Genomic DNA, 441039 nt, shown 5'->3' on the forward strand with positions numbered 1-441039 from the left:
CGCCACCGCCGCCACGATGTCGCGGGTGTTGGCCACCTGCAGTGCCACCTTGCATTGCGGCCAGTCGCGGCGCAGTGCGGCCAACCTTTGCGGCAGCAGGTAGTTGGCGATGGTGGTGCTGGCGCCCAGCCGCAGCGACAGCACCGCGCTGCCGAACATGTCCTGCAGCGCCATCGCCTCGTCCAGCAGGGCGCGGGCGCGCGGCAGCAGGCTGCGGCCGTTTTCGTTCAGTTGCAGCCGGCGGCCCACGCGGTCGAACAGCGTGGCGCCCAGCGCGGCCTCCAGCTGCGCCAGCGCCTGGCTGGCTGCCGATTGCGACAGCGCCAGCATGTCGGCGGCGCGGGTAACCGACTCGGCATCGGCAATGGCGGCGAACACTTCCAGCTCGCGCAGGCTGAGTTTCAGGGTCATTGATCGGTTTTGCTAATTATTGTGATCGATATTATCCGTTTTACCACTAAAAGCTGGCTGCGTAAGCTGGCGCCATTGTTAAATCTTTTGGCGCTATCGATATGCAAAAAAACGCCTATTTCCCCGGTTTGCTGGCGGCGCTGCTGCTGGCATTTGCCGCGCAGTGGCTGGCGGCGCTGCCATGGTTGGCCGCACACGCCATCTCGCCACTGCTGCTGGCCATTGTCGGCGGCATGCTGGTGGCCAATCTGCGGCCGCTGCCCGGCGGCTGGCAGCCCGGCCTGCGGCTGTGCAAGCAGCAGCTACTGCGCGCCGGCATCGTGCTGTTCGGCCTGCAGCTGACGCTGGGCCAGCTGCAGCAGCTGGGCGGGCGGGTATTGCTGATCGATGCGCTGGTGCTGGCCTCCACCTTCGGCCTGTCGCTGTGGCTGGGGCGGCGGCTGGGGTTGGATCGCGACAGCTGCGTGCTGATCGGCGCCGGCAGCGCCATCTGCGGCGCGGCGGCGGTGCTGGCCACCCAGCCGGTGATCCGCGCCAGCGGCGAGCGCGCCGGGGTGGCCGTGGCAGGCGTGGTGCTGTTCGGCAGCGTCGCCATGCTGCTGTACCCATGGTTGTACGGGCTGCTGGCGCCCTTGGGGCTGACGCAGTCGGCCTATGGCGTGCTCACCGGCTCCACCATGCACGAGGTGGCGCAGGTGGTGGTGGCCGGCAAGGCGGTGGGCGAGGCGGCGGCGGCCAGCGCGGTGATGACCAAGATGATGCGGGTGATGCTGCTGGCGCCGTTCCTGCTGCTGCTGGCCGCTGTGACGCAACGCCGGGCGGCGGCGCAGGGCCAGCGCGCGCCCATTACCGTGCCGTGGTTCGCCTTCGGCTTTATCGCCGCCATCGCGGTGAACAGCAGCGGCTGGCTGCCCGCCGGCCTGCACAGCGGCCTGCTGCAACTCGACCGTCTGCTGCTGGCCACCGCCATGGCGGCGCTGGGGCTGGATACCAGCTTTGCCGCGCTGCGCAGCGCCGGCTGGCGCCCGCTGCTGCTGGCGGCGCTGCTGTCGCTGTGGCTGCTGCTGGGCGGTGGCGGCATCAACTGGCTGCTGCAGGCTTGATGCAGCACATTGGCGGCGGCGGCAGGGCATGATAGAAAGCCGCCTGACCGATTTCTTGCCGATGCCCGCGATGTCCCTGCAATTCGATATTGATGCCGTACTCGACCGCCTGGCCAGCGATGGCTGGGTGGTGATTCCCCACGCGCTGCCGGCCACGCTCACCACCGGGCTGCGCGACGCCTGCCTGGCGGTGTGGCAGCAAGGCCGCTTCCACGAGGCGGCCACCGGCCGTGGCGATGGCCAGGCGCGCCGCGCCGAGATCCGCAGCGATTCGGTGCTGTGGCTGGACCAGGTGGCCGGGCTGCCGGCGGTGCAGGCCTACAACGCGGCAATGGACGAGGTGATGCAGGCGGTGAACCGCGGCCTGTACCTGGGGCTGGCCGAGCTGGAGTCGCACTTCGCCGTCTACCCGGAAGGGGCGTTCTACAAGAAGCACCTGGACCGTTTCCGCGACGACGACGCGCGCACGCTGACCACGGTGTTCTATCTGAACGAGGATTGGCCGCAGGATGGCGGCGGCCAGATCCGCCTGTACCTGGACACTGACTGCACGCAGCACATCGACGTGACGCCGGAGGCCGGCACCCTGGTGCTGTTCCTGTCCGACCGTTTCTGGCACGAGGTGCTGCCGGCGCGCCAGCAGCGGCTGTCGGTTACCGGCTGGTACCGCCGCCGCGTAGACGGTGTGAGCTGGTAGCCACCGGCGCTAACCTTCCTCCCGCAGCCACAGGCTGCAGAAATCCATCCAGCCGTTCAGCCCCAACTTGAGCCCGGCCACCGCCGGGCTGGCCAGGATGCCCTGCCGTTCGTGCGACAGCGGCAGCAGCCAGCCTTCCGCCACCAGCCAGTCGCCTATCTGCTGGTAGGCCGCCATGCGTGCCGCGGCATAGGGCTGGCGCTGTATCGCCAGCAGCGCCGCGTCCATGCGCATGCCGGCTTCCCCCGTCAGCGCCTGCTGCAGCACCGGGTTGCTGCCGAACCACTCGTGGCAGCTGTAGTCGCGGTCGTCGTGCAGCACCTCGCTGGACAGTACCAGGTCGGTGTGCGGCCACCAGCTGTGATGATCCTCGTAGCGCGGGTAGCTCAGGGTGTCGATGTCCAGCGTGATGCCGTGTGCGGCCAACCTTGCGGCCAGTGCCTGCGCCAGCGGCTGGAAGGCCGGCAACTCGTAGGTGACCAGCCGCAGCCTGCTGCCGGCGGGCAGCGCCGCGTCGCCGGGCGCCACCGGCGGCTGTTGCCAGTCCGGCAGCAGGCCCAGCGCCGGCTGGCGCAGCGGGTCGTCGGCGGTAACCAGTGCCGGTAGTGACAGCAAGCGCAGCAGCCAGCGCCGCCGCGCGGCATCGGCCAGCAGCGGGCGCCGCGGGTTGGGCAGCAGGTAGGTGCAGGCCGACTGCAGCGCGCTGAGCGTATCGCCGGCGTCCAGCCGCAGGTCGAAGCCCTGCGCTGCGCCGGTTGCGCCCTCGATGACCCACAGGTCGATTTCATCCAGCAGCGGCCGTTCGCGGTAGTAGTGCGGGTTGGCCTGCAGCGTTAGCCGCTGCGGGCTGTGGCGCAGCACGCGGAACGGCCCGCTGCCCACCGGCTGGCGCGCGAAGCCGGCCGCGCGGCGCAGCGGCACGATGGAGGCATTGGCGGTGATCAGCCGCTGCGGCCACAGCCAGTCGCTGTCGGCCAGCTCGAAACTCAGCGACAGCGCATCGTGCACCCGGATGGCGCGCAGGCCGCGGTACTGGCGCCGCCACGGGCAGGCCGGGTCGTCCAGGCGGCGGATGCTGGCGGCCACCGCGGCGGCATCCAGCGGCGTGCCGTCGTGAAAGCTGATACCGGGGCGCAGCCAGAAGCGCCAGCGGCGGGCATCGTCCTGCGCTTCCCAGTGGTGGGCCAGCGCCGGCTGCAGCGTCTGGCTGTGCACGTCGAAGCCGCACAGGCGGTCGAACACCTGGCGCACCAGGTGTGCCTCCAGCCGGCTGCTCACCGCGATCGGGTCCAGCGTGGTGAGCTGGCGATGCAGCGGGATGCGCAGCTGGCGACGGTTGTTGCCGGCGCCCAGGTAGCGCGGCAGTTGCGCCATCAGCTGGCCGCGCTGCGCCGGCGGCAGGCGGGCGAAGGCCTGCTCCAGCTCGCCCTGCGCCAGCAGCTGCCCCACGCCCTGCAAGGCCAGTGCATCGGGTGACAGCAGGCAGCGCAGGGTGGAGCGCCGGCCGCGGCCACGGCCGGGCAGCCAGCTCAGCCAGCCCTGCGCCTGCATGCGCGCCAGCTGCAGCCGCACATTGCGTTCGCTGCAGTTGAGCAGCGCCGCCAGCGCCGGCAGGCCGGGGTGGGCATCGCCCTCGCCGTAATGCTGGTACAGCAGGCGGTATTGTTGTTCCAGACGCATGCGGACTCCTGCGGCCAACCCTGGCCGGTAAAAAGCGGAAGTAATATGCTGCAAGTCTATCCATTTTTTACTTCTGCTTTATTGCCGATACTGCAGGCATTGCCATCATGAGCCTGTTTACGGTCTGGCAAGTTGCTGCGAGGCAAGGCGACAAGGGCTGCGCAAGCCTGCTTGCGCGGTATCGCCGCAACGCAGCGGATCGTGAACAGCTTGCCCGGAGTGTCGTCGTGTCGCGTTTTTCCCCCTTGGTCCGCCAGCTGCTGCTGTGCAGTTTCATGTTGTCGATCAGCCGCGCGCTGGTGTCGCCGCTGTTGGTGCTGACGCTGGGGCGGCAGCTGCAGCTGGGTGCGCAGCAGATCGGCCTGTTGCTGGGTGCGGTGCTGGTCAGCGCCACGCTGAGCGGCCTGTACGCCGGCTACCTGGTGGACCGCAGCGACCGCCGCCGCCTGCTGCAGGGCGCATTGCTGGGGGTGGCTGCCGGCTTTGCGCTGCTGCCGGGCAGCCACCAGCTGGCCATGGCCGGCGTGGCGCTGCTGCTGGTGGAGCTGGCCTTCGTGCTGTTCGGCATTGCCATCAAGGCGCTGCTGAGCGACCTGCTGCCGCCGGCGGAACGCAGCCGCGCCTTCTCGCTGCGCTACACCCTGGCCAATGTCGGCTATGCCATCGGCCCCTTGCTGGGCAGCTGGCTGGCCAGCGCCCGGCCGGCGTGGGCCTTCGTGCTGGCCGCCGTGCTGGCGGTGGCGGCCCTGCCGTTGCTGCGGCAGGTGCCGCGTGGCCACGGCGGCACGCATGGCGTGCGGCCGCCGCAGTTCTCCGCCACGCTGCAGCTGCTGCGCCGCGACCGCACCCTGGTGTTGTTCACCATCGGCAGCCTGCTGGCCTGCGCGGTGCACGGGCGGTTTTCCGATTCGCTGTCGCTGTACCTGCTGCAGCGCCATGGCGATGCCGAAGTGCTGCACTGGATGTCGGCGCTGATCACCAGCAACGCGCTGACCGTGGTGCTGTGCCAGTACTGGCTGGGCCGCCTGCTGCGGCCGCACAACCTGCTGCGCTGGATCATGCTGGCCTCGCTGCTGCTGGCCGGCGGCCTGGCCGGTTTTGCGCTGTCGCCGTCGCTGTGGCAGTGGTGCGGCTGGATGGTGCTGTTCACCCTGGGCGAGATCCTGCTGGTGCCGGCGGAGTATCTGTACATCGACGCCATTGCGCCGGAGCATCTCAAGGGCAGCTACTACGGCGCGCAGAACCTGGCGCAGCTGGGCGCCGCCGGCAGCCCGATGCTGGCCGGCCTGCTGATCACCGCCATGCCCGGCAACAGCGTGTTGTGGAGCATGCTGACGCTCACCCTGCTGGGGGCGCTGTTCGTGTGGCAGGCGGACCGGACATCGCGGGCGCCGGGGCGGGCGGGCCAGCGCCAGGCGCTATCGCCGTGAGGGGTCAGCGCGGCGCTAGCGGCAGCGTGCCGATACGCGCCACAATGCGCCATGCCATCGATAGACCAGATATTCGAGCACGCCCTGTCCCTGCAGCAGCAGGGGCAGCCGGCGCTTGCCATCGACATTGCCAGAAGCGGCCTGGCGATAGCGCCGGAGCATGCCGGGCTATGGCAGTGCGTGGCGGAATGCGCCAGCGACCGGCAGGACTACACGCTGGCCGAGCAGGGCTGGCGGCAGCTGCTGGCGCTGCAGCCGGATTCGGCTCTCGGCCACCACCATCTGGCCGGGCTGCTGGTGCAGCAACAGCGCCATGCCGAGGCCGAGGCATGCTACCGGCGCGTGATCGCCCTGGCGCCGGGCGATGCCGCGCCGCTTACCAATCTGGGCCTGCTGCTGGCCAGCCAGCGCCGTGACGAAGAGGCGGAGCAACTGCAGCAGGCGGCGCTGGCGCTGTACCCGCACTCGGCGCAGATTCACGGCAACCTTGCCGAACTGCTGGCCAGGCGTGGCAGCTACGCCGCGGCGGAAGCGCATTATCGCGAGGCGATCCGCCTGGCGCCGCAGACTGCGGCCAACCATGCCAATCTCGGCGTGCTGCTGCACGATCTGGGCCGGCAGCAGCAGGCCGAAGCCTGCTTTCGCGCGGCGCTGCGCTTGCGGGCAGATCATCCGCAGGCGCGCATGAACCTGGGGCAGCTGCTGCTGGCGCAGGGAAGATTCGACGAAGGTTGGCCGCATCACGAGGCGCGTTACGACACCCCGGCCATGCAGGCCTGGCTGCGACAGCGTGCCGCCGCGCCTTGCCAGCCATGGCGCGGTGAGCCGCTGGCCGGCAAGCGCCTGCTGGTGTTGCCGGAGCAGGGCTATGGCGACGATATCCAGTTCTGCCGCTACCTGCCCTGGCTCAAGGCGCAGGCCCCGGCGTGGCTGACACTGGTCTGCCGCACGCCGCTCAAGCCGCTGCTGGCCACCTTGCAGGGCCCGGACGCGCTGTTCACGCGCGACGAGGCGCTGAGCGTGATCGATGACTACGACTACTGGGTCTACCCGCTCAGCGTGCCGCTTTACCACCATACCCGGCTGGATAGCATTCCCGGCACGCAGCCCTATCTTGGCGCCACGGAAGAGCGGCGGGCGCAGTGGCAAACCCGGCTGCCGGCCGGCGGTTTGCGGGTGGGGCTGGCCTGGCAGGGCAACCCGGCGCATGCCAATGACCGCGAGCGCTCGCTGCCGGACCTCATGCCGCTGACGCCGTTGTGGACGGTGCCCGGCGTGCAGTTCGTGTCGCTGCAGATGCCGCGTGAGCCAGCGCCGCCGCTGGCGATGCCCGAGTTCGCACTGACCGACCTGGGCAGCAGCGTTGCCGACTTTGCCGATTTGGCTGCCATCATCAGCCAGCTCGACCTGGTGATCTGCGTCGATACCGCCATTGCCCATCTTGCCGGCGCGCTCGGCGTTCCCGGCTGGGTGCTGTTGCCGGCCTACAAGACCGACTGGCGCTGGCTGCACGGGCGCAGCGATTCCCCCTGGTACCCGTCCTTGCGCCTGTTCCGCCAGCCGCAGCGCGGCGACTGGGATACGCCGATAGCGGAAGTCGTGCAGGCGCTGGCGGCCCTGGCCGCCCGGCGGGCCGCAGCCGGCTAGCCAGGGCGGCCACATGCGGCCAACCCTGCGGGCTACTGCTTGCCTGGCTGCATCATGGCGTTCACTTCGGCGAAGGTCAGGATGTCGTTGGCAAAGGAGAAGGTGCCGCTGTCGACCAGCTCCTGCGCCGCGCGCATGAAGCCGCTCAGTGCCGCGCGGCTCAGCGAGGAGCCCAGGCTGATGCGGCGCACACCCAGTTCGGCCAGCTGGGTGACCGAGTAATGCTTGCCTTTCAGCCCCATCACCACGTTCACCGGTTTGCTCACGGCGCTGCAGACCGCGCGGATGGCATCGGCATCGGGCAGGCCGGGGGCGAACAGCACATCCGCGCCGGCGGCCTCGTAGGCCTGCAAGCGGCGGATGGTGTCGTCCAGATCCGGCTTGCCATGCAGGAAGTTCTCCGCACGTGCGGCCAACATGAAGGGGAACGGCAGCCGGCGCGCCATTTCCGCGGCGGCGGCGATGCGCTCCACCGAGTGGTTGAAGTCGTAGATCGGCCGTGCCGCATTGCCGCTGGCGTCTTCGATCGAACCGCCCACCAGGCCGATGTCTGCCGCCAGGCGGATGGTGTCGGCCACCACCTCGGGCGCGTCACCAAAGCCGTTTTCCAGGTCGGCGGCTACCGGCAGTTCGCTGGCTTCGACGATGGATTTTGCATTGGCGAGTGTTTCATCCCGGCTCAATGCGCCTTCCGCATCACGCCGCCCCAGGCTGAACGCCAGGCCGGCACTGGTGGTGGCCAGCGCGGCAAAACCCAGCGCCGCCAGCATGCGGGCGGTGCCGGCATCCCACGGGTTGGGAATGATGAAGGGCTTGTCCTGCTGGTGCAGCGCCTGGAAGGCGAGGGCTTTCCGGGTTTGATCCATGCGTTTCTCCTTGGTCGGCACGCGTGGGCGGCTTATCTGGGTTATTCACTGCGGTATTTACGAGTTCGCTACACTCGGCTCAATCAATCATGCTGATGTGCATTGATAAATGCGTACTATGAAACAGATACCCTACGGATTGCTCGGCAGCTAACCGATAGCTCCGAGTTTGACCAAGAAAATTGGTCGTACTGTGTTCGAATCGATTTTTCTTGCAGGCTCTCGAATTGGTCTGCAAATGTTTCCGAGAATGAGATCATTTCTAGAGTGTTTTTGTAATATTCTGAATATTTTTCATTTGTATTTAATTTTGAAATAGCTTCGCGAAGATCGGATTTTCTCGTGTTTCTCCAGTGGCGAGGCCAGTCAAGCATGGCGCCACCAAAAAGTGAGTGATAATTTTCTTTTATGTGATTGTCAAAGCTAATTTTGAAACGTTGCGGGATAAATTGTGCAACCATTGATGAGCAGAAGCTTGTCCCAATCAGTCGCTGTCCAGCTTCAAGACGAGCAGCTTCAATTATTGGCTTTCCAAGAAAGATGCTGCGGCTCGAATCTAACACTGCCTCTCCTATAGAAATTGCGCCACGGAGTGGTAAACCAACTTCCAGGCCTCTGCACATCAAATCGTTACAAACCTCCAAAAAATTGTCGCAAGGGATTGGATGGTATTTCCACCCATTAGTAGCGTTGGATGCAAGTGAGAGAAATGACTCCTCATTTTCTTGCGAGACCGCAGGCCAGGTACGGTTTGCCCAAAGTAGTATTGAGTCGCTAGCGTAGGCGCCATGTGTTTTGGTGAATATTAATATGTCACCCTCAGCTGTCCAGTACGGTTCTTCGGAGAAACCGAGTTTCTCAAATACGTGTTCTGTATGATGTTTGCGATAATTTACAGTATCGATTAATGCTTCATAACGAATAAGCATTTCTTGTAAACCTAAAGCCTCAAGCCGTTCTTCAAAGCCCAGTACATCAAACAATGCAATGTAATTTCCATGGCCCATAGTGGATCCTCAGAGAGTTTTTTGATTGATTAGTAGGGTCGGTTTGCTGGAGAGGTTGTTTTTCCAAGGTGTGGATCAAAGAATAATGTCTTGGGTAGCAGAAGGAAAGGTAAGTTGTAGAGACCCGTAGCGTGCTGGTAAGTCTTGCTCTTAATCCCAGCCGACTTCACACGGCGGACAATACACGTGATCTCCTCACAAGAGTCGCATGCAAAACGCCGCCCGCTGTTGCCAGCGGACGGCGTTGTTTCATGTTGCTACTGCCAGGCTCAGCCCTGTGCGTACCCCAGCAGCGTGCCGTAGTGCTCCACCCGGCGGTCGCGGAATACGCCCCAGGCGCGGCGTTTGGCGGCCACCGCGTCCAGGTCGAAGCTGGCGGTGAGGATGCTGCCGTCGCCGTCTGCCGCCTCGGCGCGCAGTTCGCCGTCTTCACCGGCAATGAAGGAATGGCCGTAGAAGGTGATGTGGGTGCCGGCTTCGCCATGTTCGGTGCCGACGCGGTTGCTGGCCAGGAGCGGCATCACGTTGGCCGCAGCGTGGCCGCGCTGGGTGTTCTGCCAGTGGCGCATGGAGTTGATGCCGGCATCGTGCGGCTCGCTGCCGATGGCAGTGGGGTAGAGCAGGATCTCGGCGCCCATCAGTGCCATGCAGCGCGCGGTTTCGGGGAACCACTGGTCCCAGCAGATGCCCACGCCCAGCTTGCCGTAGCGGGTGTCCCACACCTTGAAACCCATGTCGCCGGGCGAGAAGTAGAACTTTTCGCTGTAGCCGGGGCCGTCCGGGATGTGCATCTTGCGGTAGTGGCCGAGGATGCTGCCGTCGGCGTCTATCATCGCCAGGCTGTTGAACTGGGTGTTGCCGGCCTGTTCGAAAAAGCTCACCGGCAGCACTACCTGCAGCTCGCGCGCCAGTGCGGCGAAGCGGCCCAGCCACGGGTGGCCGTCGAACGGTGCGGCCAGCGCATTGTGGTGGTGGCGCTGGTCGATGCAGAAGTAGGGGGTTTCGAACAGCTCCTGCAGCAGGATGATGTTGGCGCCGCGGCCGGCGGCCTCGCGTACCAGCGCCTCGGCGCGGTCGAGGTTGGCCGCACGGTCCCAGCTGCAGCTCATCTGGGTGGTGGCGACGGTGACGTTACGCATGGTGGTTCTCCTCTGCCGCCGGCGGCGGCTGTGTTCACTTGATGGCCGCTGGCGGCGGTTTTGTCTTTGGCGGCAATAATCCGTGGCAACTGTGGCGTGGCGGGCGGCTTGCTCTGTGGCGACATCATGACGCCAGTGCCGCGGCGGGATAAAGTAGCGCGGCAGCAGTTCTTTTTTTCCTGAATGGAAAAACTCATGGACAATTTTCAAGCCATCAGCGCCTTTCTGGCGGTGGCGGAAACCGGCAGCCTGTCGCGCGCGGCGCTGAAGCTGGGCAAGACGCCATCGGCCATTACCAAGGCCATCAATGCGCTGGAGGCGGCGCTGGGCACCCGGCTCTTGACGCGCACCACGCGCCAGGTGGCGCTGACCGAAGCCGGGCGCATCTACCTGGAAACCGCCAGCGAGGCGATGGCGCAGCTGGGGCACGTGGCGCAGCGCATCCGCGAGCTGGACGGCATGCCGCGCGGGCGGCTGCGCATCACCGCGCCGCTGTCGTTCGGCCGCGCGGTGCTGTCGGCGTTCTGCCCGGATTTCATGCAGCGCTACCCGGAGGTGGAGCTGGAGGTGAGCCTGGCGGACCGCTACGTGGACCTGGTGGCGGAGAACTTCGACCTGGCGCTGCGCCTCGGCCACCACGACCTGCCGGGGCAGATCGCCCGCGTGGTAGGCGACAACCGCGTGCTGGTGTGCGCCTCGCCGGACTACCTGGCGGCGGCGCCGCCGCTGGCGGAGCCGGAGGACCTGGCGCAGCACCGCTGCCTGATCTACCGCCACCCGCTGCTCAACCCGGCGCTGTTTTTCAGCCGCGATGGCCAGACGCGGCGCATCGAGCCGGTGGGGCGTTTTCAGTCCGACAACTTCGACCTGCTGCTGGATGCCGCCTGCGCCGGGCAGGGCGTGCTGCCGTGCCCGCGCTGGAGTGCCTGGCAGCATGTGCAGGCCGGGCGGCTGCGCCAGGTGCTGCCGGATTATGTCTGCACCGGCGAGGGCTTCGGCCGCGAGCATGTGTACGCGGTATACCCGGCCACGCGGCGCAATTCGCTGAAGGTGCGCTTGTTCATGGAGCAGCTGCAGCAGTGGATGGACAGCCACTTTGCCGCGCCGGGGCAGGGGGCGGACGGAATTTTTCCCGATCCGGCTTAAGGGTTGGCCGCATGCGGTCGCCTGTTGTGAACTGGTGCCCGCGATGGAGACAGGGCGGCCGGTAGCAAAGTCAGCGCCTGTCTGGGGGCGGCGCCAGCCGTGCTAGAATCCATCGCGATCACCACAAGAATCTAGGGATGAAGCAATGTCTGGCAATAGCATGGGTTTGCTGTTTTCTGTCACCTCTTTCGGCGAAAGCCACGGGCCGGGCATCGGCTGTGTGGTGGACGGCTGCCCGCCGGGGCTGGAACTGTCCGAGGCCGACATCCAGGCCGAGCTGGATCGCCGCAAGCCGGGCACCAGCCGCCACGTGACCCAGCGCCGCGAGCCGGACACGGTGGAGATCCTCTCCGGCGTGTACGAGGGCAAGACCACCGGCACGCCGATTGCGCTGCTGATCCGCAACACCGACCAGCGCAGCAAGGACTACGGCAATATCGCCGACACCTTCCGCCCCGGCCATGCCGACTACACCTACTGGCACAAGTACGGCATCCGCGACCCGCGTGGTGGCGGCCGTTCCTCGGCGCGCGAAACCGCGGTGCGCGTGGCTGCCGGCGCCATCGCCAAGAAATGGCTGCGTGAAAAGCACGGCATCGTGATTCGCGGCCACATGACGCAGATCGGCGACGTGCAGATTCCGTTCCAGAGCTGGGACGTGGTGAACGACAACCCGTTCTTCGCTGCCGATGCCAGCAAGGTGGACGAGCTGGAAGCCTATATGGACAGCATCCGCAAGAGCCTGGACTCGGTGGGCGCGCGCCTGCGCGTGGTGGCCGAGAACGTGCCGGTGGGCTGGGGCGAGCCGGTGTACGACCGCCTGGACGCCGACATCGCCTACGCGATGATGAACATCAACGCGGTGAAGGGCGTGGAGATCGGCGCCGGCTTCGGCTGCGTTACCCAGCGCGGCAGCGAACACGGCGACGAGCTGACGCCGCAGGGCTTTGCCAGCAACCACGCCGGTGGCGTGCTCGGCGGCATCTCCACCGGCCAGGACATCGAAGTGTCCATCGCCATCAAGCCAACCTCGTCCATTGCCCAGCCGCGCCATTCCATCAACAAGGCCGGCGAGCCGGTGCTGATGGAAACCCACGGCCGCCACGACCCGTGCGTGGGCATCCGCGCCACGCCTATCGCCGAGGCGATGCTGGCGCTGGTGCTGATCGACCACGCGCTGCGCCACCGTGCGCAATGTGGCGATGTGCATGTCGATACCCCGCGCATTCCGGGCCGTATCGGCTAGATTGATAAACAGATAATTGGCACTGCGTTAAGCAAGGGTCATAGAACCTGCGCCGCAGTGCCGAGTTGACCAACTCGGCTCAGACGACGGAATAAGCGATCATGTTGAAGAATCTGTTTGGTGGTTTGAAAGGCAGCAAGAGCGAGCCTGCGGCCAACGAGCCGGATGCCCGCCCGGCCGCCCCGGCACCGGAACAGGCTGCACAGTCGGAACCGAGCCTGCCGCCCACCTTCGGCTTCGTGATGCACCAGGCGGTGCACGACAACCAGCAGCGCGTGGTGGCTTACGAGTTCATGGTGCGCGACGCATTGCGGCGCAAGGAATCCACCGCCAGCCAGTGGCTGCAGTTCGACCACCTGATGATCAGCACCCTGGTCAATATGGACGTGTTCCGCTTGCTGGCCTTCCGCCGCGCGCTGGTGCACATCTCCACCACCTCGTTGTCCGACCCGGAGATCGAAGGCTTCCCGGCCGACCGCGTGTTCTTCGTGCTCAACCCGCCGTCCGACGAGCCGGTGACCGAGGCCATCATCGCCGAGATCGACCGTCACAAGGCGCAGGGCCGCCGCTTCGCGCTGGAGCCGGCGCTGTTCGGCCACCACGTGGCGTCCGAGCTGCTGCAGGACGAGCTGCTGTCGCGCATGGACATCCTGGTGCTGGACTTTGCCGCCGCGGTGGATGCCGTGCTGGCGCCGTTCCTCGACCAGCTGCCGGGCAAGTACCCGGCGGCGCGCTGGTATGCGCGCAATATCGGCTCGGCGGAAGAATTCGACGTGTGCGTGAAGACGCCGGGCGCCGCCAAGCGCTTTGCGCTGTACCAGGGCAGCTTCCTCACCAACTTCCACCCGCTGCAGTCGGCGCAGGTGGACGCCAGCCAGATGCGCATCATGGAAATCATGCGCCTGCTGCGCGCCGGGGCGGACAGCAAGGACATCGACGCGCAGTTCAAGCTCGATTCGCTGCTGCTGTTCAAGCTGCTGCGCTTCATCAACTCGCCGATGAACGGCCTGTCGCGCAAGGTGATGACCATCGAGGAATCGCTGATGCTGATCGGCCGCGACTCGCTGTTCAAGTGGCTGACGCTGCTGCTGTTCACCACCCGCAAGGACGACGGCCGCTCCATCGCGCTGCTAGAGCGCTCGCTGTTCCGCGCGCACTTCATGCAGAAGCTGGGCGAGCTGGGCGGCAACCACAAGCTGGAGTGCGAGCACCTGTTCCTCACCGGCATGTTCTCGCTGCTGGACGCACTGATGCAGGTGAAGCTGTCCGATGCGCTGGAGCCGCTGGAGCTGCCGCCGACGGTGGCCGACGCGCTGCTGAACCAGCGCGGCCTGTTCGCGCCCTACCTGGCGCTGGCCATGGCCGAGGAGCAGGACAACGTCGAGCGTGTCACCACGCTGGCGCGCATGCTCAAGCTGGCGCCGGAGGCGGTGAACCGCTGCCATCTGGACGCCATGGTGTGGGCGCAGGAAATGCTGACGCCGGCCAGCGAGTAAGCGCCGGCGCCAGGCGCGACAATGCCGTTCACTGCATGCAGTGGGCGGCATTTTTTTCGCCGCCGCCTGGTGATGCAGGAGTAGGGCGGGTTGGCCGCAGGCCATACCCGCGTGAGGATGAGGCGCATGCAGGCGCGGGTATGAACGGTTGCTTCAACCCGCCCAAGCCGATGATCCCACGGGCGCCACGCTCGCCTTTTTTGAAGAGAGTTTGCAGATTTTTGCGCTTTTCTATCAACAGCGGCTTTCTTATAGTTGGCCGCATAGGTGCAGCCGGCCCCTGGCCGCCGCCGCCGATAACATGATGAGGAACGCCGCCATGACTACTGCTTTTCAATCCCGCCAGGTAGAACGACTAGTTGTCGGCATCGACACCGCCGATGGCGCCGGGGTGAATCTCAAGCGTGTGCTGACGCAGGATCTGCAGCGCCGGCTCGACCCTTTCCTGATGCTGGACGAGTTCCGCTCCGACGACCCGAACGACTACATCGCCGGCTTCCCGCCGCACCCGCACCGCGGCTTCGAAACCGTTACCTATATGCTGACCGGGCGCATGCGCCATCGCGACAGCGGCGGCAACGAGGGCCTGCTGGGGTCGGGCGGCGTGCAGTGGATGACCGCCGGCCGCGGCGTGATCCATTCCGAAATGCCGGAGCAGGAAGAAGGGCTGATGCACGGCTTCCAGCTGTGGATCAACCTGCCGGCCAAGCGCAAGATGATTCCGGCCGCCTACCAGGACATTCCGTCCAGCGACATTCCGGTGCTGCAACTGGACGACGGCACGCGGGTGAAGGTGATTGCCGGCCACTACGGCGACACCGCCGGCACCATCCAGCAGCCGGATACCGAGCCGCTGTACCTGGACGTAACGTTGGCCGCAGGGCAGGCGCAGCAGATCAGCATCCCGGCCGGGCACAATGCCTTCCTCTACGTGTACCAGGGGCAGATCGGTGTGGGCGAGCCGGCGCGGCAGGTAACCGAAGGCCGCATGGCGGTGCTGTCCGGCAGCGGCGATGGCGTGAGCTTCCACAGCGAAGAGGGCGCCAGCGTGCTGGTGCTGGCCGGCAAGCCGCTGGGCGAGCCTATCGCGCAGTACGGCCCGTTCGTGATGAACAGCCGCGCCGAGCTGGAGCAGGCATTTGCCGATTACCAAGCCGGCACCCTGGCCTGAGGAGCAACGATGAACGCCATCATCCAACGCATTGAACCGCGGCAGCAGGACATCGGTTTCATCGTGCGCCGGCTGCTGCCGGTGCGCGGCTGCCGCAATATCGGCCCCTTCGTGTTCCTGGATCACATGGGGCCGGCCTACTTCGTGGCCGCCGGCACCGCGGGCGATGTGCGCCCGCATCCGCACATCGGCCTCGCCACCGTGACCTACCTCACCCAGGGCGCGATGATGCACCGCGACAGCCTGGGCACGGTGCAGCGCATCGAGCCGGGCGCGGTGAACCTGATGGTGGCCGGGCGCGGCATCGTGCACTCCGAGCGGGTGCCGCCGGACATCCGCGACAGCCAGCTGGCAGTGGAGGGCCTGCAGATGTGGCTGGCGCTGCCGCTGGCGGACGAAGACTGCGACCCGGCCTTCCACCACTACCCGGCGGACGAGCTACCGCAGGCGCAGCTGCCGCGTGCGCTGGTGCGGCTGCTGATCGGCAGCGCCTTCGGCATGCGCTCGCCGGTGCGCACCTTCAGCGACACCCTGTACCTGGACTGGCAGCTCAAGGCCGGCGGTGAAATGTTGCTGCCGCAGGCGGCCGAGCGCGGCCTGTACCTGTTCGATGGCGAGGTGCGCGTGGGTGAGGAAACCGTGCGCGCCGGTGAGCTGGTGCAACTGGGCGAGGGCGATATCCGCCTGGAAGCCAGCGCCTGCGCGCACGGCGTGCTGTTCGGCGGCGCGCCGCTGGATGCGCCGCGCTTCCTGGACTGGAACTTCGTGGCCAGCGACCGCGAGCGCCTGCAGCAGGCGCGCGACGACTGGAGCGCCGGCCGCTTCACCATGGTGCCGGGCGAGACCGAGTTCATTCCGCTGCCGGGTTGAGACGGCCGCCCAGCCACCCGGCTTGTGATTGTCATGACAGGGTAAATCCCCTGTGGCAAAGTATGCCTTTCGATAAACAGTACCGCCCCTGCCCGGCAGCGGGCGGGCGCAGGGTGGAGTAAGGCATGACGCGCAAGCTGGGCTGCTGGTTGGCGCTGTGGCTGGCGTTGTTGTGGCTGGCGCCGCTGCAGGCGGCAACATTGCGCGTGGTGGTGGACGACAGTACCGAAATGCCGCTGGCCGAGCTGCGCGACGGCCTGCTGCTGCAAGGCTGGCACAAGGATGTGGGCGAGCTGCTGGCTGCCCGACTGGGCCGCGAGGCCGAGTTCGTGATCCGGCCGCGCAAGCGCCTGCCTGCCGAGCTGAACAACGGCGGCGCCGACATGGTGTGCGGCTACAAGCCGGAATGGCTGCCCGGCCCGTTCGCCTGGAGCGTGCCGGTGGCCGATCTCAGCGAAGTGCTGATCACGCCGCAGCGCGAGCCGCGCCCGCGCAGCCTGGCCGCCGTGGCCGGCCAGCCGGTGGGCACGGTGCTGGGCTTTCGCTACCCCGAGCTGGAGGCCGTGCTGGGTACGCGCTTCATCCGCGACGACGCACCCAGCGCCGAAACCAATCTCGACAAGTTGGCCGCAGGCCGCATTCCGCACGTGATCATCAGCAGCTTGTACCTGGACTACCAGCGCAAGCGCGGCCGCTTCAAACTGCCGCTGCACCCGCGCCTGCTGGTAAGCCGCAGCCAGGTGCGCTGCGCGCTGTCGCCCGGCAGCCGCATCGAACTGCGCCAGCTCAATGCCGCCATCCGCACGCTGCAGGCCGAGGGCAGCCTGCAGGCGGTGCTGCGTCACTACCGCTAAGAAGCCGATGCATCTCCCCCGGTTTTCGCCTTGTTCCGCTCCCCTCGCAAGATCGTCAACAGCTTCTAAGCTGACAGGAAACCTTGTCGGCAAAGCGGAGATGCCATGACCCTGTTCGGACTGGAGCTGTTCAGCCTGGCGTTCGTTACCGCCGTGCTGCAGATCGTTACCGTGGATGTGCTGCTGGGCGGCGACAACGCGGTGGTGATCGCGCTGGCCTGCCGCAAGCTGTCGCAGCAGCAACGGCGGCGCGGCATTCTGTGGGGCGTGCTGGGCGCCATCGCGCTGCGCATCCTGCTGATTTTCTTTGCGTTGCAGCTGCTGGCGCTGCCGGGGCTGAAAATCGCCGGCGCGCTGCTGCTGCTGTGGATAGGCACCCGGCTGCTGCTGCCGGAAGAAGGCGAGGCGCATGGCGACATTGCCGCCAGCAGCCACCTGCTGGGCGCCATCAAGACCATCATCGTGGCCGATGCCGTGATGAGCATGGACAACGTCATCGCGGTGGCCGGTGCCGCCCGCGGCGAGCTGGGGCTGGTGGCGCTGGGCATCATGATCAGCATTCCCATCATCGTCTGGGGCAGCCAGCTGGTGCTGCGGCTGATGGATCGCTTTCCGCTGGTCATCACCCTGGGCGCCGGCCTGCTGGGCTGGATCGCCGGCGACATGCTGCTGGGCGATGTGCTGCTGCGCAGCTGGCTGCCGCCGCTGCCGGACTGGCTGCGCTATCTGTCCGGTGCCGGCGGCGCGCTGCTGGTGATGTCGCTGGGGCACGTGCTGGGGCAGATACAGCTCAGGCAGCGCGAGGCGCGCAGCATCCACGAAGTACCGCTGGACGGTGACGAAGCGCCTCGCGATAGCACCGGAAAGGGCCCGACATGACTCTCTGCATCCTGCTGGCGGTGGATGGCTCCGAAGGCTCCTTGCACGCGGTGCGGCGCCTGCTGCGGCTGCGCGAACGCCTGGGCGGCCTGGAGCTGCATCTGCTGACCGTGCTGGCGCCGGCCGAATCCGGCCACGTGCGCTGGTTCGTCGACCATGCGCAGCTGGAAGACTACTACCGCGACAAAGGGCTGGCCGCATTGCAGCAGGCCCGCGCGCTGCTGGATGCCGCCGGGCAGGGCTATACGCCGCACATTGCCGTCGGCCTGGCGGCGGCAACCATCGCGCACTACGCCGGCCAGGTGGCGGCCGACCTGGTGCTGATGGGCTCGCATGGCCATGGCGGCATCGGACGCGCGCTGCTGGGCTCGGTAACCGCCGAGGTGATTGCGCTGTCGCCGGTGCCGGTAACGGTGGTGAGCCACGACTGATGCGAGCCGGGCTTGATCTGCTTGACCGATGTCATGTCTGTGCCGCTTGGCTGCGACGCACAATGATCCCGACTCGTAACCGTTGGGGGCCGACATGACCGTTACCGATAGCTTTACCCGGGTGCACCGCACCTGTGACGACCTTTTCGTTGCCGTGGAGCAGGCGCTGCATGCTGGCGACTGGCCACGGGCACTCGCCGACTGCGATGCCTTCTGCCAGCTGATGGAACAACACCTGCGCGAGGAGGAAGACGTGCTGTTTCCCGCCTTCGAGCAGGCCACCGGCATGCGCCAGGGGCCTACCGTGGTGATGCGCAGCGAGCACGCCGACATGCGCACGCTGATGGACGAGATGCAGCAGGCGGCCCGGGCGCGGGATGGCGACAGCCTGGCCGCCGCCGCCGACACCCTGCTATTGTTGATGCAACAGCACAACCTGAAGGAGGAGAACATCTTGTACCCGATGTGCGACCGCGCCGGCCTGACGGCGCTGCTGGCGGAGCTGGGCCATGAGTCCGCGTGACCTGCGCGGCCTGGTGCCGCCCGAACCGATGGAAATCATCCTGGACGCCGTGGACGAAGCGGCCAGCGGCGAGCGGCTGTCCTTCGTGCTGCCGCACTTTCCCGGCCCGCTGCTGCCGATGCTGCGCGACCGCGCGGTAGGCTTCGACAGTGAAATGCTGCCCGACATGAGTGGCGTGATCTTCCACGTGGACATTCCCTGATGCAGGCCGTACCCAGTTACGACAGCGCACCGCCACTTGGACTGCCGGTGCGCTTTTTCTTGGCCGCCTGGCTGTGGCTGCTGCTGCTGGCCGCCAGCTGGGCCGGCACCGCCGATGGCGCCTACCCGTCGCCGGGCCTGTGGCTGCCGCTGCACCTGATGGCGCTGGGCGTGCTCGGCAATGTGATGCTGGGCGCGCTGCTGCAGCTGCTGGCCGTGGTGTCGGCACTGGCGTTTCCGCGCCCCGGCATCTGGAGCAAGGGGTTGTGGGGCAGCTGGCAGCTGGGCTGCGGCGCGCTGTTCGCCGGCTTTGCCAGCGGCCTGACACCGGGCTGGCTGCAGCTGGCGTCAGCGGGCTTCAGCGTGGCCACACTGCTGCTGGCCGGCTTGTGGTGGCAGCTGTGGCGCAGCCCGGCGCAAGACAGCAGCAGCCGCGGCCTGCGCTGGGCGCTGGCGGCGCTGCTGCTCACCCTGGGCCTGGGCATCGCCCAGTTGGGCGTACTCGGCTGGGGCCGGCCGTGGTCCCTGCTTACCCTGCTGCCGCTGCACAGGTTGGCCGCACAAGGCTGGGTATGGCTGCTGCTGGTCGCCGTGGCGCAGGTGATCCTGCCGATGTTCCTGCTCACCCCGGCCTTGCCCGGCTGGTGGCAGCGCTGGGCATCGCCGGCCTGGGGCAGCCTGCTGCTGCTGGCTGGCGCGCTGTCGCTAGCCTGGCCGGACAGTGGCTGGTGGTGGCTGGCGGCATTGCCGTTGCCGGTATGCGCCTGGGTGTGGGGCGGGGCGCTGCGGCATAGCCGCCGCCCGCAGGAATGGCTGCCACGCTACTGGCAGCTGGCGCTGGGCCTGCTGCTGGCACTGTGCGCGGTATTCGTGGCCGGGCAGTGGCTGGATGTGCCGGCACTACGCCGGCTGCAAGGCTGGCTGCTGCTGGGTGGCGTGGCCTTCACGCTGACCGTGGGCATGCTGTACCGCATCGTGCCCTTCCTGCTGTGGCTGCAACTGCGGCGCGGGGTAAAACCGCAGCAGAAAGTACCGTCGCTGCAGGTGCTGTTGCCGGAAGCCAAGGCACGGCTGGGCTGGAAACTGCTGTGCCTCTGGCAACTCTGCGGCGCGGCCTGGTGCCTGTGGCCGGCGCTGTGGTGGCTGCCGGCAGCCAGCGGCGCTGTGCTGGCGGGTGTCTTGTTTACCCACTACCGCGCTGCCTGGCTGCGCTGGCGGCAGGGCACGCAGCCGGTGGGGAAGGTGGCGCAGGCGGGGTAGGGGCGTGGATGAGCCCGTGACTCCCGCGATCATCGGGTAGGGCGGAAGCCCCGCAGGGGCGTTCCGCCAGCTTGCGTACTGGCCCGACCAATGGCGGAACGCCCCGGCCTGCCGGGGCTTCCGCCCTACGCGTGCTCTTCAACGTTGGCCGCACGCTCCCCACTGCGCTGCGGCCAACCTTTCACAACCACTGGCAGCGCCGTAGTTGTGCTGCATCACGCTCTCCACTTGAGTGGGAAACCACGGTGGGTTGCCACTGAGGTCGAGTAATCCGGCATTGGTAGTAGTCTGCACGGTGGCTGCTTAATGCACCGGCAGTTGCAGGATCTGTGCGGTAGTCAGCACGTCGCCAAAGGTGTCTTCAATGGAGGCCAGCGCGGCGCGATGCAGTTGCTGATGTGGCAGTACGCCGTCGGCGTCATCCAGCGGGCGGCTGGCACAGGCATCTGCCGCCACGATCACGTTGTAACCCAGTGGTACCGCGTCACGGGCGGCGGCGGCGACGCAGGCATGCGTCATTAGCCCGCTGATGAGCAGGGTACTGATGCCCGCTGTCTTCAGGCGGGCATCCAGATCGGTACTGGGGAATACGCTTACCGAGCTTTTCTGCAGCGCACGGTGGTGGCCGGATGGCAGCAGTTGCTCGTGAAAGCGCACCGTGTTGCCCTGTGCGGCGAAAACCGGGCTGTCGACGGGGGCGACGTGCTGTATGTGGAACACCGGCATGCCATGCTGATCGGCAAAGTCGACCAGGCGTTGCGCATTGTTGAGTGCCGACAGGCCATCGGGAATCGGCAACCTGCCGCTGAAATACTCGTTCTGGAAATCAATGACCAGCAGGGCGGTATGACGGCTGTCCAGCTGCTGCGGTGCGCTGGCTCCTGCCAGCTGGCGGATGGTGGGGTGGTTCATATTGGCTCCTGATGCGGGTTGAGTGCAGCCGGCCACTGCTGGCAGGCATGCGGCAGTATCCCGCCGGCATGGCACGGCCAATAGCGGCCCGCAGGACAAAATGTGATGAAGCCGGGCCAGATGTTCACGGCTGCCGTTCATGCGGCCAACGTTGTTGCCTGGCCTGCATCCGCCTGACGGTTGTTGCGGTTTGCTACAGGGCATGGCTGGCTAACATGGCGCGCAGTGCGGCGCGGGCCGTTGTCTGCCGCTGTGTGATGCCAACCTCCAGCAGGGCCACTCCATGCATACCATCGCCGTGATTGCCTACGAGGGCATCAGCCCCTTTCATCTATCGGTACCCTGCATCGTGTTCGGGGACGATCTCGCGCGATTGGAGGCACCGCGTTACCGTTTGCTGATCTGCGCTGAGCGGGTAGGGCTGGTGGCCACGATGTCCGGTTTCAATATCGAAGTGCGGTATGGCCTTGAGACGCTGGTGCAGGCGGATACCGTGATCGTGCCGGCCTGGCGCGACCCGGACGAGCGTCCGCCGGATGTGCTGTTGGCCGCATTGCGTGATGCCAGCCGGCGCGGTGCCAGGATAGTCGGCTTCTGCCTGGGCGCTTTTGTGCTGGCCGAGGCCGGGTTGCTGGATGGTCGCCTGGCGGCGACACACTGGGCGTGGAGTGGGGAGTTTGCGCGCAAGTATCCACGTGTCGCACTGGACCGTAATGCGCTGTACGTGGAGGACGGCGGGGTGCTGACATCGGCCGGCACGGCGGCGGCCATCGATTGCTGCCTGCAGCTGATCTGCCGCGATCACGGTATGGAGGTGGCCAAGCGGGTGGCACGCCGCCTGGTGGTGGCGCCGCAGCGCCAGGGTGGGCAGGCCCAGTACATTGAACAACCGCTGGCGATAGGCGGTGGCACGGATGCCTTGTGCCTGGCGATGGATTGGGCGCTGCAGCACCTGGCTCAACCGCTGGATATCGCGAGCCTGGCCGCCCGGGCTGGTATGAGCCGGCGTAACTTCACCCGCCGTTTCAAGGCGAAGACCGGCACCACGCTGGCGCAATGGCTGCTGACGCACCGGCTGGCTGCTGACGCACCGGCTGGCTGCTGCGCAGCGCTTGCTGGAAACCGGCTGCAAGAGCATGGATCGTATCGCCGAGCAGACCGGTTTTGGCTCCACGGTGTCATTCCGCCAGCAGTTCAGTCGTGCCTTCTCCATTCCACCTGCGACTTACCGCAAGCAGTTTGGTCAGCCGCTGCCGCGCGGCAACAGCAACGACCATCAGGGGCGCTAAGCTGCCTGTTTATCGAAAATACCGGCCTTATCAGGCCGCAGAGCTGTGGGTTGGGCTTCGCTGCGCTCAACCCAAGCTACGCGCGGGTGAGCCGGTGACTGTGACTCCCGCGATCATCGGGTAGGGCGGAAGCCCCGCAGGGGCGTTCCGCCAGCTTGCGTATTGGCCCGACCAATGGCGGAACGCCCCGGCTTGCCGGGGCTTGCGCCCTACGTGCGCTCTTCAACGTTGGCCGCATGGGCCCCTCCACTGCGCTGCGGCCAACCTTCTCCTGCTGCCAAGGGCCGTGCCCAGAACAAGGCGCTAATCAGCCAGGCAAACCTCCGCCTGCCGCTGCCAGCCGCGCGCCAGCGCTACCACTTCGCCGATGACCAGCAGTGCCGGTGGCTGCGGGCACTCCCGGGCCACGCAGTCGGCCAGGGTAGTCAGCGTGCAATGCAGTACCCGCTGCCGTGGCGTGGTGGCCTGTTCGATGATGGCCACCGGCGTGTCGCCGCTGCGGCCGTGCGCCTGCAGGTCGGCGGCGATGGCGGCCGCTTCGCCCAGGCCCATGTACACCACCACGGTCTGTTCGCTGCCGCTGTGCGCCGCCCAGTCCAGGCCGCTGGCGCCGTCGCGGCGGTGGCCGGTGACCAGGCTTACGCCCTGTGCGCAGTCGCGGTGGGTCAGCGGGATGCCGGCGGCGGCTGCCGCGCCCACCGCGGCGGTGATGCCGGGTACCACTTCCACTTCGATGCCGGCCGCCAGCAGGGTGGCCAGCTCTTCGCCGCCGCGGCCGAACAGCAGCGGGTCGCCGCCCTTGAGCCGTACCACGCGCTGGCCGGCCTGCGCCTCGCGCAGCAGCAGCTGGTTGATTTCCGCTTGCGGCAGGGTGTGGCGGCTGGCGCGCTTGCCCACGCAGACCAGCCGTGCGCGCTTGTTGATCAGCGCCAGTATTTCTTCTGCCACCAGGAAGTCGTACAGCACCACGTCGGCTTCGGCCAGCCGGCGCAGTGCCTTGAGGGTGAGCAGGTCGGGGTCGCCGGGGCCGGCGCCGACCAGGCTTACCTGGCCGGGGTGCAGGGGGGCGGGGTGCGGGAAGGGCTGTGCGGCGTTCATCTTGCGCCTCCACGGTGATGAGGATGCGCCAGTGTAGGAAGGATGGCGGCCGGAAATCGTTGATTCCCATCAATGCTACCCGGATGCCCGAAAACGTACAGTCCGCGCTGACATGCCGGGTTGCCGGAGCAGATGACAAGGAGGTTGCGATGAGCGCCAGTTTCACCAAATCCACCGCACGCAATATTTTTTATGGCGGCGCGGTGTTTTTCTTCCTGCTGTTTCTTGCGTTGACCTTTGACACGGTAAGCGCGCTGCCGAAACACAACAGCCAGGCCCACCTCACCACGCAGGCAATACGTGGCAAGAAGCTGTGGGAGAACAACAACTGTGGCGGCTGCCACACGCTGCTGGGCGAGGGGGCGTACTACGCGCCGGAGCTGGGTAATGTTTACCAGCGCCGCGGCCCCGAGTTCATCAAGGCCTGGATCAAGGCGCAGCCTACCAACGCGCCGGGTCGTCGGCAGATGCCCAACTTCCACCTGACCGATGCGCAGCTGGACGATGTGGTGGCATTCCTGAAGTACAGCTCCGAAATCAATACCAACCACTGGCCGCCGAACATCGAAGGCTGATTTTCCTTCGATTGCCGATCTTATCCATCAGGAGACAAGTATGACTTCCTCCACTACGGCCACACTGCCCCCGACAGCGGGGCAGGCCGCGGCCAACGTGCAACTCAAGTACCGCTCGCAGGCGGTGGCCAAGCCGTATTTCACTGCCGCCATTGCCCTGTTTGTCGGGCAGATCATTTTTGGCCTGATCATCGGCCTGCAGTATGTGGTGGGCGATTTTCTGTTCCCGGCCCTGCCGTTCGGCACCGCGCGCATGGTGCACACCAACCTGCTGATCGTGTGGCTGCTGTTCGGCTTCATGGGCGCGGGTTACTACCTGATTCCGGAAGAGGCCGAGCGCGAGCTGCACAGCCCGAAACTGGCCATCATTACCTTCTGGGTGTTCCTGGTGGCCGGCGTGCTGACCATCCTGGGCTACCTGGGGCTGCCTTACAGCGTGCTGGCGCATTTGACCGGCAATGACCTGCTACCCACCATGGGGCGCGGTTACCTGGAACAGCCGCTGATCACCAAGGTGGGCATCGTGGTTGTGGCGCTGTCCTTCCTCTACAACCTGTCGATGACCCTGCTGGCCGGCCGCAAGACCAGCATCAGCATGGTGATGCTGCTGGGGCTGTGGGGGCTGGCGATCTTCTTCCTGTTCTCCTTCGTCAACCCGAACAACCTGGTGCTGGACAAGTACTTCTGGTGGTGGGTGGTGCACCTGTGGGTGGAAGGCGTGTGGGAACTGATCATGGGCGCCATGCTGGCCTTCGTGCTGGTGAAGGTTACCGGCGTTGACCGCGAGATCATCGAAAAATGGCTGTACGTGATCATTGCCATGACGCTGATCACCGGCATCATCGGTACCGGCCACCACTACTTCTGGATCGGCACGCCATCCTACTGGCAGGTGTGGGGCTCGGTGTTCTCCGCGCTGGAGCCGATACCGTTCTTCATGATGACCATGTTCGCCTTCAATATGGTGAAACGCCGCCGCCGCGAGCACCCCAACCAGGCTGCCACGCTGTGGGCGCTGGGTACCGGTGTGATGTCCTTCCTCGGTGCCGGTGTGTGGGGCTTCATCGGCACGCTGTCGGTGGTGAACTACTACACCCACGGTACGCAGCTCACCGCCAGCCACGGCCACATGGCGTTCTACGGCGCCTACGCCATGGTGGTGCTGACCATGATCTCCTACGCCATGCCGCTGCTGCGCGGCCGTGAAGCCAACAGCGCCGCGGCGCAGAAGGTGGAGAAGGTGGCATTCTGGCTGATGACCTGCGCCATCGTGTCCATCACGCTGATGCTGACCGCCGCCGGCATCCTGCAGGTATGGCTGCAGCGCATGAGTAGCCAGCCGCTGTCGTTCATGGCCACCCAGGACCAGATCTCCGTGTTCTACTGGCTGCGCGAGTGCAGCGGCGTGGTGTTCTTCATCGGCCTGATGCTGTACATCAGCAGCTTCTTCATGCGCGGCGAAGAAAACAACTGAGCTGTCGTGCAAACAGTGGCGCCCTGATGGGCGCCACCGCGGTAACAGGCCCCTGCCGCTCTGCTGCAGGGGCTTGTCGTGAAAATGGCCTGGCTGCCGGTGCAGCTTGCCGGCTGGAACGGCCCGGCTTTGCAGCGGGCGTTGCCGGCGGACAAGGCACCAGCCTGGCAGCCTGCAGGCCATTTTTGTAAACAGGCAGGCAAAGCGTAATGCGGTGGGCGCGGCCCACCCGGAGCAAGACAATGCAGACGACAAGACTGGCCCCCAGCGTGCAGCGCACGGTGCCGGGCGATCTGGCGATGTGGTTCTTCATCCTGGCGGAGCTGGCGGTATTCGGCGTGTTCTTCGCCATCTACGGGGTGGTGCGCGCACGGCAGCCGGCGCTGTTCGCCGCCGGCCAGCATGCGCTGGCGCTCACCCCGGCCATCCTCAACACCCTGCTGCTGATCGCCGGCAGCGGCGCGGTGGCGGCGGCGGTGCAGAACTTCGCCCATGGCCGCGTGCGGCGCGGCGAACGCTGGCTGCTGGGCACGCTGCTGTGCGGCAGCTGCTTCCTGTTGCTCAAGGGCAGCGAATTCGTCGGCAAGTTCTCCGCCGGCATCACCCTGTCCAGCAACGATTTCTGGATGTTCTACCTGTCGCTGGCCGGCTTTCACTACCTGCACGTGGTGCTGGGCATGGTGATCATCGCCGCGGTGTACCGCCGTGCGCGGCAGGGCAACTACGATGCGGCCAACCATGTCGGCGTGGAAACCGCCGCCGCCTACTGGCACATGGTGGATCTGGTGTGGCTGGTGCTGTTCGCGCTGCTGTACGTGGCGCACTAGCCGGGTGTTCTGCCGCAATGCGGCCAACTAGCTGGCGGATCGCCCTTTGGGCATCCGCCATGTGTTTATATGCTTTTTGTATGGCATTGCTGCCGCCAGCCAGCACACCGGGGTAAAGTGGGGGCTTCCCTTGCCAGACTGAAAGCCCGCCATGAGCCAGCCCTACCTGCTGTACGTAGACAACCAGTACCTGAGCCCGTACGCGATGTCCGCCTTCGTGACGCTCACCGAGAAACAGCTGCCGTTCGAGCTGCGCACGGTGGACCTGGACGGCGGCGCCAACCGCCAGCCGGCCTATGCCGCGCTCACCGGCATGCAGCGCGTACCGCTGCTGGTGGCTGGCGAATTCCGTCTTGCCGAATCCTCCGCCATCTGCGAATACCTGGAAGAGCTGCTCCCGACGCCGGCGGTGTACCCGGCGCAGCCGCAGCAGCGTGCCCAGGCGCGCCAGCTGCAAGCCTGGCTGCGCAGCGACCTTCTGCCGTTGCGCGAGCAGCGCACGACCGAAGTGGTGTTCCGCCAGCCGGCCGTCGCCCCGCTGGATGCCGCCGGGCAGCAGGCCGCTGCCAAGCTGCAGGCAGTGGCCGCGGGCCTGCTGGCGCACGGCGGCGAGCACCTGTTCGGCGACTGGTGCATTGCCGATGCCGACCTGGCGCTGATGCTGCAGCGCCTGCTGCGCAGCGGCGAGCCCTTGCCGCCGCAGCTGGCCGACTACGCCACGCGTCAGTGGCAGCGCCCGTCGCTGCAGGCGTGGCGCCGGCTGCAAGCTGCCTGAGCTGTTACTGTCCAATCTTCGGCCCGCCCTGCGCGGGCTTTTTTCTTGCCTGCCATCAAGGTTGGCCGCAGGGTGTGTGCGGCATGCTTCGGGCATGACTTATTTCGTATCCCGCCACCGGCTGTGGCTGACCTGGCTGTGGCTCTCCGTACTCACCCTGTTGCTGGCCTGGCTGGCCGACTGGCAGCAAGGCGGCCATCTGGTTGCCGTGCTGGCACTGGCCGGCGCCTGGCTCAAGGGCGTGGCGGTGGCCGAGCAGTTCATGTCCCTGCGCAGCGCGCCCTTGTGGCTGCGCGGCACGGTACATGGCTGGCTGCTGCTGGTGTGTGGCGGCCTGCTGGCGGGGTTTCTGTAGGAGCGCCCGATGAATGCCCCCGTCCATGCCGCCCTTGCGGCCAACCCGCCTTACTACCAGCCGGTAGCCGACGAATGCCAGGTGTTCGAAAACGCCTGGCGTCACCAGCTGCCGGTGCTGATCAAGGGCCCCACCGGCTGCGGCAAGACCCGCTTTGTCGCCCACATGGCGGCGCGGCTGGGTTTGCCGCTGTTCACCGTGTCCTGCCATGACGACCTGTCCGCCGCCGACCTGGTGGGCCGCCACCTGATTGCCGGCGGCGACACCCGCTGGTGCGACGGCCCGCTCACCCGCGCGGTGCGCGAAGGTGGCATCTGCTACCTGGACGAGGTGGTGGAAGCGCGCAAGGACACCACCGTGGTGCTGCACCCGCTTACCGACGACCGCCGCATCCTGCCGATAGAACGCACCGGCGAAGAACTGGCGGCGCCGCCCGGCTTCATGCTGGTGGTGTCCTACAACCCCGGCTACCAGCACGTGCTCAAGACGCTGAAACCGTCCACCCGCCAGCGCTTCGTGGCGCTGAGTTTCGATTTCCCGTCGCCGGCGGTGGAGCTGGCGGTGCTGCAGCGCGAGGGCGGGGCGGACGAGAAGTTGGCCGCACGGCTGGTGGCGCTGGCCGGCCAGCTGCGCCGCCTCACCGGCTACGACCTGGACGAGTCGGTAAGCACCCGCCTGCTGGTGTACGCCGCCAAACTCATCGCCAGCGGCATGCCGCCGCTGGCCGCCTGCCGCGTGGCGCTGGTGGAACCGCTGTCCGACGAGCCGGAAACCCTTGCCGCGCTGCTGGCGGTGGTCGCCACCCAATTCGGAAACTGACATGGAAGACCTGGTTGGCGGCTGGTGGGACAAACTCATCCGCCGCGCCGCTTACCGCGGCTACCCGCAGGCACAGGTCTGCCTGGCCGATATCGAAAAGCAGGCGCCGCTGTTCTTCCGCGCCATGGGCGGCGATGCCGCGCTCACCGTCCGCAGCGCGGTGGGCACCGCCCACGGCGCACGCCGCCGCCTGCTGGAACGCATCGCCGGCAGCAACACCCAGGTGGAGCTGGCCTGGCGCGACGGCCAGTCGCTGTACCTGCCGGACAAGATCGACCTGTACCCGGATACCGCCCTCAACCGCGATCTGTACTTCTGGCTGATGGCACTGGCGGCGCAGCCGGTGCCGGCGGGCGACTGGCTCAGCCGCAACCGCCTGGCGGCGGCAGCCTGCCTGGCGCAGATGCCCGGCCTGGCCGCGCTGTACCGCCGGCTGGTGGCCGCCTTGCTGCCGCTGCGTGACAACCCGCGCGAGCCGGCTGCCGCTGCGCGCGAAGCCGCCATCCGCCAGGCGCTGCAGGCGCCGGAACAGGCGGTGCAACTGCCGGCCGCCGGCGGCGCGCCGCAGCCGGTGCTGCTGTGGCTGCATCCGGAACCGCCGGGCAGCGCTGCGGCCAACCCCGACGATGGCCAGACACCGGAATCCAGCCAGGGCGACAGCCGCGATGGCCGCCAGCGCCGCCGCTACCGCGCGCGCCGCGAAACGCCGGACGAACGCAAGAACGGCATGCTGCTGCAGTTCCGCGCCGAAAGCATCTTCACCTGGGACGACTACGTGAAGGTGAACCGTCACCAGGATGACGACGACGTGGACGACGGCGCCGCCGCCGAAGACATGGACCGCCTCACCGTGGCGCGCGACGGCAAGACTCGCTCCAGCCGCCTCAAATTCGACCTCGACCTGCCGGCGGCAGCCTACGACGACACCCCGCTGGGCGGTGGCATCCTGCTGCCGGAGTGGGACTGGCGGCGGCAGCGGCTGGTGGCAGACCACTGCCGGCTGCAGCCCATGCAGCCGCGCGACGCGCAGCCGGCCGGCTTGCCGGACAGCCTGCGGCCGCTGGCGCGCCGCCTGCGCCGCCAGTTCCAGGCGCTGTCGCCGGAGCGCACCCGCAAGAGCGGCGAAGCCAGCGGGCCGGATATCGATCTGGACCGGGTGATCCGCTTCCTGGCTGAGCGCAACAGCGGCGTGGCGGTGGCCGAGCCGGCGCTGTACCAGGCCTGGCCGCCGGGCGGGCGCAGCATGGCCTGCCTGCTGCTGGCCGATCTGTCGCTGTCCACCGAAAGCTGGCTGGGCGAAGCCGGGCAGGTAATTCACGTGATCCGCGACAGCCTGCTGCTGTTCGCCGAGGCGCTGGCCGCCTGCGGCGACAGTTTCGGCCTGTACGGTTTTTCCTCCATCCGCCGCAGCGAGGTGCGCTACCTGCTGCTGAAGGATTTTGCCGAGCGCTATGACGACGCCGCGCGCGGCCGCATCCTGGCGATACGCCCCGGCTACTACACGCGCATGGGCGCCGCCATCCGCCAGTCCACCCGCATCCTGCTGGAGCAGCCGGCGCAGCGCCGGCTGTTGCTGATCGTCTCCGACGGCAAGCCCAACGACCTGGACCACTACGAAGGCCGCTACGGCGTGGAAGACACCCGCCACGCGGTGCTGGAGGCCAGGCAGGCCGGGCTGATCCCGTTCTGCGTCACGGTGGACAAGGAGGCCGGCGAATACCTGCCGCACCTGTTCGGCCGCCGTGGTTACAGCGTGGTGCACGACGCGCGGCGGCTGCCGCAGGTGCTTACCAGCCTGTATGCGCGGTTGACGGCGTAGGGCGGGTTGGCCGCATCAGCTCGGCACAGCCGCGTAGCTTGGGTTGAGCGTAGCGAAGCCCAACGTTTACCGGGTTGGTTTGGTGGTGTTGTCTGGTGTGGAGTCCGCTGCGCGGATGATGGTTTGAAGTCGCCGGTTCCGCCCGGCACACGGGGTACTTTCTTTTGCTTCACCAAAAGAAAGTACCCAAAGAAAAGGCGACCCCTGATATCTATTGGCGCTGCTCGAAACCCCGTGCAAAAAGGCACGCCCCAGGCGCCGCCGAACTCGCCCCTCGCTAACGGCTCGGGGCTCAGACAGATCGGCGTCTTAAAACCTGGGACGCACAATTTTGCCCGGCTCGCGCCAACGGGACTGGGGCACGTCGGTTCGGCTCTGCCTGCACCTATCCGGGCTACGGGTCTACGCGGCAACGCGTTCACAGGTAGGGCGGAAGCCCGGTTTTACCGGGCGTTCCGCCGTTCGAATACAAGGTTGGCCGCATGCTGGCGGAACACCCCTGGCGGGGCTTCCGCCCTACGTGCTACGGCTTGAGCTTGGCCGCATCCGGGATGCAAGACATGCGGCCAACGTTGGCCGCAAGAAAAGGAGGCCGTCATGGCCAAGAAGTTTCCCATTCACCCGGCGCATCCGGAGCGTGTGTGCTGGGGCTGCGACAAGTACTGCCCGGCCGGGTCGTTGCAATGCGGCAACGGTTCCGGGCGCACTCAGCACCCGGCGGAGATTCTCGGCGACGACTGGTACCTGCATGGCGACTGGGGTCTGGAGCTTGAGGAAAATACCCCTGCTGACGTGTCCGGAAAGCGTTGATGCGAATCAATGCTGGCGTCCTGATGGCGGGCGGATGATGCACGCATCGATTCCTTCATAAGCGTGGTGGAGAACATCATGAAAGTCCCGAGGATGAGCGCGCTCGCACAAGGCGTATTGCTGGTAACCCTGCCGCTGGCGGCAAGCCTGGCCTGGGCCGATGCGGCTGCCAAGCCCCAGCCGGAGGCGGCCTATCAGTCAGCCCCTTCGCCGCTGGCCGGCGAGGAGATGTACCAGAACATCAACCCCAAGGCGCCGCCGATGACCAAGGCGGAGTTTGCCCGTGCCAAGCAGATTTACTTCGAGCGCTGCGCCGGCTGTCACGGCGTGCTGCGCAAGGGTGCTACCGGCAAGCCGCTGACCCCGGACATCACCCTGGCCAAGGGCACCGATTACCTGAAAGTGTTCATCGCCTACGGCAGCCCGGCGGGCATGCCCAACTGGCAGACCTCCGGTGAAATGACGCCGCAGGACGTGGACCTGATGGCGCGCTACGTGCAGCAGGAGCCGCCGACACCGCCGGAATACTCGATGGCCGACATCGAGAAGTCGCGCAAGGAGCTGGTGCCGGTGGCCCAGCGCCCGACGCACAAGATGAACAACTACAACCTGGACAACCTGTTCTCGGTAACGCTGCGTGACTCCGGCGAAGTGGCGCTGATCGACGGCGACTCCAAGCAGATCATCAATATCGTCAAGACCGGCTACGCGGTGCACATCTCGCGCCTGTCCAGCTCCGGCCGCTACCTGTACGTGATCGGCCGCGATGCCAAGATCAACCTCATTGACCTGTGGATGCCGAAGCCGGACAACGTGGCCGAGGTGAAGGTGGGCCTGGAAGCGCGCTCGGTGGAAACTTCCAAGTTCAAGGGCTGGGAAGACAAGATCGCCGTGGCCGGCACCTACTGGCCGCCGCAGTTCGTGATCATGGATGGCGATACGCTGAAACCGCGCAAGATCGTCTCCACCCGCGGCATGACCGTGGACAACGAGTACCACCCCGAGCCGCGCGTGGCGTCCATCGTGTCCAGCCACTACAAGCCGGAATTCGTGATCAATGCCAAGGAGACCGGCAAGATCATGATGGTGGACTACTCCGACCTGAACAACCTCAAGACCACCACTATCGATTCCGCCAAGTTCCTGCATGATGGCGGCTTCGACAGCAGCGGCCGCTACTTCCTGGTAGCCGCCAACGCCTCCAACAAGATCGCGGTGGTGGATACCAAGCTCGACAAGCTGGCCGCGCTGGTGGACGTGGGTAAGACCCCGCACCCGGGCCGTGGCGCCAACTTCGTGCATCCCAAGTTCGGCCCGGTGTGGAGCACCTCGCACCTGGGTAGCGACGACGTGACGCTGATCGGCACCGACCCGGTGAAACACCCGCAGTACGCCTGGAAGGCCGTCGCCACCTTCAAGGGCCAGGGCGGTGGTTCGCTGTTCATCAAGACCCACCCGAAATCGCACAATCTGTGGGTGGATACCCCGCTGAACCCGGAAGCCAAGGTCAGCCAGAGCGTGGCGGTATACGACATCAACAACCTGGACAAGGGCCCGCAGATCGTGGACGTGGCCGCCTGCGCCAAGCTGGGTGATGACGGTGCCAAGCGCGTGGTGCAGCCGGAGTACAACAAGGCCGGCGACGAGGTGTGGTTCTCGGTGTGGAGCGCCAAGAACAAGGAATCCGCCATCGTGGTGGTGGACGACAAGACCCGCAGCTGCAAGGCGGTCATCAAGGACAAGCGCCTGATCACCCCGACCGGCAAGTTCAACGTGTTCAACACCCAGCACGATATTTATTGATAGCCCGGGCATGACGCCGCCGCGCCGTGAGGTGGCGGCGGCCGATGCCCGCCAAGGAGATAACGCCATGTACAAGACATTGCTGACTGTCGGCCTGCTGTCCGCCGGCCTGCTGCTGGCCGCCCCGGCCAACGCCTCGCTGGAGCTGGCCAAGAAGAACAACTGCCTGGCCTGCCACAGCGTGGATCACAAGGTGGTAGGGCCGGCGTTCAAGGACGTTGCCGCCAAGTACAAGGGCCAGAACGTGCAGGCCAAGCTGGAAGAGAAAGTCCGCAAGGGCGGTTCCGGCAGCTTTGGCCCGGTGCCGATGTCGCCCAACCCGCAGGTGCCGGATGCCGAGCTGAAGCAGCTGGTGAAGTGGGTGTTGTCGCAATAAGTCGTATCTGTAAAGCGGCCGGCCGCAAGGTTGGCCGCACGCTGCGACGGCTTGTGCCAGCAGGTGCCGCCTGCTGGCGCAAGCCTTTGCCGGAAGATCAAGCATGAAACCTCCTCCTGCCAGCCCCTTGCGGCTGAGTCTGAAATGCCTGCTGCTGCTGGTTTGCAGCGCCGTGTTGTTCTACGAGTCCGCCCATGCCGAAACCCCGGGCGCGCCAGCCCCCGCCCGCACCGCCGAGCTGCAGCACCTGCTGCGCCAGGATTGCGGCGCCTGCCATGGCATGACGCTGCAGGGCGGGCTGGGCAGCCCGCTCACCGCCGCGGCGCTGGCCGGCAAGCCGGCGGACAGCCTGGTCGCCACCTTGCTGGATGGCCGCCCCGGCACCGCCATGCCGCCGTGGCGACCGTTCATCAGCGAGGACGAGGCGCGCTGGCTGATCCGGCAACTGCAACAGGGAAGCGCACCATGAAACGATTGAGCAAACTGGCGCTGGCCATGGCCGCCGCCGCACTGCTGGCAGGCTGCGCCAGCCCGGCGCTGCGTGGCAGCGGCGACCTGGGAGTAGTGATAGAACGCGCCAGCGGCAGCGTGCAGGTGGTGGACAACAGCCACCTGGCGCAGCTGTCGCGGGTAACGGGGCTGGGCGATCTGTCGCACGCCTCGCTGGTGTACAGCCGCGATGCGCGCTACGTGTACGTGTTCGGCCGCGACGGCGGGCTGTCCAAGGTGGACATCCTCAGCGGCAAGCTGGTGGCGCGGGTAATGCAGGCCGGCAACAGCATAGGCGGCGCCATTTCCAGCGACGGCCGCATCGTGGCGGCGCAGAACTACAGCCCGGGGGGAGTGAAGCTGTTCGATGCCGACAGCCTGGCGCTGCTGGCCGATGTACCGGCGGTGGATGAACACGGCCAGCCATCCAAGGTGGTGGGCCTGGCCGACCTGCCGGGCAACCGTTTTGCCTACAGCCTGTTCGAGGCCGGCGAGATCTGGCTGCTGGATGCGGCCAACCCTCGCGCGCCGAAAGTGAGCAAATACCGCGACATCGGCCGCCAGCCCTATGACGGCCTGGCCAGCGGCGATGGCCGCTACTACATTGCCGGCCTGTACGGCGAGGACGGCCTGGCGCTGCTGGACACCTGGCACCCAGAGGCCGGCGTGCGTCGCATCCTGCCGGGCTACGGCCAGGGCCAGCAGCGGCAGCCGGTGTACAAGATGCCGCACCTGCGCGGCTGGAGCATGGCCGGCGATTACGCCTTCCTGCCGGCCATCGGCCACAACAGCGTGTTGGTGGCGGACAGCCGCAGCTGGCAGCAGGTGACACAGGTGCCGGTGTACGGTCAGCCGGTGTTCGTGATGGCCGAGCCGTCCGGGCGCCGGGTGTGGGTGAACTTTGCCTACCCGCACAACGACACCGTGCAGGTGATCGATGTGCCCAGCATGCAGGTCATCAAGACGCTGAAGCCGGGCAAGGCCATCCTGCACATGGAGTTCACCGGCCGTGGCGATGCGGTGTGGTTGTCCAGCCGCGATGACGACAAGCTGGTGGTGATCGACACCCAGAACTTTGCCACCGTGGCCGAGCTGCCTGCGGCCAACCCTTCCGGCATCTTCTTCAGCTGGCGCGCCGCGCGCATGGGGATGTGACATGCAGCAGCGTTTGCAGGACCCGTTCTTGCGGCTGCTGGACCGCTACCAGCGCGACTTCCCGCTGCAGTCGGCGCCGTTCGCGCTGCTGGCCGCCGAGTGCGGCCTGCCGGAGTCGGTGCTGCTGCTGCGCCTGCAGCAGGCGCGCGACGACGGCTTGATCAGCCGCATCGGCGCCGTGTTCGCCCCCAACACCGTGGGCGCCAGCACCCTGGCGGCGCTGGCGGTGCCGCCGGCGCGGCTGGACGAGGTAGCGGCACTGGTGAGCAGCCTGCCGCAGGTCAACCACAACTACGCGCGCGATCACCATTACAACCTGTGGTTCGTGCTGGCGGCGCCCGACCGCGCCGGCATTGTCGCCGCGCTGGCGCGCATCGCGGAGCTTACCGGCCTGGTGCCGCTGGATCTGCCGCTGGAGCGCGAATACCACATCGACCTGGGTTTTGCCCTGGGCGAGCAGGGGCCGTCGCGGCGAGTTACCGTCAGCCCGCCGCCGCCGGCGCTGGATGAGGCCGACCGCCGGCTGATCAGCGCGCTGGGCGACGGCCTGCCGCTGCTGCCATGCCCGTTTCTGCCACTGGCCGCCGCCAGCGGCCTGGCCGAACAGGCGGTGCGCGAACGCTTGCAGGATTGGGAAACCAGCGGCGTGGTGCGCCGTTTCGGCTTTGTGCTGCGCCATCACGAGCTGGGCTTTCGCGGCAACGCCATGTGCGTGTGGCAGGTGCCGGCCGCGGCGCGCGACGATATCGGCGCCCGCTTGGCCGGCGATGCCGCGGTGTCGCTGTGCTATGCCCGCCCGCCGCTCGGCCCGCACTGGCCGTACAACCTGTTCTGCATGATCCATACCCGCGATGCCGACAGCGCACGGCGCGAGGTGCGGCGGCTGGCCGAGGAACACCTGCTGCTGCACGTGCCGCAGGCCATGCTGCTGTCCACCCGCCGCTACACCCAGCGCGGCGCCCGTTACCACCAGGAAACCACATGAATGCTGCCTTGCCGCTGGATGTCATCGACAGCCTGATTATCGACCGCCTGCAGGGCGGCTTTCCGCTGCTGCCAGGGCCGTTCGCACTCGCGGGCGAGCCGCTGGGCCTGTCGGCCGCCAAGCTGTGCGAGCGGCTGCAGTCGCTGCTGGATCGCAAGGTGCTGACCCGCTTCGGCCCCATGTACCAGGTGGAGCGCATGGGCGGCGCCTTCGTGCTGGCGGCGATGGTGGTGCCGGAGGCGCGCTACGACGCGGTGGCGGCGCAGCTGGACGCGCTGCCGGCAGTGGCGCACAACTACCGCCGCGAGCACGAGCTGAACATGTGGTTCGTGCTGGCCACCAGCACGCCGGGGCGCATCTACGACGCCATGCTGGAGATCGAGGAGGCCACCGGCCTGCGGGTGTACGACTTTCCCAAGCTGCGCGAGTACTACGTGGGCATGCAGTTCGCGGTGGGCGGCAGCGCCCCGGTGGGGCGGCGCGAGCTGGTGGCCGGCGATGCCGGCGCGGTGGCGCTGGACGACACCGACTGGCAGCTGATCCGCCGCACCCAGGGCGGGCTGCCGCTGCTGGCCGAGCCGTGGCAGCAGCTGGGCGCCGAGTTGGGCCTGGCGGCCGACGAGGTGTGCACGCGGCTGGCCGCCATGGTGCAGAACGGGGTGATCCGCCGTATCGGCGCGGTGCCCAACCACTACGCCATCGGCTATGCGGCCAACGGTATGGCGGTGTTCGATGTGGACGACGAGCAGGTGGATGCGCTGGGGCAGCAGGTGGGCGCGCAGCCCTTTGTCAGCCACTGCTACCGCCGGCTGCGGCGCCAGCCGGTGTGGCCGTACAACCTGTTCGCCATGTGCCACGGCCGCAGCCGCGACGAGGTGCAGGACCAGGTGGCGGCGATACGGCAGCAGCTGGGCGACGCCTGCCGCCGCCACGAGGTGCTGTTCTCCAGCCGCATCCTGAAGAAAAGCGGCTTGCGGGTGTGAGCCTGCCGCCATCTGCTTTGCATATACAGCTTGCCGCCGGCCGGCGATCCCGATACAACTATCGATAAGAACAAATGCTGTACGGGGGAGGAGTATGACGGGGCAGTGCATGCGGCGGCTGTGGGCCGTGCTGTTGTGCTGGGGCCTGCTGGCGCCGGCGCTGGCGGCCGACATCAGCTACATGGTGATCGAGCAGGTGGAGCCGTTCCAGATCGTGACGCGCGACGACCCGATGCATGGCGGCCTGGTAACCGAAATCGTGCGCCAGGTGTTCCACGGCAGCCCGCACCGGATTCACCCGATAGTGGCGCCGGGGCCACGGATGGCATCGCTGCGCAGCAGCGGGCAGACGCCCAACTGGCTGAGCTACGGCGCCAGGCCCTGGCTGCAGCCGGGCTGGCAGATGTCGCAGCAGCCCATCTTCAGCTGGCACCACGTACTGGCGGTGCCCAGGAGCAGCCGCTTCCGCTATCACCGGCTCCGCGACCTGTTCGAGCAGCAGCTGATCCTGATGCACGGTTACGACTACCCGGGGCTGGACAACTACCTGCGCAGCAAATCGGCGCAGGGCCGCATCATCGACCAGCGCGCGCTGTCGCAGGACAGCGCCATCCGCATGCTGCGCGCCGGGCGCGGCGTGGGCTATGTCGATACCGAGATGCGGCTGCTATACAACCTGCGCGAGCAGGGGCTGTCGCCGGACGACTTCCGTTTCTACGACCTGTCGGCGGTGATACCGGTGATCGACATCCACCTGATGTACGACCGCAGCATGCCGGAGGAGGTCAAGACCCTGATTGACAGCCGGCTGGCGCAGATGCGCCAGAGCGGCCAGCTGGCCGCCATGGTGCGGCACTATCGCTTGCACTAGCGGCTGCGCTAGCGCGGCGTGCGGCCAACCCCTGGGAGGCCGGCGTTCAGACGCTTTGCGCGCGCCCCAGCCGGTTCAGCCACAGCGAGGCCAGGATCACCGCGCCACCCAGCGCCAGTCGCTGCAGGTTGGCGTGGTGGTTCCAGATCAGCACATTCACCAGCAGCCCGGCCGGCACGTGCAGCTCGTTCATGATCGCCAGCGTGCCGGCGCTGACCTGCGCGCTGCCCTTCACCCACCAGTACATGCCCAGCGCGGTGGCGAACAGCCCCATATAGACCAGCACGCTCCACTGTATGGTGCTGTGCGGCAGCTTCGCCGGGTTGCCGAACAGCAGGAAGGACGGCAACGCCACCAGCAGCGCACCCAGGAAGAAATGGCCGAAGTAGCGGTGCAGCGGCAGTTGCTGCGGGTAGTTTTGCAGCAGGCGGCGGCACAGCACCTGGCCGGCGGCAAAGGTGAAGTTGGCCAGCTGCAGCAGCAGAAAGCCCAGCAGGTATTCGCCCTGCAGCGGCTGGAAGCGGATGACGATGCCGCCGCCCACCGCCACCGCGGCGGCCAGCAGCGCCCAGCGGTTGAGGCGGCGCGACAGTGCATCGTCCAGCAGGGTGACGTAGATCGGCGTCAGCACGGTGAACAGCAGCACCTCCGGCACGGTCAGCACGGCAAAACTGCGGTACAGGCACAGGTAGGTGATGCCGAACTGCAGCGCGCCGGCCAGCCAGAAGCCGCCGGCCAGCCGCTGCGGCAGCCCGCGCCACACGGTAAACGGCAGGAACACGGCGGTGGCGATCAGCACGCGCAGCAGCACGGCAAAGTCGCTGTCCACCTGCGCCGCCAGGTACTGGCCGATCAGGCTGAAGGAAAACGCCCACAGAATGGTGACGATGATCAGGTAAGGCATGGCAATCGGTTTGTAAACGGTATCGGGCCGAGATGATAGGCGCAGACGGCCCGGCGGGAAAGCCGTGGCGGCGCCCAGTGTGTTCTGTGCCGGGGCGTCCCCGGGGCTACACTGAAAGGGTGCGCACAGGCGCACGATGCACTGCCCGCTGCATGCCGGCGGGCAAGGAGTATGGTCATGTCTTCCCTACGCAGACAGCGCGGCTGGTACAACGGCGCCCTCATGATGGCGCTGGTACTGGTCTTGGTGCTGTTCATGGCGCAGCCGTGGATTCCGCTGCTGCTGCTGGCTGCCCTGGGCAGCGCGGCAGTGGTCACCTTCACCATGCGCGGTGGCAGCTTCCTGAAAGAGTGGTACCGGCAACACCATCCGCACCTGCATTGAGCGCCGTTTGACTGGCGCTTGACTGCAGTCAATGAGATTGCCGCTGGCAACACCGACGATGACGCCATTGTTATCGCCGGAGGCTGTCATGTTGCGTCTGAGCCATTACCTGCACACCCTGCTGCACCCGGCGCCGCTGGCGTCAGCGCGACCGCCGGCCGGCCCGGTGGTGATCTGGAACCTGATCCGCCGCTGCAACCTTACCTGCCAGCACTGCTATTCCACCTCCGCCGACAAGGATTTCGACGGCGAACTGTCCACCGATGAAGTGTTCACGGTGCTGGACGACCTGTACGCCTTCGGCGTGCGGGTGCTGATCCTGTCCGGCGGCGAGCCACTGCTACGGCCGGACATCTTCACCATCGGCCGCCGCGCGCGCGACATGGGCTTCTACGTGGGGCTGTCCAGCAACGGCACGCTGATCGATGCGGCCAACGTTGGCCGCATCGCCGATACCGGCTTCGACTACGTGGGCGTGAGCCTGGACGGCATCGGCGCCACCCACGACCGCTTCCGCCGCATGGATGGCGGCTTTGCGCGCGCGCTGGACGGCATCTGCCTGGCGCGCGACGTGGGCATCAAGGTGGGCGTGCGCTACACCATGACCGAGGACAACGCCCACGACCTGCCGGCGCTGCTGCAACTGGTGGCGGACGAGGGCATCGACAAGTTCTACTTCTCGCACCTGAACTACGCCGGGCGCGGCAACAAGCACCGCGACAGCGACGCGCGCCACGCGCGCACCCGCTGGGCGATGGACCTGCTGCTGGACGCCTGCCATGCGCACCTGCGGGCCGGCGACCCGCGCGACTTCGTTACCGGCAACAACGACGCCGACGGCATCTACCTGCTGCAGTGGGCGGCGCGGCACTACCCGGCCGAGGCGCCGGCGCTGCAGCAGCGGCTGCTGCAGTGGGGCGGCAACGCCAGCGGTGTCAATGTGGCCAATATCGATAACGTCGGCAATGTGCATCCGGACACCATGTGGTGGCAGGTGACGCTGGGCAATGTGCGCGAGCGGCCGTTTTCCGCCATCTGGCCGGATACCAGCCACCCGCTGATGGCCGGGCTCAAGCAGCGGCCGCGGCCGGTGACCGGGCGCTGCGCCGCCTGCGCCCACCTGGCGATCTGCAACGGCAACACCCGCGTGCGCGCCTGGCAGCTTACCGGCGACTACTGGGCGGCCGACCCGGCCTGTTACCTCACCGACGCCGAAATCGGCGTGACGCCGGGCAGCTACACCCTGCCGGCGCTGACGCCGTGGCGACGCGGCAGCATCCGGGAGGTGCAGGCATGAAGCGCCAGCTGCTGTTGCTGTTGACTGCCCTGCTGCCGCTGGCGGCGCAGGCCGACCCGGCGGCGCTGTACCAGCAGCACTGCCAGAGCTGCCACGGCGCCGAGCGCATGGGGGCAATGGCGCCGGCGCTGCTGCCGCAGAGCCTGGAGCGGCTGAAGCCGGCCGAGGTGCTGGCCACCATCCGCGACGGCCGCACCGCCACGCAGATGGCCGGCTTTGCCGGCCGGCTGTCCGATGCCGACATCCGCGCACTGGCCGGCTGGCTGGCCACCCCGCCGGCCACGCCGCCGGCCTGGCGCGAGGCGGATACCGCGGCCTCGCGCATCCAGTATGTCAATCCGGCCAGCCTGCCGGCCAGGCCGCAGTTTGCGGCGGGCATCGACCCGCGCAACCTGTTCGTGGTGGTGGAAGCGGGCGATCACCACGTCACCGTGCTGGATGGCGACCGCTTCCAGCCGCTTACCCGTTTCCAGAGCCGCTTCGCGCTGCATGGCGGGCCCAAGTTCTCGCCGGACGGGCGCTTTGTCTACTTTGCCAGCCGTGATGGCTGGATCAGCCAGTACGACCTGTACACGCTGCAGACCGTGGCGGAGATCCGCGTCGGGCTGAACACCCGCAACCTGGCGGTATCGGCCGATGGCCGCTGGGTGCTGGCCGGCAACACCCTGCCGCAGTCCCTGGTGCTGCTGGACGCCAACGGCCTCAAACCGGTGAAGACCTACCCGGTGCAGGATCGCGGCGGCAAGCCGTCGCGGGTATCGGCGGTGTACGACGCCGCACCGCGCAACAGCTTCGTCGTAGCGCTGAAGGATGCCGCCGAGCTGTGGGAAATCTCCTACGACCCCAAGGCGGCGCCGATCTACCCCGGCTACGTGCACGACTACCAGATGGGCGAGGGCCTGGCGCTGCCCGGCTACCTCAACCCGCGCGTGACGCCGCTGGACATGGTGCTGGACGACTTCTTCTTTGACGACAGCTACCGCCACGTGATGGCGGCCTCGCGCGACGGCCACGCCCAGGTGATCAACCTGGACAGCCGCAGCAAGGTGGCCGAGCTGCCGCTGGACGGCATGCCGCACCTGGGCTCCGGCATCACCTTCGAACAGGACGGCCACCACTACATGGCCACGCCGAACCTCAACAGCGGCCGGGTGACGGTGATAGACATGGACCGCTGGCAGGTGGCGGCCAATATCGCCACGCCGGGGCCGGGCTTCTTCCTGCGCAGCCACGACAACACGCCGTACGCCTGGGTGGACGCCATGATGTCGCCGCAGCGCGACACGCTTTCCATCATCGACAAGCGCAGTTTCAAGGTGGTGCGCCAGCTCACGCTGCGGCCGGGCAAGACCAATGCCCACGTGGAGTTCACCCGCGACGGCCGCTACGCGCTGGTGAGCATCATGGAAACGCCGGGCGAGCTGGTGGTGGTGGATGCCGCCACCTTCCGCGAAGTGGCGGCGCTGCCGATGATGAAGCCCATCGGCAAGTACAACGTTTACAACAAGGTGACGCGCTCCAGTGGGACTAGTCATTAGGAGCTAGCCGTCACCCTCTTCCGGCGCATGGCAGTGCGCCGGCGGCCGGCGTAGCCTTGCGCCAGATATTTTCATCGTCGAGGGCAGTATGTCACCGATAGACGTTTCGGCGTTTCTGAGTCACCAGCCGTTGTTCCAGCAACTGTCACCGGCGCAGCTGCAGGCGCTGGTGCCGGCCACGCGCGAGCTGCGCGGGCTGAAAGGGCAGGTGATCTTTCAGCGGGGCGATACCTGCGACGGCATGTATTTGCTGGTGTACGGCAAGGTCAAGCTGGCCCTCAGCTCCAACGGCGGGGTGGAAAAGGTGGTGGAGATCCTGCACCCGGGGCAGAGCTTCGGCGAGGCGGTGATGTTCCTCAACCAGCCGTTCCCGGTGATGGCACAGTTCATCGAGGACGGCCTGCTGCTGCATGTCAGCTCGCATGCGATCCGCGCCGCCATCGTCAGCGACCCCGGCTTTGCGCAGCGCATGCTGGCCGGCCTGGCGCTGCGCCTGCACAACCTGATGCGCGATGTGGCGCGCTACTCGGTGGAAAACGCCTCGCAGCGGGTGGCCGGCTACCTGCTGCAGCTGCAGCGCCAGCGCGGCGACAGTGTGGTGCGGCTGGCGGTGAACAAGAACGTGATCGCCTCGCGCCTCAACATCACCCCGGAAACCTTCTCGCGCGTGCTGCACAGCCTGGTGGAGCAGGGCGCGATAGCGGTGCGCGGCCGCGACATCGACATCATCGACCCGCCCTTGCTGCAACAGCTGGAAACGCAGTAAGGGCACGGCTTGCCTGTGCTGGCGATGCGGCCAACCTTTACAGGGTTGGCCGCATTTTTCATGGCGGCCGTGCAGCTTGGGCCGAGCGTAGCGAAGCCCAACGTTTACCGTATGGTTTGCTTAGTGGTAGGGCGGAAGCCGCAAAGCGGCGTTCCGCCATGCGGCCAAATTTATTTCCGCATGACGAAACGCCCTGTAGGGCGGGTTGGCCGCAAGCCATACCCGCGCGCAGTTGTCGGTGCTCGCGGGTATGAACCTCTGGTTCAACCCGCCCTACGTGATGTGTAGGTTGGGCCGAGCGTAGCGAAGCCCAACGCTTACCGCGTGGTTTGCTCAGTGGTAGGGCGGAAGCCGCAAAGCGGCGTTCCGCAGCCATGCGACCAGGCTTGCTCCCGCATGACGAAACGCCCTGTAGGGCGGGTTGGCCGCGGCCATACCCGCGCGCAGTTGTCGGTGTACGCGGGTATGAACCGCTGGTTTAACCCGCCCTACGTGCCGCGTAGTGCGGATGCGCTGCGCTTATCCTGGCTACGGATGGCGTAGAGAGGAAACCACCATGCGGCCAACCCTGGGCGGCTGCAATAAAAATGCCGCTCATTGCTGAGCGGCATTTTCGCGTTTACGTGCTGGCTACAGGCTCAGGTCACCGAGGCGCGCTGGTGGAATTCGGGGCGATCCCAGCTGCCGCTGTCCAGGATGTCGCGCAGCACTTCCACCGCGTCCCAGATGTCGGCATGGCCCAGGTACAGCGGGGTGACGCCGAAGCGCAGCACTTCCGGCTCGCGGTAGTCGCCGATCACGCCGCGGGCGATCAGCGCCTGCATCACCGCGAAGCCCTGCGGGTGGCGGTAGCTGACGTGGCTGCCGCGCTTGCCATGTTCGCGCGGGGTGATCAGCGTCAGCGGGTGTTGGCCGCAGCGCTGCTCCACCAGCTGGATGAACAGGTCGGTGAGCGCCAGCGACTTGGCGCGGATGTCGGCCATGTCGGCTTGCAGCGCCACGTCCAGCCCGCATTCCACCATCGCCATCGAGGTGATCGGCTGCGTGCCGCACAGGAAGCGGCGGATGCCGTGCGCCGGCTGGTAGTTGTCGGTCATGGCGAACGGGCGGTTGTGGCCCCACCAGCCGGACAGCGGCTGCCAGAAGCGGTCCTGGTGGCGCGGCGCCACCCAGATGAAGGCCGGGGAGCCCGGGCCGCCGTTCAGGTATTTGTAGGTGCAGCCCACGGCGAAGTCGGCGTCGGCGGCGTTCAGGTCCACTTCCACTGCGCCGGCGGCATGCGCCAGGTCCCAGATCACCAGCGCGCCGCGCTGGTGTGCCAGCGCGGAGACGGCGGCCATGTCGTACATGGCGCCGGTACGGTAGTTCACGTGCGACAGCGCCAGCACCGCCACGTCGGCATCCAGCGCCTGCTCCAGCGGCAGCGCGTCGTCGATCAGGCGCAGCTCGTAGCCCTGCTGCAGCAGGTCGATCATGCCTTCGATCATGTAGATGTCGGTGGGGAAGTTGTCGCGCTCGGACACGATGACGCGGCGCTGCGGCTGGGCCTGCTGCTGGATGCGGATGGCGGCGGCCAGGGCCTTGAACAGGTTCAGCGAGGTGGTGTCGGTAACCACCACTTCGTTTTCGCCGGCGCCGATCAGCTGGCCCAGCTTGTTGCCCAGGCGGCCGGGCAGCTCGAACCAGCCGGCAGTGTTCCAGCTGCGGATCAGGCCCACGCCCCATTCCTGCGCCACCACTTCGGCACAGCGCGACATCGACGCCTTGGGCTGCGCGCCCAGCGAGTTGCCATCCAGGTAGATGACGCCCTGCGGAATGTTGAATTGCTCCTTGAACGAAGCCAGCGGGTCGCGGGCATCGGCGGCCAGGCAGTCGGCACGGGTCAGCATGTCTGTGTTCCTCTTTACGTAGATGCCGGCGGCGCCGGCTGCTGCAATTGTTCGGTGCGTTGGCCGCACCGCTCTCCACACCAAAATCGTAGCACCGCGGCAAGTTTGGCTGGTTGCAAACTTGACTTGTGAAACGGCGGTTTTTCGCAAATCATGCAGTGGTGAGGTGAATGTAAGAAAGGATCTTGCGTATGCAACTGGATGCCATCGATTTTCGCATTATGACCGCGCTGCAGGCCAATGGCCGGCTCAGCAACCAGGACCTGGCCGACAAGGTGGCGCTGTCGCCATCGGCCTGCCTGCGGCGGGTACGCACGCTGGAGGAAAACGGCCTGATTCGCGGCTACCACGCGCGGCTGGACGCGGTGCAGCTGGGTTACGAGCTGGAGGCCATCGTGCACGTGACGGTGGATCACAGCCACCCGGACTGGCACGAAGGGTTCTTGAAGCAGGTAACCGAGTTCGACGAAGTGGTGGCCGCCTACGTGGTGAGCGGCGCCAGCAACTATGTGCTGCACATCCGCGCCAAGGGGCTGACGGCGTTTTCCGGCTTCGTGGTGGAAAAGCTGAACAAGCTGCCGGGCATGCGCGACATCTGTTCCTACATCGTGATGAAGACCATCAAGGACAAGTTGGCCGAATTGCCGCTGTAATATTCGATATAAATTTCCGTATATCGTATGTTTCTATAAAAGCAGAGTGGCGGGGCAATGATGGTGAGCATATCCGGCTGGGCAGGGCGGATGGTGGCTGTACTAGGCTGCAGCCTGTGGTTGGCGGGGGCGGCGCAGAGCTGCTGACACACAGCACCGATGGCCAGGTGGCGTATCGCAATGGCCAGCTGCATGGCTTGCCGCATGGCGGCAAGCGCGCCTTCTTTGTGGAGTTGCTGTTACAGCTGCAGCAGGAGCTGCAACTGCATGTGGCGGTACGCGACGTGCCGCTGGCTCGCGGCTGGCAGATGCTGCAGGTGCAGCCGCAGGTGGCGCTGTTCAATCTCAGCCGCACCCTGGCCCGCGAACCGCTGGCCCGCTGGGTGGGGCCGATCTGGCAGGAGGCGGACTACTTTTACGAGCGCTCGGCCTACCCCACCGGCGTTACCCGCCTGGAAGAGGCGCGCTTGCTGCCGGTATGCGTGCTGAACGGCAATGTGCATGATCATCTATTGGCCCAGCTGGGTTTCAGCCAGCTGTCGCGCAGCAACAGCTACGAAGGCTGTTTGCAGATGCTGGTGGCGGGCAGGGTGGAGCTGGTTGTTTCCTCCAGCCTCGATATCGACCGCAAGCTGCGCAACGCCGACATCAACCCGCGCGAAGTCAGCCAGCTGCCGGTGGTGGTGAATAGCGACGACGGCTACATCGCGCTGTCCGCCGCCACACCGGAGCAGGAGGTACGCCGCTGGCAGGCGGCGCTGGACAAGCTGCGCCGCAATGGCGTGTACCAGCAGCTGTACCAGCAGTTTGCCGAGTAGCGCCGCACTCCCCGGTTACGGTTCCCTCCGCAGGCAGGTGGCACTGCGACTGATTGTCGGTTTCCCTGCGCAGAGCCCGGCCCAAATGCACAAGGCCCTGCCGGCTGGGCAGGGCCTTGCTGTTGCGGCATGGGCTATCAGTAAATATCGCGCCCGAAGTACTGCACGCTGAGTTTCTTGAAGGTGCCGTTGGCGCGTACCGCGGCAATGGCCTTGTTCAGGCGCGCCACCAGCTCCTTGTCTTCCTTGCGCACCGCCATGCCGGCGCCCGCGCCCAGCACTTCGCGCTCGGCGGCATTGTCGCCGTTGATAGACGGGCCGACGAAGGCAAAGCGCTTGCCCTGTTCGCTCTTGAGGAAGCCGGCCTCAACCTGCAGCTCGTCCTGGAAGCTGGCATCCAGCCGGCCGTTCATCAGGTCGGCATAGGCCTTGTCCTGGTCTTCGTAGCGCACCACGTCCATGCCGCGCGGCGCCCAGAACTTGCTCAGGTACATGTCGGCGGTGGTGCCGCGCTGCACGCCCACGTGCTTGCCGTTCATGCCTTCCGGGGTGAACTTGAGCGGGCTGCCCTTGGCCGCGATCATGCGCTGCGGGGTGCGGAAATAGCGCTCGGTGAAGGTGACCGTTTTGGCGCGCTCGCTGGTGATGGTCATCGACGAGATGATCAGGTCGTATTTCTTGGCGATCAGCCCGGGGATGATGCCGTCCCAGTCCTGGTTGATCAGGCTGCAGCGCGCCTTCATCTCCTTGCACACGGCGACGGCAAGGTCGGCCTCGAAGCCGATGATCTGGCCGCTGGGGTTCAGCGATTCGAACGGCGGGTAGCTGGCATCGGTGCCGATGCGCAGGTTGCCAAGATCGGTGGCGCCCGCCTGCAGGGCAATGCCGGACAGCAATACGGCACACAGGGTTTTCAGCTTCATCACGACTCCTCCGGTTTGTAGTAACAGCTTTTTATTCAGGTGATGGTGTTGCAGGTATTGCCGGCGGCGACGGGGCCGCCGCCAGCGAAAGCAGGCTCAGCCCAGGTCGCGCTCCAGCCGTAGCATGTCGTCGAACTGCTCGCGGCGGCGCACCAGCCGGCAGTGGCCGCCGTCGTCGATCAGCACCGCGGCGGCGCGCGGCTGGGCGTTGTAGACGGTCTGGGTTTCCAGCTGGTAGGCGCCCACGTCGAGGAAGGCCAGCACGTCGCCGCTGGCGCTGCTGTCCGGCAGCAGGAACTGCTCGCCCAGCGGGCCCTGGCGGAAGTAGTCGCCGCCGTCGCACAGCGGGCCGCCCAGCTTTACCGCCTGGCAGTGGCTGGCGGTTACCCGGCTGGCGTTGTAGACGTAGAAATACCAGTCCTTGTAATCGGGAATCACATTGAAGCCGGCATCCAGCATGCGCCATTGCACTTGGCCTTCCACGCTGCCGTCCTCGCGCAGCAGGGTCTTGTGCTTGCCGCTGACAATGCCGGTGAGCAGCAGCGCGGCGCTGCCCACTACCTTGCGGCCGGGCTCGATGCAGATTTCGATGTCCTGGCGCCAGGCATGCACTTCGCGGATCACCGCCTGCGCAAACTCGCTGGCGCCGATCTGCGGCTGCATATTGTCCGGCCCGCCGGCACCGCGGTCGCTGGCATAGCGATACGGCGTGGGAATGCCGCCGCCGACGTTGATCATGTCGAAGCGGATGCCCAGTGTGGCTTCCAGCTGGCGGGCGGTATTCACCAGCACGCGGCTGGCGGCGGCGAAGGGCTCCGCATCCGGCACCTGGTCGCCCACGTGCATGTGCAGGCCGCACAGCCGCACATAAGGCATCTCCAGCGCCTGGCGGCACAGCCGCTCGGCATCCGCCAGGTCCACGCCGGACTTGGCGCGGAAGGCGGTGATCAGCCCCTCATGGGTGGCGGCCTTCACGTTCGGCTCCACCCGCAGGCAGATGCGCACCGGCAGTTGCAGCTGCCGGCTGATGCGGTCGATGGCGGCCAGCTCCTGTTCGCTGTCCACATTGATGGCGTGCAGCTGCTGGCGGATGGCGAAATCCAGCTCCTCGTCACGCTTGGCCACGCCGTTGTAGACGATGTCGCTGCCTTGAAAGCCCGCCGCCAGGCAGCGGCGGATCTCGTTGACCGAATTGGCCTCCACGCTGATGCCTGCCTCGCGTACTACCTGCAGCACCGCCAGCAGCGAGCAGGCCTTGGAGGCGTAGCAGATGCGGGTGTTGCCGTGCGTCGCGAACGCCTGCCGGATTTCCGCGATATTGCGGCGCACTTCCGGTGCCGAGTAGACAAACAGCGGCGTATCGAATGTGGCCGCCAGCGCCGGCAGCTCAACGCCCTCGAACGCCAGCTGCCCACCACTGGCGCTCAGGCGGCGGTCATGCTGTAGGGTATATTGCCGTTGGGAATCGTATTCGTGGTACATGCGGGCTCCGTAGGCTGGCGCTGTGTATTGAGCAACATACGGAAATAGCCTAATTTGTACGAACGAATTATTGGCATGAAGCTATTCCATACCGTCATGAACGAGACCCACCATCTTCCCGCCCTTACCGCGCTGCGCGCCTTCGTTACCGTGGTGCAGGCTGGCAGCTTTACCGAGGCCGCGCGCCGGCTGTGCCTCACCCAGGGGGCCATCAGCAAACAGATTCGCCTGCTGGAGGAGCATTACGGCACGCCGCTGCTGCAGCGGCAGAGCCGCCAGGTGCAGCCCACGCCATCCGGCCGCGTGCTGCTGCCGGTGGCGCAGGACGTGGTGGAGCGGCTCAGGGAGGTGGAGCGCAAGCTGAAGACGCAGACCGACATCCTGTCGCTGCAGGTGTATGTCAGCTTTGCCGTGCGCTGGCTGATGCCGCGCCTGGGCAGCTTCTACCAGCAACACCCGCTCACCCAGCTGCGCATGGAAAGCATGGTGTACGAACCGGCCGAACTCGACCCTGGCGCCTCCCAGGCCTACATCCTGTTCGGGCGCGGCAGCTGGCCGGAGATGCGGGCGGAACTGCTGCTGCCGGAGCTGCTGAGCCCGGTGTGCGCACCGTCCATGCTGCAGGGCGAGCATGCGCTGCGCAGCCTGGACGCGCTGCGCGGCCATACCCTGTTTCACACCACCAAGGATTACGAGGAATGGGAAGCCTGGCTGGCCACCCAGGGCGTGCATTCGCTGGCACAGTACAAGCACCAGGTGGTGGACCTGCACCACCTGGCCTGGACTGCCGCCGCCAGCGGGCTGGGGGTGGCCATCGGCGATATGGCGCTACTGCAGGAGGAACTGCAGCAAGGCCGGCTGGTGCGCCCGTTCGAACACGTGCTGCACACCGGCGCCGGCTACTACCTGGTGTACCCGGACAGCTATGCGGAACATCCCGGCCTGCAGGCGCTGCTGTCCTGGTTGCGGGAACAGGCGGCGGCTAGCGCGGCGGTATTGGCATAGCCGGGCGGCAGGCTAGAACATGCCGTGCTGGTTGGGCATCGCCGCCGGTTGCGGCTGGCCGATATCCCACAGCTCGGCAATGCGGCCATGCTCGAAACGGAAGATGTGCACCACGGCCAGGGTCAGCGCCATGGCCGGCAGGTGGACACGCGAATGCACCGCCACCAGCTCCCCCTCGGCAATGACTCTTTGCACCTCGAAAGTCTTGTCCGGGTGCTGCCGGGCGTTGTCGCGCATCGCGGCCTGCAGCGTGGCGCCATCGCCGGCAAAGCCGGGGTTGTGATGCCGGAAGTTGGCCGCAGCAAAGCGCGCAAAGGCTTCATCGACCTGGCCGGCGGCGGCCAACTGCAAAAAGGCAACCGCGGCTTGCTTGGGGCTGGCAGGGGTGGTCATGGCGTTTCCTTGGGGAGTGCGGATACGATATGTTTCTTTATACAGTGGCGCTGCAGGACGAAGGTGTCGGCATACGCGACGGGCAGGGTTGGGCGGGGAGCGGGGCAGGGGCAGATCTGTGGCAGAACAGCAAAAGCCCCTGATTTCTCAGGGGCTTAGGTATTTGGTCTGGCGGAGAGAGAGGGATTCGAACCCTCGGTAGGCTCGCACCTACGCCTGATTTCGATTTTGGTTGCAAATGCAACATATTCATAAGGTTAGGTGTTTTCTTCCTCTAAAAAAACATACTGTTATCACGCCTAAAGCCCAATGAATATGTAGTTTGTATTTGTTGCTTTAGATCATTTTTCCTGCCTTGTTGGTCAGACGGCTGCCGACCCAAAGCAGCTGTTACCGACATGAAGACGTGGACGTTCACGAATGAGAGAGTAACTGGTCTTGTTCTGGGCTGAGTACCAAAGCCCACCGGTTGCAAGTGGCCTTGCTGACCGAATAGTAGGGCCTTAAACAGATTGAGAATATCCTGCCAATAGGGCCTCATACTGAATCTTTGCCAACGTACGCTTTAGGTATGTTGGATGGTTTGGAATGAACGGCGATGGGGCAAGGCAGATGTTGTATTTCTTTGCTAAAAGTCGATTCCCAAGTCCATAACGTTGGAATCGTTTGATGAATGCTCCGGTGTCTTCCTCAAAATCGTGATGGACAATTGCGCTGTGGACAAAAGCTAGTCTTCCTGACCCAAACAGGCGAAATCCAAGGTCGATATCTTCACCTGCAGCAAGAGGAAAAGACTCATCAAACCCTCCCACAGCAAAAAAAGATGCACGATGAATACATGCTGAAGCAGTAATCAGATAAAGCGGCTCCTCGTCTTCAGCAAATTGTGGAAACAAGATTTCTTGAGAGTCGTAATACCTTCCTAGCAGACGATTTGTACTCGACTTCACTCGACCGGCCATTCCGATGACATCACCAGAAGCACGCTCAAATTCAAGTAGGGCATCCCTTTGAACAATGCAGTCACTATCAAGGAACCAAATCCACTCACCGCGCGATGCTTGAGCACCAGCGTTACGCGCAGCCGCAGGCCCAGGTGTATGGCAACTAACGATTGAGACAGGGTATGGCATTCCCGGTAATGAGAGAGGGGATTGAGAAAGGTTATCAACAACTACAACCTCTTTGGGCAATTCGGTTAAGTTTGCAATCGACCTCAGTAGCCGAATCACCCCCGGCTGATTATCACGAACCGGGATAACAACAGAAACTTCTCCAGCTCTCAATCGTGGGGCGTGAAGGTGCAGTGTTCGCTCTGGACGGAACGTTATCCATGAAGAAGGGGCAGTCATAATTAGTCGAAGTAAGGAATTTTTAATGCTATTTGACTATTATGCAGCAAGACTTCACACCTCGCACATAAACTACCAAATCGTGCGAGAGCCACTCTTCTGAAATGTTAAGTCAGCTGAACGAATTTTTATGATTTTGGCATGGTTTGGGTGCTAAACATAGTCTCGAAGATCCGCTGAGTGACGAATTGCTCAATGACTGCTCCTGGCTGTAAGCAGACCTATCCGCTGCGGGGGATCGGCATTTTTGTGGATTTGTTGACTGGCTAGAAGTCAGGAAACAAATTCATGAAAATCAGTGCCTTGCGCGACTCCCACGAAGTGTTTTTTTAGATTAATAAGACTGACTTTAGAACGAAGGCAGGGACGGAAACCGGTGTTTCCGGGAAAGGGAAAAACAAAAAAAGCCCTTGATTTCTCAAGGGCTTAGATGTGTGGTCTGGCGGAGAGAGAGGGATTTGAACCCTCGGTAGGCTTGCACCTACGCCTGATTTCGAGTTAGGTGGCAAATTCAATATTTTCAGTAACTTATCCGATTTTTTTTTTCTACAAAAATGCTTTGTAATGAGCTGTTACAGCCTTATTTTGCTAGGGTGTGGCTGTTTTTTGTAGAAGGGTGGGCATGCCTTCTGTAGTGGAGGCCGTATCGGCCGAGAATCTTCTGTCGGCAGCTTGCGACCCATAGGCGACGGTCGGCGTTTTAGGAAAGCGGACGATTAATGTAGAGGTAACCGGCCTGCGCGGTTTAGGGCTCGATGACAAGCTGCACCTCTCGGACGCCAGCCCCGGACGGGCCATAGCGCTTCTTCACTGTGGCACCCCGCGTGAACGAGGTGGACTCAAGAATGGGGGTGATGACTTCGACTAGCCGATCGGCGCTTGGCCCGTACATGTACAGATAGCCGTCGCTTCCATCGACGGCAACTTCATTTCCATCGTATTCGCCAATACCAGCCTTGGAGATCGCCTTCTCCAATTGATCCTCAAGCTCAAACAAACGCTGGAGGTTCTTTGAGTCGTACTTGAAGTGAACGATGACAGCCTGCTCACTTGCAGCATGAGAAGGAGAGGCGGCGCTGGCTGCCGACATGGCGGCGATTGAACAGAGTATGCCCGCGATTGTGGTTCGAATACGCACTCTCAAGCCCTAACGTAAAATAGACGACGTTACAGCCGCATAACACTGGCAGAGTACTGTATATCCTGACAGCAGAGCAGCCAGGAAGCCTTGCAGATACAGGTGATCAGAGATTCCGGCAATATCTACGAGAATATGTGGCAGTCATACGTGGTGCAGCCTAATGACGTAGGAATTGTGCCAGCCACACTCTCGGCTGTCATCCAGTGAGCATCCCTTGCTTACTGCCGTGTTGAAGCAACTTCCCCGGCGTCCACTCCTGGCCGATAGCTGCCATGATAGCGCATTGGCATGACTGATAAGAACTTAAGAGCGAGTGATTGGGTGCATGCAAAGCATTGATTTTTCTCGTTGTCTGTGCCGGCTGCATGCTCCTGACTGATTTTCAGCGAACAATTTCTTGAAAATCAAAGCGTTGCAAGGTAGTCGCGATCGGTTTTTGTAGAACTTTTGTAGATTTTGTAGAACGGAATCAGGGACGGAAACCGGCGTTTCCTGGGGCGAGAAAAACAAAAAAGCCCTTGATTTCTCAAGGGCTTAGATGTGTGTACTGGCGGAGAGAGAGGGATTCGAACCCTCGGTAGGCTCGCACCTACGCCTGATTTCGAGTCAGGTACATTCAACCACTCTGCCACCTCTCCGCGACAGGCTGCGCAGTATAGATTCGACCCTTGTGGCTGTCAACCGCCACTTTGCTGCGGCATACTGCTTGGCCAGCGGCCATGACGGGCTGCTGCTAAAGGGATGGAAAGGGAAGCAGTGAAACTATCGAACAGGTTGGCTGCCATCGCACCGTTCCAGGTGATGGCGATTCTGGAGAAGGCGCGGGCGTTGCAGGCGGCCGGGCATGACGTGATTCACCTGGAAGTGGGCGAGCCGGACTTTGCCACGCCGGATGCCATCGTGGAGGCCGGGCGCGCGGCGCTGGCGGCCGGGCATACTTTCTACACCGCGGCGCAGGGTTTGCCGCAGCTGCGCGCGGCGATTGCCGATTTCTACCAGCAGCGCTTCGGGGTGGCGGTATCGCCGGAGCGCATCATCGTCACGCCGGGGGCCTCCGGCGCACTGCAGATTGCGCTGGGGCTGCTGGTGGAGCAGGGCGATGGCGTGCTGATGCCTGATCCTACATACCCCTGTAATCGCCACTTTGTCAGCCTGCTGGGCGGGGTGCCGCAGACGGTGGCGGTGGATGCTTCCACCCGCTACCAGCTGCTGGCCGATGCCGCTGCTGCCAACTGGCAGGCCAACACCGTGGCCGCCATGGTGGCCACGCCGGCCAACCCCACCGGCACGGTGCTCAGCCGCGACGAGGTGAGCGATCTGGCGGCGCTGTGCCGCGATAAGGGCGCGGCGCTGATTGTGGACGAGATCTACCAGGGGCTGACCTACGGCGCGGATTCGTTCAGCGCGCTGTCGCTGGCGGACGATGTGTTCGTGATCAACAGCTTTTCCAAATATTTCCAGATGACCGGCTGGCGCCTGGGCTGGCTGGTGGTGCCGCAGGATTGCGTGGAGCCGGCGCTGCGCCTGGCGCAGAACTTGTTCCTGTGCCCGCCGGCGGCGGCGCAGCATGCGGCACTGGCGGCGTTCCAGCCCGATGTGCAGGCGCTGCTGGAGGCGCGCCGTGCCGAGTTTGGCCGCCGCCGCGACTACCTGCTGCAAGAATTGCCCAAGCTGGGCTGGAACATCGATTCGGTGCCGGATGGCGCGTTCTACATTTACGCCGATGTGTCGGCAGTGACCGATGACAGCTTTGCCTACTGCCAGCGCATGCTGGACGAGGTAAAGGTGGCGATTACGCCCGGTGCGGATTTCGGCAGCCACCGCGCCGGCCAGCATGTGCGGGTGGCTTACACCACCGGTATCGAGCGGCTGGCGGAGGCGATTGCGCGCATGCAGCGCGTGCGCTAGGCCGCAGGGGGAGTCGGCGCAAGCAAGGGCGTGGCCGCAGGCCACGCCCTTGTTCGTATTGCAGGGTCTTGCGGGAGGCGCGTCGGCTTGCGGCCAACGTTGGCCGCAAGCTGGTGGCTGCAAACTAGTGGGCCAGGTGGCGCACCACCGTCAGCGCGGCAAAGGTGGCTATGGCGGCGTGGCTCCACGCCAGCCGCTGCATGCGGCGGGCGATGCTGCGCGGTTCGCGCCAGCTGATGATGAAGGGGCGGCTGTCGGGCGGGCGCTGCAGCTGGCTGCTGGCCGGGGCGGCGGCCAGCTCGCGGTGCATGCGCTCCACCTCCTGGTGCGCCGTCTGGCGGGCGACTTCCCATTCTTCTGCCGACAGCTGGCCGTCGCGGTTGCTGTCGAAGCGGTGCCTGAGGTAGGCCGGGTCTGCCTTCCACTGGTTCAGGGTCAGTTGCAGGTCCTGGCGGTAGTCATCGCGCTGCAGGCTGTTGCCGCTGCTGCGCATGTCGCCCAGCACGTACAGCGGGTCGCCGGCGGCGATCCAGTGTTCGATATACAGGTACTCGTCCTCGCGCCATTGCGCGCGGTGGCGGCACTCTACCAGGGCGCCGACCGGGTAGACGCTGATCTCACCATGCTGGTCCAGCAGGCGGAACACATCGTCGCTGCGCTGCGTTTCACTGCGTTGCCGGCGGCGCTCGCGGCCCTGGTAACGGCACTCGGCGCGATACCACAGGCAGGGCAGGTGGCCGTACGGTGTCAGCAGCGGCTGGCCGGCGGGGGCGCCGGCGTGGCCGTAGCACTCGGTATAACCTTGCGCGGCGGCGCGGGTGCTGGCGGTGGGGGTGTCCGCCACGTGGCGGTAGTAGCGGTAGAAGCCGGCCCACAGCAGCAGGCCGCCCAGGCTGGCCACGGCGAGAAAGGGCAGCGGCTGCGCCCAGCCGGACATCCACCACCAGGCCAGTATCAGCAGCGGGTAGGGCAGCAGGGTGCCCCAGCCATATTCCAGCAGCGCGCGCATATCAGCGGCTGAACAGCTTGTGCACGTCCACGTCGCGTTTTTCCGCCTCGGCAAAGCGCAGCGGCCTGGCGCTGCGGAAGCCGCAGCTGTTGGCGATCAGCACATCCGGAAACTGCTCGACGCGCACATTGTTGTTGTTCACCGCTTCGTTGTAGAGTTCGCGGCGGTCGGCGATGGCCTCCTCCAGCTGGCTGATGCGCTGCATCAGGTGCTGGAATTGCTGGTCGGCCTTCAGCTCCGGGTAGGCTTCGGCCACCGCGAAGATGCGGCCGGTAAGGCTGCGCAGTTCGCTTTCCAGCTCGCCGATGCGGCCAACATTGGCCGCACGCGCCGCCTCGGACAGCATGGCACGCGCTTCCATTACCTGGCTCAGGGTGTTCTGCTCGAACTGGCTGTAGTGGCGGCATACGTCCACCAGCTTGGGCAGTTCCTCGTTGCGCTGCTTCAGCAGCACGTCGATATTGGCCCAGCTCTTGGTGACCTCGTGCTTCAGCCGTACCAGGCCGTTGTACAGCGCTACACCATAGAAGAACAGCACGGCGAAGGCGGCCAGAAACAGGATCAAGGGCATGGTGGTCTCCGTTGGATAGACAGCCATCGTCAGTGGCACGGGTGCCACTGTCAAGCCGGCGGCATGCACAAGGAATGAAACATGCTAACCCTCAATATCATCGGTGCCGGTCGCCTGGGCAAGACCCTGGCGCGGCTGGCGCAAGGCAGCGGGCAGTACCGCGTCGGTGCGGTGCTGTGCCGCAGCCTGGCGGCGGCGCAGCAGGCTTGCGCCTTCATCGGCGGCGGCGAGCCGCGTGACAGCCTGCAGGCGCTGCCTGCGGCCAACCTTACCCTGCTGGCGGTGCCGGATGGCGCCATCGCCAGTGTGGCTGCCGAGCTGGCGGCCCGCGGCGCGCTAGCGGCCGGCAGCGTGGCGTTTCATGCCAGCGGTGTGGGCGAGGCCAGCTTGCTGGCGCCGTTGGCCGCGGCCGGCGTGCACTGCGCCAGCCTGCACCCGGCGTTTTCCTTTGCCGATCCGGCGCGGGCGGTGCAGGGTTTTGCCGGCACCCGTTGTGCGCTGGAGGGCGATCCCGCGGCCTTTCCCGCCTTGCGCGATTTTGCCTCTGCCATCGGCGGTGTGCCGTTTGCGCTGGCGCCGGGCGGCAAGGCCGCCTACCACGCTGCGCTGTCTATCGCCTCCAACTACCTGGTAACGCTGCATGATCTGGCGGCGCGGGTGGCTGCACAGGCCGGCATGAATGAAGACATCGCCGCCGCGGTGCTGGGCGGGCTGATGCGGCAGACGCTGGAAAACACCCTGGCGCTGGGGCCGCAGGCGGCGCTGACCGGCCCCATCGCCCGTGGCGATGCCGGCACGGTGGCCAGGCATCGCGCGGTGTTGTCGGCGGCGGATGATGTGCTGTACTGCGCACTGGGGCAGGCGACGGCAAGCTTGGCCGCAGGCCGGCTGGATGCGGCGGCGCAGGCGGCGCTGGGCCGGGTGTTGCAGTCGGGGTTCAGGGCGGAGTAAGCGGGGTGGTGAGCGGGTCGGGCGGCGCCTGGCGGTAGCCCTGGCGCAGCAGGCTGGCGATCAGCCATTGCGGCCCCTGGCGCGCCAGCCAGATATTGCGTGCCAGGTAGGCCAGGCCGACCAGCAGGATTTCCATATCGCGGCTGGCCAGCAGCAGCCCGGCAAACACAAATTCGGACAGCAGCAGCCAGCGCGCGTGCCAGGCCAGGCCTTCACTCAGCGCCCACAGCGTGGGCGTGATGCAGGCCAGCCAGTTGAAGCCGCTGTTTACCTGCCGCTCGGGCAGGGTGGGGTGGTAGAAACGCAGCTGATTGCTGTCTGTCGGCATGTCCGCCTCAGCCGGCGTGAATCACGAAGATCGCCGGCCGCTTGTGGAAGTCCGGCGCCTGCCTGGGCCAGTCCTTCACCAGCCGGCTGACAATGGTCTGCGTCGGCGCAGTCAGGTCGGCGGCTACGCACAGGCGGCTGGCTGGCGCCAGCGTCTCGCGCAGCTGTTGCAGCAGCGCGTTGTTGCGGTACGGCGTTTCGATGAATACCTGGGTTTCGTTGTTCTGCCGCGAACGCGCTTCCAGCGCCTTGATCGCCCTGGCGCGCTCGGCGACGTCCACCGGCAGGTAGCCGTGGAAGGCAAAGCACTGGCCGTTGGCGCCGCTGGCCATCAGTGCCAGCAGAATCGACGACGGGCCGATCAGCGGCTCCACGCGGTAGCCTTTCTCGTGCGCCAGCGCCACCAGCTGCGCGCCGGGGTCGGCCACTGCCGGGCAGCCGGCTTCCGATACCAGCCCCACGTCCTGGCCTGCGGCCAACGGTGCCAGCAGCGCGGCCACGTCGGCGGGCTTGGTGTGCTCGTTCAGCGTGTTCATCACCAGTTCGCGAATCGGCGTGCTAACGCCCAGCTGCTTCAGGTGCTTGCGCGCGGTCTTTTCCGCTTCCACCACAAAGTGGCTGATATGGGTGACGCGGGCGCGCTCGCCTTCCGGCAGCCACGGGGTATCGCCTTCGCCCAGCGGGGTGGGAATCAGGAACAGGGTGCCGGCCATCACAGGATCTCCACGCCTTCGTTCTGCAACATGGTCACCAGCGCGAACAGCGGCACGCCGATCAGCGCGTTGGGGTCGTCCGATTCCACCTTCTGCAGCAGCGCGCCGCCCAGGGTCTCGCTCTTGGCGCTGCCGGCGCAGTGCAGCGCATCCGGCTCGCGCGTCAGGTAGTTGCGGATCTGCTGCTCGGTGAGCTGGCGCAGGGTGACGCGGGTAATGCCCACGTCTTCCTGGATATGGCCGCTGCGACTGTTATAAACAGCCAGTGCGGAGTGGAACACCACGGTACGGCCGCTCATCCACTTGAGCATCTCCACGCCGTTGTCGAAGCTGCCCGGCTTGCCGATCTGCTGGCCGTCCAGCAGCGCCACCTGGTCGCCACCGATGATCAGCGCATCGGGAAAGCGCTCCGCCAGCGACATGGCCTTGGTGCGTGCCAGGCGCACCGCGGTGTCCAGCGCGGATTCGCCCGGCAGCGGGGTTTCGTCGCATACCGGCGCTACCGCCTGTACCGGCAGGCCCAGGCGTTCGATGATTTCGCGGCGATAAGGGGAGGTGGAGGCAAGGACGATCTGCATGAATGTTCCGTTTGCGGTAAGCTGCGCATCCGTTTCATGGCTTTTGCCACTGCTTGCCGGACGAAATGCAGCCTAAGCCCTGATTGTTTTGACAAATTACCTGCCGCGATTATATCATCCAAGGTTTATGTCTAACCCGATTTTGATTGATCCGCTCGCTTTCGCCCGCGACGGTGTCGAGTTTCGCAAGGAACTGCGCATCGCCGAGCTGGATGAGCGCGTGCACGAGCAGCTGGCGTCGACCGCCGGCGCGGTGAAGTTTACGCTGGACGGTTTTACCGACCGCCTGCGCCGGCCTTCGCTGCGCTATACGTTGACTGCCAACGTCGAGCTGACCTGCCAGCGCTGCCTGGACGTCATGCCCTTCGATATCGCGAGTGACGGTGTGATTACGCTGTTCACCAACGAAGCGAAGCTGGAAGACGCGGTGGCGCAGGACGAAGAACTCGATGCCATCATGGCCGAGGACGAGTTCGATGTGCTGGCACTGATCGAAGACGAAATCATTATGGGCTTGCCGCTGTCGGCGAAACACGACGACTGCGGCTCGGAGCATCTGGAGCGCGCCAAGACTGACAAACCTAACCCGTTTGCGGTACTGGCAAAGCTGAAGAAATCCGGGTCCTGAACTTTTACTTGTATTACTTAGGAGTCGACCATGGCTGTTCAACAGAACAAAAAGTCCCCGTCCAAGCGCGGCATGCATCGTGCACACGATTTTCTGACCGTTCCGGCCCTGGCTAAAGAGCCGACCACCGGTGAAACCCACCTGCGTCACCACATCAGCCCGAACGGCTTCTACCGTGGTCGCCAGGTTGTGAAGGCCAAGGGCGAGTAATTCTCGTCCACCTCATCGCTACTATCCTCATAACTACAGGTAGGCTCACTACCGTTCCACGTTAATGACTATCACCGTAGCGATCGATGCCATGGGCGGTGACGTTGGCCTCAAGGTCACCGTCCCGGCATCCGTAAAATTTCTGCAAGACACCCCCGACGTCAATCTGATCCTGGTAGGCGACAGTGCCGGCATTGAAGCCGAACTGGCCGCGCAGCCGGCGTCCGTGCGCGCGCGCATTACCGTGCAGCATGCCACCCAGGTGGTGGGCATGGACGAAGCGCCGCAGCTGGCGCTGAAGAACAAGAAAGACTCGTCGATGCGGGTGGCGATCAACCTGGTCAAGGATGGCCAGGCGCAAGCGGCTGTCTCCGCCGGCAACACCGGTGCGCTGATGGCTACCGCCAAATTCGTGCTCAAGACCATTCCGGGTATCGACCGCCCCGCCATCGCCAAGATGCTGCCGGGTACCGGCGGCGAGACCTGCGTGCTGGACCTGGGTGCCAACGTGGACTGCTCGCCCGAGCAACTGCTGCAATTCGGCATCATGGGTGCTGAGCTGGCGGCCAGTCTGCAACATCGGCAGAACCCCAGCGTGGGGTTGCTGAACATCGGTTCCGAAGACATCAAGGGTACCGAAACCATCAAGCGCGCAGCCGAACTGCTGCGTGACTCCGGCCTGAATTTCTACGGTAACGTCGAAGGCAACGACATCTTCAAGTCCACGGTAGATGTGGTAGTCTGCGACGGCTTTACCGGCAACGTGGCGCTGAAAGCCTCCGAGGGGCTGGCGCACATGATTGCAACCTTCCTGCGCGAAGAGTTTGCCCGCACGTGGTGGACCAAGCTGTGCGCACTGGCAGCCATGCCGGTGCTGAAACACTTCAAGGCCCGCGTCGATCCCCGTCGCTACAATGGCGCCAGTTTCCTGGGCCTGCGCGGGATCGTGGTGAAAAGCCACGGCGGCACCGACGCGCTGGGATTCCGTATCGCACTGGAGCAGGCTTGCGAGGAAGTCCGCGCCAATGTGATTGGTCACATCACGGACCGGGTCGCTTCCCAACTACAAAATCTCAAGCGCCCCGAGTCTGAAGCTTAAAGATAGCTCATGACCTATTCCCGCATTCTCGGCACCGGCAGCTACCTGCCGGAAACCGTGTTGACCAATGCCGCGCTGGCGGAGCGCGTGGAAACCAGCGATGACTGGATCGTTTCCCGCACCGGCATCCGCGAACGCCGCATTGCTGCAGAAGATCAGCAAACCAGCGACCTGGCCTACCAGGCATCGCTCAAGGCGCTGGAAAGCGCCGGGCTGGCAGCAAGCGATCTCGACCTGATCATCGTCGCCACGACTACCCCCGACATGGTATTCCCCAGCACTGCCAGCATCCTGCAGGAGAAGCTGGGCATTCCGGGCGTGCCGGCCTTCGACGTGCAGGCGGTGTGTGCCGGCTTCGTCTACGCACTGGCTACTGCCAACGGTTACATCAAGAGCGGCATGGCCAAGCATGTGCTGGTGGTGGGTGCCGAAGTGATGAGCCGCCTGCTGGACTGGGATGACCGTCGCACCTGCGTGCTGTTCGGCGATGGCGCCGGCGCCGTGGTGGTGGGCCCGTCCGACGAGCCGGGCATCCTGCATGCCAAGTTGGCCGCAGACGGCCGCTACCGCGACATCCTCAAGACCGAGGCGCAGATCGCCGGTGGCGAACTGGGCGGTACTCCCTACCTGTACATGGATGGCCCGGCGGTATTCAAGTTCGCCGTCAAGGCGCTGTCTGACATCGCCGAGAAAACCCTGGCCGAAGCCGGCGTGGCACAGGCCGATGTGGACTGGCTGGTGCCGCACCAGGCCAACCTGCGCATCATCGAATCCACCGCCAAGCATCTGGGCCTGCCGATGGACAAGGTGATCGTTACCCTGCCGGAGCAGGGCAACACCTCGGCGGCCTCCATTCCGCTGGCGTTCGACCACGCCGTGCGCAACGGCCAGATCCAGCGCGGCCAGACCGTGATGCTGGAAGGCATCGGCGGCGGTTTCGCCTGGGGCGCGCTGCTGCTGCGCTACTGATTGCGGCCAACGGGCATGGCATGACCATGCCCGTTTCTTTGGCTAATTGATAGTGATTGTCGGCCAACTGCGTTGAACGTGCAGTTCATACGGTTGTTTGAGCGTTTTTTTGCATAAATGCCGGCAAGCAGTCATCATTCACCCCGTTTCAAAAGGAGACCCGCAATGGCGTTTGCCTTTCTTTTCCCCGGCCAGGGCTCGCAGAGCCTGAAAATGATGGACGGCTTTGCCGACCTGCCGGTAGTAAAACAGACTTTCGACGAAGCCTCCGCCGCACTGGGTGAAGACCTGTGGGCGATGCTGCAGGCCGAGTCCGCCGACGCGATCAACGCCACCGTCAACACCCAGCCGCTGATGCTGGCTGCCGGTGTGGCCACCTACCGCGCCTGGCTGGCCCAGGGCGGCGCCGTGCCGGCCGTGCTGGCTGGTCACAGCCTGGGTGAATACTCCGCGCTGGTGGCTGCCGGTGCGCTGGGCTTTGCCGACGCGGTACAACTGGTGCGCCTGCGTGCCCAGGCAATGCAGGAAGCGGTGCCGGCAGGCGAGGGCGCCATGGCCGCCATCCTCAACCTGTCCGACGACGATATCCGCGCAGCCTGCGCCGAAGCGGCACAGGGCGAAGTGGTGGAGCCGGTGAACTTCAACTCGCCGGGCCAGGTGGTGATTGCCGGTAGCAAGGCCGCCGTGGAGCGCGCCATGGAACTGTGCAAGGCCAAGGGCGCCAAGCGCGCGCTGCCGCTGCCGGTATCGGTGCCGTCGCACTGCTCGCTGATGAAGCCGGCTGCCGAGCGCCTGGCTGTGGCACTGGCCGCGGTAGACATCAAGGCACCGCAGATTCCGGTGCTGCACAACGCCGACGTGGCCGCCTACAGCGACCCGGCACAGATCCGCGACGCGCTGACCCGTCAGCTGTACTGCCCGGTGCGCTGGACCGAAACCATTCAGAAACTGGCCGCAGACGGCATCGTGCTGATGGCCGAGTGCGGCCCGGGCAAGGTGCTGGCCGGCCTCGCCAAGCGCATCGATGGCAACGTCAACTGCCATGCGCTGACCGACGCGGCCAAGCTGGAAGCCGCCCGCGCCGAGCTGGCGTAAAAAATACGGGGCGCCTCGAAAACCCGGATTTCCAAGCGAAACAAGGCGCGAGCGAAAAATTCTGACGCAGCAGATATGTCAGACGGAATTTTTTGTGCGTAACGCAGTATCGCAATGAAAGCTGGCGTTTTTCGGGGTGTCCTACGGTTTGGCCGCTTGCGGCCAACATCAGGAGAGAGACATGAGTTTGCAAGGTAAAGTCGCACTGGTGACCGGCGCTTCGCGCGGCATCGGTGCCGCCATTGCCGACACGCTGGCCGCAGCTGGCGCCAAGGTCATTGGTACCGCCACTTCCGACAGCGGCGCCGCCGCCATCGGCGAGCGCCTGGCGCAGTGGGGCGGTGTCGGCATGGTGCTGAACGTGGGTGAAGAAGGCGCCATCGACGCGCTGATCGACACCATCGCCAAGGAGCACGGCGATGTGGTGATTCTGGTGAACAACGCGGGCATCACCCGCGACGGCCTGCTGATGCGCATGAAGGACGAGGACTGGGACGCCATCATGGATACCAACCTGAAGTCGGTATTCAAGGCATCCAAGGCTGTGCTGCGCGCGATGATGAAGGCCCGTACCGGCCGTATCATCAACATCGCCTCGGTAGTGGGCGCGATGGGCAACGCCGGCCAGACCAACTACGCGGCCGCCAAGGCCGGCATCATGGGCTTTACCAAGTCCATGGCGCGCGAAGTGGGCAGCCGCGGCATCACCGTGAACTGCGTGGCTCCGGGCTTCATCGACACCGACATGACCCGCGCACTGCCGGAAGCGCAGCGCGAGATGCTGGTGAGCCAGATCGCCCTGGGTCGCCTGGGCGATGCACAGGATATCGCCGATGCGGTGCTGTTCCTGGCGTCCGACAAGGCCGCCTACATCACCGGTCAGACACTGCACGTCAACGGCGGCATGCTGATGCCGTAAGGCAAATGGTCCGCCGCAAGGCACCGGTTTGCGGCAGACAACCAACAGTCGGGTGGCCGCCCGGACAGCATTTTGCAGTTGCAGATTGCTCCAGGTAGGCTACCGAGGTTTTTTTTTGTAGAATGTCGGGGTTTTGTTGTCCCGAACACAGAAAGGTAAAGGGTTTAAACAAATGGAAAACATCGAAGCGCGCGTAAAGAAGATCGTTGCCGAGCAACTGGGCGTGAATGAAGCCGAAGTGAAGATCGAATCTTCCTTCGTTGACGATCTGGGCGCTGACTCCCTGGACACCGTTGAGCTGGTTATGGCGCTGGAAGAAGAGTTCGAGTGCGAGATTCCGGATGAAGAAGCCGAGAAGATCACCACCGTTCAGCAAGCCGTTGACTACGTAACTGCTCACCTGAACAAGTAATTCCATCCGGATTTACCAGGACCTCTGCCGGTGTGGCTAAACGCGCCTGCAGAGGTTTTTTGCTGTAGCAGTTCTGAAACGCGTGTTTGATTCAATGCCGTCAGGCGCGAGTCACCGCTTTTGGAGCTAACGGGAGCCAGGCTCCCCACATTTCACGGAGATACCCTGTGTCTACACGCAGAGTAGTAGTGACCGGCCTCGGACACGTGTCCCCGGTCGGTAACGATGTCGCCAGCGGCTGGGCCAATCTCCTTGCCGGCAAGAGTGGCATTACTGCCATCACCCGTTTTGACGCCAGCGATGTGGCCTGCCAGATCGCCGGTGAAGTCAAAGACTTCGACATTACCCAGTACATTCCGGCAAAAGATGCCCGTCGCATGGATGCCTTCATCCATTACGGTATCGCTGCCGCGCTGCAAGCCGTGGCCGATTCCGGCCTGGATGACGTTCCGGGCCTGGACAAGACCCGCGTCGGCGTGAACATCGGTTCCGGCATCGGCGGCCTGCCGCTGATCGAGGAAACCGGCGTGGCGTTGCAACAGGGCGGCATCCGCAAGATCGGGCCGTTCTTCATCCCGGGTTCGCTGATCAACCTGATCGCCGGCCACGTGTCCATCCTCAAGGGCTACCAGGGTCCGAGCTACGGCATCGTGTCCGCCTGCACCACCGGTGCGCACTGCATCGGCGATGCTGCGCGCCTGATCAAGTACGGCGACGCCGACGTGATGGTGGCCGGTGGCGCCGAAGGTGCCGTGACCAAGCTGGCCGTGGGTGGTTTTGCCGCCATGAAGGCGCTGTCCACCCGCAACGACGACCCGGCCACTGCCTCCCGTCCGTGGGACAAGGGCCGTGACGGCTTCGTGATGGGCGAAGGCGCCGGTGTGGTGATCCTGGAAGAGTACGAGCACGCCAAGAAGCGTGGCGCCAAGATCTACGCCGAGCTGATCGGCTTCGGCATGAGCTCCGACGCCTACCACATCACTGCGCCGAACGCCGAAGGCCCGGCCCGTGGTGTGAGCAACGCGCTGCGCGATGCCGGCATCAACGCGGACCAGGTGCAGTACGTGAACGCGCACGGCACCTCCACCCCGCTGGGCGATGCCAACGAAACCAATGCGCTGAAACTGGCATTTGGCGATCACGCCAAGAAGCTGGCGGTAAACTCCACCAAGTCGATGACCGGCCACCTGCTGGGCGCCGCTGGTGGTGTGGAAGCCATCTACTCCATCTTGGCCGTGCACAACCAGGTCGCTCCGCCGACCATCAACCTGCACGATCAGGACATCGAGGCCGGTTGCGACCTGGACTACGTGCCGAACACCGCGCGCCAAATGGCGATCGATATTGCGATCTCCAACTCGTTCGGCTTCGGTGGTACCAACGGTACCCTGGTGTTCAAGCGCATCTAAGAATCTGTTTACGATCTGCTGCGCTTCGGTGATACGGCGTTGAAAACGTCTTCGGAATGCTCATTTACGACTTGTAAATTCCGCTTCCTCAGTCGTTTTCGCCTTGTCTCACTCTAGCTCGCTGGAACGTAAACAGACTCTGGCCATGTCCGGTCGCGCAGGCGACATTGACAGCCAAGACCGCTGCGATAAACTCGCGCGGTCTTTTTCTTTTTGCGGCCAACGTGGTGCGCGTTGGAGCCGAATCCATGCATTTCGAACTGCTGAACCACACACCCGACCTGCTGGCGCTGCATGCCGCCGACCGGGCGCGCTTTCCCTGCCTGCTGCAGTCCTCCGGCGACATCGGCTGGGACATCCTGATGGCGCTGCCGCAGAGCCACCGCGTATACCGCGAAGGCGAGGGCGCGGCCTTCCTTGCCGACGTGCGCGCGCTGCCGGCACCGCAGACGGTGGCCAACCCGCACGGCTTGCCGTTCACCGGCGGCTGGTTCGTCTACCTGGCTTATGACCTGCTGTCCGAGTTCGAACCCAGCGTGCCGCAGGCGATCAGCGACAGCTTTCCGCTGGCAGCGCTGACGCGCATTCCGGCGGCCGTCATCCATGACCGCGCCGGTAGGCAGAGCTGGCTCATGGCGGAAAGCGCCGCGCAGCTGGATGAGCTGAAGGCGGCACTGGCCGCTGCCGCGCCATTCGCGCCGCGCGCGGTGAGCCTGGCCGGGCTGGAGGAAGATCCGCCGCACTGGTACACCGACGCGGTGGTGAAGCTGAAGGACTACATCTACGAAGGCGACGTGTTCCAGGTGAACATCTCGCGCGGCTGGCGCGCCATGCTGGGCGAGGAAGTGCGCCCGGTAGACCTGTTCGCCGCCCTGCGCCGCGCCAACCCGGCGCCGTTCTCCGCGCTGGCGGATTTCGGCGATGCGCATATCGTCAGCTCCTCGCCGGAGCGGCTGGTGCGCGTGCACGACGGCTGGGTGGATACCCGCCCGATTGCCGGCACCCACCCGCGCTCGCCGGATGCCGCCGAGGACGCCGCGCTGAAGCAGCGGCTGATCAGCAGCATCAAGGAGCGGGCCGAGCACGTGATGCTGATCGACCTGGAGCGCAACGATCTGGGCCGCATCTGCCAGCCGGGCACGGTGGAGGTGAACGAGCTGATGGCAGTGGCCAGCTACGCCTACGTGCATCACATCGAATCCAATGTCCGCGGCCGCATCCGCGCCGGCGTGGATACCGTGGACGTGTTCCGCGCGCTGTTCCCCGGCGGCACCATCACCGGCTGCCCCAAGGTGCGCACCATGCAGATCATCCGCGAACTGGAAAACAGCGCCCGCCGCGCCTACACCGGCAGCCTGGGTTACCTCAACCGCGACGGCAGCATGGACCTGAATATCCTGATCCGCACCTTCATGCAGCAGGGTCAGCAGCTGCGCTTCCGCGCCGGCGGCGGCATCGTCGCCGACTCCGACCCGCAGCGCGAGCTGCAGGAAACCCGCCACAAGGCACGCGGCCTGCTGCGCGCACTGGGCGTGGAGCAAGCCTGATGCTGATCAACGGCCAGCCGGGCGACAGCATCGTCGCCAGCGATCGCGGCCTCGCCTACGGCGATGGCCTGTATCGCACGCTGGAGGTGCGTCATGGCCAGCCGCTGCTGTGGCACTGGCAATGGCAAAGGTTGGCCGCAGACTGCGCCAGCCTGCGTCTGCCTTGTCCGGACGAAGCCTTGTTGCTGGACGAGATCGCGCGCGTGGCCGGCGAGTTGCCGCGCGCGGTGGTGAAGATCGTGCTGACCCGCGGCAGCGGCCAGCGCGGCTACGCCATGCCGACAGACACTACGCCGACGCGCATCGTCAGCGCCGCCGCCTGGGCTGGCTATCCGGCCGAGCGCGCGGAGCAGGGCGTGGTGGTGCGCTGGTGCGCCACGCGGCTGGCGATCCAGCCGCTGCTGGCCGGCATCAAGCACCTGAACCGGCTGGAAAACGTGTTCGCACGCAGCGAGTGGCAGGATGCCGCCATTGCCGAAGGGCTGATGCTGGACATGGATGGCACGGTGGTGGAAGGCACCATGAGCAATCTGTTCATCGTGCGCGGCGGCGAACTGCTGACCCCGCCGCTTGACCGCTGCGGCGTCAGCGGTGCCATGCGCGCCTGTGTGCTGCAGCTTGCGGCCAACCTTGGCATCGCCGTGCGCGAAGCACGGCTGCTGCCGGACGACGTGCTGACGGCGGACGAAGCCTTTATCTGCAACAGCCTGGCCGGCATCTGGCCGCTGCGCCAGCTGGAGCAGCGGCAGTGGCAGGCGTGGCCGCTGACGCGGCGGCTGCAACAAGCGTTAGCGGACTAGGTATCCAGCGGCTGGAACCACTCCTCATGCCGCTGCAGCGCCGCCAGTAGCGGCTGGTGGCTGACGGCGGCCTGCAGCGCAGCGCCGAAGGCAGCGGCGTCGCCGATCGGCTCGTAGATTTCCATCCAGGTTTGCGCGTCATCGCGACGTCGCAACAATCGTCCCGCTATTCCGGTTTTTTGCTGAATTTCTGCCAGTAGTGCATTTGCCTGCTGCTGCATTGGCAGGAAATTGCCGTCAACCCGGTAATAGATGTACAGCGACAGTGCCATGGGTGCCCCGCTGGTATTGGCAAAATGCGGTTATGATAGCCGCTTCTGATTCATTGGCACGGGATGCGGTATGCAGGTGGGTGAGGGCGGCTTGACCCTGGTAGTGATCGGCGTCGGCCTGATCGGCGGTTCGTTTGCCCTGGCGCTGAAGCGCGCCGGCAAGGTGGCGCGGGTGATCGGCGTCGGGCGTTCTGCGGCCAACCTGCAGCGGGCGGTGGAGCTGGGGGTAATCGACGAAGCCAGCCACGACGCGGCAACGGCGGTGGCCCGCGCCGACCTGGTGCTGGTGGCCACCCCGGTAGGGCAGATGGGGCGCGTGTTCGCCGAGATCGCGCCGCACCTGCCTGCCGATTGCGTGCTCACCGATGGCGGCAGTACCAAGAGCGACGTGGTGGCGCTGATGCGCCAGCACCTGCCTGGCCAGCTGGCGCATTGCGTGCCGGCGCACCCGATTGCCGGCTCCGACCTGTCCGGCGCCGCTGCTGCGCAGTACGGCCTGTACGACAACCGCCGCATCGTGGTGACGCCGCTGCCGGAAACCGACCCCACCGCCGCCGAACTGGTGCGCGAGCTGTGGCAGGCCTGCGGCGCCCGCGTCTACCAGATGAGCGCCGGCGAGCACGATGCGGTGTTCGCCACCGTCAGCCACCTACCGCACCTGCTGGCCTTCGCCTATGTGGACGCCATTGTCGGCAAGGCCGATGCCGAGCGCTGTTTCGACTTCGCCGCCACCGGTTTTCGCGACTTCACCCGCATTGCCGGCAGCCATCCGGAAATGTGGCGCGACATCGCCCTGGCCAACCGCGATGCGCTACTGGTGGAGCTGGATACCTTCCAGCAGACGCTGGACGCGCTGCGCGCCGAGCTGGAAGCCGGCGATGCCGAGGCGATGATGCAGCGCTTTGAGCGCGCCCGCGCCGCCCGCCAGAGCTGGCAGCAGAAATTCAACCGGGGTAACGCATGACCATCTGGGTGGATGCCGATGCCTGTCCCGGCGTGATCAAGGACATCCTGTTCCGTGCCGCCGAGCGCACCGGCGTGGCCACCGTGCTGGTGGCCAACCAGCTGCTGCGGGTGCCGCCATCGCCGCACATCCGCGCGCTGCAGGTGCCGGCCGGTTTCGATGTGGCCGACAACCACATCGCGCAGCAGGCGCAGCCGGGTGACATCGTGGTGACGGCGGACATTCCGCTGGCGGCGCAGGTGGTGGCCAAGGGCGCGCTGGCGCTGAACCCGCGCGGCGAGCTGTACAGCGATGCCACCATCCGCGAAGCGCTGGCGCTGCGCAACTTCATGACCGAGCTGCGCGACAGCGGGGTGCAGACCGGCGGCCCGGCGGCATTCAGCCAGCGCGACCGCGCCAACTTCGCCGCACAGCTGGACAAGCTGCTGCACAAGTTGGCCGCAAAACGCTAAGGCATCTGCTTGCTGGTATTGCGCGAGGCTGGTGCCGGCAACAAGGCCTCGCCGAGCAGCTGAGCCAGGGCGCGCCGACACAGACAATTCCGCTGCTACGGCAAGGCGATGCAATCCTGGATCAAGGGCGTTGCTTGGCGGCAGTTAGCCGCCGCTGGCGCGAATCACGCCCTCTTTATCCGCCGGCTGCCAGCCGGCCGGTTTCAATATCTTGCCGTCTTCACGGCGCACCACCTTGCCGTCCACGCACTTGGCCAGATTGGCCGCATGAATGGCGGCGAACATGTCTTCCAGCGGCAGCCCCTGCGACAGCAGCAGGCCGATCAGTACATTCAGTACGTCCACGCCCTCGGCTGCCAGTTCGGCGCGCAGCCGGGTCTGCCCGGCAGCATCGGCCTGCTGGATGCGCTGGTAGTCCTGCAGTGCGGTCATGAATTCCTGCCACTCCTCCTGCAGCATGTTCTGCCACATGGTCAGCGCCTCGGCGTGATATTGCGGCTGGGCGGGGAGATTCATGTCAAAGCGCTGCATGAAGTCGCGGCGCAGGCTGAATGGGTCGCTCATCTTGTGTTTCTCGTGAGTTGTCGGCGCAATATTTTGTGTTTTGTGGGCCGCTTTGGCAAGCCGAGGGCGTGCAAAAGGCCGCTGCATGGCAGCGGCCTTGAGAGGGTTGGCAAAGTCCTTTCGCCTCGCGAAAGGACTTTGTCTTGTAAACAGAAAGGCTGCCGATTCAATCACTCCGCCGGCCCGGCTTGGCCGGGTCCGGTCAAGTGTGAACGAAGTACTTTGTCTGCAGCCTGGCCGTTGCATGGCAGCGGCCTTGTTGGTGGGGGCGGGGCGGGTCAGTTCGCCGCCAGCTTGCCCAGCACCTCGAAGTAGTCCGGGAAGGTCTTGGCCACGCATTTCGGGTCGTTGATGATCACCGGCGTACCCAGCAGCGCCACCAGCGAGAAGCACATCGCCATGCGGTGGTCGTCGTAGGTGTCGATCTCGGCATTGGCGGTCAGCGTGGCCGGCGGGGTGATGCTGATGCTGTCCTGCGTTTCCACCACGCTGGCGCCGACCTTGCGCAGCTCGGTGGCCATGGCCGCCAGGCGGTCGGTTTCCTTCACCCGCCAGCTTTCCACATTGCGGATGGTGGTGGTGCCGTTGGCGGCCAGCGCGGCCACCGCGATGGTCATTGCTGCATCCGGGATGTGGTTCAGGTCCACGTCGATGGCCTTCAGCCCGCCTTGCGGCGCGCGTGCCTCGATCCAGTTGTCGCCCATGCTGATCTCGGCGCCCATCAGTGCCAGCGCGTCGGCGAATTTCACATCGCCCTGGATGCTGCTGCGGCCAACCCCTTCCACCCGTACCGGGCCGCCGGCCAGCGCGCCGGCCGCCAGGAAGTAGGAAGCGCTGGAGGCATCGCCCTCGACGTGGATTTCACCCTGCGCGCGGTAGCGCTGGCCGGCGGCGATGGTGAAGCGCTGCCAGCCGTCGCGCTGCACGCTTACGCCGAAGCGCGCCATCAGGTTGAGGGTGATCTCGATGTACGGTTTGGAAATCAGCTCGCCCACCACTTCGATGGTGACGCTCTCGCCGGTCAGCGGCAGCGCCATCAGCAGCGCGGTGAGGAACTGGCTGGAGACATTGCCCTTCACCGGAATCACCTTGCCGGCACTGATGCCGGCCGGGTGGATCTGCAGCGGCGGGTAGCCGTCATTGCCCAGGTAGCGGATGTCGGCGCCGGCCACGCGCAGCGCGTCCACCAGGTCGCCGATCGGGCGCTCGTGCATGCGCGGTACGCCATGCAGGTGGTAGTTGCCCTGCATCAGCGCCAGCGCGGCGGTAAGCGGACGGAAGGCGGTGCCGGCATTGCCCAGGAACAGGTCGGCATCCTTCACCGCAAAGGCACCGCCGGTGCCGTGCACCAGGAAGTCGCGGCTGTCGCCCTGCTGTTCCACTTTCACGCCCAGCGTAGCCAGCGCTTCCAGCATGCGGCGGATGTCATCGGAGTCCAGCAGCTCGCGCACCAGGGTAGGGCCGTCGGCCAGCGCGGCCAGTAGCAGGGTGCGGTTGGAGATGCTCTTCGAGCCGGGCAGTTTTACCGTGCCGGCCAGGCGGGGAATCGGGTGCAGCGTGAGTTGTTCCATGGTCTTGTCTTTTTGGCGTGCGGCAGGGCGCCGCGCGGGGTGATCTCGTGCAGCGACTGTACCGGTTTTGTGCACTGCGACGCAAACCTGCTGCCGGGTGGCGAGCTGCGTTACAATATCCGGTTTTGATTCAAGGCGATGTGACATGCCTACGTTGAAACCTGTAATCACCATCGATGGTCCGTCGGCATCCGGCAAGGGTACGGTGGCCGCGCTGGTGGCCGACAAGCTGGGCTTTCATTATCTGGATTCCGGCGCGCTGTACCGCCTCACCGCGCTGTATGCGCTGCGCGAGGGCGTGAGCTGGGAAGACGCCCAGGGCGTAGCCAGGTTGGCCGCACAGCTGCCGGCGGCATTCCGCGATGGCAAGGTGTGGCTGGATGGCAACGATGTCAGCGCGGCGATTCGCGCCGAGGATATCGGCATGGGCGCGTCCAAGGTGGCAGCGCTGCCGGAAGTGCGCGCCGCGCTCCTGGAGCGCCAGCGCGCCTTTCTGACCCCGCCGGGCCTGGTGGCCGACGGCCGCGACATGGGTTCGGTGGTGTTTCCGCGTGCCGAACTGAAGGTTTTCCTGACCGCCAGCGCTGCGGTGCGTGCCGAGCGGCGCTATAAGCAGTTGATCGCAAAAGGGGAATCTGCTAATCTCGTTCAGATTCAGCTGGATATCTCCGAACGGGACGCGCGCGATGCCGCCCGCACGGTTGCTCCGCTGAGGCAAGAGCCGGATGCCCGCTTGCTGGACACCTCGGCCCTGACTATCGACCAGGCGGTCGATCAGGTGCTGGCGTGGTTCGCCGCTGTCTGACAACAGATTGCGGCGGATTCCCGCAACGACGTGGCCCGGCCATTAATTTTTTGTAAACGCAGCTTGTATTTCCCTTGCGCTGGCTGCGTCTATCAACCTGACCCCGCGTGACGCAAGGCACGCACATGTGAGTATATCGAATGACTACCTTCGAAATGGAAAGCTTTGCCGCGCTGTTTGAAGAAAGCCTCTCCCTGCAGGAGATGCGCGCTGGTGAAGTGATCACCGCTGAAGTTGTTGGCGTTGATTCCAACTTCGTGACCGTTAACGCCGGTCTGAAGTCCGAATCCCTGATCCCGGTTGAAGAATTCAAGAACGACAACGGCCAACTGGAAGTTAACGTAGGCGACTTCGTTACCGTTGCGATCGATTCCCTGGAAAACGGTTTCGGCGAAACCAAGCTGTCCCGTGAAAAAGCCAAGCGTCTGGCTGCATGGGTTGACCTGGAAGAAGCGCTGGAAGCCGGCAAGATCCTGTCCGGTGTTATCAGCGGCAAGGTGAAGGGTGGTCTGACCGTTATGGTCAACGGCATCCGTGCCTTCCTGCCGGGTTCCCTGGTTGACGTGCGTCCGGTGAAAGACACCACCCCGTACGAAGGCAAGGAAGTCGAGTTCAAGGTTATCAAGCTGGACCGCAAGCGTAACAACGTTGTGGTATCCCGCCGCGCCGTTCTGGAAGAGACCCTGGGCGAAGAGCGCAAGGCACTGCTGGAAACCCTGCGCGAAGGTGCTGTTATCAAGGGTATCGTCAAGAACATCACCGACTACGGTGCGTTCGTTGACCTGGGCGGTATCGACGGCCTGCTGCACATCACCGACCTGGCATGGCGTCGTGTGAAGCACCCGTCCGAAGTTCTGGCTGTTGGCGACGAAGTAGAAGCCAAGGTACTGAAGTTCGATCAAGAGAAGAACCGCGTATCCCTGGGTCTGAAGCAACTGGGCGAAGATCCGTGGGTGGGCCTGTCCCGTCGTTACCCGTCCGGCACCCGCCTGTTCGGCAAGGTGACCAACCTGACCGACTACGGTGCGTTCGTGGAAATCGAGCAGGGCATCGAAGGTCTGGTACACGTGTCCGAAATGGACTGGACCAACAAGAACGTACACCCGTCCAAGGTAGTTCAGGTTGGCGACGAAGTGGAAGTGATGATCCTCGAGATCGACGAAGAACGTCGTCGTATCAGCCTGGGCATGAAGCAGTGCCAGGCCAACCCGTGGAACGAATTCGCCGACAACTTCAAGAAGGGCGACAAGCTGAAGGGCGCGATCAAGTCCATCACCGACTTCGGCGTGTTCGTTGGTCTGCCGGGCGGCATCGACGGTCTGGTTCACCTGTCCGACCTGTCCTGGGCTGAAACCGGCGAAGAAGCCGTGCGCAAGTTCAAGAAGGGCGACGAGGTTGAAGCCGTTGTTCTGTCCATCGACGTGGAAAAAGAACGCATCTCCCTGGGTATCAAGCAACTGGAAGGTGATCCGTTCAACAACTACGTTGCCATGAACGACAAGGGCTCCCTGGTGAAGGGTACCGTGAAGTCCGCTGATGCCAAGGGCGCCGTGATCCAGCTGGATGCCGACGTTGAAGGCTACCTGCGTGCTTCCGAAGTCTCCCGCGACCGCGTTGAAGACATCCGCACCCACGTTAAAGAGGGTGACGAAGTCGAAACCGTGATCATCGCTGTTGATCGCAAGTCCCGCTCCATCAGCCTGTCCATCAAGGCCAAGGACATGCAGGAAGAGAAAGCTGCCATGGCAGCCGTATCCTCCGATGCAAACGTGTCCGCTGGTACCACCAGCCTGGGCGCGCTGCTGAAGGCAAAACTGTCCGGCGGCAACGAGTAAGCCATGGACATGACCAAATCTGAGCTTATTGCGAGGCTTGCCGAGCGTTATCCTCAGTTGGTCGCCAAAGATGCTGAGCTGGCCGTCAAAACCATTCTGGATGCGATGGCCGGCAGCCTGGCAAAAGGGCAGCGAATCGAGATTCGCGGCTTCGGTAGCTTCGATCTGAACTACCGTCCGCCGCGGGTTGGTCGCAACCCCAAATCAGGCAGCAGCGTTGTCGTGCCTGAGAAATACGTACCGCATTTCAAGGCAGGCAAGGAATTGCGTGAGCGGGTAGATCTCGCTGACGAAGCCGACCAGTAAGCCTCTGGCAGCCTGCCAATCAACGCTGTGACCTCCGGGTCACAGCGTTTTTTTATGCCCGGCGCGCTTGGGAGGTGCCGCGCTTTCGTTTAAACTTGCCCCGCAGACCGTTTTGCCGCCGTTGTCATGGCGCGGGCGGCCTATCCCAGAGTCAACCCAGTGAGATTCCCATGCGTTACCTGTTCCGCTTGTTTGAGCTGCTGCTGCTCGTCCTGCTGGTTGCGGTCACCGTGCAGAACAGCACCGTGGTCGAATTCAAACTGTTCTTCGGCCACAGCTGGCAAGTGCCGCTGATCCTGCTGCTGCTGATTTTCTTCGTTGCCGGCGCCGTTATCGGCCTGGTGGCGACGTTTGCCTATTCCCTGCGCGTCCGTCGCGAGCTGTCGCAGCTCAAGAAGGAACTGCGCTCCCGTCAGACCGCCAGCAAGGTGGTGTCCGATCCGAGCGATGCCCTGGCCGATTGAGCCGGCGGCTTTCCTGTTTTCCGAGGTTGAATGTTGGATCTAGATCTGTGGTGGCTGTTGCTGTTCCCGGCGTTTTTCGGCCTGGGCTGGCTGGCCGCGCGCGTTGACCTGCGCGCCGTACTGAAGCAGGCCAAGGAAGTACCGGCCGCCTTTTACAAGGGGCTGGATGCGCTGGTGGATGATCGCACCGACGTGGCGTCGCGCTCGCTGGCCGAAGTGGCGCGCGCGCATCCGGATGCACTGGACGTGCAGCTGAGCCTGGGCAAACTGTACCGCCGCCGCGGCGAGAACGACCGCGCCATCCGCCTGCACCAGCAGACGCTGGAGCAACCGGACCTCACTGCCGAACAGAAGGCACAGGTGCGCTTCGAGCTGTCGCAGGACTTCCACAAGGCCGGGCTGGTGGATCGCGCCGAGGAAATCCTGCTGACGCTGCAAAAGAGCCACAGCATGGGCAAGCCGGCGCGCGAGCAGCTGCTGAGCATCTACCAGCAGGATCGCGACTGGGAGAAAGCGATCAGCACCGCGCGCGAGCTGCGCAGCGATGCGCACTCCTTCCAGCACGAGGTGGCGCAGTTCTTCTGCGAACTGGCGCAGGCCTCGCTGTACCAGTCCGATTACGACAAGGCCCGCCACTACGTGGCCGAGGCGTTTGCGGCCAACCGCAAGTGCGTGCGCGCCAGCATCCTGCTGGGCGACATCGAAGTGGCCGAAGGCCGCCAGGAAGCGGCGATTGCCGCCTGGCAGGCCATCGAGAAACAGAACTACGAATACCTGGCCATGGTGGCCGAACGCCTGTTCGACGCCTACGAAGCGCTGGGCAAACCGCATGAGGGCATCGCCCTGTTGCGCGGCTACCAGCGCACCTTTTCGCAGCTGGAGCTCACCGATCTTCTATACCAAAAGGTGGCTACCTACGAAGGCGAGGCCAAGGCACTGGAAGCCGCGCGCGAAGCGGTGCATGCCCGCCCCAACCTGCTGGGTGTCTATCGCCTCATCGAGGCGCAGATGGATGAGTTGAGCCCGGAAGGGCGTATGGATGCCGAGGTGGCGCGCGCGCTGGTGATGAAGCACGCGCAGAAGCTGAACGTGCACCGCTGCAAGCGCTGCAACTTCCGTTCGCGGGCGTTCTTCTGGCACTGCCCGGCCTGTGGCGAGTGGGAAAGCTTTACGCCCAACCGCTCGGAAACCCATTGAAAGAATACGGATAACAGCATGAATCCCCTGATTCTCGACAATGCCGCGGGTGTTACCGCGTCGCCGGTGCTGGTGGCACTGGACTTTGCCACCGCCGATGCCGCGCTGGCCTTTGCCGCGCGACTGGACCCGGCCGAGTGCCGGCTGAAAGTCGGCAAGGAGCTGTTCACCGCCGCCGGCCCGCAGCTGGTGGAACAGTTGGCCGCACGCGGCTTCCAGGTGTTCCTGGACCTGAAATTCCACGACATTCCCAATACCGTGGCGCAGGCCTGCAAGATGGCCTCCGATCTGGGCGTGTGGATGGTCAACGTGCACGCTTCCGGCGGCCGCCGCATGATGAGCGCTGCTGCTGACGCGCTGGCGCATTGCAGCCATCCGCCGCTGCTGATCGCGGTTACCGTGCTCACCAGCATGGAAGCCGCCGACCTGGCCGAAGTCGGCATCACCGTGTCGCCGCACGAGCAGGTACTGCGCCTGGCGCAGCTCACCCGCGACAGCGGGCTGGACGGCGTGGTGTGTTCGGCGCAGGAGGCTACCGAGCTGAAGTCGCTGCTGGGCCAGGACTTCAAGCTGATTACCCCGGGCATCCGCCTGGCCGACAGCGCCGCCGACGACCAGCGCCGGGTGATGACCCCGGTGGCTGCACTGGAAGCCGGCGCCGACTATCTGGTGATCGGCCGTCCGATCACCCGCGCCGAAGACCCGCTGGGCGTGCTGTCCGACATCAACGCCGATATCCGCGCCTGGCAACAGGCGCGCGGCTGAGGGTAGGGCATCGATGAGTCTGCTGCAGCAACTGGGCCTGACCCCCGACACCCTGAGTAACAAACTGGCTGCCAGCCGCGTGCTGGTAGTGGGCGACGTGATGCTGGACCGCTACTGGTTCGGCGATGTCAGCCGTATCTCGCCGGAAGCGCCGGTACCGGTGGCACGCATCAACCGCATGGAAGAGCGTGCCGGTGGTGCGGCCAACGTGGCGCGCAATATCGCCAGCCTGGGCGGCAAGGCCACCATCCTGTCGGTGGTGGGCGATGACGAAGCCGCCAGCGCGTTGTCGCGTCTGCTGGAAGCCGATGGCATTACCGCCTCGCTCAAGCGTGATGCGGAGATTTCCACCACCGTGAAACTGCGCGTGGTGGCGCGTCAGCAGCAGCTGATCCGCCTGGACTTCGAAGATGCGCCCAGCCACGAGATTCTGGCCGACAAGCTGGACGAGTACGCCACCATCGTTGCCGAGCACGATGTGGTGATCTTGTCCGACTACGGCAAGGGCGGCCTGACTCACGTATCGCGCATGATCGAACTGGCGCGAGCCGCCGGCAAACCGGTGCTGATCGACCCCAAGGGTGACGACTACAGCAAGTACGCCGGCGCAACCCTGCTGACGCCGAACCGCAGCGAGTTCCGCCAGGTGGCCGGCAGCTGGCAGAGCGAAGAGCAGCTCAATGCCAAGGCCGAGAGCCTGCGCAGCGAGCTGAATCTGGATGCACTGCTGGTAACGCGCAGCGAGGAAGGCATGACGCTGTTTCGTGCCGACGGCGCGCTGCATGAGCCGACGCTGGCCAAGGAGGTGTACGACGTCTCCGGCGCCGGCGATACCGTTATCGGTACCCTGGGCCTGATGCTGGCCGCCGGCCTGCCGCTGCCGCAGGCGATGAGCCTGGCCAATGCCGCCGCCGGCATCGTGGTGGCCAAGCTGGGCACCGCGGTGTGCCAGCAACGCGAGCTGTTTGCCCTGTAACCGTCGCAGAAAGCGAGGCTGGCATGTTGTGGCACGAGGAAGTCCTGCAGTTCTGGTTCGGCGGCAGCAGCGACGAGCTGCTGGCCGTGCCGCGTGATGCCTGGTTCCGGAAGGACGAGGTGTTCGACACCATCATCCGCGAACGTTTCCTGCCACTGGTGGACGGGTTGCAGGCAGACAGGCTGGAGCCGGCGCTGCACGATGCGCGCCAGACGCTGGCCTGGCTGATCGTGGCCGACCAGTTTCCGCGCAACCTGTTTCGTGGCGATGCGCGTGCCTTTGCCAGCGATGCGCGGGCGCGCGACGTGGCGCATGCCATGCTGGCGGCCGGGCTGGACGCCCAGCTGCCGCCGGTGGCGCGCTGGTTCTGCTACCTGCCGCTGGAGCACAGCGAACGGCTGAGCGACCAGGACGACTGCGTGCGCTGCTTCGGTGCGCTGCCGGCGGACAGCCCCGGCTACGCCGGCGTGCTGGACTACGCACGGCGCCACCGCGACATCATCGCCCGCTTCGGTCGCTTTCCGCACCGCAACGCGGCGCTGGGGCGCGACAACACCGCAGAAGAAACCGCCTTTCTGCAGCAGCCGGGCAGCAGCTTTTAACCGAATCTGATAGCGGGTTGGCCGCAAGCCGGCCCGCGCAACGAGGAATACACATGACCATCGTCGTTACCGGCGCCGCCGGCTTCATCGGCTCCAACATCGTCAAGGCGCTGAATGCGCGCGGCGAAACCGACATCCTGGCGGTAGACAACCTCACCAAGGGTGACAAATTCGTCAACCTGGTGGATTGCGAGATCAGCGACTACCTGGACAAGGAAGACTTCATCAACCTGATCGGCAGCGGCGATTTCGACGGTGAGCTGCGCGCCATCCTGCATCAGGGTGCCTGCTCGGACACCATGAACCACGACGGCAAGTACATGATGGAGAACAACTACCAGTACACGCTGGAGCTGTTCGAATTCTGCCAGGCCGAGGAAGTGCCGCTGCTGTACGCCTCCAGCGCTGCTACCTACGGCAAGGGCACGGTGTTCAAGGAAGACCGCCAGTACGAAGGCCCGCTCAACGTCTACGGCTACTCCAAGTTCCTGTTCGACCAGGTATTGCGCCGCCGCATGCGCGAGGGCCTCACCTCGCAGGTGGCCGGTTTCCGCTACTTCAACGTCTACGGCCCGCAGGAGCAGCACAAGGGCCGCATGGCCTCGGTTGCGTTCCACAACTTCAACCAGTACCGCGAAACCGGCAAGGTGAAGCTGTTCGGCGGCTACGATGGCTACGCCGACGGCACCCAGAGCCGCGACTTCGTGTCGGTGGAAGACGTGGTGAAGGTGAACCTGTACTTCCTGGACAACCCGGACCAGAGCGGTATCTTCAACCTGGGCTCCGGCCGCGCACAGCCGTTCAACGACGTGGCGGTGGCCACCGTCAACGCCTGCCGCCGCCACGAGGGCAAGCCGGCACTGAGCCTGGCCGAACTGGTGCAGCAGGGCATCCTGGAATACATCGACTTTCCGGACGCGCTGAAGGGCAAGTACCAGAGCTTTACCCAGGCCGATATCGGCAAGCTGCGCGAAGCCGGCTACCAGGAGCCGATGCTTACCGTGGAACAGGGGGTGGATCGCTACGTGGACTGGCTGATGACCCGCTGAGGACTTGCTGACGATCTGCTGCGCGTCGGCGATACGGCGTTGAAACCGTCTCCGGAATGCTCGTTGACTGCATGTCAACTCCGCCTCCTCAGCCGTTTTCGCCTTGTCTCGCTCTAGCTCGCTGGATCGTAAAGCGGTTCTGAAAGTTGGCCGCATGACAACGGGTCGCCCTGGGCGGCCCGTTTTGCATGGATCGCCGGGCTGGGCGGCTATTTGCGCTGTTTCCGGCCGGCAAGGCTTAAATTGACAGCGGGTTTGCTGATAACATCCGGCTATGGCAAGCAAGCGAGACGTAAAACAATGAAATGTCCTTTCTGCGGTGGTATGGATACCCAGGTGGTGGATTCCCGCGTCAGCGATGACGGCAGCACCATTCGCCGCCGCCGCCGCTGCCTCGCCTGCGAAAAGCGCTTTACCACCTTTGAAACCGCCGACGTGCGCATGCCGCAGGTGGTGAAGGCCGGTGGCCATCGCATCGATTTCGACGTGGAGCGGGTGCGTACCAGCTTCATGCGCGCGCTGCACAAGCGCCCGGTGTCCACCCCGCTGGTGGACGACGCCATCGACCGCATCTGCCAGCGCCTGCTGCAGCTGGGCGAGCGCGAGGTATCCAGCCGCCAGATCGGCGAAATGGTGATGAACGAGCTGGCCAAGCTGGACAAGGTGGCCTACGTGCGCTTCGCTTCGGTGTACAAGAGCTTCCAGGACATCGCCGAATTCAGCGATGCCATCAAGGAAATCCAGAAGAAACCCTGATGCCGGCCAGCGCCGCCGCCGCGGTGCCCATGACCCCGCGCTTTTTGCGGCAATGACAGCCGCTTCCGCTTTGGAGGCCCGATATGACTACATCCCGCATTACGCTGTGCGAGGCCGAAGAAACACACGCGGCCCAGCTGTTCGGGCTGATCAACTCCAGCCGCGATGCGCTGGGCCAGTGGCTGCCGTGGGTGGATAGCGCGCAGAGCGAGGAACAGGTGCGCGAATTCCTGCAGCTGCGCACCTGCGAGCGCAGTGTCGGTGCCTCGCGCACCTGCCTGATCATGGTGGACGATCAGCCGGCCGGCGTGTGCGATCTGCACAGCATCAGCAGCCAGGACTGCCGCGCCAGCCTGGGCTACTGGCTGGGCGATGCCTACGTCGGCCACGGCATTCTGCCGCAGGCGCTGCAACTGCTGATGGATATCGCCTTCCAGCAGATGGGGCTGCACCGCCTGGAGATCATTTCCGCTGCGGCCAACCTGCGCAGCTGCGCGGTGGCCGAACGCATGGGCTTCCAGTTGGAAGGCGTGCTGCGCGGCTACCTGCATATCCGCGACCGCTACTGGGATGCGCGCATCTACAGCCTGCTGGACAGTGAATGGGCCGCGCTGCCGTGAGCTTCTCCGCCGACGACCACCGCTATATGCAGCAGGCGCTGCGCCTGGCCGCTGCCGCCACCCGCCGTGCCGCGCCCAACCCGGGCGTGGGCTGCGTGCTGGTGCGCGATGGTGCCGTGATAGGCGAGGGCGCCACCCTGCAGGTGGGCGGCGATCACGCCGAGATCCAGGCAATCAAGGATTGTTACGCGCGTGGTCTGAGCCCGGTCGGCGCCACCGCCTACGTCACGCTGGAGCCGTGCAGCCACCACGGCCGCACCCCGCCATGCGCCGGGCGGCTGATTGCGGAAAAAATCGGCCGTGTCGTCGCGGCCATGGTGGACCCGTACCACGAAGTGGCCGGCCGCGGCATTGCCATGCTGCAGGCGGCCGGCATTCCGGCCGAGGCCGGCCTGCTGGAGGCCGAGGCGCGGCGCGTGCATCGCGGCTTCCTGTCGCGTGTCAGCCGGCAGCGGCCGTTTGTTACGCTGAAGGCGGCGGCCACGCTGGATGGCAAGACCGCGTTGCTCAACGGCGTCAGCCAGTGGATCACCTCGGCCGATGCCCGTCGCGACGTGCACGCGCTGCGTGCGGCCAACTGTGCCGTGCTCACCGGCAGCGGCACCGTGCTGGCGGACGACCCGCAGCTGACGGTGCGCGACGCCCCCTGCCTGCGCCAGCCGGCGCGGGTAGTGGTGGATGGCCAGCTCGCCACCGCACCGAAGGCTCGTATCTACGACACCACGCAGGCGCCGACCTGGCTGGCTACCACGGTAACGGACGAAACACGGCTGGCACCGTACCGCGCGCGCGGCGTGCTGCTGCTGACGCTGCCGGGTGCCGACGGGCGCGTGGATCTGGCGGCGCTGCTCACCGCGCTGGCCACTGCCGGCATCAACGAACTGATGGTGGAAGCCGGCGCCGGTCTTAACGGGGCACTGCTGCAGGCCGCACTGGTGGACGAGGTGGTGCTGTACCTGGCGCCCTACCTGGCCGGCGATGCCGCGCGCGGCCTGTTCGACTGGCCGGCGCTGCACTCGCTGGACGACAAGCTGCCGCTGGATATCGACGACGTGCGCAAAGTGGGCTGCGATCTGCGCCTGACGTTGCGGCCGCGTGGCCGCTGATTTCGCGCTTGGTGCGTTTTCGGAATTGTCTGATAAAGAATGAGGCGCTATGCTGGGGCCCGCGCGGGAAGCACGCGCGTAATTCTGGAGACAGCCACGCATGAGCAGCGCGGATAAAGGCAGCAAACAAGAAACGGGTGATGCGCAGGACGCACTGGATGCCTACCTGCGGCTACTGGAAAGCAAGGGGGCGGATAGCGAGGTACTGGTACTGCGCCGCCGTGTGCTGTCGCGGCTGAACCTGCTGATGCGCGGCCAGCCGCGCAACACCACCATCTACCGCTCCGCGGTGGATGCGTTGTTATCGCTGTGTCTGCCGGAAGACCGCCCCGGCGCCATGACCGCCGCGCGCGAGTACTACTATTTCTGGATCGGCGACGTGAAGAAAGTCACCGAGATGAACGCCCGCTCCGGCTTCACCACCCGCCACGTACGCCTGCCGGTACTGTCCTCCTTCGATGACCTGCAGCAGCGCATGCAGCAGGACGGCTACAGCCAGTTCCCGCCGTCGCTGGAGCTGTACCTGGGCCAGCTGTACGAGCTGGGTTCCGAGGAAGAAGTGCTGGGCGAGCGCGGCGCGCTGCTCAAGCCGCTCTTGTACCTGCTGCACGATCAGAGCCACCACCCGGACAGCTACCGCATGGCGGTGGATGCCATGCTGCTGCACCTGAGCGACAGCGAGGCCAAGGAGAGCTTCCTCTCCATCGCCCGCGAATTCTTCTACTACTGGCTGTCGTTCCCGGATGCCGACGTGCGCGGCCAGTTCGGGGAGGCGCAATCTGCCTGAGTACGATCTCGCCCGCCTGGGCGAGACAAGGCAGAAACGGCCGGGGGGCGCGGAGTTTGCCAATGCTCAGCGTGCCGCCGCCGCCGTTTATAACACCGCAGCGCCGCAGATCGTGGCCAGCTGTTCCGCCGGCCAATTGAGCGCCGGCGTTGCCAATGGCATCATGCGGCCAACCCTGATTTCACCCGGAGTACCGCATGAGCGCACCTGCCTACCAGCAACTGGAAACCATCTTTACCCGCCTGTACCGCTACCAGCACCTGGCGGCCATTGCCGGCTGGGACCAGGCGGCAATGATGCCGCCCCAGGGCAACGATGCCCGCGGTGCCGCCATGGCCGAGCTGTCGGTGCTGATGCACGGCACGCTGACCGACCCGCAGCTCAAGAGCTGGCTGGCTGCCGCCGAACAGGAAGACCTCGACGCCACCCAACGCGCCTCGCTGCGCGAAATGCGCCGCAGCTGGCAGCATGCCAACCTGCTGCCGGCTTCGCTGGTGGAGGCCAAGGCGCTGGCCGGCAGCCGTTGCGAGCACGCCTGGCGCGAGCAGCGCAAGGCCAACGACTGGCAGGGCTTCCTGCAGAACTTCCGCGAAGTACTGCGCCTGTCGCGTGAAGAGGCGCAGCTGCTGGCCGACGCCACCGGCAAGGGCCGCTACGACGCGCTGATGGACAAATACGAGCCGGGGATGAACAGCGCCGAAGTCGAGCGCATCTTCGGCGACGTGAAAAGCTGGCTGCCGGGGCTGATCCGCCAGGCCATGGACAAGCAGGCCGGTGAAACGCTGCAGGCGGCCAAGGGGCCGTTTGCGGTGGAGAGCCAGCGCGCGCTGGGCATGGAGATCATGGGCCTGCTGGGTTTCGATTTCGATGCCGGCCGGCTGGATGTCTCTGTACACCCGTTCTGCGGTGGCGTGGCCGAGGACGTGCGCATCACCACCCGTTACCGCACCGATGACTTCATGCAGAGCATGATGGGCATCGTGCACGAGACCGGCCATGCCCGCTACGAGCAACGCCTGCCGCGCGAACTGGTACACCTGCCGGTGGGCCAGGCGCGGTCGATGGGCATTCACGAAAGCCAGAGCCTGTCGTTCGAGATGCAGCTGGGCCGTGGCCCGGCCTTCCTCAAGCTGATCGCGCCGCTGGTGCGCAAGCACCTGGGCGAGCAGCCTGCGTTCGATGCGGCCAACCTGTCGCGCATGTATACCCGCGTTCGCCCCGGCTTCATCCGCGTGGATGCCGACGAGCTGACCTACCCGGCGCACGTGATCCTGCGCTTCGAAATCGAGCGCGCGCTGATCGAGGGCGACATCGAGGCCGAGGACATTCCGGCGCTGTGGGACGAGAAAATGCAGGCCTACCTGGGCATCGACACCCGCGGCAACTATCGCGACGGCTGCATGCAGGACATCCACTGGACCGACGGCAGCTTCGGCTACTTCCCCAGCTACACCCTGGGTGCCATGTACGCGGCGCAATACTTCGCCACCATTCGTCGCCAGGTGCCGGATCTGGACGCGCGCATCGCCGCCGGCGATCTGGCGCCGGTGTTCGACTGGCTGGAAGCCAATATCTGGTCGCAGGCCAGCCGCTGGGAAACCGGCGAACTGGTGCAGCGCGCCACCGGCGAGGCGCTGAACCCGACGCACTTCCGCGCGCACCTGGAAGCGCGTTACCTGTAAGTCCTGGTGTTGTGGAAACGGCGGCAGCCTGCGGGCGAGCCGCCGTTTTTGTTGCTTGCCTGCTTGCGGCCAACCTTATGTCACAACGGCGGATAGCCCAGCGGGCATCCGCCCTACCTTTGCGCTCGGAAGAGAACAACGGCGGCTCATGGCGAACCGCCGTTGTTGTTTGCCGCGAAGTAGGGCGGAAGCCCCGCAGGGGCGTTCCGCCATCATGCGGCCAACGTTGAGGGTTGGCCGCATGTGCCATGTCGTGGCTGTCTCGACCTGTCGCCCGAACCGGTAGGGCGGGTTGAACCAGCGGTTCATACCCGCGTGAGCCACCAGCGCTGCGCGGGTATGGCTTGCAGCCAACCTGCCCTACGCTTGTGCTCGGAACGGAACAACGGCGGCTCATGGTGAGCCGCCGTGTTGTTTGCCGCGAAGTAGGGCGGAAGCCCCGCCGGGGTGTTCCGCCATCATGCGGCCAACGGTGAGGGTTGGCCGCATGGCCATGTCGTGACTGTTTCGACCTGTCGCCCGAACCGGTAGGGCGGGTTGAACCAGCGGTTCATACCCGCGTGCACCAGCGCGCTGCGCGGGTATGACCTGCAGCCAACCCGCCCTACGTGCTCATGCCGTTACGTCTGTGCGCGCCGTACCCGTGCACTGCGCGCCAGTTCGCCCAGCCGCTGCAGTGCGCCAACATAGCGCTCGTCCAGCGGCTGGCAGCAGGACAGCCGCAGCGCATTGCGGTAGCGGCCGCTTGGCGAGTACAGCGGGCCGGGCGAGATGCTGATGCGCTCGGCGATGGCGGCGTGGAACAGCGCCACCGTGTCGTAGTCCTCCGGCAGCTCCACCCAGATCAGGAAGCCGCCGCTGGGGGTGGTGGCGTGGGTGCCGGGCGGGAAGTGCTCGGCGATCAGCGCGCGCACCTTGTCCACGTGCAGCGCGTAGCGGCGCTTGAGCGCGCGCAGGTGGTGGTCGTAGCCGCCGGATTCCAGGAAGGTGCCCAGCGTTTCGCACAGCACCAGCGGCTCGGCGATGGAGCTGGCGAACTTCAGCTTCTTGATCTCCTCGCCAAAGCGGCCGCCTTCCAGCCAGCCGACGCGGAAGTCCGGCGCCAGCGTCTTGGTGTAGCTGGCGCAGACCAGTACCCAGCCGTCCTGGTCGAAAGCCTTCACCGCCGGCTGCAGTGCGTCGCCGAACTGCAGCTCGGCATACAGCGCGTCCTCGATCAGCGGCACGCGGTGGCGGTTCACCAGTGCGGCCAACCTTTTCTTGTTGTCGGTGGGCATGCTGCAACCCAGCGGGTTGTGCACATTGGGCATGGCGATGATGGCGTTGAGGCGCTTTTCCTGCAGCAGCAGTTCCAGCGCGTCCAGCGCCAGGCCGTGCTGCGGGTCGGTGGGAATCTCCACCGCCTTCAGCCCCAGGCTGTTGAACAGCGGCAGCAGGTTGAAGTAGGTGGGCGATTCGATGCCCACGGTGTCGCCGGGGCGGGTGATGGCGCGCAACGCCAGCTGCAGTGCCTCCATGGCGCCGTGGGTGAGGATGATGTTGTCGGCCTGCAGCGCCATGCCCAGCTCCAGCCCGCGGCGGGCGATCTGGGTGCGCAGCCGTTCCGAGCCCGGCGGCAGCGCGTAGTTGCCCACCAGCCCCGGCTGTTTGCGTAGCACCTGGCCCATCAGCCGCGCCAGCCGGGCGGAGGGGTAGAAGTCGCCGCCGCGCGGGCAGGCCAGTGCCATGTCGATGTAGCCCGGTGTCTGCTGCGCCTTCAATGCCGCGCCGATCAGATCCAGCACTGCGCCGTCGGTGCCGCGTGCCGGGCCGGGGCGGTGGCTGGCGCCGCGCGCCGGCGACGGCAGCCGCGAGCGCACGTAGTAGCCGCTTTGCGGCCGCGCCTCGATCAGGCCGCGGTCTTCCAGCACGCGGTAGGCGGCCACCACGGTGTTGAGCGACAGCTGGCGGCTGCTGGCGGTCTTGCGCACCGAGGGCAGGCGCGAGCCGGGTGGCAGGGTGCCCAGGTTGATGGCGGAGGACAGGTCATCGGCTAGCTGCTGGTACAGGGTGGCGGTGCTCATCGGCATCTCGTGACAGCGGGGTGGAAAAGTGATGGTGACAGTTGCCTGCTGCCGGTAACTGTCACCGTGACAATAACAAATCCGTGCGGCTGTAACCAGAGTTGGCGCGCCATTAGCATGTACTCATCGCTATCCGTTCATGAGGAGCAAGCCATGCTGAGCTGGCCATTACTGAGTTATGTCGCGCTGATGTCCGTTACCCCCGGCCCCAATAACCTGATGTTGGCCGCATCCGGAGTCAATTTCGGCTGGCGCCGCACCGTGCCGCACATGCTGGGCATTTCCGGCGGCCACGGTTTGCAGATCCTGCTGGTGTCGCTGCTGCTGGGCTGGGTGCTGGCGCTGCTGGAACAGGGGCGGCTGTGGCTGGCGCTGGCCGGCTGTAGCTACCTGTTCTGGCTGTCGTGGCAGGTATGGCGCGCCGGTGCGCCGCAGGGGCGGCAGGCGGGCAAGCCGCTGGGCTTCATCGGTGCGGCGGCGTTCCAGTGGGTGAATCCCAAGGCCTGGGTGATGGTGGTGAATACCAGTGTGCTGTTCCTGCCGCACGATGCCACCGCCGGACATTCGCTGCTGCTGGCACTGATCTGCGCCATGGTGAACCTGCCGTGCATCGCGGTGTGGGCCGGCATGGGTGACGCGCTGCGCCACCACCTGGCGCGCGAGCGGGTGCGGCTGTGGTTCAATGGCGTGATGGCCACGGCGATGGCGGCGACTGCCGGCTACCTGCTGTGGGATGAACTGTTGCTGGCGGGGGTATGGTGATGCGTTATCTGGGGCTGCTGGGCGGCATGAGCTGGGAATCGACACTGCATTACTACCAGCTGATCAACGAAGGCGTGCGCGCACGCCTTGGCGGGTTGCACTCGGCGCCGCTGCTGCTGCACAGCGTGGATTTCGCCCCGGTGGCCGCGCGGCAGCGCGCCGGGGAATGGCAGGCGCTGGGCACGCAGCTGGCGGCCGCCGCGCAGGGGCTGCAGCAGGCCGGGGCCGGGGCGCTGCTGCTGTGTACCAATACCATGCACAAGGTGGCGCCGGCCATCGAGGCGGCGGTGGATGTGCCGCTGCTGCACATTGCCGACCCGACCATTGCCGCGCTGCAGGCCGCCGGCGTGCAGCGCGTGGGCCTGCTCGGCACCCGCTTCACCATGGACGAGGCGTTCTACCGCGACAGGTTGGCCGCAGCCGGTTTGCAGGTGCTGTTGCCGGACGAAGCCGGCCGCAGCGAGGTACATCGGGTGATCTTCGACGAGCTGTGCCTGGGCCGGGTGCTGCCGGCCTCGCGCACGGCTTACCAGCGGGAGATCGCCGCCATGCAGGCGGCTGGTGCGCAGGCGGTGATCCTGGGCTGCACCGAGATCGGCATGCTGCTGGGCGCGGACGACAGCCCGCTGCCGCTGTTCGACACCACCGCGCTGCACGCGGCGGCAGCGGTGGCGTGGCTCACCGCCGGCGCCACTTATTGAAAGCTGCCCCCTGCACCGCCGATAATGCAAACAGTGCGTCATCGCGACGCAGGGGGAAGGCAGTGAGCAAGATCTGTTGGGGCACCGTGCTGGCCATGGTGCTGGCCGGTGCGGCACAGGCACAGACCGTGACGGTTTGTGCCGAGCGCTGGGTGCCGTTTGTCTACCGCGACGACAATGGCGAAGTGAAGGGCCTGGGCGCCGAGGTGCTGCAGCAGGTAGCCCGGCAGCACGATGCCACCGTGCACTTCCAGTTCCTGTCCATGAGTGGCTGCTACAAGCAGGCCGCCGCCGGGCGCGCCGATGTGGTGGCTTTTGCCACGGCGCGGGAAACCCCGGCGGGCTGGCTGCAGAACCAGCGGCCGCTGGTGTACTGGCCGCTGCATGCCTGGGTGTCGTCCACGCTGCCGGAACAGCGCTATCACGAGTTGCAGCAGTTCGCCGGCCTGCGCGTGGCCTGGGTGCCGTCCTACGATTATCCGCAGCCGCTGGTGAAGCAGACGCATTGGCGCCGGGTGGAGGCGCCGGATACCCAGGCCTCATTCACCATGCTGGCCGGCGGCCGGGTGGACGTGGTGTTCGATGACTACCAGGCCACGCAGGACATCGCCCGCCAGCTCGGCGGCCGGGTCAAGCGGCTGGAAGGGCTGGTGGCCAGCCACCATGAAACGTTCAGCATTCGCCCCGGGCTGGAGTGGCTGCGCGACGGCATCGAGCAGGAGGCCGCCAGGCTGGCCGAGAACGGCACGCTGGAGCAGTTCTACCTGCAGTATTTCCGCGTCAGCTGGGGGCAGGTGCTGGCGGTGCCGCACTGAGCAGGCTTAGGCGCGTGCCAGCCAGGCCAGCAGCCCCTGCGCCGCGGCGCGGCCGCTGGCAAAACAGGCGGTGAGCAGGTAGCCGCCGGTGGGCGCTTCCCAGTCCAGCATCTCGCCGGCACAGAACACGCCGGGCAGTGCCGTCAGCATCAGGTTTTCGTCCAGCGCCTCGAAGCGCACGCCGCCGGCGGTGCTGATGGCTTCGTCGATGGGGCGCGCAGCGCGCAACGTCAGCGGCAGCGCCTTGATGGCGGCGGCCAGGCGCGCCATATCGTTGAAGCTTTCCTTGTCCAGCAGCTCGCGCAGCAGGCCGGCGCGGGCGCCGTCGATGCCGCATTGCTTGCGCAGGTGGTTGGAGAGCGATGCCGCGCCGCGGCCGCGCTGCAGTTCGCTGCGCAGCCGTTCCAGATCGCGGTCCGGCGCCAGGTCCAGCTGCACGCTGGCGCTGCCGTCGCGGTTGATGCGCTCGCGGATGGCGGCGGCAAAGCCGTATACCAGGTTGCCCTCGATGCCGTCCTGCGTCAGCACCATCTCGCCGCGGCGGCTCAAGGGCTGGCCGTGCACATCTTCGAAACCCAGCGCCACGTTCTTCAGCGGGCTGCCGGCAAACTTGGCGGCAAAGTGCTCGCTCCAGCCGCAGACAAAGCCGCAGTTGGCCGCCTGCAGCGGTGCGGCATCCACGCCTTTGGCCGTCAGCAGCGGCAGCCAGCGGCCATCCGAGCCCAGTTTTGCCCAGCTGCCGCCACCCAGCGCCAGCACGGTGGGGGCGTGCTCGCGCAGCACTTCACCCGCCGGGGTGGCAAAGCGCAGCCGGCCGGCATCGTCCCAGCCCAGCCAGCGGTGGCGCACGTGCAGCTGCAGACCGGCCTCGCGCAGCCGCGCCAGCCAGGCGCGCAGCAGCGGCGCCGCCTTCATGGCGGTGGGAAACACCTTGCCGGAGCTGCCGACGAAAGTCTCGATGCCGAGGCCATGTACCCAGCTGCGCAGCGCATCGGCATCGAAGGCATCGACGATGGGCGTCAGTTCGCGTTCGCGCAGGCCGTAGCGCGCCAGGAACGGCGCCCGCGGCTCGCTGTGGGTAATGTTCATGCCGCCCACGCCGGCCAGCAGGAACTTGCGGCCAACCGAGGGCATGGCGTCGAACAGTTCGACCTGCAGTCCGTGCTGCAACAGCAGCTCGGCGGCCATCAGGCCGGCCGGGCCGCCACCGATGACGATGGCGCGTGGAGAAGGAGTAGGGGACATACGCAAACTTGCTCGCAAGGGCGCCTCGAAAAACGCCGCTTTCCTTGCGCTACGGCGCTGCTCACGAAAAATCCCGCCTTGCCTATATGCTGCGTCGGGATTTTCGCTTGCGCCATGTCGCGCCCGGAAAGCGGGGTTTTCGTGGCACCCGTAAGGTTGGCCGCAGGGGCGAGGCCGCGATTGTACCGAATCGGCGTGGCGGCGGCCCGTGTTTGGGGAATTGTCGGAAAGGGGCGGGCTGCACTTTGCCGAGTGCGATTTCATGGCTGATTTCATGACTACGGCGTTTGCCGCATTCCAAGCGGCTGTTTAAAATGGCGGGCTGCCTGTAGTGCAGCAAAGAACATGATTTTTAAATGAAATATTGAACAGAACTGGGAATTTTCGGAACAAATATGTCAGTGGTATCGGAAAGAAATAGTTATGAATACCAGTTGTCGCCCACGCTGCCGCGCCGGGCGACCGCCATTATCGAGCTGCCGGACGGCGTACTGGTGACAGCCAGCCAGACCGGGCGCTTCTGTCTGCCTGGCGGCGCCTCGCAGCGCGGTGAGCTGCGCTCGCAGGCACTGCTGCGCCATATCCGCGAGCAGACCGGGCTGCGCATCAATTCCATGCTCTACCTGTTCGACCACGTTACCCAGCACAATGCGCACAAGGTCTACCTGGCGATTGCCCAAGGCGTGCCCAGGCTGCAGGAGGCCGGCAGCCGCATGACGCTGATCACTTCGCCGGATACCGAGATGGACGTGCACGTGGAATCGCGCGCCATCCTGCGCCGCTATGCCAAGGTGCGTGGCGAGCAGGGCGCCAAGAGCGAGGCGGTGCGCGCCATGCTGCAGCTGGCGCGCTATATCGCCAAGGTGGAATGAGTACCGCGCTGGCCGCGGATGCACGCTGGCGCCCGCTGGACGAATTCGGCTTCGATGCCGCGCTGGTAGCGCAGCCGGGCATCAGCCTGGTGATGTTCGGCCAGCCGCACTGCGGTGCCTGCCATGGCTGGCGTAGGCAGCTGCCGCACTGGCTGGAAGACGGCATTGCGCTGTTCTACGTGGACGTGGCGGTGGCCAGCGCACTGGCGCGGCGCTTCGAACTGTTCCATCTGCCGGATTTTGCGCTGTACCGCGATGGCGCGTTCCACTGCATGTGGCGCAGCGCCTTCAGCCGCGCCGAGGTTGGCCGCAAGCTGCAGGCCGCACTGCAGGCGCCGGCGCAGGAAGAACCCTGAGCCATGCCAGCTCGCCAACAAGAAAAAGCCCGCTGCTGCGGGCTTTTTTGTTTTGTTCCGGCGGTGCTTATTTCAGCAGGTCTGGGATGCTGATGATGCCCATATTGCTGCCGGCACCCAGCAGGCCCAGCAGCAGCGCCAGCGACAGCGGCGAGAACAGCAGGATGCCCAGCAGCACCCGGCCACGGCTGCGGCCGCTGCAGCGGGTAAGCGCATTAACCAGCACCAGCACATTGCCGATGCCCAGCACCATGGACAGCCCCTGCGATACATCGTCCGGCAGCCAGTAGGTGAGCGGGTCCAGTATCTGCAGCCCGCTGCAGGCCAGGATCAGCCCGAACAGCGAATACGGCAGCCGCTCGCCGCCGCGGCTGAGCCACCAGCGCATGAACAGGCTGAGGCCCAGCGTCTCCAGCGTCACGTACAGGGTGAACAGCGCCACCACATTGGCCGGCTCGCCCCGGGCGCCGGAGCTGATGGCGCCGGCAGCGGCCAGGGTGCCCAGCAACAGCAGCACCAGCAGCAGCTGCAGCGGGGAGTAGCGGTAGTGTTCCAGCGGGGCGACGCGCAGGCGAACCAAGTCGATGGCGTCGTGCAACAGCGGCAGGCTCATCAGTCGAAGATCACGGTTTTGTTGTTGTAGGCGAGGATGCGGTTTTCCAGGTGCCAGCGCACGGCGCGCGACAGTACCACGCGTTCCAGGTCGCGGCCTTTCTGGATCAGGTCTTCCACGTCGTCGCGGTGCGAGATGCGGGTGACTTCCTGCTCGATGATCGGGCCGTCATCCAGGATCTCGGTAACGTAATGGCTGGTGGCGCCGATCAGCTTCACGCCGCGGGCGAAGGCGCGGTGGTAGGGCTTGGCGCCGTCGAAGGCCGGCAGGAAGCTGTGGTGGATGTTGATGACGCGGTGCGGGTAGCGCTCCACGAACTTGTGCGACAGCACCTGCATGTAGCGCGCCAGTACGATCAGGTCCACCTCGGCGGCTTCCAGCAGCGCCCACTGCTCGGCCTCGGCCTGTTCCTTGTTGTCCTTGTTCACGCTGATGACGTGATAGGGAATGCCGTGGTATTCGGCCAGGCGGCGGCAGTCGTCGTGGTTGGAGATGATCAGCGGAATGTCGCAATCCAGCTCGCCGATGCTCCAGCGGTGCAGCAGGTCCACCAGGCAGTGCTCGTATTTGGAGACGAAGATCGCCATGCGCGGCTTGCGCACCGACAGCGATACCTCCCACTGCATATGGTATTTCTCCGCGATCGGCGCAAAGGCAGCGGCGAAGTTCTCCATCGGCAGGCTGAAACCGGCCAGATCCCACTGCACGCGCATCAGGAACAGGCCTTCCACCGGGTCCTGGTGCTGGTCGGCGTGCTGGATGTTGGCGTTGTAGGTGAGCAGGAAGTTGGCAATGGCAGCGACCAGGCCCTGGCTGTCCGGGCAGCTCACCAGCAGGGTGGCGGAATGTCTGTTACTCATCGGGTGGCTCTTTGTCCGTTCTTGTCGGGTGAAACGCAAACGCCACCGCCGGCACGGGGCAGACGGTGGCGTCGGTGCGGCATGCTGTCTGCGATCAGGCGTTGAGGTTGGCCGAATCCAGCGTGTTCTGCAACAGGGTAGCCACGGTCATCGGGCCGACACCGCCCGGTACCGGGGTGATGAAGCTGGCGATGTCGCGCGCCGGGGCAAAATCCACGTCGCCGCAGATGCTGCCGTCGGCCAGGCGGTTGATGCCCACGTCGATCACCACCGCGCCCGGTTTCAGCCATTCGGCCTTCACGAACTTGGGAATGCCCACTGCGGCTACCACGATGTCGGCGCGGCCAACTTCGGCGGCGAGGTCAGCGGTGGCGCTGTGGCACACGGTGACGGTGGCGCGTGCCAGCAGCATTTCCAGTGCCTGCGGGCGGCCAACGATGTTGGATGCGCCCACGATCACCACGTTCTTGCCTTTCGGGTTGATGCCGTACTCTTCCAGCAGCGTCATCACGCCGCGCGGGGTACATGGGCGCAGCAGCGGCATTTTCACCGCCAGGCGGCCCATATTGTACGGGTGGAAGCCGTCGACATCCTTCTTCGGGTTGATGCGCTCGATCACCAGCTGCGGGTCGATCTGCTTGGGCAGCGGCAGCTGCACCAGGATGCCGTCCACGCCGTCGTCGGCGTTAAGCTCGTCGATGATGGCCAGCAGTTCCGCCTGGCTGGTGCTGCCCGGCAGGTCGTAGGCGACGGAGCGAATGCCGGCCTTTTCGCAGGAACGCTTCTTGTTCTTGACGTAGATGCCGGAGGCCGGGTCATCGCCTACCAGGATCACGGCCAGGGCCGGGGCGCGCTTGCCGGCTGCCACACGGGCATCCACGCCTTCGCGCACTCGGTTGATCAGGGTTTCGGCGACGGCCTTGCCGTCGATTAGTTGTGCCGCCATGCTGCTATCCACCTAAAAAATCGGTTGGTTGGAAGGAAAGGCCGGATTTTCGCATTTTTTGGGCGTTCTGCTCAATCGCTTCAAAGGCTTGCCGTGCTCTGATAGCAAGATTTTTTTATTGCAAGCTGTCGCGTGCTGGCCTCGGCTTCGATAAGCAAATGGCATCTGATTGCAAATATTCTGCACGGGCAGTTGACACAGGATAGGCCGGTCAGTATAGTTCGCAGCCTGTTGTCGGGGCGTAGCGCAGCCTGGTAGCGCATCTGCTTTGGGAGCAGAGGGTCGTGAGTTCGAATCCCACCGCCCCGACCAACAGCCTAATTAGTAAGCACGCCCGACGTGAGCGCCCGTAGCTCAACCGGATAGAGCACCGACCTTCTAAGTCGGGGGTTACAGGTTCGATTCCTGTCGGGCGCGCCAAGATTTGCAGTGGTGGATGTAGCTCAGTTGGTAGAGTCCCGGATTGTGATTCCGGTTGTCGTGGGTTCGAGCCCCATCATTCACCCCATAAACAAGGTTTGTCAGCCTCTGGCTGGTGAACGCACCGCTCAGCGGTGGATGTAGCTCAGTTGGTAGAGTCCCGGATTGTGATTCCGGCTGTCGTGGGTTCGAGTCCCATCATCCACCCCAGAATAAACCCGGCTTCGGCCGGGTTTTTTCGTTATTCCATCTGTTTGGTCAGGTTGTCGGCAGTGAATTTCACCGTATAATCGGATACATTTGCATGTATCCGATAATCAGAGCCGCGCCATGACCACCCTGCAGCCCATCAAACGTCAGACCCTGACCAGTGCCGTTACCGAATCCTTGCGTCAGCGCATTCTGTCGGGCGAGTTTGCCGATGGGCAGCAGCTGCGTCAGGAAGCGCTGTCCAACGAGTATGGCGTCAGCCGGGTGCCGGTGCGCGAGGCACTGCGCCAGCTGGAGGCGGAAGGGCTGATCCAGATCATCGACCACAAGGGCGCGCTGGTGTCCAAGCTGTCGCTGGACGACGTGCTGGAACTGGTGGAAATCCGCGCCATGCTGGAAAGCGAGCTGCTGCGGGTGGCGATTCCGCGCCAGGAGGCGGCGGACCTGGAGGTGGCGGAGGCGACGCTGAAGGAATTCGAACTGGCGCTGTCCAGCAACGATATCCGCCACTGGGGCGAGCTGAACTCGCGCTTTCACCTGGCGCTGTACCGCGCCGCCAAGCGCCCGAATACCCTGGCGCTGCTGGAACAGCTGCACAACAAGACCGACCGTTACACCCGCATGCAGATCCTGCTGACCCGCACCATGGAACGTGCCCACGAGGAGCACACCAAGCTGCTGGACATGTGCCGCAAGGGCGCGGCGGACGAGGCGGCGGAATTCCTGCGTTTCCATATCCTGTCCGCCGGCCATGCGCTGGAAGCGCACCTGAAGGACAAGGAAGCGCGTCGCTGATCCGCAGCACGTCCACCAGAACAATGCCGTTCACCTGTTGGTGAACGGCATTGTCGTTTCTGCGGCGGCCTGCTTTCAACTACCTGGCTTGCGGCCAACTAGTGCAGTGTCTGGATATAGGCCGCCAGCGCGTTGATCTCTTCATCCTTCAGTGTCTTGACGATGGCCTGCATCTCCGCCGCTGCCGGGCGCTGGCTGCCGGCAAACGCGTGCAGCTGCCTGGCGACGTAGGCCGCGTGCTGGGCGGCCAGGCGCGGCCCGCTTTCACTGCCTTCGCCGCGCTGGCCGTGACAGGTGGCGCAGGCGGAGGTGCCCTTGCCGTCGATGCCGTTGTGGAAGATACGGTCGCCAGCCGCGGCCTGCGCCGCATCGACGGCAGCGGTGTTGGCCGCCGCTTTCTGGCCGAAGAAGTAGTCGCTCAGGCCGGCAATAGCGGCATCGTCCAGCGTGCTGCCGCTACGCCACATGAAGTCGTGCGCCGACTGGTCGCTGCGGCTGTGCTCCTTCATTGCCTGCAGCTGCTGTGCCAGGTAGCCGGCCTGCTGTCCCGCCAAGCGCGGAATCAGTGGCGACGAACTATTGCCGTCGGCATTGTGACAGCTGGCGCACCACTGGCGGGCCATGTCCTCGGGCGTGGCGGCCTGGCTGGGCGCCAGCAGTGCCAGCAGCAGCCCGCAAAGCGCGCCATGGATGATCTTCATTGCCTGTCCTCCTTGCTTGTTCTGAACGCCATTGCGTTGAAGAGCGGATATTTACTCTGTGTAGCCGGGCCTGGCGGCATGGCAAGAAAAAACCACCGCCATACGCCGCCCGCGGCCGTTATGGTTGGCCGCAGGGCAGCGGCGGCCGGCTTGCCGTGCTCAGGGATGGCGCTGGCGATCCTGCGGGTAGGCGTATACCACCTTGCGCTGGCGCACTTCGCCTATTACCGGAATGTCCAGCTTGATGGCCTCGTGATCGCTGGTGGAGAACGGGTGGCGATAGGTGGTGATCAGGCCGGCTACCGGCTGGCGCAGGTCTTCCAGCGCGGCACGCACCCGGGGGCCGTCGGTGCTGCCGGCCTGCTGCATGGCGGCAGCCAGCAGCAGCAGGCTGTCGTAGCCCTGGGCGGCGGAGGGCGGCGAGGGGATGCGTTCGCCCGGATTGCGCTGCAGGTAGCGGCGGATGAAGTCGGCGCGCAGCGGGGTGTTGCCGTCCTCGATGAAGGTCTGCACCATGCGCGCGCCTTCGGCATTGGGGCCGGCGTTGTCGATGAAGTTGGACATCGACAGCGTCCAGCTGCCGATCAGCGGGATGCGCCATTCCATCTGCGCCAGGGTGTTGGCGATCTGCGCCAGCTCCGGGCCGATGGTGTAGGTGAGGATGCACTGCGCGCCGGCAGTGCGCGCCTCGCGCAGTGCGCCGCTCATGTCCAGTTCGCCGTTGTGGAACTGCTGCACGCTTACCGGCTGGATGCCGCTGGCGGCCAGCGCCTTGAGCAGGTCCTGCTGCCCCAGCTGGCCGTAGTTGCTGCTGTCGTTCAGCACCGCCACGCGGCGAAAGCCGCGCCGCAGCGCCTCGCGCACGATCAGCGGTGCCTGCAGCGCATCCGAGGCGGCAACGCGGAACACATAGTTGGCCGCATAGCGCGGCGGCAGGAACTGCTGTGTCACTACGTGCGCGGTGGCCACCGCGGTAATGGCCGGGATGCTGGCCTGCTGGTAGCGGTATTGCGAGGCCAGCGCCACGCCGCTGTTGGCAAAGCCCACCGTGGCCACCACCTGCTGCTTGTCGATCAGCTCGCCGGCCACGCGGATGGCGTAGTCCGGGCGGCCGCGGTCGTCGCGCTCCACCAGCTGGATCTGCCGCCCCAGCACGCCGCCGCTGCGGTTGATGTCTTCCGCCGCCAGGCGGATGCCGCCGCGCATGCTCAGCCCCATCGGTGAAGAGCCGCCGCTGAACGGGCCGGACACGCCGATACGTATCGGCGGCGCGGCCGCGGCAAGGGCGGAGCAGAGCAACAGGGCAAGACAGGCAAGGCGGGGCACGGGCTGTTCCTGATGGCGGTGTTGGCGTGAAGTGCCTATTATCGCATTCCGACTTCCCTTGCGGCCAACCTCCTGGCGTCCAGTGCATGCGCACCCCCCGCTTTTACACCACATTCAAGCGCAGCCGTTTTTACCGGCTGATGCCCAACAGCACCATCGTGCTGTTCTTCCTGACCATGGCGGTGATGCTGTGGACGCTGGATGCGCGTGAAAACGAACAGCTGCGTACCGACCTGGCCAAGGACACGCTGTGGGCGGAGCAGACCATGCGCCTGCGGCTGGATGGCCAGCAGGAAGAGCTGCAGCAGATGGCGCGCGACATCGGCCGCGAGGAGCTGGACGAAGAGGGCTTCCTGGTGCAGGCCTCGCAGTTCCTGGCCAATACCCCGGAAATGGTGGCGACGGTGTGGGCCGACGCCGGCTTTACCCTGCGCTGGGTGGCGCCGTACGAGGATTCCGGCCTGGCCGTCGGCTCCCGCCTGTCCGGCCCCAGCGTCAGCGCCTTCGTGCAGGCGCGCAACAACGGGCATGCGCTGTTCGGCCAACCCTACCAGCTGGAAAACGGCGAGTGGCGCTTCGACCTGATGGTGCCGGTGTTCCGCGACAGCCAGTTCCGCGGCATGGTGATCGGCATCTACCAGGCCAATGCCTTCGTGCGACGCGTGCCGCCATCGTGGTTTGCCGAAAAATACTACCTGGAGCTGGGCAGCGGCGCGCGCATCCTGGCCAGCAACGCCCACAACACCACCGCCAGCCGGGTGGTGCAAAGCATCCACCTGGGCGGCACGCCGCTGCAGCTGCTGGCGCGGCCGGTGCGCAGCAGCGTGGACAAGAACCGCATGATCCAGCTGGGGCTGATCGCCGGGCTGTCGGTGCTCACCCTGCTGAGCCTGATCAGCCTGTCGCGTCACATCCGCAGCCGGGTGGCGGCGGAGCGCGAGCGCGACCGCGTGTACACCCTGTCGCGCGAATGGCTGGGAGTGATGCGTGCCGACGGCACCCTGCTGCAGGTCAACCCGGCCTTCGTGGCTGGCCTGGGCTACCCGGCGGATCAACTGCTGGGCACCTCCTTGCTGAGCTACCTGCACCCCGGCCAGCGCGAGGAAACGCAGCAGCTGCTGCGCCGGCTGCTGGAAGCCGGCAGCGTGGACCGCTACCTGGAAACCCGCGTCGGCAACCGCCAGGGCGACTCGCTGCTGCTGGCCTGGGCGCTGAGCCCGCTGCCGGATGCCGGCGTGATCTACCTGTCCGGCCGCGACATCACCGCGCAGAAGCAGGCCGAGCTGGCGCTGCGCCACGAATACATGTTCCGCAAGGCGATGGAGGATTCGCTGGTGGTGGGCATCCGCGCCATCGACCTGCAGGGCACCATCAGCTATGTGAACCCGGCGTTCTGCCGCATCACCGGCTTCAGCGAGGCCGAGCTGATCGGCCTGCGTCCGCCCTACCCGTACTGGGCGCCGGACATCGCCCCCTACAACGACGAAGTGCTGCGCCAGACACTGTCCGGCGAGCACACCCAGCAGCTGTTCGAATCGGTGATGCAGCGCAAGGGCGGCGAGCGCTTCTACGGCCAGTTGCTGGTGTCGCCGCTGATCGATGCCGAAGGGCAGCAGACCGGCTGGATGGCGGCACTGAGCGACATGACGGAAAAGCGCGAGGCGCAGCGGCAGCTGGAGGCTGCCAACGAGCGCTTCATCGCGGTGATCGAGGGCCTGGACGCCGCGGTGGCGGTAGTGCGCCCCAGTAGCCAGCAACTGCTGTTCAGCAACCACCGCTACCGCGAATGGTTGGCCGCAGCCGGCGATGACAACGGCAACGAATATTGCGACCTGCGGCTGTACCGGCTGCTGCGCCATGCCAGCAGCGAGCAGGAAATCCGCCTGGACGACCCGGCGCGCTGGTGCCTGCTGCGCACCCGGCCGCTGCGCTGGGTGGATGGCGAAGCGGCGCAGATGCTGATTCTCACCGACATCACCGAGCAGCGCGCTGCCGAGCGGCGCTACGAGGAGCAGATGCTCAAGCTGCAGGCCACCTCGCGGCTGATCACCATGGGCGAGATGGCGTCCACCCTGGCACACGAACTCAACCAGCCGCTGTCGGCCATCGCCAACTACCAGGCCGGCTGCGTGGAGCGGCTGCGCCAGGGCAAGGCCAGCGCCGAGACGCTGATCCCGGTGATGGAGAAGATCACCGCCCAGGCCGAGCGCGCCGGCAAGATCGTGCGCCGGGTGCGCGAGTTCGTGAAGCAGAGCGAGCCGGTGCGCAAGCCGGTGGACATCGCCGACGTCATCGAGGCGGCGCTGGCCATTGCCGACATCGAGGCGCGGCGGCTGGCCTGCCGCATCAACATCCACCTGGCGCCGGGGCTGCCGCTGGTGCACGTGGACCCTATCCTTATCGAGCAGGTGCTGCTCAACCTGATCAAGAACGGCATGGAGGCGATGCAGCAGCTGCCGCCAGCCGAACGCCAGCTGGAGGTCTCGGTGCAGCGCCACAGCGGCAAGCGCATCGAACTGGCCATCGTCGACCGCGGCCACGGCGTGCCGGACGACATCAAGGCGCAGCTGTTCGATGCCTTCTTCACCACCAAGAGCGATGGCATGGGCATGGGGCTCAACATCTGCCGTTCCATCGTCGAGTTCCATCAGGGTCAACTCTCGGTGGAAGATCACCCGCTGGGTGGTACCATTTTCCGCTTCACCCTGCCGGTGTATGAACCATGACACGTACCGACATCCGCATTCATATCGTCGACGACGACGAAGCCTTCCGCGATTCGCTGCTGTGGCTGCTGGAAAGCCACGACTACCGGGTGCACTGCCATGACAGCGCCGAAGGCTTCCTCGCCGGCTTCCAGCCGGGGCAGGGCGTGGGCTGCCTGATCCTGGACATCCGCATGCCGGGCATGAGCGGGCTGGAGTTGTACGAAGAGCTGCAGGCGCGCGGCAATTCGTGGCCGGTGATCTTCATCACCGGGCATGGCGATGTGCCGATGGCGGTGCAGGCGGTGAAGCGCGGCGCGCATGACTTCCTGGAAAAGCCGTTCAACCAGGAGGCGCTGCTCACCGCGGTGCAGAGCGCGCTGGCCGCCGCGGCGAGCGCGCGCCAGAGCGAGAGCTGGGCGCAGCAGTGCGAAGCGCGGCTGGCCACGCTCACCAGCCGCGAGCGCGAGGTGCTGGAGCGGGTGATCGAAGGCAAGATGAACAAGATCATTGCCGACGACCTGGGCATCAGCATCAAGACCGTGGAAGCGCACCGCGGCAAGATGATGGACAAGATGGGCGCCCGCTCCATCGCCGACCTGGTGCAGACCGTGGTGGCCTACCGCCAGCAGAAGGGTCGCCAGCACTGAACTGGCCCGCCGCGGCGCGCCCGTGGCTGGTTTGTCGCCGCCGTTAGACTCCCTCCCCATGCCCGGCGCAGGGCACGATGACCTGCGCTGGCGCAAGCTTTTGCCATGTGCCAGGCAATAAACTGGCTGCGGCTGCCGCCATTTCCTTTTAATATGTATTTTGATTTTCAACTCTCACTTATTGCATCGGGGTGCGGGCAACGGCCATGACCTGATGCCGGCCCTGTGCCGGCAACGTTGGCCGCAACGCGAGCAATAGCCAACCCCTCTTCTGGATGACTGCATGAAGGTAGTCGGACTGCGCTGGATTTTTCTGGCGGTACTCATGCCGGGCCTCATTGGCCTGCTACTGTCCTTTGCCGTCATTTACCAGTCCGAAAACCGGCAGTTGGAGCACAACACCCAGCAGTTGGTGCGTACCGTCTCGGCCCAGGTGGATACCGCCTTGCTGGGTGCGCAGCATGCGCTGCAGGGCCTGGCCGCCACCTCTTCCGCGCTCGACCAGGCTGACATGGCGGGCTTCCAGCAGCAGGCACTGCAATTCATGGCCGCCAGCGGCTACGGCAACGCCATCGTGCTGGTGGATGCCTCCGGCCAGCAGCTGATAAACACCCTGCGCCCCTACGGCAGCGCCTTGCCGAAAACCGCCAACCGCGCCGCTACCGACTACGTATTCGCCTACGGCAAGCCTTATGTCTCCAGCCTGTTCACCGGTGCGGTGGCGCAGCGGCCGCTGCTGGCGATCTCGGTGCCGGTGATCCGCGACGGCAAGGTGCGCTACACCCTGACCATGGGCATCAACGCCGCCAGCCTGTCGCGCTTTGTCGATGCGAAGTCGCTGCCGCAGGGCTGGGGGCTGGTGATCTACGACAACAAGGGCATCATCGCCGCGCGCACCCATTCGCCGCAGAAGTATGTTGGCCAGGCGGTGATTCCGGTACTGCAGGCCGGGCTGCATGGCCCGGTCGATGGCCTGATGCAGGGCAGCAGCCTCGATGCCGTGTCGATGGTGGGGGCTTACCACCGCTCCGAGCAGACCGGTTATTCGGTGGCGGTAGGGGTGCGAGAGTCGCTGCTGCTGGCGGAGCTGGGGCAGAAACTGCTGTTTCCGGCATTGCTGCTGCTGTCGGTGGCCCTGGCCAGCGGCCTGCTGATGCGCCGTTTCAGCACCCAGCTGCAGGGCTCGCTGCGCACGCTGGCATCGGCCATCGACGCCGCGTCGCAACACCAGGGCGATTGCCATGTGCCGGAGAACGGCCCGGCCGAATTCGTGCAGCTGGCTGCCCAGTTCAACCGCATGCAGGAGATGCAGCGCGCCGCCGAGCGGACCTTGTATGAAGTGGAGCACTTCGCCGGCATCGGCCGCTGGGAGTGGGACATCGCCAGCGAACGCCATAGCTGGTCGGAGGAGTTGTACCGCATCTACGGGCGCGACCCGGCGCTGCCGCCGGCGGTATTCCCGGAAGTGCAGCGCTATTTCACCGCGGAAAGCTGGGCGCGGATCATGACCAGGGTCGAGCAGTGCCTGAGCAGCGGCGAGCCGTACCAGTGCGATGTGGAAGTGGTACACAGCGATGGCTCGCAGCGCTGGGTGTTCATTACCGGCAGCGCTCAACGCGATGCGCAGGGCCATATCGTCAAGCTGCAGGGGCTGACGCAGGACATCAGCGCGCGCAAGCGGACCGAGCTGGCGCTGGCGCGGCTGAACCGCGCCATGCGCCTGGTCAGCGAGTGCAACAGCATGCTGGTGCGTGCCGCCGACGAGGCGGCGCTGCTGTCGTCGATCTGCCAGCTGATCGTGGATACCGGCGGCTACCTGATGGCGTGGATAGGCTTTGCGCAATTCGACGACGCCCGCTTGATCCTGCCGGTGGCGCAGTCCGGTGCCGAGCAGGGCTACCTGGAAAGCATCCATGTTTCCTGGGGCGACACCCCGCAGGGGCAGGGGCCCACCGGCACCGCCTACCGCCTGGGCCGCACCCAGGTGAACCAGAACTGCCTGACCAACCCGCAGATGGCGCCCTGGCGCGAGGCCGCACTCAAGCGCGGCTACCAGGCCAGCATTGCCCTGCCTTTGCTGGCCGGCGACAACATGCACGGCGTGCTGACCATCTACGCCCGCGAGCCGGACGCCTTCCAGCCTGACGAAGTGGAGCTGCTGGAACAGCTGGCCGGCGACCTGGCCTACGGCATTGCCGCCCTGCGCAACGAGGAAGCGCGCAAGCAGGCGGTGGCGCTGCAGCTGGTAAGCGAGGAACGCTACCGCACCGTGCTGGACAATGCCGCCGACCCGGTGGTGATTGCCACCGGCAAGGGGCAGCTGATCTATGCCAACCATGAAGCCGCCAGCCTGCTGGGCTACGGCGCTGACGTGCTGCAGGGCATGACGCTGCTCGACATCTCGCCGGTGGAGGAGGCCAGCAAGATGCTGGGTATCCTCGACGAGCTGACTGTCAGCCACCAGCTGCGGGTGGAGATGGACCTGCAAAGCCACAGCGGCAAGGTGATCCCGGTGGAAATCAACGCGGTGGCGCTGCCGGACGGTAATGTCTACGCCGCCTGCCGCGACATTACCGAGCGCAAGCAGTTCGAGGCCGAGCTGGAGTATTCCGCCACCCACGACAAGCTGACCGGGCTGGCCAACCGCCACCTGCTACACGACCGTATCGAACAGGCCATTGCCCGCGCGCGGCGCGAGCACAAATCGGTGGCGCTGATGCTGCTGGACCTGGACCGCTTCAAGACCATTAACGACACCCTTACCCACGATGCCGGCGATTCACTGCTGCAGGAAGTGGCCGGGCGTCTGCGGCAGCTGGTGCGCGAAGGCGATACCGTGGCGCGGCTGGGCGGCGACGAATTCATGGTGGTGATGGGCGAGGTGGCCGATGTAGCCGATGCGGCCGGCCTGGCGGCCAAGCTGCTGGCCAGCATCCGCCAGCCACTGTTGGCCGCAGGCCACCATATAGTGGTGACCGGCAGCCTGGGTATCTCGCTGTACCCGCGCGACGGCGACTCGCTGCATGAGCTGATCAAGAACGCCGACGTGGCGATGTACCGCGCCAAGGAGCTGGGGCGCGACGAGTTCCAGTTCTACGCCCCGGAAATGAATGCGCGCATGCTGGAGCGGCTGGAACTGGAAGGCAGCCTGCGCCACGCCTTGCAGAACAGCGAGCTGGAGCTGCACTACCAGCCCAAGGTCAGCATTGCCGATGGCCGCATCACCGGTGCCGAAGCGCTACTGCGCTGGCGCCGTCCCGGCCATGGCATGGTGTCGCCGGCGCAGTTCATTCCGCTGGCCGAGGAAACCGGCCTGATCCTGCCCATTGGCGCCTGGGCAATCCGTGCGGTGTGCGAGCAGCTGCAGCAGTGGCAGCGGCTGGGCCTGCCGGTGGTATCGGTGGCCATCAACCTGTCGGCGCGGCAGTTCCAGCAAAGCGGCCTGGCACAGCGGGTGCAGCAGGAAATCAGCCGCCATGGCCTGCACCCCGGCGCGATCGAGCTGGAAATCACCGAAAGCGCGCTGATGGTGGACCCGGAAAAGGCCAAGCACATCCTGCAGGCGCTGCGGCAGCTGGGCATACGCATCGCCCTGGACGACTTTGGCACCGGCTATTCCAGTCTCAATTACCTGAAGCGCTTCCCCATCGATACCCTGAAGATCGACCAGTCCTTCGTGCGCGGCCTCAGTACGGAGCTGCAGGATGCCGCCATCGCCAGGATGGTGATCGAGCTGGGGCATGCGCTGGGCATGAACGTGGTGGCCGAAGGCGTGGAAACCGAGGAGCAGCGGGCGCAGCTGCAGCAGCTGGGCTGCGACCAGCTGCAGGGCTATCTGTTCAGCAGGCCGCTGCCGGCGGAGCAGTTCGCCGCCATGTTGGCCGCAAGCAGGTAAACACTGGGACCAGCGCGTAGCGAGGGTGGAACCAGCGGTTCATAGCCGAGTGAACCGACAGCTACGCGCGGGCATGGCATGCGGCCAACCCGCCCTACGGCGAGCCATGTCCGACAACTCGCCTGATGACACAAAAGACAGCACCGAACCCTTGTGCTCCAAACCCGGTGGCGCGAGCCGGGCAAAGGAAGCTGCACGTAGGGCGGGTTGAACCAGCGGTTCATACCCGCGTGAACCGACAGCTACGCGCGGGTATGGCCTGCGGCCAACCCGCCCTACGGCGAGCCATGTCCGACAACCCGCCTGATGACACAAAAGACAGCACCGACCCCCTCGTGTCCCAAACCCGTTGGCGCGAGCCGGGCAAAGGAAGCCGCACGTAGGGCGGGTTGAACCAGCGGTTCATACCCGCGTGAACCGACCACGACGCGCGGGTATGGCCTGCGGGCAACCCGCTCTATGGCGAGCCAGTAGGTAGGTTGGGCCCCTCGTAGCGAAGCCCAACGTTTACCGCGTTGTTCTGGTGGTGCTGACAGGCTCTCCCGCACACGCCTTGCGGCCAACGTTGGCCGCAAGCAGGCAAAAAAATGGGACTGCACCAGGGCAGTCCCGAACCTGCAATAACGCGAGGAGGAAAGGAAATCGTTGCCGGGGTGGGTGCCCCGGTGGCGTTTACGCGGGCAGCATCGAGCCGCTGTCGCGCAGGCGGATGTGCATCTCGAAGGCGCGCTCCAGCGCATGCGGCGTCTGGCCGCCGTAGCGCAGCGCGTCGCGGTAGTAGTCCTTGAGCGCGTCGCGGTAGCTCGGGTGCGCGCAGTGTTCGATCACCAGCTTCACCCGCTCGCGCGGCGCCAGCGTGCGCAGGTCGGCAATGCCCTGTTCGGTTACCAGGATGTCCACGTCGTGCTCGTTGTGATCAACGTGGGCCACCATCGGCACGATGCTGGAGATGCGGCCGCCCTTGGCCACCGACTTGGTGGCGAAGATCGACATGAAGGCGTTGCGGGTGAAGTCGCCGGAGCCGCCGATGCCGTTCATCATGTGCGTGCCGCCGACATGGGTGGAGTTGATGTTGCCGTAGATGTCGGCCTCCAGTGCGGTGTTCAGCGCAATCAGGCCCAGGCGGCGGATCACCTCCGGGTGGTTGCTGACTTCCTGCGGCCGCAGCAGCACCTTGTCGCGGTAGCGGTCCAGGTTGCCGAACACCTTGTCCTGCATGCGCTTGGACACGGTGATGGACGAGCCGGAGGCAAAGGCCATCTTGCCGGCGTCCATCAGCTCGAAAGTGGAGTCCTGCAGCACTTCCGAATACATGGTCAGCTCGCTGAACGGCGAATCGATGAAGCCGGACAGCACCGCGTTGGCAATGGTGCCGATGCCGGACTGGATGGCCGGCAGCACCGCCGGCAGGCGGCCGCGCTTCACTTCGTGCTGGAAGAATTCGATCAGGTGGCCGGCGATCTGGCGGGTTTCCTCGTCCGGCGGCAGGTTGTTGGAGGCGCTGTCCGGGGTATCGGTAATGATGATGGCGGCGATCTTTTCCGGCGGAATGCGGATGGCGCACTCGCCTACGCGGTCGGCCACGCCGACGATGGGCAGCGGCTCGCGGTGCGGGCGGCGGCCGGGAATCCAGATATCGTGCATGCCCTCGAAGCCCAGCGGCTGCGCCAGGTTGATCTCCACGATCACCTTGTCGGCCAGGATGGCGAAGCTGGCAGAGTTGCCCACCGAGGAGCTGGGCACGATGCCGCCGTCTTCGGTAATGGCTACCGCTTCGATTACCGCGATGTCGAGCTTGCCGAGCTGGCCGGCGCGCAGGAATTCCACGGTTTCGGACAGGTGCTGGTCGACGAACATCACCTCGCCGCGGTTGATGGCGGCGCGCAGGGTGGCATCCACCTGGAACGGCAGGCGGCGGGCCAGCAGGCCGGCTTCGGTGAGGGTCTTGTCGGCGTCGTGGCCCAGCGAGGCGCCGGTGATCAGCGTGAGCTTCATCGGCTGCTGGCAGGCGCGCTTGGCCAGCGCAATCGGCATGTCCTTGGCGTCGCCGGCGCGGGTAAAGCCACTCATGCCCACCACCATGCCATCCTTGAACAGCAGCGCGGCCTCGTCGGCGCTCATCACACGATCATTCAGCCCGCGCATGCGGATACGGTCGGCGTACATATGCGTTCTCCTCTGATGTCGGGCGTGGCAGGCGGCAACTCTGTGGCTGCTGGGTACTGAGCACTGCGCTTGGGGCCCGGACCGGTCGGACTATTGCCGACCCTCTGTGTTGTCGGCAGTAGGGCTGCCGATTCATTGGGTCCAAGTGTAAGGATCTGGCTGCAACATATCCAATATATAAAAATCGTTATTTTGGTATATTTTGTATATGGAAACTTGCCCCAGCATTCGATAGGTCATCATGGATTTCCGCCACCTGCGCTATTTCATCGCCGTTGCCGAGGAACGGCATTTCACCCGCGCCGCCGAGCGCGTCGGCATCCAGCAGCCGCCATTGAGCATGCAGATCCGCCAGCTGGAGGAGGAGATGGGCACGCCGCTGTTCCAGCGGCTGACGCGCGGGGTGGCGTTGACCGAGGCAGGGGAGGCGTTCCTGATCGAGGCGCGCGCCATCCTGGCCCGGGTGGAGCAGGCCCGGCAGCAGGTGCAGCGCCTGTCGCGCGGCGAGGCCGGCCAGCTGCGCATCGGCTTTGCCGGCGCCACTTACTTCCAGCCGCTGGTGCCGGCGCTGCTGCGCGACTTTCGTGCCCGCTACCCGGGGGTGGAGCTGCGCCCGGTGGAGAGCAATACCGCGCAGCTGATCGACGGCCTGATGGGGGGTGAGGTCGATCTTGCCTTCGTGCGCGCGCCGTTCGATGCGCCGGCCGGGCTGCGCAGCCTGGAGCTGGTGGACGACGAACTGCTGGTGGCACTGCCCGCCAGCCACCCGGCAGCGGCGGGGGCGGACATCGCGCTGGCCGAACTGGCGCAGGAGACCTTCATCCTGTTCCCGCGCGACATCAGCCCCGGCCTGTACGACCGCATGATCGCCACCATCCAGCAGGCCGGCTTCAGCCCGAAGCTGGGGCAGGAGGCGCCGCAGATCGTGTCGACGGTGCCGATGGTGGCGGCAGGTTTCGGCATTGCACTGGTGCCGGCCTCGGTGCGGCAGATCCAGACCGACAGCGTGCGCTACCTGCCGCTGTGCGGCCAACAGGCACGGGCACCTATCTGCCTGGCCTATCGTCAGGATCATGCCTCGGCGGCGCTGGCCAATTTCGTGGCGCTGGCCAGCGGGGAGCATTCCTCCGGCTGAGCGGCGGTTAGCAAGAACTCAGTGTGTTCCTAAATCGTGTACTGCAGATGGCCGCCGCAGCGGGCCGCCATGCTAGGCTGCTGGTCCGTGATGACTGGAGTGCGGCATGGGGTTGGGCAATATGTGGCGGGATTTTGCCGCCGTTCTTTTCAGCGTGGCGCTGCTGGGGGTGGGGCTTGGCAGCACCATGCCGCTGATCGCCATGACGCTGCAGGCGCGCGGCTTCAGCGCGGAGATCATCGGCCTGAGCGTGACGGCCTGTGCGCTGGGCGGTGTGCTGGCCACGGTGGCTGCCCCCGGCCTGGCGCGGCGCTACGGTCGGCGCACGGTGATGCTGGGCTGCCTGCTGCTGGCGGCCGCCTCGGTGCTGCCGATGCAGTACCTGTACGCGCTGCCCGGCTGGATGCTGGCGTATTTCCTGTTCGGCGCCGCCATGGCGCCGTTCTTCGTGCTCGGCGAAAGCTGGATCAACAACCTGGCCAGCGACAGTTCGCGCGGGCGACTGGTGGCGCTGTATGCCACCTGTTTCACTGCCTGCCAGGTGCTGGGGCCGCTGCTCACCAACTGGCTGTCACGTTGGCCGCAACAGGCTTTCCTGCTGTGTGGCGGGCTGTTTCTCATGGGGCTGCCCGGCATCCTGCTGGCCAGCGACCACGAACATGCTGTGGCTGGCGGGCAGCCCGCATCGCAGCCCAACGGCAAGCGGGCGGATGCCTCCTGGCTTGCCATCGTGCGGCTGGCGCCGACCATCGTGCTGGGCACCGCCTTTTTCGCCTCGTTCGATACCGTGATGCTGAGCTTCCTGCCGCTGATTGCCATGCAGCACGGCATGAGCCAGCCGCGGGCGCTGGCATCGGCCTCCATCCTGCTGGCGGGTGACGCCTTGCTGCAGTTCGGCATTGGCTGGCTGGCCGATCGCTGCGGCCGCCTGCTGGTGCAGCGGGTGTGCGCGGGGCTGGTGTGTCTGTTGCTGCCGGCGCTGCCGTTGTTGATGACGTCCTGGCCGCAGCTGTGGGTGGGCTATCTGTTCCTGCTGGGTGGTTGCGCCGGCGCCATCTACACACTGTCCATGGTAGCGGGGGGCGAGCTGTTCAGTGGTGCGGCGCTGATTCGCGTGTCCGGGCTGATTTCGCTGAGCTGGAACCTGTCCAGCAGCGCCGGCCCGGCGGCCACCGGCTGGGTGATCCAGCATTTCGGCTCGGCGTGGATGGTGAGCGTGCTGTGGCTGCTGGCGCTGCTGTTCGCCGGCTTCAGCTTTGTACGCCGGCGGCAGGTGGTGGCGCTGCCGGAACAGGTGGCCTGAACGGGCAGGGGCGCACCAGGCAGCAGGCGTGGCGCGCTGCTGCTTCGGCCGGCCTGCTTTCAACGAGCGTTTCCGGGCGGGATGGAATAGGTGCCAACCACGTGTGCTACCAACTCGCTGCTGCCTGCCGAGTACAGCGACACTTCGCCCACCGCTAGCGTGCGGCCAACCTTCAGCAAGCGGCATTCGGCAATGATGCGGGCATCGGCAGCGGGCTTGCGCATGAAGTTGATGGTGAGGCTGGTGGTTACCGCCAGCGGCACGATGCCGATCTTGCCGAGGATGGCAACGTAGAGCGCCACATCCGCCACTCCCATCAGCACCGGGCCGGCAACCGTGCCGCCAGGCCTCAGTTCATCCGGGCCGACATGGTGCGAGACGGTGGCGCCATCGTTTCCCACCGCCTCGACCACGCATTTGCTTTGTGGAAACTCCGCCGCCATGAAGGCGGCAACCTCTGCTGTTGTTGCTGACATGCGTCCCTCGACTCGTGATATGGCGCGGAAAGCCTGCATGGCTGTGCTGGGGCGGTTTTGCAGAGTCGCTTTTCGGCTGAAGCTACCTTTTCCATTCTTGAAGAAGTGTCGGGTAACCACCCCAAAGAAGAGCAAAGATGTGGGGCAGAGTTCTTCCCAGCAAACACGCAGGCGAACCGAAAGCTCCACAGAATTCATCTATTAATCAAAATAATGGATGAATATCTCTTAATTGTTTCATACTTTAGATGACCAATAGAGTCTCTAGCAAAATGGCAAATACATTACATCAGCAAAGCCTTTGCAAATTGATGCACCAACAACGCCCTCTATGGCACCTATTCGCCCACCAGGATAACGAATCAAAAAATAAGCTGCAATAAAAATAGCAAAAACAACCAGCAACAACTCAACAATATCCAGAGAGGTTGGCTTGGGCAGGCGGTCGTCTTCATAGACGCAGCTGAAGGCCAGCCTGGCCTGCACTGCCTTGAGGTCGGGTTGTTGTGCCATTGGAGTTGCCTTGTAGCCGCAGCCAGCCAGGGCAGCAAGGAGCAGCAGGCAGTAACGTGACTTAATCATGCCCGATATGCAATGGCCGGCTGGTTTTCGGGTCCAGCTCTTTGGCTGCGGCCAACTGGGTCATCAGCACTTCGGGCGGCTGCTCCGGAGGCTCATTGGCCTTGAAGTCTTCCCGCCACTTCAGCTGACTATCCTATTGCGGCAGCGGTCAGTGCTGCTGGTGAGCTAAGGGGAGGGTGGGTTATCAGCCAAAGCTACCTGTCAGCAGGATCGTGCGAAATAGCTGGTTTAAACAGCATTTCGGGCAAGCCCCCTCGGGCTTGCCGCAAATGGTTCGTATAGGATCAGTGCACAGGGGGGTGAGGGAACTCGGCCTTCAACTAACTTGTGAAAAAAGCCCCTCCCAACACCGAAAATTTCAACTGCCAAACATCATTTTACTGATGCTATTTAACATCGAATAATTTTCCTGCCAGAATGCCGTTTCTTCAAATGCCAAATTGGATGACAGGAAAATTATTGGAAAGCTCATCAATACATAAATAATGGCTATAATGGAGCTATAAAATTTTTTGTTTTCTTTTGATTTCCATTCAATCAATGCCAGTATTGATGCCATTAAAAGACTAAATGGTAAAAATGTAAAAGTTAGCATAAAAATACCTATCAGGCTTCCGCTGATCGGCGCAGCACCTGGTGCTACACTGCCATTTGAGCCAATTGTTAGAGCCAAAAAAACAAATGCGGCATAAAAAATAATTGATCCAAGTCCAATTTTTTTCCAAAACTTCATATTTTACTGGCTTTCGTTGTTTTAAAATAAATACAAGATGATGATATGGTAGAAATTTGGCCAACTAAACCGTGCTGGTCAATCAGACATAATGGATTTCCTCCCACATCGGTATGCTCTTGCTGTCGCCTAATTGGATCAGACTGCACCTGCTTCCCCTCACAGTCCATTCCCATTCACTTGCAGGAAATAACTACAACCGGGCCGGCTCAGTCCGACTTAAGTGTTAGGTGTACAAAGGCGCAGGTTGCCACCAGGCAAGCGGCATGGCTTGGCGCTGCGTAGCCCAGTTTGATACTGGGCGGGGTCTTCGGCTTGGGCAGCTCGACCTTGGGCAGGCCGGTGGCCGGATCCAGGTTCTTGGCCCTGGCCAGTTTCAGCACCAGCTTGTCGTCCGGTTTGGGCGGCGCGGCATTGGCCTTCCATTCCTTTTCCCACTCGAAAGTGCCATCCCATGGCGGCAGTTTGGCCGGCGGCAGCGGTACGATCTTGTCGATGTCCGGCAGCTTGGGGTTGCGGCCATCGTAGCGGTCCAGGAAGCGGCCGATCGCTTCGTAACGCTTCACGCGCTCGGGGTCGGGTTGAACGTTAAGATAATTCAAATCAAGTTTGCCTTTTTCAGCATCAAAGGCTCCTTGCACACGTAAGGCGGTAGCAGAGCGCCCCGCCTTGACCGCCTGCTGGTAGGCATGCAGCGCATCGGGGTAATGCTTGTCACCCTGCAAATCCACCCCTAGGCTGTCAGCCGCTTCGGCATGGCCCTGCTCCGCGGCGCAACGCCACATCTGCCGCGCAATCTCGGGAGCCAGTTCAGGCTCGATCAGCAGGTCGCCCACATAGGCTTGGGCATCCGCGCTGCCCAGGTCCGCCGCCTTGCGGAAATACATCAGCGCCTTCTCGTTGTCCTGGTCATAGCCGTAACCAGCTTGTAGATAATGGCCGGTCAGGTAATAGCCGTTGGGGATGTTATCCGCCACCAGCTGTTCGGCCAGATCCAGCACTTCGTTGACGGCATCGGGAGAAGCCACCTCGCCCTTGCGCACCATGCGTTGCAGGTTGTTGTTGGCCTTGTAGTGGCCATGCGCGGCGGCGATGCGGTACAGCCGCCCGGCCTCGGGCAGCAGTTCCGGCTGGTATTGCAATTGCAACCAACGAGCGTAGTGGAATAGCTGGTCCGCGTCCGGGTTCAGCTTGGGCAGGTGGTCGGCTTCATGCACGCAGCTAAAGGCCAGCTTCGCTTGCACCGCCTTGAGGTCGGGTTGTTGTGCCATCGGGGGGTCCTTGTGGCCGCATGCGGCCAACCCCAGCAGTGCCAGAGCTGCCACGATGACCCGGATGCGTGCCCCCGCCTCAGCCCTGTGCTGGTTCTGCATAGCTTTGCAGCGTCCACGTTACCGCCACCTGCTGCTGATCCGGCTTGCCGCGCACGCGGTCCAGCCAGCCTAGCTGTTGCGGCACCGGGAGGGTCGGGAAGTGTTCTCCCGTAAGGAAATGCCGGCTCACACTGGCCATGCCGTGAGCCGATAGATCCGCGCACCATACTCCGCTCTGCGGGCAGGCGGCATGGCTTGGCGCCGCGTAACCCAGTTTGATCCTGGGCGGGGTCTGCGGCTTGGACTGCTCGGTCTTGGGCAGGCCGGTGGCCGGGTCCAGGTTCTTGGCCTTGGCCAGTTTCAGCACCAGCTTGTCGTCGGGCTTGGCTGGCGCGGCATTGGCCTTCCACTCCTTTTCCCACTCGAAAGTGCCATCCCACGGTGGCAGCCTGGCCGGCGGCAGCGGCACGATCTTGTCGATGTCCGGCACCTTGGGGTTGCGGCCATCGTAGCGCTTCAACAGGGTCCAGATCGCTTCATAGCGTTTCACGCGTTCTGGATCGGGTTGGACATTCAGATAGTTAAGGTCACTCTCGCTCTTGCTATTTTTGGCGTCAAACGCTTGCTGTAAACCAAGGGCAGAAGTTGAATCTCCAGCCTTGGCTGCTTGCTGGTAGGCATGCAGCGCATCGGGGTAATGCTTGTCAACATCCAAAGACACTCCCAAGTAATATGCTGCTTTAGCATGGCCTTGCTCCATAGCACAACGCAACATCTGCCGGGCTATGTCGGGAGCCAATTCGGGTTCGTTCAGCAGGTCACCCACATAGGCTTGGGCATCCGCACTACCCAGGTCCGCAGCCTTGCGGAAATACATCAGCGCCTTCTCATTGTCCTGGTCATAGCCGTAACCCGCCTGTAAATAATGGCCGGTCAGGTAATAGCCGTTGGGAATGTTGTCCGCCACCAGCTGTTCGGCCAGATCCAGCACTTCGTTGACGGCATCGGGTGAGGCCACCTCGCCCTTGCGCACCATGCGTTGCAGGTTGTTGTTGGCCTTGTAGTGGCCATGGGCGGCGGCGATGCGGTACAGCCGCCCGGCCTCGGGCAGCAGCTCCGGCTGGTATTGCAATTGCAGCCAACGGGCGTAGTGGAACAGCTGGTCCGTGTCCGGGTTCAGCTTGGGCAGGCGGTCGGCTTCATGCACGCAGCTGAAGGCCAGCTTCGCTTGCACCGCCTTGAGGTCGGGTTGTTGTGCCATCGGGGTATCCTTGTGGCCGCAGGCGGCCAACAGCAAAGGTAAGACGAGCCAGGCAAGACGCATCGGTTTAGTCCAGGTCGGTGGTGCTACTGGTGTCACTGCTGAATTTGCTCAGTGGGGCGATTGGTGCTTGTTTAACTTTTCGACGGTCAGCATTTTTATCCATGATTTTCCCCCACAAGTCATAGACAAGTGCAATCTGCATTTGCTTGCTGGCATCTGCCGTATTGCCCTGATCCGCCGTATGTTTACCCCATAAATAATGCCGCGCCGCGCGGGTGATCTCCGGCTGGCAGTGGCAGACATTGATTTCGCTATCGCACACCATGCTGCGCAGGTTGATATTGGCCGAGCCCAGGGTCATGAAGATGTCGTCTATCATCATCAGCTTGGCGTGGATGTAGACGTACTGCCAGGGCTGGCCCTGCTGGTAGCCTTCCATGGAAACCAATGAACAGATATGGGTTTTCAGGCCGGGAATGTCGGTATCCGGAATATTGTCCTGTTTGGCAGTGGCCTGCTTGCTTTGCAGTTCTTCCAGTTTCTTGCGTTTTTCCGGCAAGCCAAGGCTGGCTTCGGATGGCAAGGCACCGGAAGGGCTGCGCATGGCATTGCGTTTCTGTTCGGCCATGAACACGTCCTGTCTTGCCCGGCTTACTTCTTTGCTGATGTCGCTTCGCGCCAACTCTGGCATTTGCCCGCGTTTGCCCAGCGCATCCAGCATCTTGTAGGTGTTCTTGACACCCTTGCCCATGCCTTCCTCGTTGTCGTTGGTCACCACCATCAGGTACAAGGGGCCGTGCTGGCCAGGGTCACGGCCATGGGCCAACTGGTTCCTGAGGGCCTGTTTGGTGGCTTCGGCAAAGTTCACCCAGCGGAAATACTGGTTTTCGATGTAGATGTACTGGCTGGCATGATTGACGGCGTTCAGGTACAGGTGCTTGATGTCCTGCACGGTGAACTCCCCGTCCACCTTGCCTTGGGGCCGGGTCTGGCTTTGCGTGCGGGCAATCTGCGCCATGGCGGGCGTGCCCAGTGCTGGCCGGGGCTTGAAATGCGGCAGCTGCAGATGTGCGCGCCGCCCTGTCAGGTTCTCGCCTGTTGCCTTGTCCCAACCGGCCACGAAATTATGGTTGATATGCACCAGCACCGGGCCGGTGAGCCGGCTGGAAATGTCATGCCGGGCGGTCGCGCCGTTACGGCCCTGATGTGGTTCCCGCTTTACGTAATGGTGGTCGTCCTTGTCCCAGTAGGCATCCAGCATGTTGTGCCCCATGACAAAGCCCAACGCACTCTCCGGGTACTCGTAATCGATCAGTACGGTCTTTTGATGGTGGCTGGGCGTTTTGGAGGTGGCGGCCGCATGCAGTGTCGATGCACCATTGCGCAACATATTCGGCAAGATATAAGCGTTCTTGTCGATATCGTCGAAATCCCGTGTACGGAACTGGATGTTTTTATTCGTGCGGATATCCTGATGCCAGCCGATATCGAAGCACTCCTGCAGGAAGTTCTCGTTATCGCCCCGCTTCACGTTATAACCTGGGTTCATTACCTCGGGAATTTGTCCGACAGCATTATTCCAGGTCAGGATTCTGACCTGGACGCCTTCCAATGACTTCATTTCCAACAGCTCGCCAATTGGCATGAGCTTGTCTTTGGGATGCAGCTTGCGCCGGGTGAACGGCAACTTTCCCGCCATGTCGTCGACGACCTGATCGATATTGTCCCTGGTCAGCGGCGGAAGCTGGGGTTGTTGCAGGAAATCCTTTATCGGCGGGGCACCAGCGCCACGTTTGAAATACATCGAGGGCTGAAAGCCCCAGCAGACGATATCCACGCTGTGTTTGGCGGCCAGAATGGCGTCGTAAATAGCACCGAACGCTTGCTCCCCGTTGATCAGCGGCTGGAATGTGGCATTGACCTCGTGAAATTCGGGTTTGTATCCGGGGGGATTGTTATCGGCCAGAAACCAGGGCGCCGACGTTCTGGTGGTCTGATGCTGAGATAGATCCACATCCTGCTTGCGCGGTTTGTGCTTGGCTAAAGGTTGGCTCACGCCTGTTCTCCATTACCGCTGTCCGACCCCAAAAAGGATTTGTACTGATCCAGCTTGGCGGAATGATCACCGTGGTTGATGCCGCTATTGGCCATTTCGTCGTGTGTCTGCTTGTTGTAGGACGTCACCATATTGAAATCGCGTTTCAGGCCATTGGCCATTTCCAAGGTGTATTTCTGCGTCAACACGCTATGGTCCACCGGGATGTGCCCCGTCTCGTCCAGCACGCCTTGCTTGATCATTGCGCCGTCGGCATAGAGTTTGAATGGCATCCCGGCCACGGCATGATCACCCTCGACAAAGCTGTGATTTACCTTCAAGCCAAAGCGCTGCTTGGGAATGCTGTCAGGAAATGCCGGATGCGCAACAGTCATCCGGTCAGGCCCGCTCATCACATGCTCCGCCCCCTTCACGCTCACCGTGCCGGGGCAGTGCACTTCGATATTGCCGCCCGCCATGCGGATGTAGGCACCGCCACCGACGTTGAGCAGGATTTCTTCCTTCGCCGCGATGGTGATGCGGTCCTTGCACGAGGTTACCGTCACATCCTTATCCGCCGTCAGTTCCATCGCGTCGCTCTGCGCCTGCAGCTGCACCTTGCCCTTGGCGGCGATCAGCTTCAGGCTCACTGCGTCTTTCACCCCGGCCACGAACAGGCTGATGTGCTGGCCGACGTTGTGCAGCCAGCGCCGGCCCGAGGTCTGGTTAAGGTCGCGCTGCGCCACCTGGTCGATATTGCTGCCTGCGGCCAACGTCAGGGCGTTGTCAGTCGTCGCGGCCAGGCCGGCCGGGGCGGACAGGATCATGAGCGGCTGCTGACCGGCCTGTGCTGATCCATTTCCCTGGGCCGCCGTTTTGCCCTCTTTGTCGGTGTTGCTGCCGGCCTCCCACGCGCTCAGCGCCTGCACGTGGTGCTGCAGGTGGCCGTCGGTTTTCTTCGCCCCTTTACTGTTGTCGGGCTTGATTTCCTCCGGCCCGGTTTCTAGGGTGTCGGCCAGTTGCGCCGTGGCGGTGTCGGCGAGGGATTGCGCGAGGCTGAGCGCGGCGTCGAGCTGGTTCTGCGCACCATCGCGCGCCAGCTGTTTGCCGCCGGCACCGGCTTGCGCTTCGGTGGTCAGCAGCAGGCCGTGCGCGGCGCGGATCGCCCCGTGGCGGTCGGTCCGCAGTTCGAAGCCGTCGCCACGCGGCGTGGCTTTGCCGTCAGCTCGGGGATGGGCGAGGTAGCCCTGGTTCAGCTGGGTGTGGCCGTGTTCGCTGCTGAGTTTCGCCCGGACTTCGCCCGGAGTGTCGTCGAACAGCAACTCGTTGTACTGGCCGCCGTGGTGTTCCTTCGACTTGATGCCGGACAGCGTTTTGTTGCCCGGCAGGCTGCCGGCACCGCTGAACGTCGGCGGCGGGTGGCTGCCGTTGTACAGCACGCCGGTGATCACCGGCCGGTCGATATCGCCTTCGATAAAGTCGACCAGCACTTCCTGGCCGATGCGCGGGATGAACTGGTGGCCCCAGGCGGCGCCGGCACTGGGCATGGCGACCCGCAGCCAGCAGCTGGAGCGGTCGTCGAGGTTGGCGCCGATTTCCGGATGCTCGTCTGGCCGCTGCCAGTGGAACTGCACCTTGATGCGGCCCTGCTGGTCGGTGTGCACTTCTTCATTGGCGGGGCCGACTACGGTGGCGGTCTGCGCACCGCGGGCAGTGGGCTTGGCGTGGGCGCTGTCGGCGTAGGCCGGGGTGAGCGGCAGGCCGCGGCGCTGGGCGTCGAACTCGCTGCAGAACGGCACGTCGTCATCTGCGGCCAACGTTGGCCGCAAGGCCGCCGGCAGGCTGCGCGCCAGCTCGGCCGGCAGGTTGTTGCGTACATTCAAGGTCTGGCGGGTAAGCACGAATTCGCGCTGCTCGGCGCCATCACCGTCGTGTGCCGGGTGGCCGTCGAGGCGGAACCATTGCCCGGCCACCAAGCCGCGCACCGCGCCGCCGCCGCTGAAAGTCTTGGCCTGTGCATCGTGCGCCTGCTGCCGCAGCCGCGCGTAGTGGCTGAGCTGCTCGGCGTCGCTGGCATAGTAGGCGCCGGGGGCGTCGTAGTGGCTGAGGCTGGATTGCAAGCGGCTGCCGTCCAGGCCCTGATCCAGCGCCGATTCGTCACCGCTGTGGCCGGTGGCCACCGGCTGGTAGTCGAAGCTGGCCAGCGCCACGCTGCCGGGCACGATCTGCCGCGCGCCGTCCCAGCGGGTGAGGCCGTCCTCTTCTTCCGTCGCGTCGCTGCGATGAAAGCGTACTCGTTCGAGATTGGCCGCAGGCAGGCTGTACGGGTCGTCGAAGGCCACCAGCTTGACCTGCGGCGTGTCGCCGTCCAGATGCTCGTAGCGCCAGCTCAAGCCTTCCTCACGCAGCAGGCGGCAGATGAAGTCGTGGTCGGATTCGCGGTACTGCATGCAGTAGCTGCGCGCCGGCAGCGCGGCGGCCAGCACGAAATCCAGCGCCTGGCCGGCGGCGAACACCGGGTTGGCCGCAGCGTGCTCGGCAAAGATCTGCCGCACGATGGCCTCCACCGACAAATCCTGGAACACCCGCGAGGTTTGGCGCAGCCGCAGCAGCGCGAACGGCGGCTCGACGGTCAGCGCGTACCTGGCGAAGCCACCGTCGCTGCCCAGCGCCTCGGCCGCGCTGACCACACCACAGCGGAGGCTCTCGCTGCCGTCTGCGCCGGCGATACCGAGCCGCACCGGCAAACCCAGCAGCGTCTTCAGTTCGATACCGTCATCCGGCGACAGGCACCCGACGCGGAAGCGGTAATCGCCGGCCAGCGCTTCTTCGCCACTGAGTGTCAGCGGCAGCAGCGCCTGGCCCCAGCGCTGACCGTCGCCCAGCTGCAGGGTGAGTAGGCGCTGGTCCTGGTTGAAAGCGGACGCGAAGCTGGCGAGCAGGTCGGGGAGGTTCATGGCAACGGCGCAGTGGGGCAAAGCGCGGAATTATGCCAAAGAGTTATCCATTTGTCCTTCGTGGTTGGAACAAAAACCTGAAGCATTCGTAATGCTTTGCAAACAGGGCATTTTTTATTTTCCCACTGAATAAGCAGCTTCGGCCGACCTGCTGCCGAACATGACCGCCGCCGCCTTGTCCTTCGCCGAAGCAGCCCCTGCCAAGCAAGTGATAAGTTGTCTACCTGCAGCCCTCTCCGAACAGCCTAACCCACCATTTCACCAGCCAGTAGTTGCATGGAATCACTACGAGCCCGCGAAATGCAGCGTGATCCGCAAAGCAAATGAAAAAAGCCCGCATCCTCAGGGGTGCGGGCTTTTATTTCAGCAACAAGCTGCGTGGATTTAGAACGGAATATCGTCGTCCATGTCGTCCATGCGCGGGGCCGGTTTCGGCTCCATGCGGCGCGGGGCTGCCGGCGGGGCGGACGGGGCTTCCGAACGCGGGGCCGGGGCGCTGTAGCCGTCGTCCATCGGCGGCATGTCGTCGCGGCGGCCGCCTTGCAGGCTCAGTTCGTTCACGCGTACGTCCGGCGAGGTGCGCTTGATGCCTTCCTTGTCGGTCCACTCGCGCAGGGTGAGCTGGCCGTACACGGTTACCTGCTGGCCCTTGGCCAGGTAGTTCTTCAGCGATTCGCCACGCTTGCCCCATACCTGGCAGCTGAACCAGTTGGTGGTCTTGCGCTCGCCAAAGCCGATGTCGCTGGCCACGCGGAAGCTCAGTACCGGTTCGCCGCTGGGGGTGTAACGCAGCTCGGCGTCGGCGGCCAGGCGGCCATCAAAAGTAATGCTGTTCATGCAGTTCTCCGGAAAATTCAATCGCGCGCGGGGTTGCGTTGTACGCAGCCTGCGCAGTGTAGCGTGCCGGCCTGTTCATGACTACGGCTTGGCGGACAGCAGGCGGCGCACGCCTGCTTCGTCCCAGCCCTGCTGCGATACCTTCAGATAGGCCACGCCTTCGTCCGGGATGATCACTACTTCGCTGACACCTTCCAGCGCCAGCAGCTGGCGCGACAGAACGGCGCTGTCGCCCTGCCAGTCGTCGTCGAGGTGGATCATCTGGGACTTGACCGCCTTGGGCGGGGTCATGGTGGCGGCCAGGATCAGCCAGCTGGCCATCAGCACGCTGGTGAAGCCGAACACGCCGGCCGGGCCGAAGCGGCCGTACAGCCAGCCGCCCAGTGCGGCGCCCAGGAACAGGCCGATGGATTGCGACGTATTATACACGCCGATGGCGGTGCCCTTGGCGTCGGCCGGTGCGATCTTGGAAATCAGCGAGGGCAGGGTGGCTTCCAGGATGTTGAAGGCGATGAAGTACAGCGTCAGCCAGATCACGATCATCCAGAAGCTGGACAGCGCCAGCGCCATGCCCAGCTGCGCGGCGGTCATCAGCGCCACCGCAGCCACGAATACCTGCTTGAGGCGGGCTTTTTTCTCGCCGTAGATGATGGCCGGCACCATCAGGAAGAAGCCGGCCACTACCACCGGCAGGTACACCCGCCAGTGTTCGGCCTTGTCCAGATGGCCGGTGCTGGTCAGCGCGAACGGGATGGTGACGAACATCGCCATCTGCGCGGCGTGCAGCACGAAGATGCCGTAGTTGAGGCGCAGCAGCTCCGGGTGGCGCAGCACCGCCGGCAGGCGCTTGGTGTTGGCCTCGGCGTCGGAGTGGAAGCGCGATACCTGCGGGTCCGGAATCACTTTCCATACCCCCACCAGCGCCATCAGCGACAGGATGCCGGTAAGGTCGAAGATGCCGTTCACGCCGATGTGTTTGGCCAGCAGCGGGCCCAGCACCAGGCTGACGGCGAAGGTGGTGCCGATGCTCATGCCTATCATGGCCATGGCGCGGGTGCGGTTCTCTTCGCGGGTGAGGTCGGCCAGCAGCGCGGTAATGGCGGCGGAGATGGCGCCGGCGCCCTGGATCACCCGCCCGGCGATCAGCCAGCCGATGTCGTGGGCGCTGCCAGCGACGAAGCTGCCGACTGCGAACAGCAGCAGGCCGAAGTAGATCACCTTCTTGCGGCCAACCTTGTCGGACAGCATGCCCAGCGGCAGTTGCAGGATGGCCTGCACCAGGCCGTAGCTGCCCAGCGCCAGGCCGATCAGGGCGTGGTTGTCGGCGCCGCGCAGCGTGGTGGCGTACAGGGCGAATACCGGCAGGATCAGGAACATGCCCAGCATGCGCAGGGCGTAGATACCGGCCAGCCCCAGGCTGGCGCGCAGTTCAAGTGCATTCATTCGGAATGGGTTCGGGCGTAAAAATACCGTTGGCGCGTTCGCAACAGGCGAATGGCGCGGCAAGTGTAGCGCGTGCGGGCTGGGCGGTGCGTTTCAACAGGTAACAATATGGTGGCTCGGAAACCCCGGTTTCCGGGCGAGACAAGTCGCGGCAAGACAAGGTGAGAATGAAAAATCCCGGCGCAGCATAGGGTTGCCATGCAAGGAGGGATTTTTCGTGAGCAAGGCCGTAGCGCGACGACAGCGGGCGTTGTTAAGCGGCAATGGCCACATTGCCGGGCGGGTGGAGTGGCGGGTGGCAAGTCCGGTATAGTAGCGGGTTCCCCGAATCACGGTGAGACAGGCATGGATTCCATCCGCATCCGCGGTGCGCGCACCCACAACCTCAAGAACGTCAACCTCGACCTGCCACGGCACCAACTGGTGGTGATCACCGGCCTGTCCGGCTCCGGCAAGTCGTCGCTGGCCTTCGATACGCTGTATGCCGAAGGGCAGCGCCGCTACGTGGAAAGCCTGTCCGCCTACGCCCGCCAGTTCCTGCAGCTGATGGAAAAACCGGACGTGGACCTGATCGAGGGCCTGTCGCCGGCGATCTCCATCGAGCAGAAGGCCACCAGCCACAACCCGCGCTCCACCGTGGGCACCGTTACCGAGATCCACGACTACCTGCGCCTGCTGTACGCCCGCGTTGGCGACCCGCATTGCCCGGATCACGATGTACCGCTGGCCTCGCAGACGGTAAGTCAGATGGTGGACCATGTGCTGGCGCTGCCGGCGGAAACGCGGGTGATGATCCTGGCGCCGGTCATCGTTGGCCGCAAGGGCGAGAACCTCGACCTGTTCGAAGACCTGCGCGCGCAGGGTTTCGTGCGCGTGCGCGTGGATGGCGAGGTGTACGAGCTGGAGGCGGTGCCCAAGCTCGACAAGAACAAGAAGCACACCGTGGAGGTGGTGATCGACCGCCTCAAGGTGCGCGCCGACATGCAGCAGCGGCTGGCGGAAAGCTTCGAGACCGCGCTGCGCCATGCCGACGGCCGTGCCATTGCGGTGGAGATGGATAGCAACCAGGAGCACTGGTTCTCCGCCAAGTTCGCCTGCCCGGTGTGCAGCTACAGCCTGCCGGAGCTGGAGCCGCGGCTGTTCTCCTTCAACAACCCGATGGGCGCCTGCCCCAAGTGCGACGGCCTGGGCGAGATCACCTTCTTCGACCCCAAGCGTGTGGTGGCACACCCGGAGCTGACACTGGCTGCCGGTGCCATCAAGGGCTGGGATCGCCGCAACCAGTTCTACTACCAGATGCTGCAGGCGCTGGCCGAGCATTACGACTTCTCGCTGGACCTGTCGTTCGAGGACCTGCCGCAGCGTGTGCAGCACGTGGTGCTGCACGGCTCCGGGCGCGAGGAAATCAACTTTACCTACCAGTCCGAGCGCGGCACCAAGTTCCAGCGCGCGCACAGCTTCGAGGGCATCATCCCCAACCTGGAGCGCCGCTACCGCGAAACCGATTCCAGCACCGTGCGCGAGGAACTGGCCAAGTACCAGAACAACCAGTGCTGCCCGTCCTGCAGCGGCTCGCGGCTGCGCAAGGAAGCGCGACATATCTTCGTTGGCCGCAAGACCCTGCACCAGATCAACCAGATGTCGCTGAAGGATGCGGCCAACTTCTTTGGCGCGCTGGAGTTCGCCGGCCACAAGCAGGCGGTGGCGGAGAAGATCGTCAAGGAAATCAGCGAGCGGGTGTCGTTCCTGAATAACGTCGGCCTGGACTACCTGTGCCTGGCGCGTTCCGCCGATACCCTGTCCGGCGGCGAGGCACAGCGCATTCGTCTGGCCAGCCAGATCGGCTCCGGCCTCACCGGCGTGATGTATGTGCTGGACGAGCCGTCCATCGGCCTGCACCAGCGCGACAACGACCGCCTGCTGGCCACGCTGATGCGGCTGCGCGACCTGGGCAACAGCGTCATCGTGGTGGAGCACGACGAAGACGCCATCCGCGCCGCCGACTACCTGGTGGACATGGGGCCGGGCGCCGGCGAGCACGGCGGCAATGTGCTGGTGGCCGGCACGCCGGACGAAGTGGCGAGCTGCACCGATTCCGTTACCGGCGATTTCCTGTCCGGCCGCCGCAGCATTGCGCTGCCGGGCGAGCGCCGCGAGGTGAACGCGGAGCGCACGCTGACGCTGGAAGGCGCCAGCGGCAACAACCTCAAGGACGTAACGCTGCAGCTGCCGCTGGGCATGCTGGTGTGCATTACCGGCGTGTCCGGCTCCGGCAAGTCCACGCTGATCAACGACACGCTGTACAAGATCGCCGCCCGCGACCTGAACGGCGCCAGTGAGGAGCCGTCGCCCTACCGCGTGGTGAAGGGGCTGGAGCAGCTGGACAAGGTGATCAACGTCGACCAGAGCCCGATCGGCCGCACGCCGCGCTCCAACCCGGCCACCTACACCGGCCTGTTCACGCCTATCCGCGAGCTGTTCTCCGGTGTGCCGCTGTCGCGCGAGCGCGGCTACGGGCCGGGGCGCTTCTCCTTCAACGTCAAGGGCGGCCGCTGCGAGGCCTGCCAGGGCGATGGCGTCATCAAGGTGGAGATGCACTTCCTGCCGGACGTGTACGTGCCTTGCGATGTGTGCCACGGCAAGCGCTACAACCGCGAAACGCTGGAAGTGCAGTACAAGGGCAAGAACATCACCGAGGTGCTGGAGATGACGGTGGAGCAGGCGCAGGAGTTCTTCAGCGCGGTGCCCACCGTGGCGCGCAAGCTGAAGACGCTGATGGACGTGGGCCTCGGTTACATCCGCCTGGGTCAGAGCGCCACCACGCTGTCCGGCGGCGAGGCGCAGCGGGTGAAGCTGGGGCTGGAACTGTCCAAGCGCGATACCGGCCGCACGCTGTACATTCTGGACGAGCCGACCACCGGCCTGCATTTCCACGATATCGACCTGCTGCTGCAGGTGCTGCACCGCCTGCGCGAGAACGGCAATACCGTGGTGGTGATCGAGCACAATCTGGACGTGATCAAGACTGCCGACTGGCTGATCGACCTGGGGCCGGAAGGCGGCGCCGGCGGTGGCCAGATCATCGCCAGCGGCACGCCGGAGCAGGTTGCGGCCAACCCGGCCAGCCACACCGGGCGTTATCTGGCGCCATTGTTGGCCGCAAAGCCATAGTGTTTGCGGTGTTATGGATAAAACCGGTTAGAATCAAATATTGGTTGCCACAAACCGGTGGCAGCCTGGTTAGGGGATAGCATGCGTAGCCTGGGCAAGATCGATCACATCCACATCCGCGTCAGCGACAGTGCGCGCGCCACCGACTGGTACAGCCGCGTGCTGGGCCTGACGCCGGATGCGCGTTACCGCCACATGCAGGATGGGCCGCACGGCGTCATCATGATGGCCAATCCCAGCGGCTCCGTACGCCTGGCCATCAGCCAGGAAGACGGTGCGACGGCGATTTCCGGCGCCATCGCCTTCGTGGTGAGTGGGCAGGATTTCCTGGAGTGGATCGACCAGCTGGCCGGCGAGCGCGTGCTCAACAGTGAAGGCCAGACCATTGCCCGCGACAGCGTGCGCGACCAGAGCTTCTTCTGCTCGCTGTCGTTCGTGGACCCGTTCGGCAACCCGTTCGAGATCGTCAGCTACGACCACACCTGGCTGTCCGGCAAGCTCAAGCTGGCCAAGCGCGCGCCGGTGTAGGCGCAAGGTTGGCCGCAAGCCCGTCACAAACCCGCCGCCGGCGGGTTTTGTTTTATTGTGATCCGGCGACCTGTGCGTCTGGGCAGTACGGCGGCATGGTGCTTGAAGCACGCGGCCGTCTGCCGCTAAGCTGGTGCTTCCTGCCGTTGCCGCGGCTGTTCTTTACCGGGGGAGTTCACGATGTCCTTTACCGCGCTGCTGCTGTTCCTGCCCGCCTGTTTCGCCATCAATATGGCGCCGGGGCCGAATAATCTGCTGTCGATCAGCAATGCCACCCGCTACGGCTTCAGCCGTGCCTGCCTTGCCGGCGCCGGCCGCCTGCTGGCCTTTGCCGGCATGATTGCGCTGGCCGCCGCCGGGCTGGCGGTGCTGCTGCTGGAGTCGGCCGTGCTGTTCACGGTGATCAAGCTGGTGGGCGCCGGCTACCTGTTCTGGCTGGCCATCCAGCTGTGGCGCGCGCCGCTGCGTGCCAATGCGGTGCGCGATGCCCGCCCGCCGCTGAGCCTGCTGGCACTGGCGCGCCAGGAGTTCCTGGTGGCGGCCGGCAACCCCAAGGCCATCCTGGTATTCACTGCCTTCCTGCCGCAGTTCGTCGACGCCACCCGGCCGGTGGCAGCGCAGTTCCTGCAGCTGGGGTGCGCTTTCCTGCTGCTGGAAGTGGTGGCCATCGCCATCTATTCGGCGCTGGGCACGCAGCTGAACCGCTGGCTGGCCACTGCGCGCGGCCAGCGGCTGTTCAACCGTGGCTGCGGCGTGCTGCTGGGCGGGGCAGGGATGGGGCTGCTGCTGGCGCGGCGCTAGCTTGCGGCCAACCTTCAAGAAAAAAACCGGCGCGGAGCCGGTTTTTTGAGCGCGTTGACAACGTCCTTTCGCCTCACGAAAGGACGTTGTTTTGTAAACGGGAAGGCTGCCGGTTCAAAGAGCTGGCCGGAGCGGCCCGGCGTTGCCGAGTCTGGTGAGTCCAAGCAAGGCACTTTGTCCGCAGCCTGAAAAAAACCGGCGATAACGCCGGTTTTTTTTTGCCCAGCAGGCTAGAGCATCTGCGCCTTGGCCTGGAAGTAGCCCTGCATCTGCTGCTGCGGCAGCGGGTAGCCGTAGAACACCACATTGGCCGGCAGGCTGGCCCACTGCTGCACCATATCGTTGTCCATGTCGCTGGTCAGCACGATGTCGATGCCCTCCAGCGGGTGCTCCGGCTGCTGCAGCAACTGCAGCAGGTCGAAGGCGCTGACGCCCGGCATCAGCAGGTCGATGATCAGCACGTCCGGCCGTTCCTGGCCGATGGCCACCAGCGCGCTGATGCCGTCGTTGAAGGCGCGCACCTGCAAGGGCAGTTTCCAGGCTTCCAGCATCTGTGCCAGCTGCTGGCGTTTCTCTTCCTGTTTTTCCACGTGGTAGACCAGTAGCTGCGAGCGCAGCTTGCGCGAGGCCTTGCCGGTGATATAGGCGTTCAGCGAGGCACGGCTGATGCGGCGGTGGCCGCCGGTGGTTTTCCAGGCTTTCAACAGCCCCTGTTCCACCATGCGCTGGATGGTGGTGTAGCTGACGCCGATGACTTCGGCCGCCTGCCGGGTGGTGACGAACTCTTGTTCGGACATGGGTTTGCTTGGGGGAGGGTGGTGTCTGCAGGGTACTGGTAATTATTCGCCTTGGCAAGAAATGTGCATTTCATGCATTGAAATGTTCAATTCATTCAAAATCATAAAATCATTCAAAATGACATTGACCGCACACTTTATGCGGTCGAAGATGCAGCATCAATCAGTTGCCGCCCGGCTTCCCATGTCGGTGCGGTGCAGAGCAGCTTGCAGGTCTATCCAATGTCGAAACGCATCCAGTTATCCACCCAGCGCGAGGTCATCAACCCGGTATCCGGCGCGCGCGTCAAAGTCAGCAGTAATGAATACACGCTGCTGCGCGGCATTACGCGCGAGGGCTTGCAGAAGGAGGCGCTGATTCGCCTGGTATGGGGTGGGCGCTGGACGTTGGTGTCCGATTCCAGCTACTACAACCTGCTGTACCGGCTGCGCCGCAACCTGGCGGCCATCGGCATCGACAATGCGGTGGTGACCATGCCCACTTACGGGGTGGTGCTGGATTGCGAGGTGGAACTGGTGCTGTCACAGCCGCTGCCGTTCAGCAGCCAGGGTTGAAGCGGGCCGCACATGAAAACAGCCGGGTTACCTGACCCGGCTGTTTTTTTTGCAGGCAGGCGGCCAGGGTTGGCCGCATGGCAGGTATTACTGGATGATGCCGCCGCCCAGGCAGATGTCACCGTCGTACAGCACGGCGGACTGGCCAGGGGTAACCGCCCACTGCTTGTCGCGGAAGGTCAGCGTGGCCTTGCCCTCGACAATGGGCGACAGGCTGCAGCCGGCGTCGGCCATGCGGTAGCGGTTCTTGGCGGCGTAGTCGCCGGCCGTCGGCGGCTGCGGCAGCGTCCACGACAGGTCGTCCATCTGCAGCGCTGGCTTGAGCAGCAGCGGGTGGTCATGGCCCTGCACCACGATCAGCTTGTTGCCCGGAATATCCTTGCCGCCAACAAACCAAGGCTCGCCGTTGCCATCCTTGCTGCCACCGATGTTCAGGCCCTTGCGCTGGCCCAGGGTGTAGTACATCAGGCCGATGTGTTCGCCCACGGTTTTGCCGTCCGGGGTGATCATCTCGCCCGGCTTGGTGGGCAGGTAGCGCTGCAGGAACTCGCGGAACGGGCGCTCGCCGATGAAGCAGATGCCGGTGGAGTCCTTCTTGGCGGCGGTGGGCAGGCCGGCTTCCTCGGCCAGGCGGCGCACCTCGCTCTTGTGGATATCGCCCAGCGGGAACAAGGATTTGGCCAGCTGGTGCTGCTGCAGGCGGTACAGGAAGTAGCTCTGGTCCTTGCCCGGGTCCACGCCCTTCATCAGGTAGTGCACGCCGTCGCGCTCCAGTTTGCGCGCGTAGTGGCCGGTGGCGATGCAGTCGGCCCCCAGTTCCATGGCGTAGTCGAGGAAGGCCTTGAACTTGATCTCGGCATTGCACAGCACGTCCGGGTTGGGGGTGCGGCCGGCCGAGTATTCCTTGAGGAAGTACGAGAACACGCGGTCCTTGTATTCCTTGGCGAAGTTGACGATCTCCATGTCGATGCCGACGATGTCGGCCACGCTCATGGCGTCCAGTGCGTCCTGCTTGATGGAGCAGTATTCGTCGTCGTTGTCGTCTTCCCAGTTCTGCATGAACACGCCGATCACCTCGTGCCCCTGCTGCTTGAGCAGCCAGGCGGTTACCGACGAATCCACACCGCCGGACATGCCGACGACAATACGTTTCTTACCCGTCACGGGGAAAATCCTTCCTTCCAAAGTGCAAGAGGCACCACCAGTGGTGGTGCCCCGAAGTCTCGTGGCCAGCTATCGATGACCCAGTGCTCCGCGCTGTCGATGTTGTCCAGGCCGACGGCAAAATGCTGGTCCAGCAGCAGGGGGGCGCGGTATACGATGCCGGCAACATGGTGGTAATGCAGCCAGTGATGTGCATCCAGCAGTTCCAGCAGCTGGTCGATATTGCGGCTGTGGTCAACGCAGTCCATGCGGCCGAGGATGCGGGCATCCTCGTGATTGCCGGCACGGTCGGCGGCAATCGGCGTGGTCTGTGCGGCCAACTGGTAATAGGCCAGCACCACATCCTGCAGCGCGGCGCGTTCTTCGTCTGCGCTGGCGGCGTCCAACAGGCGCCGGTTCATCCAGCCCAGCGTTTCTTCGCCCACCTCGATGGTGCTGATCTGATCGCAACCGTAATGGTAACAGACGCTTAGCTCCTCCGCACACGCGGGCAGGGCGCACAGCGCCAGCCACAGCAGGCACAGCCAGCCGCGGCGCATGTTCAGCGTGCCTGGTGGTGGATCACGGTCAGCGGCAGGCGCTGGCCAGCCAGGTAGTCGTCGATGCAGCGTCCCACCAGCGGGCTGCGCCAGATCGCCTGCTGCGCGCGGATCTCGTCCGCGCTCAGCCACAGCGCCTCGATAATGCCCTCGTCCAGTGTGGCGCTGCTGGGCTGCGCCTCGGCATCGCAGGCAAAGGCAAAGCGCAGGTAGGTCACGTCGCTGCCGTCTTCCTTGTCGGCCAGGTAGATGCCCACCAGCGCGGTGGCGGTGGCACGGTAGCCGGTTTCCTCCAGCGCCTCGCGCGCCACGGCGGCGGGCAGGGTTTCCGCGTATTCCAGGTGGCCGGCAGGCTGGTTGAGGCGCACCCCTTGCGGCGTCTGCTCGCGCACCATCAGGAAGCGTCCGTCACGCTCGATCAGCGCGGCAACCGTGGTATTGGGTTTCCATTGCATGCTGTGCTCCGTTCATGTATTGACAATCGTTCTCAGTTATCTTTATGATCGAATAACTGAGATTAATTCTTGATACGGGTGCTGCATCATGTACGTCTGCCTTTGCCACGGCATTACCGACCGCGAGATTCGCAGTGCGGTTGCCAATGGTGCCACCCGCATGAGCGATCTGGCAAAGGAACTGGGCGTGGCAAGCGAATGCGGCCGTTGCGCCTGCAGTGCCAACCAGTTGCGCAAGGAAGTGCTGCTGCAGATCAGCGAGCCGGAACTGGCTGCTGCCTGACCCTTTTCCCTCCCCATCGCCGTTGCCGGCGCCTCGCTTGATATTACATTGTCGTCTGCCATACTCCAGACATTGTTCCGGGCGGGAGGGCGGCAATGCAAGGCGACAAGAAAGTCATCAAGTATCTGAACCAGATACTGCGTAACGAGCTGACAGCCATCAACCAGTATTTCCTGCATGCGCGCATGTTCAAGAACTGGGGGCTGCAGGCGCTCAACGAGCACGAGTACCACGAATCCATCGACGAAATGAAGCATGCCGACCGGCTGATCGAGCGCATCCTGTTTCTGGAAGGGCTGCCCAATCTGCAGGATCTGGGCAAGCTGTACATTGGCGAACACGCCCAGGAAATGCTGGCGTGCGACCTGAAGCTGGAGATGGAGGGCGTGCCGCTGTTCCGCGAGGCGATTGCCTACTGCGAGGGCGCCAAGGACTACGTGACGCGCGACCTGTTGACCGAAATACTGGAAAGCGAAGAAGAACACATCGACTGGCTGGAAACGCAGCTGGGCCTGATCGACAGGCTGGGGCTGCAGAACTACCTGCAAAGCATGATGGAAAGTTGAGCCGTTTCCGGCAGCTGGCAAACAAAAACCCCCGCATTGCGGGGGTTTTGTTTTATCGGGCGGGGTTATTTGGCGGCGGAGGCGGCGGCATCCGGTGCCGGCTCGTCGCTTTCCTGCCACGGCAGGTTCACCTTCTGCTGATTCACCCGCAGCTCGCCGGAGGCGAAGTGCAGCGAGGTGGCCAGCTGGCCGCCGTTGCGCTTGATCAGATGCTGCTGCTCCCATTCGCCCAGCTGTGCGGCCAACAGGCTCTTGGCCAGGCTTTCCACCTCGGCCATGTTCGGCTGCTCCTCGGCGCTGGCATCCACGGTGAACAGGTTGCGCGCCTGTGCCACCACCAGGTTCTGCAGCGTCTGCTCCGGCAGCTCGATGCTGGCCTGGGCGTTGAAACGCTTCAGGAAGGAGATCGGGTCCTTCATGTCCGCATCCTGCAGGCCGGCCAGCGCCAGGCTGCCGTTGGCCTTCACTTCGCCGTTGGGCATGCGCAGGTAGAAGGTGTTCAGCAGCAGCTTGGGATCGTTCTTCAGCAGCGGCAGACCTTGCTGCATGATGGTGTCGATATAGCGCTTGCGCAGCAGGGAAGGGTCCTTGCCTTCAAACGGCAGCTTGGACAGCGCCGCGTCCAGCTTCACCAGCGTCGGGCCGTGCAGATGGTTGGCCGATACGTCCAGCTTCAGCGGGCCGTACACGCTGTCGTTGTAGGCGAAGCGGTCGAAGTCCAGCTTGCCGCGGGTGTTCACGTACTCGTCCTGCTCGCTGGTCACGATCTGGTAGGCCAGCTTGGACAGCTCCACCCGCGACGGGCGGAATTCGCCGGACGGGTTGATGAACTCACCCACGCGCACGCGGCTTACCAGGTAGATCAGCTCGTTCAGCTTGATGCTGTACGGAATCGCCTCGTTCCAGTTGAGCTTGATGTCGTCAACCGACAGCGCACTGGTGCCCAGCTTCACGCCGGTGGCGCCGGGGCGGATCTCCGACTGGTACTTGATGCCATCGAAGGCGAAGCGGCCCTTGGGGCCGGCCTGCAGCACGAAGCCCGGGGTGGTGGATTCCACGTTGTATTCGCGGTAGCCGCTGCGGTAGTCCACTTTCAGGTTGAAGCCCTGCCAGTTCATCTTCACCCCGGCCAGGGTTTCCTCGTAGTCGAACTTGGGCACGGTGACGGTAAGCTCGCCGCCGCCGGTCAGGCCCAGGCGGTTGATCACGGTGATCGGCTCGGCATCGCCGAAGAAGCGCTGCAGCGTCTTGCGGGTGCCCTCGCTCATGTCGAACTCGGTACGCACGATGGCGCGTGCCGGGCGCAGGTCGAAGTCGAACAGGCCGGGCAGCAGGCCGTGCTTCACCTTGTGGTGGTAGCGCAGGGTGCCGGAGAACAGCGGGCGCAGGTTTTCCGGCAGCAGGGCCAGATAGGGGCCGACCAGCTGCTTGTTCAGTTCCAGCTCGGTGGTTTCCTCGGAGCTGAACCAGCCGCGCTGGTAGCTGTGGGACTTGATGGTGAACACCGGGGACTGCGCGATCATGCGGTGCTGCTCGGCCAGGGTTTCCTCGGCCTTGATGCCGGCCCAGTAGGCAAAGCCGCTGTACAGTGCAAATGTGGCAACAAGGGCGCCACCACCCAGAATGAGACGATGCTTGGAGACGTTCACGGTCCGGCCTGGAGAAACGTAATGAAGCCGCATCTTACCCTACCTCGGCCGGCTTATGAACTTATGCCGGGCCGCAATGGTCGCAAGTGACTGAAATCGGGTTGGTTTTTGCCTGATTAATAAGTGTAAAATGTCCAGTCGTCTGTAAACCTCGAGGTTTGACTATCAACATGGAATGGCTTAATGGTCTGATCGACCTGCCGTGGTGGGGCTACATCGTGGTTGCACTGGTGCTGACCCACATCACCATTGCTTCCGTCACCATCTTCCTGCATCGCCACCAGGCGCACCGCGCGCTGGATCTGCACCCGATTCCCAGCCACTTCTTCCGTTTCTGGCTGTGGCTGACTACCGGCATGGTTACCAAGCAGTGGGCATCCATCCACCGCAAGCACCATGCGCGCTGCGAAACCGAAGACGATCCGCACAGCCCGCAAGTGCTGGGCATCAAGAAGGTATTGTGGGAAGGCGCCGAGCTGTACCGTGCCGCCTGCAAGGATCAGTCCATCATGGACAAGTTCGGCCACGGTACCCCGGATGACTGGCTGGAGCGCAATATCTACACCCCGCGCAGCAGCAAGGGCATCCTGCTGATGCTGGCCATCGACGTGCTGCTGTTCGGCGCCGCCGGCCTCTCCGTATGGGCCGTGCAGATGATGTGGATTCCGTTCTTCGCCGCCGGCGTGATCAACGGTATCGGCCACTTCTGGGGCTACCGCAACTTCGAGAACGAAGATGCTGCCACCAACGTGTTCCCGTGGGGCATCCTGGTGGGCGGCGAAGAGCTGCACAACAACCATCACACCTTCGGTACCTCGGCCAAGCTGTCCTACAAGTGGTACGAGTTTGACATCGGCTGGATGTATATCCGCATGCTGGAAATCCTGGGCCTGGCCAAGGTGCGCAAGGTAGCGCCCAAGCTGGTGCAGGGCGTATCGCGCGGTCAGCTGGACCTGGAGCATCTGCAGGCCATCATCGCCAACCGTTACGCGGTGGCATCGCGCTATGCCCGCGAGCTGAAGGCGGTGTGCCGCGAGGAAGCCGCCAAGCTGCAGCTGCCGGAGCTGGGTAACGCCAACCTGGCCGGCAAGATGAAGATATGGCTGAAGCAGGACGCCAAGGACACCCCGGCCGGCGAGCGCGAACAACTGGCCGCCGTGCTGGCCAGCAGCCAGGTGCTGAACACTATCTACACCATGCGCCAGGAACTGACCCGGCTGTGGGAGCGCTCCTCGCGCACCCGCGACGAGTTGCTGGCCGATCTGCAGGACTGGTGCAACCGCGCCGAGGCCAGCGGCATCGAGGCGCTGCAGCGTTTTGCGCAGCACCTGCGCACGGTGGCCACTGCCTGAGCGTTAAGCCACGGCCAGCGCCTGCTGCCGGCGTTATCAACAAAGCCCTCCCGTACCCCGGCAGGGCTTTGTTGTATCCGCACCTGAGCTTTGTGCCGGCTTGATGCCGGCGTCGTGGTTTGACGTACAATGCGGCCAACCAACAAGGAGGAAACACCATGAGCATCCACCGTCATCTTCCGGGCAAACGCATGTCCGAAGCCGTTATCGTCAATGGCCTGATCTACACCGTGCAGGTGCCGGAAAGCGGCCAGGGCGACGCACGCGCGCAAACCGCCGAGGCGCTGTCGCTGGTGGACAAGGTGCTGGCCGAACTGGGCAGCGACAAGAGCCGCATCGTCGAAGCCACCATCTTCATGCCGGACCTGAACGAGTTCGACCAGATGAACGAGGCGTGGGATGCCTGGGTGGCGGAAGGCCACGCGCCGGTGCGCTGCACCGTGGGTGCCAAGCTGGCGCACCCGGACTGGAAAGTGGAAATCCGCATCGTCGCCGCAGTCTGAACTGCGCAGGCAATAAAAAACCGGGCATCTGCCCGGTTTTGTTTTTGCGGCCAACGTTGGCCGCAAGCTGCCCAGAATATATCCACGACCTCGCGAGCTAGGGCGAGACAAGGCAAAAACGGCTGAGGAAGCGGAGTTTACAAGTAGTAAATGAGCATTCCGAAGACGTTTTTAACGCCGTATCGCCGACGCGCAGCAGATCGTGTGCAGACCCTTAGTGGCCTGCGTCGATAATGGGCGCCGCCCCCGGCACCGCCTTGGGCGGCCGCGAGAACCAGATCAGCCCGGTAATGCCCAGGAACAGGATGGCGCACAGCCAGAAGATCTCGTTGGCGCCCATGAACATGCCCTGGCGGGTGACGTCGCGCGCCAGCATGGCTGCCGCCTGCTCCTGGCCCATGCCCAGCTGCTGCATATTGCCCAGCGCCTGGCGGGTGCCCTCGTCGAACTGGCTGAGCCGGTCGGTGAGCTGCACGTGGTGCACTGCCTCGCGGTGCTCCCACTGCCAGGTGAACAGCGAGGCGCCGATGGAGCCGGCCAGCGTACGCAGGAAGTTGGACAGGCTGGAGGCACTGGCCAGCTGCTGCGGCTTCATGTTCGACAGCGTGATGGTGGTCAGCGGCATGAAGAAGCCGGCCAGCGCGATACCCTGCACGAACTGCGGCAAGGCCAGGTTGACGAAGGCCATGTCCGGGTTGAAGGTCACGTAGCGCCACCAGAAGCAGAAGGCGAACATCAGCATGCTGATGGTAACGATCACCCGCATGTCCAGCCGGTGCGCGTTCTTGCCGATCACCGGCGACAGCAGCACCGGCAGGATGCCGATGGGCGCGGTGGCGAGACCGGCCTCGGTGGCGGTGTAGCCCAGCTGGGTCTGCATCAGCAGCGGCATCAGCACGATGGCGCCGAAGTACAGCATGAAGCCGATGCTGACCGAGACCACGCCCACGCTGAAGTTGCGGTCGCGGAACAGCGACAGGTCGATGATGGGGTGACGGTCGGTCAGCTCCCACACCACCAGGTAGGACAGGCTCAGCAGCGAGGTCACGCCGTAGATCACGATCTCGGTGGAGTGGAACCAGTCCAGCTCCTTGCCGCGGTCCAGCATCATCTGCAGGCAGCCCACGCCCAGCACCAGCAGTACCAGGCCCAGCTTGTCGATGGGTAGCTGCACGGTGGGGGTTTCGCGGTGGCGCAGCTCGCGCCAGGTCAGCAGGATGGCGACGATGCCCACCGGCACGTTGATGAAGAAGATCCAGCTCCAGTGCCAGTTGTCCGACAGCCAGCCGCCAAGAATGGGGCCGAAGATCGGCGCCACGATGATGGTCATGGTCCATAGTGCCATGGCGATGGCGCGCTTGGCCGGCGGGTAGCTCTGCAACAGCAGGCTCTGCGACAGAGGAATCATCGGCCCGGCCAGCGCGCCTTGCAGCACGCGGAACAGGATCAGCGTTTCCAGGCTGGGCGCGATGCCGCACAGCAGCGAGGTGAGCACGAAGCCCAGGGTGGCGATCAGGAACAGTCGCACCTCGCCCAGGCGCTTGGCCAGCCAGCCGGTGATGGGCACCGCGATGGCATTGGCCACGCCGAAGGAGGTGATTACCCAGGTGCCCTGGCTGGTGGAGGCGCCCAGGTCACCGGAGATGGTGGGAATCGCCACGTTGGCGATGGTGGTGTCCAGCACCTGCATGAAGGTGGCCAGCGACAGCGCCAGCGTCACCAGCGTGCGAGAGCGGCCTTCCAGCGGAGGATGCGCCATGCTGCAGCTCCCTTACTGGCCCAGGTTGGCCGCAATGATGTCGGCTACCACGCGGTCGGCTTCCTGCATGCGCTGGTCGAACACCTGGGTGGCCAGCACCGGCTTGCCCTTGGGTGCGTCCTGCAGCAGCGGGCCGCTCTGATCCTTGGTATCCACATCGACATTCATCGACAGGCCGAAGCGCAGCGGGTGGGTTTTCAGCTCCTGCGGGTCCAGGCCGATGCGCACCGGTACGCGCTGCACCACCTTGATCCAGTTGCCGGTGGCGTTCTGCGCCGGCAGCAGCGAGAACACGCTGCCGGTGCCGGCGCCCATGCCGGCCACCTTGCCGTGGTAGGTGATGTCGCTGCCGTACAGGTCGGCATGCAGCGTTACCGGCTGGCCGATGCGCAGCTCCTTCAGTTGTACTTCCTTGAAGTTGGCATCCACCCAGGCGCTGTCCAGCGCGGCCACCGCCAGCAGCGGGGTACCCGGCTGCACGCGGCTGCCCGGCTGGGCGCTACGACGGGCGATGGTACCGGCCACCGGGGCGCGGATCTCGGTACGCGACAGCGCCAGCCAGCTTTCGCGCACGGCGGCGGCAGCACGCGCCACGGCCGGCTGCTGCTCGACCTTGCTGCCCAGCACCAGCGCGTGGCTGGCGTTCTTCTCTTCGCGGCCGGCCTGCAGTGCGGCTTCGGCGGCGGCCAGGTTGGCGCGCGCGGTATTCACCGCATCACGGGCGTGCTGCACTTCCTCGGCGGCCACGGCCTGTTCGCGTGCGGCCTGTTCGCGGCGTGCCAGGTCGCCCTCGGCACGGCTCAGGTCGCTGCGGGCGCGCATCAGGTCGGCTTCGCGTTGCGCCAGCAGCGCATCGGCCTTGCTGCTGGTGGAGATCAGCTGCCGGCTCTGGCGCACGGCCTGGGCCAGCTCGGCCTTGGCGCGGTCGAAGGCCAGGCGGGCGTCGCTCTGTTCCAGCTTGATCAGCACGTCACCGGCGGCAACCTGCTGGGTATCGTCGGCATTCACGGCCACCACGTTGCCGGCGATCTGGCTGGAAACCGGGATCAGGTTGCCGGCCACGTAGGCGTCGTCGGTGCTCTGGGTGTTGCGCAGTTCGAAGAACCAGTAGCCGGCGCCGACGATGCCGGCAACCACCAGCACGGCGGTCAGGCGGGTGAGGGCGGTGCGGCGGGTGTTGTTGGGGGTGGCTTGTTGTTGTTCCATGGACTTATTCCTTGTCGGCCGGGAGGCTGCCCAGCGCGCGCAGCAGCGCGGCCTGGGCCTGTAGACGTTGCGTGTGGGTATCCAGCGTGGCGCTGCGTGCCTGCAGCAGGCGGCGTTGCTCGGCCAGCCCCAGCGACGGCGCTGCCAGGCCGGCCTTGACGCGGCCCTGCACGCTGCGAGCGGCATCGCTGCGCGCCTGCAGGTTGGCCGCAGCGGCTTTTTCCGCCTGTTGCAGCACTTGCAGGCTGCTGCTGCGGTCGGCGGTGTCGCGGATGGCGGCCAGCAGGGTCTGGTTGTAGCTGGCTACCGCGTAGTCGTATTCGGCGGTGCGGGCATCCAGGCGGGCATCCAGCGCGCCGTTGCTGAAGATGGGCAGCGTGATGGCCGGGGCCAGGTGGATGTAGCGGGCGCCGTAGTTGAACAGGGTGCTGAGTTCGTTCGACGAGAAGGCGCCCAGCGCATCGATGTGCACGTCCGGGTAGAAGTCGGCCTTGGCCGCCTTGACGTTTTCCGCGCTGGCTTCCACCCGCTCGCGGGCGGCCAGGATGTCGGCGCGCAGGCCGAGCTGGCCGGTGCTCAGCTGCGGCAGGTCGATGTTCCAGTCGGGCAGGCGGGCGGGCGGCAGCTGGTCGATTGCGCTTTGCGGCTGGGCGGTGAGTGCCGCCAGGGCATGGCTGGCCTGCGCCTCGCGCATGCTGCTGCGTTGCAGGCGTTCCTCGGCTTCCGCCAGCTGGGCGCGGTACTGTGCCAGTTCGTCGGCGGCGCTCAGGCCGCTGTTCAGTTTCTGCTGCGCCTGTGCCAGCTGCTGGCGGGCCAGTTGCAGGTCATCCTGCAGCAGCTGGCGGCTTTCCTGCGCGCTGCGCCATTCCAGGTACTGGCTGCTTACCGTCCAGGCCAGCCAGTGGCGGGCGTCGTCGGCCTCCAGCGTGGCGGCGTGCGCCTGGCCGCGGCTGGCGGCCAGCTGGGCGCGGGTCTTGCCCCAGAAATCGAAGCGGTAGGACAGGTCAACGCCCACCGTGGTCAGGTTGGTCCACACGCCGGTCATGAAGCTCGGCAGGTTGGCGTAGTTGGAGATGCGTTCGCGGGTGAAATCGGCGCTGCCGTTGATGTGCAGGCCGTCGCTGCTGGCGACCTGCTCGCTGCTGGCGCGGGCGCTGCGCAGGCGGGCATCGGCCTGGGCCAGGCCGGGGTTGCCGGCCAGCGCCTTGTCGATCAACTGTTGCAAGGTGGTATCCGGTACCTTGCGCCACCAGTTGCTGCTGACGGCTTGCGGCTGGATGCTGCTGCCCAGGGCGGCGGCATCCAGTGGCTGGGTTGCCGGGCCGGCGACGTGCTGGGTGGCGCAGGCGGCCAGCAGCAGGCTGGCAGCCAGGGCCAGCAGGGTGCGTTGTGGGCTATGTTTACGCATGTAATGATCACCTGCGTTACTATTGGTGGGTGAAAAAGGCAAGCACGTGGCTTGCCTGCATAACAGCGGCCATGATGACATAAAGCAAACGTTTGACCTGTTTCAGTCTGTACGTGCTGTCATCGGCAGACAGGCAGCTCAGTCTTCCATCTTCGCCAGCAGCTTGCGCAGCAGTTTGTCCAGCAAGGCTTTCTCCTCGCCGCTGAAGTCCTGCCACAGCTTGCGCAGGTTCTGACGCTGTGTCGGCATGGCATCGGCGATGAAGGTCTGGCCGGCTTCGGTCAGCACCAGGATGGTCTTGCGGCGATCATCGGCGCAGGACAGGCGCTGGATCAGGCCACGCTCGCACAGGTCGTCCACCACGCGGGTGGCATTGGTGCGCGAAAACGCCAGCGCATCCGACAGCTCGGACGGGTTGATGCGCTGTTCCGGGCGTGCGTACAGCACCAGCAGCGCCATCCAGGTGGTTTCGTTCATGTCGAACGGTTTGAGCGACTCGTTGAGGTAGCCGATCAGGAATGGCTGGATGTGCAGCAGCAGGCGCGTCAGCAGCACTTCTTCGCGCGGCGCGCCCGGCATCTTGCGGGCTATGGTGTCAGTGGCCTGTTCACAGGCGGTGAAGCTCTGGCAGGCTGGGCGATTTTCTTGCATAAGTTGATAGTAACGTACGTTACTATTTTTGGCAAGCCGCGATCCACTGTTCCATTTGCCGGGCCACCGGGCTCAGCAGATCGGCCTGCTGGCAGTCCAGTTCGCTGTTTTCCGGCATCGAGCGCAGCCAGGTGAGCTGGCGCTTGGCAAGCTGGCGCGTGGCGGCAATACCGCGAAAGCGCAGCTCCTCATAGTCGTACTGGCCGTCCTGGTATTCCCAGGCCTGGCGGTAGCCGACGCAGCGCATCGACGGCAGCTCCAGCGACAGGCCGGGGTAGCGCTGACGAACGCGGGTGACTTCGTCCAGGAAGCCCTGCTCCAGCATCTGCTCGAAGCGCAGCGCGATGCGATCGTGCAGCCATTGCCGCTCGCGCGGCACCAGCGCCAGCCGCAGGGCGGCAAAGTTGGCCGCAGCATCGCGGCCGCGCGCCAGCAGCGCCGACATCGGTTCGCCACTGAGACGGCACACTTCCAGCGCCCGGGCGAGGCGCTGCGAGTCGTTGGGCGCCAGCCGGGCGGCGGTAACCGGGTCAATGGCGGCCAGTTGCGCGTGCATGGCCGGCCAGCCATGCGCGGCGGCCTCGGCCTCCAGCGCGGCGCGCACGGTGGCGTCGCCCTGCGGCAGGTCGGACAGCCCTTCCATCAGCGCCTTGTAGTACAGCATGGTGCCACCCACCAGCAGCGGGATATTGCCGCGCGCACAGATGTCGGCGATCAGCCGGTTGGCATCGGCGTGAAACTGCGCGGCGGAGTAGGTCTCGGTGGGATCGATGATGTCGATCAGGTGGTGCGGGCAGCTGGCCATCTCGGCCGCGGTGGGCTTGGCGGTGCCGATGTCCATATCGCGGTAGACCAGCGCCGAATCGACGCTGACGATCTCGACCGGAAAGCGCTCGGCCAGCGCCAGCGCCAGGCCGGTCTTGCCACAGGCGGTAGGGCCCATCAGCAGCACGGCACGCAGGGAAGAACTCATGGCAACAGAGGTGTGATGATCAGTCCGCCATTGTCGCACAGCTGCCGCCGGCGCCACAGTTGGCCGCAAGGCTATTGCCCGGCCAGCAGGCGGGCCAGCGCGGCGGTCACCAGCTGGTGGTCTTCCAGCTGCGGCAGGCCGGATACGGTGGCGGCGCCGATCAGCCCGCCGCCCTGCAGGCGCAGCGGGAAGCTGCCGCCGTGGCCGCAGTACTGGCTGGCATCGATATGCGGCTGCTGCTCGAACTCGCGGCCCTTGCTGCGCTGGTAGGCGCCCAGGTACAGCGAGCTGTGGCCGAAGCGCAGCACGCTGTTGCGCTTGCGGGTGATCCAGTGCTGGTTGTCCTGGCTGGTGCCGGCCATGGCGCAGCTGAACAGCACCTGGCCATAGGCGTGAATCTCTATTGCCACCGCCGCAGCCTGTGCCTGCGCCATGTCGCGCAGCAGGCAGCCCAGCTGCCAGGCGTGCTCATGGCTGAACTGCGGCAGGGCAAGCTGGTGTTCCTGTTGCAGCAGCTGCTGCAGGCTGGGCTGGTCGTTCATGGCGGCTCCGTGGCAGGGTGGAAAGCACAAGGCCCGGCGATGCCGGGCCTTGTGAACATACTGCCATGCTGCCTTGTAAGCCAGCGGCTACATCACCAGCTTGGCGCCGATGAAGGCCATCATGATGGCTAGCATGGGGCGCAGCCATTGCTCGGCCACGCGGCGGCTCATGTGGCTGCCCAGCCAGATGCCCGGCAGCGAACCGATCAGCAGCTGCCCCAGCAGGCTGTAGTCCATATTGCCCATGCTGGCATGGCCGAGACCGGCCACCAGGGTCAGCGGTACCGCATGGGCGATTTCGGTTCCCACCAGGCGCGCGGTGGGCAGCAACGGGTACAGCGCGAAGATGGCCAGGGTGCCCAGCGCACCGGCGCCGATGGAGCTGAGGGTAACGATCACGCCCAGCACCACGCCGGTAAAAACGGTTGCACTTACCGGAATATGGTCTGCCGGGCGTTGCGGCACCAGGCGCGCCAGCTGGCGCAGGATGAAGGGCTTGAACAGGATGGCCAGCGCGGTGAGCATCAGCGCAAAGCCCAGCATTACCTTGATCAGGCCATTGGCCACCTTGGGGTCCAGCTTCAGGTAGTGCAGCGCCAGCACGGTAATGAGCGAAGCCGGGACACTGCCCATGGCCAGGTAGCCGGTAATGCGCCAGTCGATATGCTTGTGCTTGTGATGCACCGCCACGCCGCCCATCTTGGTGATGCAGGCATACAGCAGGTCGGTACCCACCGCGGTGGCCGGATTGATGCCGAACCACAGCAGGATGGGGGTCATCAGCGACCCGCCGCCCACACCGGTAAGGCCCACGATGAAGCCCACCGACAGACCTGCCACTACGTATCCCAGGGTCATGCTGACCATCCCGTCTGAATCTATTTCACTGGCGGCCATGCTAACCGATGCCGTTATTCCTCTTTAGATGAATTTAGAGATTGCTTATCCGCAAAACGAATAAGCGATACACGGGTCATGAATCGGCTATCAGCCGGCGTAGCCCGGCAACTGTGCTGCCCATGCGGCCAGGGCCTGCAGGATGTCCTGCTGCGCTGGCGTGGCGGTGGCGGCAAGCGTTGCCAGTTCCTGCTGGTAGCTGGCATGGCTGCGCCCGCCCGGCTGGCCGCTTGTCAGTTTCTGCGTACACCAGGCCTGCCAGTGGCGTGCTTCCTCGGCATTGAGGCTGTGCGGGAAGTTGCGGGCGCGGTAGCGCCACAGCAGGCGGCCGAGCTGGCTGTCGTCGAATACCGGGCGTTCTGCGGCCAACTGTGGCGCCGTCAGCTGGCGCAGCCGGCTCAGCAAGCGGCGGTCGTGATTGCTGACAAAGCCGCCGTACAGATTCTCGTCCACGTCCGGCGCCCCGCCGGCCTCGCGCTGATATACCTGCCGCCACAGCGCATCCAGCCTGGGCAGGCCGGCGGCGATGGCGGCGTGGCGCTCGATCAGCGCCATGTCGATGCCCAGCGCCTCGGCACGGGAGGGGGAGAGCACGCGCAGGTCGCTCACCACGAAGGGCGACTTATTGACGTGCAGCCCCTTCACCGGCAGCCGGCTCACGCCCTCCGGCAGCGCGTCGCTGCGGCTGAACAAGCGCAGCCGGATCTCGTCGGCATCCAGTTGCAGCAGTTCGGAGGGGTCATGCGCGAGGTCCCATACCAGTACCTCGTTCTTGTTGCTGGGGTGCTCGGCCAGCGGCCAGACGATGGCCAGGTTGCCGCGCGCGCTGCCGAACATGCCGGACACGTGGATCAGCGGCTTGGGGGCGTGCAGCGACAGCTGGTGACGCACTGTGTCCTTCTGCCGCAACGACAGGCAGAACTCGAACAGCTTGGGCTGGCGGTTGCGGATCAGCCGCGCCAGCGCGATGGTGGCGCGCACGTCGGACAGCGCATCATGCGCCGCCTCATGCAGCAGACCGTTGGCCGCAGACAGGTGCTCCAGCTTGAAGCTGGGCAGGCCATCCTCGTGGCGCGGCCACTCGATGCCCTCCGGGCGCAGCGCATAGGTGGCGCGCACCACGTCCAGCAGATCCCAGCGGCCGCAGCCGTGCTGCCATTCGCGTGCATACGGGTCGATCAGGTTGCGCCAGAACAGGAAGCGGGTCACCTCGTCGTCGAAGCGGATCGAGTTGTAGCCCACGCCTATGGTGCCGGGCGCAGCCAGCTCTGCCTCGATGGCGGCGGCAAACTGGTGCTCCGGCACGCCGCGTTGCTGGCACAGCTGCGGGGTGATGCCGGTGAGCAGGCAGGCTTCCGGTGCCGGCAGGTAATCCGGTGTCGGCTGGCAGTACAGCATCACCGGCTCGCCGATCTCGTTCAGCGCGGCATCGGTGCGGATGCCGGCGAACTGCGACGGGCGGTCGCTGCGCGGCACGGCGCCAAAGGTTTCGTAGTCGAGCCAGAAGAAGGTGGGCTGGGTCATGTGCGGGCTATGGCTGGCAGGGCAAAGCCGGGATTGTCGCACTGCCGCGGCGTGCGGCCAACGTCATGAATTGTGGCCTGGTGACGGAACTTTCGACGGCAGGCGCAGACCAATCCGGCGAACGTCGTTCAGACGTTTCCTCCCCTGATCGTTCATGTACTTTGCCGAGTCCGCAATGCGGGTTCGGCTTTCTTTTTTGTTCGTTTTGGAAAATATCTTTGCGAAAGCGAATAATGCCATGTCATGGTGCATGGCATATGCGGCTGCGCAATATCGGTGCATGCGTGCCATGGCAGCAGCAGCGGCTGGCGACATCGGCTGAATGTATCGTGCAGGGGGAGGTGTGATGCAGGCAGCTAAGTGCTTGATATGGCAGCTTTGCCGGAAAGCGGGCAAAAAAAATGCGCGGGGTTTTATGCCCGCGCCAAGTCTACAAAGGAGAAATAGAGGAGAAACTATCAAGAAGCAATTGCTGCATCTCAACAAGGCCGGATTATCCCGATCTTGGTGCAGTGTGTCAATGTATACAATTTGCAAAAGCGCAAAAAACATAACATTTCGTCGCGCAATGAACACAAATTTGTTTGAAAGCGAAAATCGAGCGCTTGCTTGTGGGGCAAAACGGGCGGTTTGCCTCCCGTCCGCGGGCAAGCTGTGCGACAATGGCACCTTTGCCGCAGCTAATAGCCGTTTGATCCTGCCATGAGCGATTTCACCCCGGTTTTGCCCGATCCGCGTCAGTATCCCGAGTCTTCCCCTTCCAATATGCTGATTCATCACGCCGAAGCGATTGCCAAGGCGGTGACTGAAGAAGACCGCGAGCTGTGGCGCGCCAATCTGCGTGCGCGGCTTATCGAATTGCTGGAGCGCGAAGAGCTGCTGTCGCTGTCGGTGGCGCTGGCCATGGTGACTTCGCAGCAGATCTATCAGATCCTGTGGGATGCGCTGCGCGATGCCGCCGAGCGCCCGGATACCGGCCGCCATGCGGTAGTCTTCGCCGTGCCGGTGGTACTGGTGATCGGCAGCAAGAGCAAGGTAACGCTGCCGGAGCGCATTGCCGATGTGGATGGCCTGAACGCCATCTTCCGCGAGCACGGCCTGTTTGCGCCGGGGGCCGAGGTGTTCCTGTCCGGCAAGCTGCTGCACCCGGATTCGGTGGTCGAGATTTCCTCCGCCCAGATTCACCGTTATACCCGCCAGCTGGCCGACGCCGCGCGCGGCCTGCCACTGGAGCTGCCGGCAGCAGCCATTACCGCCAAGGACGAAGGCGTGTTCCTGCGCTACCTGCTGGGCGTGGCGCTGCGCGAAGACGGCGCCGAGCCGCCAGTGAAGCTGGGTGGCAGCGTGGGCGCCTGGGGTGTGCCGCTGATGAAGTTCCTCGGCGAAGAGCTGAAAACCGACGGCGTGACGCTGTTCCCGATTCCGCGCCCACCGATGCCGCTGATGCAGGCTATCGTTGCGGCCAACCAGGCACGGCTGGAAGTGGCGCTGCAGGTGTTCGCCAGCACGCAGATCCGCAAGCTGCGCGATCAGGGCGAAGAGCCGGTGGCCATCGTCTCCGCGCACGACAACGGCGAGCTGCACTTCACCATCTCTGCTGCCGGTAATGAAAAAGACTGGGGCGGCTTCGTATGGCCGCTGGCGGCGCAGGATGTGGTAGCGCAGATCGAAACCAGTTTCCGCATGCTGATGGCGGAGTGCCAGTTGAGCGATGTACGCGTGGTGCCGCAGCTGCAGCCGGAGCAACAGAACGGCATTCCGCTGTTCTTTACCGCCGACGACTGGCCGGTACAGCGCACGCTGCAGTAAGTATTTGAAATGGCAAACCATAAGATGAAACGTATTCATGCTTGGTTTGCCATTTGTTCATTTCGGGCCAGTGCCGGAATGCAGTAAAATTTCCCGATCCAAAACCCTTTGATGGAAAGTCAACGATGTTTGCTGATATCAAAATCGCCCAGTACGACCCGGAACTTGCCGCCGCCATCGCCGGCGAGGTGCAGCGCCAGGAAGATCACATCGAGCTGATCGCTTCCGAAAACTACACCAGCCGTGCCGTGATGGAAGCCCAGGGCTCCCAGCTGACCAACAAGTACGCCGAAGGCTACCCGGGCAAGCGTTTCTACGGTGGTTGCGAATACGTTGACGTGGTGGAGCAGCTGGCCATCGACCGCGTGAAGCAACTGTTCGGCGCCGAATACGCCAACGTGCAGCCGCACTCCGGCTCGCAGGCCAACCAGGCGGTGTACTTCTCCATCCTGAAGCCGGGCGACACCATCATGGGCATGAACCTGGGCCACGGTGGTCACCTGACCCACGGCTCCCCGGCCAACCTGTCCGGCAAGATGTTCAACATCGTGGCCTACGGTCTGAACGACAAGGAAGAAATCGACTACGACGACATGGAGCGCGTAGCAATGGAAACCAAGCCGAAGCTGATTATCGGCGGCGCTTCCGCCTTCGCTCTGCGCTTCGACTTCGAGCGCATGGGCCAGATCGCCAAGAAATGTGGCGCCTACTTCATGGTGGACATGGCGCACTACGCCGGTCTGGTTGCTGCCGGCCTGTACCCGAACCCGGTGCCGCACGCCGACTTTGTGACCTCCACCACCCACAAGACCCTGCGTGGTCCGCGTGGCGGCATCATCCTGGCCAAGGCTGAATTCGAAAAGTCGCTGAACAGCAACGTGTTCCCGACCCTGCAGGGCGGCCCGCTGATGCACGTGATCGCCGCCAAGGCGGTAGCGTTCAAGGAAGCGCTGACTCCGGAATTCAAGGAATACCAGGCTCAGGTCATCAAGAACGCCGACGTAATGGCGCGCACCCTGGCCGAGCGCGGTCTGCGCATCGTGTCCGGCCGCACCGAAAGCCACGTGTTCCTGGTTGACCTGCGTGCCAAGGGCCTCACCGGCAAGGCCGCTGACGCCGCACTGGGCAAGGCGCACATCACCGTGAACAAGAACGCCATCCCGAACGACCCGGAAAGCCCGTTCGTGACTTCCGGCATCCGTATCGGCTCCCCGGCCATCACCACCCGCGGCTTCAAGGAAGCAGAAGCCTGCATCGTGGCCAACCTGGTAGCCGACGTGCTGGACAACCCGAACGACGAAGCCGTGCTGGCGCGCGTGGCCAAAGAGGCTACCGAGCTGTGCCACCGCTTCCCGGTGTACCAGAAGTAAGTCGTTTCAAACGACAGAAAAAGCGGCCCGCGTGGCCGCTTTTTTATTGCCATGGGGCGCGGGCAGGGGTGTGGCGACTGTTGGAACAATCATCCGGTTATATTGAAGTGCTGCAAAATTCCAAAGCCTGCTTTTTGTCTAATATTCTGATTTGAAAGATGAAAATTGGTTTTAGCCGAAATCAAGGTTGGCCGCAGTGCGGAACAGCTAGGCGCAAGCCGGTATAATGCGCGGCATCAAGGAGATGCGTGATGAGCCTGCCCCAATTCAAGTACCTGGAAGATTTTGTCGGCAACACCCCGCTGGTGCGCCTCAAGCGCATGGCCGGCAACAGCAGCAATGTGCTGCTGGTGAAGCTGGAAGGCAACAACCCGGCCGGTTCGGTGAAGGACAGGCCGGCGCTGTCGATGATCCTGCGCGCCGAGGAGCGCGGCGAGATCAAGCCGGGCGATACCCTGATCGAGCCCACCAGTGGCAATACCGGCATCGCGCTGGCCATGGCCGCCACCATGATGGGTTACAAGATGATCCTGCTGATGCCGGAAGGCTCCAGCCAGGAGCGGGTGGACACCATGCGCGCCTATGGCGCCGAGGTGATCCTGACGCCCAAGGAGTTGTCCATGCCGGGTGCCATCGACGAAGCGCGCCGCATGGAGGCTGCCGGGGTTGGCCGCATCCTCGACCAGTTCGGCAACCCGGACAATCCGCGCTCGCACATCGAGGGCACCGGCCCGGAAATCTGGCGCGATACCGCTGGCACGGTGACGCACTTTGTCTCCAGCATGGGCACTACCGGCACCATCATGGGCACCAGTACCTTCCTCAAGCAGCAGAATCCGGCGATCCGCATCATTGGCGTGCAGCCGCAGTCGGGCAGCCAGATCCCCGGCATCCGCAAGTGGGAAGACGAATACCTGCCCAAGATCTGCGACTTCTCGCGCATCGACCAGCTGGAGCTGGTGGATCAGCATACCGCCGAGGAAACCGCTCGCCGCCTGGCGCGCGAGGAGGGTATTCTGGCCGGCCCGTCGTCCGGCGGTGCGCTGGCGGTGGCACTGCGTCTTAACGAACAGTTGCAGAACGCGGTGATTGTCTCCATTGTGTGCGACCGCGGTGACCGCTACCTCTCCACCGGTCTGTTTTCCTGAAGCCATCTGGCCGCATCATGCGGCCAGCCCTGATGTACAGAAGCCATGTCCCAACACGTTTTTTCGCCGCCCGATGACGGCTCGCTCAGCCCCCGTTCCTGGTACCAGGCTGCCAGCGAGCAGCCGGGCTTCATTCATGACGCTGCGCAGGCGGCCGCCATCGAGCGGCTGGATGAGCTGTGGGAAGCGCTGGTGGACTTCAAGGACCGCCGCAACCGTTTCCTGGGGCGCAGTCTGCGCAAACCGGTAGTGCCGCGTGGTTTGTACCTGTGGGGCGGGGTGGGGCGCGGCAAGAGCTTCCTGATGGATGCCTTCTATAGCTGCGTCGGTTATCGCCGCAAGCGGCGGGTGCATTTTCACCACTTCATGGCCGAGATTCACAAGCAGCTGCGCACGCTGTCCAGCGAGGCCGACCCGCTGAAGACGGTGGCCGAGCGCATCGCCCGCGATGTGCGCCTGCTGTGCTTCGACGAATTCCACGTCAGCGACATTGCCGATGCCATGATCCTGGGGCGGCTGTTCACCGCGCTGTTCGAGCATGGCGTGATCTGCGTGATGACTTCCAACTACCCGCCGGAAGGCCTGTACCCGAACGGGCTGATGCGCAGCAACTTCCTGCCGACCATCGCCTTGCTGCAGGCCAATCTGGAGGTGATTAATGTCGATGGCGGCAACGACTACCGGCTGCGCGAGCTGACGCGCGAGCCACTGTTCCTGGTGCCGGCGGGCGGCGACGCCACGGCGCGCATGGAGGTGATGTTCGGTCGCCTGGCCGGTGCCGCCGCCGAGTTGCCGCACGTGCTGGAGGTGCTGGGGCGCGAGATCCCGCTCAAGCGCCATGTGCCGGGTGTGGCCTGGTTCGATTTTCGCGCCATCTGCGACGGCCCGCGCGCGCAGACTGACTACCTGGAAATCGCCAGCGTGTATCACACCGTGTTCGTGTCGGATATTCCGCGGCTGGAAGCGCGTGACGCGTCCATTGCCCGCCGGCTGACCTGGCTGGTGGACGTGTTCTACGATCATCGCGTCAAGCTGGTGGCGTCCAGTGCGGTGGCGGCGGAGGATATCTATACCGATGGCCTGCAGGCCAGCGAGTTTTTCCGCACTGCCAGCCGGCTCACCGAAATGCAGTCGCAAAGCTATCTGCAACTGCCGCACCTGGTGGATAACTTCAAGATCGGCGAAGGCGTGGTGGAAACCTGATTGCCGTGTTGTCCGGGGCAAAAGCACAAGGCCGCAGCAAGCTGCGGCCTTGTTGTTGCTGCGAGTGGCGCGTGTCGGTCAGTGCGTGCCGATGGGCACCAGCAGTGGCTGGTAGCCCAGCTCGCGCAAGCGCTGCATCGCTTCCTCGGCTTCTGCCTTGGTGCGGAAGGGGCCGAGCTGCACCCGGGTTTCGGTGCGTGCGGCCAGGCCGTGTTTCTTGAGGGCGGCAACCAGTTTTTCGGCATTGACCGGGCTGGCGAACAGCCCCAGCTGCACCTGGTAGCCCAGCGACATGCTGCCGCTCTTGGCGGTCGGCAGGGTGGGCATGACGCGCGGCGCCGCCTCGGCGGGTTCCGCCTTGCTGTTGGCGGCAGGCGGCGGGGCCGGGGTTTCTGCGGCGGCCTGTGCTTCCGGTGCCGGGCTGGCAGCCTTGCGCATGGCTAGCGGCGTAGGTGCCGGGGCGGGTTTGCTGCTTGCCGGCGCTGCGGTAGTGGCTGCCGCCGCTGGCGCGGGATGCGGTACCGGCGGTTTGCCGGCAGGCGGCGGGTTGAGTGCCGCCGCCGGTGTGCCCGGGGCCGGGGTTGCCGGCAGCGGGCTGCCGGGTGCCGGTGTTGCCGGGCCCTGGTTTTCGGTGACGGGCTTGCTTTCCGGTGGGGTAGCTGCCGGTGCGCTGGATGCGGCGCCGCTGCTTTCCGGCACCTGGGCAATGACCAGTGCCGGCGCCGAGCTTTCTTCCTTGTTGACGATGCGGCCGGAGCTGCCGGCGGGGCTGCTGCTGGTGGCGGCGGGCTTGCTGCCGCCGCTGAAGGATTCCAGGACCGGGATGGCGGCCAGGGCCACGGCGACCAGGCCGCCGGCGATGGCGAGGCGCTTGCGCATTTCCGGTGTCAGGCCGGTGGCCGGCAGATCGTTCTGGCGATGTGGTTGTTGTTGTGTTGGTTTCATCGTCTCGAATTCAGTGCAGCAAGGGCTGGCGATCACTGGTAAGATACCGGGTTCCTCAAAATTGGGTGACCCGCAGGCTCATTATGAGCTTGTCAAGTGTAACCATTTCGCTTGTAAACAGGGAGATTTATATGGCTATCGAACGTACTCTGTCCATCATCAAACCGGACGCTGTTGCCAAGAACGTAATCGGCAAAATCTACGACCGCTTCGAGTCTGCTGGCCTGAAGGTTGTGGCTGCCAAGCTGAAGCAACTGTCCCGCGCCGAAGCCGAAGGCTTCTACGCAGTACACAAAGAGCGTCCTTTCTTCAACGACCTGGTGAGCTTCATGATCTCCGGCCCGGTAATGATCCAGGCACTGGAAGGTGAGAACGCCGTACTGAAGAACCGCGAACTGATGGGTGCCACCGATCCGAAGAAAGCCGAGGCTGGTACCATTCGCGCCGACTTCGCCGATTCCATCGACGCCAACGCCGTACACGGTTCCGACAGCCTGGAAAACGCTGCTATCGAAGTAGCCTACTTCTTCGCTGCTACCGAAATCGCTGCACGCTAAGCTGTATCCGGCGGCCGCCACTGGCGGCCGCCATTATTTGAGTATTGCCATGAAGACCAACCTGCTCGACTTCAACCTGCCCCAGCTCACCGAACACTTTGCCGCCATGGGCGAGAAGCCGTTCCGTGCCAAGCAGATCATGCGCTGGATGCACCAGATGGGCGAAGCCGATTTCGATGCCATGACCGATATCGCCAAGGGGCTGCGTGCCAAGCTGCACGATACCGCCATCGTGGGCGTGCCGGACCTGATGGTATCGCAGGAGTCGGAAGATGGTACCCGCAAGTGGCTGCTGGACGTGGGCACCGGCAACGGTGTCGAGACCGTGTTCATCCCCGAGGATGATCGCGGCACCTTGTGCATATCATCTCAGGTCGGCTGTGCGCTGGAGTGCACCTTCTGCTCCACCGGCCGCCAGGGTTTCAACCGCAACCTCAGCACCGCCGAGATCATCGGCCAGCTGTGGTGGGCCAACAAGGCCATGGGCGTTACGCCGCGCAACGAGCGCGTCATCTCCAACGTGGTGATGATGGGCATGGGCGAGCCGCTGGCCAACTTCGACAACGTGGTATCGGCCCTGCAGATCATGCTGGACGACCACGGCTACGGCCTGAGCCGTCGCCGTGTGACGGTATCCACCTCCGGCATGGTGCCGCAGATGGACCGCCTCAGGGAGGCGTGCCCGGTGGCGCTGGCGGTGAGCCTGCATGCCTCCAACGACCGCATCCGCGACGAAATCGTGCCGCTGAACAAGAAGTACCCGCTCAAGGAGCTGATGGCTGCCTGCCAGCGCTACCTGGTGAAGGCGCCGCGCGATTTCATTACCTTCGAATACGTGATGCTTGACGGGGTCAACGACAGACCGGAACATGCGCGTGAACTTATCGCACTGGTACGTGACGTACCGTGCAAGTTCAACCTGATTCCGTTCAACCCGTTCCCGAATTCCGGATACGATCGCTCCAGCAACAATGCCATCCGCGCTTTCCGCGAGATTCTGCAGGAAGCCGGATTCGTGGTGACCGTGCGCAAGACCCGTGGCGACGATATCGACGCGGCTTGCGGCCAACTTGCCGGCCAGGTGCAGGACAAGACCCGGCGCCAGGAAAAGTGGATACGTATCAACGAGGAAAGGACCTGATGCTCAAGACACGCGTTGTTGCCCTGTTGCTGGTCAGCCTGCTTGCGGCTGTACCGGGCGTTGCCTCCGCTGCCACGCCGCGCGAACTGGCGCAGACGCGTGCCTTGCTTGCCATCGAGTACATGAAGTTCGGCAATATGCGTGTTGCCATGCAGAACGCCGACCAGGCCATCGCCACCGACCCCGGGTTTCAGCCGGGCTACCTTGCCCGTGCACTGATCCTGATGCAGCTGGGTGTGGACAAGGATGCCGACCAGGCCTTCCAGCAAGCTCTGCGTATCGACAACCGCAACCCCGAGGTCAACAACAACTACGGCTACTTCCTGTGTGCCCGTGGTCGTTACGACGAAGCGCTGCAGCGCTTCGACCAGGCGCTGGCCGACCCTTTCTTTGATACCCCGCAAAGCGCCATGGTGAACAAGGCGCTGTGCCTGGAGCGCATGAAGCGCGTGGAGGACGCCAACCAGCTGCTGCTGGCGGCGCTGCGCCGCGCGCCGAACGACCCGACAGCCCTGCGCGAGCTCACCCGCATGGCGCTGGATCGCAACAATGTCGACATGGCAGACTTCTACTTCCAGCGCATTGGCAGCGAGCAGCGACAGAATGGTGCGCCGGAGCTATGGCTGGGGGTGCGCATTGCCAGGCTAAGGCATGATGCGGCCACGGCCGAGCATCTTGCCGACCTGCTCAAGAAGCGTTTTCCGGATAGCCCTGAAACCCTACAGCTTTTAAGTGGAAACTGAAGACAGCATGCAGCCTCAGGATTCGACTCTCTCTCCAGCCCAACAGATTGGCCAGCAACTGCGAGCGGCGCGCGAGGCCCGCGGCCTCAGCCTGCTGGACGTGATTGACCGCCTCAAACTGTCGCCGCGGCAACTGGATGCCATCGAAGCCGGCGATTTCGATCGCCTGCCAGGTGCCACATTCGTGCGCGGCTTCGTGCGCAACTATGCCCGTTTCCTGGAGCTGGACAGCGGCGCGCTGATGTCGCTGCTGGATGCCCAGTACCCGCAGGTAAAGGTGGAGCCGGCTCCGGTAGCCGGGCAGGAGGCCGCCGAGGCGCCCCGCCGTGAAGCCCGTGGCGGCAAGGTGTGGCTGTGGTTGCTGCCGCTGATTGCCGCCGGTGGCGTGGTTGCCTGGCTGCAAGGCTCGCAGAGTCGCAGCAGTGGCGAACCGCAGCCGGTAGCGCTTGAGGTTGCCGCCAGCAGCGCGCCTGCAGCGTCGGCAGCGCAAGCCGCTCCTGCTCCCGCTCCAGCCGTGCCGGCTCCGGCCAGCGCGCCGGCTGTCAGCGTGGCCAGCCAGCCTGTTGCCGCACCGGCTCCGGCTGCCAAGCCCGCGCCAGCCGCTACTCCGGCCGCTTCCGCACCTGCCGTAGCCGGTGGCAAGACGGTGCACCTGACTTCCAGCGGCGAATCCTGGGTCAGCGTGACCGATGCCAAGGGCAAGCGCCTGATCTACGGCCTGCTGCCGGCCGGCAGCGACAAGCAGGTTTCCGGCGAACCGCCGTTCAAGGTCACCATCGGCAATGCCACCCAGGTCGAACTGGCCTATGAAGGCTCGGCCGTGGACCTGAAGAGCAAGACACGCGGCACGACGGCCAAACTCGAACTGAACTGAAGCAAGTGATGGAAGCAACGATCAAACGTCGCGCAACGCACCAGGTTGCCATCGGCCATGTGATGGTCGGTTCCGAGCACCCGGTGATGGTGCAGTCGATGACCAATACCGACACCGCCGATGCCGCTGCCACCGCGCAGCAGGTATACGAGCTGGCGCAGGCCGGCTCCGAGGTGGTGCGCATTACCGTGAATAGCCCGGAAGCGGCGGCCAGGGTGGCGGAGATCCGCCAGCGCCTGGACGACATGGGCAGCAATGTGCCGCTGGTGGGCGATTTCCACTTCAACGGCGAGCGTCTGCTGAAGGAGTTTCCGGACTGCGCACGCGCACTGGCGAAATACCGCATCAACCCGGGTAACGTCGGCAAGGGCGCCAAGGGCGACGAAAAATTCGCCTACATGATCCGCACCGCCATCGAGTACGACAAGGCCGTGCGTATCGGCGTGAACTGGGGCAGCCTGGATCAGGCGCTGCTGGCGCGCATGCTGGACGCCAACAACCGTGCGGCCAACCCCAAGCCGCTGGAAGTGGTGATGCGCGAGGCGCTGATCGTCTCTGCGCTGGAATCCGCCGACAAGGCCATGGAATTGGGCCTGGCGGCCGGCCGCATCCTGCTGTCCTGCAAGGTCAGCAATGTGCAGGACCTGATCACCGTCTACCGCGACCTGGGCAGCCGCTGCCAGTTTCCGTTGCACCTGGGCCTGACCGAGGCCGGCATGGGCAGCAAGGGCATCGTTGCCTCCAGCGCCGCGCTGGCGGTGCTGCTGCAGGAAGGCATCGGCGACACCATCCGCATCTCGCTGACCCCGCAGCCGGGCGAGGCGCGCACCAAGGAAGTGGTGGTGGCGCAGGAACTGCTGCAGACCATGGGTCTGCGCTCGTTCACCCCGCTGGTTACCGCCTGCCCCGGCTGTGGCCGCACCACCAGCACTTTCTTCCAGGAACTGGCCGACAGCATCCAGCTGTACCTGCGCGAGCAGATGCCGGTATGGCGCCTGCAGTACCCGGGTGTGGAAGACATGAAAGTGGCGGTGATGGGCTGCGTGGTGAACGGCCCTGGCGAGTCCAAGCTGGCCGACATCGGCATCAGCCTGCCGGGTACCGGCGAAGTGCCGGTGGCGCCGGTATACGTGGACGGGCAGAAGGACGTGACCCTGAAGGGCGACAATATCGCTGCCGAGTTCAAGGCCATCGTCGACCACTACGTGCACAGCCGCTACGGCGAGGGCGGCGCCAAGCGCCGTGAGCAGGCGAGCCGCACCATCCCGATCAAGTCGCTGTAACGGCGGCCAAAGTAAAGAATCTGACTGTTTCCGGAACACACAATGGCACAAAAAATACAAGCGATTCGCGGCATGAACGACGTGCTGCCCGCCGAGTCGCACCAGTGGGAATTTTTCGAAAACGTGCTGCGCGGCTGGCTGCATGACTATGGCTACCAGAACATCCGCACTCCCATCGTGGAAAGCACGCCGCTGTTCGTGCGTTCCATCGGTGAAGTGACCGACATCGTCGAAAAGGAAATGTACTCCTTTAACGACAGCCTGAACGGCGACCCGCTGACCCTGCGCCCGGAATGCACCGCCGGTACCCTGCGCGCGGTGGTGGAGCACAACCTGCTGTACAACACTACGCAGAAGCTGTGGTACATGGGCCCGATGTTCCGTCACGAGCGCCCGCAGAAAGGCCGCTACCGCCAGTTCCACCAGGTGGGCGTGGAAGCGCTGGGCATGCCGGGGCCGGACATCGATGCCGAGATCATCGCCATGACCGCCGAACTGTGGCGTCGTCTGGGCCTGGCCGGCAATGTGCGCCTGGAAATCAACACCCTGGGCAACAAGCAGGAGCGCGCCGCGCACCGCGAAGCGCTGATCAAGCACCTGGAAGCCCACGTCGACATCCTGGACGAAGACGGCAAGCGCCGCCTGTACACCAACCCGCTGCGCGTGCTGGATACCAAGAACCCGGCGCTGCAGGAAATGGCCAATGCCGCACCGCGGCTGATCGACTACCTGGGCGAGGAATCGCGCCAGCACTACGAGAACTGGAAGGCGCTGATTACCGCGCTGGACATCGAGTACGTGGAAAACCCGCGCCTGGTGCGCGGCCTCGACTACTACAACCAGTCGGTATTCGAGTGGGTAACCACCGACCTGGGCTCGCAGGGCACCGTGTGTGCCGGTGGCCGCTACGACGGTCTGATCGAGCAGCTGGGCGGCAAGCCGGCACCGGGCATCGGCTTTGGCATGGGCATGGAGCGCGTGCTGCTGCTGCTGGCCGAAAAGGGCCGCCTGCCGGAGCGTCGCAGCGTGGACGTATTCATCGTCAATCAGGGCGCGGGTGCTACCGCCTACGCCATGCAGCTGGCACAGCAACTGCGCCAGGGCGGTATGAGCGTGGTGCAGCACATGGGCGATGCCAGCTTCAAGTCGCAAATGAAAAAGGCCGATGGCAGCGGTGCCCTGGTGGCGCTGATCATCGGTGAGAACGAAGTGAGCACCGGCCAGGTAGTGGTGAAACCGCTGCGCGCCGAGCTGGAGCAGCAAACCGTGAGCGCCGCCGAACTGGTCGCCACGATTGCCCGCTTCAAGGCTGAATAAGGGGGAAGGCCATGGCCTACGATTTGCAGGAACAGGAACAGATAGATTCGCTGAAGCTCTTCTGGACCCAGTGGGGCAAGCTGATCGGCGGCGCCGTGCTGGCGGTGTCGGTGGGCTTTCTCGGCTTCAAGGGCTGGCAGTACTACCAGCGCACGCAGGCGGAGGCCGCCGCGGTGGTCTACAGCCAGCTGCAGGATCAGCTGCAGGCAGGCAAGCTGGACGACGTCAAGGCCACGGTGGAACTGCTGGAGCGTGATTATCGTTCGTCGCAGCTTGCGGCCAACGCTGCCATGCTGGCCGCCAAGCTGGCGTTCGAACGCAACGACGCCGGCTTTGCCCGCGCCCAGCTGAAGTGGGTGCTGGCGCAGTCGAACGACGAGACATTGCAGGCCGTGGCACATCTGCGCCTGGCTTCCGTGCTGCTGGACGACAAACAATTCGATGCCGCGCTGGCTGAACTCGGCTCGCCGCATCCTGCCGCCTTCGACAGCCTGTTCCTTGATCTGAAGGGGGACGTGCTGGTGGCGCGCGGCGACAACAACGGGGCGCGTGAAAGCTACAAGGCAGCCCTGGCCAAAGCGGCGCTGGATGCTCCGGCCCGCGACTTCATCCAGACCAAGCTGGACTCCGTGGGGAACTGACATGAAACGTTACTTGCTTGCAACTGCGATTGCCCTGCCGCTGCTGTCCGGCTGCGCCTCCTGGTTCAACGGCGAAGATGCCAACCAGCCCACGCCGCTGGCCGCGATCAAGCAGCAACAGGCCATCCGCGTGAAATGGCAGGTGTCGGTGCCGGCGGTGAAGGACGGCATCTTCACGCCGTTCTACGACGCGGGCACGCTGTGGCTGGCCAATGAAGACGGTCGTGTGCAGGCGGTGGATGCCCTCAGCGGCAACACCGTGGCACGGCTGGAGCTCAAGCATGAACTGAGCGCCGGCCCGGCCGCCGCCGATGGCGTGCTGTACGTTGGCACCAAGACCGGCGAACTGCTGGCGCTGGATGCCAAGAGCGGCAAGGAACTGTGGAAACAAAACCTGACCAGCACCCTGGCCGAGCCGCCGCAACTGGCAGGCAAGATGCTGCTGGTACGTGCCGGCGACGGCCGCCTGAGCGCCTTCGAGCGTGCCAGCGGCCGCCAGCTGTGGACGCAGTGGCAGCCGATGCCGGCGCTGACGGTACGTGCTACCTCGCCGCAGATCAAGGCCGAAGGCGATGACGTGCTGATCGCCGGCGAAACCGGCGGCAAAGTGTCGGTATACGCGGTGGACCAGGGTCGCCAGCTGTGGCAGGCCGCGGTAGCCAACCCGCGTGGCGCCAGCGAGCTGGAGCGCGTTACCGACGTGGTGAGCCAGCCGGTATTCGATGGCCGTCGTGTTTGCGCGGTGGCCTTCCAGGGCCGTACCGCCTGCTTTGAGGCGCGTGGCGGCCAGCTGGCCTGGGCGCGTGAAGTGGGCAGCAGCCGCGGCCTGTCGCTGGACGACAGCGCGGTCTACGTCACCGCTGACGATGGCGCGATCTGGGCATTCGACATTGAGTCCGGTCGCAACCTGTGGAAGCAGAATGGCTTCCGCTATCGCAATGTCACTGCACCGGTGAAGCTGGGCAACCAGCTGCTGGTGCTGGATGGCGAAGGCTATGCACACCTGCTTTCGCCTGTTGATGGACGCATGGTTGGCCGCAGCCGCGTTGATGTCAGCGGTACCATGAGCCGTCCGCTGGTACTGGGCGACATCGCCTACGTGTACGGTAAAAACGGCACGCTGGCTGCACTGACCCTCTAAGCTGTAAAAGATGAAACCAACTATTGCCCTGGTGGGCCGCCCCAATGTGGGCAAATCAACCCTGTTCAACCGGCTGACCCGCTCGCGCGACGCGCTGGTGGCGGACCAGCCGGGCCTGACCCGCGACCGTCACTACGGTCACGGCCGTGTCGGCAGCAAACCGTACCTGGTAGTGGATACCGGCGGCTTCGAGCCGGTGGTGGACGAGGGCATCCTGTTCGAAATGGCCAAGCAGACGCTGCAGGCCGTGGACGAGGCCGATGCCATCGTGTTCCTGGTGGATGGCCGTACCGGCATCACCCCGCAGGACAAGATCATTGCCAACCGCCTGCGTCAGGCCAAACAGCCGGTAATCCTGGCGGTGAACAAGGCCGAAGGCGTCAGCCACGCCATGGCTGCCGCCGAATTCCATGAGCTGGCGCTGGGCGATCCGTACGCCATTTCCGCCTCGCATGGCGACGGTGTGCGCGAACTGGTGGAAATGGTGCTGGAAAACTTCCCGGATGCCGAGGAAGAGGACAAGAGCCATCACCCGAAATTCGCCATCATCGGCCGCCCCAATGTAGGCAAGTCCACGCTGGTGAACGCCATCCTGGGCGAAGAGCGGGTCATCGCCTTCGACCAGGCCGGTACCACGCGCGACAGCATCTATATTGATTTCGAGCGCGAAGGCCGCAAATACACCATTATCGATACCGCTGGCGTGCGCCGTCGCGGCAAGGTCAACGAAGCCATCGAGAAATTCTCGGTGATCAAGACCATGCAGGCGATCGAGGATGCCAACGTGGCGGTGCTGGTGCTGGATTCACAGCTGGATATTTCCGAGCAGGATGCCACCATCGCCGGTTTCGCACTGGAAGCCGGCCGTGCACTGGTGGTAGCGGTAAATAAATGGGAAGACCTGGAACTTCAGCAGAAAGACACCATCAAGCGAGATATCCTGCGCAAACTGGGTTTTCTGGATTTTGCCAAGTTCCACTACATTTCGGCGCTGCAGGGGCGTGGCGTGGGCGATCTGTTCAAGTCCATCGACGCGGCCTACAAGGCGGCAATGAGCAAACTGCCGACGCCCAAGCTCACCCGCATCCTGCAGGTGGCGACCGAGCGTCAGCAACCGCCGCGTGCCGGTACGGTACGGCCGAAATTGCGTTACGCGCATCAGGGCGGCATGAATCCGCCGATTATCGTGATTCACGGTAACGCGCTGGATCGGGTACCGGAAAGCTATACCCGTTATCTGGAAGGCATGTTCCGCAAGGCCTTCCATTTGCAGGGAACCCCGCTTCGCGTGCAGTATAAGTCTAGTGATAACCCGTTTGAGGTCGAAACCACAGGTGGCAAGCCAGGTTTGATGCGCCACAAGGGCCTCAAATAGTCGGCTGGAATTTTTTATGCTACAAAGACTGCTAGTACCAGCCCACTAGAACTGAATTACAAAAACTCTTTAGAAATCGGAGCATTAAAATGAGCGCCAAAGGGCAAATGTTACAAGACCCGTTTCTGAACATCCTGCGCAAGGAACACGTGCCGGTATCCATCTACCTGGTAAACGGTATCAAGCTGCAAGGGCAGATCGAGTCCTTTGACCAGTATGTCGTCCTGCTGAAAAACACCGTGACCCAGATGGTTTACAAGCATGCCATCTCCACAGTGGTACCGGCCCGCCCGGTAAGCATCCCGCACGAGCACCACGCTGCCAAGCCGGAAACCCAGGACGCCTGATCCCGCACCATCTCGGGGGCTGGTCGATCACTCTGATCGACCAGCCCCCATTTCTTGAAAGTCTCCCCGAGTGTTTGACCGCCCCGACCTAGGTGACCAGGCTGTCCTGGTCTGTCTGGATTTCGGCGAAGCCGACTACGAAGACGGCGTTGCCGAGTGTGTGGAATTGGTGAAGGGTGCCGGCGTGGGCATCAGCGGCATCGTGCGCGGCAAGCGCCAGCGCCCGGATGCCGCCTTGTACGCCGGCAAGGGTAAGGTGGAAGAGATTGCCGCCATGGTGCGCGCCACCGGCGCCAACGTGGTGATCTTCAACCACGATCTCAAGGCCATCCAGGAACGCAACCTGGAGCGCGAAATGCAGTGCCGGGTGGTGGATCGCGTCAGCCTGATCCTCGATATCTTCGCCCAGCGCGCGCGCAGCCACGAAGGCAAGCTGCAGGTGGAGTTGGCGCAGCTGTCGCACATGGCCACCCGCCTGGTACGCGGCTGGACTCACCTGGAGCGGCAGAAGGGCGGTATCGGCCTGCGTGGCCCGGGTGAAACGCAGCTGGAAACCGACCGCCGCCTGCTGGGCATCCGCGTCAAGGCGCTGAAAGAGCGCCTCGCCACGGTGCAGAAGCAGCGCAAGACCCAGCGCAAGGGGCGCGAGCGCTCCGGCGTGGCGTCGGTATCGATCGTCGGCTACACCAACGCCGGCAAGTCCACGCTGTTCAATGCGCTGACCAAGGCCAATATCTATGCGGCCAACCAGCTGTTCGCCACGCTGGATACCACCAGCCGCCGCTTGTATATCAACCAGGATGTCTCCATCGTACTGTCGGATACCGTGGGTTTTATCCGCGATTTGCCGCACTCGCTGGTAGCGGCGTTCCGCGCCACACTGGAAGAGACCATCTCCGCCGACCTGCTGCTGCATGTGGTGGACTCCGCCAGCGATACCCGCGATCGCCAGATCGAAGAAGTGAACAAGGTGCTGCAGGAAATCGGCGCCGACGACATTCCGCAACTGCTGGTGTGGAACAAGACCGACTTGCGCGAGCTGCCGCCGGAAATCATCCGCGACGAATATGGCGTGATCGCCGGCGTGCGGGTATCGGCGCTGACCGGCGCCGGGCTGGAACTCCTGCGGGAGGCGATTGCCGAACGCGTCTCCTCACCAATCGCTTCGCACTCTCAAGAAGATAGCTATGGCACAGAATGGCAACAACCGGGGGCCGAATGATGGCCCGCCGGATCTGGACGAAGTCTTCCGCCAGCTGAACGACAAGCTGTCACGTCTGCTGGGCGGCAAGCCGCGTCAGCCGCAGCCGCCTTCCGGCGGTGGCGGCGGCCCGCGCCTGGGCGGCGGCATGCGCTTTGGCGCCGCCGGCCTGCTGATGGTGCTGGGTGGCCTGTGGCTGGCCAGCGGTTTCTACGTGGTGGATGCCCGCGAAGAGGGCGTGGTGCTGCGGCTGGGAAGCTACCACCGTACCAGTGACTCCGGCTTGCAGTGGCATGCGCCGTGGCCATTCGAAGAGGTGGAGATCGTCAACCTGACGCAACTGCGCAGCGTGGAGATCGGCTACCGCAGCAATGCCAAGAACCGGGTGCCGGAAGAGTCGCTGATGCTGACGCAGGATCAGAACATCATCGACGTGCAGCTATCGGTGCAGTACGACGTGAAGGACGCCCGCGACTTCCTGTTCAACAACCTGGCGCTGGAAGACGATGCGCAGGACGTGGTGAAGCAGGCGGCGGAAACCGCCATCCGCGAAGTGGTTGGCCGCAGCAAGGTGGATTTCGTGCTCAACGAGGGCCGTGGCCAGGTGGCGGCGGAAACGCAGGCCAGCATGCAGCAGATACTGGACCACTACCATCTGGGCGTGCGCGTGGCCAAGGTCAACATCAACGATGTGCAGCCGCCGGAAGCGGTGATCGCCGCCTTCGACGATGCGGTGAAAGCCGGGCAGGACAAGGAAAAGCTGCGCAATGACGGCCTGGCCTACGCCAACGACGTGGTGCCCAAGGCACAGGGCCTGGCGGCGCGCCTGTTGCAGGAGGCCGAAGGCTACAAGCAGAAGGTGGTGTCCACCGCCGAAGGCGATGCCTCCCGTTTCCAGAGCGTGCTGACCGAATACAGCAAGGCGCCCAAGGTGATGCGCGACCGTCTGTACCTGGACATGATGCAGCAGGTGCTGAGCAACAGCAGCAAGGTATATGTGGACCAGAAGTCCGGCAGCAACCTGCTGTACCTGCCGCTGGACAAGCTGATGCAGCAGGCCGGCGCCGACAAACCGGCCACCGCCGTTACCGTGCCGCAGGCCGATACCCCCGCCACCCAGGCACCCAAGACGCACGCCGACCGCGATGTGACGCGCGGCCGCTGAGAGGACAAGCAGATGGAACGCATGTTTCCCGTGATTATCGCCATCGCCGCCGGGCTGCTGTTGGCCGCAGGCTCGCTGTTCACCGTTGACCAGCGCCAGTACGCCATGGTGTTCCAGTTTGGCGAGGTGGTGAGCGTCATCAAGGCGCCGGGCATTCACTTCAAGCTGCCGCTGATGCAGAACGTGCGCTTTTTCGATCGCCGTATCCAGACCATCGACCCGGAGGCGCCGGAGCTGTTCAACACCCGCGAGAAGAAGAACGTGCTGGTGGACAGCTTCGTCAAATGGCGCGTAGTGGACGTGGAGCGCTTCTACAAGAGCGTGGGTGGCAATGACACCGTGGCGGTGCAACGGCTGCGCCAGACCATCAACGACGGTCTGCGCGCCGAATTCGGCAAGAAAACCGTGGCCGACGTGATTTCCGGCAAGCGCGACGAAGTGATGGAAGTGGTGCGCAAGCGTGCCGACAATGAAGCGCAGAAGATAGGCGTGGCCATTCTGGACGTGCGTCTGAAGCGGGTGGACTTTCCGGAAAAGATCAGTGATTCGGTGTACGAGCGCATGAACTCCGAACGCCGTACCGTGGCCAACCAGCTGCGCAGCGAAGGCTCTGCCGAGGCCGAGCGCATCCGTGCCGATGCCGACCGGCAGAAGGAAGTGATCCTGGCCGAAGCCTACGCCAAGGCGCAGCAGCTCAAGGGCGAGGGCGATGCCAAAGCGGCCGCCATCTACGCGCAGGCTTACGGCAAGAATCCGGAGTTCTACGCCTTCTGGCGCAGCATGGAAGCCTACAAGCAGAGCTTCCGCAACAAGAGCGACGTGCTGGTGCTGGACCCGAGTTCGGATTTCTTCAAGTATTTCAAGCGTGCGCAACCCGGTTCACACTGATACAATTTGCAGCTGAAAAATCAGGCACGCAGATCGCCCATGACTGTGGTGCCGCATAACAAGGCGGGATCCTGAATCCCGCCTTTTCTTGTGTGTAAGGCAAAATGCGCAACTGGCTGTTACCCGAACATATCGCCGACATCCTGCCGGCAACCGCCCGCCAGGTGGAAACCGCCAAGGCGGCGATGCTGGAGCTGTTCCGCGTGTCCGGCTACGAACTCGTACTGCCGCCGCTGGTGGAGTACATCGATGCCCTGGTGTCCGACGACGACGCCACGCTGGATCTGAAAACCTACAAGCTGGACGACCATCTGTCCGGCCGCCAGCTCGGCCTGCGAGCCGACATCACGCCGCAGGTGGCGCGTATCGATGCCCATCTGCTGTCTTCGCGTACCGGTGTTACCCGCCTGTGCTACGCCGGTAGCGTGGTGCATGCGCGCCCCAGCGGGCTGATGAGCTCGCGCGAGCCGCTGCAGGTTGGTGCCGAACTCTACGGCTACGCCGGCATCGAGGCCGACGTGGAAATCATCGGCCTGATGCTGGATGCGCTGGGCCAGGTGGGCGTGTCCCAGCTGCGCCTGGACGTGGGACATATCGGCATCTTCCGCGGCCTGGCAGCTGCCGCCGCCCTGGCTGTCGAGGTACGCCAGGAGCTGTTCAGCGCGCTGCAGGCCAAGGACGTGGCCACCGCTGCCGAACTGGTGGCCGGCGTGGCCGAACCGTATCGCAGTGCCTTCCTGGCACTGCCGGAGCTGTACGGCCCGGCCAGCGTGCTGGAAAAAGCACGCAACCGCCTGCCGTCGCTACCCGAGATTGAACTGGCGCTGATGCAGCTGTCCGCCATTGCCGCCGCCGTGGGCGACCGCGTGCAGGTGAGCTTCGACCTGGCCGAGCTGCGCGGCGACGCCTACCACACCGGCCTGATGTTCGCCGCCTACGCGCCGGGCTGGTCCGAAGCGCTGGCGCGCGGTGGCCGCTACGACAACGTTGGCCGCCGCTTCGGCCGTGCCCGCCCGGCTACCGGCTTCAGCCTGGATCTGCGCGACCTGGTGCGCATCCTGCCGCAGCGCGACAGTGCGCAAGGCATCAAGTTGGCCGCACGCCTGCTGCCGCAGGCTACCGCCAAGGTGGCCGAACTGCGCGCCGCCGGCGAACGCGTGATCATCGATTACCTGGGCGAATCTGCCGCAGCACTCAATTGCGACCGCGAACTGCAATGCGTCGCCGGCGAGTGGCAGCTGGTCCCTTTCAAATAATTTGAACTTGAAACAGAAGAGGTTTTTTCCCATGTCCAAGAATGTCGTGGTGATCGGTACCCAATGGGGTGACGAAGGCAAGGGCAAGATTGTTGACTGGCTGACCGACCACGCGCGCGCTGTTGTGCGCTTCCAGGGTGGCCACAACGCTGGCCACACCCTGTGGGTGAACGGCAAGAAAACCGTGCTGCGCCTGGTACCGTCCGGCATCCTGCGCGAAGGCGTGGAGTGTTTCATCGGTAACGGCGTGGTGCTGTCGCCGGAAGCGCTGCTGAAGGAGATCGACGAGCTGGAAGCCGCCGGCGTCAACGCCTCGGCACGCCTGAAGATTGCCGAAGGCTGCCCGCTGATCCTGCCGTACCACGTGGCCCTGGACCAGGCGCGCGAAGCCGCACTGGGCGCCGGCAAGATCGGCACCACCGGCCGCGGCATCGGCCCCTGCTACGAAGACAAGGTGGCTCGTCGCGCACTGAAAGTGATCGACCTGTTCAACCCGGAACGCTTCGCCGCCAAGCTGAAGGAAAACGTAGACTACTACAACTTCCTGCTGACCAATCTGCTCAAGGCCGAGCCGGTAAGCTACGACACCATCCTGGCCGACACCATGAAGCAGGCCGAGCGCATCAAGCCGATGGTGGCCGACGTATCCCGCACCCTGTACGACATGGACAAGGCTGGCACCCCGATCCTGTTCGAAGGCGCACAGGGCACCCTGCTGGACATCGACCACGGCACCTACCCGTTCGTGACCTCGTCCAACTGCGTGGCCGGTGCTGCCGCACCGGGCGCTGGCGTTCCGCCGCAGATGCTCAACTACGTGCTGGGCATCGTTAAGGGCTACTGCACCCGCGTGGGTTCCGGCCCGTTCCCGACCGAGCAGGACAACGACGTTGGCGCCTTCCTGGCCAAGCACGGCAACGAGTTCGGTTCCGTTACCGGCCGCCCGCGCCGCTGTGGCTGGTTCGATGCCGCCGCACTGAAGCGCTCGATCCAGATCAACGGCGTATCCGGCCTGTGCGTGATGAAGCTGGACGTGATGGACGGCCTGGAAGAGATCAACCTGTGTACCGGCTACATGCTGGATGGCAAGCTGGTCGACATCCTGCCGTTCGGTTCCGATGCCGTGACCAAGTGCGAGCCGGTGTACGAAACCCTGCCGGGCTGGACCGACTCCACCGTGGGCGCCAAGCGCTGGGAAGACCTGCCGGCCAACGCCCAGGCCTACCTGAAGCGCATCGAGGAAGTGTGCGGCGCACCGGTAGACATCGTGTCCACCGGCCCGGATCGCGAAGAAACCATCGTGCTGCGTCACCCGTTCGGCCTGTAAGCCAACGGTTGCGTTGCCAGCCTTCAGGCACCGTCTGTGACGGTGCCTGAGAATGACAAAGCCCTTTCGCATTGCGAAGGGGCTTTGTCTTGTAAGCGGGAAGGCAGCCGATTCAGTGGGTGGCAGGCGTGGCCCGGCTTTGCCGGGCCTGGTAAAGCGTAAACGTAGTACATGGCTTGCAGCCTGGGCTCCGTCTGTGACGGTGCCTGAGAATGACAAAGCCCCTTCGCATTGCGAAGGGGCTTTGTCTTGTAAACGGGAAGGCAGCCGATTCAGTGGCTGGCAGGAGCGGCCCGGCCTTGCCGGGTCCGGTAAAGCGTATATGAAGTACATGGCTTGCAGCCTGGCACCGTCATTGACGGTGCCTTTTTGTTGTCGCCAAGGTTGGCCGCAAGCTTGCGGCCAACCTTGGCTCTTGTCGGGCGGCACCCCTGGTAGGGCCGGCTGTGGCTTTAGTTGGGTGCTGTCATTGCGGCGTCACATGCTGGGGCTAAGCTGCATTGATAGCTGGCCATATGTGTAGACATTACGCCGCCTGGTGCGGAACTCAGTGAAACTACGTATGGTCAATCCAATCGGAATCGCGTAATTTGTAAATACAAACTATCATTCCTAGCACAATCTGCATAACAAGAATGACAATGAAAGGAAAATATCATGCAAATCAATCAACTGCTGCCCGGCCATAAAATCCTGGAAACCACCGAAAAAGGTGAAGTGCTGCGTTTCGAAGTGGTCAATGTGCGTGCCATCGGCCGCCGCTACGAAGTGACCATGCGTACCCCTGCCGGTGTGGAAAGCGTGCTCTATCCGGCCAACGCCTATGTACAGACCGCCGCCTGAAACGGCTGCGAATATTTTTAATAGAAAACGCTTGACCAAAAAACTGTGGCTGGGTATTATTGTTCCTCTCTGACGCGGGGTGGAGCAGTCTGGTAGCTCGTCGGGCTCATAACCCGAAGGTCGTAGGTTCGAATCCTGCCCCCGCAACCAAATTCATCAAGCACTTAGGCCAATCTTTCGAGATTGGCCTTTTGCTTTTCCGGCATTGTGTAAGCGCTATGCAAGCGGATTTACACCACTTCCTTCCTCCCTGATCAACGCGCCGTTGCTTGATCGTCCTCTCTTTGTCTTCCTTTGCCCGCATTGCGTCGCTGTTATAACGGCTTGGGCTACTTGTCTCTGTCCGGCCCATCCGCTTTGTCGGTTATCTTGCTGCTTCCGTGTTGCTTGCTCATGTGCCCACCTGCATAGGTCTTGCAACGCTGTCGGGACGCTCCTTGTCTGATGTCGCTCCACGGAACGGGGCATGTGAGGTGGGGGTAACGCTCTTTGGCGAGCAGCGGCTCCAGTTGACGGCTGAATCCAGTAAGGTGCGCTGGCCGTTTGCGTGCCTGCTGTACGCGAGGTGGGGCCAGAGCTGAATGGTGGCTGGACAAATGTTTAATTTTGAATGATTTAAATATAAATTGTTTGCGGGTAGATTTTGTGCCGCCGTCATGGCGGTGGCACGGCTGCCTGCCTCCTGCCAGCGCTGACGGAGTACACCGACATCTGGAGGAGAAACATGAGTCATCGCACAAGTGGTGTCGTTGCCGGCGGGGCAATGGCCGATGCCGGCCAGGTCGCCGGCAGTATTCCGGGGGCCGTTACCCGGCGGGTGATCGCCATCTGCCTGTTTACCATCCTGGCCGAGGGCTACGATGTAGGGATTTACGGCGTTGTGCTGCCGGCGCTGATCGAGGAGCACGCCTGGGGGCTGTCGCCGCTGCAGATGGGGGTGCTTGGCAGTTATGCCCTGTTCGGCATGCTGCTGGGCGCCATGCTGGTGGGGACGATCAGCGACATCATTGGCCGCAAGAAGATATTGCTGGCCTGTCTGGGGCTGTTTTCCATCACCATGGCGCTGGCCGCGGTGGCGTCCACCGCGGAGCAATTCGCGCTGTACCGCTTTATCGGCGGCCTGGGCTTGGGCGGTCTGATCCCCACCGCGTCGGCGCTCACCATCGAATATTCTCCGGTGCGCCGGCGCTCGTTCAACTACGCGGTGATGTTCTCCGGCTATGCGCTGGGCGGGGTGGTGGTGGCACTGCTGTCGCTGTCGCTGCTGGGCAGCCATGGCTGGCGCATTCTGTTCATGCTGGGGGCGCTGCCGTTGTTCGCAGTGCCGTTCATCGCGCTGTGGCTGCCGGAGTCGGTGGATTTCCTGCGCAGCAAACAGCGTCACCAGGAGGCCGATGCACTGGCAAGCCGGTTGGGCATCGTGCAGGGCGCAAGCAATGCCACGCCGCCGGTGGCGCAGGCGCGCAGTGGCGTGCTGGCGGCGGTTGGCCTGCTGTTCAGCCGCCAGAACCTGCGTGCCACGCTGTTGTTCTGGGTGGCCTATTTCATGGGTTTGCTGCTGGTGTACGGGCTGAATACCTGGCTGCCGCAGCTGATGCGCAAGGCCGGCTACCCGCTGGGTTCTAGCCTGGCGCTGATGCTGGCGCTCAACCTCACCGCCGTGGTGGGGGCGTTGATCGCCGGTGCGGCGGCGGACCGCTGGGGCTCGCAGCGGGTAATCGTGGTGTCCTACCTGTTGGCCGCACTCAGCGTGGGCTTGCTCAGCCTGCAGCCGGACGTGGTGCTGCTGTACGCGTTGGTGGGTGTGGCCGGCTTCGGCTCCATTTCCACCACCCTGATCATGAGCGCCTATATTTCCAAGTATTTCCCCGCCAATGCCCGTGCCACGGCGCTGGGCTGGGCGCTGGGTTTCGGCCGGCTGGGAGCGATTGCCGGGCCGGTACTCGGGGGCTTTCTGCTGGGCAGCGGTACCAGCCTGAGTATCTGCTTCTATGTGTTTGCGCTGGCCGGCGTGCTGGCAGCGCTGGCGGTATTCCTGATTCCCGCGCGGGCGGAAGACCAGACCTGAGCCTGTATTGCCTAAACGACAAGGCCGCAATCAGCGATTGCGGTCTTGTCGTTTATTGCCGGCAGGCATCGCGGGCGGCGACGTGGGCATGGAGCGAGGAGTTCGCGCGCACGTTTCCGCTGGTCGCACTGGATCGCGCGGTATGTGGAGGACGGTGGCGTGATGACCTCGGCCGGCAACACATGTATGGATTGTATTGCCGAGCTGACCGGTTTCGGTTCCACGCTGTCGTTTCGTCAGTAGTTCCAGTGTGCCTTTTCCATTCCGCCTGGTAGTTGCCGCAAGCCGTTCGGTCAACCACTGCCGCGTGATGGCTGAAGCGGCACTGCCTGGCGGAGATGGCGAACCAGCGCCGTTACCGGCGCTGTGCGGTAGCGTCAGCCTGCTGGTTTGCCTGGGGAATGCCATGCGCTTCCACTTCCACCAGCAGATCGCTGCGGCAGACATCCGCCTGTACGTACACGGCACGGATGCCGGGGCCGATCAGTTGCTCCAGCGTGCTGCGTACCCTGGCGTAGTCGACGGCATGGCGGATGTAGACGCGGTAGTCCAGCCCGGCCAGGCTGTAGCCGGCGTCCGGTGCCAGCTGCCGGGCCTGCTCCACCAGTACGGTGATATTGGCCATGGTTTCCCGCGTCTGCGCCACCACGTCGCCAATGTGCACGGTGCCGTGCCCGACGATGCTGGCGGTGCCGGAAATGAACAGGATGTCGTTGCCGGCGATGGCGGCGCGGGTAAAGGTGGGGCTGCGCGGCCCGTATTGTCGCGGGTAGGCGAAGGCACTGGTCTGGCGCGGGTTTTCGATGCAGCGAGGTGCCTGGCGTGCGGCCAGGAAGGCGATGCTCAGTGGCCCATCCTCCACGCCTAGCGCACAGGCGGCGGGGCTGCTGTTCACCGGCCGCTCGAAATCGGCAAACGCTTCGTGGCGGCCGATGTTGAACTGGCGATAGCGCTCCAGACCATGCTCCATCTCGTTGATGCGCGGCACGTAGTTCCAGATGCGCCACAGGTGTGGAAAGCCTTCGGCCTCCAGCAGTGAGAACAGCTGGCGGTAGGCGCGCTCTGCGGCCAACTGCAGCGCGGTGCCGGTGTCGCTGCCGTGGCCTTCTTCCAGCTCGATCGCCCCGTAGAGCAGCTCTGCGTTGCAGCTGTAGTGGATATCCTGAAAATGGCCGCGGCGGCAGGGGCTGGCGCTGTACCAGTATTCGTGCAGCTGTTTTGCACCGTCGCCGAGCAGCGGCATGCGTACCCGCTGCACGGGCCAGGGCAGACCTGGTGCCGGGTGGTGCAGGCTGCTCATGCCCAGGATGCCGGCAGCGGCCGGTAGCGGCGGCTCGCCATTGGCGGCTGGGTTACATTGGAAAAACTGCAAGCTGGTGTCTGGACTCATGATGCGGGCGTTTCGGTTGCAACTGTACAAAGGGTGATGCGGAGGCGGCTACAGGCTGTTGCCGCGGGCGTGGCTTTTCAGGCCGCTCAGCCAGGCTGTACCCAGCCCCAGCAAGGTGCCGGCCACCACGTCCAGCGCCACGTGCTGTTTGACTGCCATGGTGGAGTAGGCGATGGCCACGCACCAGGCGATATTGCACCATTCCATGGTGCGGCCCAATCGCAGCAGGCGAATGCGCCAGTGCAGCCACAGCCCGGAAAACACCGCGGTGGCCACGTGCAGCGACGGGAAGGCATTGCCGGCGGTATCCACGTTTTTCAGGAAGGCCACGCCAGGATACTGCGCCCAGTCGATATCGGCCGGGGCGATGGCATTGGGCCAGAAATAGAATATCGCCAGCCCGCTCAGGCAGGGTAGTGCCACCTTGACGCCGTAGCTGACAATTTCGCGGCGGCTCAGCATCAATACTGCCGGCAGCGAGACATAAACCCACAGCGACAGGTAAATCGGCAGTGCCCAGGGCTGAAAACCGACCAGGCGGTCAGGCAGCGTGGCAGGGATGATGCTGACCGCGCTGGCCGGGTGCCGCAGCAGGTAGACATAGGCGACAAAAAACACCATGGTGAAGCCCATGGTGCCGAACATCTTGAACCAGAAGTGGGTCAGAATGGTGGCCACAACGCCGGTCTGGCCGGGCGGTTTGCTGATCACTCCCTTGTTCAAATCTGCTCCTTGCTGGTGGTGACCGGGCGGGTGCGGTGGTATGCCGGCGGGGATATTTGTTATACTCCTCGTTTATTTTTCCGCGTCATGTATCGGCTTTGCCGCCGTCAAAACAGCGTGTCATCACGCATTCTGCCGGCGTTTCAAATGGCATGGCGATGATACAGAAACTGCATGATGTTGGCGATTGCCAGCATTTTCATTAAACAATACTCGATTATTATTTCAAATCATGGAACAACCTATTGCGCCGGACCTGGCACTGGAACGTGAAATTGCCGGGCATATCGTTACCGCGCTGAACCTTGACATCGCGCCCGAAGACATTGTTCCCGAGGCGCCGCTGTACGGTGACGAGCTGGGCATCGACTCCATCGACATCCTGGAAATCGCGCTGGTGATGTCCAAGCAGTACGGTGTGCAGATGAAGGCCGACAGCGAAGACAACACCACCATTTTTGCCTCCCTGCGCGCGCTGGCAGCCTATATCCGCGAGCATCGCAGCAAATGACCGGGCTATGGCGCTCCGTGCGCCTGGTGTTGCTGGCCCTGGTGGCCGGGGCCTATCTGGTATTCGACTACCTGGCCTCGTCCTCCAGCCAGCCGCCGCTGTACGCGGTGCTGATCGGCGCCGCGCCGCTCACCATCGGGGTGATCGCCGCCTGCTGGAACTCCGTCTTTCGCCTGCCGGCCATGCTGCTGTGCACGGGCGTGTTGCTGGCGGTGGCGCTGAATATCGACCGCCTGCTGGCGCACGCCGCCTGGCTGTATTTCTTCCAGCACGCCGGCATCATGACCGGCCTTGGCATCATGTTCGGTAGCACCCTGGGCAGCCACGAAGGCGCGCTGTGCTCGCGCATTGCCCGCATCGCCATTGCCGAGCCGCTGGATGCGCGCTACCTGCATTACACCTGGAAGGTCACCCTGGCCTGGACGCTGTATTTCGCCGCCTGCGCTACGGCATCGCTGCTGCTGTTCGCGTTTGCCCCGCTGGCCAGCTGGGCGCTGTTCGCCTCCTTGTTCACCCCGCTGTCGCTGGGGCTGATGTTCGGCGGTGAATACCTGATCCGCCTGCGCGCGCTGCCGGGGCAGCCGCATTTCAGCATCGCCCAGACCATCCAGTCCTATCGCAAATACACGCAGTGCCGGGATACCGCCGAGTAGGCCCGTGCTGCCGAGATTGATTCCGTTCCGTTCATGAGCCTGATACCGCTGCTTCCCGATGCCGAGCGCCATGCGCCTTTTGCCTATCGCCATGGCGAGCTGATCGACCGCGACACCTTCCACGCCCAGGTACTGACCCTGGCTGCCGCATTGCCGGAAGGGCAGCGGGTGATGAACCTGTGTGCCGACCGCTACTGGTTCGCGGTGGCGCTGTTTGCCGCCATCGCCCGCAATATGCTCACCGTGCTGCCCAATTCCGCCGCGCCGGAGCATATCGCCATGGTGGCTGCAGAGCAGCCCGGCGTGCTGGTGCTGGGCGACCAGGCCGACAGCCCGGTGAGCGGGCTGCCGTATTTCCGCGTGGACGTGCCGGCGCCGGCCTTGCGGCCAACCTTGAACGGGATGCCGCTGATCGCCTTCGACCAGCGCATCGCCTGCATGTATACCTCCGGCTCCACCGGCACGCCGATGCCGCATTTCAAGACCTTCGGCCGCCTGCGGCTGGCGATCCTGGCTGGCGCGGAACGGGTGTGGGCGGTGGCCGGTGCGCCGTGCTCGGTGGTGGGCACGGTGCCGATCCGCCACATGTACGGGCTGGAGTCCAGCGTGCTGCTGCCGATTCTGGCTGGCGGGCGCATGTCGTCGCAGATTCCGTTCTTCCCGGCCGACATCGCCGCCAGCCTGGCGGAAATGCCGGCGCCGCGGCTGCTGGTGATCACGCCCTTCCACCTGCGCAAGCTGCTGGAGGCGAACATCGCGCTGCCGGACATCGCGGTGATCCTGTCGGCTACCGCACCGCTGTCCGCCGAGTTGGCCGCACAGGCGCGCCAGCAGCTGGGCTGCCCGGTGCTGGAAATCTACGGCTCCACCGAAACCGGCCAGGTCGCCACCCGCGAAACCGACCGTGACAGCACCTGGCATACCCTGCAGGGCATCACGCTGGAGCTGCGCGACGACGAATTCTGGGCGGTGGGCGAGGTGTATGAGACACCGCAGATGCTCAACGATATGGTGGAGCTGTTCAGCCCGAGCCTGTTCCGGCTGGTGGATCGCAAGGCCAATATGATCAATGTGGCCGGCAAGCGCAGCTCGCTGTCCTTCCTCAACGCCACGCTCACCAGCCTGCCCGGCGTGGTGGACGGCGTGTTCTGCGTGCCGGAGCGCAACACTAGCGGCGAGGTGGAGCGCCTGGCCGCCTTCGTGGTGGCGCCGGGGCTGGACCGCGCCGCCATCCTGGCCGGCCTGCGCCAGTATGTCGATTCGGTGTTCCTGCCGCGCCACGTGGTGTTCATCGACAGCCTGCCGCGCGACGGCAACGGCAAGGTTCTGGCGCGCAGCCTGCAGGAACTGATCGCCCAACATCTACCAAAGCGGGGCTGAACATGATGCGCCTTCCTTTGCCTATCGCCAGCGATCACCCGGCCTATGCCGGCCACTTTCCCGGCCGCCCGGTGCTGCCGGGCGTGGTGTTGCTGGATCACGCCATGCTCACTATCGAAGCGGCCAGCGGGCAGCAACTGGCCGGCCTCTTGGTAGCCAAGTTTCACAGCCCGGTCAGCCCGGGGCAGCTGCTGTGGCTGGAGTTCCGTCTGGACCCGGCGGCAGTGGCGTTCACCATTTTTCATGAACAGCGCAAAGTGGCGGACGGCAAGTTTGCCGTGGCCGAAGGGCGGGCCGGGTGAGTCAGCCCGACGCTTCCAGCGCCCCGGAGTGGATGCAGCAGCGTGAACGCGGCAGCCGCTTCTGGCTGCGCGTCATGTCCACGCTGTCCTGCCTGCTGGGGCGGCGCTGCTCGCGGCTGGTGCTGTACGGCATTGCCGCCTATTTCCTGTTGTTTGGCGGCCGGGCGAGCGCTGCATCGCGCGCCTACCTGACGCGCTGCCTGGGCCGCGCACCAGGCTGGGGCGAGCGCTACCGCCATGTGCTTGGCTTCGCCAGCACCATTCACGACCGCGTCTACCTGCTGCGCGACCGTTTCGACGATTTCAGCATCGAGTTGTCCGGCACAGAGCAGCTGCACGCCTACTGCGACCGCGGCCAGGGCGCCTTGCTGTTCGGCGCTCACCTTGGCAGCTTCGAAGTGCTGCGCAGCATGGCGCGTCATCGCCCAGGGCTGCAGATCAGCATGGCGATGTACCCGGAGAACGCGCGCCAGATCAACCAGGCGCTGCAGGCCATCAACCCGCGCGCGCAGCAGGACATCATCGCGCTGGGCACGCTGGACGCCATGCTGAACGTGCACAACCGGCTGGAAGCGGGCGCGCTGGTGGGCATTCTGGCCGACCGTGCCTCCGGGCCGGACCAATACCTGAGCCGCCCGCTGCTGGGGGCGCCGGCGCGCTTTCCCAGCGGCCCGTTCCGCATGGCGGCGATGCTCAGGCAGCCGGTGTTCTTCATGGCCGGCATCTACCTGGGCGGCAACCGCTACCGGGTGCATTTCGAGCTTTTGGACGATTTTTCCGCTGCCGGGCACCTGCCACGGGAACAACGGTTGGCCGCATTACTCGACAGCTATGTGGCGGCGCTGGAGCGGCACTGCCGCGCCTACCCGTTCAACTGGTTCAACTTTTACGACTTTTGGGATGAAAGCTAGACAGAGCATGCGAGCACCTATCATGAGCAAGACCGTGGCCGCGCTGGCCGTATTGCTGGCAGCCGGCCTGTGCCAGGCCGCCGAACTGAGCGTGGCCGACCTGATGCAGATGCTGGGCCAGAAAAAATCCGGCACCGCCACCTTTGTCGAGAAAAAATACATCGCCATGCTCAAGCAGCCGCTGGAGTCTTCCGGCGAGCTGGCCTTTACCGCGCCGGACCGGCTGGAAAAGCGCACCCTCAAGCCCAAGGTGGAATCCGTGCTGCTGGAGGGCAACAAGCTGACGCTGGAGCGCAGCGACGGCCGCAAGATGACGGTGGCGCTGTCCGACCGCCCGGAAGTGGCGGCCTTTGTCGAAAGCATTCGCGCCACCCTGTCCGGTGACCGTAGCGGGCTGGAGCGCTTCTATACCCTGGCGCTGAGCGGCGGCAGCGAACAGTGGCAGCTGAACCTCACCCCGATCCAGTCGCGCATGCAGAAGGTGATCAGCCAGATCCGCATCGCCGGCAACCAGGCGCAGGTGCGCAGCATCGAGTTCCTGCAGGCCGACGGCGACCGCTCGGAAATGACCATTACCAGCACCAGCAGCAAATGAAGCCAGGCCGTTACAAACTGGCGCTGGTCGCCTGGCTGGCGCTGATGCTGGCCTCGGTGCTGGTGATCACCCAGACCCGCTTTGTGGCCGACCTGTCCGCCTTCATGCCCAAGGTGCCCAGCGCGCGGCAGCAGATGCTGATCGACCAGCTGCGTGACGGCGCCATCGCCCGCATCGTGCTGGTGGGCATCGAAGGCAGCGACGAGGCCGAGCGTGGCCGGCTGTCGCGGTTGCTGGTGAGCCAGTTGGCGCGCAACCCGCGTTTCACCTCGGTGCAGAACGGCGACAGCCAGACCCAGCAGCGCGACCAGCAGTATTTCTTTGCCAACCGTTACCTGCTGAGCCCGGCGGTGACGGCGCAGCGCTTCAGTGCCGACGGCCTGCACGGCGCCATCCAGGACACGCTGGACGCCATGTCCGGCGATGCCGGCCTGGTGGTGAAGAAGATCCTGCCGCGCGACCCTACGGGGGAAACGCTGCAGATTCTCGACCAGTTCATCGGCGAGAGCCAGCCGCAGAGCAGCAACGACATCTGGGTATCGCGCGACGGCAAGCGCGCGGTGCTGCTGCTGCAGTTGGCCGAATCCGGCCTGAATACCGATGCCCAGGCGGCGGCGCTGGCCGATGTGCAGCACACCTTCGACCAGCTGCCGGCGCGCCATGCCGACACCCGGCTGGTGATGAGCGGCACCAGCGTGCTGTCGGTGGCCTCGCGCAACACCATCCAGCATGAGGTGGAGCGGCTGGCCACGCTGGGCACCGTGCTGGTGGTGGCGCTGCTGCTGCTGGTGTACCGCTCGCTGCCGCTGCTGCTGCTGGGGCTGATCCCGGTGCTGTCCGGCGCGCTGGTGGGCATTGCCAGCGTCAGCCTGGGTTTCGGCCACGTGCACGGCCTCACGCTGGGCTTCGGCACCACGCTGATCGGCGAGGCGGTCGATTACTCCATCTACCTGTTCATCCAGCGTGCCGGCGGCAACGAGCCGCGCCACTTCTGGCGCACCATCCGCCTGGGCGTGCTCACCTCCATCACCGGCTTTGCCGCGCTGATGTGTTCCAGCTTCCCCGGCCTGTCGCAGCTGGGGCTGTATTCCATCAGCGGGCTGGTGACGGCAGCGCTGGTGACCCGCTATATCCTGCCGGGGCTGATGCCGGCGCGGCTGAATCTGCGTGACCTGAGCGGGCCGGGGCAGTGGCTGCAAAAGGCGCTGGATGGCCTGACGCGCCTGCGCTGGGTGCTGGCGGCAGCACTGTTGGCCGCAGTGGCGGTGCTGGTGCTGCACAAGCAGGACATCTGGAGCCGCCAGCTCAATGCGCTCAGCTCCATCTCCAAGCAGCAGAACCAGCTGGATGCCGAGCTGCGCGGTGATCTGGGCGGCAACGACATGCGCTACGTCGCCAGCTTCAGCGCGCCGGATCAGGAAAGCGCGCTGCAACTGGCCGAGCGCAGCCGGCAGGTGTTGCAGCAGCTGCAGCGCCAGGGCGTGATCGGCGGCTTCCATTCACCGGATGAGCTATTGCCCAGCCAGGCCAGCCAGCGTGCGCGCCAGGCGGCGCTGCCGGCGGCGGGCGAGGCGCAGCAGCGGCTGCAGCAGGCGCTGCAGGGCATGCCGCTGGCGGCCGAGCAGCTGCAGGGCTTCCTGGCCGACCTGGAACGCAGCCGCACCCAGCCGCTGCTGAGCCGGCAGAGCCTGCACGGCAGCGCCAGCAGCGTGCTGCTGGATTCCATGCTGATCAAGCGTGAGCACGGCTACCTGGTGCTGATGCCCTTGCGGCCAACGGGTGTGGGCGTGCAGGGCGACCAGATCGCGCTGGACAAGGTGCGCGCGGCGCTGGCTGCCCGGCAGCTGGGGCAGGTGACGGTGATCGACCTGCTGGAGGAAACCACCGCCATCTTCGACAGCTACACCCACGAGGCGCTGGTGTTCTCCTCGCTGGGCAGCCTGGCCATCCTGCTGCTGCTGGCGTTTACCTGCGGCTGGCGCCAGGCGGTGCGGGTTACCATTCCGCTGGGCTGCGCGGTGCTGTGCGTGGTGGCCATCTTCGACGCCAGCGGCATCCAGCTGACCATCCTGCACCTGGTGGGGCTGCTGCTGGTGGTGGCCATCGGCTCCAACTACGCGCTGTTCTTTGCCAACAAGCAGCAGCTGGGCAGCGCGGCGGAGCAGCGCCAGGTGGAGGTATCGCTGGTGGTGGCCAACCTGGCCACAGTGACCAGCTTCGGCCTGCTGGGTACTTCCAGCGTGCCGGTGCTGTCCTTCATCGGCAGCACAGTGGCGATAGGCGCTTTGCTGGCGTTGGTGTTTTCCGCAATGATGGCGAGGATGCAGCCCAGTGCGCACCATTGACGATCGCTGGCAGCCGGCGCAGCGGGCGGACAGCCTGCTGGTGCTGCTGCCGCCGGCCAAGGCCACACTGGAAGACCTGATCGCACAGGGCATGGTGGCTGCGGTGCGGGAGCGCGGCCTGCCGCTGGATATCGTGCTGGCCGAGGTGGGGTACCAGCAGGTGATGGCCGGCACCGTGGCCAGCAGCCTGCAGCAGGCGGTGGTGCAGCCGGCGCTGGACGCCGGCTACCGCCACATCTGGCTGGCCGGCATCTCGCTGGGTGCCTTCAACGCGCTGCATTATGCTGCCTGTTACGCCGCGCTGTGCGGCCAACGTCTGGCGGGCATCAAGCTGCTGGCGCCGTACCCCGGCACCGCCGACATCCTGCAGGAAATCGGCGCCGCCGGCGGGCCGCAGGCCTGGGCGGCGGACCCGGCCACTTCCAGGCAGGACGAGCGCATCTGGTGGCACTGGCTGGCCGCTGGTGCCGGCGATTGCCCGGTGTGGCTGGGGCTGTCGGAACAGGATCGTTTTCTTGCCGGGCAGCAGTTGCTGGCCGGCCTGCTGCCGCCGCAACGGGTGCAGCGCACCGACGGTGAGCACAGCTGGCCGGCCTGGCTGCGGCTGTGGCAGCACTGGCTGGATCACGGCCCGCTGGCCGCGCCGGCATTTGCGGCAAAGGAGCAAGCATGAAGCTGTCGCCGTTTCTCAAGCTGTGCATCGCCCTGCATATAGTGGCGCTGCTGGCATGGTTGGCCGCACCGCAGTACTGGCCGTGGCTGCTGCTGGCGCTGTTCCTGTTGCACGGCGGCATCGCGCTGGCCGGCCTGCTGCCGCGCTGCGCGCTGCTGGGCAGCAATCTGACCCGGCTGCCGGATGCCGCCATCCGTCGCGGCGAAGTGGCCATCACCATCGACGACGGCCCGGACCCGGCAGTCACCCCAGCGGTGCTGGACATGCTGCGCCAGTACCAGGTACCGGCCACCTTCTTCTGCATCGGCGAGCGCGCCCAGCGCCACCCGGAGCTGTGCCGCCAGGCGGTGGCGGAGGGGCACGATATAGAAAACCACGGCCAGCGCCACCGCAAGCACACCTCGCTGTTCGGCCCGGCCGGCTGGCGCGGCGAAGTGGGCGAGGGCCAGGCCACGCTGCAGGCGATTACTGGCCGGCTGCCGCGCTTCTACCGGCCCATCGCCGGGCTGCGCAACCCCTTCCTCGACCCGCTGTTGCAGCGCTCCGGGGTGTTTCTTGCGAGCTGGACCCGCCGCGGCTATGATACGCGCGCCTGCGACCCGGACACGGTGTACGCCCGGCTGGTGCGCAATCTGGCAGCGGGCGACATCCTGCTGCTGCACGATGGCAATGCCGCCCGCACCGCCGACGGCAAGCCGCTGATCCTGGCGGTGTTGCCGCGCCTGCTGGAAGAGTTGGCCGCACGCCGGCTCACACCGGTTACTCTGCGCCAGGCCTGCGAGCCTGACTGAATCGGCCATGCCGATCGCCTTTCGCCAACCCATGCTGATTTACTCCCCCGCTTATGCAAGCTCTTCGACTTAGTGCCTATACCCTGACCAGCGCCCTGGGCGCCGGGCGGGACTCCCATCTCGACGCCCTGCGCCAGCAGCGCGGCGGCATCGTCAGAAAACACTGGGAAACCGTCGAATTCGAGGTCTGTGTGGGCGAGGTTGCCGGCCTGGACGAGGTCGCGCTGCGGCCGGATCTGGCGGCCTACGACTGCCGCAACAACCGTCTGGCGCAGCTGGGGCTGCAGCAGGACGGTTTCATCGCCAGCGTGGAGCAGGCGGTGGCGCGCTACGGCGCCGGCCGGGTGGGCGTGTTCCTCGGCTCCAGTACCTCCGGCATTCTCAGTTCGGAAGTGGCCTACCGCCAGCGCGACCCGGACAGCGGCGCGCTGCCGGCAGCGCACAGCTACCGCGAAACCCACAATGCCTACTCGGTGGCGGATTTCGTGCGCAGTTTCTTCGGCCTGGCCGGCCCGGCGGTGGTGGTATCCACCGCCTGTTCCTCCAGCGCCAAGGTGTTCGGCACCGCCGAGCGCATGATGGCTGCCGGGCTGATCGACGCCGCCATCGTCGGCGGCGTGGATACCCTGTGCCTCACCACCATCTACGGCTTCTCCTCGCTGCAGCTGGTGTCGAGCAATCCGTGCCGCCCGTTCGACGGCGAGCGCGACGGTATCTCGGTGGGCGAGGGGGCGGCGTTCGCGCTGCTGGAGCGCGCCGGCCAGCCGCAGGCGGGCGACATCCTGCTCACCGGCGTGGGCGAGAGCAGCGACGCCTACCATATGTCCTCGCCGCACCCGGAAGGTCTGGGTGCCCGGGCTGCCATGGCGCAAGCCTTGCAGCAGGCCGGCCTCGCGCCGGCAGACATCGATTACATCAATCTGCACGGCACTGCCACGCCCAGCAACGATGCGGCGGAAGGCGCCGCGGTGCTGGCGCTGTTCGGCGATGCCACGCCGTGCAGCTCCACCAAGGGCCATACCGGCCATACGCTGGGCGCCGCCGGCGGCATCGAGGCGCTGATCTGCGCGCTGGCACTGCAGCACGGCGTGATGCCGGGCGGGGTGGGCACGCAGCAGCTGGATGCCAGCCTGCAGTGCAATTACCTGCTGAGCACGGTGGAGCGCCCCTTGCGCCACGTGTTGAGCAATTCTTTCGGTTTCGGTGGCAGCAACTGCAGTCTGGTTTTCTCGCGGGTGGGTGCATGACTACGGCAACGATTTATCTTGAGGGCCTGAGCCTGCTCGGCCCGGGCATGAACGACTGGACCGAGGCCGCGCCGCGGCTGTTGGGGCAGGCGCCCTACCAGGCCGAGGACGTGCGCCTGGCGCCGCCGGCCATCCTGCCTTCCACCGAGCGCCGCCGTGCCGGTACCGCGGTAAAGCTGTCGATGGCACTGGGGTTGGCCGCAGTGGAAGCTGCCGGCGCCGATGCCGCCAGCCTGCCCAATGTGTTCAGCTCCACCGGCGGCGACTGCGACAACTGCCACAACCTGCTGGAAGTGCTGGCCTCGGACGAGCGCATGATCTCGCCCACCCGCTTCCACAACTCGGTGCACAACGCGCCGGCCGGCTACTGGGGTATCGCCACCGGCTGCACCGAGGCCTCCACCAGCCTGTGCGCCTACGATGCGACCTTCGGCGCCGGCCTGCTGGAAACCATTACCCAGGCGCACAGCGCCGGCAAGCCCTGCCTGCTGATCGCCTTCGATACCGCCTACCCGGAACCGCTGTACGCGCAGCGGCCGATTCCCTACCCGATGGGCGTAGCTATGGTACTGAGCCCGCTGCGCAGCGCCGCGAGCCAGGCCGAGCTGCGCGTGAGCTTCAGCAGCGAGCCGGCCAGCCGCATGGACGACGCGCAGCTGGAAGAGCTGCGCCAGCGCATTCCCGCTGCGCGCAGCCTGCCGCTGCTGCAGCTGCTGGCCAGCGGCCAGCCGGGGCGGGTGGTGATCGACTACCTGGACGACTGCCGCCTGGCCATCGAGGTGGCGGCATGATGGACCCGGTGATGGATCAGGCCTGGATTGCCGCGCGCATTCCGCACCAGGGCAGCATGTGTTTGCTGTCGGCAGTGGAAAGCTGGAACGAAGACGACATCGTCTGCCTGGCCGACAGCCACCTGCGGGCGGACAACCCGCTGCGCGCCGCCGGCCGCCTGGGCGTGGCCAACGCCATCGAGTACGCCGCGCAGGCCATGGCGGTGCATGGTGCGCTGCTGGCCGGCGATGCCGCACCGGCGCGCGCCGGCTACCTCACCAGCGTGCGTGAGCTGAGCTGGCATTGCCGCCGGCTGGACCAGTTGGCCGCACCGCTGCGCATCCAGGCGCAGCGCCTGTCCGGCAGCCCGGTAAACGCCATGTATCGCTTTTCCCTGCATGCCGGCGACAGCCTGCTGGTCAGCGGCCGCCTGGGCGTGGTGCTGGATGCCGACGCGCTTGCCGGCAAATCAACCTCTTGAGTATGAGCATGAAACGAGCCTTGATTACCGGTGGCAGTGGCGCCATCGGCGCAGCCATCAGCCAGCGGCTGGCGGCCGACGGTTTCCACGTCATCATCCACGCCAACAGCAATCTGGCGGCGGCCGCGCAACTGGGCCAGGCATTGCGCGAGCAGGGCTACTCGGCCGAGGCGGTGCAGTTCGACGTGGCCGATGCCGCCGCCACGGCAGCGGCGCTGGAGGCGCTGCTGGAGCAGGGCCCGGTGCAGGTGCTGGTGAACAATGCCGGCATCCACGACGACGCGGTATTCCCCGGCATGCAGGCGGCGCAGTGGCACCGGGTGATCGATGTCTCGCTGCACGGTTTCTTCAACGTGACCCAGCCGCTGACCATGCCGATGATCCGCACCCGCTGGGGCCGCATCATCAATATCACCTCGGTGGCGGCACTGGCCGGCAACCGCGGCCAGACCAATTACGCCGCCGCCAAGAGCGCGTTGCACGGCGCCACCAAGTCGCTGTCGCTGGAGCTGGCCAGCCGCGGCATCACCGTCAACGCGGTGGCACCGGGCATCATTGCCTCGGACATGACCAAGGACGTGTTCGACAAGGACATGGTGGCACAGCTGGTGCCGATGAAGCGGGTAGGGCGGCCGGAGGAAGTGGCCAGCCTGGTGGGCTTCCTGGCGTCGGAGCAGGCGGGCTATATCAGTGGCCAGGTGATCTCCATCAACGGCGGCATGATCTAGTCACCACTAACAAAACCTTCCTGCCGTTGTTGCGCGGCCTTGCCGTACTACTTGTACTGTCTGCGGCCGCGCGCATAGGCAGGATCGCTGCGCTAGGTTTTGTTAGCGGCGCTACGAGCTGGCGCTGCTAGCCGTTTGTAGCTGGCTGCGCGGCGCGTAGGCCAGTGCCACTTCCAGCTTGGCTACGTCCTGTTCCGCTACCTTCACCTGGGCGCTGATCTGTACCAGCAGCGGCGCCATCTGCCGGCAGTGGATGAAGAATTCCACCTGTTGCCCCGGCAACACCGGCTGCTTGAACCAGCAGTTGCGCACCGCCGCCAGCACGCCCACCGAATCCTCCGGCAGGGTTTTGACGTAGGGGTCGCCAGCCAGCAGGCCGGCGCCGGCGAGCTGCGCCATAGTTTCGATCAGCAGCACGCCCGGCACGATGGGCATGCCGGGGAAGTGTCCCTCGATGACCGCATGGTCATGCGGCCAACTTGCCACGCCATGAAACTGGTGCGGCCCCTCGATGGTAAGCCGCTGGCAGACGAAGATGGCGCCGCGGTGCGGCAATATCTGCTCGATATCGCTGCGCTGCAGCTGCATCGGGTAGGCGTAGCCCTGGCCGCTCATGACTACACGCGCTTTGCCACCAGCGACACATTGCTGCCGCCGAAAGCGAAGGAGTTGGACATGATGGCGCGGATGTCGCAGCCGTGGCGCGCCTGCAGCGGGATGTAATCCAGGTCGCAGCGCGGGTCCGGCTGTTCCAGCGTGGCGGTGGGCGGCAGCGAGCCGCTGCGCATCGCCATCACGCTGAGCGCGAATTCCAGGATGCCGCCGGCGCCGATCAGGTGGCCGTGCATCGCCTTGGTGGAGCTGACAGCCAGTTGCTCGGCCGCCGTGCCGAACACGCCGCGGATGGACTCGGTCTCGGTGACGTCGCCGGCATCGGTGGCGGTGCCGTGCGCGTTCAGATACTGGATGTCCTGCGGGCGCAGGCCGGCATCGTCCAGCGCCTGCTGCATGGCATGGATCTGCTCGGCGCTGGAAGGCGCGGTGAGGTGGGCGGCATCGCTGCTGCTGCCGTAGCCGCACAGCTCGGCCAGCGCCTGCTGGCCGCGTGCGTCGGCGCGGGCTTCGCTTTCCAGCACGATGGCGGCACCGCCTTCACCCAGCACGAAACCGCTGCGATCCTGCGAGAACGGGCGGCAGCTGCGCGCAGGGTTGGCCGCATGCGGCTTGGCCATCACCCGCAGTGCGTTCCAGGCCAGCATCGCACCCGGGGTGAGCATGGCCTCGCAGCCCACCACCACGGCGGCGTCCAGGTAGCCATCGCGGATGGCGCGGAACGCTTCGCCGATGGCGACGCTGGAGGAGGCGCAGGCCACGGTATAGGTATGGCTGGGGCCGCGCAGGCCGTAGCCCATGGAAATGGCGGCTGCCGGTGCGTTGGCCATCATGCGCGGTACCGACAGCGGGTGCACCATTACCGGGTTGCGCTTGCCGTCGCTGTGTACCGCGGCCTGGAAGCGGTCGTACAGGCCGTCCACGGTATGCGCGCCGCCAAAGCCGATACCGACGTAGACGCCGACGCGACGCGCATCATCCGGTGCCGGGCCGAAGTTGGCCGCAGCCAGTGCTTCGTTGGCGGCCACCAGCGCAAACTGGCTGGCGCGGTCCAGACCGGCATGCTTGCCATCCAGCAGGCTGGCCGGCTCGGCGGCGGCCGAAGCCTGCAGCACATTGGGCAGCCACCTGGCGATGTCCGGCGTGGCGGCGCCTATGGCGCAGTGCCCGGCCAGCGCCTGGGCGAAGCTGGTGGGCAGGTCGGCGCCCAGCGGGCTGATGGCGCCCATGCCGGTGATCAGGACCCTGGCCACTATTTGCCGGCTTCCAGGCTGAGTTCCGGCATTTCGCCGTTATTGTGCTCGCGGATGGCGGCTTCGATGTCGGCCAGCATGTCGCGGAAGCTCATTTGCGGGTAACGGGTGGGGTCCGGCAGCTGGAAGCCGCAGCGGTCCTCGATTTCGAACAGCATTTCCACCATGTCCAGCGAGTCGAGCCCCAGGGCGGAAACCTGCAGTGCCGGATCGTCGAACAGCGCCGGGTCCTTGCCCTTGGTTTCAACCAGGTAGTTCTTGATGATTTGTGCAAGCATGAGTATTCGATCCAAAGCGTGACGCGCACCAAAAGTCGGCGATTATATAGTAAAATTATGGCAAATGCGTGGTGCATAGCCTGATCCGGCCGGCATCTCCGCCATCAGCCGTCGTTACCATGACGGCCGTCAATCGCGCTGAAACTATCCCGGATTCCGAGTTGGCCGCAAGGCTGCTCCTGCGTGCTGGCCTGGTGCAAAAGATGGTTGCTTGGCAACCGGGGAAATACTCAAAATAATGTTCAATCGCTGTTTTCGCCTGGGCCAGATTGTCCTGTTCTACCTGATGTTGTGCTGGTTGGGCAGCATGCTGCTGCTGGGCAATATCGCCGCCTTGCCGCTGCTGCTGGCGCCGCGCCGCCTGCGTCAACCGGTGGTGCAATGGACGATCAGTGCCATCTGCCGCTGCTTTCTGGCCGGCGCCCAGGCCTGCGGGCTGATGCAGCTGGATCTGCGCGAGCTGGACCGGCTGCGCAGCCGCAAGCATTTGCTGCTGGTGCCCAATCACCCCAGCATGATCGATGCCTTCCTGGTGCTGTCGCGCATTCCGCGCGCGGTGTGCCTGATGAAGGCCAGCATCAGCTCCAATATGTTTCTTGGCGCCGGCGCCTATCTGGCCGGCTATGTATCCAACCGCTACCCGGAGCAGATGTTCCGCGCCGCCATCCGTACCCTGCGCCAGGGCACGGTGCTGATGATCTTTCCGGAAGGTACCCGCACCACGCAGCAGCCGGTGAACGAGATCGGCGGTTCGGTGGCCTTGATCGCCCGCAAGGCCGCAGTGCCGTTGCAGACCATCATCATCACCACCAATTCGCCCTATCTGAGCAAGGGCTGGAAAATCTGGAGGCCGCCGGCGTTTCCGCTGATCTACCGCGCGGTGCCGGGCAAGGAGTTTGCAGCGCAGGGCTCGCGCGATGACACCACCCGCAGCCTGCAGCAATATTTTGAAAGCACGATCCGTTTGTCTATCGACCCGGATCTGCAGCTGGACTGAGAGCTTGTGTACGATCTGCTGCGCGTCGGCGATACGGCGTTAAAAACGCCTTCATAATGCTCATTTACCATTTGTAAATTCCGCTTCCGCAGTCGTTTTTGCCTTGTCTCGCTCTAGCTCGCGAGATCATGAATACATTTTGAAGCCAGGCCGTCCGCGCGTTCTTGACCGGGGGGCCGGCTATCGGCTAAGTTCGCCCAATTCAAACAGCATCCGTCATGGGTGCATTTTTTCGTTCAGTCAGCCTGTCATGTCTATTCCCTCCACCACGCACGTGGTTCTCATCCCCAGCTACAACCCCGGCGCCAAGGTGTTCGATACCGTGCGGGCCGCCCGCGCGCAGTGGAACCCGGTATGGGTGATCGTGGATGGCAGCACCGACGGCACGGCGCAGGCGCTGCAGCAGATGGCTGCCGCCGACGACGGCCTGCAGGTGTTCGTGCTGCCGGAAAACCGCGGCAAGGGCGCGGCGGTGCTGCACGGGCTGGATCAGGCGACACGACTGGGCTTCAGCCACGTGCTGTGCATGGATTCCGATGGCCAGCACCCGGCGCAGCTGATTCCCGAGTTCATGGCGCGCTCGCAGCAGCAGCCGGAGGCCATGGTGCTGGGGCTGCCGGTGTTCGATGCCAGCGCACCCAGCCTGCGCGTCAAGGGACGCAAGATTTCCAACTGGTGGGCCAACCTGGAAACGCTGTGGGCAGGCATCGGCGACTCGCTGTTCGGCTTTCGCGTCTACCCGGTGGCGCCGCTGCGGCACATCATGCAGCGCCAGCGCTGGATGCGCCGTTTCGACTTCGACCCGGAGGCAGTGGTGCGGCTGTGCTGGTACGGCGTGCCGCCGGTGAACCTGCCGTCGCCGGTGAAATACTTCCAGGCCGGGGAGGGCGGGGTGTCGCATTTCAATTACTGGCGCGACAACCGCCTGCTGACCTGGATGCACACCCGGCTGATGTTCGGCTTCGCCCTGCGCCTGCCGCTGCTGCTGTGGCGCCGTTTGACCGGCAAGGGCGTCGCCCGCTGATGCCGGCATGGCACGCTGCGCTGGCGCTCGCCAGGGTTGGCCGCATGCCGGCAAGGGTGGACTGAGCCATGTCTACTCCCGCCATGCTGACGCATCTGCTGCTGGAGCGGCTGTCGCGGGCCGTGCTGCCGCGCGAGCCGGAGCCGCAGGCGCTGATGGAAGATGCCGCGCAGATCCAGGCTTTCATGCAAAGCGGGCAGGATCACGGCATCCTCAATTACTTCTATCTGTTTCACGCCGTGATGTCGCTGCCGGTGATCCGGCCGGGCGACGTGGTGCTGGATCTGGCCTGCGGCCCGGGCAACCAGTTGCTGCAGTTCGCCCGTCTGCATCCGGATGCGCGCTTCATCGGCCTGGATGCCTCGGCCGGCATGCTGGCGCTGGCGCGCGACAACCTGGCGCGGGCAGGGCTGCCCAATGTCGCGGTACAGCAGGGCGACATCAGCCGTCTGGATGGCCTGGCTGATGCCAGCATCGACTGCGTGCTGTGCACCATGTCGCTGCACCATCTACCGGATGGCGAGCAGTTGCAACAGACCATGCACCAGATCCGCCGCGTGCTGCGTGCCGATGGCGGCGTCTACCTGGCCGATTTCGGCCGCCTGAAGCGCCGGGCCACCCAGCATTTCTTTGCCCACGACCGCATCGAGCTGCAGTCCGCGCAGTTCACCGCCGATTTCCTCAATTCGCTGCGCGCGGCGTTCAGCCTGGACGAGTTGCGCCAGGCCATCGACTTGCTGCCGCAGCGGCTGCCGCACTACCAGACCGCGCTGGCGCCGTTCATGCTGCTGTTCCGCAGCGCGCCGCGCCGCACGGTGGATGCGGCGCTGGCAGAGCGCGTCCGCGCAGGCTATGCCCGGCTGAGCGGAGGCGAGCAGCGCGATTTCGACAACCTGGCGCGCTGGTTCCGCCTTGGTGGCCTGACGCTGCCCTGCGCCATGCGTTGAGCGCGCAGCGCTGAGCCTGCGTGGGGCACCGTCTGCCATGCTGCTGCCAACTTGAGCGCCCCGGGCGGGCCGCTCAGCACACCTCGAAATGTTCCGCCAGCTGCGCCAGGCTGCCGGCCTGCTGCGCGATCTGGCTGATGCTCTGGCTGGCAGTGTCGATGTCGCGGTGCGAGGCCTCGATCTGGGCGGCGATGTGCGTCATGCGCTCGGCCAGGTAGCTGGCGCTGGCCGACTGCTGCGCGTTGGCGGTGGCGATCTCCTGCATCATGCCGTTGACGTTGCCCACATCGCCATGCACCGACTGCAGCTGCGAGCTGGTGCGCTGCTGGGCGGCCACGCCGTCGCGGGTCTGGCTGGTGATGTTGGCAATCGCCCCCACGGTACTGTCTGCCGCGCCGCGCACATTGTTGATCAGCTCGTTGATTTCGTCGGTGCTGAGGCTGGTGCGTTCGGCCAGCTTGCGCACTTCATCGGCCACCACGGCAAAGCCGCGGCCGGCCTCGCCGGCGCGCGCGGCTTCAATGGCTGCGTTCAGCGCCAGCAGATTGGTCTGGTCGGCGATGTCGTGAATGGTCTGGGTGACGCGGATGATGTTGTTGATGGCGCCGGACAGCTCCTCGATGATGGCCTGGGTGTTTTCCACCGTGCCGGCGGCCTGGTTGCCGCGCTGGCAGGCGGCGGCCATCTCCTGGCTGCTGTGCTGCAGCTGCTGTTGCGAGCGCAGGCTCAGCTCGGCGGTCAGCGCGGCATTCTGCGATACCTGCTCGATGGTGGTGGACAACTCCTCCACCGAGCTGCTCATCTGCAGCATGCTGTCGTTGGCCGCTTCCATGCGCTGGTAGATGCCTTCGATGGCATGCTGCATGCGGCCGGTGTCGGCGGCGACTTCGCGGGCGGTGAGCTGCACGTCGTCCAGGGTGACTTTCAGGTGCACCTGCATGTGGGCGAGGGCGGCTTCCAGCTGGCCAAGCTCGCCGGCGGTGTCGATGCCCAGCGGGTTGGTGAGCCGGCCCTCGGCAATATTGGCGCAGGCGGTCAGCAGCTGTTGCTGTTCGCGGCGGCGGCTGCGCTCCAGCAGCCACCAGCAGCCGCTAGCCAGCAGGGCGCTGCTGCCCAGCGTCCAGCCCAGCGCGCCGCCCAGCAGCAGCGAGGGTACGGCGGCCAGCAGTGTCATCGCCATGGCGTACACGCTCTGGAAACGCGCCAGCAGGCGGCCGCGTGGCGCGGGTTTGCGCAGCGGCGCGCCATTCATCAGCGCCGGGTACAGTTGTTCGGCGGCGCGAATTGCCTCACGCCTGGCCGGGCTGCGCACCGACATATAACCGCTGACCTGGCCCTGCTGCTTGATGGGCACCACGAAGGCATCCACCCAGTAGTGGTTGCCGTTCTTGCAGCGGTTCTTCACCAGGCCGCGCCAGCAGTGGCCGCCCTTGACCGTGCGCCACAGGTCCTCGAACAGTACCGGCGGCATGTCCGGGTGACGCACGATATTGTGGTTCTGGCCCAGCAGCTCCTCGCGGCTGAAGCCGGAAATGGCGACGAAGGCGTCGTTGGCATAGCTGACGGCGCCTTTCAGGTCGGTACGGGTGACGATGAGGCCCGACTCGAACGGGGTTTCCACCCCGGTAACCGGCAAATTCTGTTTCATGACCCAGCCTGGCTGACAGTGATAGCAGCGCATCATAGCCATCGGGCCAGCGGCTGGCCTCACATCCATTTGATCAAAATCAAGCCGCTGTCATTCATCAACAAATGCTTGTGAATGGTGCGGTTTTTGCCGGCAATTGTTCAGCTGTTGGCACTGGCCGAGCGGTGCCAGTTGTTGCGTTCCTGTGACTGCGCGCCGGATGTGGCGCTATTTTCGATAGCAGCAACCATGACAATGGGGTGATTTGTGCGGCCAACCCTGGCGCTTGATACGACAAAGCCCCGGTGCCTGACGCCGGGGCTTTGTCGCTAAAGGTTGGCCGCAAGCCTGCGGCCAGGCGGTGTTACTGCGCTGCCGGGTCGCGGCGGAACACCCAGGTGTTCTCGTCCGAGGCTTCCGGCGCAAAGGCGTAGCCTGCGTAGTTGAAGTCCAGCAATGCCTGTGCGTCGTGGATGCGGTGCTTCACCGCCCAGCGCGCCATCAGCCCGCGTGCGCGCTTGGCGTAGAAACTGATGATCTTGTACTGGCCGTTTTTCAGGTCCTGGAACACCGGGGTGATCAGCCGCGCCTGCAGCTGTTTCGGTTTTACCGACTTGAAGTATTCGTCCGAGGCCAGGTTCACCAGTTGCGGGAACTCGTGCTGCGCCAGCAGGCGGTTCAACTCGTCGGTGATCAGGCTGCCCCAGAACTGGTACAGGTTGCTGCCGCGCGGGTTGGCGAGGCGGGTGCCCATTTCCAGCCGGTAGGGCTGCATCAGGTCCAGCGGGCGCAGCAGGCCATAGAGGCCGGACAGGATGCGCAGGTGCTGCTGCAGCCAGTCCAGCTCGCCATCGGCCAGGCTGGCGGCGTCCAGCCCTTCGTAGACGTCGCCCATGAACGCCAGCGCCGCCTGCTTGGCATTGGCGGGGGTGAACTGCGGCTGCCAGTCGTGGTAGCGGCCAACATTGAGCTCGGACAGCGCCGGGCTGATGTCCATCAGCTTGCCCAGCTCGGCGGGGCTCAGCCGGCGCAGCACGTCGATCAACTCGGCGCTGTGGGCCAGAAAGTCTGGCTGGCTGAAGCTGGGGGTGTGGGCGGGGGTCTCGTAGTCCAGGGTCTTGGCTGGCGAAACGACCATCAGCATGGCAAATCCTTGTCCGGGTGGCAGGCCGCCATTTTAGAATGCCACGTCCAATGATGGGAGTATGAAATGCGAGTTCTGGTACAGCGTGTGCGGCAGGCGTCGGTGACGGTGGCGGGGCAGATCACCGGCAGTATCGATGCCGGCCTGTTGTTGCTGGTGGGGGTGGAGGAAAGCGATGGCGCCGAGGACATCGGCTGGCTGGTGCGCAAGGTCAGCCAGCTGCGCATCTTCAATGACGATGCCGGGGTAATGAACCGCTCGGTGCTGGATGCCGGCGGCGAGGTGCTGGCGGTGAGCCAGTTCACGCTGTTTGCCAGCACCAAAAAGGGCAACCGCCCCGGTTACAGCCGCGCTGCGCGGCCGGAGCTATCACAGCCGCTGTTCGAGCGTTTCGTGGCCGAGATGCAGACGGCCCTGGGCAAGCCGGTGCCCACCGGCATCTTTGGCGCCGACATGCAGGTAGCGCTGATCAACGATGGCCCGGTGACCATCTGGCTGGACAGCAAGGCGCCGGAGTAGCAGAAGGTTGGCCGCAAGACCGGAAAGCACAAGGCCGCACATGTGCGGCCTTGTTGGCATATGGCAGGCAGACAAGGCTTACAGCCCGTCGTCCTCCTGCTGTACGCGAATCTTCTGGCCCGGCTGCAGGCGCGATATCTGCTCCGGGTCGTTCCAGCGCAGGATGTCGGTGTGCGACACGCTGAACTTGCGGGCGATGCTGAACACGGTATCGCCACGCTGTACCACGTAGTCGGCCGGCACCGCACCGGTGGCTGGCTGGCGTACGGTGTAGCTGACCTGGCGCAGCGGCGAGCTGTTGCTGGCCAGGGCGGTAGCTGCCGCGGCCGGTTGCGCCGGCTGGGTGGACAGGATCTTCAGCGTCTGGCCCAGGCGGATATTGCTGTCGTTCAGGCTGTTGAGCTGCTTGAGGTCATCCACGCTCATGCCGTAGCGGCGGGAGATGTTGAACAGGGTATCGCCTGCGGCCACGGTATGCAGGCCGGCGCTGGCGGTTACCACGCGATCCGGGGTGGCCAGCGCGGTCATGGTGGCGGCCGGCTTGCTTTCGCTGCGGATGGTAATGCGCGGCGCATCGTTACCGCTTGCTGCGGCGGCAGGCTTGGCATCAACTGCGGGGGTAGCGGCCGGCTTGCTGCTCTCGGCCTGGGCAAGCACCACCGGCACTGCCGGCTTGCTGACTACCAGTGCGGCCGGTTGCAGCGCCGGCTGCGCATCAGCCTTGGCGATGCTGCTGACGGCTTGCGGCTTGATGGTGTTCTGGCTGGCAACGGCGGTCAGTACCGGCTGGCTGCTGGCAGCCGCTTGCTGGCTTGCTGCCTGCACTGTTGCCTGGCTTGCCGGCTGCGGCTTGCTGTCAAGCTGCGCGCTGCGCACTGCTACCGGCGTGGTGCTGGTGGCGGCTGCGGCGATCAGCGGCTGGCTGCTGGCCACTGGGGCCTGCGGTGCGGGGTTGCCGTTGGCCGCAAAGGCCACCAGGGTGGCGGTCTCGGCTGCCGGGGCGGCGATATCGGTGGCATCCAGCTGTGGTGCGGCATTGGCATTGCCACGCAGTGCCACCAGTACCGGGCGGCCGGCCGGCAGTACCGGGTTGCCGCGCAGATTGTTGGCGCTGGTCAGCTCGGTCGTGTTCATGTCGAAGCGGCCGGCCAGCTGGGCCGGGTTGGTGTCGCTGTCCGGTACGTATACCTGCCAGGTCAGCAGCGGCTTGTCCCATTTGGCGAGGTTGGTCTCGAATTTGTGCAGCTTGCTTTCCGGCAGCAGCATCTGGCGGCCGTTCTTGTAGGCGAACACCGGCAGGTTGAAGGCCGGGTTCAGCTCCTTGAATTCCGCTACCGACATGTCGGCCATGCGGGCCGCCAGGTCGATGTTCATGTGGCGGCCGACAGAGACGGCCACGAAGGACGGTTTGTTCGGAAACGGCGACATGCGCAGGCCGAATTTTTCCGGGTTCTGCAGCAGGTTGCGCACGGCCAGCAGCTTGGGCACGTAGTTGCGCGTTTCCTTCGGCATCTGGATGTTTTCGTAGTTTTCCACTTCGCCGCGGGCGCGCACCTTGGCAATGGCCTTGGCCAGGTTGCCTTCGCCCCAGTTGTAGGCGGCCAGCGCCAGGCTCCAGTCGCCGAACATGCCGTACAGGTTCTGCAGGTAGTCCAGTGCGGCGCGGGTGGATTCCAGCACGTCGCGGCGGCCGTCGTACCACCAGGTCTGCTCCAGGCCGTACTGGCGGCCGGTGGTGGGCATGAACTGCCACAAACCGGAGGCGCCAACCGGCGAATCGGCGGTGGCGACGAAGGCGCTTTCCACCATCGGCAGCAGCGCGATCTCGGTGGGCATGCCGCGGCGTTCCACCTCGTTCATGATGTAGAACAGGTATTTGCGGCTGCGGTCGAGGGAGCGGCGGAAGTAGTCGGCCTTGCTGCTGTACAGGCGCTCGTGCAGGCGCACCAGCTCCGGGTTCACCTCGCTCATCTGGAAGCCTTCGCGTACGCGCTGCCAGACATTGTCGCCGTTGCGCAGCAGGCTGGTGTTCAGCAGCATCATGTCGAGACCTGCTGCCAACCCGTCGTCAACGCTGCGTTGCGGCTGGCTCAGGCTGACAGGGGCACTGGCGGCATGGGCCGGCGCCAGGGCGAAAGCGAGCGAAACCGACAAGGCGAGCGGGGTGAGCTTTTTCATCAATCTAGAGCCTGTATTTCGTATCGGGCGATGCTAACACGCACTGCCGGGCATTCAAACCGGAAAGTGCTGTTTAAACAGGATTTTTCTGTATTTTTAGTTGATATTTTCCGTCTGGCCCAGCTTGCCGTGCCGACAGAGAACTCATGCCGCCCGAAAGTGGTTTTTCCACTCGCGAAGTGTGGCAAAAATGGCCTCACTGCCAGCAAGGGCATGACCGGCCTGGCGCGTGGCGGCACTGGCCACTTCCGGGCTGGCGGTGCGCAAAAACGGGTTGGTAGCCTTTTCCTGGCCAATGCTGCTGGGCAGGGTTGGCCGCATGACGGCGCGGCTGGCCTGATCCTGTTGCCAGCGCGCCTGCAGCGCCGCGTTGCCGGGCTCTACGGCGAGTGCGAACTGCAGGTTGGACAGCGTGTATTCGTGCGCCGGGTAGCACAGCGTGTCGTCCGGCAGTGCCGCCAGTTGCTGCAGCGAGGCATGCAGCTGCGCCATGGTGCCGTCGAACACCCGGCCGCAGCCGGCGCCGAACAGCGTATCGCCGCAGAACAGGTGCTGCTGCCACAGGAAAGCCAGATGGTTGGCGGTGTGGCCGGGCACTTCCAGTACGCGGGCCTGCTGGCCGAAGGCACTGATTTCGCTGCCGGCCATGACCGGCTGAGTGACATGCTCGACGCCGGCCGGGCCGTAGATGTCCAGTTGCGGCCAACGTGCCGCCAGTGCCGGCAAGCCGCCGATATGGTCGGCGTGATGATGGGTGATCCAGATGGCATCAAGCTGCAGGCCCTGCGTGGCGAGAAACGTCAGCAACGGTGTCGCATCGCCCGGATCGACGGCGATGGCGTGCGTGGTGTCGTGCAAAACCCAGATATAATTATCTGCAAAGGCACTAACCGGTGTGAGGCGAATGATGTCGGCCATGGGATACCCCGAAACAATGGAAGCATTTGCTGACTGGCTGGCCAGCGCGGAACTGGGTCAATACCTGCTGTGCCGCGAGCAGGCGTACTTCGACCGCGTGGTGGCGGATGCGTTCGGCTTTCGCGCCGTGCAGGTCGGTCTTACCGAGTATGACTTCCTGGCCTGCAACCGCATTCCCTGGCATGGCTATGCCGGGGCAGAGGCCAGCGCCGACGTGGTCTGCGATGCGGCCTTCCTGCCGTTCGACAGCCGCAGCCTGGACCTGCTGGTGATGCCGCATGCGCTGGATTTTACCAGCCAGCCGCACCAGGTGCTGCGCGAGGCGGAGCGGGTGCTGATGCCGGAAGGGCGCCTGGTGCTCACCGGCTTCAACCCTATATCGCTGTGGGGGAGCTGCCGTGTGCTGCATGGCCGGCGCAATACCCCGTGGAGCGGCAATTTCTTCAGCCCGGCGCGCATCCGCGACTGGATGGCGCTGCTGCAATTGGAAGCCACCGCCACCGCCTTCATGGCATACTCGCCGCCTTTCAACCGCGGGGACTGGCTGTCGCGCTGGCAGTTCATGGACAGCCTGGGCGAGCGCGGCTGGTCGCTGGCGGCCGGCGTGTACGGCATCGAGGCGGTCAAGCGCCAGCGCGGCATGCGCCTGCTGATGCCGGCCTGGAAGCCGGCCAAGGCCGGCAGCGGCCTGATCGTGGCCGGCGGCAACGAGCGCCACCCCGTCAAACAATCTGTGCAGGACGAAATACCACATGGCTGACGACAGCATCGTCGAGATTTACCCGGACGGCGCCTGCAAGGGCAACCCCGGCCCCGGTGGCTGGGGCGTGTTGCTGCGCTACAAGGGCCAGGAGAAGGAAATGTTTGGTGGCGAGCCCAATACCACCAACAACCGTATGGAACTCACCGCGGTGATCCGCGGCCTGGAAACGCTGAAGCGGCCATGCCGCATCGTGGTGCATACCGACTCGCAGTACGTGCAGAAGGGCATCAGCGAGTGGATTCACGGCTGGAAGAAGCGCGGCTGGATAACCAGCAACAAGGAGCCGGTGAAGAACGCCGACCTGTGGCAGCAGCTGGATGAGCTGCGCAACCGCCACCAGGTGGACTGGCGCTGGGTGAAGGGCCATGCCGGCCACGAATTCAACGAACGCGCCGACCAGCTTGCCAATGCCGGCGTCGCCAGCCTGCGCTGACGCGGCCAACCTGTAGACTCCTTATGCGCCAGATCATTCTCGATACCGAAACCACCGGCCTGGACCCGAACCAGGGCCACCGCATCATCGAATTCGCCGGCCTGGAAATGGTGAACCGCAAGCTCACCGGCCGCTACCTGCACCTGTACATGCACCCGGAGCGCGAGATCGACCCGGATGCCGAGCGCGTGCACGGCATTTCGTTGGCCTTCCTGGCCGACAAGCCCAAGTTCCGCGACGTCGCCGCCGAGTTGAGCGAATTCATCGCCGATGCCGAGCTGATCATCCACAACGCGCCATTCGACGTCGGCTTCATGAATGCCGAATTCAACCGCCTGGGCCTGCCGCTGGTGGACAAGCAGTGCGCGCAGATCACCGACACGCTGGCGATGGCGCGCGATGCCTTTCCCGGCAAGCGCAACAGCCTGGATGCGCTGTGTGACCGCTTCGAGATCGACCGCAGCAACCGTACTTTCCACGGCGCGCTGATCGACTGCGAGCTGCTGTCCGAGGTCTACCTGTGGATGACCCGCGGCCAGGACAGCCTGATGATGGACATCGGCTACGGCGAAGACGGCGATGGCAGCAATGCACTGGGCTTCAAGTTCGAGCGCAAGCCGCTGACGGTGCTGGCACCGAGCGCGGACGAGTTGGCCGCACACCAGGAATACCTGGATACGCTGGACAAGAGCGTCAAGGGCAGCTGTCTGTGGCGCAGCATCGAAAACCCGCCCACCGAGGCACCCGCCTGAGAGCAGCCGACATGACCCGACGCATCGCGCTGGTGCCGGCGGCCGGCCACGGCAGCCGCTTCGGCTCGGCCACTCCCAAGCAGTACCTGGACATAGGCGGCCAGCCCTTGCTGGCACACACCCTGGCCGTGCTTGCGGCCAACCCCGACATCGACCTGGTGGCGGTGGTGATTTCGCCGGGTGACGAATGGTTTGCCGGCTTCGACTGGCCGCTGCCCAAGCTGCGGGTGCTGCGTGTGGGCGGCGCCAGCCGCGCCGAAAGCGTGGCCAATGGCCTGGCGGCGCTGGCGCCGGCAGCCGACGACTGGGTGCTGGTGCACGATGCTGCACGCTGCTGCCTGTCGCCGCAGGCGCTGGCGCGGCTGATCGCCGAGATTGGCGACGACGCCGTGGGCGGCATCCTGGCGCAGCCGGTGGCCGATACCGTGAAGCAGGGCGATGCCAGTGCACGCATTGCCGCCACGGTGCCGCGCGACGGGCTGTGGCTGGCGCAGACGCCGCAGATGTTCCGCGCCGGCCTGCTGGCCAGCGCGCTGGCCGATGCGGCCAACCCGGGGATAACCGACGAAGCCTCCGCCATCGAACTGCTGGGCCATGCGCCACGGCTGGTGGTGGGCGAGGCGCAGAATTTCAAGGTGACCTGGCCGGGCGATCTCGCGCTGGCCGGCGCCATTCTGGCTGCTAGAAAGGATCAAGCATGACCCCGTTCCGTATCGGTCAGGGCTACGACGTACACCGCCTGGTGGAAGGCCGGCCGCTGATCCTGGGCGGCGTGACCATCCCGCACGACAAGGGCCTGCTGGGGCATTCCGATGCCGACGCGCTGCTGCACGCCATCACCGACGCGGTGCTGGGCGCCGCCGCGCTGGGCGACATCGGCCGCCATTTTCCGGACACCGATCCCACCTTCAAGGGCGCCGACAGCGGCGTGCTGCTGCAGGAAGCGATGCGCCGCGTGCGCGCCGCCGGCTGGCAGCTGGTGAACGTGGACAGCACCATCATTGCGCAGCAACCCAAGCTGGCGCCGCATATCGACGCCATCCGCGCGCGCATCGCCGCGCTGCTGGACATCGACGTGGGCTGCGTCAACGTCAAGGGCAAGACCAACGAGAAGCTGGGCTACCTCGGCCGTGCCGAAGCCATTGAGACCCAGGCAGTGTGCCTGCTGGTGCCAGTGGCCGGCTAGGCATGGCCGCAACGTTGGCCGCATCAAATTCATAACACCAAACACCTGAAAACCGCGGAGCAAATCATGGACCAGAACCAGCTGAAACAGCAGGTGGCACAGGCCGCCATCAAGTTTGTGCCGGACGACTGCATCGTCGGCGTGGGCACCGGCAGCACCGTCAATTTCTTCATCGACGAGCTGGCCAAGATCAAGGGCCGCATCAAGGGCGCGGTGTCCAGCTCCGAAGCCAGCAGCAAGCGGCTGAAGGATATCGGCATCCCGGTGCTGGACCTGAACAGCGTCGGCCCCGATGAAGTACCGGTGTACGTGGACGGCGCCGACGAGGTGAACCATCACCTGCACATGATCAAGGGCGGCGGCGCCGCACTGACGCGCGAGAAGATCGTGGCCGCGGTAGCGCAGCAGTTCATCTGCATCGCCGACGCCAGCAAGTACGTGGAGATCATGGGCAAGTTCCCGCTGCCGGTGGAGGTGATCCCGATGGCGCGCAGCCACGTGGCGCGCGAGCTGGTGAAGCTGGGCGGCCAGCCGGAATGGCGCATGGGCGTGACTACCGACAACGGCAACATCATCCTCGACGTGCACGGCCTGCAGATTGCCGAGCCGGTGAAGCTGGAGCAGCAGATCAACCAGATCGTGGGCGTGGTGACCAACGGCCTGTTCGCCGCGCGCCGTGCCGACGTGCTGCTGCTGGGAACCCCGGACGGGGTGAAGGAATACCGCTAAGTATCGGCTTACGATCTGCTGCGCTTCGGCAATACGGCGTTGAAACCGCCTGCGGAATGCTCATTGACGCCATGTCAACTCCGCTTCCGCAGTCGTTTTCGCCTTGTCTTGCTTTAGCTCGCGAGATCGTAAACAGATTCTGAGTATCGGCTTACGATCTGCTGCGCTTCGGCAATACGGCGTTGAAACCGCCTGCGGAATGCTCATTGACGCCATGTCAACTCCGCTTCCGCAGTCGTTTTCGCCTTGTCTTGCCCTAGCTCGCGAGATCGTAAACAGATTCTGATCTGGCGCGCCTGTCGCTAACACGGTGGCGGCCTGGCCTGCCGGGCAGTCGGCATGGCTTGCAATGTTTCTGTCACAAAGCTGGGTTACGCTACGCCGTTCCGTCGAAATTCTGACCGAGGTCTGACATGCCCGAACATCTTTCCAAACAGTATGACCTGGAGCTCGAAACCATCCGCACCCGCGTGCTGCAGATGGGTGGGCTGGTTGAGCAGCAGATCCGCGCCGCGCTGGACGCGCTGCAGGATGGCGATGTGGCGCGCCTGGAGCGTGTGATCGCCGACGACGCCAAGGTCAACGCACTGGAAGTGCAGATCGATGACGACTGCCAGCACATTATCGTGCGCCGCCAGCCGGCCGCCAGCGACCTGCGCATGGTGGTCGCGGTGATCAAGACCATCACTGATCTGGAGCGCATCGGCGACGAAGCGCAGAAGATCGCCCGCGTTGGCCGCGACCTGTGCCAGAGCGCACGCATGCCGTCGCCGCGTTTCCGCGAAGTGGCCAAGCTGGCGGAAACCGCGCTGGCCATGCTGCACCGCGCGCTGGACGCCTTTGCCCGCCTGGACCCTACCGCCGCGGTGGAGCTGGCGGAAGAAGACATCCTGCTGGATCAGGACTACGCCTCGGAAATGCGCGCGCAGATCACCTTCATGATGGAAGACCCGCGCACCATCAGCACGTCCATCGATACCCTGTTCCTGTGCAAGGCCATCGAGCGCATCGGCGACCATGCCAAGAACATTTCGGAGTACGTGGTGTACCTGGTGAAGGGCAAGGATATCCGTCACACTTCGCTGGAAGAAAAGAAGCGCGAGTCGCTGGGCGACACCGCCCAGTAAGCCGTTGCCGGCGGCTTGCTGACAGGCTTGTCGTGGGTCAGCAGTTTGGCCAAATCATTTTGTCGGCAGCCGGAACGGCGGTAACATCTGTTACCGCCGTTTTCTATTAAACTTAACTCTCCGAAGGGGTGAGCTTTTGAGTACCGTTACGCCCCCGTTTGATGTGCTGGCTACCGTGGACATGGGGTCGAACAGCTTCCGGCTGCAGATTTCCCGCGTGGTGGACGACCAGCTGTATACCCTGGATTCCCTGAAAGAAACCGTACGTCTGGGTGGCGGCCTGCAAGCCGACAAGACCCTGGACGATGAAACCCTGGCGCGTGCGCTGGGTTGCATGGCGCGCTTTGGCGAACGCCTGCGCGGGCTGGACCCGAAGCAGGTGCGCGTGGTGGGCACCAACACCCTGCGCGTGGCCCGCAATGCCGCGGCCTTCATCACCGAGGCCGAGCGCCTGCTGGGCTTCCCCATCGAGATCATCGCCGGCCGCGAAGAAGCGCGCCTCATCTACCTGGGCGCTGCGCACAGCCTGCCGGCCACCAAGGAACGCCGCCTGGTGGTGGACATCGGCGGCGGCTCCACCGAATTCATCATCGGCAGCCAGTACAAGGCACAGGTGACGGAAAGCCTGCCGCTGGGCTGCGTGACCTTCAGCAAGCGCTTCTTCGAGGATGGCAAGATCAGCAAGAATGCCTTCCGCGATGCCGAGTTGGCCGCACGCAACGAGATTCAGCGCATCGTGCACCAGTATCCGGCCAGCGAGTGGCAGCTGGCGGTGGGCACTTCCGGCACCGCGCGCTCGCTGCGCGACATCATGGAAATCAACGACTGGTCGGGTGGCGAGATCACCCTGGCCGGCATGCGCCGCCTGCGCGAGGCGCTGATCCGCTTCGGGCATATCAAGGATGTGGACATCAACGGCCTGAAGGCGGACCGCGTGCCGGTACTGCCGGGCGGGCTGGCGATCATGATTGCCATTTTTGAATCGTTGCACATCGAGCGCATGATCGTGACCGATGGCGCGCTGCGCGATGGCGTACTGTATGACCTGCTTGGCCGCCAGCGGGAGAAGGACATGCGCGATTCCACCATCACCCAGTTCAAGCGCCGCTACCACGTGGATACCGCGCAGGCGCAGCGGGTGACACAGCTGGCCGAAGCGCTGTACCGCATGGTGGCCGGCAGCCCGCTGGATGAGGACATGCTCAAGCGCGTGGTCTGGGCGGCGCGGGTGCATGAAATCGGCCTGTCCATTGCCCACACTGCCTACCACAAGCATTCGGCCTACATCCTGAGCAATGCCGACATGCCGGGCTTCTCGCGCCGCGAGCAGAGCCAGCTGGCCACCATCGTGCTGGGGCACCGTGGCGACATGGGCAAGATGCTGCGTGAAGTGAGCGACGAAGCGCTGTGGCCGGCAGTGCTGGCGCTGCGCCTGGCCGCGCTGTTCTACCGCAGCCGCAATGCGGTGGAGGTGGAGGCCATTCACGGCCTGCGCCGCACGCTCAACGGCTACGCGCTGACCGTGGGCAAGGACTGGCTTGCGGCCAACCCGCTGACCATGGCGGCGTTCAAGCTGGAAATCACCCAGTGGCGCGACATCGGCGTGGCCCTGGAGCTGCGCGGCGACTGAGCCGACAGCGCCTTGCCGATACGGCCGTGCAGCCAGACTGCACGGCCGTTTTTATTGCCTGTTGTACGCTGGTTGCCGGGCCGGTATAGGCAAATCGTAAATATAAAATTATCGAACTATATGAACACCAGGCAGCTGCTGTCGCACGCGCATTGCCCGCTGCAGCAACGGTTGGCCAAGGCGGGCGGAATCCCCGGCAGAGCAGCGGTGGCCTGCCTAATCTGTAAGCATTGACCATTCCCGACGCGTGCCACGGCACGGAGCCCTCTATGTCGCAAGCCGCCTTGCCACCTTTCGAACGCGAACGGCTGTCCCTGCTGCTGGCGCTGCAATTGCTTGACACGCCAGCGGAGGTGGCATTCGACCGCATCACCCGGCTGGCCAGCCAGCTGCTGCAGGTGCCTATCGCGCTGGTGTCGCTGGTGGACGAAAAGCGGCAATGGTTTAAATCCCGGGTAGGGCTGGAGGCGCAGGAAACGCCGCGCGAGTTTGCCTTCTGCGCCCATGCCCTCCTGCAGGCGGCGCCGCTGGTCGTGGAGGACGCCACCCGCGACAGCCGCTTTGCCGACAACCCGCTGGTTACCACCGCGCCGGGCATTCGCTTCTACGCCGGCGTACAGCTGCTGTCGCGGCAGGGCTACCCGCTGGGCACGCTGTGCGTCATCGACACCGTGCCCAGGACGTTGGCCGCATCGCAGCTGGCGGTATTGCAGGATCTGGCCGGCATCGTGACCGAGCAGCTGCAGCAGCGCGAGCGCTCGCAGCAGGCGCAAAAGCAGATCGAGGAAGCGCAGCAGCTGCTGCGCGAGCGCGAACAGCGGCTGCGGCTGATATTCGAGCATGCCGGCGTGGGCATTGCGCTGCTGGGGCCGGATGGCGGCTGGTTCAGTGTCAACGACACCCTGAGCCAGATCACCGGCTACCCGCGTGAGGAGCTGCTGGCGCTGCGCTTTGCCGACCTGGCCTACCCGGCAGACGCCGCCATTGGCGCGGCGGAGCATGCCGCCATGTTGCGCGGCAAGATCGACCGCTACCAGGTGGAAAAGCGCTACCTGTGCCGCGACGGCAGCCTGCGCTGGGTCAGCCTGGTCGTCACCCGGCAGTACCAGCAGCAGGACCAGCAGCATTACCTGATCGTCATCGTCAAGGATATCCAGGCGCGCAAGGCCGCCGAGGCCGAGCTGCTTGGCCTGCGGCAGGAGCTGGAACAGCGGGTGCAGGAGCGCACTGCGCAGCTGCAGCAGTCCAACAACCGGCTGTCGGCGGCGGTGGGGCGGCAGAGGCAGATCGAACAGCAGCTGCGCAAGCGCGAGGCCGAGCTGACCGCGGTGCTGGAGCATGCCAGCGAGGCCTATATCTGCATCGACGAACACGGCCTGGTGATTGCCTGGAACCGGCAGGCCAGCGAGACCTTCGGCTGGGCGGCGGACGAGGTGCTGGGCAAGCCGCTGGCCGAGCTGATCATTCCGCCGCCGATGCGCAGCGCCCACCACGGCGGTTTGCTGCGTTACCTGCAAACCGGCGAGGCGGTGGTGCTCGACCACCGGCTGGAGCTGCCGGCGCTGACCAGGGACGGGCGCACCATTCCGGTGGAAATGAGCATCCGCGCACTGCAGCTGGAGGACCAGCTGATTTTCAGTGCCTTCCTGCATGACATCTCCGAGCGCAAGGCCGCCGAGCAGCAGCGCGAGTTCGAGGCGCGCCACGATGCGCTGACCGGGCTGCCGAACCGGCGGGCCTTCTTCGAGCGCCTGCGCGCAGCCCAGACCCGGGTGCAGGAGGGCGACGAGTCACTGGCGCTGCTGTTCATCGACCTGGACGGCTTCAAGGAAGTGAACGACCGCTTCGGCCACGATGCCGGCGACAGCGTGCTGCGTGAAGTGGCATCGCGCCTGCGCAGCATGGCGACCGATGGTGCCAGCATCGCCCGCCTGGGCGGCGACGAGATGATCATCCTGCTGCAGCGCCCGGTGCTGGGCGAGAGTGCCGTGCAGGCGCTGGCCGAGCAGGTACGCAGCGTGGTGGGCCAGCCGGTGCCGCTGGGAGAGGCTGGCGCGCAGGCGCAGGTCAGCGCCAGCATCGGCATTGCCATGCAGCAGCCGGGCGAGACGATCAGCCCGGACCAGCTGGTGGCCCGGGCTGACAAGGCGATGTACGGTGCCAAGCGCAGCGGCAAGGCCAGGGTGCGCTGGGGATAAGCGCGCCGGAAGCTGGTTGCTGCAGCGACTTTGCTTTATACCCCTGTGGGGTATATCATGAGGCCATGATCCGAGTGCCGAGGGCCACCATGAGCCAGCAAACCGTCACCCTGCCTGTACAGGGCATGACCTGCGCCGCCTGCGCGCAGCGTATCGAGAAAGTACTGAACCGCCTGCCCGGCGTCAGCGCCAATGTCAGCTTCGCCAGCGAATCCGCCCGCATCGATTTCGACCCGGCGCAGCAGGATGTCACCGCACTGCGCGGCGCCATCGGCAAGGCCGGTTTTGCCGTGCCGGAAGCCAGCCTGCAGCTGGCGGTGTCCGGCATGACCTGCGTGGCCTGCGCGCAGCGCATCGAGAAAGTGCTGAACCGCCTGCCCGGCGTTGCGGCCAACGTCAACTTCGCCACCGAAACCGCCAGCGTGCATTTTCCCGCCGGCAGCCTGCAGGCCGACGCGGTAATCGCCGCCATCCGCCGCGCAGGCTACGACGCCACGCTGCAGAGCGACGACAGCGCCGAGCGCAGCGCGCGCGAGCGGCAGCACTACCAGCGCGAGCTGGCCTGGTTCGGGTTGTCGCTGCTGCTGACACTGCCGTTTGCCGGCGAGATGTGGATGATGGCCGGCGGAAGCGGCCAGCACGGCTGGCTGCCGCGCATGTGGCAGCTGGCGCTGGCCACTCCGGTGCAGCTGCTGGTGGGCTGGCGTTTTTACCGTGGTGCCTGGCTGGCGCTGCGCGGCGGTGCGGCCAACATGGATGTGCTGGTGGCGCTGGGCACCAGCATGGCCTGGCTGTGGTCGGCTTGGGTCACCCTGGGCGGGCGCCACGATCTGTATGTGTACTTTGAAGCCAGCACGGTGATCATCACCCTGGTGCTGATGGGCAAGCTGCTGGAGGCGCGCGCCAAGCGCCGTACCGCCGGCGCCATCGAAAGCCTGCTGGCGCTGTCGCCCAAGACCGCGCGGGTGGAGCGCGACGGGCAACTGCTGGAGCTGGCCATCGCCCAACTGCAGGCCGGCGACCTGGTGATCGTGCGCCATGGCGAACGGCTGGCGGTGGATGGCGAGGTGGAGGCCGGCCAGGCGGTGCTGGACGAAAGCCTGCTCACCGGCGAGAGCCTGCCGGTGGAGCGCACCGTGGGCGACCGCGTCTACGCCGGCACCCAGAACAGCGGCGGCATGCTCAAGGTGCGCGCCCGCAGCGTGGGCAGCCACACCCAGCTGGCCGCCATCGTGCGCGCGGTGGCGGAGGCGCAGGGCAGCAAGGCGCCGATCCAGGCGCTGGCCGACCGCATCGCTGCCGTATTCGTGCCGGCGGTGCTGAGCATTGCGCTGCTTACTTTCCTGCTCAGCGGCTGGCTGCTGGCCGACTGGCCACGCGCCATCATCCACGCGGTGGCGGTGCTGGTGATTGCCTGCCCGTGTGCGCTGGGCCTGGCCACGCCGACGGCGGTAATGGTGGGCATGGGCAACGGCGCACGGCGCGGGGTGCTGTTCCGCAATGCCACCGCGCTGCAGCACGCCGCCGAACTGGATCTGCTGGTGGTGGACAAGACCGGCACGCTGACGGTGGGCAAGCCGCAGCTGACCGACATCGTGCCGCTGACTGCGGGGGATGAGGCGCAGTGGCTGGCGTGGGCGGCGGCGCTGGAGCAGGGCGCCGAGCACCCGCTGGCACAGGCGGTACTGGCCGCCGCCAGCGCACGCCAGCTGCCGCTGGCGGCGGTGGAAGGTTTTGCCGCCACCATCGGCAAGGGAGTGGACGCCACGCTGCCGGGCGTGGGCCGGCTGCGGCTGGGCACGCCGGACTGGGTGCTGGGCGAGGTGCCGGCCGCGGCGCAGCCGCTGTACGCCGCCGGCAAGACGGTGCTGGCACTGTCGCGCGACGGTGAAGCGCAGGCACTGCTGGCGCTTGCCGACCAGTTGCGGCCAACGTCGCCGCAGGCGGTGCAGCGCCTGGCCGAGCTGGGGGTGAAGGTGGCGATGCTCACCGGCGACAAGCCGGAAACCGCCGCCACCATTGCCCACCAGGCCGGCATCGGCGAAGTGCATGCCGGGCAGAGCCCGCAGGACAAGGCGGCGCAGATCCGCCAGTGGCAGGCGCAGGGCCTGCGCGTGGCCATGGTGGGCGACGGCATCAACGATGCGCCGGCGCTGGCGGCGGCCAACGTCAGCTTTGCCATGGGTGCCGGTGCCGACGTGGCCATCGAGGCGGCGGACGTGACGCTGATGCACGGCGACCTGCTGCATCTGGCCGACGCCATCCGCCTGTCGCGCGCCACCATGGGCAAGATTCGCCAGAACCTGTTCTTTGCCTTCGTCTACAACGTGCTGGGTATTCCGCTGGCGGCGCTGGGCATGCTCAACCCGGTGATTGCCGGCGCGGCGATGGCGGCCAGCTCGGTATCGGTGGTGAGCAACTCGCTGCTGCTGCGCCGCTGGCGCTGAGGCGGAAGGTTGGCCGCAAGGCTGCTGCTTGGCGCTGGGACACCAGGAATGCAAAAACCCGCCGGAAGGCGGGTTTTCTGTGAGTGCTACGGCTTACGCCGCGGTGACGAAGGCATCACCCTGGTAGCAGGCGCTTTCGATGCCGAACGCCGAGCGGAAGGTCACCATGAAGCGGCGGCCGATTTGCTGGATGGACAGTACTTCAAACGCGATAGTCGAATTGTCGATTTGCTGGGTGATGTGATCACCCTGTTTCAGTTCTTTGATTTTCATTGGGTATTTCCTTGCGGCTACCCATGCGGGTGGCCGTTAATAGCGGCGCCTTGCGGGAGCCGCGTTTTCTATTTTTGCGGTTGGGTGGCGGAAATTGATGCGCCCCTTGGTGAGATCATAGGGCGACATTTCCACCGTGACTCGGTCGCCGACCAGCACGCGAATGCGGTGCAGCTTCATCTTGCCCGAGCCGTAAGCGAGAATCTCCACGTTGTTATCGAGCCGGACGCGGAAACGCGACTCCGGCAGCATCTCGATGACTACGCCTTGCAATTCGATCATGTCTTCTTTGGACACGGTAGCTCCGATTCTGAAAATGGCAGCGCGCCACACGTGTAGAAACACGGTGGAATGGCGAATGGCTTCGTAAACCTGAGCGGAAATTGCTGTACGAGGTGACAGCAGTTAAGGCAAGGCAGGCGGCTGTTGGGTAACCGCCTAGAGAAGAGTCAGCCGGCAGTTTGACGATAAATGCTTGATTTGTCAAATTTTATTGTTCTGGCGTTGCGTGGAGGGGCTGTCGTGCAGGGCTGCCGGGCCTGCAGCAAGGCGATGCTGCAGGCTCGTCATGGCCGGTTTGAGAGGCTGACGGCCTGCTGTTTGGCGTCATCGCTGCGCCAGCATCGGCGCCAATACCTGCCACGCCATGCCGGCGGCAAAAACCAGCAACAGCATCCCGCATAGCCGATCCACCCAGTTGCGACCGCGCGCGCCCAGCCTGGCCAGCAGCCGCCCGCCACCATAGGCCAGCAGCAGCCACCACAGGGCAGAGCCGCAGAACACGCCCAGTACCATCAGCACCGCCTCGCGGCCGGCGGGGGCGTGGCCGCCGGCCAGGCCGGCGAATACCGCGATGAAAGACAGAATGGTCATCGGGTTGGTCAGCGTCAGTGCCAGGGCGCTGCTGTAGGCGCCGAGCAGCCGGCCGCCCTCGCGGGCGTTGGCCGCAAGCTCGGCAGGCGGGCGGCGCAGCGTGGCCAGCCCCAGGTAGCACAGCACCACGCTGCCGGCCAGCGCCAGCGGCGTGGCCAGCGCGGTGAGCCAGCCTATCAGCACCCCCATGCCGGCAGCGCCCACGCTGGCATACAGCGCATCGGCAGTGGCAGCGCCCAGGCCAGTGGCCAGCCCGCGCGCCGGGCCGTGGCGCAGCGTGCGCTCGATGCACAGCAGGCCGATGGGGCCGACCGGCGCGGCAATCGCCAGGCCGATGGCAAGGGCTTGCATGAAGACAGCCATGGTTCACTCCCGTACAGATCGAATATAGCTAGTGTGCCGGTGACGGCAGCGCGCAGCCATGCCATGCTGCAGGCAGGGCACATGGTGTGCCTGCAAATTTCAGGTCAAACCGCAAACGGACCTTACAAATGGAAATTGACGCGAAATCCTGGGCCATCCTGGAGGCACTGCAGGCCAATGCACGCCAGTCTCTGACCGAGCTGGCGCAAGGTGTGGGCATGTCGCTGCCGGCGGTGTCGGAGCGGGTGAAACGGCTGGAGGAGGGCGGGGTGATCCGCGGCTACCACGCGGTGGTGGCGCCACTGAAAACCGGCTATGCGCTGTCGGCGCTGGTGGGCATTACCGTGCCGCAGCCGGCCAAGAAAACCCTGCTGGACCGGCTGGCGGCCATGCCGGAAGTGCAGGAATGCCACCATGTCACCGGTAACGATTCCTACGTATTCCGCCTGCTGGCGCGTGATGTGTCACATCTGGAACTGCTGGTGTCGCGGCTGAATGACCTGGGCGAGACGCGCACCAGCATCATCCTGTCCACGCCCATCAGCCTGCGGCCGGTGCTGCCGCCGAGGTAGCGGGCTGTGGCTGCAAAGCAGCGATAAGCGCAACGCCAATGCCGCTAATCAGTGCATGGCGTCAACTGTGCCGGCTTAAGCGGCGCTGTCTCCGCGGCGTTTCACTTCTTCCCGCAGCTTCAGGCTCAGGATGATGCCTGCCAGCAATAACGTGATGGCATTGGCCGCGATCACCGGGCTGGCCCCCAGCTGAATGCCGTAGAACAGCCACAACGCCACGCCGCCGACAAACATCAGGTACATGGAAAGGGAAATGCTGCGCAAATCCCGGGTGCGGATGGCTTGCCACACTTGCGGGAGAAAGCTTGCGGTGGTGAGGAAGGCTGCCAGGTAGCCGTAATATTCTATATTCATGATGTTGAGTGCCACTTTACTGTCGCACAAGCGTGCATGCTTCTATTGTATATCATTTTGTTGCAATGCAGCATATTTGCACTGGCTGGCAATCCCGGCGTTGGCAAGCTCATGTTGCTATGAGCCTCTTGCATGCGCCGGGCACGAAACGGCAGCGTGTGCGCCGGCTGGCATGTGGCTGGCAGCCGGCTCTGTATCGATACCTGTGCGGTAGCTGCAAGGTTTCAAGCAGTCAGGCAGGCATGGCTAGCCCATGAGGCGTACGGCAGCGGCAACTGGGGCCAATTTGGGGTAGTGCACTGCCAGAAGCCCTTGCCCAGGCTGGCAAGAGCACCGCCTGTGATGTGCTGCATCAAGCCAACAAAAAAAGACAGCACGGCGTGAGCCGGTGCTGTCCTTTTTGTTGGGTGCCGGGGTGAGCAGGCCGCGCTTATTCGCCCTGTACCTCGCCCTGCGCCTCACTGCCGGCTTCCGCCTGCCGTGCCTCGTAAGTAGCGCGCTTGTCGGCATTGGCTTGCGTGCGGGCGTGGAACTCGGCGGTGCGGGCAGCCTTTGCGGCCAACCTTTCGGCTTTTTCCGCGGCCTGCTGCTCGGCCAGCGTGGCTTCGCGCTCCAGGCGGGCGGCAATAGCGATCTCGCGAGCGGCAGCGCGCTGCGCTTCTTCCTCTGCTTCCATCGCTTCCAGCTCGGCGCGGGTCTTGCACGGGCCGGTCTTTTCGAACCAGGCAATGGACTCCACGTGCGCGGTGTGCGGGAACATGTTAACGATTGAAACGAGCAGCTTCAGATGCTTTGTATGCTTGTACTCCAGTAGGCAGACTCAGGCTGTCTGGGGTTGAAAAGGGTTGTAGCCCATCATGCCAGCAGATGCAGCCAAACAGCTACAGTTTTCTTGCTGCTTACATGGCATAAGATCACTTCGGCTGCCATGTATCTAATCCGCAACACCTACAGAACAATGTCTTCATGAAAACCCAATGTTTTACCATGTTGCATTTTTTTATTTTCAAATAAAATCAATGCATTGCAATGAAATTATGGTGTGTTTCACTCTTTTCGGTGCCGTCAAGTAAAGTGGTTTTACTCAACAAGCATTAGCAACTGAGTAAACAGATATGTATTAATGTTGATAACATAAACATATCTATTGATCACACCTGCGAGGCACGGTAGTAATGAAAATTTTTAAGCAAAACAAACTGACGCTTGTTGTCACCACTACTCTCTTACTACTGGCAACGCCCGCGGCATTCGCCTCACAACTTGTAACAACTGGCGGAATTCTCATTCCAACAGCTTTTGTTGGAAACCCTGGTACATATAACGGCACAACGGTGACCGCTCCGTCCAGCTCTGGCAGCTATTTCCTGCTGAGTTCTCCGTTTGCCGCTAGTTCGGCATGGACCGTAACCGCGACCATTTCCGGCACTCCTTTTTTGGCTCTTTGCACCACTGCAAACTGCTCTTCATTTAGTCCGTATGGCATTAACGCGGCAAGTGGAAGCCTCAGCTTTACAAACTCCAATACAGCCAACGTTGGTACCGCCTATGGCCTGTTCTTTGGTAGCTTCTTTGGCACGACAACCTTCACCAACTTCAACCTTGTGTTCAACAGTACCCAGGTACAGAAGTCCACAACCGCTGTTCATAACAACACGGCCTACAATGCGGCAGGAGTTATCGATGAGACGCCTGCACTGCTGAGTCTCTTTACCAACGCCAATTTGTCCACTGATCAGCAAGTTTCCGCTGCCGTCAGCCAGATTTTGCCGTTACTCACCGGTGGCAGTTTCCAGGCCGTTAACGGGGCACTGTTCAACATCAACCAAGTGATCGGGGGACGCCTACAGGGGGGCTCCTCGGGTGATGGCTACTTCACCGATAAGTACGTCTGGGTAAAGCCGTTCGGCTCCTGGGCTAAACAGGATGATCAGAATGGTGTTAGCGGCTTCAAGGCCAATACCACCGGCCTCGCGGTGGGGGCCGATGCCAAGATCAGCCCGCAGCTTCGTCTGGGTGCCGCCTTTGCTTACGCCAAGAGCGATGTAGACAGTAATTCCAGTGCCGCAGCTCAGAGCAACAAGGTGGATGTGTTCCAGTTGGTGGGTTATGGCAGTTACGCGCTGCCGCAGAACCTGAACCTGGATTTCCAGGCAGACGTAGGCCAGAACCGTAATCACGGCGAGCGCACCATTGCCTTTACCAGCACTGTGGCTTCGTCCGTATACGACAGCTACACCGCCCATGCCGGCTTGGGGCTGGGTCGTAATTACCAGCTGAGTGAAAAAACCAGCGTTACCCCGGAGTTGCGTGCCGATTACACTTGGATCAAGGACAAGGCCTACCAGGAAAGTGGAGCCGGCCTGTTGAACCTCAACGTGGATAGCCGCAGCACCGAACAGTTTGTACTGGGTCTGGATGGCAAGCTGGATCACAAGCTCAACGACAGTACTACGCTGAATGCCAAACTGGGTGTGGGCTACGATACCTTGGCCAAGCGGAACAGTATTACTGCAACTTTTGCAGGTGCACCAGGTGCCGCATTCACTACTTACGGTCTGAATCCTGACCCGTGGATTGAACACGTTGGTCTGGGGTTGACTCATACCACCCAGTCTGGGGCCGAGCTCAGTATCAATTACGATGCCGAACACCGTGATGGCTACAACAACCAGACCGCTTCGCTGAAAGCGCGTTGGGCGTTTTAATCCATAGCGTAGGCCCATAGCCGGAATACTATGGGCTGTTTTGTCAAAAACCCGATGCTAATAAACTGGTGTCGGGTTTTTCTTCGTCCTGCCAGTTGCTGCGGTAACCGATGGAGTTTGCTATATTGACTACGTATTAAATGAACGTTATGAATTGTTGTCGGTTAGGGGAAGAACATGGCATCTGGTAAGTTCGTGGCGTACTACCGAGTCAGCACGGCAAAGCAGGGGCAGAGTGGTTTGGGCATGGAAGCTCAACAAGCCGCCGTAGCTGCATACCTCAACGGTGGCAACTGGGAACTGATCGACAACTTTCAGGAGGTCGAAACCGGCAAGGGCAGCAATGCGCTAGATAAACGCCCTCAGTTGAAAGCCGCGCTCGCGGCCTGCAGGAAGCATGGGGCAACACTCATCATCGCTAAGCTGGATCGGCTAGCTCGTAATGTGCACTTCGTCTCAGGTTTACTGGAGGCTGGTGTTGATTTCGTTGCTGCAGATATGCCTCAGGCCAACAAGGTCATGATTCAGATGCACGCGGTGATGTCGGAATGGGAGCGTGACCAGATCAGTGCACGTACTAAGGCTGCCCTGGCAGCAGCTAAGGCAAGGGGCGTTGTTCTCGGTAAGGCTGGTGCTGATAACCTGCGCCCTAATATTGAACAGCGGCAAGCGGCGGCGAAAGACTTCGTCAACAAGCTGCGAGGCATATTTACTGGTATGCGTTCACGGGGGTTATCGCAGCGACAGATGGTCGAAGAACTGAATGTTCTAGGTATCAAAGCCAGCAGGGGCGGTGAATGGTCGCTACTGCAGGTACAGCGTGTGCTCAAGGCAATCGATAGCTAACGATTGGGGCGTATCGATCCAAAGCTGACGTCACCACATAGAAAAGCAGACGTGCAAAGTCTGACGTAAGGGAGGGCTGAAGCAGCGAAGCGATAGACGGGGGAGCTGGCAGACGCTCAGTTACTACTGTGACCGTTTAATTGCACTGGCTAATTCCCACGCTTTACTACTAAGCACGGTGAACCGTTCATTCAGTCCTGTGTGCTCAGGCTTCCATTCAATAACACCGTCTTTATTGTTTTGGCCAAGTACAACATCGTTCAATGAACCCATGCCACCATATGCTGAAAGAAGAAGCTCGATACCCGAGTAATCTGAGTTGAGCAGACGCGCTCTTACTTTCAGTACCCAGCCGCTCCAGTAGGTGTTTCCATCGCTTTCGAGAACGGAAGCGAGTTCATCCAGCACGCTGACTAGCTCTTGAGTTTTGGGGCCCAATTTATATGCACCTAACAGTTATACGGATAGAGTTCAGTTGTGCCCCTCCCCCAGGTGAACGACTGCTTACAGCAGAATTTTGACTGGCTGCAACTGGCTGCTAGCTAATAGCAGACAAAATGCTTCACTGAGTAGCTCTCGTGGGGCTTGCGCTAGGTATCGACCCTTGGTGGACAATTACCACCTGTCATTCCGGCCGTTCAATGTGAGAGTAAGTGGCCTCGCAGTGCATCATTCGTCAGTTGCATGCGATACAGCAACTTGCTCTGTACCGATGATGACCTTTTGGGTAAACACGTTCCTATGCTGTTCGTTATTCATGTCGAAATGACCAACTACAACATGATACTCGGGCATATCGAATGCAGGAAATAGCCTGATCCCTGCGATGATTACTGGTCGCATAGGTTCCTTTATATGGACGGTGATGCCTAGCAGGTGTGCCCCTTTGGGGTCTGGTGTTGGTAGTTCTTCGTTTCCACCTACAACGTGACAGACATTCGTGGTTCGACACATGATCGTATCCAGTGTCATTTGCATCGGCGTGAAATTGCCTAGTCCAATTTCAGCCACAACATACGAGTAAGCGATTTTCGCTATCTGCCGCGCAAACTCCACCGGAACCGCTAGTAACTTGATCATTCTGTCCCAGTGGTACTGCTCTATGAACGCATCTAGCTCTTTCTTGTTGAACAGGGAGATGGGAATCCACGTGTTTATCTCGACTTCTGGTGGGTAACCCTGAAAATAGGTGGCCAGCTGGTACTTGTACACAAACAGCATTACCGGGTGATCGAGAACGGGCACATACGCAGTGCCCTTCTTCCCATTTGGCATCAGCGTGCCAATCTTCATGGTTTCCGGCCGTTGCTTCTTGTTCCGGGTCTGGACGTTGTGTTTGATTCTGAAGTGCCCAAAGATTCGCCGGGCTACGGTCATCTCATAGGGTTGGATGATCTTCTCGCACTGATGGCAGCTTGCCTTAGGCAGTACCATTCCGCCATTTAGAGCAAATGGGATGATGTGCTCATCCCCTAAATCTGTTGTCGGACTATCACAGTAGATGCATTGGCCGACTGGTGGATAGTAGAACGTTGGCACAACAAGCCCCCCTTATAAGTATATGGTGCTCGAATGTCTGCAATGCTGATCCTAGAACTAAGTCCGCTCCTGGCCGATAGCTGCCATGGTAGCACATTGACATGTCATCTGCTTCTGGGCGACACAGCTGGTTGCAAGCCGGATTCGTGGTGGCGACACCTGTGACTAGATACCGCGGAATATGAACCTAACCTCAGCAGCAATACCCTAGCCCGCAAACGCGGGCTTTTCCATATGCATCCCTTGTCCATTCGTAGAGCTAGTCACACGGCTGCATGCGCTGTAGACACGGCTCCTACATGGGCCTGGGTTGTGCACGTTCAGGCTTGGTCACTGCCGCGTGGAACACCAGCCTAGCCCTTCTATGATATTTCAATTTCTCATCGCTTAAGCTACCCCCGGCTTACGCAAATGCTCAGCGGCCCTCGCAATCTGGAGTTTTTCGTATTTATTCATTCAAAGAATTGCATCGTGCACATGGTTTCATATGCATTTAAAGTGTTGTTTAAATGTATTTTGCTATTATTTGATGTATTTTGCTAAGCCGCACAGTGGCAAGCGCAATCCAATCTATGGCTGCGCATACACTATGGCTAGTATTTGATGTTTTATCCTATTTCTTTGTGGTGGCCATGTTGTTTTTTTAAGTGGGAGGTAATGGTATTGACACAAATGCGGGCCGCGCTGGATAATTTCCTAGAGTGGCTTTCAGATGCCCAAGTTATTTCTCGTATGGTTTGAGTTTCTATTTGTTCTGCGTTGGAAATTATAATGAAAATGTCTTCTTTTACTAGGCCTCTTGTTCCACCGTAATCTAGGCTACAAGCCCCTGTAATAATGTCATCAAGAAAAGGGTGTTTTTCAGTTGCTTCCTCAAATGATGCAAAATCATGAAGTAGTGCACGGCATATATCATTTTTAAGAACCTTCGGTTTTCTTCCGCGATTTGAATTCTTTGGCGTGCTTTCAATTTTTACTATTTTTGAAGGGAGGTCTGGTAGTGGGCTATTGAGCTCATCGAAGCTATTGATGATGATTTTTTTCGGTAAACTTTCTAATTTAATGCTAAGGGGGAAAGTTTCGCCAGTGTCTTTTGCTACTACCCAGTGAATATGACGGTTATTTTCTATCATTATTGTTGTTATCGTTTTGGTGTGCCTGTCTGAATTTGCCTTTTGATTGAGGGTGCCGATTATCTAGGAAAAGGTCAGGGCGAAGGCATGCCTTCAGACATAGGTGGAAATGCAGGGGGCTGAATTTCGATCACCTAAAGAAGGCGGTTGTGAAGAGGTAAACGTAGGGCACTGCCTGAATTTCGATCACCTAAAGAAGAGGGATGGCGAATGGCAGTGGGCAGATAGAAATACAGGGGGCCTGAATTTCGATCACCTAAAGAGAGGGGATGATTGAGCGCTTGTTACTGTAGCCTGGGTGGAGCAATGGTTAGGCCGAAGATTGTGGCCTAGGTGGTACTGGACATGGACTCGAATGAATGTCGAACAGCGTTTTTATGCTTAACTTGGCAATAGTTCTTTGCCTCTACTGTTACGGTAACATGAAAAGGATATGAGTCAAGTGCAGCTCTGCCCGCAAGCATTGCTGATGATGGGGGCTGGGTAGATTGCGGGTATCAATAATCAATTTGCATTGTTGTATGCTGTAGGGGGGATTCATTTCATTCATCCCGCCCCTACGGTGTGTGCTTCAGAAACACCAATCAATAAGGGTAGGCTAAGCATTACCCCGTGATGGAGGTGAGGGCGAGTAGCCCTTGCCGACTGAACGATCAAGCAATTGAAATTTGTTTTACAGGATTGATTAGATGAAATAAAACATGCCTATGTTAATATGGTTTCCTATTTAATGATAGTCAATAATATCTATTGACTGATTTTTAAAAACTTCCTATTGAGATTTTAGATTGATTTTGTTGGTTAATTTCCTTCGTGTATAGCAATTCCGTAATATGGGTGTTTATTCGTTGTATTGGTGTGGCCAAGTCGTCAGCAGTAAAGCGAATGTAATGAAGTTGGGTTACATCTGCACCTGCATGGTGATTTAGTAATGCTTTGATTTGATAGGCGTTTAGCCCAAGCTTTGCAGCTTGAGAGGCAAATGTTCGCCGCAGGGTATGGGCGGTAAATGTGATGCCAGTCTTCTGGGCAATGACAGAACACCAGTTTCTAATCTGGGCGGGGAATAGGGCAGTAGTTGGCCCTTTACCTGCACATAGTCGCTGCAGGATAGATTCAAGTTCCTGACTGATAGGTAGGGTATGTGGCTTGCCGTTCTTAGTGTCCTGCAGGCTGAGGAGCCTGTTCTTGAAGTCGATGCAGGATGGGGTGAGCTTTAGTAGCTCTGAGAGGCGTAGCCCCGTGTAGAGCCCTGTGAGCGCAAATAACCGCTTGTGCTCGCTTACCTTCGCCAGCCCATCACCAAGTTGCCGAATCTGGCTATCAAGCAATACGTCATCTTTAGCCTTAGTGCGTTTCTTCTCGCCCGATGCTGTCAGTGCAGTGAACACATCCGGCAGTTCGACTTCCTGTGTTGCACCCCACCAGCGCCAGATAGCTTTGAGCAGCGTGACGGCTGCGTTTGCTTTGGCTACAGAAATGTTGCTTTTGAGCCCTGCATACAGCTTCCGTACTTGTTGTGATGTCAGAGCCAGTAGTGGCTTTCCAGCGTACTCAGATAGGTACAACCGCAGGGTTTTGCTATAGGTGGCCAGCGTGGTGGGCTTAAGCTGCTTGGCCTTGGTGTACTGCTGATACACCTCCTGCAGGGTAGGGGAGGTAGTTGCTTCAGGTTGGTGTGGCAGGGAAGGGCCAGAGGCGGCTATGGCATAGGTGTCGCGGTTTTGCTGTAGCCAATGAATGCAGCGGGCTCTTGCCATCTCGGCAGGGACTACAGGCCAAGTCCCGAGCTTGATGGTGACGCGTTTGCTTCTGACAGTCGAACGGAAGTACCAGACCTTGGCCCTGCGGCCAACACGCAAAGTAAACCCCGGAATCCGAGTGTCCTTGTATTCGACACGATCATCCGGGGTCTTGAGCCTGGCAATGGCGCTGTCAGTCAGGTGAATTTTCATGTTCCGCTCTGGGGTGAAACTGGGGTCGAGCGATACAAAAACTCATCTAAAGCAGCAGTGCTTCGCGCTTACTCCGCCTCACTACCACCTTCCGCCTGCCGTGCCTCGTAAGCAGCGCGCTTGTCGGCATTGGCCTGGGTGCGGGCGTGGAACTCGGCGGTGCGGGCAGCCTTTGCGGCCAACCTTTCGGCTTTTTCCGCGGCCTGCTGCTCGGCCAGCGTGGCTTCGCGCTCCAGGCGGGCGGCAATAGCGATCTCGCGAGCGGCAGCGCGCTGCGCTTCTTCCTCTGCTTCCATCGCTTCCAGCTCGGCGCGGGTCTTGCACGGGCCGGTCTTTTCGAACCAGGCAATGGACTCCACGTGCGCGGTGTGCGGGAACATGTTAACGATGCCGGCGGATTTCAGCGTGTAGCCCTTGGTGTGCACCAGCACGCCGGCGTCGCGCGCCAGGGTGGACGGGTTGCAGGACACGTACACGATGCGCTGCGGCGCGGTCTCCTCGGTAATGGCCTTCACCAGCTGGATGGCGCCGTCGCGCGGCGGGTCGATCAGCATCTTGTCGAACTTACCCAGCGCGGCGAACGATTCCTCGGTCACCTCGAACAGGTTGGCCATCTCGTAGCTCACCTTGTGCTGCAGCTGGTTGTGGGTGGCGTTTTCCACCGCGCGCTTCACCAGCGCTTCGCTGCCTTCCATGCCGTGCACGTCGGCGCCGCTGCGCGCGATCGGCAGGGTGAAGTTGCCGATGCCGCAGAACATGTCGGCGATGCGCTCGCCGGCCTTGGGGTCCAGCAGGCGTAGCGCACGGCTCACCATCACGTTGTTGATTTCCGGGTTCACCTGGGTGAATTCGGTGGGGTAGTACGGCATTTCCACGTTGAAGTCGCGCAGGCGGTAGGTGAGCTTGGGGGCATCCAGCGGGTAGATCGGGTAACAGGTATCCGGGCCTTTGGGCTGCAGCCAGATCTGCAGCGGGCGCTTGGGCTGCGAATACTGGTCGGAGAACTTCTTCAGGATGTCGAAGTCTGCATCGGTAATGGCTTCCATATTGCGGAACACCAGGATGTCCACTTCGGCGCCCACGGCAACTTCCACCTGCGGCATGCGGTTGTTGATCGACAGCTTGATGATCATTTCGCGCAGCGGCACGATGAGGTCGGAGATGTGCTTGGGCAGCACATGGCATTCGCGCATGTCGGCAATGAAGCTGGAGCGCTTCTCGTGGAAGCCCACCAGCACGCCGCCTTTTTTCTCCACCAGGCGCGCCGACAGGCGGGCGCGGTGGCGATAGCCCCAGGTCGGGCCGGCAATCGGGGTCATCACGACTTGCGGCTGTACTTTGCCAAGGCGGGTGAGGTTGTCTTCCAGTACGCGTTGCTTGATGGCTACCTGGGCGCTGAATTCCACGTGCTGCATCGAGCAGCCGCCGCAAACGCCAAAGTGCGGGCACGCCGGCGTGGTACGCATATAGCTGTCTTTGACGATATCGACAGCAACGGCGTTCTCGTAACTGGGCTTTTTGCGGAAGCTGCTGTAGCTCACGGTTTCGTAGGGCAGGGCGCCTTCGATGAAGATGGTCTTGCCGTCGATGTGGGCAACACCCCGACCTTCGTGGTCCAGTGATTCGATATGTGCAAGCTGCTGTTGAGTCATTGTTTTGTAAGTCAAAATGCGATAACAAAGACGACAATTGTCGCAGAAACCAGGGTAAAACGCACGGTGATGGCAGTTCACGATTACAGGGCAACACGGGCAGGTTCATCTGCTACCATCTCGGCTATGCGAGACGTACTCACTTTTTCCCTTTTACCGCGGCTGGGGCTGTGTATCGGCCTGCTGGCGGGGTTGGCGTTGCCCGCCCGCGCGGTGGAGCCGGAGCCGGATGTGGTTATTGCTCCCCAGGGGCAGCATCTGGTGGTCAACCTGCCGCAGACGCGCGTGCATCTGTACCAGGATGGCGTGCTGCTGCGCAGCTACCCTATTGCAGTTGGCCGCGACATTACCCGTACGCCTACCGGCAACTACAGCATTACCGGCATTACGCGTGACCCGACCTGGCACGTGCCCAAGTCCATTCAGGATGAAATGGCCAAGCAGGGCAAGGAGGTGAAGGTCGAGGTGCCGCCGGGGCCGGATAATCCGCTGGGCAAGGTGTTCATCCGCTTTGGCGAGCCGCGCCTGGGGCTGGGCTTTCACGGCACCAATCAGCCAACCAGTGTGCCGGGGGTGCGCAGCCATGGTTGCGTGCGGCTGCGTAATGAAAACGCGCTGGCCCTGGCCGACTGGGTGAATATGGGGGCGCAGGTCACCATTGCCTACCAGCCGCTGGTGCTGAACGTGGATGAAGCCGGCGAGCTGTGGATTACCGCCTATCACGATATCTATGGCTTCAAGGATCCGTCCTACCGCTACCTGGCCAATACCCTGCTGGCCTGGCAGCGTGAAACCGGGCGGGTGCTGTATGGCGCGCGGGTCGATCAGGCGATTCGCGAACGCAAGGGCAAGCCGGTGTGCCTGTCCTGCCGCAATGCGGAAAAAGCGGTGGTGAGTGGCAGCCTGATTGCCAAGCGCTGGTTGAGTACCGATGAGCCGGCGCAGCAATCGGTGGAGCCGGTGGGCGGTTATTTGAAGCAGAATCGCATGCCGGCAATTTATGGCGCCAGTTGAATAAATAAAAAACCCCGTATTTACGGGGTTTTTTATTTGACCATGAATCATGGCGATTAAAGCAAAAAAGCTGCAAATCATTTGATTTGCAGCTTTTTATTTGGTGCCCAGGAGAAGACTCGAACTTCCACAGTGTTGCCACCGCTAGGACCTGAACCTAGTGCGTCTACCAATTCCGCCACCTGGGCTTAAACCTGATTGTATGTTGCTGATGTGTAGGCACCAACAACAAGAAACTTGTTGGTGCCCAGGAGAAGACTCGAACTTCCACAGTGTTGCCACCGCTAGGACCTGAACCTAGTGCGTCTACCAATTCCGCCACCTGGGCACATCGCAAATTTTTATCCGGAGGGCATCAGCGTAGTGCTGGTGCCCAGGAGAAGACTCGAACTTCCACAGTGTTGCCACCGCTAGGACCTGAACCTAGTGCGTCTACCAATTCCGCCACCTGGGCCTTCCGGATTGTTACAGCGTTGCAGAGATTGTGGTGCCCAGGAGAAGACTCGAACTTCCACAGTGTTGCCACCGCTAGGACCTGAACCTAGTGCGTCTACCAATTCCGCCACCTGGGCTCTGCTATGCTGTATCATCGATGCGTTGCGTTGCTTTTTCGCTGCAGCACATCGAAGAAGCACGCATTATAAAGACCTTTTTGAGTGTGTCAATGGCTACCAAACGAAAAAATAGTAAGAATGTGCCGTTGCGCCAGCAAGACCCATTCCTTGCTCGCGAAAAATCCAAATACGACAATCCCTTACCGAGCCGAGAGTTCATTCTCGAAATTCTCGAAAAAAACGGTGTGCCGATGCATGCCGAAGAGTTGGCCGCAGTTTTTCCCATTTACGATAACGAGCTCGACCTGTTCGAGCGCCGCCTGCGCGCCATGGAGCGTGCCGGTCAGATTCTGATCAACCGCAAGGGCGATATCTGCGTGGCGCAGAAAATCGACCTGATTCCCTGCCGCATCAGCGGCCACCGTGATGGTTTCGGTTTCGCCGTGCGCGAGGCAGCCGATGGCGACGATATCTTCCTGCCCGAACGTGAAATGCGCAAAGTGCTGCATGGTGATCGTGCCATGGTGCGCATTGCCGGCACCGACCGCCGGGGCCGCCAGGAAGGGCGCATCGCCGAAATCATCGAACGCCGTACCACCCAGCTGATCGGCCGCATCTACAAGGAACGCGGCGTGTGGTTCGTGGTGCCGGAAGACCGCCGCATCAATCACGAAATGCTGGTGGAAGCCGGCGGCGAAGACGGCGCCAAGGACGGCCAGGTGGTGATGGTGGACATCATCGACTACCCGGACGAGCACCGTCAGGCCATCGTCAAGGTCAGCGAAGTGCTGGGCGACTATGCCGACCCGGGCATGGAAATCGAGATCGCGCTGCGCAAGCACGATCTGCCGCACGTGTTCTCCGACGATGCGCTGGCGCAGGCCAAGGCCACCAGCCAGAAGGTGGGCAAGCGCGATATCAAGGATCGCGTCGACCTGCGCGATCTGCCGCTGGTGACCATCGATGGCGAAACCGCGCGCGACTTCGACGACGCTGTCTATGCCGAGAAGAGCGGCAAGGGCTTCCGCCTGATCGTGGCCATTGCCGACGTGAGCCACTACGTGCGCTCCGGCGATGCGCTGGATGTGGATGCGCGCGAGCGCAGCACCTCGGTGTATTTCCCGCGCCGGGTGATTCCGATGCTGCCGGAGGAGCTGTCCAACGGCATCTGCTCGCTGAACCCGGATGTGGACCGCCTGTGCATGGTGTGCGATATGCAGATCTCCGCGCGCGGCAAGGTGAAAAAGTACCAGTTCTACCCGGCGGTAATGCGCTCGCAGTGCCGCTTCACCTACACCCAGGTGTGGCAGCTGCTGTCCGAAAACGGCGAACACAAGCTGAAACCGCAGCTAGAGACGCTGTACGCACTGTTCCAGCAGCTGCTGGCGCAGCGCCAGAAGCGTGGCGCGGTGGATTTCGACACCACCGAAACCCAGATGCTGTTCGACGACAACGGCAAGATCAGCCAGATCGTGCCGGTGGTGCGCAACAATGCCCACCGCCTGATCGAGGAATGCATGCTTGCGGCCAACGTCTGCGCTGCAGAGTTCATCCTCAAGCACGAGCACAAGGGCCTGTTCCGCGTGCACGAAGGCCCTACGCCGGAAAAACTGGAGCAGCTGCAGGCATTCCTGCGCCTGAAGGGGCTGCAGCTGGGCGGCGGCACCAAGCCGACCACCAAGGACTACGCCGCGCTGGCCGACGCCGTGCGCGAGCGCCCGGATGCGTCGATGATCCAGACCATGCTGCTGCGCTCCATGCAGCAGGCGGTGTACCAGCCGGACAACCTCGGCCACTTCGGCCTGTCCTACGATGCCTACACCCACTTCACCTCGCCGATTCGCCGCTACCCGGACTTGCTGGTGCATCGCACCATCAAGGCCATCCTGGCGGACAAGAAGTACAAGCCGGGCAAGTGGGAGCAGCTGGGCATGCACTGCTCGATGGCCGAACGCCGCGCCGACGACGCCAGCCGCGACGTGCAGGCCTGGCTCAAGACCTACTACATGCGGGACAAGGTGGGCGAAGTGTTTACCGGCAAGATCAGCGCGGTGGCGGGCTTCGGCATCTTCGTGCTGCTGGACACGCTGTACGTGGAAGGCATGGTGCATATCTCCGAGCTGGGGCGTGACTACTTCCACTTCCACAAGGAACAGCAGGCCATCATTGGCGAGAAGAGCGGGCTGAAATACCAGCTGGGCGACGCGGTAACCATCAAGGTGATGCGCGCCGAGCTGGATACCGCACAGGTGGACTTTGCGCTGGTGAACCCGGAGCGCGAGGCGGCTGCTACGGAAGTTGCGGGCAATCGCGGCAAGCGTACTGCCAAGGCTGGCAAGCCTGTGGCCGGTCATGCCGGCAAGGGCGCCAAGCCGCAGCAGGACGCTCCGGCAGGCGCACGCCAGGCGCCCGCCGCGGGGGCAAGGCGGCGCGGCAAGGCACCGGCTGCCGATGAGCCGGCGCCGGCACGCAGCCGGCGTAGTCGTCGCAGTTGATGTTCAACCGCAGCCAGGTGCTGCGGTTTTTGTTTGTGCAGGCGGGCTGGAAAAGCCCGGCAACTATCGATATGGTATTGGTATATCGTTTGCCGTCGCCGGCGGCTGTTACCGGCTCATTCCTGAAGAAAGCAAGGCGCATGAAATATCTGTTTGCCGCCGTGGTGCTCGGCAGTGCCAGCCTGGCCAGCCAGGCCGCGCTGCGTTCGCCGGCGGAGGCACCCGCCGCCATCGAGCACAGCGAAAGCTGCCGCTGGGATCTGCGCAGCGGCAGCGACTGCCGGGTGGAGCAAAGCATCACCATTCTGCGCGAGGCCGGGCGCGACAAGAACGGCACGCAAACCCTGTGGTACGAACCGGACGACAAGCTGGAGGTGCGCGAGGCCTACACCCTGCAGCCGGATGGCCGGCGCATCAACGTGGCCACGCGCGATCAGCAGCGCGGCAATGCCGCCGATGACAACGGTTTCAACAACTACCAGTTCCTGAAGCTGGCATTCCCGGAGGTGAAGGTAGGCAGCAAGCTGGTGCTGCACCTGCGCCGCTTCTCGCCGGTGATCAAGCCGTTCGGCCTGCTGGCCAAGCGCTTCGTGTTCGATGACGACGATCTGCGCTACGACCGCATGAGTTACGAAGTCAGCGCCGGCCAGCAGCTGTTCTGGCGCGTGAACGACCCGCAGCAGAAACTGGATGCGCAGGCGGACCAGAATGGCCGCCACCTGCGCATCCAGCTGCGTGCGCCGCTGTACCTGGGCATTACCGAAGCGGGCGACCGCCTCAAGCTGCGCAACCCGCTGCAGTTCGATGTCAGCACCGTGGCCGATGCCCGCGAGGCGGAACGCCCGGCGGCGCAGGCCATAGCCCGACTGTTGGCCGCACCGCTGCCGCCGCTGGCGCAGCAGGCGGTACGGGCGGCCAGCGGCCAGCCGTGGCAACAACAGGTGGCGCAGCTGCTGGAGGACGTCAACGACCGCATCCGCTACATGGGTGACTGGCGGGTATCGGAAAACGGGGTGATCCCGTTCCCGCTGGCCGATATCGAGCGGCGCGGCTTTGGCGACTGCAAGGACATGGCGCTGACCCTGACCGCCATGCTGCGGGCGGTGGGGCTGGATGCCAGCGTGGCCTTCGTGCGCAGCGACTGGGACAACCGCCCGCCGCTGCTGGTGACCTGGGGCTATTTCAACCATGCCATCGTGCGGCTGAAGGTGGAGGGCGTCAGCTACTGGCTGGACCCGACCAGCAAGGTCAATGCGCTGGGCAGCACGTCCATCCTGCTGCAGGATCGCGTGGCCTTCGTGCTGGGGGCGGAGGGAGCCGTGCAGCCGGAGACGATTCCAGCCAACCCGCCGCCGGCGCGTTTCGAGGAGCAGGTGCAGGATTTCACCTCGCTGGATGGCAAGCGCTGGCGCATGAGCGGCAGCAATGTGCTGCATGGCCAGACGGTGCGCGAGCTGTTCGAGGACGAGCTGGCCAGCAATCGCAGCGATGCCGATTCCTCGCTGGTGCGTGATTATTTCCTGTTCGAGAACATGAACCTGCGCTCGCTGAAAGTGGAGCGCGGCACGGCGCAGCGGCTGGTGAGCAGCCCCTACACCGTCACCGCGCTGGCCACGGTGGGCAATGTCACCCGCCCGCTGGGGCCGTACCGCCTGGCCGACCTGCGCCTGCTGCGGCCGCGCATCGAGAACCTGCGCGACTACTACGCGCAGGATGGCGTCAGCGATTACTTTCTGGAAGTGGGCGGCTACAGTGGTGTTACCCGCCTGCACGGGGTGAAGCCGCTGCTGCAGGCCGCCAGCTGCAAGGTGCAGTCGCGCTGGCTGGATTACGCCATCGCACCGGTGGCGGTGGTGGACGGCATCGGCCTGCGCTATGAGTTGCAGCGCAAGGTCAACTGGGTCAGCGGCGACGAGTTGCACAGCGAAGACTTCCGGCAGATGCTGGATCAGCTGGAGGAGTGCGATGCCCAGGCACAGCTGCTGCTGTACCGCTGACAAGCGGTTCGCGATCTGCTGCGCGTCGGCGATACGGCGTTAAAATCGGCGTCGGCATGCGCGTTTACCATTGCTTTTGCCTTGTCTCGCTCCAGCTCGCCGGATCGTGAATACCCGCCAACCGTTTTGCCAGGGGGATGGCATGAAGACAGTCTCGACCCGCCGTTTGCTGCGGCATCGCCTGCAGCAGCTGCTGCTGGACATCCGTGACACCATGCCGCGACTGAGCGAGGCAGAGGATGCGGAGGCGCTGCATCAGCTGCGCATCGCCCTGCGCCAACTGCGCAGCCTGCTGCAGGCCCTGGCAGCCTTGCCCAATGGCAAGCCGTTGCGGATTGTGCAGGGCCAGCTGGGCGAGTTTACCCAGCGCAGCAACTCGTGGCGGGACCGGGAAGTACGGCTGCAGCAGCTGGAAACGTTGGCCGCACAGTACGATACCCGGACCTTTGCCGCCTGGCGGCGGCGGGAGGCGCAGCAGCTGCAGGCAGGCAGGTGCCAGCTGCAGCAGCAGGCGAGCGAGCTGGAACAATTGCTGGAGGCCAGCTGGCAGCATTGCCAGCCGGTGCTGAGCAATGGCAGCGAACGCCTGCGCCGGGGCTTGCGGTCGGCGCTGCAGCGCACCCGTCGGCGCTACCGCACGGCGCGGGTAGCCTGGCGGCAGCAGGCTGGCGACGAGCAGGCCGAGCATCGCGTGCGACTGTTGGCCAAGCGCCTGCGCTACCAGGTGGAAGTGTGTGCCGATGTGGTGGGCAAGCGCTGGTTGCGCCGGGCCGAACGTGCCAAGCAGTGTCAGCAGCAGCTGGGCGATGCTCGCGACCGGGTGCTGCTGCTGCGCAGCCTGCGCGAGGATGCGGTGCCGCTGCCGGCGGCGTTGCGCCGCTTGCTGGGGCTGTAGCGTTAGCCCGGATTACGGCGGTTTTTCTTTTCCAGGCCGGCCTCCACCTTGGCCTTGCTCCTGTCCTTGGCCGGCCGCGTGCTGGGCTCGCCTTTCTGGATGCGGTGCAGGCGGCGGCGAATCTCGTCGCTGTCCATCCAGATATCCTCTCCCTTGAAGATGCGCTCCAGCTCCACGTCGGCCAGGAAAGGGCGGCACACGTGGCGCATCACCTTCTCGAACCATTTGCTGCTGGCCAGTACCTGTGCCTGCTGCTCGTTGCCCTTGCCGATCAGCGCCGATGAATAGTTGTGGAACATCAGCTGGCAGGTGTCGTGCAGGATCAGCTCGTCGCCGGCCAGGAACAGCAGCGCGCCCATGGAGTAGGCACGCGCTTCCAGGATGGTGATTACGTGCGCCGGGCTGGCGGCGATATTGTTGATGATCTGCAGCCCGGTATCGAAATTGCCGCCCGGCGTGTTCAGGTGCAGGAAGATCACGTCGGTATTGCTGGCGCTGCGCAGGGTGTACAGCAGGTCGGTGTAGTAGATGGGCGCACCGATTTCCCCGCTCAGGTAGAAGGAAATCTGCCGTACCGTGCCCTGTGCCTCGTAGCGGCGGAACAGCGGCACGCTGTCTTCATCATCGTCATCATCGTCGTTCTGGCGCGGCTGGTTGCGTAGTGGCAGGCGGGACATGACGGCTCCTCGAATGGTTGTGGGCGGCCGCTGCGAGGTGGCCATGTCTTGATGGTAGTGTCTGCTCCGCCGTTGTGCTGCGCCAGCAAACAGCACGGGCCGCATTGCGGCCCGTGCTGTTTGCTGGCAGAGGGTTTACATGTCCAGCTTGCTGACCTTGGTGCCTTCCAGCGTCAGGTTGGCCATCAGGCCGGCATTGGTCATCACGAAACCGATTACCGGTTGCTGTGCGGTATTCAGGTCGATATCGCCGTTGGCGCCGACTTTGGCCAGTGCCACCGAGGCATCCACGCCGGCGGTCCAGCCATTGCCGCTACGGAATTTGTTCAGCGCATCCTGCGTCATGAACAGGAAGATCACCGCCTTGGACTGGGCGCCCAGCTGCCAGCCGAGCGAGCCGCTGACGGTCTGGTAGTAGCCAGCAGGCTGGCCGCCCACGCGCAGCGCACCCTTGCCGTACTCGGCGCCCACCACGAAGCCGGCGGCCAGCACCGTCGGGAAGATCAGTACACCCTTGGCCTTGCCGACCAGCTCCTGCGAGCCGTGGGCATTGCGGTACAGGCGTTCCAGCGTGGCATTGTAGCCGGCATCGATTTCCTGGCGCTGGCTGGCGAGGCCGCCGGCGCTGGCCTCGGTGCTTGGTTTGGTTGTGGTCATGTAGCCGCCATGGGTTGTGGTACAGGCACTGGTGAACAGTGTCAGTACGGCAGCCGCTGCAACCAGCGGTTTGTGCGGATTCATCATGTCCTCCTGACTGCGGCCGCATTTGGCCGCATGAGTAATGCAGCACGGCGCGAGTGCGCCATCCTGCCCTTGTTATAGGCAATGACGCTGGTGTCAGGTGTTTGATTGGTATGGGTTTATTGACGATTTGTGCCAGTTGCGGCGCTGGCGCTAGTGGTGCGGGCGGCTGTTGTGGCGGGCCTGGCGCCGTTGCCACAGTGCCGCCAGCATCAGCGCCACCACCGCCAGGTTGAGCAGCAGCGAGCCCACGCTCAGCCAGCTGACACGGTGAATGATCTCGGCGATTTCGAACGGCACGTAGATGGTACCGCTGGCCGCAGCCAGCAGCTCGGCCCAGGTGGCTTCGCGGTACAGGCCGTAGGCTTCGACAAAGCGCAGCGTGGAGTAGGCGGCGGCGCCCAGTGCGATCAGCATCAGCTTGCCGTTCTGCAGGTGCTCCGCCGCGGTGATGAAAATGCTGGGATAGTGCGCCGCCGGGTTCAGGTGTGCGTGCTCCACCATGCGCACGGCGATATCGTGCAGGTCCTTGTGCAGCAGCAGCAGCAGGCCGGAGGCGCCAGCCAGCGCCAGAAAACCCTTGAATGCCTCGAAGGCGGCAACGGCGCGGATGGCCTGGCGTGTCTGCATGGTAAGTCTCGGTGATACGGGAACGGGGAAGGGTGGTTGACTGGCAGGCGGGGCAAAAGTGCTACTGCCTGGGGCGCCATTCTAGCGCAGCTGTGTGTGTTTTTTGCGTCCTGCCGCTAGCGGGTCTTTTCCTGCAGGAACAGCGAAAACAGCTCGCCCTGCGAATTGATGCCCAGCTTGCTGTACAAGTGCTTGCGGTGCGCCTTCACGGTATCGGTGGCGATGCCCAGCCGCTGCGCAATGCCCTTGGAGGAATAACCGCTGAGCAGCAGCTGGCCGATTTCCTGCTCGCGGGCGGTGAGGTTGGCACCGGCAAAGGCGGGTTCGCCGGCGGCCGGCAGCGGCGCCGGACGGGCGGGCAGTTGCAGCTGGCAACTCAGGCGCCAGTGCTGTTTCAGCAGCGGCACCAGCCACTGGCTGATCACGGTGAGCGTGGCGATGGCGGCCGGGGTGAAGCGGCTGGTAGCGCCCAGCGACAGGCACAGCATGCGGCCATCGTCCAGCCGGCAGTTGATCTGCACCTCGTCTTCCACGATGTTGCGGCAGAAGTAGCGGTTGTAGTACTCGGTGCCGCGAAAGCGGTCCGGCGCCACCTCGTCCAGCCGCAGCAGCCCTTCGCGCGGCTGCTCCATGGCGGCGATGTAGAACGGATCCAGCAGGAACAGGCCGGCCAGGTATTCGGCGAACAGCGTGTCCGGCTGGCCATCCTCCTGCGGAATCTCGGCCAGCACCTGCGGCGGGCCGTCCGGGCTGAAGCACAGCGCCACCCAGCTGTTGAAATGCACATAGTCGGCCAGCAGCCGGGTAAGGCGCAGCCAGAAATCGTCGCGATCCAGCGCATCCAGCAGGCTGCCCATGGCACGGTGCCAGGCCAGATCATCCAGATTCAGCATGCAGCTCCCCCTGCGAGGCTACCCCTCGCGTGTGATTTTGCCGCTGCGGGCGGCTTCTTATACTGCTGTTCATTGCCTGCCGGCGGAAGTCAGGCAGGGTAAGGCAAGCCCACCCCCGATACAAGCCGGCCCGACCGGCGGCAAGACAAGGAGACAGACATGCAGGTATTGCTGGCCCAGATAGCGCTGAGCGACAACCAGACCGAGTCCAACCTGGCGCGCGTGCTGGCGCAGATCGCCAGCGCCCCGGCGGGCACCGATCTGATCGTATTCCCCGAAACCACGCTGATGGGCTTTCCCACCGCCGACGAGATCGCCGCGGTGGCCGAGCCGCTTAACGGCCCCACGCTGCAGGCGGTACAGCAGGCGGTGCGTGCGGCCAACGTGGCAGTGGCCGTGGGCTTTGCCGAGGAGCTGGACGGCCGCTTCTACAACACCACGGTGCTGCTGGCACCGGAAGGTGTGCTGCTGGCCTACCGCAAGACCCACCTGTGGGCGTCGGATGTCGGCGTGTTCGAGCCGGGCAGCGAGTTGCCGGTGACCACCTGGCGCGGGCGCAAGGTGGGCATGCTGATCTGCTTCGACATCGAGTTCCCGGAAACCGCCAGAGCGCTGGCCAGCCAGGGGGCGGAGCTGCTGCTGGTGACCAACGGCAATATGGACCCGTACGGCCCGGTGCACCGCACGCTGATGCAGGCGCGGGCAATGGAGAACCAGCTGTTCGCGGTAATGGTGAACCGCAGCGGCAGCGGCGGCGGCCTGGATTTCGCCGGCGGCAGCATGGTGGTGAAACCCGGTGGCGAAGTACAGCTGGAACTGGGGCGCGACGAGGCTCTGGCGACAACCCGGCTGGATTTCGCACTGCTGGACGCCAGCCGCCGCGATTACGACTACGTGGCGCAGCGTCGGCTGCGCCTGGCTGCCGAACCGGCGCAAGCCGGCGAGGGCGGCAGCAGCCTGCATATAGGCTGATGGAACCACCCCCGGCCCGACCGAGCCGCAAGTAGCAGGCGGGCATTTTCAGGGCTTGTTTACGATCTGCTGCGCGTCGGCGATATGGCGTTGAATTCGATTCAGTAATGCGCATTGACGCCATGTCAATTCCGCGCCCCCTAGTTTTCGCCTTGTCTCGCCCTGGCTCGCAAGATCGTAAGCAAGTTTTTACAAAGAGAAATAGAACAAGCAGGAGAAACTCATGAGCACGCTGAAACGATCGCTCACGCTGGGCCCGGTGGTATTGCTGGGCCTGGCTTACATGACCCCCATCATCGTGTTGGGGACTTTCGGCATCATGGCCGACAGCACCCACGGCACGGTGGCCGGCGCCTATCTGCTGGCGCTGGTGGCCATGCTGCTGACCGCGCGCAGCTACGCCGACATGGCAAGGGAGTTCCCGGTGGCCGGCTCCGCCTACACCTACACCCGCAAGGCGATCAATGCCAAGGCGGGCTTCCTGGTGGGCTGGGCGGTGTTGCTGGACTACCTGTTCCTGCCGATGGTGATCTGGCTGTTCGGCGCGGTGTACCTCAACGGCGCCTTCCCGCAGGTGCCGATGGCAGTGTGGATCATCGGCTTCATCGTCATTACCACCGCCATCAATATCTTCGGCATCAAGCTGGCCACCTCGGTGAACTTCATCATGATGCTGATCCAGTTGCTGGTGCTGATCGCCTTCGTGGCGCTGGCGCTGCACTACGTGATGGGCGACGCCAGCAAGCCGCTGTTCAGCCTGGCGCCGCTGTACCAGCCGCAGGTGCCGCAGGGCATGCTGCTGGCCGGTGCCGCCATCGCCTGCTATTCCTTCCTTGGCTTTGACGCGGTAACCACCATGACCGAGGAGACCATCAACCCGAAACAGGTGATTCCGCGCGCCATCATGCTGATCACCCTGCTGGGTGGCGGCATCTTCGTGCTGGCCGCCTACGTGGTGCAGCTGGCGCACCCGGGCTACCAGTTCGCCTCCACCGATGCCGCGGCGTCGGAAATCGCCAAAAACATCGGTGGCGACCTGTTCGTCACCATCTTCCTGATCGGCCTGATCATCGGCCAGTTCGCCTCCGGCCTGTCCGCCCAGGCCAGTGCCTCGCGTCTGCTGTATGCCATGGGCCGCGACGGCGTGCTGCCGCGGCAGTGGTTCGGCCGGCTGCATGCGCGCTTCCAGACGCCAGTGGTCGCCATCCTGCTGTGCGGCGTGGTGGCCCTGCTGGCGCTGTTCATGGACGTAACCACCTCGGTGTCCTTCATCAACTTCGGCGCCTTCCTGGCCTTTACCTGCGTGAACCTGGCCGTGGTGGCGCAGTTCTACCTGCGCTGCCGCCAGCCCACCCTGGGCAACAAGCTGCGATATCTGTTGCTGCCGGTGCTGGGTGCGCTGGCCGACCTGTGGCTGCTGGTGAGCCTGGATCACCGCGCGCTGACCCTGGGGCTGGTGTGGCTGGGCGTGGGGACGCTGTATCTGGCCTATCTCACCGCTGGCTTCCGCCGCAACCCGCCGGAAATGGATTTCTCCGAGGCGTAAACGGGGGCCGAAAAGCTTGCGGCCAACCTTCAGGGTTGGCCGCAAGCGAGAATGCCGACAAAGCCCTTGAGCAGTGCTCAAGGGCTTTGTTGTGTAAACAGCAGGTGCTCACTCGCCCTGTGTCCGAAAACCGTACTGCAGCTTCAGCGCATCGATTTCCTTGCGGTGGCTGACCAGGAACTGCTTGAACGCCTCGATGACGTCGGTGTGCCGGGTGGTGGACAGATACCAGAAGCCGGTGGCATGCGGCAGGGCCGGGTCGTACACCACCGGCTCCTTGGCGGTCTTGCGGATGCGCGACCAGTAGTAGCGGGCAATCCGCGTGTTCATATAAGTGCCGTCCACGTGGCGGGTCAGCAGCTTCTGGTACAGCGCGTCGTACTGGGTAACCTCTTCCACCTGCAGTGCGCCGTTGTTGATCAGCTGCTGGTAGGGGTAGGGGGTAAAGCCGAGCGGCACGCCCAGCACCTTCAGGTGCGCCAGGCCCTTGCCGACGTGCTCCGGGCGCACCAGCACGCCATCGGTAAACGGCAGCATGGGAACATAGCTGATGGCGGCGTTCTTCTTGAGGTCCGTCACCCAGTTCGGGTTGTCCGGAAAGCTGAAATCCAGCTTGCCTTCCACAAACAGCATGTCGCGGCGTTTCAGCGGAAACACCCGGTAATGGAAGGTATAGCCATGCTCCCTGGCAAAGGCGTCCAGGATGTCCTTGCCCAGCCCCCGGTACTGGCCGTTCTGGTAGGAGGAATAGGGCAGAAAGTTCGGATAATCCTCGACACCTACCGTGAAGGTGGTTGTGCCGGCGGCCAGGCAACAGCCGGTGGCGGCCAGCAGGCAGCTGGCCAGTATCCGGGCGGGGAGTGACGGCTTTAACACAGTGGAATCCTGGCGGAAGGCGGAAGCTTGCAGTCTAGGTTTACTTGCAGATGGCAACAAGCGGCGGGTGTGGGGGGCTGGCTGCATGGTGCTTCCTCCCTGCTGTTGCATGGTCGTTAAGCGAATGTGCCGCTGTGCTCGGGTTTGCTGCGGGCCTGTGTGTTTTATCAGGACGCTAACCGCGGAATGGAACGATTTTCCAGTCTTTCTGCACGTAACAGAAGTTGATCGGCGGCACTGTCATGCTTTTATTGCCGTAATTTATCGTGCCCGGCATGAAGCTCACCTTGTCGCCACGGTGTAGGGCAACATTGAATTTCAACAGCATGTCGCTGCACGCATTGAAGTCGATTGGTGTGACAAATGGCGGGGTACATTGCCTTCTGGCTGGAGGTAGGTCTGTCTGCCGCAACAAACAAAACGGCCAACCCTTTGCCAGGGTTGGCCGCATGTTTTTGTGCTGCTGAAACCGGCCGGCTTACGCCGTAAGTTCCTTCAGCAGCTCCTTCACCTTGCCGATGCGCTGCGCCACTTCCGGAATCGGCTGCTCCACCCGCAGCTTGTCCTGGCCGGCCAGTTTGTAGTGCCGCTTGCTCTGGATCAGCATGATGATCTTCACCGGGTCGATCGGCGGGTTCTTCACGAAGCTCAGCTGGATGGCCACTTCGCTGGCGTCCAGTTTCTGGATGCCCATTTCCTTTGCGGCCAACCTCAGGCGGTGGCTTTCGATCAGCGTTTTCACGCTCTGCGGCGGCAGGCCGAAGCGGTCGATCAGCTCCTCGTGGATGGCGTCGATCTCGTCTTCGCCTTCGCAGGTGGCCAGCCGCTTGTAGATCACCAGCCGCTCATGCACGCCGGGGCAGTATTCGTCCGGCAGCAGGGCCGGGCTGTGCAGGTTGATCTCGGTGGTAACGCCCAGCGGCGCGTCCAGATCCGGCTCGCGACCCTTTTTCAGGTCGCGCACCGCCTGCTTGAGCATCTCGGTGAACAGCGAAAAGCCCACTTCCTGCATCTCGCCGGACTGGCCTTCGCCCAGCACCTCGCCGGCACCGCGGATTTCCAGGTCGTGCATCGCCAGGTAGAAGCCGGCGCCCAGTTCCTCGGACGCCTGGATCGCCTCCAGCCGCTTCTGCGCATCCTTGGTCATGCCGTCCGGGGTGAGCAGGTAGGCGTAGGCCTGGTGGTGGCTGCGGCCAACCCGGCCGCGCAGCTGGTGCAGTTGCGCCAGGCCGAACTTGTCGGCGCGGTTGATCAGGATGGTGTTGGCGTTGGGAATGTCGATGCCGGTCTCGATGATGGTGGAGCACAGCAGCACGTTGTAGCGCACCTGCAGGAAGTCGCGCATCACCTGTTCCAGCTCGCGCTCGCGCAGCTGGCCGTGCGCCACGCCGATGCGCGCCTCCGGCACCAGTTCGCTGAGCTTCTCGCGCATGTTCTCGATGGTGTCCACCTCGTTGTGCAGGAAGAACACCTGCCCGCCGCGCTTGAATTCGCGCAGCATTGCCTCGCGGATGATGCCGTTGCGGCTGGGGCTGACGAAGGTTTTCACCGCCAGGCGCCGGCTGGGCGCGGTGGTGATGGCGGAAAATTCGCGCAGCCCTTCCAGCGCCATCGACAGCGTGCGCGGAATCGGCGTGGCGGTGAGGGTGAGCACGTCCACGTTGGCGCGCAGGCGCTTGAGCTGCTCCTTCTGCCGCACGCCGAAGCGGTGTTCCTCGTCGATGATCACCAGCCCCAGGTTGTGGAAGCTGACATCCGGCTGCACCAGCTTGTGGGTGCCGATCACGATATCGACATGGCCTGCGGCCAACCCTTCCAGTGCCTGTTTCACTTCCTTGGCGTTCTTGAAGCGCGACAGTTCGGCAATCTTCACCGGCCAGTCGGCAAAGCGGTCGGCAAAGTTCTGGTAGTGCTGCTCGGCCAGCAGGGTGGTGGGCACCAGTACCGCCACCTGCTTGCCACCCATCACTGCCACAAAGGCGGCGCGCAGCGCTACCTCGGTCTTGCCGAAGCCGACGTCGCCGCACACCAGGCGGTCCATCGGCTTGCCGCTGGTCATGTCGCCGATCACCGCCTCGATGGCGCTGGCCTGGTCCGGGGTTTCCTCGAAGCCGAAGCCGGCGGCAAAGGCGTCGTAGTCGTGGTGGCTGAGGCTGAAGGCATGGCCCTCGCGCGCTGCGCGCTGCGCGTACAGGTTGAGCAGCTCGGCGGCGGTGTCACGCGCCTTTTCCGCGGCGCGTTTCTTGGCCTTGTCCCAGGCCGGGCTGCCCAGGCGGTGCAGTTGCACATTGTCGCTGCCGTTGCCGGCGTAGCGGCTGATCAGCTGCAGCTGCGATACCGGCACGTACAGCGTGGCGCCTTCGGCGTACTCCAGCTGCATCATCTCGGTTTCGCCTTCGCCCAGGTCGATGGACACCAGGCCGAGGTAGCGGCCGATGCCGTGTGCTTCGTGCACCACCGGGTCGCCCACTTTCACCTCGGCGAGGTCGCGCAGCATGGCGTCGGAGCTGGCAGCCTTGCGGCGCTTGGTGTGGCTGCGTGCCACGTGCTGGTACAGCTCGGCCTCGGTGACGATGGCAAGGTTGGCCGCAGCCAGTTCGAAGCCGCTATACAGCGGCGTGGCCGCCAGAGCGAGCTTGTCGTCGCTGGCCAGGAACTCGGCCCAGCTGTCCATGGCCTTGGGCTGGATGCCGTTGTCGCGCAGGAACTGCTGCAGGGTTTCGCGCCGGCCCAGGCTTTCGGCGCCGATCAGCACCCGGCCGGGGTAGCGGCGCAGGTAGTCGTCCAGCTTGGTGAGCGGGTTGTCGGCGCGGCGGTCCACGCCCAGCTCCGGCAGGCGCCGGTAGTGTTCGTTGTCGCCATCCGCCGCCAGTTCGAAGCGGGCGTAGGGCTTGATGGCGGCCATGAGCTCGTCCGGGCGCAGGAAGATGTCGGCCGGCGGCAGCACCGGGCGCTCCGGTGCGCCCTGCGCCATCTGGTAGCGCGATAGCGCGTCGCGCCAGAAGTTCTCCGCCTCGGCCAGCACGTCGCCGTGCAGTACCAGGCCTGCTGCACTGCCCAGGTAGTCGAACACGCTGGTGGTGTCGTTGAAGAACAGCGGCAGGTAGTACTCGATGCCGGCCGGCCACAGCCCGGCGGACACGTCCTTGTAGATGCGGCTTTTGGACGGATCGCCCTCGATGCGTTCGCGGTAGTGCTGGCGGAAGGTGGTGATGCCGTCTTCGTCGCTGGGGTATTCGCGCGCCGGCAGCAGGCGGATCTCCGGCACCGGGTACAGCGTGCGCTGGCTATCCGGGTCGAAGGTGCGCAGCGAGTCGATCTCGTCGTCGAACAGGTCGATGCGGTAGGGCAGGGTGCTGCCCATCGGGAACAGGTCTACCAGCCCGCCGCGGATCGAGAACTCGCCCGGCGCCACCACCTGCGACACGTGCTGGTAGCCGGCTACCACCATGTCGGCGCGCAGCTTGTCCACGTCCAGCCGCTGTTTCTGCTTCAGCCAGAAGGTGCGGCCAGCCAGGTAGCTTACCGGCGCCAGCCGCGACAGCACGGTGGATACCGCGGCGATCACCACATCGCACTCGCCATTGCGGATTTGCCACAGCGTGGAAAGCCGCTCCGACACCAGGTCGCCGTGCGGCGAAAAGTGGTCGTAGGGCAGCGTTTCCCAGTCCGGTAATAGTGCAATGCGCAAATCGGGGCGGAAGAACGGCAACTCCGCCTGCAGGCGCTGTGCGTCCTGTGCGCTGGCGGTAAGCACCAGCATGGGCAGTCCGGATTGCGGCAATGCAGCAAGCAGGGCGCTGTCGGCACTGCCTGCCGGCAGGGCGAGACGGGTCTTCTGGGCGGCCGGCGGCCATGAAGGCATCGGGGTGGTCATATCGCTATACATTCGCAAAGAGGCGGGTATTATAGTGCGGCGCCGGAAAGCAGGCTGCGCAAGACAGCCGCCATACAACATATACATTCTTCCGGCGGCTTACCCGTGCTTTGCAATCAGATATTCATAAAAGCCCGCTGTCTACGGACAGCCAGGGTGCGGGCAGCATTTTTCGTATGCGGGGAGACGTGGACAAATCCACTGCTAGTGCGTTGAGCGCACTGATACTGTTCATTGGCGGCATGCTGCTGTGGCCGGGAGACTGGCAGCATGCGCTATTACCGGCGGTGTTCATCGCCCATGCCGCCATGGCATGGCGCTTTGCCGCCGGCCGTTTCAAGGTGGTGTGGTGGTGGGGCGCGCCGGCGGCGGTGGTGGCCCTGCTCGGCATGCCGCCGCTGCCTGCCGTGCTGTGGCTGCTGTCGTGCGGCGCCATGCTGCTGGGGCTGCACGTCATGCTGCCGGACAGCGGCTTCCGGCTGGATTCCCTTTCTTCCCTCGCCCGTTTGTTGCTGCGCCTGGTGCTGCCGGCGCTGCTGGTCAATGTGCTGCTGTGGCCGTTGCAGGATGCCGCTGGCGGCGCGCGCGCCTTCCTGTTGCTGTGGCTGTCGCTCGCCCTGCTGGTGCCGCTGCTGTATGCCGGCTTCCCCGGCCCGCAGGTGCGGCGCGAGCTGCTGGTGCTGCTGGGGCTGGGCACTTTGCTGGCCGGCATGCTGTGGTGGCTGGGCCGGGCCAACAGCGCCGCCGCCTGCCAGTTGTTGTTGCTGCCGCTGCTGTTTCTGGCGGCGATCCGTGCCGGGCTGGTGGGCGTGGCCGGCATCGGCTCGCTGTACCTGTTGCTGTTTTCGCTGCCGGCGCTGTGGCATGGCCGCATGTGGGGCGTGGCGGCGGATCTGCCGTCCACCCTGGGCCTGCTGCTGTTTGGCGTGCTGGCGCAGGCGGTGGCGGTGTTCGGCGAAGGCTATCGCCGGCGCGAGCGCCTGCTGCAGGACGTGCAGGCGCGCTTCGAATCGCTGCTCAACCAGAGCACCAGCCTGATGACGCTGAAGGATCTGGACGGCCGCTACCTGCTGGTGAACCTGAACTTTGCCCGCTTGTTCGGCATGCCGCAGCAGGCGTTGAAGGGCTGCAGCGCGCGCGAACTGTTCAGTGCCGAAGAGGCATCGCAGATCAGCAGCCACGACCAGCAGGTGCTGCGCAGCCTGGAGTCGCGCCAGTTCGAGCAGGCCATCACCGTGGAGGGCCGCCACTACCTGATGCTGTCCAGCGTGTTTCCGCTGTTCGACAGCGATGGCCTGCCGGCCGGGGTGGGCAGCATCTCGGTGGACATCAGCCAGCGCGCCGAGGAAGAGCGCCAGCTGCAGGAGGCAATGGACAAGTACCGCGCGGTGGTGGAGCAGTCGCTGGTGGGCATCTACATCCTGCAGCACGAGGAACTGGTGTACATCAACCCCAAGCTGGCCACGCTGGTTGGCTATGTGCCGGATGAGATTCTGGGCGTGGCCATGGGCGAGCTGCTGATGCCGGGCGAGGATGAGCATATCCGCGCGCAGATTCGCCGCCGGCTCAGCGAAAACATTCCGGTGATGCACTACGGCACCCGCCTGCGCCACCGCAGCGGCATGCCGGTCGATGTGGAGATCCACAGCCGCTTGATCGACTACCACGGCGACAAGGCCATCATCGGCGTGGTGATGGACGTGTCCGACCGCGTTGCGGCCAACGCCGAGCTGCGGCTGGCGGCCACGGTGTTCGACAACGCCACCGAAGGCATCCTGGTTACCGATGGTGAAGGCCGCATCGTGATGGTGAACCAGGCGTTCACCCGCATCACCGGCTTCGGGCTGGAGCTGGCCATCGGCCGCGTGTCGCGCATGCTGCGCACCGCCAACCGCGAGCGCAACCGCGCGCTGCAGGATGCGCTGGCGCGCGACGGCCACTGGAAGGGCGAAATGTTCGACCGCCGCAAGAACGGCGAGGCGTACACCGCCGAGCTGTCCATCAGCGCGGTGCGCGACCCGCTTGGCCAGCTGTCGCACTACGTGGGGGTGTTTTCCGACATCACCGGCCGCAAGCAGGCCGAGGACCGGCTGCAGTTCCTGGCCAGCCACGACCCGCTCACCCGCCTGCCCAATCGCAGCGCGCTGATCGAGGCCATCGACAATGCCATCATCGAAACCGAAGAGGCGGAGCCCAGGCTGGCGCTGATGTTCATCGACCTCGACCGCTTCAAGCTGATCAACGACTCTTTCGGTCACCAGGCCGGCGACGAGGTGCTGCACGAAATCGCCGCGCGCCTGACGCAGTCCACCGAGCGCTTCGGCCTGGTGGCACGCCTGGGCGGCGACGAATTCACCCTGGTGGTGCGCGACTTCGACAGCCACGAGAGCCTGGGGCGCATGGCGGAGGAGGTGCTGGCCGCACTGGCGCGGCCGATCCGCATCGAGGGGCACGAGGTATTCGTCAGCGGCAGTATCGGCATCAGCGTGTTCCCCAACGACGGCGTGGACGCGGTGGCGCTGCTGAAGAACGCCGACGCGGCGATGTACCGCGCCAAGGAATCCGGCAAGAACACCTACCAGTTCTTCGATGCGCAGATGAACGCGCAGACCTTCGAGCGCCTGCTGATGGAAAGCGGCCTGCGCCAGGGCCTGGAGCGGCGGGAGTTCGAGCTGCATTTCCAGCCGCAGCTGTCCTGCGACGGCCAGCGCCTGGAAGGGGTGGAGGCGCTGCTGCGCTGGCGCCACCCGCAGCTGGGGCTGGTGCCGCCGGGGCGCTTCATTCCGCTGGCGGAGGAAACCGGCCTGATCAAGCCCATCGGCGCCTGGGTGCTGCGCGAAGCCTGCCACCAGATGGTGGCCTGGGACCGCATGGGGCTGCATGTGCCACGACTGGCGGTCAACCTGTCGGCGCGGCAGTTCGAGCAGCAGACGCTGCTGAACGAGGTGAACGACGTGCTGGCGGTAACCGGCCTGGCCGCCTCGCGACTGGAGCTGGAAATCACCGAAAGCATGCTGATGCAGAACCCGCAGGAGGCGGTATCACTGCTGCGCGAACTGAAGGGGCTGGGCGTGAAGCTGTCCATCGACGACTTCGGTACCGGCTATTCCTCGCTGTCCACCCTCAAGCGCTACCCGCTGGACTACCTCAAGGTGGATCGTTCCTTCGTGGAGGGCCTGCCGGACGACGAGGACAGCGCCGCCATTACCGAGGCCATCATCGCCATGGCGCGCAAGCTCAAGTTCACGGTGATTGCCGAGGGGGTGGAAACCGCGGCGCAGAGTGTGTTCCTGGCCAATGCCGGCTGCGCCATCCTGCAGGGCTTCTACTACAGCCGGCCGCTGCCGGTGGCCGAACTGCAGCACTGGTTGGCCGCAAGGCAGCCGGCCTTGGCCGAAATCGCGCGTTAACAGGTAGAATGCGCGGCTATTCGATTGATGGCGGTGCCCCATGAGCAACAAGAAACTGATTCACGGCTTTCATGCCGTCAATGCCCGCCTGTGGCAGAACCCGAAAAGCGTGCTGGAAGTGTTTCTGGCCGGCGGCCGCCAGGATGCGCGCGCGCAGGCGGTGCTGGACAAGGCCGCCGGCGAGGGCGTGAAGTCGCACATCGTGGACAAGGAACGCCTGGACAGCATGACCGGCAAGGCGCGTCACCAGGGCGTGGTGGCGATGATCGACGCCAACCAGAACTTCGTTACCCTGGAAGACGTGCTGGACAACCTGTCCGAGCCGCCGTTGCTGCTGATCCTGGACGGCGTGACCGACCCGCATAACCTGGGCGCCTGCCTGCGCGTGGCCGACGCCATGGGCGCACATGCGGTAATCGCGCCCAAGGACCGCTCCGCCACCCTCAACGCCACCGTGTCCAAAGTGGCCTGCGGCGCCGCCGAAGTGGTGCCCTACATCACCGTGACCAACCTGGCGCGCACCCTGCGCGACCTGAAGGACGCCGGGGTATGGATTGCCGGCACCACCATGGAAGCGGATACCGACCTGTACCACTTCGATGCCGCCGGCCCGCTGGCCTGGGTGATGGGCGCCGAAGGCGAGGGCATGCGCCGCCTGACGCGCGAACACTGCGACGTGCTGGTGTCGATTCCGATGTTCGGCACCGTGGAAAGCCTCAACGTGTCGGTGTCCTCCGGCATGGTGCTGTCCGAGAGCCGCCGCCAGCGGGTGCTCAAGGGCGCCTGAGCCTTTTCACCGCTGCATAAGGTTGGCCGCACACTGTTGCGGCCAATTTTTTTGTGCCGCTGCGGGTGTTGTGAATATACCCTTGTGGGGTATATGATGACGCTAGTCAGAGTACTGGAGCGCAGTATGCAACGTCGCAATTTCCTGCAGCTGGCCGCCGCCGGCGGGGCCGCCTGGCTGGCCCCCAAGGCCATGGCCGAAGAGTTTCCGATGGTGGTGGCGGGCACCGACCACGTGGATATGGGTCACAGCATGCCGATGCCGGCTGCCGCGATGCAGGCCAATGGCGCACTGCCGCCGCTGCCGCCCGGCGAGCACCTGCCGGCTTTGCCGCGGCTGGCCAACGAGGCTGCCGAGGCAGGACATTTCCGCGCCAGCCTGGAAGCCGCGCCGCTGCAGGCCGCGCTGTGGGGCGATAGCCGCCAGACCGCATTCTGGGCCTACAACGGCAGCCTACCCGGCCCCTTGATCGAACTGTGGGAAGGCGACCAGCTGGAGATCAACTTCAGCAATCGCTTGCCGCAGCCCACCACCATTCACTGGCACGGCATGCCGGTGCCGGCCGAGCAGGACGGCAACCCGCACGATCCGGTACAGCCCGGTGCGCAACGACAGTACCGCTTCACGCTGCCGGCCGGCAGCGCCGGCACCTACTGGTACCACCCGCACCCGCACGGCCATACCGCCGAGCAGGCGTTCCGCGGCCTGGCCGGGGCGGTGATCGTGCGCAGCAAGGACGACCCGCTGCGGCATCTGCCGGAGCAGCACCTGCTGTTCTCCGACCTGAAACTGGATGCCGACGGCCAGGTGGCGGCCAATGAAATGGCCGACCTGCACGATGGTCGTGAAGGCCAGTACCTGCTGATCAACGGCACCTGGCAGCCGATGATTCCGCTGTTCCAGGGCGAGCGCCAGCGCTGGCGGCTGTGGAACGCCAGCAGCAGCCGCATCCTCAAACTGGCGCTGCCGGCACACGATGTGCAGCTGGTGGGCACCGACGGCGGTCTGCTGGCCGCACCACAGACTATCGACAGCCTGCTGTTGCCGCCGGGCGCCCGCGCCGAACTGGTGGTGACCGGCCGCTTCCGCGATGGCGTGCCGGCCGGGCTGATCAGCCAGCCCTACCGCCGCGGCAAGATGATGCATGCCGAACAGCAGCAGGACGAAGTGGTGGCCGGCATCATGCAGCACGGCCTGAAACCCACGCAGCTGCTGCCGGCTTCGCTGCGCGCCATCGCGCCGCTGGGTGCGCCGGGCTTTCGCCGCCGTATCGAATTCAGCGAGAACATGGCCGACATGTCGTCCATGTTCCTGATCAATGGCCACAGCTACGACATGAACCGCATCGACGGCACCGGCAAGGTTGGCCGCATCGAGGAGTGGGAGCTGGTGGGCAATGCTCACATGGATCACCCCTTCCACCTGCATGGCACCCAGTTCCAGGTACTGGCGCGCACCGTGGATGGCTTGTGGGAAGACGAGACCTTCCTGGCCTGGCGCGACGTGGTGAACGTGGCGGCCGGCCAGTCGGTGCGCATCCGCTTCGTGCAGCACCTGCCGGGGCTGCGCATGTACCACTGCCACATCCTGGAGCACGAAGACCAGGGCATGATGGCGCAGATCGACTTTCTGGCGGAGTAAACGACATGAGCGAGCAACACGACGACTGCTGCAGCCCCAAGCGCGTGGTGCAGCCGGACAAGGACGCGCTGCTCAAGCGGCTGGCGCGGCTGGAAGGGCAGGTGCGCGGCGTGGCCGGCATGATAGAAGGCGACCGCTACTGTGTGGACGTGCTCACCCAGATCGCCGCCGCGCGTTCGGCGCTGGACGCGGTGGCGCAGCAGCTGCTGGAAAACCACCTCAAGGGCTGCGTGGCGCGGGCGGTGCACGAGGGCGACAGCGAGCAGGCGATTGCCGAAGTCATGCAGCTATTGAAGAAAATGCGCTGAGCGGCGCAGCGAAAGGAGCAAGACAATGACCCGGCAAGTACTGAAAGTGGATGGCATGACCTGCGGCGGCTGCGCCAACGGCGTGAAGAACGCGCTGTTGACGGTGGCCGGCGTGCAGGCGGTGGACGTGGATCTGGCCAGCAAGGCGGTAACCCTGGACTACCAGGGCGAGGCGCAGCCGGCGGCCTGGAAACAGACGGTGGAAGACGCCGGTTTCGATGTAATCGGCTGATTCGCCACAGCAGTTTTGCCCGGGTTGGCCGCAACAGGTGGAGATGTTTGCCTGTATGCGGCCAACTGCGTATAATCTGCCGTTTCAACCCTTGCCCTCCGGCTATCGCGCATGACGGGGGGCTTTATTAGCCACAAGGAGTTCACATGCGGCACTACGAAATCGTGTTCATCGTCCATCCGGATCAGAGCGAACAGGTTGGCGCCATGGTCGAGCGTTACAAGGGCATGGTCCTGAACGCTGGCGGCGTTATCCATCGCCTGGAAGACTGGGGCCGTCGTCAGCTGGCCTACCCGATCCAGAAGGTTCACAAAGCTCACTACGTTCTGATGAACGTTGAGTGCGCTCCGGAAGCCCTGGCCGAGATCGAGCACGCCTTCAAATTCAACGACGCCGTACTGCGTCACCTGACCATCAAGATGAATCGTGCTATCACCGAAGCATCTCCGATGATGAAGGACGAGAAGGCCAAGAACCTGCTGGAAGGCCAAGCCGAAGCAGAAGTTTCCGCCTAATCGGGCGTTACTGCATCCTTGCAGAACCGACTTGAACTGACCGCCACGGTCGAACGCGAAGACAGTCTGAGATACACCCCCGCCGGCTTGCCGGTGCTGGAATTGTGGCTCAGACACCAGTCCCGGCAAAGCGCCGCCAACCTGGAACGCGATGTGGTCTGTGAAATACAGGCTGTGTTGCTGGGGGAAATGGCCAAGCAGTTTGCCGGCAGGCTGGCAGGTAACACGGTGCAATGCGCCGGTTTTCTGAGCCAGCGCAGTCTGCGCAACCCGCGGTTGGTTCTACACATCGAATACGTTGAATTTGTAAGAGGTTAATCAAATGGCTCGTCAACTCTTCAAGCGCAAGAAGTTCTGCCGCTTCACGGCAGAAGGTATCAAGGAAATCGACTACAAATCCGTTGATCTCCTGAAGGACTTCATCGCCGAAAACGGCAAAATCATCCCGGCTCGTATCACCGGCACCAAGACTGGCTACCAGCGTCAGCTGTCCGAAGCCATCAAGCGCGCGCGCTTCCTGGCCTTCCTGCCGTACACCGACCAGCACTAATCACGGGATAAGGATACGACAAGATGCAAATCATTCTGCTCGAACAAGTGGCCAACCTGGGTGTTCTGGGTGACGTTGTTAAAGTGAAGAACGGCTACGCCCGTAACTTCCTGATCCCGACCGGTAAAGCCAAGCGCGCTACCGAAGCCAACCTGAAAGAATTCGAAGCACGCCGCGCCGAACTGGAAGCCAAACAGGCTGCCATCCTGGCCGACGCCAAAGTACGTGCCGAGAAGCTGGTTGACGCTTCCTTCACCATCGCTCAGAAAGCCGGCGTTGACGGCCGTCTGTTCGGTTCCGTGACCAACGTCGACGTTGCTGAAGCCATCACCGCCAACGGCGTTGAAGTGAAGCGCGCCGAAGTGCGTCTGCCGAACGGCCCGCTGAAGGCCATCGGCGAATACGATCTGGAAATCGCGCTGCACCACGAAGTGGTTGCTGCCGTGAAAATCGTTGTGGTACCGGCTGTTTAATTACAGCTTGCACTGCTTCGCCAAAAAGCCGCCCTCGGGCGGCTTTTTGTTTGTTTCAGGCAGACCCGAGTGAAGTGCCTGATCAGCCGCCTGCAGCCGCCCTCGGGCGGTTTTTGTTTTTGCCGCAGGCGGGGGGCGGCTTACACTGTATTCCCGCCTGCATGGGCGATGGCTTGTTGCTGCCAGCTGGCAGGAGGAGATGGCATGAGGTGTGTACTGGCACCGGATTCATTCAAGGGTAGCCTGGCGGCGCCGGAAGTGGCGGCGGCGGTGGCGCGTGGCCTGCGTCGCGCGCTGCCGGCTATCGAACTCGACCACTGCCCGATGGCCGATGGCGGTGAGGGCACGCTGCAGGCGCTGGCGATTGCCGGCTGCGGCCAACTGCGCGAAACCGCGGTGCACGATGCCGAGGGTGGCTTGCGCACGGTGCAGTGGCTGCAGGGCGACGCGCTGGCGGTGCTGGAAGTGGCGCAGGTAGTGGGGCTGCCGGACGTGGGCGACAGCCGGCTGGCCGAGCGCCACAGCGGCGGCGTGGGCGAACTGCTGGGCCGGATGCTGGATGCCGGCTGCCAGCGCATTGCGGTGGCGCTGGGCGGCTCCAGCACCAATGATGGCGGCGCCGGCCTGCTGGCGGCGCTGGGCGGGCGCTGGCTGGCGGAAGATGGCAGCCTGCTGCCGCCTTTGCCGGCAAGTTGGCCGCAAGCAGTCTACTTTGATGAGAGCGGGCTGGACCCGCGGCTGGCCACGCTGCAACTGGAAGTGTGGTCGGACGTGAGTAATCCGCTGTGCGGCACCCTTGGCGCCAGCGCGGTATTCGGGCCGCAGAAGGGGCTATTGCCGCAGGACCTGTCGCACTTCGACGCCGCCTTGCAGCGCCTGGCGGCGGCGCTATTGCGGCAACGGCCCGGCCTGGCGCCGGACACGCCCGGTGGCGGCGCCGCTGGTGGCATGGGCTTCGCGCTGCAGTGGCTGGGCGCGCGGCAGGTTTCCGGCGCCGAAGCGGTGGCTGCGGCCAACGGTCTGGCCGCGCGCATCGGCGCCGCCGACTGGGTGATTACCGGCGAAGGCCGCAGCGACAGCCAGACCCTGCACGGCAAGGCGCCGGCGCTGGTGGCGCAGCTGGCGCGCGAGCAGGGCGTGCCGGTGAGCCTGCTGTCCGGCGCGGTGGAGGATGATGCACGGCTGAGCGCCGCTTTCGACGGCTGCTTTTCACTGTGCCCGCGGCCGGCCACGCTGGCCGAAGCCATGCAGCAGGCGGCGCCATGGCTGGAGCAGGCCGCGGAACAGATGTTGCGTTTGAGGTTGGCCGCAAGGAGGCAGGCATGCTGACACGTAAACATGGCGTCACCATCGAGCTGTGGCGCGGCGATATTACCCGGCTGGAGGTGGATGCCATCGTCAATGCGGCCAACAATGGCTTGCGCGGCGGCGGTGGCGTGGATGGTGCCATTCATCGCGCCGCCGGGCCGGAGCTGCTGCAGGCCTGCATGCAGATCGGCCACTGCCCCACCGGCGACGTGCGCGTCACCCCCGGCTTCCGCCTGCCGTGCCGCTACGTATTCCATACCGTGGGGCCGGTCTGGCACGGTGGCGACGATGGCGAGGACGCGCTGCTGGCCAACTGCTACCGCAGCTGCCTGGACATGGCGGCGGAGAAAGCGGTGACCAGCCTGGCCTTTTCCGCCATCAGCTGCGGCGTGTACGGCTACCCGGCGCTGTCGGCGATGAATATCGCCTGGCAGCAGATTACCGACTGGCTCGAGGAGGAGGTGCCACACCGCTTGCAGCGCATCGTGCTGGTGGCCTACGACGACGCGGTATGGCAGGCCGGCTGCCGGGTAATGCCGGGCATCAGCTGATGAGCACCTCGAGAAACTCCCGCTTTCGTTGCGATACTGCGTTGCTCACGAAAAATGCCTTCTTGCATATCAAGCATATGCTGTGTCGATAGTTTCATCCGCGTCTTGTCTCGCCTGGGAATCAGGAGTTTTTCGAGGTGCCCTGATGATGGCGGGCTGGAAAAAACATAGCAGAAATTGGTATTAGCTAAGCGCGGGCGCGCTGTTTAGAATTGCCGGGCATAACGGATTGGCCGTTAACTGTTCTGGAGTAACAAGCCCATGCGCATCGCCGCAACCGTAACCGATCTGATCGGCAACACCCCGCTGGTTCGTCTCAACCGTGTCACCGCCGGCGTTGGCGCCACCGTGGTGGCCAAGCTGGAGTTCTACAACCCGGGGCACAGCGTCAAGGACCGTATCGCGGTAGCGATGATCGATGCCGCCGAAGCTGCCGGCAAGATCGGCCCGGATACCGTGATCGTGGAGCCGACCTCCGGCAACACCGGCATCGGCCTGGCCATGGTGTGCGCGGCGCGCGGTTACAAGCTGGTGATCACCATGCCGGAAACCATGAGCCGCGAGCGCCGCCAGCTGCTGCGTGCCTACGGCGCCGAGCTGGTGCTGACGCCGGGCCCGGACGGCATGGGCGGCGCCATCGCCAAGGCGCGCGAGATCGTGGAAGCTAATCCGGACACCCACTTCATGCCGCAGCAGTTCGAAAACCCGGCCAACCCGGCGATCCACCGCAACACCACCGCGGAAGAAGTGTGGAACGATACCGACGGCCAGGTGGACATCTTCGTGGCCGGCGTGGGTACCGGCGGCACCATCACCGGCGTGGGCGAAGTGCTGAAGGCGCGCAAACCGGGTGTGCAGATCGTGGCGGTGGAGCCGGATGCTTCGCCGGTACTGTCCGGCGGTCCGAAAGGCCCGCACCCCATCCAGGGTATCGGCGCCGGCTTCGTACCGGCCATCCTCAACACCGGGGTGTACGACGAAGTCATCCGCGTGAAGAACGACGACGCTTTCGAGACTGCCCGCGCCATGGCGTCGCAGGAAGGCATCCTCACCGGCATCTCTTCCGGTGCCGCCGTGTGGGCCGCGCTGCAGCTGGCCAAGCGCCCGGAAAATGCCGGCAAGCTGATCGTGGTGGTGATTCCGTCCTTCGGTGAGCGCTACCTGTCCACGCCGCTGTTCGAGCATCTGGCCTGACAAAACCCGGAATCAAGCTAAAATGACGGTCATGAACAAGCTATTCATGACCGTTTTTTTACTTGGTGCGCTGAGCGGCTGCGCCGAGATGCCGCAGTGGTTCCCGAATTCCCATAACCAGCAGCCGCGCAGCAGCAATGCGGCGGACACGCTGCTGGCCGAGGCAGACCGCCTGGCCGACAGGGTGGGCAAAGGCGAGCTGACCCGTGTACAGGCAGCAGAGAAGCTGGGCGAGACACGTATCAGGCTGGTTGGCCGCAACTTTATGGATGACGATGTCTACCGGCTGTACTACCAGATTGCCCAGTTGCGCGATGCCGGCAAGATAGACGGCGATGCTGCGCGCAAGCAGATGGAAGACCGCCTGCGCTACTGGCAGCGCCGCTGGCCGGGGCTGCAGAACAAGCCGGCCAACCCCGCCTTCACCCAGTTCATGTTCAAGGTTTACAACCTGCCGCCACTTAAATGAGCAAATCCCGTCAGTCCACCCAGGCCGCAGGCTGCCCCTGCGGCCAAGCTTTTTCCTATGAACACTGCTGTGGCCGTTACCACCAGGGGGAATTGCCGCAGACTGCCGAGCAGCTGATGCGCTCGCGCTACAGTGCCTATGTGCTGCGCAACGAACCCTATTTGCTGGCCACCTGGGCCAGCGCCACCCGCCCGCCGGCGCTGGAGCTGTCCGCCGATGACGGCGTGAAGTGGCTGGGCCTGACCGTGCTGGGCCACGAGGCCGGGCAGGCCGGCGACGACAACGGCACCGTGCGCTTTGTCGCCCGCTACAAAGTGGGTGGCCGCGCGTTCCGGTTGCAGGAGAACAGCCGCTTCGTACGCGAGGATGGTGCCTGGCGCTACCTGGACGGCGAGGTGAGCGAGAGCTGATTGCCGCCGGTCAAGCCGGGGCGAATTGCGCCTTGGCTTCCTGGGGTGATGTGCCATGCTGGTATCTCCCCCCAGGAGGTATGGTCATGACCGATGTTCTCTACGAGTTTGTAAAGCAGTTGGAAGCCCACCGTGCCGATGGCAAGGAACTGGCGCCGCTGCTGCATGCCCCCGCCGTGCGTCACCTGTCCGTGCCGCTGTGCCACGAGTGCTGCGGCGAACTGCGGGCGATGGCGGAAGTGTTCCAGTGCGATGAGGCCCTGTTGGCTGGCGCGATACTGCGCGGCGCCCTGCGCCATATGCAGGCGCATCTGGATGACGATCTGGACCAGTTGGCCATCATGGCCAACAAGTTGCTGGATAGCCCGTGCGAACGGGCCAGCGAGAAAATCTGACTACTGACGGATAGCCGGATAGCTGACGATGGCGCCCCGTATGGGCGCCATTTGCATTTCAGCTGCCGGGAGGGCGTTGCAGCCGGCGGGTCAGCAGCTGCAGGGTGTCCCGCAACTGGGCGCGCTGGTCGCCGTCGTCACTGCCGCCATGGCGGCAGAGCAGGGTGGCCGGGATGCTTGCGGCCAACTCTTCCAGTGCTGCGCCGGCGGCGGTGAGGTGCAGCAGCACACTGCGTTCGTCCTCGCTACTGCGGCGGCGCTGCAGCAGGCCGGCGGCTTCCAGCCGTTTCAGCAGCGGGGTGAGGGTGCCGGAATCCAGTTGCAGGCGCTCTCCCATGGCCTTGACGCTGATGCCGTCGCACTCCCACAGCACCAGCATTGCCAGGTACTGCGGGTAGGTCAGCCCCAGTGGCGCCAGCAGCGGCTGGTAGGCCTGGGTCATGGCGCGGCTGGCGGCATACAGTGCAAAGCACAGTTGGGCATCCAGCCGCAGCTGCGGTTTCATAGCAGGGCCTTGATGTGCTCGGCCATGGCCGCAGGCTTGGTCAGCGAGCCGTAGCGCGCCACCACGCGGCCCTGGCGATCCACCAGGAACTTGGTGAAATTCCACTTGATGCGGCGGCTGCCCAGTACGCCGGCCTTCTGGTGTTTGAGGAACTGCCACAGCGGGTCGGCATTCGCACCGTTGACATCGATCTTGTCACTCATCAGAAAGCTCACGCCGTAATTCTTCTGGCAGAAGGCGCCGATCTCGCTGGCGCTGCCCGGCTCCTGCTGGCCGAACTGGTTGCAGGGAAAGCCGATCACCACCAGGCCGTCGGCGGCAAAATCGCGGTGCAGCTGCTCCAGCCCGGCGTACTGCGGCGTGAAGCCGCAGGCGCTGGCGGTATTCACCAGCAGCAGCACCTGGCCCTGGTAGCTGGCCAGCGGGACATCGCGGCCATCCAGGCCGTGAACGCGGTATTGGTAGATGTTCATGGGTGTTGATTGCGTTGTGGCGGGCAGGGGGAAAATTGCACGCAATTGAATTGTGTTCTTGCCGATTCGGCAAAAAAAGAGCGATGCGGCAAGGGGGAACCACAACGCTCAGGAAGAAACGGCTTGCTGTGCCCAAACCGGCCAATACTGGCCGACTCTGAATTTCATCCTAGAACAGGCTACCCAAATTGCGAGTACGAAATCGTAAGTAATAAAAAACGCGGCCATCGGGCCGCGTGGCTGTTGAAAGCGTGCGCTTACGGGCGTGGCAGGGTAACGCCAACCTGACCCATGTACTTGCCGGCGCGGTCCTTGTAGGACACGTCGCAGACTTCGTCCGATTCGAAGAACAGCACCTGTGCCACGCCTTCGTTGGCGTAGATCTTGGCCGGCAGCGGGGTGGTGTTGGAGAACTCCAGCGTCACGTAGCCTTCCCATTCCGGCTCGAACGGGGTGACGTTGACGATGATGCCGCAGCGCGCGTAGGTGGATTTGCCCAGGCACACGGTAAGCACCGAGCGCGGAATGCGGAAGTATTCCACGGTGCGTGCCAGCGCGAAGCTGTTGGGCGGAATGATGCAGTAGCCCTTGCCGGAGACTTCCACGAAGGAATCCGGATCGAAATTCTTGGGGTCGACGATGGTGCTGTTGATGTTGGTGAACACCTTGAATTCATCGGCACAGCGGATATCGTAACCGTAGCTGGAAGTGCCGAAGGAAATCACTTTCTGGCCTTCGACATTCTTGACCTGATCGTAGACGAACGGCTCGATCATCTTGTGCTCTTCCGCCATGCGGCGAATCCATTTGTCCGATTTGATTGTCATCGTCTGCTCTTAAAGAATGCCTTGATCGCCCGATTGTACTGGCTGTGCCGGGGGCACGCCACCGCGGGGCCCGCTGCCTGGCCGTAAACGGCGGGCAAGCTGCTGCGCTTGTTCTAGAATCCGGAAGTGATGCCACTGCGCTGCAACCCGGGAGGATATATGCAAGGCGATCCAAAGATCCTTGATCTGCTCAACGATTTACTGGCCGAGGAGCTGTCGGCGGCGGATCAGTATTTCATTCATGCCGAGATGTACCGCGACTGGGGTTTGCAGCGGCTGTTCGCGCGCATCGACCACGAGCGGCAGGACGAGCTGGAACACGCCCGGCGGCTGATCGCCCGCATCCTGTTCCTGGGCGGCAAGCCCAATGTGGCGCGCCGGGTGCCGATCGCCGTGGGTGAAGACGTGCCGGCCATGCTGCGCAACGATCTGGACGTGGAATATCGCGTGGCCAAACAGCTGAAAAGCGTGATTGCCGCCTGCGAGAAGGCGCACGACTACGTGACGCGCGACGGGCTGATGGTGCTGCTGGAGGAAACCGAAAACGACCACGCGCACTGGCTGGAGCAGCAGCTGCATCTGATCGAGCTGACCGGTCTTGCCAACTACCAGCAGTCACAGCTGGGCGAGGGTGCCAGCTGAGCCGGGGGGCAATGTGCAGCCACCAACAAACAAGGCCGCCCGTGGGCGGCCTTGTGCATGCAGCGGCGGGCAGCTCAGTCCAGCTGCGAGGTGCAGCACGGGCAGCGGCTGGCCTGCAGCGGAATGCTGGACAGGCAGTAGCGGCATTCCTTGGTGGTGACCGCGGCTGGAGCTTCTTCCTTCTCTTCGCGCTTCAGGCGGTTGATCACCTTCACCAGCATGAAGATGGCGAAGGCCACGATGATGAAGCTCACCAGCGCGTTGATGAACAGGCCGATGTTCAGCGTCACCGCGCCGGCGGCCTTGGCGGCCGCCACCGAGGCGTACGGCCCGGCGGTCTTGGTGCCTTCCTTCAGCACGAAGAACAGGTTGGCGAAATCGACATTGCCGATCAGCAGGCCGATCGGCGGCATGATCACGTCGTCCACCAGCGACTTGACGATGGCGCCGAAGGCGCCACCGATCACCACACCGACGGCCAGGTCGATGACGTTGCCGCGCATGGCGAACTCACGGAATTCCTTGATGATGGACATGGTATAGCCCCCCTTGTTATGGATTGTGGATGAATAATGTCGCTAGTATCGGCAAATTTGCCGCAGATTTGAAGCTGTTCGAACGACGGGCCGCCACCTTGGCTGCAACCGGCGCATGCGGCCAACCCTGGCCGCGGACGCAAAAACGCCCCGGTGCATGCCGGGGCGTCGAAGCGGAAAGCGGGTAGCTTACGGGTGGATTACCAGCGCGGTGAACGGCGGCAGATAGGCCATGGCGGTTACCACCAGGCCCACCAGGCAGGCCAGCGCCAGCGAGTGCAGGAACACAAAGCGCAGGATCACGCCTTCCTTGCCGTAGTACTGGGTGGCGGTGGACGCCACCACGATGGACTGCGCATCGATCATCTTGCCCATCACGCCGCCGGCGGAGTTGGCCGCGGTCATCAGCACCGGCGACAGGCCCAGCTGCTGCGCCGAGGCTTTCTGCAGGCCGCCGAACAGCACGTTGGCCGCAGTGTCGGAGCCGGTGAGCGCCACGCCCAGCCAGCCCAGCAGGGTGCCGAAGAACGGGTACAGCGCGCCGGTGTGCGAGAACGCAAGGCCCAGGGTGATGTCCACGCCGGAGAAGCGGGTAACGTAACCCAGTGCCAGCATGGCCACGATGGTGATCAGCGAGTAGCGCAGCGACCAGAAGGTTTCCTTGTACACCTTCAGCATCTGCAGCGGACGGTAGCCCATGATCAGCGCCGAGATCAGCGCGGCCAGCAGGATGCCGGTGCCGGTGGCGGACAGCAGGTTCAGCTTGTACAGCGCGGCTTCCAGGTGCGGGGCGGTCACTACCGGCGGCATTTTGTAGATCAGGTTATGCAGGCCGGGCCACTTGATTTCCGGTGCGAAGATGCCGTCCAGCACTTTCTTCACCGACGGCGAACCGAAGGCGAATACCGATACCGACAGGATCAGCCACGGCAGCCAGGCGCGGATCACCTCGCCGGTGCTGTAGCCGTGGTGCTTGTCGGCCACGATGGCCTTGGCGCCGTTGGCCGCTTCACCACCCATGGTGCCGGCGGTGGAGGTGTAGATCTCCTTGGGGTGCCACACTTTCAGGAAGGCCACCAGCGCGGCAATGGAGCATACCGAGGCGATCACGGCCACCAGCTCCGGCCCCATGGTGTTGGACACGATCAGCTGCGGAATGGCGAACGAGAGACCTGCCACCAGTACCGCCGGCCAGATGCGCATGGTGTTGCGCCAGCCGCAGAAGGCGATCAGCAGCCAGAACGGCACCAGGATGGCGAACAGCGTCATCTGGCGGCCCACCATGGACGACACCTGCAGCACATCCAGGCCGGTTACCTTGGCCAGGGTGGTGATCGGGGTGCCCAGCGCGCCGTAGGCTACCGGGGCGGTATTGGCGATCAGCGACAGGCCGGAGGCGGCCAGCGGCGAGAAGCCCAGGCCGATCAGCATGGCGCCGGTTACCGCTACCGGGGTGCCGAAGCCGCCGGCACCTTCAAAGAAGGCGCCGAAGCAGAAGGCGATCAGCAGCAGCTGCAGGCGACGGTCGGTGGTGATGCCGGAAATCGATTCGCGCAGGATGGCGAACTGGCCTTTGCGCTCGGTGAGCTGGTACAGAAAGATGACGTTGAGGATGATCCAGCCGATGGGCATCAGGCCGTTGGCCGCACCCAGCAGCGTGGCGCTGGCCGCCATGCTGACCGGCATGCCGAAGATGCCCACCGCCACCAGCAGCGAGGTGGCCAGGCCGAGCAGCGCGGCCTTGTGTGCCTTGACGTGGAAAATACCCAGCGCGCCCAGCAGCACGATGACGGGAATGCCTGCCGCCAGCGTGGACAGCCACGGGTTGCCCAACGGGTCATAAACGTGTGACCACATGCGTTTCTCTCCTTGTTGTGTCGGATGCCGCGGCTGCTTGTCCTTGCTGGCAAGCGGGTTTTACCGCGCATGGGGCGGACTGTAGCGACAGAACAAGGCACTGTCTGTTGGGGCTGCCCCTTGCGGGAAAACCCTTGCCTGCGGGGTGCATGCGGCCAACGTTGGCCGCATGGCCGGCAAAGTGCGGGGCGGGAAAAGCACAAGGCCCGGCATGGCCGGGCCTTGTTGCGCTGGTGTCGCGATAGCCTAGTGGTGATGCAGCGTCAGCGGGTGGGCGCTGAGGCCCACGCTGTCCAGCCGCAGGTAGCCGCCGTGGCCGCCGTGCCAGTCGGCGATGACCCAGCGTTCGCGCACCTCGCCGTTCACCAGGTGTTCGTGGCGCGCCGGGCGGTGGGTGTGGCCGTGGATCAGCGTGGCGCCGGGGTAGGCGGCCAGCAGTGTCTCGATGGCGGCCGGGGTGACGTCGCTGATCTCGGTCATGCCCTGGGTCTGCTTCTTGTGCTCGCTCATGCCGCGCACCTGGCGGGCAATGATGTGGCGTTCGGCCAGCGGCTTCTGCAGGAAGGCCTGCTGCCAGGCCGGCTGGCGCACCATGGCGCGGAATTGCTGGTAGGCGGCATCGTCGGCGCATTCGCCATCGCCATGCACCAGCAGGTAGCTGCGGCCGTGCACCTGCAGCAGGTGCGGCTCGTCCAGCAGCGTGGCGCCGCTGGCGGCGGCAAAGCCCGGTCCCAGCAGGAAGTCGCGGTTGCCGCGCATCACGTACAGCGGCGTCACGGCGGCGAAGTCGCGCATCGCCGCCAGCATGGCTGCGCTGAACGGGGTGCTGTCGTCGTCGCCCACCCAGTATTCGAACAGATCGCCCAGGATGTAGAGCGCATCGATCCTGCCGCGCCAGTCGGCCAGGGTGCGGGTGAACAATTCGCCCAGCCAGCTGGCCTCGTCGTGCAGATGCAGGTCGGAAATGAAATGGATGGCCATGATCGCTTCGGATTCAAAAAGGGCCGCACAAGGCGGCCCGGGTTCGGCAGGCAGGGATCAGCCCTGGATGATCTCGGCCTTCTCGATCACCACCGCATCCAGCGGCACGTCCTGGTGGCCGCCGGCACGGCCGGTGGCCACGGTCTTGATGCGGTCAACCACGTCCTGGCCTTGTACTACCTGGCCGAATACGCAGTAGCCCCAGCCCTGCATGCTCTCGGTGCGGAAGTCCAGGAAGTCGTTGTCGGCAACGTTGATGAAGAACTGCGCGCTGGCGGAGTGCGGGTCCGGGGTGCGGGCCATGGCGATGGTGTAAGTCTTGTTGGACACACCGTTGTTGGCTTCGTTCTTGATGGTGTCGCGGGTGTCCTTCTGTTCCATGTCGGCGGTAAAGCCGCCGCCCTGGATCATGAAACCGTTGATGACGCGGTGGAAGATGGTGCCGTTGTAGTGGCCGTCCAGCACGTACTGCTCGAAGTTGGCCACGGTTTTCGGGGCCTTGTCGGCAAACATTTCCAGAACGATGTCACCGAAATTGGTCGTCAGCTTGATCATGGGGTAATCCTTGGTTTTGCTCAGGGTTTATAGGTGGCCTTGGTGATGATCACCGGCTCCAGCGGTACATCCGGCATGCCGGAGACAAAGCCGGTGCGTACCTTGGCGATGCGGTTCACCACATCCATGCCGGCGCTAACCTTGCCGAACACGGCGTAGCCCCAGCCTTCCGGTGTCTTGCTGCGGAAGTTGAGGAAGTCGTTGTTGGCCACGTTGATGTAGAACTGCGCGGTGGCCGAATTGGGGTTGAAGGTACGTGCCATGGCAATGGTGCCAATCACGTTCTTCAGGCCGTTGTCGGCCTCGTTGGCGATCGGCGCGCGGGTGGCTTTTTCCACCAGGCTGCTGTTCTGCGCGGTGAAGCCGCCGCCCTGGATCATGAAGCCGTCGATCACGCGATGGAACAGCGTTCCGTTATAGTGGCCGGCTTTCACGTAGGCAATGAAGTTCTCCACCGTCTTGGGAGCATGCGCCGGGTCCAGTTCGATGGTGATCGGGCCCTTGTTGGTGCTCAGTTCGACGCTCGGGGCGGCCAGTGCCGCCAGCGGCAGCATCAGCAGCAGGGAAGACAGCAGTTTTTTCATGCTCGCGTTCCGTGTGGGAAATGACGGCCGGCAGTGTAGCATGGCCGCCGTTTGCCGGCAGCGCGGCCTGTGCGGCGGCCGGGCCGGTCTTGAAGTGCCAGCTTGTAAATATCCTCAAGCTTTAAGCCGGATAGCCGATAAAGCTGACACGCTGTACAAGGATATGAATAGAAGCGGAGCAATACCATGAACCTTACCCGACTGATTCCCGGCCTGCTGGCCGTTGCGGCGCTGAGCGCCTGCGCTGCCACGTCAGACACCCCGGCCGGCCAGCAATGGATGGTTGTGGCTTCGGCGCCTGCGGCCAACCCGCCGGCCAGTGTGGACGAAACGCCGGTTGCCGCCGGCAGCAGCGAGCAGGCGGGTATTGCCCGCCAGCCGACCATGACCCAGAACGGCATCATGCTGGGCGGCGGCTATGCCGGCCCGCTGGCCGAGTCCGGCAGCCCCAAGCCGGAGCAATACAATGCGCTGCGCGTGCGCGTGGTGGGCCATGGCGCGCCACCGGTAGGCAAGGATCTGTCGCTGGTGCAGCGCCGCCTGCTGGCCATGCGTGCTGCCCAGCTGGACGCCTACCGTGCGATGGCGGAACAGGTGCAGGGCTTCAAACTGTCCGGCAATAGCGCGGTGGGCAACCTGGTGGCCACCAATGACAGCTTCCGCGTGTACGTGGATGCCTACCTGCGCGGGGTGCGCCTGCTGTCCACCGACTTCAAGCCGGACGGCAGCAGCGAGAGCATTGCCGAAGTGGTGCTGGACGAAGGCTTCTTCAAGGCTTACCGTACGGCTCTGGCGACCACCGGCAACGTAGCCACCGCCGCCCGCGTGCTGCCGGCCAACGATGGCAGCAAGCTCGGCTGTACCGAGAGCGGCTGCGTCTACGGTGGAGACTTCTACGTTTCGCACTGAGAAATGATGCAAACATCCAGTCTGTTACGCGCCGCCTTCGGGGCGGCGTTTGTTTTGCTGGCACTGCCTGCGATGGCGGAAATCTACCGTGCCGAGGGCATGGCTTCGCTGGAGGTTGGCCGCGTGGCCGCGCGCCAGGCAGCCATCGAGGACGCGCTGCGCCAGATCGCCATCACCCACCAGGGGGCGCTGCAGGGCAGCAGCGAGGTGAACAACGGCGCGGTAACGGCGGAAAGCCTGATGGTGGGCCCGGTAAGCCTGCCGGGCAAGACGCGGGTGATCAGCGAAACCCAGCGTGCCGGCATGCTGATCGTCACCGTGGAACACGATACCGACCCGCCGGGCAATACGGCGGCGCCGGCGCCGAACGAGGGCGGTGTGGCGGCGGCATCGTGCCAGCGCGCGGCGCTGCCGCCGGGGCGCTTCCTGGCGCGGCGCCTGCTGGCCAGCTACTTCCCGCTGCAGCAGCCGATGCAGGCCGGTGACCTGGGCAGCATGGCCAGCTGGTTCCCTGCCGAGCTGGTGCGCCGGCTGAACCAGCAGCGCGACGTGCAGGCGCTGGATGCCGGCAATATGTCGCTGTTCCCGGACGGCAAGGTTCAGGAGCCGATGCAGGCGGCCGATACCGTGCGCGACATCGGCAACCGTGAAGGCGTGCAGTTCGTGCTGGCCGGGCGCATTCTGGATACCAGCGTCACCCGCCGCGAGCCGCGGCCCATCCTGTTCGATCACACCAACGAGGCCGAGCAGGGCATGTACTACACCGGGCCGATGTCCGGCCTGCTGGGCTTCTCCATCAAGCAGGTACCGGTGGAGCGGCGGCTGGTAGTGGAATACTGGCTGTACGATGCGCTAAGCGGCGGCGTGCTGCTGCGCGAGCAGGTGACGCGCGAGGCGCGCGGCAATGTCGCTGTGGATTCCATGCACCTGTTCGATACCGGCACGCTGGCCAAATCGGACTACGGCCGGCTGCTGGACCAGACGCTGACGGCGATTGCCGGCAAGCTGCACGACACCATGCAGTGCCTGCCGTTCAGCAGCCGCGTGGTGCGGGTGGAAGGCGACCGCATCTACCTGTCGGCCGGCGCACTGGATGGCCTGGCGGTGCGCGATCGCCTGCTGCTGTACAAGCCGCGCCCCAACAGCGAGGTGAAGCGGCTGGATGGCAGTGTGCTGGGGGTGCCGGAGCAGGTAGTGGGCGATCTGGAAGTGGAGCAGGTGCAGCCACGGCTGGCCATGGCCCGGCTGCGCAGCAGCAGCCAGAAGGTGCAGGTGGGCGATTGGGTGCGTTTCCCCTTGCGCCCCAATTGACGCTCGTCAGCCAAACAAAATGGCCGCCCGAGGGCGGCCATTTGCATGCGGCCAACTATGCTTAGCCGGACAGCCAGGTATTGGGGTGCGCTTCCAGCCAGGTCTTGATCGACTTGGCGTCGTTCACGCGGGCGGCGGAGCCGTTGGCGTCCAGCAGTACCATGATCATGCGCTGGCTGCCCACCATGGTCTGCATTACCAGGCAGCGGCCGGCTTCTTCGATGTAGCCGGTCTTGGACAGGGCGATGTCCCATACGCCCTCGCGCACCAGCGGGTTGCTGTTCTTGTAGTGCAGCACGCGGTTGCCGCGCGGGTGGGCATCGTATTCCGCGGTGGTGGTGAACTGGCGGATCAGCGGGTAGTTGTAGGCCGCTTTCACCATGCGTACCAGGTCCATGGCGGTGGAAGTGTTGCGCACGTCCAGGCCGGTGGCGTCATGGAATTCGGTATTGTGCATGCCCAGAGACTTGGCCTTGCGGTTCATCTGGGCGATGAAGGCTGCCTTGCCACCCGGGTAGGTGCGAGCCAGCGAGGCGGCGGCACGGTTTTCCGACGACATCAGTGCCAGCAGCAGCATTTCATGGCGGCTCAGCGTGGAGCCGACGGCCAGGCGAGAAGTGGTACGCTTGATGCGGTCAACCTCGTCGTCGCTGATGGTGATGCTGTCATCCAGCGGCAGGTTGGCATCCAGCGTCACCATGGCGGTCATCAGCTTGGTGATGGAGGCAAACGGCTGTATCTGGTTGGCGTTTTTTTCGTAAACCAGTTGGCCGGATTCGGCGTCAACCACGGCTACCGAGTGCGAGCTCAGGCGAGGGCCGGAGGTCGTGGCCGCAAGGCTGACTTTTTGCGAGGCGTCAGCCACCAGCGGTGCGCCGGCCAGGCAAATCAGCATGGCCAAAGTTCTTAGCATCATGATAGGGCTCCAGATGCGTGCTTGTTTGTGATTCGATATTCCAATTTTAAATTGAAATAAAGCAGTTGTGCGGGAGAAATTGTTCCGCCGGCCATGACTGGCGCGGTTTTCAGCTACAATCCGCGTGACATACGAGTGAGAAACCATGGTAGTGACTTATCCCGGCAGCCCGTTCCGGCTGCACCAGCCTTTTCCGCCCGCCGGCGATCAGCCCACCGCCATCGCCGGTCTGGTCGAAGGCTTGTCCGATGGACTGAGCTACCAGACCTTGCTGGGCGTTACCGGTTCCGGCAAGACGTATACCATGGCCAATGTCATCGCGCAGACTGGTCGGCCGGCCATCATCATGGCGCACAACAAAACGTTGGCCGCACAGCTGTACAGCGAGATGCGCGAGTTCTTTCCCGAGAATGCCGTCGAGTATTTCGTCTCCTACTACGATTATTACCAGCCGGAAGCCTATGTGCCGAGCCGGGATCTTTTCATCGAAAAGGATTCCAGCATCAACGAGCACATCGAGCAGATGCGGCTGTCGGCCACCAAGAGCATTCTGGAGCGGCCCGACTGCGTGATCGTGGCCACCGTGTCCGCCATCTACGGTATCGGCGACCCGTCCGAATACCATCAGATGATCCTGCACCTGAAGGAAGGCGAGACCACGCCGCAGCGCGAGATCATCAGCCGGCTGACGGCGATGCAGTACGACCGCAACGACATGGACTTCGCCCGCGGCACCTTCCGCGTGCGCGGCGACGTGATCGACATCTTCCCGGCGGAAAGCAACGACACCGCGCTGCGCGTCAGCCTGTTCGACGACGAGGTGGAAACGCTCACCCTGTTCGACCCGCTCACCGGCGTCACCAAGCAGCGGGTGGGCCGCTTCACCGTGTACCCGGGCAGCCACTACGTGACGCCGCGCGACACCGTGCTGCGCGCCTGCGACAAGATCAAGGACGAGCTGCGCGAGCGCATCGAGTGGTACCACAAGGAAGGCAAGCTGGTGGAGGCGCAGCGCATTGAACAGCGCACCCGTTTCGACCTGGAAATGCTGTACGAGATGGGCTTCTGCAAGGGCATCGAGAACTACTCGCGGCACTTTTCCGGCCGCGCGCCGGGCGAGGCGCCGCCGACGCTGATCGACTACCTGCCCAAGAACGCGCTGATGTTCATCGACGAGAGCCACGTCACCGTGCCGCAGGTGGGCGCCATGTACAAGGGCGACGCGGCGCGCAAGCAGAACCTGGTGGATTACGGCTTCCGCCTGCCGTCGGCGGTGGACAACCGGCCACTGAAATTCCATGAATTCGAAAGACTGATGCCGCAGGCGGTGTTCGTGTCCGCCACGCCATCCGACTACGAGCACCAGCACGCTGGCCAGGTGGTGGAGCAGGTGGTGCGGCCAACCGGCCTGGTGGACCCGGTGATCGAGATCCGCCCGGTATCCACCCAGGTGGACGACCTGCTGTCCGAGATCCAGCTGCGCATCGGCCAGGGCGAGCGGATATTGGTGACCACGCTGACCAAGCGCATGGCGGAGCAGCTGGCCGACTACTACACCGAACACGGCGTGAAGGTGCGCTACCTGCACTCCGATATCGATACCGTGGAGCGGGTGGAAATCATCCGCGACCTGCGCCTGGGCATGTTCGACGTGCTGATCGGCATCAACCTGTTGCGCGAGGGCCTGGACATTCCGGAGGTGAGCCTGGTGGCGATCCTGGATGCCGACAAGGAAGGCTTCCTGCGCAGCGAGCGCAGCCTGATCCAGACCATAGGCCGCGCGGCGCGCAACCTCAATGGCAAGGCGCTGCTGTATGCCGACCGGGTGACCAACTCCATGCAGCGCGCCATCGACGAAACCGAGCGCCGTCGCGCCAAGCAGCTGGCGTTCAACGCCGAGCACGGCATCGTGCCGCAGGGCGTGAGCAAGAAGATCAAGGACATCATCGACGGCGTCTACCACGACAAGGCGCAGGAGCGGCAGAAGCTGACCGAAACCGCGCGCGTGGCGATGATGGACGAAAAGGCGCTGGCCAAGGAAATCAAGCGGCTGGAAAAAGCCATGCTGGAAGCAGCGCGCAACCTGGAGTTCGAGCAGGCCGCCAAACTGCGCGACGAGCTGAAGGTACTCAAGGAACAAGCCTGGCTGAGCGACCTGTAAGGCCGGCCAAGGGGGAAACATGCAAGGCAAGCTGCGAATATTGATGGTGTGCATGGGCAATATCTGCCGTTCGCCAACCATGGAAGGCGTGTTGCGCGCCAGGTTGGCCGCATACGGTCTGCAGGATCGCATCGAGGTGGATTCCGCCGGCACCCACGACTACCACATCGGCCGCGCGCCAGACCCGCGCAGCGTGGCCGCCGCCGCCCAGCGCGGCTATGATCTGTCCGCGTTGCGGGCGCGGCAGGTGCAGGCGGCGGATTTCAGCGCCTTCGATTTCGTGCTGGCGGCCGACCGCGACAACCTGGCCAATCTGCAACGGCTGCGCCGCGGGCAGGGAGTGGAACCGCAGCTGCTGTTGTCGATACTGGAAGCTGACGCCGAGGTGCCGGACCCGTACTATGGCGGCCCGCAGGGTTTTGAAGACGTGCTGGACCTGGTGGAGGCCGCCTGCGATGCCTGGTGCCGACGCTGGCAGCAGCACCTGCGCGGCTGAGCGGTCGGGTGCCGATACGGAAACAGTATGAACAACGCCCCAAAAAAACATGATGCGCAACCACTGACGGTAGCGCCCAGCCATACGGCGGATGTCATCCTGCATCGTCAGCCGGTGCGTGCCTCGGTAGGCAAGCTGCCGCTGATCGCCATCGGTTCCTCCACCGGCGGCACCGAAGCGCTGCGCGTGCTGCTGAGCGGCTTGCCGCTGGACATGCCGCCCATCGTGGTAACCCAGCACATGCCGGAGATGTTCACCAAGTCGTTCGCCACCCGGCTGGATTCGCTGTGCCGGCTGAGGGTCAAGGAGGCGGAGGACGGCGAGCGGCTGCACCCCGGCACGGTATACATCGCGCCCGGCCATTCGCATCTGCTGGTCAAATCCACCAATGGCATCGGCTATGCCGCCTGCCTGCACCCGGGGCCGCCGGTGAACCGCCACAAGCCGTCGGTGGACGTGCTGTTCCGCTCTGCGGCCAACGTGGCCGGCAAGCACTGCATCGGCGTGATCCTCACCGGCATGGGCCGCGACGGTGCCGCCGGCATGCTGGAATTGCGCGAGGCCGGTGCCATCAACATCGCCCAGGACGAAGCCAGCTGCGTGGTGTTCGGCATGCCCAAGGAGGCCATTGCCAGCGGCGGGGTGCACGAGGTGCTGCCGCTGCAGAACATCGCCAGCCGGCTGATTGCCCTGTGCGGCGGCCGCTGACGGCTGCCGTAACGAAAATGGAATACAACAATAAATGAAACGCTTGCCTGTTTTGGTGGTGGAAGACGATCTGGATCTGCGCGAGGCGCTGGTCGATACCCTGATGCTGGCCGGCTTCCAGGTAGTGGAAGCGGCCGATGGCGGGGCGGCGCTGGAGGTACTGCAGCACGAGCCGGTGGGGCTGGTGATCTCCGATGCACAGATGCAGCCGATGGACGGCTACAGCCTGTTCTTCCAGATCAAGGATCGCTACCCGGGGCTGCCTTTCATTCTGATGACCGCCTACGGTGTGATCGAGCGCGCCATCGAACTGCTGCGCGCCGGCGCCAGCCACTACCTGCTCAAGCCGTTCGAGCCGCAGCAGCTGATCGCCGAGGTGGGGCGCTTCGTGCTGGATGCGCCGGAAGTCAGTGCCGACACACTGGTGGCGGAATCGCCGGCCATGCGCAAGCTGCTGTCCATTGCCAGCCGGGTGGCACCCAGTGATGCCAGCGTGCTGATCAGCGGCCCCAGCGGCGCCGGCAAGGAGGTGCTGGCGCGCTTCATGCATCAGCACTCGCGGCGTCAGGACGGCCCCTTCATCGCGGTGAACTGCGCAGCGATACCGGACAACCTGCTGGAATCCACGCTGTTCGGCCATGAGAAGGGCGCCTTTACCGGCGCCACTGCCAGCCTGCCCGGCAAGTTCGAGCAGGCGCAGGGCGGCACCATCCTCTTGGACGAGATTACCGAGATGCCGCTACCGCTGCAGGCCAAGCTGCTGCGTGTGCTGCAGGAGCGTGAAGTGGAGCGGGTGGGCGCAACTCGCACCATCAAGCTGGATATCCGCGTGCTGGCGACCAGCAACCGCGACATCCAGGCCGAGGTGGCCGCCGGGCGCTTCCGCGAAGACCTGTACTTCCGGCTGAATGTGTTCCCCTTGCAACTGCCGGGCCTGGCCGGAAGGCCAGAGGATATTCTGCCTCTGGCACGGAAATTGCTCAAAAAACATGCCGACGCGGTAGGCAAGTCCAATTTGACACTTGGCAAGGATGCCGAACGAGAATTGACTGCCTATAGTTGGGAAGGTAACATCCGCGAGCTAGATAATGTGATGCAGCGGGCGGCAATTCTTGCCGCCGGGACGGCGGTTTTTGCCGCTGACCTCATGCTGCAGTCTGTCTTGCCGGAGCAGTTGTCTGCCTTGCCCGAACCCCTGGAGCAGCCAGGCGCGGTGGATCAGGCGATGGACATGCGGTCCATCGAAAAAAGACATATTCTGGAAGCGCTGGAAGCCGTGGGCGGGGTCAAGAAGTTGGCCGCAGAACGCCTGGGCATCAGCGAGCGCACATTGCGCTACAAGCTGCAGCGCTACCGGGAAGAAGATGGTGACGTCATCTGATATTCAGGTGGCAACAGACAGGTAGAGACCAACATGTCTACGCAAGGCATTAACCAGTTGCTGGGTGATCTGAAGGCGATGTCGGCGCTGGCCGCCGGCAAGCAGGCGGATGCGCCGGCGGCGGCACCGGAAGTGGACTTTTCTTCGGTGCTGCAGTCAACGCTGGAGCAGGTCAACCAGGTGCAGCAAACCTCCCAGGAACTGCAAAAGCGCTTCGAGCTGGGGGAACAAGGGGTCAACATCCAGGACGTGATGGTGACCATGCAGAAAGCCAGCCTGAGCTTCCAGACCATGGTGCAGGCTAGAAACAAACTGGTTTCGGCCTACCAGGAAATCATGAATACGCAAGTGTAGCCCCGCTGGATGGCTTGCCAGCAGCGGTAAACCTATAACGAAACCACCACTGTATGGCTGATCTGGTAGACAACGCTACGCCTGCCTGGAGAGTGCGCCTCAATGAAATGACGGCGCGCTTCAATGCACTTCCCAATAATCGCAAAATCCTGCTCTTCGCCGCGGTTGCCGCGGTGTTGTCCATTGCCATTGCCCTGGCGGCATTCAACCGCGACCCCGCATACAAGATACTGTTCACCGGCCTGGCCGATGCCGACGGCGGCCAGATCACGGCTGCGCTGCAGCAGATGAACGTGCCCTACCAGCTTGGCGAGGGCGGCCTGATCTCGGTGCCTAGCGACAAGGTGTACGACGTGCGCCTGCGCCTGGCGTCGCAAGGTCTGCCCAAGGCCGGCGGTGTCGGTTTCGAGCTGATGGACAAGCAGAAATTCGGCATCAGCCAGTTTGCCGAGCAGGTGAACTACCAGCGCTCCATCGAGGGCGAGCTGGCGCGCACCATCGAATCCATCGCCGCGGTGGATAGCGCCCGCGTGCACCTGGCCATTCCCAAGCAAAGCGTGTTCGTACGTGACCAGCAGCTGCCCACCGCCTCGGTGATGCTGACGCTGCGCGGTGGCCGCATTCTGGATGCCGGGCAGATCGCCGGCATCGTGCACCTTGTCTCCAGTGCGGTGCCCAACCTGCCGGTAAGCAATGTGTCGGTGGTCGACCAGGACGGCAACCTGCTGTCTACGGTGCAGGATGGCGGCAATGCCGGCATGGACCGCCGCCAGCTGACTTTCGTGCGCCAGATCGAAGGCGACTACGCCAAGCGAATCGAGGCCATCCTGGAGCCGATCTTCGGCCACGGCAATGCCCGGGCGCAGGTTACCGCCACGGTGGATTTCTCCGAGGTGGAGCAGACCTCGGAAACCTATCGGCCCAACTCCACGCCGAACCCGTCCGCTACCCGCAGCCAGCAGATTCTGGAAACCCTGGGCAAGGATGCCGGCCTGCCGTCCGGCGTGCCGGGCGCCATGAGCAACCAGCCGCCCGGCGCCGCCTCGGCGCCGCTGACCCTGCCGCCGGGCGCGGCACCGGGTACCGCCACCCTGTCCGGCCTGCCGATGAACAATGCTTCCGGCGGGGTGCATCGCGAGATCACCACCAACTACGAAGTCGACAAGACCATTCAGCACACCAAGCTGCCGCAGGGCAATATCAAGCGCCTGACCGCGGCAGTGGTGGTGAACTACAAGATGGTGCCGGACAACAACGGCGAAGCCAAGCCGACGCCGATGTCTGCCAAGGAATACCAGCAGATAACCAATCTGGTTAAGGAAGCGGTTGGCTATAATCAGGATCGCGGCGACTCGGTCAACGTGGTCAACGCCAGCTTTGCCGAAACCGTGCCCACGGTCACCACCAAGGACAAGCTGATTGAGTATGCGTCGGACAATGCGGCCAACCTGATCAAGTACGGTCTGCTGGGCATTGCCGTGCTGTACCTGCTGTTTGGCGTGGTGCGACCGATCATGCGCGATGTGATGAAGCCTGCGCCGGTGGTGCCGGAAGGGGTCGAGGGCGAGATGGCGGCTACCGGTGGCCGCCTGCTGGCGGTGGCCGGCGAGGAGGGCGAGGGTGAGCGTGGCGCCAACGGCGAAGAGAAAGACCAGTCGCGCCGACAGTACGATATCAAGCTGCAGTCTGCGCGCGAGCTGGTAAGAACCGATCCGCGCATGGCCGCCCAGATCATCAAGGAATGGATTGCTTCCGATGAGTGATGCCGGTATTCGCCGCAGCTCCGTGCTGCTGTTCAGCCTGGGGCAGGCCGAGGCCATCGAGGTCTTCAAGTACCTGGGGCCGAAAGAGGTGCAGAAGCTGAGCCTGGCCATGTCGGGGCTCAGCAACCTCAGCCACGAGGAAGTGGAAAAGGTCGTTGGCCAGTTCGAGGAAGAATACGCGGCGCGCGCCAACTTCGGCGCCACCGACGAATACCTGCGCAACGTGCTGATCGAAGCGCTGGGGCCGGACAAGGCGGCCAACCTGCTGGACAAGATCCTGCAGGGCAACGATCACAGCGGTATCGAAAGCCTGAAGTGGATGGACCCGTCCTCCGCCGCCGACCTGATCCGCAACGAGCACCCGCAGATCATCGCCACCATCATGGTGCACCTGGACCCGGACCTGTCCAGCGCCATCCTGGCCTACTTCCCGGAGCGGCTGCGCAACGAGGTGCTGATTCGTACCGCCACGCTGGAAGGCGTGCAGCCGCAGGCATTGCGCGAATTGAACGACGTGCTGACCCAGCTGCTGTCCGGTTCCGACCGCATCAAGAAGAGCGCGGCCGGCGGCGTGGGCATGACGGCGGAAATCCTCAACTTCCTGGGCTCCAACGTGGAAGCCTCGGCGCTGTCCTATATCCGCGAGTACGACCCGGAGCTGGCGCAGCGCATCCAGGACAAGATGTTCGTGTTCGACAACCTGCTGGAGATCGACGACCGTTCCATCCAGACCATTCTGCGCGAAGTGCAGTCCGATTCGCTGGTGGTGGCGCTCAAGGGCACCAGCCAGGAACTCAAGGACAAGATCTTCCGCAATATGTCGAGCCGGGCGGCGGAGATGCTGCGCGACGACCTGGAATCCAAGGGGCCGGTCAAGCTGTCGGAAGTGGAAGCCGAGCAGAAGGAAATTCTCAAGATCGTGCGCAGGCTGGCCGACGAAGGCCAGATCGTGCTAGCAAGCAAGGGTGGAGACGAGGGCCTTGTCGAATAACAATGTGATTCCGGCCGAGTCGCTGGGGCAGTGGAAGTCCTGGCAGTTTGGCGAGTTGGGCGAACAGCCCGCCGCAGCGCAGCCGCAGCCGGAAAGCGACCCGGAAACCAGCGAACCCCCTGCACAGGGGGTTTCTGCATTGGAGCCTGCAGAGGGTGAAGCGGCGCCGGCGGAGGAGGCCGAGCTGGAAGAAGCGCCGCTGGCTTACCCGACGGCGGCCGAGCTGGAGGCTATCCACCAGGAGGCGTGGCAGGCCGGCTTCGATGCCGGGCAGCAGGAAGGCTTGCAGCAGGGGCGTGCGGTTGGTGAAACCAGCGCGCAGAACGAGGCCAATGCCCGTTTTGCCGAGCATTGGCAGCCGCTCGCAGCGATGCAGCAATCGTTCGAGCAACAGCTGCAGCTGCTGGGCGAGGAGCTGTCGGCGGATGTGCTGGTGCTGGCGGTGGAGCTGGCCGAGCGCATTGTGGCCACGCGCATTGAGGTGGACCCGGAGCAGATGCTGCCATTGCTGCAGCAGGCGCTGGAGGAGATCGGGCAGGGGCTGCAACAGGCACGCATCCGGGCCAATCCGGCCGATATCGAGGTTATCGAAGCCTTTGCGGCCAACGCCTACCCCGGGGTGAGCTGGCAGTGGCTGCCGGACGAGGCTGTGGAGCGTGGCGGCTGCGTGATCGACACCCCACAGCGCAAGATCGACCTTGGCCTGCCGCAACGCCTGCAGCTGCTGCGGCGGGCGCTGGGAGTGCAGGATGAGTGAGCTGCTGCTCGATCAGCGCCGCTTTTTGCAGTCCTGCCGCGAGGCGGCGGCCCAGGTGCCGCTGTGGCAGGTGCAGGGCCAGCTGGTGCGTGTCACCGGCCTGGTGATGGAGGCGATCGGCCTGCGCCTGCCGGTGGGCAGTGCCTGCACGGTGGAGGTGGCGCCGGGGCACCAGGTGGAAGCCGAAGTGGTCGGCTTTGCCGAAGACCGCTTGTTCCTGATGCCGCTGACCAATATCCAGGGCCTGCTGCCCGGCACACCGGTGAAGCCGGTGGTATCGTTCCAGCCGCCCGACTACCAGCAAAGCGGCGTCAAGCCCGAGGTCAATGGCCCGCTGGGGCGGCAGGTGCCGGTAGGCACCAGCCTGCTGGGGCGGGTGCTGGATTCGCTGGGGCGGCCGCTGGACGGCAAGGGCCCGGTGTACCCGGATGCCTATTTTCCGCTGTACAGCCAGCCGCTGAACCCCTTGCACCGTACCCCGGTGCACGACGTGCTGGACGTGGGCGTCAAGGCCATCAACGGCCTGCTCACCGTTGGCCGCGGCCAACGTCTGGGCCTGTTTGCCGGCTCCGGCGTCGGCAAGTCGGTACTGCTGGGCATGATGGCGCGCTTCACCCGCGCCGACGTGGTGGTGGTGGGGCTGATCGGCGAACGCGGCCGCGAGGTGAAGGACTTCATCGAAAACATCCTGGGTGAGGAAGGGCTGGCGCGCTCGGTGGTGGTGGCGGCGCCGGCCGACATGCCGCCGCTGATGCGCCTGCATGGCTCTGCCTACGCCACCGCGCTGGCGGAATACTTCCGCGCCCAGGGGCTGGACGTGCTGCTGCTGATGGATTCGGTAACCCGTTATGCCATGGCGCAGCGCGAGATCGCACTGGCCATCGGCGAGCCGCCGGTGAGCAAGGGGTACCCGCCTTCGGTGTTCGCCAAGCTGCCGCAGCTGATCGAACGCGCCGGCAACGGCGAGGATGGTGGCGGTTCGATTACCGCCTTCTATACCGTGCTGTCGGAGGGGGATGACCAGCAGGATCCGATCGCCGACTCGGCGCGGGCGATTCTGGATGGTCACTTCGTGCTGTCGCGTGAGCTGGCAGAGTCAGGCCACTACCCGGCCATCGATATCGAGCAGTCCATCTCGCGGGTGATGGTGGACGTGGTCAGCCGCTCGCATATGGATTCGGCGCGGCGCTTCAAGCAACTGTTCTCGCGCTATCAGCGCAGCCGCGACCTGATCAGCGTGGGGGCTTATGTGCCGGGCTCGGACCCGATGCTGGACGAGGCGATTCGCCGCCACAGCCAGATGGTGTCGTTCCTGACCCAGTCCATGCACGAGAATGTCGATTTTTCCGCCTGCAGCAACCTGCTGGGCGAGACCCTGGCCGGCTGAGCTGACGAGCATCGGCCATGAGCAAGTTCGCCCTGCTGCTACGCCTTGCCAACGACCGCCTGGACGCGGCGGCCGAGCGCATGCGCAAGGCGCAGCAGGCACAGCTGCAGGCGCAGCAGATGCTGCAGCAGCTGGAAGGCTTCATTGCCGATTACCAGCAACGCATGTTGCAGAGCGGGCAGGCCGGCATGTCGATAGCGCAGTGGCAGGATTACCGCCTGTTCATGCAGAAGCTGGACGACGCCCGCGAGCAGCAGCTGGGCCAGGTGGAATTGAGCGCGCAACGTTTCATGGTGGAAAAGCAGGCCTGGCTGCAGGAGCGGCGCAAGCTCAAATCCTTCGAGGTGCTGCAAAAGCGCGAGGAGCAGCGGGCCGCCCTGGGGCAGAAGCGTCGCGAGCAAAAGACGCTGGACGAGTTTGCCGCGCGCATCAAGAAGTCCTGAACGCCCTGGCACGCAATCTGCTTTATCCGCGCATCCAGTCAATGAGGGCGAGCTGCCATGGCCCATGCAATCACTTCCGCTAAAGGTCTTGCCGTAACCCTGCAGGCCGCCAGTGCCGCCACGGGTAATGCCGCCGGTGCTGGCGCACAGCCGAACGACAACAGCGTGTTCTCCCAGCTGCTGACCCAGCTGCAGCCGCTGATGACAGCCAACGGCAGCAGCCTGCCACAGCTGGACAGCCTGCTGGCGGATGGCAAGTCTGGCGCTGCGGCCGACAAGCTGCTGCTGAGCAGCACACTGTCGGGTGACGGCCAGGGCACGGTGGATGCCGCTTCGCTTGCCCAGATGCTGCAGAGCATGATGGCGGCGGCGCAGCCGGCAACGGCGGCCGAGGATGCCGGACGGCAGCAATTGCCAGCAGCGGCAGGAATTGCCGCTCAACTGGAGTCATTGCCGTTGACCATGCAGCAGAGCGGCCAGGCGGGCAATCTGCTGCACGCGGATGTGAAACCGGCGGCTACCGAACAGACCACTGTGTCGGGAGCATCGGGGCTGCAGCAGGCGCTGAAGCAACTGGCCGACAGTTTGCAGGCTGCGCAGTCCGGTGCGCCGGCCGCCACACCGGCAGCGTCTTCCGGCCTGGCGGCAGCCAAGGGCAAGGAAGTGCTGCCGGACGATGTGCGGCTGATGTTCCGCGCCGAAGGCCGCCTGGAGCGCGACGACACCCAGCCTCTGGATGGCAAGCTGCTGGCCGGCCAGGCCGGGGCACTGGCCGCCGGCAGCGCGTCGCAGCCGGTGCAGACCAACCCGGCCACGCAGGAAATCAGCCAGCCGATGACCCGCGACAGCAGCGCCTGGCGGCAGGCATTTGCCGACAAGGTCAGCAATATGGTGCAGCTGAAGCTGGATTCCGCCAGCATTAAAGTCACGCCTGAACATCTCGGCCCACTGGATATCTCGATCAGCTTCGATTCGCAAAACAAGGCGCAGATCAGCGTGGTTGCGGCCAACCATGCCGCGCGCGAGATCGTGGCCAGCGGCTTGCCGCAGCTGGGCAAGATGCTGGAGCAGTCCGGCATCCAGCTGGGCAACGTGGAGGTCAGCTCGCAGCAGCAGTTTGCCCGCCAGCAGGATCAGCAGTGGCAAGGCCAGCAACAGGGGCGCCAGCGCCAGCAGCAGCGCGATGGCTACACCCCGCAGGCGGACGATATGCTGGCCGGCGCCGGGGCAGTGGATGCCGCGGCGGCGGTGGGCACATCGGATCAGCTGAGTATTCGCGCCTGATATAAAGTGCTTTTCGCAGGCAGCTCTGTTCAACCGGCGTGGAAATGGAGAAAATAGTACGTAACGATTTCCCGCTAGCGAGTTGACCAGAAAATGGCTGAAAAGAAGGAAGAAACCAAGGCCCCCGTGGCCGCTGCGCCGGCAGGTGGCAACAAGAAGCTGATGATCATTGTCATCGTGCTGCTGGTGGTGCTGCTGGCAGCCATTGGCGGGCTGGCGACCTATCTGATCCTGGGGCAGTCGCATGCTCCTGCATCTGCCAGCGCTGCGCATGCCGAAGAGGCCAAGCCGAAGAAAGAGAAAAAGGAAGGTCCGCCGATTTTCGAAAAGCTGGATTCCTTTGTCGTCAACCTGACGGGTGGGCCCACCGCGCCTATGCTGCAGGTAGAGATGCAGGCGGAACTGTCCAACGAAGAGGCCAAGAACAATTTCAAGGCCTACACGCCCAAGATTCGCAGCGCAGTCATCCTGTTGCTGTCTTCCAAGAGTGAGCAGGAGCTGTCCACACCGGATGGCAAGGTCAAGCTGCGTGCCCAGATCAAGCGCATCATGAACGAGGCGATGGACGCCGCCGATACCGAGCCGGTGGAAGGGGTGATGTTCACTTCCTTCATCATTCAGCAGCAGTAACACGGCAAGCGAGCTATGGCCGACGAGATCCTGTCCCAGGAAGAGGTAGACGCGCTACTGCGCGGTGTTACCGGGGAAGAGGAAGATGATGGCGATTCCGGCGACGGAAGCACGATACGCTCCTACGACATCGGTCGGCAGGAGCGTATCGTCCGTGGCCGCATGCCGACGCTGGAAATCATCAACGAGCGTTTTGCCCGTAACCTGCGCATCGGTTTCTTCAACTTCATCCGCCGCAATGCCGAAATTTCGGTAGGGCCGGTGCGGGTGCAGAAGTACAGCGAGTTCATCCGCAACCTGGTGGTGCCCACCAACCTCAACCTGGTACATATCAAGCCGCTGCGTGGCACCGGCCTGCTGATTTTCGACCCGGACCTGGTGTTCCTGGTGGTGGACAACCTGTTTGGCAGCGATGGCCGCTTCCACGTGCGGGTGGAAGGCCGCGACTTCACGCCTACCGAGCAGCGCATCATCCAGAAACTGCTGGAAGTGGTGTTCACCGAGTACCAGAAAGCGTGGGAGCCGGTGTACCCGATCGAGTTCGGCTATATCCGCTCCGAGATGAACACCCAGTTCGCCAACATCGCCACGCCCACCGAAGTGGTGGTAGCGGTGACTTTCCACATCGAACTGGGCGCCGGCGGTGGCGACTTCCACGTCTGCCTGCCGTACTCGATGGTGGAGCCGCTGCGCGACCTGCTGGCCAGTACCATGCAGGCCGACCGTACCGAGGTGGACAACCGCTGGGTCAACCTGATGCAGCGCCAGGTACAGGCGGCGGAGGTGGAACTGGTGGCAACGCTGGCCCAGGCCAAGATTACCCTGGGGCAGATACTGAACCTGAAGGAAGGGGACGTCGTGATGGTGGACGTTCCGGAAAAGATCGTGGCGGATGTATCGGGAATCCCGGTATTGTCCTGCACCTATGGCACGGTTTCGGGCAACTACGCGTTGAAGGTGGAAGAAATTCTGGCCGGCGCGCACGACCTGGCCGACATGCCCAATGGAGAAAACGAAAATGGCTGAAGAACAAGGCTTTGACCCGGATTCCGTCGCCGGCATGGAAGGCGGCGGCGACGATGTCATGGATGACTGGGCCGCCGCCATGGCGGAGCAGGAACAGGCTGACAGCACTGCCGCAGAAGTGAAGCCGGCCACCTCGCTGTTCCAGGATTTTTCCGCTGCCGCCGGTGCGCAGTCGGTGCCGCAGAACCTGGACATGATCCTGGATATCCCGGTACAGCTGACCGTGGAGCTGGGGCGCACCAAGATCGCCATCCGCAACCTGCTGCAACTGGCGCAGGGCTCGGTGGTGGAGCTGGATGGCCTGGCCGGCGAGCCGATGGACGTGCTGGTGAACGGCTGTCTGATCGCCCAGGGCGAAGTGGTGGTGGTGAACGACAAGTTCGGTATCCGCCTGACCGATATCATTACCCCGGCGGAGCGCCTGCGCCGGCTGCAAAAATAATCATGTTACGCATTCTGTTCTGTTTGCTGCTTGCTGCGCCCGCGTTCGCGGCCCCTCCCGCAGAGGGGCCGTCGCCGTTATGGGGCATGTTGCAGGTCATCTTCGGCCTGCTGCTGGTACTGGCTGCCATTGTCGGCATTGCCTGGTTCTTCCGCCGCTTTTCCATGGGCGCCATGCTGGGCCGCATCCAGCCGGCGCGGGTGGTCAGCGGGGTGATGGTCGGCCCGCACGAGCGGGTGGTGATCGTGGAGCTGGCCGAGGAGTGGCTGGTGCTGGGGGTGACCTCGCGCAACGTCAACCTGCTGAAAACCATGCCCAAACCGGAAGGCAGCGATGCCGGCCAGCCTGCGGCCAACCCGCCGTTCGCGCAGTGGCTGGCCACGGCCATGGACAAGGCCCGCAAGCGCCAGGGGGACGGCGACAAATGAAATGGAAGTTGAGTTTCGGCCTGCTGCTGTCGCTATTGCCGGCCGCGGTGTGGGCTGCTGGCCTGCCGATGATGACCAGTACCCCGGCAGCGGGGGGCGGGCAGAACTATTCGCTCAGCCTGCAGATGCTGCTGCTGATGACCGGCCTGAGCTTCATCCCGGCCATGGTGCTGATGATGACGGCGTTCACCCGCATCATCATCGTGCTGTCGCTGCTGCGCCAGGCGCTGGGTACCGTGCAGTCGCCACCCAACCAGGTGATGATAGGACTGGCGCTGTTCCTGACCGTGTTCGTGATGGCGCCGACGCTGGACGAGGTGTACACCAAGGCCTGGGTGCCGCTGTCCGAGGACAAGATATCCTTCCAGCAGGCGGCGGATGAAGCCGCCAAGCCGATGAAGGCCTTCATGCTGACGCAGACGCGCGAGAAGGATCTGGCGTTCTTCATCGAGATTTCCAAGTCGCCGCCGCCGGCCACCAAGGCCGATGTGTCGTTGAAGACCCTGGTGCCGGCGTTTGCGATCAGCGAGCTGAAAACCGCGTTCCAGATCGGCTTCATGATCTTCATCCCCTTCCTGATCATCGACCTGGTGGTGGCCAGCATTCTGATGGCGATGGGCATGATGATGGTGTCTCCGGTGATGATCTCGCTGCCGTTCAAGATGATGCTGTTCGTGCTGGTGGATGGCTGGACCTTGCTGATGGGCTCGCTGGTGCAGAGCTTCGGCACGCATTGAAGGAAACGACATGACGCCGGAAACCGTCATCAACCTGGTGCAGAACGCACTGTACGTGCTGATCCTGGTGGCTGCGCCACCGTTGGCCGCATCGTTGCTGGTGGGCCTGCTGGTGAGCATCCTGCAGGCGGCCACCCAGATCAACGAAATGACGCTGACCTTCATCCCCAAGCTGCTGGCCATGTTCCTGGTACTGGTGCTGGCCGGGCCGTGGATGCTGACTACCCTGCTGGACTACATGACGCGGCTGTTCCAGAGCATCCCCAGCGTCATCGGCTGACCGCTGCCAACGCATGCTGACGTTCAGCGATACCCAGATCAGCGCATTTCTGGCCTACTTCCTGTGGCCGTTCGCACGTATTGTCGGCCTGATGCTGGCCGACCCGCTGCTGTCCTCGCGCAGCATTCCGCGCCGCTTCAAGGCCGGCTTCGCGTTGCTGCTCACCCTGCTGCTGGCGCCCATCCTGCCGCCGTTGCCGGCCATTCCGGTGTTGTCGGCGCCGGGCACGCTGCTGGTGGTGCAGCAGCTGCTGATCGGCATCATCATCGGTAGCGCGATGCGCATCGTGCTTACCGGGGTGGAAATGGCTGGCTTCCTGATGGGCACCCAGATGGGCCTGGGCTTTGCCATGTTCTTCGACCCGCAGCATTCGGCACAGGTGCCGGCGGTGTCGCGGGTGCTGTCCATCTTTGCCACCCTGGTGTTCTTGAGTTTTGACGGTCACCAGGTACTGCTGTCCGCCCTGGCCGACAGCTTCCAGAGCTTTCCCATTGGCACCACGCTGCCGCCGTCCAGCCTGCGCGAGGTGGCAATCTGGGGCGGCAAACTGTTTGCCTGGGGAGTGTGGCTGTCGCTGCCGGTGGTGGGCTGCCTGCTGGTGGTCAACCTGGCCATCGGCGTGATGACGCGGGCGGCGCCGCAGTTCAATATTTTCTCCTTTGGTTTTCCGCTGACGCTGATCATCGGCTTCATCGCGATGTACCTGAGTCTGCCGCTGCTGGAGCCGGCAATCAGCCAGCTTTACCGCGAAGCGTTCGACTTTGTTGCCACGCTGCTGAAGGCGCCCTAGCTTTTTGCTAGAATGTCGCGTCATTTATTTCTGGCTTGCCGCCCGGCAGGCTGCAAACCACAGATATACCGAGGCTTTTATGGCTGGCCACAGCAAATGGGCGAACATTAAGCACAAGAAAGAACGCGCCGACGCCAAGCGCGGCAAGATCTTTACCCGCCTGATCAAGGAAATCACCGTTGCCGCCAAGATGGGCGGCGCGGACATCGACACCAACCCGCGCCTGCGTCTGGCAGTGGACAAGGCCTGGGATGCCAACATGCCCAAGGACAACGTCCAGCGCGCCATCGACCGCGGCGCCGGCACCCTGGAAGGCGTGGACTACCTGGAATGCCGCTACGAGGGCTACGGCATCGGCGGCGCGGCGGTGATGGTGGATTGTCTGACCGACAACAAGACCCGTACCGTGGCCGACGTGCGCCATGCCTTCTCCAAGTACGGCGGCAATATGGGCACCGACGGCTGCGTGGCGTTCCAGTTCACCCACTGCGGCTCGCTGCTGTTCGCACCGGGTGTGGACGAGGACGCGCTGATGGAAGCGGCGCTGGAAGCCGGTGCCGACGACGTGGTTACCAACGATGACGGCTCGCTGGAAGTACTTACCCCGCCGTACGAGTTCCCGCTGATCAAGGCGGCGCTGGAAAAGGCCGGCTTCAAGGCCGAAGGCGGCGAAGTAACCATGCGCCCGCAGAATGAAACCGAACTGACCGGCGACGACGCCGTGCGCATGCAGAAGCTGCTGGACGCACTGGAAGATCTGGACGACGTGCAGGAGGTGTACACCTCCGCGGTACTGGACGACTGATCGTCATTTCCTGCCCGGTCAAACAAAAAGCCTGCATCGCGTGATGCAGGCTTTTTTGTATTTGGCTCCAGGGTTGGCCGCATGCGGCCAACCTTGAGGCCTGGCGCAGTGCCTAGAACACCGACTCGCCGCTGCGGGTGGTGAAGCGATCCAGCGCCTCCAGCCCGGCCAGCGAGTTGCCGCGCGCGTCCAGCCCCGGGCTCCACACGGCGATACTCATCTTGCCGGGCAGGATGGCGAGGATGCCGCCGCCCACGCCGCTCTTGCACGGCAGGCCGACGCGGTAGGCGAACTCGCCGGCGGCGTCGTAAGTGCCACAGGTGAGCATGATGGCGTTGATCTGCTTGGCCTGGCTGCGGCTCAGGCGCTGCCGGCCGCTTACCGGCGAGGCGCCGTGGTTGGCCAGGAACAGGCCGGCGCGCGCCAGTTCGCGCACGTTCATGCGAATGCTGCAGGCGCGGAAGTAGTGCGCCAGCAGCTGATCGACGCCGCCGCTGATGTTGTTACAGCTTTTCATGAAGTGGCCCAGCGCGGCATTGCGGTGGCCGTGCTCGGCTTCGGAGGCGGCAATCACGTAGTCGAAGTCGATGGCCGGCTCGCCGGCCTCCTCGCGCAGCAGGCTGCGCAGCGCACTGCTGCTGTCGCCAAATTCGCCGATGGCAATGTCGGTAACCACCAGCGCGCCGGCATTGATGAACGGGTTGCGCGGAATGCCGTGCTCGTATTCCAGCTGTACCAGCGAGTTGAACGGGTTGCCGGACGGCTCCTTGCCCACGCGCTGCCACAGCGCCTCGCCGTGGCTTTGCAGCGTGTGCGCCAGCATGAAGGCCTTGGAGATGCTCTGGATGGAAAAGCGCTTGTCGGCGAGGCCGGTGGCGTACAGGCCGCCATCCAGCGTGGCCACCGCCATGGCGAACTGTTGCGGGCTTTCCATCGCCAGTGCCGGGATGTAGTCCGCCGGCTGCGCCTGGGCGAGGTAGGGGGCGACATCATGCGCGATGCTGTCGATCAGGGTCTGGATGTCCATATTGCTCTGTCAGGTGTTGTGTGTCTGAACACCGCCGCGGCTGCCCTCTGTGTGGCTTGTGCGCCGTGGCGGCCAGGGTTGGCCGCAAGCGGCCGCTAATCTCCCCATTCCGCGATGAAGTCGTCGCGGAAGCGGTACAGCCAGGCCAGACGCGCCTCGCCCAGCGCTCTGCCGGCGTTGGTCTGCATGCTGGCGGGCAGGGTAGCGAGTTTGACGGCGATGTGGTCGAGCGCGTATTCGCGGTCGTCCAGTGCGCGGTTGGCGCCCAGGGCGTCGTGCGGGTGGGCGAGCTGGCTGTTCATGCGCCCGGCGGTGTAGAACAGCCGTGCCAACCCCACTGCGCCCAGCGCGTCCAGGCGGTCGGCATCCTGCACGATCTGCGCTTCCAGCGTCTGCGGTGCGATGTTGGCGGAAAAGCTGTGCGCCTCGATGGCGTGCGCGGTGGCGGCCAGCTTGTCGGCGGGGAAGCCCTGCGCGGCCAGCTCGCGGCTGGCCAGTACCGCCGCCCGGCGCGAGGCCAGCTGGCGCTCGGGGTGGTTCTTCGGCAGGTTGACCAGGTCGTGCAGGTAGCAGGCGGCCATCACCACCAGCGCGTCGGCTTGCGGGTAGTGCGCGAGCAGCTGCTGCGCGGTACGCCACACGCGCTGCAGGTGGTTGAGGTCGTGGGCGCCGTCGTCGCCGGCGTGCCGGTGGGCAAGGGCAGCCAGGCGCGGCTGCCAGCTGGCAAGCAGGGGAGTCATATATGCTCCGGGCGAAAAGGGGAACCCATTAAATGGGGCGTGGCGCAGGCTGTCAATGTAGCGGCCGACAAAAGCAAAGGCGCCCTCATGGGGCGCCTTGTGGCGGCAATATTGTGGCGGCTTACTTCTTGCCCTTGATGCTTTCTTCCAGTTCGGCAAAGCCCGGGCGCTCGGTGGAGTACAGCACCTTGCGGCCGAATTCCACCGCGGTCTGCGGAGCGTAACCCTGCATGCTGGCCAGCAGCACGGTCTTGATGCACTGGAATTCCTTGGTGCTTTCGTCCAGTTTCTGTTCCAGCAGCGGGCCCAGCGGGCCGACGAAGGCGTAGGCCAGCAGAATACCCAGGAAGGTACCCACCAGCGCCGAGCCGATCATGCCGCCCAGCACCGCCGGCGGCTGGCCCACCGAACCCATGGTGTTCACCACGCCCAGTACCGCGGCCACGATACCGAAGGCCGGCAGCGCATCGCCCAGGCGGGACAGCGCCGCCGCCGGGGCATGGCCCTCGTGGTGGTGGGTCTCGATCTCGATGTCCATCAGGTTCTCGATTTCCATCGCGTTGAGGTTGCCGGATACCATGATGCGCAGGTAGTCGGTGATGAAGTCCATGATGTGGTGGTCGCTGGAAATCTTCTCGTACTTGGAGAACACCGGGCTGCTGTGCGGGTCGTCCACGTCCTTTTCCACCGACATCAGGCCTTCCTTGCGGATCTTGACCAGGATCTCGAACAGCATGCCCAGCAGGTCCATATAGCGCTCTTTGCTATAGCGCGAACCCTTGAACAGCGTGGGTAGGGCGGATTTCACCGCCTTGAGGGTCTTGCCCTGGTTGGTCACCACGAAAGCCCCCAGCGAACCGCCGAAAATGGCCAGCAGTTCGGTAGGCAATGCGTGGAGGATCACCATCATATTGCCTTCGTGAAGGATGTAGGCACCGAAGATGCACACCAGCGAAAGGGCGTAACCGATAGCTACGTTCATGAGCCTGCTGTCTCCCGGCTTTGCAAGGCAAGTGGTTCACTATAGGGGCAGCCAATTGGCGATTGCCAGTTGCCTTGGCAATGCGCGGGGTATAACTGGCTGGCATTCATTCTGTTTCAACTGAATGCGAACACCGGATGCTACCGGATTGCCAATGTGCTGCCAACCGCCAGGCATGCCTGACCAGGCGGGCTTACGCCATGCGGCAGTAGGCGCCGGCGATGGCTGCGGCCAGCCTGGCGTTGTTCAGCACCAGCTGGATGTTGGCCGCAAGGCTGTCGCCACCGGTCAGCTCGCACACGCGCGCCAGCAGGAAGGGGGTGGATTCCTTGCCGCCGATTTGCTGCGCGGCGGCCTCCTGCAGCGCCTGTGCGATGGCGGCGTCGATCTGGTCGCGCGGCATCGCGTACTGCTCGGGAATCGGGTTGGCGATCACCAGGCCGCCCTTGAGGCCCAGCTGCCACTTGGCCTGCATGACCGCAGCGATATCGGTGGCTTCGTCCAGCCGGTAATCGACGTTGAACTCGCTGTCGCGGGTAAAGAACGCCGGCAGGCGCGCGGTGCGGTAGCCGATGACCGGCACGCCGTGGGTTTCCAGGTATTCCAGCGTCAGCCCCAGGTCGAGGATGGACTTGGCGCCGGCGCATACCACCGCCACCGGCGTCTGTGCCAGCTCCTGCAGGTCGGCAGAGATGTCGAAGCTGCTTTCCGCGCCACGGTGCACGCCGCCGATGCCGCCGGTGGCGAACACGCGGATGCCGGCCATGGCGGCGATGATCATGGTGGAGGCCACGGTGGTGGCGCCGGTGCGTTTGCCCGCCACGATGAAGGGTAGGTCGCGGCGGCTGACTTTTGCCACTGTGCGGCCAACCTTGCCCAGGTGCTCGATCTCGGCGTGGCTGAGGCCGGCCTTCAGCCGGCCATCGATGATGGCGATGGTGGCCGGCACCGCGCCGTGGGCGCGCACCTCGGCTTCCACGCGCAGTGCGGTGTCCACGTTCTGCGGGTAGGGCATGCCGTGCGAGATGATGGTGGATTCCAGCGCCACCACCGGCTGGCCGGCGGCCAGCGCGGCGGCTACTTCCAGGTGGATATCGAGATGGGCGTTGCGGTGCATGGTGTCTGCTTCCGTATCAGGCAGGTCGGATCAGGCAGGCAAGGCGGCCGCTCCCAAGAGAGAACGGCCGCGGCAGCTGGCGATCAGCTGGCCTGCAATTGCCAGTTGCCGGCGCCGTGCAGCTGCAGCTGCAGATCGTGGTGCACCAGCAGCGAGCTGCGGTGGCCAACGCTGACCAGGGTAGTGTGTGGCAGCCGCTGGCGCAGCAGCCGGTACAGCGCATCCTCCAGCCCTTCGTCCATCGCCGAGGTGGCTTCGTCCAGGAAGGCGACGTGCGGTGCGGCCAACAGCAGGCGGCCAAACGCCAGCCGCTGCTGTTCGCCCAGCGACAGGGTGTGGCTCCAGTCGGCCTCCACATCCAGCTTGCTGGCCAGTTGGCCCAGGTGTACCGCCTTCAGCGCGGCCACAGCGGCGGCATCGTCCTGTGCGGCCGGCTTGGGGTAGTACAGCGCATCGCGCAGCGTGCCCAGCGGCAGGTAGGGGCGCTGCGACAGGAACAGCAGGTGCTCCGGCGCCGGGTGCTGCATCTTGCCGTCGCAGTACGGCCACAAGCCGGCGATGGCACGCAGCAGCGTGGTCTTGCCGCTGCCGGACGGGCCGCGGATCAGCAGCGCGTGGCCCGGCTCCAGCGTCAGATCCAGCTTGCTCAGCAGCGGCTCCTGGTCCGGGCGGCGCACGTTCAGGTCGTGCAGGATCAGCCCGCCCTCGCGCAGGGTGTGGGTGGGCTGCGGCAGCTGTGCGGCGGCTTCCACCGAGTCCAGGAAGCCGGTAAGACGATCCAGCACCGCCTTGTACTCGGCAAAGCTGTCGAAGGCGTTACGGAAGAAGGACAGGTTGTCCTGCAGCTGGCCGAAAGCCTGCGCGGTCTGCACCATGTCACCCAGCGAAATCTGCTTGGCAAAGAAGCGCTTGGCCTGGATCAGGAACGGGAACACCACCGCGGTCTGGCTGACCACCAGGTTGAAACCGCTGAATTTCAGCGTTCGGTACACGATGGCCCACATATTGTCGATCACGTTGACGAAGCGGTGGCGCAGGGTGTGGCCTTCCACTTCTTCGCCGCGGTAGAACGCCACGCTCTCGCCGTATTCGCGCATGCGGATCAGCGCGTAACGGTAGTCGGCGTTCAGTTTTTCGTTAAGGAAGTTCAAGCGGATCAGCGGGCGGCTGATATGGAACGCCAGCACGGTGGCCACGATCACGTAGATGTAGGCGATGAACACCATGGCGCGCGGGATTTCCACGCCGAACAGGTTGAGCACCCCGGACAGCCCCCACAGGATCATAGTGAACTCGAAGGTGGACACCAGCGCGTCGATCACGCCCATGGATAGCGCCAGCGAATTGGACACGAAGCTGGCAACGTCCTGCTGGATACGCTGATCCGGGTTATCGCTGGGGTTGGCCAGGTGCGAGCTGCGATAGTAGGCCTGCTGGTTCAGCCAGCGCTGCAGCAGGCTTTCGTTCAGCCATTCCCGCCAGCGGATCAGGAAAGTCTGCTGGATGAAGTAGGAAAACAGCGCGCGGGCCACGTGCGCGGTGGCCAGTATGGTGAACACCAGCATCGACAGCCAGAACGCCTTTTCGTCCCACTTCTGCAAGGCGGTGTACATGCCGTTGTACCAGTTGGAGAACAGTACGTTGATGCGCACGCCGGTAAGGGTGATCAGCAGGATCAGCAGAATGACCAGAATGGGCCGCCAGCCGCTCTTGGCCGGCAGGAAGAATTCGCCGGCCAGGCGCCAGAACTGCCGCCCCCAGGTGGTGAAGCGCACCACCAGCCACAGCGCCAGCACAGAGGACGGCAGCGTGATCGCCATCGCCTTGCCCAGCCAGAAGACACTGCCCAGCAGCTCGTGATTCCAATCCATCATTTCTCCTTATTGTTCGCCGGCGGCAAGCTGCATTGAGTGCCGCCGGCGCAAACTGTTCCGTTGCCGGCTGTGGCGGGCTTGACGGGTTTGCTACAATGGCGCTTTGTCGACCACGAACGGCCAGAACCCTGCCATGCTCAATCTCTACAACACACTGACCCGCCAAAAAGAAGTATTCAAACCCATAGCACCCGGCAAGGTAAAGATGTACGTGTGTGGCATGACCGTTTACGACCTCTGTCACATCGGCCATGCACGCATGCTGACAGCCTTCGACGTGATCTACCGCTGGTTCACTGCCTCCGGCTACGACGTGACCTACGTGCGCAATATCACCGATATCGATGACAAGATCATCAAGCGCTCCGCCGAGCGCGGCATCAGCCCGGAAGCGCTGGTGGAAGAAACCATCGCCGACATGCACGCCGACACCGGCGCGCTGGGCCTGCTGCTGCCCACTTTCGAGCCGCGCGCCACCCAGCACATCGGCGGCATGCAGGACATCATCAGCAAGCTGATCGCCCGTGGCAAGGCTTACCCTGCGGCCAACGGTGACGTGTACTACGCGGTGCGCGAGTTCCCCGGCTACGGCAAGCTGTCCGGCAAGACGCTGGATGCGTTGCGCGCCGGCGAGCGCATCGAGGTGGACCCGAACAAGCGCGACGCGCACGACTTCGTGCTGTGGAAGGCCGCCAAGCCGGGCGAACCGCAGTGGCAAAGCCCGTGGGGTGCCGGCCGTCCGGGCTGGCATATCGAGTGCTCGGCGATGAGCTGTCATCACCTGGGCGAGCATTTCGACATTCACGGCGGCGGCGAAGATCTGCAGTTCCCGCACCACGAGAACGAGATTGCCCAGAGCGAAGGCGCCAACGAGCAGCAGTACGTGAACTACTGGATGCACAACGGCTTCATCAATGTCGATGGCGAGAAAATGTCCAAGAGCCTGGGCAACTTCTTCACCATCCGCGACGTGCTGGGCCATTTCGATGGCGAAGTGATCCGCTTCTTCATCGTGCGCAGCCACTACCGCAGCCCGGTGAACTTTACCGACGGCATTCTCAATGACGCCAAGCAGGGCCTGACCCGGCTGTACACCGCACTGCGCGGCCTGGCGCTGCCGGCGGCCACCGGCATCGACTGGAGCAACCCGTACGCGGCGCGCTTCAAGGCGGCGATGGACGACGACTTCGGCACCTCGGAAGCGGTGGCGGTGCTGTTCGACCTGGCCGGCGAAGTGAACAAGAGCCGTGACCTGGCGCAGGCGCGCCTGCTGAAGGACCTGGGCGGCGTGCTCGGCCTGCTGCAGCGCGACCCGGAAGCCTTCCTGCAGGGCGAGGCCGGCGGCGACGGCCTGAGTGCCGAACAGGTGGAAGCGCTGATCCAGGCACGCAAGGATGCGCGTACTGCCAAGAACTGGGCCGAGTCCGACCGCATCCGCGACGAGCTGACCGCGGCCGGCATCGTGCTGGAGGACAGCGCCGCCGGCACCACCTGGCGCCGCGCCTGAGCCCCTTGAGTTGACTGCAAACAGGGCAAGCTGCCGATTTGACAGCTTGCCCTTGTCAAACCCGGCTAATGCCGGGATAATGTTTGGTCCCAAGAAGTGCAGGCAAAACCCCTGCACCCGTGTTTACAAGGAAAAATCATGCAAGCCGCTATCCAGCCGAACTACAAAGAAGTTCAGGTTACCTGCTCCTGCGGTAACCAGTTCGTAACCAAGTCCACCATGAGCAAAGACAGCTTCCATATCGAAGTTTGCTCCCAGTGCCACCCGTTCTACACCGGTAAGCAGAAGATCGTTGACACTGCTGGTCGCGTTGATCGCTTCAACCAGAAGTTCGGCAACTTCTTCAAGCGCTAAGCAGAGCTTGCAGGATGCTGAGCAAAGGCAGCCCGGGCTGCCTTTGCTGTTAATGACAAAGCCCTTGCGCAACACGCAAGGGCTTTGTTGTGTAAACCGGTCTATCCTGCTGCAGAAGCGGCCCGGCATTGCCGGGTCCGGTAGAATCTGAACAGAGCGCTTGGCCCGCAGCCTGAAGGCAGCTTTGGCTGCCTTTTTTATTGCCTGCGGCACCGAGTCGCGGCACCATGCGCGTGGCTTGCCATCACTACCCGCTAACCCTTATCCGCCTGTCACATGCTGACTTATAGCCCCAATCATTCCAGCCGCCTGCCGGTGGCCACCGAAAAACCGTGGCTGCTGCTATTGCTGGCTTTTGTATGGCTGTGGCCGGGCATCATCGGCCACACGCCGTGGAAGCCGAACGAGCCTTACGTTACCGACGTGGTACAGCAGTTCGTGGCCGGCGGCCACTGGATGCTGCCTACCGTGGCCGGCCAGCCCTATGTCGAATACGCGCCGCTGTACTACTGGCTGGCGGCGATGCTGGCCAAGCTGCTGTCGCCGTGGCTGCTGCCGCTGCACGATGCCGCCCGGCTGGCCACACCGCTGTTCATGGGGCTGGCGCTGACCTTTGCCGGCGGTATCGGCCGCGAGCTGATCGGCCGCCGCCATGGCCGCAGCGTGGTGCTGATCCTGATCGGCAGCCTGGGGCTGATCGTCACCGGCCACGAGATGACGCCGGTGGTGGCCGGCTTCGCCGGTTTCGCCGGCGCGCTGTACGCCATGGTGCTGACGCGCCGGGCGCCGGCCATGGCCGGTGCGCTGCTGGGCGCGGCGCTGGTGATGGTGTTTCTCAGTACCAACCTGTTGCAGCTGCTGCTGATCATCAGCGTGGCGCTGACACTGCCGGCGTTCACCTCCTGGCGCAACAAGAACTACGCCATCACCCTGAGCATGGCGCTGCTGTTCGCGCTGCCGCTGCTGCTGGTGTGGCCGCTGGCGCTGCACAAGAACTACCCGCAGGTTTTCGACTTGTGGTGGCAGCACTATGCGCTGGGGCCGCTGCAGGGCTTCGGGCGGCTGGGCCTGTTCCACGAGTTCGGCTACTACCCCAAACTGGTGCTGTGGTACGCCTGGCCAGCGTGGCCGTTGGCCGCATGGGCGCTGTGGAAGAACCGCCGCTACGAACTTCCCATGCTGCAGCTGCCGCTGCTGTGCTTCGCCGTGGTGCTGCTGCTGCTGACCTTCTCCAGCCGCAGCCAGAGCGAGGACGCGATAGTGCTGCTGCTGCCGCTGTCGCTGCTGGGCGCGGTGGAGCTGGACAGCCTGCGCCGTGGCGCGGCGTCCTTCCTCAACTGGTTCGGCCTGATGGCGTTCGGCTTCTTTGCGCTGCTGGTGTGGGCGGGCTGGGCGGCAATGAATTTCGGCTGGCCGGAGCGGCTGGCGCGGCGGGCGGAATACTTCAGCCCCTACTACACGCCGCAGGTGTCCGGCCTGGCGGTGGCGCTGGCGCTGGTGGCCACCGTACTGTGGTTGTGGGCGGTGACGCGGCGCCACCTGCGTGGCCGCCAGGCGGTAACCAACTGGGCCGCCGGGCTTACCCTGTTCTGGGGGCTGCTGCTTACGCTGTGGCTGCCGTTCCTGGATGCCGCCAAGAGCTACCAGCCGGTGGTGGCCAACATGATGCGCTCCATGCCGACGGGCGACCAGTGCGTGGCGGTGGAAGCGCCGGAAAGACTGGCGCGCGTCAGCTGGCGCTACTTTGCCGGCCTGCAGCTGCGTGCCTTCGTGCCGGGGCAGAGCATGCCCTGCCGTCTGTGGCTGCTGGTGCGCGACCCGCGCGAGCGCAAGCTGCCGGCCGGCTGGGATGTGCGCTGGCAGGGCAGCCGCGGCCGCGACAAGAACGAGCAGTTCGTGCTGCTGCAGAAGCAGGGCTGAACGCCTGCCACGCCAGGTCTTGATGTCATGCCCAAGGTTGGCCGCAGCGCTCGCTGCTGTAATGCCTGAGTGATAGATTGCGGCAGCGCCCCCGCCCGCGGGGCGTGCCGCCAAACCGGAAGCTGCCATGTCGCTGAACGCCTTTTTCGCCCGCCTGGGCAACCGCCTGACGGCTCTGTTCGGCCGCGGGCTGGTGTTGACCATGTCGATCGTGCTGCTGCTGGGCATTGCCATCGCCGTGCTGTCGCTGCTGTTGAGCAATGTGGCCGCGCCCACCACGCTGACCATCGCCAGCGGGCCGCCGGGCAGCAGCTTCCAGCGCAACGCCGAACGCTATCGCCAGCTGTTGGCGCGTGAAGGCGTCACGGTGAAGGTGCTGCCCTCGGCCGGTGCGCAGGACAATCTGCGCCTGCTGCTCGATGCGCGGCAGAAGGTGGATGTCGGCTTCGTGCTCACCGGCGAGAGCGGCAATGCCGACACCAGCCGGCTGATGTCGCTGGGCAGCATTTCCTACCAGCCGCTGCTGGTGTTCTACCGCGGCGCGCCAAGGGCGTTGCTGTCCGACTTCAAGGGCCAGCGGCTGGACATCGGCGAGGAGGGCAGCGGCACCCGCACCCTGGCACTGGCGCTGCTCAAGCTCAACGGCATCGCGCCGGGTGGCGACACCACGCTGCTGTCGTCGCTGCACGGCGACGCGGTGAAGGCGCTGCTGGCCGGGCGTATCGATGCGCTGTTCGTGATGGGTGACTCCACCTCCACCGACCATCTGCGCGAGCTGCTGCACAATCCGGACATCCACCTGTTCAGCTTTGCCCAGGCCGACGGCTACGCGCGCCGCCTCAGCTACCTCAACAAGCTGGAGATGCCGCGCGGCGTGCTCGACTTCGGCAAGGATATTCCGGCGGAAACCATCAACCTGGTGGCGCCCGCGGTGGAGCTGGTGGCGCGCGACGGGCTGCACCCGGCGCTGTCCGACCTGCTGCTGGACGCCGCGCGCGAGGTGCACGGCAAGGCGGGCATCTTCAAGAAGGCCGGCGAATTCCCTGCGCTGGCCAGCCATGAAATCCACACCAGCCCTGATGCCCAGCGCTACTACGCCTCCGGCAAAAGCTTCCTGTACCGTACCTTCCCGTTCTGGCTGGCCGGGCTGGTGGCGCGGGGTCTGGCGGTGATCCTGCCGCTGGCGTTGTTGCTGATTCCGGCGCTGCGGGTGGTGCCGGTGCTGTACCGCTGGCGCATCCAGTCCGGCATCAACCGCTGGTACCGCGTGCTGTTCGACATCGAGCGCGAGGCGGTGAGCCACCGCGGCGAGCCGGCCAAGTGCCAGGAACTGCTGCACCGGCTGGCGCATATCGATGCCGCCGTCAGCCGCATCGTGGTGCCGGCGGCATTTGGCGACCTGCTGTACGACCTGCGCGGGCATATCGATTTCGTGCGTACCCGGCTGCTGGCAGAGCAGCCGGGTACGGAGTGATTTACTGCATCAACCCTTCCATGCATGCGGCCAACCTCTGCGCCAGCGCACGCCGCCAGCCGGCGGCGGCCGTGTGCTGGTTCAGCACCCGGTCTTCCCAGTCGAAACTGCGGATGATGCCGTTGTAACCCAGCCAGCGTAGCGGCTCCGGTTCCCAGTGGCGCACCTGCGCCGGGGTGGTGAACCAGGGAATCTGCCGCAGCTGCGGTTGCGTGCCGGTAATCAGCGCGGCGAGGCTGCGCCCTGCCAGGTTGCTGGCACCCACGCCTTCGCCACCGTAGCCGCCGGCAAACACCATCTTGTTGTCGCCATCGACGACGATCCGCGGCTGGAAGCCGCGCGCCACGCCCAGGTTGCCGCCCCAGCCATGGGTGATCGCCACCTTGTCCAGCATCGGGAACAGCTCCAGCATCATATTGCGGCGCATGGCGACTTCCGCCGGCGTCAGCGCGAACTGGCGGCGGATCTTGCCGCCGAAGCGGTAACCGCCGCGCGCGCCGAATACCAGCCGGTTGTCCCGCGTGCGCTGGCCGTAGCTCACCAGGCGGCTGAATTCGCTGAACGCCTGGCCGTGCTCCAGGCCGATTTCGTCCCACAGCGTCTGCGGCAGCGGTTCGGTGGCGATGATCATGCTCTGCACCGGAATCTGGTGGCCGCGGATGCCGGGTAGCGTCCGCGAGTAGGCCTCCACCGCCGGCACCACCCAGTCAGCGCGCAGGGTGCCGTGGCGGGTGCTCACCTCATGCGGGCGGATGGCGGTGGCCGGTGTCTGTTCGTACAGGCGCACGCCAAGCTGCGTTACGCAGCGGGCCAGTTCGCGCACCAGCCGCGCCGGCTGCACGGTGGCAACATGCGGCGAGAACACCGCGCCGAACGGGCGGGCAATGCGCAGCTGGCGGTTCAGCTCGGCCACCTCCAGCCAGCGGAAGTCCGCCTCGCCGTGGCCGTGCTGGTGCCAGTGCGCCAGCTGTCGCCGCAGCCGCGCCTCCTGTTCCGGGTAGCGCGCGGCGCAGTACAGCACGCCGCCCTTGCGGAAGTCGCAGTCCAGCGACTCGCGGGCCACGATGCGGCCAACCTCGTCGGGGATGTCGCGCAGGATGGCCAGGCAGGCATCGCGGGCGGCGTCGTCCAGCCCGGCAAGCAGGCGCTCCTCGCCGGACAGCTCGCCGATCACCCAGCCGCCGTTGCGGCCGGAGGCGCCATAGCCGGCCAGCTCGGCCTCGACGATGGCAATGTCCAGCTCCGGCGCCAGTTGCTTCAGATAGTAGGCGGTCCACAGCCCGGTATAGCCGGCGCCGACAATGACCACGTCGGCACGGCTGTCGCCGGACAGCGGCGGCCCCGGCTGCCGTTGTTGCGGCGGCAGTTGGTCCATCCACAGGCTGATGTCACTCGATTGCGGCATGCGGTTCTCCCCTTAGGTTGCTGGCTGGACCTTAACCGTCGGCCGGGGGCGTTGTCGTCCCGGCGGGCACGCAGGGAATCTGGCGCAGATAGGCGCTGGGGGTCATGCCGGTTTCGTCACGGAAGGCGCGGTAGAACGACGACAGCGAGTTGAAGCCGGCGGCAAAGGCCAGCTCGTCCACCCGCAGCGGCAGCGGCTGGCGGGGCAGCTCTGCCAGCAGGTGGCGCACCCGTGCCGCGTTGACGTACTGGTAGAAGCTGCTGCCCAGCACCTGGTTGAGCAGGTAGGAAAGCTGGTTGCGGCTGTAGCCGGTGGCGGCGGCCACGGTCTGCAGCGTGCACGCCGGGTCCAGGTAGGGGCGCTGCTGCTGGAAGTAGTTGTGCAGCTCTGCGGCCAACCTGCCCAGCTGCCGCGCCGACAGCCCCAGCCGCTGCAGTGGGCTGCGGCCGGCCGTCCCGCCTGCGGCGGTGGCGGCGCGCTGCAGGGTGGCGTACTCGTCGATGCGCCATACCAGGCCGTCCTTCACCCGGATGGCTTCGCTGCTGTGGAACAGTACGCGGCCGTCGTCCAGCGACAGCTGGTACTGGATGAAGGCGGTATCGCCATCCACGCGGATGCGGTCGCAGTGCTCCAGGCGGTCGCCTGGGCTGGCCGGCAGCGATGCCTGCACGTAATCGCGCAGCCCGTCGTGGCGGAAAACCCGGTTCTGCAGGTGGTCGTGGTAGGCGATGTCCGGGTGGTACAGCGCGAGAATGGCGTCCAGCTTGCGGCTCTTCCACGCCTGGTGATAGCGCAGTACCGCCTGGTAGGTGTCTTCGTTGAAGCCGGGACGCTCCATGGTGCCGCTACTCCCTTTCCGTTGCCGATCACATTGCCGGCCGCCGTGATACGGCGACCAGGCCAAGCGTAGCAAGTTCTGCGCGCGGCGGCAGCTGCCGCAACAGACGGGGAGTGGGGGAGCGCTGCCGGCAGTGGCGGCCGGCAGGCAGGGTGACCTGGCGCTGGCGCTTCGCTGTCAGCGCCAGCGTTGGCTCATTTCAGGGTTTTCAGCTGCTGCCACAGCCGGGTTTCCAGGTGCATGATCTCCACCGGCAGCGACTTCACCGAGAAGGTGCGGTTGAGGATGGCGGCATCCGGGTACACCGCGGTGTCGGCAAGCACCTCCGGCTGCAGCAGCTTCCGGGCGGCGGGCACCGCGCTGGGGTAGAAGGTTTCGTTACTCAGCGCGGCCGCTTCCTTCTCGGAGATGGCATGGTTGATCCACTTCATCGCCGCATCCGGGTTGGGAGCGTTTTTGGGTACCGCCATCACATCGAACCAGATGGCCGTGCCTTCCTTCGGGATGAGGTACTTGATGCTGTAGGGCTTTTTGGCGGCCAGTGCAGAGAGGCGCGCGGTGTTGACATCTCCCGACCAGCCGAAGGCCATACAGACATCGCCACCGGCCAGGTCGTTGATATAGGTGCTGGAGTTGAACTGGGTGATGTAGGGGCGGATTTTCTTGAGCAGTTCGAACGCCTGCTGGTAGTCGGCCGGATTGCTGCTCATCGGGTTCTTCTTCAGGTAGAACAGTGCGGTGCCGAAGGCGTCCAGCGGCGAATCCAGCACGCTGACGCCGCACTTGCTCAGTTTGGATACGTACTCCGGCTTGAACAGCAGATCCCAGGAATCCAGCGGCGCGTTCTTGCCCAGTGCCGCCTGCACTTTCTGCTCGTTGATGCCGATGCCGTCGGTGCCCCAGTTCAGCGGAATGCCGTACAGGTTGCCGGGGTCGGCGCCGGCCAGAATGCTCATCAGGTGCGGGTCGAGTTTGGCGATGTTGGGAATCTTGCTCTTGTCGAGCTTGCGGAACAGCCCGGACTGGATCTGGCGGCTGAAGTAGGCATCGGACGGCACCACCACGTCGTAGCCGGAGTTGCCGGCCAGCAGCTTGGCCTGCAGGGTGTCGTTGCTGTCGAACTCCGAGTAGCGGACCTTGATGCCGGTAGCCTTGCTGAAGTTGGCATTGGTGTCCTTGGCGATGCTGTTGCCCCAGTTGTAGACGTTCACATAGCCCGGCTCGGCGTGGGCGGCGAGGGAAGACAGCGCGCATGCCGTGGCAAGGGCCAGGGTTTTGCTGGTGGCTTTCATGGTGTTCTCCTTGAGCTTGGCTTCAGTTGGCGCTGGCGGCAGCGAAGGTGCGCTCGCCGCGGAAGAAGGTTTCCGTGACGCGGGCCCGGTGGATGTCCTGGATGGCGCCGGCAAAAATGTTGCGATCGAGAATGGCGAAGCTGGCGTCCTTGCCGGCTTCCAGCGAGCCGGTGCAGTCGTCCAGGCGCAGCGCGTAGGCGGCGTTGATGGTGTGGGCTTCCACCATGGTCAGCAGGTCCAGGCGCTCGTCCGGGTTCCACGGTGCATTGTCCGGATGTTCGACCGGTACATGGCTTACCCCGGTCTGGATGATGGGCAGCGGGTTCATGGTGGATACGCACCAGTCCGAGCCGCCGGCCAGCATGGCGCCGGCATTGCGCAGGCTGCGAAACGGGTAGTTGCGCGCGTTGCGCTCGTCGCCCAGCAGTTCGCGGTACAGCTGCTGCAGCGCCGGGGTGGCGGCGCACCACAGCGCCTGCATGCTGGCAATGGCGCCCAGCGGCGCAAAGCGCGGCATGTCGGCCGGGTCTACCAGCTGCAGGTGGGCCAGCTGGGCGCGGCGGTCGCGCTTGCCGTTCTGCTGCTGCACGTATTCCAGCGCATCCAGCGCCATGCGCACCGCACGGTCGGCCAGGGTGTGGAAGTGCAGATCGAAACCGGCGGCATCCGCCAGGCAGGCAATCTCGTTCAGCGCATCCTGTTCCCACAGCGCCAGGCCGCAATCGTTGCTGCCTTCATACGGCTGCAGCAGGGCGGCGGTTTTCGATTCGGTCACGCCGTCGATGAAGATCTTCACCGTGTTGACGCGCAGATTGTCGTGCTGATGCTGGCCGCGCCAGTCGACGAAGCGCGCCACCTGTGCCGCCGCATCGTGCCGGGGCGTGGCCAGCAAGCCCAGGCTGACATAGGTCTTCAGCGTGCCGGCCTTGCGGGCGGCGGAGTAGGCCTTCAGCACCGGCTCGTCCACGCGGGCATCGAACCAGCCGGTAATGCCCAGCCGGTGCGCCATCTCGTGTGCACGCTGCAGCGATTGCGGGTAGCCGACCGGGCTGAGTTGCGGAATCAGCGCGCACACGCGGTAGAAGGCGGCTTCGTGGATGACGCCGCTCGGCTCGCCGGTAGCGTCGCGCTCGATCACGCCGCCGCTCGGGTCCGGCGTGGCGGCGCTGATGCCGGCCAGCGCCAGCCCCTTGCTGTTCAGGCAGCCGCTGTGCACGTCGTGGCCCACCAGCAGTAGCGGGCGCTGCGATTCGATGCGGTCCAGCATGTCGCGCGTGGGGTAGGCGCCGAACAGCGACAGGTTGGCGCCGCCCAGGTACACCCACTGCTCGTCCGGCTGCGCGCGGGCGCATTCGGCCACCCGCGCCAGGATGGCATCCGCCGTGTGCAGGCCGGAGGCATCGAACTCGCCCACGATCTGGTGGCCTTCCAGCGGGTGCACGTGGCCGTCGATGAAGCCCGGCAGCAGCAGCTTGCCGGCCAGGTCGACGACCTCGGTGTGCTTTGCCCGGTGCGGCATGACCTGCGACGGGCTGCCGATGGCCAGCACCTTGCCGCCGCCAATGGCCATGGCATCGGCAAAGCTGCGGTGGCGGTCGCCAACGAAGATGGCACCGTTCAGGTAAATGGTGTCTGCGCTTGCAGTCATGATCTCTCCATCCTTCTTGCTGTTATGTATTGCCGGCAGGCGCCGTGGTGCGCGCGCTGGCCGGGGTGGAGAAATACTAAGAGCCGCCATCAGGCGGTGTCTGTCCTCATTCTGATGACAAGACGCGTGGCGGGCAGGGTGGGGATGGCGGGGGATTTCGCGTGCCAGACGGCACGGCGGCAAAGGTTGGCCGCATGCGCGGCGCTAGTTGTCGGCCACGCTCCAGGCAAACAGCGCGCTCTTGCCGCAGACGCCGATTTTTTCCAGCGCGCGGTTCAGGTAGGTGCGGATGCTGCACTGGCCCAGCGCCATGTGGCTGGCGATGTCGGCAATGGACTGGTTCTGCAGGATGGCGATGCACACGTCGCGCTCGCGCTTGGATAGCGCAATGGCGTGGCTGATCAGCTTGCGCTCGAACTTCTGCTGGATCGGCGCGGCGGCCTGGGCGGAAGCCGGCGCGGCCAGGCGGCTGTGCTGGATCAGCATCGGCATCAGGAAGTCGCACATGCGGCGCAGGCGGCTCAATTCCGCCAGCGAATAGCGGCAGGCATGGCGGTGGCGGAAGATGCTGAACTCGTAGACATGGAAAGGATCGCAGCCCAGCAGCGTGCACGATTCGCCCAGCATGGCCTTGTCGATCAGCTGGGTGTATTCGCTGGATGCCAGCGGCAGGCTGGTGATGTTGACCAGCTGCGGCTCGATGACGCGTTCGATATGCGGCCGCAGCGAGTCGGACTTCCATTCCCCCTTGTCGGCATACAGCTCCAGCGCCAGTCGGGTGGTGGCCGGGTCGAGGTTGCCGGCATGGAAAATCACGTCGACGTTTTCGATATGCCGGCTGCCGGCAGCGCGGCGGTAGCGCAGTGCCACCGAGTGGTAACAGTCCGGGTCGATACTGCGCCGTAGCCAGGACCACATGCTGCCGGGAAAGCCGCTGGTGCCCAGGCTGGTGACCAGCTCTCCGGCCTCGGTGTACGTCAAGCGATCGTCGAGCATCTGTGTTTACCTGCCGATTGCCGGTGGGAACGAGCTGGGAAACACAAAATAAGTGACGACAAGCTTAATTGCAATATGCGGCCAACGTGCTGCGGCGAGCCTGGCCGGGCGGGCGAATTACGGCGGCATTTATTGAATAGCGCGTGGGCGGCAATTAGTATGTCAAATGTAAACCTTTCCCAGCGGGGGCCGCCCGGCCCGACTTCCATGACGTCGTTCGAAATACTGCATGCGCTTGGCACACCAGTATGGATAGTCCAGCCGGACGTCGAGGAGACGCTGTTTGCCAACCGCGCGGCGCAGGCCCTGTCCGGCGAGTCGAGCATTGCCGAGATGCGCCATGGCCGGCTTTCTGCCCGCACCCACGACCAGTTGGCGGCCTACACGCCCCAGGTACTGGCCCGCGAGCAGGTGGTGGAAATCTGGACAGTGCAGCAGCAGGGCGCACCGGCGCCGCTGTCGTGCCGACTGTCGGCGCTGAGCCGGGAAGGGCAGCCGGATGCCGTGCTGGTGGAAGGCGTGATGTCCGCGCCGGCGACCGTGGCGGATGCCGCCGCGCCACAAATGGAGCGCAACTTCCACGACATCCTGTTCGGCACCAATACCGCCCCCATGCTGCTGATCGACCCGGCCAACGACGGGCGCATCGTCGATGCCAACGAATCGGCACGCCGCTTCTACGGCTACAGTCGCGAGGAATTCAGCTGCAAGCACACCTGGGAGATCAACTCGCTGGGGCGTGATGTGCTGCCGGTGATGCACGAGGTGGCCAAGCTGCCCGGCGGCCACAAGCCGCTGAATTTCGTGCACCGGCTGGCGGATGGCAGCCTGCGCGATGTGCAGACCTATGCCGGCCCCATCGTGCTGAACGGCAGGCGGCTGATGCTGTGCGTGATCCACGACATCACCGAGCAGCAGCGCCTGAAAACCGAGCTGGAGCAGGCCGCGCTGCGCGACCCGCTGACCGGGCTGTGGAACCGCCGCCACCTGTTGCGGCAGCTGGAGCACGCGCGGCTGCAAAAGCGCCTGCTCGATCAGGATTACAGCCTGCTGCTGCTGGATGCCGACCACTTCAAGGACATCAATGACCGTCACGGGCATTTCTGCGGCGACGAAGTGCTGGTGCAACTGGCCAGAACCTTCGAGGCACGGGTGCGCGGAACCGATTCCGTCTACCGCTGGGGCGGCGAGGAGTTCGTGATCCTGCTGCCGCACACGCGGCTGGAAAGCGCGGAGCTGGTGGCGGAAAACCTGCGTACCACGGTAGAGCAGCTGCAGCAGCCCGGGCTGCCCCAGGTCACAGTCAGCATCGGCGTGGCGCAGCACCACGGCGACGAAACGGTGGAAAGCCTGATCAAGCGGGTGGACAACGCGCTGTACCAGGCCAAGTCGCAGGGGCGCAACCGGGTGATCACCGTCTAGCAGGCGGGCTCAGGGCAGCAGGCCGTATTGCTGCATCAGCTGGCGCTGCCGGCCACTCTTGTGCAAACGGGCGATGCCGCTATTGATGACATTCAGCAGCGTATCGGCGTCGGGGATGCTCTTGCCGATGCCGATCACCAGCGGCAGGGCGTTGTCCAGGCAGCCGGCATTGCGTACCCGCTTGCCGGAGTCCGGGCCGATGGCCTTGAGCAGGTAGCTCATCACCGCTTCGTGTTCCAGCACCACCGGCAGGCGTCTTGCCAGCAGCATCCGCACGCTGGATTCGCCGGCCTTGTCCCCGGTGCGGAACTGGATGCCCGCACGCGGGTGCATCCTGGCCTCGGCCAGAAACTGGTCAAAACTGCCGCCATCGTAGCCGTAGCTATCGATCACGCTCAGGGAGATGTCTTTCAGCGAATCCCTGGAGCGGTACTGCCAGTTGTTGTCCGCCAGGGTGTAGAAGCAGGCGCGGGAGGTGGCCAGGGGCTGGCTGGTTTTCAGCCGCTTATCCAGCGAGGGGGCAAACACGCCGTGGATGGCGCCCTGTTCCGTCATCAACATGGCGCGGTTCAGCGGCAGGAACACCGGCACCTGCCGGTAGCCGGCGTTCTCCAGAATTTCGCGGCTGGCATCGACCAGGTAGCCGCCGACCAGCTGCTGGCTGCTGGCGCAGATGAAAGGGCACCAGTCGTCGGACGCCAGCCGGACTTCCGGCTGGGCGAGGGTGGGCAGGCTGCAGGCAAGCACCAGGGCCGCAAGGGGACGTAATCGCATGAGTGATGTTCGCAGGGCGGCGACGCCTGTCCGGCGCCTCATAAGCTCCGGTATAGCGGAACGGCCACCCCGGCTCAAGCACGCTGCGGTGCCGGGCGGGGCGGCGTCATTGCCGTGGCTGGAGATGGCTCAGCGCCTGTTCACGATCTGGCGGGCCAGGGTGAGACAAGGCAAAACCGGCTGGGGAAGCGGCGTTTACACAGGGTAAATGCGCATTCCACAGCCGGTGTTAACGCGGTATCAGATCGTGAGCGACGCTTAGAACTGCAGCTCCGGCAGGTTGGCGTATAGCTGCAGCGCGTCCGGGTTGGCCAGCGCGGTGAGGTTGTTCACCGGCTCGTTGTGGATCACGTTCTTTACTGCCAGTTCCACGATCTTGCCGCTGATGGTCTTGGGAATATCGGCCACGGCGATGATCTTGGCCGGCACGTGGCGCGGGCTGGCGCCGTTCTTGATCTTGTCCTTGATGCGCGCCACCAGCTCTGCGTCCAGTTCGCTGCCGTCGCGCAGCTTCACGAACAGCACCACGCGCTCGTCGTCCAGCCAGCGCTGGCCTACCACGATGCTTTCCAGCACCGCGTCGAAGGTTTCCACCTGGCGGTAGATCTCGGCGGTGCCGATGCGCACGCCGCCCGGGTTCAGCACCGCGTCGGAACGGCCGTAGATGACCATGCCGTCGTGTTCGGTAAGCTCGGCGTAGTCGCCGTGGCACCAGGTGGCGGGGTAGCGCTCGAAATAGGCCTTGCGGTACTTCTCGCCGCTGGTGTCGCCCCAGAAGCCCACCGGCATCGACGGGAAGGGCTGGGTGCATACCAGCTCGCCCTTCTCGCCGCGCACCGGCTTGCCGGCGTCGTTCCAGATTTCCACCGCCATGCCCAGGCCGCGGCATTGCAGCTCGCCGCGGTATACCGGCAGCGTGGCGCAGCCCAGCGCGAAGCAGGACACGATATCGGTGCCGCCGGAGATGGAGGCCAGGTTGAGGTCGGCCTTGATCGCCTGGTACACCCAGTCGAAGCTTTCCGCCACCAGCGGCGAGCCGGTGGAGAACACCGCGCGCAGGCAGCTCAGGTCGTAGTCGCGGCCCGGCTGCAGGTCGATCTTCTTCAGGCCGTCGATGTATTTGGCCGAGGTGCCGAAGTGGCTGCAGCGGTAGGCCTGGGCGTATTCCCACAGGATGCGGCCGCCCTTGGCAAACGGCGAGCCGTCGAACAGCATCAGCGTGGCGCCGCTGGCCAGGCCGGATACCAGCCAGTTCCACATCATCCAGCCGCAGGTGGTGAAGTAGAACAGCCGGTCGCCGTTGTGGATGTCGGCGTGCAGCTGGTGTTCCTTCAGGTGCTGCAGCAGGGTGCCGCCGTGGCCGTGCACGATGCACTTGGGCTTGCCGGTGGTGCCGCTGGAATACAGGATGAACAGCGGGTGGTTGAACGCCACACGGGTGAAGCGCACGCTGCTGCCCACCAGGCCGGCCACGAAGCCGTCCAGCGTCACGGCGCGCGGCAGGCTGGCGGCCAGGGCGTCGCTGTCGCCGGTGTAGGGCACCACGATGAGTTTTTCCACCGTCGGCAGGCCGGCCATGATCACCTGCAGCTTGTCGGTGATGTCGATGCGCTTGCCGTTGTAGAAGTAGCCGTCCGGGCAGAACAGCAGCCGCGGCTCGGTCTGGCCGAAGCGGTCGATGGCGCCGTCGGTGCCGAAGTCCGGCGAGCAGCTGGTCCACACCGCGCCCAGGCTGGCGGCGGCCAGCATGGCGGCCAGGGTTTCCGGCATATTGGGCATGTAGCCGGCCACGCGGTCGCCCGGCTGGATGCCGTGCGCGCGCATCGCCTGCTGCAGCCGCGATACCAGGTCGTTCAGCTCCCACCAGCTCAGCTCGCGCTTGACCTGGTCCTCGCCCCAGAACACCACCGCCAGCGTGTCGTCGCGGCGCACCAGCATGTTCTCGGCGTAGTTCAGCGTGGCCTCGGGGAAGAAGCGCGACTCGCGCATGGTGCTGCCCGGTTGCAGCGCCACGCCGCCCTTGTCGCCCACCACGCCGCAGTAGTCCCACACGTGGTTCCAGAAGCGGCCGGGCTGGGTGACGCTGGCCTGCCACAGGCTGGCGTAGTCCGGGTAGTCGCTATTGTCGGCCAGGGCGGCCAGCTTGCCGAAGGCGGCCAGGTGGCTGGCGGCGATGCGCGACGCGCGGGGTTGCCACAGCGGGGTATCCGGTGCCTGCATGTGCGTTCTCCTCTGGATAGGGCAGGTGTGTTGTGATGGGGCAGTGTACTGCAGCCTGCGGCCAACGTTGGCCGCAGGCGGGTTATCCGGAACCGTTACACGATCTGGCGAGCTAGAGCGAGACAAGGCGTACTTACCGTATGACGTTTCACGACGCGCAGCAGATCGTGTGCAGGCTCAGCCGGGAATGGCGCGCACGGTGTTGTCGATGGCGCCAAAGATGCTGTGGCCGGCGGCATCGAACATCTCGATGTGCACGCGGTCGCCGTGTTTCATGAACGAGGTACGCGGCTGGCCCTGCTCGATGGTCTCGTACATGCGCACTTCGGCCAGGCAGCAGTAGCCCACGCCGCCGTTTTCCACGCTGGAGCCCCACAGGTCGCCCTGCTTGTTGGACACCGTGCCGCTGCCGATGATGGAGCCGGCGCCCAGTTCGCGGGTCTTGGCCACGTGTGCCACCAGCTGCGCGAAGTTGAAGGTCATGTCCACGCCGGCATTGGGCTGGCCGAACACGGTGCCGTTCAGCGCCACCACCAGCGGCAGGTGCAGCTTGTTGTCGTGCCAGGCACTGCCCAGCTCGTCCGGCGTTACCGCCACCGGCGAGAACGCCGACGCCGGCTTGCTCTGGAAGAAGCCGAAGCCCTTGGCCAGCTCGTTCGGAATCAGGTTGCGCAGGCTCACGTCGTTCACCAGCATCACCAGGCGAATGGCCTGGGCGCAGTCTTCCACGCTGGCGCCCAGCGCCACGTCACCGGTGACTACCGCCACCTCGGCCTCGAAATCGATGCCCCAGCTTTCGGCGGCGACGACTTCGTCACGCGGGCCGATGAAGCGGTCGGAGCCGCCCTGGTACATCAGCGGGTCGGTGTGGAAGCTGGCCGGCAGTTCGGCGCCGCGCGCCTTGCGCACCAGCTCCACGTGGTTGATGTAGGCCGAGCCGTCCGCCCACTGGTAGGCACGCGGCAGCGGGCTGGCGCACAGGTGCTGGTCAAAGGGCTGCATATTGGCCGCCGTGCCGGCGTTGAGCTGTTCGTATACCGCGGCCAGTTGCGGCGCACAGTCATGCCAGTTGTCCAGCGCTGCCTGCAGGGTGGCGGCGATATGGCCCGCATTGCAGTAGCGGGTCAGGGCGCGGTTGACAACAACCAGCGTGCCGTCGCGGCCGCCGTGGTTCAGGGTGGCGAGTTTCATCTCAGTTTTGCTCCTTGTAGCTGCCGTCGTGCATCCAGCGCGCGTGCTGCGGCGCTTTCTTGGTGACTGCCCATTCGTTAAGCATGTCCCATTTCACGTCATCGAGCATCTGCATCATTTTCGGGGAGGCGGTGTTGCAGGCCAGCTCCAGGCGGTGACCGTTGGGGTCGAAGAAATAGATCGACTGGAAAATGGTGTGGTCGGTGGGGCCGATCACGTCGATGCCGGCCGCCTGCAGCCGCGCCTTGGTGGCCAGCAGCGTGTCCATGCTGTCCACCTCCAGCGCCAGGTGCTGCACCCAGGTCGGGGTGTTCGGGTCGCGGCCCATATCGGGGCGGGTGGGCAGCTCGAAGAAGGCCAGGATATTACCCTGGCCTGCGTCCAGGAACACGTGCATGTACGGGTCCGGCGCCTTGGTGGACGGCACTTCGTTCTCGGCGATGGCCAGCACGAATTTCATGTCCAGGTGTTTTACGTACCACTCCACGGTTTCCTTCGCATCCTTGCAGCGATAGGCCACGTGGTGAATTTTGCTGATCAGCATGGTGTTGTCTCCGGGGGCATGCAGCCTGGCCTGCTGGGCTGGCTGCGGGTGGAACCATACGTGAAGATTAGATAATGATCAATTGATTTGCTATTAACGAATAACGTAACCGTCACAGGGCTGCTACACTTGCTCGCGAATCCGCCATACGACTGCAGATCATGGAACTCGAAAAAGACACTCGCCGCGGCATCCAGTCCATCGAAGTGGGCGGCACGCTGTTGCAAGCCCTGGTGCGCTTCGGCACGCCGATGATGCTGAAAGACCTGGCGCGCGAGGCCGGCATGCCGCCGGCCAAGGCGCATCCCTACCTGGTGAGCTTCGGCAAGCTGGGGCTGATCGAGCAGGACAGCGTTACCGGCCTGTACAAGCTGGGCAGCTTCGCGCTGCAGATGGGGCTGACCGCGCTGCACGAGCTGGACGCCATCAAGGTAGCCAGCGACCAGGCGGCGGTACTGGCGCTGGCGAGCCAGCAGAACGTGGCGCTGGCGGTGTGGGGCAACCACGGGCCCACCGTGGTGCGCATCCAGGAATGCAACCGCATCGTGCACATCAATATGCGCACCGGCAGCGTGATGTCGCTGCTGGATTCCGCCACCGGCCGCGTGTTTGCCGCCTACCTGCCGGCGCACCTCAGTGCCGAACTGCTGCAACAGGAGCTGGCGCACAAGCCGGCGGCGCAGCGCCCGGACGTGGCGGCCATGCTGGCCGAAGTGCGCGAGCACGGCATGGCGCGCGCGGTGGGCTACCCGCTGGCCGGCATCAATGCGCTGTCGGCTCCGGTATTCGACAACGGCGGGCAACTGGCGCTGGTGATCACCACCCTGGGCCCGGCGGCGGAGTTCGACCCCGACTGGCACGGCGAGCTGGCGTGCCAGCTGCGCGACTGCGCGGCCAGGGTCTCCACCCTGCTGGGTTACCGTGGCTAGAGCAGGCCAAGGTTGGCCGCAGCGGGTATAACGAAACAACGGAGCGCGCAAAGCGGGAGGTAGTGGATGTTTATCGACAGGGAGCACGCGGCCCGCGAACTGGCCGAGGCGCTGGCAGCCTACAGCGGCAAGCGGCCGCTGGTGCTGGGCATACCGCGCGGCGGCGTGCCGATGGCGCGGCTGATTGCCGACAGCCTGGGCGGCGAGCTGGACGTGGTGCTGGTGCGCAAGCTGGGGGCGCCGTGGTCGCCTGAGCTGGCCATCGGCGCGGTGGGCGAAAGCGGCGTACTGCTGCTGGACGCCCTGGCCGACAGCATCGCCGCGGACTACGTGGCGCAGGAAACCGCGCGCCAGATGGCGGTGATACGCCGCCGCCGCGCCAGCTACACCCCGGTACGGCCGGCGATTCCCGTGGCCGGCCGGCTGGTGATCGTGGTCGATGATGGCCTGGCCACCGGCGCCACCATGTTGGCCGCATTGCATGCGCTGCGCCGGCTGCGGCCGGCCCGGCTGGTGTGCGCGGTGCCGGTGGCACCGCCCGACACCCTGCAACGGGTGCAGGCCGTTGCTGACGAAGTGGTATGTCTGCGGGTATCGGCGGACTTTTCCGCCGTCGGCCAGTTCTACCGCCATTTCGACGAGGTCAACGACGAGATGGTGCTGGCGGCGCTGGCAAGCGCGCCGCCGGATCATCCCCGCTGAAGCTGCGTTCATGCCTGGTTCATGCCGGCTTGTAACCGCGCGCCTTGGCATAGCGTGAACCAGGGTCGCGCACCAGTGCCTCGGCGATGTACCACGAGGTAGCGGCCAGTTTGTCCAGGTCCACCCCGGTGTGGTAACCCAGGCCGTGCAGCAGGTACACCACGTCCTCGGTGGCCACGTTGCCGGAGGCGCCCTTGGCATACGGGCAGCCGCCCAGGCCGGATACCGAGCTGTCGAAAGTGCGCAGCCCGGCCTGCAGCGCAGTGTGGATGTTGGCGATGGCCATGCCGTAGGTGTCGTGGAAGTGGCCGGCCAGTTTTGCCACCGGCACCACCTCGCTCACCGCATCCAGCATCGCCGTCACCTTGTTCGGCGTACCCACGCCTATGGTGTCGCCCAGCGAAATCTCGTAGCAGCCCATGCCGTACAGCGCGCGCGCCACTTCGGCCACCTTGTACGGCGCCACTTCGCCCTCGTACGGGCAGCCCACCACGCAGGACACATAGCCGCGCACCTTGATGCCTTCGGCCAGCGCGCGCTTCATCACCGATTCGAAGCGCTGCAGGCTCTCGGCGATGCTGGCGTTGATGTTCTTCTGGCTGAACGCCTCGCTGGCGGCGCCGAACACCGCGATCTCGCGCACGCCGGCTTCCAGCGCCGCATCCAGGCCCTTGTCGTTGGGCACCAGCACCGGGTAGTCGATGCCGGCATTCATGTCCAGCGCCTGCAGCACGGCCAGGCTGTCGGCCATCTGCGGCACCCATTTGGGCGACACGAAGGCGCCGGCCTCGATGCAGGTCAGGCCGCTGTCGGCCAGGCGGCGGATCAGCTCCAGCTTGGTAGCCAGGCTGACGCTGTGCTTTTCGTTCTGCAGCCCGTCACGCGGGCCGACTTCGACGATCTTGACGTGAGTCATGTTGTATCTCGCAAATTGTTCACCCGGCGACTGGCCATCAATAGTGGCGCAGCCAAAGGCCAAGGCGAGTGATTGCCAAGCCGATGCCTATCTGGAACACAGTCAGTAGCGTGGACGTGATGCCGATCGGAAGCAGGGGCTCCAAGGCATGTAGTACGCCGCTGTATCTGACCGGCATTTTCAAGTTCTGCGGTGACTGGGCCAACCATTCATAGAAATTTTCCCACCCAGCAAGGGGTAGGCGGGCCGCGATGCTGTAATACAGGTCATAGCAATGGACGGCTGCAAACAGTAGCCCGGCCACCACGATCAGCCACGCGGTCCGTTTGGTGCTCCTGTTATTGCCTTCCAGTGGCTGATAACGCCGCATCGTGATGCTGCTCCACGCTTAATCCGCTTCGAAATCCACCAGCTCGTCGCCGTCGTTCACCTGCTCGCCGGCGGCAAAGTAGAAGGCCAGCACCTTGCCGTCCGCCGGGGCGGCGATGGTGTGTTCCATCTTCATCGCTTCCAGGATCAGCAGCGGCTCGCCCTTGGCCACGGTCTGGCCGCTTTCGGCCAGCAAGGCCACCACGCGGCCCGGCATCGGCGCCTTGAGGTGGGTCTCGCCGTGCACGCCTGCTTCTTCATAGGCGTAAGGGTCGATGTAGTCCACGGCAATGCGCTCGCCGTCGGCAAACAGCACGCGCTGCAGGCCGTGGCGCACCAGGGTGGCCTGCAGCTGCTTGCCGCCAAGGTTGGCCGCAAGCCGGCTGCCGAGCAGGCTGGCGCTAGCATGGAAAGTCTCGCCGCCGATATCGAGCACGAAGCCCTTGCCGTCATGCTGCAGCAGCACTTCGCAGCGCTGCTCGCCGTGGGCAAAGCCGATGCGGCGCTGCTGCGCGCCGTTCAGGCGCCAGCCCTGCAGCGCGCCGAAGGCGTGATTGTCGTGACCAGCGCCGGCCAGCACCTCGCCCAGTGCCAGCAGCGCCAGCTGTTCGCTGCCCGGTGCCGCGGGGGCGGGCAGCAGGCTGTCGTGGTAGCGGGCGATCAGGCCGGTGTCCACATCGCCACTGGCAAAGGCCGGGTTGGCGGCAATGCGGCGCAGGAAGCGGATATTGGTGGTAACGCCCACCACCTGGTAGGCAGCCAGCGCGGCGTCCAGCTGCTGCAGCGCCGCTTCGCGCGTTTCGCCCCACACGATCAGCTTGGCGATCATCGGGTCGTAGAACGGCGAAATGGTATCGCCCTGCAGTACGCCGGTATCCACCCGCACGTGGGCGTTTTCCACTGGCGGCACCAGGTGCAGCAGGGTGCCGGTGGCCGGCAGGAAGCCCTTGTCCGGGTCTTCGGCGTAGATGCGCGCCTCGATGCTGTGGCCGTGGATAGCAAGCTCATGCTGCTGCAGCGGCAGCGGCTGGCCGCTGGCCACTTTCAGCTGCCAGGCTACCAGGTCCTGGCCGGTGATCATCTCGGTTACCGGGTGTTCCACCTGCAGGCGGGTGTTCATTTCCATGAAGTAGAACTTGCCGCTGTCCACGTCCATGATGAATTCCACCGTGCCGGCACCGACATAGCCCACGGCGCGGGCGGCAGCCACTGCTGCTTCGCCCATGGCCTGGCGGGTTTCCGCCGGCAGGTGCGGGGCAGGGGCTTCTTCCAGCACTTTCTGGTGGCGGCGCTGCACCGAGCAGTCGCGCTCGAACAGGTAGACGCAGCCGCCCAGGCTGTCGGCGAACACCTGGATTTCCACGTGGCGCGGGCGGGTCAGGTATTTCTCCACCAGCACCTTGTCGTCGCCGAAGCTGGCGCGCGCCTCGCGCTGGCAGCTGGCCAGCGCGGCCAGGAAGTCGTCGCCGCGCTCCACGATGCGCATGCCCTTGCCGCCACCGCCGGCGCTGGCCTTGATCAGCACCGGGTAGCCGATGGCGTCGGCCTGGGTTTTCAGCAGTTGCTCATCCTGGTTGTCGCCGTGGTAGCCCGGCACCAGCGGCACGTTGGCGCGTTCCATCAGCGCCTTGGCGGCGGACTTGCTGCCCATGGCGGCAATGGCGCTGGCCGGCGGGCCGATGAAGGCGATGCCGGCAGCCTCGCAGGCGGCGGCGAAGTCTTCGTTCTCCGACAGGAAGCCGTAGCCCGGATGCACTGCCTGCGCGCCGCTGCTGCGGGCGATGTCGAGGATGAGGTCGGCCTTGAGGTAGGACTCGGCCGCCGGCGCCGGCCCCAGCCGGTAGGCTTCATCCGCCAGCTTGACGAAGCGGGCGCCGGCATCGGCATCGGAATACACCGCCACGGTGCGGATGCCCATGGCGCGGGCGGTCTTGATCACGCGGCAAGCTATCTCTCCGCGGTTGGCAATCAGAATCTTGGTGAACATATCGGGGTGATCCCTTTTCTTGTCGGTACCACTGATGGCGGGCACGCTGCGCTTTGCCCACCCTGCTGTGTGGCGGCGCTTTACCGCAGGGTGGGCTGGGGCCATCAGGCCGTGCCTACCAATCTGGTATTGCTGGCAGGCAAGCTATGTTTGCCCACCCTGTACTCGTGTTCATGCCTTGCGGCCAACGTTGGCCGCAAGGGCAGCACTTAGTCCTTTACCCAGCGCGGCGGGCGCTTGTCGAAGAAGGCGGTCAGGCCTTCGCGCGCTTCCTCGGTGATGCGAATGGCGGCGATGCGGTGCGCGGTGTCGGACAGCAGCTCGTCGGCAAACGGCGAGCTGTGGCGCAGCGCGCCCAGCAGCTCTTTGGCGGCGGACAGCGCGTGCGGGCCGCCACGGCACAGTTCGGCGGCCACTTCGGCCACGCGCTCGTCCAGCGCGGCTTCGTCCACCACCTCGTGCACCAGGCCGATGCGTTCGGCGGTGGCAGCATCGATGCGCTCGGCGGTGAGGAAATAGCGGCGCGCCTGGCGCCAGCCGATGGCATCCGCCACATAGGGGCCGATGGTGGCCGGGATCAGCCCCAGGCGCACTTCGGTGAGCGCAAACTTGGCGGCTTCGGTGGCAATGGCGATGTCGCACACCGCGGTAAGCCCGGTGCCGCCGGCCATGGCGGCGCCGTGGATGCGGGCGATCACCGGCTTCTTGCTGCGGTAGATGCCCTTGAGCATGGCCGCCAGCTTGCCGGCATCTTCCAGGTTCTGTGCTTCGCTGTAGCCGGCGGCGCGGCGCATCCAGTCCAGGTCGGCGCCGGCGGAAAAGCTCTTGCCGCGCCCGGCCAGCACGATCACGCGCACGCTGTCGTCGTGGTTCAGGTCGCGGAACACTGCGGTGAGGTCACCGATCAGGTGCTCGTTCATCGCATTGTGCAGCTCCGGGCGGTTCATCCACACCGTGGCCACCTGGCCGGCACGTTCGATCTGTAGTGTTGTGTAGCTCATGTCTGCACCTCCAGTAAGTAGAGCGCATCACCCGCCTCGATGGCGTAATGGGGATGGCTGCTTGCCTCGCGGAAACCCAATTTGTGCAATAGCGCGGCGGATGCCTGGTTGCGGCGATCCACCGTGGCATAGCAGCGCTTGACGCCATGCTCGGCGCGCAAGCGGTTCAACATCTGACGGCAGGCCTCGCTGGCGATGCCGCGACGCTGGAATCGGCTACCCACGACATAGGCAATGTCGGCGCTGGCATCGGCATAAACCGTGGCCTGCACGTAGCCGGCCAGCCCCTGTTCCGGCAAGCGTATCGCCCAGTTGAGCCACTGCTCGCAGCCATCTGGCGAGCAGCGGTTTTCCAGCCTGCGCAGCCGCGCCGTGAAGGCGTCCAGGCTGGCGGGCGGTGCCTGGTCGATATAGGCGTAGAGCGCCGGGTCTGCCAGTAGTGGGAACAGCTCGGCGGCATGGCCGGCGGTCTGTGACTCCAGCATGACAGTCAGCGGATCGGCGCCCATCACGGCCTCACATCCGGAACACGCCGAAACGTGTCTGTTCCACCGGCGCCGACAGGCTGGCTTCCAGCGCCAGGCTCAGCACCTCGCGGGTCTGCGCCGGGTCGATCACGCCGTCGTCCCACAGCCGGGCGCTGGCGTAGTAGGGGTGGCCCTGGCGTTCGTACTGCTCGCGCACCGGCGCCTTCAGTGCTTCTTCCTGCTCCGGCGTGAAGGTGTCGCCCAGCTGTTCCTTCTTCACCTGGGCCAGCACGCCGGCAGCCTGTTCGCCGCCCATTACCGAGATGCGGCTGTTCGGCCACATCCACAGGAAGCGTGGCGAGTAGGCGCGGCCGCACATGCCGTAGTTGCCGGCGCCGAAGCTGCCGCCGATCAGCACGGTGAACTTGGGTACGCTGGCGCAGGCCACGGCGGTCACCAGCTTGGCGCCGTCCTTGGCGATGCCGCCGTTTTCGTACTTCTTGCCCACCATGAAGCCGGTGATGTTCTGCAGGAAGATCAGCGGAATGCCGCGCTGGCAGCACAGCTCCACGAAGTGCGCGCCCTTGAGCGCGGACTCGCTGAACAGGATGCCGTTGTTGGCGATGATGCCGACGCGGTAACCGTTAAGGCGGGCAAAGCCGGTGACCAAAGTGGTGCCGTAGTTCTGCTTGAATTCGTCGAAGTCCGAGTCGTCCACCAGGCGGGCGATGATCTCGCGCACGTCGAACGGTTTTTTCGGGTCGGCCGGAATCACGCCGTAGATTTCTTCCGCGGCGTAGCGCGGCGGCTTCGGCGCAGCGCGGTCCAGCTCGCCCTGTTTCTTCCAGTTGAGGTCGGACACGATGCGGCGGGCGATGGACAGCGCGTGGGCATCGTTCTGCGCCAGGTGGTCGGCCACGCCGGACACGCGGGTGTGCACGTCACCGCCGCCCAGTTCTTCTGCCGACACCACTTCGCCGGTGGCGGCCTTCACCAGCGGCGGGCCGCCCAGGAAGATGGTGCCCTGTTCCTTGACGATCACCGTCTCGTCGCTCATCGCCGGCACGTAGGCGCCGCCGGCGGTGCAGCTGCCCATCACCACCGCGATCTGCGGAATGCCGGCGGCGGACAGGTTGGCCTGGTTGTAGAAGATGCGGCCGAAGTGCTCGCGGTCGGGGAACACTTCATCCTGCAGCGGCAGGAAGGCGCCGCCAGAGTCAACAAGATAGATGCAAGGAATACGGTTTTCGCGGGCGATTTCCTGCGCGCGCAGGTGCTTTTTTACCGTCATCGGGTAGTAGGTGCCGCCCTTGACGGTGGCGTCGTTAGCCACGATCAGGCATTCGATGCCGCCAATGCGGCCGATGCCGGTAATCACCCCGGCGCCCGGCGCGTCGTCGCCATACATGCCGTATGCGGCCAACTGCGACAGCTCCAGGAACGGCGAGCCGGCATCCAGCAGCAGGTCGATGCGCTCGCGCGGCAGCAGTTTGCCGCGCGCCACGTGCTTGGCGCGCGCCTTGTCGCCGCCGCCCTGCGCGGCACGGGCAACCTTGTCCTTCAGGTCGGCCACCACGGCACGCATCTTGTCGGCGTTGGCCGCAAAGTCGGCGGCGCGGGGGGAGAGCTTGGATTCGATGATGGGCATGTCGTTTACCTTGTCATTCGCTATCGACGAACCAGACGGCGCCGATCAGACCGTCGGCATTGACGTCGTAGATTGCCACCGCGCGCATGCGGCGCGCTTCGTCCAGCGTTACGTCTTCGTGGTCGATCACGCGGTTGCCGTGCACGATGCGCGCCAGCAGTGCCGCATGCAGCAGCGGCAGGGTGAAGCGGTGGCGCGCGTAGTGCTCGGCCAGCGCGGCCTTGCCATCCAGGCTCAGCGCCATCGACGGCAGGCGGTAGACCTTCACATCGTCGGCGTAGCAGGCGGTGAAGGCGGCCAGGTCATGGGCGTTGTAGGCATCCAGTTGGGCCTGAACGATGCGTTCGGCGGCGGTCATGTTCTGGTTTTCCTTGGTATGGCCAGGGCATGGCTGGAAACATCGCCCGAGACAAGGCGCGCTGCCGCAGACAGTACAAATCGTACGGCCAGGCGGCGCAACGCAGTATCGGGCGATTTAGCCACCATGCTTACCGGGTTTCGGCCATCAGCTCGCGGCCGATCAGCCAGCGGCGGATCTCGCTGGTGCCGGCGCCGATCTCGTACAGCTTGGCATCGCGCAGCAGGCGGCCGGTGCTGTATTCATTGATATAGCCGTTGCCGCCCAGGCACTGGATGGCGTCCAGCGCCATCTGGGTGGCGTTCTCGGCGGCGTAGAGGATGGCGCCGGCGGCGTCCTTGCGGGTCTGGCGGCCGGATTCGCCGCGGTCCAGCGCCTGGCCTACGGCGTAGACGTAGGCGCGGCTGGCGGACAGCTTCACGTACATGTCGGCCAGCTTGCCCTGCATCAGCTGGAAGTCGCCGATGCTCTGGCCGAACTGCTTGCGGTCGTTCAGGTAGGGCACTACCACGTCCATGCAGCCCTGCATGATGCCCAGCGGACCGGCGGACAGCACCGCGCGTTCGAAGTCCAGGCCGCTCATCAGCACTTTCACGCCATTGCCTTCGCCGCCCAGCACGTTTTCTTCCGGCACGAAGCAGTCGTCAAAGAAGATGGGGTAGGTGTTGGAGCCGCGCATGCCCAGCTTGTCCAGCTTGCTGCCGTGGCTGAAGCCGGCGTAGCCCTTTTCGATGATGAAGGCAGTAATGCCTTTCGGCCCGGCGTTGATGTCGGTCTTGGCGTATACCACCAGGGTGTCGGCGTCGCCGCCATTGGTGATCCACATCTTGCTGCCGTTGAGCTTGTAGCCGCCGGCCACCTTGTCGGCGCGCAGCTTCATGCTCACCACGTCGGAGCCGGCGTTGGGCTCGGACATGGCCAGCGCGCCGATGTGCTCGCCGGAGATCAGCTTGGGCAGGTATTTCTGCTTTTGTGCCGCGTTGCCGTTCTTGTAGATCTGGTTCACGCACAGGTTGGAGTGCGCACCGTAGGAGAGGGCCACCGAGGCGCTGGCGCGGCTGATCTCTTCCATGGCGATCATGTGCGCCAGGTAGCCCATATTGGCGCCACCGTATTCCTCGCTGACGGTGATGCCCAGGAGGCCCAGGTCGCCGAACTTCTGCCACAGGTCGGCCGGGAACAGGTTGTCGCGGTCGATGTCGGCAGCGCGCGGGGCGATCTCGCTCTGGGCGAAGTCGCGCACCGATTCGCGCAGCATGTCGTAGGTTTCACCAAAGTCAAAGCGCAGGCTGCTGTACATGTCTCTCTCCTCTGTGCCCGGCGGGGCGCGGCATATGGCTTCTTGATAGATGCTTTTTGCACCGATGATGCTGTTATGTTGACTTACGCTTACGTTAACGTCAATACGTAATGGCAAACCATCCGCGCGGATGGCATGCGCTGGCCTAGCTTGTGGCTTCCTTGCCGGTCATGGTGTCGATTACCTGGCGGCAGTGTTCTTCCAGCGTGTCGATTTCGGCCAGCACGGCGTCGATGTCCAGGCGCTGCTCTTCCAGCTGCTTCTTGCGGTCGGACAGCAGCTGCAGCAGCTTCAGCGACTGGCTGGCCTCGTCGCGCGCCAGTTCGTACAGGTCCAGGATCTCGCGGATCTCCGACAGTGCCAGACCAATGCGCTTGCCGCGCAGGATCAGCCGCAGCCGCGCGCGGTCGCGGTGGGTGAACAGCCGCTGGCGGCCTTCGCGTTGCGGCTCGATCAGGCCCTGTTCCTCGTAGAAGCGGATGGTGCGCAACGTGATGTCGAAATCGCGCGCGAGGTCGGAAATGGTGAAAAGGCGTTCTTCGCTCATGGTGCTTCCTGATGTGTTGCGGCGATTGTAGCGTTTTTTGTCGCAGCTGCCCGGCTTGTGCTTGAGCTTACGTTAACGTAATAGTAAGTTACCGCTCAAAAGACAACAGCATCGCCTGCGGAGAGACCACAACATGAGCCTTCACCCGAGTTACGTTCACGGCGGCAGCGAGCAGCCGCTGATCGGCCAGACCATCGGCCAGTTCTTCGATGCCGCCTGCCAGCGCCATGCCGCGCGCGACGGCCTGATCGTGCGCCAGCAGGGCGTGCGTTGGAGCTACGCCGAATTCGGCGAGCAGGTCACGCGGCTGGCCTGCGGCCTGCGCCGGCTGGGCCTGCAGCCGGGCGAGCGCGTCGGCATCTGGTCGCAGAACAATGTGGAGTGGGTGCTGATGCAGTTCGCCACCGCCAAGGCCGGGCTGGTGCTGGTGAACATCAACCCGGCCTACCGCCGCAGCGAGCTGGAATACGCGCTGGGCAAGGTGGGTTGCCGCGCGCTGGTGCTGTCGCCCAGCTTCAAGAGCAGCGACTACCTGGCGATCCTGGGCGACGTGGTGCCGGAGTTGGCCGCAAGCCAGCCGGGCGGGTTGCAGGCCGCCAGCCTGCCGGAACTGCGCTGGGTGATCCGCCTGGGTAGTGAAGCCACGCCGGGCATGCTGAACTTCGACAGCCTGCTGGCAGAGCCGAGTGATGCCGAGCGCCAGGCGCTGCAGGAAGTAGGGCAGACGCTGCAGTTCGATGACCCGATCAACATCCAGTTCACCTCCGGCACCACCGGCAGCCCCAAGGGCGCCACGCTTACCCACCACAACATCCTCAACAACGGCTTTTTCGTCGGCGAGGCGATGCGCCTCAGCGAGCACGACCGGCTGTGCATCCCGGTGCCGCTGTACCACTGCTTCGGCATGGTGCTGGGCGTGCTGGCCTGCCTCACCCACGGCAGCACCATCATTTTCCCGTCGGAAGCCTTCGAGCCGCTGGCGGTGCTGGAAACCGTGGCGGCGGAAAAATGCACCGCGCTGCATGGCGTGCCCACCATGTTCATCGCGGTGCTGGATCACCCGCGCTTTGCCGAGTTTGACCTCTCCAGCCTGCGCACCGGCATCATGGCCGGCAGCCCGTGCCCTATCGAAGTGATGAAGCGGGTGGTGGCTCAGATGCACATGGCCGAGGTCACCATTGCCTACGGCATGACCGAGACCAGCCCGGTGAGCTTCCAGAGCTACACCGACACCCCGCTGGAAAAGAAAGTGTCCACCGTTGGCCGCATCCACCCGCACGTGGAAGTGAAGATCGTCGACCCGCAGGGCCGCATCGTGCCGCGCGGGGAAACCGGCGAACTGCTCACCCGCGGTTACTCGGTAATGCTGGGTTACTGGGGCGACGAGGAGAAAACCCGCGAGGCGATAGACGCTGCCGGCTGGATGCACACCGGCGACCTGGCGGTGCTGGACGCGGACGGTTACTGCAATATCGTCGGCCGGGTGAAGGATATGGTGATCCGCGGCGGCGAGAACATCTACCCGCGCGAGATCGAGGAATTCCTCTACCGCCACCCCAAGGTACAGGACGTGCAGGTGGTGGGCGTGCCGGACGCCAAGTACGGCGAGGAACTGTGCGCCTGGATACGGCTGCGTGACGGCGAGACTTGCACCGCGGACGAAATCCGCGCCTTCTGCAGCGGCCAGATCGCGCACTACAAGATTCCGCGCTACATCGAATTCGTCGACAGCTTCCCGATGACCATCACCGGCAAGATCCAGAAATTCATGATGCGGCAGCAGATGAAGCAGAAGCTGGGGCTGGAGGAGGACAAGACGGCCTGAGCTGTCGTTGATGCCAGTCAGCCCCGCCGATGCGGGGCTTTTTCCTGTCACATGCCACGGGTAAGTTGCCGCTTGCCGACTAAACTTGGCTGATGGGCTACAATGCGCGCCATTCTTGATGGAGATAGATCATGACCCGATTCGACGAGGCCGACCTCACCCGCCTGGAAATGCTGCTGACCCCGCTGTCGCAGGCAGGTACCACCATGCGCCCGGACGAAGCGCAGGGCTTCTTCGCTGCGCTGGCATGCGGCCCGGACAAGCTGGACATCGACACCTGGCTGCCGGAAGTGCTGGGTGACGCCCCGGCCTTCGACAACCCGGAGCACGAAGCCGAAGTGCGCAGCCTGCTGCAGAAGTTCTACAACGCCACCGCCGACGCGCTGGCTGACGGCGAGCTGCCGGAGCTGGTGCTGTATGAAGAGGAAGAAGGCGAGGAAGCCGACTTCCGCCCGTGGTGCAATGCCTTCATGTACGCGCTGGACGTGGTGCCCACCGACTGGTTCGAGGCTGCCGACGACGAGGGTTTCGAAGACCTGCTGATGCCGGTGATGGCGCTGGGTGGCATGTTCGATGGCGAAGACGGCGAGGCTGCTCTGCTGCAGTTCGGCGAGGCCGAAATCAACGGCTTCAAGGGCGAGTTCGAGGATGCGCTGCTGGCGGTGTACAACTACTGGCGCGCCAAGGAGCAGGCACCGGTAACCGTGCGCCGCGACGGCGACAAGGTTGGCCGCAACGACCCGTGCCCGTGCGGCAGCGGCAAGAAGTACAAGGCCTGCCACGGCCGTAACTGAGCGGTGGCCGCTTGCGGCCAACCCAGTCACAAACCCCGTGTGTGGCTGCAGCGAGGTACTTCGCTCCGCTGCTACCGGACCCGGCAAAGCCGAGCCGCGCCAGAAAGGTGATGGCATCCGCAGCCCTGCTGTTTTCATGACAAGCCCTTCTGGCTTGTCCATGGTCACAAACCCCGTGCCCTGGCACGGGGTTTGTTTTTGCCGGCTACACTCAGAACGTAACCGGGAGAAGCATCATGAGGCTGGGGCTGGAGGAAATGCTGCAGCTGCTGCAGGAGGTGGAGCGCGGCGATCCGCTGGATTTCGCCGACCTGCCGATGGACGAGGATGAACTGCGCCGGCTGGTGATGGCCGACCTGCTGCAGCGCGACGAGCAACTGCAGGCCGAGGCCAGCCCGGAGGAGTGCCAGCTTATCTATATGCTGTCCACCGCGCGGCTGGTGCTGGAGAACATGTTGCTGCACCTGCGGTTGATGCGGCTGGAACAGCCGGAGGGCACCGCCGAGGCGCAGCTGAAGTCGGTGCTGCGCCGGCTGCGTGGCGATGAAGACGATAGCCAGGGCTAGGGCGGGTTGGATGCAGGCCATACCCGCGCAAGCAAGTGGCCGGACACGAAAAACGGCGCCGTCAGGCGCCGTTTCCCCTTACCAGCCGGCTGGAGCCGGCATCGCTCAGAACGCGAAGTGCTCGTCCTCCAGCGCCATCAGCGGCTGCGCGCCGGACTTGATGCTCACCTTCAGTGCTTCCACTTCCGGCAGCAGCTTGGCGTAGTAGAAGCGGGCGGTGGTGATCTTGGCCTGGTAGAAAGCATCACCGCCGGTTTCCAGCCTGGCGTAGGCCACTTCCGCCATGCGCGCCCACAGCCAGGCATAGGTCAGGTGACCGACCAGGCGCAGATAGTCGGTGGCAGCGGCGCCGGCGGCATCGCGATCCTGCATCGAGGCCATGCCCACGCCCATGGTGATGTCGCCCACTTCCTTCAGCAGCTTGGCCAGCGGGCCGACGAACTCGGCCAACTGCGCGTTGCCCTCGTTGGCCTGGCAGAACTTGTGGATCTGCTTGCTGAACTTGCGCAGCTTGGCGCCCTGGTCCAGCAGCACCTTGCGGCCCAGGAGGTCGATGGCCTGGATGCCGTTGGTGCCTTCGTAGATCTGCGAGATGCGGCAGTCGCGCACCAGCTGCTCCATGCCCCATTCGCGGATGAAGCCGTGGCCGCCGAATACCTGCATGCCAAGGTTGGCCGCAGTGTAGCCGTTGTCGGTCATGAAGGCCTTGGCCACCGGGGTAAGCAGCGCCACCAGGTCGGCGGCATCCTGCCGTGCCTCGGCATCCGGGTGCTTGTCTTCGATATCCAGCTGCAGCGCCAGCATCGCCGACAGCGCGCGGCCGGCCTCGGTGTAGGCCTTCTGCGTCAGCAGCATGCGGCGCACGTCCGGGTGCACGATGATGGGGTCGGCCGGTTTTTCCGGGAACTTCGCCCCGGCCAGCGCGCGCATCTGCAGGCGTTCGCGGGCGTAGGCCAGCGCGCCCTGGTAGGACGCCTCGCCAATGCCCAGGCCCTGCATGCCGCAGCCCAGGCGCGCGGCGTTCATCATGGTGAACATGCAGGCCAGGCCCTTGTTCGCCTCGCCGATCAGCCAGCCCTGGGCGCCGTCGAGGTTGATCACCGCGGTGGCGTTGGCCTTGATGCCCATCTTGTGTTCCAGGCTGCCGCAGTACACGCTGTTGCGGCTACCGTCCTGGTGGAACTTGGGCACGATGAACAGCGAGATGCCTTTTACGTCCCTGGGCGCATCCGGCAGGCGCGCCAGCACCAGGTGGATGATGTTGTCGGACATGTCGTGCTCGCCGGCGGAGATGAAGATCTTGGTGCCGGTGATATTGTAGCTGCCGTCCGCGTTCGGTTCGGCGCGGGTCTTCAGCAGACCCAGATCGGTGCCGCAGTGCGGCTCGGTCAGGCACATGGTGCCGGTCCAGCTGCCGTCCACCAGGCGCGGCAGGTAGGTGGCCTTCTGCTCATCGCTGCCGTGAGCGTGGATGGCGGAGTAGGCGCCGTGCGACAGCCCCGGGTACATCGACCACGCCACGTTGGCCGCACACTGCATTTCCATCACCGGGAAGGCCAGCGATTTGGGCATGCCCTGGCCGCCGTAGGCCGGGTCGCAGTCCAGCGCCGGGAAGCCCAGCTCGCAATACTGCTGGTAGGCCTGCTTGAAGCCGGTCGGTGTGGTTACCGATTTGGTGGCCGGGTCGAACTGGCAGCCTTCTTCGTCGGCCTGGCGGTTCAGCGGTGCCAGTTCTTGCTGGCAGAACTGGGCGGCGGCTTCCAGGTAGGAAGTGAAGATGTCCTGGCTGGCCTCTTCGTAACCCGGCAGCGAGGGCAGTACTTCCTGAACTTTGATCAGCTCGTTGAGGACAAAATCAAAATCGCGCAGCGGTGCTTGGTAAGCAGGCATCATGGTCTCCGTTGTTGGTGCGCGGCCCGGCGTATGGCCGGGTCGGGTTTCCTCGTGTTGGCCGGGTGGGCGGCCCTCTACTCTGCTCGTCGGGCAGATTTAAATCAAACGACTGTTTAAATTATTCTGTGCGATTTGGCAACTCTCTTTTCTGAACGCAAGTCACAGGAGATGGCATGGCACGGTTGAAACGCTGGGTGCGCGGCAAGATGGGCATTGCCCACGGTTGGCTGCAGACGCCGGCGCTGCGCTTTGTGCGCCCTTATCTCGACCAGCCGCGGCTATGGAGCGTGCAGCGCCGCAATGTGGCGCGCGCGGTGGCGGTGGGCATGTTTTCCGGGCTGATGCCCGGGCCGACGCAGATGCTTACCGCCGGGCTGCTGGCGTTGCTTTTCCGCATCAACCTGCCGGTGGCGCTGATCTGCACGCTGTACACCAATCCGTTCACCTATCTGCCGCTGTACTTCCTGGCTTTTCGGCTAGGGGAGCGCTTACTTGGGCAGGCGGTGCCGGCTACAATGCCGCAGATGCCGGAAGGCGCCTGGCATGACCTCGCCCTGTGGGGGCCGCAGCTGCTGCACTGGCTGCGCGAGTACGGTACCCCGCTGTTGCTGGGCGTGCCGGTACTGGGGCTGATACTGGCGGCTCTGGGCTACGGCGCGGTCATGCTCGGCTGGCGTCTTGTGGTACGTCACCATTGGCAACAGCGAAAGACTCAGCGTGGATCTCACAGAAAAAACTCTCAGTAGCGAACAGGTATTTCAGGGCGGCTTCATCCAGGTGAGCCGCGACCAGGTGAGCCTGCCGGATGGCAGTACGGCATTTCGCGAGTTCATCCGCCACCCCGGCGCCGCCGCGGTGCTGGCGCTGACCGACGATGGCCAGCTGGTGATGGAGCGGCAGTACCGCTACCCGGCCGGGCGCGAGTTCCTGGAGATTCCGGCTGGCAAGCTGGACCCGGCGGAGCATCCGCACGACACCGCCCGGCGCGAGCTGCTGGAAGAAACCGGCTATGCTGCACAACAATGGCATTATCTTGGCAAGGCCTGGCCGTGCATCGGCTATGCCGACGAAGTGATCCACTACTACCTGGCCACCGGCCTGCGGCTGCAGGCGCGCCAGCTGGACGAGGGCGAGTTCCTGGAAGTGCAGCTGCTGCCGGTGGCGGATGTGCAGCAGATGGCGCTGAGCGGGGAGATCGCGGACAGCAAGACCATTGTCGGCCTGCACTGGTTGGCCGCATGGCAACAGGGGAAGCTCGCTGGTGAAACCGTTTGACAGCCACTACCAGGATCGCCGTGTCGGCCGGCGCATGCGCATGGGCTGCCGCACCAAGTTCAAGTCGCTGCACACCGGCGAGACGCACTATGGCGAGTGCGTGGACTTGTCGGTGGATGGCATGGCGATACGCTGCTCCTACGTGCCGCAGCATGGCGAAAAACTGGAAGTGGTGGTGATCGTGCCCGGTGTCGGCAGTGTGCCGATGCGCCCGCTGGAGGCCACGGTAGAGGTGCGACGCTGCAACGAAGTGGAGCGCGGCAAGCTGTACGAGATCGGCGTGCGCATCCTGCAGCGCCGCGCTTAGTAGTGGAATTGATAAATGCATATTAAAAAAGCCGTCTTAATGACGGCTTTTTCTTACTTGCACTTTTTTTGCTGTGCTATACCCAAACAAAGAACAGCTTTCCCGCGACAGCTGACAACTTGGCAAGGGGGATCTGGCACGGCAATCACGCTTCTGCCAGGGTCTCGTTTGCCTCCACCAGGAGGGTGACGCCATGACCCCAGACATCTTCAGTCACTACGCTTCCCGTTACGACCGCACCCGCGAAGAGGAATACACCATTCAGGAGTTCCTCGAGTTGTGCAAGCGCGACCCGATGACCTACGCCTCGCCCGCCGAACGCATGCTGATGGCCATTGGCGAGCCGGAGATGATCGACACCCGCCATGATTCCCGCCTGTCGCGCATCTTCAGCAACAAGATGATCCGCGTCTACCCGGCCTTCCGCGACTTCTTCGGCATGGAAGAAGCCATTGAACAGGTGGTGGCCTACTTCCGCCACGCCGCGCAGGGCCTGGAAGAGAAGAAGCAGATCCTCTACCTGCTGGGCCCGGTGGGTGGCGGCAAGTCGTCGATTGCCGAAAAACTGAAGGAGTTGATGGAACGGGTGCCGTTCTATTGCATCAAGGGCAGCCCGGTAAACGAGTCGCCGCTGGGGCTGTTCAATTACGACGAGGACGGCGCGCTGCTGGAAGACCAGTACGGCATTCCGCGCCGCTACCTGCGCGCCATCCCCAGCCCGTGGGCGGTGAAGCGCCTGCACGAGTTCAATGGCGACATCAGCCAGTTCCGCGTGGTGAAGCGCTACCCGTCGGTGCTCAAGCAGATCGCGGTATCCAAGACCGAGCCGGGCGACGAGAACAACCAGGACATCAGCTCGCTGGTAGGCAAGGTGGACATCCGCAAACTGGAAAGCTACGCCCAGGACGACCCGGACGCCTACAGCTACTCCGGCGGCCTGTGCCTGGCCAACCAGGGCCTGCTGGAATTCGTGGAGATGTTCAAGGCGCCGATCAAGGTGCTGCACCCGCTGCTGACCGCCACCCAGGAAGGCAACTTCAAGGGCACGGAAGGCTTCGGCGCGATTCCCTTTGACGGCATCATCCTGGCGCACTCCAACGAGAGTGAATGGAAGCAGTTCCGCAACAACAAGAACAATGAAGCCTTCCTCGACCGTATCTACATCGTCAAGGTGCCGTACTGCCTGCGGGTGACGGAAGAGATCAAGATCTACGACAAGCTGCTGCGCAACTCCTCGCTGTCCGGCTCGCCATGCGCCCCAGGCACGCTGAAGATGATGGGGCAGTTCGCGGTGCTGTCGCGGCTGAAAGACCCGGAAAACTCCAGCCTGTACAGCAAGATGCAGGTGTACGACGGCGAGAACCTGAAGGACACCGACCCGAAAGCCAAGTCGCTGCAGGAATACCGCGACTTTGCCGGCGTGGATGAGGGCATGAACGGGCTTTCCACCCGCTTCGCCTACAAGATCCTGTCCAAGGTGTTCAACTTCGACCACACCGAAGTGGCCGCCAACCCGGTGCACCTGCTGTACGTACTGGAGCAGCAGGTGGAGCGCGAGCAGTTCCCGGCCGAGCAGGAACAGAAGTACCTGACCTTCATCAAGGAGTACCTGGCACCCAAGTATGTGGAGTTCATCGGCAAGGAGATTCAGACCGCCTACCTGGAAAGCTACAGCGAGTACGGGCAGAACATCTTCGATCGCTACGTGACCTTCGCCGACTTCTGGATTCAGGATCAGGAGTACCGCGACCCGGACACTGGCGAGAGCTTCGACCGCACGGCGCTGAATGCCGAGCTGGAGAAGATCGAGAAACCGGCCGGCATCTCGAACCCGAAGGACTTCCGCAACGAGATCGTCAACTTCGTACTGCGCGCGCGCGCCAACAACGCCGGCAAGAACCCGCTGTGGACCAGCTATGAAAAGCTGCGCACCGTGATCGAGAAGAAAATGTTCTCCAACACGGAAGAGCTGCTGCCGGTGATCAGCTTCAATGCCAAGGCCAGCACCGACGAAGCCAAGAAACACGAAGACTTCGTCAACCGCATGGTAACCAAGGGCTACACGCCCAAGCAGGTGCGGCTGCTGTGCGAATGGTACCTGCGGGTGCGCAAATCCTCGTAGTTAACGGGGAGGATTGGGGGCAAGCCACTTCGCTGAGCGCAAGGGCTTGGGTGTAAAAATGGAAAGGCTGCCGATTCAACACCGGACAGGAGCGGCCCGGCGGTGCCGGGCCCGGCAGAACCTGTAAAAGTATTGCACTGGCAGCCGTTGGCCGCATGCGGCCAACCCTGCCGGCGGGTGCCTGGCCTGCCACCAGGCGCCCGCCGTGCCCATCCTGCCGCCGTGTCAGCCAGGCGACAGGCCAACGACAGGCTTTAGGAGACAAGCATGTCGCACATTATCGATAGAAGACTGAACGGTAAGAACAAGTCGGCCGTCAACCGCGAGCGCTTCCTGCGCCGTTTCAAGGCGCAGATCAAGGAGGCGGTGGGCAAGGCTATCAAGGGGCGCAGCATCACCGATATAGAAAACGGTGAAAATGTATCCATTCCGGTAAAGGATATTTCCGAGCCGGTGTTCCACCATGGCCGTGGCGGCATGGCCGATCATATCCATCCGGGCAACGAGGAATTCATCGAGGGTGACCGCCTGAACCGGCCGCAGGGTGGTGGCGGCGGCGGTGGCGGCGGCAAGGCCAGCAACGAAGGCGAGGGCGAGGACGACTTCGTGTTCCAGCTGTCGCGCGAAGAATTCATGAATGTGTTCTTCGAGGATCTGGCGCTGCCCAACCTGATCAAGACCCAGCTGGTGGGCATCGAGGAGCTGAAGCCGGTGCGCGCCGGCTACACCAACGATGGCACGCCGGCCAACATCAGCATCGTGCGCAGCCTGCGTGGTGCGCTGGCGCGACGGGTGGCCATGGCCGCCCCGACGCTGCGGCAACTGCGCGAGGCGGAGGAGGATCTGGACACGCTGCTGGAATCGGACGAGGACAACGCGCTGGAAGTGCGCGAGCGGCGCCGCCATATCCACTCGCTGCGCGAGAAGGTGAACCGCATCCCCTTCATCGACCCGTTCGACCTGCGCTACAACAACCGCGTCAAGCAGCCCAAACCCACCAGCAAGGCGGTGATGTTCTGCCTGATGGACGTGTCCGGCTCGATGGATGAAGGCAAGAAGGACATGGCCAAGCGCTTCTTCATCCTGCTGTACCTGTTTCTGCAGCGCAATTACGAGAAGATCGAGGTGGTGTTCATCCGCCACCACACCAGTGCGGTGGAGGTGAACGAGCACGACTTCTTCCACTCGCGCGAATCCGGCGGCACGGTGGTGTCCTCGGCGCTCAACCTGATGGCGGACGTGGTGAAAAAGCGCTACGCCAACAGCGAGTGGAACATCTACGCCGCGCAGGCATCGGACGGTGATAACTGGGACAGCGATTCGGCCAACTGCAGCCGCATCCTGCAGGAACAGCTACTGCCGTGGTGCCAGTATTTCGCCTATATCGAAATTACCGAGGGCGAGCCACAGAACCTGTGGTACGAGTACATGAAGGTAGCGGAGCAGTGCAAACACTTCGCCATGCAGAAAATCCGCACACCCGGCGACATCTACCCGGTGTTCCGCGAACTGTTCAAGCGGCAGCCGGCTACCCGTTAGGGGTGGCCGCATGCCAGAGGGGGAGGGAGATCGCATGAAACCCATCTCTACCGGGTCCGAATGGACCTTCGACCTGATCAATGAGTACGACAAGGCGATCCGCACGATTGCCATCGACGAGTTCCAGCTGGACTGCTATCCCAACCAGCTGGAAATCATCACTGCCGAGCAGATGATGGATGCCTACTCCTCGGTAGGCATGCCGGTGAACTACCACCACTGGAGCTATGGCAAGCACTTCGTCTCCACCGAGAAGAGCTACAAGCGCGGCCAGATGGGCCTCGCCTACGAGATCGTGATCAACTCCAACCCCTGCATCGCCTACCTGATGGAGGAAAACTCCATGACCATGCAGGCGCTGGTGATTGCGCACGCCGCCTACGGTCACAACAGCTTCTTCAAGGGCAACTACCTGTTCCGCACCTGGACCGACGCCTCGGCCATCATCGACTACCTGGTATTTGCCAAGCAGTACATCAGCCGCTGCGAGGAGCGCTATGGTATCGAGGCGGTGGAAGACCTGCTGGATTCCTGCCATGCGCTGATGAACTACGGTGTGGATCGCTACAAGCGGCCGCAGCGCCTGTCGCTGGCCGAGGAACAGGCACGGCTGCACGAGCGCGAGCAGTACCTGCAGATGCAGGTGAACGACCTGTGGCGCACCATCCCACGCCGCGAGCGCGAGGACAGCAGCAAGGCACCGCCGCGCTTTCCGCCGGAGCCGCAGGAAAACCTGCTGTACTTCATCGAAAAATCGGCGCCGCTGCTGGAGCCGTGGCAGCGCGAGATCGTGCGCATCGTGCGCAAGGTGGCGCAATACTTCTACCCGCAGCGCCAGACCCAGGTGATGAACGAAGGCTGGGCCACCTTCTGGCACTACACCATCCTCAACCGCCTGTACGAGAAGCAGCTGGTGACCGACGGCTTCATGATGGAGTTCCTGCAGAGCCACACCAATGTGGTGTACCAGCCACCGGTGACCGCGCGCTGGTACAACGGCATCAACCCGTATGCGCTGGGTTTCAACATGTACCAGGACATCAGACGCATCTGCGAGCACCCCACCGAAGAGGACTACGAGTGGTTCCCGGACATCGCCGGCCAGCCGTGGCGCCCGGTGCTGGAGTTCGCCATGAAGAACTTCAAGGACGAGAGCTTCATCTCGCAGTACCTGTCGCCCAAGCTGATCCGCGACTTCCGCTTCTTCGCCATTCGCGATGACGACCAGGACGACAAGCTGGAAGTGGCTGCCATCCACGACGAAGCCGGCTACCGCCGCATCCGCCAGATGCTGTCCGAGCAGTACAACCTGGGTACCCGTGAACCCAACATCCAGGTGTGGTCGGTGAACGTGCGCGGCGATCGCAGCCTGACGCTGCGCCACAGCCGCCACAACCGCAAGCCGCTGGAGGACAACAGCGCGCAGGAAGTGCTCAAGCACGTGGCGCGGCTGTGGGGCTTCGATGTGCGGCTGGAAAGCGTGGATGCCGACGGCACGGTGCAGCAGCGCTTCGAAGTGAAGCCGGAGGTGCCGGCAATGGCGTAAAGGTTGGCCGCATGGCAGACGCAAGGCCGGGCTCCGCCCGGCCTTGTTGTTTCCTGCTCCGGCTGCTTATACGGCCAGAAAAGCGCGGCGCCCCTCGGCATCGCGCAGCTCGCGTAGCGGCGAGTCGTACAGTTCCTGCAGCAGCGGCAGCTGCAGCACATCGCTGGCAGCGCCGCTGGCCATGGCGCGGCCGGCTTTCAGCAGTAGCACGTGGTCGGCGTGCTGCGCCGCCAGGTTCACGTCGTGCAGTACCGCCACCACGCCGATGCCGTGCTCGCGCGCCAGCTGGCGCAGGCTGGCCAGCTGCAGCTGGGCGGCACCGATGTCCAGCGCGGCGGTGGGTTCGTCCAGCAGCAGGTAGCGGCAGCGCTCGCGGCTGGCGAACAGCTGGTGCAGCGCGCGCGCCAGGTGCACGCGGGCGATTTCGCCGCCGGACAGCGTGGCGCAGTCGCGGGATAGCAGATCATGAATGCAGGTGGCGTCCATTGCCTGCCGGCGTGCGCTGGCGTCCGGCAGGCCGTGGCCGATGTCCAGCAGGGTGGCTACCGCCATGCCGGCCGGGCGCAGCGGTTGCTGTTCCACCATCGCGCGCAGGGTGGCCAGGCGGGCAGGGGGCAGCCGGCTGACTTCCTGCCCGTCCAGGGTGATGCTGCCGCCGGTCGGGCGCAGCGCGCCGCCCAGCAGGTGCAGCAGGGTGCTCTTGCCGGCGCCGTTGGGCCCCAGGATCACGCTGAGCCCGCCTGCCGGCAGGGTGACGCTGATGTCGTCGAGGCGCACCGGGCGCTGCAGGCCGAGCTGGCGGGCTTCAAGCATGCTCGCCTCGCTGTCTGGCCAGCAGGTAGAGGAAGAACGGTGCACCGGCCAGGCTGGTGATCACCCCGATGGGCAGCTCGGCCGGATACAGCGCCTGGCTGGCGATCAGGTCGGCCACCACTGCCAGCAGTGCGCCGGCCAGCGGGGTAAGCAGCAGCAGCGGGCGCAGCTGCAGGCCGATCAGCCGGCGCAGGATGTGCGGTGCCATCAGGCCGATGAAGCCCACCATGCCGCATTGCGCCACCACCAGGCCGCAGGCCAGCGTGGCCAGCAGCACGGTGCAGGCTCCCTCGCGGCCAACGTTGAAGCCGCTGTAAAACGCGGCCCGGTCGCCCAGCTGCAGAGCCTGCAGGAATGCCGCCTGGCGCCACAGCAGCAGGCCGATCAGCACGGCGGCCACCGCCAGCAGCAGCGCCTGCGCCGGGCTGGCGCCGGAAAAACTGCCCATCAGCCAGAAGGTGACGCTGCGCAGCACGCCGTCGGGCAGGGTGCTGATCAGCAGGGTGAGCAGGCTGCCGCAGAGCGCGTTCATTGCGACGCCGGCCAGCAGCAGCTTGGCGGCGGAGCGGCCGTGTGCCAGCAGCTGTATCGCCAGCAGTGCCAGTGTCGAGCCGACAAACGCCGCCAGCGATACCAGCTGTGTCGGCAGCGCGGCGGCAAGTGCCAGCGCGGCGGCCAGGGCGCCACCGGCGGAGATGCCGATCAGCCCCGGCTCGGCCAGGTCATTGTGAAAGCGCGCCTGGATCGCGAGTCCTGCGCAGCCCAGCAGCGCGCCGGCGGCGGCGGCGCTGATCAGGCGCGGCAGGCGCAATTGCAGCAGCAGGGTGTGCAGCAGCGGGTCGTGGCCGGGTAGTTGCAGCAGGGCGGCGAGACTGGCGTCGGCCGTGTGGCCGGCCAGCAGCGAAACGACACTGGCCAGCCCGAGCAGGCTGGCCAGTAGAAGAAACCACAGACGGGTGGTCATCAGATATTGCTCACGATCTGCTGCGCGTCGGCGATACGGCGTTAAAAACGGCTTCGGAATGCTCATTTACCACTTGTAAACTCCGCTTCCTTAGCCGTTTTTGCCTTGTCTCGCGCGAGCGTGCGAGATCGTGAATCTACGCTTAGCGCAGGCCCAGTACGTCCTGCATGTCGAACAGGCCGTGTGGCTTGGCGGACAGCCACTTGGCGGCACGCACTGCGCCGTTGGCGAAGGTGGCGCGGCTGGAGGCCTTGTGGGTGATTTCCACGCGCTCGCCCAGTGCGGCGAACAGCACGGTGTGGTCGCCCACCACGTCGCCGGCGCGCACGGTGGCAAAGCCGATGGTGTTCGGGTCGCGCTCGCCGGTGACGCCTTCGCGGCCGTATACCGCGCATTGCTTCAGGTCGCGGCCCAGCGCGTTGGCGACAACCTCGCCCATGCGCAGCGCGGTGCCGGACGGTGCATCCACCTTGAAGCGGTGGTGCGCCTCGGTGATTTCGATATCGTAGCCTTCGTCCAGCACGCGGGCCGCCATGTCCAGCAGCTTGAAGGTGAGGTTCACGCCCACGCTGAAGTTGGCCGCAAACACGATGCCGATCTTCTCGGCGGCAGCCTGGATGGCGGCCTTGCCGGCATCGTCGAAGCCGGTGGTGCCGATGATCATCTGCACGTTCTGTTCCACGCAGGCGGCCAGGTGCGCCAGCGTGCCTTCCGGGCGGGTGAAGTCGATCACCACGTCGGCGCCAGCCAGCGCGGCGTTGAAGTCGCTGCTGATCTTCACGCCGGTGTCGCGGCCCATGAACAGGCCGGCATCCTGGCCGATGAACGGGGAACCGTCGCGCTCCAGCGCGGCGTGCAGGCGGGCTGCCGGGGTGTCGAGTACCGATTCGATCAGCGTGCGGCCCATGCGGCCGCCAGCGCCGACGATGACGATGTTAAGACTGCTCATTGTTTTGCTTGTCCAATTGCGTTGCTGGCATCCAGTTGCGGACGAATGGCAGGGAAGGCCTGGCCATCGACGCGTTCAACCTGGTCATTGGCGCTGAAGTACACCACCAGGCTCTTTTCTTCCACCGGCTGGCCAGGGCGTTCGATGCGGTACAGGTAGTCCCAGCGATTGGCGTGGAAAATATCGGTCAGCAGCGGCGTGCCCAGCAGGAAACGTACCTGCGAGCGGTTCATGCCCGGCTTGACGCGGGCGACCGAATCTTCGGTCACATAATTGCCTTGCTGGATATCCATGCGGTGTGCCGCAAACCAGTTGGTCGGATTGATGCTGCTGCAGCCTGCCAACAGCAGGGCAGAACACACGAGCGCGGGCTTGAGCAGTTTGGCCATGAGCACCTTCACATTTGGGGAATCTGCTGAAAGGCTTTATCATACTGGAAGACCGCCAACCACGATACACACCGCAAAACTCATGAACAAAGCCAGCCACCTCAAAGGCATCGGTCTGAAGGCCACCGGGCCGCGTCTGCGCATTCTCGACCTGTTCGAAACCAGCAGCGACCGACACATGTCCGCCGAGGACGTGTACAAGAAACTGCTGTCCGAGGATGCCGATATCGGGCTGGCGACCATCTACCGCGTGCTGACCCAGTTCGAGCAGGCCGGTATCCTGGTGCGTCACCACTTCGAATCCGGCAAGGCGGTGTACGAGCTGAACGAGGGCGGCCACCACGACCACATGGTGTGCTACCGCTGCGGCAAGGTCACCGAGTTCTTCGATCCGCAGATCGAGGAGCTGCAGAACCGCATCGCCGCCGAGCATGGCTTCACCATCCAGGAACACTCCCTGTACCTGTACGGCGAGTGCAGCGACTGCGCCGCCAGCGAGCACAAACCCTTCAAGCGATGATCCCGCTGCTGGGCGACGCTTACGTTTTTCCTCCGCTTTCCCGTGCACTGAGCGACCCGGATGGCCTGCTGGCCGTGGGTGGCGACCTGGCCAGCGGCCGCCTGCTGGCCGGCTATCAGCGCGGCATCTTTCCCTGGTTTTCCCCGGGCGATCCCATTCTGTGGTGGTCTCCGTCGCAGCGCATGGTGCTGGAGCCGGGGCAGCTGCGCATCACGCGCTCGCTGGCCAAATCATTGCGCAACAAGCAGTACAGCTTCCGTTTCGATAGCGCCTTCGAGCAGGTGATGCGCGGCTGTGCCGCGCCGCGCGACGGCCAGGCCGGCACCTGGATCAGCGAGGACATGATTGCCGCCTACTGCAGGCTGCATGCCGAAGGCCATGCCCATTCCGCCGAGGTGTGGCAGCAGGGGCAGCTGGTGGGCGGGCTGTACGGCGTGGCGGTTGGCCGCATGTTCTTTGGCGAATCGATGTTCCATCGCGCCACCGATGCCTCCAAGATTGCGCTGGTGCAGCTGGCCAACGTACTGTTTGCGCACGGCTTCGGCATGATCGATTGCCAGCTGTTCACCCCGCATCTGGAAAGCCTGGGTGCACACCTTGTTTCGCGCGCCGAATTTATTGCTAGACTCGAAACGTACACCCAACAGCTTGCGCCTACCGCCCTGTGGGCCACCGAGTTCTGCAATGAGCCATCGTGACGACGCAGTAGCGATCATTCATTTCTATGCCACCGCACCCTATGCCTGCAGCTATCTGGAGGGCAGGCAGGCGCGTTCGCAGGTGGCGATTCCGGCCGATGCCATCGACAACGGCGTGTATTCCCGGCTGGTGAGCCTGGGTTTTCGTCGCAGCGGCAACTTTACCTACCGCCCCTACTGCGATGACTGCCAGGCCTGCATTCCGGTGCGCATCCCCGCCGCGCAGTTTCACGCCAACCGCAGCCAGCGCCGGGCGTGGCGTCAGCATGGCAACCTCAGCTGCAGCATCCAGCCGCTGGTGTTCCTGGAGGAGCACTATCAGCTGTACTGCCGCTACCAGAAATCGCGCCATGAGGGCGGCGGCATGTCGGACGACGATCCGGCGCAGTACGCCGAATTCATCCTCAAGAGCCGCGTGGCCAGCTTCCTGGTGGAGTTCCGCGAGGAGGGCGTGCTGCGCATGGTGAGCCTGATAGACCGCCTGGAGGATGGGCTGTCCGCGGTATACACCTTTTTCGACCCGGATATCCCCGGTGCCTGCTACGGGGTATACGGCGTGTTGTGGCAGGTGGAGCTGGCGCGCAGCCAGGGGCTGCCTTACGTCTACCTGGGCTACTGGATCGGCGAGTCGCCGAAGATGGTCTACAAACAGCGCTTCCAGCCGCTGGAAAAACTCTACAACGGGCGCTGGGTGCCGTTTCCGCCGGGCGACAGCGGGCAGTGAAGGTTGGCCGCATGAAAAATGCCCACCGCGTTGGTGGGCATGTTGTTTGCTGACGGGTAGCCTTAGCGGCGCTGCAGCGCCTGCGCGCACTCGGCAATCAGCTCCGGGCCGCGGTAGATCAGGCCGGAGTACAGCTGTACCAGTGTGGCGCCGGCATCGATCTTTTCCTTGGCGTCCTCGCCGCACAGAATGCCGCCCACGCCGATGATGGGCAGCGCGCCGTCCAGCGTGCGTGCCAGCTTGCGGATCAACTGGGTGGAGCGCTCGCGCACCGGTGCGCCGGACAGGCCGCCGGCCTCGTTTTCCAGCGGGTGGCCGGCGATTTCGCTGCGCGACAGCGTGGTGTTGGTGGCGATTACCGCATCCAGCTGGTGCTGTGTCAGTAGGCGGCCGATATCCTCGATCTGTTCGTCGTCCAGGTCCGGGGCTATCTTCACCGCCAGCGGCACGTAGCGGCCGTACTGGTCGGCCAGACGCGACTGGCGGTTCTTCAGTGCCAGCAACAGCTCGGATAGTTCATCGGCCTGTTGCAGCTGGCGCAGGTTCTTGGTGTTGGGCGAGGAGATGTTCACGGTGACGTAGCTGGCGCACTCGTATACCTTGTCCAGGCAGATCAGGTAGTCGTCCTTGGCCTGCTCGATCGGCGTGGTGGCGTTCTTGCCGATATTGATGCCCAGAATGCCCTGGAAGCGGCTCTGGCGCACGTTCTGCAGCAGTGCATCCACCCCCTTGTTGTTGAAGCCCATGCGATTGATGATGCCGCGGTGCTCCGGTACGCGGAACAGGCGCGGCTTGGGGTTGCCGTCCTGCGGGCGCGGGGTGATGGTGCCGATTTCGATGAAACCGAAGCCCAGCGCCGCCAGGGCATCGATATGGTCGCCGTTCTTGTCCAGACCAGCGGCCAGCCCTACCGGGTTGGGGAAGGTGAGCCCCATGGCTTTTACCGGGTTGCGGCCAACCTTGCCGGCTACCAGACCGGACAGCTGCAGCTGGTGCGAGAGGTCCAGCATCTTCAGCGTCATTTCATGCGCTTTTTCGGCGTCGGTCTTGAACAGCAAGGGGCGTATCAGGGGGTAAAGCATGCTGGCTCCGGTAAATGAAAACGCCCGGCATTATAACCGGGCGGGGACATGCTGGGCGTTTACAGAATCTGGCAGGCTTCTTCGAATGCAAAGCGTGGCGAGCGACCGTGCAGCTTGCTGGCTTCGCCATAGCCCAGGTTGATCAGGAAGTTGGCCTTGATCGTACCCTGCGGGAAAAACTCGGCTTCCACCTTGGCGGCGTCGAAGCCCGACATCGGGCCGCAGTCCAGGCCCAGTGCTCGTGCGGCCATGATCAGGTAGGCGCCCTGCAGCGAGCTGTTGCGGAAGGCCGTGGCCTGGATCGCCGCATCGTTGCCGGCGAACCAGCTGCGTGCATCCGGGCTGTGCGGGAACAGCTTGCCCAGCTGTTCGTAGAACTCCAGGTCCATGCCGACGATCACGGTAACCGGCGCCAGCATGGTCTTTTCGACGTTGCCTTCCGCCAGGCTGGGTTTCAGGCGGGCCTTGGCCTGTGGCGACTGCACGAACACGAAGCGCGCCGGCGAGCAGTTGGCGCTGGTCGGCGCCATTTTCAGCAGGTCGAACAGTTCGCGCAGGGTGGCTTCGCTGACCTTGCGCTCCTGCCAGTGGGTGTGGGTGCGGGCATCGGTGAACAGTTGCGCCAGGGCGGCCGGTGTGATGTGCGTGGTCATGAGTGCTTCCTCGGCGTAAGGGTCAGTTGGATGATGTGCCGCCTGCCGCAGGCACGTCGCTCTGCTGCAGGGCAGTGTTGGAGATGACGGTAATGGCCACGCGGCGGTTCTTGGCGCGGCCCTCCATGGAGTCGTTGTCGGCGGTGGGCTTGGTTTCGGCGCGGCCTACGGCCACCAGCCGGTCCGGCGCGATGCCGTTTTCCATGAACAGGCGCACGATGCTGCCGGCGCGTGCGGCGGACAACTCCCAGTTGGACGGGTACATCGCGTTGCGGATCGGGGTGTTGTCGGTAAAGCCTTCCACGCGGATCTGGTTGTCCACTGCGGCCAACTGGCGGGCCACGGTGGCCAGCAGCTGCGGCGAGCTGCCCAGCGGCGAAGCCTGCCCGGTGGGGAACAGCGCGGTATCGCGAATCTCGATGTGGATGCCTTCGTCGTCCTGGCGCATCGACAGCTGGCCGCCCTGGATCAGCGGCGACAGCGTCTTGGACAGGCCGCCGGTCAGGGTTTCCAGCTTCTGGCGCTCGCGCATGCGGGCCTCGCCCTTGACCGCGGTGGCGATGGGCTTGGTATGCGGCAGCTGTATCATGGTGTTGGCATTGCCGCTGCCGGGCGTGCTGGGCGCCGGCAGGTTGCCGCTGCGGAAGGCGTCCACGATGGCGCTGGACAGCACGCGGTACTTGCCTTCGTTGATCTGCGAGATCGAGTACATCACCACGAAAAAGGCGAACAGCAGGGTGATGAAGTCGGCGTAGGAAACCAGCCAGCGTTCGTGGTTTTCGTGTTCGTCGTCTTTCCTGCGGCGTCGGGCCATGAGGGGGTCTCCTGTGGCGCTTAGCGCCAGCGGGTATCAAACAGCGTCTGCATGCTGCCGCGGAAGGTCACGCCGATCTGGCGCGCCACGCGGCTGGCCAGGTCTTCGTCCGGCGTGAAGTCCACCAGGGTCTCGGCCTTGATCACGTCGCGCGCTACCGAGCGCACCGAGCCCAGGCCATCGGCCAGGCCCAGCGGCACGGCGCTGCTGCCCAGCCATACCCGGCCGCTGAACAGCTCCGGGTCGTTCTTCAGACGTTGGCCGCGGCCCTGTTTCACCACGGTAATGAACTGGCGGTGGATTTCGTCCAGCAGCGACTGGCGGATGGCTTCCTGGTGCGGGTTCTGCGGCGAGAACGGGTCGCCCATGCCCTTGTTGCTGCCGGCGGTGGCCAGGCGGCGCTCGACGCCGATCTTGTCCATGGCCTTGTTGAAGCCGAAGCCTTCCGAGATCACGCCGATGGAACCCACCAGGCTGGCCTTGTCCACGTAGATGCGGTCGGCGGCGGCGGCGATGTAGTAGCAGCCGGAGGCGCAGACTTCTTCCACCACCACGTACAGCGGCACCTTGGGGTGCAGCGCCTTCAGGCGGCGGATCTCGTCATTGGCGATGCCGGACAGCGCCGGGCTGCCGCCGGGGCTGTTGGCGCGGATGATGATGCCGCGGGTGTTGCTGTCGTCGTAGGCGTCCTGCAGGCCCTGCAGCAGCTTGCCGCTGCTCTGGCTGTCGCCGTCGATCACGCCGCCGAGGTTGACCACCGCAGTATGCGGGCCGTGGCGTTCCAGATCCGGCGTGCTGAACAGCAGGAACAGTATGCTAATGACGATGCCCAGCCACATCAGGCCGAAAAAGATTTTCCAGCGGCGGGCGCGGCGTTGTTCGATCAGGCCGGCGCTGGCCAGCTTCTCGATCAGTTGGCGTTCCCAGTGCGGTTCGTGCTCCACAGCGGTCCTTATGTCAGATGTCGGTTTCTTGCAGACAGTATACCCGGCCGTCACATTCCTCTGTGCGCAGCTTGAACAGGCTCAGGCCGCTGCAGGGGCCGGCCACGCACTGGCCGCTGTGCGGCAGGTACAGCGCGCCGTGCAGGCTGCAGATCAGGTAGTCGCCGCTGAAGTCGAAGAAGCGGCCGTCCTGCCAGTCCAGCTCGGTGGGTACATGACGACAGCGGTTGAGGTAGGCATGCACCTGGCCGCCATGGCGGACGGCGAAGGCCGGCGCGGTTTCGCCCGGCAGCTGCACTTCGAAGCGCACGCCCATGCCGCCATCCTGCAGCTCGTCGCTGCGGGCGATCAGTTGCCGGACAGCAACCATGCCTGCAGCTCGTCGCTGCGGGCGATCAGTTGCCGGACAGCAACCATGCCTGCAGCTCGGCAAAGCTGTGGAAAATGGCGCGCGGCTCGCAGTCTTCCAGGTCCTCCAGCGGGTGGGCGCCGTAGCTCATGCCCACCGCCATGGTGCCGGCGTTGCGCGCCATCAGCAGGTCGTGGGTGGTGTCGCCTACCATCAGGGTGCGCGCCGGCAGCATGCCCAGCTGGTCGGTGATCTGCAGCAGCATCTCCGGGTGCGGCTTGGACTGGCACTCGTCCGCGGTGCGGGTGGTGAGGAAGTGCTTGCCAAGGCCGGTGGCGGCCAGCACGCGGTCCAGCCCGACGCGGCTCTTGCCGGTGGCCACTGCCAGCAGGTAGCCGGCGTCTTCCAGTGCGGCCAACCCTTCGGCCACGCCTTCGAAAAGTTCGATGGTTTCGTCGCCGGACAGGTAGTGGTGGCGGTAGGCCATCACCATGTCCTGGTAGCGGCTTTCCGGCAGGCCGGGGCAGACGTGGCGCATGGCGTCCACCAGCCCCAGGCCGATGACGTGGCTGGCGCGCTCGCGCGGCGGGGTGGGCAGGCCCAGGTCGTGGCAGGCGGCCTGGATGGAGTGCACGATGTGGGCGGTGGAGTCCATCAGCGTGCCGTCCCAGTCAAACACGACCAGATCTAGTTCATGCTTCATGAGTCAGGGTATCCAGAAAGCGGGTCAGCTCCGCCGGCAGCGGCGCATGCAGTTGCAGCGGCTCGCCGGTAAGCGGGTGGGGCAGCGACAGGTTGGCCGCATGCAGGAACATGCGCTTGAGGCCACGCTTTTGCAGCTCGCGGTTGGCGGCGAAATCGCCGTATTTCTCGTCACCGGCGATCGGGCAGCCGCTGGCCTGCATGTGCACGCGGATCTGGTGCGTCCGCCCGGTGCGCAGCAGGGCTTCTACCAGCGTAAATCCCCGGTAGCGCTGTTGCACGGTAAAAATGGTATGCGCGTAGATGCCCTGGTCGGCATCCACCCGCACCATGCGCTCGCCGGTGGGGGTGTGGAAGCGGTGTAGCGGCAGCTTGACGTGGCGCACGTCGGCCGGCCAGTTGCCCAGGCCCAGCGCGAAGTAGCGCTTCTGCGGCACATCGTTGCGGATCATCTCGTGCAGCTTCACCAGCGCCGGGCGCTTCTTGGCGATCATCAGCAGGCCGGAAGTCTCGCGGTCCAGGCGATGTACCAGCTCCAGGTAGCGGGCCTCGGGGCGTGCGCGGCGCAGTTGTTCGATCACGCCGAAGGACACGCCGCTGCCGCCGTGCACCGCCACGCCGGCGGGCTTGTTGATCACCAAGAGCGCGTCGTCCTCGTACACCACGGGAAACTCGCAGCCGGGCACAGCGTCCTGCGCCGGGCGCTCCGCCACGCGAATCGGCGGAATGCGCAGCTCGTCGCCGGCGGCCAGCTTGGTTTCGGCCTTGGCGCGGCCCTTGTTCACGCGGATTTCTCCGGAACGGATGATGCGGTAGATATGGCTTTTGGGTACGCCACGCAGCAGTTTGACCAGATAGTTGTCCAGTCTTTGCTCGGCGCCGTTTTCGTCCACGCGGTGCAGGGTTACAGAATCTTTGCGAATGTCAGTCATAATGCTTATACTTCGTGGGCTTTTCGCCAGCCTTACGCGCGAAAAGCTCACCGGTAAAGGGCTGCGGACAACTTGTCTGCGGCGCTGCTGCGCAACACCGACTGGCCGGCTGGCTTGAAGCCAGACCTGACGCCGGTTTCCCGGACGCAGCCAAGGTTGTCTCGCTCACCCCAAAGTAGCGATGTTAATGCATTTACATGCATGACGCACTCACGCCAGTTTCCATTCCGGAACGACAAGCCAGTTCCGGGGTTTGCAGCAAAGTTTGACCCGGCGTGGCCTGCCGCACCCCATTCGTTCCCGCCAGCATGAAGTCATCTGGAGGGAACAACCCAGATGCCGGACAGCCTGAACAAGGCTGCCGGGGGCCACGTGATTAAGACAGGAAGTCGGCTTAGAGTCTTTATGTGATCTGCTTCGTTTCGGCGAGATGGCGTTAAGTACGTTCGGGAATGCGCATTTGCCGCGTGCAAATGCCGCTTTCTCCGCATTTTCGCCCCGTCTTGCCTTGGCGCGGAATCGTGAACAGGCTCTTGGTACATCGTTGTATTGCGCTCTTTACAAAACACTTCTTTCGGAATGCGCCCATCTCAGACATTGGGCCGTCAAATACTTGCTGTACCCCCTGCGTGAGTGTGCGCACAGGGAATATTTTTAATGAAACGCATGCTCTTCAATGCGACGCAGGCGGAAGAACTCCGCGTCGCTATTGTGGATGGGCAGAAGCTCATCGATCTCGACATCGAGACCGTAGGTAAGGAACAACGCAAGGGTAATATCTACAAGGGCACGATCACTCGCATCGAACCTTCGCTGGAAGCCTGCTTTGTCGACTATGGCACCGAACGCCATGGTTTCCTGCCGTTCAAGGAAGTTGCCCGCTCCTATTTCCAGAACTACGACGGTGGCCGTCCGCGCATCCAGGACGTACTGCGCGAAGGCATGGAAGTGGTGGTGCAGGTGGAGAAGGACGAGCGCGGCAACAAAGGCGCCGCACTGACCACCTACATCAGCCTGGCTGGCCGTTACGTGGTGCTGATGCCGAACAACCCGCGTGGTGGTGGCGTTTCGCGCCGCATCGAGGGTGAAGAGCGTCAGGAGCTGAAAGACCTGCTGGCCCAGCTGGAAGTGCCGGGTGGCATGAGCCTGATCGCCCGCACTGCCGGTATCGGCCGCAACCTGGAAGAACTGCAGTGGGACCTCAACTACCTGCTGCAGCTGTGGCGCGCCGTTGACAGCGCCGCCGGTGCCCAGTCCGCGCCGTTCCTGATCCTGCAAGAAGGCAGCCTGGTTATCCGCGCCATCCGCGACTACTTCCAGCCGGATATCGGCGAGATCCTCATCGACACCGAAGAGATCTACGAACAGGCACGCCAGTTCATGAGCCACGTGATGCCCAACAACGTTGGCCGCGTGAAGCTGTACAAGGACCCGGTACCGCTGTTCTCCCGTTTCCAGATCGAACACCAGATCGAAACCGCCTTCTCGCGCAGCGTAACCCTGCCGTCCGGCGGCGCCATCGTGATCGACCACACCGAAGCCCTGGTTTCGGTGGACGTGAACTCCGCCCGCGCCACCAAGGGCGCCGACATCGAAGACACCGCCTTCCGCACCAACCTGGAAGCCGCGGAAGAGATCGCCCGCCAGCTGCGTCTGCGCGACCTGGGTGGCCTCATCGTCATCGACTTCATCGACATGGAGAACACCAAGAACCAGCGCGACGTGGAAAACCGCCTGCGCGACGTTCTGAAGCACGACCGCGCCCGCGTACAGATGGGCAAGCTGTCGCGCTTCGGCCTGCTGGAACTCTCCCGTCAGCGCCTGCAGCCGTCGCTGGGTGAAACCAGCCACGTGCCGTGCCCGCGCTGCCATGGCATCGGCTTTATCCGCGGTATCGAATCCTCCGCCCTGCACATCCTGCGCATCATCCAGGAAGAGGCAATGAAGGAAAACACCGGCGCGGTACATGCGCAGGTGCCGGTAGACGTTGCTACCTTCCTGCTCAACGAGAAGCGTGCCGAAATCTACTCCATCGAGGCGCGTCTGGACGTGTCCGTGGTGCTGATCCCCAACCTGCACCTGGAAACCCCGCATTACCAGATCGTGCGCGTACGCCATGACGACCTGGCCGAGATCGGCGATGCGCCGAGCTACCGCCGCGTGGAAATGCCGGAGCAGGAAGACGTGCTGCCGTTTGGCCAGGACAAGGCCAAGCCGGAGCGCCAGGAAGCCGCCGTCAAGGGCATCACCCCGGCCCAGCCGGCACCGACCGTGGCCGAACAGCCGGCAGCGCCTGCCGCAGCGGCCCCGATCGCCGTGGCCGAGAACAGCCTGGTTGGCCGCATTGTTGGCTGGTTCAAGAGCCTGCTGGGCGAGGCGCCTGCCGCCGCCGCTGCAGAGCCGAAGGTGGAGGCCAAGAAGCCGGCCGCCCGCGAGCAGCGCAACCCGCGCCAGCGTAACGAGCGCCGTAGCAATGGCAATGGCCAGCAACGCCGCGAACGCGACGAGCAGCGTGGCAACCGCGACGGCAATCGCGAAGAGCGTCAGCCGCGCCAGCAGGAAGAGCGCCGCCGCGCCCAGCCGCAGCAGGATGCCGCCGCCCGTGACGAGCAGCAGCCGCGCCGCGAACGTGAACCGCGCGAGGCCCGCGAGCCGCGTCGCGAACGTGAACCGCGCGAAGCCCGCGAGCCGCGTGAACCGCGCGAGAACGCCGTACGCAACGAGCTGGTGGAAGGTGAAACCCAGCCGCAACGCGAGGGTCGTGAGCCGCGCAACGAGCGTCGCCGCGAACGCAACCGCGATGCCAACAAGGACGCCCAGGTAGCAGCAGCCAGCGCCGAAGCGGTGCAGGAAGCCGTTGCCGAGGCTGCCAGCGAGCAGGCCGCCGAGCAGGTAGCTGCCGGCGAGCAGCCGCAGGCCAGCGAAGCAGGCGAGCAGCAGCGCGAGCCGCGTGAGCGCCGTCGCCGCCGTTCGCGCCGCGATCGTCGTGATGACGACGCCGTGGCCGAGTCCGGCGAGGCTGGTGCTGAAGTTGCCGAGGCAGCGGAAGCTGCTGCGGCCAACGTAGCGCCTGCCGCGAGCGAATCGGTAGCTGCCGATGTTGTTGCGCCGGTAGTGGCCGCCGTGGCCGCCGCCGAGGTGGCTGCTCTGGTGCAGGAACAGGCTGCCATCGAGCCGGCTCCGGTTGCCGAGCCGGTAGCTGCCCAGCCGCAAGCCGAGGCCGCTCCGGCAGAGGAGCAGGCCGTGGCCGTGGTCGAGCCGCAGGTAGTGGCTGCCGAAGCGGTGGAACTGGCTGCCGTCGTGTCGCAGGAAGCACCGCAGGCCGAGGTGGTGGAAGCCGCCGCGGTGGAGCAGGTCGCTGCTGTTGAGCCCGAGGTTGTGGTTGAAGCGCCTGCAGCCGTTGTTGCTGCGCCGGTTGCCGAAATCAAGCCGGTGGTGGCTGAGCCGGTAGCTGCCGCGCCGGCGGACCTGGGTGGCCTGGTAATGGTGACCACCCGCGCTGCCAGCGAACTGCCGCAAGCTGTTGAAGCAGCAGAAGAACCCAAGGGCAAGCGCCGCCGCGAGGTAGTGCGTGATGAGGCTGAAACTGCGCCGGTTGAGCTGGTTCAGGTCCAGACCCGCCACGAGGGTTAAGCGCTGAAAGTACCGTCAGGCCTGAAAAGTTTCCACTTTCAGGCTTGACGAAAAGCCAGACGCTGCCTACAATGCGCACCTCTTGAAGCGATTCCCTGATAGCTCAGTTGGTAGAGCGACGGACTGTTAATCCGCAGGTCGCTGGTTCGAGCCCAGCTCGGGGAGCCAGTTTCAAGAAACCCGCAGTGCATGTGTTCCCTGATAGCTCAGTTGGTAGAGCGACGGACTGTTAATCCGCAGGTCGCTGGTTCGAGCCCAGCTCGGGGAGCCACAAATTCGAAACGCCGGTTTGCCGGCGCTGCTGCAAATCCAAGTATTGTTCCCTGATAGCTCAGTTGGTAGAGCGACGGACTGTTAATCCGCAGGTCGCTGGTTCGAGCCCAGCTCGGGGAGCCAAAAAATTTAGAAGTACTGGCTCGCCAGTGTTTCAGCAAGTTGTGTTCCCTGATAGCTCAGTTGGTAGAGCGACGGACTGTTAATCCGCAGGTCGCTGGTTCGAGCCCAGCTCGGGGAGCCAAAAAATTCGAAGTGCTGGCTTGCCAGTGTTTCAGCAAGTTGTGTTCCCTGATAGCTCAGTTGGTAGAGCGACGGACTGTTAATCCGCAGGTCGCTGGTTCGAGCCCAGCTCGGGGAGCCAAAGACAAAACCCACGGTATATGCCGTGGGTTTTTTCATATCCGTAATGGCTACGCTCGCCGGGCAGCTTGTATTTATCTATGCTGAATTTCTGACGGGCAGAGTCGGTGGCCCGCCAGCCAGGGCCGTCAATCATCCATCCGCAGGGCCACGATGCTTATCACGATGCGCCGCCTTCTTTCGTTCTCGTTTGGCCCCCTCCTGGCGGGGCTTGCCTTGCTGTGCGCCCTGCTGCCGTGTCAGGCGGCTCCGCTGCATTATTTCCCGGTAGGGCCGATCTACGAGTACCGCTGGAAGCTGCTGGAGCTGGCGCTGGCGCACGCCCAGCCGGGCGAGGCGCCGCAGCTGCAGCCGTATGGCGAAGAGCTGTCCCAGGACCGGGCGATGTCCATGCTGCAGGCCGGTGCGGCCATCGATGTGCTGGCACTGGGCACCAATGCCGAGCGCGAGGCGCACATGCTGCCGGTGAAGGTGGACATCATGCGCGGCATGGTGGGCTTCCGGGTGTTGATCATCCGTAATGCGGAGCAGGGGCGTTTTCAGAACCTGACGCTGGATAGCCTGCATCATCTGCGGTTCGGCCTGAATGAAAGCTGGGCGGACGTGCCGGTAATGCAGGCCAATGGCCTGGAGGTGGAGAAGGCTTCAGGTTACGAAAATCTGTTCACCATGTTGGCCGCAGGGCGCTTCGATGCGTTTCCGCGCGGCCTGAACGAGGCAAGGCGGGAATTGCTGCAGCGACGGCTGCAATACCCGCAGCTGATGCTGGCGCCAAAGGTGGCGCTGTTCTTTCCTTACCCGGTGTATTTCTGGGTGCGCAAGGACAATCTGGCGCTGGCGCACAGCATCGAACACGGCCTGAAGCTGGCACTGGCCGATGGCTCCTTCCGCCGCCTGTTCGAAAGCTACCATGCGGCGGAGATCGCGGAATTGCGTGCCCATCCGCGGCGGGTGTTCATGCTGTCCAATCCGCTGCTGCCGGCCGGTGACCCGCTGCCGGATACCAGCTGGTGGTGGCACCGCCAGTAAGCCGCGCCTATCCAGGCATCAGGGCTGGATGCCGGCTTGCAGCAGGGTGCCGGTAATGATTTTCCGGCTCTCGCCGCTGCGCGCCATACGGGCCAGCTCGTCGCGCAACGACTGGATCACGCGCGGGCGGGTGCCACGGCTGGCGGCAAGGTAGACGCTGTAGTGCTGCAGCAGCGGGCCGCGCTGCAGGCTGTCCACCGTCTGGCCCTGCTGGCGCAGCAGCATCTGTAGCGGCGGGTAGGGCAGGGCGAGGTAGTCCACCGTGCCGCTGCGCACCAGGCGCAGGCAGTCGGCGTGGCTGTTGGCCACAATCAGCCGCTGATTGTCGAAGCCGCGTTGCCGCAGGATTTCCTCGCTGGCATCGCGCCGGATGGTGCAGATGCTGCAGCAGTCGCGTATCTGCTGCAGCGTGTGCTGGCCGGCCTGCTGGCCTGCTCTGCGCCACAGGTAGACGCTGAGCTCATCCAGCTTGCCTATCCATATGAACTGATCCTCGCGGCTGGCAATGCGCGCCAGCGCAAACAGCAGGGTATCCGGCCGCAGGCTGGTCTGCGCCATGCTGCGTGCCCACGGGTAGACCTGGATGTCGCTGGGCAGCCCGCTGCGCTGCAGCGCGGTGCGCACCACGCGGGCATAGGCGCCATCGGCCTGCTGGGCATTCTGCAGGGTGTTGTAGGGTGGCCAGTCCTCGGTGACGGTCTGCAGCGCCATGGCGTGGCACAGCGTACCGAACAGCAGACAGCCAAGCAGGAACAGTGAGCGCATGCGACACCTCGGTGGGGTGGTTGCCGGGCTGCTTTCAGTGTGGCTCATGCTTGGCTGCTGGCAAGCCCGATGGCAGCAGGGTTGTTGGCAAGGACCATGCTTACAGGGCAAGCGCCTGTGTGAGTGGCGCTTCATATTGCGGTTGTTGAGTGCGGCAACAACAAAAACGGCCACCCGAGGGTGGCCGTTTTGCATTGCGCGGCGAGGCTTACTTGCCGGCAACCCAGTCACGGGTGCTGGCCAGTGCGGCAGCCAGGTTTTCCGGCTGGGTGCCGCCGGCCTGGGCCATGTCCGGACGGCCACCGCCCTTGCCGCCCACCTGCAGGGCAACGTGGTTCACCAGTTCGCCGGCCTTGAAGCGGCCGGTGAGGTCCTTGGTGACGCCGGCAATCAGCGCTACCTTGCCGTCGGCCTTGCTGCCCAGCACGATCAGCGCCGAGCCCAGCTTGTCCTTCAGCTTGTCCAGCGTGTCGCGCAGGGTGGCGTTGTCGGCGCCTTCCAGTTCGGCGGCCAGCAGCTTCACGCCGTTCACTTCCAGTACCTGCTCGGCCAGGCTGTCGCCGGCAGAGGCCGCCAGCTTGGCCTTCAGGGAGGCCAGCTCTTTCTCCAGCGCCTTCATGTCGCTCTGCAGGTTGCCGATCTTGGTCAGCACTTCGTCGCTGCTCTGCGCCTTGAGGTTGGCCGCAGCGGCTTTCAGCAGGCTGTCCTGCGCCTGTACGTGGGCTACTGCGCCTTCGCCGGTCACGGCTTCGATACGGCGTACGCCAGCGGCCACGCCGCCTTCGGACACGATCTTGAAGAAGCCGATGTCGCCGGTACGGTTGACGTGGGTACCGCCGCACAGTTCAGCGGAGAAGTCGCCCATGGTCAGCACGCGCACTTCGTCGCCGTATTTTTCGCCGAACAGCGCCATGGCGCCGGCGCGTACCGCGTCGTCGAAAGCCATTACGCGGGCGCTGACTTCATAGTTGGCCGCAATCACGTGGTTCACCACGCGTTCGATCTCGGCGATTTCCTCGGCCGATACCGGCTGGCCGTGGGCGAAGTCGAAGCGGGTGCGCTCGGCGTTTACCAGCGAACCCTTCTGTGCCACATGGCCGCCCAGTACCTTGCGCAGCGCTGCGTGCAGCAGGTGGGTGGCGGAGTGGTTGCGCGCGGTGGACTGGCGCTTGTGCAGGTCGATGGTGGCCTGCACGGTGTCGCCCACGCTCAGGCTGCCGCGTGCCAGGCGGCCGGTGTGGCCGAATACCGCGGACTTGATCTTCTGGGTGTCGGCCACGTCGAACAGGGCGCCCACGCCACCGGCGGTGGAGATTTCTCCCACGTCGCCCACCTGACCGCCGCCTTCGGCGTAGAAGGCGGTGTTGTCCAGCACCACGATGCCGTCGTCGCCTTCAGCCAGCGACTGCACCGGCTCGGTGCCCTTGTACAGGGCAATCACCTTGGCATCCACGCTGCTGCTGCCGTAGCCGAGGAAGGTGGTGTCGGCGCCGTCGTAGCTGACGTTGCCGGTAACCTTGAAGGCGGAGGCGGCACGGGCGCGGGCGCGCTGTTCTTCCATGGCGCGCTCGAAGCCTTCCAGATCCACTTCGATATTGCGTTCGCGGCAGATGTCGGCGGTGAGGTCCACCGGGAAGCCGTAGGTGTCATACAGCTTGAATACGGTGTCGCCGTCCATGGCGGTCTTGCCGCCTTCCAGCGCGGCATCCACCAGCGCCATGCCGGTGTCCAGGGTCTCGGCAAACTTGATTTCTTCCTGGCGCAGCGCGTCCTCGATCACCGCCTGCTTCTGGCGCAGCTCCGGGTAGGCATCGCCCATTTCCGTTACCAGGTCGGCAACGATCTTATGGAAGAACAGGCCTTTCTGGCCCAGCTTGTAGCCGTGGCGGATGGCGCGGCGGGCGATGCGGCGCAGCACGTAGCCGCGGCCGTCGCTGGACGGCAGGATGCCGTCGGCGATCATGAAGGAGCAGGCGCGGATGTGGTCGGCGATCACTTTCAGCGACGGCACGTCCTGGCTGTACGGCAGGCCGGTTTCGCGTGCGGCGGCGCGTACCAGGCAGGCCAGACCGTCGGTTTCGTAGTTGGAGTGCACGCCCTGCAGCACGGTGGACAGGCGCTCCAGGCCCATGCCGGTATCCACGGACGGCTTCGGCAGCGGGTGCAGGGTGCCGGTCTCGTCGCGGTTGAACTGCATGAATACGTTGTTCCAGATCTCCATGAAGCGGTCGCCGTCTTCATCCGGGCTGCCCGGAGGGCCGCCGGCCACGGACGGGCCGTGGTCGAAGAAGATCTCGGTACACGGGCCGCACGGGCCGGTGTCACCCATGGTCCAGAAGTTGTCGGAGGCGTACGGCGCGCCCTTGTTGTCGCCGATGCGCACGATCTTTTCCGCCGGCAGGCCGACGGTCTTGTGCCAGATGTCGTAAGCCTCGTCATCGCTGGCGTACACGGTGACCATCAGCTTGTCCTGCGGCAGGTTCAGCCAGTCCTTGCCGGTGAGGAACTCCCAGGCGAAGGTGATGGCATCGCGCTTGAAGTAGTCGCCGAAGCTGAAGTTGCCCAGCATTTCGAAGAAAGTGTGGTGGCGCGCGGTGTAGCCAACGTTTTCCAGGTCGTTGTGCTTGCCGCCGGCGCGCAGGCATTTCTGGCTGGTGGTGGCGCGGGTGTAGTCGCGCTTCTCGAAGCCCAGGAACACATCCTTGAACTGCACCATGCCGGCGACGGTGAACATCAGCGTCGGGTCGTTGCCGGGGATCAGGCTGCTGGAAGCCACTACCTGGTGGCCCTTGGAGGCAAAGAAGCCGAGAAACTTCTGGCGAATTTCTGAGGTTTTCATGGTTTGTGTGTTGATTCCGCTATCGTTGGCTTCGCGGGGCGAGCGCCGCGAAGGTATCGGCTCGATTGTGGCAACCCTTGCCAGTGCTGGCAAGGGTTGATGCAGGGTCGCGGCGCGCGACTTTGTTGCAATGCGTTATTCGCTGTCCGGAAAGTCGTCGCAGCCGGCGATCACCTTGCGGATGATGTCCATGCCGAAACCGCGGCTGGCGAGAAAGCGCATCTGCCTGGCGCGCTCGGCGGCATCGGCCGGCGGCTGGCCGAATTTCCTGCGCCACAGCGCGCGCGCGGTGGCCAGGTCGTCCTGCTCGGTCAGCGCCTCGCGGATGGTGTCGCGGTCAATGCCGCGCTCGCGCATTTCCATGGCGATGCGGCGGCTGCCGTACTTGCTGGCGCGGCTGGCTGCAAACTGCTCGGCAAAGCGGCTGTCCGACTGCCAGTGGCGTGCGGCCAACTCGTCGAGCAGGGCGTCCAGCTCTTCTGCCGATTCGGCAAAAGGCGCGAGCCGCCGCTTCAGCTCCAGCCGCGAATACTCGCGGCGGGACAGAAGATCGACGGCTCGCGCCCTGAGGCTTTTACCGCTGCCGGTCATCAGGCGTCGAAGGTGTCGTCAACCAGTTCGTCTTCATCCGGCTGGCCTTCGGTAATCTGCACGTTCACGCCTACCGATTCGCGGACCTTGCGTTCGATCTCGCGGGCGATTTCCGGGTTGTCCTTCAGCCACAGGCGGGTGTTGTCCTTGCCCTGGCCGATCTTCTGGCCGTTGTAGCTGTACCAGGCGCCGGATTTCTCGATCAGCTCGTGCTCCACGCCCAGTTCGACGATCTCGCCTTCACGGCTGATGCCCTCTCCGTACAGGATGTCGAAGTTGGCCTGCTTGAACGGCGGGGAAACCTTGTTCTTCACCACTTTGACGCGGGTCTCGTTGCCGATGATCTCCTCGCCCTTCTTGATGCCGCCGATGCGGCGGATGTCCATGCGCACCGAGGCGTAGAACTTCAGCGCGTTACCGCCGGTGGTGGTTTCCGGGCTGCCGAACATCACGCCGATCTTCATGCGGATCTGGTTGATGAAGATCACCAGGGTGTTGGTGCGCTTGATGTTGCCGGTGAGCTTGCGCAGTGCCTGGCTCATCAGGCGGGCGTGCAGGCCGACGTGGTTGTCGCCCATTTCGCCTTCGATTTCCGCCTTCGGCACCAGTGCGGCTACCGAGTCCACCACGATCACGTCCACACCGCCGGAGCGTACCAGCATGTCGGCGATTTCCAGCGCCTGTTCACCGGTATCCGGCTGCGAGATCAGCAGCTGTTCCACCGAAACGCCCAGTTTCTGCGCGTATTGCGGGTCCAGCGCGTTTTCCGCGTCGATGTAGGCGCAGGTGCCGCCCAGTTTCTGTGCCTCGGCTACTACCTGCAGACACAGCGTGGTCTTGCCGGAGGATTCCGGGCCGTAGATTTCCACTACACGGCCACGCGGCAGGCCGCCGACGCCCAGTGCCAGGTCCAGGCCGAGCGAACCGGTGCTGATCACCTGCAGGTTCTCGGTGATCTGGTTGTCGCTCATGCGCATGATCGAGCCTTTGCCAAACTGCTTTTCGATCTGTGCCAGCGCTGCGGCCAGGGCTTTGCTCTTGTCTTCGGCTGCCATGCTTACTCCATTCGTTCAAAACGGCATATCGGGAAGGTTTTTTTGATTATGTACGTTTTCATTCGGCGTGCCAAATAAAAACGCAATCAACGATGTATGCGCGCCACACCCGGTGGCGGCAGACAGGGAACCAGGCGGCGGATTATCGCACAAATCATCATGCGGCCAAGCCGGTGTCGCCCCTGGCTGGCCGGGATGGCGGGGGCTTTTGAGATGGGCGGCAGCTGTGACAGAATGCGATCATGCTGAACGAACGCACGCAACATCTGCTCAAGGTACTGGTCGAGCGCTATATCGCCGACGGGCAACCGGTGGCATCCAAGACCCTGGCCGCGGTTTCCGGGCTGGAGCTGTCGTCGGCATCCATCCGCAACATGCTGGCCGAGCTGGAAGACATGGGCCTGATCGCCTCGCCGCACACCTCGGCCGGGCGCATTCCCACGCCGCGAGGTTACCGGCTGTTTGTCGACCGGCTGCTCACCGTGCAGCAGCTGGCACCGCCGACGCTGGCCGAGCTCAAGAGCGGCATCCAGCCGGACAGCCCGCAGCGCGTGGTGCAGGCTGCCTCGCAGATGCTGTCGGAACTGACCCAGTTCGCCGGGGTGGTGATGACGCCGCAGCGCGCCGATGCCGCCTTTCGCCAGGTGGAGTTCCTGCGCCTGTCCGAGCGCCGCATCCTGCTGATCCTGGTGACGCTGGATGGCGACGTGCAGAACCACCTGTTTCATACCGGCCGCGATTACACGCCGGGCGAACTGGTGGAGGCGGCCAACTTCCTCAACCAGCATTACGCCGGCCAGCAGCTGGACAGCGTGGCCAGCCGCGTGGAAACCGAGCTGCGCCAGCTGCAGGGCAATATTTCCGAGCTGATGGCGGCGGCGATCCAGTTCGGCCGCCAGGCGCTGCCGGGCGGCGATGACATCGTGATCCGCGGCGAGGGCCGCCTGCTGGCGGTCAGCGACTTTTCCAGCGACCTGTCGCGCCTGCGCGAGCTGTTCGACACCTTCCAGCGCAAGACCGAGCTGCTGCAGCTGCTGGAGCAGAGCCGGCGCGCCTCCGGCGTGAGCCTGTTCATCGGCGAGGAGTCCGGCGTAGTGCCGCTGGACGACTGCAGCGTGGTCACCGCCCCATACCGGCTCAATGGTCAGGTGGTGGGCACGCTGGGCGTAGTGGGGCCGACGCGCATGGATTACGAGCGCGTGATTCCCATCGTCGATATCACCGCGCGCCTGGTGTCCAGCGTACTGAATTTCAATGATCAGCCGTAAGAGTCTGAGATCGTAAACAGGCTCCAAGCGCCGGCTCACGATTGCCCGCCAATGCGCGGCAATGTGAGCGGGCGGCAGGCCCGAGCGGCTTGCGGCCAACCTAACAGGAGTCTTTCCATGCGTGCCTTGCGCCGTTTGGCCCTGGCGGCCATGCTGGCCTCCGTTTCCGCCGCCCAGGCGGACGTGGGGCTGCTGATGCGCCCCGATGTACAGCGCTTTATCGATGAACAGGTGGCCAGTGGCGAGGTGAGTCGTGCCGAGCTGGAGACGGTGTTCGCCAATGTCGACGCCAAGCCCAATGTGATCACCATCATGGACAAGCCGTCCACCGCGCGGCCGTGGTACCAGTTCCGCCCCAATTTCTATAACGAGAAGCTGCTGCAGGAAGGCGTGGCCTTCTGGCAGAAGAACGAGGCAACGCTGCAGCGCGCGCAGCAGCAGTTCGGCGTGGCGCCGGAGATGATCGTGGCCATCCTGGGCATCGAAACCCGCTACGGCCGCGTTACCGGCAGCTTCCGCCTGGCCGATGTGCTGAGCACGCTGGCCTTCGATTACCCGCGCCGCGCCGAATTCTTCCGCGGTGAGCTGGCCGAGTTCTTCCGCCTGGCGCACAGCGAGAACGTCAACGCGCTGAGTCTGAAAGGCAGCTACGCCGGCGCCATCGGCATGCCGCAGTTCATGCCGTCCAGCTTCCGCAAATGGGCAGTGGATTTCGATGGCGACGGCCATCGCGACATCTGGAACAACCCGGCCGATGCCATTGGCAGCGTGGGCAACTATTTCCAGCAGCATGGCTGGCTGGTGGGGGACGACGTGGTGGTGCCGGTCGACGTGACGCCGGGCGCGGCCATCGACGAGCTGGTGGCCGACAAGTTCAACCTGCACTACACCGTGGCTGAGCTGAAGGCCAAGGGCATCGTGCCGCGCGCGCCGGTGCGTGACGAGGCGCTGGCGGTGCTGGTGCCGCTGGAGGTGGCGCCGGGCGACACGCGCTACTGGCTGGGCCTTAACAATTTCTACACCATCACCCGCTACAACAAGAGCACTCTGTACGCGATGGTGGCGCAAGAGCTGGCGCAGGAGATCCGCAACCGCTACCTGGCGGTGCGCTACGCCCCGGTGCCGGCCGTGGCCAACCAGGACGCCTCCGCCCCGGCAGTCAACTGATAAGGGGGCGCGACTGGCGTAGCAGCCGGTGTCGGCCCTGGTTTAAAAACTGCTAGAATTGTCAGCTATGACTTATCAAGTTCTCGCCCGCAAGTGGCGCCCCAAGCGCTTTGCCGACCTGGTCGGCCAGGAGCACGTGGTACGCGCGCTGTCCAACGCGCTGCGTGAGTCGCGCCTGCACCATGCCTACCTGCTCACCGGTACCCGCGGCGTGGGCAAGACCACCATCGCCCGCATCCTGGCCAAGAGTCTGAACTGCGAAACCGGCACCGGCGCCGAGCCCTGCGGCGAGTGCCAGGCCTGCCGCCAGATCGACAGCGGCCGCTATGTCGACCTGCTGGAGATCGACGCCGCTTCCAACACCGGCATCGACAATATCCGCGAGGTGCTGGAGAACGCGCAGTACGCGCCGACCATGGGCCGCTTCAAGGTGTACATCATCGACGAAGTGCACATGCTGTCGAAGAGCGCCTTCAACGCCATGCTCAAGACGCTGGAAGAGCCGCCGGCGCACGTCAAATTCATCCTCGCCACCACCGACCCGCAGAAAGTGCCGGTCACGGTGCTGTCGCGCTGCCTGCAGTTCAGCCTGCGCAACATGACGCCGCAGCAGGTGGCCGGCCACCTGGCGCACGTGCTGGATGCCGAGGGCGTGGTGTACGAAACGCCGGCGCTGGCACTGCTGGGCCGCGCCGCCGCCGGCTCCATGCGCGATGCACTGTCGCTGCTGGACCAGGCCATTGCCTACGGCGTGGGCGAAGTGCGCGAAGACGGCGTGCGTGCCATGCTGGGCGCGGTGGACAAGCGTTACCTGTTTGTACTGCTGGACGCGCTGGCCGATGGCGACGGCGCACAGCTGATGGCCGAGGTGGAAACGTTGGCCGCACGCGGCATCGGCTTCGACAACGCGCTGGCCGAGCTGGCCAGCCTGCTGCACCAGCTGGCGCTGGCGCAGACCGTGCCGGATGCCATCGCCTCCGACGAACCGGAGCGCGATGTGCTGTTCGCGCTGGCGCAGCGCATCGGCGCCGAGGACATCCAGCTGTACTACCAGATTGCGCTGCATGGCCGCCGCGACCTGGCGCTGGCGCCGGACGAACATGCCGGCTTCTCCATGACCATGCTGCGCATGCTGGCCTTCCACCCGCTGCACGCTGGTGAAAGCGCCGCGCGACCATTGCCGAGCGCCCGCCCGCAGGGCAGCGCCCCGGCGCCGCAAGCCGCCCCCAGTGTGGCCGCACCGTCGGCCGGCGCCTCGCCGGTGAAGGCGCTGCTGGCACAGATGAGTGGCAAGAGCGAGCGCAGCGTGCCGTCCGCCGACAAGGCGCCGGCAGCCGAACCCGAACCCGAGCCCGCGCGGCCGGCGGCAGCGCCCGCCGCCGAGGTGGCGCGACCGGTAGCGCCGCCACCGCCGCCGTCACCCGCTCCGCGCGCTGCCACCGTAACGCAGGCAGCGCCGCCGGAAGCCCCGCCGCCGTGGGAAGAGCAGCCGGTGGCCGCACCGGTTGCGCAGCCGGTGCGTGCGCCGGAGCGCCCGGTTGCGGCCACGCCGCCCGCCGTTGCGCCTGCCGCGCCGCAGCAGGAGGAGGCCGGGGACGACGAGCGCGAGCCGGAGCCGGAAGAGACGCTGCCCAGCTACCTGATGGACGAGGACGCCGAACTGGCCGCCTACGCCCAGGGTGACGCTGCCGCCGCCAGCGGGTACGATACGCCGCGTTTCGATGGTGACTGGGCTGCGCTGATCGGCACGCTCAGCGCCAGGATGGGCACCGCGCGCATGCTGGCGCAGAATGCGGTTCTTAAGTCCTGGAATGAGCAGATATTTGAACTGGCGGTGCCGGAGGCCTTCCGTAACCTGGCCGGCCCCGATTATCAGAACAAGCTGAAGGCGGTGTTGTCCGCCCACCTCGGCCGCGAGGTGCAGCTGCGTGTCAGCGTCGAAACGCTGGACATGGAAACCCCGGCGATGCGCGATGCGCGTGCGCGGCGCGAACAGCAGGCCGCCGCCCGGCAGTACATGGAAAACGATCCCCTGGTACAACAGCTGGTGCGCGACATGGGCGCCATGCTGTTGGCCGAAACCATACAACCCGTTCAGGAGTAGCACACGATGTTTGGCAAAGCCGGTATCGCGGGCCTGATGAAGCAGGCTCAACAAATGCAGGACAACATGAAAAAGGCACAGGAAGAGCTGGCCAATGTTGACGTGGAAGGCCAGGCCGGCAACGGTCTGGTGAAAGTCACCATGAGCTGCGCGCACGTGGTACGCCGCGTTGCCATCAGCGATGGCCTGCTGGAAGACGCCAAGGAAGACAAGGATATGCTGGAAGACCTGATCGCCGCCGCGTTCAACGACGCCGCGCGCAAGGTCGACGAAACCACCCAGCAGCGCATGGCGGGCTTCAGCGCCGGCATGAACCTGCCGGCCGGGATGAAGTTCCCGTTCTGATCGCCAGACGGCGCGGCCATGGCCCGTTTTGCCCACTTTACCTTGCGCCTGCGCCTGAAGGCACCGGCGCACGAAGTGTGGCAACGGGCCATTTCCGTTTCCGGCATCCGCGACGAGATGTTTCCCTGGCTCAGGATGAGCCTGCCTGCCGGCGTGTTGCCGGCCGAGGCGGACAATCTGCAGCTGGGCCGCTGCTGGCTGTGGCTGTTCGGCTGTCTGCCGGTGGAGTGCGATCGCCTGGGGCTGCAGCGTTTGCGCATGCTGTCGTTTGACGAGCGCTCCAGCATGCTGTCACAGCGCCGGTGGTGGCATCGCCGCCGTGTCGTTCCGCTGGATGCCAGCAGCTGCGAACTGGTCGACCGGGTGGCATTTGTGCCGCGCTGGCGCGGTCTGTTGCCGCTGTCACGGCGGCTGGTGTATTTGATCTTTGTCTGGCGTCATCGCCGCTTGGCCCGCCGTTACGGTCTGGATATCCGTGTATGAAAAACCCTCCCTCGCTAGATCAGCTGATTGCCGCGCTCAAGGTGCTGCCCGGTGTCGGCCCCAAGTCCGCGCAGCGCATGGCCTTTCACCTGCTGCAGAAGGACAGAACAGGTGCCGACCGGCTGGCGCGCGCGCTGGACAGCGCACTGCTCAATCTGCGTCACTGCGAGCGTTGCAATACCTTCAGCGAAGTGCCGCTGTGCAATGTCTGCGCCGACGAGGAGCGTCGCCAGGAGCTGTTGTGCGTAGTGGAAATGCCGGCTGACCTGCTGATGCTGGAGCAGTCGCGCAGCTACGACGGGCTGTACTTCGTGCTGATGGGGCGGCTGTCGCCGATGGATGGCGTCGGCCCGCAGGATCTTGAACTGGACAAGCTGGTGGCACGCGCCAGCGACGGCAAGGTGCAGGAGGTGGTGATTGCCACCAACTTCACCGCCGAAGGCGAGGTGACTGCACACCTGATCGGCGAGATGCTCAAGGCGCAGGGCCTGCGGGTGACGCGCATCGCGCGCGGCATGCCGGTGGGCGGCGAACTGGAACATGTCGACCCGGGTACGCTGGCGCAGGCGATGTATGAACGACGCAGCCTGGACTGATGCGGCCAACGTTGGCCGCATGCCGTTTGCCAGAAAAAACCGCACGTTTCCGTGCGGTTTTTTTGTTTGTTGCGCGCAACTGCACGCTGCATGGCCTTTGCCCACCTTGCGGCCGCTACCTGCGCTACCGGCTTTCCGAGAGCAGACGCTTGCGTTGTGCCGTGTACTGCCACCACGGTTTGGGTTCTCCGCCTGCCATGAAGTCGACTACCGACATCAGCACGTCCAGCACGCAGGGGTCGTGCTTGCTGGCGGTGATGGCGCACAGGCGCTCAAATAGCGCCAACGCATCCTGTCCTATCAGGTCTTCCGGCTTGTTGATTCCCAGCAGGCGAAGATCCGCGGCGCCGGCCGGCCCGATATTGGGCAAGTCGGTAAGGCAGGCGACGCGGTGGCGGACAACCTTGGCGGGATGCATTGGAGTGCCTGCGCTCAACCCAGCAGCTTGTGCAGCGTCTTCTCGTACACCTGCGCCAGCGGTTCGAGGTCGTCCACGCTCACGCACTCATTCAGCTTGTGAATGCTGGCGTTGATCGGGCCGAATTCCACCAGCTCGCGGGCGATGCGCTTGATGAAGCGGCCGTCCGAGGTGCCGCCGGTGGTGGACAGCTGGGTCTCCACGCCGGCCACTTCGTGAATGGCGCTGCCGATGGCGTCGGTGAGGCGGCCCGGCTGGGTGATGAACGGGTTGCCGGACAGCGCCCAGTGCAGCTCGTAGGCCAGGCCGTGGCTGTCCAGGATCTGGTGTACGCGATCCTTCAGCGAGTCGGCGGTGTGCTCGGTGGAGAAGCGGAAGTTGAACTTGATGTCGCAGTGGCCGGGAATCACGTTCACCGCACCGGTGCCGGCGTGGATGTTGGAGACCTGCCAGCTGGTGGGCGGGAAGTGCTCGTTGCCGTTGTCCCATACCTCGGCGGCCAGTGCCGTCAGCGCCGGCGCGGCCAGGTGGATGGGGTTCTTTGCCAGCTGCGGGTAGGCGATGTGGCCCTGGATGCCATGCACGATCAGGTGGCCGGACAGCGAGCCGCGGCGGCCGTTCTTGATGGTGTCGCCGAATACCTGGTCGGAAGTCGGCTCGCCCACGATGCAGTAGTCGATATGCTGGCCGCGTGCTTCCAGCGCGTCCACCACGCGCACGGTGCCGTCGGTGGCCACGCCTTCCTCGTCGGAGGTGATCAGGAAGGCGATGATGCCGTCGTGCTCCGGTTTGGCGGCAACGAAGCGCTCGGTGGCGGTGATGAAGGCGGCCAGCGAGGCTTTCATGTCGGCAGCGCCGCGGCCGAACAGGTGGCCGTTGCGGATGGTGGGGTGGAAGGGGTGGCTCTGCCACTGTTCCACCGGGCCGGTGGGCACCACGTCGGTGTGGCCGGCAAAGCACAGCAGCGGGCCGCTGTGGCCGCGGTGCGCCCAGAAGTTGCTCACGTCGGCAAACGGCATGCGCTCGATGGTGAAGCCCATGTCTTCCAGGCGGGCGATCATCAGCTCCTGGCAGCCCTCGTCACGCGGGGTGATGGAGTCGAGCTGCATCAGCTGCTGGGTCAGTTCCAGGGTTGCGCTCATTTGCCGAAGGCCTCCTGCCAGGTGTCGGCCTTGAAGCCGACGCTGAGCTTGCCGGCGTTATCCAGCACCGGGCGCTTGATGATGGACGGCTTGGCCTGCAACAGGGCGATGGCGCCCTCGTTGCTGTCGGCCTGCGCTTTTTCTGCATCGCTGAGCGCGCGCCAGGTGGTGCCGGCGCGGTTGATCAGCTTGTCCAGGCCGATGCCAGCGATCCAGCGCTGCAGCAGCGCGGCGTCAACGCCCTGTTTCTTGAAGTCGTGGAAGGTGTAGTCCAGGTCTTGCGCGGTCAGCCACTGGCGGGCTTTCTTGACCGTGTCGCAATTGGGAATGCCGTACAGGGTAATCATGGGTGTGTGGTGCCTATTGCTGTCGGTACGGGCGCCAGGCCGGCGCCGCGGCGGAAACTGCCGGCCATTGTCCCGAAACATGGCGGCGGCTGCAATCGGCAGCCGCTGCGGCCAGGGGTGGCCGCAAGCGGAGATGGGGAGTGGCTAGTGCTCCAGGGTGAAGCCGGAAAAACTGGCCTGGTTGTCGCTGTCACCGGGGCTGGCGGTCTTGCTGGCGCTTTCGTGGTTGATCAGCCAGTACAGGTTGGTTGGCGAGTCGGCGTACTGCATGGCGGTATCCAGGCTGATGTAGCCGGCCTTGTACAGGCGGAACAGCGATTGCTCAAAGGTCTGCGAGCCGTCGCTCATGCTGGCCTCGATCGCTTCCTTGATCTTGCCGATCTCGCCGTTGCGAATCAGCTCGGCAATGTGCGGCGTGTTGATCAGCAGTTCCATCGCCGGGCGGCGCTTGCCGTCGAGCGTGGGTACCAGGCGTTGCGACAGCACGGCTTTCAGCGTTTCCGACAGGTCCATCAGCAGTGCGGTGCGGTTTTCCAGCGGGAAGAAGCTGATGATGCGGTTCAGCGTGTGGTAGCTGTTGTTGCCGTGCAGGGTGGAAATGCACAGGTGGCCGGATTGCGCGTAGTTGATGGCGTAGGTCAGGGTTTCCGCGTCGCGGATCTCGCCGATCATCAGCACGTCCGGCGCCTCGCGCATGGCGTTCTTCAGCGCATTGCCGTAGCTCAGGGTGTCGATGCCGATTTCGCGCTGGTTGACCATGCTCTTCTTGTGTTCGAACACGAATTCGATCGGGTCCTCCACGGTAAGGATGTGGCCGCTCTGGTTGCGGTTGCGGTGGTCGAGCATGGCGGCCACGGTGGAGCTTTTGCCGGAGCCGGTGGCGCCCACCACGAATACCAGACCGCGCTTGAGCTGTACCAGCTCCTGCAGGCTGGTGGGCAGGTGCAGGTGTTCCAGGCTGGGAATCACCGGCGCGATGAAGCGGATCACCAGCGCCACGTCGCCGCGCTGGCGGAAGATGTTCACCCGGTAGTTGCCCAGCTCTTCCACCTGGCGACCGAAGTTCATTTCCAGATTGGCTTCGAACTCGGTGATTTCTTCCTCGCTCATCAGGCTGTAGGCCAGCCGCTTGACCTGCTCGCCGGTGAACGGTTTGTCGTTGACCGGCATGATGGTGCCTTCGATCTTGATCTGCGGCGCCATGTCGGCGGTAAAGAACAGGTCGCTGGCCCGCTTGTCCGCCATCAGCTTGAAGAAGGGGTGCATCAACATGGGTTCGGTCCCGACTTTGAAGAAGTAGTGCTAAGTCTAGTCCGAAGTAATGACAGCTTGAAATGCTTTCTGCGTAATGCGGCCAACAAAAAAGGCCGGGGGAACCCCGGCCGTTGTGCTGTTTGCCTGGCGAGCTTAGCCCGGCATGTTGAAGCCCTGGATGTCGGCAGCCTTCACCAGGGTGTTCAGGTAGTCGTGCATGGCCTGGCGGGCAGCCATTTCGTTCAGGTACTGCTGCAGGCGCGGCTTCACTTCTTCCAGGCTGATCTGGCCACCTTCGCTGCGGCCGGTTACCTGGATGATGTGGTAGCCGAACTGGGTTTCCACCAGGTTCGGGGTGATGTTGCCGGCGTCGGTGCCGAATACCGCCTGTTCGAATTCCGGCACCATCTGGCCGCGACCGAACTGGCCCAGGGCGCCGCCCTGCTGGCTGGACGGGCAGGCGGAATGTTCACGGGCCAGGTCGGCGAAGCGCGCCGGGTTGGCCTGCACTTCGGCCAGTACGCCTTCGGCTTTGGCGCGAGTCAGCGATTTGGCCAGCTCGTCGCCGCCTTCGGTCTTGAACAGGATATGGCTGGCGGCGGCGCTGTCACCCTGGCGGAAGTATTCCGGGTGAGCGGTGTAGTAGGCCTCGCAGGCGGCTTCGTCCACCGGTGCGAATTGCAGTTCCTTGTCCAGCAGCGCGCCGATGGCTTCGCCTTCGTTGGCATTGTCGTAGCCGCTGGCACGGGCCTTTTCCAGCAGCAGACGATGCAGCACCAGTTGCTGGATGGCTGCGTCACGCGGATTCGGCGTATCTTCGTGGCTCGGCAGCTCGGCTTGCACCATGGCTTCGGTAATTTCAACACCGTTGACGGTAATGGACATGAAAGTTTCCTGTGGTAAAGGTTGCGTCTTGCGTTTGGTAGCAAGCGATAAGGCGCCAGCTGCCTAACTTGGGGCAGGGTGGCGAATATCAAGCACCGCTGCGCGGAAAACATCAAACATGACAACGGCTTTTGCCCTGTGGCGCCATTCCTGTTACCGTGCGCCAGCCCTCGCCAAAGGGGCGGGGTAAACCTTGCTGTTTGCCGGCAGGCTTGTCGCCGGCGTGGTGCCGTATGCCGGCGTTGGCCGGCGGGCGGCCGGAAGAGGATGTCATGCTGCCGATTCGAACTGCACGCCTGATCCTGCGCGAGTTCACCCTGCAGGATACCGACGTGGTGCTGGGGGTGCTGACCGACCCGGATTTTATCCGCTACGTTGCCGACCGCGGCATTCGCAGCCAGGAACAGGCCATTGCCTACCTGCACGATGGCCCGCTGGCCAGCTATGCCCGCTACGGGCACGGGCTGTGGTGTGTGGCGCGGCAGGAGGACGGCGTGGCGCTGGGCATGTGCGGGCTGATCCGCCGCGACAATATGCCGCACGTGGATCTGGGCTATGCCTTGCTGCCGCATGCCCGTGGCAGCGGCTATGCCCGCGAGGCGGCCGAGGCCTGCCTGGTGTACGGGCGCGAGGAATTGCAGCTGTCGCCCATCGTTGCCTACATCCACCCGGACAACCGCGCGTCTGCCGCGGTGCTGGAGGCGGTGGGCATGCGCTTTCAGGGCATGGTGGTCTTTCCGGGTGTGAGCGGGGATACCGCCTTGTACGAATGAGCGGCGCGCACTGCGCGCGCCGGTTTCGCTGGGCCTTAAATGAGCAAAAGCTCTACGGCAGACGGATTGCCGTATAATGCCGCCCAGTCTTACGGAGAGTGTTGTTAGAAATGAAATGTGTTGATGATTTCCGCCTGCGCCTGGGCGAGCACGAGCTGGTGCCGATCATGCAGGGTGGCATGGGCGTTGATATTTCCACCGCCTCGCTGGCGCTGGAAGTGGCCCGCCTGGGTGGTATCGGCCATATCTCGGATGCGATGGTGCCCACCGTGGCCGACCGCCGCTTCAATACCAAGTACGTCAAGAACAAGCTCAAACAGTACAAGTTCAACGTCGAGAACACCGACAAGTCGGTGGTGAAGTTCGACCTGCAGGAGCTGGCCGACGCCACCCGCCTGCACGTGCGCAGTGCGATGGATGCCAAGCAGGGCAATGGCCTGATCTTCATCAACTGCATGGAAAAGCTGACCATGAACGCGCCGAAGGAGACGCTGAAAGTGCGTATGCACGCGGCGCTGGATGCCGGCATCGACGGCATCACCCTGGCGGCTGGTCTGCACCTGGGCTCGTTTGCGCTGCTGGAAGACCACCCGCGCTTCCGTGAAGCCAAGCTCGGCATCATCGTGTCCTCGCTGCGCGCGCTGCAGCTGTTCCTGAAAAAGACCGCACGTACCAAGCGCCTGCCGGACTACGTGGTGATCGAAGGCCCGCTGGCCGGCGGCCACCTGGGCTTCGGCATGGACTGGGACCAGTACAACCTGGCCGACATCGTGGTGGAAATCCGCGACTGGATGAAGGCGGAAAACCTCGACATCCCGCTGATCGCCGCCGGCGGCATCTTCACCGGCAGCGATGCGGTGCGCTTCCTGGAAATGGGCGCCAGCGGCGTGCAGGTAGCTACCCGCTTCACCGTGACCCGCGAATGCGGCCTGCCGGACAAGATCAAGCAGGAGTACTTCAAGGCCGACGAGGAAGACATCGAAGTCAACCAGCTGTCGCCTACCGGCTACCCGATGCGCATGATCAAGCAGTGCCCGGCCATCGGCGACGGCATCCGCCCGAACTGCGAAGCCTACGGCTACCTGCTGGATGCCAGCGGCAGCTGCCAGTACATCGAGGCCTACAACCGCGAAGTGGCTGCCCACCCGGACGAGCGCCGCGTGAAGGTGATGGACAAGACCTGCCTGTGCACCCACATGCGCAACTTCGACTGCTGGACCTGCGGCCAGTACACCTACCGTCTGAAGGACACCACCGTGCGCAAGGCAGACGGCAGCTACCAGCTGTTGAGCGCCGAGCACGTGTTCCACGACTACCAGTTCAGCAAGGACGACCGCATCGCGCTGCCGGCAGCGGAAGCGTAAACCCGCTTGTTCGACCTGAACCCGACGCCGCACACCGTGCGGCGTTTTGTTTTGCCCTTGCGGCCAACGTTGGCCGCAATGCTAGAATCATCGCGATTATCAATAAAACAAGCCAGGGCGCGGCAGGCGTACCTGGCGGGAGCCCCCGCATGAGTCCCGTGTTGTCCCTGTTTGTCAGCAAGTTTCTGTTCGTGGCGGCGGCGCTGCTGCCCATCATCAACCCGCCGGGGCTGGTGCCTTTCTTCATCTCGCTGACCTCGCACAACAGCCAGGCGCAGCGGGCGTTCCTGGCGCGCCGCATTGCCGTCTACTGCTTCCTGCTGCTGCTGGGCAGCATGTATATCGGCGGCTTCGTGCTGAGCTTCTTTGGCGTGTCGCTGCCGGTGGTGCAGATTTCCGGCGGCCTGCTGATCACGATTGCGGCCTGGCGCATGCTCAACGACAACCCGGCGGAAAACACGCCCAGCGTGAGCAAGCTGGAAAACCGCGAAACGCTGAAGCAGCGCGCCTTCTACCCGCTGACTTTCCCGCTCACCGTGGGGCCGGGGTCGATTTCGGTGGCCATTACCGTGGGCGCCTCGCTGACCAGTACCGGCAAGGCGCTGGAGCGTTTCACCCTCGCGCCGCTGGCGGCGGTGGCGGCGGTATCGGTAACCTGCCTGCTGATCTGGTGGTGCCTGCTCTACGCCGACCGGCTGATGGGCTACCTGGGGCAGACCGGGGCGGTGGTGTTCCTGCGCCTGACCGCCTTCATCCTGCTGTGTCTGGGGGTGCAGATCATCTGGGAAGGCTTCAGCGGGTTGGTGGAGCCGCTGTTGCACAGCGTCGGCAAGTAAGTGCCAAGTAAGCGCCAGCCGCACACATGACAAGGCCCCGCTGCGCGGGGTCTTGTGCCTTCTGCGATGCCTGCTCAGCCGCGGTCGCGCGACACCTGGCGCAGTTTCATGGCCAGGATGATGGACGACAGCAGCAGGGTGATGAAGTTGGCCGCAACCACCGGCAGCGAGTTGATGGACCAGCCATACAGCAGCCACAGCACGGTACCGGCGACGAACATCAGGTACATGGCCAGCGAAATGCTGCGGGTGTCGCGGCTTTTCAGGGTGTGCAGCACCTGCGGCAGAAAACTGCCGGTGGTGAGCAGGGCGGCGATGTAGCCGAGTTGTTCCATGGTCATGGCAGTGGCCGGAAAAAGAAAATTAACATTCTGCCAGAGCGCTGGCGTAAGCAAGGCACTACTTCGGAGCAAGTGTCGCATCTTGGCCCTGTCTGCCATTGGCAAAGCCGTTACAATGGCGGCTTTTTGCCGAAAGGATACTCATGCTGACACTGGCCTTTCTGTGTCTGTTCGCCTATCTGGCCGGCCTGATCGATGCCGCCGTGGGTGGTGGTGGCCTGATCCAGATTCCCGCGCTGTTCAGCGCCCTGCCACAGCAGTCGGTGGCCACGCTGTTCGGCACCAACAAGATGTCCTCGGCGTTTGGCACGCTGTCAGCCGCCCGTTCCTACCTGCGGCGCGTGCGCCTGCCGTGGAATCTGGTACTGCCGGCGGCGGCGGCGGCGTTTGTGATGTCGTTTGCCGGCGCGGCGGCGGTGAGCCTGATTCCGCGCGAGGTAATGCGCCCGCTGGTGGTGGTGCTGCTGATCGCCATGGCGGCCTACACCCTGCACAAGAAGGATCTGGGCAAGCTGCACAAGCCGGTAGCCATCGGCCGCCGCGAAATGCTGGTGGGGCTGGCCATCGGTGGCGGCATCGGCTTCTACGACGGCCTGTTCGGGCCGGGCACCGGCAGCTTCCTGATGTTCCTGTTCGTGCGCTTCTTCGCCTTCGACTTCCTGCATGCTTCGGCGGCCGCCAAGGTGGTGAACCTGGCTACCAACGTGGCGGCGCTGTGCTTTTTCGTGCCCAGCGGCAATGTGCTGTTCGGCTTTGCGCTGCCGATGGCGGCCTGCAACGTGGCCGGCGCGCTGACCGGTTCGTGGATCGCCATGCGCAAGGGCGCCGGTTTCGTGCGCATGCTGTTCCTGGTGCTGGTGACGGTACTGATCTGCAAACTGGTCTGGGATATGCTGTACTGACAGCTTTTTGAAAGGCTGGGCTGCAATACTGCCAAGCGTCCGGTTTGGCATAAAGGAGGAAGAACAAATGCTGGCAATGCTGGGAGAGAGCACGTTCTGGGTGTCGGTGCTGCAGATCGTGATGATCGATATCCTGCTGGGGGGCGACAACGCGGTGGTGATCGCGCTGGCCTGCCGCAGCCTGCCGGAGGAGCAGCGCAAGAAGGGCATTTTCTGGGGCGTGGTCGGTGCCATCGGCCTGCGTGTGCTGCTGATTGCCTTTGCGCTGCAGGTGCTGGATGTACCGTTCCTCAAACTGGCCGGCGGCCTGCTGTTGCTGTGGATCGGCATGAAGCTGCTGGTGGGCGAGGATGACGACGGCCACGAGGTGCAGGGCAGCAGCCACCTGTGGGGCGCGGTGAAAACCATCATCGTGGCCGATGCGGTGATGAGCTTCGACAACGTCATCGCCGTGGCCGGGGCGTCGCACGGCAGCCTGGCGCTGGTGGTGTTCGGTATCGTGATTTCCATCCCCATCATCGTGTGGGGTAGCCAGCTGGTGTTGAAGCTGATGGATCGCTTCCCCATCGTGATCACCGTTGGCGGTGGCCTGCTGGGCTGGATCGGCGGCTCGATGCTGCTTACCGACAAGGGCCTGGCCGACTTCACCGGCACCTTGCCGGGCTGGACGCAGCAAGTCGCCGGCGCGCTGGGCGCGGCGCTGGTGGTGCTGACCGGCACGCTGCTGGCCAGGCGCAAGGCGCTGGCGGCAGCACGCGCCGAGTAAACCCGGCGCAGCAGCAAAAACCCCGGCCAGGTGCCGGGGTTTTTGCATTTCTCAGGATGCGGCCAACTGTTGCAGGCAGCGCGGACACAGGCAGTCGCTACTGCCGCCGGCGGCCGGAATGGGGCGGGGCGGCAGGTCGGCGCACCAGCAGCCGCCCAGTTTGCCGCCGCTGCCGCAGTGGAAAGCCTGGCCGCAACGGCTGCAGGCCAGCTCGCGCAGGGCACCTGGCGAACGCAGTGCCTGCAGACGCGCCAGCACGACCTGCTTTTGCGCATCGCTGGCGCCTGGCCAGCCGGCGATCTCGGCACAGGTACGCAGGCAGCCGGTGCAATAGCGGCCGCTGGCGTCCAGCTCGCACACGCCGATGCAGGGCGAGGCCACGCTCATGCAAACTGCACCGCAACCACGATCAGCTCGCAAGGCTGTGCTGCGGTCAGCTGCAAGGCGGCAGGCGCATCCAGCCACAGCGCGTCCCAGCGGCCCAGCGTCTGCGGCTCATTGCCGGCGGCCACTTGCAGCGTGTCGCCAGCGGCCAGCAACAGCAGGGTGGGGCCGTCTGTCTGCAGCGGCTGCGTGCCCTGCAGCGTCAGGCGCCGCGTCTGGTGGCTGGCGGCGCCGCGGCGGGTCATCACGTTGAAATCCTGCACCTTGCCGGCGCTGCGCTGGCTGCTGATGGCTCGGCCGCCATCGAATTCGAACAGCGGGCCGCCGGCCTGCAGCGTGGCGATGCTGGCGCCGGCTTCAAACAGGGCCAGCCCGTTGCCGGCCAGCAGGCCCAGGCTGCGGTCGATGCCGGAAAAATCGGAGAACGGGCCGTCGCTGTCCACGTCGGCAATGCTGACGCGCAGCGTGAAGTTGTCGAGGTTGGCCGCAGGCGGCTGGATCAGCAGTTGGCGGGTGATGCCGCCGCCGTTTTTCCACGGCGTGGCCTGCAGCGAAGCGAAGCGGATGAGTTGCATGGTTTGTCTCGTTATCGATAGGTGGGTAGCATGCCCCTTGTCGTTGCCGGAGCCTACCATGTCTGCCCCCATTCTGAGTGTTGCCCTGCCCGAAGATGCCGCCTTGCTGGCCGATCTGCACCTGCGCAGCTGGCGCGTGGCCTACCGTGGCGTGTTGCCGGATAGCTATCTGGATGGCCCCTGCGAGCAGGAAATGCGCGATAAATGGCAGCAGCGCATGGCCGCGCCGGCCGGCGAATACCTTGCCTGCATTGTCCGCATCGGCGGCGAGGCGGCGGGCTTTGTCTGCCTGCAGCCGGATTTCGCGCCAGGGCAGGGCATCTACCTGGACAATCTGCACGTGCTGCCGGCATGGCAGGGCAGCGGGCTGGGCAAGTTGTTGCTGGCCTGGGCTGCCGCGCAGGTGCAGCAGCGCTGGCCGGGGCAGGCTCTGCTGCTGCACGTGCTGGACGGCAACCTGCCGGCGCGGCGGGTGTACCGGCGCCTCGGTGGAATTGAAACAAAACTGCCGGACGAGCGCATGGCAGACGGTGCGCTGCTCAAGGTAAGCCAGGTGACGTGGCAGGATGTGCCGGCTTTGCTGCTGCGGCTGCAATCCTGAGGTATTCGGGTCAAGCCCCTTGTCGCAGCGCGGCGGCGGGGGGCGTGATAGACTTGCCGCATCCGGTTTTCATCATCTGGCAGGTTGGCCGCAAGCGGCCTGCCACCCGTGCATTTTATGGAGCCCCGCATGTCCTCTTCGATTTTCGCCGCCGTCGAGATGGCCCCGCGTGACCCGATCCTGGGTCTGAACGAAGCCTTCAACGCCGATGCCCGCACCAACAAGGTGAACCTGGGTGTCGGCGTTTATTACGATGATAACGGCAAGATCCCGCTGCTGGCCGCCGTGAAGGCTGCCGAGAAAGCCCGCCTGGAAGCCATGCCGCCGCGCGGCTACCAGCCGATCGAAGGCCCGGTTGCCTACAACCAGGCAGTGCAGAACCTGCTGTTCGGTACCGACAGCGAGCTGACCGCCGCTGGCCGCGTGGTAACTGCCCAGGCTTTGGGCGGTACCGGCGCGCTGAAGATCGGTGGCGACTTCCTCAAGCGCCTGAACCCGAATGCCAAGGTGTACATTAGCGACCCGTCGTGGGAAAACCACCGCGCGCTGTTCGAAGCCGCCGGCTTCCAGGTAGAGAACTACCCGTACTACGACGCTGCCACCCGCGGCGTGAACTTCGCCGGCATGAAGTCCTTCCTGCTGGGCCTGGACGCCGGTTCCGTCATCATCCTGCACGCCTGCTGCCATAACCCGACCGGCGCCGACCTGTCCGACGCGCAGTGGGCCGAGGTGGTGGAAGTCTGCCGCGAGCGCGGCCTGGTGCCGTTCCTCGACATGGCCTACCAGGGCTTTGCCGAAGGCATCGCACCGGACGCCGTAGCCGTGAACCTATTTGCTGCTTCCGGCCTGCAGTTCTTCGTGTCCAGCTCCTTCTCCAAGAGCTTCTCGCTGTACGGCGAGCGCGTGGGCGCGCTGTCCATTGTTACCGCCGGCAAGGAAGAAGCCGCGCGCGTGCTGTCGCAGCTGAAGCGCGTGATCCGCACCAACTACTCCAACCCGCCGATCCACGGTGGCGCGGTAGTGGCCGCGGTACTGGGCAGCAGCGAGCTGCGCCAGATGTGGGAAGACGAACTGGCCGGCATGCGCGACCGCATCCGCGCCATGCGCAGCGGCCTGGTTGACGCCATCAAGGCCCAGGGCGTGGCCCAGGACTTCAGCTTCGTGATCCAGCAGCGCGGCATGTTCTCCTACACCGGTCTGTCCGCAGCCCAGGTGGAGCGCCTGAAGGAAGAGTTCGGCATCTACGCGGTAGGCACCGGCCGTATCTGCCTGGCTGCGCTGAACAGCAAGAACATCGGCTACGTGGCCGAGGCGATTGCCCAGGTGGTGAAGGCGTAAGTCACGCTTTTCCAGCAAAAAAAGCCGCTGCCTACGCAGCGGCTTTTTTCATATTCGCAGGCTAGCGCGAAACAAGGCGAAAACGGCTGGGGACGCAGCGTTGACATGACGTCAATGTGCATTCCCAGCCGTTTTTAGCACCGCCCCGCCGAAGTGCGGCAGGGCGTAAGCAGGTTCTTAGTCGTCGTCCCAGTGGCCACGGCCATGCTCACCCCAGCGGCCATGCTCTTTCCAGCCGTGTTCGCGCCAGCCATGCCCTTCCCAGCCGTGACGGCGGTACTCGGGGCGTACCACGTACACCGGGCGCGGCTCCACCGGTACGGCGTACACCACCGGTTCCGGACGCGGTTCGCGTACTACCACGCGTTCACGCGGGTTGCTCAGGATCACGCCGGTGGCTGCACCGATGGCACCACCAACGATGGCGCCATCACGTCCGCCCACGCTTTGGCCGACGAGGACACCGGTTGCGCCGCCGATGGCGCCGCCCAGTACGCTGTTCAGATGGTCTGCCATGGCGTAGGAAGCGGTCGTTGCCAGGGCTGCTGCGGTAATGAAGGTAGTGAGTCGCATGATTGCTCTCCTGTGCGATGAGTTCATGCCCGTAGTCTAGCCACGCCGCTGGCAACGTCTTGAGCGGTCGTGTGCAGCCTTTTTGACGGTTTGTGACAAACATCTGTAGTTGGCCGCAAGCCGTCAAGAAATTAACCGATGTTCATGACTTGGTGGCTTGCCGTCCTGCTGCGACTGGCGCTGACAAATGAAAACGCCCCGCAACGGCGGGGCGTTTTTCCTGCAAGCAGGGGCAGGGCTCAGCCTGCCTTGTGCTGGCAGGGCTGCTGCGCCAGTTCGGTCAGCAGGTCCATGACCGTTGCCGAGGCGCGCTCCATTTCCTGCAGGGCCTGGGAGGCACGGCCGAAGTCGCCGGCGTGGAAGGCATCCAGTGCCTGGCGGCCCTGCTCGTGTACGCGTTCATGGGGCGTTTCCAGCTGGCTGTACAGCGGGGTGCCACGGCACTCTTGGTAGCCGCGGCCTTCGTAGTACCACTTGCCCAGCCGGCAGTGGCGATGGTTGGACACCTGGTCCGCTTGCAGGTCGTGGTAGCCGATGAAGGCCTTGTATACGTCCAGCTTGAACACGATATGGTCGAGCTTCACTACTTCCATGAAACTGGTATTGGTGCCGTTGGCGATGACATTGGCCATCGCCTCGCTGTCGTCGACCAGCTTGTGGATGGCCTCGGCCACGCCCTGGCCGCTGTGGCGGTAGCTTTGGGCCTGGGCGGCTGCTTCGGCTACCTGCTGCTTGGTGGCGCTGGAGGCGGAGTCCACCTCGCTGACCAGGCTGGAAATCTCGCTGGTGGCCTGCGCGGTGCGTTCGGCCAGCTTGCGCACTTCGTCGGCCACCACGGCAAAGCCGCGGCCCTGTTCGCCGGCACGGGCGGCTTCGATGGCGGCATTCAGTGCCAGCAGGTTGGTCTGGTCGGCCACGTCCTTGATCAGCTGGACGAACTGCTGGATGCGGCCGGTCTTGTCGCTCAGCGCATCCATCTGTTCCGCCGTCTGCGCCTGCGCTTCGGCAATGTGCTGGAAGCTGTCGGTGAGGGTGCCCACCACCTGGCGGGTTTGATGCAGGCTGCTTACCGCTTCGCTGGCCAGCAGGAACTTGTCGTCCAGCATGGTGGCCAGTTCGGCAAAGGAAGCGCGGATAGAGGCGGTGCTGTCACAGAACTGGCCGAACGGCGCGCGGTAGACTTCGCGCTTGGTGTGCAGGCGGTTTTCTTCGTCGCGGGCGGCCTGGCATTGCTGCAGGTCGCGGCGGCTGGCATCCAGCGCCTGTTGCAGCGCCTGATGCTCCCCTTCCAGCTGTTTCAGTTGTGCTTCCAATGCTGCTATTTTTTTTCTGTTGCCGAACATCGTTCACTCCAAGCTAGTGCCGCTGGTGTAGGCAGCGACGTCCTGTTTGCGTGGCTATGATACTTATTTGTTAGAAAGTGTTATTTGCTTTTATGCATAAAAAATCCATTTATCACTTCGTCATGGCTGGCGTGGCGTTTTTGTCGTACGGATTTCCGAACGGGCGCCGGTGGCAAATACGGCTATCCGGCTGATTTGCCGGTGTGATGTTAGCTAAGTTATTGATTTTTATGGGTGATGATTTTTTGGAAAAGCTGGCCCGCAAACTGCTAATAGAAGGGCAGTCGAAACCCGTTCGACGCGTACCAAAAAAACACCACGGGAACGAGCAAAACCTGTCCGGCAAAGACCGGACGGCGTAGGCCGCTCCGCAGCGCGGAGCGGCCTAACCGCCTAAGCATCCACCGCATGCCTGTCATGCCCCCTGATTCCGCCTTCGGCAACCATCTGGCCCCATACAACCGGCTGTGATAGAACGCAGCATTGCCTCCCGCACGCAGCGCCGACCGTCGACATGATTACTTCCCGCATACGCAGACCTTTGATCTGGGGCGCCATCCTGGTTCTGCTGGTATTGCTGTGCAGCCTGCTGACCTACCGGCTGTCCTACCGCAACGGGGTGGAGTCGCTGCGCGAAAACGGCAACCGCCAACTGGAGCTGCACGCCCGCGGCGTGGAAAGCGAGATCGAACGCTACAGCTGGCTGCCGCGCGTACTCGGCCTGCATCGGCCCACGCTGCAACTCTTGCAGGAAGACCTGCCGGCACGGCGCACCCTGGTGGACCACGTTGCCCCGCTGCGCCGCGAAGTCAACGAATACCTGGAAGGCATGAGCAGCCGCAGCGGCACGCTGGCGCTGTACGTGCTGGATGTCAGCGGCCAGGTGCTGGCTGCCAGCAACTGGCGGCGCATCGACAGCTATGTCGGCGAAGACCTGTCCACCCGCCCGTATTTCGTCGAGGCCATGAACGGCGGCCAGGGCCAGTTCTACGGTCTGGACAGCCTGTCCGGCGAGCCGGGCTACTACCTTTCCAGCCCGCTGCGCCTGGGCGACCGCATCATCGGCGTGGCCGTGGTGAAAGTGCGGCTGACGCAGATGGAGCAGGGCTGGCGCAAGGCCAATTCCAATGTGCTGGTGTCGGATGAAAACGGCGTGATCATCCTGGCCACCAACCCCGCCTGGCACCTGCGCGCCATGCGGCCCATCACCATGGAGCGGCGCCAGCAGCTGGCGCTGAGCCTGCAATACCACTGGGAGCTGCTGCCGGAGCTGTCGCTGGCCGAGCGCGGCGAAGTGGCGCCGGGGCTGGAGCAGTGGGGGGTGGCCGATGTCAGGAACCCGCTGCGCGTCTACCGCTATCTGGTGCAGTCGCGCACCCTCAACGACACGCGCTGGACGCTGACCCTGCTCAGCCCGCTGGGCGAGGTGCGCGCCGCGGCGCTGACGCACGCACTGTTGGCCGCAGCGCTGGCAGCCTTCGTTACCCTGCTGATCATTGCCATGAACGAGCGGCGCAAGGCGCTGGCCACCAAGCTTGCGGCGCGTGAAGCGCTGGAAGCGGCCAACAGCGAGCTGGAGCGTCGGATTACCGAACGCACCGCTGATCTGAAGTCCAGCAACGATCGCCTGCGTGCCGAGATCCAGGAGCGCGAGCAGGCCGAGCAGAGCCTGCTGCGCACCCAGAACGAGCTGATCCAGGCCGGCAAGCTGGCGGTTATCGGCCAGATGTCCACCGGCATCGCCCACGAACTCAACCAGCCGCTGGCGGCGCTGCGCACCCTGTCCGGCAACACCATCAAATTCCTGCAGCGCGGGCAGCAGGACATCGCTGCGGCCAACCTGGCTACCATCGGCGAGCTGGTGGAGCGCATGGGCAAGATCACTGCCTCGCTGCGCTCCTTCGCGCGCCGCTCCGAGCACGCCGGCGGCCGGGCGCGGCTGGTGGCGGCGGTGGATGCCGCGCTGTTCCTGCTGCACCCGCGGTTGAGCCGCGAGCCGGTGGCGGTGGTACAGCATGTGGACGAAGTAGCGCTGGCCATCGACCAGACCCGGCTGGAGCAGATCCTGGTCAACCTGCTGGCCAACGCGCTGGATGCGCTGCAAGGGCAGGAGGGCGCCCGCATCGTGCTGGCCGGCCACAGCCAGGACGGCTGCTACCGGCTGACCGTCAGCGACAACGGCAGCGGCCTGCCGGAGCACGTGCTCAAGCACCTGTTCGAACCGTTTTTCACTACCAAGCCCGCCGAGCGCGGCCTGGGGCTGGGGCTGACGCTGTCCGCCAGCCTGGCCTCCGCCGCCGGCGGCGCGCTGACTGCCGGCGCTTCCGCGCTGGGCGGCGCCGAATTCATCCTGACCCTGCCACTGTGTCCCGAGGAGGACGCGACCCATGCCTGATCAAAGCTTGCCCATCCTGTTTGTCGAGGACGACCCGCACGTGCTGCTGGGCTGCCAGCAGGCGCTGCTGCTGGAAGACCTGCCGGTAATCGGCTGCGGCAGCGCCGAGGAGGCGCTGCAGAAAATCGAACAGGGCCTGCAACCGGGCATCGTGGTTACCGACGTGCGCCTGCCAGGCATGGACGGCCTCGCGCTGCAGCAGCGGCTGTTCCAGCTGGATCGTCAGCTGCCGGTAGTGGTGATCACCGGCCATGGCGACGTGGCGATGGCGGTGCAGGCAATGAAGGATGGCGCCTACGATTTCGTGGAAAAACCGTTCTCGCCGGAACGGCTGGTGGACGTGGCGCGCCGCGCGCTGCAGCAGCGCATGCTGACGCTGGAAGTGGAAAGCCTGCGCCGGCAGCTGGATGGCCGCCAGACGCTGGAGCAGCGCATCATCGGCCGCTCCGGCCGCATGCGCGAGCTGCGCGAGCTGATCATGAACGTGGCCGACACTGCGGCCAACGTGCTGATCCACGGCGAAACCGGTACCGGCAAGGAGCTGGTAGCCAGCTGCCTGCACGACTTCAGCCGCCGCCACGGCCACAACTACGTGGCGATCAACTGTGGCGGGCTGCCGGAAAACCTGTTCGAAAGCGAGATCTTCGGCCACGAGGCCAATGCCTTCACCGGTGCCGGCAAGCGCCGCATCGGCAAGATTGAGCACGCGCACAAGGGCACGCTGTTTCTGGACGAAGTGGAAACCATGCCCATCAACCTGCAGATCAAGCTGCTGCGCGTGCTGCAGGAGCACAAGCTGGAACGGCTGGGTTCCAACCAGGCGGTGGATGTGGATTGCCGGCTGATTGCCGCCACCAAGGAGGACCTGGACCAGCTGTCGCAGCAGGGCCGCTTCCGCGCCGACTTCTACTACCGCCTGAACGTGGTGACGCTGGAGATTCCGCCGCTGCGCGAGCGGCGCGAGGATATCCCGCTGCTGTTCGACTGCTTCCTGCAGCAGGCGGCACTGCGTTTCGACCGCGAAACCATGGAAGTGGACCGCAAGACGCTGAGCCAGCTGATGGCGCACGACTGGCTGGGCAATGTGCGCGAACTGCGCAACGTGGCGGAGCGCTATGCGCTGGGCCTGCCGGTGTTCAAGACTACAGGCGGCGAGAGTGTGAACTCCAGCCTGGCCGAAAGCGTGGAAGCCTACGAGAAGAGCCTGATCGTGGAAGCGCTGCGCCGCCACGGCGGCAATATGACCCAGGCCAGCCAGGCGCTGGGCACGCCCAAAACCACGCTGTTCGACAAAGTGAAGAAGTACGGGCTGCAAGGCTGAGCTTATTGCATGCACAGCCATCCCCCGCCATGGTCTGCCATGCGGGGGATTTTTGTTTCCAAGGGAAATAACAGAACCAGCGTGATGTTGTTTGAAGCTCGCCGTAGGGCGGGTTGGCCGCAGGCCATACCCGCGCGAGGTGGCTCGCTACACGCGGGTATGAACCGCTGGTTCAACCCGCCCTACGCATTGCCTGTCCATCCTCCGCCATGGCCTGCCATGTGGGGGATTTTTGTTTCCAAGGGAATAACAAAACCAGCGTGATGTTGTTTGAAGCTCGCGGTAGGGCGGGTTGGCCGCAGGCCATACCCGCACGAGGTGGCTCGCTACACGCGGGTATGAACCGCTGGTTCAACCTGCCCTACGCATTGCCTGCCATCCTCGCATGGCCTGGCTGTGCGGGTAGTTTTATTTCAAAAAGAAATAACAAAACAAGTTTTTAGTATTTTTGGAAATATGCTGTCCGCGCTACAGTAGCGGCAAACCATCAGCCCGGAGCCATGCCATGCATCCCGACTTTGCCGCTTTCGATTTCATCATCCAGCCCGGCTGGAACAATTCGCTGCCGGAACACTGGCAAAGCCACTGGCAGCAGCTGCTGGGTGCCCGCCGCGTGGCCAATCATGAATGGCATGCGCCGCGGCTGGAGGACTGGCTGCAGGGCCTGGATGCCGCAGTGGAGGCGGCGAGCAAGCCGGTGATCGTCATTGCCCACAGCCTGGGCTGCGCTACCGTTGCGCATTATGCCGCCCGCCACGGCAAGCGGCTGGCCGGGGCGCTGCTGGTGGCGCCGGCGGATGTGGAACGCGCCAGCGCGCCGGCACAGCTGCAGCCGTTTGCACCGCTGCCGCAGGGCCCGCTGCCGTTTCCGGCGCTGGTGGTGGCCAGTGACAGCGACCCGTTCAGCCTGCCGCTGCGCAGCGTGCGCATGGCCACGCACTGGCAGAGCCGGCTGTACTGGCTGCGCGATGCCGGCCACATCAACGTTGCCTCCGGCCACCAGCGCTGGGAGGAGGGCCTGGTGTACCTGCGCGAGCTGATCGACACCATCCGCACCGCCACGCCGCAGCCGGCATCAGCCTGAGCGCCAGTTCACGATCTGCTGCGCCAGGGTTGGCCGCAAGCGGCGGGCCGGCTACAGGAACAGTGCCGGCGGGGTGTGGCTCATCTCGAACTGCAGCAGCGCTGCCTTTAGCGGCAGGCCGCCGGCGTAGCCGGTGAGCTTGCCGTCGCTGCCGATTACCCGGTGGCAGGGCACGATCAGCGCGATGGGGTTGGTGGCATTGGCACGGCCCACCGCGCGCGCGGCGCCGGGGTCGCCCACGCGGCGCGCCAGTTCGCCGTAGCTGATGGTGCTGCCATAGGGAATGCGACACAGCTCGGCCCATACCTGGTGCTGGAATGTACTGCCATCCGGCGCCAGCGCCAGCGTGAACTCGCGGCGCGTGCCGGCCTGGTATTCCTGCAGCTGGCGCGCCACCTCGCCCAGTGCCGCGTCATCGCGCAGTGTGCCTTTCAGGTGGGCACGCTCCAGTTCGCGCTCGACATTGAACTCCAGCCGCAGCAGCGCACCTGCCGCGTTCAGCCAGGCAGCCACGGTGCCGAAGCGGGTGTCGATCAGGCCGTAGCAGGCGGCCACAGTGCTTGCGGGCATGGTGCTTGATTTCTCCGGTTGCGAAGCACCGGACAATAGCACCGCAGCGCGGCTCACGATGATTGTAAATTTCAATTCCGCTACTGCCGGCAAGGTGCAAAGCGGTTTGCCGCTTGTCGATGTTTGCCCAGCTTCGAAATGCCAATGTGATTTGCCGTTACTTTTCTGCCGACTTGATTACCATGTCATGTATGGGGCTGCCGTGTTGACGGCATGCCCGGCATACAGGAGGAGTGACCATGGCAAGGCAACTTGGCCCCGTGCTGCAGTTTCGCGGCAATAACGATGCATATTGTGTCAGCGCGCTCGTGGTGCTGGATCGCGCCGACCCGGCACCGGCCGGGCAACTGGGCGATCAGCAGCAGGCGAACGTGCGCTGTCTGGCGGAGATTCCGTTCGAGAACCCGGCGTACAAGGTGTGGCGGCTGGATTTCCGCATTGCGCAGGGTGCCGCCGCCGCGCGCTACGACTACCGTGTGGCCGAGGTGGCTGGCAGCTTCGTGGTGCCGGGGCGCGATGACATGCCGCGGCTGGCCTATGGCTCCTGCAACGGTTTTTCCGACCCCAAGCTGATGAAGCAGGTGGCCGACCACAACGAGCGCTGGCGGCACCTGGCCGGCCTGCATGCGGCCAACCCTTACCACCTGCTGTTGCTGGGCGGCGACCAGGTGTACTCCGATGCGATGTGGAAGCAGGTAAGCAGTCTGGCCGGCTGGCTGGAGCAGCCGGCGCAGAAGCGCTTCGACCTGGCGTTCACCCGCGACATGGCGCGACAGCTGGACAGCTATTTCTGCCGCATGTACCTGGAGCGCTGGAGCCGGCCGGAAATCGCCACGGTGCTGGCCGGCGTGCCCAGCGTGATGATGTGGGACGACCACGACATCATGGACGGCTGGGGCTCCTACCCCAGGCAGCAGCACTACAGCGCGGTGTACCAGGGCATCTACGCCGTGGCGCGGCGCTATTTCCGCCTGCTGCAGCTGCAGTGCGCCGCGGACGAGGCGCACCCGGCGGCGCTGGCGGCGGGCGAGGGCTGCCACCTGGCTTTCGGCCAGCTCGGCGGCATGGCGCTGCTGGTGCCGGACTTGCGTTCGGAACGCCAGCCGGCAGGCGATGCCGGCCAGCCGGAACAGATCATCTCGGCGCAGGGCTGGCAAGCCATCTATGGCTGGCTGGACGGCCGCCAGCAGGGCGGTGACAAGCACCTGTTGCTGATGTCCAGCATCCCGGTGGCCTACCTCGACCTGGGCAGCATCGAGCGGATGCTGAACACGCTGCCCGGGCAGCAGGAACTGGAAGACGACCTGCGCGACCACTGGTCCAGCGAGCCGCATCTGCAGGAGCGCAAGCGGCTGATCCACCGCCTGTTCGACCATGCCGCCGCCAAGGGTTGCCGCATCACCATTCTGTCCGGCGATGTGCATGTGGGGGCGCTGTCGGTGCTGGAGTCCACCCGCCAGCCGGGTGCGGCGCGGGGGCAGAGCATCATCAACCAGCTGGTGTCCACCGGCATCGTGCACCCGGCGCCGCCGGCGATTGCGCGTTTCGTGCTGGAGCAGCTGGCCGGCAAGGTGGAGCAGGTGGATCAGGGCATTACCGCCAGCATGCTGCCCATCGCCAGCCGCAGCCGTTACCTGATCGGCGCGCGCAACTGGCTGGCGGTGGAGCCGGATGCGGACAAGCGCTTGTGGTGCAACTGGCACGTGGAGGGCATGGCCACGCCGCTGACCAAGGTGGTGCACCCGGCCTGAGGCGCGCGGGGCCGTGGAAATGAAAAAGAGACCGGGACGGTCTCTTTTTCGTGGCGGGCGGGCCGTGCGGCCAACCCTGGCCGGTACAGCTTACTGCTGTTTCGGCATGATGTTGTTGAACACGAACTTCACGCCCGGCACCTTCTCGGCGGCCATGCCCACGTCGGCCATCTGCAGACCCTGGTCCACGGTGCCTTCGATGGTGACGTTGCCGTCCTTGGCGCTTACTTTCAGGTTGAAGGCTTTCAGGGTATCGGAGCTATCGATGGCAGCTTTCACGTCGCTGGCCAGTTTCAGGTCTTCGGCTTCGCCGGCAACAGCCATCAGGCTGGAAGCAAACAGAACAGCGGCAGCAGACAGACGGATCAGTTTTTTCATGTGTATCTCCCTTAAGTAAATGCCCTGAAGCTTCAGAGTTCATCGCGGGGATGGTACGGCCACATTGTTACGGAAATATTTAGCGAAAACTGGGCCGGCTGGCAGTAAACGACTGATCTGCCGCTACAAATCGTACTGATCTTCTATAGTGTCGGCGGCGCCTGTCGATCAAACCTGCCGGCGCTAGTCGATCAAGCCTGGCGGCTTTCGCCCAGCAGGCGGCGCAGCCCGGCCATTACCGTCAGGTTGGCGCTTTCCATGTCCGCCAGCGCCCGCAGTGCGCCGTCCAGATCGTCGCTGCGGTAGCGTTGCAGTGCCCGGCGCGCGTGTTCGTGCACGTCGCGGTGCGGGGGGGCCAGTTCGCGGTAGGTGGCCTGGCCGGCAAAGCTGCTCTTGCCTTCGCCGCTGAAATACCACTGCCCCAGCCGGCACTCGGTTTCATCCGGCAGCGTCTGCTCGTCCAGTTCGGACAGCCCCAGCACTGCCTTGTATACCGCCATCTTCAGCAGCAGCTCCTCGATATTGGCCAGCTCCACCGTGGCCAGCCGGGCAGACGTGCCGATGGAGTGCTGCATGTGCTGCGACAGCTCCAGCAGGTGCTGCATGCTGTGCATGGCCTGCTCGCTGCTGTCGCGGTGCTGCCCGGCCTCGCTGGCGCCGCTGGTCATGATGCTGCGGGCGTTGTCGGTGTCCTCGCGGATGGCGCCGACCAGGGTGCTGATGTCGCTGGTGGCGGTGGCGGTGCGCTCGGCCAGCTTGCGCACTTCGTCGGCTACCACGGCAAAGCCGCGCCCGGCCTCGCCGGCACGGGCGGCTTCGATGGCGGCGTTCAGCGCCAGCAGGTTGGTCTGCTCGGCAATATCGCGGATCAGCTGCACGATGCCGCCGATTTCGCCGGCCCGGCGCGCCAGGGTGTCCACGCTGGCGCTGGCGGCGGTGATGCGGGTGGTCATGGCCTGCAGGTTGGCCGCAATGCTTTCGAAGGCGGCGCGATTGGCGCCGGATTCGCTGGCGGCGGTGCGGGCGGTGGCCAGCTCGTCTTCCAGGTGCCGGCTCAGGCCGCTGAACGATTGCTGGATGCCTTCCAGCGATTCGCCAAAGCGCGGCAGGTTGGCCAGCACGCCGGTCTGCCAGTCGTGGCGGCGGCTGAGCTGCGCTTGCGCAGCCTGTTGTTCGGCCAGCTGGCGGCGGCAGTCGGCCAGTTCCTGTTGCAGAGCCTGCTGCTGCGCGCGCAGGGTGGCGTTTTCGGCCTGGGCTTCGGCCAGCAGGTGGCGGGTGTGGGTACCAAACATGACGACTCCGGGCGGGGTGTAATGTTGAGTAATTTACTCGGTTATTCGTCGCCGGAAATTGATGGCGGTCAAGCGGCGCGGCGGCGAGATAGGCCCTGTACCAGCGCCGCATTTCTGCCACAATGCCGTTTTATCGCTACCGCTGTCCGCCCATGCCTACTGCCGCGTCTACTTCGATTCCGCCTGCCAGCGTGCAGCTGGACGGTGTGCCGCAGGCGTTCGAGCATCCGGCGGACCGCGCCGAATTCTGCCAGCCGCTGCCGGGGGTGGAGCTGTACCGCGCCCACATCGTGCGCTACGCCTTCGAGCCGCATACCCACGAGGCTTTCGGCCTGGGGGCCATTGCCAGTGGCGTGGAGCGCTTCCGCTACAGCGGCAGCGAGCACCTGGCGCCGCCCGGTTCGCTGGTGATGATGAACCCGGACGAGCTGCACACCGGGCAGGCGGCCACCGAGCAGGGCTGGTGCTACAACATGGCGTATATCGACCCGGAGGTCGTGGCGCGGGTTACCGGCGAGGATGGCTGGTGCTTCAACGATGCCGTGCGTCACGACCCGGCCATTGCGCAGCGCGTGGGGCGGCGGCTGGCGGCGCTGTGGCAGGCGGACGAGCCACTGGCCTTCGACAGCCAGCTGTACGAACTGCTGGCCGAGTTCCGCCCGCTGGCGCGGGTGTCGCGCCCGGCCCGGCCGCAGGGCGATGTGCGGCTGACGGCGGTGGTGGACTATCTGCGTGCCAATCTGGCCGAGCGGCTGACGCTGCAGCAGCTGGCCGCGGTGGCCGGGCTCAGCCCTTATCACTTGCTGCGCTGCTTCCGCGCGCAGTACCACGTTACGCCGCAGCAGATGCTGATGGCGCTGCGGCTGTTCGAGGCCAAGCGCCTGCTGGCCACCGGCCTGCCGCCGGCGCAGGTGGCCGCCGCCGCCGGGCTGACCGACCAGTCGCACCTCACCCGCGCCTTCGTCAAACGCTACGGTGTGACACCGGCGCGATACCAGCAACAGCTGCGCCTGCGTTAAGCCGCCGGTTCATCGCAATCTGGTACAAGACCGCGCCTTGCGGCTAACCTACACTGCGCCCGAATCATCGGGAGAAACGTATGTTGGCAGGCGTGTTGTATGCATTGGTGGCGGGTCTGATGTGGGGCCTGGTGTTTCTGGCGCCGCAGATGCTGCCGGAGTACCCGGCGGCCATGCTGTCGGTAGGGCGCTATCTGGCCTTCGGCTGCATCGCCATTCCGCTGGCCTGGCTGGATCGCGCCGCGCTGCGCGAACTGACGCGCAGCGACTGGCTGGAGGCGCTCAAGCTCGCCGCCATCGGCAACCTGTTGTACTACCTGTGCCTGGCCAGCGCCATCCAGCGCGCCGGCGGCCCGCTGCCCACCATGCTGATCGGCACCTTGCCGGTAGTCATTGCCATCTGCGCCAACCTGCGTGACCACCAGCGTGACGGCCGCCTGCCGTGGCTGCGCCTGCTGCCCTCGCTGCTGCTGATCGGCATCGGCATCGGCTGTGTCAACAGCGTGGAGCTGGATGCACTGCAGCGCAGCGGCGGCGCCGACCTGGGGCGCTACGCCAGCGGTGCGCTGCTGGCCTGCCTGGCGGTGGCGTGCTGGACCTGGTACCCGCTGCGCAATGCCGACTGGCTGCGCGACCACCAGGGCCGCAGCCCGCGCACCTGGGCCACCGCCCAGGGCGTGGCTACCCTGCCGCTGGCGCTGCTGGGTTTTGCCCTGCTGTGGCTGCTGCAAAGCGGCGGCAGCAGCGGCTTTGCCATGCCGCTGGGGCCGCAGCCTGCGCGCTTCCTGGGGCTGATGGCGGCCATCGGCCTGCTGGCCTCCTGGCTGGGCACGCTGTGCTGGAACGAGGCCAGCCAGCGGCTGCCCACTGCGCTGGTGGGACAGCTGATCGTATTTGAAACACTGGCGGCATTAGGCTATGCCTTCATCTGGCGCGGGGTGATGCCGCAGCCGCTGACCATGCTGGGCATCGCACTGCTGGTGGCCGGGGTGTGGTGGGCGCTGCGGGTGAAGCCGGAGCCGGTGGCGAGCGAAGGGCACGCAGCCTGAGCTGCGACTACTGTTGTAAGAAAACATACAGAAAGCGAGCAAAAAACCAACAATTGAAATTTTTGTTAAACATGCCCGTAACATGGCCTATATATTCTCTGGTGCTGGCCCGCAAGTGAAAACCCTGTTGCAATCAGGGTGCTGGCGGAATCGCAGCTGCCGCCGGCGGCTGTTGACTGGACTTTCCAAATACTAGGGAGTGGCAATCCATGTTCAAGCAAGTTTCGAAATTGTCAGCCGGCGCATTGCTGGTGGCATGTGCCCTGAATGCCAATGCAGCTGACTCCGTGCTGCGCCTGCTGACCTGGGCCGACTACGCACCGCAGGCAGTGGTGGACCAGTTCAAGAAGGAAACCGGCATCACTGTTGAAGTGACCCTGTCCAATAACGAGGAAATGATCTCCAAGCTGCGCGCCACCGGCGGCGCCGGCTTTGACCTGGTGAACCCCAGCCAGGACCGCATCACCGGCCCGGCGCGCGAATTCGGCATCTACCGCCCGATCGACCTGGCCAAGGTCAAGACCGCCAACTTCATTCCGTCCATGCTGGCCGCCACCGAGAAAGTCACCGGCCTGAACGGCAAGGTATACGGCCTGCCGCTGTTCTGGGGTACCGACGGCCTGGTGCTGAACGCCACCAAGAGCAAGGCTGCCGACTACAGCGACCTGTGCAGCCCGCAGTACGCCGGCAAGACCGCGGTGCGCCTGAAGCGCCCGACGCTGATCGCGCAGGCATTCTCCATGGGCAAGGACCCGTTCAAGGCCTACGCCAACCCGAAGGAATACGAGGCCATCATGACCGCAGCCGGCGACAAGCTGATCAGCTGCAAGAAGAACCTCAAGTACTTCTGGGAAAGCAAGGACCAGCTGCTGAACGACATCCGCAGCGGTGAAGTGGTTGCCGCGCAGATGTGGGATGCCGGCGGCTGGAAGCTGAACAGCGAAAACCCGAACATCAAGTTCGTGGCACCCAAGTCCGGCGCGCTGGGCTGGGTGGATACCTTCGCCATTCCGGCCAAGTCCAAGAACCTGGACGCTGCCTACAAGTGGATCAACTTCGTGACCCGCCCGGAAATTGCCGCCCAGCTGGCCAAGTCCGCCGGCAGCTTCACCGCGGTGAAGGGCGCCGAGAACTTCATGGATGCACAGATGAAGAAGCAGCTGTCTGACTCCTTCCCGCCGGCCGCCATGAAGAACATCAAGTGGTACCCGGCGATTCCGGCTGGCCTGGAAGAGATCGACGGCAAGGTGCTGGACCGCGTGAAGGCGGCCAGCTAAACCCTGCGGCCGGCCACGGTCGTGGCCGGCCATCCCCCGCATGGCCGCTGTGGCGGCCTGCAGGCTGCCTGCAATCGCCTTCCAGGGCCAGCCCTGCCCGGCGATTGCATCGGCAGCCTTCCTGTTTTCTCGACATGCTCCTGCCGCCCGGCGGCGGGGGCATGCCGGCAAGCTCATGGCCGCCACCACGGCCTTTTCTCCACCGCACGTCTGAATGGGGCTCCCCATGCCGCATACCCCGCAACATGACGCCATCGACTTGTCGGTGCGTGGCGTCAGCAAACACTACACCAACTTTACCGCCGTCGATCAGCTGAGCCTGGATGTCGCCAAGGGCAGCTTCTTTTCCATTCTCGGCCCCTCCGGCTGCGGCAAGACCACGCTGCTGCGCATGATTGCCGGCTTCATTGCCCCGGATGACGGCGATATCGTCATCGGTGGCCACTCCATGCGCGACGTGGCGCCCAACCGCCGCCCGGTGAACATGGTGTTCCAGCATCTGGCGCTGTTCCCGATGATGTCGGTAGGCGACAACGTGGGCTACGGCCTGTCACGCCGCGGCCTCGCCAAGGCCGATATCCGCCGCAAGAGCGAGGCGATGCTGGAGCGCGTCGGCCTGCCGGGTACCGCCAACAAGCGCATCGACCAGCTTTCCGGCGGCCAGAAGCAGCGCGTGGCGATTGCCCGCAGCCTGGTGCTGGAGCCGACCCTGCTGCTGCTGGACGAGCCGCTGGGCGCACTGGACCTCAAGCTGCGCGAACACATGAAGCTGGAGCTGAAGCAGCTGCAGCACGAGATCGGCACCACCTTCGTCTACATCACCCACGACCAGAGCGAGGCGCTGGTGATGTCCGACCAGGTGGCGGTAATGAACAAGGGCCGCTTCGAGCAGGTGGGCACGCCGCAGGAGCTGTACTACCGGCCGGCCAGTGCCTTCGTGGCGGGTTTTGTCGGCAACAGCAACCGGCTGGACGTGAACCTGTCCGGCGCCGGCGAGGGCGTGGCCGCCAGCGGCCTGCCGCTGAAGTTGGCCGCACAGCAGGGCGACAGCAGCGGCAGCCAGGCACTGTTCATTCGCCCGGAAACCATTGCGCTGTCGCGGCATGAGGCCGATGTGGCCGCCTTCGACAACCGCCTGCCGTGCCGGGTGGAAACGCTGTACTTCGACGGCGCCAATTCCACGGTGCAGGTGCGCGATGCCCGCTACGGCACGCCGCTGCACGTGGCGCTGCCGCACACCGGCCAGCATGCCGACCTGCAGCCGGGCGAGACGGTGTTCCTCGGCATCCGCGCCGAGCACGCCAAGGCCTTCCGGGAGTGAGCGCCATGAACGTACTGGCCCCGCGCCGTTTCGGCCTGTTCCTGCTGCTGGCGCCCGCCGTGCTGTGGCTGGCGCTGCTGATCCTGCTGCCGCATGTGGAAGTCGGCCTGCTGTCGTTCCGCGAGCGGGTAGGCCCCGGCGAATTCGCCCCCAGCCTCAAGCAGTACCTGACCTTTTTCGACGAGCCGCTGTACTGGCACACCTTCGTGCGCACCGCGCTGATGTCGGTGATCGTTACCGTGCTGGCACTGCTGCTGGCGTTTCCGGTGGCGTGGAGTATCGCCAAGGTGGCGCGCGGCCGGGTGCGCGCGCTGCAGATGGCCGGCATCCTGCTGCCGTTCTGGGCCAGCGAGCTGGTGCGCATGCTGGGCTGGCTGATCCTGCTGCGAGGCTCCGGGGTGGTGCCGCAGATCCTGTACCAGCTGGGGTTCACCGCCGAGCCGGTGGAACTGCTGTACCACGACGCCACCATTCTGGTGGGGCTGGTGTACAGCTCGCTGCTGTTCATGCTGGTGCCCTTGATCAACGCGCTGGAAACGCTGGACGACAGCCTGATCGAAGCCGCCTACGACCTGGGCGGCAACCGGCTGGACATCCTGCGCCGCATCGTGGTGCCGCATGCCGCGCCCGGCATTGCCGCCGGCTGCATCATGGTGTTCATGCTGACGCTGGGCAATTACCTGACGCCGGTGATCCTGGGTGGCAAGAACTCGATGTGGTTCACCGAGCAGATCTACACCCAGTTCATTACCCGTTTCAACTGGGAGCAGGGCTCGGCCTTCGCCTTCCTGTTGCTGGGGCTGTCGTCGATGCTGGTATGGCTGGGGCTGAAGCTCACCGGCCAGCGTTTTGCCGACTCCATGCGCCGTACCTGAGGAGCCTGACATGATTCCAAGCCTGCCGGACAACCGCTGGCTGCTGCGTGGCCGCAGCCTGTACCTGGCCGCGTTCTTCCTGTTCCTGCTGCTGCCCTTGTCGGTGGTGGCGGTGTTCGCCTTCAACAACTCGCTGTTTCCCACCCCGCCGTGGAAGGGCTTTACCCTGGACTGGTTCCTGGCGCACGGCAACGGCCGCACCGGCCTGCTGTTCGACGGCGAGCTGCTGGCCAGCATCTGGCACAGCTGCAAGGTGGCGGTGTGGGTGAGCCTGATCTCGGTGCTGCTGGGCACCAGCAACGCCTTCCTGCTGGAGCGTGCCGAGTTTCGCGGCAAGGGGCTGTTCTCCACGCTGATGCTGGTGCCGCTGGTGATTCCGGGGGTTATCCTCGGCATTTCCATCCTCGCCTTCGCCAGCCAGATCGCCAATTTCTTTGCCGACAACTGGGATATCGAGCTGGAATGGCTGCGCCCCGGCCTGCCGCTGGTGGTGATGGGGCAGGTGTCCTACATCATCACCATCGCCACGCTGACCATCGCCGCGCGGCTGAAGCGCTTCGACACCTCGCTGGAGGAGGCGGCGCTGAACCTGGGTGCCAGCCGCTGGGAGATCCTGCGAACCATCACCCTGCCGTACCTGAAGCCGGCCATCATCGGCAGCGGCGCGGTGGCCTTCCTGCTGTCGTTCGAGAACTTCAACACCACGCTGATGCTGGTGGGCAGCGACAGCCCGCTGACCATCCTGATGTACGGCCGCATGCGCGAGGGTGCCTCGCCGGTGCTGAACGCCGTGAGCCTGGGGCTGATGCTGGTGTCGGCGCTGGCGGTGGTGCTGCTGTACCTGCGCAAACCGAAACAGCCGGCCTGATGCTGGTGACACAGGGCGGGTTGAAGCAGCGCTTCATACCCGCGCGGGTATGGCTTTGCGGCCAACCTGCCCTACGATGTTTTGTCCGGCGCTATGCCGAAGTAGCCAGCCCGAACAAGATTGGAGAACAACATGCAAGACTGGCCTTACCCCTACCTGTTCGCCCACCGCGGTGGCGGCCGGCTGGCACCGGAGAACACCCTGGCCGGCATGGCCACCGCCGTGCAACACGGCTATGGCGCGGTGGAGTTCGACGTCAAGCTCAGCCACGACGGCGTGAGCTTCCTGCTGCACGACGACACCCTGCAGCGCACCAGCAACGGCAGCGGCCTGGCCGCGCAGTACGACATCGCCGCGTTGTCGCGGCTGGATGCCGGCAGCTGGTTCGCGCCGCGCTTTGCTGGCGAGCCGCTGCCCACCTTCGCCAGCATCGCCGCCTACTGCCGCGCGCACCGGCTGCTGGCCAATGTAGAGATCAAACCCTGCCCGGGGCGCGAGGCGGAAACCGGCCACGCGGTGGCCACGCTGGCCGCCGCGCTGTGGCAGGGCCACCCGGCGCCGCCGCTGCTGTCGTCGTTTGCCTGGGAGGCGCTGCTGGCGGCGCGTGACGCCGCGCCGCAGCTGCCGCGCGGCTGGCTGATCGAAGAACGCTGGCCGGAGGACTGGCCGGCGCGGCTGGCCGAGCTGCAGGCGGTGTCGCTGCACAGCGACCACCTGCTGCTGACTACAGAGCGGGTGGCGGCGGTACGCGCCGCCGGCTACCGTGTGCTGGCCTATACCGTGAACGACCCGGCACGCGCCGCCGAGCTGCGGCAGTGGGGGGTGGACGGCATCTTTACCGATGCGCTGGATGTGATCCAGCCCTAAGCGGGGGCCGGGAAAGCAAAAAGGTTGGCCGCATGCGGCCAACCTTTTTGCTTTGCTGCGGGAGCGGATGCTCAGTGCAGGTAGATGCCTTCCGGCCGTGGCGCTTCCACTTCCAGCGGCACGCCCTGGATCTCGCGCAGCGAGGCCTCGATATTGTGGCTCATGGCCGCCAGCGGCAGGTCATTGCCTTCCTTGCCGAACGGCTCTTCCAACTCGTCGCCCAGGGTATCCAGCGCCAGGAAGGTGTAGGCGACGAATACCGCGATCAGCGGGGTGAGCCAGCCGATGCTGGTGGTCAGGCCGATGGGTAGCAGCATGCAGTAGATGGTGACGGTGCGGTTCAGCAGCACGCGGTAGGTGAACGGAATCGGCGTGCCGCTGATGCGCTCGCAGCCGCCTTGTGCCTCCAGCAGCATGTCCATATTGCGATCCAGCATCTGCCATTGCCAGTCATTGATGCAGCCGTCGCGACGCATGTCGGCCAGCAGCTGCTGCAGCCAGGCGGCGACCAGCGCCGGCTTGTTGCGGCCGGCCAGTACCCGCTGGCGAACCTGTTCCGGCAGCAGCCGCTGCAGGTGCGGGCCGATGTCATCCTGGCGCAGGTGGCCCTTCAGCGCGTAGATGAAGGCGCACAGGCCGTCGATCAGCTGCGCGGTCTGCGGCGCGGCCGGCGCCAGCGCCAGGCTCTTGCCGGTAAGCTCGCGCCCGGCGATCAGCAGCGCACCCCACAGTTTGCGCGCTTCCCAGAAGCGGTCGTAGCTGGCCGAGTTGCGAAAACCCAGGAAGATGGCCAGCGACACCCCCAGCAGGGTGAAGATGTAGATGTTCAGCGACGACTGCGCGTGATGGCTCACCCACCACGGCGCGGTGAGGCAGGCCAACAGCGAGATGCACAGCACCAGCATCAGGCGGCTGAGAATGCGCGGTACGACAGAGCCGCGCCAGATGAATAGCAGGCTGAACCAGTGGTAGCGGGGGCGGACGATCATGATGGGGCAGGCGGGTGAACAGCTGCATATCATAGGCGTTATGCTGCATTGCAGTAAACGGTTGGCCGCACGCATGCGGATAAATGCTTGATTTGCGGCAATGGCGCACAGCGGCGGCTGGGCTAAGGTCTGTCCGTTTTGCTTGCAAGGATTTTCACCATGCCGCTTCCCGAACTGGTCTGCCCGGCGGGCAGCCTGCCTTCGCTCAAGGCCGCGGTCGACAATGGCGCCGACTGCGTGTACTTCGGCCTGAAGAACGACACCAATGCCCGCAACTTCGCCGGGCTGAATTTCGATGCCAACAGCGCTGCCGAGGGCATACGCTACGCCCGTGCCAAGGGCGTGAAGACGCTGCTGGCCATCAACACCTTCGCCCAGGAGGCCGACAGCGCGCGCTGGCAGCGTGCGGTGGACGAAGCCGCCGACCTGGGCGTGGATGCGGTGATCCTGGCCGACTTCGGCCTGATGGACTACGCCAGCCGCCGCCACCCGAACCTGCGCCTGCACCTGTCGGTGCAGGGCTCGGCCAGCAACTACGAGGCGGTCAACCTGGCGCAGCAGCTGTTCGGCGTGCAGCGCGCGGTGCTGCCGCGGGTGCTGACGCTGGCGCAGGTGGAGCAGGTCATCGCCCATACCTCGGTGGAGATCGAAGTGTTCGGCTTCGGCAGCCTGTGCGTGATGGTGGAAGGCCGTTGCCTGCTGTCCAGCTACGCCACCGGCCAGTCGCCCAACACCCACGGCGTGTGCTCGCCGGCGCGTTTCGTGCGCTGGGAGGAGGGTGCGCAAGGCATGGATGCGCGGCTGAACGGCATCCTGATCGACCGCTACGCACCGGACGAACCCAGCGGCTACCCCACGCTGTGCAAGGGCCGCTTCGAGGTGGAAGGCAGCACCGGCTACGCGCTGGAAGAGCCCACCAGCCTCAACGTACTGCCCCTGCTGCCGGAGATCCTGCGCATCGGCGTGGCCGCCATCAAGGTGGAAGGCCGCCAGCGCAGCCCGGCCTACGTGGCGCAGGTAACCCGCGTACTGCGCCAGGCGCTGGACAAGGCCGCGCAGGGTGGCCGCCACGCCGACCCGCTGGCCATGGCCACGCTGGGCAAACTCTCCGAGGGCCAGCAAGTGACGCTGGGCGCCTACAACCGACCATGGAAATGACTAACATGTCCCTACCGCTGCAATTGGTCCTGGGGCCGCTGCTGTATTTCTGGCCGCGCGACCAGGTAATGAACTTCTACGCCGAGGCCAGCAGCTGGCCGCTGCAACGGCTGTACCTGGGCGAGGTGGTGTGCTCGCGCCGTCAGCAGCTGCGCACCCAGGACTGGATCGCGCTGGCCGCCGACATCGCCGCCAGCGGCAAGCAGGCGGTGCTGTCCAGCCAGGCGCTGCTGGAAAGCGAATCCGACCTCAAGCGGCTGCGCAAGCTGATCGACAACGGCGCAGCGCTGGTGGAAGCCAACGACGCCGGCGCGGTGCACCTGTTGCAACAGCGCGGCCTGCCGTTCGTTGCCGGCCCGCACCTCAACATCTACAACAGCGACACCCTGCGGCTGTACCGCCGCCTGGGCGCGCAGCGCTGGGTACCGCCGGTGGAAATGCCGGGCGCCACCGTGCGCCTGATCGCCCAGGCCAATGCCGACATCGAAACCGAGGTGTTCGCCTGGGGCCGGCTGCCGCTGGCGTTCTCCTCGCGCTGCTTCACCGCGCGCCACTACCAGCTGAACAAGGACGACTGCCAGTTCCGCTGCCTGGAGCACCCGGACGGCATGACCCTGGCCACGCGCGAAGCGCAGGACTTCCTGGCCATCAACGGCATCCAGACCCAGTCCGCCGGGTGCCACAGCCTGCTGGGTGAAATCGCCGAGTTGCCGGCACGCGGCGTGCACGCGCTGCGCATCAGCCCGCAGCACCAGCAACTGGCGGCCGTGGTACAGGCTTTTGCCGACGCCATCGCCGGCGAGCAGCCGGAAACCGACCTGGCCACCCTGGCGCCGGGGCCGCTGGTGAACGGCTACTGGCACGGCGAGGCCGGCATCGTACTGAAGGAGGCCGCCCATGGCTGTGCCTGATCTGAAAGTACCGACCGCACTGGCGCGCGTACTGGGCAAACTGCCGGCCACCCCGCCGGTGTGGGGCATGGTGCGCATGCTCAACCTGTTGGCCGCACGCGGCGTACTGCCGGTGGACCACAGCCTGCTGGCCGGGCGCCAGTTCTGCATCCGCGTGCTGGATGCCGGCATCAGCCTGCACTTTGCCAGCGACGGCAGCCGCTTCGTCGGCAGCCGCGCCGACACACCGCACGACCTGCTGCTTGCGGCCAACCTGGCCGACTTTGCCCGCCTGATGCTGCGCGAAGAAGACCCGGACACCCTGTTCTTCAACCGCCGCTTGCGCATCGAAGGCGATACCGAACTGGGGCTGACGGTGAAAAACCTGCTGGACAGCGTGGACTGGCAGGACACGCCGCTGGCGCGCTTCATGGCGGTGTAGGGAGGGAAGGTTGGCCGCAACGGCCAACCTTTTGCAGCGGGGGCATAACCCCGCACTGGTGCTACAGCAAGGCTCCCCGGCCTTGCCGGCGCTGTTATCGGGGCGGCTGCGGCTGCCCCAATGCTTGTCCGGGTTTGCCCGGTGGCGCAGGGGGCGCTGGCAAACGCCAGCCTGCGTATTGCCGTTTGAATTACCCCACAACTTTTGGCTCAAGGCTTCTTCAATGTCGCATACATTGCGGCTCGACGTTGGGCAGGGAGCTTGCCGACATAGTTGAGAGGCTTTTGGCCATATTTGTCTTGTTCATCTAATGATGCTCCGTGAGCGACTAGATAGGCGGCAATGGCGGGGCTGGAGCCGAGTACGGCTGCCATCAACACGGTAATCTCGCTGGTGCGGGTGCTTGCATTCACGTCGGCACCTTTCGCAATCAAATCCTGAACAATCCCCAGTTCCTTGGCGGTTACCGCATAGAACAGCGGCGTCTTGCCATCGTAACCATCAACGTTGGGATCAGCACCGGCTTGCAGCAGCGCCTGCACCGCCGCGCGGTTACGGGCATCAATTGCGTAAACCAGTGGGGTCTTGGAAATGTTGTCCAGATCCTGATCGATATCACAATGATGCTGCTGCACATAAGTGGCGACAGCCGGGGCTGTCGCTTGGCGGATCAACTGCTGCCAGTCATTTTTGTCACAAGCTGCCAGCGCATATTGCGAGAGCAGTAGGGTGGTGGCAAGCACGAGTTTGGTGGTCATATGATTTTCGATTTGTAGCAATTTTGTTTAATTGCAGTGAAAATAGTAAATTATATTTTGGTGAAATTGATTGTTTGGGATCACCAAATGTTTGTGCAGTATGGCGCGATTATTTGGATGAGATGTTGAATTGGTGTTTGCCGGTCCTTACTACAGGCGGGGTAATAAGCACTTAATTTTATGGCTCAATATATGGCGAAAATCCTATGTTTTTTATGGCAGGACAGAGGGTATTGGCGATCGCTGATTCGTTTGTGCTGTTGGTTGTAATAATAGAAAATCCATTCGTGTCTGGTGCTGTAAGGTAAAACATGACTTTTTTGTTTTTTATTGCATATGTAATAAAGATGTCAAAGCCATGCGGAGCTTTTTCGTCGTGATATGATTTTATTAAGTTTTGTAACTTTGTGATGCTTGCTTTTTCGCCAGAAATGGCTTTCTCAACATCTGATTTTTCTAGTGAAGGCGGCTTTCGTTTTGTAAATACTCGTTCAAACGCTAGTTCTTCTGGGAAGTCATTTTTAGCCGAGCATCGGTAGAGTTTTTCATTGAGCTTTTTGTTGAAAAATCTATCAAGCGGCTTTTCTAACGCCTCCTCAGAATTTTTGTTTAGAGGATAGGTTAAGATGTAGAAGGACTCTCTAATACCAGAATTCGCGGTGGGCGTGATTAGTATGAAAGTCATCGCTGCAATGAATTTCTTGGATTTTTCTGCTATTTTTATTTGCATTTTAAGCGTGGGTTTCTACTGATTTTACGGTGAATTGCACTATGATTCGTTGATTTATGAAATAGCGAATCGGTAAGATTTATTAACTGATTTTTTATAGAATTTTGTTTTGTATGATTCGCTTTTGTTATTGGTTGTTGCTGTTTAATCTTACATATTTGCTTGTGGTCTTGCTGGAGTTGGTGGCGAAATAATTAATTAAAATATCTTCTTGTTTTCCGGTTAGCTTTTCTCCATTTTTGCTATAAAATTCATCTAATTCATTCCAGGGGTTTTGTTTTTCATTTCCATAATAGGAGATTGCTAGATAGTTATCATTGTTTATAGTGGCGCAGCTCATGACTCTTGGGTATAGGACATGGTATGTTTTGTGTTTTATGTATGAGATAATTTCTTGTTTTTCTAAGTTAGGAATTGCGAAAATCTTATGATCGGAAGTTTTTTCATTTGTAAGAGTTAGTATGCCAGGCAGTTTGCAGTGACCAGGAGTAAATTCATCGGTATCGCTTTGGCACTCTATGGTGATTTTTGCTGTAAGATTGCCACATTTAATTTGTGTAGTATATTCGTTGCCTGTGGGTCCAGCAAATGCACTGGTAGATAAAATAATAGATGTTAATATAATGGTGTAGGCATTGATGGTTGTGTTAGGTTTTTTTAGTCGTGTAACACTATGTTTGAGAGTTTTTACCATTTTCTTTGTGGCTTAAAAGTAAAAAATTTATTTTGGGTGCGGTTTTGCGATTAATCTAGACCGCAACCTGAATTGCTAAATACTAGAACGCCCCTTGCCAGCCTTGTCGCCCATGTATGTCAGGTCGTATGTCGAAAATTCTACTTGATTTTAAATTAAGACATAGATCGACAGAGTCATACTTTCCAAAGGGGGTCCATTTGCCATTTTTCTGCACTTCTGCTTTGCAGTTATTTATGCGTAACACCCCTAATTCTACTGATTCTAACCATATGAACATACGTACGGGTTCTGGTAGTTTTCTTGATTTTCTACGTGGCTTGCCAAAAAAATTCAGATCCTCAGGGTAATATTGACTGGTCTGCAGTAACCATGCGCCTGATGACTCACAAACTGCTGGAAAGGATGCAACTGCACGAACAGACAGATTTGTATATTTCTCATCAAGTTCATTGCCAATATTACGAAAAAGCGATAGCTGATCACCATTTTTCAATAATGCAACTGAAAACTCGAAAGTTGTGGCGGTCTGATTTTTTTCTGTATTCTTCAATAAACGGATGATGTTATCACGGCTTCCTTCTTTGCCTATTTCATCGGCATTGTCATCAGCAACATAAATGCCATTTGGGATTGGTGTACACAAAGTTTGAGTATGGGCTACAGGTGTGAGCAATAATATAAAAACAGATATGTAATTTAACGCTGTAGGATTGATTTTCATGGTTGCGATATCTTAATCCAATAAGTAAATTGTTCTTTTAGTGCGGGCTAAAATTCTGTGATAATTGCCAATTTTTCAAGTTGTTTTGGAAACTATTAGATTGGGTTGTAATCTGCTTCGCTTTTTATAAGAGTTTTACTAGTTTTGGCGAAAATTAAAATATTATTACTTTCCCTTGAATCGCCCAAAGACATCACCAAGATTGAATTGGAACACCCCGTCGTCCTGATCTTTGAAGTAGGTACGTTCCAGTCTACTAAATATTTTCCAATTGATTGTTGTGCGCTCTAGTGGCCCTTCTTCTGTAAAATAATCATCCTTTTCATCGAACTCACTATGGCCGCCATATGATTCGAAATGAACTCGAAGGTAGTATTTGTTATCGTATTTTACGCATGCCCAGTTCTTAACGAAAAGCCCATCATCAGTTCCCGCTTTACTGTATTGTGCAAGCTCTTTCTTACTGAAATGAGGAATGGTAATTGTGGTTTTAGCATACTGCAATGTCTGTGACTTTGAGTCACAATTTGCCGACTCCTCTTTGCTAGTTGCAGTTTTGCAATTTACTGAGTAAATAATTTTCTTATCGCCACAAGAGGCTGCTGTTTTCCATGGTGAGCTCTCAGCAAAAGCACAGGCTGGTAATAGTATTAGAATAAAATGAATTTTTTTCATTCTTCTTTTATGTTGAAGTTAAACCATAATTGGTTATTTTTACTTATTGAGGATGTTGCTGCCGAATGGCTGCTGATTGTTTATTGTTGGAAATATAAAAACTGGCTTACGCCTAATTTTGAATTAAGACCGAACCTAAATATTGTACGACGGCCATAGGTTTATTTTTGCATTTTGAATGCACGCCGAAAATTTGGATTGATTTTCTGGTGTTCTATGAGGCTAGGTCTATAGTGTAATTTAAAATTATAGACAGCCGCTATGTTCAATTATGTAGCTTAGTGACGTGGCTGTTTGTTTTTTTGTTTTTTTCATTGATGTGATTATTTTTTCTTGATTTTGGCAAATGTGAAAATTATTCTTTGTTAAGCTCATGACAACATAGTTGTCAACTAATGATCCTCTAGTCTCTTCTTCACTATATTTGTATGCTGCATAAAATTGTCCTTTTATTTTTGTTATTGTTGGTGGGTAAATTTTGTTGCAGTTAGAGTAGTCGTCGGTATCATCTTGTTCGAAGAATATAACTTTATATTTTTTGTCTTGTAGTATTATTGAGCAGGAAGGGGTTCTCTTTCCGGGTTGAATGTACTGTATGAAACTTGGCGTGGTGATGGTTGCGTCTATCTTCTCTGGTGCAATGGTTTTGATTGGCAGGTATTTTTCAATGCTGATGCTGTTAGTTGAATTGGCTGTTGCAGATACTGCAGCTAGTACTATAAAAATTAATGGTTTTTTCATGGTGCTCACTAATCTTATAACTATTGTTTTTGAGTCTTGTTGATCAGGTTTTAGGAAGTGCACTTGCTTTTTAATTAAATCTAAGAATAGCTGATAGCCTAAAACTGATTTGCAGTTTTTCCCAGGTGAGCTTGTTGGTAGGATATCTGGGGGCCTTCATATGTCTCGCCATTCTACACTCGCTGTACTGGACAGTGCATTCCGATATGGTCAACGGCAATGCGGATGTAGGTTTGACCGTACTAGCTGAGCAGCATGTTGTGCACCCTGCCTGAGGTGTTGTTGAACGTTCGCTTGTGTACTGCTCAGTGGCATTCCTTGCTTTTGTTGCTGGTGTGATTTACCTGATTATCAGGGTAGTAGGTGAATTCTGCGAACTTTCAGTCCAACCTTGGCAAGATAGTTGCCATTATCAGCCGGCTCGAACTGTCCGATGATCATTACCCGCTTGCCGGTCATGCGGCCAACCAATTTTTCCAATTTTTTTGGCACGATTAACTGAGCGCTTTTTATCGGGTCAACATCCGATGCTTCGATACCGCGGTAATCGAGAACACAGGTTTTTGTGTCGGGATAGAACAACCAGGCAGAGAGTCTAGCATCTCCATCCTCGATACTGCTGAAATTAGGGGGGCCGGGGTAGAACTTTTCATTTAATACTCCCGTTAAGGGCTGGAGTGGACGCTGATAATCCGCGCATGGTTTTTTTGCAGCTAAAACATGCGGGGCTTGCGTTGTTAAAATTAATAATATTATGGCGATTTTTTTGATTTATTTGTATGTTTTTTTAATGTTTTTATTTGGCTGTGTGTGATCTGTATTTTCCATGGTTTTGTAATGTTGCTATTCTGACTTTGTTAGTGATTTTTTTGTTAGTTCAATGGCGCAATCTAAATCTGTTGTTGAAATATCGATATTCCTGATTAGCTTGTCATTTTTCTTGTAAAATTCTATTAATACAGGTGAAGAGTTGCAGGCTTCTTGAATGTGCTTTGACAAAAGGAAGGTTATTTTTTGTGCTTCTGTGTTTGATTTTGTCCAGGCGCTGTATTCTATTTCTCTGTTTTTATTTTTTATTATAAATTTGGGGGTTGAGCTCATTGAAATGAGGCAAAGTATATTTTTGTTTGCCGATTTTTTTAGTATAAATGTGTTGTCGTCAATGGTAAATTTATTAGAAACGCTGAGGGTTTTTGTTGATTTTATTAGTTTATTAATTTCGCACTGACCGGTGGTTGAAAACATTTCTTGTTTTATAATGAAAAATTCATTTTTATTTATTGTGTCGTTGGCTATGGCGTATGAGTTAATAAATATAATTTGAGCAAGAATTGTCAGTGTTTTATGATTTTTCATGTGGTGTTATTTTGTGATGGCGAAGCTTTTTATATGCATTTTGTATATGCTGGATGCGGCTATGGCTGTAGGTGTTTAGTTGTTAAAGTAAGACATGATGTAACTGGCTTATTTTAAATTGCGTGCTGATTGATAGTCGTGCGGTAGTAAATTGATATGCTTTTATTGTGAAATTGGTGAATTGATTTGTTAATCATATTTTCTGATTTGAATTTTTTTCCAGTGCTGAGTCATGTATTCTCTTAGTGCTGGCTTGTTTTTTAGGTTTGTGCTCTCTATGGGGGGCTTCCCACCTCCAAAACTACTATTTGGTGTAATTATTTTTTCTTCACCTCTAAGAGAATATTTGGTGCCATTGCTGTATGCGAAGTATTTGACTGTAAGCGGATTGACTCCTCCGGTGCAGCCTATTTTGTATCCGATGAAGTAATAGGTGGTGCTATTAATGGTTCTCTGCTCTATACTTTTCTCTATTATTTCTATAATTTTATCCTCAGTGCAATTTGTTATATGGTCTTTTATTTTTAATTCAATTCCTTTAGATGTACGCCCAATGATGTTGATTTCTTTTTTTGTGTTATAGGTTAGATAGTCTATTTCTAAAGTGATATCGCCAGTTTTAAATTCAGTTGCTAGTGACAGAGTGGTAGTGCTTGTAATTGCTATTGCGAATAATGTTTTTTTATCGTGTGCTTTCTGTTTGCGGGTTTTTTGATTTTTCCATGATGTCGATAGATATATTCAGGTCTGCTATTTTGTATATTTGAGTTTTTCTTTCTTCATTGCCATATTTTGGTTTGTAAGTTGATGGGATGAAAAAAATTGAAGTTTTTATATGAGGAAAATTTTATTGTGTGCCCTTGGTTGCCACCTAAGCCAATAAATTTCCCATTGCTACTTTCGCCATAAAAGAAAGTGGCTTTTTTCCATTGGTGGCAATGCAACCAAATATTGGTTTTTCTATTTTTATGAAATTTATATTATCGCTAATAAATGAGTTGGCTCGCATGGGGTTGGGGGAGGGAAGGTTGGCCGCAACGGCCAACCTTTTGCAGCGGGGGCGTAGCCCCGCACTGGCGTAGCGGTAAGGCGACCCGGCCTTGCCGGCGCTGTTATCGGGGCGGCGGAGGCTGCATTGATGCTTGTCCGGGCTTGCCCGGTGGAGCCGGGCGACGCTGGTAAACGCCAGCCAGCGTGCAGAGTACTTGTCATTACTACCGTTCAAATTACCCACCGGCCTTCCGGTCAGGGTTCTTCAGTGCCGCATACATTGCAGCCCGGCGCTTGGCCGGGAGCTTGCCGACATAGTCGATGGGCTTGTGACCATATTTGTCGGTGTCCACCAGCGACGCGCCATGCGCAACTAGATAGGCGGCAATGGCGGGGCTGGAGTCGAGTACGGCAGCCATCAGCACGGTAATTTCACTGGTGCGGGTGCTTGCATTGACATCGGTATCCTTCGTAATCAGATCCTGAACGATCCCCAGATTCTTGGTGGCTACCGCATAGAACAGCGGCGTGTTGCTATTTCGCATGAAGCTTCTCTAAAGCATATTTTCATCGAGTCTGCGCTGTAGCCATCTCTTTCTTTGTAGAGTCCTAAGTCGATAATAATGTTGTCAGTATGTTGATTGACTGAAGCTGTTCTGTATAAAGTTTTATCTATCTTTAAAATCGAAGCGCCGAGGTGGGTAATCACTACTTTGGCCAATGCATTTGTGTGCAATTCTGTAAACCAGAAAACCGCAATAGCTACGGAACATATTTTCATTTTTTGAAATATGGCATAATAATTATTTTGGATAAAACAAGTGGATGTGCTAATTTATTTTGCGAGAATTTGTGTTGTTAATATTGCTGAAATCTATTCCCAGCCAACTCGTAAAGATAAAAATAATCTTTCCAAGGAATCTAACATTATTGTGTCATCTATATCATCAGGATTTGCCTTGTAAATTGCATAAATAGAGTAGATGTCTTTTTTGGAGAAATAAAAATCTTTTTCTATTGACTCAATATTGGCCTCTGTGTTTTCTTTAATGAAAGTATCTACTTTTATGTCGCCGCTAGAGTCTTTTATGAAATAACTCTGAAAAATTAATTTGTCACTTGTGCCTTTTATTTTATGCAGTGTTTCATTTGTCGGTTGCGCGGCGTCAAGTTGATTGCTTTCACTTGGAAAACTAAGGCGTACTGCTTTCTTTCCATTTTTCAGTTTGATGGTTAGTTCGCTCTTGCAATTGTTACTTTGGGATTGTTTTTTTATAAAGTTAATGTCTAAATTTTTGGGTGGGATAAAACTAAAAATTCCAGTGCAATAGTATATTCTATTTTCTGCGGTAGCATTGAATGATATTAGAAGTAACAAAATCAAGGATGATTTCATTGCGACTCGCTATGGGTCTGAAGTTTTGGAAGAAATGGTTTCATTTTTTTTGCATGAATATGGAAAACATAATCACGATTTGTTTTCATGAAAGTAATTTTCATAATCTTAGTGATTTTTGAAGTTTTATAATTTTTTTTTGCAACCAGTGGTTGCTGAGTAAATGATTTTCCTAAATTCATTTACTGATTTCGTTTTGTAGATGTTAGTTGATTTTTTTGATTCTTCAAAAGTAATTGGCCCTGCATTTATTTCTATGTCTGAGCTTTTTCCTATTATCCTTGCGCTGTAGCAAAGCCCAGTGCCTGATATGCCGTTTTTATATGTTATGCTGCATGTGCCTGTTGCTTCGTAGAAAGTGAAACCATTTTTTTTAGTTATTAATGCAGGACCAGTTGTGCCATCAACACCACCCAAATACCAATTTCCTTTTATTCCAAGCCCTTCTTGAGCATCCGAGTCAGATATTGGGGTAATGTTTGGGTTTTCATTGTTGGTAATATTTAAAATGATATTTTGTTCTGTAAGTCTGCTGTTTTTTCTTACTAATTCTTCTTTTTTTCTACTCCAAATATGAGCTGAGTAGGAAAAATTTATACTATCAATACATATTTGTTCATTGGCAAGGGAAATTGTTGGAAGTAAAAATGATAAAATGACAAATTTATTTGTTTGTTTCATCAAGAAGCTCTCGTGAAATTCGTGTAGTGTGCTTTATTCTTTCATCTAGTCCCATGTTGCCTCCATTTAAGGCAAATGAAACTGAAGTAATGGCCCGTTGGGATACGTCATTTTGATTTATTATTTTGTTCATTGATTTGTAACCTGCTCGTCTGGCTCCTCTTTCCCAGTAAAATCCACCTGCATCAATGCAGTTGAAAGGGATAATGCTAATCCGCTGTGGATCAGCAATGTCAGGGATTTGCTCGAATGTTAGTATCTGCCATGTTTGAGCTATCTTAAGAGAAACTTCTCTCCATCCTCTATAAATCCAATATCCGTTGTGATTCAATCTTCCGGTTAGCTGCTTCATGCCTCGTCCCCGATACTTAACTCCATCAGGAGCTGGACCGTTGGAAAGGTTCTTGTTATTGTTGTATTTTACGTACCATGCATCATCTGTGTTATTGTAAAACCCATTTGTTTCAGGGGTAACGCTAGGATGGCTTGGATTGCGAGAAGGTGTGACAGAAGCCTCCTGCATCCTAGCAAGGTAGAAAGATTCGACAGCCCCCTGACCATAAAAATGGGTCATTCTTGTTTTTGATTGATCAATTAGATATTTTGCAACAACTCTATTAATACAAATTCGGTATTTTTCTCTTAGGCTTTCAGGGTCGGGAGTTTCCTGTTTGTTATATAGCTGATTAGGGTATATCTTTCTTAACTCCTCCTTACTCAACCAACCATTTTTTCTGAACTGCAATAAAAATAATTTTGGATGAAAATGCCAGTGAGTGTTGTTTATTTCAATCCTAGCCTCTTCCCAAAAAGACAGCGCTTCTACATGTGCTTTGAATTCTGCATACGACTCATCAGTCATTGGGTCTTCTAGCACATCACTCTTTTTTTTCAGCCAGCCATACTGAGTGTCGATCTGCCCCTTTTCCCACTCTGTTGGAAATTTGCAGATTGTACGCGAAAGCCGGGATTGAAGTTTTGCATCGCTAAGCGCTGCTGATAGAGTTTCCTTGGATATTTCCTTGCCTGAACTTCCTGTGATCCATTTTTCAATCGTCGGAGAGTTGCATTGGCTGTCAGGAGTTGAGTCATCGTTTATCAATGTCCAGCCAAGCCAGTGGGGGAAGTCAGCGTCACTGAACTTCTTGACTCCTGTCGCATTGAGATTTACCCACCCTTGTCCACCTGGATAATTAACCTTATGCCAGTGTGGAACGACTCCTTCCTCAATTCGTGTTTCATTCTCTGTATTGATAACCCGGCCAAAACGGAGCAACTCATAAGCTGAGCTGGGCGCAACATGGAAGGCATCGCCTAACGTTGTGGCTTTGCTGTAAATATTGTATTCATACTTGTCATCGCTATTCGCTAGCGCCGCCCCAATTTCAATGAATAAGCCTTCGTGCTGAGGGTCTTCTTGGCGAGTGCTTAATAAACATTTTCCGCGCTCGAAGCACATCGTTACAAATAGAGGTGCCGCGGAAGTATGTGCTGCTGCACCATTGCCAGTGGAGGCTTGCGGTGAGGCAATAGCAGCAAAGAAAGGTGTGCCTGGTGGCAGGTAGAAATGCATGTCACCATAGACAATATTGTCCCGCCCATCCTTGCTGATATCCAGCTTGCCGGTACTTCTTCCTACGATTTTTTTTAAGTTGGCATCGTCACAGATAATTTCGAGGTGCATGGCATTCTTGCCATTGCAGCTCCCGACACTGCCCAAGCTATCTTTACGGTTCACTGGCTGCTTGTTTTTGACGAAGACTTGCTTCAGATGCATGTAGATGGAGTAGTACTCGATCTGACCATCCGGTCCCTCGCCAATTTCGGTATTGTGCTTGATCACCACGCAACCGTTGTCGGTCGCTCCCTGATAAGCCAAGGGTTTCTTGTCGGCATCGGGTGAGGGGGCTCTCTTGTATACGACTACGCCATCGGCTATCGCGCGAACGGGCTCACCATGTGGGCCGGTGTCGGTGTGCTCAATGTGCTGGCCACCGTGCCAAGCCATGCGGCTGGCGATAGGGAAGCCGCCTCGTGAGGAAAAGGGCATCAAGCTGGCAAGCCATTGTTCATCGCTTGTATTGCCCTGAGATGTCTTGAGAATTGGGGGGCTAATAATCATGCTGTGCTTCGCTTATTCCGAGAAAGGGTGAGAATTGGGCGGGGTGTAATTTCCTTTGGGAAGGTTTGGTAGTGGCGAGTTCAAGCTCGCCGGCCCACTCAAGCCATGCTCCGCTCCCTTCACGCTCACCGTGCCCGGGCAGTGCACTTCGATATTGCCGCCGGCTATGCGGATGTAGGCGCCGCCGCCGACGTTGAGCAAGATTTCCTTGGCCGCGGCGATGTGGATCTTGTCCTTGCAAGAGGTGATGGTGATGTCCTTATCCGCCGTCAGTTCCATGACATCGCTTTGCGCCTGCAGCTGTACCTTGCCCTTGGCGGCGATCAGCTTGAGGCTGACTTTGTCCTTCACCCCGGCCACGAACAGGCTGATGTGCTGGCCGACGTTGTGCAGCCAGCGTCGGCCCGATATCTGGTTAAGGTCGCGCTGCGCCACTTGGTCGATATTGCTGCCTGCGGCCAACGTCAGGGCGTTGTCAGTCGTCGCGGCCAGGCCGGCCGGGGCGCTGAGGATCAGCAGCGGCTGCTGGCCGGCTTGTTCCTTGGCGGTCTTGCCGTCTTTATCGGTGTTGCTGCCGGCTTCCCAGGCTTTCAGTGCCTGGGCGTGGTGCTGCAGGTGGCCGTCGGTTTTGTTCGCCCCTTTGCTGTTGTCCGGCTTGATTTCTTCCGGCCCGGTTTCCTGGGTGTCGGCCAGTTGCGCCGTGGCGGTGTCGGCCAGGGATTGGGCTAGGCTGAGCGCGGCGTCGAGCTGGTTTTTGGCACCGTCGCGCGCCAGTTGTTTGCCGCCGGCGCCGGCCTGCGCTTCGGTGCTGAGCAGCAGGCCGTGCGCAGCGCGGATGGCGCCGTGGCGGTCGGTCCGCAACTCGAAGCCGTCGCCGCGCGGCGTGGCCTTGCCATCGCTGCGCGGGTGGGCGAGGTAGCCCTGGTTCAGCTGGGTGTGGCCGTGTTCGCTGCTGAGTTTCGCCCGCACCTCGCCCGGAGTGTCGTCGAACAGCAGCTCGTTGTACTGGCCGCCGTGGTGTTCCTTGGATTTGATGCCGGACAGCGTTTTGTTGCCCGGCAGGTTGCCGGCGCTACTGAACGCCGGTGGTGGGTGGCTGCCGTTGTACAGCACGCCGGTAATCACCGGGCGGTCGATGTCGCCTTCGATGAAATCGACCAGCACTTCCTGGCCGATGCGCGGGATGAACTGGTGGCCCCAGGCGGCACCGGCGCTGGGCATGGCGACACGCAGCCAGCAGCTGGAACGGTCATCGAGGTTGGCGCCGATCTCCGGATGCTCGTCTGGCCGCTGCCAATGGAACTGCACCTTGATACGGCCCTGCGCGTCGGTGTGCACTTCCTCGTTGGCGGGGCCGACAACGGTGGCGGTCTGTGCGCCGCGGGCGGTGGGTTTGGCGTGGGCGCTGTCGGCGTAGGGCGGGGTGAGCGGCAGGCCGCGGCGCTGGGCGTCGAACTCGCTGCAGAACGGCGCGTCGTCATCTGCGGCCAACGTTGGCCGCAAGGCCGCCGGCAGGCTGCGCGCCAGCTCGGCCGGCAGGTTGTTGCGCACGGTCAAGGTCTGGCGGGTGAGCACGAATTCGCGCTGCTCGGCGCCATCACCGTCGTGTGCCGGGTGGCCGTGGAGGCGGAACCATTGCCCGGCCACCAAGCCGCGCACCGCGCCGCCGCCGCTGAACGTCTTGGCCTGCGCATCGTGCGCCTGCTGCCGCAGCCGCGCGTAGTGGCTGAGCTGCTCGGCATCGCTGGCATAGTAGGCACCGGGGGCGTCGTAGTGGCTGAGGCTGGACTGCAAGCGGTTGCCGTCCAGGCCCTGATCCAGCGCCGATTCGTCACCGCTGTGGCCGGTGGCCACCGGCTGGTAGTCGAACGTCGCCAGCGCCACGCTGCCGGGCACGATCTGCCGCGCGCCGTCCCAGCGGGTGAGGCCGTCCTCCTCTTCCGTTGCATCGCTGCGGTGGAAGCGCACCCGTTCGAGGTTGGCCGCAGGCAGGCTGTACGGGTCGTCGAAAGCCACCAGCTTGACCTGCGGCGTGTCGCCGTCCAGATGCTCGTAGCGCCAGGACAGCCCTTCCTCACGCAGCAGGCGGCAGATGAAGTCGTGGTCGGATTCGCGGTACTGCAGGCAGTAGCTGCGCGCCGGCAGCGCGGCGGACAACACGAAATCCAGCGCCTGGCCGGCGGCGAACACCGGGTTGGCCGCAGCGTGTTCGGCAAAGATCTGCCGCACGATGGCCTCCACCGACAAGTCCTGGAACACCCGCGAGGTCTGGTGCAGGCGCAGCAGCGCGAACGGCGGCTCCACGGTCAGCGCGTACCTGGCGAAGCCGCCATCGCTACCCAGCGCCTCGGCTGCGCTAACCACGCCGCAGCGGATCGTTTCGCTGCCATCGGCGCCGGCAATGCCGAGCCGCACCGGCAGGCCCAGCAGCGTCTTCAGTTCGATGCCGTCATCCGGCGACAGACACTCAACGCGGAAGCGGTAGTCACCGGCCAGCGCCTCCTCGCCGCTGAGTGTCAGCGGCAGCAGCGCCTGGCCCCAGCGCTGGCCATCACCCAGTTGCAGGGTGAGCAGGCGCTGGTCCTGGTTGAAGGCGGACGCGAAGCTGGCGAGCAGGTCGGGGAGGTTCATGCGAATACACGACGATTGGTAATGACGATCGCGTATTGTATGTCATTGGCCTGATTCGGCAAGCCTTGATGCGGTAGGACATTGCCGAATGTTGTGTGTCGATAGAAGGCGGTTTACTGCGCCGGCAGGCTGATGCGCACCTCCAGCCCGCCGCCGTCGCGCGGGTGAGCGCTGATGTGGCCGCCGTGCGATTCGATGGCGCGGCGGGCGATGGCCAGGCCCAGGCCGAAGCCGCTGCGGCCCTGGCCGTCTTCGCCCACGCGCAGAAACGGTTCGAACATGTCCTGCAGCGCGTCTTCCGGCACGCCGGGGCCGCGGTCGGCCACGGTGATGTGCAGTTGGTCGCCGCTGCTGTGGGCGAGAATGTCGACGCTGCTGCCGTCGGCGGTGTATTTCACCGCGTTGCGGATCACGTTCTCGAAGGCGCGGTACAGCAGCTCGGCGCCCACTTCGGCGACGAACTCGCCGTCGGCGGCAAAGCGCACGTCGCGCCCGTGCGCCTGCGCTTCGAACTGCGCGTCGTCGGCGATGGCGGCCAGCAGTTCCACCAGGTCCACCCGTTCGCGCGCCACGCTGCCGGAGCCGGCCTCCAGCCGCGCCAGTGTCAGCAGCTCGCCCACCAGGGTGTCCACCCGTACCACTTCGCGCTCGATGCGCTCCAGCGTGCTGTCCAGCCGCGCCGGGTCCGGCCGCTGCCGCGCCAGGCCGATGGCGGCTTGCAGCCGCGCCAGCGGCGAGCGCAGTTCGTGCGATACGTCGTGCAGCAGGCGGCGCTGTGCGCCCACCAGCTGTTGCAGTTGCTGCGCCATGCCGTCGAATTCGCCGGCCAGCTCGCTGATTTCATCGCGGCGGCGGCCCAGGCTGCCGCGGATGCGGGTTTCCAGCCGGCCGTTCGCCAGTTGGCGGAATGCCCAGCGCAGCTGGCGTATCGGTTTGGCCGCGCGCCAGGCCAGCAGCGCGCTGCACAGCAGGCTGATCAGGATGGCGGTGGTGATGGGCAACAGCGGCGGCGGCGGTTTGATGTGGGCGTTCTGCTGCATCTGCTGCAGGTCGCTGCCGCGCACGAACAGTAGGTAGCGGTGGCCGTTCTCGCTGCGAATCAGCTGGCTGAACGGGGCGCTGGCGGCTGCATGCCGACGCGCGCTGGCCAGTTCGGTGGCGGCCAGCGGCCGGCCCAGCAGGTCGCGGTCGTTGTCGTCCACTACGTAGGGGGAGGGCAGTTCGCTGCTTTGCGGCCAACCTTGCAGCATCCGGCGGGCGCTGCGGGTGTCGTCGTAGGCCAGGGCGGTAGCCACGCCCTGCTGCACCAGCGCCAGCTTTTCGGCTTCGAAGCTGCGCTGCTCCGGTACTGCCCAGCGCCACAGCGAGGTGGCGCCGATGATGCAGCCCACGGTTACCGTGATGAACAGCAGCAGGATCAGGAAGCACTTCCAGAACAGGCGGCCCATGCTTACTCCCGTTCGCGGATCAGCTGGTAGCCCTGGCCGCGCACGGTCTGTATCCAGCTGCGGCCGTCGCTGAGCACTGCCAGCTTCTGGCGGATGCTGCTGATGTGTACGTCTATGCTGCGGTCGAAGCGCGCCAGCGGGCGGCCCAGCGCGGCTTCGGACAGCTGCGGCTTGCTGACGATCTGCCCGGCGTGGCGCGCCAGCACTTCCAGCAGGCGGAACTCGGTGCCGGTCAGCTCCAGCGGCTGGCCCTGCCAGTGGGCGGCCAGCCGCGCCGGCCACAGCTGCAGCGCGCCTATCTGCAGGCTGCCGTCGCCGCCGGCCGCCTCGCTGGTTTGCGCCGCCGCCGGCTGGCCGCGGCGCAGGATGGCGCGCAGCCGCGCCACCAGCTCGCGCGGGGTGCAGGGCTTGGGCACGTAGTCGTCGGCGCCCATTTCCAGGCCCAGAATGCGGTCGACATCGTCGCCGCGCGCGGTGAGCATCAGCACCGGCAGCCGGCTGCCGGCGCGGATCAGGCGCAGCGCTTCCACCCCGTTCAGACGCGGCATCATCACGTCCAGCACCACGATGTCGAAGTCGCCGCTCAGCGCCGCCGCCACGCCGCTGGCGCCATCGTGCACCCGCTGCGTGCTGAAGCCTTCCTGCTCCAGGTATTCGGCCAGCATCGCGCTGAGCTCTTCGTCGTCGTCTACCAGTAATACCTTGCTCATCTTGCCTGCTTTCCCTGATTTGCCGCCCTGATGATAGCCGCTGCCCCGCGGGCTGTCGGGCGGCTTTACACGTCTTTACCCGCCGCGCGCATCTTTACGCTTCTTTACACCGGCTTAACCGCGCTTTACCGGCCGCTCGGCGAACATGCCGCAGATTCGTTGCTGTGGAGACGCCCATGTCGTTCCGATTATCCATCCTGCCCCTGCTGCTGGGCCTGGCGCTGAGTGGCTGTGCCACGGTGGGGCCCGATTACCAGGCACCCGTCATGCGCATGGACGCACAGTGGCAGGCCGCGCTGCCGCATGGCGGCAGCACCACGGCGCTGCTGGACTGGTGGCAGAGCTTCAACGACCCGGTGCTGAGCAGCCTGCTGCAGGCGGCCGAGGCCGATAGCCCGACGCTGGACAAGGCGCTGGCTGCGATTGCCAGCGCGCGCACCAGCGACGACGAGGCCGGCCTGTCCGGCCTGCCCACGCTCAGCGCCAGTGCCAGCGACACCCACAGCGGCAGCAAGGGCGGCAACGTTGGCCGCAGCAGCAGCGCACTGCTGGACGCCAGCTGGGAGCTGGACCTGTTCGGCCGCGTGCGCCGCAGCCAGCAGGCCACCCAGGCGGCACTGTCTGCCAGCCAGGCCGACTGGCACGACGCGCGGGTAACGCTGGCGGCCGAGGTGGCCAGCGAGTACGTGAACTACCGCGCCTGCCAGCTGCAGGCGGCGCGTTACCAGGACAACCACCGCTCGCTGCAGCAGGCCGCCGGCGCCACCGCCGCGGCGGTGCAAGCCGGACTCAGCGCCGCGGCGGATGGCGCGCTGGTGGAGGCCAGCCTGGCCAGCGCCAACAGCAGCCTGCTGGCGCAGCAGGCGGAGTGCGAGGTGAGCATCAAGTCGCTGGTGGCGCTCACCGGCCTGGCCGAGCCGGCGCTGCGCGCGCAGCTGGCCAGCGAGCCGGATGCCATCCCGCAGCCGGGCACGCTGCGGGTGGACAGCGTGCCGCTGCAGCTGCTGAGCCAGCGGCCGGATCTGGTCTCCGCCGAACGCAGCCTGGCGGCGGCCAGCGCCCGCATCGGCGTGGCCGAGGCCGAACGCTACCCGCGGCTGTCGCTGCTGGGCAGCCTGAGCAGCACCGCCACCCGCGGCAGCGGCAACAGCCAGGGCTGGTCGTTCGGCCCCACGCTGAGCCTGCCCGTTTTCGATGGCGGTAGCGGCAAGGCGGCGGTGCAGACCGCGCAGGCCAACTACCAGAGCGCGCTGGCCGGCTACCGTGGCGCGGTGCGCAGCGCAGTGCAGGAGGTGGAGCAGGCGCTGGTGCGGCTGGACTCCGCCAGCCGGCGCGAGGCCAGCGTGGCCACCGCTGCGGCCAACTATGGCCGCTACTTTGCCGCCAGCCTGCAATCGTGGCAGGCCGGCAGCACCAGCCTGCTGGACCTGGAGGAGTCGCGGCGCAATGCGCTGTCGGCGGAACAATCATTGATCACCGTGCAGCGCGACCGCGTGCTGTACGGCATTTCGCTTTACAAGGCGCTGGGGGGCGGCTGGCAGGCCGGCGGCCCGGCGGCGGGCAAGGGAGACGCAGCATGAACCGCAAACAGACCATCACCCTGACCGTGGCCGCCAGCCTGCTGCTGGCCGGCGGCGGCTGGCTGCTGTGGCCGGCGCGCCCGGCGGTGGCGGCAGCACAGGCAGAGTCGCATCCGGCGCTGACGGTGAGCGTGCTGCAGCCGCGGCAGGAACGTTGGCCGCAGAGCATCAGCCTCAACGGCGCGCTGGCAGCCTGGCAGGAGGCCAGCATCAGTGCCGAAACCGGCGGCCTGCGCATCGTGGCGCTGCATGCCGACGTGGGCAGCCAGGTCAAGCGTGGCCAGCTGCTGGCCGAGCTGTTCAGTGCCGGCGTACGTGCCGATGTAAGCACTGCCGAGGCCGCGCTGGCCGAGGCGCGCACCACGCTGACCGGCGCCCGCTCCGACCTGGCGCGCGCCAGCGCGGTGAAGGATAGCGGCGCGCTGTCGGCGCAGAAGATCGAGCAATACGCGCTGGCGGTGCAGACTGCCGAGGCGGGGGTGAAATCCGCCGCCGCCAAGCTGGACAGCGCGCGCATCACCCTGACGCAGACACAGATACGCGCGGTGGACGACGGCGTAATCACCAAGCGCAGCGCCACGCTGGGCACTGTGGTCAGCAGCGGTAGCGAGCTGTTCACCCTGCAACGGCAGGGGCGGCTGGAATGGCGCGCCGAGGTGTCGGCACAGCAGCTGCCCAGCCTGCATGCCGGGCAGCAGGCGCTGCTGACGCTGAGCGATGGCAGCCAGGTGCAGGGCCGCCTGCGGCAGCTGGCGCCGGCGCTGGATGCCAGCACCCGCACCGCGCTGGCCTATGTCGACCTGCCGTCGGGCAGCGCGGCGCGCGCCGGCATGTACGCCGGCGGCCGCATCCTGCTGGGCGAGTCGACGGCGCTGACGGTGCCGGCCAGCGCGGTGGTGGTGCGCGACGGGCACAGCTATGTGTTCGTGGCCAACGCCCGCTCACAGGTGAGCCAGCGCGAGGTGATGGTTGGCCGCAGGCAGGGCCAGCGGGTGGAGCTGAGCCGCGGGGTGAAGGCGGACGAGCGGCTGGTGGCCAGCGGCGGGGGCTTCCTCAATGACGGCGACAATGTGCGCATCGTCGCCGGCAAGGAGGGCGCATGAACTTCTCCGCCTGGGCGATACGCAAGCCGGTGCCGGCCATCCTGCTGTTCGTGGTGCTGACGCTGGCCGGCCTGTTCGGCTTGAAGCAGCTGGGCATCCAGAACTTTCCGGACATGGATTTCCCCACCATTACCATCAGCGCCTCGCTGGAAGGCGCGGCGCCGTCGCAGCTGGAAACCGAGGTGGCCCGCAAGATCGAGGACCAGGTGGCCACCCTGGGCGGCATCGAGCACATCACCACCACCATCACCGACGGCACGGTGAGCATCAACGTGGAATTCGCGCTGGAGAAAAACAGCGAGGAAGCGCTGAACCAGGTGCGCAACGCGGTGGACAGCGTCAAGGGCGAGCTGCCGGCGGACATGGAAACGCCCACGGTGTCCAAGGTGACCACCAGCGGCAACGCCATCGTCACCTATACCGTGTCTGCGGCCAACATGAGCGAGGAGGCGCTGTCCTGGTTCGTTGACAACGAGGTGGACAAGGCGCTGCTGGCCACGCCCGGCGTGGGCAAGGTGGCCCGCGTCGGCGGCGTGGACCGCGAGGTGCTGGTGGCGCTGGAGCCGGTGCGCCTCAACGCCATGGGCGTGAGCGTGGCCACGGTGGCCGATCAGCTCAAGGCGGTGCAGAAGGATGCTTCCGGCGGCCAGGGGCGGCTGTCCGGCGGCAACCAGTCGCTGCGCACCCTGGGCGCGGTGGGCAGCGTGGCTGATATTTCCGCGCTGAGCATCCCGCTGGGCGACGGCCGCCACGTGCGGCTGGACCAGCTGGCCACGGTCAGCGACAGCCATGCCGAGCGCAGCACCTACGCCATGCTGGACGGCAAGCCGGTGATCGGCTTCCAGGTAACGCGCAGCAAGGGTGAGAGCGAGGTGGCGGTACAGCAGCGGGTGGCGGCCACTGTAGCCAGACTGCAGGCGCGCTACCCGCAGGTAAGCTTCGCCGAAGCCTACAACACCGTGGACAGCATCAACGAGAACTACCAGGGCTCCATGCATCTGCTGCTGGAAGGTGCGGTGCTGGCGGTGCTGGTGGTGTGGTGGTTCCTGCGCGATGCGCGCGCCACTCTGGTATCTGCCACCGCCTTGCCGCTGTCCATCGTGCCCACCTTCGCGCTGATGTACTTTTCCGGCTTCACGCTCAACACGCTCACGCTGCTGGCGCTGGCGCTGGTGATCGGCATTCTGGTGGACGACGCCATCGTGGAGGTGGAAAACATCGTGCGCCACCTGCGCATGGGCAAGACACCGAAACAGGCGGCGCTGGAGGCGGCGGACGAGATCGGCCTGGCGGTGATCGCCACCACCTTCACCCTGGTGGCGGTATTCCTGCCCACCGCCTTCATGAGCGGCATCACCGGGCGTTTCTTCCGCCAGTTCGGCATGACTGCTGCTGCTGCGGTGCTGGCCTCGCTGCTGGTGGCGCGGCTGCTGACGCCGATGATGGCGGCCTACCTGCTGAAGGCACACCCGGAGCGGGCCGAGGACAGCAGGCTGATGACGCGCTACCTGGGCTGGGTGCGCTGGTGCCTGGCGCGCCGCAAGACCACGGTGGCGGCGGCCACGGCCTTCTTCGTCGCCTCGCTGGCGCTGATTCCGCTGCTGCCCACCGGCTTTGTGCCGGCCAGCGATCTGGCGCGCAGCAGTGTCAGCATCAGCCTGCCGCCGGGCAGCACGCTGCAGGATACCCGCGCGCTGGCGTTGGCCGCACAGCAGCGGCTGGCCGGCTTGCAGGGCGTGCAGCATGTGTTCGCCTCGGTCGGCACCGCCACCACCGGCGGCGGCCCCGGCGCCAGCAGCAGCCAGGACAGCAACAGCGCCGAGCTGACGGTGACGCTGACGCCGCGCGGCGAGCGCAGCGAGAAGCAGCCCGCCATCGAAAGCCGCATCCGTCATGCACTGCAAACCCTGCCGGGCGCGCGCATCGGCGTGGGCGGCGGCAATACCGGCGAGAAGCTGCAGGTCACCCTGGTGGGGGACGATGCTGCCACGCTGACCAGCGCCGCGCAGACGGTGGAACGCCAGCTGCGCACGCTGCGCGGCGTGGGCTCGGTAACCTCCGACGCCAGCCGCCAGCAGCAGGAGATCCAGATCGTGCCGGACAATGCCCGCGCCGCCGAACTGGGCGTGACCAGCAGCGCGCTGGCCGGCACCGTGCGCATGGCCACCTACGGCGACTTCTCCAGCAGCCTTGCCAAGCTCAATCTGCCGCAGCGGCAGGTGGACGTGCGGGTGCGGCTGGACGATGCCAGCCGCCAGGATCTGGATGCCATTGGCCAGCTGCGGGTGGCCGCGGCGGGCGGCAAGGTGCCGCTGGCCAGCGTGGCCGACATCCGCATCGGCAGCGGCCCCAGCCAGATCAACCGGCTGGACCGCATGCGCCAGGTCACCATCGGCGTGGAACTGGGCGGGCGCAGCATGGGCGAGGTGCAGCAGGAGGTGTCGGCGCTGCCGGCGCTGAAATCGCTGCCGGCCGGCGTGAGCCAGCGCGCCTCCGGCGACGCGGAGCGCATGGCCGAACTGTTCGGCAACTTTGGCGGCGCCATGGCGGTGGGGGTGCTGTGCATTTACGTGGTGCTGGTGCTGCTGTTCCATGACTTCCTGCAGCCGGCCACCATCCTGGCGGCGCTGCCGCTGAGCGTGGGCGGGGCCTTCCTGGCGCTGCTGCTGACCGGCAACAGTTTCTCCATGCCGTCTATCATCGGCCTGCTGATGCTGATGGGCGTGGTGACCAAGAACTCCATCCTGCTGGTGGAGTACGCGGTGATGGCGCGGCGCGAACGCAGCCTGGGGCGCTTCGAGGCGCTGCTGGATGCCTGCCACAAACGGGCGCGGCCCATCCTGATGACCACCATCGCCATGGCTGCCGGCATGCTGCCGATTGCACTGGGGCTGGGGGCGGACCCGAGCTTCCGCGCGCCGATGGCGATTGCGGTGATCGGCGGCCTGCTGACTTCCACCTTGCTGAGCCTGCTGGTGGTGCCGGTGGTGTTCACCTATGTGGACGATGCGCTGCAGTGGCTGGGGCGGCGGCTGCCGCAGCGGCAGCACTAGGCGGCATCTGCATCGGGCTGCTTGCGGCCAACCCTGCCCGTGATTGCGGGCAGGGTTTTTTGTTGCCCGTTCAACCTTGCAACGGACACTCAGCTCGTAGGGTGGGCAAAGCGCAGCGTGCCCACCAACGACATCCTGCCGGTGGGCACGGCCTTCGGCCTTTGCCCACGAGAAGCAGCAAATGTTGGCCGCATCGCCAGCCGTAGGGCGGGTTGGCCGCAGGCCATACCCGCACGCCGTTGGCGGTATACGCGGGAATGAATCGCTACCCGCTTGCAACGGACACTCAGCATGTAGGGTGGGCAAAGCGCAGCGTGCCCACCAACGACATCCTGCCGGTGGGCACGGCCTTCGGCCTTTGCCCTCCCAACGAGAAGCCGCAAGTGTTGGCCGCATCGCCAGCTGTAGGGCGGGTTGGCTGCAGGCCATACCCGCGCGTTGTTGACGGTACGCGCGGGTATGAACCGCTGGCTCAACCCGCCCTGGGTATTGCTTGCGGCCAACCTTGTCTGCTCAATCCAGCGTCACGTGCTGATCCTGCTCCGCCACGCTCACCTGCCAGTGTTTCTCGTGGCTGATGCGCCGGCGCAGCGCATCGGCGGCTTCCGGCTCGCCATGCACGATGAAGCTGTGCCGCGGCGGCTGCTCGAAACCGCTCAGCCACTGCAGGATCTCGTTGCTGTCGGCGTGGGCGGACATGTGGTCCATGGCGATGACTTCGGCGTTGATCGGCACGTCTTCGCCGTGGATGCGCACACTTGGTGCGCCGCCGACGATCAGCGCGCCACGGGTGCCGCCGGCCTGGAAGCCGGTGAACAGCAGGGTGTTGCGCGGGTTGGGGGCGAAGGCCTTCAGGTGGTGCAGCACGCGCCCGCCGGTGGCCATGCCGCTGGCGGCGATGATCACCGCCGGCTCGCGCAGCTCGTTCAGGCGCTTGGATTCCTCCACCGTGCGCACCATGTGCGCCACCTGGCACATGCCCTCGCATTCCTCGTCCGACAACCGGTGGCTGTCGCGGAACTGTTGGTACACGCCGGTGACGTCGCTGGCCATCGGGCTGTTCAGGTAGATCGGCAGCCGTGCCGGCAGCTTGCCGGCGCGCTTGAGGCGGTACAGGAAGTACATCAGCACCTGCGCCCGCTCCACGGCAAAGGCCGGAATCACGGTGATGCCGCGCCGCGCCACGGTGCGGTTGATCACCTCGCACAGCACCTGCTCGGGGTCCTCCGGCGGGTGCTGGCGGTTGCCGTAGGTGGACTCCAGCAGCAGGTAGTCGGCGTGGGCCACCTGTTCCGGCGGTTTCATGATCGGGTCGTGCTGGCGGCCCAGGTCGCCGGAGGCTAGCAGCGTCACGCCGTCGGCGCGGATTTCCACGCTGGCCGCGCCCAGGATGTGCCCGGCCGGGCGCAGCAGCACCTCGATGCCTGGGAGGATCTCGCTGCGCTGGTGGAAGGGCAGCGGGGAGAAATATTCCAGCGCCTTCTCGGCATCGGCCTGGGTGTACAGCGGCAGTGCCGGGCTGTGTTTGGAAAAGCCGCGGCGGTTGGCGTATTCCGCTTCTTCTTCCTGCAGGAAGCCGCTGTCCGGCAGCAGGATGCCTGCCAGCGCGCAACTGGCCCCGGTAGCGTGGATGCTGCCGCGAAAGCCGTCGCGCACCAGCGCCGGCAGGTAGCCGCTGTGGTCGAGGTGGGCATGGGTGAGCACCACGGCATCCAGCTCGGCGGGGGAGAACGGCAGCCCGCGCCAGTTGCGCAGCCGCAGCTGCTTGAAGCCCTGAAACAGGCCGCAATCGAGCAGGATGCGCTTGCCGGCGCACTCCAGCAGGTACTTGCTGCCGGTCACGGTGCCGGCAGCCCCCAGAAAAGTCAGCTGCATGGTGATTCCCTTTCATTGCCACGGCATGGGCAATGCCAGCTTAGTCAGCGCTTACCGCCTTCGCGTTGTTCCAGGTCATGCAGGCTGGCGATGGCAGCGGGGCTGAGCCAGTGCTCGTAGGCACTGCGCAGCTGCTGGCGCAGGGCAGCAGAGGCCAGCACCTGGTTCACCTGCCCGATGATTTGGCGGCCGAACAGGGATTTGTGGCAGGCCACGCTGGCCGGCAGCAGGCCGCCGGCTTCCTGTAGCGGCAGGAAGGCGGTGTCCTGGCGGGCGATGCCGTCATGCTCGGCGGGGTAGGTTTCTTCGAACGGGTAGCCCAGCAGGTAGTCGATGCGCTGGTACTGCAGCATGTGGAAGTGCGTCAGCCCGCTCAACGGCACGATGTTCGCGGCGGGCTGCTGCAGGTAGGGCGCCAGCACGTTGTTGATGCCGCTGCCGTAGGAGCGCGACAGGTTGATGCCGGCCTGCAGCTTGCCGTCCTGCAGCAGGCGCGCCAGCACCACCTGGCCCTGCGCGCTCTGGTAGGGGCTGAACGCCGGCAGGCGTTTCTTCAGAGTGATCAGCCCGATGGGCAGCATCCGCAGATAGGGCCGGCTGAACAACAGGTAGCGCTGCCGCTCCGGCGTGGGCAGCAGGCCCAGGGTGCAGCTGTTGCCGGGTTTTTGCAGCTCGTGCTCGACGCGCGGCACATTGCCGTACACCACGTGCGGCGGCAGGCTGGACAGCGCCGGATGCAGCGTCTTGAGCACCAGGTCGAGATAGCCCTGGCCGGCATCCGGGCCGCTGCTGAACGACAGCGGCGCGGTATCCAGCTGCAGCCAGGTCAGTTGGATATTGGCCGGCGCGGCCATGACGGTGGCAGACAGCGCGGCCATGGCGGCGGTGCCGAGTTTTGTGGTGAAAGAGTGCGCCATCTGCACGACCCAGGGTGTAGGGGCCAATTGCCCGACACCACTATAGTTGGCCGCAAGCAGGCATACAAATCACCGCCATTACCGGTGTTTTAGCGAATTTGCATAGATTTTGGCTGCTGTTTTGCTGGGGCGTTCTGCCTGTTGCAGGTTGGGTAAAGCCTTACCGGTGGGTACGGCCAGTGGCCTTGGCCCACCCTGCGAGCAGGAAAGACCGTCGCCCGGATGCGCTGGGCTTATCCGGCCTTCACTTCGGAATTGTCGATATGAACATCTGATATTTCTAATGTTAGCAATTGTTGAATTTCCACATAGTCATGACCGGTTCATGCGGCCAACCTTCCGTGTGCAGCCGGCGCTTGCCGGCCCGGGGTTGGCCGCAGGGCCGGGCGCGGCTTGGTTTACCCGCCGCGCCTTCGTCAACCCACCGTTTGCGGATGCTATGTCGCTTCTCTCTCGTTTTGGCCTGCGCTTCAAGCTGCAGGCAGCCTTCCTGCTGGTGTCGGGGCTAACCATCGCCATCTTTACCTGGCAGATGGTCAGCAATGCGCACCGTGATGCACTGCGCACGGTCGATGCCCAGTTGCAGATGGCGGCGCGCGCCTATGTGCTGACGCTTGGCGATGACTACCACGACCACCTGCAACCGCGGCAGGCGGTCGATCTGGCGCAGAAGCATGCGGAAGCGGTGCGCCTGCGCCAGGCGGCGGAATACCTCGGCGTGAAGTTTCTCTACGGCTACATCGTGCGCGACGGCAGTGTCATCTACAGCCAGGCGGCGATCTCGGCCGAGCAGGAAAAAGACCCGAAGTTCGAAATGTATCTCAAGCCCAACGACGTGCCGGCACAGAACCCGCCGGTGCTGGAGGCAGCACGCAGCGGGCAGGCACAGTTCCTCGAAAGCCAGTCGCCGGAGTACGGCCACCTGCGCTCCATCATGGTGCCGATGAAGAGCCGTGGCGGTCAGCCGTTCGTTGCCTGTGCCGACGCGGACGCCGACAAGGTGGACCAGGCGGTGAACCAGGCCATGCTTGCCGCGCTGGCCACCAGCGTGCCGTTGCTGTTGGCGGCCATTCTTGCCTCCTGGCTGCTCAGTCGCGTCATCACCCGGCCACTGCTGCGCCTGCTGGCCATGATGCAGTCGCTGACCACCGGCAGTGGCGACCTGACGGTGAGCCTGCAGGTGGACAGCCAGGATGAAATCGGCCAGATCGCCCGCCACTTCAACACCTTCATGGCGCAGTTGCGCGAGATGTTCCTGTCGGTGCGCGAGGAAACGGTGAGCCTGATCCAGGGCGTGCAGCAGATCGGGGAGATGACTACCCAGCTGTCGGCTGCCGCGCGCGAGCAGTCCGACGTGGCGGCGGCCTCCGCCGCCTCGGTTGAACAGATCACGGTATCCATCGACCAGGTGGCGCAAAACAGCCGCGATGCGGAGCAGCTCACCCGCCAGACCGGGCAACTGTCGGAAGAAAGCGCCCGTGCGGTGGAACAGGTATCCGGTGAAATCGGCCGTACCGCGGACTTCGTCGGCGGCCTGGCCGGGGTGATGTCGGAGCTGGACGAGCAATCGCAGAAAATCAGCCTGATTGTCGGTGTGATCCGCGATATTGCCGACCAGACCAACCTGCTGGCGCTGAATGCCGCCATCGAAGCGGCCCGCGCCGGCGAACAGGGCCGCGGCTTTGCCGTGGTGGCCGACGAAGTACGCAAGCTGGCCGAGCGCACCGGCAATGCCACCGTGGAAATCGGCCGCATGATAGACAGCATGCGCCAGCAATCCACCCAGGCCATGGGGCGCATGAACGATACCCACCAGGTAGTGCAGGGCAGCGTCGACCTAGCCGGCGTGACCTCCGGGCGCATCGGCGAGATTCGCAGCCAGATGGAACTGGTGGTGCAGCGCATCCAGGACATCGCGCTGTCGGCCAACGAGCAGTCGCACGCCACCGCGGAGATGGCCAGATCGGCAGAGCGCATCAGCGTGATGGCGCAGCAGGGGGAAGCGTCGATCAGCGGCGCCAAGCGCGTGGTGGACGATCTGAACAGCCTGGCCAACACCCTGCACGGGCTGATTGCGCGTTTCAGGCTGTGATGCTTGACGCAGACTGAACGGCTGCGGCAGCAAATAGCAAGGGCTTACCGGGGAAATTCCGGTAAGCCCTTGATTCTTTTGGTGCCGGTAAGAGTAGCCGAACCAATGCAAGACAAACCATTAAAATTCAATGGCTTACGGATTGCTGTGTGTTGCCGGTGGTGTATGTTTGTGTATCTCGCCGCGCCCAACAACGCCAGACTGCAGTCAGTACATAACGAGTACATAAGCGCCGCCAAAGAAAAACGGCCTACAGCGAAAGCGCCGTAAGCCGCTGATACCTCTGGTGGGCCCTCCTGGGCTCGAACCCGGGCCCAAAGAATTATGAGGCCAAGGAGCTGCGTGCCATTCTTACAATGGTCTTACAGCCTACCAGAAAGCAAAAAGGCCAACTCCAAAGAGTTGACCTAAGCGCTTGAATCTATTGGTGCCGGTAAGAGGAGTCGAACCCCCGACCTTCGCATTACGAATGCGCTGCTCTACCAACTGAGCTATACCGGCACACGGCCCGCCAGGCGGCGAGGCGGGACGCATTATAGCGGCAGCGCGGGGCTTTGAAAATACGCGGCCGATGTTGCCAGCATGGCCTTGTCGCCCTATCGTGAAAGCACATCTTTAACCACTTGCTGCTGAACATGAAAATTGCGGTTGCCGACTGTCTTACCCTGCTGCATGGCGCGGAAAATGCCGCGCTGGCCACCCATTCCCAGGCGCTGGCGGGCTACCCGTTTGTTACCAGCGTACCGTTTGCGCTGGATGCCGCACATTGCCCCTGGCTGCTGATGAGCGATCTGGCCGAGCACTGCCGCAATGCGCGTGCCGATGGCCGGGTGAGCCTGCTGTTGCAGCAGGAGAGCGACGAGGTACTGGCCGCCTCGCGCATGACGCTGCTGGGCGATTTGCAGGCGGCCGAGCCGGATGCTGCTACCCAGGCGCGCCTGCTGCGCTACTGCCCGGCATTTGGCGATTATCTGGCGCTGGGCGATTTCCATTTCTTTCGCCTGCAGCCCAGGCGCGTGCGCTTTATCGGTGGTTTTGGCCGCATGGGCTGGGTAGAGCAGGGGGACTGGCAGACGCTGCCGGTGCTGTCGGCTGCGGACGAGGCGGCGTTGCTGGCCAGCCTGGCGCCGCCGGCGGAGGTGGCGCTGCTGGGGGTGGATTGTTTTGGCCTGGATCTGGCCCAGGCCGGCCGCCGTCTGCGCTTGCCATTCGCCCTGCCCGGCGCGGGCAGCGAGTTGGCCGCAGCGGCGCGGCAGGCCCTGGACGGGTTTGCGGCGGCGGTCTAGAAAATGATCGCGACTGCAGCTGTGCCGGCCACATGGCGGCGCAGGCTGCAGGGAGAACATCATGACTGATCTGCAGACCGTGTTGTGCGTGGAAGGCGACGACACGGTTCGTATGCTGTTGTGCGAGGAGCTGCAGTCCGCCGGATACCGCGTGCTGGAGGCGGACAATGCCCGCACTGCCCTGAGCCTGGTGCGCAGCGAGCGCCCGGAGCTGGTGATCTGCGATGCTGCGCTGCCCAAGCGCAGCGGCATCGAGCTGTTGGAGGCGGTGGGGGCGGATGCCGAGATTGCCGGCATTCCTTTCATCGTGCTCACCAGCGGCCAGGCGCCCATCGATCCGACGCTGCTGCCATCGCTGGCGCCGGAGGATTGCCTGGACAAGCCGGTGGAGCTGGACCAGCTGCTGGCCCGGGTGGCGGCCCGCATCCGCCGCCGCCGCGGCGAGTCACCCAGCCGGCCCGGTGGCCAGTTCCTGCTGCGGCAGCAGCTGCAGGCGCGACTGGAACGGGCGCGGCAGCAAGGGCAGCCGTTGCGGCTGGCGCTGCTCAAGCTCGACAGCTTTCTGGCCTTGTCCATGCGCCTGCTGCCGCAGGAGCTGCAGCAGTTGCTGCAGGCGCTGCATGGCCGCCTGCAGCCGCTGGCGGAGCAGGAGCAGGTGTATGCCTGGTCCGATGGCTGCTGGGCTTTCGTTGAGCAGCCGCACCTGGCGGAGACGGATTTCGACCAGTTGCAGCAGCGCTTCAGCGTGGCGCTGGGCAGCATAAGCCTCAATTACACCTGCAGTATTTTGCGCCTGCAGCTGGACTGGCCGCAGGCCGAGCAGCACCGGCTGGAGGCGGCGGCGCTGCTGGAGGCCTGCGCACTGCATCTGAATTTCCAGAGCGCCGGCAACCCGCGCCGGCTGCTGCATATCCGGCCGGGAGACTACGCGGCGATGCGCGCTGCGCGCTACGCCGAGCACAATCTGGCGCAGGTGGTGCAGAACGACGAGCTGGAGCTGCTGTTCCAGCCGCGGGTCGAGTTGAAGAGTGGCCGCATCATCGGCGCCGAGGCGCTGCTGCGCTGGCCCGGCGCGGCCATCGGTGGCTTGTCGCCGGGGTTTTTCATGCCGGCGGCCGAGCGCATGGGGCTGGCCAGCGAGCTGGACCGCTGGGTGATCGGCCAGATACTGGGTGCGGTGCGGCAGCTGGCCGAGCGGCAACAGGATTTCATTCTGTCATTCAATCTGTCGGCGCAGAGCCTGGATGCCGACGTGCCGGCCTTTCTGTTGCAGACCCTGCAGACGCAGGTGCAGCTTGCGGCCAACATCGAGGTGGAGGTGACGGAAACCTCGATGGCCAACCTGACACCGGCGGTGGAGCGCGGCGTCGCCGCCTTGAAATCGCTGGGCGTGCGCCTGGCGGTGGATGATTTTGGCGTGGGCTATGCCTCGCTGTCCTACCTGAAGCGGCTGCGCGCCGAGGTGATCAAGATCGACCGCAGCTTTGTCACCGATCTGCCGCATCGAGGTATTGATACCCAGATCGTGCAGGGGCTGGTGGGGCTGGCGCAGGCGCTGGGCTGCGTGGTGGTGGCGGAGGGGGTGGAAACCCGGCAGCAGGCCGATACACTCAGCGAGCTGGGCTGCCACAGTGCGCAGGGCTACTTCTTCTATCGGCCGATGGCGCTGCCGGAGTTGCTGCAGCTGCTGCGGGTGGCGTGAGCAGGCCTGTAAACGTAAAAAACCGCAGCGTGCCGGCTGCGGTTTCAGGCTGCGGACAAGATGCGGCGTGCTGGTTCTGCCGGACCCGGCAAAGCCGGGCCGCTTCGGCGAAGTGATTGAATCGGCAGCCTTTCTGTTTTTCACAACAAAGCCCCTTGCGCGATGCGCAAGGGGCTTTGTCAGTACGCCAAAACCGCAGCGTTCCGGCTGCGGTTTTTTTCATGCTACTACCGGCAATTACTGCGCCTGGGTGGCTTCCAGGGTGATGTTCAGCTGTACATCGTCGCCGATGGCCGGCAGGAAGGTCTTCATGCCGAATTCGCTACGCTTGATGCTGGCTACGGCGTTCACGCCCCAGGTTTCCACGCCGGACATCGGGTTCTTGCCCTTGCTGACGCGGGTCAGGGTCAGGGTTACCGGCTTGGTCACGCCCAGCATGGTCAGGTTGCCCTGTACTTCAGCCGGCTTGTCGCCCTTGAAGATCACGGCGCTGGATTTGTAGCTCAGGGTCGGGTACTTGGCCACGTTGAAGAAGTCCGGGCTCTTCAGGTGCTTGTCACGGTCGCCCAGGAAGGTCTGCAGCGAGTCGGCGTCGATGGTCACATCCACGCTGCCTTTCTTGGCGGCTTCGTCCACGGCCAGCTTGCCGCTTACCTTGGTGAAGGTGCCGTGCTGCAGGGACAGGCCCAGGTGGTTCACTTCGTAGCCGGCGAAGGTGTGGGTCGGGTCTACGTCGTAGTTGATCGGGGCAGCGTAAGCAGCGCCGGCAGCGGCCAGCAGGGCGGTAAACAGAGCGGTACGGATCATCAGTTTTCTCCAGTGTGAGGGGCGGGTCAGTTGTCGAGTACGATGCGGAACTTCAGGTCCACGTTGTCGGCTACGGTGCTGGTATCGCTCCAGCTGCCTTCGCCTACCTTGAATGCCAGGCGCGAGATCGGCAGCAGGCCATCCACGGTCAGCTGCTTGCCCTGCGCGGTGATCTGGAACGGCGCGCTGACATCGCGGGTGGTGCCCTTGATGGTGAGCTTGCCGCTTACCTGGAAGCGGTTATTGCCCAGCGGCTTGATGCTGCTGGAAACGAAGCGGGCCTGCGGAAACTGCGCGGCGTTGAACCAGTCCTTCTTGCGTGCCTCGTTATTGGCATCGGCGGTGGGCAGGCTGATGCTGTTGATGTCGATGCCGATATCGGCCTTGGCTGCATCCGGTTGCGCCGGGTTGAAGCTCACGTTAGCTGCAAATTTTTTGAAGTTGCCGGAAACCGGTACGCCCATCTGTTTCATGGTGAAGGCGAGCTGGCTCTTGCCCAGGTCTACCGGCTGAGCGAAGGCGGGTACCGACAGTGCGGCCAACAGTAGCAGTGTGTGTTTCATGTGTGGGTTCCTGTGTATCAGCGGCCGGGGCGCATGCGCTCTAGCAGGCCGTCCTTGTCGATGAACTGGTGTTTCAGGGCCGCCAGTACGTGGCCGATCACCACGAGCAGCAGGGCATTGTTCAGCAGGCCGTGCACGGCCTTCAGCTGTTCGGCAAGCTCAGGGTTGGCCGCAAGCAGGTCCGGCAGCGGCAGCACGCCGAACAGCACGACCGGGATGCCGTAGGCGGAGCTCATCAGCCAGCCGCTTACCGGGATGACCAGCATCAGCAGGTACAGTGCGGCATGGCCGCCGTGGGCAGCCAGGCGGGCTACGGGGCCCATGCTGGCCGGCAGCGCGGGGGCGCGCTTGGCCAGGCGCAGCAGCACGCGCAGCACCAGCAGGGCAAGAATGCTGATGCCCAGCCACTTGTGGTAGCTGATCAGGCGAAATTTGGTCGGTGACAGCGGCAGGCTGTCCACGTAGCGCCCAAAGGCGAAGGCGGCGATGATCAGCACGGCCATCAGCCAGTGCATCAGGATCTGCGCCGGGCTGTAGCGCGGGGTGTTGGTGTGCATGTCAGGTTTCCTGTTCGTTTTCCAGTGCCAGCCTTACCCGGTGCAGCAGCGCGCTGGCGGCGGCCAGCTCGCCGTCGTCCAGGTGGTCGAAGGCGCTGCTGATATGGCCCGCCACGTCGGGGAACGACTGGCGGAACAGCGCTTCGCCCTCGTCCGTCAGCGCCACGAACAGGCTGCGCCGGTCGTTGGCATCCACGGTGCGGGTAATCAGCTGTTTCTCCAGTAGCCGGTCCAGCACGCCGGTGAGCGTGCCCTTGGTGATCAAGGTTTTTTCCGACAGCGTCTTGCAACTCATGCCGGGGGTATTGCCCAGCGTGGCGATCACGTCGAACTGCGCATGGGTCAGACCATGCAGGCGGATGCGGTTGTTCGAGCGCTGCTCGAACGCCTGGTAGGCTCGCACCAGCTCGCGGATCAGCTCGCGCGTCCGCGGCAACGGGGTGGCTTGAGTCATAGAGATTCCGGGTAGCGAAATAGTTCCAGATAGAATAGTTCTGACTAGGACTAATGGCAATCAAGCAATTTTGAGTTGTATATTCAGTTTTTCAGAATAAGGCGCGGTGGCCCGGAAAAGACAAAGGGCTGCTGAAGCAGCCCTTTGCTGGAGAGTGGCGGCGTTCAGCCTGCCTTGCTGTCGCCCGGGTTGCTGCGCTGGGCGCGCTCTTCGCGCGGGGTGATGCCGAAATGGCTGCGATAGGTGCTGGAAAAGTGCGGCCCGCTGGAGAAGCCGCAGGCCAGGCCGATCTGCACGATGGACTTGCTGGTCTGCTGCAGCAGCTGGCGCGCGCGGTTCAGACGCAGCTCCAGGTAGTACTTGGAGGGCACCGTGCCCAGGTACTGCTTGAACAGCCGCTCCAGCTGGCGGCGCGACACGCCCACGTAGTAGGAGATGTCGTCGGTGGTGAGCGGCTCTTCGATATTGGCTTCCATCAGGCTCACCGCCTCGGTGAGCTTGGGCTGGCTGCCGCCGATGCGGGTGGCCAGCGGAATGCGCTGCCGCTCGCTGCCGGGGCGCAGCCGCTCCATGCTGAACACCTCGGACAGCTGGGCGGCAAACTCGTGGCCAAGGTTGGCCGCAACCAGCGCCATCATGAAATCGTAGCTGGCGGCACCACCGGCGCCGCTCATGCGGTTGCTGTCCATTTCGAACAGGTTGGACGACACGATCACGTCCGGAAATTCTTCGGTGAGGCGGTTGATTTCCTGCCAGTGGATGGTGGCGCGGTGGCCGGAGAGCAGGCCGGCGCGCGCCAGCCAGTAGCTGCCGCAGCCGATGCCTATCAGTACCGTCTGCTCGGTGAGCTGGCCGGCAATGGCCTTGGCCAGGTCGTCCGCCGCCAGGTCGATGCCGACTTCGTCCGCCAGCACCACCAGTGCGTCCAGCTTGGGCGCATGCGCCAGCGGCAGGTCCACCGGCATTTTCAGGCCGTTGCTCATGGTAACCATTTCGCCAGTAAGCGACAGCGGCAGGAATTCGTAGACGCGGCGTTCTGCCAGCTGGTTGGCGCGGGTCAGTACCTCGGTGGCGATGCCGAAATCGGCCAGCGAGGCATTGGGCAGCAGCAGGAAGCCGAAGCGGACGGGTTTGTTGCTGGTGGTAGTGGTGACCATATCCGGTAGCTAGGAGCGATGTCGCGGGATGGTGAAGGCAGCGCATTGTGTCGCGGCTGCGACGGCGAGGCAACTACCCAGGGTTGGCCGCAGGGTGGGCGGCCGCTAAACGGCGAAGCCATGCTGACGTTGTAGCCAGCATGGCTTCGGCAAATCAAGCGCGTGCCGGAATTATTTCAGGCTGCCGGAGAGGAACTGCGCCAGGCGTTCGCTCTTTGGCGTCACCAGCACTTCCTTCGGGTTGCCCTGCTCTTCGATGCGGCCCTGGTGCAGGAAGATCACGTGGTTGGACACCTCGCGGGCAAAGCCCATTTCGTGCGTCACCACCACCATGGTGCGGCCTTCCTTGGCCAGCGCCTGCATCACGCGCAGCACTTCGCCCACCAGCTCCGGGTCCAGCGCCGAGGTCGGCTCGTCGAACAGCATCACTTCCGGTTCCATCGCCAGCGCACGGGCAATGGCCACGCGCTGCTGCTGGCCGCCGGACATGTGCGACGGGTATTTGTCTTCCACGCCCTTGAGGCCAACCTTGTCCAGGTATTTGCGCGCCCGGGCGATGGCTTCATCCTTCGGTACGCCCAGCACGTGCACCGGGGCTTCGATGATGTTTTCCAGCACCGTCATGTGCGCCCACAGGTTGAAGTGCTGGAACACCATGGCCAGCTTGGTGCGGATGCGCGCCAGCTGCTTGGGGTCAGCCGCCTTCAGCGCGTTGTTGCGCTTGTCGGCGACCAGGCCCAGCTGTTCGCCGGTGACGGCGATGGTGCCGCTATTGGGCTGTTCCAGCATGTTGATGCAGCGCAGGAAGGTACTTTTGCCGGAGCCGGAGGAGCCGATGATGCTGATCACGTCGCCGGCATGGGCGGTGAGCGATACGCCCTTGAGCACTTCGTGGCTGCCGTAGCTCTTGTGCAGGTCGGTCACCTGCAGCTTGATGTCGCTGGCGTTGGCTTGACCAGCGCTGTTTTGAGTAGTGGTCTGGTTCATGCTGAGAGCAACTTTCCGGTTTTGAAGGCGTCAGCGCTGGCGACTTTGGCCAGCCACTGACCGGCTGTTACGTAATGGCGGCTTTCGGTGGCGTACAGCATGCCGCCACGGTTGGCGCGCACGGCGGTGACGCGGTCGTTGATCGGGTCGATCACGTCGGCGATATGGTCGCCGCTATTCACGATACAACCGGCCTTCAGATAATAATGCACGACGCCGGCATGGGGGGCCAGCAGGTTTTCCGAGCCGGCCAGCGGCGTGGCGGGGTAGCGCAGCGCGGGCAGGGCAGGGGCATCGCCGCGGATCACGCCGCGATGGGTCAGGAAGGCGATGATGGCATCGGCGTCCTGGCGGGCAAAGTTGTGGTTCACGTCGGCCTGGCCGCGCAGTTCCACGGTTACCGACAGGCAGGCCATGGCGATGGCGGCCTTGCTGCCGGCAGCCTGCGCCAGGTCGCGCAGTTGCCACCACAGCTGGCTGCAGGCTTCGTCGAACGGGTTGTCGCCGGAGTCTTCCGCCAGCAGGGTGCAGGCGGCATCCAGGTAGCGTGCCAGCGGCTCGCACTGCTGCCACAGCGGGGTGCCGGTGTACAGGTGCAGCGCGGCGGCGCAGTCGCAGTGCAGGTCCAGCACCACGTCTGCATCGCAGGCCAGCAGCATCAGCTGCTTGCGCTGTGCGGCCAACTCCGAAGCCGGCTGGATGGCAGCCACTTTCTGCAGCAGCAGCTGGCGGATGAGCCGGGTGTTGGCCGCAGCATCGCTGCCCAGCTGGTGTTGCAGCTCGGCAAAGATCTCGGTGGCGAATGCCGGGTAGTGGCGGTTGAAGTTCTGGCCAGTGTGCAGCTCGAAACGCCCCAGCGCCACGCCGTTCAGGTTCTGGTCCAGGCCGATGGGGTTGGCCACCGGCACCAGTACGACCTCACCGCTCAGGCGGCCTTCCGCCTCCAGCGCGGCCAGGCGCTGTTTCAGGTGCCAGGCGGTAAGCATGCCCGGCAGTTCGTCGGCATGCAGGCTGGCCTGGATATAGATTTTCTCGCCGCTGCCGGCGGTGCCGAAATGAAAGCTGCTGATGCCGCGGGCGGTGCCCAGGCTGCCGCTGGCGAGCGGGTGGTCGATACGTTGCATGCCAGACTCCTGCTTAATGTTTGCGCGGGGCAAGGTAGGACAGCCAGCGGCGCTCAGCGCGCTTGAACAGCCACACGAAGCCGAAGGTCAGCGCCAGGTAGATGGCTGCCGCAGTCAGGAACGGCTCGAACGGCATATAGGTGTCGCTGAACACGCGGCGCGCCACGCCGGTCACGTCGGCCAGGGTCACCAGGCCGGCTACCGAGGTGGACTGCATCATCATCACCACTTCGTTGCTGTACGCCGGCAGCGCGCGGCGCAGGGCCGACGGCACCACGATGCGGCGCATCATCAGCCACTTGCTCATGCCTACCGCCTTGGCCGCTTCGATCTCGCCGTGATGGGTGTTGCGGATCTGGCCGGCAATGATCTCGGTGGTGTAGGCGGCGGTGTTCAGGGTGAAGGCCAGGATGGCGCAGGCGTAGGCCTCGCGCAGGTACTGCCATGCCCAGCTCTCGCGCACCCAGTCGAACTGCGACAGGCCGTAGTAGATGATGAACAGCTGCACCAAGAGCGGCGTGCCGCGGAACACGTAGGTGTACAGCCACACGGCGCGCGACAGCAGGCGGTTCTTCGACACGCGCAGCAGCGACAGCGGCACCGCCAGCGCGAGGCCGGCCAGCAGCGACCAGAACAGCAGCTCCAGCGTCAGTTGCAGGCCATCGCTCGTGGACAGCACCGGGGCGCCGTCGGTACCGCCGAAGAAGGCCGGCAGTTTTTCCAGCATCAGGTTTACGTCGATCACAGTTCAGCCTCCCTTACACCGCTGGAATAGCGTTTTTCCAGCCGTTTGAGCGCCAGGTCGGACACGCTGGTAATGGCCAGGAAGATGCCGCCGACTACCGCGTAGACGGTGAACGGCTGCTGGGTAATGGATTTGGCGGTGTCGGCGCGGTACATCACGTCGTTGAGGCCGATCACCGACACCAGGGCGGTGGATTTGACCAGCACCAGCCAGTTGTTGGAGAAGCTGGGCAGCGCGAAGCGCACCATCTGCGGGAAGGTGATGCGGGTGAACACGCGCAGCGGGCTCATGCCGTAGGCGAGGCCGGCTTCCATCTGGCCCTTGGGCACCGCCATGATGGCGCCGCGGAAGGTTTCGGTCATGTAGGCGCCGAAGATGAAGCCGATGGTCATCACGCCGGCGAAGAAGGAGTTGATCTCGGGGGCCGGCCAGTTCATGTAGGCGCAGAAGTCGTTGATCATCATCTGCACGCCGAAGAACAGCAGCAGCATCCACACCAGGTCGGGCACGCCGCGCACGATGGTGGAATAGAGTTCGGCCAGCCACACCAGTGGCTTGGAGTGGGCCATCTTGAACATGGCGCCGATGAGGCCCAGCACTACGGAGACGGCGAGCGAGGCGATGGCCACCTCGACGGTCAGCGCGGTGCCTTCCAGGATGCTGGGCAGGTAACCCTGTAGAAACATTGTGTTGCTCCGTCTATCTGCCTTGCGGCCGAAAGGAATGCGGCCAACCTTGTAGGCTGGCCGCCTGCACGGACGGCTTACTTGCCGTAGATGTCGAAGCTGAAGTACTTCTTCTGGATCTTGTCGTAGCTGCCGTCGGCGCGGATCTGCTTCAGCGCGCTGTTGATGCGGGCCAGCAGGGCCTTGTCGGTCTTGCGCACGGCAACGCCAGCGCCGATGCCGAAGTATTTCGGATCATTGTAGTCCGGGCCGATCAGGGCGAAACCCTTGCCGTTCGGAGTGTGGACAAAGTCCACGTCGCCCACGGCGGCGTCAACGAAGGCGGCGTCCAGGCGGCCGGCCTTCAGGTCGAGGAAGGATTCCGGTGCCTTGCCGTACGGCACCAGCTGTGCGCCCAGCTTGGCAAAGTAGTCACGCGCGTATTTTTCCTGGATCGAGGAACGCAGTACGCCGATCTTCTTGCCCTTGAACCAGGCGTCGTTCACCTGGGTGCCGGTCTTGCCCACCAGGCGGCTGGCCATGTTGTAGTACTTGTCGGAGAAATCCACGGCCTTCTTGCGTTCTTCGGTGATGTTCATCGAAGCGATCACCGCGTCAAACTTCTTGGCCTGCAGCGCCGGGATGATGCCGTCGAAATCCTGCGGTACCACTTCACAGGTGGCTTTCATTGCATGGCACAGAGCCTGGGCGATGTCGGGGTCGAAGCCGGTCATCTTGCCGTCGGCACCCTGCTTGGAAAACGGCGGGTAGCTGGCATCGGTGGCAAAACGCAGGGTTTCGGCGTGGGCGGCTACGTTCAGGGCGAGCGCAACCGCGCCCAGCATCAGCATGGGCTTTTTCATGGATTTTCTCCGTCTCAGAGGGCTTTTATTATGAAACCCCGCCTGGCATGCCGGGCGGGGTGGGGCGTGCCGGCTTAGTTGCCGTACACGTTAAAGTTGAAGTACTTGTCCTGTACTTTTTTGTAGCTGCCGTCCTTGCGGATCTGGGCGATGGCCTGGTTCAGGCGCTCGCGCAGGGCATTGTTGCCCTTTTTCACCGCGATGCCGGCGCCGTAGCCGAAGTATTTGCTGTCGCTGTATTCCGGGCCGACGAAGGCAAAGCCCTTGCCCTGGGAAGATTTCAGGAAGTCGCTCTCGCCCACCACCGAATCCACGAACATGCCGTCGATACGGCCGGATTTCAGATCCAGGAAGCCTTCCGGCGCCTTGCCGTAGGAGACAACGGTGGCGCCGTTCTTGGCCCAGTAATCCTTGGCGAATTTTTCCTGGGTGGAGGCGCGCAGCACGCCGATCTTCTTGCCCTTGAAGCTGTGCTGGTCAACCTTGGTGTCTGCCTTGGCGATCATGCGGCTGGGGGTGTTGTAGTACTTGTTGCTGAAGTCCACGGCCTTCTTGCGCTCGTCGGTGATCGACATGGAGGACAGGATGGCATCGAACTTGTTGGCGTTCAGGGCCGGGATCAGGCCGTCCCAGTCCTGCGGCACGATTTCACAGGTCGCCTTCATCGCGGTGCACAGCGCGTAGGCGATATCCACATCGAAGCCCTGCAGCTTGCCGTCCGCACCCTGCTTGGCAAACGGGGGGTAGTTGCCATCGATGCCGAAACGGATGGTTTCGGCCTGGGCGGAGAAGGCAGTGGAGGACAGGGCCAGAGTGGCCAGGAAAAGTGCTTTTTTCATGCTATCTCTAAACTCTCATCTGAATGTGATCCCCGGGTGACGGGGCTTGTTTGCCTGCCGTGCTGCGACGGCGCTGGCGGGCACATCCGGCCCGTGCGGGCCTTCCCTTGTAATGTTGTTATTTTGCGATCCTCCTGCGGGGGAGGACGCGGAATCTTGGCACGCAACGACAGCAGGCACAATGCAGCGCCCCGGCTTGTGACCGGGGGCGCCGAAGGGGGCGCATTCTACTGAATTTTTGTCTGCTTGTGAAATGCAAGCAAAATCATATGGTTGTGCTTTTTGTCTATACGTTTAAATGAATTGGCACGCTTGTTTATTTTGTAATTTGCCGTCGCATTGCTATAAGGCAAAAAGCGTAATCGCTGTCAAATGCAAAACATTTATGGATTCATGATTGTGCGGTGCATTTGATGAATGTGTACGTCAATGTCGCAATACGGAAATGCCTTGCAGGTAGGCGCTCTTACAATGCCGCCACACAACACCTGTGTCCCCGAGAACAACTACGAGAAGCAACATGTCGCTTACCAAAAAGACCGAAACCCTTGGGCTGGTCGCTGACATTCTGGCAGTGGCTGAACAGAAACTCTCTTCCGCCGAGGCTGCTCGCCTGGGTACCTTTATCCCCCTGTATTTCGAAGAAACCGAGCAGGAAGACCTGAAGAGTTTCTCCCCGCTGGATCTGTTCGGTGCGGCGATGGCGCATTTCGAGTTTGCGCAAAAGCGTGCCGCCGGCCAGGCCAAGGCTCGCATCTACAACCCCGATTTCGAACGTGACGGCTGGCAGAGCACCCACAGCGTGATCGAGATCGTGAACGACGACATGCCGTTCCTGATCGACTCGCTGTCCATGCTGCTGGGCCGCCACAACCTGAACCTGCACCTGCTGGTGCACCCGGTGCTGTCCGTTGGCCGCGATGGCAACAACGAAATCACCGAACTGAAACGTACCGAAGACCGCAGTCTGCCGCTGGAATCCTTCATCCACGTACAGGTGGACCGCGTCAGCGACCCTGCCGTGCTGAAGGCGCTGCAGGAAGACCTGGACAGCGTGCTGGGCTACCTGCGCCAGGTAGTGGACGACGAGCCGCAGATGCGCGAAACGTTGGCCGCAGTGCGTGCCGAAGTCGCCAAGATCGACGGCAAGCGCAGCGATGAAGCCAAGGAATCGGTTGCCTTCCTCGACTGGATGGCGGCCAACCACTTCATTTTCATGGGTTACTGCGATTACGACCTGGTGAAGCGCGACGGCAAGGACAGCCTGAAGATCGTCCAGGGCTCCGGCCTGGGCTTCCTGAAGGACCAGGGCGGCAAGGAATACTCCGCCAGCTTCGAGGCACTGCCGCAGGAACTGCGTGAACTGGCGCACCAGCCGCATCTGCTGATCCTGAACAAGTCGCAGTCCCGCTCGGTGCTGCATCGCCCGGCCTATATGGACTTCGTGGGCGTGAAGCGCTTCAACAGCAAGGGCGAGGTAATCGGCGAGCGCCGCTTCCTGGGCCTGTACACCTCCAGCGCCTACCAGAATTCGCCGAAAGACATTCCGCTGCTGCGCCAGAAAGTGGCGCACGTGGTGGCCAGCTGCGACTACGTGGATAACAGCTACAAGGCCAAGACCCTGGGCTTCGTACTGGAAAGCTACCCGCGCGACGAGCTGTTCGAAATTCCGGCCGACGTGCTGACCCCGATCGCCGAAGGCATCGTCAGCCTGCAGGAGCGCCCGCGCGTGCGCCTGTTCACCCGCGCCGACCGCTACCACCGTTACGTGAGCTGCCTGGTATACGTACCGCGCGACAGCTTCAATACCGAGATCCGCCTGAAGATCGAAAAAGTGCTGATGGCTGCCTTCAATGGCGCATCCGCCGAATTCAGCGTGCAGATCAGCGACAGCACCCTGGCGCGCGTGCACTACATCATCCGCACCCAGGGCGGCCACCTGCCGCAGTTCCGCGAGAACGAGCTGGAAGCCGACATCGCCCGCGTGGTACGCGGCTGGGAAGAAGAGCTGCATCAGCAACTGATCGAGACCCACGGCGAAGAGAAGGGCAACCTGCTGTTCAATCGCTACCGTGGTGCCTTCCCGGTGGCTTACCGTGAAGAATTCGCTGCCCGCAACGCGGTGCTGGACATCCAGCTGATCGAAGATGCCGCCGAGCAGTCCGGCATGACCATGAAGCTGTACCGCGCGTTCAACCGCAGCCACGGCTACAACCTGAAGCTGTTCCGCGCCGGCCAGCCGCTGGGCCTGTCCGCCAGCCTGCCTATCCTGGAAAACATGGGTGTGCAGGTGCGCGACGAGCATCCGTACCTGGTGGAGCGCAACAGCGAAACCGTGTGGATCAGCGACTTCGGTCTGGAACTGGGGGCTCACGCCGATGCCATGCAGGAAGATGAAGTTCAGAAGAACTTCCAGGCACTGCTGGCCCGCGTATTTGCCCGCGATTGCGAAAACGACGGCTTCAACCGCCTGGCGGTAGTGGCCGGCCTCGACTGGCGCGAAATCACCCTGGTGCGCGCGCTGGCCAAGTACCTGCGTCAGGGCGGTCTGACTTTCAGCCAGGCCTACATCGAAAACTGCGTGGCGCACTACCCGGACATCACCCGCAACCTGGTGCGCCTGTTCGAAGCACGCCAGCACCCGACCGCGTTCGACGATGCCGCCGCCGCCAAGCTGCAGGACACCCTGAAGGAACAGCTGGACAAGGTTGCCAACCTGGATGAAGACCGCATCCTGAACGGCTTCCTGCAAGTAATTCTGGCCACCCGCCGCACCAACTTCTGGCAGAAGGGCAAGGACGGCGAGTACAAGTCCTACGCATCCTTCAAGCTGGATTCCAACCAGATTTCCTTCCTGCCGCAACCGCGCCCGATGTTCGAAATCTGGGTATACAGCCCGCGTGTGGAAGGTGTGCACCTGCGTGGTTCCAAGGTAGCCCGTGGCGGTCTGCGCTGGTCCGACCGCATGGAAGACTTCCGTACCGAAGTGCTGGGCCTGGTGAAGGCGCAGATGGTGAAGAACTCGGTGATCGTGCCGATGGGCTCCAAGGGCGGCTTCGTGTGCAAGCAATCGCCGGCCCCGAGCGACCGCGAAGCCTTCATGGCCGAAGGTATCGCCTGCTACAAGATCTTCATCTCCGCACTGCTGGATGTAACCGATAACCTGGTGACCGGCCAGATCGTGCCGCCGGTGGATGTGCGCCGCCTGGATCCGGATGATCCGTACCTGGTGGTGGCTGCCGACAAGGGCACCGCGACCTTCTCCGACATCGCCAACAGCATTTCCGAGGCTTATGGCTTCTGGCTGGGCGACGCCTTCGCCTCCGGCGGTTCCGCCGGTTACGACCACAAAGGCATGGGCATTACTGCCCGCGGTGCCTGGGAGTCGGTGAAGCGCCACTTCCGCCACCTGGGCGTGAATACCCAGGAGCAGGATTTCAGCGTGATCGGCATTGGCGACATGGCTGGCGACGTGTTCGGTAACGGCATGCTGCTGTCCGAGCATATCTGCCTGAAGGCCGCGTTCAACCACCTGCACATCTTCCTGGACCCGACCCCGAATGCGGCGCACAGCTTCGCCGAGCGTGCCCGCCTGTTCAACCTGCCGCGTTCCAGCTGGACCGACTACAACCGCGAGCTGATCTCGCAGGGTGGCGGCATCTTCGAACGTTCCGCCAAGTCCATCCCGCTGTCGCCGGAAGTGAAGGCCTGGCTGGAAACCGACAAGGACAGCATGGCGCCGAACGAGCTGATCCACGAGCTGCTCAAGGCCAAGGTTGACCTGTTCTACAACGGTGGTATCGGTACCTATATCAAGGCATCCACCCAGAGCCACGCCGATGCCCGCGATCGCGCCAACGACCCGGTGCGCGTGAACGGCAACCAGCTGCAAGCCAAAGTGGTAGCCGAAGGCGGTAACCTGACCTGCACCCAGCTGGGTCGTGTCGAGTACGCGCTGACCGGTGGCCGCATCTGCACCGACGCCATCGACAACTCCGCCGGCGTGGACTGCTCCGACCACGAAGTGAACATCAAGATCCTGCTGGGCGCGGTAATGCAGGCCGGTGACATGACGCTGAAACAGCGTAATGACCTGCTGGCCGAGATGACCGAAGAAGTGGGCCACCTGGTGCTGCGCAACAACTACCTGCAGACCCAGGTGCTGGCGATCAACCGCAGCCATGCCGCCTCCATGCTGAGCGCGCACAGCCGCATGATCAGCCACATGGAAAAAACCGGTGAGCTGAACCGCGAGATCGAGTACCTGCCGTCCGACACCCAGATCAACGAGCGTCGCCTGGCTCGCCAGGGCCTGGCCTCGCCGGAAGTGTCGGTACTGCTGGCCTACGGCAAGATTTCGCTGGACCAGGCCATCCTGGCTACCGATGTACCGGATGACGCCGACTTCATGCCGGTGCTGGTGAACTACTTCCCGAAACCGCTGCAGCAGCGCTTCGGCGAGCAGATGCAGCGCCACCACCTGAAGCGCGAGATCATCTCCAACCAGCTGGCGAACCAGATCATCAACCGCATGGGCGTGACCTTCGTGTTCCGCCTGCAGGAAGAGTCCTCGTTCTCCGCTGCCGACATCACCCGCGCATTCTGGATCGCCAGCCGCGTGTTCGATGCCGAGCGTCTGTGGGGCCAGATCGAGCAGCTGGACAACCAGGTTTCCGCCGATCTGCAAGTGGAAATGATGGTGATGGTGCGTACCCTGGTAGAGCGCGCCGTGCGCTGGGTGCTGCGTAACCGTCGTCCGATCGGTTCGGTAAGCGCCGCCATCGAGCAGTACGGTGCCAAGGTACAGTCGTTGCTGCAGCAGCTGCCGCAGCTGGTAAGCGCCGATGCCTACCCGCAGGTGGCTCGCCAGGAGAAACGCCTGAACCAGCCGAACGTACCGGCCGAACTGGCCAGCGTGCTGGCCCGCCTGGAGTTCGCTGTGCCGCTGATGGACATCATCGAGATCGCCGGCAACAGCGAGCTGTCGCTGGACGCGATTGCGGCCAACTACCTGCAGCTGGGCCGCAGCCTGCAGCTGGACTGGCTGCGCAGCGCCATCACCCAGCTGCCGCGCGACAACCGCTGGCAGTCGCTGGCCCGCTCCGCGCTGCGTGACGACCTGTATCGCCAGCATCGCGAGCTGACCCGCCGTGCGCTGGCAGCCAACAGCGACAGCGCCTTCGTCAGCAGCTGGCTTGCCCAGCGCGCCAGCGACGTGGAAGCCTGCCAGCAGATGTTTGCTGAACTGCAATCGTTCGAAGCGCTGGACCTGGCCATGCTGTCCGCCGGCATGCGCGAGCTGAACAACCACCTGCTGGGCTGATTCAGTTTCTGTTTCGCAGTACTCCCTTAAGCCGACCTACGGGTCGGCTTTTTTTTTGTCCGTGATCAGGTGTTGCCGGGGTGGGGCGGGGCAGACTGTGGCATCGCCAGCCGTGCCGGAACCGGTGTGCCGGAGGAGAACAGTGGCGTTTCTGGTCGCCGTCATTGGCCATGCCGGCAGCCGGCATATGGGCAATCGGTGCGGCGATTGGCGACATGACATCTTGCTATCGGGTGGTTATTCGGCTGATTTGCGCCATTTTGTTGTATGCCGACAACAAACGGTCGTTTTACGACTTGGTGCACGTTGCGCCCGACTCCGTGCAGAACATTGCCAAAAACCGGGTTTGACTTATCGAATTTTGCCGATAAATGTAAATAACATGCACGCAGATAGTGCCAAGCGCTATAAAAAGCGCAGTGCAGCAAAATTGCCCGGATTTTTTTGTGTAATTGTTGTGCTCGTTTTCTTAAACAGGTGGTTAAATTAATCGACGGCTGCACTACGGGACAGGTCGCTTACCTGGGCAGGCAATTTGCCTGGGTACTTTACATCCCGCCGCAGGCCGATTAGCCTAATAAAACTGAAACGAGATTCCGCCAAGCGGAACAGTGTGGAGAAAAGCAGGATGAGCGAGCAACAACCGGCATCGGACGTGTTGGTAAGCTTTCGTGGCGTGCAAAAGAGCTACGATGGCGAATCCCTGATCGTCAAAAGCCTGGACCTGGATATTCGCCGCGGCGAATTCCTCACCATGCTGGGGCCATCCGGCTCCGGTAAAACGACCTGTCTCATGATGCTGGCTGGCTTCGAGACCCCCACCCACGGCGAAATCCGCCTTGGCGGCCAGCTGCTCAACAACGTGCCCCCGCACAAACGCAACATCGGCATGGTGTTCCAGAACTATGCCCTGTTCCCCCACATGACCGTGGCCGAGAACCTGGCCTACCCGCTGACCATCCGCAAGATGAGCAAGAGCGACATCGCCGCCCGTGTGAAGAAAGCGCTGGACATGGTGAAGCTCGGCAACCTTGCCAACCGCTACCCCGGCCAGATGTCCGGCGGCCAGCAGCAGCGCGTGGCGCTGGCGCGCGCCCTGGTATTCGAACCGCAGCTGGTGCTGATGGACGAGCCGCTGGGTGCGCTGGACAAGCAGCTGCGTGAACACATGCAGCTGGAGATCAAGCATATCCACGAAACCCTGGGCGTGACCGTGGTGTACGTGACCCACGACCAGAGCGAAGCGCTGACCATGTCCGACCGCGTGGCGGTGTTCAAGGACGGCATCATCCAGCAGATCGATGCGGCCGACGTGCTGTACGAAAAGCCGGTCAACTCCTTCGTGGCCAACTTCATCGGCGAAAACAACACGCTGCACGGCGAAGTGGTGGCAGTGGAGCAGGGCAGCGCTGTGGTGCGCCTGGCTTCCGGTGACACCGTCCGCGCCTCTGCCATCTGTGTTGACCGCGCGGGCGAGCCGACTTCCATGTCGATCCGCCCGGAGCGCGTGCGCCTGAACCAGTACGCCGACGGCTGCGAAAACCGTCTGGCGGCCCGCCTGTCCGAGTTCATCTACTTTGGCGACCACGTACGCCTGCGCCTGGAAGTAGCCGGCCAGCACGGCTTCATGGTGAAGGTGCCGGTAGGCGAGCTGGACAGCCGCTGGCAGGTTGGCGACACCCTCAATGTCGGCTGGATGTCGCATGACATCCGCGCCCTTGATTCGTCTGTTATTACCCACTAAGACCAGGTATGGCCGGGCAGGTTGACTGCCTGCCGGCCAGTCACGTCCGTGGGAAAGACCGCGAAACCACCCGCAGTACCCCAAAGCAACAAAACTAAGGCCCGACATGGGTCATCCAAACGTCTGCAAACGTGCAATCTATGAGGAGCATTCTCATGACCAAATTCGCCCCCCGTCTTGCTGTGCTGAGCGTAGCCGTGGCTTTCGCCGCACCGGCAATGGCCAAGGACATCACCGTGATTTCCTTCGGTGGCGCCAACAAGGATGCGCAAACCGCAGCCTACTACCAGACTTTTGAAAAAACCTCCGGCAACAAGGTGACTGCAGGCGACTACAACGGCGAAATGGCCAAGGTAAAAGCCATGGTCGATGCCAAGAAAGTGACCTGGGACGTGGTGGAAGTGGAATCCCCGGAACTGCTGCGCGGCTGTGAAGACGGCATGTTCGAGAAGATCGACTGGAAACAGGTGGGCAACAAGGCCGACTTCGTGAAGCCGGCGGTATCCGAGTGCGGCGTGGGCATTTTCGTATGGTCCACCGCGCTGGCCTACAACGCCGACAAGCTGAAGTCCGCTCCGCAGAACTGGGCCGACTTCTGGAACGTACAGAAATTCCCGGGCAAGCGTGGCCTGCGCAAGGGCGCCAAGTACACCCTGGAATTCGCACTGATGGCTGACGGCGTGAAGCCGACCGACGTGTACAAGGTACTGGCCACCAAGGCCGGCGTGGATCGCGCCTTCAAGAAACTGGACCAGCTGAAGCCGAACATCCAGTGGTGGGAAGCCGGCGCCCAGCCGCCGCAGTTCCTGGCTTCCGGTGACGTGGTGATGAGCTCGGCCTACAACGGTCGTATCGATACCGCACAGAAGGAAGGCAAGAACCTGAAAGTGGTATGGACCGGCAGCGTATACGACGTGGATTCCTGGGCGGTACCGAAGGGTTCCCCGAATGCCAAGGAAGCCATGGCCTTCATCAAGCACGCCAGCAAGCCGGAAAACCAGGCTATCTACTCCAACAAGATCGCCTACGGTCCGACCAACCTGAAGGCCGTGCAGAAGGTGGATCCGAAGTCCGCTGCCAACCTGCCGACCTGGCCGGCCAACCTGAAGAACGCCGTAGCGCTGGATGTGAACTTCTGGGTTGAGCATGGTGAAGACCTGGAACAGCGCTTCAACGCCTGGGCTGCTCGCTAAGTCGTACCTGACGGGCTGCCGTAGCCTGTAGTTGGCCGCACCGCCGGTGCGGCCAACCTAGTGCCGCTAACAAAACCCCTGATTCCGTGTTGCGCCTGCTTGTTGTTTTGTCTGTATCGGCGCACTCTGGCTCAGGTTCTCTGCACGGTTTTGTTGGCGGCTCTTGATTGCACGCACAGGCAAGCTCCCGCTCTTTGCTGATCTGTCCTGCCGCCCATCCTGTCGGCGGGACTTACCGGAAGTGATGCATACCATGTCCGAATCCCTTTCCGTCTCTGCGCCGCTGACGGCCGCCGATGGCGAGCCGCTCAAGCTCAAGCTGGCGCGCGAGCGCCGCAACAAGCAGCTCAAGGCCGTAGCACTGGTTGCACCGTTGGTGATCTTCCTGCTGCTGACCTTCCTGATTCCCATTGTCACCCTGCTCAAGCGCAGCGTGGACAACCCGGAAGTCGTCACCTACCTGCCCAAGACCAGTCAGCTGATTGCAAAATGGGACCGCCAGTCGGTGCCGTCGGAAGATGTATACCGCGCATTGGCGCAGGACCTGACCGTGGCGAAGGAAGCCAAGACCGTGTCCGAGGTGGCCAAGCGCCTCAATATGGATGTCAGCGGTTTCCGTTCCCTGTTGCAGAAGACCGCGCGCAAGATGCCGCTGGAACTGGCTGCCGGCGAAACCATGCACGACCGTTTCGTGCAGATAGACGAGCAGTGGGGCCAGGCCGATACCTGGCAGGTGATCGCCAAGAACGCCAAGTCGTGGACCCCGTTCTACGTGTACAGCGCGCTGGACCTGCGTGAAGACAAATCCGGTGCGCCGGTGCTGGCGCCGGAAGACGAGCGCGCCTTCGTCAAGATCTTCGGCCGTACGCTGTGGATGAGCTTCTGGGTAACCGTATGGTGCCTGCTGCTGGGCTATCCGCTGGCTTACTGGCTGGCCAACCTGCCGGCGCGCAAGAGCAACCTGCTGATGATCCTGGTGCTGCTGCCGTTCTGGACCTCGGTACTGGTGCGCGTGGCATCGTGGATCGTGCTGCTGCAGCGCGAGGGCCTGATCAACAGTGCCCTGATGCACCTGGGCATCATCGGCGAGCCGCTGCAGCTGGCGTTCAACCGTGTCGGTGTCTACATCGCCATGGTGCACATCCTGCTGCCGTTCGTGATCCTGCCGGCCTACAGCGTGATGAAGAGCATTCCGCAGACCTATATGCGTGCCGCCATCTCGCTGGGTGACCACCCGTTTGCCGCATTCTGGAAGATCTACTTCCCGCAGACCGTGGCAGGCGTGGCCGCCGGCGCGCTGCTGGTATTCATCATGTGTATCGGCTACTACATCACCCCGGCACTGCTGGGCAGCCCGGAAGAACAGATGGTGAGCTACTACGTGGCGTTCTACACCAACGTCACCATCAACTGGGGTATGGCCGCCGCACTGGGCAGTCTGCTCCTGATCGCCACCATGACGCTGTACGGTGTGTACAGCAAGCTGGTGGGTGCCAACCGTCTGAGCCTGGGGTAAATCATGCTGCCGAATTACGCTTCTCCGATCGAGCGCATCTGGTTCTGGACCTTCCGTACCATGTGCGTGCTGATCCTGATCTTCCTGGTGTCGCCGCTGCTGGTAATCGTGCCGCTGTCGTTCTCGGCGGATACTTTCCTGCTGTACCCGATCCACTCCTTCTCGCTGCGCTGGTACCAGGAGTTCTTCGGCAACGGCGTGTGGCTGCATTCGCTGCAGAACAGCTTCATCGTGGCGCCGGCGGCAACGCTGCTGGCTACCTCGCTGGGCACGCTGGCGGCGGTCGGTCTGACCTCGACCGACTTCCCCGGCAAGTCGCTGCTGATGACCATCCTGATCTCGCCGATGGTGGTGCCGGTGGTGATCGTGGGCGTGGGCGCCTACCTGTTCTTTGCGCCTATCGGCCTGTCGAACAGCTACCTGGCGCTGATCCTGGTGCATGCCGCGCTGGGTGTGCCCTTCGTGGTGATCACCGTGTCGGCCACGCTGCGCGGTTTCAACGTGAACCTGATCCGCGCCAGCGCCAGCCTGGGTGGCAATGCCATCACCACCTACCGTCGCATCGTGTTCCCGCTGATCGCGCCGGGCGTGATCTCCGGTGCGCTGTTCGCCTTCGCCACCTCGTTCGACGAAGTGGTGGTGACGCTGTTCCTGGCCGGCCCGGAACAGACCACGCTGCCGCGCCAGATGTTCGGCGGCATCAAGGAGAACATCAGCCCGGCGATTGCCGCCGCGGCTACCGTGCTGATCCTGTTCTCCATCGCCTTGCTGCTGACGCTGGAATGGCTGCGCGGCCGCTCCGAGCGTATCCGTACCGCATCGGCAGAGTGAACCGCCTTCGCAAGAACAAAGCCCCGCCAGTGCGGGGCTTTTTTGCGTGGGCAGTTCGAACTAGAACAGCTCGACGTCGCCTTGCGGCCAACCTTGCGGCGACACCAGGCCCTGGGCCAGCAATTGCGCGTAGTCCACCACCTGGTTGCGGCCGTGCTCCTTGGCGTGATACAGCGCCTTGTCGGCCTGTTCCACCACGTTGGCCGGCAGCGGCTGCTGGTCGATCTGCACGTGGCCGATACTCAGCGTTACCTGACCCACCTGCGGAAAATCGGTGGCGGCAATGCGATGGCGCAGAGTCTCCAGCTGCTGCGGCGCGCTGTGCCCGTCCTGGCCCTGACGCAGCAGCGCGGCGAACTCTTCGCCGCCATAGCGGTAGAACTGTACGCCGCTACCCAGCGTGTCGGTCATCAGTTGCGAGATGCGCAGCAGCACTTCGTCGCCGACGATATGGCCGAAGCGGTCGTTGACCTGCTTGAAGTGGTCGATGTCCAGCAGGGCCAGCGTATAGTGCTGCCCCGGCTGCGACATCAGCTCGTACAGCCGGGTATCGAAGCTGCGGCGGTTCAACAGGCCGGTAAGCATGTCGCGTTCGGCGTCGTACAACAGGCGCAGGTAGTTTTCGTGGATCAGCATGATGGCGGCCAGAAAGCCTTCCTCCTGCTCGTCCAGCGGGCCGTTTTCCACCACTATCAGTGCGGTGCGCCGGTTGCGCTGGCGGATTACCTGCCAGGTGGTGTCGCCCTGGTGCCAGGGGCCGGGCGTGTCGTCGCTGTGCAGGATGGCATCGCGCATGTGCTGGTCCGGCGCCTGCCAGTGCCGCGGGCTGACCTTGTGGTAGCCGCCGGCTTCATCCAGCCGGTGCAGCAGGCGTACTTCCAGATTCTGATCGTTACCGCGCAGGCTGTAGAAGCGCACGCTGTGCTGGCGCAGCAGCACGCCCACCAGTTCCAGCAGGCTGCGCTCCAGCTCGCGCAAGCCGCGTTGCGCGCTCATCTTGGCCATCTGTTGCACCAGATTGGCCAGGTTGTCGTTGGCGGCTCGCCGGTTCATTGCCTGGTTCCTGCCTGATCAGCCGCGGCCGGTGCTGCCGAAGCCGCCTTCGCCGCGCTCGCTGCTGGCGAAGTCTTCCACGATGTTCAGCGCTACCTGTACCACCGGCACGATGATCATCTGCGCAATGCGTTCCAGCGGCGACAGCTTGAAGCTGTCATGGCCACGGTTCCATACCGATACCATCAACTGGCCCTGGTAGTCGGAATCGATCAGCCCCACCAGGTTGCCAAGCACGATGCCGTGCTTGTGGCCCAGGCCGGAGCGCGGCAGGATCATCGCCGCCAGGGTCGGGTCGGCCAGGTGGATGGCCATGCCGGTGGGTACCAGCACGGTCTGGCCCGGTTCCACCACCATGTCGCTGTCGATGGCGGCGCGCAGGTCCAGGCCGGCGGAGCCGCTGGTGGCGTAGGCCGGCAGGCAGTCGTGCAGGCGGGAGTCGAGAATCTTGATGTCGAGTACGGGTTTGTTCATTGCTTGCAAATATCTGTGTTAACGGTTGAGGCACTGGGCGAGGTGGGCCACGATGGCGCGGCCAACCTCGTCCTTGGGTAGTGCCGGCAGCGGATGCTGGCCGGCGTCGTCCAGCAACACCACCTCATTATGGTCGGCGCCCATCGCCTGCTGTGCCAGATTGGCCACCAGTAGCGGCACCTTCTTGCGCTTGCGCTTCTGCTCGGCAAAATCCAGCAGGTTCTGGCTTTCCGCGGCGAAGCCGACGCAGAACGGCGCCGCCGGCAGGCCGGCCACGGTGGCGAGGATGTCCGGGTTTTCTTCCAGCTCGATCACCGGTACCGCGTCACCCTTCTTCAGCTTGTGCTCGCTGCGGTTCTTCACCCGGTAGTCGGCTACCGCCGCCACGCTGATGAATACATCGCTGCGGCCAACCTCGGCCAGCACCGCCTGGTACATTTCGCTGGCAGTCTGCACCGGCAGCAGGCGCACGTTCACCGGCGGGGTGAGGGCGGTGGGGCCGGATACCAGGGTGACCTCGGCGCCGGCATCGCGGCAGGCGCGCGCCAGTGCGTAGCCCATCTTGCCGGAGCTGATGTTGGTGATGCCGCGCACGGCGTCGATCGGCTCGAAGGTGGGGCCGGCGGTGAGCAGCACCTGCTTGCCGGCCAGTACTTTTTCATCGAAATAGCCCTGCAGCAGCTCGAACACTTCCTCCGGCTCCAGCATGCGCCCCGGGCCGGTTTCGCCGCAGGCCTGCACGCCATGTGCCGGCCCCCACACCTGCACGCCATCGGCCTGCAGCTGGGCGATGTTGCGCAGATTGGGCGGGTTGTCCCACATCTGGCGGTTCATCGCCGGCACCACCACCAGCGGGCAGGTACGCGCGGCGGCCATGGTGGAGATCAGGTCGTCGCAGGCGCCATGCGCCAGCTTGAAGATGCAGTCGGCGCTGGCCGGCACGATCACGAATACATCGGCGCGGCGCGACATCTCGATGTGCGCCATGGCGTTGTCCGGGCGGCTGTCCCACACATCGTGGTACACCGCGTGGCCGGACAGCGCCTGGAAGGTGAGCGGCGTCACGAAACGGGTGGCGTTCTCGCTCATCACCACTTCCACGCGGTGGCCGGCCTTCACCAGCAGCCGGGTCAGCTCCGCCGCCTTGTAGGCGGCTACGCCGCCGGTAATGCCCAGAAGAATGTTTTTTTGCGCCATGCCTGTCTCGCGCTGCAGCCGGAAATCATCGAATCGGAATTGTAACGGATGCATCCGGGCGCGTCCGGTTCTGATTGATAATCGATTAGTTATACGTCATTAAAATTCTGTTAGAAACCATGCTATAGCCAAGAATAGGGAGTCCGCCATGTCGATACTGCAATGGCCGCAGGGCGAGCGGCCGCGGGAGAAGCTGTTGCAACGCGGCCCGCAGGTATTGTCGGATGCCGAACTGCTGGCGATTTTCCTGCGCACCGGCGTGCGCGGCAGCTCGGCGGTGGACATGGCGCGGCAGCTGTTGCAGCGCTTTGGCAGCCTGGGCCGGCTGCTGGCGGCCAGCGCCGACGAGCTGGGCCGCTGCAGCGGCATGGGGCCGGCCAAGTATGCGCAGTTCGCCGCGGTGAAGGAGCTGGCGCGGCGGCTGCTGGCCGAGGATCTGCGGCTGGATGATGCGCTGGACAACCCGGAGGCGGTGCGCCACTACCTGCGGCTGGCGATAGGCAGCCAGCAGGTGGAAGTCTTCCTGGTGCTGTTCCTGACGGCACAAAACTGCCTGCTGGCAGTCGAAGAACTAGCAAGGGGCACATTAACGGAAACGCGGGTGTACCCGCGGGAGGTGGCAAGACGGGCGTTGCAGCACAATGCAAGTGCGGTCATCGTGGCGCACAATCATCCGTCCGGTGTGGCCGAGCCATCGGCTGCCGACCGGGCGCTGACCGCTACGCTCAAGCAGGCATTGCAGCTGGTCGATATAAGGTTACTGGATCATTTTGTGGTGACAGGTGCCCACGCCGAGTCGCTGGCAGAACGCGGTTGGGTGTAGGGTGTGTTCAACGGTTGGTGAACAGGCAGCGCATGCCGGCAGTTGGCCGGCAAGCTCTGGATGAACCCCAGGCCATCCGACTGGCCGCAAGAAGGAGGGAAGCATCATGAACATCCTGCAGTTGCTCAACCAGTCCGATTACATCCAGATCAACAACCAGCTGATCAAGCCGGAATTCATGTATGCGTCCGAGGATTTCGCCGAGGACGACGACGTGGCGGTGGAAGCGCAACTGGACGGTGCCGAACTGGTACTGACCGTGGCCGACCTGGAGGACGCCACCCCGTTGGCCGATGGCGCATACTGGCTGGAAAGCGTGGGCTACCTGCGCTTCCTGAGTCGCCAGGCGCTGCACTGAATATCGTTTTTTAGCTACCCACAAGGCCGCCGCAAGGCGGCCTTGTGCTGTTGGAGCATGTTCACGGTCTGCTGTGCGTCGGCGATACAGCGTTAAAAACGGTCTTGCCCTGGCTTGCAAGATCGTGAACATGTTCTTGGCAGCACAAGCTTGAGCCGGTTGCCGGCTGGCCGGATAATCGCAGGCCGCATTTTTACAGCGCGCTTTTCATGGGGCGGACAACAATGAGCAAAGTCGTGGTGGTAGGCAGCATCAATATGGACCTGGTGGCGGTGGCCGGGCGCTTTCCCGCGCCGGGCGAGACCATACTTGGCGAGCGCTTTGTTACCGTGCCGGGCGGCAAGGGCGCCAACCAGGCGGTGGCGGCCAGCCGGCTGGGGGCCGAGGTCAGCATGGTGGGCAAGGTGGGCCGCGATGGTTTTGGCGACCAGCTGCTGGCGGTGCTGCAGCGCGAAGGCGTGGACACCCGCCACGTTGGCCGCAGCGAAGTGGCCAGCGGTGTGGCGATGATCACCGTCAGCGGCGGCGAGAACAGCATCGTGGTGGTGCCGGGCGCCAACCATGCGCTGCTGCCGGCCGACATCGCCGCCGCCGAGGCAGAGCTGGCGGCCGCCGACGTGATCCTGACCCAGCTGGAGATTCCGCTGGACACCGTGCGCGCGGTGCTGGACATCGCCGCCCGCCACGGCGTGCCGGTGATCCTCAACCCGGCGCCGGCGCAGCCACTGCCGGCCGATCTGCTGCAGCAATGCGCGCTGATCACCCCAAACGAGCACGAGCTGGCTACCGTGCTGGGCCGTCCGGGCGAGGGCATGGCCACGCTGCTGCCGCTATTGCCGGGCAAGGTAGTGATGACCCATGGCAGCAACGGCGCCTGGCATGCGCGTGCCGACGGCTCGCTGCATCACCAGCCGGGCTTTGCCGTGGCGGCGGTGGACAGCACCGGTGCCGGCGATACCTTCAACGGTGCACTGGCGGCCTTTCTGCCACAGGGGCTGGAGCTGGCAATGCGCCACGCCGCCGCAGCCGGCGCGTTGTCGGTGACCCGCCTGGGCGCGCAGGCCGGCATGCCGCAGCGCAGCGAATTGCAGGCCTTCATGGGCGCTTGATCTGGCGCAAGTTGGCCGCAAAACCCTATCGTTAAAATGCCGCTTTCGCATGCCTTGGGCATGGACACGAGCGGGGTCGAGAATGGAAAAGATTCGTGTAGCAATGGTGGGGGCGGGCGAAACCGGCACTCCGCTGTTGCAGCAGTTGCTGGCAGCCGATTTTGTCGAGCTGGTGGGCGTGGCCGAGCTCAATCTCGGCGTACCAGGGGTGGCGCTGGCGCGCGAGCATGGCGTGCCGGTGACCGACAACTTCATTGAACTGGCGGAGCAGGGCGAGCGGGTGGACATCATCATCGACCTCACCGGCTCACGCAAAGTGCGCGAGGATCTGCGCCGCTTCATGCAGTTCGCCGGCAACACCCATACCGTGATCATGCACGAGCGCATTGCGCTGCTGCTGATGTCGCTGTCGGCCGGCAAACTGGTGGCCACCCGCCACGAGGGCATGGACTACTGATTGCCCGTGTCACGGCCGGTTCGCGACTGGCTGGCCGTTACTTGCAAGGAGGATTTTCATCCTCCTTTTTTCATGCCTGTCCGGCCCTGGCCTTGCGGCCAACCTTATGCGCTACTAAGCAAAACCGCGTTTCTTCAACGCCAGGTACATCATGCCGGCGGTAATGGCATCGTTCAGCGCATCGTGGCGCGGCAGCGCCGGCACGCCCAGCTCATCCACCAGCGTGGCCAGGCGCAGGTCGATGTGGCTGTCCGGCTGCTGGCGGATCTTGTAGTCGTAGAAGCGCCCGGAGATCTCTATCTGGCGGTTGGGCAGGCCGATGCCGGCGAGTTCGCGCACGTACTTGTTCAGCACCGCCACGTCGTATTCCAGGTAGTAGCCGACCAGCGGCCGCCCGCCGATGAAGGCCAGCAGCTGCGATACCGCCTCGCGCGGTGACAGCCCTTCCGACACGTCGCGCGGGCGCAGGCCGTGGATCTTCACGCTGCCGGCATCCGGGCGCCGTTCCGGCTTCACCAGCACGTAGAACGATTCGCTGCTGAGGATGCGCTGGCCGCGAATCTTCACCGCGCCGATCGACAGCAGCTCGGCCTCCTTCACGTTCAGGCTGGTGGTTTCGCAATCCACGCTCACCAGCTCGCTGTCGTCTTCCTGCAGCAGGTAGGCGAAGGCCGGGTTTTTCAGCCGCCAGCGCGCCAGCTGCCGTTTCATGGCCGCCGGGATCATGCCATCGCTCCCAGGCGGAAGTGGTGGCGCAGATAGGCCTTGAAGCGTTTCACCAGTGCCAGCGCGTCCTTCAGCAGATCGCGCTCCAGCGTGGACAGCCGCTCCGGGTACAGCAGGTTGCTGGCGGCGCGGCCATCGGCCAGCTCCGCCAGGCCGTGGCTCAGGCGCAGGCCGAGCAGGAAGGACAGCGCCTCGCCCACGTCGTTGGCCAGCTCGCGTTCCAGCACGCCACGGTCGGCCAGCTGCTGCAGGCGGTCGAAGGTGTTGCAGGCGCTCACGCCGTGGCGCAGGGCCAGTGCGCGGATGCCGTGCACGATGGGAAAGATGCCGCCTTTCTTGATGTCCAGCGTGGCGGCGCCATCCTTCTCGCGGGTCAGCAGCTGGGCGAAGAAGCCCAGCGGGGTGTCGAATTGTTCGATGGCGCGGGCAAAGCGGGCGTAGAAGCTTTCGTCGTCGGACAGCAGGCTGGCCAGGTACTGCCGGCACTGCAGCAGCAGCGCAGGGTCGCCGGCCACCGCCTCGGCATCCACGAAAATCGCCAGGTTCATCAGCGTGTCGCCATCGGGGGTGATGACCCAGTGGTACAGCTGGTCGCGCATCGCCTGCTCGTGGCGGCACCATTGCGGGCTGCTCAGCATGATGCCGCCGGGGCAGGGCGGGTAGCCGAAGCGTGCCAGCGTGTCGCTGAACCGGCTGCAGGCAGTGGCGATGTCCGGGTGCTCGAAGCCATCGCGGATCAGCAGCGCGTTGTCCTGGTCGGTCTTGAGAATCTGCTCGCCGCGGCCTTCCGAGCCCATTACCAGCAGGCAGCTGTTGGCCACCAGTTCCGGCGGGGCGATCAGCTGCCAGGCGCGTTCGAACAGCCGCGCGTTCAGCGCCTGCACCAGGCGCCCCAACTGCGGCGCCTTCACGCCGTGGCTGGAGAGGATGCTTACCAGACGGGTGATCTGCTCGGCGATCTGGGCCAGCTCGTCCAGCGTTTCGGCACGGTCCAGCCGCTGGGCGATCAGGTGCGAGTGGTTGGAGAAGTAGGACAGGATGTCCACCTGCGCCAGGATGCCCACTGGCTCGCCGTGATCCATCACCACCAGGCGGCGGATGTTGCGCTGGGTCATGGTGAGCAGGGCGTTGAACAGGAAGTCGTCGATGTCCACGGTGATCAGGTTGAAGTGGCAGACCCGGTGCAGCGCGGTGCTGGATGGCGTGTCGCTGAGGATGATGTCGCGGAAGTCGGTGGTGGTGAACATGCCGAGCTGTTCGCCGTGGCGCACCAGGATGGATTTGCTCTTGCGCTGCTTCATCAGCCGCGCGGCATCCAGGATGCTGTCGTTGCCGTCGGCGAACACCGGCAGCCGCGAGCAGGCGTCGCGCACGGTGGCGGTGAGCAGGGTCTGCAGCTCGCGGTTGCCGGATTCACGCGCCATGGCACCGAATTTCTGCGAGATGCTGGCAAAGAAATAGGCGCCAAAGGCGGGGTTGCTTTCGGTGAGCGCCAGTATGGTGGCGCGTGGCAGCGCGAACACCAGGGCCTCCTCGTGCACCACGAAGCGGGTGGCGCTCTGGCCGGACACCATGGAGCGGGCGTCGAAGGAGTCGCGCTGCTTGTACACCGCGATCACCTCGTCGTCCGCCATCTCGCGCACCACGCCCTTGATGACCACGTACAGCGCGTCCACCGGCTGGCCGGGGGCGAGGATCAGCTCCTCATCATCGAAGAACACGATGTCGGCGGCGTTTTCCAGCGTTTGCTGCTCGGCATTGCTCAGGTGGGTGAAGGGCGGATGGGAGAAGTCGAAACGGGACATGCTGGCACTCCGTGAGAGTCACGCTTCCAGCATAAACGCCCCGCGGCCGCCACGGCCACGTTGGCCGCAGCGGCAGCACTCAGTCTTGCGCTGGATCAGCTTTTGCTGCGGCATCCGTGTCGCAGCCGCCGGTGTCGACGCGGCGGGTGGGCGTGCTGCCCTGGCTGTGCAGCAGCGGCAGGCCGCCCTGGAACAGCATCAGCTCGCCGTCGCGCAGCGGCGTCCAGTATTCATTGTCGGTCAGCGGTATGGTGGCGATGATCGCCACGCGGTCGCGCGGCGTGGTGACGGTGGAGAAATCCACCGTCACGTCGTCGTCCACCAGGTGGGCGGTGGGGAACGGTGCCTGGCGCACGATGTAGTGCAGGCGGGTGGAGCAGTGCACGAACATCCAGTCGCCATTGGACAGCATGAAATTGCACACGCCGTGCTCGCGCAGCTCGGCGGCCAGCGCCTCCACTGCGGTGAACAGTTCCTGCAGCGTGGGCTGCTGGCACCAGCGCTGGCGCAGGGTTTCCAGCAGGTGGCAGAAGGCGCGTTCCGAGTCGGTGCTGCCCACCGGCTGGTAGTAGCAGCCGGGCGCCGGGTGGAAGTCCACCAGGTTGCCGTTGTGGGCGAAGATCCAGTACTGGCCCCAGATCTCGCGCTGGAACGGGTGGCAGTTGGTCAGGTTCACCTCGCCCTGGGTGGCCTTGCGGATATGGGCGATGACGTTTTCCGACTTGATCGGGTACTGGCGAACCAGGCTGGCCACCGGCGAATCGGCGGCCGGCTTGTCGTCGAGGAACAGCCGCACGCCGCGGCCTTCGAAAAAGGCGATGCCCCAGCCGTCGGCATGGTGGTCGGTAAGGCCGCCACGGCGGTGGAAGCCTTCAAAGGAAAACAGGATGTCGGTGGGCGTATTGCAGTTCATGCCCAGCAGCTGGCACATGGGGTATTCCGTTACGGATGCGAGTCAGGTCATTTTTTCACGAACTGCCGCCGCGGCCAAGGTTGGCCGCATGGCGGGGGCGGGCGATAATGACGGCGGGACACTTGCAGTTTATCGCCACAGCCCCTATCTATGGCGTTTGCACGCGTTACGGGAGCCCGTCATGACCACCATAGTCGTTGTCTGCAAGGACGGCCAGGTCGCCATTGCGGCCGATACCCAGACCACGTTCAGCGACGAGCACAAGCTGCTGGCCGGCTACGATGTGTTCCACGACAAGATCTTCCGCATCGGCGACAACTACCTGGCCATCGCCGGCTCCGCCGCGCACGACCTGGTGCTGCAGTCGGCGCTGAAGGGGCTGAAGTCGCGCGATCTGTCCAGCCGTGCCGGGCTGTTCGAGACCTTTCGCAAGATCCATCCCAAGCTGAAGGATCACTTCTTCCTGCGCCCGGAAGAGGACGAGGAAGATCCGTACGAATCCAGCCAGATGATGGTGCTGGTGGCCAACGCCCACGGCATCTTCGGGGTGTTCCCGATGCGCGAGGTGTACCAGTTCGCCCGCTACTGGGCGATAGGCTCCGGCCGCAAGTTCGCCATGGGCGCCATGCAGGTGCTGTACGACAGCCCGCTGACGGCAGCGCAGATCGCCGAGCGCGCGGTACAGGCCGCCTGCGAGTTCGATGCCAGCTCCTCGCTGCCGCTGACGCTTTATTCGATATCCAACGACAAGGACAAGCATTCATGAGCCAACACGACAATCTGCAACGCTTCCTGTTCGACGGTGCGCCGGTACGCGGCGCGCTGGTGCGCATGGACGGCGCCTGGCAGCAGGTGCTGGCGCGTCACGACTACCCGCCGGCCATTCGCCAGGTACTGGGCCAGATGCTGGCGGCCAGCAGCCTGCTGGCGGCCAACCTCAAGTTCGACGGCACGCTGATCATGCAGTTGCACGGCAAGGGCGCGCTGCGCCTGGCGGTGGCCGAGTGCACCAACGAGCGCACCGTGCGCGCCACCGCGCGCTACGATGCCCACATCCACGACGCGCCGCTGGCCGAGCTGCTGGGCGAGGGCGGCACCTGTGTGCTGACGCTGGAGCCCAAGGACGGCGAGCCGTGGCAGGGCATCGTGGCGCTGGAGGGCGACAGCATCGCCGCCATGCTGCAGCACTATATGCAGCGCTCCGAGCAGCTGGACAGCCGCCTGATCCTGGCCTGCAATGACGAAACCGCCGCCGGCCTGCTGCTGCAGCGCCTGCCGGACGGCCACGGCGACCCGGACGCCTGGCAGCACCTGACCGTGCTGGCCGACACCCTGCGCCCGGACGAGCTGCTGGGCCTGCCGGCGCACGACATCCTGCATCGCCTGTACCACGAGGAAACCGTGCGCGTGTTCGAGCCGCAGGCGGTGAGCTTCGCCTGCAACTGCAGCGAGGAGCGCGTGGGCGAGATGCTCAAGCTGCTGGGCGGCCAGGAAGTGGCCGAGGTGGTGCTGGAGCAGGGCTCCATCGAGGTAGGTTGCGAGTACTGCGGCCAACGTTACGTGTTCGACGAGGACGACGTGAACCAGCTGTTCGGCATGGACGTGATCGGCGCCATGCGCAGCGAGGCGCCGCGCCACTGAGCATCAGCTGCTGGCTGACGAACAACAAGGGCCGCTTGCGCGGCCCTTGTCTTTTGTGGCGGTGAATCCGACTGGTAGGGCGGAAGCCCGGTAAACCGGGCGTTCCGACAGTCAGGCACAAGGTTGGCCGCATGGGGGCTCCTCCTCGATGCTTGTGGCGGAACGCCCCGCTGGGGCTTCCTCCCTACTGCCGGCGGCTGGATCACGACTCGTTCAGCACGCTTTCGATCTCCTTGATGTGTGCCTGGTGGCGTTCGATACGCTCGCCGACCGGCGGGCCCTTGAAGGTCTTGCGCACCCCCAGCACGAACCAGAAGAACATCAGCACCACCAGCAGGGCGATGGTGATGTACAGCACCTTTTCATTGGGCGGCTGCATGCCGACAAAGGCCAGTACGCCGCCACCCAGCGTGGCCAGCAGGGCGATGGGCTTGGACGCGGCGCCCAGGCTGAACGGCCCCTTGTGGGTCCAGCTGCGGCCTTCGGCAAAGAAACCGGCGGCGGTGGGCAGCACATAGGAGATGTACAGCAGCACGGCGCAGGCGGTGGACAGCACCAGGAAGGCATCGCCGTACAGCGTGGCGGCAATGGCCAGAATGGCCGATACCCAGATGGCCAGCACCGGGGTGCGGTGTGTCGCGTGCACCTGCTTGAGCTGGTGCGAGAACGGCAGGCCGCCATCACGGGCGAAGGCATACATCATGCGCGAGGTGGAGGTCAGGCAGGCCAGGCCGCACAGGTAGTTGCACAGGAAAATGCTGATGCCGAGCGCGGCCTTGAGCGGTGCCGGCAGCGTGCTCAGCAGCAGGTCGAGGAAGCCCATGCCGGATTTCACCCCGGCCGCCATGTCCGGCATTACCAGCACGAAGGTGCAGATCATGATGTAGCCGAACAGCGCCGACCACAGTACCGAGCGGATGATGCCCTTGGGCACGTTGTGCGCGGCATGCTGGGTTTCTTCCGAGGTGTGGGCGGAAGCGTCATAGCCGGTCAGCGTGTACACGGTGAGCAGCAGGCCGGCGAGGAACACCATCACGCTGTTGTCCATCTTCGGCCAGGCACTGCCATCGGCACCGGTGTAGTTGGTGAACTGGACCAGGCGGGAGAAGTCCAGCGGGCCCTTGGCGTAGACCAGCAGCGACACGGTCAGCACGGTGGATACCGCAAAGATCAGGTAGCCGGAGATGTCGGTCAGCTTGCTGGTGATCTTGATGCCCATGTGGTTCAGCCAGGCCTGGGACAGGGTGATGCCGCCGATGAACAGCGTCTGCTCGGTCCAGGTGAGCTTGTCCGGGTTGATACCCAGCAGCGGGGCGACCAGGGTCTTGAAGAACGGGTCGTACACGCCGAAGTTCACCGAAGCCACCACGAAGATCAGCCCCAGCAGGTTGATCCAGGCGGTTACCCAGCCCAGCCCCTTGCCGCCGAGGATGGACGCCCAGTGGTACAGGCCGCCCGCGGTGGGATAGGCGGAGGCGATCTGCGCCATGGCCGCGGCCACGATGGCGGCGAACAGCGCGCCCACCGGCCAGCCGATGCCGATGGCGGCGCCGCCGCCGGCGCTCAGGCCGGAGGGAAACGCGGTGATGCCGCCGGCCAGGATACAGATGATGGAAAAGGAAATGGCAAAGTTGGAAAAGCCGCTCATGCGCCGGGACAATTCCTGCGCATAACCCATGCTGTGTAACAGTTTCTCGTCCTCGCTCACTGGCGGGTTTTCGTGCTGAACTGGGTTCATGATCATCCTCTATTAGTGTTGACTGACACTGACTGGACTGCACTTTTTGATACTACTTCTCCCTTTTACTGCTCTTTGCCGCCGACTCGGCTCCCGGTGTGCGTCGTGCCGCCTGCACGCCTGGCATCGAGGCGTACCGGTACGGGCTGCTGCCCGGCTTTGTCCACAGCATTGATTACTGTCCGGCATCGGATCAGGCGGCATGGCCGCCTGATCCGCCCGTTGCTTGACGCCGGACTGGCGCGCCCATTGCCTGCGGCGCGCCCGGTACTGCCGACAGGTTGGCCGCAAGCCACCTGTTCTGCTGTGTGCCTCGAAAAACGCCAGCTTTCGTCGCGATACTGCGTTGCTCACGAAAAATTTCTCCTTACATATCAAACATATGCTGCGTAGAAATTTTCCGTTCGCGCCTTGTCTCACTTAGAAATCAGGGTTTTTCGAGGCACCCTGCTGTTGCCTTCAACGCGCCATGTGTTCGGCGCTCATGCGCACCAGGTGGTCGAACAGCGCCTGCTGGTGAGCATCGTCCGCCGCGGTGATTTCCGGATGCCACTGCACCGCGGTCAGCTGCGGGTTGCCCTGCAGCTCCACCGCCTCGATCACCCCGTCCGGCGCCCAGGCCACCGGCACCAGACCTTCGCCCAGCTGATCGATGGCCTGGTGATGCCAGGATGCCGACTCGCTGCGCTCGCCTAGCAGCCCGGCCAGGCAGCTGCCGGCCGCCACGCGAATGGCGTGGGGTATCGGGTCGCGCGGCGGGGCGCGGTGCAGGGTGTCCTCGCCCACCACGTCCGGCAGGTGCAGGTGCAGGGTGCCACCCAGCACGGTGTTCACCAGCTGCAGGCCGCGGCAGATCGCCAGCGTCGGCAGCCGGCTTGCCAGCACGGCGCGGGTCAGCGCCAGCTCGGTGTCGTCGCGCGCCGGGTTGAGGTTGTAGATGGTGGGGTGGTCGCCGCCGTCGTAGCGGGCAGGCTCGATATCGCCGCCGCCGATCAGCACCACGCCGTCCAGTCGCGCCAGCCAGGCATCCACCATGTCGGCGCCGACATGCGGCAGCAGCACCGGCGCGCCACCGGCACGCACCACCGCCTGCACATACAGCTCGGGCGTGTGCGGGCCGTGGCCGGGGCCGGGCGGGTAGGTGGTCAGGCCAATCACCGGTTTAGCCATGGACTTTGCCCTCGCAGGCGGCCAGGAAGATGGCCGCATAATCATCGGCAGACAGCGGCAGCGGGTTGCCACCGTCACTCGGGTCCTGCTTGGCGTCATGACCGATCAGCGCGGCGTGCTCGCTGCCGATGCCGATCTCGGCCAGGCTGTGGGCAATGCCCAGCTTGGCGCGCAGCTGCAGGATCCAGTTCAGGAAGCCGCTGAAGCTGGCGTCGGCCAGGCCGATGTAGCGGGCAGCGGCCTCGATGCGCTCCTCGATGGCCGGGCGGTTCTTCACCAGCACATAGGGCAGCAGGATGGCGTTGGCCAGGCCGTGGTGGGTGTCGAAGTGGGCGCCTATCGGGTGCGCCAGTGCATGCACGCCGCCCAGGCCCTTCTGGAAGGCGGTGGCGCCCATGATCGAGGCGGCCAGCATGTGCGAGCGCGCTTCCACGTTGTTGCCGTTGTTGCAGGCGGCTTCCAGCCAGTCGTGCACCAGGCGCATGCCTTCCAGCGCCACGCCCTGGGCGATGGGGTGGTAGAACGGCGAACAGTACGCTTCCAGGTTGTGCACGAAGGCATCAATGCCGGTGGCGGCGGTGAGGTGGCGCGGCAGGCCGCAGGTGAGTTCCGGGTCGGCCAGCACCAGCTTGGGCAGCATGGACGGGTGGAAGATGATGACCTTGCGATGGCCGTTCTCGTCGATGATCAGCGAGGCGCGGCCAACTTCGGAGCCGGTGCCGGCGGTGGTGGGCACCGCGATGGTGGGCGCCACGCCGGCCACGTTGACGCGGGTCCAGTTGTCGCCCACGTCTTCGAAGTCCCACAGCGGGCGGTCCTGGCCCACCATCAGCGCGATGGCCTTGCCCACGTCCAGTGCGCTGCCGCCGCCGACGGCGATCACGCCGTCATGGCCGCCGGCCTTGTAGGCAGTTACGCCGGCATCCACATCGCGCCCCACCGGGTTGGGGCGCAGATCGCTGAACACGTTGGCCGCAAGGCCGGCGCTGTGCAGGTAGTCCAGCAGGCGCGGGATCAGCGGCAGCTTGGCCAGGCCCGGGTCGGTAACCAGCAGCGGGCGCTTGATGCCCAGCTCGGCACACATGGCCGGCAGTTCGCTGGCGCGGCCGGCGCCGAAACGGATGGCGGTGGGGTAGTTCCAGTTGCCTTTCAGTTGCATGGTGTGTCCTTTGCTGTGCCCGGCCGGCGGCAGCCGGCCGGGGAGGGGGTCAGTCTTTCAGGTGGAAGGATTTGATGCGGGTGAGCTGGCTGTAGCCCAGCACCGACAGCGACACGCCGCGGCCGGTGTCCTTCACCCCGGTCCAGGCCAGGGTCGGGTCCAGGTAGTCGCAGCGGTTCATGAACACGGTGCCGGTTTCCAGCCGCTCGCCCAGGTGGATGGCGGCGTCGCGGTCGGCGGTCCAGATCGAGGCGGTGAGGCCGTAGCGGCTGTCGTTCATCAGCTGCAACGCTTCCTCGTCACCGCTCACCGGCATGATGCCGATCACCGGGCCGAAGCTTTCCTCGCTCATCACCCGCATGCCGTGGTTCACGTTCACCAGCACCTGCGGCGCCAGGTAGGCGGTGTCCAGTGCGTCGGCGCTGAAGTGGCCGGGCGGAATCAGCGCCTGTGCGCCGCGGAAGATGGCTTCGGCCGTTTGCTGGCGCACGAAGGCGGCTGCGCTGGCGCGTACCATCGGGCCGAGGTTGGTGTTGGCATCCAGCGGGTTGCCGAAGCGGTAGCCCTTGGTGAGTTCGACGAAGCCGGCGACGAAATCGTCGTAGTGGCGCTGGTGTACGTAGATGCGCTCGATGCCGCAGCAGGACTGCCCGGAGTTGAAGAAGGCGCCATCCACCAGGTTTTCGATGGCCGACGGCAGGTTGGCGTCGGCACGCACATAGGCCGGGTCCTTGCCACCCAATTCCAGCCCCAGGCCGATGAAGCGCTCGGCGGCGGCGCGCTGCACGGTGCGGCCGGCTTCCACCGAGCCGGTGAAGGCCACGAAGTCGATGTCCTCGCAGGCCACCAGCTGCAGGGTGGCGGCATGGTCCAGGTGCAGGATCTGGAACACGCCGGCCGGCAGCCCGGCGGCCTTGAAGGCCTCGTCGAACAGCTCGGCCACCAGCGGGGTCTGGC

General features: G+C 63.9%; 425 protein-coding genes, 16 tRNA genes and 4 pseudogenes (2 of these 445 running past the window's edge). 256 read left to right on the plus strand and 189 right to left on the minus strand.

The window, feature by feature from the left end; genetic code table 11:
• Positions 1 to 411, minus strand: the 5' end (the start) of a protein-coding gene (locus PSELUDRAFT_RS10265) for a LysR family transcriptional regulator (protein ID WP_088966759.1). It extends 471 nt beyond the left edge of the window; the window shows 411 of its 882 coding nt (coding positions 1-411); the start codon lies at positions 409 to 411; the stop codon falls past the left edge of the window.
• A gap of 101 nt (positions 412 to 512) precedes the next feature.
• On the opposite strand from PSELUDRAFT_RS10265, the gene PSELUDRAFT_RS10270 reads away from it, so the two are divergent.
• Both PSELUDRAFT_RS10270 and PSELUDRAFT_RS10275 read left to right on the plus strand, forming a co-directional pair.
• Positions 513 to 1514 (plus strand): YeiH family protein, encoded by a 1002-nt coding sequence (locus PSELUDRAFT_RS10270; protein WP_088966760.1) that lies wholly within the window; start codon positions 513 to 515, stop codon positions 1512 to 1514.
• A gap of 70 nt (positions 1515 to 1584) precedes the next feature.
• Complete coding sequence (locus tag PSELUDRAFT_RS10275) at positions 1585 to 2211, plus strand: 2OG-Fe(II) oxygenase (protein WP_088968460.1); 627 nt, start codon at positions 1585 to 1587, stop codon at positions 2209 to 2211.
• 9 nt (positions 2212 to 2220) lie between these two features.
• Here the strand turns inward: PSELUDRAFT_RS10275 and PSELUDRAFT_RS10280 are convergent, their stop codons facing one another.
• Positions 2221 to 3891 carry an ABC transporter substrate-binding protein gene (locus tag PSELUDRAFT_RS10280; RefSeq protein ID WP_088966761.1) on the minus strand — a complete coding sequence of 557 codons (1671 nt, stop codon included), beginning with the start codon at positions 3889 to 3891 and terminating at the stop codon, positions 2221 to 2223.
• Positions 3892 to 4118: 227 nt separating this feature from the next.
• On the opposite strand from PSELUDRAFT_RS10280, the gene PSELUDRAFT_RS10285 reads away from it, so the two are divergent.
• Both PSELUDRAFT_RS10285 and PSELUDRAFT_RS10290 read left to right on the plus strand, forming a co-directional pair.
• On the plus strand, positions 4119 to 5321 hold the full coding sequence (locus PSELUDRAFT_RS10285; RefSeq protein WP_157725085.1) for an MFS transporter: 1203 nt from the start codon (positions 4119 to 4121) through the stop codon (positions 5319 to 5321).
• Between the two features lie 51 nt (positions 5322 to 5372).
• Positions 5373 to 6968 (plus strand): tetratricopeptide repeat protein, encoded by a 1596-nt coding sequence (locus tag PSELUDRAFT_RS10290; protein ID WP_088966763.1) that lies wholly within the window; start codon positions 5373 to 5375, stop codon positions 6966 to 6968.
• A 32-nt stretch (positions 6969 to 7000) separates the two neighbouring features.
• On the opposite strand, the gene PSELUDRAFT_RS10295 is transcribed toward PSELUDRAFT_RS10290, so the two are convergent.
• From PSELUDRAFT_RS10295 to aguB, 3 genes are all read right to left on the minus strand, one after another.
• A complete protein-coding gene (locus tag PSELUDRAFT_RS10295; protein ID WP_088966764.1) occupies positions 7001 to 7834 on the minus strand; it encodes an oxaloacetate decarboxylase in 834 nt (277 codons plus the stop codon).
• 116 nt (positions 7835 to 7950) lie between these two features.
• Positions 7951 to 8841, minus strand: coding sequence for a hypothetical protein (locus PSELUDRAFT_RS19360; RefSeq protein WP_157725086.1), 891 nt, complete (start codon positions 8839 to 8841; stop codon positions 7951 to 7953).
• Positions 8842 to 9110: 269 nt separating this feature from the next.
• Positions 9111 to 9980 (minus strand): N-carbamoylputrescine amidase, encoded by an 870-nt coding sequence (aguB, locus tag PSELUDRAFT_RS10300; protein WP_088966765.1) that lies wholly within the window; start codon positions 9978 to 9980, stop codon positions 9111 to 9113.
• Positions 9981 to 10175: 195 nt separating this feature from the next.
• Between aguB and PSELUDRAFT_RS10305 the strand changes: the two genes are divergently transcribed.
• The 11 genes from PSELUDRAFT_RS10305 (at position 10176) to PSELUDRAFT_RS10355 (ending at position 20057) form a co-directional block, all read left to right on the plus strand.
• Complete coding sequence (locus PSELUDRAFT_RS10305) at positions 10176 to 11126, plus strand: LysR family transcriptional regulator (protein WP_162291250.1); 951 nt, start codon at positions 10176 to 10178, stop codon at positions 11124 to 11126.
• A 145-nt stretch (positions 11127 to 11271) separates the two neighbouring features.
• The gene (gene aroC, locus PSELUDRAFT_RS10310) at positions 11272 to 12372 is read left to right on the plus strand and encodes a chorismate synthase (protein WP_088966767.1); all 1101 of its coding nucleotides are present in this window, start codon (positions 11272 to 11274) and stop codon (positions 12370 to 12372) included.
• A 101-nt stretch (positions 12373 to 12473) separates the two neighbouring features.
• The gene (locus PSELUDRAFT_RS10315; protein WP_088966768.1) at positions 12474 to 13868 is read left to right on the plus strand and encodes an EAL and HDOD domain-containing protein; all 1395 of its coding nucleotides are present in this window, start codon (positions 12474 to 12476) and stop codon (positions 13866 to 13868) included.
• A gap of 319 nt (positions 13869 to 14187) precedes the next feature.
• The gene (locus tag PSELUDRAFT_RS10320; RefSeq protein ID WP_088966769.1) at positions 14188 to 15039 is read left to right on the plus strand and encodes a pirin family protein; all 852 of its coding nucleotides are present in this window, start codon (positions 14188 to 14190) and stop codon (positions 15037 to 15039) included.
• A 9-nt stretch (positions 15040 to 15048) separates the two neighbouring features.
• Positions 15049 to 15909 (plus strand): pirin family protein, encoded by an 861-nt coding sequence (locus PSELUDRAFT_RS10325; RefSeq protein WP_088966770.1) that lies wholly within the window; start codon positions 15049 to 15051, stop codon positions 15907 to 15909.
• A gap of 125 nt (positions 15910 to 16034) precedes the next feature.
• Entirely contained in the window at positions 16035 to 16763 is a 729-nt protein-coding gene (locus PSELUDRAFT_RS10330; protein WP_088966771.1) for an ABC transporter substrate-binding protein, read from the plus strand.
• A 105-nt stretch (positions 16764 to 16868) separates the two neighbouring features.
• Positions 16869 to 17642 carry a TerC family protein gene (locus PSELUDRAFT_RS10335; RefSeq protein ID WP_088966772.1) on the plus strand — a complete coding sequence of 258 codons (774 nt, stop codon included), beginning with the start codon at positions 16869 to 16871 and terminating at the stop codon, positions 17640 to 17642.
• On the plus strand, positions 17639 to 18073 hold the full coding sequence (locus PSELUDRAFT_RS10340; protein WP_088966773.1) for a universal stress protein: 435 nt from the start codon (positions 17639 to 17641) through the stop codon (positions 18071 to 18073). The genes PSELUDRAFT_RS10335 and PSELUDRAFT_RS10340 overlap by 4 nt, the downstream gene beginning before the upstream one ends.
• A 94-nt stretch (positions 18074 to 18167) precedes the next feature.
• Positions 18168 to 18596 (plus strand): hemerythrin domain-containing protein, encoded by a 429-nt coding sequence (locus PSELUDRAFT_RS10345; protein WP_088966774.1) that lies wholly within the window; start codon positions 18168 to 18170, stop codon positions 18594 to 18596.
• On the plus strand, positions 18583 to 18798 hold the full coding sequence (locus tag PSELUDRAFT_RS10350) for a DUF2249 domain-containing protein (protein WP_088966775.1): 216 nt from the start codon (positions 18583 to 18585) through the stop codon (positions 18796 to 18798). The genes PSELUDRAFT_RS10345 and PSELUDRAFT_RS10350 overlap by 14 nt, the downstream gene beginning before the upstream one ends.
• Positions 18798 to 20057 carry a hypothetical protein gene (locus tag PSELUDRAFT_RS10355; protein ID WP_088966776.1) on the plus strand — a complete coding sequence of 420 codons (1260 nt, stop codon included), beginning with the start codon at positions 18798 to 18800 and terminating at the stop codon, positions 20055 to 20057. The genes PSELUDRAFT_RS10350 and PSELUDRAFT_RS10355 overlap by 1 nt, the downstream gene beginning before the upstream one ends.
• A 303-nt stretch (positions 20058 to 20360) precedes the next feature.
• On the opposite strand, the gene PSELUDRAFT_RS10360 is transcribed toward PSELUDRAFT_RS10355, so the two are convergent.
• A complete protein-coding gene (locus PSELUDRAFT_RS10360) occupies positions 20361 to 20969 on the minus strand; it encodes an isochorismatase family protein (RefSeq protein WP_088966777.1) in 609 nt (202 codons plus the stop codon).
• A gap of 433 nt (positions 20970 to 21402) precedes the next feature.
• Between PSELUDRAFT_RS10360 and PSELUDRAFT_RS19795 the strand changes: the two are divergent.
• Positions 21403 to 21978, plus strand: a pseudogene (locus PSELUDRAFT_RS19795) (DJ-1/PfpI family protein); the annotation flags it as partial.
• Positions 21979 to 22105: 127 nt separating this feature from the next.
• Complete coding sequence (locus tag PSELUDRAFT_RS19800) at positions 22106 to 22258, plus strand: hypothetical protein (RefSeq protein ID WP_369800112.1); 153 nt, start codon at positions 22106 to 22108, stop codon at positions 22256 to 22258.
• Between the two features lie 303 nt (positions 22259 to 22561).
• Here PSELUDRAFT_RS19800 and cobA read toward each other — a convergent pair whose 3' ends face one another.
• Positions 22562 to 23356: a uroporphyrinogen-III C-methyltransferase gene (gene cobA / locus PSELUDRAFT_RS10370; protein WP_088966778.1), complete on the minus strand. Its 795-nt coding sequence runs from the start codon at positions 23354 to 23356 to the stop codon at positions 22562 to 22564.
• A 149-nt stretch (positions 23357 to 23505) separates the two neighbouring features.
• On the opposite strand from cobA, the gene PSELUDRAFT_RS10375 reads away from it, so the two are divergent.
• The 15 genes from PSELUDRAFT_RS10375 to PSELUDRAFT_RS10445 all read left to right on the plus strand — a co-directional run bounded on the left by PSELUDRAFT_RS10375 (position 23506) and on the right by PSELUDRAFT_RS10445 (position 37472).
• Positions 23506 to 23931, plus strand: coding sequence for a cytochrome c (locus PSELUDRAFT_RS10375; protein ID WP_088966779.1), 426 nt, complete (start codon positions 23506 to 23508; stop codon positions 23929 to 23931).
• Positions 23932 to 23971: 40 nt separating this feature from the next.
• The gene (locus PSELUDRAFT_RS10380; RefSeq protein ID WP_088966780.1) at positions 23972 to 25405 is read left to right on the plus strand and encodes a cbb3-type cytochrome c oxidase subunit I; all 1434 of its coding nucleotides are present in this window, start codon (positions 23972 to 23974) and stop codon (positions 25403 to 25405) included.
• Between the two features lie 209 nt (positions 25406 to 25614).
• Complete coding sequence (locus PSELUDRAFT_RS10385) at positions 25615 to 26232, plus strand: cytochrome c oxidase subunit 3 (protein ID WP_088966781.1); 618 nt, start codon at positions 25615 to 25617, stop codon at positions 26230 to 26232.
• Between the two features lie 151 nt (positions 26233 to 26383).
• Positions 26384 to 27007, plus strand: a complete 624-nt coding sequence (gene yfcF, locus PSELUDRAFT_RS10390; RefSeq protein ID WP_088966782.1) for a glutathione transferase — start codon at positions 26384 to 26386, stop codon at positions 27005 to 27007.
• Positions 27008 to 27101: 94 nt separating this feature from the next.
• A complete protein-coding gene (locus tag PSELUDRAFT_RS10395; RefSeq protein ID WP_088966783.1) occupies positions 27102 to 27362 on the plus strand; it encodes a cytochrome C oxidase subunit IV family protein in 261 nt (86 codons plus the stop codon).
• 9 nt (positions 27363 to 27371) lie between these two features.
• The gene (locus PSELUDRAFT_RS10400) at positions 27372 to 28181 is read left to right on the plus strand and encodes a CbbQ/NirQ/NorQ/GpvN family protein (RefSeq protein WP_088966784.1); all 810 of its coding nucleotides are present in this window, start codon (positions 27372 to 27374) and stop codon (positions 28179 to 28181) included.
• A gap of 1 nt (position 28182) precedes the next feature.
• Entirely contained in the window at positions 28183 to 30000 is a 1818-nt protein-coding gene (locus PSELUDRAFT_RS10405) for a nitric oxide reductase activation protein NorD (RefSeq protein ID WP_088966785.1), read from the plus strand.
• A gap of 597 nt (positions 30001 to 30597) precedes the next feature.
• The gene (locus PSELUDRAFT_RS10410; RefSeq protein WP_088966786.1) at positions 30598 to 30810 is read left to right on the plus strand and encodes a DUF3079 domain-containing protein; all 213 of its coding nucleotides are present in this window, start codon (positions 30598 to 30600) and stop codon (positions 30808 to 30810) included.
• 78 nt (positions 30811 to 30888) lie between these two features.
• Positions 30889 to 32613: a nitrite reductase gene (locus PSELUDRAFT_RS10415; RefSeq protein WP_088966787.1), complete on the plus strand. Its 1725-nt coding sequence runs from the start codon at positions 30889 to 30891 to the stop codon at positions 32611 to 32613.
• Between the two features lie 67 nt (positions 32614 to 32680).
• Entirely contained in the window at positions 32681 to 32989 is a 309-nt protein-coding gene (locus tag PSELUDRAFT_RS10420; protein ID WP_088968461.1) for a c-type cytochrome, read from the plus strand.
• Positions 32990 to 33092: 103 nt separating this feature from the next.
• Positions 33093 to 33458 (plus strand): cytochrome c, encoded by a 366-nt coding sequence (locus tag PSELUDRAFT_RS10425; protein ID WP_088966788.1) that lies wholly within the window; start codon positions 33093 to 33095, stop codon positions 33456 to 33458.
• Positions 33455 to 34633: a cytochrome D1 domain-containing protein gene (locus PSELUDRAFT_RS10430; RefSeq protein ID WP_088966789.1), complete on the plus strand. Its 1179-nt coding sequence runs from the start codon at positions 33455 to 33457 to the stop codon at positions 34631 to 34633. The genes PSELUDRAFT_RS10425 and PSELUDRAFT_RS10430 overlap by 4 nt, the downstream gene beginning before the upstream one ends.
• A 1-nt stretch (position 34634) precedes the next feature.
• Positions 34635 to 35618: an Lrp/AsnC family transcriptional regulator gene (locus PSELUDRAFT_RS10435; RefSeq protein WP_088966790.1), complete on the plus strand. Its 984-nt coding sequence runs from the start codon at positions 34635 to 34637 to the stop codon at positions 35616 to 35618.
• Complete coding sequence (locus PSELUDRAFT_RS10440; protein ID WP_088966791.1) at positions 35615 to 36601, plus strand: Lrp/AsnC family transcriptional regulator; 987 nt, start codon at positions 35615 to 35617, stop codon at positions 36599 to 36601. The genes PSELUDRAFT_RS10435 and PSELUDRAFT_RS10440 overlap by 4 nt, the downstream gene beginning before the upstream one ends.
• A gap of 109 nt (positions 36602 to 36710) precedes the next feature.
• Complete coding sequence (locus tag PSELUDRAFT_RS10445; protein WP_088966792.1) at positions 36711 to 37472, plus strand: hypothetical protein; 762 nt, start codon at positions 36711 to 36713, stop codon at positions 37470 to 37472.
• 46 nt (positions 37473 to 37518) lie between these two features.
• On the opposite strand, the gene PSELUDRAFT_RS10450 is transcribed toward PSELUDRAFT_RS10445, so the two are convergent.
• Complete coding sequence (locus tag PSELUDRAFT_RS10450; protein ID WP_088966793.1) at positions 37519 to 38376, minus strand: EamA family transporter; 858 nt, start codon at positions 38374 to 38376, stop codon at positions 37519 to 37521.
• A 177-nt stretch (positions 38377 to 38553) separates the two neighbouring features.
• On the opposite strand from PSELUDRAFT_RS10450, the gene PSELUDRAFT_RS19365 reads away from it, so the two are divergent.
• From PSELUDRAFT_RS19365 to PSELUDRAFT_RS10465, 4 genes are all read left to right on the plus strand, one after another.
• Positions 38554 to 38760, plus strand: a complete 207-nt coding sequence (locus tag PSELUDRAFT_RS19365) for a hypothetical protein (RefSeq protein WP_157725087.1) — start codon at positions 38554 to 38556, stop codon at positions 38758 to 38760.
• 88 nt (positions 38761 to 38848) lie between these two features.
• Positions 38849 to 40057, plus strand: a complete 1209-nt coding sequence (gene nirJ / locus PSELUDRAFT_RS10455; protein ID WP_088966794.1) for a heme d1 biosynthesis radical SAM protein NirJ — start codon at positions 38849 to 38851, stop codon at positions 40055 to 40057.
• The gene (locus PSELUDRAFT_RS10460) at positions 40054 to 41595 is read left to right on the plus strand and encodes a nitrite reductase (RefSeq protein ID WP_088966795.1); all 1542 of its coding nucleotides are present in this window, start codon (positions 40054 to 40056) and stop codon (positions 41593 to 41595) included. The genes nirJ and PSELUDRAFT_RS10460 overlap by 4 nt, the downstream gene beginning before the upstream one ends.
• Positions 41596 to 41683: 88 nt before the next feature.
• Positions 41684 to 42361, plus strand: a complete 678-nt coding sequence (locus PSELUDRAFT_RS10465) for a Crp/Fnr family transcriptional regulator (RefSeq protein ID WP_088966796.1) — start codon at positions 41684 to 41686, stop codon at positions 42359 to 42361.
• A 638-nt stretch (positions 42362 to 42999) separates the two neighbouring features.
• On the opposite strand, the gene kynU is transcribed toward PSELUDRAFT_RS10465, so the two are convergent.
• Positions 43000 to 44250: a kynureninase gene (gene kynU / locus PSELUDRAFT_RS10470; RefSeq protein ID WP_088966797.1), complete on the minus strand. Its 1251-nt coding sequence runs from the start codon at positions 44248 to 44250 to the stop codon at positions 43000 to 43002.
• Between the two features lie 191 nt (positions 44251 to 44441).
• Between kynU and PSELUDRAFT_RS10475 the strand changes: the two genes are divergently transcribed.
• Together PSELUDRAFT_RS10475 and PSELUDRAFT_RS10480 are read left to right on the plus strand one after the other, a co-directional pair.
• Positions 44442 to 44903 (plus strand): Lrp/AsnC family transcriptional regulator, encoded by a 462-nt coding sequence (locus PSELUDRAFT_RS10475; protein WP_088966798.1) that lies wholly within the window; start codon positions 44442 to 44444, stop codon positions 44901 to 44903.
• Between the two features lie 116 nt (positions 44904 to 45019).
• Positions 45020 to 45721: an ABC transporter substrate-binding protein gene (locus PSELUDRAFT_RS10480; protein WP_088966799.1), complete on the plus strand. Its 702-nt coding sequence runs from the start codon at positions 45020 to 45022 to the stop codon at positions 45719 to 45721.
• A gap of 137 nt (positions 45722 to 45858) precedes the next feature.
• Here PSELUDRAFT_RS10480 and PSELUDRAFT_RS10485 read toward each other — a convergent pair whose 3' ends face one another.
• Both PSELUDRAFT_RS10485 and lysA read right to left on the minus strand, forming a co-directional pair.
• Complete coding sequence (locus PSELUDRAFT_RS10485) at positions 45859 to 46644, minus strand: ABC transporter substrate-binding protein (protein WP_088966800.1); 786 nt, start codon at positions 46642 to 46644, stop codon at positions 45859 to 45861.
• 96 nt (positions 46645 to 46740) lie between these two features.
• Positions 46741 to 48126 carry a diaminopimelate decarboxylase gene (lysA, locus tag PSELUDRAFT_RS10490; RefSeq protein WP_088966801.1) on the minus strand — a complete coding sequence of 462 codons (1386 nt, stop codon included), beginning with the start codon at positions 48124 to 48126 and terminating at the stop codon, positions 46741 to 46743.
• Between the two features lie 75 nt (positions 48127 to 48201).
• Here lysA and PSELUDRAFT_RS10495 point away from each other — a divergent pair, with 75 nt between their 5' ends.
• Positions 48202 to 49131, plus strand: coding sequence for a LysR substrate-binding domain-containing protein (locus tag PSELUDRAFT_RS10495; protein WP_088966802.1), 930 nt, complete (start codon positions 48202 to 48204; stop codon positions 49129 to 49131).
• Between the two features lie 12 nt (positions 49132 to 49143).
• Here PSELUDRAFT_RS10495 and PSELUDRAFT_RS10500 read toward each other — a convergent pair whose 3' ends face one another.
• From PSELUDRAFT_RS10500 to PSELUDRAFT_RS10515, 4 genes are all read right to left on the minus strand, one after another.
• A complete protein-coding gene (locus PSELUDRAFT_RS10500) occupies positions 49144 to 49524 on the minus strand; it encodes a nuclear transport factor 2 family protein (protein WP_088966803.1) in 381 nt (126 codons plus the stop codon).
• A 503-nt stretch (positions 49525 to 50027) separates the two neighbouring features.
• On the minus strand, positions 50028 to 50876 hold the full coding sequence (locus tag PSELUDRAFT_RS10505) for a glycosyltransferase family 2 protein (RefSeq protein ID WP_088966804.1): 849 nt from the start codon (positions 50874 to 50876) through the stop codon (positions 50028 to 50030).
• A 745-nt stretch (positions 50877 to 51621) separates the two neighbouring features.
• On the minus strand, positions 51622 to 52014 hold the full coding sequence (locus tag PSELUDRAFT_RS10510) for a hypothetical protein (protein WP_157725089.1): 393 nt from the start codon (positions 52012 to 52014) through the stop codon (positions 51622 to 51624).
• 551 nt (positions 52015 to 52565) lie between these two features.
• A tRNA-Ser gene (locus tag PSELUDRAFT_RS10515) sits at positions 52566 to 52655 on the minus strand.
• 118 nt (positions 52656 to 52773) lie between these two features.
• On the opposite strand from PSELUDRAFT_RS10515, the gene PSELUDRAFT_RS10520 reads away from it, so the two are divergent.
• A complete protein-coding gene (locus PSELUDRAFT_RS10520) occupies positions 52774 to 53925 on the plus strand; it encodes a pyridoxal phosphate-dependent aminotransferase (protein WP_197693850.1) in 1152 nt (383 codons plus the stop codon).
• Between the two features lie 124 nt (positions 53926 to 54049).
• On the opposite strand, the gene PSELUDRAFT_RS10525 is transcribed toward PSELUDRAFT_RS10520, so the two are convergent.
• Positions 54050 to 54934: a hypothetical protein gene (locus PSELUDRAFT_RS10525; protein WP_088966807.1), complete on the minus strand. Its 885-nt coding sequence runs from the start codon at positions 54932 to 54934 to the stop codon at positions 54050 to 54052.
• A 1-nt stretch (position 54935) separates the two neighbouring features.
• Positions 54936 to 55505, minus strand: coding sequence for a LemA family protein (locus PSELUDRAFT_RS10530; RefSeq protein ID WP_088966808.1), 570 nt, complete (start codon positions 55503 to 55505; stop codon positions 54936 to 54938).
• Between the two features lie 81 nt (positions 55506 to 55586).
• Here PSELUDRAFT_RS10530 and PSELUDRAFT_RS10535 point away from each other — a divergent pair, with 81 nt between their 5' ends.
• On the plus strand, positions 55587 to 56456 hold the full coding sequence (locus PSELUDRAFT_RS10535) for a Rossmann-like and DUF2520 domain-containing protein (protein WP_088966809.1): 870 nt from the start codon (positions 55587 to 55589) through the stop codon (positions 56454 to 56456).
• Here the strand turns inward: PSELUDRAFT_RS10535 and PSELUDRAFT_RS10540 are convergent.
• Genes PSELUDRAFT_RS10540 through PSELUDRAFT_RS10550 form a run of 3 tightly spaced genes read right to left on the minus strand, consistent with a single transcriptional unit; the run spans position 56443 to position 58074 of the window.
• Positions 56443 to 56784: a hypothetical protein gene (locus tag PSELUDRAFT_RS10540; RefSeq protein WP_088966810.1), complete on the minus strand. Its 342-nt coding sequence runs from the start codon at positions 56782 to 56784 to the stop codon at positions 56443 to 56445. The genes PSELUDRAFT_RS10535 and PSELUDRAFT_RS10540 overlap by 14 nt on opposite strands.
• A 7-nt stretch (positions 56785 to 56791) precedes the next feature.
• Positions 56792 to 57496 carry an SAM-dependent methyltransferase gene (locus PSELUDRAFT_RS10545; RefSeq protein ID WP_088966811.1) on the minus strand — a complete coding sequence of 235 codons (705 nt, stop codon included), beginning with the start codon at positions 57494 to 57496 and terminating at the stop codon, positions 56792 to 56794.
• On the minus strand, positions 57496 to 58074 hold the full coding sequence (locus tag PSELUDRAFT_RS10550; RefSeq protein ID WP_088966812.1) for a nucleoside triphosphate pyrophosphatase: 579 nt from the start codon (positions 58072 to 58074) through the stop codon (positions 57496 to 57498). Before PSELUDRAFT_RS10550 ends, PSELUDRAFT_RS10545 begins: the two co-directional genes overlap by 1 nt.
• Positions 58075 to 58201: 127 nt before the next feature.
• On the opposite strand from PSELUDRAFT_RS10550, the gene PSELUDRAFT_RS10555 reads away from it, so the two are divergent.
• The 10 genes from PSELUDRAFT_RS10555 (at position 58202) to pabC (ending at position 67162) form a co-directional block, all read left to right on the plus strand.
• Positions 58202 to 58702 carry a DUF177 domain-containing protein gene (locus PSELUDRAFT_RS10555; RefSeq protein ID WP_088966813.1) on the plus strand — a complete coding sequence of 167 codons (501 nt, stop codon included), beginning with the start codon at positions 58202 to 58204 and terminating at the stop codon, positions 58700 to 58702.
• 30 nt (positions 58703 to 58732) lie between these two features.
• Positions 58733 to 58912, plus strand: a complete 180-nt coding sequence (gene rpmF / locus PSELUDRAFT_RS10560) for a 50S ribosomal protein L32 (RefSeq protein WP_088966814.1) — start codon at positions 58733 to 58735, stop codon at positions 58910 to 58912.
• 64 nt (positions 58913 to 58976) lie between these two features.
• Positions 58977 to 60011 (plus strand): phosphate acyltransferase PlsX, encoded by a 1035-nt coding sequence (gene plsX / locus PSELUDRAFT_RS10565; protein WP_088966815.1) that lies wholly within the window; start codon positions 58977 to 58979, stop codon positions 60009 to 60011.
• Between the two features lie 9 nt (positions 60012 to 60020).
• Positions 60021 to 60980 carry a beta-ketoacyl-ACP synthase III gene (locus PSELUDRAFT_RS10570; protein WP_088966816.1) on the plus strand — a complete coding sequence of 320 codons (960 nt, stop codon included), beginning with the start codon at positions 60021 to 60023 and terminating at the stop codon, positions 60978 to 60980.
• A 165-nt stretch (positions 60981 to 61145) separates the two neighbouring features.
• Positions 61146 to 62075, plus strand: a complete 930-nt coding sequence (gene fabD, locus PSELUDRAFT_RS10575; protein WP_088966817.1) for an ACP S-malonyltransferase — start codon at positions 61146 to 61148, stop codon at positions 62073 to 62075.
• A 181-nt stretch (positions 62076 to 62256) separates the two neighbouring features.
• Positions 62257 to 62994 (plus strand): 3-oxoacyl-ACP reductase FabG, encoded by a 738-nt coding sequence (fabG, locus tag PSELUDRAFT_RS10580; protein WP_088966818.1) that lies wholly within the window; start codon positions 62257 to 62259, stop codon positions 62992 to 62994.
• 172 nt (positions 62995 to 63166) lie between these two features.
• Positions 63167 to 63406: an acyl carrier protein gene (acpP, locus tag PSELUDRAFT_RS10585; protein ID WP_019103041.1), complete on the plus strand. Its 240-nt coding sequence runs from the start codon at positions 63167 to 63169 to the stop codon at positions 63404 to 63406.
• A 167-nt stretch (positions 63407 to 63573) separates the two neighbouring features.
• Complete coding sequence (gene fabF / locus PSELUDRAFT_RS10590; protein WP_088966819.1) at positions 63574 to 64815, plus strand: beta-ketoacyl-ACP synthase II; 1242 nt, start codon at positions 63574 to 63576, stop codon at positions 64813 to 64815.
• A 248-nt stretch (positions 64816 to 65063) separates the two neighbouring features.
• A complete protein-coding gene (locus PSELUDRAFT_RS10595; protein ID WP_088966820.1) occupies positions 65064 to 66362 on the plus strand; it encodes an aminodeoxychorismate synthase component I in 1299 nt (432 codons plus the stop codon).
• The gene (gene pabC / locus PSELUDRAFT_RS10600) at positions 66362 to 67162 is read left to right on the plus strand and encodes an aminodeoxychorismate lyase (RefSeq protein WP_088966821.1); all 801 of its coding nucleotides are present in this window, start codon (positions 66362 to 66364) and stop codon (positions 67160 to 67162) included. The genes PSELUDRAFT_RS10595 and pabC overlap by 1 nt, the downstream gene beginning before the upstream one ends.
• Here pabC and PSELUDRAFT_RS10605 read toward each other — a convergent pair.
• Complete coding sequence (locus PSELUDRAFT_RS10605) at positions 67159 to 67434, minus strand: DUF4936 family protein (RefSeq protein ID WP_088966822.1); 276 nt, start codon at positions 67432 to 67434, stop codon at positions 67159 to 67161. The genes pabC and PSELUDRAFT_RS10605 overlap by 4 nt on opposite strands.
• A 70-nt stretch (positions 67435 to 67504) precedes the next feature.
• On the opposite strand from PSELUDRAFT_RS10605, the gene PSELUDRAFT_RS10610 reads away from it, so the two are divergent.
• Together PSELUDRAFT_RS10610 and PSELUDRAFT_RS10615 are read left to right on the plus strand one after the other, a co-directional pair.
• Positions 67505 to 68398: a prephenate dehydrogenase/arogenate dehydrogenase family protein gene (locus PSELUDRAFT_RS10610; protein ID WP_179947535.1), complete on the plus strand. Its 894-nt coding sequence runs from the start codon at positions 67505 to 67507 to the stop codon at positions 68396 to 68398.
• The gene (locus PSELUDRAFT_RS10615) at positions 68395 to 68850 is read left to right on the plus strand and encodes a YaiI/YqxD family protein (RefSeq protein WP_088966823.1); all 456 of its coding nucleotides are present in this window, start codon (positions 68395 to 68397) and stop codon (positions 68848 to 68850) included. Before PSELUDRAFT_RS10610 ends, PSELUDRAFT_RS10615 begins: the two co-directional genes overlap by 4 nt.
• 144 nt (positions 68851 to 68994) lie before the next feature.
• Here PSELUDRAFT_RS10615 and PSELUDRAFT_RS10620 read toward each other — a convergent pair whose 3' ends face one another.
• Both PSELUDRAFT_RS10620 and aroA read right to left on the minus strand, forming a co-directional pair.
• Complete coding sequence (locus tag PSELUDRAFT_RS10620) at positions 68995 to 69414, minus strand: nucleoside triphosphate pyrophosphohydrolase family protein (RefSeq protein WP_088966824.1); 420 nt, start codon at positions 69412 to 69414, stop codon at positions 68995 to 68997.
• A 278-nt stretch (positions 69415 to 69692) separates the two neighbouring features.
• On the minus strand, positions 69693 to 70985 hold the full coding sequence (gene aroA, locus PSELUDRAFT_RS10625) for a 3-phosphoshikimate 1-carboxyvinyltransferase (RefSeq protein ID WP_088966825.1): 1293 nt from the start codon (positions 70983 to 70985) through the stop codon (positions 69693 to 69695).
• Positions 70986 to 71130: 145 nt separating this feature from the next.
• Here aroA and cmk point away from each other — a divergent pair, with 145 nt between their 5' ends.
• The 14 genes from cmk to PSELUDRAFT_RS10695 all read left to right on the plus strand — a co-directional run bounded on the left by cmk (position 71131) and on the right by PSELUDRAFT_RS10695 (position 83935).
• Positions 71131 to 71790, plus strand: a complete 660-nt coding sequence (gene cmk / locus PSELUDRAFT_RS10630) for a (d)CMP kinase (RefSeq protein ID WP_088966826.1) — start codon at positions 71131 to 71133, stop codon at positions 71788 to 71790.
• A gap of 155 nt (positions 71791 to 71945) precedes the next feature.
• On the plus strand, positions 71946 to 73625 hold the full coding sequence (gene rpsA / locus PSELUDRAFT_RS10635; protein ID WP_088968463.1) for a 30S ribosomal protein S1: 1680 nt from the start codon (positions 71946 to 71948) through the stop codon (positions 73623 to 73625).
• A 9-nt stretch (positions 73626 to 73634) separates the two neighbouring features.
• The gene (locus PSELUDRAFT_RS10640) at positions 73635 to 73931 is read left to right on the plus strand and encodes an integration host factor subunit beta (RefSeq protein WP_088968464.1); all 297 of its coding nucleotides are present in this window, start codon (positions 73635 to 73637) and stop codon (positions 73929 to 73931) included.
• Between the two features lie 170 nt (positions 73932 to 74101).
• Positions 74102 to 74395 (plus strand): lipopolysaccharide assembly protein LapA domain-containing protein, encoded by a 294-nt coding sequence (locus tag PSELUDRAFT_RS10645; RefSeq protein WP_088966827.1) that lies wholly within the window; start codon positions 74102 to 74104, stop codon positions 74393 to 74395.
• A gap of 33 nt (positions 74396 to 74428) precedes the next feature.
• A complete protein-coding gene (gene lapB, locus PSELUDRAFT_RS10650) occupies positions 74429 to 75592 on the plus strand; it encodes a lipopolysaccharide assembly protein LapB (protein ID WP_179947601.1) in 1164 nt (387 codons plus the stop codon).
• Positions 75593 to 75610: 18 nt separating this feature from the next.
• Complete coding sequence (gene pyrF / locus PSELUDRAFT_RS10655; RefSeq protein ID WP_088966829.1) at positions 75611 to 76357, plus strand: orotidine-5'-phosphate decarboxylase; 747 nt, start codon at positions 75611 to 75613, stop codon at positions 76355 to 76357.
• A 13-nt stretch (positions 76358 to 76370) separates the two neighbouring features.
• Positions 76371 to 77333 carry a D-glycero-beta-D-manno-heptose-7-phosphate kinase gene (rfaE1, locus tag PSELUDRAFT_RS10660; RefSeq protein WP_088966830.1) on the plus strand — a complete coding sequence of 321 codons (963 nt, stop codon included), beginning with the start codon at positions 76371 to 76373 and terminating at the stop codon, positions 77331 to 77333.
• Positions 77334 to 77356: 23 nt separating this feature from the next.
• Positions 77357 to 77935 (plus strand): DUF924 family protein, encoded by a 579-nt coding sequence (locus PSELUDRAFT_RS10665; RefSeq protein WP_088966831.1) that lies wholly within the window; start codon positions 77357 to 77359, stop codon positions 77933 to 77935.
• A 53-nt stretch (positions 77936 to 77988) separates the two neighbouring features.
• Positions 77989 to 78984: an ADP-glyceromanno-heptose 6-epimerase gene (rfaD, locus tag PSELUDRAFT_RS10670; RefSeq protein ID WP_088966832.1), complete on the plus strand. Its 996-nt coding sequence runs from the start codon at positions 77989 to 77991 to the stop codon at positions 78982 to 78984.
• 300 nt (positions 78985 to 79284) lie between these two features.
• Positions 79285 to 79740, plus strand: a complete 456-nt coding sequence (gene nrdR, locus PSELUDRAFT_RS10675) for a transcriptional regulator NrdR (RefSeq protein WP_088966833.1) — start codon at positions 79285 to 79287, stop codon at positions 79738 to 79740.
• Positions 79741 to 79823: 83 nt separating this feature from the next.
• Positions 79824 to 80360 (plus strand): GNAT family N-acetyltransferase, encoded by a 537-nt coding sequence (locus PSELUDRAFT_RS10680; RefSeq protein WP_088966834.1) that lies wholly within the window; start codon positions 79824 to 79826, stop codon positions 80358 to 80360.
• On the plus strand, positions 80342 to 81466 hold the full coding sequence (gene ribD / locus PSELUDRAFT_RS10685) for a bifunctional diaminohydroxyphosphoribosylaminopyrimidine deaminase/5-amino-6-(5-phosphoribosylamino)uracil reductase RibD (RefSeq protein WP_197693851.1): 1125 nt from the start codon (positions 80342 to 80344) through the stop codon (positions 81464 to 81466). The genes PSELUDRAFT_RS10680 and ribD overlap by 19 nt, the downstream gene beginning before the upstream one ends.
• 100 nt (positions 81467 to 81566) lie before the next feature.
• Entirely contained in the window at positions 81567 to 82253 is a 687-nt protein-coding gene (locus tag PSELUDRAFT_RS10690; RefSeq protein WP_088966835.1) for a hypothetical protein, read from the plus strand.
• 197 nt (positions 82254 to 82450) lie between these two features.
• The gene (locus PSELUDRAFT_RS10695; RefSeq protein ID WP_088966836.1) at positions 82451 to 83935 is read left to right on the plus strand and encodes a carboxypeptidase M32; all 1485 of its coding nucleotides are present in this window, start codon (positions 82451 to 82453) and stop codon (positions 83933 to 83935) included.
• A gap of 620 nt (positions 83936 to 84555) precedes the next feature.
• On the opposite strand, the gene PSELUDRAFT_RS10700 is transcribed toward PSELUDRAFT_RS10695, so the two are convergent.
• Entirely contained in the window at positions 84556 to 85998 is a 1443-nt protein-coding gene (locus PSELUDRAFT_RS10700; protein WP_088966837.1) for a PLP-dependent aminotransferase family protein, read from the minus strand.
• Between the two features lie 153 nt (positions 85999 to 86151).
• Between PSELUDRAFT_RS10700 and PSELUDRAFT_RS10705 the strand changes: the two genes are divergently transcribed.
• From PSELUDRAFT_RS10705 to PSELUDRAFT_RS10715, 3 genes are all read left to right on the plus strand, one after another.
• On the plus strand, positions 86152 to 86760 hold the full coding sequence (locus PSELUDRAFT_RS10705) for a LysE family translocator (RefSeq protein ID WP_088966838.1): 609 nt from the start codon (positions 86152 to 86154) through the stop codon (positions 86758 to 86760).
• Positions 86760 to 87461, plus strand: coding sequence for an aspartate/glutamate racemase family protein (locus PSELUDRAFT_RS10710; protein ID WP_088968466.1), 702 nt, complete (start codon positions 86760 to 86762; stop codon positions 87459 to 87461). Before PSELUDRAFT_RS10705 ends, PSELUDRAFT_RS10710 begins: the two co-directional genes overlap by 1 nt.
• 62 nt (positions 87462 to 87523) lie before the next feature.
• Positions 87524 to 88276 carry an ABC transporter substrate-binding protein gene (locus tag PSELUDRAFT_RS10715; protein WP_088966839.1) on the plus strand — a complete coding sequence of 251 codons (753 nt, stop codon included), beginning with the start codon at positions 87524 to 87526 and terminating at the stop codon, positions 88274 to 88276.
• Between the two features lie 6 nt (positions 88277 to 88282).
• On the opposite strand, the gene PSELUDRAFT_RS10720 is transcribed toward PSELUDRAFT_RS10715, so the two are convergent.
• Positions 88283 to 89521, minus strand: a complete 1239-nt coding sequence (locus PSELUDRAFT_RS10720) for a TIGR03862 family flavoprotein (RefSeq protein ID WP_088966840.1) — start codon at positions 89519 to 89521, stop codon at positions 88283 to 88285.
• A 395-nt stretch (positions 89522 to 89916) separates the two neighbouring features.
• Here PSELUDRAFT_RS10720 and PSELUDRAFT_RS10725 point away from each other — a divergent pair, with 395 nt between their 5' ends.
• Together PSELUDRAFT_RS10725 and PSELUDRAFT_RS10730 are read left to right on the plus strand one after the other, a co-directional pair.
• Entirely contained in the window at positions 89917 to 90393 is a 477-nt protein-coding gene (locus tag PSELUDRAFT_RS10725; protein WP_162291251.1) for an NUDIX domain-containing protein, read from the plus strand.
• Positions 90390 to 90749, plus strand: coding sequence for a thioredoxin family protein (locus tag PSELUDRAFT_RS10730; RefSeq protein ID WP_088966841.1), 360 nt, complete (start codon positions 90390 to 90392; stop codon positions 90747 to 90749). Before PSELUDRAFT_RS10725 ends, PSELUDRAFT_RS10730 begins: the two co-directional genes overlap by 4 nt.
• 67 nt (positions 90750 to 90816) lie before the next feature.
• Here PSELUDRAFT_RS10730 and PSELUDRAFT_RS10735 read toward each other — a convergent pair whose 3' ends face one another.
• From PSELUDRAFT_RS10735 to folD, 3 genes are all read right to left on the minus strand, one after another.
• A complete protein-coding gene (locus PSELUDRAFT_RS10735; protein ID WP_088966842.1) occupies positions 90817 to 91362 on the minus strand; it encodes a hypothetical protein in 546 nt (181 codons plus the stop codon).
• Positions 91362 to 92222 (minus strand): formyltetrahydrofolate deformylase, encoded by an 861-nt coding sequence (gene purU, locus PSELUDRAFT_RS10740; RefSeq protein WP_088966843.1) that lies wholly within the window; start codon positions 92220 to 92222, stop codon positions 91362 to 91364. Before purU ends, PSELUDRAFT_RS10735 begins: the two co-directional genes overlap by 1 nt.
• Before the next feature lie 94 nt (positions 92223 to 92316).
• Positions 92317 to 93168, minus strand: a complete 852-nt coding sequence (gene folD, locus PSELUDRAFT_RS10745) for a bifunctional methylenetetrahydrofolate dehydrogenase/methenyltetrahydrofolate cyclohydrolase FolD (RefSeq protein WP_088966844.1) — start codon at positions 93166 to 93168, stop codon at positions 92317 to 92319.
• Between the two features lie 235 nt (positions 93169 to 93403).
• Between folD and PSELUDRAFT_RS10750 the strand changes: the two genes are divergently transcribed.
• The 5 genes from PSELUDRAFT_RS10750 to PSELUDRAFT_RS10770 all read left to right on the plus strand — a co-directional run bounded on the left by PSELUDRAFT_RS10750 (position 93404) and on the right by PSELUDRAFT_RS10770 (position 94593).
• Positions 93404 to 93480: transfer RNA gene (locus PSELUDRAFT_RS10750), tRNA-Pro, on the plus strand.
• Positions 93481 to 93511: 31 nt separating this feature from the next.
• Positions 93512 to 93588, plus strand: a tRNA-Arg gene (locus PSELUDRAFT_RS10755).
• A gap of 12 nt (positions 93589 to 93600) precedes the next feature.
• Positions 93601 to 93676: transfer RNA gene (locus tag PSELUDRAFT_RS10760), tRNA-His, on the plus strand.
• Positions 93677 to 93722: 46 nt separating this feature from the next.
• A tRNA-His gene (locus PSELUDRAFT_RS10765) sits at positions 93723 to 93798 on the plus strand.
• Between the two features lie 120 nt (positions 93799 to 93918).
• Complete coding sequence (locus PSELUDRAFT_RS10770) at positions 93919 to 94593, plus strand: GntR family transcriptional regulator (RefSeq protein WP_088966845.1); 675 nt, start codon at positions 93919 to 93921, stop codon at positions 94591 to 94593.
• A gap of 98 nt (positions 94594 to 94691) precedes the next feature.
• Here the strand turns inward: PSELUDRAFT_RS10770 and PSELUDRAFT_RS10775 are convergent, their stop codons facing one another.
• Both PSELUDRAFT_RS10775 and PSELUDRAFT_RS10780 read right to left on the minus strand, forming a co-directional pair.
• Positions 94692 to 95294 carry a c-type cytochrome gene (locus PSELUDRAFT_RS10775; RefSeq protein ID WP_088966846.1) on the minus strand — a complete coding sequence of 201 codons (603 nt, stop codon included), beginning with the start codon at positions 95292 to 95294 and terminating at the stop codon, positions 94692 to 94694.
• Positions 95295 to 95453: 159 nt separating this feature from the next.
• Positions 95454 to 96620 (minus strand): ABC transporter substrate-binding protein, encoded by a 1167-nt coding sequence (locus tag PSELUDRAFT_RS10780; RefSeq protein ID WP_231895193.1) that lies wholly within the window; start codon positions 96618 to 96620, stop codon positions 95454 to 95456.
• Positions 96621 to 96706: 86 nt separating this feature from the next.
• Here PSELUDRAFT_RS10780 and PSELUDRAFT_RS10785 point away from each other — a divergent pair, with 86 nt between their 5' ends.
• From PSELUDRAFT_RS10785 to PSELUDRAFT_RS10795, 3 genes are all read left to right on the plus strand, one after another.
• The gene (locus PSELUDRAFT_RS10785) at positions 96707 to 99346 is read left to right on the plus strand and encodes a PAS domain S-box protein (protein WP_088966847.1); all 2640 of its coding nucleotides are present in this window, start codon (positions 96707 to 96709) and stop codon (positions 99344 to 99346) included.
• Complete coding sequence (locus PSELUDRAFT_RS10790; protein WP_088966848.1) at positions 99343 to 99975, plus strand: response regulator transcription factor; 633 nt, start codon at positions 99343 to 99345, stop codon at positions 99973 to 99975. Before PSELUDRAFT_RS10785 ends, PSELUDRAFT_RS10790 begins: the two co-directional genes overlap by 4 nt.
• A gap of 283 nt (positions 99976 to 100258) precedes the next feature.
• Complete coding sequence (locus tag PSELUDRAFT_RS10795) at positions 100259 to 103870, plus strand: EAL domain-containing protein (RefSeq protein WP_088966849.1); 3612 nt, start codon at positions 100259 to 100261, stop codon at positions 103868 to 103870.
• A gap of 672 nt (positions 103871 to 104542) precedes the next feature.
• On the opposite strand, the gene PSELUDRAFT_RS10800 is transcribed toward PSELUDRAFT_RS10795, so the two are convergent.
• Positions 104543 to 106036, minus strand: a complete 1494-nt coding sequence (locus PSELUDRAFT_RS10800) for an acetyl-CoA hydrolase/transferase family protein (RefSeq protein WP_088966850.1) — start codon at positions 106034 to 106036, stop codon at positions 104543 to 104545.
• Positions 106037 to 106277: 241 nt separating this feature from the next.
• Between PSELUDRAFT_RS10800 and PSELUDRAFT_RS10805 the strand changes: the two genes are divergently transcribed.
• Together PSELUDRAFT_RS10805 and PSELUDRAFT_RS10810 are read left to right on the plus strand one after the other, a co-directional pair.
• A complete protein-coding gene (locus PSELUDRAFT_RS10805) occupies positions 106278 to 107171 on the plus strand; it encodes a LysR substrate-binding domain-containing protein (RefSeq protein WP_088966851.1) in 894 nt (297 codons plus the stop codon).
• 106 nt (positions 107172 to 107277) lie between these two features.
• Positions 107278 to 108474 (plus strand): MFS transporter, encoded by a 1197-nt coding sequence (locus PSELUDRAFT_RS10810; RefSeq protein ID WP_088966852.1) that lies wholly within the window; start codon positions 107278 to 107280, stop codon positions 108472 to 108474.
• Positions 108475 to 108533: 59 nt separating this feature from the next.
• Here PSELUDRAFT_RS10810 and PSELUDRAFT_RS10815 read toward each other — a convergent pair whose 3' ends face one another.
• The 10 genes from PSELUDRAFT_RS10815 to PSELUDRAFT_RS10855 all read right to left on the minus strand — a co-directional run bounded on the left by PSELUDRAFT_RS10815 (position 108534) and on the right by PSELUDRAFT_RS10855 (position 120114).
• The gene (locus tag PSELUDRAFT_RS10815) at positions 108534 to 108950 is read right to left on the minus strand and encodes a PaaI family thioesterase (protein WP_088966853.1); all 417 of its coding nucleotides are present in this window, start codon (positions 108948 to 108950) and stop codon (positions 108534 to 108536) included.
• A gap of 264 nt (positions 108951 to 109214) precedes the next feature.
• Positions 109215 to 109532: a hypothetical protein gene (locus PSELUDRAFT_RS19635; protein WP_088966854.1), complete on the minus strand. Its 318-nt coding sequence runs from the start codon at positions 109530 to 109532 to the stop codon at positions 109215 to 109217.
• Positions 109525 to 109656 carry a DUF6396 domain-containing protein gene (locus tag PSELUDRAFT_RS20085; RefSeq protein WP_369800113.1) on the minus strand — a complete coding sequence of 44 codons (132 nt, stop codon included), beginning with the start codon at positions 109654 to 109656 and terminating at the stop codon, positions 109525 to 109527. Before PSELUDRAFT_RS20085 ends, PSELUDRAFT_RS19635 begins: the two co-directional genes overlap by 8 nt.
• Positions 109657 to 109890: 234 nt before the next feature.
• Positions 109891 to 110265 (minus strand): hypothetical protein, encoded by a 375-nt coding sequence (locus PSELUDRAFT_RS19375; RefSeq protein ID WP_157725090.1) that lies wholly within the window; start codon positions 110263 to 110265, stop codon positions 109891 to 109893.
• A 209-nt stretch (positions 110266 to 110474) separates the two neighbouring features.
• Positions 110475 to 111638 (minus strand): sel1 repeat family protein, encoded by a 1164-nt coding sequence (locus PSELUDRAFT_RS10825; protein ID WP_157725091.1) that lies wholly within the window; start codon positions 111636 to 111638, stop codon positions 110475 to 110477.
• Positions 111616 to 112839 (minus strand): sel1 repeat family protein, encoded by a 1224-nt coding sequence (locus PSELUDRAFT_RS10830; protein WP_231895194.1) that lies wholly within the window; start codon positions 112837 to 112839, stop codon positions 111616 to 111618. Before PSELUDRAFT_RS10830 ends, PSELUDRAFT_RS10825 begins: the two co-directional genes overlap by 23 nt.
• 67 nt (positions 112840 to 112906) lie before the next feature.
• Positions 112907 to 114898 carry a phospholipase D-like domain-containing protein gene (locus PSELUDRAFT_RS10835; protein ID WP_157725092.1) on the minus strand — a complete coding sequence of 664 codons (1992 nt, stop codon included), beginning with the start codon at positions 114896 to 114898 and terminating at the stop codon, positions 112907 to 112909.
• Complete coding sequence (locus PSELUDRAFT_RS10845) at positions 114895 to 117834, minus strand: type VI secretion system Vgr family protein (protein ID WP_088966858.1); 2940 nt, start codon at positions 117832 to 117834, stop codon at positions 114895 to 114897. Before PSELUDRAFT_RS10845 ends, PSELUDRAFT_RS10835 begins: the two co-directional genes overlap by 4 nt.
• A 384-nt stretch (positions 117835 to 118218) precedes the next feature.
• Positions 118219 to 118671, minus strand: coding sequence for a single-stranded DNA-binding protein (locus PSELUDRAFT_RS10850; RefSeq protein ID WP_088966859.1), 453 nt, complete (start codon positions 118669 to 118671; stop codon positions 118219 to 118221).
• Positions 118672 to 118752: 81 nt separating this feature from the next.
• Positions 118753 to 120114, minus strand: a complete 1362-nt coding sequence (locus tag PSELUDRAFT_RS10855) for an MFS transporter (protein ID WP_088966860.1) — start codon at positions 120112 to 120114, stop codon at positions 118753 to 118755.
• Positions 120115 to 120459: 345 nt separating this feature from the next.
• Between PSELUDRAFT_RS10855 and uvrA the strand changes: the two genes are divergently transcribed.
• The 3 genes from uvrA to PSELUDRAFT_RS10870 all read left to right on the plus strand — a co-directional run bounded on the left by uvrA (position 120460) and on the right by PSELUDRAFT_RS10870 (position 124614).
• On the plus strand, positions 120460 to 123285 hold the full coding sequence (uvrA, locus tag PSELUDRAFT_RS10860; RefSeq protein WP_088966861.1) for an excinuclease ABC subunit UvrA: 2826 nt from the start codon (positions 120460 to 120462) through the stop codon (positions 123283 to 123285).
• Positions 123286 to 123366: 81 nt separating this feature from the next.
• Positions 123367 to 123813: a VOC family protein gene (locus PSELUDRAFT_RS10865; RefSeq protein WP_088966862.1), complete on the plus strand. Its 447-nt coding sequence runs from the start codon at positions 123367 to 123369 to the stop codon at positions 123811 to 123813.
• Positions 123814 to 123993: 180 nt separating this feature from the next.
• Positions 123994 to 124614, plus strand: coding sequence for a LysE family translocator (locus PSELUDRAFT_RS10870; protein WP_088966863.1), 621 nt, complete (start codon positions 123994 to 123996; stop codon positions 124612 to 124614).
• Positions 124615 to 124844: 230 nt separating this feature from the next.
• On the opposite strand, the gene PSELUDRAFT_RS10875 is transcribed toward PSELUDRAFT_RS10870, so the two are convergent.
• Positions 124845 to 125411 (minus strand): excisionase family DNA-binding protein, encoded by a 567-nt coding sequence (locus PSELUDRAFT_RS10875; protein ID WP_088966864.1) that lies wholly within the window; start codon positions 125409 to 125411, stop codon positions 124845 to 124847.
• Positions 125412 to 125633: 222 nt separating this feature from the next.
• On the opposite strand from PSELUDRAFT_RS10875, the gene PSELUDRAFT_RS10880 reads away from it, so the two are divergent.
• Complete coding sequence (locus tag PSELUDRAFT_RS10880; RefSeq protein WP_088966865.1) at positions 125634 to 125966, plus strand: hypothetical protein; 333 nt, start codon at positions 125634 to 125636, stop codon at positions 125964 to 125966.
• An 87-nt stretch (positions 125967 to 126053) separates the two neighbouring features.
• Here PSELUDRAFT_RS10880 and mnmA read toward each other — a convergent pair whose 3' ends face one another.
• Genes mnmA through PSELUDRAFT_RS10895 form a run of 3 tightly spaced genes read right to left on the minus strand, consistent with a single transcriptional unit; the run spans position 126054 to position 128124 of the window.
• Positions 126054 to 127130 (minus strand): tRNA 2-thiouridine(34) synthase MnmA, encoded by a 1077-nt coding sequence (gene mnmA / locus PSELUDRAFT_RS10885; protein WP_088966866.1) that lies wholly within the window; start codon positions 127128 to 127130, stop codon positions 126054 to 126056.
• Positions 127127 to 127669: a hypothetical protein gene (locus PSELUDRAFT_RS10890; protein WP_088966867.1), complete on the minus strand. Its 543-nt coding sequence runs from the start codon at positions 127667 to 127669 to the stop codon at positions 127127 to 127129. Before PSELUDRAFT_RS10890 ends, mnmA begins: the two co-directional genes overlap by 4 nt.
• 2 nt (positions 127670 to 127671) lie before the next feature.
• Complete coding sequence (locus tag PSELUDRAFT_RS10895) at positions 127672 to 128124, minus strand: NUDIX hydrolase (protein WP_088966868.1); 453 nt, start codon at positions 128122 to 128124, stop codon at positions 127672 to 127674.
• A gap of 88 nt (positions 128125 to 128212) precedes the next feature.
• Between PSELUDRAFT_RS10895 and PSELUDRAFT_RS10900 the strand changes: the two genes are divergently transcribed.
• Together PSELUDRAFT_RS10900 and bfr (PSELUDRAFT_RS10905) are read left to right on the plus strand one after the other, a co-directional pair.
• The gene (locus PSELUDRAFT_RS10900) at positions 128213 to 128407 is read left to right on the plus strand and encodes a (2Fe-2S)-binding protein (RefSeq protein WP_088966869.1); all 195 of its coding nucleotides are present in this window, start codon (positions 128213 to 128215) and stop codon (positions 128405 to 128407) included.
• A 95-nt stretch (positions 128408 to 128502) separates the two neighbouring features.
• Positions 128503 to 128973, plus strand: a complete 471-nt coding sequence (gene bfr, locus PSELUDRAFT_RS10905; RefSeq protein ID WP_088966870.1) for a bacterioferritin — start codon at positions 128503 to 128505, stop codon at positions 128971 to 128973.
• Positions 128974 to 129038: 65 nt separating this feature from the next.
• On the opposite strand, the gene PSELUDRAFT_RS10910 is transcribed toward bfr (PSELUDRAFT_RS10905), so the two are convergent.
• Positions 129039 to 130622: a YdgA family protein gene (locus PSELUDRAFT_RS10910; RefSeq protein ID WP_231895195.1), complete on the minus strand. Its 1584-nt coding sequence runs from the start codon at positions 130620 to 130622 to the stop codon at positions 129039 to 129041.
• A gap of 170 nt (positions 130623 to 130792) precedes the next feature.
• Here PSELUDRAFT_RS10910 and PSELUDRAFT_RS10915 point away from each other — a divergent pair, with 170 nt between their 5' ends.
• Complete coding sequence (locus tag PSELUDRAFT_RS10915; protein WP_088966872.1) at positions 130793 to 131974, plus strand: fatty acid desaturase; 1182 nt, start codon at positions 130793 to 130795, stop codon at positions 131972 to 131974.
• A gap of 158 nt (positions 131975 to 132132) precedes the next feature.
• A complete protein-coding gene (locus tag PSELUDRAFT_RS10920; RefSeq protein ID WP_162291252.1) occupies positions 132133 to 132477 on the plus strand; it encodes a RidA family protein in 345 nt (114 codons plus the stop codon).
• 214 nt (positions 132478 to 132691) lie between these two features.
• Here PSELUDRAFT_RS10920 and PSELUDRAFT_RS10925 read toward each other — a convergent pair whose 3' ends face one another.
• From PSELUDRAFT_RS10925 to sbcB, 8 genes are all read right to left on the minus strand, one after another.
• Positions 132692 to 134236 carry a DHA2 family efflux MFS transporter permease subunit gene (locus PSELUDRAFT_RS10925; RefSeq protein ID WP_157725093.1) on the minus strand — a complete coding sequence of 515 codons (1545 nt, stop codon included), beginning with the start codon at positions 134234 to 134236 and terminating at the stop codon, positions 132692 to 132694.
• A gap of 12 nt (positions 134237 to 134248) precedes the next feature.
• The gene (locus tag PSELUDRAFT_RS10930; RefSeq protein WP_088966873.1) at positions 134249 to 135442 is read right to left on the minus strand and encodes an HlyD family efflux transporter periplasmic adaptor subunit; all 1194 of its coding nucleotides are present in this window, start codon (positions 135440 to 135442) and stop codon (positions 134249 to 134251) included.
• A 4-nt stretch (positions 135443 to 135446) separates the two neighbouring features.
• A complete protein-coding gene (locus PSELUDRAFT_RS10935) occupies positions 135447 to 136850 on the minus strand; it encodes an efflux transporter outer membrane subunit (protein ID WP_157725094.1) in 1404 nt (467 codons plus the stop codon).
• Positions 136851 to 136988: 138 nt separating this feature from the next.
• Positions 136989 to 137501, minus strand: coding sequence for a MarR family transcriptional regulator (locus tag PSELUDRAFT_RS10940; protein WP_088966875.1), 513 nt, complete (start codon positions 137499 to 137501; stop codon positions 136989 to 136991).
• Between the two features lie 22 nt (positions 137502 to 137523).
• Complete coding sequence (gene miaA, locus PSELUDRAFT_RS10945) at positions 137524 to 138474, minus strand: tRNA (adenosine(37)-N6)-dimethylallyltransferase MiaA (RefSeq protein WP_088966876.1); 951 nt, start codon at positions 138472 to 138474, stop codon at positions 137524 to 137526.
• A 71-nt stretch (positions 138475 to 138545) separates the two neighbouring features.
• On the minus strand, positions 138546 to 139016 hold the full coding sequence (locus PSELUDRAFT_RS10950) for a heme-degrading domain-containing protein (protein WP_088966877.1): 471 nt from the start codon (positions 139014 to 139016) through the stop codon (positions 138546 to 138548).
• 87 nt (positions 139017 to 139103) lie between these two features.
• Complete coding sequence (locus PSELUDRAFT_RS10955) at positions 139104 to 139874, minus strand: sulfite exporter TauE/SafE family protein (protein WP_088968470.1); 771 nt, start codon at positions 139872 to 139874, stop codon at positions 139104 to 139106.
• Between the two features lie 129 nt (positions 139875 to 140003).
• The gene (sbcB, locus tag PSELUDRAFT_RS10960) at positions 140004 to 141437 is read right to left on the minus strand and encodes an exodeoxyribonuclease I (RefSeq protein WP_088966878.1); all 1434 of its coding nucleotides are present in this window, start codon (positions 141435 to 141437) and stop codon (positions 140004 to 140006) included.
• 702 nt (positions 141438 to 142139) lie between these two features.
• Here sbcB and PSELUDRAFT_RS10965 point away from each other — a divergent pair.
• From PSELUDRAFT_RS10965 to zapE, 4 genes are all read left to right on the plus strand, one after another.
• Positions 142140 to 143246 carry a hypothetical protein gene (locus tag PSELUDRAFT_RS10965; protein WP_088966879.1) on the plus strand — a complete coding sequence of 369 codons (1107 nt, stop codon included), beginning with the start codon at positions 142140 to 142142 and terminating at the stop codon, positions 143244 to 143246.
• 125 nt (positions 143247 to 143371) lie between these two features.
• Positions 143372 to 144616: a serine hydroxymethyltransferase gene (gene glyA, locus PSELUDRAFT_RS10970; RefSeq protein ID WP_088966880.1), complete on the plus strand. Its 1245-nt coding sequence runs from the start codon at positions 143372 to 143374 to the stop codon at positions 144614 to 144616.
• 251 nt (positions 144617 to 144867) lie between these two features.
• Complete coding sequence (gene cysM, locus PSELUDRAFT_RS10975; protein ID WP_088966881.1) at positions 144868 to 145764, plus strand: cysteine synthase CysM; 897 nt, start codon at positions 144868 to 144870, stop codon at positions 145762 to 145764.
• A 45-nt stretch (positions 145765 to 145809) separates the two neighbouring features.
• Positions 145810 to 146967, plus strand: coding sequence for a cell division protein ZapE (zapE, locus tag PSELUDRAFT_RS10980; RefSeq protein WP_088966882.1), 1158 nt, complete (start codon positions 145810 to 145812; stop codon positions 146965 to 146967).
• Between the two features lie 78 nt (positions 146968 to 147045).
• Here zapE and PSELUDRAFT_RS10985 read toward each other — a convergent pair whose 3' ends face one another.
• On the minus strand, positions 147046 to 147912 hold the full coding sequence (locus tag PSELUDRAFT_RS10985) for an SPOR domain-containing protein (RefSeq protein WP_088966883.1): 867 nt from the start codon (positions 147910 to 147912) through the stop codon (positions 147046 to 147048).
• A 131-nt stretch (positions 147913 to 148043) separates the two neighbouring features.
• Between PSELUDRAFT_RS10985 and ndk the strand changes: the two genes are divergently transcribed.
• The 18 genes from ndk to PSELUDRAFT_RS11075 all read left to right on the plus strand — a co-directional run bounded on the left by ndk (position 148044) and on the right by PSELUDRAFT_RS11075 (position 166079).
• Positions 148044 to 148469, plus strand: a complete 426-nt coding sequence (ndk, locus tag PSELUDRAFT_RS10990) for a nucleoside-diphosphate kinase (protein ID WP_088966884.1) — start codon at positions 148044 to 148046, stop codon at positions 148467 to 148469.
• A 49-nt stretch (positions 148470 to 148518) separates the two neighbouring features.
• Positions 148519 to 149610 (plus strand): 23S rRNA (adenine(2503)-C(2))-methyltransferase RlmN, encoded by a 1092-nt coding sequence (gene rlmN / locus PSELUDRAFT_RS10995; protein WP_088966885.1) that lies wholly within the window; start codon positions 148519 to 148521, stop codon positions 149608 to 149610.
• Complete coding sequence (gene pilW, locus PSELUDRAFT_RS11000; protein WP_088966886.1) at positions 149610 to 150353, plus strand: type IV pilus biogenesis/stability protein PilW; 744 nt, start codon at positions 149610 to 149612, stop codon at positions 150351 to 150353. The genes rlmN and pilW overlap by 1 nt, the downstream gene beginning before the upstream one ends.
• Before the next feature lie 7 nt (positions 150354 to 150360).
• The gene (locus PSELUDRAFT_RS11005; protein WP_088966887.1) at positions 150361 to 151227 is read left to right on the plus strand and encodes a RodZ domain-containing protein; all 867 of its coding nucleotides are present in this window, start codon (positions 150361 to 150363) and stop codon (positions 151225 to 151227) included.
• Positions 151228 to 151235: 8 nt separating this feature from the next.
• The gene (ispG, locus tag PSELUDRAFT_RS11010; RefSeq protein ID WP_088966888.1) at positions 151236 to 152510 is read left to right on the plus strand and encodes a flavodoxin-dependent (E)-4-hydroxy-3-methylbut-2-enyl-diphosphate synthase; all 1275 of its coding nucleotides are present in this window, start codon (positions 151236 to 151238) and stop codon (positions 152508 to 152510) included.
• A 42-nt stretch (positions 152511 to 152552) separates the two neighbouring features.
• Positions 152553 to 153827 carry a histidine--tRNA ligase gene (gene hisS, locus PSELUDRAFT_RS11015; RefSeq protein ID WP_088966889.1) on the plus strand — a complete coding sequence of 425 codons (1275 nt, stop codon included), beginning with the start codon at positions 152553 to 152555 and terminating at the stop codon, positions 153825 to 153827.
• An 11-nt stretch (positions 153828 to 153838) separates the two neighbouring features.
• Positions 153839 to 154468: a tetratricopeptide repeat protein gene (locus tag PSELUDRAFT_RS11020; RefSeq protein WP_088966890.1), complete on the plus strand. Its 630-nt coding sequence runs from the start codon at positions 153839 to 153841 to the stop codon at positions 154466 to 154468.
• A 1-nt stretch (position 154469) separates the two neighbouring features.
• Entirely contained in the window at positions 154470 to 155609 is a 1140-nt protein-coding gene (gene bamB, locus PSELUDRAFT_RS11025; RefSeq protein WP_157725095.1) for an outer membrane protein assembly factor BamB, read from the plus strand.
• Positions 155610 to 155619: 10 nt separating this feature from the next.
• Complete coding sequence (gene der, locus PSELUDRAFT_RS11030; RefSeq protein WP_088966892.1) at positions 155620 to 156984, plus strand: ribosome biogenesis GTPase Der; 1365 nt, start codon at positions 155620 to 155622, stop codon at positions 156982 to 156984.
• An 89-nt stretch (positions 156985 to 157073) separates the two neighbouring features.
• Entirely contained in the window at positions 157074 to 157331 is a 258-nt protein-coding gene (hfq, locus tag PSELUDRAFT_RS11035) for an RNA chaperone Hfq (protein WP_088966893.1), read from the plus strand.
• A gap of 70 nt (positions 157332 to 157401) precedes the next feature.
• Positions 157402 to 158553, plus strand: a complete 1152-nt coding sequence (hflX, locus tag PSELUDRAFT_RS11040) for a ribosome rescue GTPase HflX (RefSeq protein WP_088966894.1) — start codon at positions 157402 to 157404, stop codon at positions 158551 to 158553.
• Entirely contained in the window at positions 158519 to 159697 is a 1179-nt protein-coding gene (hflK, locus tag PSELUDRAFT_RS11045) for an FtsH protease activity modulator HflK (RefSeq protein ID WP_088966895.1), read from the plus strand. The genes hflX and hflK overlap by 35 nt, the downstream gene beginning before the upstream one ends.
• Positions 159698 to 159718: 21 nt before the next feature.
• The gene (gene hflC / locus PSELUDRAFT_RS11050; protein ID WP_369800046.1) at positions 159719 to 160585 is read left to right on the plus strand and encodes a protease modulator HflC; all 867 of its coding nucleotides are present in this window, start codon (positions 159719 to 159721) and stop codon (positions 160583 to 160585) included.
• A 104-nt stretch (positions 160586 to 160689) separates the two neighbouring features.
• The gene (locus PSELUDRAFT_RS11055) at positions 160690 to 161841 is read left to right on the plus strand and encodes an ATP phosphoribosyltransferase regulatory subunit (RefSeq protein ID WP_088966897.1); all 1152 of its coding nucleotides are present in this window, start codon (positions 160690 to 160692) and stop codon (positions 161839 to 161841) included.
• Between the two features lie 31 nt (positions 161842 to 161872).
• Positions 161873 to 163168, plus strand: a complete 1296-nt coding sequence (locus PSELUDRAFT_RS11060) for an adenylosuccinate synthase (RefSeq protein ID WP_088966898.1) — start codon at positions 161873 to 161875, stop codon at positions 163166 to 163168.
• A 657-nt stretch (positions 163169 to 163825) separates the two neighbouring features.
• Positions 163826 to 164011 carry a hypothetical protein gene (locus PSELUDRAFT_RS11065; RefSeq protein ID WP_088966899.1) on the plus strand — a complete coding sequence of 62 codons (186 nt, stop codon included), beginning with the start codon at positions 163826 to 163828 and terminating at the stop codon, positions 164009 to 164011.
• A 73-nt stretch (positions 164012 to 164084) separates the two neighbouring features.
• Positions 164085 to 164161, plus strand: a tRNA-Met gene (locus tag PSELUDRAFT_RS11070).
• Between the two features lie 574 nt (positions 164162 to 164735).
• A complete protein-coding gene (locus PSELUDRAFT_RS11075) occupies positions 164736 to 166079 on the plus strand; it encodes an MFS transporter (protein WP_197693852.1) in 1344 nt (447 codons plus the stop codon).
• 355 nt (positions 166080 to 166434) lie between these two features.
• Here PSELUDRAFT_RS11075 and PSELUDRAFT_RS11080 read toward each other — a convergent pair whose 3' ends face one another.
• Together PSELUDRAFT_RS11080 and PSELUDRAFT_RS11085 are read right to left on the minus strand one after the other, a co-directional pair.
• The gene (locus PSELUDRAFT_RS11080; protein WP_231895196.1) at positions 166435 to 167379 is read right to left on the minus strand and encodes a hypothetical protein; all 945 of its coding nucleotides are present in this window, start codon (positions 167377 to 167379) and stop codon (positions 166435 to 166437) included.
• Positions 167380 to 167517: 138 nt separating this feature from the next.
• Positions 167518 to 168192 carry a phosphatase PAP2 family protein gene (locus PSELUDRAFT_RS11085; protein ID WP_088966901.1) on the minus strand — a complete coding sequence of 225 codons (675 nt, stop codon included), beginning with the start codon at positions 168190 to 168192 and terminating at the stop codon, positions 167518 to 167520.
• Positions 168193 to 168424: 232 nt separating this feature from the next.
• Here PSELUDRAFT_RS11085 and PSELUDRAFT_RS11090 point away from each other — a divergent pair, with 232 nt between their 5' ends.
• The 13 genes from PSELUDRAFT_RS11090 to fabG (PSELUDRAFT_RS11150) are packed head-to-tail and all read left to right on the plus strand — an operon-like array spanning position 168425 to position 179580.
• Positions 168425 to 168703 carry a phosphopantetheine-binding protein gene (locus PSELUDRAFT_RS11090; RefSeq protein WP_088966902.1) on the plus strand — a complete coding sequence of 93 codons (279 nt, stop codon included), beginning with the start codon at positions 168425 to 168427 and terminating at the stop codon, positions 168701 to 168703.
• Positions 168700 to 169356, plus strand: a complete 657-nt coding sequence (locus PSELUDRAFT_RS11095) for a hypothetical protein (RefSeq protein ID WP_088966903.1) — start codon at positions 168700 to 168702, stop codon at positions 169354 to 169356. The genes PSELUDRAFT_RS11090 and PSELUDRAFT_RS11095 overlap by 4 nt, the downstream gene beginning before the upstream one ends.
• Positions 169357 to 169389: 33 nt before the next feature.
• A complete protein-coding gene (locus tag PSELUDRAFT_RS11100; RefSeq protein WP_088966904.1) occupies positions 169390 to 170736 on the plus strand; it encodes an AMP-binding protein in 1347 nt (448 codons plus the stop codon).
• Positions 170737 to 170738: 2 nt separating this feature from the next.
• Entirely contained in the window at positions 170739 to 171038 is a 300-nt protein-coding gene (locus PSELUDRAFT_RS11105; RefSeq protein ID WP_088966905.1) for a beta-hydroxyacyl-ACP dehydratase, read from the plus strand.
• On the plus strand, positions 171035 to 171949 hold the full coding sequence (locus PSELUDRAFT_RS11110; RefSeq protein WP_231895197.1) for an acyl-CoA synthetase: 915 nt from the start codon (positions 171035 to 171037) through the stop codon (positions 171947 to 171949). Before PSELUDRAFT_RS11105 ends, PSELUDRAFT_RS11110 begins: the two co-directional genes overlap by 4 nt.
• A 7-nt stretch (positions 171950 to 171956) precedes the next feature.
• Complete coding sequence (locus PSELUDRAFT_RS11115) at positions 171957 to 172544, plus strand: LolA-related protein (protein ID WP_231895198.1); 588 nt, start codon at positions 171957 to 171959, stop codon at positions 172542 to 172544.
• Positions 172541 to 174889: an MMPL family transporter gene (locus PSELUDRAFT_RS11120; protein WP_088966908.1), complete on the plus strand. Its 2349-nt coding sequence runs from the start codon at positions 172541 to 172543 to the stop codon at positions 174887 to 174889. Before PSELUDRAFT_RS11115 ends, PSELUDRAFT_RS11120 begins: the two co-directional genes overlap by 4 nt.
• Entirely contained in the window at positions 174876 to 175562 is a 687-nt protein-coding gene (locus tag PSELUDRAFT_RS11125) for an alpha/beta hydrolase (RefSeq protein ID WP_088966909.1), read from the plus strand. The genes PSELUDRAFT_RS11120 and PSELUDRAFT_RS11125 overlap by 14 nt, the downstream gene beginning before the upstream one ends.
• Positions 175559 to 176353, plus strand: coding sequence for a polysaccharide deacetylase family protein (locus PSELUDRAFT_RS11130; RefSeq protein WP_088966910.1), 795 nt, complete (start codon positions 175559 to 175561; stop codon positions 176351 to 176353). The genes PSELUDRAFT_RS11125 and PSELUDRAFT_RS11130 overlap by 4 nt, the downstream gene beginning before the upstream one ends.
• A 53-nt stretch (positions 176354 to 176406) precedes the next feature.
• Positions 176407 to 177600, plus strand: coding sequence for a beta-ketoacyl-[acyl-carrier-protein] synthase family protein (locus tag PSELUDRAFT_RS11135; RefSeq protein WP_088966911.1), 1194 nt, complete (start codon positions 176407 to 176409; stop codon positions 177598 to 177600).
• Positions 177597 to 178391, plus strand: coding sequence for a beta-ketoacyl synthase chain length factor (locus PSELUDRAFT_RS11140; protein WP_088966912.1), 795 nt, complete (start codon positions 177597 to 177599; stop codon positions 178389 to 178391). Before PSELUDRAFT_RS11135 ends, PSELUDRAFT_RS11140 begins: the two co-directional genes overlap by 4 nt.
• Positions 178388 to 178852 carry a 3-hydroxylacyl-ACP dehydratase gene (locus tag PSELUDRAFT_RS11145; RefSeq protein ID WP_164497428.1) on the plus strand — a complete coding sequence of 155 codons (465 nt, stop codon included), beginning with the start codon at positions 178388 to 178390 and terminating at the stop codon, positions 178850 to 178852. The genes PSELUDRAFT_RS11140 and PSELUDRAFT_RS11145 overlap by 4 nt, the downstream gene beginning before the upstream one ends.
• Before the next feature lie 8 nt (positions 178853 to 178860).
• Positions 178861 to 179580 carry a 3-oxoacyl-ACP reductase FabG gene (fabG, locus tag PSELUDRAFT_RS11150; protein WP_088968472.1) on the plus strand — a complete coding sequence of 240 codons (720 nt, stop codon included), beginning with the start codon at positions 178861 to 178863 and terminating at the stop codon, positions 179578 to 179580.
• A gap of 111 nt (positions 179581 to 179691) precedes the next feature.
• Here the strand turns inward: fabG (PSELUDRAFT_RS11150) and PSELUDRAFT_RS11155 are convergent, their stop codons facing one another.
• The 3 genes from PSELUDRAFT_RS11155 to PSELUDRAFT_RS11165 are packed head-to-tail and all read right to left on the minus strand — an operon-like array spanning position 179692 to position 181723.
• Positions 179692 to 180195 carry a 3-hydroxyacyl-ACP dehydratase FabZ family protein gene (locus PSELUDRAFT_RS11155; protein ID WP_088966913.1) on the minus strand — a complete coding sequence of 168 codons (504 nt, stop codon included), beginning with the start codon at positions 180193 to 180195 and terminating at the stop codon, positions 179692 to 179694.
• A gap of 2 nt (positions 180196 to 180197) precedes the next feature.
• A complete protein-coding gene (locus PSELUDRAFT_RS11160) occupies positions 180198 to 181445 on the minus strand; it encodes a beta-ketoacyl synthase (RefSeq protein ID WP_088966914.1) in 1248 nt (415 codons plus the stop codon).
• Positions 181445 to 181723 carry an acyl carrier protein gene (locus PSELUDRAFT_RS11165; RefSeq protein WP_088966915.1) on the minus strand — a complete coding sequence of 93 codons (279 nt, stop codon included), beginning with the start codon at positions 181721 to 181723 and terminating at the stop codon, positions 181445 to 181447. Before PSELUDRAFT_RS11165 ends, PSELUDRAFT_RS11160 begins: the two co-directional genes overlap by 1 nt.
• Positions 181724 to 181961: 238 nt before the next feature.
• Here PSELUDRAFT_RS11165 and PSELUDRAFT_RS11170 point away from each other — a divergent pair, with 238 nt between their 5' ends.
• The 3 genes from PSELUDRAFT_RS11170 to PSELUDRAFT_RS11180 all read left to right on the plus strand — a co-directional run bounded on the left by PSELUDRAFT_RS11170 (position 181962) and on the right by PSELUDRAFT_RS11180 (position 184691).
• Positions 181962 to 182720: a lysophospholipid acyltransferase family protein gene (locus PSELUDRAFT_RS11170; protein WP_088966916.1), complete on the plus strand. Its 759-nt coding sequence runs from the start codon at positions 181962 to 181964 to the stop codon at positions 182718 to 182720.
• A gap of 250 nt (positions 182721 to 182970) precedes the next feature.
• A complete protein-coding gene (locus PSELUDRAFT_RS11175; protein WP_088966917.1) occupies positions 182971 to 183744 on the plus strand; it encodes a glycosyltransferase family 2 protein in 774 nt (257 codons plus the stop codon).
• Between the two features lie 68 nt (positions 183745 to 183812).
• Positions 183813 to 184691, plus strand: coding sequence for a class I SAM-dependent methyltransferase (locus PSELUDRAFT_RS11180; RefSeq protein WP_088966918.1), 879 nt, complete (start codon positions 183813 to 183815; stop codon positions 184689 to 184691).
• Between the two features lie 73 nt (positions 184692 to 184764).
• Here PSELUDRAFT_RS11180 and PSELUDRAFT_RS11185 read toward each other — a convergent pair whose 3' ends face one another.
• Together PSELUDRAFT_RS11185 and yaaA are read right to left on the minus strand one after the other, a co-directional pair.
• Complete coding sequence (locus tag PSELUDRAFT_RS11185) at positions 184765 to 186339, minus strand: PAS domain-containing methyl-accepting chemotaxis protein (protein ID WP_088966919.1); 1575 nt, start codon at positions 186337 to 186339, stop codon at positions 184765 to 184767.
• A gap of 343 nt (positions 186340 to 186682) precedes the next feature.
• The gene (gene yaaA / locus PSELUDRAFT_RS11190) at positions 186683 to 187462 is read right to left on the minus strand and encodes a peroxide stress protein YaaA (RefSeq protein WP_088966920.1); all 780 of its coding nucleotides are present in this window, start codon (positions 187460 to 187462) and stop codon (positions 186683 to 186685) included.
• Between the two features lie 66 nt (positions 187463 to 187528).
• Here yaaA and dtd point away from each other — a divergent pair, with 66 nt between their 5' ends.
• The gene (gene dtd / locus PSELUDRAFT_RS11195) at positions 187529 to 187981 is read left to right on the plus strand and encodes a D-aminoacyl-tRNA deacylase (protein WP_088966921.1); all 453 of its coding nucleotides are present in this window, start codon (positions 187529 to 187531) and stop codon (positions 187979 to 187981) included.
• Positions 187982 to 188059: 78 nt separating this feature from the next.
• Here the strand turns inward: dtd and PSELUDRAFT_RS11200 are convergent, their stop codons facing one another.
• Both PSELUDRAFT_RS11200 and gloB read right to left on the minus strand, forming a co-directional pair.
• Positions 188060 to 190159, minus strand: coding sequence for a LysM peptidoglycan-binding domain-containing protein (locus PSELUDRAFT_RS11200; protein WP_088966922.1), 2100 nt, complete (start codon positions 190157 to 190159; stop codon positions 188060 to 188062).
• 144 nt (positions 190160 to 190303) lie between these two features.
• Entirely contained in the window at positions 190304 to 191077 is a 774-nt protein-coding gene (gene gloB / locus PSELUDRAFT_RS11205) for a hydroxyacylglutathione hydrolase (RefSeq protein ID WP_231895199.1), read from the minus strand.
• A gap of 16 nt (positions 191078 to 191093) precedes the next feature.
• On the opposite strand from gloB, the gene PSELUDRAFT_RS11210 reads away from it, so the two are divergent.
• From PSELUDRAFT_RS11210 to PSELUDRAFT_RS11255, 10 genes are all read left to right on the plus strand, one after another.
• Positions 191094 to 191837, plus strand: coding sequence for a class I SAM-dependent methyltransferase (locus tag PSELUDRAFT_RS11210; protein ID WP_197693853.1), 744 nt, complete (start codon positions 191094 to 191096; stop codon positions 191835 to 191837).
• Complete coding sequence (gene rnhA / locus PSELUDRAFT_RS11215; RefSeq protein WP_088966924.1) at positions 191830 to 192273, plus strand: ribonuclease HI; 444 nt, start codon at positions 191830 to 191832, stop codon at positions 192271 to 192273. The genes PSELUDRAFT_RS11210 and rnhA overlap by 8 nt, the downstream gene beginning before the upstream one ends.
• Before the next feature lie 23 nt (positions 192274 to 192296).
• Positions 192297 to 193025 carry a DNA polymerase III subunit epsilon gene (dnaQ, locus tag PSELUDRAFT_RS11220; RefSeq protein ID WP_088966925.1) on the plus strand — a complete coding sequence of 243 codons (729 nt, stop codon included), beginning with the start codon at positions 192297 to 192299 and terminating at the stop codon, positions 193023 to 193025.
• A gap of 11 nt (positions 193026 to 193036) precedes the next feature.
• Entirely contained in the window at positions 193037 to 193726 is a 690-nt protein-coding gene (gene ispD, locus PSELUDRAFT_RS11225) for a 2-C-methyl-D-erythritol 4-phosphate cytidylyltransferase (RefSeq protein WP_088966926.1), read from the plus strand.
• Positions 193723 to 194211, plus strand: a complete 489-nt coding sequence (gene ispF, locus PSELUDRAFT_RS11230) for a 2-C-methyl-D-erythritol 2,4-cyclodiphosphate synthase (RefSeq protein ID WP_088966927.1) — start codon at positions 193723 to 193725, stop codon at positions 194209 to 194211. The genes ispD and ispF overlap by 4 nt, the downstream gene beginning before the upstream one ends.
• 66 nt (positions 194212 to 194277) lie before the next feature.
• Positions 194278 to 194940 carry a ribose-5-phosphate isomerase RpiA gene (rpiA, locus tag PSELUDRAFT_RS11235; protein WP_179947536.1) on the plus strand — a complete coding sequence of 221 codons (663 nt, stop codon included), beginning with the start codon at positions 194278 to 194280 and terminating at the stop codon, positions 194938 to 194940.
• 413 nt (positions 194941 to 195353) lie between these two features.
• Complete coding sequence (gene phoU / locus PSELUDRAFT_RS11240; protein ID WP_088966929.1) at positions 195354 to 196067, plus strand: phosphate signaling complex protein PhoU; 714 nt, start codon at positions 195354 to 195356, stop codon at positions 196065 to 196067.
• A 136-nt stretch (positions 196068 to 196203) separates the two neighbouring features.
• The gene (ppx, locus tag PSELUDRAFT_RS11245) at positions 196204 to 197697 is read left to right on the plus strand and encodes an exopolyphosphatase (protein ID WP_231895200.1); all 1494 of its coding nucleotides are present in this window, start codon (positions 196204 to 196206) and stop codon (positions 197695 to 197697) included.
• 269 nt (positions 197698 to 197966) lie between these two features.
• Positions 197967 to 199895, plus strand: a complete 1929-nt coding sequence (locus tag PSELUDRAFT_RS11250; RefSeq protein ID WP_088966931.1) for a PAS domain S-box protein — start codon at positions 197967 to 197969, stop codon at positions 199893 to 199895.
• Between the two features lie 89 nt (positions 199896 to 199984).
• Complete coding sequence (locus PSELUDRAFT_RS11255; RefSeq protein WP_088966932.1) at positions 199985 to 202342, plus strand: heavy metal translocating P-type ATPase; 2358 nt, start codon at positions 199985 to 199987, stop codon at positions 202340 to 202342.
• A gap of 93 nt (positions 202343 to 202435) precedes the next feature.
• Here the strand turns inward: PSELUDRAFT_RS11255 and PSELUDRAFT_RS11260 are convergent, their stop codons facing one another.
• The 3 genes from PSELUDRAFT_RS11260 to PSELUDRAFT_RS11270 all read right to left on the minus strand — a co-directional run bounded on the left by PSELUDRAFT_RS11260 (position 202436) and on the right by PSELUDRAFT_RS11270 (position 203839).
• Positions 202436 to 202615 carry a hypothetical protein gene (locus PSELUDRAFT_RS11260; RefSeq protein ID WP_088966933.1) on the minus strand — a complete coding sequence of 60 codons (180 nt, stop codon included), beginning with the start codon at positions 202613 to 202615 and terminating at the stop codon, positions 202436 to 202438.
• A 36-nt stretch (positions 202616 to 202651) separates the two neighbouring features.
• Entirely contained in the window at positions 202652 to 202912 is a 261-nt protein-coding gene (gene infA / locus PSELUDRAFT_RS11265; protein ID WP_088968475.1) for a translation initiation factor IF-1, read from the minus strand.
• A 309-nt stretch (positions 202913 to 203221) separates the two neighbouring features.
• Entirely contained in the window at positions 203222 to 203839 is a 618-nt protein-coding gene (locus PSELUDRAFT_RS11270) for a LysE/ArgO family amino acid transporter (protein WP_231895201.1), read from the minus strand.
• Positions 203840 to 203979: 140 nt separating this feature from the next.
• Here PSELUDRAFT_RS11270 and PSELUDRAFT_RS11275 point away from each other — a divergent pair, with 140 nt between their 5' ends.
• Entirely contained in the window at positions 203980 to 204423 is a 444-nt protein-coding gene (locus tag PSELUDRAFT_RS11275) for an Lrp/AsnC family transcriptional regulator (protein WP_088966935.1), read from the plus strand.
• 75 nt (positions 204424 to 204498) lie between these two features.
• On the opposite strand, the gene PSELUDRAFT_RS11280 is transcribed toward PSELUDRAFT_RS11275, so the two are convergent.
• Both PSELUDRAFT_RS11280 and PSELUDRAFT_RS11285 read right to left on the minus strand, forming a co-directional pair.
• Positions 204499 to 204792, minus strand: coding sequence for a SemiSWEET transporter (locus tag PSELUDRAFT_RS11280; RefSeq protein ID WP_231895202.1), 294 nt, complete (start codon positions 204790 to 204792; stop codon positions 204499 to 204501).
• Between the two features lie 415 nt (positions 204793 to 205207).
• Positions 205208 to 205537, minus strand: coding sequence for a hypothetical protein (locus PSELUDRAFT_RS11285; protein ID WP_179947537.1), 330 nt, complete (start codon positions 205535 to 205537; stop codon positions 205208 to 205210).
• A 415-nt stretch (positions 205538 to 205952) separates the two neighbouring features.
• On the opposite strand from PSELUDRAFT_RS11285, the gene PSELUDRAFT_RS11290 reads away from it, so the two are divergent.
• A complete protein-coding gene (locus PSELUDRAFT_RS11290) occupies positions 205953 to 207485 on the plus strand; it encodes an autotransporter outer membrane beta-barrel domain-containing protein (protein ID WP_088966937.1) in 1533 nt (510 codons plus the stop codon).
• 177 nt (positions 207486 to 207662) lie between these two features.
• Positions 207663 to 208331 (plus strand): recombinase family protein, encoded by a 669-nt coding sequence (locus tag PSELUDRAFT_RS11295; RefSeq protein WP_088966938.1) that lies wholly within the window; start codon positions 207663 to 207665, stop codon positions 208329 to 208331.
• Positions 208332 to 208454: 123 nt separating this feature from the next.
• Here PSELUDRAFT_RS11295 and PSELUDRAFT_RS11300 read toward each other — a convergent pair whose 3' ends face one another.
• The 5 genes from PSELUDRAFT_RS11300 to rlmD form a co-directional block, all read right to left on the minus strand.
• Entirely contained in the window at positions 208455 to 208739 is a 285-nt protein-coding gene (locus tag PSELUDRAFT_RS11300; RefSeq protein ID WP_197693854.1) for a hypothetical protein, read from the minus strand.
• Positions 208740 to 209000: 261 nt separating this feature from the next.
• A complete protein-coding gene (locus PSELUDRAFT_RS11305) occupies positions 209001 to 209870 on the minus strand; it encodes a hypothetical protein (RefSeq protein WP_157725096.1) in 870 nt (289 codons plus the stop codon).
• Positions 209871 to 210478: 608 nt separating this feature from the next.
• The gene (locus PSELUDRAFT_RS19380) at positions 210479 to 211003 is read right to left on the minus strand and encodes a hypothetical protein (RefSeq protein ID WP_157725097.1); all 525 of its coding nucleotides are present in this window, start codon (positions 211001 to 211003) and stop codon (positions 210479 to 210481) included.
• 761 nt (positions 211004 to 211764) lie between these two features.
• Positions 211765 to 212958: a site-specific integrase gene (locus PSELUDRAFT_RS11310; protein WP_088966941.1), complete on the minus strand. Its 1194-nt coding sequence runs from the start codon at positions 212956 to 212958 to the stop codon at positions 211765 to 211767.
• A 68-nt stretch (positions 212959 to 213026) separates the two neighbouring features.
• On the minus strand, positions 213027 to 214610 hold the full coding sequence (rlmD, locus tag PSELUDRAFT_RS11315; protein ID WP_088966942.1) for a 23S rRNA (uracil(1939)-C(5))-methyltransferase RlmD: 1584 nt from the start codon (positions 214608 to 214610) through the stop codon (positions 213027 to 213029).
• A gap of 126 nt (positions 214611 to 214736) precedes the next feature.
• Between rlmD and PSELUDRAFT_RS11320 the strand changes: the two genes are divergently transcribed.
• Positions 214737 to 215624: a L,D-transpeptidase gene (locus tag PSELUDRAFT_RS11320; protein ID WP_088966943.1), complete on the plus strand. Its 888-nt coding sequence runs from the start codon at positions 214737 to 214739 to the stop codon at positions 215622 to 215624.
• 101 nt (positions 215625 to 215725) lie between these two features.
• Here PSELUDRAFT_RS11320 and PSELUDRAFT_RS11325 read toward each other — a convergent pair.
• From PSELUDRAFT_RS11325 to PSELUDRAFT_RS11340, 4 genes are all read right to left on the minus strand, one after another.
• Positions 215726 to 215812 (minus strand) — tRNA-Leu (locus PSELUDRAFT_RS11325).
• Positions 215813 to 215865: 53 nt separating this feature from the next.
• Positions 215866 to 215952, minus strand: a tRNA-Leu gene (locus PSELUDRAFT_RS11330).
• Positions 215953 to 215991: 39 nt separating this feature from the next.
• Positions 215992 to 216078, minus strand: a tRNA-Leu gene (locus PSELUDRAFT_RS11335).
• A gap of 31 nt (positions 216079 to 216109) precedes the next feature.
• Positions 216110 to 216196, minus strand: a tRNA-Leu gene (locus PSELUDRAFT_RS11340).
• A gap of 92 nt (positions 216197 to 216288) precedes the next feature.
• On the opposite strand from PSELUDRAFT_RS11340, the gene rnr reads away from it, so the two are divergent.
• The 3 genes from rnr to PSELUDRAFT_RS11355 all read left to right on the plus strand — a co-directional run bounded on the left by rnr (position 216289) and on the right by PSELUDRAFT_RS11355 (position 221565).
• Positions 216289 to 218673, plus strand: coding sequence for a ribonuclease R (gene rnr, locus PSELUDRAFT_RS11345; protein WP_088966944.1), 2385 nt, complete (start codon positions 216289 to 216291; stop codon positions 218671 to 218673).
• Positions 218674 to 218813: 140 nt separating this feature from the next.
• The gene (locus PSELUDRAFT_RS11350) at positions 218814 to 220670 is read left to right on the plus strand and encodes a DUF3857 domain-containing protein (RefSeq protein WP_162291253.1); all 1857 of its coding nucleotides are present in this window, start codon (positions 218814 to 218816) and stop codon (positions 220668 to 220670) included.
• 142 nt (positions 220671 to 220812) lie between these two features.
• The gene (locus tag PSELUDRAFT_RS11355) at positions 220813 to 221565 is read left to right on the plus strand and encodes a CHAD domain-containing protein (RefSeq protein ID WP_088966946.1); all 753 of its coding nucleotides are present in this window, start codon (positions 220813 to 220815) and stop codon (positions 221563 to 221565) included.
• 2 nt (positions 221566 to 221567) lie between these two features.
• Here PSELUDRAFT_RS11355 and PSELUDRAFT_RS11360 read toward each other — a convergent pair whose 3' ends face one another.
• The 4 genes from PSELUDRAFT_RS11360 to PSELUDRAFT_RS11375 form a co-directional block, all read right to left on the minus strand.
• The gene (locus tag PSELUDRAFT_RS11360; RefSeq protein ID WP_088966947.1) at positions 221568 to 222242 is read right to left on the minus strand and encodes an ATP-dependent Clp protease proteolytic subunit; all 675 of its coding nucleotides are present in this window, start codon (positions 222240 to 222242) and stop codon (positions 221568 to 221570) included.
• Between the two features lie 135 nt (positions 222243 to 222377).
• Entirely contained in the window at positions 222378 to 222899 is a 522-nt protein-coding gene (locus PSELUDRAFT_RS11365) for a YSC84-related protein (protein WP_231895203.1), read from the minus strand.
• 237 nt (positions 222900 to 223136) lie between these two features.
• On the minus strand, positions 223137 to 223613 hold the full coding sequence (locus PSELUDRAFT_RS11370) for a DUF2127 domain-containing protein (protein WP_088966949.1): 477 nt from the start codon (positions 223611 to 223613) through the stop codon (positions 223137 to 223139).
• 116 nt (positions 223614 to 223729) lie between these two features.
• Positions 223730 to 224506 carry a helix-turn-helix transcriptional regulator gene (locus PSELUDRAFT_RS11375; protein WP_088966950.1) on the minus strand — a complete coding sequence of 259 codons (777 nt, stop codon included), beginning with the start codon at positions 224504 to 224506 and terminating at the stop codon, positions 223730 to 223732.
• Positions 224507 to 224665: 159 nt separating this feature from the next.
• On the opposite strand from PSELUDRAFT_RS11375, the gene PSELUDRAFT_RS11380 reads away from it, so the two are divergent.
• Positions 224666 to 225478, plus strand: coding sequence for a carbon-nitrogen hydrolase family protein (locus PSELUDRAFT_RS11380; protein ID WP_088966951.1), 813 nt, complete (start codon positions 224666 to 224668; stop codon positions 225476 to 225478).
• Positions 225479 to 225701: 223 nt separating this feature from the next.
• Entirely contained in the window at positions 225702 to 227024 is a 1323-nt protein-coding gene (locus tag PSELUDRAFT_RS11385) for an APC family permease (RefSeq protein WP_088966952.1), read from the plus strand.
• A 108-nt stretch (positions 227025 to 227132) separates the two neighbouring features.
• Here the strand turns inward: PSELUDRAFT_RS11385 and PSELUDRAFT_RS11390 are convergent, their stop codons facing one another.
• Positions 227133 to 227900, minus strand: coding sequence for an ABC transporter substrate-binding protein (locus PSELUDRAFT_RS11390; RefSeq protein ID WP_157725098.1), 768 nt, complete (start codon positions 227898 to 227900; stop codon positions 227133 to 227135).
• 478 nt (positions 227901 to 228378) lie between these two features.
• Complete coding sequence (gene mfd / locus PSELUDRAFT_RS11395; RefSeq protein ID WP_088966954.1) at positions 228379 to 231777, minus strand: transcription-repair coupling factor; 3399 nt, start codon at positions 231775 to 231777, stop codon at positions 228379 to 228381.
• 212 nt (positions 231778 to 231989) lie between these two features.
• Here mfd and PSELUDRAFT_RS11400 point away from each other — a divergent pair, with 212 nt between their 5' ends.
• The 15 genes from PSELUDRAFT_RS11400 to PSELUDRAFT_RS11470 all read left to right on the plus strand — a co-directional run bounded on the left by PSELUDRAFT_RS11400 (position 231990) and on the right by PSELUDRAFT_RS11470 (position 244020).
• Positions 231990 to 235187, plus strand: a complete 3198-nt coding sequence (locus tag PSELUDRAFT_RS11400; RefSeq protein ID WP_231895204.1) for an EAL domain-containing protein — start codon at positions 231990 to 231992, stop codon at positions 235185 to 235187.
• A gap of 40 nt (positions 235188 to 235227) precedes the next feature.
• Complete coding sequence (rlmB, locus tag PSELUDRAFT_RS11405) at positions 235228 to 235974, plus strand: 23S rRNA (guanosine(2251)-2'-O)-methyltransferase RlmB (RefSeq protein WP_088966956.1); 747 nt, start codon at positions 235228 to 235230, stop codon at positions 235972 to 235974.
• Positions 235975 to 236100: 126 nt separating this feature from the next.
• Positions 236101 to 237615 carry a multicopper oxidase family protein gene (locus PSELUDRAFT_RS11410; RefSeq protein ID WP_088966957.1) on the plus strand — a complete coding sequence of 505 codons (1515 nt, stop codon included), beginning with the start codon at positions 236101 to 236103 and terminating at the stop codon, positions 237613 to 237615.
• Positions 237616 to 237620: 5 nt separating this feature from the next.
• Positions 237621 to 237923: a metal-sensitive transcriptional regulator gene (locus PSELUDRAFT_RS11415; protein ID WP_088966958.1), complete on the plus strand. Its 303-nt coding sequence runs from the start codon at positions 237621 to 237623 to the stop codon at positions 237921 to 237923.
• Positions 237924 to 237948: 25 nt separating this feature from the next.
• Entirely contained in the window at positions 237949 to 238155 is a 207-nt protein-coding gene (locus PSELUDRAFT_RS11420; protein ID WP_088966959.1) for a heavy-metal-associated domain-containing protein, read from the plus strand.
• Positions 238156 to 238301: 146 nt separating this feature from the next.
• Positions 238302 to 238670, plus strand: a complete 369-nt coding sequence (gene rpsF / locus PSELUDRAFT_RS11425) for a 30S ribosomal protein S6 (protein WP_088966960.1) — start codon at positions 238302 to 238304, stop codon at positions 238668 to 238670.
• Positions 238671 to 238688: 18 nt separating this feature from the next.
• Positions 238689 to 238988 carry a primosomal replication protein N gene (priB, locus tag PSELUDRAFT_RS11430; protein ID WP_088966961.1) on the plus strand — a complete coding sequence of 100 codons (300 nt, stop codon included), beginning with the start codon at positions 238689 to 238691 and terminating at the stop codon, positions 238986 to 238988.
• Between the two features lie 4 nt (positions 238989 to 238992).
• Positions 238993 to 239220 carry a 30S ribosomal protein S18 gene (rpsR, locus tag PSELUDRAFT_RS11435; RefSeq protein WP_088966962.1) on the plus strand — a complete coding sequence of 76 codons (228 nt, stop codon included), beginning with the start codon at positions 238993 to 238995 and terminating at the stop codon, positions 239218 to 239220.
• A gap of 23 nt (positions 239221 to 239243) precedes the next feature.
• Positions 239244 to 239693 carry a 50S ribosomal protein L9 gene (gene rplI / locus PSELUDRAFT_RS11440; protein ID WP_088966963.1) on the plus strand — a complete coding sequence of 150 codons (450 nt, stop codon included), beginning with the start codon at positions 239244 to 239246 and terminating at the stop codon, positions 239691 to 239693.
• A 204-nt stretch (positions 239694 to 239897) separates the two neighbouring features.
• Positions 239898 to 241022: a glycerate kinase gene (locus tag PSELUDRAFT_RS11445; protein ID WP_088966964.1), complete on the plus strand. Its 1125-nt coding sequence runs from the start codon at positions 239898 to 239900 to the stop codon at positions 241020 to 241022.
• Entirely contained in the window at positions 241016 to 241552 is a 537-nt protein-coding gene (locus PSELUDRAFT_RS11450; protein WP_088966965.1) for a macro domain-containing protein, read from the plus strand. The genes PSELUDRAFT_RS11445 and PSELUDRAFT_RS11450 overlap by 7 nt, the downstream gene beginning before the upstream one ends.
• Positions 241553 to 241813: 261 nt before the next feature.
• Positions 241814 to 242746 carry a cysteine synthase A gene (gene cysK / locus PSELUDRAFT_RS11455; RefSeq protein ID WP_088966966.1) on the plus strand — a complete coding sequence of 311 codons (933 nt, stop codon included), beginning with the start codon at positions 241814 to 241816 and terminating at the stop codon, positions 242744 to 242746.
• A gap of 31 nt (positions 242747 to 242777) precedes the next feature.
• Positions 242778 to 243215, plus strand: coding sequence for a hypothetical protein (locus PSELUDRAFT_RS11460; RefSeq protein WP_162291254.1), 438 nt, complete (start codon positions 242778 to 242780; stop codon positions 243213 to 243215).
• Positions 243212 to 243625: a YchJ family protein gene (locus tag PSELUDRAFT_RS11465; RefSeq protein WP_088966968.1), complete on the plus strand. Its 414-nt coding sequence runs from the start codon at positions 243212 to 243214 to the stop codon at positions 243623 to 243625. Before PSELUDRAFT_RS11460 ends, PSELUDRAFT_RS11465 begins: the two co-directional genes overlap by 4 nt.
• An 86-nt stretch (positions 243626 to 243711) precedes the next feature.
• Positions 243712 to 244020: a hypothetical protein gene (locus PSELUDRAFT_RS11470; RefSeq protein ID WP_088966969.1), complete on the plus strand. Its 309-nt coding sequence runs from the start codon at positions 243712 to 243714 to the stop codon at positions 244018 to 244020.
• Positions 244021 to 244078: 58 nt separating this feature from the next.
• Here PSELUDRAFT_RS11470 and PSELUDRAFT_RS11475 read toward each other — a convergent pair whose 3' ends face one another.
• From PSELUDRAFT_RS11475 to dcd, 3 genes are all read right to left on the minus strand, one after another.
• A complete protein-coding gene (locus tag PSELUDRAFT_RS11475) occupies positions 244079 to 244525 on the minus strand; it encodes a MarR family winged helix-turn-helix transcriptional regulator (RefSeq protein ID WP_088966970.1) in 447 nt (148 codons plus the stop codon).
• The gene (locus PSELUDRAFT_RS11480) at positions 244522 to 244998 is read right to left on the minus strand and encodes a glutathione peroxidase (RefSeq protein WP_088966971.1); all 477 of its coding nucleotides are present in this window, start codon (positions 244996 to 244998) and stop codon (positions 244522 to 244524) included. Before PSELUDRAFT_RS11480 ends, PSELUDRAFT_RS11475 begins: the two co-directional genes overlap by 4 nt.
• 257 nt (positions 244999 to 245255) lie before the next feature.
• Complete coding sequence (dcd, locus tag PSELUDRAFT_RS11485) at positions 245256 to 245825, minus strand: dCTP deaminase (protein WP_088966972.1); 570 nt, start codon at positions 245823 to 245825, stop codon at positions 245256 to 245258.
• A 159-nt stretch (positions 245826 to 245984) separates the two neighbouring features.
• On the opposite strand from dcd, the gene bfr (PSELUDRAFT_RS11490) reads away from it, so the two are divergent.
• Positions 245985 to 246467 carry a bacterioferritin gene (gene bfr, locus PSELUDRAFT_RS11490; protein WP_088966973.1) on the plus strand — a complete coding sequence of 161 codons (483 nt, stop codon included), beginning with the start codon at positions 245985 to 245987 and terminating at the stop codon, positions 246465 to 246467.
• A gap of 74 nt (positions 246468 to 246541) precedes the next feature.
• On the opposite strand, the gene mscL is transcribed toward bfr (PSELUDRAFT_RS11490), so the two are convergent.
• The 5 genes from mscL to PSELUDRAFT_RS11515 form a co-directional block, all read right to left on the minus strand.
• The gene (gene mscL, locus PSELUDRAFT_RS11495; RefSeq protein WP_088966974.1) at positions 246542 to 247003 is read right to left on the minus strand and encodes a large conductance mechanosensitive channel protein MscL; all 462 of its coding nucleotides are present in this window, start codon (positions 247001 to 247003) and stop codon (positions 246542 to 246544) included.
• A 189-nt stretch (positions 247004 to 247192) separates the two neighbouring features.
• Positions 247193 to 248860 (minus strand): L-lactate permease, encoded by a 1668-nt coding sequence (locus tag PSELUDRAFT_RS11500; RefSeq protein WP_088966975.1) that lies wholly within the window; start codon positions 248858 to 248860, stop codon positions 247193 to 247195.
• 246 nt (positions 248861 to 249106) lie between these two features.
• On the minus strand, positions 249107 to 249841 hold the full coding sequence (locus tag PSELUDRAFT_RS11505) for a UDP-2,3-diacylglucosamine diphosphatase (protein ID WP_088966976.1): 735 nt from the start codon (positions 249839 to 249841) through the stop codon (positions 249107 to 249109).
• Positions 249842 to 249898: 57 nt separating this feature from the next.
• On the minus strand, positions 249899 to 250396 hold the full coding sequence (locus PSELUDRAFT_RS11510) for a peptidylprolyl isomerase (RefSeq protein WP_088966977.1): 498 nt from the start codon (positions 250394 to 250396) through the stop codon (positions 249899 to 249901).
• Positions 250397 to 250416: 20 nt separating this feature from the next.
• The gene (locus tag PSELUDRAFT_RS11515) at positions 250417 to 250980 is read right to left on the minus strand and encodes a peptidylprolyl isomerase (protein ID WP_088966978.1); all 564 of its coding nucleotides are present in this window, start codon (positions 250978 to 250980) and stop codon (positions 250417 to 250419) included.
• Between the two features lie 186 nt (positions 250981 to 251166).
• Here PSELUDRAFT_RS11515 and PSELUDRAFT_RS11520 point away from each other — a divergent pair, with 186 nt between their 5' ends.
• Both PSELUDRAFT_RS11520 and PSELUDRAFT_RS11525 read left to right on the plus strand, forming a co-directional pair.
• Positions 251167 to 251889: an LPP20 family lipoprotein gene (locus PSELUDRAFT_RS11520; RefSeq protein ID WP_088966979.1), complete on the plus strand. Its 723-nt coding sequence runs from the start codon at positions 251167 to 251169 to the stop codon at positions 251887 to 251889.
• 6 nt (positions 251890 to 251895) lie between these two features.
• Positions 251896 to 253200: a flagella assembly protein FlgT middle domain-containing protein gene (locus PSELUDRAFT_RS11525; protein WP_162291255.1), complete on the plus strand. Its 1305-nt coding sequence runs from the start codon at positions 251896 to 251898 to the stop codon at positions 253198 to 253200.
• A gap of 61 nt (positions 253201 to 253261) precedes the next feature.
• Here the strand turns inward: PSELUDRAFT_RS11525 and pbpG are convergent, their stop codons facing one another.
• Entirely contained in the window at positions 253262 to 254116 is an 855-nt protein-coding gene (gene pbpG / locus PSELUDRAFT_RS11530; RefSeq protein WP_088966981.1) for a D-alanyl-D-alanine endopeptidase, read from the minus strand.
• Between the two features lie 145 nt (positions 254117 to 254261).
• Here pbpG and uvrB point away from each other — a divergent pair, with 145 nt between their 5' ends.
• The 19 genes from uvrB (at position 254262) to PSELUDRAFT_RS11625 (ending at position 270979) form a co-directional block, all read left to right on the plus strand.
• Positions 254262 to 256277 (plus strand): excinuclease ABC subunit UvrB, encoded by a 2016-nt coding sequence (uvrB, locus tag PSELUDRAFT_RS11535; RefSeq protein ID WP_088966982.1) that lies wholly within the window; start codon positions 254262 to 254264, stop codon positions 256275 to 256277.
• A gap of 19 nt (positions 256278 to 256296) precedes the next feature.
• On the plus strand, positions 256297 to 256773 hold the full coding sequence (locus tag PSELUDRAFT_RS11540; protein WP_231895205.1) for a low molecular weight protein-tyrosine-phosphatase: 477 nt from the start codon (positions 256297 to 256299) through the stop codon (positions 256771 to 256773).
• A 27-nt stretch (positions 256774 to 256800) separates the two neighbouring features.
• The gene (locus PSELUDRAFT_RS11545; protein WP_088966984.1) at positions 256801 to 257481 is read left to right on the plus strand and encodes a chemotaxis protein CheB; all 681 of its coding nucleotides are present in this window, start codon (positions 256801 to 256803) and stop codon (positions 257479 to 257481) included.
• Between the two features lie 34 nt (positions 257482 to 257515).
• Positions 257516 to 258862, plus strand: coding sequence for a sigma-54 dependent transcriptional regulator (locus PSELUDRAFT_RS11550; RefSeq protein WP_088966985.1), 1347 nt, complete (start codon positions 257516 to 257518; stop codon positions 258860 to 258862).
• A gap of 33 nt (positions 258863 to 258895) precedes the next feature.
• Complete coding sequence (gene fliE, locus PSELUDRAFT_RS11555; RefSeq protein WP_088966986.1) at positions 258896 to 259216, plus strand: flagellar hook-basal body complex protein FliE; 321 nt, start codon at positions 258896 to 258898, stop codon at positions 259214 to 259216.
• Positions 259217 to 259269: 53 nt separating this feature from the next.
• Positions 259270 to 260979, plus strand: a complete 1710-nt coding sequence (gene fliF, locus PSELUDRAFT_RS11560) for a flagellar basal-body MS-ring/collar protein FliF (RefSeq protein ID WP_088966987.1) — start codon at positions 259270 to 259272, stop codon at positions 260977 to 260979.
• Positions 260972 to 261970, plus strand: coding sequence for a flagellar motor switch protein FliG (gene fliG, locus PSELUDRAFT_RS11565; protein WP_088966988.1), 999 nt, complete (start codon positions 260972 to 260974; stop codon positions 261968 to 261970). Before fliF ends, fliG begins: the two co-directional genes overlap by 8 nt.
• Positions 261960 to 262727, plus strand: coding sequence for a FliH/SctL family protein (locus PSELUDRAFT_RS11570; protein ID WP_157725100.1), 768 nt, complete (start codon positions 261960 to 261962; stop codon positions 262725 to 262727). Before fliG ends, PSELUDRAFT_RS11570 begins: the two co-directional genes overlap by 11 nt.
• Entirely contained in the window at positions 262720 to 264114 is a 1395-nt protein-coding gene (gene fliI, locus PSELUDRAFT_RS11575) for a flagellar protein export ATPase FliI (RefSeq protein ID WP_088966990.1), read from the plus strand. Before PSELUDRAFT_RS11570 ends, fliI begins: the two co-directional genes overlap by 8 nt.
• Before the next feature lie 17 nt (positions 264115 to 264131).
• Positions 264132 to 264557: a flagellar export protein FliJ gene (fliJ, locus tag PSELUDRAFT_RS11580; RefSeq protein WP_088966991.1), complete on the plus strand. Its 426-nt coding sequence runs from the start codon at positions 264132 to 264134 to the stop codon at positions 264555 to 264557.
• Between the two features lie 57 nt (positions 264558 to 264614).
• Positions 264615 to 265841: a flagellar hook-length control protein FliK gene (locus PSELUDRAFT_RS11585; protein WP_088966992.1), complete on the plus strand. Its 1227-nt coding sequence runs from the start codon at positions 264615 to 264617 to the stop codon at positions 265839 to 265841.
• A gap of 93 nt (positions 265842 to 265934) precedes the next feature.
• A complete protein-coding gene (fliL, locus tag PSELUDRAFT_RS11590) occupies positions 265935 to 266471 on the plus strand; it encodes a flagellar basal body-associated protein FliL (protein ID WP_088966993.1) in 537 nt (178 codons plus the stop codon).
• Between the two features lie 15 nt (positions 266472 to 266486).
• Positions 266487 to 267497: a flagellar motor switch protein FliM gene (gene fliM / locus PSELUDRAFT_RS11595; RefSeq protein WP_088966994.1), complete on the plus strand. Its 1011-nt coding sequence runs from the start codon at positions 266487 to 266489 to the stop codon at positions 267495 to 267497.
• A 34-nt stretch (positions 267498 to 267531) separates the two neighbouring features.
• Positions 267532 to 267939 (plus strand): flagellar motor switch protein FliN, encoded by a 408-nt coding sequence (fliN, locus tag PSELUDRAFT_RS11600; RefSeq protein WP_088968476.1) that lies wholly within the window; start codon positions 267532 to 267534, stop codon positions 267937 to 267939.
• Between the two features lie 86 nt (positions 267940 to 268025).
• Positions 268026 to 268367 carry a flagellar biosynthetic protein FliO gene (gene fliO / locus PSELUDRAFT_RS11605; protein ID WP_231895206.1) on the plus strand — a complete coding sequence of 114 codons (342 nt, stop codon included), beginning with the start codon at positions 268026 to 268028 and terminating at the stop codon, positions 268365 to 268367.
• A complete protein-coding gene (gene fliP, locus PSELUDRAFT_RS11610) occupies positions 268364 to 269104 on the plus strand; it encodes a flagellar type III secretion system pore protein FliP (protein ID WP_088966996.1) in 741 nt (246 codons plus the stop codon). The genes fliO and fliP overlap by 4 nt, the downstream gene beginning before the upstream one ends.
• A 10-nt stretch (positions 269105 to 269114) precedes the next feature.
• Entirely contained in the window at positions 269115 to 269384 is a 270-nt protein-coding gene (fliQ, locus tag PSELUDRAFT_RS11615; RefSeq protein ID WP_088966997.1) for a flagellar biosynthesis protein FliQ, read from the plus strand.
• A 13-nt stretch (positions 269385 to 269397) separates the two neighbouring features.
• The gene (fliR, locus tag PSELUDRAFT_RS11620; RefSeq protein ID WP_088966998.1) at positions 269398 to 270174 is read left to right on the plus strand and encodes a flagellar biosynthetic protein FliR; all 777 of its coding nucleotides are present in this window, start codon (positions 269398 to 269400) and stop codon (positions 270172 to 270174) included.
• Positions 270175 to 270253: 79 nt separating this feature from the next.
• On the plus strand, positions 270254 to 270979 hold the full coding sequence (locus PSELUDRAFT_RS11625; protein ID WP_088966999.1) for a YebC/PmpR family DNA-binding transcriptional regulator: 726 nt from the start codon (positions 270254 to 270256) through the stop codon (positions 270977 to 270979).
• 112 nt (positions 270980 to 271091) lie between these two features.
• Here the strand turns inward: PSELUDRAFT_RS11625 and PSELUDRAFT_RS11630 are convergent, their stop codons facing one another.
• The 5 genes from PSELUDRAFT_RS11630 to PSELUDRAFT_RS11650 all read right to left on the minus strand — a co-directional run bounded on the left by PSELUDRAFT_RS11630 (position 271092) and on the right by PSELUDRAFT_RS11650 (position 276716).
• Complete coding sequence (locus PSELUDRAFT_RS11630; RefSeq protein WP_088967000.1) at positions 271092 to 272006, minus strand: glutaminase; 915 nt, start codon at positions 272004 to 272006, stop codon at positions 271092 to 271094.
• A gap of 95 nt (positions 272007 to 272101) precedes the next feature.
• Complete coding sequence (locus PSELUDRAFT_RS11635) at positions 272102 to 272746, minus strand: HD domain-containing protein (protein ID WP_088967001.1); 645 nt, start codon at positions 272744 to 272746, stop codon at positions 272102 to 272104.
• A gap of 121 nt (positions 272747 to 272867) precedes the next feature.
• Positions 272868 to 273728 carry a flagellar motor stator protein MotA gene (motA, locus tag PSELUDRAFT_RS11640; RefSeq protein WP_088967002.1) on the minus strand — a complete coding sequence of 287 codons (861 nt, stop codon included), beginning with the start codon at positions 273726 to 273728 and terminating at the stop codon, positions 272868 to 272870.
• Between the two features lie 193 nt (positions 273729 to 273921).
• Positions 273922 to 274845, minus strand: a complete 924-nt coding sequence (locus PSELUDRAFT_RS11645; protein ID WP_088967003.1) for a pseudouridine-5'-phosphate glycosidase — start codon at positions 274843 to 274845, stop codon at positions 273922 to 273924.
• Between the two features lie 83 nt (positions 274846 to 274928).
• Positions 274929 to 276716 (minus strand): ABC transporter ATP-binding protein/permease, encoded by a 1788-nt coding sequence (locus tag PSELUDRAFT_RS11650; RefSeq protein ID WP_088967004.1) that lies wholly within the window; start codon positions 276714 to 276716, stop codon positions 274929 to 274931.
• Between the two features lie 136 nt (positions 276717 to 276852).
• Here PSELUDRAFT_RS11650 and cysS point away from each other — a divergent pair, with 136 nt between their 5' ends.
• The 4 genes from cysS (at position 276853) to PSELUDRAFT_RS11670 (ending at position 281974) form a co-directional block, all read left to right on the plus strand.
• Entirely contained in the window at positions 276853 to 278226 is a 1374-nt protein-coding gene (gene cysS, locus PSELUDRAFT_RS11655; protein ID WP_088967005.1) for a cysteine--tRNA ligase, read from the plus strand.
• 138 nt (positions 278227 to 278364) lie between these two features.
• Positions 278365 to 278580, plus strand: coding sequence for a 50S ribosomal protein L31 (gene rpmE / locus PSELUDRAFT_RS11660; RefSeq protein ID WP_088967006.1), 216 nt, complete (start codon positions 278365 to 278367; stop codon positions 278578 to 278580).
• A gap of 276 nt (positions 278581 to 278856) precedes the next feature.
• Positions 278857 to 280500 (plus strand): glycosyltransferase family 39 protein, encoded by a 1644-nt coding sequence (locus PSELUDRAFT_RS11665; RefSeq protein ID WP_088967007.1) that lies wholly within the window; start codon positions 278857 to 278859, stop codon positions 280498 to 280500.
• Positions 280501 to 280627: 127 nt separating this feature from the next.
• Positions 280628 to 281974: a TAXI family TRAP transporter solute-binding subunit gene (locus PSELUDRAFT_RS11670; protein ID WP_088967008.1), complete on the plus strand. Its 1347-nt coding sequence runs from the start codon at positions 280628 to 280630 to the stop codon at positions 281972 to 281974.
• A gap of 1 nt (position 281975) precedes the next feature.
• On the opposite strand, the gene PSELUDRAFT_RS11675 is transcribed toward PSELUDRAFT_RS11670, so the two are convergent.
• The 5 genes from PSELUDRAFT_RS11675 to PSELUDRAFT_RS11695 all read right to left on the minus strand — a co-directional run bounded on the left by PSELUDRAFT_RS11675 (position 281976) and on the right by PSELUDRAFT_RS11695 (position 288153).
• Positions 281976 to 283379: an FAD-binding oxidoreductase gene (locus tag PSELUDRAFT_RS11675; protein WP_088967009.1), complete on the minus strand. Its 1404-nt coding sequence runs from the start codon at positions 283377 to 283379 to the stop codon at positions 281976 to 281978.
• A gap of 31 nt (positions 283380 to 283410) precedes the next feature.
• The gene (locus PSELUDRAFT_RS11680) at positions 283411 to 284217 is read right to left on the minus strand and encodes a nuclear transport factor 2 family protein (RefSeq protein WP_088967010.1); all 807 of its coding nucleotides are present in this window, start codon (positions 284215 to 284217) and stop codon (positions 283411 to 283413) included.
• A gap of 194 nt (positions 284218 to 284411) precedes the next feature.
• Positions 284412 to 285509 (minus strand): polyamine ABC transporter substrate-binding protein, encoded by a 1098-nt coding sequence (locus tag PSELUDRAFT_RS11685; protein WP_088967011.1) that lies wholly within the window; start codon positions 285507 to 285509, stop codon positions 284412 to 284414.
• A gap of 22 nt (positions 285510 to 285531) precedes the next feature.
• Entirely contained in the window at positions 285532 to 287157 is a 1626-nt protein-coding gene (locus tag PSELUDRAFT_RS11690; protein ID WP_088967012.1) for an amidohydrolase, read from the minus strand.
• A gap of 204 nt (positions 287158 to 287361) precedes the next feature.
• The gene (locus PSELUDRAFT_RS11695; RefSeq protein ID WP_088967013.1) at positions 287362 to 288153 is read right to left on the minus strand and encodes a LuxR C-terminal-related transcriptional regulator; all 792 of its coding nucleotides are present in this window, start codon (positions 288151 to 288153) and stop codon (positions 287362 to 287364) included.
• A gap of 207 nt (positions 288154 to 288360) precedes the next feature.
• Here PSELUDRAFT_RS11695 and PSELUDRAFT_RS11700 point away from each other — a divergent pair, with 207 nt between their 5' ends.
• Positions 288361 to 289575 carry a diguanylate cyclase gene (locus PSELUDRAFT_RS11700; protein ID WP_088967014.1) on the plus strand — a complete coding sequence of 405 codons (1215 nt, stop codon included), beginning with the start codon at positions 288361 to 288363 and terminating at the stop codon, positions 289573 to 289575.
• Between the two features lie 9 nt (positions 289576 to 289584).
• On the opposite strand, the gene PSELUDRAFT_RS11705 is transcribed toward PSELUDRAFT_RS11700, so the two are convergent.
• The 4 genes from PSELUDRAFT_RS11705 to PSELUDRAFT_RS11720 all read right to left on the minus strand — a co-directional run bounded on the left by PSELUDRAFT_RS11705 (position 289585) and on the right by PSELUDRAFT_RS11720 (position 294304).
• Positions 289585 to 290349, minus strand: coding sequence for an ABC transporter substrate-binding protein (locus tag PSELUDRAFT_RS11705; RefSeq protein WP_157725101.1), 765 nt, complete (start codon positions 290347 to 290349; stop codon positions 289585 to 289587).
• A 258-nt stretch (positions 290350 to 290607) separates the two neighbouring features.
• The gene (locus PSELUDRAFT_RS11710; RefSeq protein WP_088967016.1) at positions 290608 to 292569 is read right to left on the minus strand and encodes an acetoacetate--CoA ligase; all 1962 of its coding nucleotides are present in this window, start codon (positions 292567 to 292569) and stop codon (positions 290608 to 290610) included.
• A 177-nt stretch (positions 292570 to 292746) separates the two neighbouring features.
• The gene (locus tag PSELUDRAFT_RS11715; RefSeq protein ID WP_088967017.1) at positions 292747 to 293760 is read right to left on the minus strand and encodes a fumarylacetoacetate hydrolase family protein; all 1014 of its coding nucleotides are present in this window, start codon (positions 293758 to 293760) and stop codon (positions 292747 to 292749) included.
• Between the two features lies 1 nt (position 293761).
• Positions 293762 to 294304, minus strand: coding sequence for a VOC family protein (locus PSELUDRAFT_RS11720; RefSeq protein ID WP_088967018.1), 543 nt, complete (start codon positions 294302 to 294304; stop codon positions 293762 to 293764).
• 161 nt (positions 294305 to 294465) lie between these two features.
• Between PSELUDRAFT_RS11720 and PSELUDRAFT_RS11725 the strand changes: the two genes are divergently transcribed.
• Positions 294466 to 295233: an IclR family transcriptional regulator gene (locus PSELUDRAFT_RS11725; protein ID WP_088967019.1), complete on the plus strand. Its 768-nt coding sequence runs from the start codon at positions 294466 to 294468 to the stop codon at positions 295231 to 295233.
• Between the two features lie 66 nt (positions 295234 to 295299).
• The gene (locus tag PSELUDRAFT_RS11730; protein WP_088967020.1) at positions 295300 to 295935 is read left to right on the plus strand and encodes a phosphoribosyltransferase; all 636 of its coding nucleotides are present in this window, start codon (positions 295300 to 295302) and stop codon (positions 295933 to 295935) included.
• 19 nt (positions 295936 to 295954) lie between these two features.
• Here PSELUDRAFT_RS11730 and PSELUDRAFT_RS11735 read toward each other — a convergent pair whose 3' ends face one another.
• The 10 genes and pseudogenes from PSELUDRAFT_RS11735 to PSELUDRAFT_RS11775 all read right to left on the minus strand — a co-directional run bounded on the left by PSELUDRAFT_RS11735 (position 295955) and on the right by PSELUDRAFT_RS11775 (position 304528).
• On the minus strand, positions 295955 to 296851 hold the full coding sequence (locus PSELUDRAFT_RS11735) for a hydroxymethylglutaryl-CoA lyase (RefSeq protein ID WP_088967021.1): 897 nt from the start codon (positions 296849 to 296851) through the stop codon (positions 295955 to 295957).
• 37 nt (positions 296852 to 296888) lie between these two features.
• A complete protein-coding gene (locus tag PSELUDRAFT_RS11740; protein WP_088967022.1) occupies positions 296889 to 297221 on the minus strand; it encodes a hypothetical protein in 333 nt (110 codons plus the stop codon).
• 18 nt (positions 297222 to 297239) lie between these two features.
• Positions 297240 to 297896, minus strand: a complete 657-nt coding sequence (locus PSELUDRAFT_RS20090; RefSeq protein WP_369800114.1) for a biotin/lipoyl-containing protein — start codon at positions 297894 to 297896, stop codon at positions 297240 to 297242.
• Positions 297870 to 299207 (minus strand): annotated as a pseudogene (locus PSELUDRAFT_RS11745) (acetyl/propionyl/methylcrotonyl-CoA carboxylase subunit alpha); the annotation flags it as partial. The pseudogene PSELUDRAFT_RS11745 and the gene PSELUDRAFT_RS20090, both read right to left, overlap by 27 nt.
• A 209-nt stretch (positions 299208 to 299416) precedes the next feature.
• Positions 299417 to 300208: an enoyl-CoA hydratase/isomerase family protein gene (locus tag PSELUDRAFT_RS11750; protein ID WP_088967024.1), complete on the minus strand. Its 792-nt coding sequence runs from the start codon at positions 300206 to 300208 to the stop codon at positions 299417 to 299419.
• Entirely contained in the window at positions 300205 to 300693 is a 489-nt protein-coding gene (locus PSELUDRAFT_RS11755; RefSeq protein ID WP_162291256.1) for a GNAT family N-acetyltransferase, read from the minus strand. Before PSELUDRAFT_RS11755 ends, PSELUDRAFT_RS11750 begins: the two co-directional genes overlap by 4 nt.
• Positions 300694 to 300724: 31 nt before the next feature.
• Complete coding sequence (locus tag PSELUDRAFT_RS11760) at positions 300725 to 302323, minus strand: carboxyl transferase domain-containing protein (protein WP_088967026.1); 1599 nt, start codon at positions 302321 to 302323, stop codon at positions 300725 to 300727.
• 13 nt (positions 302324 to 302336) lie between these two features.
• A complete protein-coding gene (locus PSELUDRAFT_RS11765) occupies positions 302337 to 302681 on the minus strand; it encodes a nuclear transport factor 2 family protein (protein ID WP_088967027.1) in 345 nt (114 codons plus the stop codon).
• A gap of 130 nt (positions 302682 to 302811) precedes the next feature.
• Positions 302812 to 303981: an isovaleryl-CoA dehydrogenase gene (locus PSELUDRAFT_RS11770; RefSeq protein WP_088967028.1), complete on the minus strand. Its 1170-nt coding sequence runs from the start codon at positions 303979 to 303981 to the stop codon at positions 302812 to 302814.
• A gap of 145 nt (positions 303982 to 304126) precedes the next feature.
• Positions 304127 to 304528: a MerR family DNA-binding transcriptional regulator gene (locus PSELUDRAFT_RS11775; RefSeq protein ID WP_088967029.1), complete on the minus strand. Its 402-nt coding sequence runs from the start codon at positions 304526 to 304528 to the stop codon at positions 304127 to 304129.
• A gap of 133 nt (positions 304529 to 304661) precedes the next feature.
• Here PSELUDRAFT_RS11775 and PSELUDRAFT_RS11780 point away from each other — a divergent pair, with 133 nt between their 5' ends.
• From PSELUDRAFT_RS11780 to PSELUDRAFT_RS11790, 3 genes are all read left to right on the plus strand, one after another.
• Positions 304662 to 306353 carry an AMP-binding protein gene (locus tag PSELUDRAFT_RS11780; protein WP_088967030.1) on the plus strand — a complete coding sequence of 564 codons (1692 nt, stop codon included), beginning with the start codon at positions 304662 to 304664 and terminating at the stop codon, positions 306351 to 306353.
• 131 nt (positions 306354 to 306484) lie between these two features.
• A complete protein-coding gene (locus tag PSELUDRAFT_RS11785; RefSeq protein ID WP_088967031.1) occupies positions 306485 to 307147 on the plus strand; it encodes a YecA family protein in 663 nt (220 codons plus the stop codon).
• Positions 307148 to 307383: 236 nt separating this feature from the next.
• Positions 307384 to 307713: a hypothetical protein gene (locus PSELUDRAFT_RS11790; protein WP_179947540.1), complete on the plus strand. Its 330-nt coding sequence runs from the start codon at positions 307384 to 307386 to the stop codon at positions 307711 to 307713.
• 105 nt (positions 307714 to 307818) lie between these two features.
• Here PSELUDRAFT_RS11790 and PSELUDRAFT_RS11795 read toward each other — a convergent pair whose 3' ends face one another.
• A complete protein-coding gene (locus PSELUDRAFT_RS11795) occupies positions 307819 to 309603 on the minus strand; it encodes an acyl-CoA dehydrogenase C-terminal domain-containing protein (RefSeq protein ID WP_088967032.1) in 1785 nt (594 codons plus the stop codon).
• Positions 309604 to 309779: 176 nt separating this feature from the next.
• Here PSELUDRAFT_RS11795 and PSELUDRAFT_RS11800 point away from each other — a divergent pair, with 176 nt between their 5' ends.
• The 6 genes from PSELUDRAFT_RS11800 (at position 309780) to PSELUDRAFT_RS11825 (ending at position 316395) form a co-directional block, all read left to right on the plus strand.
• On the plus strand, positions 309780 to 310352 hold the full coding sequence (locus PSELUDRAFT_RS11800) for a DUF2062 domain-containing protein (protein WP_088967033.1): 573 nt from the start codon (positions 309780 to 309782) through the stop codon (positions 310350 to 310352).
• Positions 310324 to 310881, plus strand: a complete 558-nt coding sequence (locus tag PSELUDRAFT_RS11805) for an NUDIX domain-containing protein (protein WP_088967034.1) — start codon at positions 310324 to 310326, stop codon at positions 310879 to 310881. The genes PSELUDRAFT_RS11800 and PSELUDRAFT_RS11805 overlap by 29 nt, the downstream gene beginning before the upstream one ends.
• Positions 310868 to 311188 (plus strand): PilZ domain-containing protein, encoded by a 321-nt coding sequence (locus tag PSELUDRAFT_RS11810; RefSeq protein WP_088967035.1) that lies wholly within the window; start codon positions 310868 to 310870, stop codon positions 311186 to 311188. Before PSELUDRAFT_RS11805 ends, PSELUDRAFT_RS11810 begins: the two co-directional genes overlap by 14 nt.
• A 193-nt stretch (positions 311189 to 311381) precedes the next feature.
• Positions 311382 to 313310 (plus strand): PrkA family serine protein kinase, encoded by a 1929-nt coding sequence (locus PSELUDRAFT_RS11815; protein WP_088967036.1) that lies wholly within the window; start codon positions 311382 to 311384, stop codon positions 313308 to 313310.
• A 267-nt stretch (positions 313311 to 313577) separates the two neighbouring features.
• Positions 313578 to 314849, plus strand: a complete 1272-nt coding sequence (locus PSELUDRAFT_RS11820; protein WP_088967037.1) for a YeaH/YhbH family protein — start codon at positions 313578 to 313580, stop codon at positions 314847 to 314849.
• A 34-nt stretch (positions 314850 to 314883) separates the two neighbouring features.
• Positions 314884 to 316395: a SpoVR family protein gene (locus PSELUDRAFT_RS11825; RefSeq protein WP_088967038.1), complete on the plus strand. Its 1512-nt coding sequence runs from the start codon at positions 314884 to 314886 to the stop codon at positions 316393 to 316395.
• Positions 316396 to 316461: 66 nt separating this feature from the next.
• On the opposite strand, the gene PSELUDRAFT_RS11830 is transcribed toward PSELUDRAFT_RS11825, so the two are convergent.
• The 4 genes from PSELUDRAFT_RS11830 to PSELUDRAFT_RS11845 all read right to left on the minus strand — a co-directional run bounded on the left by PSELUDRAFT_RS11830 (position 316462) and on the right by PSELUDRAFT_RS11845 (position 319510).
• A complete protein-coding gene (locus PSELUDRAFT_RS11830) occupies positions 316462 to 317208 on the minus strand; it encodes an ATP-binding cassette domain-containing protein (RefSeq protein ID WP_088967039.1) in 747 nt (248 codons plus the stop codon).
• Positions 317201 to 318172 carry an iron ABC transporter permease gene (locus PSELUDRAFT_RS11835; RefSeq protein WP_157725102.1) on the minus strand — a complete coding sequence of 324 codons (972 nt, stop codon included), beginning with the start codon at positions 318170 to 318172 and terminating at the stop codon, positions 317201 to 317203. The genes PSELUDRAFT_RS11830 and PSELUDRAFT_RS11835 overlap by 8 nt, the downstream gene beginning before the upstream one ends.
• Positions 318173 to 318314: 142 nt before the next feature.
• A complete protein-coding gene (gene dapB / locus PSELUDRAFT_RS11840) occupies positions 318315 to 319121 on the minus strand; it encodes a 4-hydroxy-tetrahydrodipicolinate reductase (protein WP_088967041.1) in 807 nt (268 codons plus the stop codon).
• The gene (locus PSELUDRAFT_RS11845; RefSeq protein ID WP_088968477.1) at positions 319118 to 319510 is read right to left on the minus strand and encodes an outer membrane protein assembly factor BamE; all 393 of its coding nucleotides are present in this window, start codon (positions 319508 to 319510) and stop codon (positions 319118 to 319120) included. The genes dapB and PSELUDRAFT_RS11845 overlap by 4 nt, the downstream gene beginning before the upstream one ends.
• 82 nt (positions 319511 to 319592) lie before the next feature.
• Here PSELUDRAFT_RS11845 and fur point away from each other — a divergent pair, with 82 nt between their 5' ends.
• Genes fur through PSELUDRAFT_RS11860 form a run of 3 tightly spaced genes read left to right on the plus strand, consistent with a single transcriptional unit; the run spans position 319593 to position 321452 of the window.
• Positions 319593 to 320030, plus strand: coding sequence for a ferric iron uptake transcriptional regulator (gene fur, locus PSELUDRAFT_RS11850; protein ID WP_088967042.1), 438 nt, complete (start codon positions 319593 to 319595; stop codon positions 320028 to 320030).
• Positions 320027 to 320728: a leucyl/phenylalanyl-tRNA--protein transferase gene (gene aat / locus PSELUDRAFT_RS11855; protein ID WP_088967043.1), complete on the plus strand. Its 702-nt coding sequence runs from the start codon at positions 320027 to 320029 to the stop codon at positions 320726 to 320728. The genes fur and aat overlap by 4 nt, the downstream gene beginning before the upstream one ends.
• Positions 320715 to 321452, plus strand: a complete 738-nt coding sequence (locus PSELUDRAFT_RS11860; RefSeq protein ID WP_088967044.1) for an arginyltransferase — start codon at positions 320715 to 320717, stop codon at positions 321450 to 321452. Before aat ends, PSELUDRAFT_RS11860 begins: the two co-directional genes overlap by 14 nt.
• A gap of 62 nt (positions 321453 to 321514) precedes the next feature.
• Here PSELUDRAFT_RS11860 and PSELUDRAFT_RS11865 read toward each other — a convergent pair whose 3' ends face one another.
• The 7 genes from PSELUDRAFT_RS11865 to PSELUDRAFT_RS11895 are packed head-to-tail and all read right to left on the minus strand — an operon-like array spanning position 321515 to position 326928.
• On the minus strand, positions 321515 to 322534 hold the full coding sequence (locus PSELUDRAFT_RS11865; RefSeq protein ID WP_088967045.1) for a quinone-dependent dihydroorotate dehydrogenase: 1020 nt from the start codon (positions 322532 to 322534) through the stop codon (positions 321515 to 321517).
• Between the two features lie 59 nt (positions 322535 to 322593).
• Entirely contained in the window at positions 322594 to 323187 is a 594-nt protein-coding gene (locus tag PSELUDRAFT_RS11870; protein WP_088967046.1) for a malonic semialdehyde reductase, read from the minus strand.
• A 22-nt stretch (positions 323188 to 323209) separates the two neighbouring features.
• Complete coding sequence (gene motD, locus PSELUDRAFT_RS11875) at positions 323210 to 324001, minus strand: flagellar motor protein MotD (RefSeq protein ID WP_088967047.1); 792 nt, start codon at positions 323999 to 324001, stop codon at positions 323210 to 323212.
• A 20-nt stretch (positions 324002 to 324021) separates the two neighbouring features.
• A complete protein-coding gene (locus tag PSELUDRAFT_RS11880) occupies positions 324022 to 324915 on the minus strand; it encodes a S49 family peptidase (protein WP_369800115.1) in 894 nt (297 codons plus the stop codon).
• A gap of 43 nt (positions 324916 to 324958) precedes the next feature.
• Positions 324959 to 325315, minus strand: coding sequence for a Rieske 2Fe-2S domain-containing protein (locus tag PSELUDRAFT_RS11885; protein ID WP_088967049.1), 357 nt, complete (start codon positions 325313 to 325315; stop codon positions 324959 to 324961).
• Between the two features lie 25 nt (positions 325316 to 325340).
• Positions 325341 to 325997 (minus strand): HAD-IA family hydrolase, encoded by a 657-nt coding sequence (locus tag PSELUDRAFT_RS11890; protein ID WP_088967050.1) that lies wholly within the window; start codon positions 325995 to 325997, stop codon positions 325341 to 325343.
• Positions 325987 to 326928, minus strand: coding sequence for an RluA family pseudouridine synthase (locus PSELUDRAFT_RS11895; protein ID WP_088967051.1), 942 nt, complete (start codon positions 326926 to 326928; stop codon positions 325987 to 325989). Before PSELUDRAFT_RS11895 ends, PSELUDRAFT_RS11890 begins: the two co-directional genes overlap by 11 nt.
• 657 nt (positions 326929 to 327585) lie before the next feature.
• Here PSELUDRAFT_RS11895 and PSELUDRAFT_RS11900 point away from each other — a divergent pair.
• The 7 genes from PSELUDRAFT_RS11900 (at position 327586) to PSELUDRAFT_RS11930 (ending at position 332226) form a co-directional block, all read left to right on the plus strand.
• Positions 327586 to 330561: an Rne/Rng family ribonuclease gene (locus tag PSELUDRAFT_RS11900; protein ID WP_088967052.1), complete on the plus strand. Its 2976-nt coding sequence runs from the start codon at positions 327586 to 327588 to the stop codon at positions 330559 to 330561.
• 92 nt (positions 330562 to 330653) lie between these two features.
• A tRNA-Asn gene (locus tag PSELUDRAFT_RS11905) sits at positions 330654 to 330729 on the plus strand.
• 27 nt (positions 330730 to 330756) lie between these two features.
• A tRNA-Asn gene (locus tag PSELUDRAFT_RS11910) sits at positions 330757 to 330832 on the plus strand.
• 49 nt (positions 330833 to 330881) lie between these two features.
• Positions 330882 to 330957: transfer RNA gene (locus tag PSELUDRAFT_RS11915), tRNA-Asn, on the plus strand.
• Between the two features lie 45 nt (positions 330958 to 331002).
• A tRNA-Asn gene (locus tag PSELUDRAFT_RS11920) sits at positions 331003 to 331078 on the plus strand.
• Positions 331079 to 331122: 44 nt separating this feature from the next.
• A tRNA-Asn gene (locus PSELUDRAFT_RS11925) sits at positions 331123 to 331198 on the plus strand.
• 215 nt (positions 331199 to 331413) lie between these two features.
• Entirely contained in the window at positions 331414 to 332226 is an 813-nt protein-coding gene (locus PSELUDRAFT_RS11930) for an ABC transporter substrate-binding protein (RefSeq protein ID WP_197693855.1), read from the plus strand.
• An 18-nt stretch (positions 332227 to 332244) separates the two neighbouring features.
• On the opposite strand, the gene PSELUDRAFT_RS11935 is transcribed toward PSELUDRAFT_RS11930, so the two are convergent.
• From PSELUDRAFT_RS11935 to recA, 4 genes are all read right to left on the minus strand, one after another.
• Positions 332245 to 332991, minus strand: coding sequence for an ABC transporter substrate-binding protein (locus PSELUDRAFT_RS11935; protein WP_157725103.1), 747 nt, complete (start codon positions 332989 to 332991; stop codon positions 332245 to 332247).
• A 208-nt stretch (positions 332992 to 333199) separates the two neighbouring features.
• The gene (alaS, locus tag PSELUDRAFT_RS11940) at positions 333200 to 335830 is read right to left on the minus strand and encodes an alanine--tRNA ligase (RefSeq protein ID WP_088967054.1); all 2631 of its coding nucleotides are present in this window, start codon (positions 335828 to 335830) and stop codon (positions 333200 to 333202) included.
• A 135-nt stretch (positions 335831 to 335965) separates the two neighbouring features.
• The gene (gene recX, locus PSELUDRAFT_RS11945) at positions 335966 to 336421 is read right to left on the minus strand and encodes a recombination regulator RecX (protein WP_088967055.1); all 456 of its coding nucleotides are present in this window, start codon (positions 336419 to 336421) and stop codon (positions 335966 to 335968) included.
• On the minus strand, positions 336421 to 337476 hold the full coding sequence (gene recA, locus PSELUDRAFT_RS11950) for a recombinase RecA (protein ID WP_088967056.1): 1056 nt from the start codon (positions 337474 to 337476) through the stop codon (positions 336421 to 336423). Before recA ends, recX begins: the two co-directional genes overlap by 1 nt.
• A gap of 242 nt (positions 337477 to 337718) precedes the next feature.
• Between recA and hrcA the strand changes: the two genes are divergently transcribed.
• From hrcA to recR, 6 genes are all read left to right on the plus strand, one after another.
• Positions 337719 to 338744: a heat-inducible transcriptional repressor HrcA gene (gene hrcA, locus PSELUDRAFT_RS11955; RefSeq protein WP_088967057.1), complete on the plus strand. Its 1026-nt coding sequence runs from the start codon at positions 337719 to 337721 to the stop codon at positions 338742 to 338744.
• 117 nt (positions 338745 to 338861) lie between these two features.
• Positions 338862 to 339911, plus strand: a complete 1050-nt coding sequence (mltB, locus tag PSELUDRAFT_RS11960; RefSeq protein WP_088967058.1) for a lytic murein transglycosylase B — start codon at positions 338862 to 338864, stop codon at positions 339909 to 339911.
• Positions 339912 to 339978: 67 nt separating this feature from the next.
• Positions 339979 to 342015: a DNA polymerase III subunit gamma/tau gene (gene dnaX / locus PSELUDRAFT_RS11965; protein WP_088967059.1), complete on the plus strand. Its 2037-nt coding sequence runs from the start codon at positions 339979 to 339981 to the stop codon at positions 342013 to 342015.
• A 6-nt stretch (positions 342016 to 342021) separates the two neighbouring features.
• Complete coding sequence (locus PSELUDRAFT_RS11970; protein WP_088967060.1) at positions 342022 to 342360, plus strand: YbaB/EbfC family nucleoid-associated protein; 339 nt, start codon at positions 342022 to 342024, stop codon at positions 342358 to 342360.
• Between the two features lie 18 nt (positions 342361 to 342378).
• Positions 342379 to 342843 carry a hypothetical protein gene (locus tag PSELUDRAFT_RS11975; RefSeq protein WP_088967061.1) on the plus strand — a complete coding sequence of 155 codons (465 nt, stop codon included), beginning with the start codon at positions 342379 to 342381 and terminating at the stop codon, positions 342841 to 342843.
• A complete protein-coding gene (gene recR / locus PSELUDRAFT_RS11980) occupies positions 342840 to 343439 on the plus strand; it encodes a recombination mediator RecR (protein ID WP_088967062.1) in 600 nt (199 codons plus the stop codon). The genes PSELUDRAFT_RS11975 and recR overlap by 4 nt, the downstream gene beginning before the upstream one ends.
• A gap of 124 nt (positions 343440 to 343563) precedes the next feature.
• Here recR and PSELUDRAFT_RS11985 read toward each other — a convergent pair whose 3' ends face one another.
• The 5 genes from PSELUDRAFT_RS11985 to PSELUDRAFT_RS12005 form a co-directional block, all read right to left on the minus strand.
• Positions 343564 to 343857, minus strand: coding sequence for a helix-hairpin-helix domain-containing protein (locus PSELUDRAFT_RS11985; protein WP_088967063.1), 294 nt, complete (start codon positions 343855 to 343857; stop codon positions 343564 to 343566).
• Positions 343858 to 343871: 14 nt separating this feature from the next.
• Positions 343872 to 344999 (minus strand): succinyl-diaminopimelate desuccinylase, encoded by a 1128-nt coding sequence (gene dapE, locus PSELUDRAFT_RS11990; RefSeq protein ID WP_088967064.1) that lies wholly within the window; start codon positions 344997 to 344999, stop codon positions 343872 to 343874.
• Complete coding sequence (locus tag PSELUDRAFT_RS11995; protein WP_088967065.1) at positions 344996 to 345346, minus strand: ArsC family reductase; 351 nt, start codon at positions 345344 to 345346, stop codon at positions 344996 to 344998. Before PSELUDRAFT_RS11995 ends, dapE begins: the two co-directional genes overlap by 4 nt.
• A 144-nt stretch (positions 345347 to 345490) precedes the next feature.
• Positions 345491 to 346618: a PilT/PilU family type 4a pilus ATPase gene (locus PSELUDRAFT_RS12000; protein WP_088967066.1), complete on the minus strand. Its 1128-nt coding sequence runs from the start codon at positions 346616 to 346618 to the stop codon at positions 345491 to 345493.
• A 135-nt stretch (positions 346619 to 346753) separates the two neighbouring features.
• Positions 346754 to 347485, minus strand: coding sequence for a peptidylprolyl isomerase (locus PSELUDRAFT_RS12005; protein WP_088967067.1), 732 nt, complete (start codon positions 347483 to 347485; stop codon positions 346754 to 346756).
• A gap of 272 nt (positions 347486 to 347757) precedes the next feature.
• Here PSELUDRAFT_RS12005 and PSELUDRAFT_RS12010 point away from each other — a divergent pair, with 272 nt between their 5' ends.
• The 3 genes from PSELUDRAFT_RS12010 to PSELUDRAFT_RS12020 all read left to right on the plus strand — a co-directional run bounded on the left by PSELUDRAFT_RS12010 (position 347758) and on the right by PSELUDRAFT_RS12020 (position 350458).
• Positions 347758 to 348258: a GNAT family N-acetyltransferase gene (locus tag PSELUDRAFT_RS12010; RefSeq protein ID WP_197693856.1), complete on the plus strand. Its 501-nt coding sequence runs from the start codon at positions 347758 to 347760 to the stop codon at positions 348256 to 348258.
• A gap of 110 nt (positions 348259 to 348368) precedes the next feature.
• Positions 348369 to 349622 carry a nitronate monooxygenase gene (locus PSELUDRAFT_RS12015; RefSeq protein ID WP_088967068.1) on the plus strand — a complete coding sequence of 418 codons (1254 nt, stop codon included), beginning with the start codon at positions 348369 to 348371 and terminating at the stop codon, positions 349620 to 349622.
• Between the two features lie 149 nt (positions 349623 to 349771).
• Positions 349772 to 350458 (plus strand): MarC family protein, encoded by a 687-nt coding sequence (locus PSELUDRAFT_RS12020; RefSeq protein WP_164497429.1) that lies wholly within the window; start codon positions 349772 to 349774, stop codon positions 350456 to 350458.
• 74 nt (positions 350459 to 350532) lie between these two features.
• On the opposite strand, the gene PSELUDRAFT_RS12025 is transcribed toward PSELUDRAFT_RS12020, so the two are convergent.
• Positions 350533 to 350799 (minus strand): SemiSWEET transporter, encoded by a 267-nt coding sequence (locus PSELUDRAFT_RS12025; RefSeq protein WP_088967069.1) that lies wholly within the window; start codon positions 350797 to 350799, stop codon positions 350533 to 350535.
• Between the two features lie 143 nt (positions 350800 to 350942).
• On the opposite strand from PSELUDRAFT_RS12025, the gene PSELUDRAFT_RS12030 reads away from it, so the two are divergent.
• Positions 350943 to 351701, plus strand: a complete 759-nt coding sequence (locus PSELUDRAFT_RS12030) for a TSUP family transporter (RefSeq protein WP_088967070.1) — start codon at positions 350943 to 350945, stop codon at positions 351699 to 351701.
• Positions 351702 to 351768: 67 nt separating this feature from the next.
• On the plus strand, positions 351769 to 352467 hold the full coding sequence (locus PSELUDRAFT_RS12035; protein WP_088967071.1) for a TerC family protein: 699 nt from the start codon (positions 351769 to 351771) through the stop codon (positions 352465 to 352467).
• A gap of 51 nt (positions 352468 to 352518) precedes the next feature.
• Here PSELUDRAFT_RS12035 and PSELUDRAFT_RS12040 read toward each other — a convergent pair whose 3' ends face one another.
• Complete coding sequence (locus tag PSELUDRAFT_RS12040; protein WP_088967072.1) at positions 352519 to 352854, minus strand: cysteine-rich CWC family protein; 336 nt, start codon at positions 352852 to 352854, stop codon at positions 352519 to 352521.
• The gene (locus PSELUDRAFT_RS12045) at positions 352851 to 353426 is read right to left on the minus strand and encodes a HutD family protein (protein WP_157725104.1); all 576 of its coding nucleotides are present in this window, start codon (positions 353424 to 353426) and stop codon (positions 352851 to 352853) included. The genes PSELUDRAFT_RS12040 and PSELUDRAFT_RS12045 overlap by 4 nt, the downstream gene beginning before the upstream one ends.
• A gap of 58 nt (positions 353427 to 353484) precedes the next feature.
• Here PSELUDRAFT_RS12045 and PSELUDRAFT_RS12050 point away from each other — a divergent pair, with 58 nt between their 5' ends.
• The gene (locus PSELUDRAFT_RS12050) at positions 353485 to 354027 is read left to right on the plus strand and encodes a GNAT family N-acetyltransferase (protein ID WP_088967074.1); all 543 of its coding nucleotides are present in this window, start codon (positions 353485 to 353487) and stop codon (positions 354025 to 354027) included.
• Between the two features lie 129 nt (positions 354028 to 354156).
• Positions 354157 to 355365 carry an amino acid aminotransferase gene (locus tag PSELUDRAFT_RS12055; RefSeq protein ID WP_088967075.1) on the plus strand — a complete coding sequence of 403 codons (1209 nt, stop codon included), beginning with the start codon at positions 354157 to 354159 and terminating at the stop codon, positions 355363 to 355365.
• A gap of 177 nt (positions 355366 to 355542) precedes the next feature.
• Here the strand turns inward: PSELUDRAFT_RS12055 and PSELUDRAFT_RS12060 are convergent, their stop codons facing one another.
• The 3 genes and pseudogenes from PSELUDRAFT_RS12060 to PSELUDRAFT_RS20100 form a co-directional block, all read right to left on the minus strand.
• A complete protein-coding gene (locus PSELUDRAFT_RS12060; RefSeq protein WP_179947541.1) occupies positions 355543 to 355938 on the minus strand; it encodes a glycine zipper domain-containing protein in 396 nt (131 codons plus the stop codon).
• 239 nt (positions 355939 to 356177) lie between these two features.
• Positions 356178 to 356570 carry a CZB domain-containing protein gene (locus PSELUDRAFT_RS20095; protein ID WP_369800116.1) on the minus strand — a complete coding sequence of 131 codons (393 nt, stop codon included), beginning with the start codon at positions 356568 to 356570 and terminating at the stop codon, positions 356178 to 356180.
• Between the two features lie 33 nt (positions 356571 to 356603).
• A pseudogene (locus tag PSELUDRAFT_RS20100) lies at positions 356604 to 356879 on the minus strand (methyl-accepting chemotaxis protein); the annotation flags it as partial.
• Between the two features lie 943 nt (positions 356880 to 357822).
• Between PSELUDRAFT_RS20100 and PSELUDRAFT_RS12070 the strand changes: the two are divergent.
• The 3 genes from PSELUDRAFT_RS12070 (at position 357823) to PSELUDRAFT_RS12080 (ending at position 362081) form a co-directional block, all read left to right on the plus strand.
• Entirely contained in the window at positions 357823 to 359676 is a 1854-nt protein-coding gene (locus tag PSELUDRAFT_RS12070; protein WP_231895207.1) for an ATP-binding protein, read from the plus strand.
• Positions 359669 to 360997 (plus strand): sigma-54 dependent transcriptional regulator, encoded by a 1329-nt coding sequence (locus tag PSELUDRAFT_RS12075; protein ID WP_088967078.1) that lies wholly within the window; start codon positions 359669 to 359671, stop codon positions 360995 to 360997. Before PSELUDRAFT_RS12070 ends, PSELUDRAFT_RS12075 begins: the two co-directional genes overlap by 8 nt.
• A 505-nt stretch (positions 360998 to 361502) precedes the next feature.
• A complete protein-coding gene (locus PSELUDRAFT_RS12080; RefSeq protein WP_088967079.1) occupies positions 361503 to 362081 on the plus strand; it encodes an alpha/beta hydrolase in 579 nt (192 codons plus the stop codon).
• Positions 362082 to 362132: 51 nt separating this feature from the next.
• On the opposite strand, the gene PSELUDRAFT_RS20020 is transcribed toward PSELUDRAFT_RS12080, so the two are convergent.
• Positions 362133 to 362651 (minus strand): methylated-DNA--[protein]-cysteine S-methyltransferase, encoded by a 519-nt coding sequence (locus tag PSELUDRAFT_RS20020; protein ID WP_088967080.1) that lies wholly within the window; start codon positions 362649 to 362651, stop codon positions 362133 to 362135.
• Positions 362652 to 362890: 239 nt separating this feature from the next.
• On the opposite strand from PSELUDRAFT_RS20020, the gene PSELUDRAFT_RS12090 reads away from it, so the two are divergent.
• Complete coding sequence (locus PSELUDRAFT_RS12090; protein WP_088967081.1) at positions 362891 to 364402, plus strand: alkaline phosphatase D family protein; 1512 nt, start codon at positions 362891 to 362893, stop codon at positions 364400 to 364402.
• 90 nt (positions 364403 to 364492) lie between these two features.
• On the opposite strand, the gene PSELUDRAFT_RS12095 is transcribed toward PSELUDRAFT_RS12090, so the two are convergent.
• From PSELUDRAFT_RS12095 to PSELUDRAFT_RS20110, 3 genes and pseudogenes are all read right to left on the minus strand, one after another.
• Positions 364493 to 364780, minus strand: a complete 288-nt coding sequence (locus PSELUDRAFT_RS12095) for a BON domain-containing protein (protein WP_088967082.1) — start codon at positions 364778 to 364780, stop codon at positions 364493 to 364495.
• A gap of 191 nt (positions 364781 to 364971) precedes the next feature.
• Positions 364972 to 365394 (minus strand): CZB domain-containing protein, encoded by a 423-nt coding sequence (locus tag PSELUDRAFT_RS20105; RefSeq protein WP_369800117.1) that lies wholly within the window; start codon positions 365392 to 365394, stop codon positions 364972 to 364974.
• Positions 365389 to 366072: pseudogene (locus tag PSELUDRAFT_RS20110) on the minus strand (methyl-accepting chemotaxis protein); the annotation flags it as partial. The pseudogene PSELUDRAFT_RS20110 and the gene PSELUDRAFT_RS20105, both read right to left, overlap by 6 nt.
• 152 nt (positions 366073 to 366224) lie before the next feature.
• Between PSELUDRAFT_RS20110 and PSELUDRAFT_RS20025 the strand changes: the two are divergent.
• From PSELUDRAFT_RS20025 to ugpQ, 7 genes are all read left to right on the plus strand, one after another.
• Positions 366225 to 367091, plus strand: a complete 867-nt coding sequence (locus PSELUDRAFT_RS20025; RefSeq protein ID WP_088967084.1) for an AraC family transcriptional regulator — start codon at positions 366225 to 366227, stop codon at positions 367089 to 367091.
• 80 nt (positions 367092 to 367171) lie between these two features.
• Positions 367172 to 368140 (plus strand): DMT family transporter, encoded by a 969-nt coding sequence (locus PSELUDRAFT_RS12110; protein WP_088967085.1) that lies wholly within the window; start codon positions 367172 to 367174, stop codon positions 368138 to 368140.
• Positions 368141 to 368349: 209 nt separating this feature from the next.
• Entirely contained in the window at positions 368350 to 369417 is a 1068-nt protein-coding gene (locus tag PSELUDRAFT_RS12115) for an extracellular solute-binding protein (protein ID WP_088967086.1), read from the plus strand.
• Between the two features lie 226 nt (positions 369418 to 369643).
• Positions 369644 to 370738, plus strand: coding sequence for an ABC transporter ATP-binding protein (locus PSELUDRAFT_RS12120; protein WP_088967087.1), 1095 nt, complete (start codon positions 369644 to 369646; stop codon positions 370736 to 370738).
• Positions 370739 to 370743: 5 nt separating this feature from the next.
• Entirely contained in the window at positions 370744 to 371613 is an 870-nt protein-coding gene (locus tag PSELUDRAFT_RS12125; RefSeq protein WP_088967088.1) for an ABC transporter permease, read from the plus strand.
• A 10-nt stretch (positions 371614 to 371623) separates the two neighbouring features.
• Positions 371624 to 372481, plus strand: a complete 858-nt coding sequence (locus PSELUDRAFT_RS12130; RefSeq protein ID WP_088967089.1) for an ABC transporter permease — start codon at positions 371624 to 371626, stop codon at positions 372479 to 372481.
• A 132-nt stretch (positions 372482 to 372613) separates the two neighbouring features.
• Positions 372614 to 373348 carry a glycerophosphodiester phosphodiesterase gene (gene ugpQ / locus PSELUDRAFT_RS12135; RefSeq protein ID WP_088967090.1) on the plus strand — a complete coding sequence of 245 codons (735 nt, stop codon included), beginning with the start codon at positions 372614 to 372616 and terminating at the stop codon, positions 373346 to 373348.
• Between the two features lie 71 nt (positions 373349 to 373419).
• Here the strand turns inward: ugpQ and PSELUDRAFT_RS12140 are convergent, their stop codons facing one another.
• Positions 373420 to 374337 carry a bestrophin family protein gene (locus tag PSELUDRAFT_RS12140; RefSeq protein WP_088967091.1) on the minus strand — a complete coding sequence of 306 codons (918 nt, stop codon included), beginning with the start codon at positions 374335 to 374337 and terminating at the stop codon, positions 373420 to 373422.
• A gap of 159 nt (positions 374338 to 374496) precedes the next feature.
• Here PSELUDRAFT_RS12140 and PSELUDRAFT_RS12145 point away from each other — a divergent pair, with 159 nt between their 5' ends.
• The 3 genes from PSELUDRAFT_RS12145 to PSELUDRAFT_RS12155 are packed head-to-tail and all read left to right on the plus strand — an operon-like array spanning position 374497 to position 376827.
• Positions 374497 to 375495 carry a peptidase U32 family protein gene (locus PSELUDRAFT_RS12145; RefSeq protein WP_088967092.1) on the plus strand — a complete coding sequence of 333 codons (999 nt, stop codon included), beginning with the start codon at positions 374497 to 374499 and terminating at the stop codon, positions 375493 to 375495.
• 5 nt (positions 375496 to 375500) lie between these two features.
• On the plus strand, positions 375501 to 376406 hold the full coding sequence (locus tag PSELUDRAFT_RS12150; RefSeq protein ID WP_369800050.1) for a U32 family peptidase: 906 nt from the start codon (positions 375501 to 375503) through the stop codon (positions 376404 to 376406).
• A complete protein-coding gene (locus tag PSELUDRAFT_RS12155) occupies positions 376393 to 376827 on the plus strand; it encodes an SCP2 domain-containing protein (RefSeq protein ID WP_088967094.1) in 435 nt (144 codons plus the stop codon). The genes PSELUDRAFT_RS12150 and PSELUDRAFT_RS12155 overlap by 14 nt, the downstream gene beginning before the upstream one ends.
• Positions 376828 to 377036: 209 nt before the next feature.
• On the opposite strand, the gene PSELUDRAFT_RS12160 is transcribed toward PSELUDRAFT_RS12155, so the two are convergent.
• From PSELUDRAFT_RS12160 to PSELUDRAFT_RS12185, 16 genes are all read right to left on the minus strand, one after another.
• On the minus strand, positions 377037 to 377585 hold the full coding sequence (locus tag PSELUDRAFT_RS12160) for an ankyrin repeat domain-containing protein (protein WP_088967095.1): 549 nt from the start codon (positions 377583 to 377585) through the stop codon (positions 377037 to 377039).
• Positions 377586 to 377763: 178 nt separating this feature from the next.
• Entirely contained in the window at positions 377764 to 378315 is a 552-nt protein-coding gene (locus PSELUDRAFT_RS19385; protein ID WP_157725105.1) for a hypothetical protein, read from the minus strand.
• A 127-nt stretch (positions 378316 to 378442) separates the two neighbouring features.
• Entirely contained in the window at positions 378443 to 379009 is a 567-nt protein-coding gene (locus tag PSELUDRAFT_RS19390; protein ID WP_157725106.1) for a hypothetical protein, read from the minus strand.
• Between the two features lie 82 nt (positions 379010 to 379091).
• Complete coding sequence (locus tag PSELUDRAFT_RS19395) at positions 379092 to 379733, minus strand: hypothetical protein (protein WP_157725107.1); 642 nt, start codon at positions 379731 to 379733, stop codon at positions 379092 to 379094.
• Between the two features lie 165 nt (positions 379734 to 379898).
• Positions 379899 to 380408, minus strand: a complete 510-nt coding sequence (locus PSELUDRAFT_RS19400) for a hypothetical protein (protein WP_157725108.1) — start codon at positions 380406 to 380408, stop codon at positions 379899 to 379901.
• A gap of 246 nt (positions 380409 to 380654) precedes the next feature.
• On the minus strand, positions 380655 to 381149 hold the full coding sequence (locus PSELUDRAFT_RS19405; protein WP_157725109.1) for a hypothetical protein: 495 nt from the start codon (positions 381147 to 381149) through the stop codon (positions 380655 to 380657).
• A gap of 843 nt (positions 381150 to 381992) precedes the next feature.
• Entirely contained in the window at positions 381993 to 382505 is a 513-nt protein-coding gene (locus PSELUDRAFT_RS19415; protein WP_157725111.1) for a hypothetical protein, read from the minus strand.
• A gap of 189 nt (positions 382506 to 382694) precedes the next feature.
• The gene (locus PSELUDRAFT_RS20115) at positions 382695 to 383246 is read right to left on the minus strand and encodes a M949_RS01915 family surface polysaccharide biosynthesis protein (protein WP_369800118.1); all 552 of its coding nucleotides are present in this window, start codon (positions 383244 to 383246) and stop codon (positions 382695 to 382697) included.
• A 130-nt stretch (positions 383247 to 383376) separates the two neighbouring features.
• Positions 383377 to 383739 carry a hypothetical protein gene (locus PSELUDRAFT_RS19420; protein ID WP_157725112.1) on the minus strand — a complete coding sequence of 121 codons (363 nt, stop codon included), beginning with the start codon at positions 383737 to 383739 and terminating at the stop codon, positions 383377 to 383379.
• A complete protein-coding gene (locus PSELUDRAFT_RS12165; RefSeq protein WP_088967096.1) occupies positions 383732 to 384040 on the minus strand; it encodes an ankyrin repeat domain-containing protein in 309 nt (102 codons plus the stop codon). Before PSELUDRAFT_RS12165 ends, PSELUDRAFT_RS19420 begins: the two co-directional genes overlap by 8 nt.
• Before the next feature lie 329 nt (positions 384041 to 384369).
• On the minus strand, positions 384370 to 384891 hold the full coding sequence (locus PSELUDRAFT_RS19425; RefSeq protein ID WP_157725113.1) for a hypothetical protein: 522 nt from the start codon (positions 384889 to 384891) through the stop codon (positions 384370 to 384372).
• Positions 384892 to 385017: 126 nt separating this feature from the next.
• Positions 385018 to 385572 (minus strand): hypothetical protein, encoded by a 555-nt coding sequence (locus tag PSELUDRAFT_RS19430; protein WP_157725114.1) that lies wholly within the window; start codon positions 385570 to 385572, stop codon positions 385018 to 385020.
• Complete coding sequence (locus PSELUDRAFT_RS12170; protein WP_088967097.1) at positions 385556 to 387694, minus strand: peptidoglycan DD-metalloendopeptidase family protein; 2139 nt, start codon at positions 387692 to 387694, stop codon at positions 385556 to 385558. The genes PSELUDRAFT_RS19430 and PSELUDRAFT_RS12170 overlap by 17 nt, the downstream gene beginning before the upstream one ends.
• 12 nt (positions 387695 to 387706) lie before the next feature.
• Entirely contained in the window at positions 387707 to 390325 is a 2619-nt protein-coding gene (locus PSELUDRAFT_RS12175) for a type VI secretion system Vgr family protein (RefSeq protein ID WP_088967098.1), read from the minus strand.
• A gap of 113 nt (positions 390326 to 390438) precedes the next feature.
• On the minus strand, positions 390439 to 391773 hold the full coding sequence (locus PSELUDRAFT_RS12180) for an ATP-binding protein (RefSeq protein ID WP_088967099.1): 1335 nt from the start codon (positions 391771 to 391773) through the stop codon (positions 390439 to 390441).
• A gap of 2 nt (positions 391774 to 391775) precedes the next feature.
• Positions 391776 to 392483, minus strand: a complete 708-nt coding sequence (locus PSELUDRAFT_RS12185) for a response regulator (protein ID WP_088967100.1) — start codon at positions 392481 to 392483, stop codon at positions 391776 to 391778.
• Positions 392484 to 392659: 176 nt separating this feature from the next.
• Between PSELUDRAFT_RS12185 and PSELUDRAFT_RS12190 the strand changes: the two genes are divergently transcribed.
• The 3 genes from PSELUDRAFT_RS12190 to PSELUDRAFT_RS12200 are packed head-to-tail and all read left to right on the plus strand — an operon-like array spanning position 392660 to position 398219.
• Positions 392660 to 394063: an efflux transporter outer membrane subunit gene (locus PSELUDRAFT_RS12190; protein WP_088967101.1), complete on the plus strand. Its 1404-nt coding sequence runs from the start codon at positions 392660 to 392662 to the stop codon at positions 394061 to 394063.
• A complete protein-coding gene (locus tag PSELUDRAFT_RS12195; RefSeq protein ID WP_088967102.1) occupies positions 394060 to 395166 on the plus strand; it encodes an efflux RND transporter periplasmic adaptor subunit in 1107 nt (368 codons plus the stop codon). Before PSELUDRAFT_RS12190 ends, PSELUDRAFT_RS12195 begins: the two co-directional genes overlap by 4 nt.
• Positions 395163 to 398219, plus strand: coding sequence for an efflux RND transporter permease subunit (locus tag PSELUDRAFT_RS12200; protein WP_088967103.1), 3057 nt, complete (start codon positions 395163 to 395165; stop codon positions 398217 to 398219). The genes PSELUDRAFT_RS12195 and PSELUDRAFT_RS12200 overlap by 4 nt, the downstream gene beginning before the upstream one ends.
• Before the next feature lie 513 nt (positions 398220 to 398732).
• Here PSELUDRAFT_RS12200 and PSELUDRAFT_RS12205 read toward each other — a convergent pair.
• Positions 398733 to 400094, minus strand: a complete 1362-nt coding sequence (locus PSELUDRAFT_RS12205) for an MBL fold metallo-hydrolase RNA specificity domain-containing protein (RefSeq protein WP_088967104.1) — start codon at positions 400092 to 400094, stop codon at positions 398733 to 398735.
• Positions 400095 to 400138: 44 nt separating this feature from the next.
• Complete coding sequence (locus tag PSELUDRAFT_RS12210; protein ID WP_088967105.1) at positions 400139 to 401011, minus strand: TIGR02285 family protein; 873 nt, start codon at positions 401009 to 401011, stop codon at positions 400139 to 400141.
• Between the two features lie 439 nt (positions 401012 to 401450).
• On the opposite strand from PSELUDRAFT_RS12210, the gene PSELUDRAFT_RS12215 reads away from it, so the two are divergent.
• Positions 401451 to 403103: a methyl-accepting chemotaxis protein gene (locus PSELUDRAFT_RS12215; RefSeq protein ID WP_162291257.1), complete on the plus strand. Its 1653-nt coding sequence runs from the start codon at positions 401451 to 401453 to the stop codon at positions 403101 to 403103.
• A gap of 425 nt (positions 403104 to 403528) precedes the next feature.
• On the opposite strand, the gene PSELUDRAFT_RS12220 is transcribed toward PSELUDRAFT_RS12215, so the two are convergent.
• A tRNA-Thr gene (locus PSELUDRAFT_RS12220) sits at positions 403529 to 403604 on the minus strand.
• A gap of 134 nt (positions 403605 to 403738) precedes the next feature.
• Between PSELUDRAFT_RS12220 and PSELUDRAFT_RS12225 the strand changes: the two genes are divergently transcribed.
• Together PSELUDRAFT_RS12225 and PSELUDRAFT_RS12230 are read left to right on the plus strand one after the other, a co-directional pair.
• Entirely contained in the window at positions 403739 to 404389 is a 651-nt protein-coding gene (locus tag PSELUDRAFT_RS12225; RefSeq protein ID WP_088968481.1) for a HugZ family protein, read from the plus strand.
• 61 nt (positions 404390 to 404450) lie between these two features.
• The gene (locus tag PSELUDRAFT_RS12230; RefSeq protein ID WP_088967107.1) at positions 404451 to 406091 is read left to right on the plus strand and encodes an EAL domain-containing protein; all 1641 of its coding nucleotides are present in this window, start codon (positions 404451 to 404453) and stop codon (positions 406089 to 406091) included.
• Between the two features lie 237 nt (positions 406092 to 406328).
• Here the strand turns inward: PSELUDRAFT_RS12230 and PSELUDRAFT_RS12235 are convergent, their stop codons facing one another.
• The 11 genes from PSELUDRAFT_RS12235 to PSELUDRAFT_RS12285 form a co-directional block, all read right to left on the minus strand.
• The gene (locus PSELUDRAFT_RS12235) at positions 406329 to 406898 is read right to left on the minus strand and encodes a YceI family protein (RefSeq protein ID WP_179947542.1); all 570 of its coding nucleotides are present in this window, start codon (positions 406896 to 406898) and stop codon (positions 406329 to 406331) included.
• Between the two features lie 26 nt (positions 406899 to 406924).
• A complete protein-coding gene (locus PSELUDRAFT_RS12240; protein WP_088967109.1) occupies positions 406925 to 407461 on the minus strand; it encodes a YceI family protein in 537 nt (178 codons plus the stop codon).
• Positions 407462 to 407478: 17 nt separating this feature from the next.
• The gene (locus PSELUDRAFT_RS12245; RefSeq protein ID WP_088967110.1) at positions 407479 to 408018 is read right to left on the minus strand and encodes a cytochrome b; all 540 of its coding nucleotides are present in this window, start codon (positions 408016 to 408018) and stop codon (positions 407479 to 407481) included.
• 1 nt (position 408019) lies between these two features.
• The gene (locus tag PSELUDRAFT_RS12250) at positions 408020 to 408472 is read right to left on the minus strand and encodes a MarR family winged helix-turn-helix transcriptional regulator (RefSeq protein ID WP_088967111.1); all 453 of its coding nucleotides are present in this window, start codon (positions 408470 to 408472) and stop codon (positions 408020 to 408022) included.
• Between the two features lie 164 nt (positions 408473 to 408636).
• Complete coding sequence (locus PSELUDRAFT_RS12255; RefSeq protein WP_088967112.1) at positions 408637 to 409629, minus strand: GlxA family transcriptional regulator; 993 nt, start codon at positions 409627 to 409629, stop codon at positions 408637 to 408639.
• Between the two features lie 171 nt (positions 409630 to 409800).
• The gene (locus PSELUDRAFT_RS12260; RefSeq protein WP_088967113.1) at positions 409801 to 410616 is read right to left on the minus strand and encodes an ABC transporter ATP-binding protein; all 816 of its coding nucleotides are present in this window, start codon (positions 410614 to 410616) and stop codon (positions 409801 to 409803) included.
• A complete protein-coding gene (locus tag PSELUDRAFT_RS12265; RefSeq protein ID WP_088967114.1) occupies positions 410613 to 411740 on the minus strand; it encodes a succinylglutamate desuccinylase/aspartoacylase family protein in 1128 nt (375 codons plus the stop codon). The genes PSELUDRAFT_RS12260 and PSELUDRAFT_RS12265 overlap by 4 nt, the downstream gene beginning before the upstream one ends.
• A 13-nt stretch (positions 411741 to 411753) precedes the next feature.
• Entirely contained in the window at positions 411754 to 412485 is a 732-nt protein-coding gene (locus tag PSELUDRAFT_RS12270) for an ABC transporter permease (RefSeq protein WP_088967115.1), read from the minus strand.
• Positions 412482 to 413171, minus strand: coding sequence for an ABC transporter permease (locus PSELUDRAFT_RS12275; RefSeq protein ID WP_088967116.1), 690 nt, complete (start codon positions 413169 to 413171; stop codon positions 412482 to 412484). The genes PSELUDRAFT_RS12270 and PSELUDRAFT_RS12275 overlap by 4 nt, the downstream gene beginning before the upstream one ends.
• 77 nt (positions 413172 to 413248) lie before the next feature.
• A complete protein-coding gene (locus PSELUDRAFT_RS12280) occupies positions 413249 to 414013 on the minus strand; it encodes an ABC transporter substrate-binding protein (protein ID WP_088967117.1) in 765 nt (254 codons plus the stop codon).
• A gap of 74 nt (positions 414014 to 414087) precedes the next feature.
• A complete protein-coding gene (locus tag PSELUDRAFT_RS12285; RefSeq protein ID WP_088967118.1) occupies positions 414088 to 414852 on the minus strand; it encodes an ABC transporter substrate-binding protein in 765 nt (254 codons plus the stop codon).
• 520 nt (positions 414853 to 415372) lie between these two features.
• On the opposite strand from PSELUDRAFT_RS12285, the gene PSELUDRAFT_RS12290 reads away from it, so the two are divergent.
• The 6 genes from PSELUDRAFT_RS12290 (at position 415373) to PSELUDRAFT_RS12315 (ending at position 425459) form a co-directional block, all read left to right on the plus strand.
• Positions 415373 to 420175: an NAD-glutamate dehydrogenase gene (locus PSELUDRAFT_RS12290; RefSeq protein WP_088967119.1), complete on the plus strand. Its 4803-nt coding sequence runs from the start codon at positions 415373 to 415375 to the stop codon at positions 420173 to 420175.
• A 142-nt stretch (positions 420176 to 420317) separates the two neighbouring features.
• Positions 420318 to 420665: a hypothetical protein gene (locus PSELUDRAFT_RS19435; RefSeq protein WP_157725115.1), complete on the plus strand. Its 348-nt coding sequence runs from the start codon at positions 420318 to 420320 to the stop codon at positions 420663 to 420665.
• A 138-nt stretch (positions 420666 to 420803) separates the two neighbouring features.
• Entirely contained in the window at positions 420804 to 421919 is a 1116-nt protein-coding gene (locus tag PSELUDRAFT_RS12300; RefSeq protein WP_088967121.1) for an ABC transporter ATP-binding protein, read from the plus strand.
• 155 nt (positions 421920 to 422074) lie between these two features.
• Positions 422075 to 423112 (plus strand): ABC transporter substrate-binding protein, encoded by a 1038-nt coding sequence (locus PSELUDRAFT_RS12305; RefSeq protein ID WP_088967122.1) that lies wholly within the window; start codon positions 422075 to 422077, stop codon positions 423110 to 423112.
• Positions 423113 to 423365: 253 nt separating this feature from the next.
• The gene (locus PSELUDRAFT_RS12310; RefSeq protein ID WP_088968482.1) at positions 423366 to 424628 is read left to right on the plus strand and encodes an ABC transporter permease; all 1263 of its coding nucleotides are present in this window, start codon (positions 423366 to 423368) and stop codon (positions 424626 to 424628) included.
• Between the two features lie 3 nt (positions 424629 to 424631).
• Positions 424632 to 425459: an ABC transporter permease gene (locus PSELUDRAFT_RS12315; RefSeq protein ID WP_088967123.1), complete on the plus strand. Its 828-nt coding sequence runs from the start codon at positions 424632 to 424634 to the stop codon at positions 425457 to 425459.
• 60 nt (positions 425460 to 425519) lie between these two features.
• Here the strand turns inward: PSELUDRAFT_RS12315 and PSELUDRAFT_RS12320 are convergent, their stop codons facing one another.
• The 3 genes from PSELUDRAFT_RS12320 to coaBC are packed head-to-tail and all read right to left on the minus strand — an operon-like array spanning position 425520 to position 428183.
• Positions 425520 to 426512, minus strand: a complete 993-nt coding sequence (locus tag PSELUDRAFT_RS12320) for a diguanylate cyclase domain-containing protein (RefSeq protein ID WP_088967124.1) — start codon at positions 426510 to 426512, stop codon at positions 425520 to 425522.
• A gap of 18 nt (positions 426513 to 426530) precedes the next feature.
• Positions 426531 to 426986, minus strand: a complete 456-nt coding sequence (gene dut / locus PSELUDRAFT_RS12325) for a dUTP diphosphatase (protein WP_088967125.1) — start codon at positions 426984 to 426986, stop codon at positions 426531 to 426533.
• Positions 426987 to 427004: 18 nt separating this feature from the next.
• The gene (gene coaBC / locus PSELUDRAFT_RS12330) at positions 427005 to 428183 is read right to left on the minus strand and encodes a bifunctional phosphopantothenoylcysteine decarboxylase/phosphopantothenate--cysteine ligase CoaBC (RefSeq protein ID WP_088967126.1); all 1179 of its coding nucleotides are present in this window, start codon (positions 428181 to 428183) and stop codon (positions 427005 to 427007) included.
• A gap of 148 nt (positions 428184 to 428331) precedes the next feature.
• On the opposite strand from coaBC, the gene radC reads away from it, so the two are divergent.
• The 4 genes from radC to PSELUDRAFT_RS12350 all read left to right on the plus strand — a co-directional run bounded on the left by radC (position 428332) and on the right by PSELUDRAFT_RS12350 (position 430930).
• Complete coding sequence (gene radC, locus PSELUDRAFT_RS12335; protein WP_088967127.1) at positions 428332 to 429006, plus strand: DNA repair protein RadC; 675 nt, start codon at positions 428332 to 428334, stop codon at positions 429004 to 429006.
• Positions 429007 to 429112: 106 nt separating this feature from the next.
• Complete coding sequence (locus tag PSELUDRAFT_RS12340) at positions 429113 to 429364, plus strand: hypothetical protein (protein WP_088967128.1); 252 nt, start codon at positions 429113 to 429115, stop codon at positions 429362 to 429364.
• Positions 429365 to 429588: 224 nt separating this feature from the next.
• On the plus strand, positions 429589 to 430473 hold the full coding sequence (gene rbsK / locus PSELUDRAFT_RS12345; RefSeq protein WP_088967129.1) for a ribokinase: 885 nt from the start codon (positions 429589 to 429591) through the stop codon (positions 430471 to 430473).
• Positions 430474 to 430555: 82 nt separating this feature from the next.
• Complete coding sequence (locus PSELUDRAFT_RS12350; RefSeq protein ID WP_088967130.1) at positions 430556 to 430930, plus strand: oxidoreductase; 375 nt, start codon at positions 430556 to 430558, stop codon at positions 430928 to 430930.
• Between the two features lie 114 nt (positions 430931 to 431044).
• Here PSELUDRAFT_RS12350 and PSELUDRAFT_RS12355 read toward each other — a convergent pair whose 3' ends face one another.
• From PSELUDRAFT_RS12355 to PSELUDRAFT_RS12365, 3 genes are all read right to left on the minus strand, one after another.
• Positions 431045 to 431656 (minus strand): 3'-5' exonuclease, encoded by a 612-nt coding sequence (locus PSELUDRAFT_RS12355; protein ID WP_231895208.1) that lies wholly within the window; start codon positions 431654 to 431656, stop codon positions 431045 to 431047.
• Entirely contained in the window at positions 431653 to 433461 is a 1809-nt protein-coding gene (locus PSELUDRAFT_RS12360; protein ID WP_088967131.1) for a putative nucleotidyltransferase substrate binding domain-containing protein, read from the minus strand. The genes PSELUDRAFT_RS12355 and PSELUDRAFT_RS12360 overlap by 4 nt, the downstream gene beginning before the upstream one ends.
• Positions 433462 to 433540: 79 nt before the next feature.
• Positions 433541 to 434392: a class II glutamine amidotransferase gene (locus PSELUDRAFT_RS12365; RefSeq protein ID WP_088967132.1), complete on the minus strand. Its 852-nt coding sequence runs from the start codon at positions 434390 to 434392 to the stop codon at positions 433541 to 433543.
• A gap of 163 nt (positions 434393 to 434555) precedes the next feature.
• Between PSELUDRAFT_RS12365 and PSELUDRAFT_RS12370 the strand changes: the two genes are divergently transcribed.
• Both PSELUDRAFT_RS12370 and hslO read left to right on the plus strand, forming a co-directional pair.
• A complete protein-coding gene (locus PSELUDRAFT_RS12370; protein ID WP_088967133.1) occupies positions 434556 to 435140 on the plus strand; it encodes an MFS transporter in 585 nt (194 codons plus the stop codon).
• Positions 435137 to 436015 (plus strand): Hsp33 family molecular chaperone HslO, encoded by an 879-nt coding sequence (hslO, locus tag PSELUDRAFT_RS12375; protein ID WP_088967134.1) that lies wholly within the window; start codon positions 435137 to 435139, stop codon positions 436013 to 436015. The genes PSELUDRAFT_RS12370 and hslO overlap by 4 nt, the downstream gene beginning before the upstream one ends.
• A 202-nt stretch (positions 436016 to 436217) precedes the next feature.
• Here hslO and PSELUDRAFT_RS12380 read toward each other — a convergent pair whose 3' ends face one another.
• The 4 genes from PSELUDRAFT_RS12380 to PSELUDRAFT_RS12395 all read right to left on the minus strand — a co-directional run.
• A complete protein-coding gene (locus PSELUDRAFT_RS12380) occupies positions 436218 to 437753 on the minus strand; it encodes an amino acid permease (protein ID WP_197693857.1) in 1536 nt (511 codons plus the stop codon).
• 459 nt (positions 437754 to 438212) lie between these two features.
• Positions 438213 to 438923 carry a gamma-glutamyl-gamma-aminobutyrate hydrolase family protein gene (locus PSELUDRAFT_RS12385; protein WP_088967135.1) on the minus strand — a complete coding sequence of 237 codons (711 nt, stop codon included), beginning with the start codon at positions 438921 to 438923 and terminating at the stop codon, positions 438213 to 438215.
• Positions 438916 to 440082, minus strand: a complete 1167-nt coding sequence (locus PSELUDRAFT_RS12390) for an iron-containing alcohol dehydrogenase (RefSeq protein ID WP_088967136.1) — start codon at positions 440080 to 440082, stop codon at positions 438916 to 438918. The genes PSELUDRAFT_RS12385 and PSELUDRAFT_RS12390 overlap by 8 nt, the downstream gene beginning before the upstream one ends.
• A gap of 49 nt (positions 440083 to 440131) precedes the next feature.
• Positions 440132 to 441039, minus strand: the 3' portion of a protein-coding gene (locus PSELUDRAFT_RS12395; protein ID WP_088967137.1) for an aldehyde dehydrogenase family protein. 478 nt of this gene lie beyond the right edge of the window; 908 of the gene's 1386 nt are visible here — the last part of the coding sequence; its start codon lies beyond the right edge, outside the window — the gene reads right to left on this strand; it ends in the stop codon at positions 440132 to 440134.

The sequence above is a fragment of the Vogesella sp. LIG4 genome (assembly GCF_900090205.1).
In the GTDB taxonomy this organism is placed as follows: Bacteria; Pseudomonadota; Gammaproteobacteria; order Burkholderiales; family Chromobacteriaceae; genus Vogesella.

Coding starts and splice junctions, on each gene's coding strand:
- PSELUDRAFT_RS12365 (WP_088967132.1), bottom strand. CDS start 434,392: ATGTGCCAGCTGCTGGGCATGAACTGCAATACGCCCACCGACATCCTG.
- PSELUDRAFT_RS10555 (WP_088966813.1), top strand. CDS start 58,202: ATGTCTAACCCGATTTTGATTGATCCGCTCGCTTTCGCCCGCGACGGT.
- PSELUDRAFT_RS11900 (WP_088967052.1), top strand. CDS start 327,586: ATGAAACGCATGCTCTTCAATGCGACGCAGGCGGAAGAACTCCGCGTC.
- PSELUDRAFT_RS12280 (WP_088967117.1), bottom strand. CDS start 414,013: ATGAAAAAGCCCATGCTGATGCTGGGCGCGGTTGCGCTCGCCCTGAAC.
- PSELUDRAFT_RS19380 (WP_157725097.1), bottom strand. CDS start 211,003: ATGATAGAAAATAACCGTCATATTCACTGGGTAGTAGCAAAAGACACT.
- PSELUDRAFT_RS10340 (WP_088966773.1), top strand. CDS start 17,639: ATGACTCTCTGCATCCTGCTGGCGGTGGATGGCTCCGAAGGCTCCTTG.
- hrcA (WP_088967057.1), top strand. CDS start 337,719: ATGCTGAACGAACGCACGCAACATCTGCTCAAGGTACTGGTCGAGCGC.
- PSELUDRAFT_RS11715 (WP_088967017.1), bottom strand. CDS start 293,760: ATGAAACTCGCCACCCTGAACCACGGCGGCCGCGACGGCACGCTGGTT.
- nirJ (WP_088966794.1), top strand. CDS start 38,849: ATGTTGCGTCTGAGCCATTACCTGCACACCCTGCTGCACCCGGCGCCG.
- PSELUDRAFT_RS12385 (WP_088967135.1), bottom strand. CDS start 438,923: ATGGCTAAACCGGTGATTGGCCTGACCACCTACCCGCCCGGCCCCGGC.
- PSELUDRAFT_RS10415 (WP_088966787.1), top strand. CDS start 30,889: ATGAAAGTCCCGAGGATGAGCGCGCTCGCACAAGGCGTATTGCTGGTA.
- recA (WP_088967056.1), bottom strand. CDS start 337,476: ATGGCAGCCGAAGACAAGAGCAAAGCCCTGGCCGCAGCGCTGGCACAG.
- dut (WP_088967125.1), bottom strand. CDS start 426,986: ATGAACAAACCCGTACTCGACATCAAGATTCTCGACTCCCGCCTGCAC.
- PSELUDRAFT_RS11100 (WP_088966904.1), top strand. CDS start 169,390: ATGAGCCTGATACCGCTGCTTCCCGATGCCGAGCGCCATGCGCCTTTT.
- PSELUDRAFT_RS12115 (WP_088967086.1), top strand. CDS start 368,350: ATGTTCAAGCAAGTTTCGAAATTGTCAGCCGGCGCATTGCTGGTGGCA.
- PSELUDRAFT_RS19405 (WP_157725109.1), bottom strand. CDS start 381,149: ATGAAAAAACCATTAATTTTTATAGTACTAGCTGCAGTATCTGCAACA.
- dcd (WP_088966972.1), bottom strand. CDS start 245,825: ATGACAATCAAATCGGACAAATGGATTCGCCGCATGGCGGAAGAGCAC.
- PSELUDRAFT_RS11700 (WP_088967014.1), top strand. CDS start 288,361: ATGACGTCGTTCGAAATACTGCATGCGCTTGGCACACCAGTATGGATA.
- PSELUDRAFT_RS12145 (WP_088967092.1), top strand. CDS start 374,497: ATGCCGCTTCCCGAACTGGTCTGCCCGGCGGGCAGCCTGCCTTCGCTC.
- fabG (WP_088966818.1), top strand. CDS start 62,257: ATGAGTTTGCAAGGTAAAGTCGCACTGGTGACCGGCGCTTCGCGCGGC.
- fliM (WP_088966994.1), top strand. CDS start 266,487: ATGGCCGACGAGATCCTGTCCCAGGAAGAGGTAGACGCGCTACTGCGC.
- PSELUDRAFT_RS10460 (WP_088966795.1), top strand. CDS start 40,054: ATGAAGCGCCAGCTGCTGTTGCTGTTGACTGCCCTGCTGCCGCTGGCG.
- rlmD (WP_088966942.1), bottom strand. CDS start 214,610: ATGACTCAACAGCAGCTTGCACATATCGAATCACTGGACCACGAAGGT.
- cysM (WP_088966881.1), top strand. CDS start 144,868: ATGAGCCTGCCCCAATTCAAGTACCTGGAAGATTTTGTCGGCAACACC.
- PSELUDRAFT_RS12060 (WP_179947541.1), bottom strand. CDS start 355,938: ATGCGACTCACTACCTTCATTACCGCAGCAGCCCTGGCAACGACCGCT.
- PSELUDRAFT_RS11290 (WP_088966937.1), top strand. CDS start 205,953: ATGAAAATTTTTAAGCAAAACAAACTGACGCTTGTTGTCACCACTACT.
- miaA (WP_088966876.1), bottom strand. CDS start 138,474: ATGAGTTCTTCCCTGCGTGCCGTGCTGCTGATGGGCCCTACCGCCTGT.
- PSELUDRAFT_RS10930 (WP_088966873.1), bottom strand. CDS start 135,442: ATGGAACAACAACAAGCCACCCCCAACAACACCCGCCGCACCGCCCTC.
- PSELUDRAFT_RS12350 (WP_088967130.1), top strand. CDS start 430,556: ATGGAAAAGATTCGTGTAGCAATGGTGGGGGCGGGCGAAACCGGCACT.
- PSELUDRAFT_RS10485 (WP_088966800.1), bottom strand. CDS start 46,644: ATGAAGCTGAAAACCCTGTGTGCCGTATTGCTGTCCGGCATTGCCCTG.
- PSELUDRAFT_RS11515 (WP_088966978.1), bottom strand. CDS start 250,980: ATGAAAAAACTGCTGTCTTCCCTGCTGCTGATGCTGCCGCTGGCGGCA.
- PSELUDRAFT_RS12000 (WP_088967066.1), bottom strand. CDS start 346,618: ATGTTGATGCACCCCTTCTTCAAGCTGATGGCGGACAAGCGGGCCAGC.
- radC (WP_088967127.1), top strand. CDS start 428,332: ATGTCGATACTGCAATGGCCGCAGGGCGAGCGGCCGCGGGAGAAGCTG.
- rpiA (WP_179947536.1), top strand. CDS start 194,278: ATGGACCAGAACCAGCTGAAACAGCAGGTGGCACAGGCCGCCATCAAG.
- fliJ (WP_088966991.1), top strand. CDS start 264,132: ATGAGCAAGTTCGCCCTGCTGCTACGCCTTGCCAACGACCGCCTGGAC.
- fliN (WP_088968476.1), top strand. CDS start 267,532: ATGGAAGGCGGCGGCGACGATGTCATGGATGACTGGGCCGCCGCCATG.
- PSELUDRAFT_RS10855 (WP_088966860.1), bottom strand. CDS start 120,114: ATGAATGCACTTGAACTGCGCGCCAGCCTGGGGCTGGCCGGTATCTAC.
- PSELUDRAFT_RS10385 (WP_088966781.1), top strand. CDS start 25,615: ATGCGGTGGGCGCGGCCCACCCGGAGCAAGACAATGCAGACGACAAGA.
- PSELUDRAFT_RS19425 (WP_157725113.1), bottom strand. CDS start 384,891: ATGAAATCATCCTTGATTTTGTTACTTCTAATATCATTCAATGCTACC.
- PSELUDRAFT_RS10425 (WP_088966788.1), top strand. CDS start 33,093: ATGAAACCTCCTCCTGCCAGCCCCTTGCGGCTGAGTCTGAAATGCCTG.
- cobA (WP_088966778.1), bottom strand. CDS start 23,356: ATGAACGCCGCACAGCCCTTCCCGCACCCCGCCCCCCTGCACCCCGGC.
- folD (WP_088966844.1), bottom strand. CDS start 93,168: ATGGCGGCACAACTAATCGACGGCAAGGCCGTCGCCGAAACCCTGATC.
- PSELUDRAFT_RS10815 (WP_088966853.1), bottom strand. CDS start 108,950: ATGTCAGCAACAACAGCAGAGGTTGCCGCCTTCATGGCGGCGGAGTTT.
- PSELUDRAFT_RS10605 (WP_088966822.1), bottom strand. CDS start 67,434: ATGGCACTGTCGCTGTACATCTATTACCGGGTTGACGGCAATTTCCTG.
- ispG (WP_088966888.1), top strand. CDS start 151,236: ATGGAAGCAACGATCAAACGTCGCGCAACGCACCAGGTTGCCATCGGC.
- PSELUDRAFT_RS19415 (WP_157725111.1), bottom strand. CDS start 382,505: ATGAAAAATCATAAAACACTGACAATTCTTGCTCAAATTATATTTATT.
- PSELUDRAFT_RS10440 (WP_088966791.1), top strand. CDS start 35,615: ATGAATGCTGCCTTGCCGCTGGATGTCATCGACAGCCTGATTATCGAC.
- PSELUDRAFT_RS11735 (WP_088967021.1), bottom strand. CDS start 296,851: ATGACTCACGTCAAGATCGTCGAAGTCGGCCCGCGTGACGGGCTGCAG.
- alaS (WP_088967054.1), bottom strand. CDS start 335,830: ATGAAAACCTCAGAAATTCGCCAGAAGTTTCTCGGCTTCTTTGCCTCC.
- PSELUDRAFT_RS11780 (WP_088967030.1), top strand. CDS start 304,662: ATGAGCCTTCACCCGAGTTACGTTCACGGCGGCAGCGAGCAGCCGCTG.
- PSELUDRAFT_RS10645 (WP_088966827.1), top strand. CDS start 74,102: ATGCGTTACCTGTTCCGCTTGTTTGAGCTGCTGCTGCTCGTCCTGCTG.
- PSELUDRAFT_RS10725 (WP_162291251.1), top strand. CDS start 89,917: ATGTCAGTGGTATCGGAAAGAAATAGTTATGAATACCAGTTGTCGCCC.
- rbsK (WP_088967129.1), top strand. CDS start 429,589: ATGAGCAAAGTCGTGGTGGTAGGCAGCATCAATATGGACCTGGTGGCG.
- PSELUDRAFT_RS11975 (WP_088967061.1), top strand. CDS start 342,379: ATGGCCCGTTTTGCCCACTTTACCTTGCGCCTGCGCCTGAAGGCACCG.
- PSELUDRAFT_RS11505 (WP_088966976.1), bottom strand. CDS start 249,841: ATGGCCATCCATTTCATTTCCGACCTGCATCTGCACGACGAGGCCAGC.
- PSELUDRAFT_RS10665 (WP_088966831.1), top strand. CDS start 77,357: ATGTTGTGGCACGAGGAAGTCCTGCAGTTCTGGTTCGGCGGCAGCAGC.
- PSELUDRAFT_RS10735 (WP_088966842.1), bottom strand. CDS start 91,362: ATGAGCCTGCCGCTGTTGCACGACGCCATCGACTTGGTTCGCCTGCGC.
- PSELUDRAFT_RS19385 (WP_157725105.1), bottom strand. CDS start 378,315: ATGCAAATAAAAATAGCAGAAAAATCCAAGAAATTCATTGCAGCGATG.
- PSELUDRAFT_RS10620 (WP_088966824.1), bottom strand. CDS start 69,414: ATGAGCGACCCATTCAGCCTGCGCCGCGACTTCATGCAGCGCTTTGAC.
- PSELUDRAFT_RS11870 (WP_088967046.1), bottom strand. CDS start 323,187: ATGACCACGCACATCACACCGGCCGCCCTGGCGCAACTGTTCACCGAT.
- PSELUDRAFT_RS12120 (WP_088967087.1), top strand. CDS start 369,644: ATGCCGCATACCCCGCAACATGACGCCATCGACTTGTCGGTGCGTGGC.
- dnaQ (WP_088966925.1), top strand. CDS start 192,297: ATGCGCCAGATCATTCTCGATACCGAAACCACCGGCCTGGACCCGAAC.
- PSELUDRAFT_RS11645 (WP_088967003.1), bottom strand. CDS start 274,845: ATGCACCGCAACGCCCATCTCGATATCCACCTGGAAGTAGCCGCCGCG.
- PSELUDRAFT_RS10640 (WP_088968464.1), top strand. CDS start 73,635: ATGACCAAATCTGAGCTTATTGCGAGGCTTGCCGAGCGTTATCCTCAG.
- rpsR (WP_088966962.1), top strand. CDS start 238,993: ATGGCTCGTCAACTCTTCAAGCGCAAGAAGTTCTGCCGCTTCACGGCA.
- PSELUDRAFT_RS12160 (WP_088967095.1), bottom strand. CDS start 377,585: ATGACCACCAAACTCGTGCTTGCCACCACCCTACTGCTCTCGCAATAT.
- PSELUDRAFT_RS11200 (WP_088966922.1), bottom strand. CDS start 190,159: ATGAAAAAGCTCACCCCGCTCGCCTTGTCGGTTTCGCTCGCTTTCGCC.
- dapB (WP_088967041.1), bottom strand. CDS start 319,121: ATGAGCAGTCTTAACATCGTCATCGTCGGCGCTGGCGGCCGCATGGGC.
- PSELUDRAFT_RS12390 (WP_088967136.1), bottom strand. CDS start 440,082: ATGCAACTGAAAGGCAACTGGAACTACCCCACCGCCATCCGTTTCGGC.
- mscL (WP_088966974.1), bottom strand. CDS start 247,003: ATGTCCATCATCAAGGAATTCCGTGAGTTCGCCATGCGCGGCAACGTC.
- PSELUDRAFT_RS10525 (WP_088966807.1), bottom strand. CDS start 54,934: ATGCGCGCGCTGCTGGAATATGGCTGGGGCACCCTGCTGCCCTACCCG.
- uvrA (WP_088966861.1), top strand. CDS start 120,460: ATGGATTCCATCCGCATCCGCGGTGCGCGCACCCACAACCTCAAGAAC.
- rfaD (WP_088966832.1), top strand. CDS start 77,989: ATGACCATCGTCGTTACCGGCGCCGCCGGCTTCATCGGCTCCAACATC.
- fabD (WP_088966817.1), top strand. CDS start 61,146: ATGGCGTTTGCCTTTCTTTTCCCCGGCCAGGGCTCGCAGAGCCTGAAA.
- PSELUDRAFT_RS10430 (WP_088966789.1), top strand. CDS start 33,455: ATGAAACGATTGAGCAAACTGGCGCTGGCCATGGCCGCCGCCGCACTG.
- PSELUDRAFT_RS10955 (WP_088968470.1), bottom strand. CDS start 139,874: ATGACCCTGGGATACGTAGTGGCAGGTCTGTCGGTGGGCTTCATCGTG.
- PSELUDRAFT_RS10380 (WP_088966780.1), top strand. CDS start 23,972: ATGACTTCCTCCACTACGGCCACACTGCCCCCGACAGCGGGGCAGGCC.
- PSELUDRAFT_RS12285 (WP_088967118.1), bottom strand. CDS start 414,852: ATGAAAAAAGCACTTTTCCTGGCCACTCTGGCCCTGTCCTCCACTGCC.
- PSELUDRAFT_RS11470 (WP_088966969.1), top strand. CDS start 243,712: ATGACCGATGTTCTCTACGAGTTTGTAAAGCAGTTGGAAGCCCACCGT.
- PSELUDRAFT_RS12125 (WP_088967088.1), top strand. CDS start 370,744: ATGAACGTACTGGCCCCGCGCCGTTTCGGCCTGTTCCTGCTGCTGGCG.
- cysS (WP_088967005.1), top strand. CDS start 276,853: ATGCTCAATCTCTACAACACACTGACCCGCCAAAAAGAAGTATTCAAA.
- PSELUDRAFT_RS12165 (WP_088967096.1), bottom strand. CDS start 384,040: ATGCGAAATAGCAACACGCCGCTGTTCTATGCGGTAGCCACCAAGAAT.
- PSELUDRAFT_RS12175 (WP_088967098.1), bottom strand. CDS start 390,325: ATGAACCTCCCCGACCTGCTCGCCAGCTTCGCGTCCGCCTTCAACCAG.
- nrdR (WP_088966833.1), top strand. CDS start 79,285: ATGAAATGTCCTTTCTGCGGTGGTATGGATACCCAGGTGGTGGATTCC.
- aroA (WP_088966825.1), bottom strand. CDS start 70,985: ATGGAACAACTCACGCTGCACCCGATTCCCCGCCTGGCCGGCACGGTA.
- PSELUDRAFT_RS11525 (WP_162291255.1), top strand. CDS start 251,896: ATGCAAACATCCAGTCTGTTACGCGCCGCCTTCGGGGCGGCGTTTGTT.
- PSELUDRAFT_RS10710 (WP_088968466.1), top strand. CDS start 86,760: ATGCGTTATCTGGGGCTGCTGGGCGGCATGAGCTGGGAATCGACACTG.
- PSELUDRAFT_RS11935 (WP_157725103.1), bottom strand. CDS start 332,991: ATGCGCTCACTGTTCCTGCTTGGCTGTCTGCTGTTCGGTACGCTGTGC.
- PSELUDRAFT_RS10775 (WP_088966846.1), bottom strand. CDS start 95,294: ATGAAGATCATCCATGGCGCGCTTTGCGGGCTGCTGCTGGCACTGCTG.
- PSELUDRAFT_RS11720 (WP_088967018.1), bottom strand. CDS start 294,304: ATGCTGATCAGCAAAATTCACCACGTGGCCTATCGCTGCAAGGATGCG.
- PSELUDRAFT_RS12230 (WP_088967107.1), top strand. CDS start 404,451: ATGACTGATCTGCAGACCGTGTTGTGCGTGGAAGGCGACGACACGGTT.
- PSELUDRAFT_RS12210 (WP_088967105.1), bottom strand. CDS start 401,011: ATGGCGCACTCTTTCACCACAAAACTCGGCACCGCCGCCATGGCCGCG.
- hflK (WP_088966895.1), top strand. CDS start 158,519: ATGGCACAGAATGGCAACAACCGGGGGCCGAATGATGGCCCGCCGGAT.
- PSELUDRAFT_RS11680 (WP_088967010.1), bottom strand. CDS start 284,217: ATGGAGCGTCCCGGCTTCAACGAAGACACCTACCAGGCGGTACTGCGC.
- PSELUDRAFT_RS11890 (WP_088967050.1), bottom strand. CDS start 325,997: ATGAAGCATGAACTAGATCTGGTCGTGTTTGACTGGGACGGCACGCTG.
- PSELUDRAFT_RS20105 (WP_369800117.1), bottom strand. CDS start 365,394: ATGCACAGCATGCAGCACCTGCTGGAGCTGTCGCAGCACATGCAGCAC.
- PSELUDRAFT_RS10355 (WP_088966776.1), top strand. CDS start 18,798: ATGCAGGCCGTACCCAGTTACGACAGCGCACCGCCACTTGGACTGCCG.
- plsX (WP_088966815.1), top strand. CDS start 58,977: ATGACTATCACCGTAGCGATCGATGCCATGGGCGGTGACGTTGGCCTC.
- PSELUDRAFT_RS11510 (WP_088966977.1), bottom strand. CDS start 250,396: ATGATCAAGCTGACGACCAATTTCGGTGACATCGTTCTGGAAATGTTT.
- PSELUDRAFT_RS11545 (WP_088966984.1), top strand. CDS start 256,801: ATGAACAACGCCCCAAAAAAACATGATGCGCAACCACTGACGGTAGCG.
- hflC (WP_369800046.1), top strand. CDS start 159,719: ATGTTTCCCGTGATTATCGCCATCGCCGCCGGGCTGCTGTTGGCCGCA.
- PSELUDRAFT_RS11790 (WP_179947540.1), top strand. CDS start 307,384: ATGAGGCTGGGGCTGGAGGAAATGCTGCAGCTGCTGCAGGAGGTGGAG.
- PSELUDRAFT_RS12360 (WP_088967131.1), bottom strand. CDS start 433,461: ATGTCCCGTTTCGACTTCTCCCATCCGCCCTTCACCCACCTGAGCAAT.
- der (WP_088966892.1), top strand. CDS start 155,620: ATGAAACCAACTATTGCCCTGGTGGGCCGCCCCAATGTGGGCAAATCA.
- PSELUDRAFT_RS12260 (WP_088967113.1), bottom strand. CDS start 410,616: ATGAACCAGACCACTACTCAAAACAGCGCTGGTCAAGCCAACGCCAGC.
- PSELUDRAFT_RS11705 (WP_157725101.1), bottom strand. CDS start 290,349: ATGCGATTACGTCCCCTTGCGGCCCTGGTGCTTGCCTGCAGCCTGCCC.
- PSELUDRAFT_RS12170 (WP_088967097.1), bottom strand. CDS start 387,694: ATGATTATTAGCCCCCCAATTCTCAAGACATCTCAGGGCAATACAAGC.
- PSELUDRAFT_RS10915 (WP_088966872.1), top strand. CDS start 130,793: ATGGAATGGCTTAATGGTCTGATCGACCTGCCGTGGTGGGGCTACATC.
- PSELUDRAFT_RS19800 (WP_369800112.1), top strand. CDS start 22,106: ATGGATCGTATCGCCGAGCAGACCGGTTTTGGCTCCACGGTGTCATTC.
- fliG (WP_088966988.1), top strand. CDS start 260,972: ATGAGTGATGCCGGTATTCGCCGCAGCTCCGTGCTGCTGTTCAGCCTG.
- PSELUDRAFT_RS10280 (WP_088966761.1), bottom strand. CDS start 3,891: ATGCGTCTGGAACAACAATACCGCCTGCTGTACCAGCATTACGGCGAG.
- PSELUDRAFT_RS11415 (WP_088966958.1), top strand. CDS start 237,621: ATGAGCGAGCAACACGACGACTGCTGCAGCCCCAAGCGCGTGGTGCAG.
- rplI (WP_088966963.1), top strand. CDS start 239,244: ATGCAAATCATTCTGCTCGAACAAGTGGCCAACCTGGGTGTTCTGGGT.
- PSELUDRAFT_RS12030 (WP_088967070.1), top strand. CDS start 350,943: ATGCTGACACTGGCCTTTCTGTGTCTGTTCGCCTATCTGGCCGGCCTG.
- PSELUDRAFT_RS11740 (WP_088967022.1), bottom strand. CDS start 297,221: ATGCGGCGTTATCAGCCACTGGAAGGCAATAACAGGAGCACCAAACGG.
- PSELUDRAFT_RS11480 (WP_088966971.1), bottom strand. CDS start 244,998: ATGAACATCTACCAATACCGCGTTCACGGCCTGGATGGCCGCGATGTC.
- PSELUDRAFT_RS11585 (WP_088966992.1), top strand. CDS start 264,615: ATGGCCCATGCAATCACTTCCGCTAAAGGTCTTGCCGTAACCCTGCAG.
- PSELUDRAFT_RS11065 (WP_088966899.1), top strand. CDS start 163,826: ATGCAAATCAATCAACTGCTGCCCGGCCATAAAATCCTGGAAACCACC.
- motA (WP_088967002.1), bottom strand. CDS start 273,728: ATGAACGTAGCTATCGGTTACGCCCTTTCGCTGGTGTGCATCTTCGGT.
- PSELUDRAFT_RS12050 (WP_088967074.1), top strand. CDS start 353,485: ATGTCTGCCCCCATTCTGAGTGTTGCCCTGCCCGAAGATGCCGCCTTG.
- yfcF (WP_088966782.1), top strand. CDS start 26,384: ATGAGCCAGCCCTACCTGCTGTACGTAGACAACCAGTACCTGAGCCCG.
- PSELUDRAFT_RS11140 (WP_088966912.1), top strand. CDS start 177,597: ATGACTACGGCAACGATTTATCTTGAGGGCCTGAGCCTGCTCGGCCCG.
- PSELUDRAFT_RS12095 (WP_088967082.1), bottom strand. CDS start 364,780: ATGAAAAAACTGATCCGTCTGTCTGCTGCCGCTGTTCTGTTTGCTTCC.
- PSELUDRAFT_RS12005 (WP_088967067.1), bottom strand. CDS start 347,485: ATGTCCATTACCGTCAACGGTGTTGAAATTACCGAAGCCATGGTGCAA.
- PSELUDRAFT_RS10570 (WP_088966816.1), top strand. CDS start 60,021: ATGACCTATTCCCGCATTCTCGGCACCGGCAGCTACCTGCCGGAAACC.
- recR (WP_088967062.1), top strand. CDS start 342,840: ATGAAAAACCCTCCCTCGCTAGATCAGCTGATTGCCGCGCTCAAGGTG.
- PSELUDRAFT_RS11105 (WP_088966905.1), top strand. CDS start 170,739: ATGATGCGCCTTCCTTTGCCTATCGCCAGCGATCACCCGGCCTATGCC.
- ispD (WP_088966926.1), top strand. CDS start 193,037: ATGACCCGACGCATCGCGCTGGTGCCGGCGGCCGGCCACGGCAGCCGC.
- ndk (WP_088966884.1), top strand. CDS start 148,044: ATGGCTATCGAACGTACTCTGTCCATCATCAAACCGGACGCTGTTGCC.
- PSELUDRAFT_RS11310 (WP_088966941.1), bottom strand. CDS start 212,958: ATGAAAATTCACCTGACTGACAGCGCCATTGCCAGGCTCAAGACCCCG.
- PSELUDRAFT_RS12290 (WP_088967119.1), top strand. CDS start 415,373: ATGTCGCTTACCAAAAAGACCGAAACCCTTGGGCTGGTCGCTGACATT.
- PSELUDRAFT_RS12040 (WP_088967072.1), bottom strand. CDS start 352,854: ATGAGCGTGGCCTCGCCCTGCATCGGCGTGTGCGAGCTGGACGCCAGC.
- kynU (WP_088966797.1), bottom strand. CDS start 44,250: ATGCTGACCCGTGCCGACTGCCTGGCCGCCGATGCCCGCGACCCGCTG.
- PSELUDRAFT_RS12310 (WP_088968482.1), top strand. CDS start 423,366: ATGTCCGAATCCCTTTCCGTCTCTGCGCCGCTGACGGCCGCCGATGGC.
- dapE (WP_088967064.1), bottom strand. CDS start 344,999: ATGAGCGCAACCCTGGAACTGACCCAGCAGCTGATGCAGCTCGACTCC.
- PSELUDRAFT_RS10445 (WP_088966792.1), top strand. CDS start 36,711: ATGCGGCGGCTGTGGGCCGTGCTGTTGTGCTGGGGCCTGCTGGCGCCG.
- PSELUDRAFT_RS11075 (WP_197693852.1), top strand. CDS start 164,736: ATGAGTCATCGCACAAGTGGTGTCGTTGCCGGCGGGGCAATGGCCGAT.
- PSELUDRAFT_RS11360 (WP_088966947.1), bottom strand. CDS start 222,242: ATGTCCCGCCTGCCACTACGCAACCAGCCGCGCCAGAACGACGATGAT.
- PSELUDRAFT_RS11670 (WP_088967008.1), top strand. CDS start 280,628: ATGTCGCTGAACGCCTTTTTCGCCCGCCTGGGCAACCGCCTGACGGCT.
- hfq (WP_088966893.1), top strand. CDS start 157,074: ATGAGCGCCAAAGGGCAAATGTTACAAGACCCGTTTCTGAACATCCTG.
- PSELUDRAFT_RS10880 (WP_088966865.1), top strand. CDS start 125,634: ATGTCGAAACGCATCCAGTTATCCACCCAGCGCGAGGTCATCAACCCG.
- PSELUDRAFT_RS11055 (WP_088966897.1), top strand. CDS start 160,690: ATGCGCAACTGGCTGTTACCCGAACATATCGCCGACATCCTGCCGGCA.
- PSELUDRAFT_RS11755 (WP_162291256.1), bottom strand. CDS start 300,693: ATGCTGGAGTCACAGACCGCCGGCCATGCCGCCGAGCTGTTCCCACTA.
- pabC (WP_088966821.1), top strand. CDS start 66,362: ATGCTGATCAACGGCCAGCCGGGCGACAGCATCGTCGCCAGCGATCGC.
- PSELUDRAFT_RS10850 (WP_088966859.1), bottom strand. CDS start 118,671: ATGAACAGCATTACTTTTGATGGCCGCCTGGCCGCCGACGCCGAGCTG.
- PSELUDRAFT_RS12075 (WP_088967078.1), top strand. CDS start 359,669: ATGCCTGATCAAAGCTTGCCCATCCTGTTTGTCGAGGACGACCCGCAC.
- PSELUDRAFT_RS10680 (WP_088966834.1), top strand. CDS start 79,824: ATGACTACATCCCGCATTACGCTGTGCGAGGCCGAAGAAACACACGCG.
- PSELUDRAFT_RS12370 (WP_088967133.1), top strand. CDS start 434,556: ATGACCACCATAGTCGTTGTCTGCAAGGACGGCCAGGTCGCCATTGCG.
- PSELUDRAFT_RS11475 (WP_088966970.1), bottom strand. CDS start 244,525: ATGAAACCGCAGCTGCGGCTGGATGCCCAACTGTGCTTTGCACTGTAT.
- PSELUDRAFT_RS10965 (WP_088966879.1), top strand. CDS start 142,140: ATGAGCGATTTCACCCCGGTTTTGCCCGATCCGCGTCAGTATCCCGAG.
- pbpG (WP_088966981.1), bottom strand. CDS start 254,116: ATGATGCTAAGAACTTTGGCCATGCTGATTTGCCTGGCCGGCGCACCG.
- PSELUDRAFT_RS11250 (WP_088966931.1), top strand. CDS start 197,967: ATGTCGCAAGCCGCCTTGCCACCTTTCGAACGCGAACGGCTGTCCCTG.
- PSELUDRAFT_RS12140 (WP_088967091.1), bottom strand. CDS start 374,337: ATGATCGTCCGCCCCCGCTACCACTGGTTCAGCCTGCTATTCATCTGG.
- PSELUDRAFT_RS12265 (WP_088967114.1), bottom strand. CDS start 411,740: ATGCAACGTATCGACCACCCGCTCGCCAGCGGCAGCCTGGGCACCGCC.
- PSELUDRAFT_RS11675 (WP_088967009.1), bottom strand. CDS start 283,379: ATGCCGCAATCGAGTGACATCAGCCTGTGGATGGACCAACTGCCGCCG.
- rfaE1 (WP_088966830.1), top strand. CDS start 76,371: ATGAGTCTGCTGCAGCAACTGGGCCTGACCCCCGACACCCTGAGTAAC.
- PSELUDRAFT_RS10805 (WP_088966851.1), top strand. CDS start 106,278: ATGGATTTCCGCCACCTGCGCTATTTCATCGCCGTTGCCGAGGAACGG.
- fliO (WP_231895206.1), top strand. CDS start 268,026: ATGTTGCAGGTCATCTTCGGCCTGCTGCTGGTACTGGCTGCCATTGTC.
- recX (WP_088967055.1), bottom strand. CDS start 336,421: ATGACCGGCAGCGGTAAAAGCCTCAGGGCGCGAGCCGTCGATCTTCTG.
- purU (WP_088966843.1), bottom strand. CDS start 92,222: ATGAGTAACAGACATTCCGCCACCCTGCTGGTGAGCTGCCCGGACAGC.
- mfd (WP_088966954.1), bottom strand. CDS start 231,777: ATGACCACCCCGATGCCTTCATGGCCGCCGGCCGCCCAGAAGACCCGT.
- PSELUDRAFT_RS10295 (WP_088966764.1), bottom strand. CDS start 7,834: ATGGATCAAACCCGGAAAGCCCTCGCCTTCCAGGCGCTGCACCAGCAG.
- PSELUDRAFT_RS10690 (WP_088966835.1), top strand. CDS start 81,567: ATGAGCAGCGCGGATAAAGGCAGCAAACAAGAAACGGGTGATGCGCAG.
- PSELUDRAFT_RS11825 (WP_088967038.1), top strand. CDS start 314,884: ATGAAACCCATCTCTACCGGGTCCGAATGGACCTTCGACCTGATCAAT.
- PSELUDRAFT_RS11450 (WP_088966965.1), top strand. CDS start 241,016: ATGCTGACACGTAAACATGGCGTCACCATCGAGCTGTGGCGCGGCGAT.
- PSELUDRAFT_RS10360 (WP_088966777.1), bottom strand. CDS start 20,969: ATGAACCACCCCACCATCCGCCAGCTGGCAGGAGCCAGCGCACCGCAG.
- PSELUDRAFT_RS11210 (WP_197693853.1), top strand. CDS start 191,094: ATGGAAGCATTTGCTGACTGGCTGGCCAGCGCGGAACTGGGTCAATAC.
- PSELUDRAFT_RS11685 (WP_088967011.1), bottom strand. CDS start 285,509: ATGAAAGCCACCAGCAAAACCCTGGCCCTTGCCACGGCATGCGCGCTG.
- PSELUDRAFT_RS11860 (WP_088967044.1), top strand. CDS start 320,715: ATGAGCCATCGTGACGACGCAGTAGCGATCATTCATTTCTATGCCACC.
- PSELUDRAFT_RS10320 (WP_088966769.1), top strand. CDS start 14,188: ATGACTACTGCTTTTCAATCCCGCCAGGTAGAACGACTAGTTGTCGGC.
- PSELUDRAFT_RS11815 (WP_088967036.1), top strand. CDS start 311,382: ATGACCCCAGACATCTTCAGTCACTACGCTTCCCGTTACGACCGCACC.
- PSELUDRAFT_RS11365 (WP_231895203.1), bottom strand. CDS start 222,899: ATGACCACAACCAAACCAAGCACCGAGGCCAGCGCCGGCGGCCTCGCC.
- PSELUDRAFT_RS11080 (WP_231895196.1), bottom strand. CDS start 167,379: ATGAGCAGCCTGCACCACCCGGCACCAGGTCTGCCCTGGCCCGTGCAG.
- PSELUDRAFT_RS11665 (WP_088967007.1), top strand. CDS start 278,857: ATGCTGACTTATAGCCCCAATCATTCCAGCCGCCTGCCGGTGGCCACC.
- PSELUDRAFT_RS11175 (WP_088966917.1), top strand. CDS start 182,971: ATGTCTATTCCCTCCACCACGCACGTGGTTCTCATCCCCAGCTACAAC.
- PSELUDRAFT_RS10375 (WP_088966779.1), top strand. CDS start 23,506: ATGAGCGCCAGTTTCACCAAATCCACCGCACGCAATATTTTTTATGGC.
- cmk (WP_088966826.1), top strand. CDS start 71,131: ATGCCTACGTTGAAACCTGTAATCACCATCGATGGTCCGTCGGCATCC.
- PSELUDRAFT_RS10705 (WP_088966838.1), top strand. CDS start 86,152: ATGCTGAGCTGGCCATTACTGAGTTATGTCGCGCTGATGTCCGTTACC.
- PSELUDRAFT_RS11895 (WP_088967051.1), bottom strand. CDS start 326,928: ATGACTGACATTCGCAAAGATTCTGTAACCCTGCACCGCGTGGACGAA.
- PSELUDRAFT_RS11120 (WP_088966908.1), top strand. CDS start 172,541: ATGAAGCCAGGCCGTTACAAACTGGCGCTGGTCGCCTGGCTGGCGCTG.
- PSELUDRAFT_RS11625 (WP_088966999.1), top strand. CDS start 270,254: ATGGCTGGCCACAGCAAATGGGCGAACATTAAGCACAAGAAAGAACGC.
- rpmE (WP_088967006.1), top strand. CDS start 278,365: ATGCAAGCCGCTATCCAGCCGAACTACAAAGAAGTTCAGGTTACCTGC.
- PSELUDRAFT_RS12150 (WP_369800050.1), top strand. CDS start 375,501: ATGTCCCTACCGCTGCAATTGGTCCTGGGGCCGCTGCTGTATTTCTGG.
- dtd (WP_088966921.1), top strand. CDS start 187,529: ATGCGAGTTCTGGTACAGCGTGTGCGGCAGGCGTCGGTGACGGTGGCG.
- glyA (WP_088966880.1), top strand. CDS start 143,372: ATGTTTGCTGATATCAAAATCGCCCAGTACGACCCGGAACTTGCCGCC.
- PSELUDRAFT_RS11835 (WP_157725102.1), bottom strand. CDS start 318,172: ATGACCACCCGTCTGTGGTTTCTTCTACTGGCCAGCCTGCTCGGGCTG.
- PSELUDRAFT_RS12020 (WP_164497429.1), top strand. CDS start 349,772: ATGAGTCCCGTGTTGTCCCTGTTTGTCAGCAAGTTTCTGTTCGTGGCG.
- PSELUDRAFT_RS10770 (WP_088966845.1), top strand. CDS start 93,919: ATGACCACCCTGCAGCCCATCAAACGTCAGACCCTGACCAGTGCCGTT.
- PSELUDRAFT_RS11785 (WP_088967031.1), top strand. CDS start 306,485: ATGACCCGATTCGACGAGGCCGACCTCACCCGCCTGGAAATGCTGCTG.
- PSELUDRAFT_RS10500 (WP_088966803.1), bottom strand. CDS start 49,524: ATGACCACCCCTGCCAGCCCCAAGCAAGCCGCGGTTGCCTTTTTGCAG.
- PSELUDRAFT_RS12315 (WP_088967123.1), top strand. CDS start 424,632: ATGCTGCCGAATTACGCTTCTCCGATCGAGCGCATCTGGTTCTGGACC.
- bfr (WP_088966973.1), top strand. CDS start 245,985: ATGCAAGGCGATCCAAAGATCCTTGATCTGCTCAACGATTTACTGGCC.
- PSELUDRAFT_RS11155 (WP_088966913.1), bottom strand. CDS start 180,195: ATGAGCGGCCAGGGCTACGCCTACCCGATGCAGCTGCAGCGCAGCGAT.
- PSELUDRAFT_RS11295 (WP_088966938.1), top strand. CDS start 207,663: ATGGCATCTGGTAAGTTCGTGGCGTACTACCGAGTCAGCACGGCAAAG.
- gloB (WP_231895199.1), bottom strand. CDS start 191,077: ATGGCCGACATCATTCGCCTCACACCGGTTAGTGCCTTTGCAGATAAT.
- PSELUDRAFT_RS12305 (WP_088967122.1), top strand. CDS start 422,075: ATGACCAAATTCGCCCCCCGTCTTGCTGTGCTGAGCGTAGCCGTGGCT.
- PSELUDRAFT_RS10615 (WP_088966823.1), top strand. CDS start 68,395: ATGACCATCTGGGTGGATGCCGATGCCTGTCCCGGCGTGATCAAGGAC.
- PSELUDRAFT_RS11995 (WP_088967065.1), bottom strand. CDS start 345,346: ATGATTACCCTGTACGGCATTCCCAATTGCGACACGGTCAAGAAAGCC.
- PSELUDRAFT_RS10535 (WP_088966809.1), top strand. CDS start 55,587: ATGCTAACCCTCAATATCATCGGTGCCGGTCGCCTGGGCAAGACCCTG.
- PSELUDRAFT_RS10595 (WP_088966820.1), top strand. CDS start 65,064: ATGCATTTCGAACTGCTGAACCACACACCCGACCTGCTGGCGCTGCAT.
- PSELUDRAFT_RS11885 (WP_088967049.1), bottom strand. CDS start 325,315: ATGGTTGCTGTCCGGCAACTGATCGCCCGCAGCGACGAGCTGCAGGAT.
- PSELUDRAFT_RS10530 (WP_088966808.1), bottom strand. CDS start 55,505: ATGCCCTTGATCCTGTTTCTGGCCGCCTTCGCCGTGCTGTTCTTCTAT.
- PSELUDRAFT_RS11550 (WP_088966985.1), top strand. CDS start 257,516: ATGAAACGCTTGCCTGTTTTGGTGGTGGAAGACGATCTGGATCTGCGC.
- PSELUDRAFT_RS10435 (WP_088966790.1), top strand. CDS start 34,635: ATGCAGCAGCGTTTGCAGGACCCGTTCTTGCGGCTGCTGGACCGCTAC.
- PSELUDRAFT_RS10895 (WP_088966868.1), bottom strand. CDS start 128,124: ATGCAATGGAAACCCAATACCACGGTTGCCGCGCTGATCGAGCGTGAC.
- PSELUDRAFT_RS11385 (WP_088966952.1), top strand. CDS start 225,702: ATGAGCACGCTGAAACGATCGCTCACGCTGGGCCCGGTGGTATTGCTG.
- PSELUDRAFT_RS10450 (WP_088966793.1), bottom strand. CDS start 38,376: ATGCCTTACCTGATCATCGTCACCATTCTGTGGGCGTTTTCCTTCAGC.
- PSELUDRAFT_RS10790 (WP_088966848.1), top strand. CDS start 99,343: ATGACACGTACCGACATCCGCATTCATATCGTCGACGACGACGAAGCC.
- PSELUDRAFT_RS11130 (WP_088966910.1), top strand. CDS start 175,559: ATGAAGCTGTCGCCGTTTCTCAAGCTGTGCATCGCCCTGCATATAGTG.
- PSELUDRAFT_RS11380 (WP_088966951.1), top strand. CDS start 224,666: ATGCAGGTATTGCTGGCCCAGATAGCGCTGAGCGACAACCAGACCGAG.
- PSELUDRAFT_RS10395 (WP_088966783.1), top strand. CDS start 27,102: ATGACTTATTTCGTATCCCGCCACCGGCTGTGGCTGACCTGGCTGTGG.
- fliF (WP_088966987.1), top strand. CDS start 259,270: ATGGCTGATCTGGTAGACAACGCTACGCCTGCCTGGAGAGTGCGCCTC.
- PSELUDRAFT_RS12205 (WP_088967104.1), bottom strand. CDS start 400,094: ATGCAGCTGACTTTTCTGGGGGCTGCCGGCACCGTGACCGGCAGCAAG.
- cysK (WP_088966966.1), top strand. CDS start 241,814: ATGCGCATCGCCGCAACCGTAACCGATCTGATCGGCAACACCCCGCTG.
- PSELUDRAFT_RS10345 (WP_088966774.1), top strand. CDS start 18,168: ATGACCGTTACCGATAGCTTTACCCGGGTGCACCGCACCTGTGACGAC.
- PSELUDRAFT_RS12080 (WP_088967079.1), top strand. CDS start 361,503: ATGCATCCCGACTTTGCCGCTTTCGATTTCATCATCCAGCCCGGCTGG.
- PSELUDRAFT_RS20020 (WP_088967080.1), bottom strand. CDS start 362,651: ATGCCCGCAAGCACTGTGGCCGCCTGCTACGGCCTGATCGACACCCGC.
- motD (WP_088967047.1), bottom strand. CDS start 324,001: ATGGCCCGACGCCGCAGGAAAGACGACGAACACGAAAACCACGAACGC.
- PSELUDRAFT_RS10875 (WP_088966864.1), bottom strand. CDS start 125,411: ATGTCCGAACAAGAGTTCGTCACCACCCGGCAGGCGGCCGAAGTCATC.
- PSELUDRAFT_RS11865 (WP_088967045.1), bottom strand. CDS start 322,534: ATGCTTTACCCCCTGATACGCCCCTTGCTGTTCAAGACCGACGCCGAA.
- PSELUDRAFT_RS11020 (WP_088966890.1), top strand. CDS start 153,839: ATGGCCTACGATTTGCAGGAACAGGAACAGATAGATTCGCTGAAGCTC.
- coaBC (WP_088967126.1), bottom strand. CDS start 428,183: ATGGCGCAAAAAAACATTCTTCTGGGCATTACCGGCGGCGTAGCCGCC.
- PSELUDRAFT_RS11635 (WP_088967001.1), bottom strand. CDS start 272,746: ATGACTCCCCTGCTTGCCAGCTGGCAGCCGCGCCTGGCTGCCCTTGCC.
- PSELUDRAFT_RS10410 (WP_088966786.1), top strand. CDS start 30,598: ATGGCCAAGAAGTTTCCCATTCACCCGGCGCATCCGGAGCGTGTGTGC.
- PSELUDRAFT_RS11695 (WP_088967013.1), bottom strand. CDS start 288,153: ATGCTCGACGATCGCTTGACGTACACCGAGGCCGGAGAGCTGGTCACC.
- PSELUDRAFT_RS10420 (WP_088968461.1), top strand. CDS start 32,681: ATGTACAAGACATTGCTGACTGTCGGCCTGCTGTCCGCCGGCCTGCTG.
- PSELUDRAFT_RS10695 (WP_088966836.1), top strand. CDS start 82,451: ATGAGCGCACCTGCCTACCAGCAACTGGAAACCATCTTTACCCGCCTG.
- bamB (WP_157725095.1), top strand. CDS start 154,470: ATGAAACGTTACTTGCTTGCAACTGCGATTGCCCTGCCGCTGCTGTCC.
- PSELUDRAFT_RS10700 (WP_088966837.1), bottom strand. CDS start 85,998: ATGAGCACCGCCACCCTGTACCAGCAGCTAGCCGATGACCTGTCCTCC.
- PSELUDRAFT_RS11820 (WP_088967037.1), top strand. CDS start 313,578: ATGTCGCACATTATCGATAGAAGACTGAACGGTAAGAACAAGTCGGCC.
- lysA (WP_088966801.1), bottom strand. CDS start 48,126: ATGTACCACGAATACGATTCCCAACGGCAATATACCCTACAGCATGAC.
- PSELUDRAFT_RS11750 (WP_088967024.1), bottom strand. CDS start 300,208: ATGAGCTACACAACACTACAGATCGAACGTGCCGGCCAGGTGGCCACG.
- fliQ (WP_088966997.1), top strand. CDS start 269,115: ATGACGCCGGAAACCGTCATCAACCTGGTGCAGAACGCACTGTACGTG.
- rlmN (WP_088966885.1), top strand. CDS start 148,519: ATGAAGACCAACCTGCTCGACTTCAACCTGCCCCAGCTCACCGAACAC.
- PSELUDRAFT_RS10330 (WP_088966771.1), top strand. CDS start 16,035: ATGACGCGCAAGCTGGGCTGCTGGTTGGCGCTGTGGCTGGCGTTGTTG.
- PSELUDRAFT_RS19395 (WP_157725107.1), bottom strand. CDS start 379,733: ATGAAAATCAATCCTACAGCGTTAAATTACATATCTGTTTTTATATTA.
- mltB (WP_088967058.1), top strand. CDS start 338,862: ATGCGTGCCTTGCGCCGTTTGGCCCTGGCGGCCATGCTGGCCTCCGTT.
- PSELUDRAFT_RS19400 (WP_157725108.1), bottom strand. CDS start 380,408: ATGAAAAAAATTCATTTTATTCTAATACTATTACCAGCCTGTGCTTTT.
- PSELUDRAFT_RS11970 (WP_088967060.1), top strand. CDS start 342,022: ATGTTTGGCAAAGCCGGTATCGCGGGCCTGATGAAGCAGGCTCAACAA.
- fliE (WP_088966986.1), top strand. CDS start 258,896: ATGTCTACGCAAGGCATTAACCAGTTGCTGGGTGATCTGAAGGCGATG.
- PSELUDRAFT_RS11540 (WP_231895205.1), top strand. CDS start 256,297: ATGCAAGGCAAGCTGCGAATATTGATGGTGTGCATGGGCAATATCTGC.
- PSELUDRAFT_RS11830 (WP_088967039.1), bottom strand. CDS start 317,208: ATGCTTGAAGCCCGCCAGCTCGGCCTGCAGCGCCCGGTGCGCCTCGAC.
- PSELUDRAFT_RS10400 (WP_088966784.1), top strand. CDS start 27,372: ATGAATGCCCCCGTCCATGCCGCCCTTGCGGCCAACCCGCCTTACTAC.
- PSELUDRAFT_RS20095 (WP_369800116.1), bottom strand. CDS start 356,570: ATGGCCAATGTCATCGCCAACGGCACCAATACCAGTTTCATGGAAGTA.
- PSELUDRAFT_RS19375 (WP_157725090.1), bottom strand. CDS start 110,265: ATGAAGTTTTGGAAAAAAATTGGACTTGGATCAATTATTTTTTATGCC.
- PSELUDRAFT_RS10290 (WP_088966763.1), top strand. CDS start 5,373: ATGCCATCGATAGACCAGATATTCGAGCACGCCCTGTCCCTGCAGCAG.
- PSELUDRAFT_RS10350 (WP_088966775.1), top strand. CDS start 18,583: ATGAGTCCGCGTGACCTGCGCGGCCTGGTGCCGCCCGAACCGATGGAA.
- PSELUDRAFT_RS11650 (WP_088967004.1), bottom strand. CDS start 276,716: ATGGATTGGAATCACGAGCTGCTGGGCAGTGTCTTCTGGCTGGGCAAG.
- PSELUDRAFT_RS12225 (WP_088968481.1), top strand. CDS start 403,739: ATGAAAATTGCGGTTGCCGACTGTCTTACCCTGCTGCATGGCGCGGAA.
- PSELUDRAFT_RS11725 (WP_088967019.1), top strand. CDS start 294,466: ATGGAACTCGAAAAAGACACTCGCCGCGGCATCCAGTCCATCGAAGTG.
- PSELUDRAFT_RS11320 (WP_088966943.1), top strand. CDS start 214,737: ATGCGAGACGTACTCACTTTTTCCCTTTTACCGCGGCTGGGGCTGTGT.
- PSELUDRAFT_RS11445 (WP_088966964.1), top strand. CDS start 239,898: ATGAGGTGTGTACTGGCACCGGATTCATTCAAGGGTAGCCTGGCGGCG.
- PSELUDRAFT_RS11285 (WP_179947537.1), bottom strand. CDS start 205,537: ATGTTCCCGCACACCGCGCACGTGGAGTCCATTGCCTGGTTCGAAAAG.
- PSELUDRAFT_RS10335 (WP_088966772.1), top strand. CDS start 16,869: ATGACCCTGTTCGGACTGGAGCTGTTCAGCCTGGCGTTCGTTACCGCC.
- PSELUDRAFT_RS12240 (WP_088967109.1), bottom strand. CDS start 407,461: ATGAAACACACACTGCTACTGTTGGCCGCACTGTCGGTACCCGCCTTC.
- PSELUDRAFT_RS12180 (WP_088967099.1), bottom strand. CDS start 391,773: ATGGGCCGCCTGTTCTGGAAGTGCTTCCTGATCCTGCTGCTGTTCATC.
- PSELUDRAFT_RS12045 (WP_157725104.1), bottom strand. CDS start 353,426: ATGCAACTCATCCGCTTCGCTTCGCTGCAGGCCACGCCGTGGAAAAAC.
- PSELUDRAFT_RS11370 (WP_088966949.1), bottom strand. CDS start 223,613: ATGCAGACACGCCAGGCCATCCGCGCCGTTGCCGCCTTCGAGGCATTC.
- PSELUDRAFT_RS10825 (WP_157725091.1), bottom strand. CDS start 111,638: ATGCAGAACCAGCACAGGGCTGAGGCGGGGGCACGCATCCGGGTCATC.
- aroC (WP_088966767.1), top strand. CDS start 11,272: ATGTCTGGCAATAGCATGGGTTTGCTGTTTTCTGTCACCTCTTTCGGC.
- PSELUDRAFT_RS12035 (WP_088967071.1), top strand. CDS start 351,769: ATGCTGGCAATGCTGGGAGAGAGCACGTTCTGGGTGTCGGTGCTGCAG.
- acpP (WP_019103041.1), top strand. CDS start 63,167: ATGGAAAACATCGAAGCGCGCGTAAAGAAGATCGTTGCCGAGCAACTG.
- dnaX (WP_088967059.1), top strand. CDS start 339,979: ATGACTTATCAAGTTCTCGCCCGCAAGTGGCGCCCCAAGCGCTTTGCC.
- PSELUDRAFT_RS10795 (WP_088966849.1), top strand. CDS start 100,259: ATGAAGGTAGTCGGACTGCGCTGGATTTTTCTGGCGGTACTCATGCCG.
- PSELUDRAFT_RS10890 (WP_088966867.1), bottom strand. CDS start 127,669: ATGCGCCGCGGCTGGCTGTGCCTGCTGTGGCTGGCGCTGTGCGCCCTG.
- PSELUDRAFT_RS11730 (WP_088967020.1), top strand. CDS start 295,300: ATGTTTATCGACAGGGAGCACGCGGCCCGCGAACTGGCCGAGGCGCTG.
- PSELUDRAFT_RS11765 (WP_088967027.1), bottom strand. CDS start 302,681: ATGACCGCCGCCGAACGCATCGTTCAGGCCCAACTGGATGCCTACAAC.
- PSELUDRAFT_RS11420 (WP_088966959.1), top strand. CDS start 237,949: ATGACCCGGCAAGTACTGAAAGTGGATGGCATGACCTGCGGCGGCTGC.
- PSELUDRAFT_RS12190 (WP_088967101.1), top strand. CDS start 392,660: ATGTCGTTCCGATTATCCATCCTGCCCCTGCTGCTGGGCCTGGCGCTG.
- rpsF (WP_088966960.1), top strand. CDS start 238,302: ATGCGGCACTACGAAATCGTGTTCATCGTCCATCCGGATCAGAGCGAA.
- PSELUDRAFT_RS11710 (WP_088967016.1), bottom strand. CDS start 292,569: ATGCAGGCACCGGATACCCCGCTGTGGCAACCCCGCGCGTCGCGCATC.
- PSELUDRAFT_RS11090 (WP_088966902.1), top strand. CDS start 168,425: ATGGAACAACCTATTGCGCCGGACCTGGCACTGGAACGTGAAATTGCC.
- PSELUDRAFT_RS11275 (WP_088966935.1), top strand. CDS start 203,980: ATGGAAATTGACGCGAAATCCTGGGCCATCCTGGAGGCACTGCAGGCC.
- PSELUDRAFT_RS11760 (WP_088967026.1), bottom strand. CDS start 302,323: ATGCCCATCATCGAATCCAAGCTCTCCCCCCGCGCCGCCGACTTTGCG.
- PSELUDRAFT_RS10845 (WP_088966858.1), bottom strand. CDS start 117,834: ATGAACCTCCCCGACCTGCTCGCCAGCTTCGCGTCCGCTTTCAACCAG.
- PSELUDRAFT_RS10950 (WP_088966877.1), bottom strand. CDS start 139,016: ATGAACGACCAGCCCAGCCTGCAGCAGCTGCTGCAACAGGAACACCAG.
- PSELUDRAFT_RS11270 (WP_231895201.1), bottom strand. CDS start 203,839: ATGCAAGCCCTTGCCATCGGCCTGGCGATTGCCGCGCCGGTCGGCCCC.
- PSELUDRAFT_RS12155 (WP_088967094.1), top strand. CDS start 376,393: ATGGCTGTGCCTGATCTGAAAGTACCGACCGCACTGGCGCGCGTACTG.
- PSELUDRAFT_RS10920 (WP_162291252.1), top strand. CDS start 132,133: ATGAGCATCCACCGTCATCTTCCGGGCAAACGCATGTCCGAAGCCGTT.
- PSELUDRAFT_RS10985 (WP_088966883.1), bottom strand. CDS start 147,912: ATGAAACCAACACAACAACAACCACATCGCCAGAACGATCTGCCGGCC.
- PSELUDRAFT_RS10785 (WP_088966847.1), top strand. CDS start 96,707: ATGCGCACCCCCCGCTTTTACACCACATTCAAGCGCAGCCGTTTTTAC.
- PSELUDRAFT_RS10505 (WP_088966804.1), bottom strand. CDS start 50,876: ATGACTGCCCCTTCTTCATGGATAACGTTCCGTCCAGAGCGAACACTG.
- PSELUDRAFT_RS12380 (WP_197693857.1), bottom strand. CDS start 437,753: ATGAACCCAGTTCAGCACGAAAACCCGCCAGTGAGCGAGGACGAGAAA.
- PSELUDRAFT_RS11460 (WP_162291254.1), top strand. CDS start 242,778: ATGAACAAGCTATTCATGACCGTTTTTTTACTTGGTGCGCTGAGCGGC.
- PSELUDRAFT_RS12245 (WP_088967110.1), bottom strand. CDS start 408,018: ATGCACACCAACACCCCGCGCTACAGCCCGGCGCAGATCCTGATGCAC.
- PSELUDRAFT_RS11145 (WP_164497428.1), top strand. CDS start 178,388: ATGATGGACCCGGTGATGGATCAGGCCTGGATTGCCGCGCGCATTCCG.
- rnhA (WP_088966924.1), top strand. CDS start 191,830: ATGGCTGACGACAGCATCGTCGAGATTTACCCGGACGGCGCCTGCAAG.
- PSELUDRAFT_RS10830 (WP_231895194.1), bottom strand. CDS start 112,839: ATGGCACAACAACCCGACCTCAAGGCGGTGCAAGCGAAGCTGGCCTTC.
- PSELUDRAFT_RS10865 (WP_088966862.1), top strand. CDS start 123,367: ATGCGTAGCCTGGGCAAGATCGATCACATCCACATCCGCGTCAGCGAC.
- PSELUDRAFT_RS12200 (WP_088967103.1), top strand. CDS start 395,163: ATGAACTTCTCCGCCTGGGCGATACGCAAGCCGGTGCCGGCCATCCTG.
- PSELUDRAFT_RS11260 (WP_088966933.1), bottom strand. CDS start 202,615: ATGAAAATCAAAGAACTGAAACAGGGTGATCACATCACCCAGCAAATC.
- PSELUDRAFT_RS10730 (WP_088966841.1), top strand. CDS start 90,390: ATGAGTACCGCGCTGGCCGCGGATGCACGCTGGCGCCCGCTGGACGAA.
- PSELUDRAFT_RS10315 (WP_088966768.1), top strand. CDS start 12,474: ATGTTGAAGAATCTGTTTGGTGGTTTGAAAGGCAGCAAGAGCGAGCCT.
- pyrF (WP_088966829.1), top strand. CDS start 75,611: ATGAATCCCCTGATTCTCGACAATGCCGCGGGTGTTACCGCGTCGCCG.
- PSELUDRAFT_RS19390 (WP_157725106.1), bottom strand. CDS start 379,009: ATGGTAAAAACTCTCAAACATAGTGTTACACGACTAAAAAAACCTAAC.
- PSELUDRAFT_RS10545 (WP_088966811.1), bottom strand. CDS start 57,496: ATGGCCGGCACCCTGTTCCTGATTCCCACCCCGCTGGGCGAAGGCGAT.
- PSELUDRAFT_RS12255 (WP_088967112.1), bottom strand. CDS start 409,629: ATGGTCACCACTACCACCAGCAACAAACCCGTCCGCTTCGGCTTCCTG.
- PSELUDRAFT_RS11255 (WP_088966932.1), top strand. CDS start 199,985: ATGAGCCAGCAAACCGTCACCCTGCCTGTACAGGGCATGACCTGCGCC.
- uvrB (WP_088966982.1), top strand. CDS start 254,262: ATGGTAGTGACTTATCCCGGCAGCCCGTTCCGGCTGCACCAGCCTTTT.
- PSELUDRAFT_RS10495 (WP_088966802.1), top strand. CDS start 48,202: ATGAAGCTATTCCATACCGTCATGAACGAGACCCACCATCTTCCCGCC.
- PSELUDRAFT_RS11465 (WP_088966968.1), top strand. CDS start 243,212: ATGAGCAAATCCCGTCAGTCCACCCAGGCCGCAGGCTGCCCCTGCGGC.
- PSELUDRAFT_RS11355 (WP_088966946.1), top strand. CDS start 220,813: ATGAAGACAGTCTCGACCCGCCGTTTGCTGCGGCATCGCCTGCAGCAG.
- PSELUDRAFT_RS11410 (WP_088966957.1), top strand. CDS start 236,101: ATGCAACGTCGCAATTTCCTGCAGCTGGCCGCCGCCGGCGGGGCCGCC.
- PSELUDRAFT_RS10550 (WP_088966812.1), bottom strand. CDS start 58,074: ATGCAGATCGTCCTTGCCTCCACCTCCCCTTATCGCCGCGAAATCATC.
- PSELUDRAFT_RS11180 (WP_088966918.1), top strand. CDS start 183,813: ATGTCTACTCCCGCCATGCTGACGCATCTGCTGCTGGAGCGGCTGTCG.
- PSELUDRAFT_RS11005 (WP_088966887.1), top strand. CDS start 150,361: ATGCAGCCTCAGGATTCGACTCTCTCTCCAGCCCAACAGATTGGCCAG.
- hslO (WP_088967134.1), top strand. CDS start 435,137: ATGAGCCAACACGACAATCTGCAACGCTTCCTGTTCGACGGTGCGCCG.
- PSELUDRAFT_RS12275 (WP_088967116.1), bottom strand. CDS start 413,171: ATGTTTCTACAGGGTTACCTGCCCAGCATCCTGGAAGGCACCGCGCTG.
- PSELUDRAFT_RS12235 (WP_179947542.1), bottom strand. CDS start 406,898: ATGATCCGTACCGCTCTGTTTACCGCCCTGCTGGCCGCTGCCGGCGCT.
- PSELUDRAFT_RS11800 (WP_088967033.1), top strand. CDS start 309,780: ATGGCACGGTTGAAACGCTGGGTGCGCGGCAAGATGGGCATTGCCCAC.
- hisS (WP_088966889.1), top strand. CDS start 152,553: ATGGCACAAAAAATACAAGCGATTCGCGGCATGAACGACGTGCTGCCC.
- PSELUDRAFT_RS10325 (WP_088966770.1), top strand. CDS start 15,049: ATGAACGCCATCATCCAACGCATTGAACCGCGGCAGCAGGACATCGGT.
- PSELUDRAFT_RS10610 (WP_179947535.1), top strand. CDS start 67,505: ATGCAGGTGGGTGAGGGCGGCTTGACCCTGGTAGTGATCGGCGTCGGC.
- PSELUDRAFT_RS10305 (WP_162291250.1), top strand. CDS start 10,176: ATGGACAATTTTCAAGCCATCAGCGCCTTTCTGGCGGTGGCGGAAACC.
- PSELUDRAFT_RS11135 (WP_088966911.1), top strand. CDS start 176,407: ATGCAAGCTCTTCGACTTAGTGCCTATACCCTGACCAGCGCCCTGGGC.
- PSELUDRAFT_RS12340 (WP_088967128.1), top strand. CDS start 429,113: ATGAACATCCTGCAGTTGCTCAACCAGTCCGATTACATCCAGATCAAC.
- PSELUDRAFT_RS12090 (WP_088967081.1), top strand. CDS start 362,891: ATGGCAAGGCAACTTGGCCCCGTGCTGCAGTTTCGCGGCAATAACGAT.
- PSELUDRAFT_RS11185 (WP_088966919.1), bottom strand. CDS start 186,339: ATGAAACAGAATTTGCCGGTTACCGGGGTGGAAACCCCGTTCGAGTCG.
- PSELUDRAFT_RS12185 (WP_088967100.1), bottom strand. CDS start 392,483: ATGAGCAAGGTATTACTGGTAGACGACGACGAAGAGCTCAGCGCGATG.
- rpmF (WP_088966814.1), top strand. CDS start 58,733: ATGGCTGTTCAACAGAACAAAAAGTCCCCGTCCAAGCGCGGCATGCAT.
- PSELUDRAFT_RS12110 (WP_088967085.1), top strand. CDS start 367,172: ATGTTGGCAGGCGTGTTGTATGCATTGGTGGCGGGTCTGATGTGGGGC.
- PSELUDRAFT_RS12320 (WP_088967124.1), bottom strand. CDS start 426,512: ATGAACCGGCGAGCCGCCAACGACAACCTGGCCAATCTGGTGCAACAG.
- PSELUDRAFT_RS19365 (WP_157725087.1), top strand. CDS start 38,554: ATGTCTTCCCTACGCAGACAGCGCGGCTGGTACAACGGCGCCCTCATG.
- fliL (WP_088966993.1), top strand. CDS start 265,935: ATGGCTGAAAAGAAGGAAGAAACCAAGGCCCCCGTGGCCGCTGCGCCG.
- PSELUDRAFT_RS20025 (WP_088967084.1), top strand. CDS start 366,225: ATGCCTACTGCCGCGTCTACTTCGATTCCGCCTGCCAGCGTGCAGCTG.
- PSELUDRAFT_RS12015 (WP_088967068.1), top strand. CDS start 348,369: ATGAAATGTGTTGATGATTTCCGCCTGCGCCTGGGCGAGCACGAGCTG.
- PSELUDRAFT_RS19635 (WP_088966854.1), bottom strand. CDS start 109,532: ATGATTAAGTCACGTTACTGCCTGCTGCTCCTTGCTGCCCTGGCTGGC.
- fliI (WP_088966990.1), top strand. CDS start 262,720: ATGAGTGAGCTGCTGCTCGATCAGCGCCGCTTTTTGCAGTCCTGCCGC.
- PSELUDRAFT_RS11095 (WP_088966903.1), top strand. CDS start 168,700: ATGACCGGGCTATGGCGCTCCGTGCGCCTGGTGTTGCTGGCCCTGGTG.
- PSELUDRAFT_RS11500 (WP_088966975.1), bottom strand. CDS start 248,860: ATGTGGTCACACGTTTATGACCCGTTGGGCAACCCGTGGCTGTCCACG.
- phoU (WP_088966929.1), top strand. CDS start 195,354: ATGCCCGAACATCTTTCCAAACAGTATGACCTGGAGCTCGAAACCATC.
- aguB (WP_088966765.1), bottom strand. CDS start 9,980: ATGCGTAACGTCACCGTCGCCACCACCCAGATGAGCTGCAGCTGGGAC.
- PSELUDRAFT_RS12355 (WP_231895208.1), bottom strand. CDS start 431,656: ATGATCCCGGCGGCCATGAAACGGCAGCTGGCGCGCTGGCGGCTGAAA.
- PSELUDRAFT_RS11985 (WP_088967063.1), bottom strand. CDS start 343,857: ATGCATCCCGCCAAGGTTGTCCGCCACCGCGTCGCCTGCCTTACCGAC.
- PSELUDRAFT_RS12010 (WP_197693856.1), top strand. CDS start 347,758: ATGCTGCCGATTCGAACTGCACGCCTGATCCTGCGCGAGTTCACCCTG.
- PSELUDRAFT_RS10925 (WP_157725093.1), bottom strand. CDS start 134,236: ATGGCGCATCCTCCGCTGGAAGGCCGCTCTCGCACGCTGGTGACGCTG.
- bfr (WP_088966870.1), top strand. CDS start 128,503: ATGCAAGGCGACAAGAAAGTCATCAAGTATCTGAACCAGATACTGCGT.
- PSELUDRAFT_RS11775 (WP_088967029.1), bottom strand. CDS start 304,528: ATGAGCGAAGAACGCCTTTTCACCATTTCCGACCTCGCGCGCGATTTC.
- PSELUDRAFT_RS10720 (WP_088966840.1), bottom strand. CDS start 89,521: ATGTCCCCTACTCCTTCTCCACGCGCCATCGTCATCGGTGGCGGCCCG.
- rnr (WP_088966944.1), top strand. CDS start 216,289: ATGGCTACCAAACGAAAAAATAGTAAGAATGTGCCGTTGCGCCAGCAA.
- PSELUDRAFT_RS11795 (WP_088967032.1), bottom strand. CDS start 309,603: ATGCCTGCTTACCAAGCACCGCTGCGCGATTTTGATTTTGTCCTCAAC.
- PSELUDRAFT_RS11630 (WP_088967000.1), bottom strand. CDS start 272,006: ATGGACATCCAGACCCTGATCGACAGCATCGCGCATGATGTCGCCCCC.
- PSELUDRAFT_RS10465 (WP_088966796.1), top strand. CDS start 41,684: ATGTCACCGATAGACGTTTCGGCGTTTCTGAGTCACCAGCCGTTGTTC.
- PSELUDRAFT_RS19360 (WP_157725086.1), bottom strand. CDS start 8,841: ATGGGCCATGGAAATTACATTGCATTGTTTGATGTACTGGGCTTTGAA.
- PSELUDRAFT_RS12025 (WP_088967069.1), bottom strand. CDS start 350,799: ATGACCATGGAACAACTCGGCTACATCGCCGCCCTGCTCACCACCGGC.
- PSELUDRAFT_RS12250 (WP_088967111.1), bottom strand. CDS start 408,472: ATGACTCAAGCCACCCCGTTGCCGCGGACGCGCGAGCTGATCCGCGAG.
- fliP (WP_088966996.1), top strand. CDS start 268,364: ATGAAATGGAAGTTGAGTTTCGGCCTGCTGCTGTCGCTATTGCCGGCC.
- fliR (WP_088966998.1), top strand. CDS start 269,398: ATGCTGACGTTCAGCGATACCCAGATCAGCGCATTTCTGGCCTACTTC.
- PSELUDRAFT_RS12215 (WP_162291257.1), top strand. CDS start 401,451: ATGTCGCTTCTCTCTCGTTTTGGCCTGCGCTTCAAGCTGCAGGCAGCC.
- PSELUDRAFT_RS10540 (WP_088966810.1), bottom strand. CDS start 56,784: ATGCCGACAGACAGCAATCAGCTGCGTTTCTACCACCCCACCCTGCCC.
- aat (WP_088967043.1), top strand. CDS start 320,027: ATGATCCCGCTGCTGGGCGACGCTTACGTTTTTCCTCCGCTTTCCCGT.
- PSELUDRAFT_RS11770 (WP_088967028.1), bottom strand. CDS start 303,981: ATGTACAGCAGCCTGCGCTTTGACTTTGGTGAAACCTACGACATGCTG.
- PSELUDRAFT_RS19430 (WP_157725114.1), bottom strand. CDS start 385,572: ATGAAACAAACAAATAAATTTGTCATTTTATCATTTTTACTTCCAACA.
- PSELUDRAFT_RS11690 (WP_088967012.1), bottom strand. CDS start 287,157: ATGACTGCAAGCGCAGACACCATTTACCTGAACGGTGCCATCTTCGTT.
- PSELUDRAFT_RS11375 (WP_088966950.1), bottom strand. CDS start 224,506: ATGCTGAATCTGGATGATCTGGCCTGGCACCGTGCCATGGGCAGCCTG.
- PSELUDRAFT_RS11115 (WP_231895198.1), top strand. CDS start 171,957: ATGCGAGCACCTATCATGAGCAAGACCGTGGCCGCGCTGGCCGTATTG.
- PSELUDRAFT_RS12130 (WP_088967089.1), top strand. CDS start 371,624: ATGATTCCAAGCCTGCCGGACAACCGCTGGCTGCTGCGTGGCCGCAGC.
- yaaA (WP_088966920.1), bottom strand. CDS start 187,462: ATGCTGATGGTCGTTTCGCCAGCCAAGACCCTGGACTACGAGACCCCC.
- PSELUDRAFT_RS11520 (WP_088966979.1), top strand. CDS start 251,167: ATGAACCTTACCCGACTGATTCCCGGCCTGCTGGCCGTTGCGGCGCTG.
- PSELUDRAFT_RS12055 (WP_088967075.1), top strand. CDS start 354,157: ATGTCCTCTTCGATTTTCGCCGCCGTCGAGATGGCCCCGCGTGACCCG.
- ribD (WP_197693851.1), top strand. CDS start 80,342: ATGGGCCGCGCTGCCGTGAGCTTCTCCGCCGACGACCACCGCTATATG.
- PSELUDRAFT_RS10940 (WP_088966875.1), bottom strand. CDS start 137,501: ATGCAAGAAAATCGCCCAGCCTGCCAGAGCTTCACCGCCTGTGAACAG.
- pilW (WP_088966886.1), top strand. CDS start 149,610: ATGCTCAAGACACGCGTTGTTGCCCTGTTGCTGGTCAGCCTGCTTGCG.
- sbcB (WP_088966878.1), bottom strand. CDS start 141,437: ATGACCCAGCCCACCTTCTTCTGGCTCGACTACGAAACCTTTGGCGCC.
- PSELUDRAFT_RS12195 (WP_088967102.1), top strand. CDS start 394,060: ATGAACCGCAAACAGACCATCACCCTGACCGTGGCCGCCAGCCTGCTG.
- PSELUDRAFT_RS10475 (WP_088966798.1), top strand. CDS start 44,442: ATGCAACTGGATGCCATCGATTTTCGCATTATGACCGCGCTGCAGGCC.
- fur (WP_088967042.1), top strand. CDS start 319,593: ATGAACAAAGCCAGCCACCTCAAAGGCATCGGTCTGAAGGCCACCGGG.
- ugpQ (WP_088967090.1), top strand. CDS start 372,614: ATGCAAGACTGGCCTTACCCCTACCTGTTCGCCCACCGCGGTGGCGGC.
- PSELUDRAFT_RS11165 (WP_088966915.1), bottom strand. CDS start 181,723: ATGCTTGCACAAATCATCAAGAACTACCTGGTTGAAACCAAGGGCAAG.
- PSELUDRAFT_RS11060 (WP_088966898.1), top strand. CDS start 161,873: ATGTCCAAGAATGTCGTGGTGATCGGTACCCAATGGGGTGACGAAGGC.
- PSELUDRAFT_RS10870 (WP_088966863.1), top strand. CDS start 123,994: ATGTCCTTTACCGCGCTGCTGCTGTTCCTGCCCGCCTGTTTCGCCATC.
- PSELUDRAFT_RS10810 (WP_088966852.1), top strand. CDS start 107,278: ATGGGGTTGGGCAATATGTGGCGGGATTTTGCCGCCGTTCTTTTCAGC.
- PSELUDRAFT_RS10270 (WP_088966760.1), top strand. CDS start 513: ATGCAAAAAAACGCCTATTTCCCCGGTTTGCTGGCGGCGCTGCTGCTG.
- PSELUDRAFT_RS11350 (WP_162291253.1), top strand. CDS start 218,814: ATGAAATATCTGTTTGCCGCCGTGGTGCTCGGCAGTGCCAGCCTGGCC.
- PSELUDRAFT_RS10275 (WP_088968460.1), top strand. CDS start 1,585: ATGTCCCTGCAATTCGATATTGATGCCGTACTCGACCGCCTGGCCAGC.
- PSELUDRAFT_RS11845 (WP_088968477.1), bottom strand. CDS start 319,510: ATGGCCAAACTGCTCAAGCCCGCGCTCGTGTGTTCTGCCCTGCTGTTG.
- PSELUDRAFT_RS12300 (WP_088967121.1), top strand. CDS start 420,804: ATGAGCGAGCAACAACCGGCATCGGACGTGTTGGTAAGCTTTCGTGGC.
- rlmB (WP_088966956.1), top strand. CDS start 235,228: ATGAGCAACAAGAAACTGATTCACGGCTTTCATGCCGTCAATGCCCGC.
- ispF (WP_088966927.1), top strand. CDS start 193,723: ATGACCCCGTTCCGTATCGGTCAGGGCTACGACGTACACCGCCTGGTG.
- fabG (WP_088968472.1), top strand. CDS start 178,861: ATGAAACGAGCCTTGATTACCGGTGGCAGTGGCGCCATCGGCGCAGCC.
- rpsA (WP_088968463.1), top strand. CDS start 71,946: ATGGAAAGCTTTGCCGCGCTGTTTGAAGAAAGCCTCTCCCTGCAGGAG.
- PSELUDRAFT_RS11170 (WP_088966916.1), top strand. CDS start 181,962: ATGTTCAATCGCTGTTTTCGCCTGGGCCAGATTGTCCTGTTCTACCTG.
- PSELUDRAFT_RS10935 (WP_157725094.1), bottom strand. CDS start 136,850: ATGCGTAAACATAGCCCACAACGCACCCTGCTGGCCCTGGCTGCCAGC.
- PSELUDRAFT_RS10800 (WP_088966850.1), bottom strand. CDS start 106,036: ATGTACGCCGACCGTATCCGCATGCGCGGGCTGAATGATCGTGTGATG.
- PSELUDRAFT_RS10900 (WP_088966869.1), top strand. CDS start 128,213: ATGTACGTCTGCCTTTGCCACGGCATTACCGACCGCGAGATTCGCAGT.
- PSELUDRAFT_RS10405 (WP_088966785.1), top strand. CDS start 28,183: ATGGAAGACCTGGTTGGCGGCTGGTGGGACAAACTCATCCGCCGCGCC.
- zapE (WP_088966882.1), top strand. CDS start 145,810: ATGTCCCAACACGTTTTTTCGCCGCCCGATGACGGCTCGCTCAGCCCC.